This window comes from Paucibacter sp. M5-1, assembly GCF_027498415.2.
Lineage (GTDB): Bacteria > Pseudomonadota > Gammaproteobacteria > Burkholderiales > Burkholderiaceae_C > Roseateles_E.
Genome location: NZ_JAPZLM020000001.1, coordinates 335,333 through 791,839 on the forward strand (window position 1 = coordinate 335,333; position 456,507 = coordinate 791,839).

The 456,507-nt window shown below is 67.0% G+C and carries 401 protein-coding genes, 7 tRNA genes, 3 pseudogenes and 4 riboswitches (2 of these 415 only partly in view); of the genes and pseudogenes, 207 read left to right on the plus strand and 204 right to left on the minus strand.

All coding sequences use genetic code 11. The features are described from left to right. The 7 genes from O5M90_RS01590 to O5M90_RS01620 form a co-directional block, all read left to right on the plus strand. Positions 1-9, plus strand: the end of a protein-coding gene (locus tag O5M90_RS01590; RefSeq protein WP_332909516.1) for a TIGR03013 family XrtA/PEP-CTERM system glycosyltransferase. 1,380 nt of this gene lie to the left of the window's left edge; only the last 9 of its 1,389 coding nucleotides appear in the window; its start codon lies off the left edge, out of view; the stop codon is at positions 7-9. Positions 10-61: 52 nt separating this feature from the next. Further along, on the plus strand, positions 62-2,185 hold the full coding sequence (prsK, locus tag O5M90_RS01595) for an XrtA/PEP-CTERM system histidine kinase PrsK (protein WP_269841681.1): 2,124 nt from the start codon (positions 62-64) through the stop codon (positions 2,183-2,185). Further along, complete coding sequence (prsR, locus tag O5M90_RS01600) at positions 2,182-3,546, plus strand: PEP-CTERM-box response regulator transcription factor (RefSeq protein WP_440401785.1); 1,365 nt, start codon at positions 2,182-2,184, stop codon at positions 3,544-3,546. Before prsK ends, prsR begins: the two co-directional genes overlap by 4 nt. Before the next feature lie 19 nt (positions 3,547-3,565). After that, the gene (gene prsT / locus O5M90_RS01605; RefSeq protein ID WP_440401786.1) at positions 3,566-6,355 is read left to right on the plus strand and encodes an XrtA/PEP-CTERM system TPR-repeat protein PrsT; all 2,790 of its coding nucleotides are present in this window, start codon (positions 3,566-3,568) and stop codon (positions 6,353-6,355) included. 87 nt (positions 6,356-6,442) lie between these two features. Next, positions 6,443-7,735, plus strand: a complete 1,293-nt coding sequence (locus O5M90_RS01610) for a GNAT family N-acetyltransferase (protein WP_137940702.1) — start codon at positions 6,443-6,445, stop codon at positions 7,733-7,735. Next, entirely contained in the window at positions 7,732-8,502 is a 771-nt protein-coding gene (locus O5M90_RS01615) for a S1C family serine protease (RefSeq protein ID WP_137940701.1), read from the plus strand. The genes O5M90_RS01610 and O5M90_RS01615 overlap by 4 nt, the downstream gene beginning before the upstream one ends. Positions 8,503-8,515: 13 nt before the next feature. Further along, positions 8,516-9,712, plus strand: coding sequence for a glycosyltransferase (locus O5M90_RS01620; protein WP_269841680.1), 1,197 nt, complete (start codon positions 8,516-8,518; stop codon positions 9,710-9,712). A gap of 100 nt (positions 9,713-9,812) precedes the next feature. On the opposite strand, the gene O5M90_RS01625 is transcribed toward O5M90_RS01620, so the two are convergent. The 3 genes from O5M90_RS01625 to O5M90_RS01635 all read right to left on the minus strand — a co-directional run bounded on the left by O5M90_RS01625 (position 9,813) and on the right by O5M90_RS01635 (position 12,738). Further along, positions 9,813-10,646 carry a PEP-CTERM sorting domain-containing protein gene (locus tag O5M90_RS01625; RefSeq protein WP_171018081.1) on the minus strand — a complete coding sequence of 278 codons (834 nt, stop codon included), beginning with the start codon at positions 10,644-10,646 and terminating at the stop codon, positions 9,813-9,815. Between the two features lie 152 nt (positions 10,647-10,798). Continuing rightward, positions 10,799-11,647 carry an EamA family transporter gene (locus O5M90_RS01630; RefSeq protein ID WP_137940698.1) on the minus strand — a complete coding sequence of 283 codons (849 nt, stop codon included), beginning with the start codon at positions 11,645-11,647 and terminating at the stop codon, positions 10,799-10,801. Then, positions 11,644-12,738 carry a nitroreductase family protein gene (locus O5M90_RS01635; protein ID WP_269841679.1) on the minus strand — a complete coding sequence of 365 codons (1,095 nt, stop codon included), beginning with the start codon at positions 12,736-12,738 and terminating at the stop codon, positions 11,644-11,646. The genes O5M90_RS01630 and O5M90_RS01635 overlap by 4 nt, the downstream gene beginning before the upstream one ends. 166 nt (positions 12,739-12,904) lie before the next feature. Here O5M90_RS01635 and O5M90_RS01640 point away from each other — a divergent pair, with 166 nt between their 5' ends. From O5M90_RS01640 to O5M90_RS01745, 22 genes are all read left to right on the plus strand, one after another. Then, positions 12,905-13,780, plus strand: coding sequence for a ThiF family adenylyltransferase (locus O5M90_RS01640; protein WP_269841678.1), 876 nt, complete (start codon positions 12,905-12,907; stop codon positions 13,778-13,780). 377 nt (positions 13,781-14,157) lie between these two features. After that, positions 14,158-14,748, plus strand: a complete 591-nt coding sequence (locus O5M90_RS01645; protein WP_440402505.1) for an XrtA/PEP-CTERM system exopolysaccharide export protein — start codon at positions 14,158-14,160, stop codon at positions 14,746-14,748. 92 nt (positions 14,749-14,840) lie between these two features. After that, the gene (locus tag O5M90_RS01650; RefSeq protein WP_262968158.1) at positions 14,841-16,421 is read left to right on the plus strand and encodes an XrtA system polysaccharide chain length determinant; all 1,581 of its coding nucleotides are present in this window, start codon (positions 14,841-14,843) and stop codon (positions 16,419-16,421) included. Further along, positions 16,422-17,354 carry an XrtA-associated tyrosine autokinase gene (locus tag O5M90_RS01655; RefSeq protein WP_269841677.1) on the plus strand — a complete coding sequence of 311 codons (933 nt, stop codon included), beginning with the start codon at positions 16,422-16,424 and terminating at the stop codon, positions 17,352-17,354. Continuing rightward, a complete protein-coding gene (locus tag O5M90_RS01660; RefSeq protein WP_269841676.1) occupies positions 17,272-18,891 on the plus strand; it encodes a TIGR03016 family PEP-CTERM system-associated outer membrane protein in 1,620 nt (539 codons plus the stop codon). The genes O5M90_RS01655 and O5M90_RS01660 overlap by 83 nt, the downstream gene beginning before the upstream one ends. Before the next feature lie 3 nt (positions 18,892-18,894). Further along, positions 18,895-20,001 carry an XrtA/PEP-CTERM system-associated ATPase gene (locus O5M90_RS01665; RefSeq protein ID WP_269841675.1) on the plus strand — a complete coding sequence of 369 codons (1,107 nt, stop codon included), beginning with the start codon at positions 18,895-18,897 and terminating at the stop codon, positions 19,999-20,001. After that, positions 19,998-21,131 carry a non-hydrolyzing UDP-N-acetylglucosamine 2-epimerase gene (wecB, locus tag O5M90_RS01670; protein ID WP_269841674.1) on the plus strand — a complete coding sequence of 378 codons (1,134 nt, stop codon included), beginning with the start codon at positions 19,998-20,000 and terminating at the stop codon, positions 21,129-21,131. The genes O5M90_RS01665 and wecB overlap by 4 nt, the downstream gene beginning before the upstream one ends. A 19-nt stretch (positions 21,132-21,150) precedes the next feature. After that, on the plus strand, positions 21,151-22,008 hold the full coding sequence (locus tag O5M90_RS01675) for an XrtA system polysaccharide deacetylase (protein WP_440402506.1): 858 nt from the start codon (positions 21,151-21,153) through the stop codon (positions 22,006-22,008). After that, positions 22,005-23,051, plus strand: coding sequence for a FemAB family XrtA/PEP-CTERM system-associated protein (locus tag O5M90_RS01680; RefSeq protein ID WP_262973057.1), 1,047 nt, complete (start codon positions 22,005-22,007; stop codon positions 23,049-23,051). Before O5M90_RS01675 ends, O5M90_RS01680 begins: the two co-directional genes overlap by 4 nt. Before the next feature lie 39 nt (positions 23,052-23,090). Then, on the plus strand, positions 23,091-24,638 hold the full coding sequence (gene xrtA / locus O5M90_RS01685) for an exosortase A (RefSeq protein WP_269841671.1): 1,548 nt from the start codon (positions 23,091-23,093) through the stop codon (positions 24,636-24,638). Positions 24,639-24,679: 41 nt separating this feature from the next. Beyond that, a complete protein-coding gene (locus tag O5M90_RS01690; protein WP_137940689.1) occupies positions 24,680-25,963 on the plus strand; it encodes a nucleotide sugar dehydrogenase in 1,284 nt (427 codons plus the stop codon). Positions 25,964-25,966: 3 nt separating this feature from the next. Beyond that, positions 25,967-27,142: a TIGR03088 family PEP-CTERM/XrtA system glycosyltransferase gene (locus O5M90_RS01695; protein WP_269841670.1), complete on the plus strand. Its 1,176-nt coding sequence runs from the start codon at positions 25,967-25,969 to the stop codon at positions 27,140-27,142. Between the two features lie 5 nt (positions 27,143-27,147). Then, complete coding sequence (locus O5M90_RS01700; protein WP_269841669.1) at positions 27,148-29,109, plus strand: XrtA/PEP-CTERM system amidotransferase; 1,962 nt, start codon at positions 27,148-27,150, stop codon at positions 29,107-29,109. Then, the gene (locus tag O5M90_RS01705; RefSeq protein ID WP_269841668.1) at positions 29,106-30,329 is read left to right on the plus strand and encodes a TIGR04063 family PEP-CTERM/XrtA system glycosyltransferase; all 1,224 of its coding nucleotides are present in this window, start codon (positions 29,106-29,108) and stop codon (positions 30,327-30,329) included. The genes O5M90_RS01700 and O5M90_RS01705 overlap by 4 nt, the downstream gene beginning before the upstream one ends. Before the next feature lie 6 nt (positions 30,330-30,335). Then, entirely contained in the window at positions 30,336-32,258 is a 1,923-nt protein-coding gene (gene asnB / locus O5M90_RS01710; RefSeq protein ID WP_269841667.1) for an asparagine synthase (glutamine-hydrolyzing), read from the plus strand. Continuing rightward, a complete protein-coding gene (locus tag O5M90_RS01715; RefSeq protein ID WP_262973050.1) occupies positions 32,255-33,484 on the plus strand; it encodes a TIGR03087 family PEP-CTERM/XrtA system glycosyltransferase in 1,230 nt (409 codons plus the stop codon). Before asnB ends, O5M90_RS01715 begins: the two co-directional genes overlap by 4 nt. Next, entirely contained in the window at positions 33,481-34,797 is a 1,317-nt protein-coding gene (locus tag O5M90_RS01720) for a nucleotide sugar dehydrogenase (protein WP_137940684.1), read from the plus strand. The genes O5M90_RS01715 and O5M90_RS01720 overlap by 4 nt, the downstream gene beginning before the upstream one ends. Further along, positions 34,794-36,917: a glycosyltransferase family 4 protein gene (locus tag O5M90_RS01725; RefSeq protein ID WP_269841666.1), complete on the plus strand. Its 2,124-nt coding sequence runs from the start codon at positions 34,794-34,796 to the stop codon at positions 36,915-36,917. Before O5M90_RS01720 ends, O5M90_RS01725 begins: the two co-directional genes overlap by 4 nt. After that, positions 36,914-38,296 carry a phenylacetate--CoA ligase family protein gene (locus O5M90_RS01730; protein ID WP_269841665.1) on the plus strand — a complete coding sequence of 461 codons (1,383 nt, stop codon included), beginning with the start codon at positions 36,914-36,916 and terminating at the stop codon, positions 38,294-38,296. Before O5M90_RS01725 ends, O5M90_RS01730 begins: the two co-directional genes overlap by 4 nt. Then, on the plus strand, positions 38,289-39,608 hold the full coding sequence (locus O5M90_RS01735) for a putative O-glycosylation ligase, exosortase A system-associated (RefSeq protein WP_440401787.1): 1,320 nt from the start codon (positions 38,289-38,291) through the stop codon (positions 39,606-39,608). The genes O5M90_RS01730 and O5M90_RS01735 overlap by 8 nt, the downstream gene beginning before the upstream one ends. Continuing rightward, on the plus strand, positions 39,608-40,558 hold the full coding sequence (locus O5M90_RS01740) for a polysaccharide deacetylase family protein (RefSeq protein ID WP_440401788.1): 951 nt from the start codon (positions 39,608-39,610) through the stop codon (positions 40,556-40,558). Before O5M90_RS01735 ends, O5M90_RS01740 begins: the two co-directional genes overlap by 1 nt. A 2-nt stretch (positions 40,559-40,560) precedes the next feature. After that, positions 40,561-42,087 carry a polysaccharide lyase gene (locus O5M90_RS01745; protein ID WP_269841661.1) on the plus strand — a complete coding sequence of 509 codons (1,527 nt, stop codon included), beginning with the start codon at positions 40,561-40,563 and terminating at the stop codon, positions 42,085-42,087. On the opposite strand, the gene O5M90_RS01750 is transcribed toward O5M90_RS01745, so the two are convergent. The 19 genes from O5M90_RS01750 to O5M90_RS01840 are packed head-to-tail and all read right to left on the minus strand — an operon-like array spanning position 42,081 to position 62,967. Then, positions 42,081-43,292 carry a carboxylate--amine ligase gene (locus O5M90_RS01750; RefSeq protein ID WP_269841660.1) on the minus strand — a complete coding sequence of 404 codons (1,212 nt, stop codon included), beginning with the start codon at positions 43,290-43,292 and terminating at the stop codon, positions 42,081-42,083. The genes O5M90_RS01745 and O5M90_RS01750 overlap by 7 nt on opposite strands. Beyond that, the gene (locus O5M90_RS01755; protein WP_269841659.1) at positions 43,289-44,383 is read right to left on the minus strand and encodes an acyltransferase family protein; all 1,095 of its coding nucleotides are present in this window, start codon (positions 44,381-44,383) and stop codon (positions 43,289-43,291) included. Before O5M90_RS01755 ends, O5M90_RS01750 begins: the two co-directional genes overlap by 4 nt. 22 nt (positions 44,384-44,405) lie before the next feature. Beyond that, on the minus strand, positions 44,406-45,365 hold the full coding sequence (locus O5M90_RS01760; protein ID WP_269841658.1) for a polysaccharide deacetylase family protein: 960 nt from the start codon (positions 45,363-45,365) through the stop codon (positions 44,406-44,408). Then, on the minus strand, positions 45,362-45,979 hold the full coding sequence (locus O5M90_RS01765) for an arsenate reductase/protein-tyrosine-phosphatase family protein (RefSeq protein ID WP_269841657.1): 618 nt from the start codon (positions 45,977-45,979) through the stop codon (positions 45,362-45,364). Before O5M90_RS01765 ends, O5M90_RS01760 begins: the two co-directional genes overlap by 4 nt. A gap of 1 nt (position 45,980) precedes the next feature. After that, entirely contained in the window at positions 45,981-47,663 is a 1,683-nt protein-coding gene (locus tag O5M90_RS01770) for an asparagine synthetase B family protein (RefSeq protein WP_269841656.1), read from the minus strand. Between the two features lie 12 nt (positions 47,664-47,675). Next, the gene (locus O5M90_RS01775; protein WP_262973039.1) at positions 47,676-48,599 is read right to left on the minus strand and encodes a sialate O-acetylesterase; all 924 of its coding nucleotides are present in this window, start codon (positions 48,597-48,599) and stop codon (positions 47,676-47,678) included. After that, positions 48,596-49,600, minus strand: coding sequence for an acyltransferase family protein (locus O5M90_RS01780; RefSeq protein WP_269841655.1), 1,005 nt, complete (start codon positions 49,598-49,600; stop codon positions 48,596-48,598). Before O5M90_RS01780 ends, O5M90_RS01775 begins: the two co-directional genes overlap by 4 nt. 45 nt (positions 49,601-49,645) lie before the next feature. Next, the gene (locus tag O5M90_RS01785; RefSeq protein WP_269841654.1) at positions 49,646-51,601 is read right to left on the minus strand and encodes an acyltransferase family protein; all 1,956 of its coding nucleotides are present in this window, start codon (positions 51,599-51,601) and stop codon (positions 49,646-49,648) included. A gap of 5 nt (positions 51,602-51,606) precedes the next feature. Next, the gene (locus O5M90_RS01790) at positions 51,607-52,920 is read right to left on the minus strand and encodes a glycosyltransferase family 4 protein (RefSeq protein WP_440401789.1); all 1,314 of its coding nucleotides are present in this window, start codon (positions 52,918-52,920) and stop codon (positions 51,607-51,609) included. A 54-nt stretch (positions 52,921-52,974) separates the two neighbouring features. After that, the gene (locus tag O5M90_RS01795) at positions 52,975-54,177 is read right to left on the minus strand and encodes a glycosyltransferase family 4 protein (RefSeq protein WP_269841651.1); all 1,203 of its coding nucleotides are present in this window, start codon (positions 54,175-54,177) and stop codon (positions 52,975-52,977) included. A gap of 20 nt (positions 54,178-54,197) precedes the next feature. Continuing rightward, positions 54,198-55,649, minus strand: coding sequence for a lipopolysaccharide biosynthesis protein (locus tag O5M90_RS01800; protein ID WP_137940671.1), 1,452 nt, complete (start codon positions 55,647-55,649; stop codon positions 54,198-54,200). Further along, entirely contained in the window at positions 55,646-56,632 is a 987-nt protein-coding gene (locus tag O5M90_RS01805) for a glycosyltransferase family A protein (protein WP_269841650.1), read from the minus strand. Before O5M90_RS01805 ends, O5M90_RS01800 begins: the two co-directional genes overlap by 4 nt. A 5-nt stretch (positions 56,633-56,637) precedes the next feature. Then, positions 56,638-57,723, minus strand: a complete 1,086-nt coding sequence (locus O5M90_RS01810) for a GNAT family N-acetyltransferase (RefSeq protein WP_269841649.1) — start codon at positions 57,721-57,723, stop codon at positions 56,638-56,640. Then, positions 57,720-59,006 (minus strand): glycosyltransferase, encoded by a 1,287-nt coding sequence (locus O5M90_RS01815; protein ID WP_269841648.1) that lies wholly within the window; start codon positions 59,004-59,006, stop codon positions 57,720-57,722. The genes O5M90_RS01810 and O5M90_RS01815 overlap by 4 nt, the downstream gene beginning before the upstream one ends. Continuing rightward, positions 59,006-60,232 (minus strand): DegT/DnrJ/EryC1/StrS family aminotransferase, encoded by a 1,227-nt coding sequence (locus tag O5M90_RS01820; RefSeq protein ID WP_262973030.1) that lies wholly within the window; start codon positions 60,230-60,232, stop codon positions 59,006-59,008. Before O5M90_RS01820 ends, O5M90_RS01815 begins: the two co-directional genes overlap by 1 nt. Continuing rightward, on the minus strand, positions 60,229-60,951 hold the full coding sequence (locus tag O5M90_RS01825) for an ABC transporter permease (RefSeq protein ID WP_269841647.1): 723 nt from the start codon (positions 60,949-60,951) through the stop codon (positions 60,229-60,231). The genes O5M90_RS01820 and O5M90_RS01825 overlap by 4 nt, the downstream gene beginning before the upstream one ends. Further along, entirely contained in the window at positions 60,948-61,841 is an 894-nt protein-coding gene (locus O5M90_RS01830) for a hydrolase 1, exosortase A system-associated (RefSeq protein WP_269841646.1), read from the minus strand. The genes O5M90_RS01825 and O5M90_RS01830 overlap by 4 nt, the downstream gene beginning before the upstream one ends. After that, a complete protein-coding gene (locus tag O5M90_RS01835) occupies positions 61,838-62,683 on the minus strand; it encodes a hydrolase 2, exosortase A system-associated (protein ID WP_440401790.1) in 846 nt (281 codons plus the stop codon). The genes O5M90_RS01830 and O5M90_RS01835 overlap by 4 nt, the downstream gene beginning before the upstream one ends. 32 nt (positions 62,684-62,715) lie before the next feature. After that, entirely contained in the window at positions 62,716-62,967 is a 252-nt protein-coding gene (locus tag O5M90_RS01840; RefSeq protein ID WP_137940664.1) for an acyl carrier protein, read from the minus strand. Positions 62,968-63,200: 233 nt separating this feature from the next. Between O5M90_RS01840 and O5M90_RS01845 the strand changes: the two genes are divergently transcribed. Together O5M90_RS01845 and O5M90_RS01850 are read left to right on the plus strand one after the other, a co-directional pair. Next, entirely contained in the window at positions 63,201-64,820 is a 1,620-nt protein-coding gene (locus O5M90_RS01845; protein ID WP_269841643.1) for an acyl-CoA ligase (AMP-forming), exosortase A system-associated, read from the plus strand. Continuing rightward, positions 64,817-66,067 carry a pyridoxal-dependent decarboxylase, exosortase A system-associated gene (locus tag O5M90_RS01850; protein WP_269841642.1) on the plus strand — a complete coding sequence of 417 codons (1,251 nt, stop codon included), beginning with the start codon at positions 64,817-64,819 and terminating at the stop codon, positions 66,065-66,067. The genes O5M90_RS01845 and O5M90_RS01850 overlap by 4 nt, the downstream gene beginning before the upstream one ends. A gap of 7 nt (positions 66,068-66,074) precedes the next feature. On the opposite strand, the gene O5M90_RS01855 is transcribed toward O5M90_RS01850, so the two are convergent. From O5M90_RS01855 to O5M90_RS01895, 9 genes are all read right to left on the minus strand, one after another. Next, a complete protein-coding gene (locus O5M90_RS01855) occupies positions 66,075-67,979 on the minus strand; it encodes a bifunctional 2',3'-cyclic-nucleotide 2'-phosphodiesterase/3'-nucleotidase (protein WP_269841641.1) in 1,905 nt (634 codons plus the stop codon). Between the two features lie 53 nt (positions 67,980-68,032). Further along, complete coding sequence (locus O5M90_RS01860) at positions 68,033-68,662, minus strand: sensor histidine kinase (protein WP_269841640.1); 630 nt, start codon at positions 68,660-68,662, stop codon at positions 68,033-68,035. Between the two features lie 3 nt (positions 68,663-68,665). Further along, positions 68,666-70,291: a response regulator gene (locus O5M90_RS01865; protein ID WP_269841639.1), complete on the minus strand. Its 1,626-nt coding sequence runs from the start codon at positions 70,289-70,291 to the stop codon at positions 68,666-68,668. 149 nt (positions 70,292-70,440) lie between these two features. Further along, on the minus strand, positions 70,441-73,032 hold the full coding sequence (gene acnB / locus O5M90_RS01870) for a bifunctional aconitate hydratase 2/2-methylisocitrate dehydratase (RefSeq protein WP_269841638.1): 2,592 nt from the start codon (positions 73,030-73,032) through the stop codon (positions 70,441-70,443). Positions 73,033-73,073: 41 nt separating this feature from the next. After that, the gene (locus tag O5M90_RS01875; RefSeq protein ID WP_137940658.1) at positions 73,074-73,481 is read right to left on the minus strand and encodes a type II toxin-antitoxin system VapC family toxin; all 408 of its coding nucleotides are present in this window, start codon (positions 73,479-73,481) and stop codon (positions 73,074-73,076) included. Next, complete coding sequence (locus O5M90_RS01880) at positions 73,478-73,744, minus strand: AbrB/MazE/SpoVT family DNA-binding domain-containing protein (protein ID WP_137940657.1); 267 nt, start codon at positions 73,742-73,744, stop codon at positions 73,478-73,480. The genes O5M90_RS01875 and O5M90_RS01880 overlap by 4 nt, the downstream gene beginning before the upstream one ends. A gap of 124 nt (positions 73,745-73,868) precedes the next feature. Next, positions 73,869-74,474, minus strand: coding sequence for a hypothetical protein (locus O5M90_RS01885; RefSeq protein WP_269841637.1), 606 nt, complete (start codon positions 74,472-74,474; stop codon positions 73,869-73,871). 108 nt (positions 74,475-74,582) lie between these two features. Further along, the gene (locus tag O5M90_RS01890) at positions 74,583-75,593 is read right to left on the minus strand and encodes an HpcH/HpaI aldolase/citrate lyase family protein (protein WP_269841636.1); all 1,011 of its coding nucleotides are present in this window, start codon (positions 75,591-75,593) and stop codon (positions 74,583-74,585) included. A gap of 80 nt (positions 75,594-75,673) precedes the next feature. Beyond that, positions 75,674-76,663, minus strand: a complete 990-nt coding sequence (locus O5M90_RS01895) for a malate dehydrogenase (protein ID WP_137940654.1) — start codon at positions 76,661-76,663, stop codon at positions 75,674-75,676. A gap of 261 nt (positions 76,664-76,924) precedes the next feature. Between O5M90_RS01895 and O5M90_RS01900 the strand changes: the two genes are divergently transcribed. The 13 genes from O5M90_RS01900 (at position 76,925) to O5M90_RS01960 (ending at position 93,071) form a co-directional block, all read left to right on the plus strand. Continuing rightward, entirely contained in the window at positions 76,925-77,686 is a 762-nt protein-coding gene (locus tag O5M90_RS01900) for a GntR family transcriptional regulator (RefSeq protein ID WP_137940653.1), read from the plus strand. 95 nt (positions 77,687-77,781) lie between these two features. Next, positions 77,782-78,225 (plus strand): succinate dehydrogenase, cytochrome b556 subunit, encoded by a 444-nt coding sequence (gene sdhC / locus O5M90_RS01905; RefSeq protein WP_262973015.1) that lies wholly within the window; start codon positions 77,782-77,784, stop codon positions 78,223-78,225. A gap of 16 nt (positions 78,226-78,241) precedes the next feature. Next, a complete protein-coding gene (gene sdhD, locus O5M90_RS01910) occupies positions 78,242-78,601 on the plus strand; it encodes a succinate dehydrogenase, hydrophobic membrane anchor protein (protein WP_269841635.1) in 360 nt (119 codons plus the stop codon). Next, positions 78,601-80,397: a succinate dehydrogenase flavoprotein subunit gene (gene sdhA, locus O5M90_RS01915; RefSeq protein ID WP_269841634.1), complete on the plus strand. Its 1,797-nt coding sequence runs from the start codon at positions 78,601-78,603 to the stop codon at positions 80,395-80,397. The genes sdhD and sdhA overlap by 1 nt, the downstream gene beginning before the upstream one ends. A gap of 13 nt (positions 80,398-80,410) precedes the next feature. Further along, positions 80,411-81,115, plus strand: coding sequence for a succinate dehydrogenase iron-sulfur subunit (locus tag O5M90_RS01920; protein ID WP_137940649.1), 705 nt, complete (start codon positions 80,411-80,413; stop codon positions 81,113-81,115). A 22-nt stretch (positions 81,116-81,137) separates the two neighbouring features. Further along, positions 81,138-81,413, plus strand: coding sequence for an FAD assembly factor SdhE (locus tag O5M90_RS01925; protein ID WP_137940648.1), 276 nt, complete (start codon positions 81,138-81,140; stop codon positions 81,411-81,413). 27 nt (positions 81,414-81,440) lie between these two features. Further along, positions 81,441-82,751 carry a citrate synthase gene (gene gltA / locus O5M90_RS01930; RefSeq protein WP_137940647.1) on the plus strand — a complete coding sequence of 437 codons (1,311 nt, stop codon included), beginning with the start codon at positions 81,441-81,443 and terminating at the stop codon, positions 82,749-82,751. A gap of 237 nt (positions 82,752-82,988) precedes the next feature. Further along, positions 82,989-83,999, plus strand: coding sequence for a LacI family DNA-binding transcriptional regulator (locus O5M90_RS01935; RefSeq protein ID WP_266008260.1), 1,011 nt, complete (start codon positions 82,989-82,991; stop codon positions 83,997-83,999). A 26-nt stretch (positions 84,000-84,025) separates the two neighbouring features. Next, positions 84,026-84,952, plus strand: coding sequence for a ribokinase (gene rbsK / locus O5M90_RS01940; protein WP_269841633.1), 927 nt, complete (start codon positions 84,026-84,028; stop codon positions 84,950-84,952). A 23-nt stretch (positions 84,953-84,975) separates the two neighbouring features. Further along, a complete protein-coding gene (locus O5M90_RS01945; protein ID WP_269841632.1) occupies positions 84,976-85,938 on the plus strand; it encodes a nucleoside hydrolase in 963 nt (320 codons plus the stop codon). Positions 85,939-85,948: 10 nt separating this feature from the next. Next, on the plus strand, positions 85,949-87,271 hold the full coding sequence (locus tag O5M90_RS01950) for a TRZ/ATZ family hydrolase (RefSeq protein WP_269841631.1): 1,323 nt from the start codon (positions 85,949-85,951) through the stop codon (positions 87,269-87,271). Between the two features lie 129 nt (positions 87,272-87,400). Next, positions 87,401-91,399, plus strand: a complete 3,999-nt coding sequence (purL, locus tag O5M90_RS01955) for a phosphoribosylformylglycinamidine synthase (RefSeq protein WP_269841630.1) — start codon at positions 87,401-87,403, stop codon at positions 91,397-91,399. Positions 91,400-91,526: 127 nt separating this feature from the next. Beyond that, a complete protein-coding gene (locus O5M90_RS01960; RefSeq protein WP_269841805.1) occupies positions 91,527-93,071 on the plus strand; it encodes a methyl-accepting chemotaxis protein in 1,545 nt (514 codons plus the stop codon). 18 nt (positions 93,072-93,089) lie between these two features. Here the strand turns inward: O5M90_RS01960 and O5M90_RS01965 are convergent, their stop codons facing one another. Then, a complete protein-coding gene (locus O5M90_RS01965) occupies positions 93,090-94,076 on the minus strand; it encodes an LLM class flavin-dependent oxidoreductase (RefSeq protein WP_137940641.1) in 987 nt (328 codons plus the stop codon). 116 nt (positions 94,077-94,192) lie between these two features. Here O5M90_RS01965 and O5M90_RS01970 point away from each other — a divergent pair, with 116 nt between their 5' ends. Both O5M90_RS01970 and O5M90_RS01975 read left to right on the plus strand, forming a co-directional pair. Then, positions 94,193-95,287 (plus strand): ABC transporter substrate-binding protein, encoded by a 1,095-nt coding sequence (locus tag O5M90_RS01970; RefSeq protein WP_269841629.1) that lies wholly within the window; start codon positions 94,193-94,195, stop codon positions 95,285-95,287. A gap of 10 nt (positions 95,288-95,297) precedes the next feature. Continuing rightward, on the plus strand, positions 95,298-97,916 hold the full coding sequence (locus O5M90_RS01975; RefSeq protein WP_269841628.1) for an ATP-binding protein: 2,619 nt from the start codon (positions 95,298-95,300) through the stop codon (positions 97,914-97,916). On the opposite strand, the gene O5M90_RS01980 is transcribed toward O5M90_RS01975, so the two are convergent. Beyond that, positions 97,908-98,972 (minus strand): S1C family serine protease, encoded by a 1,065-nt coding sequence (locus O5M90_RS01980; RefSeq protein ID WP_269841627.1) that lies wholly within the window; start codon positions 98,970-98,972, stop codon positions 97,908-97,910. The two genes, O5M90_RS01975 and O5M90_RS01980, sit on opposite strands and share 9 nt — an antisense overlap. Before the next feature lie 29 nt (positions 98,973-99,001). On the opposite strand from O5M90_RS01980, the gene O5M90_RS01985 reads away from it, so the two are divergent. Genes O5M90_RS01985 through upp form a run of 3 tightly spaced genes read left to right on the plus strand, consistent with a single transcriptional unit; the run spans position 99,002 to position 101,123 of the window. Continuing rightward, a complete protein-coding gene (locus O5M90_RS01985; protein ID WP_269841626.1) occupies positions 99,002-99,718 on the plus strand; it encodes a heparan-alpha-glucosaminide N-acetyltransferase in 717 nt (238 codons plus the stop codon). Further along, positions 99,715-100,461: a 23S rRNA (guanosine(2251)-2'-O)-methyltransferase RlmB gene (rlmB, locus tag O5M90_RS01990; protein WP_137940636.1), complete on the plus strand. Its 747-nt coding sequence runs from the start codon at positions 99,715-99,717 to the stop codon at positions 100,459-100,461. The genes O5M90_RS01985 and rlmB overlap by 4 nt, the downstream gene beginning before the upstream one ends. A gap of 29 nt (positions 100,462-100,490) precedes the next feature. Then, positions 100,491-101,123, plus strand: coding sequence for a uracil phosphoribosyltransferase (upp, locus tag O5M90_RS01995; protein WP_137940635.1), 633 nt, complete (start codon positions 100,491-100,493; stop codon positions 101,121-101,123). Here the strand turns inward: upp and O5M90_RS02000 are convergent, their stop codons facing one another. From O5M90_RS02000 to O5M90_RS02010, 3 genes are read right to left on the minus strand one after another with little or no spacing between them, the layout of a single operon-like run. Then, positions 101,124-101,672, minus strand: coding sequence for a chromate transporter (locus tag O5M90_RS02000; protein WP_269841625.1), 549 nt, complete (start codon positions 101,670-101,672; stop codon positions 101,124-101,126). Then, entirely contained in the window at positions 101,669-102,253 is a 585-nt protein-coding gene (locus O5M90_RS02005) for a chromate transporter (RefSeq protein WP_269841624.1), read from the minus strand. Before O5M90_RS02005 ends, O5M90_RS02000 begins: the two co-directional genes overlap by 4 nt. A gap of 10 nt (positions 102,254-102,263) precedes the next feature. Beyond that, positions 102,264-103,271, minus strand: a complete 1,008-nt coding sequence (locus O5M90_RS02010) for a D-2-hydroxyacid dehydrogenase family protein (protein ID WP_269841623.1) — start codon at positions 103,269-103,271, stop codon at positions 102,264-102,266. A 108-nt stretch (positions 103,272-103,379) separates the two neighbouring features. Here O5M90_RS02010 and O5M90_RS02015 point away from each other — a divergent pair, with 108 nt between their 5' ends. Further along, entirely contained in the window at positions 103,380-103,886 is a 507-nt protein-coding gene (locus O5M90_RS02015) for a DUF1993 domain-containing protein (protein WP_137940631.1), read from the plus strand. Between the two features lie 13 nt (positions 103,887-103,899). Here the strand turns inward: O5M90_RS02015 and O5M90_RS02020 are convergent, their stop codons facing one another. After that, positions 103,900-104,358, minus strand: a complete 459-nt coding sequence (locus tag O5M90_RS02020; protein ID WP_269841622.1) for a hypothetical protein — start codon at positions 104,356-104,358, stop codon at positions 103,900-103,902. A 270-nt stretch (positions 104,359-104,628) separates the two neighbouring features. Here O5M90_RS02020 and O5M90_RS02025 point away from each other — a divergent pair, with 270 nt between their 5' ends. The 19 genes from O5M90_RS02025 to O5M90_RS02115 all read left to right on the plus strand — a co-directional run bounded on the left by O5M90_RS02025 (position 104,629) and on the right by O5M90_RS02115 (position 124,970). Continuing rightward, complete coding sequence (locus tag O5M90_RS02025; protein ID WP_269841621.1) at positions 104,629-106,518, plus strand: O-linked N-acetylglucosamine transferase, SPINDLY family protein; 1,890 nt, start codon at positions 104,629-104,631, stop codon at positions 106,516-106,518. Beyond that, complete coding sequence (locus tag O5M90_RS02030; RefSeq protein ID WP_269841620.1) at positions 106,515-108,866, plus strand: type I secretion system permease/ATPase; 2,352 nt, start codon at positions 106,515-106,517, stop codon at positions 108,864-108,866. The genes O5M90_RS02025 and O5M90_RS02030 overlap by 4 nt, the downstream gene beginning before the upstream one ends. Before the next feature lie 13 nt (positions 108,867-108,879). Next, positions 108,880-110,076 carry an HlyD family type I secretion periplasmic adaptor subunit gene (locus tag O5M90_RS02035; RefSeq protein ID WP_269841619.1) on the plus strand — a complete coding sequence of 399 codons (1,197 nt, stop codon included), beginning with the start codon at positions 108,880-108,882 and terminating at the stop codon, positions 110,074-110,076. A gap of 69 nt (positions 110,077-110,145) precedes the next feature. After that, positions 110,146-111,573 (plus strand): TolC family protein, encoded by a 1,428-nt coding sequence (locus tag O5M90_RS02040; protein WP_440401791.1) that lies wholly within the window; start codon positions 110,146-110,148, stop codon positions 111,571-111,573. A 44-nt stretch (positions 111,574-111,617) separates the two neighbouring features. Next, on the plus strand, positions 111,618-112,556 hold the full coding sequence (locus O5M90_RS02045) for a class I SAM-dependent methyltransferase (RefSeq protein ID WP_171018073.1): 939 nt from the start codon (positions 111,618-111,620) through the stop codon (positions 112,554-112,556). 3 nt (positions 112,557-112,559) lie between these two features. Beyond that, on the plus strand, positions 112,560-113,138 hold the full coding sequence (locus O5M90_RS02050; RefSeq protein WP_269841617.1) for a GNAT family N-acetyltransferase: 579 nt from the start codon (positions 112,560-112,562) through the stop codon (positions 113,136-113,138). A gap of 22 nt (positions 113,139-113,160) precedes the next feature. After that, positions 113,161-113,460, plus strand: a complete 300-nt coding sequence (locus O5M90_RS02055) for a hypothetical protein (RefSeq protein ID WP_137940624.1) — start codon at positions 113,161-113,163, stop codon at positions 113,458-113,460. 1 nt (position 113,461) lies between these two features. Beyond that, complete coding sequence (locus tag O5M90_RS02060; protein ID WP_137940623.1) at positions 113,462-114,190, plus strand: SDR family NAD(P)-dependent oxidoreductase; 729 nt, start codon at positions 113,462-113,464, stop codon at positions 114,188-114,190. 1 nt (position 114,191) lies between these two features. Further along, entirely contained in the window at positions 114,192-114,890 is a 699-nt protein-coding gene (locus O5M90_RS02065) for an MBL fold metallo-hydrolase (RefSeq protein WP_269841616.1), read from the plus strand. Positions 114,891-114,907: 17 nt separating this feature from the next. Beyond that, positions 114,908-115,933, plus strand: coding sequence for a 3-oxoacyl-ACP synthase III family protein (locus tag O5M90_RS02070; protein WP_269841615.1), 1,026 nt, complete (start codon positions 114,908-114,910; stop codon positions 115,931-115,933). Next, positions 115,930-117,132, plus strand: a complete 1,203-nt coding sequence (locus tag O5M90_RS02075) for an SDR family oxidoreductase (protein ID WP_269841614.1) — start codon at positions 115,930-115,932, stop codon at positions 117,130-117,132. Before O5M90_RS02070 ends, O5M90_RS02075 begins: the two co-directional genes overlap by 4 nt. Further along, positions 117,126-118,973, plus strand: a complete 1,848-nt coding sequence (locus tag O5M90_RS02080) for an HAD-IIIC family phosphatase (protein ID WP_269841613.1) — start codon at positions 117,126-117,128, stop codon at positions 118,971-118,973. Before O5M90_RS02075 ends, O5M90_RS02080 begins: the two co-directional genes overlap by 7 nt. Beyond that, positions 118,954-119,202 carry an acyl carrier protein gene (locus O5M90_RS02085; RefSeq protein ID WP_137940618.1) on the plus strand — a complete coding sequence of 83 codons (249 nt, stop codon included), beginning with the start codon at positions 118,954-118,956 and terminating at the stop codon, positions 119,200-119,202. Before O5M90_RS02080 ends, O5M90_RS02085 begins: the two co-directional genes overlap by 20 nt. A gap of 12 nt (positions 119,203-119,214) precedes the next feature. Further along, positions 119,215-120,555 carry a class I adenylate-forming enzyme family protein gene (locus O5M90_RS02090; RefSeq protein ID WP_269841612.1) on the plus strand — a complete coding sequence of 447 codons (1,341 nt, stop codon included), beginning with the start codon at positions 119,215-119,217 and terminating at the stop codon, positions 120,553-120,555. Between the two features lie 74 nt (positions 120,556-120,629). Next, positions 120,630-121,040 (plus strand): sugar 3,4-ketoisomerase, encoded by a 411-nt coding sequence (locus O5M90_RS02095; RefSeq protein ID WP_137940616.1) that lies wholly within the window; start codon positions 120,630-120,632, stop codon positions 121,038-121,040. Next, on the plus strand, positions 121,040-122,140 hold the full coding sequence (locus O5M90_RS02100) for a DegT/DnrJ/EryC1/StrS aminotransferase family protein (protein WP_269841804.1): 1,101 nt from the start codon (positions 121,040-121,042) through the stop codon (positions 122,138-122,140). The genes O5M90_RS02095 and O5M90_RS02100 overlap by 1 nt, the downstream gene beginning before the upstream one ends. Before the next feature lie 6 nt (positions 122,141-122,146). After that, the gene (locus tag O5M90_RS02105; protein ID WP_262972988.1) at positions 122,147-123,127 is read left to right on the plus strand and encodes a glycosyltransferase family A protein; all 981 of its coding nucleotides are present in this window, start codon (positions 122,147-122,149) and stop codon (positions 123,125-123,127) included. Positions 123,128-123,139: 12 nt separating this feature from the next. Beyond that, positions 123,140-124,093, plus strand: a complete 954-nt coding sequence (locus O5M90_RS02110; RefSeq protein ID WP_269841611.1) for a hypothetical protein — start codon at positions 123,140-123,142, stop codon at positions 124,091-124,093. A 7-nt stretch (positions 124,094-124,100) separates the two neighbouring features. Continuing rightward, the gene (locus O5M90_RS02115) at positions 124,101-124,970 is read left to right on the plus strand and encodes a hypothetical protein (RefSeq protein WP_269841610.1); all 870 of its coding nucleotides are present in this window, start codon (positions 124,101-124,103) and stop codon (positions 124,968-124,970) included. Positions 124,971-125,096: 126 nt separating this feature from the next. On the opposite strand, the gene O5M90_RS02120 is transcribed toward O5M90_RS02115, so the two are convergent. The 3 genes from O5M90_RS02120 to ygfZ form a co-directional block, all read right to left on the minus strand. Beyond that, entirely contained in the window at positions 125,097-134,810 is a 9,714-nt protein-coding gene (locus tag O5M90_RS02120; RefSeq protein WP_269841609.1) for a hypothetical protein, read from the minus strand. A 359-nt stretch (positions 134,811-135,169) separates the two neighbouring features. Further along, complete coding sequence (locus O5M90_RS02125; protein ID WP_269841608.1) at positions 135,170-135,463, minus strand: DUF4936 family protein; 294 nt, start codon at positions 135,461-135,463, stop codon at positions 135,170-135,172. After that, a complete protein-coding gene (gene ygfZ / locus O5M90_RS02130; RefSeq protein WP_269841607.1) occupies positions 135,460-136,410 on the minus strand; it encodes a CAF17-like 4Fe-4S cluster assembly/insertion protein YgfZ in 951 nt (316 codons plus the stop codon). The genes O5M90_RS02125 and ygfZ overlap by 4 nt, the downstream gene beginning before the upstream one ends. Before the next feature lie 96 nt (positions 136,411-136,506). Here ygfZ and mltG point away from each other — a divergent pair, with 96 nt between their 5' ends. The 7 genes from mltG (at position 136,507) to O5M90_RS02165 (ending at position 141,334) form a co-directional block, all read left to right on the plus strand. After that, positions 136,507-137,499: an endolytic transglycosylase MltG gene (mltG, locus tag O5M90_RS02135; RefSeq protein WP_432767448.1), complete on the plus strand. Its 993-nt coding sequence runs from the start codon at positions 136,507-136,509 to the stop codon at positions 137,497-137,499. Positions 137,500-137,503: 4 nt separating this feature from the next. Further along, entirely contained in the window at positions 137,504-138,133 is a 630-nt protein-coding gene (gene tmk / locus O5M90_RS02140; protein ID WP_269841606.1) for a dTMP kinase, read from the plus strand. Then, positions 138,127-139,143 carry a DNA polymerase III subunit delta' gene (locus O5M90_RS02145; RefSeq protein ID WP_269841605.1) on the plus strand — a complete coding sequence of 339 codons (1,017 nt, stop codon included), beginning with the start codon at positions 138,127-138,129 and terminating at the stop codon, positions 139,141-139,143. Before tmk ends, O5M90_RS02145 begins: the two co-directional genes overlap by 7 nt. A gap of 38 nt (positions 139,144-139,181) precedes the next feature. After that, positions 139,182-139,571 (plus strand): PilZ domain-containing protein, encoded by a 390-nt coding sequence (locus O5M90_RS02150; RefSeq protein WP_137940608.1) that lies wholly within the window; start codon positions 139,182-139,184, stop codon positions 139,569-139,571. Beyond that, positions 139,572-140,363, plus strand: coding sequence for a TatD family hydrolase (locus O5M90_RS02155; protein ID WP_269841604.1), 792 nt, complete (start codon positions 139,572-139,574; stop codon positions 140,361-140,363). It abuts the gene before it with no gap. Beyond that, positions 140,360-140,998, plus strand: a complete 639-nt coding sequence (locus O5M90_RS02160; RefSeq protein WP_269841603.1) for an ankyrin repeat domain-containing protein — start codon at positions 140,360-140,362, stop codon at positions 140,996-140,998. The genes O5M90_RS02155 and O5M90_RS02160 overlap by 4 nt, the downstream gene beginning before the upstream one ends. 108 nt (positions 140,999-141,106) lie before the next feature. Continuing rightward, the gene (locus O5M90_RS02165) at positions 141,107-141,334 is read left to right on the plus strand and encodes a hypothetical protein (RefSeq protein ID WP_137940605.1); all 228 of its coding nucleotides are present in this window, start codon (positions 141,107-141,109) and stop codon (positions 141,332-141,334) included. A gap of 5 nt (positions 141,335-141,339) precedes the next feature. Here O5M90_RS02165 and O5M90_RS02170 read toward each other — a convergent pair whose 3' ends face one another. Genes O5M90_RS02170 through O5M90_RS02180 form a run of 3 tightly spaced genes read right to left on the minus strand, consistent with a single transcriptional unit; the run spans position 141,340 to position 144,264 of the window. After that, positions 141,340-142,215, minus strand: a complete 876-nt coding sequence (locus O5M90_RS02170) for a DMT family transporter (protein WP_440401792.1) — start codon at positions 142,213-142,215, stop codon at positions 141,340-141,342. Between the two features lie 7 nt (positions 142,216-142,222). Continuing rightward, positions 142,223-142,735, minus strand: a complete 513-nt coding sequence (locus O5M90_RS02175; RefSeq protein WP_269841601.1) for a methylated-DNA--[protein]-cysteine S-methyltransferase — start codon at positions 142,733-142,735, stop codon at positions 142,223-142,225. After that, positions 142,732-144,264: a DNA-3-methyladenine glycosylase 2 family protein gene (locus tag O5M90_RS02180; protein WP_269841600.1), complete on the minus strand. Its 1,533-nt coding sequence runs from the start codon at positions 144,262-144,264 to the stop codon at positions 142,732-142,734. Before O5M90_RS02180 ends, O5M90_RS02175 begins: the two co-directional genes overlap by 4 nt. Positions 144,265-144,509: 245 nt before the next feature. Here O5M90_RS02180 and O5M90_RS02185 point away from each other — a divergent pair, with 245 nt between their 5' ends. Together O5M90_RS02185 and O5M90_RS02190 are read left to right on the plus strand one after the other, a co-directional pair. Next, positions 144,510-144,878, plus strand: a complete 369-nt coding sequence (locus O5M90_RS02185) for a VOC family protein (protein ID WP_137940602.1) — start codon at positions 144,510-144,512, stop codon at positions 144,876-144,878. Positions 144,879-144,963: 85 nt separating this feature from the next. After that, positions 144,964-145,527, plus strand: a complete 564-nt coding sequence (locus O5M90_RS02190) for a hypothetical protein (protein ID WP_269841599.1) — start codon at positions 144,964-144,966, stop codon at positions 145,525-145,527. Between the two features lie 18 nt (positions 145,528-145,545). Here O5M90_RS02190 and O5M90_RS02195 read toward each other — a convergent pair whose 3' ends face one another. Genes O5M90_RS02195 through O5M90_RS02205 form a run of 3 tightly spaced genes read right to left on the minus strand, consistent with a single transcriptional unit; the run spans position 145,546 to position 147,814 of the window. Beyond that, positions 145,546-145,863, minus strand: coding sequence for a DMT family transporter (locus O5M90_RS02195; protein WP_137940885.1), 318 nt, complete (start codon positions 145,861-145,863; stop codon positions 145,546-145,548). A gap of 53 nt (positions 145,864-145,916) precedes the next feature. Then, on the minus strand, positions 145,917-146,681 hold the full coding sequence (locus O5M90_RS02200) for a LytR/AlgR family response regulator transcription factor (protein ID WP_269841598.1): 765 nt from the start codon (positions 146,679-146,681) through the stop codon (positions 145,917-145,919). Then, on the minus strand, positions 146,678-147,814 hold the full coding sequence (locus tag O5M90_RS02205) for a sensor histidine kinase (protein ID WP_269841597.1): 1,137 nt from the start codon (positions 147,812-147,814) through the stop codon (positions 146,678-146,680). The genes O5M90_RS02200 and O5M90_RS02205 overlap by 4 nt, the downstream gene beginning before the upstream one ends. 192 nt (positions 147,815-148,006) lie before the next feature. Between O5M90_RS02205 and O5M90_RS02210 the strand changes: the two genes are divergently transcribed. The 7 genes from O5M90_RS02210 to O5M90_RS02240 all read left to right on the plus strand — a co-directional run bounded on the left by O5M90_RS02210 (position 148,007) and on the right by O5M90_RS02240 (position 158,336). After that, the gene (locus tag O5M90_RS02210; protein ID WP_440401793.1) at positions 148,007-149,404 is read left to right on the plus strand and encodes a phosphomannomutase/phosphoglucomutase; all 1,398 of its coding nucleotides are present in this window, start codon (positions 148,007-148,009) and stop codon (positions 149,402-149,404) included. Continuing rightward, positions 149,401-150,702, plus strand: coding sequence for a 3-deoxy-D-manno-octulosonic acid transferase (locus tag O5M90_RS02215; RefSeq protein ID WP_269841596.1), 1,302 nt, complete (start codon positions 149,401-149,403; stop codon positions 150,700-150,702). The genes O5M90_RS02210 and O5M90_RS02215 overlap by 4 nt, the downstream gene beginning before the upstream one ends. Before the next feature lie 21 nt (positions 150,703-150,723). Beyond that, the gene (locus O5M90_RS02220) at positions 150,724-151,488 is read left to right on the plus strand and encodes an alpha/beta fold hydrolase (protein ID WP_269841595.1); all 765 of its coding nucleotides are present in this window, start codon (positions 150,724-150,726) and stop codon (positions 151,486-151,488) included. Positions 151,489-151,549: 61 nt separating this feature from the next. Then, the gene (gene aroC, locus O5M90_RS02225; RefSeq protein ID WP_262972968.1) at positions 151,550-152,647 is read left to right on the plus strand and encodes a chorismate synthase; all 1,098 of its coding nucleotides are present in this window, start codon (positions 151,550-151,552) and stop codon (positions 152,645-152,647) included. 2 nt (positions 152,648-152,649) lie between these two features. After that, positions 152,650-153,858 carry an MFS transporter gene (locus O5M90_RS02230; RefSeq protein ID WP_137940595.1) on the plus strand — a complete coding sequence of 403 codons (1,209 nt, stop codon included), beginning with the start codon at positions 152,650-152,652 and terminating at the stop codon, positions 153,856-153,858. A gap of 92 nt (positions 153,859-153,950) precedes the next feature. Beyond that, complete coding sequence (locus O5M90_RS02235) at positions 153,951-155,108, plus strand: efflux RND transporter periplasmic adaptor subunit (RefSeq protein WP_137940594.1); 1,158 nt, start codon at positions 153,951-153,953, stop codon at positions 155,106-155,108. A 27-nt stretch (positions 155,109-155,135) separates the two neighbouring features. Further along, a complete protein-coding gene (locus O5M90_RS02240; RefSeq protein WP_269841594.1) occupies positions 155,136-158,336 on the plus strand; it encodes an efflux RND transporter permease subunit in 3,201 nt (1,066 codons plus the stop codon). Between the two features lie 6 nt (positions 158,337-158,342). Here the strand turns inward: O5M90_RS02240 and O5M90_RS02245 are convergent, their stop codons facing one another. Beyond that, a complete protein-coding gene (locus O5M90_RS02245) occupies positions 158,343-159,383 on the minus strand; it encodes a LacI family DNA-binding transcriptional regulator (RefSeq protein WP_269841593.1) in 1,041 nt (346 codons plus the stop codon). A 169-nt stretch (positions 159,384-159,552) separates the two neighbouring features. Between O5M90_RS02245 and O5M90_RS02250 the strand changes: the two genes are divergently transcribed. The 7 genes from O5M90_RS02250 to O5M90_RS02280 all read left to right on the plus strand — a co-directional run bounded on the left by O5M90_RS02250 (position 159,553) and on the right by O5M90_RS02280 (position 164,893). After that, the gene (locus O5M90_RS02250; protein WP_262972964.1) at positions 159,553-160,053 is read left to right on the plus strand and encodes a gluconokinase; all 501 of its coding nucleotides are present in this window, start codon (positions 159,553-159,555) and stop codon (positions 160,051-160,053) included. Then, on the plus strand, positions 160,050-160,565 hold the full coding sequence (locus O5M90_RS02255) for a TRAP transporter small permease subunit (protein ID WP_171018069.1): 516 nt from the start codon (positions 160,050-160,052) through the stop codon (positions 160,563-160,565). The genes O5M90_RS02250 and O5M90_RS02255 overlap by 4 nt, the downstream gene beginning before the upstream one ends. 5 nt (positions 160,566-160,570) lie before the next feature. Next, positions 160,571-161,863, plus strand: coding sequence for a TRAP transporter large permease (locus O5M90_RS02260; RefSeq protein ID WP_137940591.1), 1,293 nt, complete (start codon positions 160,571-160,573; stop codon positions 161,861-161,863). Positions 161,864-161,903: 40 nt separating this feature from the next. Next, complete coding sequence (locus tag O5M90_RS02265; protein ID WP_137940590.1) at positions 161,904-162,920, plus strand: TRAP transporter substrate-binding protein; 1,017 nt, start codon at positions 161,904-161,906, stop codon at positions 162,918-162,920. Between the two features lie 81 nt (positions 162,921-163,001). Continuing rightward, positions 163,002-163,424 (plus strand): MbcA/ParS/Xre antitoxin family protein, encoded by a 423-nt coding sequence (locus tag O5M90_RS02270; protein WP_137940589.1) that lies wholly within the window; start codon positions 163,002-163,004, stop codon positions 163,422-163,424. Continuing rightward, positions 163,421-164,119 carry an RES family NAD+ phosphorylase gene (locus O5M90_RS02275; RefSeq protein WP_440401794.1) on the plus strand — a complete coding sequence of 233 codons (699 nt, stop codon included), beginning with the start codon at positions 163,421-163,423 and terminating at the stop codon, positions 164,117-164,119. The genes O5M90_RS02270 and O5M90_RS02275 overlap by 4 nt, the downstream gene beginning before the upstream one ends. Before the next feature lie 42 nt (positions 164,120-164,161). Further along, a complete protein-coding gene (locus tag O5M90_RS02280) occupies positions 164,162-164,893 on the plus strand; it encodes a substrate-binding periplasmic protein (protein WP_440401795.1) in 732 nt (243 codons plus the stop codon). A 5-nt stretch (positions 164,894-164,898) separates the two neighbouring features. On the opposite strand, the gene O5M90_RS02285 is transcribed toward O5M90_RS02280, so the two are convergent. Continuing rightward, the gene (locus tag O5M90_RS02285) at positions 164,899-165,546 is read right to left on the minus strand and encodes a GntR family transcriptional regulator (protein WP_262972960.1); all 648 of its coding nucleotides are present in this window, start codon (positions 165,544-165,546) and stop codon (positions 164,899-164,901) included. 83 nt (positions 165,547-165,629) lie between these two features. Here O5M90_RS02285 and scpA point away from each other — a divergent pair, with 83 nt between their 5' ends. Genes scpA through O5M90_RS02315 form a run of 6 tightly spaced genes read left to right on the plus strand, consistent with a single transcriptional unit; the run spans position 165,630 to position 173,306 of the window. After that, positions 165,630-167,798: a methylmalonyl-CoA mutase gene (gene scpA, locus O5M90_RS02290; protein WP_269841590.1), complete on the plus strand. Its 2,169-nt coding sequence runs from the start codon at positions 165,630-165,632 to the stop codon at positions 167,796-167,798. After that, a complete protein-coding gene (locus tag O5M90_RS02295) occupies positions 167,798-168,241 on the plus strand; it encodes a GNAT family N-acetyltransferase (RefSeq protein WP_269841589.1) in 444 nt (147 codons plus the stop codon). Before scpA ends, O5M90_RS02295 begins: the two co-directional genes overlap by 1 nt. After that, on the plus strand, positions 168,238-169,251 hold the full coding sequence (meaB, locus tag O5M90_RS02300) for a methylmalonyl Co-A mutase-associated GTPase MeaB (RefSeq protein ID WP_269841588.1): 1,014 nt from the start codon (positions 168,238-168,240) through the stop codon (positions 169,249-169,251). Before O5M90_RS02295 ends, meaB begins: the two co-directional genes overlap by 4 nt. Beyond that, positions 169,244-170,776, plus strand: coding sequence for an acyl-CoA carboxylase subunit beta (locus tag O5M90_RS02305; RefSeq protein ID WP_137940582.1), 1,533 nt, complete (start codon positions 169,244-169,246; stop codon positions 170,774-170,776). Before meaB ends, O5M90_RS02305 begins: the two co-directional genes overlap by 8 nt. 20 nt (positions 170,777-170,796) lie before the next feature. Further along, positions 170,797-172,842 (plus strand): acetyl-CoA carboxylase biotin carboxylase subunit, encoded by a 2,046-nt coding sequence (gene accC, locus O5M90_RS02310; protein ID WP_269841587.1) that lies wholly within the window; start codon positions 170,797-170,799, stop codon positions 172,840-172,842. Continuing rightward, entirely contained in the window at positions 172,842-173,306 is a 465-nt protein-coding gene (locus O5M90_RS02315; protein ID WP_269841586.1) for a VOC family protein, read from the plus strand. Before accC ends, O5M90_RS02315 begins: the two co-directional genes overlap by 1 nt. A gap of 20 nt (positions 173,307-173,326) precedes the next feature. Here the strand turns inward: O5M90_RS02315 and O5M90_RS02320 are convergent, their stop codons facing one another. From O5M90_RS02320 to O5M90_RS02340, 5 genes are all read right to left on the minus strand, one after another. Then, positions 173,327-175,630, minus strand: coding sequence for a TIGR03790 family protein (locus O5M90_RS02320; RefSeq protein ID WP_440401796.1), 2,304 nt, complete (start codon positions 175,628-175,630; stop codon positions 173,327-173,329). A gap of 104 nt (positions 175,631-175,734) precedes the next feature. Further along, a complete protein-coding gene (locus O5M90_RS02325; RefSeq protein ID WP_269841583.1) occupies positions 175,735-176,655 on the minus strand; it encodes a response regulator in 921 nt (306 codons plus the stop codon). Further along, complete coding sequence (locus O5M90_RS02330; protein ID WP_269841582.1) at positions 176,652-177,776, minus strand: response regulator; 1,125 nt, start codon at positions 177,774-177,776, stop codon at positions 176,652-176,654. The genes O5M90_RS02325 and O5M90_RS02330 overlap by 4 nt, the downstream gene beginning before the upstream one ends. Beyond that, positions 177,776-180,394: a response regulator gene (locus O5M90_RS02335; RefSeq protein ID WP_269841581.1), complete on the minus strand. Its 2,619-nt coding sequence runs from the start codon at positions 180,392-180,394 to the stop codon at positions 177,776-177,778. Before O5M90_RS02335 ends, O5M90_RS02330 begins: the two co-directional genes overlap by 1 nt. A gap of 18 nt (positions 180,395-180,412) precedes the next feature. Further along, positions 180,413-180,931 carry a molybdopterin-dependent oxidoreductase gene (locus tag O5M90_RS02340; RefSeq protein WP_137940575.1) on the minus strand — a complete coding sequence of 173 codons (519 nt, stop codon included), beginning with the start codon at positions 180,929-180,931 and terminating at the stop codon, positions 180,413-180,415. A 281-nt stretch (positions 180,932-181,212) separates the two neighbouring features. Here O5M90_RS02340 and O5M90_RS02345 point away from each other — a divergent pair, with 281 nt between their 5' ends. From O5M90_RS02345 to O5M90_RS02455, 23 genes are all read left to right on the plus strand, one after another. Then, positions 181,213-182,223 carry a Bug family tripartite tricarboxylate transporter substrate binding protein gene (locus O5M90_RS02345; protein ID WP_262972950.1) on the plus strand — a complete coding sequence of 337 codons (1,011 nt, stop codon included), beginning with the start codon at positions 181,213-181,215 and terminating at the stop codon, positions 182,221-182,223. Between the two features lie 17 nt (positions 182,224-182,240). Further along, the gene (locus O5M90_RS02350; RefSeq protein ID WP_137940573.1) at positions 182,241-183,152 is read left to right on the plus strand and encodes a LysR family transcriptional regulator; all 912 of its coding nucleotides are present in this window, start codon (positions 182,241-182,243) and stop codon (positions 183,150-183,152) included. Continuing rightward, positions 183,149-184,567, plus strand: a complete 1,419-nt coding sequence (gene leuC, locus O5M90_RS02355) for a 3-isopropylmalate dehydratase large subunit (protein WP_269841580.1) — start codon at positions 183,149-183,151, stop codon at positions 184,565-184,567. Before O5M90_RS02350 ends, leuC begins: the two co-directional genes overlap by 4 nt. Further along, positions 184,567-185,217 carry a 3-isopropylmalate dehydratase small subunit gene (gene leuD, locus O5M90_RS02360; protein WP_137940571.1) on the plus strand — a complete coding sequence of 217 codons (651 nt, stop codon included), beginning with the start codon at positions 184,567-184,569 and terminating at the stop codon, positions 185,215-185,217. The genes leuC and leuD overlap by 1 nt, the downstream gene beginning before the upstream one ends. 2 nt (positions 185,218-185,219) lie before the next feature. Continuing rightward, positions 185,220-186,311, plus strand: a complete 1,092-nt coding sequence (leuB, locus tag O5M90_RS02365; protein WP_269841579.1) for a 3-isopropylmalate dehydrogenase — start codon at positions 185,220-185,222, stop codon at positions 186,309-186,311. An 86-nt stretch (positions 186,312-186,397) separates the two neighbouring features. Then, positions 186,398-187,528 carry an aspartate-semialdehyde dehydrogenase gene (gene asd / locus O5M90_RS02370; protein ID WP_262972947.1) on the plus strand — a complete coding sequence of 377 codons (1,131 nt, stop codon included), beginning with the start codon at positions 186,398-186,400 and terminating at the stop codon, positions 187,526-187,528. A gap of 250 nt (positions 187,529-187,778) precedes the next feature. Continuing rightward, the gene (locus tag O5M90_RS02375) at positions 187,779-190,439 is read left to right on the plus strand and encodes a FimV/HubP family polar landmark protein (protein WP_269841578.1); all 2,661 of its coding nucleotides are present in this window, start codon (positions 187,779-187,781) and stop codon (positions 190,437-190,439) included. 66 nt (positions 190,440-190,505) lie between these two features. Continuing rightward, entirely contained in the window at positions 190,506-191,294 is a 789-nt protein-coding gene (truA, locus tag O5M90_RS02380; RefSeq protein ID WP_262972945.1) for a tRNA pseudouridine(38-40) synthase TruA, read from the plus strand. Between the two features lie 14 nt (positions 191,295-191,308). Continuing rightward, on the plus strand, positions 191,309-191,953 hold the full coding sequence (locus O5M90_RS02385) for a phosphoribosylanthranilate isomerase (protein ID WP_269841577.1): 645 nt from the start codon (positions 191,309-191,311) through the stop codon (positions 191,951-191,953). A 12-nt stretch (positions 191,954-191,965) separates the two neighbouring features. Beyond that, entirely contained in the window at positions 191,966-193,213 is a 1,248-nt protein-coding gene (gene trpB, locus O5M90_RS02390; protein WP_269841576.1) for a tryptophan synthase subunit beta, read from the plus strand. Beyond that, positions 193,210-194,013: a tryptophan synthase subunit alpha gene (gene trpA, locus O5M90_RS02395; RefSeq protein ID WP_269841575.1), complete on the plus strand. Its 804-nt coding sequence runs from the start codon at positions 193,210-193,212 to the stop codon at positions 194,011-194,013. The genes trpB and trpA overlap by 4 nt, the downstream gene beginning before the upstream one ends. Positions 194,014-194,034: 21 nt before the next feature. Next, on the plus strand, positions 194,035-194,907 hold the full coding sequence (gene accD / locus O5M90_RS02400; RefSeq protein WP_137940563.1) for an acetyl-CoA carboxylase, carboxyltransferase subunit beta: 873 nt from the start codon (positions 194,035-194,037) through the stop codon (positions 194,905-194,907). Positions 194,908-194,974: 67 nt separating this feature from the next. Next, a complete protein-coding gene (folC, locus tag O5M90_RS02405; protein ID WP_269841574.1) occupies positions 194,975-196,291 on the plus strand; it encodes a bifunctional tetrahydrofolate synthase/dihydrofolate synthase in 1,317 nt (438 codons plus the stop codon). A 38-nt stretch (positions 196,292-196,329) separates the two neighbouring features. After that, positions 196,330-197,061, plus strand: coding sequence for an SPOR domain-containing protein (locus O5M90_RS02410; RefSeq protein ID WP_440401797.1), 732 nt, complete (start codon positions 196,330-196,332; stop codon positions 197,059-197,061). Positions 197,062-197,067: 6 nt separating this feature from the next. Continuing rightward, positions 197,068-197,556 carry a CvpA family protein gene (locus O5M90_RS02415; RefSeq protein WP_262972939.1) on the plus strand — a complete coding sequence of 163 codons (489 nt, stop codon included), beginning with the start codon at positions 197,068-197,070 and terminating at the stop codon, positions 197,554-197,556. Positions 197,557-197,595: 39 nt separating this feature from the next. Beyond that, the gene (gene purF / locus O5M90_RS02420; protein ID WP_137940559.1) at positions 197,596-199,110 is read left to right on the plus strand and encodes an amidophosphoribosyltransferase; all 1,515 of its coding nucleotides are present in this window, start codon (positions 197,596-197,598) and stop codon (positions 199,108-199,110) included. A 38-nt stretch (positions 199,111-199,148) separates the two neighbouring features. Next, positions 199,149-200,549, plus strand: a complete 1,401-nt coding sequence (gene gltX / locus O5M90_RS02425) for a glutamate--tRNA ligase (protein ID WP_269841572.1) — start codon at positions 199,149-199,151, stop codon at positions 200,547-200,549. Positions 200,550-200,642: 93 nt separating this feature from the next. After that, positions 200,643-200,718, plus strand: a tRNA-Ala gene (locus tag O5M90_RS02430). A gap of 70 nt (positions 200,719-200,788) precedes the next feature. Beyond that, positions 200,789-200,864: transfer RNA gene (locus O5M90_RS02435), tRNA-Glu, on the plus strand. Positions 200,865-200,934: 70 nt separating this feature from the next. Then, positions 200,935-201,011, plus strand: a tRNA-Asp gene (locus O5M90_RS02440). Between the two features lie 95 nt (positions 201,012-201,106). Then, positions 201,107-201,182, plus strand: a tRNA-Ala gene (locus O5M90_RS02445). A gap of 67 nt (positions 201,183-201,249) precedes the next feature. Beyond that, positions 201,250-201,325 (plus strand) — tRNA-Glu (locus O5M90_RS02450). 79 nt (positions 201,326-201,404) lie between these two features. Then, positions 201,405-201,481, plus strand: a tRNA-Asp gene (locus O5M90_RS02455). Between the two features lie 126 nt (positions 201,482-201,607). Here the strand turns inward: O5M90_RS02455 and lexA are convergent. Continuing rightward, positions 201,608-202,318 carry a transcriptional repressor LexA gene (gene lexA, locus O5M90_RS02460; protein WP_269841571.1) on the minus strand — a complete coding sequence of 237 codons (711 nt, stop codon included), beginning with the start codon at positions 202,316-202,318 and terminating at the stop codon, positions 201,608-201,610. 76 nt (positions 202,319-202,394) lie between these two features. Here lexA and O5M90_RS02465 point away from each other — a divergent pair, with 76 nt between their 5' ends. Further along, positions 202,395-203,333, plus strand: a complete 939-nt coding sequence (locus tag O5M90_RS02465) for an asparaginase (protein ID WP_269841570.1) — start codon at positions 202,395-202,397, stop codon at positions 203,331-203,333. A 45-nt stretch (positions 203,334-203,378) separates the two neighbouring features. On the opposite strand, the gene O5M90_RS02470 is transcribed toward O5M90_RS02465, so the two are convergent. Together O5M90_RS02470 and O5M90_RS02475 are read right to left on the minus strand one after the other, a co-directional pair. After that, a complete protein-coding gene (locus tag O5M90_RS02470; RefSeq protein ID WP_137940555.1) occupies positions 203,379-203,804 on the minus strand; it encodes an organic hydroperoxide resistance protein in 426 nt (141 codons plus the stop codon). A 14-nt stretch (positions 203,805-203,818) separates the two neighbouring features. Beyond that, complete coding sequence (locus O5M90_RS02475; protein ID WP_269841569.1) at positions 203,819-204,313, minus strand: MarR family winged helix-turn-helix transcriptional regulator; 495 nt, start codon at positions 204,311-204,313, stop codon at positions 203,819-203,821. 67 nt (positions 204,314-204,380) lie between these two features. Here O5M90_RS02475 and O5M90_RS02480 point away from each other — a divergent pair, with 67 nt between their 5' ends. Next, on the plus strand, positions 204,381-204,734 hold the full coding sequence (locus O5M90_RS02480) for a DUF1304 domain-containing protein (protein ID WP_269841568.1): 354 nt from the start codon (positions 204,381-204,383) through the stop codon (positions 204,732-204,734). 13 nt (positions 204,735-204,747) lie between these two features. Here O5M90_RS02480 and O5M90_RS02485 read toward each other — a convergent pair whose 3' ends face one another. From O5M90_RS02485 to queF, 8 genes are read right to left on the minus strand one after another with little or no spacing between them, the layout of a single operon-like run. Further along, positions 204,748-206,736 carry an ABC-F family ATP-binding cassette domain-containing protein gene (locus O5M90_RS02485; protein WP_269841567.1) on the minus strand — a complete coding sequence of 663 codons (1,989 nt, stop codon included), beginning with the start codon at positions 206,734-206,736 and terminating at the stop codon, positions 204,748-204,750. After that, a complete protein-coding gene (gene prmB, locus O5M90_RS02490) occupies positions 206,733-207,611 on the minus strand; it encodes a 50S ribosomal protein L3 N(5)-glutamine methyltransferase (protein WP_269841566.1) in 879 nt (292 codons plus the stop codon). The genes O5M90_RS02485 and prmB overlap by 4 nt, the downstream gene beginning before the upstream one ends. Continuing rightward, complete coding sequence (dapE, locus tag O5M90_RS02495) at positions 207,608-208,756, minus strand: succinyl-diaminopimelate desuccinylase (protein ID WP_269841565.1); 1,149 nt, start codon at positions 208,754-208,756, stop codon at positions 207,608-207,610. Before dapE ends, prmB begins: the two co-directional genes overlap by 4 nt. Continuing rightward, the gene (locus O5M90_RS02500) at positions 208,753-209,910 is read right to left on the minus strand and encodes a PilT/PilU family type 4a pilus ATPase (protein WP_262972931.1); all 1,158 of its coding nucleotides are present in this window, start codon (positions 209,908-209,910) and stop codon (positions 208,753-208,755) included. The genes dapE and O5M90_RS02500 overlap by 4 nt, the downstream gene beginning before the upstream one ends. 25 nt (positions 209,911-209,935) lie before the next feature. Further along, a complete protein-coding gene (gene dapD, locus O5M90_RS02505; protein ID WP_269841564.1) occupies positions 209,936-210,754 on the minus strand; it encodes a 2,3,4,5-tetrahydropyridine-2,6-dicarboxylate N-succinyltransferase in 819 nt (272 codons plus the stop codon). After that, the gene (gene dapC, locus O5M90_RS02510) at positions 210,751-211,980 is read right to left on the minus strand and encodes a succinyldiaminopimelate transaminase (RefSeq protein WP_440401798.1); all 1,230 of its coding nucleotides are present in this window, start codon (positions 211,978-211,980) and stop codon (positions 210,751-210,753) included. Before dapC ends, dapD begins: the two co-directional genes overlap by 4 nt. Then, complete coding sequence (locus tag O5M90_RS02515; protein WP_269841562.1) at positions 211,977-212,402, minus strand: SET domain-containing protein; 426 nt, start codon at positions 212,400-212,402, stop codon at positions 211,977-211,979. The genes dapC and O5M90_RS02515 overlap by 4 nt, the downstream gene beginning before the upstream one ends. 11 nt (positions 212,403-212,413) lie before the next feature. Next, on the minus strand, positions 212,414-212,845 hold the full coding sequence (gene queF / locus O5M90_RS02520) for a preQ(1) synthase (RefSeq protein WP_262973071.1): 432 nt from the start codon (positions 212,843-212,845) through the stop codon (positions 212,414-212,416). Positions 212,846-213,066: 221 nt separating this feature from the next. Here queF and smc point away from each other — a divergent pair, with 221 nt between their 5' ends. After that, a complete protein-coding gene (gene smc, locus O5M90_RS02525; protein ID WP_269841561.1) occupies positions 213,067-216,582 on the plus strand; it encodes a chromosome segregation protein SMC in 3,516 nt (1,171 codons plus the stop codon). Positions 216,583-216,667: 85 nt separating this feature from the next. Next, the gene (locus tag O5M90_RS02530; protein ID WP_269841560.1) at positions 216,668-217,756 is read left to right on the plus strand and encodes a cell division protein ZipA C-terminal FtsZ-binding domain-containing protein; all 1,089 of its coding nucleotides are present in this window, start codon (positions 216,668-216,670) and stop codon (positions 217,754-217,756) included. On the opposite strand, the gene O5M90_RS02535 is transcribed toward O5M90_RS02530, so the two are convergent. Beyond that, positions 217,749-219,299: a methyl-accepting chemotaxis protein gene (locus tag O5M90_RS02535; protein WP_269841559.1), complete on the minus strand. Its 1,551-nt coding sequence runs from the start codon at positions 219,297-219,299 to the stop codon at positions 217,749-217,751. The two genes, O5M90_RS02530 and O5M90_RS02535, sit on opposite strands and share 8 nt — an antisense overlap. 240 nt (positions 219,300-219,539) lie before the next feature. On the opposite strand from O5M90_RS02535, the gene O5M90_RS02540 reads away from it, so the two are divergent. Further along, positions 219,540-220,790, plus strand: a complete 1,251-nt coding sequence (locus tag O5M90_RS02540; RefSeq protein WP_137940881.1) for a hemolysin family protein — start codon at positions 219,540-219,542, stop codon at positions 220,788-220,790. Positions 220,791-220,797: 7 nt separating this feature from the next. Here O5M90_RS02540 and O5M90_RS02545 read toward each other — a convergent pair whose 3' ends face one another. Next, complete coding sequence (locus O5M90_RS02545; protein ID WP_269841558.1) at positions 220,798-221,568, minus strand: SDR family NAD(P)-dependent oxidoreductase; 771 nt, start codon at positions 221,566-221,568, stop codon at positions 220,798-220,800. Positions 221,569-221,672: 104 nt separating this feature from the next. Between O5M90_RS02545 and O5M90_RS02550 the strand changes: the two genes are divergently transcribed. Next, on the plus strand, positions 221,673-222,584 hold the full coding sequence (locus tag O5M90_RS02550) for a LysR family transcriptional regulator (protein ID WP_262972925.1): 912 nt from the start codon (positions 221,673-221,675) through the stop codon (positions 222,582-222,584). Here O5M90_RS02550 and O5M90_RS02555 read toward each other — a convergent pair whose 3' ends face one another. Next, positions 222,585-223,787 carry a multidrug effflux MFS transporter gene (locus O5M90_RS02555; RefSeq protein ID WP_440401799.1) on the minus strand — a complete coding sequence of 401 codons (1,203 nt, stop codon included), beginning with the start codon at positions 223,785-223,787 and terminating at the stop codon, positions 222,585-222,587. A 97-nt stretch (positions 223,788-223,884) separates the two neighbouring features. Between O5M90_RS02555 and ligA the strand changes: the two genes are divergently transcribed. Next, positions 223,885-225,945, plus strand: coding sequence for an NAD-dependent DNA ligase LigA (gene ligA / locus O5M90_RS02560; protein WP_269841557.1), 2,061 nt, complete (start codon positions 223,885-223,887; stop codon positions 225,943-225,945). A gap of 102 nt (positions 225,946-226,047) precedes the next feature. After that, complete coding sequence (locus O5M90_RS02565) at positions 226,048-226,332, plus strand: hypothetical protein (protein ID WP_269841556.1); 285 nt, start codon at positions 226,048-226,050, stop codon at positions 226,330-226,332. A gap of 21 nt (positions 226,333-226,353) precedes the next feature. On the opposite strand, the gene O5M90_RS02570 is transcribed toward O5M90_RS02565, so the two are convergent. The 24 genes from O5M90_RS02570 to O5M90_RS02685 form a co-directional block, all read right to left on the minus strand. Further along, positions 226,354-227,715: a sigma-54 dependent transcriptional regulator gene (locus O5M90_RS02570; RefSeq protein WP_269841555.1), complete on the minus strand. Its 1,362-nt coding sequence runs from the start codon at positions 227,713-227,715 to the stop codon at positions 226,354-226,356. Positions 227,716-227,813: 98 nt separating this feature from the next. Next, positions 227,814-231,455: a hypothetical protein gene (locus O5M90_RS02575; protein ID WP_440401800.1), complete on the minus strand. Its 3,642-nt coding sequence runs from the start codon at positions 231,453-231,455 to the stop codon at positions 227,814-227,816. 4 nt (positions 231,456-231,459) lie between these two features. Continuing rightward, positions 231,460-233,397, minus strand: coding sequence for an ATP-binding protein (locus tag O5M90_RS02580; RefSeq protein ID WP_440401801.1), 1,938 nt, complete (start codon positions 233,395-233,397; stop codon positions 231,460-231,462). Further along, a complete protein-coding gene (locus O5M90_RS02585; RefSeq protein WP_440401802.1) occupies positions 233,390-234,865 on the minus strand; it encodes a hypothetical protein in 1,476 nt (491 codons plus the stop codon). The genes O5M90_RS02580 and O5M90_RS02585 overlap by 8 nt, the downstream gene beginning before the upstream one ends. Positions 234,866-234,871: 6 nt before the next feature. Next, complete coding sequence (locus O5M90_RS02590) at positions 234,872-239,260, minus strand: hypothetical protein (RefSeq protein WP_269841550.1); 4,389 nt, start codon at positions 239,258-239,260, stop codon at positions 234,872-234,874. A 3-nt stretch (positions 239,261-239,263) separates the two neighbouring features. Beyond that, on the minus strand, positions 239,264-241,246 hold the full coding sequence (locus O5M90_RS02595; RefSeq protein ID WP_269841549.1) for a hypothetical protein: 1,983 nt from the start codon (positions 241,244-241,246) through the stop codon (positions 239,264-239,266). A 9-nt stretch (positions 241,247-241,255) separates the two neighbouring features. Beyond that, positions 241,256-242,269, minus strand: a complete 1,014-nt coding sequence (locus tag O5M90_RS02600; protein ID WP_262972917.1) for a hypothetical protein — start codon at positions 242,267-242,269, stop codon at positions 241,256-241,258. A gap of 6 nt (positions 242,270-242,275) precedes the next feature. After that, on the minus strand, positions 242,276-242,437 hold the full coding sequence (locus O5M90_RS02605; protein ID WP_171018285.1) for a hypothetical protein: 162 nt from the start codon (positions 242,435-242,437) through the stop codon (positions 242,276-242,278). 10 nt (positions 242,438-242,447) lie between these two features. Then, on the minus strand, positions 242,448-242,792 hold the full coding sequence (locus O5M90_RS02610) for a hypothetical protein (RefSeq protein ID WP_137943386.1): 345 nt from the start codon (positions 242,790-242,792) through the stop codon (positions 242,448-242,450). A gap of 24 nt (positions 242,793-242,816) precedes the next feature. Further along, positions 242,817-245,564, minus strand: a complete 2,748-nt coding sequence (locus O5M90_RS02615; protein ID WP_440401803.1) for a phage tail protein — start codon at positions 245,562-245,564, stop codon at positions 242,817-242,819. Between the two features lie 80 nt (positions 245,565-245,644). After that, positions 245,645-247,909, minus strand: a complete 2,265-nt coding sequence (locus O5M90_RS02620) for a putative baseplate assembly protein (RefSeq protein ID WP_269841547.1) — start codon at positions 247,907-247,909, stop codon at positions 245,645-245,647. Then, a complete protein-coding gene (locus O5M90_RS02625; protein WP_137943389.1) occupies positions 247,899-248,342 on the minus strand; it encodes a GPW/gp25 family protein in 444 nt (147 codons plus the stop codon). The genes O5M90_RS02620 and O5M90_RS02625 overlap by 11 nt, the downstream gene beginning before the upstream one ends. A 4-nt stretch (positions 248,343-248,346) precedes the next feature. Further along, on the minus strand, positions 248,347-249,981 hold the full coding sequence (locus O5M90_RS02630; RefSeq protein WP_269841545.1) for a hypothetical protein: 1,635 nt from the start codon (positions 249,979-249,981) through the stop codon (positions 248,347-248,349). Between the two features lie 7 nt (positions 249,982-249,988). Further along, complete coding sequence (locus O5M90_RS02635; RefSeq protein ID WP_262972912.1) at positions 249,989-250,681, minus strand: phage baseplate assembly protein V; 693 nt, start codon at positions 250,679-250,681, stop codon at positions 249,989-249,991. Then, entirely contained in the window at positions 250,678-251,754 is a 1,077-nt protein-coding gene (locus O5M90_RS02640) for a phage late control D family protein (RefSeq protein WP_269841544.1), read from the minus strand. Before O5M90_RS02640 ends, O5M90_RS02635 begins: the two co-directional genes overlap by 4 nt. A 12-nt stretch (positions 251,755-251,766) precedes the next feature. Continuing rightward, positions 251,767-251,925, minus strand: a complete 159-nt coding sequence (locus O5M90_RS02645; protein WP_269841543.1) for a hypothetical protein — start codon at positions 251,923-251,925, stop codon at positions 251,767-251,769. A 16-nt stretch (positions 251,926-251,941) separates the two neighbouring features. Then, positions 251,942-252,745 carry a CIS tube protein gene (locus tag O5M90_RS02650; protein ID WP_269841542.1) on the minus strand — a complete coding sequence of 268 codons (804 nt, stop codon included), beginning with the start codon at positions 252,743-252,745 and terminating at the stop codon, positions 251,942-251,944. Positions 252,746-252,747: 2 nt separating this feature from the next. After that, positions 252,748-253,275, minus strand: a complete 528-nt coding sequence (locus O5M90_RS02655) for a phage tail protein (RefSeq protein WP_269841541.1) — start codon at positions 253,273-253,275, stop codon at positions 252,748-252,750. Positions 253,276-253,286: 11 nt separating this feature from the next. Then, entirely contained in the window at positions 253,287-255,236 is a 1,950-nt protein-coding gene (locus O5M90_RS02660) for a phage tail sheath C-terminal domain-containing protein (protein WP_269841540.1), read from the minus strand. A gap of 16 nt (positions 255,237-255,252) precedes the next feature. Then, on the minus strand, positions 255,253-255,693 hold the full coding sequence (locus O5M90_RS02665; RefSeq protein WP_137943395.1) for a phage tail protein: 441 nt from the start codon (positions 255,691-255,693) through the stop codon (positions 255,253-255,255). 14 nt (positions 255,694-255,707) lie between these two features. Beyond that, positions 255,708-257,522, minus strand: coding sequence for a phage tail sheath family protein (locus O5M90_RS02670; protein WP_440401804.1), 1,815 nt, complete (start codon positions 257,520-257,522; stop codon positions 255,708-255,710). A gap of 25 nt (positions 257,523-257,547) precedes the next feature. Next, on the minus strand, positions 257,548-258,330 hold the full coding sequence (locus O5M90_RS02675) for a hypothetical protein (RefSeq protein ID WP_269841538.1): 783 nt from the start codon (positions 258,328-258,330) through the stop codon (positions 257,548-257,550). After that, the gene (locus tag O5M90_RS02680) at positions 258,327-258,902 is read right to left on the minus strand and encodes a DUF4255 domain-containing protein (RefSeq protein WP_269841537.1); all 576 of its coding nucleotides are present in this window, start codon (positions 258,900-258,902) and stop codon (positions 258,327-258,329) included. The genes O5M90_RS02675 and O5M90_RS02680 overlap by 4 nt, the downstream gene beginning before the upstream one ends. Further along, positions 258,902-259,204 carry a hypothetical protein gene (locus O5M90_RS02685; RefSeq protein WP_137943398.1) on the minus strand — a complete coding sequence of 101 codons (303 nt, stop codon included), beginning with the start codon at positions 259,202-259,204 and terminating at the stop codon, positions 258,902-258,904. The genes O5M90_RS02680 and O5M90_RS02685 overlap by 1 nt, the downstream gene beginning before the upstream one ends. A 358-nt stretch (positions 259,205-259,562) precedes the next feature. On the opposite strand from O5M90_RS02685, the gene O5M90_RS02690 reads away from it, so the two are divergent. After that, entirely contained in the window at positions 259,563-260,282 is a 720-nt protein-coding gene (locus O5M90_RS02690; RefSeq protein ID WP_269841536.1) for a substrate-binding periplasmic protein, read from the plus strand. Between the two features lie 5 nt (positions 260,283-260,287). Here the strand turns inward: O5M90_RS02690 and O5M90_RS02695 are convergent, their stop codons facing one another. From O5M90_RS02695 to flgB, 12 genes are all read right to left on the minus strand, one after another. Further along, positions 260,288-261,367, minus strand: a complete 1,080-nt coding sequence (locus O5M90_RS02695) for a hypothetical protein (RefSeq protein ID WP_269841535.1) — start codon at positions 261,365-261,367, stop codon at positions 260,288-260,290. A 13-nt stretch (positions 261,368-261,380) separates the two neighbouring features. Next, positions 261,381-262,283: a flagellar hook-associated protein FlgL gene (gene flgL, locus O5M90_RS02700; protein ID WP_137943401.1), complete on the minus strand. Its 903-nt coding sequence runs from the start codon at positions 262,281-262,283 to the stop codon at positions 261,381-261,383. Between the two features lie 16 nt (positions 262,284-262,299). Next, on the minus strand, positions 262,300-263,643 hold the full coding sequence (gene flgK, locus O5M90_RS02705) for a flagellar hook-associated protein FlgK (protein ID WP_269841534.1): 1,344 nt from the start codon (positions 263,641-263,643) through the stop codon (positions 262,300-262,302). Continuing rightward, positions 263,640-264,005 (minus strand): rod-binding protein, encoded by a 366-nt coding sequence (locus tag O5M90_RS02710; protein ID WP_269841533.1) that lies wholly within the window; start codon positions 264,003-264,005, stop codon positions 263,640-263,642. The genes flgK and O5M90_RS02710 overlap by 4 nt, the downstream gene beginning before the upstream one ends. Beyond that, positions 264,005-265,108, minus strand: a complete 1,104-nt coding sequence (locus O5M90_RS02715; protein ID WP_269841532.1) for a flagellar basal body P-ring protein FlgI — start codon at positions 265,106-265,108, stop codon at positions 264,005-264,007. The genes O5M90_RS02710 and O5M90_RS02715 overlap by 1 nt, the downstream gene beginning before the upstream one ends. Positions 265,109-265,121: 13 nt before the next feature. Further along, a complete protein-coding gene (gene flgH, locus O5M90_RS02720; RefSeq protein WP_269841531.1) occupies positions 265,122-265,772 on the minus strand; it encodes a flagellar basal body L-ring protein FlgH in 651 nt (216 codons plus the stop codon). Then, complete coding sequence (gene flgG / locus O5M90_RS02725) at positions 265,772-266,560, minus strand: flagellar basal-body rod protein FlgG (RefSeq protein WP_269841530.1); 789 nt, start codon at positions 266,558-266,560, stop codon at positions 265,772-265,774. Before flgG ends, flgH begins: the two co-directional genes overlap by 1 nt. 18 nt (positions 266,561-266,578) lie before the next feature. Continuing rightward, positions 266,579-267,316 (minus strand): flagellar basal body rod protein FlgF, encoded by a 738-nt coding sequence (locus O5M90_RS02730; protein WP_269841528.1) that lies wholly within the window; start codon positions 267,314-267,316, stop codon positions 266,579-266,581. An 81-nt stretch (positions 267,317-267,397) separates the two neighbouring features. After that, positions 267,398-268,621, minus strand: a complete 1,224-nt coding sequence (locus tag O5M90_RS02735; RefSeq protein ID WP_137943407.1) for a flagellar hook protein FlgE — start codon at positions 268,619-268,621, stop codon at positions 267,398-267,400. 20 nt (positions 268,622-268,641) lie between these two features. Then, complete coding sequence (locus tag O5M90_RS02740) at positions 268,642-269,301, minus strand: flagellar hook capping FlgD N-terminal domain-containing protein (protein WP_269841527.1); 660 nt, start codon at positions 269,299-269,301, stop codon at positions 268,642-268,644. Further along, a complete protein-coding gene (gene flgC, locus O5M90_RS02745; RefSeq protein ID WP_269841526.1) occupies positions 269,298-269,726 on the minus strand; it encodes a flagellar basal body rod protein FlgC in 429 nt (142 codons plus the stop codon). The genes O5M90_RS02740 and flgC overlap by 4 nt, the downstream gene beginning before the upstream one ends. Positions 269,727-269,735: 9 nt before the next feature. Beyond that, a complete protein-coding gene (flgB, locus tag O5M90_RS02750; RefSeq protein ID WP_266004826.1) occupies positions 269,736-270,101 on the minus strand; it encodes a flagellar basal body rod protein FlgB in 366 nt (121 codons plus the stop codon). Between the two features lie 22 nt (positions 270,102-270,123). Here flgB and flgA point away from each other — a divergent pair, with 22 nt between their 5' ends. Continuing rightward, positions 270,124-270,810: a flagellar basal body P-ring formation chaperone FlgA gene (gene flgA, locus O5M90_RS02755; protein ID WP_269841525.1), complete on the plus strand. Its 687-nt coding sequence runs from the start codon at positions 270,124-270,126 to the stop codon at positions 270,808-270,810. Positions 270,811-270,818: 8 nt separating this feature from the next. Here flgA and flgJ read toward each other — a convergent pair whose 3' ends face one another. From flgJ to O5M90_RS02840, 17 genes are all read right to left on the minus strand, one after another. Beyond that, the gene (gene flgJ / locus O5M90_RS02760) at positions 270,819-271,535 is read right to left on the minus strand and encodes a flagellar assembly peptidoglycan hydrolase FlgJ (RefSeq protein WP_269841524.1); all 717 of its coding nucleotides are present in this window, start codon (positions 271,533-271,535) and stop codon (positions 270,819-270,821) included. Beyond that, a complete protein-coding gene (flgN, locus tag O5M90_RS02765) occupies positions 271,522-271,950 on the minus strand; it encodes a flagellar export chaperone FlgN (RefSeq protein WP_269841523.1) in 429 nt (142 codons plus the stop codon). Before flgN ends, flgJ begins: the two co-directional genes overlap by 14 nt. Continuing rightward, on the minus strand, positions 271,947-272,234 hold the full coding sequence (gene flgM, locus O5M90_RS02770; RefSeq protein ID WP_440401805.1) for a flagellar biosynthesis anti-sigma factor FlgM: 288 nt from the start codon (positions 272,232-272,234) through the stop codon (positions 271,947-271,949). Before flgM ends, flgN begins: the two co-directional genes overlap by 4 nt. Positions 272,235-272,270: 36 nt before the next feature. Continuing rightward, positions 272,271-273,239: a flagellar motor protein MotB gene (locus tag O5M90_RS02775; RefSeq protein ID WP_269841522.1), complete on the minus strand. Its 969-nt coding sequence runs from the start codon at positions 273,237-273,239 to the stop codon at positions 272,271-272,273. Next, positions 273,229-274,158 carry a flagellar motor stator protein MotA gene (gene motA, locus O5M90_RS02780; RefSeq protein ID WP_137943416.1) on the minus strand — a complete coding sequence of 310 codons (930 nt, stop codon included), beginning with the start codon at positions 274,156-274,158 and terminating at the stop codon, positions 273,229-273,231. Before motA ends, O5M90_RS02775 begins: the two co-directional genes overlap by 11 nt. 21 nt (positions 274,159-274,179) lie before the next feature. Further along, positions 274,180-274,905, minus strand: coding sequence for a FliA/WhiG family RNA polymerase sigma factor (locus O5M90_RS02785; protein ID WP_137943417.1), 726 nt, complete (start codon positions 274,903-274,905; stop codon positions 274,180-274,182). A gap of 17 nt (positions 274,906-274,922) precedes the next feature. Continuing rightward, complete coding sequence (locus O5M90_RS02790; protein ID WP_262972889.1) at positions 274,923-275,396, minus strand: flagellar basal body-associated FliL family protein; 474 nt, start codon at positions 275,394-275,396, stop codon at positions 274,923-274,925. Positions 275,397-275,412: 16 nt separating this feature from the next. Beyond that, positions 275,413-276,537 carry a flagellar hook-length control protein FliK gene (locus tag O5M90_RS02795; RefSeq protein ID WP_269841521.1) on the minus strand — a complete coding sequence of 375 codons (1,125 nt, stop codon included), beginning with the start codon at positions 276,535-276,537 and terminating at the stop codon, positions 275,413-275,415. Next, the gene (locus O5M90_RS02800; RefSeq protein WP_269841520.1) at positions 276,534-276,854 is read right to left on the minus strand and encodes a hypothetical protein; all 321 of its coding nucleotides are present in this window, start codon (positions 276,852-276,854) and stop codon (positions 276,534-276,536) included. Before O5M90_RS02800 ends, O5M90_RS02795 begins: the two co-directional genes overlap by 4 nt. Positions 276,855-276,858: 4 nt before the next feature. Continuing rightward, positions 276,859-277,248 (minus strand): flagellar export chaperone FliS, encoded by a 390-nt coding sequence (gene fliS / locus O5M90_RS02805; RefSeq protein ID WP_137943420.1) that lies wholly within the window; start codon positions 277,246-277,248, stop codon positions 276,859-276,861. Between the two features lie 3 nt (positions 277,249-277,251). Further along, positions 277,252-278,631 (minus strand): flagellar filament capping protein FliD, encoded by a 1,380-nt coding sequence (fliD, locus tag O5M90_RS02810; RefSeq protein ID WP_269841519.1) that lies wholly within the window; start codon positions 278,629-278,631, stop codon positions 277,252-277,254. An 84-nt stretch (positions 278,632-278,715) separates the two neighbouring features. Next, positions 278,716-279,153: a flagellar FliJ family protein gene (locus O5M90_RS02815; RefSeq protein ID WP_269841518.1), complete on the minus strand. Its 438-nt coding sequence runs from the start codon at positions 279,151-279,153 to the stop codon at positions 278,716-278,718. Further along, positions 279,150-280,460: a flagellar protein export ATPase FliI gene (gene fliI / locus O5M90_RS02820; RefSeq protein ID WP_269841517.1), complete on the minus strand. Its 1,311-nt coding sequence runs from the start codon at positions 280,458-280,460 to the stop codon at positions 279,150-279,152. Before fliI ends, O5M90_RS02815 begins: the two co-directional genes overlap by 4 nt. Next, positions 280,457-281,143 (minus strand): flagellar assembly protein FliH, encoded by a 687-nt coding sequence (gene fliH / locus O5M90_RS02825; RefSeq protein WP_269841516.1) that lies wholly within the window; start codon positions 281,141-281,143, stop codon positions 280,457-280,459. Before fliH ends, fliI begins: the two co-directional genes overlap by 4 nt. Next, a complete protein-coding gene (locus O5M90_RS02830) occupies positions 281,140-282,159 on the minus strand; it encodes a FliG C-terminal domain-containing protein (RefSeq protein WP_262972882.1) in 1,020 nt (339 codons plus the stop codon). Before O5M90_RS02830 ends, fliH begins: the two co-directional genes overlap by 4 nt. Beyond that, positions 282,152-283,849 (minus strand): flagellar basal-body MS-ring/collar protein FliF, encoded by a 1,698-nt coding sequence (fliF, locus tag O5M90_RS02835; RefSeq protein ID WP_137943426.1) that lies wholly within the window; start codon positions 283,847-283,849, stop codon positions 282,152-282,154. The genes O5M90_RS02830 and fliF overlap by 8 nt, the downstream gene beginning before the upstream one ends. Positions 283,850-283,898: 49 nt before the next feature. Beyond that, on the minus strand, positions 283,899-284,228 hold the full coding sequence (locus O5M90_RS02840) for a flagellar hook-basal body complex protein FliE (RefSeq protein ID WP_269841515.1): 330 nt from the start codon (positions 284,226-284,228) through the stop codon (positions 283,899-283,901). 616 nt (positions 284,229-284,844) lie between these two features. Further along, a riboswitch (cyclic di-GMP riboswitch) is annotated at positions 284,845-284,945 on the minus strand. 433 nt (positions 284,946-285,378) lie between these two features. On the opposite strand from O5M90_RS02840, the gene O5M90_RS02845 reads away from it, so the two are divergent. The 7 genes from O5M90_RS02845 to flhA are packed head-to-tail and all read left to right on the plus strand — an operon-like array spanning position 285,379 to position 291,600. Continuing rightward, positions 285,379-286,215, plus strand: coding sequence for a FliM/FliN family flagellar motor C-terminal domain-containing protein (locus O5M90_RS02845; RefSeq protein WP_269841514.1), 837 nt, complete (start codon positions 285,379-285,381; stop codon positions 286,213-286,215). Further along, positions 286,212-286,574, plus strand: coding sequence for a flagellar motor switch protein FliN (fliN, locus tag O5M90_RS02850; RefSeq protein WP_137943429.1), 363 nt, complete (start codon positions 286,212-286,214; stop codon positions 286,572-286,574). Before O5M90_RS02845 ends, fliN begins: the two co-directional genes overlap by 4 nt. Beyond that, complete coding sequence (fliP, locus tag O5M90_RS02855; RefSeq protein ID WP_137943430.1) at positions 286,571-287,326, plus strand: flagellar type III secretion system pore protein FliP; 756 nt, start codon at positions 286,571-286,573, stop codon at positions 287,324-287,326. Before fliN ends, fliP begins: the two co-directional genes overlap by 4 nt. Then, positions 287,323-287,592 (plus strand): flagellar biosynthesis protein FliQ, encoded by a 270-nt coding sequence (fliQ, locus tag O5M90_RS02860; protein WP_137943431.1) that lies wholly within the window; start codon positions 287,323-287,325, stop codon positions 287,590-287,592. The genes fliP and fliQ overlap by 4 nt, the downstream gene beginning before the upstream one ends. Positions 287,593-287,601: 9 nt before the next feature. Further along, positions 287,602-288,390: a flagellar biosynthetic protein FliR gene (gene fliR / locus O5M90_RS02865; RefSeq protein WP_262972880.1), complete on the plus strand. Its 789-nt coding sequence runs from the start codon at positions 287,602-287,604 to the stop codon at positions 288,388-288,390. Beyond that, complete coding sequence (flhB, locus tag O5M90_RS02870; RefSeq protein ID WP_137943433.1) at positions 288,383-289,516, plus strand: flagellar type III secretion system protein FlhB; 1,134 nt, start codon at positions 288,383-288,385, stop codon at positions 289,514-289,516. The genes fliR and flhB overlap by 8 nt, the downstream gene beginning before the upstream one ends. Further along, positions 289,513-291,600, plus strand: a complete 2,088-nt coding sequence (flhA, locus tag O5M90_RS02875; protein WP_269841513.1) for a flagellar biosynthesis protein FlhA — start codon at positions 289,513-289,515, stop codon at positions 291,598-291,600. Before flhB ends, flhA begins: the two co-directional genes overlap by 4 nt. Here the strand turns inward: flhA and O5M90_RS02880 are convergent. Continuing rightward, positions 291,592-292,539, minus strand: coding sequence for a hypothetical protein (locus O5M90_RS02880; RefSeq protein WP_269841512.1), 948 nt, complete (start codon positions 292,537-292,539; stop codon positions 291,592-291,594). The two genes, flhA and O5M90_RS02880, sit on opposite strands and share 9 nt — an antisense overlap. A 95-nt stretch (positions 292,540-292,634) precedes the next feature. Here O5M90_RS02880 and O5M90_RS02885 point away from each other — a divergent pair, with 95 nt between their 5' ends. Next, positions 292,635-294,908, plus strand: coding sequence for a hypothetical protein (locus O5M90_RS02885; protein WP_269841511.1), 2,274 nt, complete (start codon positions 292,635-292,637; stop codon positions 294,906-294,908). A 37-nt stretch (positions 294,909-294,945) separates the two neighbouring features. Here the strand turns inward: O5M90_RS02885 and O5M90_RS02890 are convergent, their stop codons facing one another. The 7 genes from O5M90_RS02890 to O5M90_RS02920 form a co-directional block, all read right to left on the minus strand. Continuing rightward, entirely contained in the window at positions 294,946-296,862 is a 1,917-nt protein-coding gene (locus tag O5M90_RS02890; protein WP_269841510.1) for an O-linked N-acetylglucosamine transferase, SPINDLY family protein, read from the minus strand. A gap of 178 nt (positions 296,863-297,040) precedes the next feature. Beyond that, positions 297,041-297,880 (minus strand): flagellin N-terminal helical domain-containing protein, encoded by an 840-nt coding sequence (locus O5M90_RS02895; protein ID WP_137943438.1) that lies wholly within the window; start codon positions 297,878-297,880, stop codon positions 297,041-297,043. Positions 297,881-298,063: 183 nt separating this feature from the next. Next, positions 298,064-299,590, minus strand: a complete 1,527-nt coding sequence (locus O5M90_RS02900; RefSeq protein WP_269841509.1) for a DegQ family serine endoprotease — start codon at positions 299,588-299,590, stop codon at positions 298,064-298,066. 64 nt (positions 299,591-299,654) lie between these two features. Beyond that, on the minus strand, positions 299,655-300,965 hold the full coding sequence (locus O5M90_RS02905; RefSeq protein ID WP_269841508.1) for an ATP-binding protein: 1,311 nt from the start codon (positions 300,963-300,965) through the stop codon (positions 299,655-299,657). Beyond that, on the minus strand, positions 300,965-301,624 hold the full coding sequence (locus tag O5M90_RS02910) for a response regulator transcription factor (protein WP_269841507.1): 660 nt from the start codon (positions 301,622-301,624) through the stop codon (positions 300,965-300,967). The genes O5M90_RS02905 and O5M90_RS02910 overlap by 1 nt, the downstream gene beginning before the upstream one ends. Before the next feature lie 63 nt (positions 301,625-301,687). Next, positions 301,688-302,542 carry a MipA/OmpV family protein gene (locus O5M90_RS02915; protein ID WP_269841506.1) on the minus strand — a complete coding sequence of 285 codons (855 nt, stop codon included), beginning with the start codon at positions 302,540-302,542 and terminating at the stop codon, positions 301,688-301,690. Between the two features lie 56 nt (positions 302,543-302,598). Next, on the minus strand, positions 302,599-303,252 hold the full coding sequence (locus O5M90_RS02920) for a hypothetical protein (RefSeq protein ID WP_440401806.1): 654 nt from the start codon (positions 303,250-303,252) through the stop codon (positions 302,599-302,601). Positions 303,253-303,445: 193 nt separating this feature from the next. Next, positions 303,446-303,549: riboswitch (glycine riboswitch) on the plus strand. 9 nt (positions 303,550-303,558) lie between these two features. Then, positions 303,559-303,667: riboswitch (glycine riboswitch) on the plus strand. Between the two features lie 53 nt (positions 303,668-303,720). Between O5M90_RS02920 and gcvT the strand changes: the two genes are divergently transcribed. The 5 genes and pseudogenes from gcvT to O5M90_RS02945 all read left to right on the plus strand — a co-directional run. Then, positions 303,721-304,839 (plus strand): glycine cleavage system aminomethyltransferase GcvT, encoded by a 1,119-nt coding sequence (gcvT, locus tag O5M90_RS02925; RefSeq protein WP_269841505.1) that lies wholly within the window; start codon positions 303,721-303,723, stop codon positions 304,837-304,839. A gap of 31 nt (positions 304,840-304,870) precedes the next feature. Next, positions 304,871-305,248, plus strand: a complete 378-nt coding sequence (gene gcvH / locus O5M90_RS02930) for a glycine cleavage system protein GcvH (protein WP_137943444.1) — start codon at positions 304,871-304,873, stop codon at positions 305,246-305,248. A gap of 142 nt (positions 305,249-305,390) precedes the next feature. Then, entirely contained in the window at positions 305,391-308,288 is a 2,898-nt protein-coding gene (gene gcvP, locus O5M90_RS02935) for an aminomethyl-transferring glycine dehydrogenase (RefSeq protein ID WP_269841504.1), read from the plus strand. 15 nt (positions 308,289-308,303) lie between these two features. Next, the gene (locus tag O5M90_RS02940) at positions 308,304-309,692 is read left to right on the plus strand and encodes an L-serine ammonia-lyase (protein ID WP_269841503.1); all 1,389 of its coding nucleotides are present in this window, start codon (positions 308,304-308,306) and stop codon (positions 309,690-309,692) included. 35 nt (positions 309,693-309,727) lie between these two features. Continuing rightward, a pseudogene (locus tag O5M90_RS02945) lies at positions 309,728-310,264 on the plus strand (thymidylate synthase); the annotation flags it as partial. A gap of 1,062 nt (positions 310,265-311,326) precedes the next feature. On the opposite strand, the gene O5M90_RS02950 reads toward O5M90_RS02945, so the two are convergent. Next, the gene (locus O5M90_RS02950; RefSeq protein WP_269841502.1) at positions 311,327-311,560 is read right to left on the minus strand and encodes a helix-turn-helix domain-containing protein; all 234 of its coding nucleotides are present in this window, start codon (positions 311,558-311,560) and stop codon (positions 311,327-311,329) included. 176 nt (positions 311,561-311,736) lie between these two features. Here O5M90_RS02950 and O5M90_RS02955 point away from each other — a divergent pair, with 176 nt between their 5' ends. The 4 genes from O5M90_RS02955 (at position 311,737) to O5M90_RS02970 (ending at position 314,113) form a co-directional block, all read left to right on the plus strand. Continuing rightward, positions 311,737-312,117 (plus strand): hypothetical protein, encoded by a 381-nt coding sequence (locus O5M90_RS02955; RefSeq protein ID WP_269841501.1) that lies wholly within the window; start codon positions 311,737-311,739, stop codon positions 312,115-312,117. A 12-nt stretch (positions 312,118-312,129) separates the two neighbouring features. Next, the gene (locus O5M90_RS02960) at positions 312,130-312,621 is read left to right on the plus strand and encodes an HAD domain-containing protein (RefSeq protein ID WP_269841500.1); all 492 of its coding nucleotides are present in this window, start codon (positions 312,130-312,132) and stop codon (positions 312,619-312,621) included. 202 nt (positions 312,622-312,823) lie between these two features. Continuing rightward, on the plus strand, positions 312,824-313,558 hold the full coding sequence (locus tag O5M90_RS02965) for a hypothetical protein (RefSeq protein ID WP_269841499.1): 735 nt from the start codon (positions 312,824-312,826) through the stop codon (positions 313,556-313,558). 273 nt (positions 313,559-313,831) lie between these two features. Then, positions 313,832-314,113, plus strand: a complete 282-nt coding sequence (locus O5M90_RS02970) for a hypothetical protein (RefSeq protein ID WP_269841498.1) — start codon at positions 313,832-313,834, stop codon at positions 314,111-314,113. 625 nt (positions 314,114-314,738) lie between these two features. On the opposite strand, the gene O5M90_RS02975 is transcribed toward O5M90_RS02970, so the two are convergent. Then, on the minus strand, positions 314,739-315,143 hold the full coding sequence (locus tag O5M90_RS02975) for a hypothetical protein (protein WP_269841497.1): 405 nt from the start codon (positions 315,141-315,143) through the stop codon (positions 314,739-314,741). Between the two features lie 204 nt (positions 315,144-315,347). Between O5M90_RS02975 and O5M90_RS02980 the strand changes: the two genes are divergently transcribed. The 3 genes from O5M90_RS02980 to xseB all read left to right on the plus strand — a co-directional run bounded on the left by O5M90_RS02980 (position 315,348) and on the right by xseB (position 318,139). Then, positions 315,348-315,644, plus strand: a complete 297-nt coding sequence (locus O5M90_RS02980) for an H-NS histone family protein (protein WP_269841496.1) — start codon at positions 315,348-315,350, stop codon at positions 315,642-315,644. Positions 315,645-315,804: 160 nt separating this feature from the next. Further along, positions 315,805-317,814, plus strand: a complete 2,010-nt coding sequence (gene xseA / locus O5M90_RS02985; protein ID WP_269841495.1) for an exodeoxyribonuclease VII large subunit — start codon at positions 315,805-315,807, stop codon at positions 317,812-317,814. Between the two features lie 13 nt (positions 317,815-317,827). Continuing rightward, a complete protein-coding gene (xseB, locus tag O5M90_RS02990) occupies positions 317,828-318,139 on the plus strand; it encodes an exodeoxyribonuclease VII small subunit (RefSeq protein WP_269841494.1) in 312 nt (103 codons plus the stop codon). Between the two features lie 52 nt (positions 318,140-318,191). Here the strand turns inward: xseB and O5M90_RS02995 are convergent, their stop codons facing one another. The 12 genes and pseudogenes from O5M90_RS02995 to O5M90_RS03050 all read right to left on the minus strand — a co-directional run bounded on the left by O5M90_RS02995 (position 318,192) and on the right by O5M90_RS03050 (position 338,256). Then, positions 318,192-319,139, minus strand: coding sequence for a DUF4427 domain-containing protein (locus O5M90_RS02995; RefSeq protein ID WP_440401807.1), 948 nt, complete (start codon positions 319,137-319,139; stop codon positions 318,192-318,194). 355 nt (positions 319,140-319,494) lie between these two features. Continuing rightward, positions 319,495-321,390: a UvrD-helicase domain-containing protein gene (locus O5M90_RS03000; RefSeq protein WP_269841492.1), complete on the minus strand. Its 1,896-nt coding sequence runs from the start codon at positions 321,388-321,390 to the stop codon at positions 319,495-319,497. A 10-nt stretch (positions 321,391-321,400) separates the two neighbouring features. Beyond that, positions 321,401-323,335 carry an ATP-dependent nuclease gene (locus O5M90_RS03005; protein ID WP_269841491.1) on the minus strand — a complete coding sequence of 645 codons (1,935 nt, stop codon included), beginning with the start codon at positions 323,333-323,335 and terminating at the stop codon, positions 321,401-321,403. A gap of 350 nt (positions 323,336-323,685) precedes the next feature. Further along, positions 323,686-324,225 (minus strand): hypothetical protein, encoded by a 540-nt coding sequence (locus tag O5M90_RS03010; protein ID WP_269841490.1) that lies wholly within the window; start codon positions 324,223-324,225, stop codon positions 323,686-323,688. Positions 324,226-324,856: 631 nt separating this feature from the next. Then, a complete protein-coding gene (locus tag O5M90_RS03015) occupies positions 324,857-325,738 on the minus strand; it encodes a hypothetical protein (RefSeq protein ID WP_440402532.1) in 882 nt (293 codons plus the stop codon). A 135-nt stretch (positions 325,739-325,873) separates the two neighbouring features. Further along, positions 325,874-326,029: pseudogene (locus O5M90_RS03020) on the minus strand (DUF4236 domain-containing protein); the annotation flags it as partial. Positions 326,030-326,088: 59 nt separating this feature from the next. Then, positions 326,089-329,862, minus strand: a complete 3,774-nt coding sequence (locus O5M90_RS03025; protein WP_269841488.1) for an SNF2-related protein — start codon at positions 329,860-329,862, stop codon at positions 326,089-326,091. A gap of 8 nt (positions 329,863-329,870) precedes the next feature. After that, positions 329,871-331,634: an EH signature domain-containing protein gene (locus O5M90_RS03030; protein ID WP_269841487.1), complete on the minus strand. Its 1,764-nt coding sequence runs from the start codon at positions 331,632-331,634 to the stop codon at positions 329,871-329,873. Next, positions 331,631-332,341 carry an OmpA/MotB family protein gene (locus tag O5M90_RS03035; protein ID WP_269841486.1) on the minus strand — a complete coding sequence of 237 codons (711 nt, stop codon included), beginning with the start codon at positions 332,339-332,341 and terminating at the stop codon, positions 331,631-331,633. The genes O5M90_RS03030 and O5M90_RS03035 overlap by 4 nt, the downstream gene beginning before the upstream one ends. Positions 332,342-332,344: 3 nt before the next feature. Continuing rightward, a complete protein-coding gene (gene zorA, locus O5M90_RS03040) occupies positions 332,345-334,369 on the minus strand; it encodes an anti-phage ZorAB system protein ZorA (RefSeq protein WP_269841485.1) in 2,025 nt (674 codons plus the stop codon). A gap of 445 nt (positions 334,370-334,814) precedes the next feature. Beyond that, entirely contained in the window at positions 334,815-337,064 is a 2,250-nt protein-coding gene (locus O5M90_RS03045) for a hypothetical protein (RefSeq protein ID WP_269841484.1), read from the minus strand. Between the two features lies 1 nt (position 337,065). Next, positions 337,066-338,256 carry a hypothetical protein gene (locus O5M90_RS03050; protein WP_269841483.1) on the minus strand — a complete coding sequence of 397 codons (1,191 nt, stop codon included), beginning with the start codon at positions 338,254-338,256 and terminating at the stop codon, positions 337,066-337,068. A gap of 291 nt (positions 338,257-338,547) precedes the next feature. Here O5M90_RS03050 and thyA (O5M90_RS03055) point away from each other — a divergent pair, with 291 nt between their 5' ends. From thyA (O5M90_RS03055) to O5M90_RS03105, 11 genes and pseudogenes are all read left to right on the plus strand, one after another. Continuing rightward, on the plus strand, positions 338,548-339,444 hold the full coding sequence (thyA, locus tag O5M90_RS03055) for a thymidylate synthase (protein WP_269841482.1): 897 nt from the start codon (positions 338,548-338,550) through the stop codon (positions 339,442-339,444). Positions 339,445-339,761: 317 nt separating this feature from the next. Then, the gene (locus O5M90_RS03060; RefSeq protein WP_269841481.1) at positions 339,762-342,428 is read left to right on the plus strand and encodes a hypothetical protein; all 2,667 of its coding nucleotides are present in this window, start codon (positions 339,762-339,764) and stop codon (positions 342,426-342,428) included. Positions 342,429-342,433: 5 nt separating this feature from the next. Then, complete coding sequence (locus O5M90_RS03065; RefSeq protein ID WP_269841480.1) at positions 342,434-344,563, plus strand: site-specific integrase; 2,130 nt, start codon at positions 342,434-342,436, stop codon at positions 344,561-344,563. Next, entirely contained in the window at positions 344,564-345,166 is a 603-nt protein-coding gene (locus O5M90_RS03070; protein ID WP_269841479.1) for a hypothetical protein, read from the plus strand. It abuts the gene before it with no gap. Beyond that, positions 345,166-346,845, plus strand: coding sequence for a tyrosine-type recombinase/integrase (locus tag O5M90_RS03075; RefSeq protein ID WP_269841478.1), 1,680 nt, complete (start codon positions 345,166-345,168; stop codon positions 346,843-346,845). The genes O5M90_RS03070 and O5M90_RS03075 overlap by 1 nt, the downstream gene beginning before the upstream one ends. Positions 346,846-346,912: 67 nt before the next feature. Further along, positions 346,913-347,191: pseudogene (thyA, locus tag O5M90_RS03080) on the plus strand (thymidylate synthase); the annotation flags it as partial. After that, entirely contained in the window at positions 347,188-347,697 is a 510-nt protein-coding gene (locus O5M90_RS03085; RefSeq protein WP_269841477.1) for a dihydrofolate reductase, read from the plus strand. The pseudogene thyA (O5M90_RS03080) and the gene O5M90_RS03085, both read left to right, overlap by 4 nt. 19 nt (positions 347,698-347,716) lie before the next feature. After that, a complete protein-coding gene (locus tag O5M90_RS03090; RefSeq protein WP_269841476.1) occupies positions 347,717-348,679 on the plus strand; it encodes a diacylglycerol/lipid kinase family protein in 963 nt (320 codons plus the stop codon). Continuing rightward, positions 348,676-349,461, plus strand: coding sequence for a metallophosphoesterase family protein (locus O5M90_RS03095; RefSeq protein ID WP_269841475.1), 786 nt, complete (start codon positions 348,676-348,678; stop codon positions 349,459-349,461). Before O5M90_RS03090 ends, O5M90_RS03095 begins: the two co-directional genes overlap by 4 nt. A 61-nt stretch (positions 349,462-349,522) precedes the next feature. Continuing rightward, positions 349,523-350,317, plus strand: a complete 795-nt coding sequence (locus O5M90_RS03100; RefSeq protein ID WP_269841474.1) for a hypothetical protein — start codon at positions 349,523-349,525, stop codon at positions 350,315-350,317. After that, positions 350,314-352,599 carry an ATP-dependent DNA helicase gene (locus O5M90_RS03105; RefSeq protein WP_269841473.1) on the plus strand — a complete coding sequence of 762 codons (2,286 nt, stop codon included), beginning with the start codon at positions 350,314-350,316 and terminating at the stop codon, positions 352,597-352,599. The genes O5M90_RS03100 and O5M90_RS03105 overlap by 4 nt, the downstream gene beginning before the upstream one ends. Here the strand turns inward: O5M90_RS03105 and O5M90_RS03110 are convergent. Continuing rightward, positions 352,596-353,309, minus strand: a complete 714-nt coding sequence (locus tag O5M90_RS03110) for a GDSL-type esterase/lipase family protein (protein WP_171018296.1) — start codon at positions 353,307-353,309, stop codon at positions 352,596-352,598. The two genes, O5M90_RS03105 and O5M90_RS03110, sit on opposite strands and share 4 nt — an antisense overlap. Before the next feature lie 218 nt (positions 353,310-353,527). Between O5M90_RS03110 and O5M90_RS03115 the strand changes: the two genes are divergently transcribed. From O5M90_RS03115 to O5M90_RS03135, 5 genes are all read left to right on the plus strand, one after another. Next, positions 353,528-354,592, plus strand: a complete 1,065-nt coding sequence (locus tag O5M90_RS03115; protein WP_269841472.1) for a glycine zipper 2TM domain-containing protein — start codon at positions 353,528-353,530, stop codon at positions 354,590-354,592. A 15-nt stretch (positions 354,593-354,607) separates the two neighbouring features. Continuing rightward, complete coding sequence (locus tag O5M90_RS03120; RefSeq protein WP_269841471.1) at positions 354,608-355,030, plus strand: hypothetical protein; 423 nt, start codon at positions 354,608-354,610, stop codon at positions 355,028-355,030. A 164-nt stretch (positions 355,031-355,194) separates the two neighbouring features. Continuing rightward, complete coding sequence (locus O5M90_RS03125) at positions 355,195-355,767, plus strand: YfiR family protein (protein WP_137943454.1); 573 nt, start codon at positions 355,195-355,197, stop codon at positions 355,765-355,767. After that, positions 355,764-357,002 (plus strand): sensor domain-containing diguanylate cyclase, encoded by a 1,239-nt coding sequence (locus O5M90_RS03130; protein ID WP_262972859.1) that lies wholly within the window; start codon positions 355,764-355,766, stop codon positions 357,000-357,002. The genes O5M90_RS03125 and O5M90_RS03130 overlap by 4 nt, the downstream gene beginning before the upstream one ends. Before the next feature lie 5 nt (positions 357,003-357,007). Then, positions 357,008-357,541: an OmpA family protein gene (locus O5M90_RS03135; protein WP_269841470.1), complete on the plus strand. Its 534-nt coding sequence runs from the start codon at positions 357,008-357,010 to the stop codon at positions 357,539-357,541. A gap of 4 nt (positions 357,542-357,545) precedes the next feature. Here the strand turns inward: O5M90_RS03135 and O5M90_RS03140 are convergent, their stop codons facing one another. The 5 genes from O5M90_RS03140 to O5M90_RS03160 all read right to left on the minus strand — a co-directional run bounded on the left by O5M90_RS03140 (position 357,546) and on the right by O5M90_RS03160 (position 364,104). Then, positions 357,546-358,034, minus strand: a complete 489-nt coding sequence (locus O5M90_RS03140; protein WP_272644384.1) for a LapA family protein — start codon at positions 358,032-358,034, stop codon at positions 357,546-357,548. A gap of 77 nt (positions 358,035-358,111) precedes the next feature. Further along, positions 358,112-358,804, minus strand: a complete 693-nt coding sequence (pdeM, locus tag O5M90_RS03145) for a ligase-associated DNA damage response endonuclease PdeM (RefSeq protein ID WP_269841469.1) — start codon at positions 358,802-358,804, stop codon at positions 358,112-358,114. Continuing rightward, positions 358,801-361,392 (minus strand): ligase-associated DNA damage response DEXH box helicase, encoded by a 2,592-nt coding sequence (locus O5M90_RS03150; RefSeq protein ID WP_269841468.1) that lies wholly within the window; start codon positions 361,390-361,392, stop codon positions 358,801-358,803. Before O5M90_RS03150 ends, pdeM begins: the two co-directional genes overlap by 4 nt. Before the next feature lie 2 nt (positions 361,393-361,394). Further along, positions 361,395-363,056 carry an ATP-dependent DNA ligase gene (locus O5M90_RS03155; RefSeq protein ID WP_269841467.1) on the minus strand — a complete coding sequence of 554 codons (1,662 nt, stop codon included), beginning with the start codon at positions 363,054-363,056 and terminating at the stop codon, positions 361,395-361,397. 1 nt (position 363,057) lies between these two features. Continuing rightward, entirely contained in the window at positions 363,058-364,104 is a 1,047-nt protein-coding gene (locus tag O5M90_RS03160) for a ligase-associated DNA damage response exonuclease (protein ID WP_269841466.1), read from the minus strand. A 134-nt stretch (positions 364,105-364,238) separates the two neighbouring features. On the opposite strand from O5M90_RS03160, the gene xth reads away from it, so the two are divergent. Continuing rightward, complete coding sequence (xth, locus tag O5M90_RS03165; protein ID WP_269841465.1) at positions 364,239-365,015, plus strand: exodeoxyribonuclease III; 777 nt, start codon at positions 364,239-364,241, stop codon at positions 365,013-365,015. On the opposite strand, the gene O5M90_RS03170 is transcribed toward xth, so the two are convergent. Continuing rightward, a complete protein-coding gene (locus tag O5M90_RS03170) occupies positions 365,016-365,642 on the minus strand; it encodes a chloramphenicol acetyltransferase (RefSeq protein ID WP_269841464.1) in 627 nt (208 codons plus the stop codon). A 137-nt stretch (positions 365,643-365,779) separates the two neighbouring features. On the opposite strand from O5M90_RS03170, the gene O5M90_RS03175 reads away from it, so the two are divergent. Together O5M90_RS03175 and O5M90_RS03180 are read left to right on the plus strand one after the other, a co-directional pair. Continuing rightward, positions 365,780-367,390: a methyl-accepting chemotaxis protein gene (locus tag O5M90_RS03175; RefSeq protein WP_269841463.1), complete on the plus strand. Its 1,611-nt coding sequence runs from the start codon at positions 365,780-365,782 to the stop codon at positions 367,388-367,390. A 72-nt stretch (positions 367,391-367,462) separates the two neighbouring features. Then, complete coding sequence (locus O5M90_RS03180) at positions 367,463-368,005, plus strand: PaaI family thioesterase (protein WP_262972852.1); 543 nt, start codon at positions 367,463-367,465, stop codon at positions 368,003-368,005. Here O5M90_RS03180 and eda read toward each other — a convergent pair. Both eda and edd read right to left on the minus strand, forming a co-directional pair. After that, positions 367,994-368,620: a bifunctional 4-hydroxy-2-oxoglutarate aldolase/2-dehydro-3-deoxy-phosphogluconate aldolase gene (eda, locus tag O5M90_RS03185; RefSeq protein WP_440401808.1), complete on the minus strand. Its 627-nt coding sequence runs from the start codon at positions 368,618-368,620 to the stop codon at positions 367,994-367,996. The two genes, O5M90_RS03180 and eda, sit on opposite strands and share 12 nt — an antisense overlap. An 11-nt stretch (positions 368,621-368,631) precedes the next feature. Next, positions 368,632-370,452, minus strand: coding sequence for a phosphogluconate dehydratase (gene edd, locus O5M90_RS03190; RefSeq protein ID WP_269841462.1), 1,821 nt, complete (start codon positions 370,450-370,452; stop codon positions 368,632-368,634). 211 nt (positions 370,453-370,663) lie between these two features. On the opposite strand from edd, the gene O5M90_RS03195 reads away from it, so the two are divergent. After that, positions 370,664-372,226: a methyl-accepting chemotaxis protein gene (locus tag O5M90_RS03195; RefSeq protein ID WP_269841461.1), complete on the plus strand. Its 1,563-nt coding sequence runs from the start codon at positions 370,664-370,666 to the stop codon at positions 372,224-372,226. 6 nt (positions 372,227-372,232) lie between these two features. Here the strand turns inward: O5M90_RS03195 and O5M90_RS03200 are convergent, their stop codons facing one another. After that, a complete protein-coding gene (locus O5M90_RS03200; protein ID WP_269841460.1) occupies positions 372,233-373,153 on the minus strand; it encodes an acyltransferase in 921 nt (306 codons plus the stop codon). Positions 373,154-373,205: 52 nt separating this feature from the next. Here O5M90_RS03200 and O5M90_RS03205 point away from each other — a divergent pair, with 52 nt between their 5' ends. Further along, positions 373,206-373,856 (plus strand): gamma-glutamylcyclotransferase, encoded by a 651-nt coding sequence (locus O5M90_RS03205; protein WP_269841459.1) that lies wholly within the window; start codon positions 373,206-373,208, stop codon positions 373,854-373,856. Here O5M90_RS03205 and O5M90_RS03210 read toward each other — a convergent pair. Beyond that, entirely contained in the window at positions 373,833-374,453 is a 621-nt protein-coding gene (locus O5M90_RS03210) for a nucleotidyltransferase family protein (RefSeq protein ID WP_262972847.1), read from the minus strand. The genes O5M90_RS03205 and O5M90_RS03210 overlap by 24 nt on opposite strands. Before the next feature lie 145 nt (positions 374,454-374,598). Between O5M90_RS03210 and pdxH the strand changes: the two genes are divergently transcribed. Further along, a complete protein-coding gene (gene pdxH, locus O5M90_RS03215; RefSeq protein ID WP_262972846.1) occupies positions 374,599-375,237 on the plus strand; it encodes a pyridoxamine 5'-phosphate oxidase in 639 nt (212 codons plus the stop codon). Between the two features lie 27 nt (positions 375,238-375,264). Here the strand turns inward: pdxH and O5M90_RS03220 are convergent, their stop codons facing one another. Genes O5M90_RS03220 through O5M90_RS03245 form a run of 6 tightly spaced genes read right to left on the minus strand, consistent with a single transcriptional unit; the run spans position 375,265 to position 382,161 of the window. Continuing rightward, positions 375,265-375,786: a DUF3299 domain-containing protein gene (locus O5M90_RS03220; RefSeq protein ID WP_269841458.1), complete on the minus strand. Its 522-nt coding sequence runs from the start codon at positions 375,784-375,786 to the stop codon at positions 375,265-375,267. Beyond that, a complete protein-coding gene (locus tag O5M90_RS03225; protein ID WP_269841457.1) occupies positions 375,776-376,051 on the minus strand; it encodes a hypothetical protein in 276 nt (91 codons plus the stop codon). The genes O5M90_RS03220 and O5M90_RS03225 overlap by 11 nt, the downstream gene beginning before the upstream one ends. Positions 376,052-376,072: 21 nt before the next feature. After that, positions 376,073-377,281, minus strand: a complete 1,209-nt coding sequence (locus O5M90_RS03230; protein WP_440401809.1) for an ABC transporter permease — start codon at positions 377,279-377,281, stop codon at positions 376,073-376,075. Next, positions 377,278-377,946, minus strand: a complete 669-nt coding sequence (locus O5M90_RS03235) for an ABC transporter ATP-binding protein (protein ID WP_269841455.1) — start codon at positions 377,944-377,946, stop codon at positions 377,278-377,280. The genes O5M90_RS03230 and O5M90_RS03235 overlap by 4 nt, the downstream gene beginning before the upstream one ends. Positions 377,947-377,956: 10 nt before the next feature. After that, positions 377,957-378,490 (minus strand): peptide-methionine (S)-S-oxide reductase MsrA, encoded by a 534-nt coding sequence (msrA, locus tag O5M90_RS03240; protein WP_137943476.1) that lies wholly within the window; start codon positions 378,488-378,490, stop codon positions 377,957-377,959. A gap of 53 nt (positions 378,491-378,543) precedes the next feature. Then, a complete protein-coding gene (locus tag O5M90_RS03245; protein ID WP_269841454.1) occupies positions 378,544-382,161 on the minus strand; it encodes a DUF748 domain-containing protein in 3,618 nt (1,205 codons plus the stop codon). A gap of 63 nt (positions 382,162-382,224) precedes the next feature. On the opposite strand from O5M90_RS03245, the gene O5M90_RS03250 reads away from it, so the two are divergent. Further along, on the plus strand, positions 382,225-383,025 hold the full coding sequence (locus O5M90_RS03250; RefSeq protein ID WP_269841453.1) for a YdcF family protein: 801 nt from the start codon (positions 382,225-382,227) through the stop codon (positions 383,023-383,025). 230 nt (positions 383,026-383,255) lie between these two features. On the opposite strand, the gene O5M90_RS03255 is transcribed toward O5M90_RS03250, so the two are convergent. Continuing rightward, the gene (locus tag O5M90_RS03255; protein ID WP_269841452.1) at positions 383,256-384,809 is read right to left on the minus strand and encodes a UbiD family decarboxylase; all 1,554 of its coding nucleotides are present in this window, start codon (positions 384,807-384,809) and stop codon (positions 383,256-383,258) included. Positions 384,810-385,077: 268 nt separating this feature from the next. Here O5M90_RS03255 and O5M90_RS03260 point away from each other — a divergent pair, with 268 nt between their 5' ends. The 18 genes from O5M90_RS03260 to tolA all read left to right on the plus strand — a co-directional run bounded on the left by O5M90_RS03260 (position 385,078) and on the right by tolA (position 399,792). After that, positions 385,078-385,926: a lytic transglycosylase domain-containing protein gene (locus O5M90_RS03260; RefSeq protein WP_269841451.1), complete on the plus strand. Its 849-nt coding sequence runs from the start codon at positions 385,078-385,080 to the stop codon at positions 385,924-385,926. A 44-nt stretch (positions 385,927-385,970) separates the two neighbouring features. Beyond that, a riboswitch (ZMP/ZTP riboswitch) is annotated at positions 385,971-386,093 on the plus strand. A gap of 63 nt (positions 386,094-386,156) precedes the next feature. Next, entirely contained in the window at positions 386,157-387,407 is a 1,251-nt protein-coding gene (gene glyA / locus O5M90_RS03265; protein ID WP_137943481.1) for a serine hydroxymethyltransferase, read from the plus strand. 14 nt (positions 387,408-387,421) lie between these two features. Further along, on the plus strand, positions 387,422-387,865 hold the full coding sequence (nrdR, locus tag O5M90_RS03270) for a transcriptional regulator NrdR (RefSeq protein WP_137943482.1): 444 nt from the start codon (positions 387,422-387,424) through the stop codon (positions 387,863-387,865). A 108-nt stretch (positions 387,866-387,973) separates the two neighbouring features. After that, entirely contained in the window at positions 387,974-388,525 is a 552-nt protein-coding gene (locus O5M90_RS03275; protein ID WP_171018298.1) for a GspH/FimT family pseudopilin, read from the plus strand. Positions 388,526-388,634: 109 nt separating this feature from the next. Continuing rightward, positions 388,635-389,087 (plus strand): type IV pilin protein, encoded by a 453-nt coding sequence (locus tag O5M90_RS03280; protein ID WP_440401810.1) that lies wholly within the window; start codon positions 388,635-388,637, stop codon positions 389,085-389,087. Next, positions 389,072-389,635 (plus strand): pilus assembly FimT family protein, encoded by a 564-nt coding sequence (locus tag O5M90_RS03285; protein ID WP_137943485.1) that lies wholly within the window; start codon positions 389,072-389,074, stop codon positions 389,633-389,635. Before O5M90_RS03280 ends, O5M90_RS03285 begins: the two co-directional genes overlap by 16 nt. Continuing rightward, positions 389,629-390,306 (plus strand): prepilin-type N-terminal cleavage/methylation domain-containing protein, encoded by a 678-nt coding sequence (locus tag O5M90_RS03290; protein ID WP_269841449.1) that lies wholly within the window; start codon positions 389,629-389,631, stop codon positions 390,304-390,306. The genes O5M90_RS03285 and O5M90_RS03290 overlap by 7 nt, the downstream gene beginning before the upstream one ends. 2 nt (positions 390,307-390,308) lie before the next feature. Next, complete coding sequence (locus tag O5M90_RS03295) at positions 390,309-391,628, plus strand: pilus assembly PilX family protein (RefSeq protein ID WP_269841448.1); 1,320 nt, start codon at positions 390,309-390,311, stop codon at positions 391,626-391,628. Beyond that, positions 391,625-392,839 (plus strand): type IV pilus modification PilV family protein, encoded by a 1,215-nt coding sequence (locus tag O5M90_RS03300; protein ID WP_269841447.1) that lies wholly within the window; start codon positions 391,625-391,627, stop codon positions 392,837-392,839. The genes O5M90_RS03295 and O5M90_RS03300 overlap by 4 nt, the downstream gene beginning before the upstream one ends. Before the next feature lie 44 nt (positions 392,840-392,883). Beyond that, the gene (gene ribD / locus O5M90_RS03305) at positions 392,884-393,999 is read left to right on the plus strand and encodes a bifunctional diaminohydroxyphosphoribosylaminopyrimidine deaminase/5-amino-6-(5-phosphoribosylamino)uracil reductase RibD (protein WP_440401811.1); all 1,116 of its coding nucleotides are present in this window, start codon (positions 392,884-392,886) and stop codon (positions 393,997-393,999) included. A gap of 48 nt (positions 394,000-394,047) precedes the next feature. After that, positions 394,048-395,139 carry a bifunctional 3,4-dihydroxy-2-butanone-4-phosphate synthase/GTP cyclohydrolase II gene (gene ribBA, locus O5M90_RS03310; protein WP_269841446.1) on the plus strand — a complete coding sequence of 364 codons (1,092 nt, stop codon included), beginning with the start codon at positions 394,048-394,050 and terminating at the stop codon, positions 395,137-395,139. A gap of 22 nt (positions 395,140-395,161) precedes the next feature. Continuing rightward, on the plus strand, positions 395,162-395,626 hold the full coding sequence (gene ribH / locus O5M90_RS03315; RefSeq protein WP_137943490.1) for a 6,7-dimethyl-8-ribityllumazine synthase: 465 nt from the start codon (positions 395,162-395,164) through the stop codon (positions 395,624-395,626). Then, positions 395,626-396,123: a transcription antitermination factor NusB gene (gene nusB / locus O5M90_RS03320; RefSeq protein WP_137943491.1), complete on the plus strand. Its 498-nt coding sequence runs from the start codon at positions 395,626-395,628 to the stop codon at positions 396,121-396,123. Before ribH ends, nusB begins: the two co-directional genes overlap by 1 nt. A gap of 18 nt (positions 396,124-396,141) precedes the next feature. Then, positions 396,142-397,338: a pyridoxal phosphate-dependent aminotransferase gene (locus tag O5M90_RS03325; protein WP_269841445.1), complete on the plus strand. Its 1,197-nt coding sequence runs from the start codon at positions 396,142-396,144 to the stop codon at positions 397,336-397,338. Further along, positions 397,338-397,748: a tol-pal system-associated acyl-CoA thioesterase gene (gene ybgC / locus O5M90_RS03330; RefSeq protein ID WP_269841803.1), complete on the plus strand. Its 411-nt coding sequence runs from the start codon at positions 397,338-397,340 to the stop codon at positions 397,746-397,748. The genes O5M90_RS03325 and ybgC overlap by 1 nt, the downstream gene beginning before the upstream one ends. Beyond that, entirely contained in the window at positions 397,745-398,440 is a 696-nt protein-coding gene (gene tolQ / locus O5M90_RS03335; protein ID WP_269841444.1) for a protein TolQ, read from the plus strand. Before ybgC ends, tolQ begins: the two co-directional genes overlap by 4 nt. Position 398,441: 1 nt before the next feature. Continuing rightward, the gene (tolR, locus tag O5M90_RS03340) at positions 398,442-398,876 is read left to right on the plus strand and encodes a protein TolR (RefSeq protein WP_137943494.1); all 435 of its coding nucleotides are present in this window, start codon (positions 398,442-398,444) and stop codon (positions 398,874-398,876) included. A 13-nt stretch (positions 398,877-398,889) separates the two neighbouring features. After that, positions 398,890-399,792, plus strand: a complete 903-nt coding sequence (tolA, locus tag O5M90_RS03345; protein WP_269841443.1) for a cell envelope integrity protein TolA — start codon at positions 398,890-398,892, stop codon at positions 399,790-399,792. On the opposite strand, the gene O5M90_RS03350 is transcribed toward tolA, so the two are convergent. Genes O5M90_RS03350 through O5M90_RS03365 form a run of 4 tightly spaced genes read right to left on the minus strand, consistent with a single transcriptional unit; the run spans position 399,770 to position 402,195 of the window. Then, a complete protein-coding gene (locus O5M90_RS03350; RefSeq protein WP_332909511.1) occupies positions 399,770-400,270 on the minus strand; it encodes a DoxX family protein in 501 nt (166 codons plus the stop codon). The two genes, tolA and O5M90_RS03350, sit on opposite strands and share 23 nt — an antisense overlap. Then, the gene (locus tag O5M90_RS03355; protein ID WP_269841442.1) at positions 400,267-401,031 is read right to left on the minus strand and encodes an HvfC/BufC family peptide modification chaperone; all 765 of its coding nucleotides are present in this window, start codon (positions 401,029-401,031) and stop codon (positions 400,267-400,269) included. The genes O5M90_RS03350 and O5M90_RS03355 overlap by 4 nt, the downstream gene beginning before the upstream one ends. After that, positions 401,028-401,897 carry a DUF692 domain-containing protein gene (locus O5M90_RS03360; protein ID WP_269841441.1) on the minus strand — a complete coding sequence of 290 codons (870 nt, stop codon included), beginning with the start codon at positions 401,895-401,897 and terminating at the stop codon, positions 401,028-401,030. Before O5M90_RS03360 ends, O5M90_RS03355 begins: the two co-directional genes overlap by 4 nt. Before the next feature lie 19 nt (positions 401,898-401,916). Next, positions 401,917-402,195 carry a BufA1 family periplasmic bufferin-type metallophore gene (locus tag O5M90_RS03365; RefSeq protein WP_262972824.1) on the minus strand — a complete coding sequence of 93 codons (279 nt, stop codon included), beginning with the start codon at positions 402,193-402,195 and terminating at the stop codon, positions 401,917-401,919. Between the two features lie 121 nt (positions 402,196-402,316). On the opposite strand from O5M90_RS03365, the gene O5M90_RS03370 reads away from it, so the two are divergent. Together O5M90_RS03370 and O5M90_RS03375 are read left to right on the plus strand one after the other, a co-directional pair. Then, the gene (locus tag O5M90_RS03370) at positions 402,317-402,880 is read left to right on the plus strand and encodes a sigma-70 family RNA polymerase sigma factor (protein WP_137943500.1); all 564 of its coding nucleotides are present in this window, start codon (positions 402,317-402,319) and stop codon (positions 402,878-402,880) included. Continuing rightward, positions 402,877-403,077, plus strand: coding sequence for a zf-HC2 domain-containing protein (locus O5M90_RS03375; protein ID WP_269841440.1), 201 nt, complete (start codon positions 402,877-402,879; stop codon positions 403,075-403,077). Before O5M90_RS03370 ends, O5M90_RS03375 begins: the two co-directional genes overlap by 4 nt. 13 nt (positions 403,078-403,090) lie before the next feature. Here the strand turns inward: O5M90_RS03375 and pcp are convergent, their stop codons facing one another. After that, a complete protein-coding gene (gene pcp / locus O5M90_RS03380; RefSeq protein ID WP_137943501.1) occupies positions 403,091-403,729 on the minus strand; it encodes a pyroglutamyl-peptidase I in 639 nt (212 codons plus the stop codon). 125 nt (positions 403,730-403,854) lie between these two features. On the opposite strand from pcp, the gene O5M90_RS03385 reads away from it, so the two are divergent. From O5M90_RS03385 to selD, 6 genes are all read left to right on the plus strand, one after another. Further along, complete coding sequence (locus O5M90_RS03385; RefSeq protein ID WP_269841801.1) at positions 403,855-404,823, plus strand: TRAP transporter substrate-binding protein; 969 nt, start codon at positions 403,855-403,857, stop codon at positions 404,821-404,823. A gap of 19 nt (positions 404,824-404,842) precedes the next feature. Next, a complete protein-coding gene (locus O5M90_RS03390) occupies positions 404,843-405,355 on the plus strand; it encodes a TRAP transporter small permease (protein WP_269841439.1) in 513 nt (170 codons plus the stop codon). After that, the gene (locus O5M90_RS03395) at positions 405,352-406,659 is read left to right on the plus strand and encodes a TRAP transporter large permease (protein ID WP_269841438.1); all 1,308 of its coding nucleotides are present in this window, start codon (positions 405,352-405,354) and stop codon (positions 406,657-406,659) included. The genes O5M90_RS03390 and O5M90_RS03395 overlap by 4 nt, the downstream gene beginning before the upstream one ends. A 103-nt stretch (positions 406,660-406,762) precedes the next feature. Then, complete coding sequence (locus tag O5M90_RS03400) at positions 406,763-409,294, plus strand: ATPase, T2SS/T4P/T4SS family (RefSeq protein ID WP_440401812.1); 2,532 nt, start codon at positions 406,763-406,765, stop codon at positions 409,292-409,294. A gap of 92 nt (positions 409,295-409,386) precedes the next feature. Next, positions 409,387-410,541, plus strand: coding sequence for a sigma-54-dependent Fis family transcriptional regulator (locus tag O5M90_RS03405; RefSeq protein WP_269841437.1), 1,155 nt, complete (start codon positions 409,387-409,389; stop codon positions 410,539-410,541). A gap of 40 nt (positions 410,542-410,581) precedes the next feature. After that, positions 410,582-411,640: a selenide, water dikinase SelD gene (gene selD, locus O5M90_RS03410; protein WP_269841436.1), complete on the plus strand. Its 1,059-nt coding sequence runs from the start codon at positions 410,582-410,584 to the stop codon at positions 411,638-411,640. Between the two features lie 47 nt (positions 411,641-411,687). Here the strand turns inward: selD and O5M90_RS03415 are convergent, their stop codons facing one another. Beyond that, on the minus strand, positions 411,688-412,158 hold the full coding sequence (locus tag O5M90_RS03415) for a CBS domain-containing protein (protein WP_137943506.1): 471 nt from the start codon (positions 412,156-412,158) through the stop codon (positions 411,688-411,690). A 95-nt stretch (positions 412,159-412,253) separates the two neighbouring features. Between O5M90_RS03415 and O5M90_RS03420 the strand changes: the two genes are divergently transcribed. The 3 genes from O5M90_RS03420 to O5M90_RS03430 are packed head-to-tail and all read left to right on the plus strand — an operon-like array spanning position 412,254 to position 414,692. Continuing rightward, positions 412,254-413,561, plus strand: a complete 1,308-nt coding sequence (locus O5M90_RS03420) for an O-acetylhomoserine aminocarboxypropyltransferase (RefSeq protein ID WP_269841435.1) — start codon at positions 412,254-412,256, stop codon at positions 413,559-413,561. Beyond that, positions 413,558-414,358, plus strand: a complete 801-nt coding sequence (locus O5M90_RS03425) for an alpha/beta fold hydrolase (protein ID WP_269841434.1) — start codon at positions 413,558-413,560, stop codon at positions 414,356-414,358. Before O5M90_RS03420 ends, O5M90_RS03425 begins: the two co-directional genes overlap by 4 nt. Positions 414,359-414,371: 13 nt before the next feature. After that, positions 414,372-414,692 carry an Mpo1-like protein gene (locus O5M90_RS03430; RefSeq protein WP_269841433.1) on the plus strand — a complete coding sequence of 107 codons (321 nt, stop codon included), beginning with the start codon at positions 414,372-414,374 and terminating at the stop codon, positions 414,690-414,692. On the opposite strand, the gene O5M90_RS03435 is transcribed toward O5M90_RS03430, so the two are convergent. After that, a complete protein-coding gene (locus O5M90_RS03435) occupies positions 414,693-415,640 on the minus strand; it encodes an NAD-dependent epimerase/dehydratase family protein (protein WP_269841432.1) in 948 nt (315 codons plus the stop codon). A 12-nt stretch (positions 415,641-415,652) separates the two neighbouring features. Continuing rightward, on the minus strand, positions 415,653-416,858 hold the full coding sequence (kbl, locus tag O5M90_RS03440) for a glycine C-acetyltransferase (protein WP_269841431.1): 1,206 nt from the start codon (positions 416,856-416,858) through the stop codon (positions 415,653-415,655). A 95-nt stretch (positions 416,859-416,953) separates the two neighbouring features. On the opposite strand from kbl, the gene O5M90_RS03445 reads away from it, so the two are divergent. Further along, positions 416,954-417,532, plus strand: coding sequence for a helix-turn-helix domain-containing protein (locus O5M90_RS03445; RefSeq protein WP_269841430.1), 579 nt, complete (start codon positions 416,954-416,956; stop codon positions 417,530-417,532). Here the strand turns inward: O5M90_RS03445 and O5M90_RS03450 are convergent. Beyond that, a complete protein-coding gene (locus tag O5M90_RS03450; RefSeq protein ID WP_137943513.1) occupies positions 417,509-418,756 on the minus strand; it encodes a YihY family inner membrane protein in 1,248 nt (415 codons plus the stop codon). The two genes, O5M90_RS03445 and O5M90_RS03450, sit on opposite strands and share 24 nt — an antisense overlap. A 19-nt stretch (positions 418,757-418,775) precedes the next feature. On the opposite strand from O5M90_RS03450, the gene O5M90_RS03455 reads away from it, so the two are divergent. Next, positions 418,776-419,189 (plus strand): DUF2069 domain-containing protein, encoded by a 414-nt coding sequence (locus tag O5M90_RS03455; protein ID WP_137943514.1) that lies wholly within the window; start codon positions 418,776-418,778, stop codon positions 419,187-419,189. After that, the gene (locus O5M90_RS03460; protein WP_269841429.1) at positions 419,186-420,586 is read left to right on the plus strand and encodes an FAD-binding oxidoreductase; all 1,401 of its coding nucleotides are present in this window, start codon (positions 419,186-419,188) and stop codon (positions 420,584-420,586) included. The genes O5M90_RS03455 and O5M90_RS03460 overlap by 4 nt, the downstream gene beginning before the upstream one ends. Before the next feature lie 13 nt (positions 420,587-420,599). Here the strand turns inward: O5M90_RS03460 and O5M90_RS03465 are convergent, their stop codons facing one another. From O5M90_RS03465 to O5M90_RS03590, 26 genes are all read right to left on the minus strand, one after another. Continuing rightward, on the minus strand, positions 420,600-423,818 hold the full coding sequence (locus O5M90_RS03465) for an efflux RND transporter permease subunit (protein WP_440401813.1): 3,219 nt from the start codon (positions 423,816-423,818) through the stop codon (positions 420,600-420,602). Position 423,819: 1 nt separating this feature from the next. Further along, positions 423,820-424,935 (minus strand): efflux RND transporter periplasmic adaptor subunit, encoded by a 1,116-nt coding sequence (locus O5M90_RS03470; RefSeq protein ID WP_269841428.1) that lies wholly within the window; start codon positions 424,933-424,935, stop codon positions 423,820-423,822. Between the two features lie 213 nt (positions 424,936-425,148). After that, a complete protein-coding gene (locus O5M90_RS03475; protein ID WP_269841427.1) occupies positions 425,149-425,589 on the minus strand; it encodes a DUF1178 family protein in 441 nt (146 codons plus the stop codon). 24 nt (positions 425,590-425,613) lie between these two features. Then, entirely contained in the window at positions 425,614-426,207 is a 594-nt protein-coding gene (locus O5M90_RS03480; protein ID WP_269841426.1) for an NUDIX domain-containing protein, read from the minus strand. Then, entirely contained in the window at positions 426,197-426,505 is a 309-nt protein-coding gene (locus O5M90_RS03485; protein WP_137943520.1) for a DUF2818 family protein, read from the minus strand. The genes O5M90_RS03480 and O5M90_RS03485 overlap by 11 nt, the downstream gene beginning before the upstream one ends. A gap of 13 nt (positions 426,506-426,518) precedes the next feature. Further along, positions 426,519-428,000: an NADH-quinone oxidoreductase subunit NuoN gene (nuoN, locus tag O5M90_RS03490; RefSeq protein WP_269841425.1), complete on the minus strand. Its 1,482-nt coding sequence runs from the start codon at positions 427,998-428,000 to the stop codon at positions 426,519-426,521. Between the two features lie 16 nt (positions 428,001-428,016). Continuing rightward, complete coding sequence (locus O5M90_RS03495) at positions 428,017-429,498, minus strand: NADH-quinone oxidoreductase subunit M (RefSeq protein ID WP_137943522.1); 1,482 nt, start codon at positions 429,496-429,498, stop codon at positions 428,017-428,019. A 19-nt stretch (positions 429,499-429,517) separates the two neighbouring features. Then, positions 429,518-431,569 (minus strand): NADH-quinone oxidoreductase subunit L, encoded by a 2,052-nt coding sequence (gene nuoL / locus O5M90_RS03500; protein WP_269841424.1) that lies wholly within the window; start codon positions 431,567-431,569, stop codon positions 429,518-429,520. Between the two features lie 5 nt (positions 431,570-431,574). Then, positions 431,575-431,883, minus strand: a complete 309-nt coding sequence (nuoK, locus tag O5M90_RS03505) for an NADH-quinone oxidoreductase subunit NuoK (RefSeq protein WP_137943576.1) — start codon at positions 431,881-431,883, stop codon at positions 431,575-431,577. 2 nt (positions 431,884-431,885) lie between these two features. Further along, a complete protein-coding gene (locus O5M90_RS03510; protein WP_262972804.1) occupies positions 431,886-432,539 on the minus strand; it encodes an NADH-quinone oxidoreductase subunit J in 654 nt (217 codons plus the stop codon). 58 nt (positions 432,540-432,597) lie between these two features. Continuing rightward, positions 432,598-433,086, minus strand: coding sequence for an NADH-quinone oxidoreductase subunit NuoI (gene nuoI, locus O5M90_RS03515; protein ID WP_137943525.1), 489 nt, complete (start codon positions 433,084-433,086; stop codon positions 432,598-432,600). 84 nt (positions 433,087-433,170) lie between these two features. Beyond that, a complete protein-coding gene (gene nuoH / locus O5M90_RS03520; RefSeq protein WP_269841423.1) occupies positions 433,171-434,268 on the minus strand; it encodes an NADH-quinone oxidoreductase subunit NuoH in 1,098 nt (365 codons plus the stop codon). Positions 434,269-434,284: 16 nt separating this feature from the next. Continuing rightward, a complete protein-coding gene (nuoG, locus tag O5M90_RS03525) occupies positions 434,285-436,612 on the minus strand; it encodes an NADH-quinone oxidoreductase subunit NuoG (RefSeq protein ID WP_269841422.1) in 2,328 nt (775 codons plus the stop codon). 18 nt (positions 436,613-436,630) lie between these two features. Next, the gene (nuoF, locus tag O5M90_RS03530) at positions 436,631-437,983 is read right to left on the minus strand and encodes an NADH-quinone oxidoreductase subunit NuoF (RefSeq protein ID WP_269841421.1); all 1,353 of its coding nucleotides are present in this window, start codon (positions 437,981-437,983) and stop codon (positions 436,631-436,633) included. Between the two features lie 8 nt (positions 437,984-437,991). Continuing rightward, entirely contained in the window at positions 437,992-438,498 is a 507-nt protein-coding gene (locus O5M90_RS03535; RefSeq protein WP_269841420.1) for an NADH-quinone oxidoreductase subunit NuoE family protein, read from the minus strand. 8 nt (positions 438,499-438,506) lie between these two features. Beyond that, the gene (locus tag O5M90_RS03540) at positions 438,507-439,760 is read right to left on the minus strand and encodes an NADH-quinone oxidoreductase subunit D (protein WP_137943529.1); all 1,254 of its coding nucleotides are present in this window, start codon (positions 439,758-439,760) and stop codon (positions 438,507-438,509) included. Between the two features lie 3 nt (positions 439,761-439,763). After that, complete coding sequence (locus tag O5M90_RS03545; RefSeq protein ID WP_137943530.1) at positions 439,764-440,357, minus strand: NADH-quinone oxidoreductase subunit C; 594 nt, start codon at positions 440,355-440,357, stop codon at positions 439,764-439,766. A 13-nt stretch (positions 440,358-440,370) separates the two neighbouring features. After that, the gene (locus O5M90_RS03550; protein ID WP_046113908.1) at positions 440,371-440,847 is read right to left on the minus strand and encodes a NuoB/complex I 20 kDa subunit family protein; all 477 of its coding nucleotides are present in this window, start codon (positions 440,845-440,847) and stop codon (positions 440,371-440,373) included. Between the two features lie 27 nt (positions 440,848-440,874). Beyond that, positions 440,875-441,234, minus strand: coding sequence for an NADH-quinone oxidoreductase subunit A (locus O5M90_RS03555; protein WP_137943531.1), 360 nt, complete (start codon positions 441,232-441,234; stop codon positions 440,875-440,877). Positions 441,235-441,446: 212 nt separating this feature from the next. Next, positions 441,447-441,531, minus strand: a tRNA-Leu gene (locus O5M90_RS03560). A gap of 155 nt (positions 441,532-441,686) precedes the next feature. Further along, positions 441,687-442,058, minus strand: coding sequence for a preprotein translocase subunit SecG (gene secG, locus O5M90_RS03565; protein WP_269841419.1), 372 nt, complete (start codon positions 442,056-442,058; stop codon positions 441,687-441,689). A 62-nt stretch (positions 442,059-442,120) separates the two neighbouring features. Beyond that, positions 442,121-442,861 (minus strand): triose-phosphate isomerase, encoded by a 741-nt coding sequence (gene tpiA / locus O5M90_RS03570; protein WP_137943533.1) that lies wholly within the window; start codon positions 442,859-442,861, stop codon positions 442,121-442,123. Between the two features lie 14 nt (positions 442,862-442,875). After that, positions 442,876-443,862, minus strand: a complete 987-nt coding sequence (locus O5M90_RS03575) for an NAD(P)H-quinone oxidoreductase (RefSeq protein WP_269841418.1) — start codon at positions 443,860-443,862, stop codon at positions 442,876-442,878. 10 nt (positions 443,863-443,872) lie between these two features. Continuing rightward, positions 443,873-446,014 (minus strand): polyribonucleotide nucleotidyltransferase, encoded by a 2,142-nt coding sequence (gene pnp / locus O5M90_RS03580; RefSeq protein WP_137943535.1) that lies wholly within the window; start codon positions 446,012-446,014, stop codon positions 443,873-443,875. A 226-nt stretch (positions 446,015-446,240) separates the two neighbouring features. Then, positions 446,241-446,501 (minus strand): 30S ribosomal protein S15, encoded by a 261-nt coding sequence (gene rpsO, locus O5M90_RS03585; protein ID WP_262972797.1) that lies wholly within the window; start codon positions 446,499-446,501, stop codon positions 446,241-446,243. Between the two features lie 201 nt (positions 446,502-446,702). After that, on the minus strand, positions 446,703-447,980 hold the full coding sequence (locus tag O5M90_RS03590) for a branched-chain amino acid ABC transporter substrate-binding protein (protein ID WP_440401814.1): 1,278 nt from the start codon (positions 447,978-447,980) through the stop codon (positions 446,703-446,705). A 123-nt stretch (positions 447,981-448,103) separates the two neighbouring features. Here O5M90_RS03590 and O5M90_RS03595 point away from each other — a divergent pair, with 123 nt between their 5' ends. Continuing rightward, complete coding sequence (locus O5M90_RS03595) at positions 448,104-448,517, plus strand: Hsp20/alpha crystallin family protein (protein WP_269841417.1); 414 nt, start codon at positions 448,104-448,106, stop codon at positions 448,515-448,517. 6 nt (positions 448,518-448,523) lie between these two features. Here O5M90_RS03595 and tsaD read toward each other — a convergent pair whose 3' ends face one another. The 9 genes from tsaD to uvrB form a co-directional block, all read right to left on the minus strand. Beyond that, positions 448,524-449,567, minus strand: a complete 1,044-nt coding sequence (gene tsaD, locus O5M90_RS03600; protein WP_269841416.1) for a tRNA (adenosine(37)-N6)-threonylcarbamoyltransferase complex transferase subunit TsaD — start codon at positions 449,565-449,567, stop codon at positions 448,524-448,526. Positions 449,568-449,569: 2 nt separating this feature from the next. Beyond that, complete coding sequence (gene fdx / locus O5M90_RS03605; protein ID WP_137943540.1) at positions 449,570-449,908, minus strand: ISC system 2Fe-2S type ferredoxin; 339 nt, start codon at positions 449,906-449,908, stop codon at positions 449,570-449,572. Positions 449,909-449,922: 14 nt separating this feature from the next. Continuing rightward, on the minus strand, positions 449,923-451,779 hold the full coding sequence (hscA, locus tag O5M90_RS03610) for a Fe-S protein assembly chaperone HscA (protein ID WP_269841415.1): 1,857 nt from the start codon (positions 451,777-451,779) through the stop codon (positions 449,923-449,925). A gap of 2 nt (positions 451,780-451,781) precedes the next feature. Beyond that, positions 451,782-452,300 carry a Fe-S protein assembly co-chaperone HscB gene (gene hscB / locus O5M90_RS03615; protein ID WP_269841414.1) on the minus strand — a complete coding sequence of 173 codons (519 nt, stop codon included), beginning with the start codon at positions 452,298-452,300 and terminating at the stop codon, positions 451,782-451,784. A gap of 75 nt (positions 452,301-452,375) precedes the next feature. Continuing rightward, positions 452,376-452,699: an iron-sulfur cluster assembly protein IscA gene (gene iscA, locus O5M90_RS03620; RefSeq protein WP_137943543.1), complete on the minus strand. Its 324-nt coding sequence runs from the start codon at positions 452,697-452,699 to the stop codon at positions 452,376-452,378. Positions 452,700-452,711: 12 nt separating this feature from the next. After that, positions 452,712-453,098, minus strand: coding sequence for a Fe-S cluster assembly scaffold IscU (gene iscU / locus O5M90_RS03625; RefSeq protein WP_137943544.1), 387 nt, complete (start codon positions 453,096-453,098; stop codon positions 452,712-452,714). A gap of 27 nt (positions 453,099-453,125) precedes the next feature. Next, entirely contained in the window at positions 453,126-454,346 is a 1,221-nt protein-coding gene (locus O5M90_RS03630; RefSeq protein WP_269841413.1) for an IscS subfamily cysteine desulfurase, read from the minus strand. A gap of 28 nt (positions 454,347-454,374) precedes the next feature. Next, the gene (locus tag O5M90_RS03635) at positions 454,375-454,908 is read right to left on the minus strand and encodes a Fe-S cluster assembly transcription factor (protein WP_137943546.1); all 534 of its coding nucleotides are present in this window, start codon (positions 454,906-454,908) and stop codon (positions 454,375-454,377) included. A gap of 194 nt (positions 454,909-455,102) precedes the next feature. Then, positions 455,103-456,507: the 3' portion of an excinuclease ABC subunit UvrB gene (gene uvrB / locus O5M90_RS03640; RefSeq protein WP_137943547.1), read on the minus strand. Its footprint extends 728 nt past the window's final position; 1,405 of the gene's 2,133 nt are visible here — the last part of the coding sequence; its start codon lies off the right edge, out of view — the gene reads right to left on this strand; it ends in the stop codon at positions 455,103-455,105.

The following is a 456,507-nucleotide window of genomic DNA, read 5'->3' on the forward strand; positions in this document are numbered from 1 at the left end:
GCCCGCTGAGCCCGATCGAGTTGGCGGCCCGGTGCCGCTGGCTGGCTCCGCCTGATCGTGCATGGTTGAACAAGGCATGCTAGCCGGGGAACTCGATATCAGCCTGCTGTCCTACGGGCTGGCTTGTCTGTGCTACGTCGGCCTCTTCATTTTGTATGCAGGCCGCCTATGGCGCATCGGTGATCGCCTGACCCCTGCCAACTGGCTTTTTTGTGCCGCTTTGCTGGCAAGTGTGGTCTGGGCTGCGATTGGTTTGGGGGCGCATTACCGTCCTTGGCGATGGTTGGGTGATTTGCTGCTGCCGACTGCCGATATCCTGCGCTATGGCCTCTGGTTTGGCTTCATTTTGCTGCTGTTGCGGCCAGCATGGGCTGAGCGCCCGCAGCGTGCTTTGCCCCTCGCCGCAATCGCGGCTCTGTTGCTGGCGCTGAGTCTGCAGCTGATCCAGGAGTTCGGCCCTTATCGGATTTCCGCACTCGAGCGTCCTGTTGCATTCTCCGGCCTGGCCCTCGCTGTGGTGGGTCTGATGCTGGTCGAGCAGTTGCTGCGCAGCATCAAGGGTGATGCCCGCTGGAGCGCCAAGCCTGTTTGCCTCGCCTTGGGCGCGCTCTTCATCTTCGACCTCTATACCTACTCCCAGGCCGCGCTGTTCAGGCAGTTTGACGGTGATGCGATCGGCATACGTCCGGCGGTACATGCGATTGCCGTACCCCTGCTGTTCATTGCCTCGCGTCGCCACAAGGATTGGTTGTCCAAGCTGCATGTTTCGCGCGCAGCGGTGTTCCATTCGGCGACCCTGCTGATCGCCGGCGCCTATCTCCTGCTCGTCTCGGCGGTTGGTTACTACGTTCGCTATACCGGTGGCAACTGGGGGCGGGCCTTGCAGATGGCGCTGATGGTGGTCGGTCTGCTGGCCTTGGTGATGGTGCTGCTCTCGGGCGCCATGCGAGCCAAGCTGCGTGTCTACATCAGCAAAAACTTCTTCAGCTATCGCTATGACTATCGCGAGGAGTGGCTTCGTTTCACGGCGATGCTCTCGTCTCAGAGTTCGCCGCAGGAACTGGGTATTTCGGTGATCAAGGGCTTGGCCAATCTGGTCGAAAGTCCCTCAGGCACCTTGTGGCTACGGCATGGCGTGCAGGCCGAGTATTCGCAGTCGGCGCACTGGAATATGCCGGCGCGCAGCGAGCGCGAGCCGGCCGATTCGCCGATGGCGCAGTTTCTTCGCCAGCGGCATTGGATTGTCGATTTCGACGAACTGCGGCGCGCGCCGCAAAGCTATCCCGGCTTTGAATGCCCGCCCTGGCTGCATGAAGATGCGCGCTGCTGGCTGCTGGTGCCCTTGGTGGTCGGTGCCGAGCTGATCGGCTTCGTGCTGCTCGGCCGACCCCGCACGCCCTTGGAGCTCAACTGGGAGGTGCGCGACCTGTTGCGTACGGCGAGCAGCCAGGCCTCCAGCTACCTGGCCCAGATGCAGGCCACTGAGGCGCTGCTGGAGGCGCGCAAGTTCGATGCTTTCAACCGCATGTCGGCCTTTGTGGTGCATGACCTGAAGAACATCGTGACCCAGCTGTCTTTGATGATGAAGAATGCTCGCCGGCTGCGCGACAACCCGGAGTTCCAGGAAGACATGCTGGCCACGGTCGAGAATTCCTTGGAGAAGATGCGTCAGCTGATGCTGCAGTTGCGTGAAGGGGAGTCGCCCCACGGCCTGTCGCGCGGTGTGGACCTGGCGCCGATTGCACGACGCCTTGCTGCCGCTGCCCAGAGCAAGGGTCGGGAATTGCAGCTGGATATTCAGGCAGCGGCAAGCACCCGCGGCCATGAGGAGCGGGTTGAACGGGTCATTGGTCATGCGGTGCAGAATGCCTTTGATGCCACCCCCGAGCAGGGCCGGGTGTGGCTGCAACTGAACGTCGAGGGCAGTTATGCGCGCATCGAGGTGGGCGACACGGGTTGCGGCATGTCCGAGGAGTTCATCCGCACCCGTTTGTTCAAGCCCTTTCAGACCACCAAGTCCAGCGGCATGGGCATCGGCGCGTTCGAGAGTTTTCAGTACCTGAACGAACTCGGAGGCAAGATCAACGTGGACAGTGAAATCGATCGTGGCACCAGAATTACCATCTTGCTCCCTCTGTTCCGCGCCTCGCAGGCTTCGGACCTGGGTATGCTCGGCGCCAAATGACAACACCCCGCCAACAACCACTGCTGATCGTCGAAGATGATCTGGCCCTGCAGAAACAGATCAAATGGTCGCTCGATGGTTTCGAGTCGGTGCTGGCTGACGATGGTCCTTCGGCGCTGCTGCAGTTTCGGCGCCACTCACCCGCCGTGGTCACGATGGATCTGGGCCTGCCGCCCGACCAGGACTCGGTGACCGAGGGCTTCAAACTGCTGGAAAAGATGCTGGAGCTCGACCCTGGCGTCAAAGTCATTGTGTTGACCGGCCAGAATGATCAGAGCAATGCGCTGCGAGCCATTCGTCTTGGCGCCTACGACTTCCTGGCCAAGCCGGTCGATCCCGATGTGCTGAGCTTGACGGTCGAGCGCGCCTATCGGCTCTACGAGTTGCAGCAGGAGAACAAGCGCCTGCAGACCCAGCAGCAGAGCGAGGCGCTGGGTGGCCTGGTCACGCGCGATGCGCAGATGCAGAAGCTGTGCCGCACGATTGAGAAAGTAGCGCCCAGCGATGCGACCGTGCTGCTGCTCGGCGAGAGCGGTACCGGCAAAGAGCTGCTGGCCCAGGGGCTGCATGATGCCTCAAAGCGCAAAGGGCGCTTCGTCGCGATCAACTGCGCGGCCATTCCCGAGAATCTGCTGGAAAGCGAGCTGTTCGGCTATGAGCGCGGCGCGTTCACCGGTGCCAATAAAACGACCATTGGCAAGATCGAGACGGCCAATGGCGGCACCTTGATGCTGGACGAGATCGGCGATCTGCCTCATGCCTTGCAAGCCAAGCTCTTGCGTTTTCTGCAAGAACGCACGGTGGAGCGCGTGGGCGGTCGACAGGAGATTGCCATCGATGTTCGCGTCGTCGGTGCCACTCACCAGGACCTGAAACAACTGATTGCCGATGGCCGTTTCCGCGAGGATCTCTACTACCGGCTGGCCGAGATCGTGGTCGAGATCCCGCCTCTGCGCCAGCGCCAGGGCGACGCGGTGTTGTTGTGCCACTCTTTTTTGCGGCGCTATGCGGCCGAGCAGCGCCGCAGCCAGCTGAGCCTCAGTGAGGAGGCGGTCCGCATGATCGAGGCCTATCACTGGCCGGGCAATGTCCGTGAGTTGCAGAATCTGATGAAGCGTGCGGCCATCATGGCCGATGGCGATCGCCTGACCGGGGAAGACCTCGGCTTGCCGCAGCCCGCCAACGACGCCGATGGGGCGATAGCGACCCTGGATTTGCGTACTGTCCGAGAGCGTGCCGAGCGCGCTGCGGTCGTGACGGCGCTGGCGCGTGCCGATGGCAGCATCGTCAAGGCCTCCGAGATACTGGGCGTGAGTCGCCCGACCTTGTACGACCTGATGAGCAGGCTGCAAATCAAGTAACACCGAAGGGGAGAGCGCAGTGAAAGTCAAGCACGTATTCAAGGGCAGCAGCGTGGGCACGAAGACCTTGGCCGTGTGGCTGACGGCCCTGTCGATGACGGGATGTTTCAGCGACTCGCCCGAGCAGTTGCTGGCCTCGGCCAAAAGCCATCTGGAGAAGAAAGACAGCAAGGCGGCGGTGATACAGCTGAAGAACGCCTTGCAGGGCAATGCCAATCTGGCGGAGGCGCGCTTTCTGCTGGGCAAGATCCTGCTTGAAAGCGGTGATGTCAGCGGCGCGGTGATCGAGCTTGGCAAGGCCCGCGAGCTCGGCTATGCGAATGATGAGTTGACGGCCCTGCTGGCGCGGACTTTGTCTTTGCAACTGCAGTTCGACAAGCTGCTTGCGGACTATGCCAAGGTCGAGTTGGCCGCCCCCAAGCCAATGGCCGATCTGCAGACGACCCTGGCGACCGTTTACGCCTTGCGCGGCAATCAGGACGAGGCAAGGAGTCGTATTGATCGGGCCTTGAAACTCGATGCGGGCAATGTGAGCGCTCAGCTGGTCCAGGTGCGCTTGCTGGCCGGTTCCGGCGGTACAGCGCTGGCCTTGCCGGCCCTGGAGTCGGTGCTGTCCAAGCATGCCGAGTTCGCCGAGGGCTGGCAGCTCAAGGGCGAGTTGCTTGCTTTCGCGGGGCGAAACGACGAGGCGATCACGGCTTTCCGGGAGGCCTTGAAGTTCGACAAAAGCAATGTCGCTGCTCACAACGGTCTCTTGTCTCTGCTGACTACGAAGGGTGATCGCGCCGCGACCGACAAGGCGTTGGCTGACTTCAAGGCCGCCTTGCCCAATCACCCACAGCTGCGCCTTTTCACCGCCAATCAGGCGATGGAATCCGGCGACCTGAAGACCGCGCGGGAAAACGTGCAGGTCTTGCTGAAGGGGGCACCTGAAGACGGGCGAGTTCAGTTCCTGGCGGGGGCCATCGAGTTTCGCCGTGGCGCTCTGCTGCAGGCGGAGACCCATCTGAACAAGGCGCTTCGGCTGGCGCCCAATACCAAACGCGTCCGGGTCTTGCTCGCGCGAACGCATTTGCGTGCCGGCGAGGCTGCCAAGGCGCTGACCGTGCTGCAGCCGGCGCTCAATGACGGCAAAGCAGATGCCGACATCTTTGCGGCCGCTGCCGAAGCCCACTTCCTATTGGGCAATGCCAAGCAGGCCGAGGACTATCTGCAGCAAGCGGTCAAGCTCAACCCCCAAGACGCGCGCAGCCGCACAGCCCTGGCTGTCGCCAACATCGGCAAGGGCCGCAGCGACCAGGGTCTCGACGAGCTGCGTGCCATCTCGGCCGAGGACAGCGGCGCAACGGCCGACCTGGCTTTGATCAGCGCCTTGGTACGCAAGGGCGAGAGCGACAAGGCCTTGCAGGCGATCGATGCGCTCGAACTGAAGCAGCCCAACAAGCCCTTGGCGCCCATGCTGCGCGGCGGTGTCGAGCTCCGGCGTGGCAATCAAGCCCAGGCACGTTCGGCTTTCGAGGCGGCCTTGAAGGCTGATCCGGTGTACTTCCCGGCCGCAAGCAGCTTGACCGCGATGGACATCGCGGACAAGAAGCCAGAACTCGCCATCAAGCGCTTCGAGAAGATGTTGGAGACGGACCCGCGGCATGTGCAGGCCCAGATGGCCATCGTCGGTTTGCGGGCACAGGCCGGCGCACAGCCGGGCGAGTTGATCGAGCTGTTGACCAAGGCGGTGAAACAGAATCCCGAAGCGCTGGCGCCTCGTGCGGCCCTGGTGCGCCTGCAGCTTGAGCGCAAGGAAAACAAGCTGGCGCTGGCGGCGGCTCAGGAAGGCGTGGCGGCCTTGCCCGACAGTCCTGAGTTGCAGGAATTGCTCGGGCAAGTCCAGATGGCGACCGGCGACAGCAACCAGGCCTTGATCGCCTTCAACAAGATGGCTTCTCTGCAGCCCACATCGCCTCAACCCTTTATGCGAATTGCCGAGCTGCACATGGCAGGTAAGAACCAGGCAGCGGCGGCGCAAAGTTACAAACGGGCTTTGAGCGTTAGGCCTGATTTTGTGCCTGCCCATACCGCCCTGCTGGCGCTGGAGATTGCGGCGGGGAAGATCAGCGAAGCCCGAGCGCAAGTGCGTACCTTGCAACAGCAAAGCCCCCAGAACCCGGCCGGCTACGAGCTTGAAGGGGATCTCGAAGCTCAACAGAAGAACTGGCCCAAAGCTGTGGCGGCCTACCGCAGCAGCCTGGACAAACGTGCTCAGACCGACTTGGCCATCAAGCTGCATCGCAGCCTCCTGGCCGCAGGCAAGGGGGGGGAGGCCGCCACCTTCGAGGCGGCATGGCGCAAAGACCGCCCCAAGGACAGTGCGTTTATTTTCTACCTCGGGGACGGCGCGCTCTTGCGCTCCGATCATGGCCAGGCCCTGGCCTTCTATCAAGAGGTTCTCAAGCTCCAACCCGATAACCCGGCCGCCAACAACAATGTGGCTTGGCTGCTCAAGATGGCCAAGAAACCCGGCGCCCTGGCATATGCGGAAAAGGCCAATCGCCTGCGTCCCAATCAGCCTCCGTTCATGGATACGCTGGCGGAGATTCATGCCGACGCGGGTCAGTTTGACAAGGCCTTAGAGGTTCAGCAGCAAGCCGTGAAACTGGCGCCCGAGGTGCATTTGCACCGGCTGCATCTGGCACGCTATTACCTGCGGGCCGGGCAGAAATCGGCAGCCCAGGAGGAGCTGAAGAAACTGGCTGAACTGGGCGACAAGTTTGCCCAGCACGATGAGGTGAAAAAACTGCAGGCTGAACTCTGAGCCGCAAATGTGACAGCTTGTGAGTGACACTGGGCTCTGTTAGCCTCGACCGCATCAGGGTAGACGGCGGCCAACGGAGAATGTGGCATGACGCAAATTCAGCGATCCAGTTTTAGGAAGAAGTTTCATCATGGACTGCGGCGCCTTTTCGGCGTTTTGCCGGCCCCGGCACGCTTCGAGATCTACCGTCGGATGGTTGATTGCGACCCCGATCCCGATGCCCGCCTGCAGCTGAAGATTGCCGAAACCCGCGAAGAACTCGAGGACTGTTTCAAGATTCTTCATGATGCCTATGTGGCCAGCGGCTTCATGAAACCCGAGCCGTCGGGCATGCGCATCACGCCGTACCACGCTCTACCGACTACCACCACGCTGTGCGCCAAGTACGACGGGCGCGTGGTGGGCACCATCTCGATGATCAGAGAAGGTGTGTTTGGTTTCCCGCTGCAGTCGGTGTTTGATCTGGAGCATGTGCGGGCTCAAGGCGGTCAGATCGCCGAGATTTCCGCATTGGCGGTGCATCCGGACTTCCGTAAAACGGGGGGAGCCATCCTGTTCCCGCTGATGAAGTTCATGCATGAATATTGCACCGAGTTCTTCGATACCCGACATCTGGTGATCGCGGTCAATCCCGAGCGGATTGAGCTCTATGAGGCCTTGTTGTATTTCCAGCGCTTGCAGGAGACCGTGGTCGACAACTACGACTTCGCCAATGGCGCGCCGGCCGTTGGCGCCACGCTTGATCTGAAGCATGCGTCGGATGTTTTTCGCGCCGGCTATCGGGGCCGGGCCGCTCGCAAGAATCTGCACAAGTATTTCTTTCAACTCAAGCTCGAAAATATCCAGCTGCCGCGGCGACGCTATTTCACGACCAATGATCCGGTCATGACGCCGGCCCTGCTGGACCACTTCTTCAACAAGAAGAGCAAGGTGTTTGAGGAACTGGATGATCGGAAGAAAGCACTGCTTTGGTCCATCTACGGTTTGGTGGAGTACCGCTCGGTGCTGCCGATGCTGCGCGGCGATGCTGTGGCCGGACATCCCTTGCGTCAGCATCAACGCTACTCGATCCGTTGCCCCGGCGTGGTGACCTTTGATACGCCGGAGGGCAAAAGGCCTTTTGTGCTGCATGTCATCGAAGTCTCGCTGTCGGGCTTCCAGGCGGAGTGCAAACTGGATCTGGAACTCGGGCAGTCTGGCCAGGCAACGATAGAACTGGGTAAATCCGAACATTCGACGGTCACTGTCTCGGCGGTGCGTCGGCGCGAGACCGAGGCTGGTGTATTCATCGGTTTCAGGCTTGATGAGCCTGATCGCATCTGGCGTCAATGTGTGGCCGCACTCGAGGTCGGACAGACCTCGGATGATTTGATGCAATGAAGCGCCGGCTGCTGCTTCTTCGGTCGGCAGGTGTCGCGGGCCTGCCTTGGTGGGCGGCGCCGGCGAGCGCCGATCTGCCGGCCTTGATCAAGCGTGCAAAGCCGTCTTTGCTACTGGTCGGCACCTATGCAGAGACCGACAGTCCCCGGTTTGCATTCCGCGGCACTGGTTTTGTTGTCGATGATGGTCGACATGCGATCACCAATGCCCATGTACTGCCACCGACCTCGGACGAAGAGCGGCAGCGCAAGCTGGTCATCCAGGTACCGCAAGGCGATGGGCGATGGGGCATGCGCCCAGCCGCCGTGCTCAGCCTTGACAACGCGCATGATCTGGCGCTGCTGCGTTTTGATGGCCCCGAAGTTCCTGCCCTGCAACTGAGTCAGAGTGCCAGTGCTCAAGAAGGGCAGGCGATCGCTTTGATGGGTTTCCCGGTCGGTGGTGCCCTGGGCTTTTCCCCGGTGACCCATCGGGGCATCATCGCAGCGATCACGAGCATTGCCTTGCCACCGCCCAGTGCTCAGACGCTCAATGCCCGGGCGATACGTCAGTTGCGCGACGGTGCTTTCGATATTCTCCAGTTGGATGCTACGGCCTACCCCGGCAATAGCGGCGGCCCGGTCTTCAATCTGGATACGGGAGAGGTGCTGGGCATCGTCAACATGGTGTTCATCAAAGGCAGCAAGGAGACAGCCTTGACCCAGCCCACGGGAATCAGCTACGCCATCCCTGCGCACTATGCGGCTCGCTTGCTCGCCAAGCGCTAGCAAGCAGGCGCTGATGCCCTTCGTCAATCAATATTTCTCTCACTCCCACCACGCAAGGTCCGCCATGAGTCAGGTACAGCCCTTGTCGATTTGCATGCTCTCGGACGATTTCCTGCCCGGAGCAACCGGGGTCGGGACGCATTTACAGGCCGTCGCGGGTCATCTCAGTCGGCGCGGCCACCGCATCAGCATCATCACCTCACGTCGGCCCGGTGAGCCGGAGCAGGAAGTCTGGCGCGGCGTACAGGTCTATCGCGTGCCGACGCTCAAGTTGTTCGGTTTCTATCAGGCTCTGCCTTCGGGTGCCGAGATCGAGCGCCTGCTGCGCAAGATACGACCCGATGTGGTCCACCATCACTATCTGGGGGTGATGCTGCTGCGAGCGCTGAAGGTCTGCAAGCGGCTGGGGCTGAAGCAGGTCTACACCTATCACATGACCGAGGATCATCTGACCCAGCCGCTGCCGATGCGGCCATTCCGACGCCTCATTGTTCGAAAGATCGTCTCGATCTGCAACCGCGTCGATCTGCTGATCTCGGTGTCCAAGAACCTGGCTGAGCAACTGCCGGCCAAAGGCATACACACACCGGTGCATTTCATCAGCAACCCGGTCGACTTTGCGGATCCGCAGTCGGTCGAGCCGATGGTCAGGGAGGCCGGTTTCGTGGTGATGTTTGCCGGGCGCTTGAATCCGGAAAAGAACATCCCCTTCTTGCTGCGCAGTTTCGCGCTCATGCTGAAGCGGGTGACGGATGCTCAGTTGCTGATCGCCGGGGCGGGTGCCGATCTTGATGCGCTTCAGCGGCAATGTGTTGCCTTAGGGATTCAAGAGCGCGTCAAGTTCCTGGGCTTTCTGAACCATGACCTGCTGGCCCGCTATTACGCGGCTTGTGATGTGTTTGTGCTGCCGTCTTGGGTCGAGACTCAAGGCCTTGTGGCGATGGAGGCCATGTGGTTTGCCAAGCCGATTGTGGTTGCTCGCAGCGTGGTCTCCGCGACCGAGTTGGTCGATGAAGGTGTCAACGGTTTTCTGGTCGAGCCGGAGAACGACCAGGAACTTGCCGATCGCCTGGTGCAGTTGTCCGCCGATGCCGGCCTCAGAGCCGCGCTAGGCGCTGCGGGTAGACGCAAGTCGACGCAGTACGAGGCCGAGTCGGTGGTTGACTTGATGGAGTCAAGCTATAGAGAGGTGGCCGTCACAGCGAACTGATTGCTGGACCTGCCCGAGACGGCGGGGCGAGCCCATCCTGAAATGAATGACAACAAAAAAGGGCGCCGAGGCGCCCTTTGTGCTTATCGGTGAGAACCGATCAGCTTTGCACGCTACGACGGCGGCGGGCGCAGCCCAGACCGAACAGAGCAGCACCGACCAGTGCCAGCGATGCCGGTTCCGGAACGGTCTTGATCAGGTCGAGCTCCAAGTCGATCTTGGTCGTGCTGCCGCTGAAGTTGATGACGGTCTGCAGGGCACCGACATTGCTCAGATCAGCGCCACCACCGGCAGAGATGCGGATCGCGCCGCTCGGCAGCACGGCATTGGGGCCGACGAAATCGGCAAACGAGATCGCGCCCTGATCCGGCACGCCGCCATTGACAGCAGTCGATTGCAAGATCAGCTTCGTCCACTGAGTGGCGCTGGTGTAGACCTCGATGGTGAAGTCAAAGCCCAGATCCGACTCAAGCACGTCAATCTTGAAGGCATTGGCGGTCGCTGCCAGATTCAGTCCACCCAAACCCGTGTGGTTCAGTTGGCCTTCGAAGCCAGCCTTGGTCGACGCGGTTGCGCCGATGTCACCCAGCACGCTGCCATCCCAGCGAACGTAGGCTTGGCCGTGAGTGCCTGCAGCGGTGCTGTAGCTCAGCACGCCACCGTTGGCCGAGGCTTGGATGCCGGCGCCGGTGTTGTCAGAAGCGACAGAGCCATTCTTGATGACAAAAATGTCTCGCTGACCGCCGATGATGCTGGCGGCCGGGCCGGAAACACGGCTGTAGACGCCGTTGGCATCGGTCACATTGTCCAGCAGGACGCCGGTAGCAAGGGTACCTTGATTGACAGAGAAGTCATCAATCACAACACCAGCGTGGGCAACATGACCGGCCAGGGTCAGTGCGGCTGCCAGTGCAACTTTGCGCAGAATCGTCATATCCATCTCCTTATCGAAAAGCTGCTCGAAGGGGCAGCCCACCCGTGCATTCTTTAAGCAGAGATCGTGCCACTGATGTTTTTATTAGCTAGATCAATCACTTAGGGGGCGGGTGTGGGAGTTGATTGGCCTGAGAGGATTGTCTGTGTAAATTATTCCGACAATGCTTGCCGACCCGGTGTCCCTTGGTGCTGATGCAGCATCGCAGCCCCCATCAATATCAGCGCGATGCCTGCGGCTCGGGACGGGCTGATATGTTCGGCGAAAACTGTTGCCCCGATCGCAACGGTCACCAGATTGGCGAGCGCAAGTTGCACCGGCACGATCAGGGAAGCGCGCCCCCGTTGGAACGCTGCTTGAAGCAGTATCAAGCCTGCGATGTTGAAAACCACGACGCCGAGTAGCAAAGGGTTGGTCAACGTCTGCAGTGAAAGCGAGCTGTCTCCAGTCTGATTCTGGGCGGTCAGCGCTTCGGTCAGCGCCGCGCCCATGCCAAAAGCCAAGCCGACGACAATGGCCAAGGGAAGCTCTCGCTGGCTGGACCGCCGGCCTAGATAAAGAATGATGCCGCCACCGATGGTCAGTAGGGCTGCAGCGATCAACAGGCTGGTGACGTCGGGTGCGATCAAGGGCTTGGCCTCGGCCTGCCAGGACAGTGCCAATGCGCCCGCCACCGTCAGTGCCAGACCCAGCCACTCCGCCCGGTTCATTCGCTCCTTCAGGAACACAACTGCCATCAAGACCAGCAGCACATCGCCGGCCGACATCAGTGGTTGAACCAGTGATATTTCGCCCAAGGCGGTTGCCTGGACAAAAAGCACCCAGCCGATGATCGTGCTGGCCAGGCCCAGCAGCCAACGCCAGTCCGTCAGCAGCGATGCGGCAACACTGCGCCAGGAGGCATGTCCGATCTTGGGTTGGTGCTCGGCGGAAAGCTTCCATAGAAAGTAGCCCAGCTGAATAAAGAGCGTCGCCAGCAAGGTGGTGATCACCACGATCATGATGGGGCTCCCGCCTGGGTGTTGATGATCAACTCCTCCAGGGGTCTGCGAAGCGAGCGCGAGCTGGGAGTCGGGCCAGCGCCGACCCGGCCCATATAGACCGCTGCTTGGGCTAAATCGGCGCCGATCAGCCGTTCAAGGCGAGACTTGACATCGATCGCTGCCGCCATCGCTCCACTGGTGCTGGAGAAGGGGCGCTGCTCTCGGGCATATCTTGCGAAGACGAGTGGTGTCACCTCCGGCTGCAGTTGCAGTTGCAGCTCCGTGGCTTTCAACCAGAAGCGCTGCATGGCCCGCCCGGCTTCGACGTAGTCATCGACGGTCTTGGGTTGCTCGGGCGCGTACAGCACAAAGTGGGCCGCGCAGGCCAGGCTGGGGGCGAAGTCCATCTGCAGCCGAGGCGCCCAGGTGCCGGCGAGGAATCGGTTAAAAAATTGCACCCGATCCCAGCTCTTCATCACGAAACGCATCAAGCGGGTCGTGGCCGCATCGACGCCCAAGGCCTGGTCGGGGACCTTGGTGGCGCTGAACTGGCAATCCCAGTCGATGATGTCGCAATGCACCCGGTAGGCTTCGGGCGTGGTCAGGCGCAGCCGGGCCGAGCGGAACATCAGCAGGGCGGTCTGTAGCCGGGCGGCAAAGCCCTCCAGCCAATGAATCTGATAGCCGGCCGGCAGGCAGTCCTGCAACTGCTGTTTCTCAGCCTTGCTCAGCGCGCGGGTGCTCAGTGGTCGGCGCTGCACGCTGCGGCGTTCGATCTGCTCGATCAGGGCGTCTCGCCTCACGCTTGGGTCGACGTGCAAGTGCAGATCGAAAGTCGGCGTCGACTCCGGCAGCCTGGTCCGCCGGCTAGTCTCCAGGCCCAGGCCGTGGGCGCTCGCGGCGATTGCAGCGGTTTCAAGCAGGGCGCCCAGCGAAATCTGGCTTGGATGCCCGTCGAGGTCATAGACGCAGTGCTCGTGCGTATCGAAGCCGTGCACAACAATATGCTCGGGCGAGATGATCTCGAAGCGCCAGGGCTGGGTGTTGTCGCCGCTGGGTGCCCAACGGGCGAGGTCCAGAATCTGCAGAACTTGCTCTCGAGTCGGCATGATGCGGTGTTTCAGAATAGGTTGCTCATGGTATACAAAGACCCCCCAGAAAAGCTGCTCAAGGCGGGCTTGGGTCTGCCGCAGTCGTGTTTGGATTTACAGGTGCTGGCGAACTGCCGATGATGAGGCTGCCGCGCCACTGAAGGCCGGAAGAAAAGAGGTGCACTTGGAGCCGACATTGACATTTGATTATGAGCGCGCCTTTTCGCGAAATATCGGCTGGGTCTCCGTTGCGGAGCAGGCGCGGCTGCGTCAGGCGCGGGTGGCTATAGCCGGGCTGGGTGGGGTTGGCGGGGCTCATCTGCTGACCTTGGCGCGTTTGGGGCTGAGCAAGTTCAATATTGCCGACTTCGATGATTTCGAGGTCCACAATTTCAACCGCCAAGTTGGCGCCACGATGTCGACTTTGGGGCGTCCCAAGGCGCAAGTGCTCGCCGAAATGGTCAAGGACATCAATCCCGAGGCCGATGTGCGGGTGTATCCAGCCGGCGTCACTGCCGAGAATATTGGCGAATTCCTGGCCGATGTTGACGTCTATGTGGATGGCATCGATGTTTTTGCCATCGAGGCACGGCGCAGCCTGTTCCAGTTGTGTCACGAGCGCAAGATCCCGGCGTTGACGGCGGCACCGTTGGGCATGGGTGTTTCCTTGCTGTATTTCAAGCCAGGGGGGCTGAGTTTCGAGAATTACTTTCGGCTCGAAGGGCATACCAAGCAGGAGCAATACGCGCGATTCATCGCCGGACTGTCGCCAGCCATGTTGCAGCGCTCCTATCTGGTGGTGCCCGAGGCGGTGAATTTCGTCGAGAAGCGCGGGCCGTCCACCATGATGGCCTGCGATCTGTGCGCCGGCATGATGGGAACTTCGGTGCTGAAGGTCTTGCTGGGGCGCGGCGCTCTGCGTGCGGCGCCGTGGTCGCTGCAGTTTGATGGGTATCGCCAGAAGCTGAGCTATGCCTGGCGCCCCCTGGGCAACGCAAATCCGCTGCAGCAATTGCTGCTGAGCTTTATCCGTCCGGTGTTGCGAGGGCGCAGCAAATAAGCCGAGTCGCTTGCGGCGCGTGGCCCGTTTTGGCCCTGTGGCGGGCAGTTTGGCGGTGCACGCCCCTACTCGGGGGATAGCCTTGTCGCTGGGGCTGAGGTGCAATCGCGGCCTGTGAACCGGGTGCTCGGTGAGGCAGGTGCCAAGGGTGTCAACTAGTGGGCATCTGCCATGGCGGCTTGGTCCGTATTCCCAGGTTTGTTTGCCTTACTGCTGTGGCATGATCCATTGCGCTGGGGCCTCGCAGGCATCGGTATTCAGTCCGAACATGTCATGCCCTTGGATGCTGTACGGGTCCACACAAGACCAACTGATTTTTGAGAGGACTTGCCTTGAATACTCGCATTGCTTCCACTTCGCGCGGACTCGGTCTGGCTTTGCTGGTGGCGGCCGCTGGCCTGGTTGCCGGTTGTGCCAGCAACAGCTCCAAGTATCCGGCAGCGCCTGTTTCTGCTGCGACCCAGGACTACAGCTACATCGTCGGTGCTGGTGACAATCTCAATATCATTGTCTGGCGCAACCCCGAATTGTCGATGTCGGTGCCTGTGCGCCCCGATGGCAAGATCTCGACGCCGCTGGTCGATGAAATGGTGGCGCAGGGCAAGAATTCTGTGGAAATCGCCCGCGATATCGAAAAGCAACTCGGCCGCTATGTGCGTGATCCGGTCGTGACGGTGATCGTGACAGGCTTTGTCGGCCCCTTCAGCGAACAGATCCGCGTGCTCGGCGAGGCCGCGAAGCCGCAATTCCTGCCCTACAAGCAAAAGATGACTCTGCTGGACGTGATGATCGCGGTCGGTGGCTTGACCGACTTTGCCGCCGGCAATCAAGCGACGATCTTGCGTTCATCCGAGGGCAACAAGCAGTACTCGGTTCGCTTGACCGATCTGATCAAGCGTGGCGAGGTGTCGGCCAATGTGGAAATGCGGCCCGGCGACATCCTGATCATTCCGCAAAGCCTGTTCTGAATCCAGACCGGGTTTCGAGCCCCCTGGCGACCTGAGTTCAGGGGTTTCTTGTCTATTGCCAGCGTGCCTTGCTTGTCTGCAGGCGAATCTAGATGGATTTATTGATAGCCCAGATTCTTTCCATTGCGCGCAGCATGTGGAAGTACCGCTGGCCCGGCGTCCTGGTGGCCTGGGTGACCGGGGCCGTGTGTGCGACGGTCGTGTTCATGATGCCGGATCGTTATCAGGCCAGCGCCCGGATCTATGTGGACACGCAGTCGATTCTGAAGCCCCTGATGTCGGGCCTGGCCGTGCAGCCCAATGTCGAGCAGCAGGTCGTGATGCTCAGTCGTACCTTGATCAGTCGACCGAATGTCGAGAAGCTGGTTCGCATGGCCGATCTCGACCTGAAGAATCAATCCAAAGCCCAGCAGGAAGCGACGATCGAGACCGTGACCAAGTCGCTGTCGATCGGCAGCACGGCACGCGACAACCTCTACACCCTGTCTTATCGTGACGAGGATCCCGAGACGGCCAAGCGGGTGGTTCAGTCCCTGGTGTCGATCTTCGTCGAGTCCAGCCTCGGCGCCAGCCGCAAGGACACAGCGACCGCCGCGACCTTCATCAACGAGCAGATCAAGAACTACGAGGCCAAGCTCGAAGAGGCCGAAGGGCGTCTGAAGGAATTCCGCTTGCGCAACCTGCAGACCATGTCCAGCGATGGTCGCGATTCGGCCTCGCGATTGACCGAGATGAGTGCCCAGCTCGAGCGTGCCAAGCTGGAGTTGCGCGAGGCCGAGAATGCCCGCGATGCGACCAAGCAGCAGATCGATGGCGAGCGCTCGCGCGGTGCCAACACGACGACGCAGAGCCTGCTGCAGGAGTCGGCTCTGAATGTGGCTACGCCGGAAATCGATTCCCGCCTGGAGGTGCAGCGTCGCAATCTGGATTCTCTGCTGCAGCGCTATACAGACCAGCACCCTGACATCATCAGCACGCGCAAGCTGATTGCGGATCTTGAGGAACAGAAGAAGCTTGAGATGGCGAGTCTGCGCAAGGCGGCGATGGCCGCGCCTCCGGGGATCGGTGCGGGATCGAGCCTGGTGCAGCAAGAGCTTGGCCGCATGCTGGCCACTACCGAAGTTCAGGTGGCCTCCTTGCGTGCCCGTGTCGCGGAGTACACCAGCCGTTATGGGCAGGCGCTGGCCGCGCTGAAAACCGCACCCCAACTAGAGGCCGAAGCCGCACAGCTGAATCGCGATTACGCGATTCACAAGAAGAATTATGAGGATCTGGTGTCGCGGCGCGAGTCGGCGGCGATGTCAGGTGAACTCGATGTGGCATCGGGTGTCGCGGACTTCCGTCTGATCGACCCGCCGAGGGCTTCGTCCAAGCCGGTGGCTCCGAATCGCTTGCTGTTGCTGGGCGGTGCCTTGGCTGTGGCGCTGGCGGCCGGTTTGTTCACCGCATTTGCCGCGAGCCAGCTGCGCCCCGTGTTTCACGATGGCAATCAGCTGCGCCTGCGCACCGAGTTGCCGGTGCTGGGCGTGGTGTCGCGGCTGGCGACCGATGTCGAGCGTCGCAGGGAGCGTATCGATCTGCTGCGCTTCGGTGCAGCGTCGGGTGGTTTGGTGGGTGTTTTTGCCCTCGGTTTGGTGGTCATGGCGCTGCTGATCAGCAGACAGGCGGGTTGAATGAGTAGTCTCATCGAACAGGCGGCGCAGCGCCTAGAGCAACTGCGCAATGCCGGCGTCATGTTGCCCGGCGATACGCTGAACAAGGGTGCCGAGCCCCAGCCTTCGCCGCAGCCGCGTGTGGTGACGAGTCCGGCGGGCGTCGAAGAGTCGACGCATCTGCAGCAGTCCAAGAAGGTGGATCTGGATCTCAATGCCTTGGCCGCACAGGGTCTGCTCACGCCCAATGCGCCCCGCACCCATATCGCCGACCAGTACCGCGTCATCAAGCGACCGCTGATCAAGAATGCGATGGGCAAGGGTGCGACCACGCTGAATCACGCCAATCTGATCATGGTGACCAGCGCCTTGGCCGGGGAGGGCAAGAGCTTCACCTCGCTGAATCTGGCGATGAGCATTGCCGCCGAGATGGACAACACGGTCATGCTGGTCGATGCCGACGTGGCTCGACCCTCGGTCCTGCGCATGCTCGGTCTGCCGCAAGGACCGGGGCTGCTGGACGTGCTGGAAGACCAGGTCGATATGGCCAGCGTCCTGCTCCGCACCAATGTCGACAAGCTGACCATTTTGCCCAGCGGCACGCCGCACGCGCGTGCGACCGAACTGCTGGCGAGCGATGCGATGAGTCAGTTGCTCGAGGACATGGCCAAGCGTTACCCGGACCGCATCATCATCTTTGATTCGCCACCCCTGTTGCTGACCACCGAATCGCGCGTGCTGGCCTCCCATATGGGGCAGATCGTCGTCGTGGTGCATGCCGACAAGACACCGCAAAGCGCGGTTCAGCAAGCCGTTGCAACCATCGAGTCCTGCCCGGTCAAGATGCTGTTGCTGAATCAGGCGCGCTCCAATGCGGCTGGCAGCTATGGCTATGGGTATGGCTACGGGTATGGCTATGGCTACGGGCACGACAATGCAATTCAGAAGGCTTGAGTCCGGGCTTGGCAAGCGTCGTGCGGCATGCGTGGCCCAATGCGTCTTTGTTCCGGTGCTGTGGCTCGGCGCTCTGCAGGCAACGGCGCAAAGCGCTGCGCCCGCATCCAAGTTGCTGGTGCAGCCTCGCATCAGCCTGTCCAGCACGCTGACGGACAATCTGCGGCTTCGAGATGAGGGCAAGGATGCCGCCCTGATCACGACGATCTCACCCGGCCTCAGTATCAGCAGCGGCACGGGTCGTGTGCGTGGGTCGCTGGACTATTCGCTCAACGGCGTGATCTATACCAAGAGCGAGGCCTCGGGCCAGGTGCAGAACAAACTGGCCGCGAAGCTCAGCGTCGAGGCGATCGACAACTGGTTCTATGTCGACGCCCAGGCCAGTGTCGGCCAGCAAGCCGTGTCCGCCTTCGGTACTCAATCCACCGACCCCACACTGCGCAGCGGCAACAGCTCCGAGGTCGCCAGACTCAATGTCTCGCCCTACATCCGGGGCCAGTTAGCGGGCATCGCCGGCTACCAGGTGAGTGCCAATCTGCTGGAGAGTCGAGCCAAGGATTCATTGGCCGGGGATGCCAGCAGTCGCTCACTGTCCATGCAGCTCAATGGTTTGAGCGCGGGCAGTCTGCTGAACTGGTCGGCCTCCTTGAGCGATCAGCTCTCGCAGGCGCGCGGCGGGCGTGAGGTGGAAACCCAGTCTGCGACAGCCACCCTGGTGGTCAGGCCCGATGTCGACTGGAACTTCGGCGTGACCGGCGGGGCCGAACGTCAGAACTTCGAGAGTCTGGCCAAGCAAAGCAGCACCATCTACGGCGTCAACGCGGGCTGGACACCGACCGTGCGCACCAAGCTGGCGGCGGAATGGACTCACCGCAGGTATGGCAATTCACACAGCCTGACCTTCGAGCACCGCATGGCCCGCTCGGTCTGGCGCCTCACCGACTCCCAGTCGGTCAACACCGGCGGCTTGCAGGGGCAGGCCAATGTGCTGAGCAACTACGAGCTGTTCTACATCCAGTTCTCCTCCATCGAGCCCGATCCCGTGCGGCGTGATCTGCTGGTCCGCAGCTTTTTGCGCAATCTTGGTCTGGATCCGAACGCACTGCCGACCGGTGGCTTTCTGGGCGGCGGGGCCAGCCTGACCCGCAGCCAGGCCTTGTCGCTGTCCGTTCAAGGCGGGCCCAGGACCACGCTGACCATGACTCTGAGCCAGACCAAGAGCCGCAATCTCGACCAGGACTCGCCCGCCAATGGCGACCTGTCCCGGACCGGCCTCGTGAACCAGCGCATGATGTCGGTGAGCCTGGCACACCGCCTGACGCCGAACTCGTCGGCCAATATTCTGTTTTCCCAGCAACGCAGCCGCGGCGCGGCCAGCGGGCAGCAAACCGATATGAAGTCACTGACCGCCAACTGGAACGGCAAACTTGGCGTGCGCACCAATGTCCAGTTCGGCCTGCGCCACACCCGTTTCGACAGTCCGTCTCAGCCTTACCGCGAGAGTGCGGCAACCGCCACCCTTGTTCAGCAGTTCTAGCCCATGTATGAAGCTTTTTTCGGGCTGAGCAGCAAGCCGTTCCAACTCAGCCCCGACCCCAATTTCTACTTCGGTAGCAAGCAGCACCGGCGTGCCAAGGCCTATCTGGACTATGGCGTGCTCCGCAATGACGGCTTCATCGTCATCACCGGCGAGATCGGTGCCGGCAAGACCACCTTGCTGCGCGGCCTGCTGGACAGTCTGAACCGCAGCAATGTCGTGATCGGCAACCTGGTCACGACCCAGCTCGATGCCGAGGATACCTTGCGCATGGTCGGTGCGGCCTTCGGCGTGAGGGTCAAAGACCTGCCCAAGTCCGAGCTGTTGATGACCCTGGAGGCCTTCTTCGTCAATCAGACCAGCCAGGGCAAGCGCTGCCTGCTGATCGTCGACGAGGCGCAGAACCTGACGGCGCGAGCCGTCGAGGAACTGCGCATGCTGTCCAACTTTCAGTTCGGCAACCAGTCTTTGCTGCAGACCTTTCTGGTCGGCCAGCCCGAGTTTCGCAACATCCTGCAGCGCCCCGAGATGGAGCAGTTCCGCCAGCGTGTCGCGGCCACCTGCCATATCGGACCGCTCGACGAGGACGAGACCCAGCGCTATATCGAGCACCGCCTCAAATGCGCCGGCAGCAGCGGCAAACCCAGTTTCGAGCTCGATGTCTTCCCGCTGATCTACAAGTCCAGCCAGGGCATACCGCGGCGCATCAACTCGCTGTGCGATCGCCTGCTGTTGCTGGGCTTCATGGGTGGCAAGACCCATCTGCAGGTGGCCGATGTCAACGAGGTGCTGCGCGATCTGGCCCAGGAGAGCGAGACACCGCTGAAGGCCAGCCATCACAATGGGGTCGCTGCCGGGGCGCCGCTGGATGTGGACCTGAGCCGGCTCAAGTTGGGCGATCTCAGCGGCCTGTCCGGCGAGATCGCGGCGCTGAATCAGGACCAGCAGTCCGAGCGGCTGCAGCGCCTGGAGAGCAGCCTGATCAGGCTGGAGCGCATCAATCTGCAGACCCTGGGTCTGCTACAGAAACTGGTGGAGGCGGTGCGTCCCGCCGGCGCAGCAGCAGCAGCCAGCGCACCGACCGCCGTGCCGACCGAGACCAAGCAATGACAGACGCAGTGACACTGGCCCCCGTGATGTGCGTGGTGGGCGCGCGGCCCAACTTCATGAAGATGGCGCCCATCCTGCGCGCACTGGCTGCCCATCAGCCGCCGATTCCGGCCCTGCTGGTGCATACCGGCCAGCATTACGACACCGATATGAGCAAGAAGCTCTTTGTCGACCTGGGCCTGCCGCAGCCGGACCTGAATCTCGAGGTCGGCTCCGGCAGCCACGCGCTGCAGACGGCCGAGGTGATGCGCCGCTTCGAGCCGGCGCTGGATGAGCACAAGCCCTCCTGCGTGCTGGTGGTCGGCGATGTCAATTCGACCCTGGCCTGTACCCTGGTGGCCGTCAAGAAAGGGGTGCCGGTGGCCCATGTCGAGGCCGGCCTGCGCAGCTACGACCGCAAGATGCCCGAGGAGATCAACCGCCTGCTGACCGACCAGGTGGCCGACCGCCTCTACACCACCGAGCGCAGCGCCGCCGACAATCTGGCCCGCGAGGGCATCGCGCTGGAGCGGGTCTGTTTCGCCGGCAATGTGATGATCGACTCGCTGGAGGCCAGCCGGCCGCTGGCGCGCGCGCCAGCGCAAACCTTGCGCGATCACGGTCTGGATACGGCCCTGGTGTCCGGGGCTTACGGCGTTGTCACGCTGCACCGCCCGTCGAATGTCGATGACGCCGCGACCCTGAAGCACCTGCTGGGCCTGCTGGCCCAGGTCGCGCAAGACCTGCCCCTGGTGTTCGCGCTGCACCCGCGCACCCGCAGCAATATCGAGCGCTTCGGCCTGCAGGCCATGCTGGACCCTTCCCGCGTGGCCCTGCTGCCGCCCCAGGGCTATCTGGAGATGCTGGGCCTGATGGCCGGCGCCGCCATCGTGCTGACCGACTCCGGCGGCCTGCAGGAAGAGACCACGGCTCTGGGCGTGCCCTGCCTGACTCTGCGCGAGAACACCGAGCGTCCGATCACGGTGGAGCAGGGCACCAACACCCTGATCGGGTTGGACGGCGAAGCGCTGCTGCGTGGCGTGGCCGAGGTGCTGGCCGGCCACGGCAAGCGCGGCCGTGTGCCCGAATACTGGGACGGCCATGCCGCCGAGCGCATCGCCGCCGATTTGTGGCAATGGCTCAAACCTTGACGAGAGCAGCCCTATGTTGATGCCCAGCCGCCAGCCGCGCAATGCGATGACCATCGACGTGGAAGACTACTTCCAGGTCTCGGCCTTCGCGCCCTATATTGCCCGCAGCGACTGGGACGCGCGCGAATGCCGGGTCGAGCGCAATGTCGAGCGCATCCTGGCCCTGCTGGAGGCCAGCGACACCCATGCCACCTTCTTCACGCTGGGTTGGGTGGCGCAGCGCTATCCGGCGCTGGTGCGTCGCATCGTCGCCGGCGGCCATGAACTGGCCAGCCACGGCTACGGCCATGAGCGTGCCAGCGATCTGAGCCCGGAGGCCTTTCGCAGCGACATCACGCGCGCCAAGGCCCTGCTCGAAGACATCGGCGGCAGCCCGGTGCTGGGCTACCGCGCGCCGAGCTTCTCGATCGGCAAGGGCAATCTCTGGGCCTTCGATGAGTTGCTGGCCGCCGGCTATCGCTACAGCTCCAGCGTCTACCCGATCCAGCACGACCACTACGGCATGCCCGATTCGCCGCGCTTTGCCTATCCGGTGCGCGAGGGCTTGCTGGAGGTGCCGGTGACGACCCTGCGCCTGGGCGGCAAGAACCTGCCTTCCAGCGGCGGTGGCTATTTTCGGCTGCTGCCTTACGCGCTGTCGCGCTGGCTAATAGCCCAGGTCAACCGGGTCGACCAGCAGTCGGCGGTGTTCTATTTCCACCCCTGGGAGATCGATGTCGACCAGCCGCGCGTGGCCGGCATCGACGCCAAGACGCGCTTTCGGCACTACGTCAACATCCCCCGCACCGAGGCCCGCATCGCGCGGCTGTTGCAGGACTTTGCCTGGGGCCGGATGGACGAGATCTTTCTGGGTCAGACCGCGGCGACCCATCGATGAGCGGCCCGGTCACGATCCGACGCCTGCATGCAGGCGATGGCCCGGCCGTGTCGGCCTGGGATGCCTTTGTGCTGGCCTGCCCGCAGGCGAGCTTCTTCCACCGCGCCGGCTGGCAGCGCCTGGTCGGCGAGATCTTCGGCCACCGCTGCTTCTTTCTCTATGCCGAGCGCGACGGCCGCATCGAGGGCGTGCTGCCGCTGGCCCAGGTCAAGAGCCTGCTGTTCGGCCATGCGCTGGTGAGCCTGCCCTTTGGCGTCTATGGCGGCGTGGCCGCCGAGACTGAAGCTGCGGCCCAGGCGCTGGAGGACGAGGCCCAGCGCATTGCCAAGGAACTCGGCGCCGATCATCTGGAGCTGCGCCATGTGCAGCCCCGCCACAGCGACTGGCCGCGCCAGGATCTCTATGTGACCTTTCGCAAGGAGATCCTGCCCGAGGAGGAGGCCAATATGCTGGCCATCCCGCGCAAGCAGCGCGCGATGGTGCGCAAAGGCATCAAGAACGGGCTGCAAAGCCATCTCGATGCCGACGCCGGCCGTTTCTTTGCGCTGTATGCCGACAATGTGCACCGCCATGGCACACCGGCCATGCCCAGGCGCTATTTCGAGGCCTTGCTGCGCGAGTTCGGCAGCGACTGCGAGGTGCTGACGGTCACCGATGCCCAGGGCACCCCCCTCAGTTCGGTGGTGAGCTTTTATTTCCGTGATGAAGTGCTGCCCTACTATGCCGGCGATGCCGAGGCGGCGCGCGAGCTGGCCGCCAATGACTTCAAATACTGGGAACTGATGCGGCTGGCCTGTGCGCGCGGACTGAAGGTCTTCGACTATGGCCGCAGCAAGCAGGGCACCGGCTCCTACGCCTTCAAGAAGAACTGGGGCTTCGAGCCGACGCCGCTGACCTACGAATACTGCCTCTACAAGCGCGACACCGTGCCTCAGAACAACCCGTCCAACGCCAAGTACCAGCTCTTGATCAAGACCTGGCGCCGCATGCCCTTGGCCTGGGCGAACTGGTTGGGTCCTTTCATCGTTCGCAATCTTGGCTGAGGAGGCGACGATGTCCGTGCTGCACCGGTCGAGATTCGCATGAGCAGCGTGGCTCCGCAATTGTCCGCCCCATCGCTGCCGCAGGCCTGGCGTGTGGCGCTGCCGCTGTTCGCGCTGCTGCTCCTGCTTCTGCTGCTGCTGTTTCGCGAGACCGGTCTGGCGATGGTGGGCATCTGGCAGCGCTCGGACACATTCGCCCATGCCTTTGTCGTGCCGCCGATTTCGCTGTGGCTGATCTGGCGCCAGCGCGAGGCCCTGGCCCGGCTTGGTCCGCAGCCCAGTTTCTGGTTTGCCATCCCCTTTCTGGCGGCCGCTCTGGCCTGGCTGCTGGGCGATCTGGTCGCGGTCAATGCGCTGACCCAGCTGGCCCTGGTCGCCATGCTGGTGCTCAGCGTGCCTCTGGTGCTGGGTCACCGGGTCGCCTGGCAGATCGCCTTTCCGCTGGCTTTCCTGTTCTTTGCCGTGCCGATCGGCGAGTTCATGATGCCCGCGCTGATGGAGGCGACGGCCGACTTCACCGTGGCCGCGCTGCGCGCGAGCGGTGTGCCGGTCTACCGCGAAGGCCTGCAATTCGTGATCCCCTCGGGCAACTGGTCGGTGGTCGAGGCCTGCAGCGGCCTGCGCTATCTGATGGCCTCGGGCATGGTGGGCACCTTGTTCGCCTACCTGAACTACAACTCGCTGCGCCGGCGCCTGGTCTTCATCGCCTTTGCCTTTGCATTGCCGCTGCTGGCGAACTGGCTGCGCGCCTACATCATCGTGATGCTGGGCCATCTGTCCGACAACGCGATCGCCACCGGCGCCGACCATCTGGTCTATGGCTGGGTGTTCTTCGGCATCATCATGCTGGCCATGTTCATGATTGGTGCGCGCTGGGCCGAGCCGCTGGAGTCCGTCGCGCTGCCGACGGTGCCGGCCCGGCCGGGCTCACAAGCCGTCTGGGTGGGCGCGCTGCTGGCTCTGCTGATTGCGCTGCTGCCGCTGTCGGCATTGACGCTGCTGCCCGGCGGCAGTGCCGGGCGCGCGCCGGCGCTGACAGCGCCCCAGCTGCAGGCCTGGGCCGAAAACCAGACCGGCCTGCCGGACTGGACGCCGATTTACCGCAAGCCGGCGGCCGAGCTGCAGGCGGCCTATATCGGGCAGGCTCAGCAGCCGGTCGGGCTGCATATCGCCTACTACCGCGGCCAGACCTATGACAGCAAGCTGGTCAGTTCCTTGAATCAGCTGGTGCGATCCGAGGACAAGCAATGGACGCGCATGGGCAGCCAGGGGCAGGCCTTGAGTCTGGACGGCCAGGACCTGCGGCTGCGCGGCACCGAGCTGCGCTCGGCCGGAACCCGGCTGCTGGTCTGGCAGTTCTACTGGATCGACGGCCGCCTGACGGCCAGTGATGTGCGGGCCAAGCTGTATGGCGCCTGGCAGCGCCTGAGCGGGCGGGGCGATGACGCCGCGGCGGTCATCGTCTACACGGTCAAAGACACGGACAATGCGGCATCGGCGCAAGCGCTGCTGCAGAACTTTTTGCAGCAGAACTGGGGCGCCATCGAGGCGCAGCTGCAGCAAGCGAAGAAAGACGCGGCGCGCTGACAGCCGCCGCATAGGCATCTGGGATGAACAAGGAACAAGCGATGAGCTCGACGGTAGCGGTGATCGGCCTGGGTTATGTGGGCCTGCCCCTGGTGGTGGAATTCGGCAAGCATATGCGCACCATCGGTTTCGATATTGCGCAGGCCAAGGTCGAGTCCTGCCAGCGCGGTGTCGACCCTTCGCGCGAGCTCAGCGACGAACAGGTGCGCGAGGCCACCCATGCGGTCTACACCGCCGACCCGGCCCTGCTGGCCGAGGCCGACATCATCATCGTCGCCGTGCCGACACCGGTGGACGAGGCCCATATCCCCGACTTCCGCCCGCTGATCGGTTCCAGCACCAGCGTCGGCCGCCATATGAAGAAGGGCGTGACCGTGGTCTATGAGAGCACCGTCTACCCCGGCGCCACCGAGGAGGTCTGCATCCCGGTGCTGGAGCGCGAATCGGGCCTGAAGTGGAAAGAGGACTTCTTCGTCGGCTACAGCCCCGAGCGCATCAATCCGGGTGACAAGGAACACACGCTGACCAAGATCCTGAAGATCGTCTCCGGTGACACCCCGGCCACGCTGGACAAGGTCGCCAAGCTCTACGAGACCATCATCATCCCGGGCGTGCACCGCGCCTCCAGCATCAAGGCCGCCGAAGCCGCCAAGGTGATCGAGAACACCCAGCGCGACCTGAACATCGCGCTGATGAACGAACTGGCCATCATCTTCGACAAGCTGGGCATCGACACCAGCGAGGTGCTGGAAGCCGCCGGCACCAAGTGGAACTTCCTGAAGTTCAAGCCGGGCCTGGTCGGCGGCCATTGCATCGGTGTCGACCCCTACTATCTGACGCACAAGGCCGACATGATCGGCTACCACCCGCAGGTCATCCTGGCGGGCCGGCGCATCAACGACAGCATGGGCAAGTTCATCGCCGAGCAGACCATCAAGCACATGATCGCCAGCGGCAGCTATATCAAGGGCGCCCGGGTCAATGTGCTGGGCCTCACCTTCAAGGAGAACTGCGGCGATCTGCGCAACTCCAAGGTGATCGACATCATCAACGAGCTGAAGACCTATGGGGTCGAGGTCTTTGTGACCGATCCGCAGGCCGAGGCCGAGGAGGCGATGCACGAGTACGGCGTGCGCCTGCTGCCCTGGGACGAGCTGCCGCGCGCCGATGCCATTGTCGCGGCGGTCGCGCACAAGGAGTATGCCGCGCTGGGCGTTGACGACCTCGGCAAGAAGCTGGTCAAGAACGGTGCCTTCATCGACGTCAAGGCGGCCTTCGATGCGCCGGCCCTGATCGAGGCCGGCTACAAGGTCTGGCGCCTGTGAACGATGAGTGATGATCGCCGCCCGCTGATCCTGCACGTCGTGTATCGCTTCGATACCGGCGGGCTTGAGAACGGGGTGGTGAATCTGATCAACGAGATGGACTCGCGGGCTTATCGCCACGCGGTGCTGGCGCTGACCGAGGTGACCGAGTTCCGGCAGCGGGTGCGCCGCAGCGATGTGCAGTTCATCGCGCTGCACAAGCCGCCGGGCCATGGCTTCTGGCTCTACCCCAAGCTCTACCGCTTGCTGCGCGAGCTCAGGCCGGCCGTCGTGCACACCCGCAATCTGGCCGCGCTGGAGGTGGTGGTGCCGGCCTGGGCGGCCGGCGTGCCGGTGCGTGTGCATGGCGAGCATGGCCGCGATGTCGGCGACCTGGACGGCACGCACCGCGGCTACCAGCGGCTGCGCCGTCTCTATGGCCTGTTCGTGCACCGCTTTGTCGCGCTGTCGCGCGATCTGGCCGGCTATCTGCATGGCAAGGTCGGCCTTCCCGAAGCGTCGATTCGCCAGATCTACAACGGCGTCGATATCCGGCGCTTCCAGCCGGCCGCGCAGCGCGAGGCGCTGGCCGGCTGCGTCTTCGGCGCGCCCGAGCATTTCATCATCGGCACCGTGGGCCGCATGCAGACCGTCAAGGACCAGACGACTCTGGCCCGTGCCTTTGTGCTGGCCCTGCAGCAGCGCCCCGATCTGCGGCCGCGGCTGCGCCTGGTGATGGCCGGCGAAGGCCCGCTGCGCGAGCGGGTGCAGCAGTTGCTGGCCGAGGCCGGCGTGGCCGAGCTGGCCTGGCTGCCCGGCGAGCGCGGCGATGTGGCCGGCTGGATGCGCGCGCTGGACTGCTTTGTCTTGCCCTCGCTGGCTGAAGGCGTGTCCAACACCATTCTGGAAGCGATGGCCAGCGCCCTGCCGGTCGTCGCGACCGCAGTGGGCGGCAATGTGGAGCTGGTGGAGGAGGGCCGCAGCGGCTTTCTGGTGCCGCCCGCCGATCCGCAGGCCATGGCCGCGCGCATCATCGAGCTGGCCGATGACGGCGAGCGGGCGCGCCGGCTGGGCGCGGCGGGTCGCCGGGCGGTCGAGCAACGCTTTGCGATGCCGGTGATGGTGGCGGGCTACCAAGGCCTTTATGACGAGCTGCTGGCCGCCCGGGCGCCCGAGCGGATTCAATTGATCAAGAGCTGACGACCATGTGCGGAATCACCGGTATTTTTGACACCCGCAGCGCGCGCGAGATCGACCCCGCGCGGCTGCAGCGCATGAACGACTCGCAATGGCATCGCGGGCCCGACGAGGGCTCGCTGCATACCGAGCCGGGTCTGGGCTTCGGTCACCGCCGCCTGTCCATCATCGACATCGCGACCGGCCAGCAGCCCTTGTTCAACGCCGACCGCTCGGTGGTCATCGTCTTCAACGGCGAGATCTACAACTACCAGAGCCTGATGAGCGAGCTGCAGGGCCTGGGCTACCAGTTCCACACCAAGAGCGATACCGAGGTCATCGTCCATGCCTGGGAGGCCTGGGGCGAGGCCTGCGTGCAGCGCCTGCGCGGCATGTTCGCGTTCACGATTTGGGACCGCAACAAGCAGACCCTGTTCATCGCGCGCGACCGCCTGGGCGTCAAGCCCATGTATTACGCGCTGCTGGACGACGGCCATCTGCTGTTCGGCTCCGAGCTGAAATCGCTGCTGGCCTATGACGATGGCCAGGGCGGCATGAAGCGTGAACTGGACCCGCTGGCGGTCGAGGAGTATTTCGCGCTGGGCTATGTGGCCGAGCCGCGCTGCATCTTCAAGCAGGCCAGAAAGCTCTCGCCGGGCCACAGCCTGTGCCTGCGCCGGGGCGAGCCGCTGCCCGAGCCCAAGGAGTACTGGGACGTGCGCTTCACGCTGGACAACCCGATGAGCGTCGAGGACGCCAGCGCCGAGCTGCAGGCGCGGCTCAAGGAGTCGGTGCGGCTGCGCATGATTGCCGAGGTGCCGCTGGGCGCCTTTCTGTCGGGCGGCGTCGATTCCAGCGCGGTGGTCGCAACCATGGCCGGCCTGTCCGACGGCCCGGTCAATACCTGCTCGATCGCCTTCGACGACCCGGCCTTCAACGAATCGGCCTTTGCCCAGATCGTCGCCGACCGCTACCAGACCAACCATCGCGTCGAGACCGTCAAGAGCGACGACTTCGACCTGATCGATCTGCTGGCCCGGCTCTACGACGAGCCCTATGCCGACAGCTCGGCGATCCCGACCTACCGCGTCTGCCAGCTGGCGCGCAAGCATGTGACGGTGGCGCTGTCGGGCGACGGCGGCGACGAAAGCTTCGGCGGCTACCGCCGCTACCGCATGCATCTGATGGAGGAGCGCATGCGCGGCGCGCTGCCGGCCGGGCTGCGCCAGCCGCTGTTCGGCATGCTGGGCCGTCTCTATCCGAAGGCCGACTGGGCGCCGCGGGTGTTCCGCGCCAAGACCACCTTCGAAGGCATGGCGCGCAGCTCGGTGGAGGCCTATTTCCACTCGATCTCCATCCTGCGCGGACCGATGCGCGAGCAGCTGTTCAGCCCGCGCTTCAAGACCGAGTTGGCCGGCTACAACGCCGAGGCCGTGTTCGACCGCCATGCCGCCAAGGCCGGCACCGATGATCCGCTGGCCCTGATCCAGTACCTGGATACCAAGACCTATCTGGTCGGCGACATCAACACCAAGGTCGACCGCGCCAGCATGGCCCACTCGCTGGAAGTGCGCGAGCCGCTGATGGACCATGAGCTGGTCGAATGGCTGGCGACCCTGCCGTCCAGCCTGAAGATCCGCGGCCAGGAAGGCAAGTATCTGTTCAAGAAGGCGATGGAGCCGCAGCTCAGCGACGACATCCTCTACCGCCCGAAGATGGGCTTTGCCGTGCCGCTGGCGCGCTGGTTCCGCGGCCCCTTGAAGCAGCGGGTGCGCGACGCGGTGCTGGGTGATCGCCTGGCCGCCACCGGCTGGTTCAACCCGGCCTATCTGCGCCATCTGGTCGACGCCCACCAGAGCGGCGCCAGCGATTACAGCGCGCCGCTGTGGACCTTGCTGATGTTCGAGGCCTTTTTGCGCCAGGTGGTCGACGGCGGCAACAGCACCTTGAGCCAGCCGGCTGGCGTTAAGGAAGCGGTGGCCCTCACATGAGCCTGCGCGTTCTCCATGTGCTGGACCATTCGCTTCCCCTGCACAGCGGCTACAGCTTCCGCACCGCCTCCATCCTGCGCGAGCAGCGAGCGCTGGGCTGGACCACCCTGCATCTGACCACGCCCAAGCAGGGCCATGGCCCGGCGCTGGCCGAGGAGGCCGGCGGCTGGCGTTTTCATCGCACGCCCAGCGAGCCCGGCACCGGCCTGATACGCCAGATGCAGCTGACCGCGAAACGTCTGCGCGAGCTGGTGCTAGCGGAGAAGCCGGACCTGATCCACGCGCATTCGCCTCTGCTCAATGCCTTGCCCAGCCTGTGGGTCGGGCGGCGCCTGCGCCTGCCGGTGGTCTACGAGATGCGCGCCTCCTGGGAGGACGCGGCGGTCGACCATGGCACGACCACCGAGGGCAGCCTGCGCTACCGGGTCTCGCGCGCGCTGGAGAGTTTTGCGCTGGCGCGTGCCGACCAGGTGACGACGATTTGCGAGGGGTTGCGCCAGGATATCGCGGTGCGCGGCATCCCGAACGAGCGCATCACGGTGATCCCGAACGCGGTCGATGCCGAGGCCTTCCAGTTCGGCGTCGCGCCCGATGCCGCGCTGCGCGAGCGTCTGGGCCTGGGCGGCGCCACGGTGCTGGGTTTCGCCGGCTCCTTCTACGGCTACGAAGGCCTGCATCTGCTGCTGGAGGCGGCGGCCCGGCTGCTGCCGACCACGCCGCAGCTGCGCGTGCTGCTGGTCGGCGGCGGGCCGCAGGAAGAGGCGCTGAAGGCGCAGGTGCAGGCCTTGGGTCTGCAGCAGCAGGTGATCTTCACCGGCCGGGTGCCGCATGCCGAGGTGCAGCGTTACTACGAGCTGATCGACATCCTGGCCTATCCCCGCCTGCCGATCCGGCTGACCGAGCTGGTCACGCCGCTGAAGCCGCTGGAGGCCATGGCCCAGGGGCGCATGTTCGTGGCCTCCGATGTCGGCGGCCATCGCGAACTGGTGCGGCACGGCGAGACCGGCCATCTGTTCAAGGCCGGCGACGTCGACGCGCTGGTCGCCTCGATCAGCGCCTTGCTGGCCGAGCGCGAGCGCTGGCCGCAGATCGCCGCACAGGCCCGACGCTTTGTCGAGCAGGAGCGCACCTGGGCGCGCAGCGTGGCGCGCTACCAGGAGGTGTACCGCCGGGCTCTGCAGCGCCATGGCCGCACGCTTCCCCAATCCTTCGAGGCCTGAACCCCTATGTGTGGCATTCACGGCATCTACCGTTTCGATGCAGCGCCCGTCAATCCGGCCGAGCTGTCGGCCATGGGGCTCGTCACCCAGCACCGTGGCCCCGACGATGAGGGGCAGCATATCGATGGCCCTTGCGGCATCGCGATGCGCCGGCTCTCCATCATCGACCTCTCCGGCGGCCACCAGCCGCTGTCGAACGCGGACGGCAGCCTCTGGCTGGTCTGCAATGGCGAGATCTACAACTACCGCGAGCTGCGCGCCGAGCTGCAGGCCAAGGGCTTTCATTTCAAGACCGGCTCCGACAGCGAGGTGCTGCTGCATCTCTATGACGCCGAGGGCGACGACTTCGTCCATCGCCTCAACGGCATGTTCGACTTCGCGCTCTGGGACGCGCGCCGCCAGCGCCTGCTGATCGGCCGCGACCGGGTCGGCGTCAAGCCGCTGTATGTGATGCAGGACGGCCAGCGCCTGGCCTTCGCGACCGAGGCCAAGGCCTTGCTGGCCCTGCCGGGCGTCAGCGCCGAGCTCGACCGCTCGGTGCTGGCCAGCTATCTGCAGCTCGGCTATGTGGCCGCGCCGGGCAGCATCTTCAAGGGCATCCGCAAGCTGCCGCCGGCGACGCTGCTGGCGGTCGAGCGCGGCCAGGTGCGCGAATGGCGTTACTGGCGGCTTGCACCGGGCGTGCGCCATGATCTGGACGAGCGCGGCTGGATCGACCGGGTGCGCAGCGAGCTCGACCGCTCGGTGCGCATGCAGATGGTCAGCGATGTGCCGATCGGCGCCTTCCTGTCCGGCGGTGTCGACTCCAGCGCGGTGGTCGGCTATATGGCCCGGCACTCCAGCGAGCCGATCCGCACCTATGCGATCGGTTTCGAGGGCGGCGAGGCCGAGGCGCTCTACAACGAGCTGCCCTATGCGCGCCAGGTGGCTCAGCTGTTCGGCACGCAGCACAAGGAAATCCTGGTCAAGCCCGATGTCGTCGGCCTGCTGCCGCAGCTGCTGTGGCATATGGACGAGCCGCTGGCCGACACCGCCTTCATCACCACCTATCTGGTCTCGCAGTTCGCGCGCCAGGACGTCAAGGTGATTCTGTCCGGCGTTGGCGGCGATGAGCTGTTCGGTGGCTACCGCCGCTATCTGGGCGGCCACTATGCACAGCGCTACCAGGCGCTGCCGGGCTGGATGCGTGGCCTGATCGGTGCCGCCGCCGCGCGGCTGCCGGCGGACCGCCATTCCGGCCTGCTGAACACGCTGCGCCTGGCCAAGGGCTTCATCGCCTCGGCCGATATGGGCGCCGATGCCCGCTATCAGAGCTATCTGCAGGTGCTGCAGCCGCAGCTGATTGCCGGCCTGCTGCTGGACAGCGGCGCGGGCCAGGACCCGCTGGCCCGCGCCTTCGAGACCGCCGGCCATGCCGACGAGCTCAACCGCATGCTGGCCGTCGATGCCGAGACCCAGCTGCCCGACGATCTGCTGCTGCTGACCGACAAGATGAGCATGGCGGTCTCGCTGGAATGTCGCGTGCCGCTGCTCGATCATGAGTTGCTGGAGCTGGCCGCCTCGATGCCGGCGGCCATCAAGGTCAGGAACGGTCGCCTCAAGCATGTGCTGAAGCAGGCGCTCGACGGCATGCTGCCGCCCGACATCCTGGACCGCAAGAAGCGCGGCTTCGGCACGCCGATGGGCGCCTGGCTCAAGCGCGAGCTGGCGCCGCTGCTGCGCCGGCTGCTCAGCCCCGAGCTGATCCGTGCGCGCGGCCTGTTCGCGCCCGGCGTCGTGGCCGCGCTGATGGCCGACCACGAGGCCAACCGCATCGACGGCACCGACTCGCTGCTGGCGCTGATGAATCTGGAGATCTGGAGCCGCATCTATCTGGACCGGCGCGACCCGGCCGATGTGGCCCTGGAACTGAAGTCCTATCTCGCATGAATATTCTCTATCTCTGCCACCGCTTTCCGTTCCCGCCCAAGCGCGGCGGCAAGATCCGGCCCTTCAATATGATCCGCCACCTCAGCGCGGCCGGCCACCGGGTGACCGTGTGCTCGCTGGTGCGGGCCGAGGATGAGGGCGTCGAAGGGCAGGGCATCGCGCCGCACTGCGAGGCCTTCGAGATGGCGCGGGTGCACAACCCGGTGCAGTTCCTGCGGATGATCGTGCGCCTGCCGCTGACCACGCCCTCGTCGATGGGCTACTTTTACTCGCCGGCGCTGCGCGCCCGCGTCGACGCGCTGCTGGCCAGCCGCCGCTGGGACCTGATCTTCGTGCACTGCTCGTCGGTGGCCCAGTATGTCGAGCATGTGCAGGACATTCCTAAGATCCTGGATTTCGGCGATATGGACTCGCAGAAATGGCTGGAGTACGCGAACTACAAGCCGTTTCCGCTCTCGCTGGGCTACCGGCTCGAGGGCTACAAGATGCTGGCGGCCGAGAAGCGCCTGGCGCGGCGTTTCGACATCTGCACCGCGACCACCCGTGCCGAGTGGCAGACGCTGGACGGCTACGGCACCGGCGCGGCCACCGACTGGTTCCCCAACGGCGTCGATGCCGAGTTCTTCTCGCCCGGCGAGCAGGCCTACGATGCCGACACGGTCAGCTTCATCGGCCGCATGGACTACTACCCGAACCAGGAGTGCATGGCGCGCTTCTGCGCCGAGGTCTGGCCCTTGCTGCGGGCGCAGCGGCCGGCCATGAAACTGCTGATCATCGGCGCCGACCCCTCGCCGCAGATGCGCCAGCTCGGCGAGCTGCCGGGCGTCACGGTGACCGGCTCGGTGCCCGATGTGCGGCCTTATGTGCGGCAGTCGGCGGTGATGGTGGCGCCCCTGGCGATTGCGCGCGGCACGCAGAACAAGATTCTCGAGGCGATGGCGATGGGCGTGCCGGTGGTCACCAGCAGCTGCGCGGCCGGTGGCGTGGATGCCGAGGACGGTGCCCATCTGCTGGTGGCCGACACGCCGCAGCAGATCGTCGCGGCTATCCTGCGCGTGACCGGTGATGCGCAGGAGCGCGAGCGCCTGGCCCGGGCCGGGCGTGAACGCATGCTCAGCCACCATGCGTGGCCGCGTTCGATGCAGCGGCTCGATGGCATCATTGCCCGGCTCGTCGACCCATCCGTAACGAAACCCAATACAAAGCAAGAGGCAGGTGTGGCATGAAGATCAGTATTTTTGGGCTCGGCTATGTCGGCGCGGTGTCGCTGGCCTGTCTGTCGCGCGACGGCCATGAGGTGATCGGCGTCGATATCGAGCAGGCCAAGCTGGAGCTGATCCGCGCCGGCAAGACGCCGGTGGTGGAGGAGGGCATGGTCGAGCTGATGGCCAACGTCGCGAGCAGCGGCAAGGTCAGCGTCACGGTCGATGCGAAGCAGGCCGTGCTGGCCAGCGAGATCTCGCTGATCTGCGTCGGCACGCCCTCGGCGCCCAATGGCAGCCAGGACCAGGGCGCGGTGCTGCGCCTGGCCGAGCAGATCGGCCAGGCCCTGGCCGAGAAGAGCGAGCCGCATGTGGTGGTGTTCCGCTCGACCCTGGTGCCGGGCACTGTCGAAGACGTGCTGCGCCCCATCATCGAGCGGGTATCGGGCAAGCGCGATGGTGTCGATTTCCATCTGTGCTTCCAGCCCGAGTTCCTGCGCGAGGGCAGCTCGATCCGCGACTACGACAAGCCGCCGTTCACCATCATCGGCGCCAACCACGACTATCCCATCGAGCGCCTGCAGGCGCTGTTCGGCCATCTGCCCTGCAAGTTCATCAAGACCTCGGTGCGCTCGGCCGAGATGATGAAGTACAGCTGCAACAACTTCCATGCGCTGAAGATCACCTTCGCCAACGAGACCGCTCGGCTGTGCGACGCGCTCGGTGTCGACCCCTTCGAGGTGATGGACCTGGTCTGCCAGGACACGCAGCTGAACATCTCGCGCGCCTACTTGCGCCCGGGTTTCGCCTTCGGCGGCTCCTGCCTGCCCAAGGACCTGCGCGCCACCACCTATCTGGCCAAGACCCATGATCTCGAGCTGCCGATGCTGGCCGGCATCCTGCCGTCCAACCGCCAGCATCTGGACCAGGCGCTCAACAAGCTGCTGGCCCAGGGCAAGCGCAAGGTCGGCTTCATCGGCCTGTCCTTCAAGACCGGCACCGACGATCTGCGCGAAAGCCCGCTGGTGACCCTGGCCGAACAGCTGATCGGCAAGGGCATGCAGCTCTCGGTCTACGACCCCGAGGTGCATCTGGCCAGCCTGCTGGGCGCCAACCGCAGCTTTGTGCAGAAGCATCTGCCGCATATCGGCGAGATGCTGAAGGCCGATCTGGCCGAGGTGGTGCAGGACTCCGAACTGCTGGTCATGGGCCTGTCTGGCGCCGAGATCGCGAGCGCCGTGGCCGAACTGGCCGGTCCGCAGCACTATGTGCTGGACCTGGTGCGGGTGCCCAATCCGGGCGCCTTCAAGGCCAGGCTGGAAGGGCTCAGCTGGTGACTCAGCGGCCACCGGCGTCGGGCTGGCGCTGGTGTCGGCGCCTGAGTCTGCTGGCCTTGCTGGTCGGCCTGGGCCTGATCGCGCCCTATCTGGGCAGCGCCACCGAGCTGGTGCGCCTGCGCAATGCCTGGCTGCTGAACACTCAGTTCGACCCGCTGCAGCCCTGGACACCGGCGGCCGTGCCGCCGGCCTTTCTGAGCGAGAAGGCCGCGCCGGCGCCCGAGATGGTGAGACTCGTCGAATCGCTGGGCCTGGCGACGGCCCCCGACGACTGGGCGCTCGCGCGCCTGATCAGCCAGCATCTGCTGGGCAGCAGCCCCAAGCTCAATGGCGGGGCCATCCAGTCGGATCTGCAGACCACCTACCGCCGCATCGTCGAGCAAGGCGACGGCTATTGCGCCGATTTTGTCCAGACCTTCGAGGCGCTGGCCCACGCGGCCGGCCTGTTCAGCCGCTCTTGGGCCTTCTCCTTTGATGGCTATGGCGGCCATGGCCATGTGTTCGCCGAGATCTGGAACCGCCAGGCCGGCCGCTGGCAGCTGCTGGACGTCTTCAACAACTACTACTTCAGCCTCGGTGATGGCGGGGCGCCGCTGGCTGCATTGGAGTTCCGTGCGGCACTGCTGCGCCGCGACCCCGCATTGCGGCTGCACGCCCTGCATGCACCGGCGCGGCCGGGTTTCGTCATCGAAGCCAAGGCCTGGGACTACTTCCAGCGCGGCGCCGGCCAGTGGTATCTGTGGCTGGGCAACAATGGGCCGAGCCATGACCGGCAGCCGCTGGTTCATGCGCTGGGTCGGGTCTCGGTGCATGCCGAGCAGGTGGCGGCGATCGCGCTGGGCCTGCAGCCACAGCTCGCGATCGCGGCCGCCGGCAGCCCGCCGGAGCCGATAGCCCGCCTGCGGCAGTTGCAGCAGCGCCTGCTGCTGCTGGCCTGGCTGATGCCGGCGGCGCTGCTGCTGTTCCTTGTCAGCCATAGTCGCCTGCGCAAGCCGGGCAGCGGGCGAGTGCGGGCCCAGGCCACTGGCGCGCCGGCAGGCCCCATCCTGATCGTCGGGCCGCTGCCTCCGCCGGCCGGTGGCATGGCCAACCAGTGCGAGCAGCTGCTGCGCCTGCTGCGCGCCGAAGGCCTGGACGTGCGGCTGCTGCGCACCAATGCGCCCTACCGGCCGGCCTTCGCCGGCAAGCTGCCGGTCGTGCGGGCCCTGGTGCGCCTGCTGCCCTATCTGCTGCAGGCGCGCCGCGAGCTGCGCGAGGCGGCGGTGGTCCACATCCTGGCCAATTCCGGCTGGGCCTGGCATTTGTTCGTGCTGCCAGTGGCCTGCATGGCGCGCCGCCGTGGCGTGCCCTTCATCATCAACTACCGAGGCGGCCTGGCCGACGAGTTCTTCAGCCAGGGGCCGGCCCATGTACGCCGGCTGCTGGGTCAGGCGACGCTGCGGGTCACGCCCTCGGCCTTTTTGCAGCGCGTCTTTGCCAAGCATGGGCTGACGGCCGAGATCATCCCGAACATCGTCGATCTGTCGCGCTTCGAGGCGCGGCCGCTGCGCGACGTCGGCTCGGCGCCGCGTCTGCTGGTGGCACGCAATCTCGAGCCCATCTACGACAACGCCACCGCGATCCGCGCCTTTGCCCGGGTGCGTGAACACTACCCGCTCGCCACCCTGGTGGTCGCCGGCGAAGGGCCGCAACGTGCGGAGCTGCTGGGGCTGGCGGCTCAGCTGGGGCTGGGTGAATCGGTCGAGTTTGTCGGCCGGGTTGACAATGCCGGCATGCCGCGCTGGTATGCGCAGGCCGATTGCGCCCTGAATGCGAGTACCGTCGACAATATGCCGATCTCGATCCTGGAGGCCTTTGCCAGCGGTGTTCCCATGGTCAGCACCAACGCCGGCGGCATTCCCGATCTGCTGGATGACGGCCAGACCGGTTTGCTGGTGCCCATCGGCGACCACCGGCGCATGGCCGATAGCGTGCTGCGCCTGCTGACCGACCGTGAGCTGGCACAGCGGCTGCGCGCGGCGGCCCTGCTGCAGGCGCAGCGCTACGCCTGGCCGCAGGTCCGACCGCTGTGGCTGGATGCCTACCGGCGCGCCATCAATTCGCGAGAAACGACATCTTGAGTAGCCTCTACACCGCCCTGTGCTCACACCTGCTGTTCCCGCTGCATGAGGCGGTCAAGGGCCATGCCAGCGTCGCCGTGCGAAAACGCCTGGAGCGCAGCCAGTGGCTGAGCCCGGCCGCGCTGGCCGATGAGCAACTGAAGCGCCTGCGCACTTTCCTGAGCGAGGTCGGTGGCCGCGTTCCCTACTATCGGTCCTTGTTCGAGGCCCGGGGCTTCGATCCGCAAGGCCTGAGCTCGGTGGCCGAGCTGGCCCGCCTGCCGCTGCTGGACAAGACCCTGATTCGCCGCCATACCGAGGCGCTGAAGGCCGATGGCCACGGCCCGCTGACGCGCTACAACACCGGGGGCTCTTCCGGCGAACCGCTGATCTTCTTCATGGGCAAGGCGCGCAAAAGCCATGATGTCGGCGCCAAGTGGCGGGCCACCCGCTGGTGGGGCGTGGACATCGGCGACCCCGAGCTGGTGGTCTGGGGCAGCCCGGTCGAGCTCGGCGCCCAGGACCGGGTGCGGCAGCTGCGCGACGCGGTGATGCGCAGCAGCCTGTTGCCGGCCTTCGAGATGTCCGAGGCCAATCTGGACCGTTTCGTCGCCGAGATCGTCAGCAAGCGGCCGGCGATGCTGTTCGGCTATCCGTCCAGCCTTTCCCTGATCGCCGCCCATGCCGGCAAGCGCGGCATCGCGCTCGATGGTCTGGGCATCAAGGTCGTGTTCGTGACCTCCGAGCGCCTCTACGACGACCAGCGTCAGAGCCTGGAGCGGGCTTTTGCCTGTCCGGTGGCCAATGGCTACGGTGCCCGCGACGCGGGCTTCATCGCCCATCAATGCCCCAGCGGCAAGCTGCATATCAGCGCCGAGGACATCGTCGTCGAGATCGTGCGTGCCGATGGCACGCCGGCCGCCGCCGGTGAGCTCGGCGAGATCGTCGTCACCCATATGGCCACGACGGACTTCCCGTTCATCCGCTACCGTACCGGCGACGTCGGCCGCCTGGGCCAGCAGGCCTGCGACTGCGGTCGGGGACTGCCGGTGCTGGAGGAGGTGCAAGGCCGCACGACCGACTTCGTCTATGCCAAGGACGGCACGGTGATGCATGGCCTGGCGCTGATCTATGTGTTGCGCGATCTGCCGAGCGTGCAGCGCTTTCGCATCGAGCAGCTGAGCCTGGACGAGACCGTGGTGCAAGTGGTGCCAGGCACCGGCTTTGACCAGGCTCTGATCGCGCAGATCCAGCAGGCCTTCCAGCGCCGCCTCGGCGACGAGGTGCGGGTGCGGGTCGATTGTGTGGACGAGATTGCCGCCGAGGCCTCGGGCAAGTTCCGCTATGTGCTCAGCCGTGTCAAGCCGGATGAGCTGCTCAAAGGGGCCGCCCATGCGTGACCTTGCCCTGGTGGGCCTCTTCCTGGCCATCCTGCCCTATGCCTTCCGCCACACCTGGGCCGGTGTGCTGCTCTGGACCTGGGTCAGCATCATGAACCCGCACAAGCTGGCCTTCGGCTTTGCCCACACCATGCCTTTCGCCGCGATGGCCGCCATCGCCACCCTGGTCTCGGTGATGGTGAATCGCGACAAGCTGAAGCTGGACTTCACGCCGCCGATCAAGGTGCTGTGCGTGTTCATCTTCTGGATGTGCCTGACCACGGCCTTCTCGGTGCACTTCGACCCCTCGCTGGACTATCTGAAGAAGGTGCTGAAGATCCAGCTGATGACCTTGATTGCTGCCGCCGCGCTGCGCGAGCGCAAGCACATCGAGCTGTTCATCTGGGTCAATGCGATGTCGGTCGGCTTCTACGGTTTCAAGGGGGGGCTGTTCACGATACGCAGCGGTGGCGCCGAGCGGGTCTGGGGGCCGCCGGGTGGCTTCATCGAGGGCAATAACGAGCTGGCGCTGGCTCTGGTGATGACCATCCCGCTGATCAACTATCTGCGCATGGTGGCGACCGACAAGCGCCTGCGGATGGGCCTGCTGGTGCTGATCGGCCTGTGTGCGATCTCGGCGCTGGGCAGCCAGTCGCGCGGTGCCTTGCTGGCCATCTCGGCCATGGGGCTGGTGCTTTGGACCCGCTCGGACAAGAAGTTCGCGATGGCCGCCGTGCTGCTGGTGGCCGGCGTGCTCTTGCTGAGCCTGATGCCGGAGTCCTGGTGGGAACGCATGCAGACCATCCAGACCTATGAGGAGGACGGCTCGGCGATGGGTCGTATCAATGCCTGGTGGTTTGCCTTCCATCTCGCCAATGACCGCCCGCTCGGCGCCGGCTTCGCGACCTCGACGCCCTGGCTGTACAGCATCTATGCCCCCAATCCGAACATTGTGCTGGTAGCCCACAGCATCTACTTCTCGGTGCTGGGCGAGCATGGCTGGGGCGGGCTGCTGCTGTTCCTGCTGCTGTGGATCGTGCTCTGGCGCATGGCCTCGGCCATCCGCAAGGAAGCCAAGAATGAGCCGGAGCTCAGCTGGCTTTACCATCTGGCCGGCATGTGTCAGGTCTCCATCGTTGGCTATGCGGTCGGTGGTGCTTTCCTGAGCCTGGCCTATTTCGACCTGCCGTACAACATCCTCGTGATCCTGTCGACAAGCTATGTCTGGATGAAGGCCAAGCGCTGGCAGACCGACAAGCAGGGCGCCTTCGGTGCCGGCGCGCCGGTCAGCCAGATCCGCACCGCAGCGATGAAGAGGGCCCAGCTTTGGTAATGAAAACCGCGTTCACGATGCTGTCGCCGCCTGGCGCGCGGGCACGGCTGTCCATCCTGATCTTTCACCGGGTGTTGCCGGCTCAGGATCCGATTTTTCCGGGCGAGGTCGACGCGCCGCGCTTCGATGAGATCTGTTCCTGGCTGAAGGGCTGGGCCGAGGTGCTGCCGCTGGACGAGGCCGCCGCCCGCTTGGCCAGCGGCAGCCTGCCGGCGCGGGCCTGCGCGATCACCTTTGACGATGGCTACGAGGACAACCGCTCGGTGGCCCTGCCGATTCTGCAAAAGCATGGGCTGAGCGCCACCTTCTTCATTGCCACCGGTTTCCTGGGCAACGGACGGATGTGGAATGACCGCGTGATCGAGGCCATCCGGCGCGCCCCGGATGGCTCGCTGGACTGCCGCGAGTTGCTGGGTCAGGACGGCGCCAGCTTTGCGCTGGCCGGACCGGACAGCCGCCGCACGGCGATCGAGGCCATCCTGGCCGCGATCAAGTACCGTCCGATCGACGAGCGCCTCGCGCTGGCCTGCGAACTCGAGCGCAGGATAGGCGTGCCCGAGTCGCTGCGCCTGATGATGGACGATGCCCAGGTCCGCGAGCTGCGCCAGGCCGGCATGCAGATCGGCGCCCACACCTGCTCGCATCCCATATTGGCGACGCTGGACAGGCCCCAGGCCCGCCGCGAGATCGGTGACAGCAAGCGCTATCTGGAGGATCTGCTGCGCGAGCCGGTGTCACTGTTTGCCTACCCCAATGGCAAACCGGGCCGCGACTACTCGCCCGAGAGTGTGGACATCGTCAAGGAGCTGGGTTTCGAGACGGCCGTCAGCACCGCCTGGGGCGCTGCCTCGGGCCGCAGCGATCGTCATCAGCTGCCGCGCTTCTCGCCCTGGGACCGCACGCGCCTGCGCTGGCGTGCCCGCCTGCTCGGCAATCTGCGGCAGGGCTGAGCATGGCTGGCTCATCCCGCTGGAGCGCGGCGCGATGCCTGGTCTTGCTGATCGGCCTGGCATCGGCGCTGAGCGTGCACGCGATGCCGGAAGGCTTCGAGCTCGGCGATGCATCGGTCGGTCCGACCTGCGCTCACTACCTCGGCATGGGGCCGATGGCCTGGCGCCAGCGCGGCGGCGACTGGGTCGATGCCCAGGGACAGCCGCGCGGTCAGCGTCCGTTCTCGACCATGGTCGTGGCGCGCGGCCAGGGTCGTCCCTTTGTCGAGATGGACCTGAGCCCGCTGCTGCGGGCCTGGCAGGCGCAGCCGCGCCTGCCCCATATCGTCGTGCTGCGCGCGGTCGGCAAGTCCGCCACCGGCAGCGATGTGATCGATTTCCACAGCCGCGAGTCGAGCGATATCACCGCCCGGCCGCTGCTCAAGCTGACGCTCAAGGACGGCCGCCGTCTGCGCCTGGCGCCGGCGGCGGATACCTTCCTCGACTGCAGCTCGCTGAGCAGCCTGGGGCGCCGCGCCGAGCTCAAGACCGGTGGTGACCGCAGTGTGCTGCTGCGCTTCGAACTGCCCAAGAACCTGGCCGAGGTCGAATCGGCCGCGCTCTTGCTGAGCAGCGACAAGCAGTACGGCGCCTCGGCCCAGACCATCGGCAGCTTCGCGCTGAAACCCGCCTTTACCGAGGCCCATGAACCCCGGCAAGGCCTGGCGGCCGCAGCCCCGGCCGACCGCGGGCTGGAGGGCCACCCCGATGTCTTGTTCACCGCCGGCTTCGAGGAGTCGGCCTGGATGGCGCGCTTCGGCGAGCTGGCCTTGCGCGGCGACGCCGAGAGCATCGATGCCGACAAGGCGGGCGGCTTCGTGCCCCTCGCCGGGCGGGCGCTGAAGGTGACGATGCGTCGCGGCAAAAACCTGGGGCTGGATCTGCGCTACCGCTTTGCGCGCCACGGTCAGGCGGAGCCGCAGGAGCTCTACTTCCGCTACTACCTGCGCTTCGCCAGAGACTGGAACCCCAGCGGCGACGGCGGCAAGCTGCCCGGCATCGCCGGCACCTATGGCAAGGCAGGCTGGGGCATGCGCAAGCCCGATGGTTTCAATGGCTGGTCGGTGCGCGGCGGCTTCGCACGCCGACCCACCGACGATCCCACGGTGGCTCGGCTGACCGGGCTGGTGTCCTATGCCTACCATGTCGACCAGAGCGACAACTCCGGTGCCATCTACGGCTGGGGCGAAGGACTGTCCGGCGTGCTCAGCAACGAGCGCTGGTACTGCGTCGAGCAGTACGTCAAGCTCAACGACCCGGGGCAGCGCAACGGCATCGTGCGCGCCTGGGTGGATGGCAGTCAGGTGCTGGAGCAGGGCGGCTTGCGCTTTCGCGACACCGACAAGCTCGCCATCGAGGAGGTCTGGCTGGATGTCTACCATGGCGGCGTCGCGCCGGCCCCGCATGACCTGACCCTCTACATCGACAATATCGTCGTCGCCCGCCGCTATATCGGCCCGGCGGTCTTCAAGGCTGCCGGGGCTCAGTGACGCCGCAGCAGATTGCGCATGTCCTGCAAGAAAGGCCGGGGGTCGCGCCAGCTCCAGACGTAGTAGCACACCGCAGGGCGGAAGTAGTCCGTGACGAAGCGGCTCAGCTCCTGTAGGGGGCGCCGCCGGAACTGCCGGTCGATGATCTTGTGCGGCTGCAGCAGGATGCGCAGCAGACGCTTGAGTTCGGTCGCCACCATGCGGGCCCGCAAGCGCGCGACCGGCGCGGGCAGTGTGGGCACACCGGCGCCCGCCTGCACCGCGTGACTGATCAGCGCGAAGCCGGCCCCGGCATGCAGGGCCAGCGGGTAGCTGCCCCAGAAACGCCCGTTGATCTCCATCAGCACCGAGCGTCCGGTCGCGCTGTCGTGGCGGTACTCGACCATGGCCACGCCATGCCAGCCAATGCGTTGAAGCAGCGCGATCGAGCGCTCCTGCAAGTCCCGATGCTGGTCCAGCGGCACCGCATCACAGACGCTGGAGAAGCCGCCCTCGGGCGGCCATTCGGCGATGCGCAGATGCTGAAAGCGCCGCACGGCCTGGCCACGATGCATGAAGAAGAACTGGCCCAGACCGGTACCCGCGCAGTACTCCTGCACCACCGGCCACTGCCCCAGCTGCCGGTAGCGCGCGCAGGCGGCAATCAGCTGCTCGGCCGAGTAGATATGCTCGGCCTTCTCCAGCGGCAGGCCCAGCTCGGCCAGCCGGCCCGCCACCTTGGCCGGATCGGCCCACTTCAGCACGACCGGAAAACGGCAGCCGATGGCCAGTTGCTCGACCTCGGCCCAGCTCACCGGGCTGGCCGTCTCGGGCACCTCGATGCCGACCGCCCGGGCCGCGTCCAGCGTGCGGGTCTTGTCCAGCACGATGGCAAAGGCCTCGGCATCGGGCAGCACCGGACTGAGCACGCCGAGCGCCTCCCGTTCGTCCATCAGCCATTGCAGATTGGCCTCCGAGACGGCCAGCAGCGTGCCAGGGCCGAAGCGTTCGCCAATGGCGCGAAGCTCCGCCAGACCCTGCGGGGTGCGCGGCGAATGCAAGAGCGCGGCCTGGCTCAGATAGCGTGAACGCAGGCCCAGCGCGGTCTCGTCCTGGGCGATGCCGATGACAGTGACGCCGGCGGCCCCGAGCTCGCGCACCAGGCTGAGCCCTATCTGCGTTTCGAGGCCCAGCACATAGCAGCGGGTCGATGAGAGATCGGTCATGTGTAGTGGCGCTGCGGAGCTTGGCCGCGACGCAGCAGGGTCAGCGCCCAGTCGCGCAGCAGGCCGCGTTTGTTCTCGGTGAAATGGCCGATCAGACCGACGGTCGCGAAGGTCAGCGCCGTCACGCTGAGCCAGTAGGCGGGCGTGCCCGGATTGCCGCGAACCACCGCACCCCAGAACAGGAACAGCGGCTGGTGCAGCAGGTAGAGCGTGAAGGTGTACTGGGCCAGAAAGCGGGTCGGACGCTCGATGGCCTGGAAGAAGGCGCCAGCGCGGGTCGCCAGCACCCGCATGCAGGCGAAGTTCAGGAACACCAGCGGGCCCAACAGGTAGTCGGACAGGAAAAATTTGGAGAAGGTCAGGTTGCGGTGCAGCTCGGCGCCCAGCTGATCGCTGAGCCAGGCACTGCAGGCCGCCTCGACATCCAGCCAGTGGAAGGCAACGATGCCGGCGATGCTGGCGAGCAGCCCCAGCAAGGCCGCCGGCGCCGACAGCTGGGCGAGCGAGCGCCAGCGATGCAGCAGCACGCCCAGCCACCAGATCGGCGCCAGCAGCAACAGCTTGGGCCCCAGCAGCGCAAAGATGGCTGCAAAGGCCAGCCAGGCCGAGCGTCCGCGCAGAAAGTGCAGACAGGCAAAGGCCATGTAGTACCACCACTCATAGCCGATCGACCAGTAGGGCACGTTGGAGAAGAAGGTGACCGAGATCAGCCAGGTCTCGTTCATCAGCAGGCTGCTGGCCAGCAGGCGCAGGCCGAACTGGTCGAAGGGGTAGCCGCTGTAGATGGCCGGGTAGAGCTGGCGGCCGATCCCGTCGGCCAGCAGTGTGACCAGGATGGCGGGCACGACGACCGAGAACACCCGCGAGAAGCGGCTGGCCATGAAGACCCGCCAGTCGTTCTCCTTGGTGTCGGTGATGTAGGAAATGATGAAGCCCGACAGCACGAAGAACACGATCACCGAGCTGTGGCCGAAATGGCTGGCCGGCAGCAGCTCGGTCGACAGAAAGCGCTGGTTCGAGTGGTAGAAGTAGACCAGCACGGCCGCACTGAAGCGCACCAGGTCCAGATAGATCGAGAAGGGCTTGTTCATCGCGTCGATTCGATGGTGGGCTTCACAGGAGGCGCCGCGCGAGCTGCTCGAGATGGCGCCGCGCGCTGGCCAGCAAGGGCGCGCTGATGGCGGCCGGCGGGCCGCCGAGGCGAACGCTAAAGCCCGGGCTGTTGAAGCCGCAGACTTCGTAAGCATCGGCATGCGCGGCGAGATAGGCGCACAGCTGCTCGAAACGCTCGACGACAAAGCGGTCGGGTTTGGTCGAGCCGGGCACCAGGGTCTCGAAGTTGTGCGACAGGATCATGAAGTGTTCCAGCCCCTGCGCCTTTGCCGATTCCAGCGCCGCGCGCATCTCGACGAAGCTGCAGGCGCCCACCTGGGCTGGCCGGGGCTTGCCCAGACCGTCGCGGAAGACCGTCATCGGAATGGTCTCGACCGCCTCGATGCGGCTCGGGCGGTAGAAGTCCTGCTGCGCGCGCAGATCGAGGCCTGAGTCCGGGTGGTCCGGGTTGAGGCTGCTGTCATAGCGCAGCCCGATCTGGCTCAGCGCCTTGAAGGTATCGGCATTGCAGGCAAAGCTGCCGGCCCTGAAGGCCTTGATCGGCTGAGCGCCGGCCTCGGCGAGCAGGCGCAGGCCCAGGCTCAGCAGGGTGACCTGCTCGTCCAGGCTGTAGTAGGACAGGTGCTGGCGCTTGACACGAGCCCCCTCGAAAGGCAGGGGGCGGATCTCGTCGGCCCACTCCGGATGCAGATGCAGCTGAACCTCCTGCCCGGCATTCTGGATCAGCGCGACGATCTCGCGCAGAGGCTCGATGCCGAAACGGCCGGCGAACAGAGGCTCGACAAAGAAGACTGCCGGCAGGCCATGCCTGGCCAGCACCTCCAGCGCATGCGGCAGCGCGAAATCACCGGCCGCCGACCGGCCGTAGACATAGCGCTCGAACTGCGCCGGGAACTTGCGATCCAGCTCGTCCCAGCCATCGCACCAGATCTCGACGTCGAAGCTGAGATGGACCTTCATCGCGCGAGAGCCGCAGGGCTGCCGGCGAGCCGCAGATGCGAGCTCAGGCAATGGACGGCGGCGTGCAGTTGTGCAAAGCAGGTCTGGAAGTACTCCTCGCTGAGTGTGTGGGGGTCGTGCAGATGGATGCGATGCGGTCGCGACCAGTGGCCGAGAAATCCGATGCGATGCCTCGGGATGCCCGCCTTGATCAGGCGGTGCAGGTGCCGCACCTCCATGACCAGATAGTAGTCGCCGTCCTGGCGCTGATGGTCGCTGAGGTCGGTGGCGCTGTGAGCCTCCAGCGAGTAGCCGAACTCCCGGGCCGTCTGCACGGCCAGGTGGAAGGCGGGCGCACCGGTCGTCGTGGCCAGGCCTATCGAGCAGGTGCGCAGGCCCAGGCGCTCGGCCACCGCGTTGGCAAAGGCGCTGCGATTGATATTGCCCAGGCAGACAAAGACCAGACGCTGGACCTGTTCGGGAGCGGCGGGGTGCAGATGCGCATCGAGCCGGCCCAGCAGGAATTCGGCCTCGCCAAGCAGGGTGCGCACATAGCCGCGAAAGGTGCCGAAGTTGCAGCGCGTCAGCGCGGCCAGACTGGTGGCCGGACCGGTGGGGGCAGGGATCTTGTTCATTTCAACGCACGGTCCAATTGGGGCGGTGGGCGCGCAGCCACTGCTCCAGCATCATCAGGATCCAGACCATCTCGCCGTAGTAGCCGGGATGGGCGGGCAACTGCTGGTCGAGCAGCTGTTTGATGTAGTCGGCGCGCACGATGCCGCGGCCGGCCAAGCCATGCAGCGAATCCTCTGCCAGCGCTCGCAGCGCCGGCGTGCGGGTGGTCCAGACGCCGAAGGGCAGGCCGAAACCCTGCTTGCGTTTGCTGATGATCTCGTCGGGCAGGAAACCGCGCAGCGCCTCCTTGAAGAACCAGCGCAGTTGCTGGCCCTTGAGCTTGTAGTCGACCGGCAGGCGCAAGGACAGCGACAGCAGCGCATCGTCCAGCATCGGGAAGCCCACCGAAACTCCGCCCAGCGCCGTTGCGGCCCGCACCTTGGGCAGATCGCTTTCGGCCAGCGTGTAGCGCCAGTCAAAAGCCAGCTCGCGGTTCAGCGGGCTGCAATCGCCGGGCTCGCGCCAGGTCGCCTGCTGGTGGCGCAGCGGCGCGGCCAGATCGATGCGAGAGAGGATCTCGGGCGACAGCACCTGGGCCGGGCCGACCCGGGTGATCAGGTTGTAGAGCTGCAAGCGGTCGGGCATCGGGGTCGCGGCCTGCTCCACATAGCTGGCGCCCTTGCGCAGCAGCGGCAGCTTGCCCAGCGGCGTCTTCAGCAGCAGCGGCTCCAGCAGGCCGCGCTGCAGCAGGCCAGGCACCTGCTGGTAGAGATCGAAGAGGCGCTGCTTGGCATAGCGGGAGTTGCCGCCGTAGAGCTCGTCGCCGCCGTCGCCGGCCAGCAGTCGGCTCACGCCGTCCTGCCGGGCCATCTTGGCGCAGTAGTAGGCCGGCAGCACCGAGGAGTTGCCGAAGGGCTGGTCCAGATGGGCCGCCATCTCGGGGATGCCACGCACCAGATCATCCGGCGTCACGTAGTACTCGTGGTGGCGGGTGCCGAAATGGCGGGCGGCGAGCCGCGCATAGGCCATCTCGTCATAGCCCTCGGCATCGAAGCCGATCGAGTAGCTGTCCGCGCCACTGCCGGTTTCGCGCGCGATCATGCCGGCCACGGTGGAGCTGTCGGTGCCGCCGCTGAGGAAGCAGGCCGGTTTGCTGCCGTCGAGCTGGCGCCGCACGCCCTCTTGCAGATGACTCAGGAACGTCTGCTTCAGGGCCGCGAAGTCGGCCGACCCCTGCTCATCGAAGCGCGGCGTCCAGTAGGGCTTGACGCTGATACGGCCCTGGCTGAACCACAGGTAATGGGCCGGCGGCAGGCGCAGCACGTTCTTGAAGATGGTGCCGGGCGAGGGGATGCAGTGGAAATACAGATAGTTGTAGATCGCCTGCACATCGATCTCGTCGCCGGGCTGAGCCAGGTCCTTGGCGGCCGGGCTGACCAGCAACTGGCCATCGACCAGCGCATAGCAGAGCGTGTGCGTCGCAAATTTGTCGGTGGCCAGGAAGACATCGCCATCCGCCGTGCTCAGCGCTACCGCGAAATCGCCATCCACCTGCCGCAGCGCGGCCTCGGGGCCGTTCTTCAGTGCTTGACGCCAGGCCTCGGCCGCTCCGGCACGCTGGGCCAGCGCGGCCAGATCGCGATCCCGAAACTGCGGGCGACCCTGAAGGATCTGGATGGGCTCGTTCTTCACTCTCGTATGCATAGGGTCGTGGTGCTAGGGTCTGAGTGTCGGCGCTTGGCCGGTGGCGGACCACAGGGTTGATGCCGGGAGGGCGGCCGGCTCGCCAGTTTTCGTGCTGCGCAGCGCATCGTCAATGGTGCGAGCCCAGAGCACGGCCGCCTGAGCCAGCCCCGCTTGCGAGAAATGGCAGGCCCCGAAGCGGGTTGCCGCCGCGTCGAGCTGATCGGTATCGGGGCCGGCCAGCAGGTCGGTGTGCAGGCGCTGCAGATCGGTGATGGCCGCGCGCACCGGCTCGCTGCGCCGACCACCGCACAGGGTCGAGCGGGCCAGCAGCATGGGCGCTGCGATGCCCTGCTCGCGCAGGCTCAGGCGCAGGCGCTCGAAACTCTGCTGGTACTCGGCCTGAGCCGTGCCTTTGCGCGTATCGGCCTCGCCCTGCTGCCACAGCACCAGATCGGGCTGCCAGCCGGCCGCATGCAGCGCCTGCAGCCGTTGCTGCAGATGCCGGCCCAGCGGACCCTTGGCGTCGCTCCAGTCGGCGATGCTGCTGGCGTCGACCGCGATGACGGCCAGGCTCAGTCGGTGCTGCCGGCCGAGCGCCCGCAGCGCATCGGGCAGATGCGACCAGATGCTGCCACCCGAGCCGCTGCCGCCGGGCAAGGGGTCGGTGGCCTGCACACAACCTTGCGGGGTCCAGAGGTCCAGAGCTGGGCGGCCGTCGTTCTCGGCGGGTGCCCCATGGTTGGCGGCATTCGATTGGCCCAGGATCAGCAGGCGCAGCGCCGCCTGGTCGGCGCCTGCGCATGGCGGCAGCGCAGCGGCCCGCGCGAAGTCGGGCAGGCGTTGCGCCAGGCGACGCTCCTCGGTGTCGCCCAGATGCAGGCCGCTGACCTGCCAGGCCGCCGCCAGCCCGAGCCCTGCAATCACCGAGGTTGCCAGCAGTCGCCCGCGGCTCATGTCGGCACGGCGGTGGTTTGCCGCTGGCGATAGCGGCTGCGGATGAGTGCCATCGCGGGCTTCTCGATGCAGCGGGTGATGGCCCAGGCCAGCAGCAGCGACAGGGCGACCACGATCATGATCGAGACGTTCGGGTCAAAGCCCTGGGCCTTCAGCCGCAGCATCACGGCCCAGCCGATGTTCTCGTGCACCAGGTACAGCGTGTAGGAGATCTCGCCCAGCCAGGTCAGCACGGCGATGCGCAGCAGTGGCAGGCGCCGGCTGGCGGCGAGGTAGAGCAGGACGGTCAGCGCGGCGGCCAGCGCGCCCAAGAAGGGCGACTCGGTGATGGCCAGGGTCAGCACCGCGGCGGCGATCAATGCCAGATCGAGGCCTCGCGTGCGGCTGTCATGGCTGAGCCGGTAGACCATGATGCCGCAAGCGAACCAGGCGATGAAGGGCAGTATCAGCAGCTGCGACAGGGTCCAGGGCAGGTCGATGCCGAAGGCCCGCGCGGCAATGAAATAGACCAGGCGCAGCGCCAGCGCGGCGGCCAGCAGCAGATGGATGCGCGCCAGCAGTCCGAGCCGGAAAGCCAACAGCGACCAGGCATAGAACAGCAGTTCGACCAGCAGGGTCCAGTAGACGCCATCGACATTGGGCACCTTGAACAGGCCATGGAACATCAGCAGGTTCAGCAGCGCGTCGCCCCAGCCCACCGTCTTGCCGGGCAGGCCCAGCCAGGCGGTGACGCCAAAGGTCAGCGCAACCGCGAACCAGTAGGCCGGATACAGGCGGCTGAAGCGCGAGACGATGAAATCAGCCGGCTGCCGTGTGCGCGCCAGTGTCATGAAGATCACGAAGCCGCTGATCATGAAGAACAGATTGACACCGTAATGCCCCCAGGGCAGCGCAAAGGCGGGCGCGCTGGCGTGTCCGTAGAGCTCGTCGAACTTGCTCGTGAAATGAAACAGCACGACCATCAGCGCGGCGATGCCGCGCAGTGCGTCGATCTCTTGCAATCGGTTCGATGGGGGTTGCCGTGTGCTCACTTTGCTCGATGCCGCTTATCTGATGTGTTGCGCCCAGTTCATCTGCCTGGCCAGCAAGCGCGATCCCTCATGGGAGAGGTGACCCGAGTCACGGTAAATCATCGTACCGTCGATCTGTGTCTTGCAGCTTTGCGCGCCGCACAGAAACCGGTCGAACCGTATGACCTCAAGCCCGCCACGCTCGACGGCATCCAGCAGCTCGATCACGGCCGCGCGCTTGTCGCGGTAGATATCCAGCGGCACCTCGCATCCCTCGTAGCCGCCCAGCGCGATGCGTCCGCTCAAGCGCCGTTCCAGACAGGCGCCGATATTGAAGTCCGCGCTGGGTGGCGGGGCGATCAGCACGACCTTCTTGCCCGCAGCCCGCAGCTCGGCGGCGGTTGCGAGCAGCGATTTGGCGGCTTGACTCAGAGCTGGTTGCGCGGCGGTGATGCCGGCATCGCCCGCCACCAGATTGATCCATTTCGTGCCATCGGTGTACTGCGACAAGGGACTGGACAGGACGACGGTCTTGATCGACTCGCTGCTTCGAATGGCGTCGAGGACCGCCCGGTTGAACTCCATGCATTGCAGAGCCCATTCGCGGTCATAGACGGGACCTGGCCTGGGGTTCAGAAGACGCTGCGGTCCGACATCAAGCAAGGGGCCGCAGTTCGAACGGGTTGCTTGGGCCACGCCTCCGAGCTCCGGCAATGCCAGCAGACCCGGCAGCAGGTGCATCGCATAGGAGTCTCCCCAGACCAGAACCTTGGGATGGGGCGCGCTGCTGCACTCGGGCTTGGCGGTGTAGGGCGCGTTCTGGTCGCAGGCCGCATCGAAGCCGAAATTGACCTTGCGTATCTGCTGGAAGTCGACCGAGGATCGCGTCGCGTACAAGCTCAGCGGAGCGATCAGCACCAGCAGCAGCGAGACCGCCGCCGTCTTCGCCAGCGCACCCGCCGTCCAGCGCAGCTGCGCGCGCCGCAGCGGTTCCTCGACGAAGCGGTACATCGGATAGGCCGCCGCGAACGCCAGCAGCAGCGCGGTGAGCCGCAGCGGCAGCGGCAGGGCGCCATCGGGGCCGACCCAGGCATTCTTGATCAGGGCCACGATGGGCCAGTGGACCAGGTAGAGCGAGTAGGACATATCGCCAACGCGCGCGAAGCCCCGGGTCAGGCGCAGCTGTTCCAGGCCGGCGTGGCGCCGCAGTATCACCAGCAGGGTCGCCAGACAGATCACGAACGCGGCCGGGCCCGGATGGCTGGCCTGCACGGGATAGAAAGGCAGGACCAGCAGGGTCAGCAGCGCGGGATAGAACAACAGGCGCAGCAAGGGCGCATTGGCGAGGCGCTCGGGCTGGGCATGGCCGGTGACCAGCAGGGCCGCTATCGATCCGATCAACAGCTCCCAGGCGCGCGTGGGCAGCAGATAGAAGGTCGCGACCGGCTTGTACTCGGTACCGAGCACGCACAGCCCCAGGCTGATCAGCAGCGCGGCCAGCACGGCCGGTTTCCACCAGGACCGGCGCAACAGCAGCAGTGCGGCAGGCAGCAGCATGTAGTACTGCTCCTCCAGCGACAGCGACCACATATGCAGCAGCGGCTTGAGGTCGCTCGCGCCCTCGAAGTAGCCGGTCTGCTGCCACAGCACCATATTGGCGGTGAAGCTGACCGAGCCCAGCACCTGCAGCGCGAAGTCATGCAGTTCCTGGCGATTCAGGAACCAGGGGGCCAGCAAGGCGGTGAGCAGGATGGTCAGATAGGCGGCCGGCAGCAGACGCTTGGCGCGCCGCAGATAGAAGTCCGCCAGCCGGAAGTCACCGCGCTGAATGCCCGCAGCGACCAGGGTCGTGATCAGATAGCCGGAGATCACGAAGAAGATGTCGACACCCAGATAGCCGGCCTCCACGCCACCGATCTGGACGTGGTAGAGCAGCACCACCAGCACGGCCAAGCCGCGCAATGCCTGGATGTCGTTGCGTAGGCCCTGCATGGCGATCAGAGACCTTCGGTCTCCAGGATGGTTTGCAGATGGCTTCGGAAGCTGGCGAAGGTGTGGTTCTTCATCATCTCCTCGCGGCCGCGCCGGCCTTTCTCCAGCCTTTGCTGCGGGTCGGCGACGATGTTTCTGATCTGCTCATCGAAGCGGCTCAGCGACTCCTCGTCCAGACCCTCACCGCGCACCTCGCCGGTGAAGTAGCCGAAATTCGTCACCTCGAAATCGGGGTCGTGGCAGGACACCACGCATTTGCCGTAGGAGAAGGCCTCGAGGAAGCTGACGGGCTCGGCCTCGTGCACGCTGGTGTTCAGCACCCCCCAGCAGGTGCGCAGCAGCCTGTCCTTGGCCGGGCCGTCGACATGGCCGAGCAGCTTCAGGTTCGGCAGGTGCTGGTAGCGCTCGATCCATGGCGCCATCAGCTCGACGTTGTGGGCCTGGCCGGCGATCAGGAAGTCGATCTCCGGATGGCGCTTGGCCAGCTCGAACGCAATCCAGGGGCGTTTGACCGCGTCGAGCCGGCCGAGATAGAGCAGGCTGGGCTTGTCCGAGAACTCGATGCTGTCGACCTCCGGGATCTCGATCGGATTGGGCAGCCAGTAGGCGGATACCGGTTTCATCGCATAGGTGCGCTCGGCACGCGGCAGCAGGGTCCGTGCCGTGGTGGCGAAAACGATCTTGCGCGGCAGCAGTTGCTGGAGCTCGAACAGCCGCTTGATGGACACGCTCTTTTCTCGTGCGCGTGCAATCAGCTGCTCGGCCGATTGCAGGCCCTGGAAGTGCATCTCATCGGCGACCTCGGCGATCTTCTCCCACTCTTCCCGGTCGCGCGGGTCATGGATCCAGATGATCAACGGCGTCGCGTTCAGCCCGTAGCTCGGGACGGCGTAGCTGGGATACCAGTCGATCGAGATCAGCACCCGCGGATTCAGGCCCGTGATCAGGTCGGCATAGGCATCGAGGGTGGCGATGGCGGGCCGGGGCTCATCGGGGCGCAGCACGACGCTGGTCTGGTGGTAGATCCGCACCTCGGGCATGCTGACCAGATCGGAGACCTTGGGGTAGGCCAGCACAACCCGGGTGTCATCCTCGGCCTTGCCGTTGTAATGGTCGGCGATGTTCTTGACCGTCTTGCCAAAGCCACCAAAGCCGCGCAGATCGGGATGGAAGAACTCCTCGCACAGGAAGACGAGCTGCCGTGCTTGCTGCTCGGAACCGGCCGATCGTTGACGGCGCGATTGTGCCCAGTCACGCATCGCCTGTTCCTTTTGCCGGTCCCAGCGCCAGTTCTTCAGTCTCGTGATCAGTTGCCGCATGTGGGAAGTGCTTTCATATATGGCCCTGATGCCCCGGGGGGACAGCAGGGAAAGTTAATGCGATGAGGTCTGTTGGCTCCAGATGCCGATGAGCTGCCGCGTGCACTTGGCGCGATCAAAGCCGGCCAGCACGGTGGCCCGCCCGCCCAGCCGCAGGCGCTGCGCTAGGGCCGGGTCGGCCTGCAGCGCGGCGATGGCCTCAGCCAGTGCGCGCGCATCGCCGGCCTCGACAAGCAGGCCGCTGACGCCATGCTCGATCAGCTCCGGGATGCCGGTGATACGGCTGGCGATGCTGACCGTGCCCATCGCCATGGCCTCGATGCAAGCGACCGGCAGCCCCTCGGCCCGCGAGGGCAGCACGAACACATCGGCGCGCTGGTGCAACTGCCTGACCACCTGCTCGGGCTGCACGCCGTGAAAACTGACACAGTCGGCCAGGTTCAGCTCGGCCACCAGTGCTTTGAGCGCTTGTTCCAGCTCGCCGCCGCCGACCATGTCCAGATGCAGTTGCAGCCCTTGCTGGCGCAACCGGGCCAGCGCATGCAGCAGCAGGTCCTGCCCCTTCTCGGGTGCCAGCCGGCCCACATTGAGCAGCCGCAAGGGCACACCGGCGGCCGGCGCCGAACGTTCGAGATAGGCGAAGCGCTCGAGGTCGATGCCGCAATGGACGACGCTGATCTTCGCTTCCGGCAGGCCATAGCACTGCACCATATGGCGGCGGTTGTACTCGCTGATGGTCACGACCGCGTCGGCCTGCCGATACAGCTCGCTGGCGCCGTCGCGCCCGAGCGGGTCCTCGCGGAGGTCATAGCCGTGGGTGGTGACGCCGAAGGGAATGCCGCTCCAGGCCGAGATGCAGGCCGCGTACTGGAAATTCACATCGGCGAAATGCGCGTGCAGGAAGTCGACGCCCTGCTGCCGGCACCACCAGGCGGGACCGAGCGACTGGAAGTAGCACCAGCGGCTGGGATGGCGCAGCGCCTTGCTCAGGGTACGCAGCGTTCGGAGCGGGGCCACCCCCATCCAGCGGATCAGGTTCGCGATGATGGCCACAGGTTGAGCCGTCCGGATCCGCAGGCGCAAGGCCTTGTCGAGCAGGGTCTGGGCCGCAGGATGCAGGACCGTCGCATTGCCGTCCTGCAAATGGAGGATGCAGGGACGCACACCGGCGTCCAGCAAAGACGCGGCTTCCTCGGCGATGAAGGTCTCACTGGGCTCGGGGAAGGAACGTATCAGGTAGGCGACGGTCTTGAGCATGGCGGGTGTCCGGACTCGGCTCAGGCGGGCTTGCGCTGCCAGCGGGTCTGCGCGAAACGGGCAATTTCCCGATAGGCCGGATGGCCGGCGAGACGGGCCACGACAAACCAGACCAGCACGGCGGCCACACCGACCAGCACCAGGCTGATGAAGCCATTGAGTCGGTAGGCTTGGCAGAGCTCGCGAACCAGCGCCTGCGCGCCGATGCAGGGCAGCGCGACAAGCGCGCTCTTGCTGCTGGCACCGAAGAGCTGGCCGACACGGCAGCCGAGCACGCGGGGCAGCTGGTGCGCATAGATCGCCAGCGCGACCAGGCTGCTGATGCCGAAGGCGGCGGCCATCGCATTCAGCCCCCACTGGCTGGCGCTCAGAATGGCCAGCAGATGTATCGGGGCATAGGCCATCGTGATCAGCAGGCGGCGCTTGACATGCCCGGTTGCCGCCAGCAGGCTGGGGCCCATCGCGGTCAGATAGTTGGGCATCACGGACAGCGCCAGCGCGCTGGCGATCGGCGCGGCGGCCAGCCATTGCGAGCCGAATAGCACCAGGATGATCTCACCGGACATCAGCGCGACATAGCCGAAGAAGGGCCAGGCGATCACGGTCAGCATCGAGGTGCCGATCGCATAGCGGGCCGGCAGATCGTTGCCGCCGCGATGGTCGTTGGCGAAGGCCGGGGTCGTCACCCGCAGCACGGCGGCCGTGAAGTTCGAGTAGAACAGCTCGATCAGCCCGAAGGCCCGGCTGAACAGGCCGACGGCGGTGAAGCCGAACTGCTTGCCGATGATGAACTCGTGGGCATTGCGGGTCAGGGTCTCGATGACCCGTGAGCTGACGAACATCGAGCCGTAGCTCAGCACCTGGCGCGTGCCGCGCAGGCTGGGCAGCATCAGCGAATCGCGTGGCCGCATATAGCTCAGCATCAGGGTCTGCACCAGGATGCTGATGACCGGCGCCCAGGCCAGGCTCATATAGCCGTGGCCGGCATAGGCCAGGCCCACGGCCGCCGCCGACTGCACCGTGTTGCTGACGGTCTGCACCACGAAGATCTTGCGGAAGGCCATCTCGCGGCTCAGCAGCGCGAAAGCGGGCGAGGCGAAGGGCAGGATCAGGAAGTTCAGCGACAGGACCGCCAGCACCTGGCCGACGCCGGGCTCCTTGAAATAGTCCGCGACAAAGCCCCGGCTCAGGAAGACGCTGGCGCCTATGCCCCAGCCGATCAGGATGGCCACGCCAAAGGCTGCGCGCAGCTTGCTGCGGTCCAGCTCCTTCTCCTGGATCAGGTACTCGCTGACGCCGAAGTCGCGCAGGATGCCGGCGACGGCGGTGACCGCAGCGCACAGCGAGAAGATACCGACCTGAGCCGGCGTCAACAGCCGCGCCAGCAGCATCGTGCTGACGATGGTGACGCCCAGGCTGGTGTAACGCTCGGCGAACGACCACAGCAGGGCCCCGCGTACGGTCAGGCTCATGCGGCAGCGCCCGTCAGCTTGGATCTGAGCACCTGGGCCAGATGACCCAGCATGCGCAGGCTCGGCGGGTTCTCGCGGAAGAACAGCCGCACCGTGTGCCAATGCACCGGCTTGCGGTGGCGCAGGCGATGCACCACATCCTGCAGCATGCCGCTCTGCAGCTCGGCCAGGCGCTGCCGCAGGCTGCGTTTGGTGTTCTCGGTGCGCGCATGCTGTTCCAGCACCTTGCGACGAAAACGCGCCTCGTCGACGATGCGCATTGCCAGGCCGTCCGTGCCCCAGCCGCTGCCGTACCACATATTGATGCCCTGGCCACAACGCACCTCGGGCTCGGTCGAGTAGACGAAGCGCGCGCCGTGGCGTATCAGGTCCATCCAGTACAGATAGTCGCCGCCGCCATGGCGGTGCGCCAGCGGAAAGCGCGCCTGCCCCAGCGCGTCGACCCGTATCACCAGCGAAGGCATGAAGATGATGTTGGCCGTGGCGATCTGGTGGACCATATCGCCCTGGTAGGCACGCAGGCTGGGATCGCCCGCGACGCTGGGGTGGTCCTCATGGCGGACGCGCTTGGCCTTGTCGAACTCGTTGGTCGAGTCGCCTAGATGAAACAGATTGGCGAAATAGGCGCTGTAGCCGGCGTCCAGGGCCTTCACGGCCCGGGCCAGGTGCTCGCCTATCCATTCGTCATCGGAGTCCAGGTAGGCGACCAGATCGGTGCCGGGCTCCAGTGCCGCCAGCGCGGTGTTGCGGGCCTCGTTCGGGCCGGAATTGGCCTGCTGCAGCACGGTGATGCGCAGGTTCTCCGCCGGCGGATGGTCGCGCAGCTCCTGCTCGGCCGGGCAGGGCGAGCCGTCATCGACAACCAGCACATACAGGCGCTCCGACGGGTAGGCCTGCGCGGCGATCGAGGCCAGCGAGCGGGCGAGGACGCCGGTCTTGCGCTGGAAGAACGGAATGATGACAGCGATCTTGGGGTGGACCATCGGTTTCACTCCTTGTGGGCCGTGGGCGCATCGGCCGCCGCCGGTTGCCGGCGCGCCGCGACGCGCTGCCTGTGGCGGGCCAGCTGGGCATGCACGGTGCCGATCAGCGGCCAGCGGTAGCAGGTGGCGTGGTAGATGGGCCGCGCCTTGTCGGTCCAGCGGGTATGCCACTCCATGACCTTGCCGTAGAACTCGATGCGGCGGTGGCGGGCCTGCTCGAACAGCTGCTGGAACTGCTCCTGGCGCATCAGCGTTGACGGCGAGACGGTCCGGTAGCTTTCGTCATAGGCCGTCTTCAGGATCACGATGACGGGCCCGCTCTCGATGCACAGGTCCATCGACACGACCTTGTCGCCGAATCGATAGCGGTAGATGCGGCCGCGCCCCTGTGCGCAGAAGTTCTCGAGCATCTTGCGGTAGAAGCGACCCTGGGCATTGTCGGGATGGATGGCCGTGCCGTCGGCCGCTTTCCAGCCCGCACTCTCCAGCGCACCGTAGTCGGCGATGGCCTGGGCCACATCCGCCGGTTCTTCGAGACACTCCAGCCGGGTTTCCAAGCCCTCGGTGGCCAGCTTGTTGCGCTGCTTCTTGCTGTTCTGGCGCAGGTTCTTGCCGCGCGACTCCCAGTAGGCCTCGAAGCTGCCGTCGACATCGACCCAGGCGGTCTCGATATAGTCTTGCGTCCTCAGGCTGGCACTGTTGGTGGGGCGGGGCAGCAGCAGCGAATCAAGCTGGGGAAGACCCAGGCTCAAGGCGAAGCCGGGCAGCGCTGACAGCAAGGCCTTGGCCTGACGCTCCAGCGAATGCTCAGGGTCTTCAATCATCCAACTGGCCAAGGGCAGTTGCGACGGTTGGAAGACCTCCCACCGGCCGGCCCCGCAGCGGCGCACGATCGCGCCGGCTCGCAGTGCTTTGCCGTCGTCGTCCGCCTGCAGCGCGAGCAGCAGTTCCTGCCCGGCGCCGAACTCCTCCAGCAAAGGGAGCAAAAAGGCCGACTCGAGAAAGACCGCATGCCCGAGCGACTGTCTCAGTTGATCCCAGCGGGCGGCATGCCTCGGGAAATCGGCGATCGGGTGAAGAGTCCAGCTCATGGCTTTGATGGGTTCGATTTGAGGCCGCTGGGTGAACCCGCAGCGACGGTTATTTCGTTCAGCAGTCCGGCCAAGGCCGCGGTCCGCGCCTCGCGCGAGGCCGTGCCGACCAGGTGCTCGTTGGCCACCGGCGAGGCGCCGCCGTTCAAGCTGGCGAGCAGGGACAGCAAGGCCTCGCCAATCTGCTCCGCAGGGGCTTCCAGCGCGCAGATCGGGCCCATTGCGGCGGTGCGCAGGATGCCGGCCGTGTCGCCCTGAGGGGCGGCCAATCCCAGAATCGCCTTGCGCGCTCGCAGGTACTCATAGACCTTGGCCGGCACCTGATCATTGCAATCGGCCGACTGCAGGGCCAGCAAGGCATCGGCGGCCAGCATCTCCGTCAGCGCGTCGATATAGGGCAGCGGCGGCAGGATCTCGACCATGAAGCCCAAGCCATGACGCTCGGCCAGATCGGCCAGCCAACGATCATGCACCGGGGCACGAAAGCGCAGCCGCAGCGTCTGCGGCCGGATGGCGCCGGCGCTCAGCAGGCGCTGCAGCGCCTCGAACAGCCCGCTCGGATTGCGCCATTCGGGGTAGACGATGCCGCTGTGCAGCAGGGTCAGGCTGCCGGGGTTCAATGCCGCGCCGTGTGGCTGGTCAGATGCCCGCCGGAAGGCGTCTTCGTCATAGCCGTTCTCGATCACCCGGATGCGCTCGGCCTGCACGGGATAGCGCTGCCGGTACAGGCGGGCTGCACCGGGTGTTGCGAAGACCGCCCGGCATGCCCGCGAGAACACCTTCTTCTCGACGCTCAGATAGCTCTGCCAGGTCCGGGCATCGGCCGGATAGCCCTCATGGGCCATCGGATCGCGGAAGTCGGCCACCCAGGGCAGGCCGCTCAGGCGTGACAGGCTGTAGCCCAGCAGATGGGCGCTCGCAATCGGATAGGTGCTCCAGATCGCTGCCGGTCGGTGGCGCCTGATCATGGCCAGGCCGGTGGGCACCGCGCCGAGCAGCCAGCTCAGCCAGCGATCCGGCCGCGCCAACCAGCCGGGGTAGCGTCCGGCGATGGCCAGGTGGCGGCTAGCATCCAGCGCAAAGGCCCGCACCACCTCGAGATCGGCCGGGAGCTCGGCGAGCAGATCGCTGCCAGTCTGTTCATAGGCCCGGGTGTTGACGCTCAGCACCGCAGGCTGCCAGCCATGGCCGGGCAGCTGCTGGGCAAAGCGCAGGCTGCGCTGGATGCCGCTACTCCCCGCCAGTGGTGGGAAGTGATAGGCGATCATCAGCAAGCGCTTCATCACGCCGGCTTGTCCGTGGCGTACAGCGCGATCACGGCGGCAGCGATGGCCCGGACCTCCTCATCGCTGAGGTCTTGATGACAGGCCAGTTGCAGCACATGATGGGCCCAGGTTGGTCCGACATCGGCGTCAATGGCCGGCAGACCCGGCCACAGACGGTCCCAGCGCGAGACCGGGATGCCCATCTGGCGCAGCTTGGCGTAGCCGGGGTCGGGGTGGTCGACCCACAGCGGAAACACATAGGGTGCGGCACCGTCGGGCAGCTCGGTGTGCAGCGGGCGCAGGCCTTGATGGCCGCCAAGCAGGCGTATCAGATGCGCGAAGTGGTGACGGCGACGTTCGACAATGCGGGCCCGCGGGGTGCTGCGGGACACCCAGGCCGAGGCCCAGGTCAGCGCGCGATGCGAGAGCAGCGGGTCCAGCGTGAAACCGTCCGCTGCCGGTGCTCCCTCGCTGATGGGTGTCGGGCTGGCGACCGGCGCCTTGCTGCGGCTCTTTACCAGATGCCGCAGGGAAAAAATGCCCAGCAGCAGTGAATTCAGCCCGGTCAGGCGGCCGTGGCTGGCCGCCACATGGACGATGTCGGCGGCGGCCTTGATCTGCTGCAGCAGCGAGGGCTGCTGCAGCGCCAGCTGGCGGTCGTTGCTGATATTGAGCTGCAGGCAGCCGCCTTCGGGCACGGGCAGGAACTTGGTCAGACTGCCGATGGCGATATCACCCCAGCGGCCGACGGGCCGGCTGCCGCTGACGCCGAAGAGGGCATGGGCGCAGTCTTCGATCAGCGCGATCCCGTGCTGATCGCACCAGCGACGCAAGGCCTGCATCGGCTGGGGCAGACCAAAGTAATGGGCCGCGAGCAGAGCCCGAACGCCCTCCAGCGGTTGACGCTCCAGCCACTCGATCTGCGCGCCGCCATGGGCGCCTATCGGGTAGAAGACCGGCTCGACGTTCAGCGCCACGACAGGGGCGATCATCGTCGGGCAGTGGTAGGTCGGCACCAGCACCTTGTCGCCCGGCTTGAGGCCCAGCAATTCGACGGCCAGCAGGATAGAGGCGCGGCCGCTGGTGCTCAGCCGCAGTCCGGGCTGCTCAAGCAGGCAGGGCAGCGGCGCGCGCCACTGGCCCGAGAACGACTGCCAGCTCAGCACCGGCAGACGCGGGATGGGCCGTGTCGGCGTGTCGGTCGAGGCGGGCGAACTCAGCATGCCGGGCGCAGAAAGACTCATTGCCCCGCTCCGCTGGCCGCTGGCGCGCTGGCGGCGGCGGCGCCGGCCGGGTCGCGCCACTGACCGGCTGCAGTCAGGCGATCCTTCAGCTCGGTGCGCAGCATGCCCAGCTCGCTCGCACGGTGGGCCTGCGCCAGCGCCCGGTCGAAGATCTGCATATCGGCATAGATCATGCCGATGTTGTAGTGGCTGAAGGGATTGTCCTTGGCCAGTTGCGTGGCGGTTTCGAGCTGCTTGATGGCATCGTCGCGCCGGCCCTTGCTGCCCAGGTAGTTGGCATACAGCATGCGGACGATGCCGTCATCGGCTTGGAACCGGATCGCGCGCTCGAACCAGCAATCGACGCTGTAGCGGGCCCCTCTGGGCTGGTCGACCTTCTGCTTGTCGGCCAGGCGTGTCATGGCCAGCAGCGCGCGATGATGATTGGGAAAGGCGCGCAGCGTGTAGTCCAGCTCGGGCCCGACCTCGCTGCCGGGCGTGCGCCCTCTGATCAAGGCCTCCATCTCAGGCCGGAAATGCGCGCTCTCGACCAGAAATAGCGGATTGGTCGTGCTCCGCTTCGCGTCCGGATTGCCCGCTTCCTTCCTGTAGTCATGCGGGCCGAAGGCATTGGCCAGATCGCCACACAAGGTGGCGGTTTGAGCCTGTGCAGCCAGGCTGATACCGGCGCTGCACAGCACAGTCAGCAGCGGCAGGGCGAAGCGTCGATATCCGTTCATGATGGCCTTTTCCTTGCGTGCGCTATCAGGGCATGGCTGCGCAGCCAGTCGATGCAGATCTGCTCGAGCTGCCGGCGCTGCGCGTCCTCCGAGAAGGTGTGGTCGGCCAGGGGCAGATCCTCTCGGCTGATGTTCGGGCCATTCAGCACGCCCGCCCAGGCGGGCGCTGTTGTGGCCGTGTCTATGAATTCCTTGGCTGTCAGGTCCTGTCCGCTGAGCAGCAGCAGTACCGGGCCATCGAAGCTCTTCCAGGCCTGGGCCATGGCCTTGGGGAAGGGCAGCTGTTCCTGCCCGTCGGTTGCGGCCGGCGCTGCACTGGCCTGGCGCAGATTGGCGAGCAGGCCGCGCACGGCCTCGGTCGCGACGCCGCCGCGCAGCAGCTTCAGCCAGAAGCTGCGCTGCATCAACCGTTCCCGGTAGTAGTGCTTCACCCTTGCCCGGGCCAGGGTTTCGACCGAGCGCACCCAGGGATTGACCAGGCAGAGTCCGTGCACATCGGCCTGCGCTGCGCGTGAGCGCAGATACAGCAGACTGGCCGAGGCACCGTCACACAGCCCCCACAGCACGATGCGTTGCACGGCCGGTGAATGGCTGCGCAAGGCCGCGATCGCGGCGCCGATATCGGCCTCGACCGCCTCGAAATCCCGCGCCGCGCCGGCGCTGTCCCCCATGCCCCGGTAATCGAAGCGCAGACAGACATGACCCTGGGCGGACAGGGCACGCGCCAGCAACACGAACTGGCGGTGGCTGCCGGCCCGGTACTGCGGGCCGCCGACGACGATCAGCACGCCGACGCCGGAACTCGCCATGGGCGCGGCCGGGCTGCTGACAATGCCCAGCAGCGCGTCGCCGGCGCAGCTGAAATGCAGAGCTTGTTCGCGCACGCTCATGGCGATGTCACGGTCGCTTGCGGCAGCGCTTGCCCGAGCATCGCGGTACCGGCCTCGATCAGCTGCGGAGCGATCTCGATCTCGCTGGTCTGCCAGAACGCCGGGCCGAGCACGCAGCGCGCGTCGACCCGATAGCCGGTTTGCTGCCAGCGCGCCAGGGTCTGCGTCGCGACCGGCGTCAGCTCGGCACCGGGCTGGCTGCTGAGCTCCAGCCAGGCCAGGCGGGGGGCGCCTTCGCACGAAGCCGGTGGCAGCATCGTGGCCGCCTCCAGGCCCTGCGCCAGCGCGGCGGACAGCCGGTAGCCGGCGATCTCCACCGTGTCGCCGGCGGCCAGCGACTGGCGCAGTGCCGCCATCAAGCCCTTGTTGTCACCGTCCATCAGCCCGGCGGCCAGCTTGAGCCGCAGAAACTGCTGCAGCAGCACCTTGCCGCTCGCCGGCGCCTGCACCAGCAGCAGATCCACCGGTTCGCTCAGGCGACGAGCCAGCTCCACCGCGAGCAGGCTACCGGCCCGCAGACCCCACAGGCACAGCGGTGCGTCAGCCTGACGGCGCAGCCATTCGATGCCGGCCAGGCCATCATCGATCCAGGCCTGCCAACTGGCGTCCCCGAAATCGCCCGAGCTGTCTCCGCAGCCCAGCAGGTCGATCTGCAGCACATCAAAACCGGCGGCGGCAAAGGCGCGGGCCTGCAGCGCGCTCATCCGCCGCGTCTTGTTCAGCTCTTCGGCGAAGGGATGCAGATGCAGGATCTGCCCGCGCGCACGGCCGCCCTGGGCCGGGTGGTAGATGCAAAAGCGCTGGCCGCCGTCTGGGGGGCGATCGATGTAGAAGGCTTGCATCTTGGCGAGGGCTGCGGACGCGGCGCCGGCGCTCAGCTCGCCAGCTTGCCCGCGACGAAATCCGCCAGCGAGCCCACGCTGGCAAAGGTGGCGCCGTCGATCTCATCATCGTCGACGGTGAGGCCCAGCTGCTCTTCCAGCGCGGTGATCAGGCTGACCACCGCCATCGAGTCCAGCTCCGGGATGGCGCCGAGCAGGGCGGTGTCGCGGTCAAAGCCGGCGCTGCGGCCGTTCAGGCTCAGGACCTCGTCAAGAATGCGCAGAACTTGCTTTTCGGCGTCCATGTTTTTTCTGTAATTTTCCGAGGGCGAAGCTGCCCACAACAGCGGCGCATCTTAACTGGGCGCCCGCGCCGATCCGTGGCCGGCGGCCCCCTTATCCTGAGGGGCAGGCCCGCAATATGTCACGCGGGTTTCGCGTACGCTCCACGGGGCCGCGACGGTGCAGCCTGTAGGATGCCTGCCTGGCTGCGCCGAACATCTGCAAAAGCGGTGTGTCCCCTATTTCAATGAGTTCCATGACAGCTGAACACGTGGATTTTTCTGGCGACAGCGTGCTTTTGCATGAGTTGCCGCTGCGCAGTGCGCTGCGCTCGCCCGCAGCGCCGGCCCTGAGCCTGGCGGAACGCCAGCTCTCTTACGGCGAGCTGGCGCAGCAGATCCAGGCGCTGGCCGCTGGCTTGCGGGCCCTGGGCCTGCAGCGCGGCGAGCGGGTCGCGATCTATCTGGAAAAGCGTTTCGAGACCGTGATCGCCAGCTTTGGCGCGCCGGCCGCCGGTGGCGTGTTCGTGCCGCTGAACCCGCTGCTCAAGCCCGAGCAGGTCGGCTTCATCCTGCGTGACTGTGATGTGCGGGTGCTGATCACCTCGCCGGAGCGCCATGCGCTGCTGCGCGAGACCCTGCCGGATTGCCCGGGGCTGCGCCATGTGGTGCTGACCGAGGCGCCCGCTGCTGCGGATGGCGCCGGCCTGCCGCTGCACCGCTTCGCCGATCTGCTGGACGCGCCGCCGCAGGCCGGCCACCGCGTGATCGACGGCGATATGGCCGCCATCCTCTACACCTCGGGCTCCACCGGCCGGCCCAAGGGCGTGGTGCTGTCGCACCGCAATATGGTGACCGGCGCGAAGAGCGTGGCGTCCTATCTGGAGAACCGGCCCGAGGACAGCCTGCTGGCCGCGCTGCCGCTGTCCTTCGATGCCGGTTTCAGCCAGCTGACCACCGCCTTCCATGTCGGCGCCCGCGTCGTGCTGCTGAACTATCTGCTGCCGCGCGATGTGCTGAAGGCCATGGAGCGCGAGCGCATCACCGGGCTGACCGCCGTGCCGCCGCTCTATATCCAGCTGTCCCAGCTCGAGTGGCCGGCCGCGATCGACCAGCGGCTGCGCTATTTCGCCAACACCGGCGGCCGCATGCCGCGCGAGACCCTGCAACTGCTGCGCCAGCGCGTGCCGCAGGCCAAGCCTTTCCTGATGTATGGCCTGACCGAGGCCTTCCGCTCGACCTATCTGCCGCCCGATCAGGTCGATCTGCGGCCCGACTCGATCGGCAAGGCGATTCCGAACGCCGAGGTCCTGGTGCTGCGCGAGGACGGCAGCGAATGCGCGGCCGAGGAGCCGGGCGAGCTGGTGCATCGCGGCCCGCTGGTGGGGCTGGGCTATTGGAACGATGCCGAGAAGACGGCCGAGCGCTACAAGCCGCTGCCGGTCGGGGCCGGCGCTCGCGAGGCCGGACTGCAGCTGCCCGAGTTTGCGGTGTTCTCGGGCGACACGGTGCGCCGCGATGCCGAGGGCTATCTGTATTTCATCGGCCGGCGCGACGAGATGATGAAGACCTCGGGCTACCGGGTCAGCCCGACCGAGGTCGAGGAGGTGCTGTATGCGACCCAGCTGGTCGGCGAGTGCGTGGCCTTCGGCGTCGACCATGCGACGCTGGGCCAGGCCATCCAGGTGATCGCGACGCCGCCCGCCGGCAGCGCGGCGCTGGACCTGGCCGCGCTGCAGGCCGAGTGCCGCAAACGCATGCCGGCCTATATGGTGCCGGCCGGCATCGAGGCCCAGGCCGGCCCGCTGCCGCGCAACCCGAATGGCAAGATCGACCGCAAGCTGCTGTCCACCGCCTGGGTGGAGAAGAATCTATGAGCGAGAGTCCCGTGAAGAAACCGCCGCAGCATGCGGCGATGAGCCAGTTCCCGCTGCAGGACGGCGAGTTGATCGTCGGTGGCAAGCGTCTCTCGCTGCTGGCCGAGCAAGTCGGCCAGACGCCGTTCTACGCCTATGACCGGCGCCTGCTGCGTGAGCGTGTGGCCAGTCTGCGCGCTGCGCTGCCGGCCGGCATCAAGCTGCACTATGCGATGAAGGCCAACCCGATGCCGGCCGTCGTCGCGCTGATGGCGGGCCTGGTGGACGGCATCGACGTGGCCTCGGCCGGCGAGCTGAAGGTGGCGCTGGACGCCGGGGCCGACCCGGCCGAGATCAGCTTTGCCGGGCCGGCCAAGCGTGATATCGAGCTGCGCCAGGCGGTGGCCGCCGGTGTGCTGGTCAATGTGGAGAGCCTGCGCGAGCTGCCGGTGCTGGCGGCGGTGGCGGCCGAACTGGGCCTGCCGGCGCGGGTGGCGATACGCGTCAACCCCGATTTCGAGCTGAAAGGCTCGGGCATGAAGATGAGCGGCGGCCCCAAGCAGTTCGGCATCGATGCCGAGCTGGTGCCGGCGGCGCTGGCCGAGGTCGGGCGCCTGGGCCTGGCGTTTGAGGGCTTCCACCTGTTCGCCGGTTCGCAAAACCTCAAGCCCGAGGCCATCTGCGAGGCCCAGCAGAAGTGCTACGAGCTGGCGCTGCGCCTGGCGGCCGATGCGCCCGGCCCGGTCAAGTTCCTGAACCTCGGCGGCGGCTTCGGCATCCCTTATTTCCCGGGCGAGCAGGCGCTGGATCTGGCGCCGATAGGCGCCAATCTGCAGGCGATTGCCGAGCGCGCGGCCCGCGAGCTGCCGCAGGCGGAACTGGTGATCGAGCTGGGTCGCTATCTGGTCGGCGAGGCGGGGGTCTATGTGACGCGCATCGTCGACCGCAAGGTCTCGCGCGGCCAGGTCTATCTGCTCTGCGACGGCGGCCTGCACCACCATCTGTCGGCCTCGGGCAATTTCGGCCAGGTGATACGCAAGAATTACCCGGCCACGGTCAGCCGCGCGCATGGCCCGCTGGCGGCGGAAGCGGTCTCGGTGGTGGGGCCGCTGTGCACGCCGCTGGACCTGCTGGCCGACAAGATGGAACTGCCCGGCGCCGAGATCGGGGACTTGGCCGTGGTGTTCCAGTCCGGCGCTTACGGCGCCAGCGCCAGTCCGCAAGGCTTCCTGGGGCATCCGGCGGTGGTCGAGGTGCTGGTCGGCTGACCGCAGCTCAGTGCGCCAGCTCGTACAGGGCCGAGCCGTCGCCCTGGTCCTTGACCAGGCGCACGGCCGGCGTGCGCGGCAGGTGCTGGATGCCGCTGGCGCTGGAGCTGAAGCGCAGCCGGATGCCCGGCACCGGCAGGATGCGCCAGTTGCCGTCGGCCGTGGGGTTGAAGCGCTTGACCGTGCTCAGGTACTGGGCCAGCGCCTCGCGGTTCTCGTCGGGCGCGTCGATCACGATGCGCTCGGCGCTCAGGCCGGGAAAACCGCCGCCGCCGTTGGCACGGTAGTTGTTGGTGACGACCAGGAACTCGGCGGCCGCGTCAACGGGCTGGCCCTGGTAGCGCAGATTGACGATGCGGTGCCCCTGGGCGGTGCTGCGTCTGCCCTCGGCGTCATAGCGAGCCGGCTGGCTGACATCGATCTCGTAGCTGACGCCCTCGATGGTGTCGAAGTTGTAGGAGCGAAAGCCCGGCTCGATCAGCGCCTGCTCGGCCGGCCCCTTGGGGTCGATCTGCCGGAACTGGCCGGCTGACATCTCCAGCCATTCGCGCAGCTCGGCGCCCGTGATCTTCACTGCCTTGATGGTGTTGGGGTAGACATAGAGATCGGCCACATGCTTGATCGCGACCGGGCCGGCCGGGATGTCGGTGTAATTGCTCCAGCCCTGGCGCCCGCCGGCCTTGAAGGGCGCGGCGGCCGAGAGCAGCGGCAGCTTTTCATAGGCCGTGCCGCGCACCGCGCGTGCCACATAGGCCAGCTGGGCCTGGGCGACGACCTGGACCGAGGGGTCGTCGGCCACCTGGGCGAAGTAGCTGTGGATGGGCGCCTCGGTGATGGCCACCTGGCTGCGCACATAGTCCAGCGTCTGCTGGTGTTCGACCGCAATCGTCTGCGCCACCATCGGATCGGCCTCGACCAGCGCACGCCGGCTGCTGCGCTGGTAGATCGCGCGGATCTCGGCGCGGCTGTCGACCACCTTCCAGGCGCCGCTGCTGTTGTCCAGCTTCAGATCGATCACGCCCAGATGATCGCCCCAGCGGCCCGGCATCACGCTGGGCACACCAAAGATGCTGCCGCGCACCAGATCCACGCCGGGGTAGCCGGCGAAGGTGGGGCTGGGGAACTCGGCATGGGCATGGCCCAGCAGCAAGGAGTCAACACCTGGCACCCGGGCCAGCTGGGCGGCCACGTTCTCGGCGAATTTGGGCTGTTCGGTCTTCTCGAAGCCGCTGTGCGCGATCGCCACCACCAACTCGGCGCCGGCCGCGCGCATCTCGGGCAGATAGCGCCGGGCCGCCTCGATGATGTCCAGCGCCTGGACCCGGCCTTCCAGATGCTGGCGGTCCCACTGCATGATTTGCGGCGGCACAAAGCCGATCACGCCGATCTTCAGCGCATGGCTCTGACCGGCCTCGTCGACGAGCGTGCGCTGCAGGATCACATAGGGCGTGAAGGCCGGCTTGCCGCTGCCGGCCTCGACCACATTGGCGCTGACATAGGGGAATTGCGCGCCGGCGATGGCCTGGCGCAGGAAGGGCAGACCGTAGTTGAACTCGTGGTTGCCGATATTGGCGGCGTCCACCTTCAGCAGGTTCAGCACCTTGTAGGCCGGGTGCACGGCGTCCTTGGCCAGCGGCCTGACCCTTGCCACCACATCGCCCAGCGGATTGCCCTGCAGCAGATCGCCGTTGTCGAACAGCAGGCTGTTCCTGGCCTCGGCCCGCGCCGCCTTGATCAGGCTGACGGTCTTGGCCAGGCCGTATTCATCGGTGCTCTTGTCCTGGTAGTAGTCGTAGTTCAGCAGGTTCATGTGCACATCGCTGGTCTGCAGGATGCGCAGCTTCAGCTCGGCGGCATGGGCGCCGCCGGCCAGGGACAGCAGGGCCAGGAGGAGGGCAGGGGTCGGATTCATCGGGACGGGCGAGGGCAGGGAAGCCGGCATGCTAGCAGGCCGGCCTCCACTCATCAGGGCAGAAACAGCTCGAACACCGCGCCGCCGTCCGCATGGTTGCGCAACACGCTGCGGCCGCTGCGGCCCTTGTTGCGATGGGCCTTGGCGACCTCGTCGCAGACCAGGCGGCCCAGGCCTGTCGAGTTGTGGGCCGGCGTGGCCTGCAGGCCGGGGCCGTCATCGCGCACCGAAAAGCACAGCTGGCCGTCCTCGACCCGCAGGCCCAGCACGATGCGGCTGCGTGCGAAGCGCAGCGCGTTGTAGAGCGCCGAGTCGAGCGCCAGCCGCACCAGATGCTGATCGAAGAACCAGAAGGCCGGCACCGCAGCGGCGATCTCCAGCTGCAGCTGCAGCCCGCCGTGTATCAGCATCTGGGCCTCGGCATGCATGTCCTGCAGCATCGCCTCGGGAATCTCCTCGGCCGCAGCGGCGCGCAGGCCGCCGGCCTCGCTGGCCTGCTGGGCGGTCAGGAACTCGACCAGCTTGCGGGTCAGCACATGGGCCTGCTCATGGGCCTGGCGCGCATGCTGGTGGGCCTGGGCCGGCAGGTCCAGCCGGCCGAGCTTGGTCAGCTCGTCGCTGAGGATGGCCAGGCGGTTCTTCAGGTCGTGCAGCACCGCGGCGTTGAGGTAGCGATCCAGCATGGCTCAGGCGGCGCCGGCGCGCTCGCGATAGAACTTGCGGGCCGCCGCGACGCGGTCGTGATTGGGGTGGCTGTGCTCCAGCCGGGCCAGCAGCTCGGCGGCGCGCGCGCGATGCGGTTCGCGTGCATCCGCGCTCTCGCGCCCCATCGCGATCAGGTGCAGGCTGCACAGCTCGATCAGCACATTGAAGTTCTGCGGCGACAGCGCCAGCGCCTGCTCGCCGAGCGCCAGTGCCCGCGCCACATCGCCGCTGCGCTTGGCCTGCTGCAGCGCGTTCATCGCTTCTGTCATCTCGCGGCCGACCTGCTCGATCAGGGCCCGGCACTCGGCCTCGGCCGGTGTGCCCTCGGCGGCGCGCAGCGCACTGGCCAGCAGCAGGGGGCGGTCGCTGTGGTTGCGCGCCAGCTCGGTGATCAGCTGCTGGCCCAGCGCGGTCTGGCCGGTGGCCAGCGCACTCTTCGCAATCAGCAGCTTGTGCTGCTCGTCCAGCGGTGTCTTGGCCATGCGCTGCTCGACCTCCTGCATCAGCGCGGTCGCGGCGGCCGCATTGCCCAGGCGCTGCTGGGCCTGAGCGCTGAGGGCCTTGGACAGCAGGCCCGCGTCCGGCGAGTCGGCAAACTTCTTCGCCAGCTCGCCGGCCAGGCTCAGCGCGCGCAGGGCGTCGCCCTTGTCCAGCAGGGCCTGGGTCAGCAGCAGCTGGGCCTGCGGCGTCGGTTGGACCGCGTGCTTGTTCTTCGCGGCGGCCTGCTCCAGTGCCTTCAGTGCCGTCTCGGTCTCGCCGGCGCCCAAGGCCAGGCTGCCCAGGCGCAGCTTGCGCTTGGCGTTCGGTACCAGATCGGCGACGGTCTGGGCGATGCCCATCGCCGCCTGTGCGTCGCCCTGGTCTTCGGCCATCTCCAGCAGCACGTCATAGGCGCTGGCATAGGAGGGCTGGTCGCGCGTCAGCTGCTCCAGCGCGGCGCGGGCCTGCTCGGTCTTGCCGAGCGCCCGCAGGGCCTGGGCTTGGCCCAGCTGGGCCCAGGACAGCTCGGAGTTCAGCTGCAGCGCCTGCGCGTAGCAGGCGCGGGCGTCCTCGAAGCGGGCCAGCCGCATCAGCGCCTGAGCCTTCTGCTTCAGGCCCTCGACGCTGAGCGCATCGCCGCGCCGGATGAAGCCCTCGGCGGCCTCCAGCACCTGCTCCCATTGCTGGGCCTCGACCGCCAGCAGCAGGGGCGCCAGCGTCTGCTTGCGGGTCGACAGCGCCTCGATATAGCGCGACAGCAGCTGGTCGGTGAAGGGCTTGACGATATAGCCGTCGGGCATGAAATCGCCGGCCGCCAGGATGTCGGTGCGCAAGGCATTGGCGGTGATGTAGATCCACGGCGCGACCGGGCTCAGCAGCTTGGCGCCGCGCGCGGCCTCCAGCAACTGCTGGCCGTCCGGGCCTTCGCCGAGGTTGTAATCACTGAGCACCAGGTCGATGCCTTCGCCACGCATGGCCTTCAGGGCCTCGGCCGCATTGCCGGCCATCAGCACCGTGCGTATGCCCAGCCGGTACAGCGACTCGCGGATGATCTGGCGCATCTGCTGCTGGTCGTCGACCACCAGCACCTTGTAGGCCGAGGTCGGTTTGGGCTGAGCTGCACTCATGGCATCACTCCGGCGCGGTGGGCGTCATCCGAGTGACTGTAAGTGAAAGCGCAGGCGCTTCATGCGACTTTGTACCGCGAGGGCCACAAAGACAGCGGCCCGCCGACTTCGCGTCGGCGGGCCGCTGATCGGTCAAGCCCGATTCAGACTCAGGCCGTCACGCCCTTGGCCGTCTCCGCGTACTCCTCGATCTGGTCGAAGTTCATGTACTTGTAGATCTTGCTGCCGTCGGCATTGATCACGCCCATGTCCGCGTGGTACTCGGCCACCGTCGGGATGCGGCCCAGCTTGGAGGCGATCGCGGCCAGCTCGGCCGAGGCCAGGTAGACGTTGCTGTTCTTGCCCAGACGGTTGGGGAAGTTGCGCGTGGAGGTGGACACCACGGTGGCGCCTTCCTTGACCTGGGCCTGATTGCCCATGCACAGCGAGCAGCCCGGCATTTCCATGCGCGCACCGGCCGTGCCGAAGGTGCCATAGTGGCCTTCCTTGGTCAGCTCCTGGGCGTCCATCTTGGTCGGCGGGGCGACCCACAGCTTGACCGGGATGTCGCGCTTGCCTTCCAGCAGCTTGGAGGCGGCACGGAAGTGACCGATGTTGGTCATGCAGGAGCCGATGAAGACCTCGTCGATCTTGGTGCCGGCCACATCGCTGAGGAACTTGGCATCGTCCGGATCATTCGGGCAGCACAGAATGGGCTCCTTGATGTCGGCCAGGTCGATCTCGATGACGTGGGCGTACTCGGCGTCGGCGTCGGCCTTCATCAGCTTGGGGTCGGCCAGCCAGGCTTCGACGGCCTGGATGCGGCGCTGCAGGGTGCGGGCGTCGGCATAGCCGTCGGCGATCATGTTCTTCATCAGCACGATATTGCTGGTGAGGTATTCCTTGATCGGCTCGGGGTTCAGGTGCACGGTGCAGCCGGCGGCGCTGCGCTCGGCCGAGGCGTCGCTCAGCTCGAAGGCTTGCTCCACCTTCAGATCCGGCAGGCCTTCGATTTCCAGGATGCGGCCCGAGAAGGCATTGATCTTGCCGGCCTTGGCGACGGTCAGCAGGCCTTGCTTGATGGCATACAGCGGGATCGCATGGACCAGGTCGCGCAAGGTGATGCCGGGCTGCATCTGGCCCTTGAAGCGCACCAGCACCGACTCGGGCATGTCCAGCGGCATCACGCCGGTGGCGGCACCGAAGGCCACCAGGCCGGAGCCGGCCGGGAAGGAGATGCCGATCGGGAAGCGGGTGTGGCTGTCGCCGCCGGTGCCGACGGTGTCGGGCAGCAGCAGGCGGTTCAGCCAGCTGTGGATCACGCCGTCGCCGGGGCGCAGCGAGACGCCGCCGCGGTTGCTGATGAAGGCGGGCAGCTCGCGGTGGGTCTTGACGTCGACCGGCTTCGGATAGGCGGCGGTGTGGCAGAAGCTCTGCATCACCAGATCGGCCGAGAAGCCCAGGCAGGCCAGGTCCTTCAGCTCGTCGCGGGTCATCGGGCCGGTGGTGTCCTGCGAGCCGACCGTGGTCATCTTGGGCTCGCAATAGGTGCCGGGGCGCACGCCCTGGCCTTCCGGCAGGCCGACGGCGCGGCCAACCATCTTCTGGGCCAGCGTGAAGCCGGCCTGGGTGGCGGCCGGCGGCTGGGGCAGGCGGAAGCTGGTGGAGGCGGGCAGGCCCAGGAACTCGCGGGCCTTGGCGGTCAGCGAACGGCCGATGATCAGGTTGATACGGCCGCCGGCGCGCACCTCGTCGAACAGCACATCGCTCTTGAGCTGGAATTCGACCGCGACCTTGCCGTCCTTCTCGATCTTGCCCTCGTAGGGGTAGATGTCGATCACATCGCCCATCTCGAAGGCCGAGACATCGACCTCGATCGGCAGTGCGCCGGAGTCTTCCTGCGTGTTGAAGAAGATAGGTGCGATCTTGCCGCCCAGCGTGACGCCGCCGAAGCGCTTGTTCGGCACAAAGGGGATGTCCTGGCCGGTGGCCCAGATCACGCTGTTGGTGGCGCTCTTGCGCGAGGAGCCGGTGCCGACCACATCGCCGACATAGGCCACCAGATGGCCCTTGCTCTTCAGCTCCTCGATGAATTTCATCGGGCCGCGCTTGCCGTCTTCCTCGGGCACGAAGGCCGCGCCGGGACGGGTGTTCTTCAGCATCGCCAGATAGTGCAGCGGGATGTCCGGACGGCTCCAGGCATCGGGGGCCGGCGACAGATCGTCGGTATTGGTCTCGCCGGGCACCTTGAACACGGTCACGGTGATCTTCTTGGCGACTTCGGGGCGCGAGGTGAACCACTCGGCCTCGGCCCAGCTCTGCATCACGGCCTTGGCCTGCGCATTGCCGGCCCTGGCCTTCTCGGCGACATCGTTGAAGAAGTCGAACATCAGCAGGGTCTTCTTCAGACCGGCGGCGGCGACCTCGGCGACCTCGGCATCGTCCAGCAGCTCGATCAGCGGATGGACGTTGTAGCCGCCCACCATGGTGCCCAGCAGCTCGGTGGCCTTGGCCTTGGAGATCAGGCCCACGGTCAGGTCGCCATGGGCCACGGCGGCCAGGAAGCTGGCCTTGACCTTGGCGGCGTCATCGACGCCCGGCGGCACGCGGTGCGTCAGCAGGTCCAGCAGGAACTCGCCTTCACCGCTCGGTGGCGTCTTGATCAGCTCGATCAGCTCGGCCACCTGCTTGGCGTCCAAAGGCAGGGGCGGGATGCCCAGCGCGGCGCGCTCGGCGGTGTGTTGGCGATAGGCTTGCAACATGGCTACTCCTGGGGGGGGGCTAGGTGGGGTCAGCGGGCGGGTCAACGTACCTGGGGAACGATGAGCCTCAGGCCCTTGTAGTAATCGCGAAAGAATCCTTCGTCGCGGGTGATCAGGGCTTGGCACTGCAGCAGGGCATGGGCGCCGATCAGGAAATCGGCCACCACGCGCTCGCGCTTGCCGCCACGGTCGCGGTAGCGGCGCTGCATATGACCGGCGCGCACGGCGGCGGCCTGCTGGATGGGTTCGAAGCGGATGCCGAACTCATTGAGCGCGTCCATCACGGTCTCGCGCGTGTCGAGCAGGGTCTGGACCTCGGCCACGACCGCTTCGCTGATGACGACCTCGCCCTCGCTCAAGGCCTTGGCCAGCACCAGCGAGGAGGCCTCGCCGTACTCGGCATCGCCGGTCAGCACGTCGACCAGCACGGAGGAGTCGACGGCGATCATGTCTCGTCCTCGCTGGGCGCGGGATAGGGGTCGCCCGGGGCGCGGCCACGCAGCGCGCGCATCGCGTCATTGGTGCTGGTGAAGCCTTCGGCCAGTTTGAAACGCCCGCGCAGCTTGGCCAGCGCGTCGTCGACGTTCTTGCTCAGGATGATGCGGCCGCCGTCAAGTTCGACCTTGAGCGTGGTGCCCTTGCTCAGGCCCAGCGCATCACGCACCGCCTTGGGCAGGGTGATCTGGCCGCGTTCGGCAACGGTGGCTTCCATGGCAGGGCTCCGGAAATGGCGCGGGTATGGGCGTCGGTATGGCGATGAAAGTATGCATTGATTCTACATACTTTGACCTCGCCCGGGAATACCCGCGCGCCGATCAGAGTCTGCCGGGCCGGCTTCAGCTGCCGCGCTTGGCGGGGCTGGGGGCGATGCCCAGGCTGCTGGCGTCGGCTTCGACCTCCAGGCCGGAGGCGGCGGCCGATGCGGCAGCGGCGGCGCGGGCGATCTTGGCGGCCTCGATCGCGGCGCGGTGCTCGGGATGCAGGCACTCGTCGACCAGGCGCCGGCCCACATGGGTGTCCATCAGCATGGACTTGTTGGCGATCTGGATCATCAGGGTCCGGCCGGTCACGTCCTCCAGGCGCAGCGCGCCGGTCGAGGACAGCACCGGCTTCATCGTGAAGGTGTCCTTCTGCCACATCACGTCCAGATAGCCGGGCTTGATATTGCGGGTGATGCTGACCGATTGCTTGAACTCGCAGTCATAGGTACCCAGATAGGCGCGCTCGGTGGCGGCCAGCTGTTCTTCGGTGGCATCGGCCAGCGGCGGCGGGGGCGGCGGCACCGGCGCCGGCTTGCCGCGCGGCTTGACCGGGGCTTTCTTGACGGCTTGTTTGTTGGCCGGTTTGGCGGCGGCAGGGGCGGCAGGGCTCGCGGATTGGGCCATCACGGCGCCAGCGCTCGCGAGGCTGATCAGCAGGGTCAGGGTGGGAATGATTTTCATGGGTATCTCTGGGTACGGCAGTGAAGGCTCGCGCTGCAATGTAGCCGCATCGGCGGCCGGCGCGGGTGAGCGATTGTCACCGCCGCCGCAGCGCCGCCACCCCCTGCTTTACCCCAAATGGGCGGCGTCGCCGAAGTAGGCCTGCTCGACTTCGATCGGCAGGGTCTGGCCGGTGCGGTGGGCGCGCTCGAGCAACTGCCAGAAATAGCGGTAGCTGGCACGGTCGTGCAGCTGGTCGCGGTACTGGATCGGCGCCCAATGGGCCGCCTGGGCGGCATGGATGATGTCGATGGCCTCGTCGATCTCGGCCACGCTGGGGGCGAAGGCGTCGATGATGGGCTGGATCTGGCTCGGGTGGATGCTCCACATCCGCGTGTAGCCGAACTCGCGCGCCGCGCGCCGCGCGGCTTCCTCGATCGCTGAGACCTTCTTGAACTCGGTGACCACGCAGTGCGACGGTGTCTTGCCAAAGCCATGGGCGGCGGCGGCGATCTCGAGCTTGGCGCGCACCACCAGCGGATGGCTGAACTGGCCCTGCAGGCTCATGCCCTGGCGCGGGATCGCGCCACGATGGGCCGAGACGAAGTCCATCAGGCCGAAGGACAGCGACTCGATGCGCGGGTGGGCGGCGATCTGCTGCACCTCGCGCAGCGCGCCATGGGTCTCGATCAGCACATGGACAGGCAGCGGGCGGCTGATGCCGTGGCGGGCCAGGCTGGCGTCGATGAAGGCGCAGGCTTGCTCGACATCGTTGATGCCGCGCGGCTTGGGCACCATCAGATAGGCCAGCTTCGCACCGGCGCCGGCGATCAGGCCGTCGACATCGGCCTCGAAGGCGGGGTGATCCAGCGGATGGACGCGGGCGCCGACGCGGCCGAACCGGTTGTTCGCACTGTGGAGCATCGCGAGCACCAGTTGCACATGCTCGGCCTCGCCGCCTATCGGGGCACCGTCCTCGCAGTCCAGCGTGATGTCGAACACCGGGCCCATCTCGGCCTGCAGCTCCAGGCTCTTGCTCATGCGGGCTTCGACGCCGCAGTAGTGGTCGACCACGGGCAGGGTGGTGGCGGCGTCGCCTTCCTCGAACAGGGCCAGGCGGGGGTGGGGAGCGGTGGTCACGATGGCGGTCTCAATGAAAAAAGGGCCGGCAAAAGCCGACCCTTGGTTTTGCTCAAGCGAGTGTCGCTCAAGCCTGAGGCTCAGAGCAGGTGCTTGACGCCCGCCTGCTCTTCCAGCAGCTCGTTCAGGGTCTTGTTGATGCACTCTTGCGAGAAGGCATCGATCTCCAGGCCGTCGACGATCTTGTATTCGCCGTTTTCGCAGGTGACCGGGTAGCCGAACATCACATCCTTGGGGATGCCGTACTCGCCGCCCGAGGGGATGCCCATCGTGACCCACTTGCCATTGGTGCCCAGGGCCCAGTCGCGCATATGGTCGATCGCGGCATTGGCGGCCGAGGCGGCCGAGGACAGGCCGCGGGCCGCGATGATGGCGGCGCCGCGCTTGCCCACGGTGGGCAGGAAGGTTTCGCGGTTCCAGGCCTCGTCATTGATCATGGCCTTGACCGAGGCGCCGCCGATGGTGGCGAAGCGGTAGTCGGCGTACATGGTCGGCGAGTGGTTGCCCCAGACGGCCAGCTTCTCGATCTCGGCGACCGGCTTGCCGGTCTTGGCGGCCAGCTGCGAGGCGGCGCGGTTGTGGTCCAGGCGCAGCATTGCGGTGAAGTTCTTGGCCGGCAGGTCCGGGGCCGACTTCATCGCGATATAGGCATTGGTATTGGCCGGGTTGCCGACCACCAGCACCTTGACATTGCGCGAGGCCACGGCGTTCAGCGCCTTGCCCTGGGCGGTGAAGATGGCGCCGTTGATCGACAGCAGCTCCGAGCGCTCCATGCCCGGGCCGCGCGGACGCGAGCCGACCAGCAGTGCGTAGTCGGTGTCCTTGAAGGCGGTCATCGGGTCGCTGTGGGCCTCGATGCCCACCAGCAGCGGGAAGGCGCAGTCCTGCAGCTCCATGATCACGCCCTTCAGCGCGTTCTGGGCCTTCTCGTCAGGGATCTCCAGCAGCTGCAGGATCACCGGCTGGTCCTTGCCCAGCATTTCGCCGGAGGCGATGCGGAACAGCAGGGCGTAGCCGATCTGGCCGGCGGCACCGGTAACGGCGACGCGAACGGGTTTCTTTGTGCTCATGTGAAAGCTCCGGAGTAATGACGAAATATGGGGGTGTTCCATGCCCGCAGGGGTGCCGGAAGACAAGCTCCAGCGTTCCGGCGAGTGCCGCGCAAGTGTAGGACAGTCCAAGGGCTTACCCGGCTGGACTGGCGGCCTGCGATGCCATAGCGCGCGATTATGCGATGTTTTCCGGATTTCTTGCTCGCGTCTTATGTCTTATAGAAGATATCACTCAACTTTGATGGACGAATGGCCCCGACCTGTGCTGCAATGCCGGCCATGTCGACCGCCCCACCGCTGTCCGGCGAATCCGCACGCCCGGACGCCGGCCCCTCTTTCAGTCCGCTGTACCGCCAGATCAAGGGGCTGATCATCGCCAGCCTGCAGGCCGGCGAGTGGAAGGCGGGCGAGGCGATCCCCAGCGAGATCGAGCTGGCGACGCGTTTCGGCGTCAGCCAGGGCACGGTGCGCAAGGCCATCGACGAGCTGGCGGCCGACAATCTGCTGGTGCGTCGTCAGGGCAAGGGCACTTTTGTCGCGACCCATGCCGAGCAGAAGATCCAGTACCGCTTTCTGCGCCTGATGCCCGACGAGGGCCAGGAGGCGCTGGGTCGCCAGCTGCTGGACTGCAAGCGCCAGCGCGCGCCTGCCTGGATCGCCAAGCAGCTGCAGATGCGTGCCGGCGACCCGATGGTCGAGGTGCGCCGGCTGCTGCACAGCAAGAACCACCCGGTAGTGCTGGACGATATCTGGCTGCCCGGCGCCCTGTTCAAAGGGTTGACGGCCGAGCGGCTCGAAAAACACCGCGGCCCCTTCTACGGCCTGTTCGAGGCCGAGTTCGGCGTGCACATGATTCGCGCGCAGGAGCAGATCCGTGCGGTCGCGGCCGATGCCGAGGCCGCAGCGCTGCTGCAGGTGGCGCCGGGCACGCCGCTGCTGAGCGTCGAGCGCCTGTCCTTCACCTATGGTGACAAGCCGGTCGAGCTGCGGCGCGGCCTCTATAACACCGCCTCACACTTTTACCGCAATGAGCTGAACTAATCCTTGCGCGTTGCGTAGCGCGCACTGTCGCCGCAGAGCTCCTGCTGCATTGCAATAAAATCCTCGGGTTTCATGTTGATTACATAAGGTTGGGTATGACAAGCACCACCAACGGTACCGCCAAGAAAAGACCGGTCTATCGCAACATCAATATCTTTACCGATGTGCGAACCTACCGGCTGCCGCCGGCCGGCTTTGTGTCCATCCTGCATCGGGTCAGCGGTCTGCTGATGTTCCTGCTCTTGCCCTTCATCATCTGGATGTTCGACAACAGCCTGACATCCGAGATCTCCTACGACGCCTTCACCAACGCCTTTGTGGCCGGTATCGGCTTTGTGCCGGCCTGGTTCATCAAGCTGGTGGTGCTGGGCCTGGCCTGGGCCTATCTGCATCACTTCATCGCCGGCGTGCGCCATCTGTGGATGGATGCGACGCACAGCGTCAGCAAGGAGCAGGGCCACTCGTCGGCGGTGTTCACGCTGGCCGCCAGCGTGCTGCTGACCCTGGCCGTCGCGGCCAAGCTCTTCGGCCTGTACTGAACGCGAGGTTAAAACAATGAGTACTTTTGGTTCCAAGCGCATCGTCGTGGGTGCGCACTACGGTCTGCGCGACTGGCTGGCCCAGCGCATCACGGCCGTGTTGATGGCCTTGTTCACCGTCGTGCTGCTGGTGCAGTTCCTGATGCCCGGCGAGCTGGGCTATGACCACTGGGCGGCGATCTTCTCGTCGCAGTGGATGAAGCTGCTGACCTTTGTCGTGATCATCTCGCTGGCCTACCACGCGTGGGTGGGCATGCGCGATATCTGGATGGACTATGTGCAGCCCGTCGGTGCGCGCCTGTTTCTGCAGGTGTTCACGCTGGTGTGGCTGGTGGGTTGCGCCGGCTGGGCGATCCAAGTGTTGTGGAGACTGTGATGACGGTGGCAAATTCGATTCCTAAGCGCAAGTTTGATGTCGTGATCGTCGGTGCCGGCGGCTCCGGCATGCGCGCCTCCTTGCAGCTCTCGCTGGCCGGCCTCAATGTGGCCGTGCTGTCCAAGGTTTTTCCGACCCGCTCGCACACCGTGGCCGCCCAGGGCGGCATCGGCGCCAGCCTGGGAAATATGTCGGAAGACAACTGGCACTACCACTTCTTCGACACCGTCAAGGGTTCGGACTGGCTGGGTGACCAGGACGCGATCGAGTTCATGTGCCGCGAGGCGCCCAAGGTCGTCTACGAGCTTGAGCATTTCGGCATGCCCTTCGACCGCAATGCCGACGGCACGATCTATCAGCGCCCCTTCGGCGGCCACACCGCCAACTACGGCGAGAAGCCGGTGCAGCGCGCCTGCGCGGCGGCCGACCGGACCGGCCACGCGATGCTGCACACGCTGTACCAGCAGAACGTCAAGGCCAAGACCCAGTTCTTCGTCGAATGGATGGCGCTGGACCTGATCCGCGATGCCGAGGGCGATGTGGTGGGCGTGACCGCGCTGGAGATGGAGACTGGCGAGGTCCACATCCTGCAGGCCAAGACCGTGCTGCTGGCCACCGGCGGGGCAGGGCGCATCTTCGCCGCCTCGACCAATGCCTTCATCAACACCGGCGACGGCCTGGGCATGGCGGCGCGTGCCGGCATCCCGCTGGAAGACATGGAGTTCTGGCAGTTCCACCCGACCGGCGTGCACAATGCCGGCGTGCTGCTGACCGAAGGCTGCCGTGGCGAAGGCGCGATCCTGCGCAACAGCAATGGCGAGCGCTTCATGGAGCGCTATGCGCCGACCCTGAAGGACCTGGCACCGCGCGACTTCGTCTCGCGCTGCATGGACCAGGAGATCAAGGAAGGGCGTGGCTGCGGTCCGAACAAGGACTACATCCAGCTGGACATGACCCATCTGGGCGGCGACACCATCATGAAGCGCCTGCCCTCGGTGTTCGAGATCGGCCACAACTTCGCCAATGTCGACATCACCAAGGAACCGATCCCGGTGGTGCCGACCATCCACTACCAGATGGGTGGCATCCCGACCAATATCCATGGCCAGGTGGTCGTGCCCAAGGACGGCAAGCCCAATGCGGTGATCAACGGCCTGTATGCGGTGGGCGAGTGCGCCTGCGTCAGCGTGCACGGCGCGAACCGCCTGGGCACCAACTCGTTGCTCGACCTGCTGGTGTTCGGCCGTGCGGCCGGCAACCACATCGTCGACGCCGGCCTGAAGACTAAAGCGCACAAGGATCTGCCGGCCGATGCGGCCGACCGCTCGCTGGCCCGCCTGGCCCGTCTGGACGCCAGCACCAGCGGCGAGTACGCGCAGGATGTGGCCAACGATCTGCGTGCCGCGATGCAGCAGCATGCCGGCGTGTTCCGCACCCAGGCCATGCTCAACGAGGGCGTGGCCAAGGTGGCCGAGATCGCCAAGCGCGTCGCCAACATCACGCTGAAGGACAAGTCCAAGGTCTTCAACACCGCCCGCATCGAGGCGCTGGAGGTCGAGAACCTGATCGAGGCGGCCCAGGCCACCATCGTCTCCGCAGCGGCCCGCACCGAGAGCCGCGGCGCCCACACGGTGGACGACTACGGCGACACGCCCGCCCACCCGAATGGTCGCAACGACGAGCAGTGGATGAAGCACACGCTGTGGTACTCGGAAGGCAACCGCCTGGACTACAAGCCGGTCAACTTGAAGCCGCTGACGGCCGAGTCGATTCCGCCCAAGGTCCGTACGTTCTAAGAGGTAAATCACTATGACCAAGCGTACTTTTCAGATCTACCGCTACGACCCGGACAAGGATGCCAAGCCCTATATGCAGACCCTCGAGGTCGAGCTGGACGGCTCCGAGCGCATGCTGCTGGACGCCCTGAACAAGCTCAAGGCCGTCGATCCCAGCCTGAGTTTCCGTCGCAGCTGCCGCGAGGGCGTCTGCGGTTCGGATGCGATGAACATCAACGGCAAGAACGGTCTGGCCTGCCTGACGAATATGCGTACCCTGCCGGGCACCATCGTCTTGAAGCCGCTGCCGGGTCTGCCGGTCGTGCGCGACCTGATCGTCGACATGACGCAGTTCTTCAAGCAGTACAACTCGATCAAGCCCTATCTGGTCAACGACACGCCGCTGCCCGACAAGGAGCGTCTGCAGTTCCCTGAAGAGCGCGAAGAGCTCAACGGCCTGTACGAGTGCATCCTCTGCGCCAGCTGTTCGACCAGCTGCCCCAGCTTCTGGTGGAACCCGGACAAGTTCGTCGGCCCCGCCGGCCTGCTGCAAGCCTACCGCTTCATCGCCGACAGCCGCGACGAGGCCACCGGCGAGCGTCTGGACAATCTGGAAGATCCGTACCGCCTGTTCCGCTGCCACACCATCATGAACTGCGTCGATGTCTGCCCGAAGGGGCTGAACCCGACGAAGGCCATCGGCAAGATCAAGGAATTGATGGTCCGGCGCGCCGTCTGACGATGCCCGGCCCCGCTCAGTCATGACCGCTGTCAACACCCTGATCGACGAGAGAGCCCTCTCCAAGCTGCGCTGGCGCTGCCGACGCGGCCTGCTGGAGAATGATCTCTTCATCGAGCGTTTCTTCGCTCGATACGACCGCAGTCTGACCGAGCATCAGGCCGAGGGCCTGCGCGTGCTGATGGAACTGTCCGACAACGATTTGTTGGACCTGTTCCTGTGCCGCAAGCAGCCCGAAGGCGAACTCGATCGTGCCGATGTGCAAGAGGTCCTGGCCCTGCTCAGGACCGCCCCCTGAATCCCCAAGAAGTCATAAGGAACGCCCATGACCCCGTCTGACGTCAAAGCCACCCTGTCGTTCTCCGATGGCAGCCCGCAAATGGATCTGCCGCTGTACAAGGGCACGATAGGCCCGGATGTGATCGACATCCGCAAGCTGTACGCGCAGACGGGCAAGTTCACCTACGACCCCGGCTTCCTGTCGACCGCTTCGTGCAACTCGACCATCACCTATATCGATGGCGACAAGGGCGAGCTGCTGTATCGCGGCTACCCGATCGAGCAGCTGGCCACCAGCTGCGACTACCTCGAAACCTGCTATCTGCTGCTGTACGGAGAGCTGCCCAACCCGGCGCAGAAGGAAGACTTCGTCGCCCGCGTGACCAACCACACCATGGTCAACGAGCAGATGCAGTTCTTCCTGCGCGGCTTCCGCCGCGACGCGCATCCGATGGCCGTGATGACCGGTCTGGTGGGCGCGATGTCGGCCTTCTATCACGACAGCACCGACATCAATAACCCCGAGCACCGCGAGATCGCCGCGATCCGCCTGATCGCGAAGATGCCGACGCTGGTGGCCATGGCCTACAAGTACACCATCGGCCAGCCCTATATCTATCCGAAGAACGACCTGAGCTACGCCGGCAACTTCATGCGCATGATGTTTGCCACGCCCTGCGAGGACTACAAGCCCAACGATGTGCTGGTGCGCGCGATGGACCGCATCTTCACGCTGCATGCCGACCACGAGCAGAACGCATCGACCTCGACCGTGCGCCTGTGCGGCTCCTCGGGCACCAACCCCTTTGCGGCCATCGCGGCCGGCGTGGCCTGCCTGTGGGGCCCGGCTCACGGCGGCGCCAACGAGGCGGCGCTGAACATGCTCGGCGACATCCAGAAGCAGGGTGGCGTCGCCAAGATCGGCGAGTTCATCAAGCAGGTCAAGGACAAGAACAGCGGCGTCAAGCTGATGGGCTTCGGTCACCGGGTCTACAAGAACTACGACCCGCGCGCCAAGCTGATGCGCGAAACCTGCCACGAGGTGCTGGACGAGCTGGGTCTGCACAACGACCCGATGTTCAAGCTGGCGATGGAGCTGGAGAAGATCGCGCTGGAAGACGAGTACTTCGTCGCCCGCAAGCTCTACCCGAACGTCGATTTCTACTCCGGCATCGTGCAACGCGCCATCGGCATCCCGGTGCCGCTGTTCACCGCGATCTTCGCGCTGGCCCGCACGGTCGGCTGGATCGCCCAGCTCAACGAGATGATCGGTGACCCGGAGTACAAGATCGGCCGCCCGCGTCAGCTCTTCGTCGGCTCGACCCCGCGCGACGTCAAGCCGATCGCGCAACGCTGATCGATCCCGCGCGGGCCGCGTGCCCGCTGCTGTTGCCAAACCCGCCCGGCCTTCAGGCCCGGCGGGTTTTTTGATGCCCGGGCCGGCGGACCAGGGAAAGCCCGGGGCCGCCAGGCCCGGATATTTGCGCAAACAGCGCTGCCGGCCTGCCGTCAGGCTGCTTGTTTCAGCTATGCTTTGTGGTTGGCAAACGTTTGCCACTGTGTGGTCATTGATGATGGAAAGCGCTGAGTCCTTGTGAGCACGATCAAAGATGTTGCGGCCCTGGCGGGGGTCTCGTTCACCACCGTCTCCCATGTGCTGAACGACACCCGGCCTGTCAGCGCCGATGCGCGGCGCCGGGTGCTGGCGGCGGTCGAGGAGATTGGCTATCTGCCCAGCGCGGTGGCGCGCTCTTTGCGCAAAAGCGAGACCAAGATCGTCGGCGTGCTGGTGCCCAACGTCAACAATCCCTTCTTCGCCGAGCTGGTCTGCGGCGTCGAGGAATGCTGCCGCCTGGCCGGCTACTCGGTGTTCCTGTGCAACTCCGACAACGACCCGAAACGCCAGCAGCAGTACATGCGCACGCTGCTGGAAAAACGCATCGACGGGCTCTTGCTGTCCTCGGCCGGCGATGCCGCATCGCTGGCCCGCATCTTCAAGCTGGCCACCGTGCCTTCGGTGACGGTGGACCGCCTGGTGCCGGGCGCGCGTGCCGACCGGGTCAGCGTCAACAATGCCGACGGCGCCTACAAGGCGGTCAAGCATCTGCTGGACCTCGGCCACCGCCGCATCGCCTGCATCAGCGGGCCGGCCGAGTTCGAGGTGACGGCGGAGCGGGTCGACGGCTGGCGCCGTGCCCAGCTCGATCGCGGCATCACGCCCGATGAGAGCCTGCTGATCGAAAGCGACTTCAGCAGCGCCGGCGGCTACGAGGCGGCGCGCCGCCTGCTGCGCGCGCAGGCCGGCATCACGGCCCTGTTCGCCAGCAATGACATGATGGCCCTGGGCGCGCTGCGCGCGGCCGCCGAATCGGGGCTCAAGGTGCCGCAGCAGCTCTCCATCGTCGGCTTCGACGATATCGAGCTGAGCGGCTTCGTCTACCCGGCGCTGACCACGGTGGGCTGCTCGATCAAGGAGCTGGGCCGCGAAGCCGCCCGGGTGCTGGTGGACCGCATCGAGAACCCGGCGGCGCCGCTGAAGGATGTGCTGCTGACACCGCGTCTGGTGGTGCGCGAAAGCACCTCCGCGCCGCAGCGACTGGGCTGAGAGAAAACAAAAAGGGAAGAAGTGTCATGACGCAGCGCGCAAATGCAGCCCCCCAGGTGGTGGTGGTCGGCAGCATCAATATGGACATGGTCTCGCATTCCCGGCGTCTGCCCGGGCCCGGCGAGACCCTGATGGGCGAGGCCTTTGTGATGGCGCCCGGTGGCAAGGGCGCCAACCAGGCGGTGGCGGCGGCCCGGCTGGGCGCGCCGGTGGCTTTTGTCTCGCGGGTCGGCACGCGCCAGCATGGCGCGGAGCTGCTGGCCGCGCTGGCCGAGGAGGGCATCACAACCTCCGGCGTGGTCGCCGATGCGGCGGCGCTGCCCGGCGTCGCCGTCATCATGGTGGCCAGCGAGGGCGGAGAGAACTCCATCGTCTATGTGCCCGGCAGCAATGCCCAGCTCAGCGCGGCCGATGTGCAGGCCAGTGCCGCGCTGCTGCAGTCGGCCCAGGTCGTCGTGGCCCAGTTGGAGGTACCGGTGCCGGCCATCACCCAGGCCTTCGAGCTGGCCCGCGCGGCCGGTGTCACGACGATTCTGAACGCGGCACCGGCGCTGCCGGTCGGCGATGCCTTGCTGGCCCTGAGCAGCTGGCTGATCGTCAACGAGACCGAGGCCGGCCAGCTCGCCGGCATGGCCAGCGGCAGCGTCGACGAGGCCGCGGCTGCGGCGCTGGCGCTGCTGCAGCGCGGCCCGCAGCAGGTGCTGGTGACGCTGGGCGCGCAAGGCGTGCTGCTGTGCGGCGCGGCCGGCGTCCAGCATCTGCCGGCCCGGGTCGTAAAGGCGGTCGACACCGTCGGTGCCGGCGACACCTTTGTCGGCGGCCTGGCCGCCGGTCTGGCCGAGGGCATGAGCGCGGCCGATGCGGTGCGCCTGGGCCAGGCGGCGGCGGCCATTGCGGTCAGCCGCAGCGGCGTGCAGTCGGCGATGCCGCGCCGCGCCGAAATCACTCTTTGAACAACCGAACTGGTGCTTGCAGTATGAAAGCCTCTGCCGTTATTTTTGACACCGACCCCGGCATCGACGATGCGATGGCGCTGCACCTGCTGGCGCGCCACCCGGCCATCGCGCTGCGCGCGCTGACCACCGTGTTCGGCAACGCCCCCATCGCGACCACCACACGCAATGCGCTGAGCCTGTCGGCCTTCTACGGCCTGGACCTGCCGGTGGCGCAGGGCGCGGCCGGCCCGCTGCACACGCCGGCCGAGCAGGACTTCCCGGCCCATGTGCATGGCGACGACGGCCTGGGCGGCATGTTCGGGCAATTGCCCGCCACAAGGGCCCAGGCGGATGCCCGCCCGGCCCATCAGCTGATTTGTGATCTGATCAATGCCGAACCCGGCGAGATCACGCTGCTGGCCGTCGGCCCGCTGACCAATATCGCGCTGGCCCTGCGCCATGACCCGACGATCACCTCCAAGGTTCGCCAGGTCGTCGTGATGGGCGGCGCCTTCGGCATTCATGGCCATGGCGGCAATGTGACGCCGGTGGCCGAGGCCAATATCATCAATGACCCCGAGGCGGCCGACATCGTCTTCACGGCCGACTGGCCGGTCGTCATCGTCGGCCTGGATGTGACCCAGGAGGTGGTGATGAAGCATCAGTACCTGGCCGCGCTGCAAGGCAAGGACGGCGCCGTCGGCGACTTTCTGTGGACCGCGACCCGCCACTATCAGGACTTCTATCACGAGCGCGACGGCATCGGCGGCATCTACTCGCATGACGCCAGCGCGGCGGCCTTCTGCATCGCACCCGAGCTGTTCCGCCTGCGCAGCGGCCCGGTGCGCGTTGTCACCGAGGGCATTGCCCGCGGCCAGACCATCCAGGACTTCCACAAGCCCACCGGCGCGCAGACGCCCTGGAGCAGCTGCCCGCCGCAGCAGGCCTGCATCGGCGTGGATGCGGTCGGCGTGCTGAATCTGTTTGCCCAAGCCTTCAATTGAGGAGAAACGCATGAGCCAAGCCCAACAAACCCTGCTGAAGGCCCGCTGGATCGTCTCGATGGCGCCCGGCAGCGAGGTGCTCAATGAGCACGCGCTGGTGATGGAGGGCGAGCGCATTGCGGCGCTCCTGCCCTGGGCCGAGGCCGAGACCCGGTACCCGGATGCGGCCAAGGTCGAGCTCGGCTCGCATGTACTGATCCCCGGTCTGATCAACGGCCACACGCATTCGGCGATGTCGCTGCTGCGTGGCGTGGCCGACGATGTGCCGCTGATGGACTGGCTCAACAACCACATCTGGCCGCTGGAGAAGAAGTGGGTCAGCGAGGACTGGACCTACCAGGGCTCGCTGCTGTCGGCGGCCGAGGCGCTGCGCGGCGGCGTCACCTATCTGAACGATATGTACTTCTTCCCGACCGCGATGGCGCGCGCCGCCGTCGACTCAGGTCTGCGCGCCGGCGTCTCCATCAACGTGATCGATTTCCCGACCGGCTATGCCTCCGGCCCGGACGACTACATCGCCAAGGGTCTGGCCGCCTATCAGCAGTTCAAGGGCGAGAAGCTCCTGGACTGGACCAGCGCGCCGCACGCGCCCTACACCGTGTCGGACGAGACCTTCATCAAGCTGCGCCAGCTGGCCGAGCAGCATGAGATGCAGATGCATTGCCATATCCACGAGACCCAGGACGAGGTCGATGGCAGCCTGAAGCAATACGGCATGCGGCCGCTGGAGCGCCTGAACAAGCTGGGCCTGCTCAACGAGAAGATGATGGCCGTGCACATGGTCCATCTGAACGAGGACGAGATCGCGATGCTGGCGCGGCAGAAGGTGCACCTGGTCCACAACCCGAACTCGAACATGAAGCTGGCCTCCGGCGTCTGCCCGGTGACGGCGCTCGAAGCCGCCGGCGTCAACACGATTCTGGGCACCGACGGCGCGGCTTCCAACAACCGCCAGGACATGTTCGGCGAGATCCGCGCCGCGGCCCTGCTGGCCAAGGGCTCGACACAGAATCCCACGACCGTCTCGGCCCGCAGCGCGCTGGCGATGGCCACCATTCGCGCCGCCAAGGCCATGGGCCGGGGCGACGACCTGGGGTCGTTGGAAGTGGGCAAGCTGGCCGACGTCGTCGCGGTGTCGCTGGACGCGCTGGAATGCCGACCGGTCTACAACCCCGAGGCCCAGCTGGTCTATGTGGCCGGCCGCGAGCATGTCTCCGATGTCTGGGTCGGCGGCCGCCAGGTCTTGAAGGGCCGCGAGCTGACCACGGTGGACCAGGGTGCCTTGCTGGATCGCATCGAAGGCATCGTCGCCAAGATGAAGACCGAGCGCTGAGTTCACTTACCGGCTGGTGAAACTTGCCGCCTTTGCGGGCGGCAAGTCCAAGACCCAGGCCAGCCTCGGTAGAATCCCGCACTTCATCGAAGGTCGGCCGTCTCGGTCCGGCTAGCACTGCGGGATTCCATGGCTTCCACCAAGCATCTGCTTTCGTTCGAGGGCGGCAACGCTCTTTCCGCGTTCCGGGCCCAGGCGCTGCTGCCTCGGCTGCAGGCCGTCAATGCGCGCATCAGCGCGGTCCAGGCATGCCATGTGCACTGGGTCTGGAGCGATGTGGCCTTGGCCGCCGATGAGCAGGCCAAGCTGGCCGCGCTGCTGAACTATGGCGACGCCTATGAGGGCGGCGGCGAAGGCAGCCTGGTGCTGGTGGCGCCGCGCCTGGGCACGGTCAGCCCTTGGGCCTCCAAGGCCACCGACATCGCCCACAACTGCGGGCTGAATAGCATTCACCGGGTCGAGCGGGTCACCGAGTACCGCCTGGTGCTGAAGTCCGGCCTGCTGGGGGGACTGATCGGCAGCGAGAAGACGCTGAGCCAGGCCGAGCTGATCGCCTGTGCCGAGCTGCTGCACGACCGCATGACCGAGAGCGTGCTGCTGGCCCGCGAGGATGCCGCCCATCTGTTCGACGAGAAGACCGCGCAGCCGCTGGCCCATGTCGATGTGCTGGCCCAGGGCCGGGCGGCGCTAGTGACCGCCAACAAGGACTTCGGCCTGGCTCTGTCCGACGACGAGATCGACTATCTGGTGACCGCCTTCACCGGCCTGAAGCGCAATCCCAGCGACGTCGAGCTGATGATGTTCGCGCAGGCCAATAGCGAGCACTGCCGCCACAAGATCTTCAATGCCAAGTTCACGGTCGACGGCGTCGAGCAGCCGCTGAGCCTGTTCGGCATGATCCGCAACACCGAGAAGCTGAGCCCGCAGCACACGGTCAAGGCCTACTCGGACAATGCCTCGGTGATGGAAGGCCACCGCATCGAGCGCTGGATGCCGGCCGGCGACCAGCGCGCGCCGCGCTACGAGGCGCGCGAGGAACTGGCCCATGTCTTGATGAAGGTCGAGACCCACAACCACCCGACCGCGATCTCGCCCTTCCCCGGCGCCTCGACCGGTGCCGGCGGCGAGATCCGCGACGAAGGCGCCACCGGCCGCGGCTCCAAGCCCAAGGCCGGCCTGACCGGCTTCTCGGTCTCCAATCTGCACCTGCCGGGCCTGTCCGAGCCCTGGGAGCAAAACCCGGTGGGCAAGCCCAGCCATATCGCCAGCGCCTTGCAGATCATGATCGAAGGCCCGCTGGGCGGCGCGGCCTTCAACAACGAATTCGGCCGGCCCAATCTGAACGGCTATTTCCGCGTCTACGAGCAGCAGGTGGACGGCGTGCAGCGCGGCTATCACAAGCCCATCATGATCGCCGGCGGCCTGGGGGCGATCCGCGAGGACCAGACGCAGAAGATCGAGTTCCCCACCGGCTCCCTGCTGGTGCAACTGGGCGGCCCCGGCATGCGCATCGGCATGGGCGGCAGTGCCGCCAGCTCGATGGCGGCCGGCACCAATACCGCCGACCTTGACTTCGACTCGGTGCAGCGTGGCAATCCAGAGATCGAGCGCCGGGTGCAGGAGGTCATCAACCACTGCTGGGGCCTGGGCGACAAGAACCCCATCCTGGCCATCCACGATGTTGGCGCGGGCGGCATCTCGAACGCCTTCCCCGAGCTGGTCAATGACGCCGGCCGCGGCGCGCGCTTCGATCTGCGAAAGGTGCCGCTGGAAGAGTCCGGCATGGCGCCCAAGGAGATCTGGTGCAACGAGAGCCAGGAGCGCTATGTGCTGGCCATCGCGCCGGACAGCCTGGATCTGTTCCAGCGCATGTGCGAACGCGAGCGCTGCCCCTTTGCGGTGGTGGGCGTCACGACCGAGGCGCGCGAGCTGATCCTGGAAGACGGGCCCGACGGCCAGCGTGCGGTGGACATGCCGATGGACGTGCTGCTGGGCAAGCCGCCCAAGATGCACCGCGAGGTGAGCCGGCTCGAGCGCGACGCCGGCCGGCTGGAGCTGACCGGTGTCGATCTGGCCAAGGTCGCCGTCGACGTGCTGCGCCACCCGACCGTGGCCTCCAAGCGCTTCCTGATCACGATCGGCGACCGCACGGTCGGCGGCCTGAACAGCCGCGACCAGATGGTCGGACCCTGGCAGGTGCCGGTGGCCGATTGCGCCGTGACCCTGGCCGACTTCAAGGGCTTTGCCGGCGAAGCGATGAGCATGGGCGAGCGCACGCCGCTGGCCGCCGTCAACGGCCCGGCCTCGGGCCGCATGGCCGTGGCCGAGGCCATCACCAATCTGCTGGCCGCGCCTATCGAGCTCCCGCGCGTCAAGCTGTCCGCCAACTGGATGGCCGCCTGCGGCGAACCCGGTGAGGACGCCGCGCTGTTCGACACCGTCAAGGCGGTGGGCATGGAGCTGTGCCCGGCGCTGGGCATCTCCATTCCCGTCGGCAAGGATTCGCTGTCGATGCGCACCAAGTGGAACGACGGGGCCGACAAGCAGGTCACCGCGCCGGTGTCGCTGATCATCACCGCCTTCGCCAGCATCGCCGATGTGCGCGCCACGCTGACACCCCAGTTGCAGCCCGGCGACACCAGCCTGATCCTGGTGGACCTGGGGCAGGGCCAGCACCGCATGGGCGGCTCCATCCTGGCCCAGGCGCTGAACCAGTTTGGCGGCGCGGTGCCCGATCTGGACGATGCGGCGCTGCTGAAGAACCTGGTCGCGGCCGTCAATCAGCTGCGCGCCGAAGGGCGCTTGCTGGCCTATCACGACCGTGGTGATGGCGGCCTGTGGGCCACGGCTTGCGAGATGGCTTTTGCCGGCCATATGGGCATCAGCCTGAATGTGGACATGCTGGTCACCGAGAGCGACGGCGTCAACGACAGCCGCGCTGATCAGGGCGATGCGAAGAACTGGGCCGCCCAGGTCAGCGCGCGCCGCGAGGAACTGACGCTGAAGGCGCTGTTCAACGAGGAACTGGGCGTGCTGCTGCAGGTGCCCACCGCCGAACGCGATGCGGTGATGCAGGTGCTGCGCGCCCATGGCCTGTCCAAGCTGAGCCATGTGGTGGGCAAGCCCAACAGCACGGGCAAGGTCGAGATCTGGCGCGATGCCAAGACCGTGTTCAGCGCGCCGCTGGAGGCGCTGCACAAGAGCTGGGATGAAGTGTCATGGCGTATCAGCCAGCTGCGCGACAACCCGGCCTGCGCCGACAGCGAGCACGCCCAGGCCGGCCTGGCCGCCGACCCCGGCCGCCATCTGCAGCTGAGCTTCGATCCGCTGGAGGATGTCGCCGCGCCCTTCATCAACAGCGGCGCGCGGCCCAAGCTGGCCATCCTGCGCGAGCAGGGCGTCAACTCGCATGTCGAGATGAGCTATGCGATGGCGCTGGCCGGCTTCGACACCTACGACGTGCACATGAGCGATCTGCAGGCGGGCGCGGTCGGCCTCGATCAGTTCAAGGGCTTTGTCGCCTGCGGTGGTTTCAGCTATGGCGACACCCTGGGTGCCGGCGAGGGCTGGGCCCGCTCCATCATGTTCAACCCGCTGCTGGCCGAGCAGTTCAAGGCCTTCTTCGCGCGCCCCGACAGTTTCGCGCTGGGCGTGTGCAACGGCTGCCAGATGATGGCGGCGCTGTCGCCCATCATCCCGGGTGCTGCGGCCTGGCCCAAGTTCACCCGCAACAAGAGCGAGCAGTTCGAGGCGCGCCTGGCCATGGTCGAGGTGCTGGACAGTCCCAGCCTGTTCTTCACGGGCATGGCCGGCAGCCGGCTGCCGATCGCGGTCGCCCACGGCGAGGGCTATGCCGACTTCTCGCAGCGCGGCGATGCGAAGACGGTGGCGCGCGCGATGCGCTATGTCGACCACGCCGGTGCGCCCACCGAGGTCTATCCGTTGAACCCCAACGGCAGCCCCGAGGGCCTGACCTCGGTGACCACGCCGGACGGCCGCTTCACCGTGCTGATGCCGCACCCCGAGCGCGTCTTCCGCAATGTGCAGATGAGCTGGACCTCGGGCGACAAGAGCGCCTACAGCCCCTGGATGCGCATGTTCCGCAATGCGCGCAAACAGCTGGGCTGAGCGGCTTTTCATCCTCAAGACTCGCCATCCCCGGCCGATAGCCTGGGGTGGTCTCGACGGAGCTCAAGACCTGACCCCGGCGGCTATGGTGTCCCGGGGCGGCCATCAAGAGGAGTTGTGAGTGAGGATGTTTGCCAATTTGTCGATCGGCCGTCGTCTGGCCGTGGCCTTTGCTGCGGTGATCGGCGTGTTCCTGCTGGTGGTCTGGACCGCGCTGGGCAGCGGCGCCAAGCTGGCCGAGGCCGAGAGGCTCAATATCCACACCTACGAGGTGCTGGACCGCGGCGAGAAGCTGCTGCAGTCCATGGTCAGCATGCAGACCGGCGGGCGCGGCTATCTGCTGGCCGGCGAGGATCGCTATCTGGAGCCTTGGAAGATCGGCCAGGCGTCTTTTGACAAGACCTGGTCAGAGGCCAAGCAGCTGACCGCCGACAACCCCGAGCAGCAACAGCGGCTGGATCTGATGAAGCAGCGTCAGCAGGAGCTCAAGGCCGCCATCGAGGCGCTGTTTCCGGTGCGCCAGGAGGTGCGTGCCGGCAGCAAGATCATCGACGATCTGGTCTCCGCCTTCATGCTGGGCGGCGACAAGGCGGCGATGGATGGCTTTCGTGCCGTGCATGCCGAGTTCGACAAGCTCGAGCGCGAGCTGCAGGCGCAGCGCAGCGCCGAGGCCGAGGCCAGCCGCAGCCTGAACCGCTGGCTGATTCTGGGCGGCAGCGCGGTGGCCCTGGTGATCGGCGTGCTGCTGAGCACCGGCATCACCCGCAGCATCGTCGCGCCGATCCGGCAGGCCGTGCGCCTGGCCGAGACCGTGGCCGCCGGTGATCTGAGCTCGCGCATCGAGGTGAACAGCAAGGACGAGACCGGCCAGCTGCTGCAGGCCCTGAAGGCGATGAATGAGAGCCTGGTCAAGGTCGTGTCCACCGTGCGCCAGAGCAGCGATTCGATCGCCACCGGCTCCAGCCAGATCGCCACCGGTAATGCCGACCTGAGCCAGCGCACCGAGGAGCAGGCCAGCAATCTGCAGCAGACGGCCGCGTCGATGGAACAGCTGGCCGGCACCGTGCGCTCCAGCGCCGACACCGCCCAGCAGGCCAACACCCTGGCCGGCTCGGCCCGCGCGGCGGCCGCGCAGGGCGGCGAGGTGGTGGCCCGGGTGGTCGGCACGATGGACGAGATCAGCGCCTCCAGCCGGCGCATCAGCGACATCATCAGCGTGATAGACGGCATCGCCTTCCAGACCAATATCCTGGCGCTGAATGCCGCCGTCGAGGCGGCACGGGCCGGCGAGCAGGGGCGGGGCTTTGCGGTCGTCGCCTCCGAGGTACGCAGCCTGGCGCAGCGCAGCGCCAATGCGGCCAAGGAGATCAAGAGCCTGATCAATGACAGCGTCGAGAAGGTCGAGACCGGCACGCGTCTGGTGGGTGACGCCGGCCAGGCGATGGAGGGCATCGTGGCCCAGGTCAAGCGGGTGGCCGATCTGATCGGCGAGATCAGTACCGCCACCGTCGAGCAGACCTCGGGCATAGGCCAGGTCAGCGATGCGGTGGGCCAGCTCGATCAGGTCACGCAGCAGAATGCCGCGCTGGTGGAGCAGAGCGCCGCCGCCGCCGAGAGCCTGAAGCACCAGGCCGGCCGCCTGGTCGAGGCGGTGCAGGTCTTCAAGCTCTGAACAAGGCCCTGCGAAGGCCTAGCGGCTCAGCTGGGCCAGCAGCTCGTAGGAACGCCTGCGCGCTCCTTGGTCGTGCACCGCGCAGGCGACGATGAACTCGTCGGCGCCGGTGCGCTCCTGCGTCGCGCGCAGGCCGGCGCGCACCGTGACCGGCGAGCCGACGATGGACTCGGCCAGCATGCGTGCCACGCCCGCTTTCTCGGCCGCGTTCCAGCGCGACTCCATATCGTCGACCGGCCGCGGCAGCAGACCGCGCTGGCCGCGCTGCATGCCCAGAAAGCGCAGTTGCAGCGAGCTGAACAGAAAGGCCGCCTCGGCATCGCTGTCGGCCACGACCACGTTCAGTCCGACCATCGCATAGGGCTTGGGATGCTTGGCGCTGGGCCGGTAGTGGCTGCGGTAGAGGTCCAGGGCCTGCATCAGCAGATCGGGCGCGAAATGCGAGGCAAACGCAAAGGGCAGGCCCAGATAGGCGGCCAGTTGGGCGCTGTAGAGGCTGGACCCCAGCAGCCAGATCGGCACCTCGGTGCCCTGGCCGGGAATCGCGCGCACGACCTGACCCTCCTTGGCCGGGCCGAGATAGGCCTGCAGCTCCAGCACATCCTCGGGGAAACGGTCCTCGGCGGCCGTGCTCAGATGGCGGCGCAGCGCCCGCATGGTCGGCCCGTCGGTGCCGGGCGCGCGGCCCAGGCCCAGATCGATGCGGTCGGGAAACAAGGTGGCCAGCGTGCCGAACTGCTCGGCAATCGTCAGCGGCGCATGGTTGGGCAGCATGATGCCGCCGGAGCCTATGCGCAGGGTCTGCGTGGCCTGGGCCAGCTGGCCGATCAGCACGGCGGTGGCCGAGCTGGCGATGCCCTCCATATTGTGGTGTTCGGCCACCCAGAATCGGGTGTAGCCCAGCGCTTCGCCATGCCGGGCCAGCGCGATGCTGTCGTGCAGGGCCTGGGCGGCGGTGCCGCCTTCGACGATGGGGGCGAGATCGAGGATGGACAGAGGACTCATGCGGCCAGTCTAGGAGTCTCGCGCCAACCTTGCCGGCGCAAGGCCTTGCCGTGGCGCGGCGGCCGCAAGGGCTTTGCCCGCTTGTGGGGCGCGCGGTGAAAGCTTATCGTGGTTCGATGAAGCGTATCGCAGCCCTGGGATTGTTGCTGTGCCTGCTCTGGGCCTGCGGGCCGCGGGCGCCGATCAAGGTGGGTTTTGTCTCCGGCCTGTCGGGATCGGCCGCCGATCTGGCGGTGGAGGGGCGCAACGGCGCGCTGCTGGCCGTCGAAACGCTGAACGCCGCCGGGGCGCAGCGCTTCGAGCTGCTGGTCGAGGACGACCAGCAATCGCCGCAGCGGCTCAGCGAGGCGCTGCAGTCGCTGGCGGCGCGTGGCGCGCAATGGGTGGTCGGGCCGATGACCAGCGCAATGGCGGTGGCGGCCATGCCCGAGCTGGAGCGGCTGAAGCTGGTGGCCATCAGCCCGACGGCCACCTCGCACGAGCTGTCCGGCCGCAAGGACCATTTCTTTCGCATCGCCACCGATGCGCCGCAGAGCGCGCGCCAGCTCAGCCAGGTGCTTTACCAGCGCGGCCTGCGGCGGGTGGCGGTGCTGATGGACATGCGCAACCGTGCCTACACCGAGAGCTTCGGGCTGGCCCTGGTGGCGCAGCTGCGCGAGCTGGGCGCGCCGGCGCCGGCCGAGCTGCGCTATCAGTCGGGGCCGGGGCTGGACTATGCGGCGCTGGCCGAGCGCCTGCTGGCCACACAGCCCGAGGCCGTGGTGCTGGTCAATAGCGCGCCCGAGGCGGCGCTGACGGCCCAGGCCCTGCGCCGGATCCGGCCCGCGCTGCAGCTGGCCGTTTCGCCCTGGGGGGCCAACAAGTCCCTGCTGGAGTATGGCGGCCGCGCCATCGAGGGCGCGCTGGTCTTGCAGGCGCTCGATCTGGACGATGAGTCGCCGGCCTTTGTCGACTTCAAGAAGCGCTATCAGGCCCGTTTCGGCGATCCGCCGGGCACGGCCGCCGTGCAGAGCTATGACTCGCTGATGCTGGGCGCGCAGGCCTGGCGTGCGCGCGCCGGCGCTCAAAGCCTGCGCGAGGTGCTCGGCGAGGCGGGCCGGCGCTGGACGCTGTTGCAGGGACCGCTGCAGCTGGACGCCCATGGCGATACCGACCGGCGCCTGCATCTGAGCGAGGCGCGGGCCGGCCGGCTGCAAGGTCTGCGCCCCTGAGATCGCGGCGATGACGAAGAAGAAACCCAGCCTGCGCCGCCTGCTGGCGCGGCAATTCATCGTCGCGGCCCTGCTGCCGCTGGTGGCGTTCGCCGTGCTGTGGGGGGCCCTGACCCTGCCCGAGGCGGTGCGGGCGATGGCGCAGGAGAACGAGCATCTGGCCATGCAGACCCGCAGCCGCATCGCCAGCCAGCTGGCCGCGCCGCAGCGCGGCATGCTGCTGCTGGCCGCGCTGCTGCGCGCCGATACGGCCCGGTCCTGCGACAAGGCCATGCTGGGCCCGGCATTGGATCTGACCCAGGAGTTCGAGGCGGTCTACTGCGTCGATCACCAGGGCCTGATCGAGGAGGCCCAGGTGCGGCCCAGCGCCGGCGTGCAGGCCAGCGATCTGGTCGGCATGGATGTGTCGCAGCGACCGTTCTTCGAGCGTGCGCACACCGCCGATCATGCGGTCTGGTCCGACACCTTTTTGTCGCCGCTGACCGGCCGTGTCACGGCCGTGCTGGCGGCTCGTGCCGGCACGCGCCTGCTGGTCGGCGAGCTGGCGCTGGGCGGCCTCTCCAAGGACCTGGCCCAGCTGGCGCGCGCCGACGATGCCATCGTCATCGTGCTGGACGGCCGCGGCCGCGTCATCGTCCACCCGCAGCAGCAGCTGGCCGACTGGCAGGAGAGCTTGGTGAATCTGCCGCTGGTGCGCGCGGCGCTGGACGGCCGGCCCGGCAGTGGCGAGCTCGTGCTGGCCGGCCAGCGCTGGCTGGCCGCGATCGCGCCGGCCGCCGACTCGGGCTGGCAGGTGCTGGTGGCCCATCCGCAGGCGCGGCTGTACCGGCCGGTCTTGCGCCTGCTCGGTCTGGCCGCCGTGGTGCTGAGCTTGTCGCTGGCCTTGGCGGTCTGGGCCGCCTTGCGGCTGGCGGACCGCGAGGCGGCGCGCTACCGCCGCATCGTCGCGCTGGCCGATGCGGTGGTGGCCGGGCAGGGCGGTGAGGCTTCGGGCGATCTGGGCAGCGAGGAGGTCTATGCCTTGTGGGAGCGCTTGCGCGCGCTGATGGACCGGCTGCAGGAGCAGGAGCAGCGCGCCAAACGCGCCCAGCTGGATCTCCAGGCGGTGCTGGACGCGGCCACCGAGGTGGCGGTGATGTCGGTGGATGAGCGGGGCGTGTTCCGGCTCTTCAATCGTGGCGCCGAGAAGATGCTGGGCTACCAGGCGGCGCAGATGGTGGGGCTGCGCAGCGCGCTATGCCTGCATGAGGGCGACGAGGTGATGGCGCGGGCGGCCGAGCTCGGTACACAGGCCGACAGCCCGGAGCAGGCCTTCGAGGCCCTGCTGGCGGCGGCACGGGCCGGCCGCTTCGAGTTTGGCGACTGGAGTTACCGTCGTGCCGACGGCTCGGTGCTGCGGGTTTCGCTGTCGGTCACGGCCCTGCATGACGGCGCCGGCCGGGCCAGCGGCTTTCTGGCGGTCGCGATCGACCAGACCGAGCGTCTGCGCGCGGCCGAGCTGGAGCTGGCGCGACGCGGCGCCGAGGCGGCCAGCCATGCCAAGAGCGAGTTTTTGTCGCGCGTCAGCCATGAGCTGCGCACCCCGATGAATGCCATCCTCGGCTATGCGCAGCTGCTGGCGCTGGAGTCGCTGACGCCGGCCCAGCAGGAACGGCTGCGCCGCATCGAGACGGCCGGCTGGCATCTGGTGCATCTGATCGACGATGTGCTGGACCTCTCGCGCATCGAGAGCGGCGGTCTGCAGCTGAGCCTGGAAACGGTGGATCTGGGCGAGGCCGCCGAGGCGGCGCTGCGCCTGGTGGCCCCGCAGGCCGAGGCCGCCGGCATCAGCCTGCATGCGAGCCTGGTCGGCGCGGCCCACGTGCGCGCCGACAAGACGCGGCTGCAGCAGGTGCTGCTGAATCTGCTCAGCAATGCGATCAAGTACGGCCACGCCGGCGGCTCGGTCTGGCTGAGCCTGGAGCCGGGCGAGCCCGGCTGGCTGGGCCTGGCGGTGCGCGACGATGGCCGCGGCATGGACGAGGCCCAGCTGGCCCGCCTGTTCCGGCCTTTCGATCGACTCGGGCTGGAGGGCACGGCGGTGCCCGGCACCGGCATCGGCCTGGTGATCACGCAGCGGCTGCTGCAGCTGATGCAGGGCCGCCTGACGGTCAGCAGCCGGGCCGGTCAGGGCACGGTGTTCACGCTCTGGCTGCCGCTGGCCGAGACGGCCGAGCTCGGGCCGCTGCCGCTGCTCAGCGCTGCAGTGCCGTCCGGGCAAAGCGCCGATCTGCTCTATGTGGAGGACAACGCGGTCAACGCCGGCCTGATGCGCGAGCTGCTGGCGCTGCGGCCGGGGCTGAGGCTGCGGCTGGCCGCCGATCTGGCCGAGGCGCGGCGCGAGCTGAGCGAGCGGCGACCGACCCTGCTGCTGCTGGACATGCATCTGCCCGACGGCTCGGCGCTGGAGCTGCTGGACTGGCTGCGCCAGCGCGGCGAGCTGGCCGGCCTGCCGGTGCTGGTGATCTCGGCCGATGCGACGCCGGCGCGGCGCGAGGCCGCGCTGGCCGCCGGCGCCTCCGGCTATCTGACCAAGCCGCTGGAGGTCGCCCAGGTCCTGCGGTCTATCGATGCGGCCCTGTCAGTCTGAGCTGCCCAGCACGACGCTGAGCACCCGGGTCTTGCCGCCGCGCCAGACCGTCAGCCGCACCGTGTCGCCGCTCTGGCGGCGCTCCAGCTCGCTGAGCATGTCGTCGAGATCGGCCACCGCGACCTCGCCGACCGCGGTGATCACATCGCCCTGGACCAGGCTGCCGTCGCGCGCCCGGGCGAAGGCCTGCAGACCGGCCTTGCCCGCCGGGCTGCCCGGCGCGACGCGCAGCAACGCCACACCCTTGGGCAGCTTCAGCGCGCGGTGCAGGTTCTCGGGCGCCGCGCTGACGCCCAGGGCCGGGCGGATGAAGCGGCCGTCCTTGATCAGGCGCGGCACGACGCGGTTGACCTCGTCGACCGGAATCGCGAAGCCGATGCCGGCGCTGGCGCCGCTGGGGCTGTAGATCGAGGTGTTGACGCCGATCAGGCGGCCAGCCGAGTCCAGCAGCGGGCCGCCGGAGTTGCCGGGGTTGATGGCCGCGTCGGTCTGGATCGCGCCGCGGATGCTGCGCCGTGTCACCGATTCGATCTCGCGGTTCAGCGCCGAGACGATGCCGGTGGTCAGCGTCTGGTCCAGGCCGAAGGGATTGCCGATCGCATAGACCTGCTGGCCCACCAGCAGGTCGCGGCTGGCGCCCATCGGGATCGGCGGCAGCTTGTCGCGCGGCGCCTTGATGCGCAGCACGGCCAGGTCGCGGTCCTCGAAGGCGCCGACCAGCTCGGCGTCGTAGCTGCTCTGGTCATTGAGCGTGATGCGGGCCGCGTTGGCGCCCTGGATCACATGGAAGTTGGTGACGATATGGCCTTGCTCGTCCCAGATGAAGCCACTGCCGGTGCCGCGCGGCACCTCGGAGACATTCATCGAGAACATATCGCGGCTCAGGCCCAGCGTGGTGATGTGGACCACCGAGGGCGCGACCTTCTTGAAGACATTGATGTGGTTGAGCTCGGCCGCCTGCAGCGGGCCTCGCGGCTGGACCTCGCGGGGCTGCTGGGCTTGGGCGGCGCCGAGGCTCAGCGCGGCGAGCAGGGTGGTCAGAAGAAGACGGTGCATGGCTGGCTTGTCGTTAGACTGCGGCGCTGATGATAAGACCTGACCCCGCCCTCCGATATGAACGCCTGGACGCGCTGCGCGGCGCCGCCGTCGTCTGGATGGCGATCTTCCACTTCTGTTTCGATCTCGATCATTTCGGGCTGATCGCGGCCGATTTCAAGCACGACCCGTTCTGGACCTGGCAGCGCACGGCCATTGTCAGCCTGTTCCTGTTCTGCGCCGGGCTGGGGCAGTCGGTGGCGCTGGCTCAGGGCCAGCGCTGGCCGCGTTTCTGGCGCCGCTGGGCCCAGGTGGCGGGCTGCGCGCTGCTGGTCTCGGCCGGCTCCTGGCTGATGTTCCCGCGCAGCTTCATCAGCTTCGGCGTGCTGCACGCCATGGCGTTGATGCTGCTGATCCTGCGGCTGCTGGCGCCGCGTCTGCCGCTGGCCGCGCTGTTCGGCCTGGGCCTGCTGGCGCTGGCCGCGCCGCTGCTCTGGCAGCACCCGGTGTTCGACAGCCGCTGGACGAACTGGGTCGGTCTGGTCACCGCCAAGCCCTTCACCGAGGACTATGTGCCGCTGCTGCCCTGGATCGGCGTGATGCTGTGGGGCTGCGCGCTGGGGCGCTGGCGGCCGGCCCTGCTGCAGGGCGCGCTGCCGGCCATGCTGGCACCGCTGGCGGCCTTGGGCCGCTGGTCGCTGAGCTTCTACATGCTGCACCAGCCGCTGCTGATCGGCCTGCTGATGGCAGTTACCATGGCGGCATGAGCACCAGCAACAAGATTCTGTTCGGCTTTCATGCCGTCACCGTGCGCCTGAAGACGCATCCCAAGTCGATCAGCGAAGTCCATGTCGACGCGACGCGGCGCGATCAGCGCATGCGCCAGTTCGTCGAACGCGCCAAGGAGGCGGGCCTGAAGATCGTCGACAGCGACGACGAGCGCCTGTCCAAGCTGGCCGGTTCCAGCCGCCACCAGGGCGTGGTCGCCCGTGTCACCGCGCTGGCGATGCTGCATTCGCTGGACGAGGTGATGGAAGGCTTGGAAGCCGCCGAGGTCGTGCCGCTGCTGCTGGTGCTGGACGGCGTCACCGATCCGCACAATCTGGGCGCCTGCCTGCGCGTGGCCGATGGCGCCGGGGCGCATGCGGTGCTGGCACCCAAGGACCATGCGGTAGGCCTCAACGCGACGGTGGCCAAGGTGGCCAGCGGCGCGGCCGAGACCGTGCCCTATCTGATGGTCACGAATCTGGCCCGCTCGCTCAACGAGCTCAAGGAGCGCGATGTCTGGATCATCGGCACCTCGGACCAGGCCGAGAAGTCGATCTACGACATCGACCTGAAGCGACCGGTGGCCCTGGTGCTGGGCGCCGAGGGCGACGGCCTGCGCCAGCTGACCGCCAAGACCTGCGACGAGCTGGTGCGCATCCCGATGAAGGGCGCGGTCGAGAGCCTGAATGTCTCGGTGGCGGCCGGTGTCTGCCTGTATGAGGCGCTGCGCCAGCGCGGATAATCGGACCATTCAACGAAAGTAGCAGCGCCATGTCCGTTATCGAAGTCCACCACCCCCTGATCAAACACAAGATTGGCCTGATGCGCGAGGGTGATACCTCGACGAAGAAATTCCGCGAGCTGACCGGCGAGGTCGCACGGCTGCTGGCCTATGAGGCGACGGCCGATTTCCCGCTGGAGAAGACGACGATAGAGGGCTGGTGCGGCCCGGTCGAGATCGACCAGATCGCCGGCCGCAAGGTCACCGTGGTGCCGATTCTGCGTGCCGGCCTGGGCATGCTGGACGGCGTGCTGGACATGATCCCGAACGCCAAGATCAGCGTCGTCGGCCTGGCCCGCGACCATGAAACCCTGCAGCCGGTGCATTATTTCGAGAAGTTCGTCGGCCAGCTCGATGAGCGCACCGCGCTGATCGTCGATCCGATGCTGGCCACCGCCGGCTCGATGATCGCGACCATTGACCTGCTCAAGCGTCGCGGTGCCAAGGACATCCGCGCCCTGGTGCTGGTGGCCGCGCCCGAGGGCATTGCCGCGCTGACCAAGGCCCATCCCGATGTGCGCTGCTGGACCGCCGCGATAGACAGCCATCTGAACGAGCAGGGCTACATCATCCCGGGCCTGGGTGATGCCGGCGACAAGATTTTTGGCACCAAGGAAGCCTGATCAGACGATCCCCAGCGCCCCAAGCACCCCGCCGCCCAGCACCAGCCAGACCAGGCTGAGGCGGGTCTTGACGGTCAGCAGCACGGTCAGCGCGATGACGACCAGCGTGGCCACCCGGTGCTCGGGATCGCGCACATAAGGCACGGCCAGCAGCCAGCCGGTGGCGATCAAAAGGCCCAGGGTCAGCGGCGCCATGCCGGCGGTGAAGGCCCGCACGCCCACCGTGTGCTTGTGCTCGCGGGCCCAGCGGGTGGCGGCCAGCACCAGGGTGGTGGAGGGCAGCATGATGCCGGCCATCGTTGCCAGCGCGCCCAGCGGGCCGGCCACATTCCAGCCCAGCACCGCGACAAACAGGATGTTGGGCCCTGGCGCGGCCTGGGCCAGCGCGATCGAGCTGGTGAACTGGGTGTCGGTCAGCCAGCCCTGCTGGCCGACGAGATAGCGATGCATCTCGGGCGCGGCCGTGATCGCACCCCCGATGGACAGCAGCGACAGCATCAGGAAATGCAGGAACAAGCCCCCGAACTGGGCCAGGCTCAGTTCGTTCATGCCGGCTCATCCCCATCGTCCCGCGACAGCCGCCGCCAGGCCAGGCCCATGCCGATGCCTCCCAGACCCAGCACCACCCAGACCAGTGGCGTGCGCGCCAGCGCGATGGCACCGAAGGCGGCCAGTGCCAGCAACAGGGCCCAGGCGCGCCCGAGCGGATTGCGCTTCAGCGAGGGCAGCAGCTTCAGCCCGGTGGCGATGATCAGGCCGGCCGCCACCGCGCCCATGCCGCGCAGCGCGCCGGCCATGGTCTGGTGCTGCAGCAGCGCGTCGGAGATCGAGGCCAGGCCCAGCACGATGAACGAGGGGAACAGCAGCATGCCGGCCAGCGCCGTCAGCGCGCCGCGCAGGCCGAAGAAGCGGTCGCCAATCATCAGAGAGAGATTGACCACATTCGGCCCGGGCAGCACCTGGGCGATGGACAGCATCTCGACGAAATCCTCGCGGCTGAGCCAGCCCAGGCGTTCGACCAGCTCGCGCTGCGCCACCGCCAACACGCCGCCGAAGCCCTGCAATGCCAGGCGGTTGAAGGCCCAGAACAGCATGCTCAGCGAAGCGGGCCGCGCCGTGCCGCTCACCACCGCCTGACCCTCACCGCTTGACCTTCAGTGCGTCCGGATTGACAAGGTTGCTGGGGTTGCCCTTGAGAAAGTTCAGCACATTGTCGAAGGCGGCATCGAAATACATCTCGTAGCTGTCCTGCTCGACATAGCCGATATGGGGGGTGCAGACCGCGTTCTCCAGCCGCATCAAGGGGTGGCCCTGCAGCGGCGGTTCGCTCTCGAACACATCGACTGCCGCCATGCCGGGCCGGCCGCGGTTGAGTGCCGAGACCAGCGCGCCGTCGGCCACCAGTTCGGCCCGCGAGGTGTTGACGAGCAGGGCGGTCGGCTTCATGCGGGCCAGATCCTCGGGCGTGACCAGGCCGCGGGTGGCGTCTGACAGGCGCAGATGCAGGCTCAGCACATCGCTGCTCTCGAAGAAGGCGGCTCTGCTCTCGGCCGCCAGATAGCCGTCGGCCACCGCCTTGGCCCGAGAGGTCTCGCTGCCCCAGATTTGCACCTGCATGCCGAAGGCGCGACCGTAGCCGGCCAGCAGCTGGCCGATCTTGCCGTAGCCCCAGATGCCCAGCGTCTTGCCGCGCAGCACCATGCCCAGCGCGAAGTTAGGCGGCATCGACCCGCTCTTGAGCCCGGACTGCTGCCAGGCACCGTGCTTCAGATTGCCGATGTATTGCGGCAGCCGCCGCATCGAGGCCATGATCAACGCCCAGGTCAGCTCGGCCGGTGCGATCGGAGAGCCCACGCCTTCGGCCACCGCGATGCCCAGCCGGGTGCAGGCTTCGACATCGATATGGCCGCCGACCCGCCCGGTCTGCGCGATCAGCTTGAGCTTGGGCAGCTTCTCCAGCAGCTGGCGCGGGAAATGGGTGCGTTCGCGTATCAGCACCAAGACCTCGGCATCGCGCAGCCGTATCGACAGCTGGCCTATGCCCTTGACGGTGTTGGTGAAGACCTTGGCGTTCAGCGGGTCCAGCTTGGCGGCGCAGCGCAGCTTGCGTACCGCGTCCTGGTAGTCGTCGAGGATGATGATATTCATGGTGTGCTGGCCCCCATTTTGCCCCGGCTTGCGGGCATCTCCGGCCGCTCTGCAGCGAATGAGCCAAATCGTTACGATCGCGCCACCCCTGATACATGGAGCCCTCTGATGACGATTTCGATGCATTCGGCCAGCGCGCCGGTTTTTACCCGCATGTTTGGCAACGCGCTGAACTGGCTTGAAGCCGCCAAAGCCCATGCCGAGGCCAAGAAGTTCGACACCAGCGTCTATATGACGCTGCGCCTGGCGCCGGACATGTTGCCGCTGCCGCGCCAGATCCAGATCGCCAGCGACGCCGCCAAGGGCTGCATCGCGCGGCTGTCAGGCCAGCAAGCGCCCAAATGGGAAGACACGGAAGCGACGCTGGACGAGCTGATCGAGCGCATCCGCAAGACCATCGCCTATGTGAATTCGGTGCCGGCGGCCCTGGTGGACGGCAGCGAGGAGCGTGCGATCGAGATCCCGACCCGCGCCGGTGAGCCGCACCGCTTCAATGGCGAGGACTATCTGCGCCACTTCGCGCTGCCCAATTTCTATTTCCACCTGACCACCACCTACGCGCTGCTGCGCCATGCCGGCGTCAGCCTGGGCAAGATGGATTATCTGGGGCGCTGAACCGGCGCCGCCCTCACTGCCGCCGGTTCGGGCCGCTGAAGAAGAAGGCGTCCAGTGGATCGGTGAAATGGCGGTTGATATGGGCCAGCCGCAGCTCGGCCTCGCGCTGGCTCAGCGCGCGGGCCACCTCGGTGTAGAGCCAGCCGCGCAGATGCCAGAAATCATCGAGACTGCGGCCGCGCTTGATGCTGCGCCGCAACTCCTCGGCGGCCGGCACATCGCACAGCGAGGCCTCGAAATCGGCGCGCAGCTGCGGCAGCAGCTGGGCGCAGCGGGCCCGCGCCTGCGCCGGGGTGTCACCCCAGGGCTCGGCCTCGCGCGGCAGCCAGCGCAGCAGGCTTTGCAGCAGCGAGTCGTCGGGGCGCTGGCCGGGCGGATGGACGGCCGCACCACGGACGGTGCTGGGCTCGGATGGCGGCTGGGACGATCTGGACCGGGACTGCTTCCAACGCGGTAAGAGCTTGTTCAGCATGGCTTGATCTTGTTTTCATCAGCGGACGGCGCCTTTCCCCCTCCGGGTGGCACGCTGCAGATTCTGGTCATGCCCGGGCGCTAGGAAACCTCGAAAACCCGGGCTTTGTGGCCCCAGATCCTCGCCGCCGCCCCGTCCGCCGGGGCGGCGCTGCGGCACAGCCGCCGGATTTGGCGGTGAAATGCGCGCTTAATCCTGGGCTGTCGGCCGGGGGCAGCCTCTACGATCAAGGCGAACCCGTTCTGCGCCGTCGAATGACGGCTTCTTGCCATGGACATGTCACAGCCCAGTCTCCAGACGCTTGCCGTTCCCGATGCGCACGCCGCTGCCTGGCAGCAGGCGCTGGCGCAGGCCAGCACGGCAGCCATCGGCCTGCCCGAGCTGATGGGCGAGGCGGGCCGCTGGCAGGCGCTGGGCCTGGCCGATGCCGCTGCGGCGCTGTACCTGGCCTGGATTGCCGCGTCCGACTCGCCGCTGCGCACGGTCGCCTGCTACAACTGCGGCACCTTGCTGGGCAATCTGCAGCGCCATGCCGAGGCCGAGCAGGTCTACCGCCAGGCGCTGGCGCTGAAGCCGGATTTCGCCCAGGCACGCCTGAACCTGGGCCACCAGCTGGAGCACCTGGGCCGCGTGGCCGAGGCGCTCGCCGCCTGGCAGGCCGTGGCCGAGAGCGTCCACGGCCTGGACAGCATCGGCGGCGACCCGCTGGAGCTGCGCCTGCATGCGATGAACAATCTGGCCCGGCTGCTGGAGCTGCAAAAGCGCTTTGCCGAATCGCAGTCCTGGATGCGGCGCAGCCTGGAGCTCAAGCCCGAGCAGAGCGATGTGATACAGCACTATGTGCACATCCGCCAGAAACAGTGCGAATGGCCGGTCTACCAGCCGGTCGGCGAGGTCACGCACAACCAGCTGCTGTGCAGCACCTCGCTGCTGGCCATGCTCAGCATCAGCGACGACCCGGTGCTGCAGCTGATGACCTCGCAGCGCTTTGTGCTCGAGAAGGTCAACAAATACAAGGGCAAGCCCTATCACCAGCTGCATGCCAGCGGCCCGCGCCAGGGCCGGCTGAAGATCGGCTATCTGTCCGGCGATCTGTGCATGCATGCGGTGGGCCTGCTGACCCCCGAGCTGTTCGAGCTGCATGACCGCGAGCGCGTCGAGGTCCATGCCTTCTGCTGGAGCCGCGAGGACGGTTCGGCCCAGCGCCGCCGCATCCTCGGCGCGATGGACCAGGTGCACCGCATCGGCGGCCTCGATGACGAGGCGGCGGCCCGCCTGATCGCCCAGCAGGGCATCGATGTGCTGGTCGATCTGCAGGGCCTGACCAATGGCGCGCGGCCCAACATCCTGAGCCTGCGGCCGGCACCGGTGCAGGTCAGCTATCTGGGCCTGCCGGCCACCTCGGCGCTGCCCGGGGTGGACTGGATCATCGCCGACCGTTTCGTGATGCCGCCGGACTATCTGAGCTTCTGCACCGAGCGCCCCATCGTGCTCGATCACTGCTACCAGATCAGCGACCGCCAGCGCGAGGTCGGCCCGGTGCCCAGCCGCGCCCAATACCAACTGCCCGAGGACGCCTTCGTCTTCTGCTCCTTCAACAACAACCACAAGTTCAACGAAGAGATGTTCGCAGCCTGGATGCGCATCCTGCGGCAGGTGCCGGGCAGCGTGCTGTGGCTGCTGGCCGACAACGAATGGGCCAAGGCGAATATGCTGGCCACGGCGGCCGCCCATGGCGTGGCGGCCGAGCGTCTGATCTTCGCGCCGCGGGTGGCGCCGCCCGAGTATCTGGCCCGTTTCGCGCTGGCCGATCTGGTGCTCGACACCTTCCCCTTCAATGCCGGCACCACCGCCAGCGACTGCCTGTGGATGGGTGCACCCATCCTGACGCGCTCGGGCCGCAGCTATATCTCGCGCATGGCCGGCAGCCTGCTGACCCATGTGGGATTGCCGGACCTGGTGACCTATTCTCTGCAGGAGTACGAGCAGCGGGCGGTTCAGATTGGCCAGAACCCGGCGCGCTCGGCCTCGTACAAGCGCTATCTGAGCGAGCATGGCCGGGCCTCGACGCTGTTTGACATTCCCGGCATGGTGCGCGAGCTGGAAGACAAGTTCGAAGCCCTGGCGCTGCCCCGGCGCCAGCCTGAAGGAACGCGGTGACGAAGCACGACGCCTTCTTTGATGGCGGCAAGAAGCCGTCCGGACCGCCGGGCCTGTACCTGGCGGCGGACGGTTCCGTGCCGCCGCCACCGGATGAGCGGCGCGACTGGGAAGAGCAGGCCGGCCCCGAGATCGGCGACCCGCTGCTGCATGCGCTGGTCTGGCTGACCCGCCACCATGGCCGGGCCCGCTCGGCCGAGTCGCTGGCGGCCGGCATGCCGGTCGAAGGCGCGCTGGGCCCCGACCAGGCCTTGCGGGTGATGCGCGAGGCCGGCTACAACGCCGGGCTGACGCGCAAGAAGATTGCCGAGATCAACCCCTTGCTGCTGCCGGCCGTCTTGCTGCTCAAGGGCGGCGATGCCTGCGTGCTGGTGGCCCGCCATGACAGCGCCGAGGGCGCGGCCTACGATGTGGTCTTTCCCGGTGCCGATGCCAATATCTGCCGGGCCACGCCAGCCGAGCTGGAGGCCGAGTTCACCGGCTTTGTGCTGCTGGTCACCCTGCCCGAGGCCGCGCAGGCGGCCACGACCCCGGGGCGGGGCGAGCCGCTGCTGCGCGCCGAGGGCAGCCACTGGCTGTGGGGCACGCTCAAACGCTTCATTCCCTATTACCGTGCGGCCATGGTCGCGGCCCTGCTCAGCAATCTGCTGATGCTGGTGTCCGGCATGGTGACCATGGTGATCTATGACAAGGTCATTCCGAACCAGAGCTTTGTGACGCTGTGGACGCTGGCGATCGGCGCGAGCCTGGCCCTGCTGTTCGATCTGTTCGCCAAGCAGCTGCGCTCGCATCTGATCGATATCGCCGGCCGCAAGGCCGATCTGATCATCGGCTCCAAGCTGTTCCGTCAGACCCTGGGCGTGCGCATGGAGCACAAGCCCGAGTCGGCCGGCTCCTATGCCCACACGCTGGCCCAGATCGAGATCGTGCGCGATTTCTTCGCCTCGGCCAGCATGTCGGTGGTCTCGGACCTGCCTTTCATCCTGCTGTTTGTCGCGATGGCCTTCATCGTCGGCGGCCCGCTGGGCTGGGTGCTGGTGATCGCGATACCCATCATCCTGGGCCTGACCTGGGCGATCCAGGGCCAGATGCGGCGCGCGGTGCGCGCCAATATGAGCGAGATGGCCGATCTGCAGGGCACCCTGGTCGAGGCCATCGAGGGCCTGGAGGACCTGAAGACCTCGGGCGCCGAAGGCCGTTTCCTGCGCCGCTACGAGAGCAGCACCGCGATCGCCGCCGAGTCCGGCATGCGCACCCGCAGCCTGCACAGCTGGAGCAACAACCTGTCCTCGACGCTGCAGCAAGCGATTACCGTGGTGATGCTGGTCTGGGGTGTCTATCTGATCGAGGCCGGCACGATCAGCTCCGGCGCACTGATAGGCGCGGTGATGTTTGCCGGCCGGGCGATCGCCCCGCTGGGCAGCGTGGTCAGCCTGGCCGCGCGCTATCAGGGTGCGCGCGCCGCGCTGATCTCGCTGAACCAGCTGATGGCCAAGCCGACCGAGCGCAGCGCCGAGCGCAACTATGTGCCGCTGAACAGCGGCGGCATCAGCGGCAGCCTGGGCCTCAGCGAGGTGGGCTTTGCCTACCCGATGAGTGGCGAGGGCAACGCGCCCAAGGTGCTCAAGGGCGTCAATCTGCGCCTGAAGGCCGGCGAGCGGGTGGCCGTGCTGGGCCGCATCGGCAGCGGCAAGTCCACCGTGCTGCGCCTGCTGGCCGGGCTGTACCAGCCGACAGAGGGCATGGTCGAGGTGGACGGCATCGATCTGCGCCAGATCGACCCGGCCGAGTTCCGCGCCCGGGTCGGTTTCGTGGCCCAGGAGCCGCGGCTGTTCCACGGCACCCTGCGCGACAACGTGCTGATGGGCCGGGCCCATCTGGATGCGGCGCGCCTGGTCGAGGTGGCCCGGCTGACCGGGCTGGACCGCGTGATCGCCGGTCATCCCCTGGGCTGGGATCTGCCGGTCGGCGAGATGGGCGGCCTGCTGTCGGGCGGCCAGCGCCAGCTGGTGGCGCTGGCGCGCAGCCTGGTGACCAAGCCCCAGGTCTTGCTGATGGACGAGCCGACCAGCTCGATGGACGCCCAGTCCGAGGTGGCTTTTCTGCGCCAGCTGCGCGATGCGGCCGGCGAATGCACGCTGGTCGTCGTGACCCACCGGCCGGCGGTGCTGGAGCTGGTGTCGCGCATCGTCGTGATGGACTCCGGCCGGCTGGTGATGGATGGCCCGCGCGACCAGGTGCTGGCGGCGCTGTCGGGTGTGCGCCCGGCCCAGCCGCAAGCCGGCGACGGGGCCAATCTGCATATGCATCCGGCTGCCCAGCCGGTGCAGCGCTCGGCGTCGGTATGACGAGGGTGCTGGCATGACGGCCGCGCGCGACGAAGGCCTGTTCATGAGCGCACTGGCAGCGGCCCAGGCGGACGAGCCGCTGCCGCGCGTCACCTGGGTGCTCTATCTGCTGCTGGCGGCTGTGCTGGTGGCCCTGGTCTGGGCGGCGCTGGCCGAGGTCGACCAGGTCAGCCGCAGCGATGGCCGCATCGTGCCGGACGCGCGCGAGCAGGTGATCGCCAGCGCCGAGGTCGGCATTCTGCGCGAGCTGCTGGTGCGCGAGGGTGACCGGGTCGCGCAGGGCCAGGTGCTGGCGCGGCTGGATCCGACCCGGGTCGAGGCGCAGCAGAACGAGGGTCAGGTCAAGCGCCTGGCCTTGCTGGCAACGATCGCGCGCCTGAGCGCCGAATCAGCCGGCCGGCCGCTGCAGTTTCCGCCCGAGCTGAAGAACCAGCAGGCCCTGATCGACGCCGAGACCGAGGCCTTCGAGGCGCGGCGCCGCCTGCTCGACGAGGCGGTGGCCAGCATAGGCCGCAGCGCCGGCCTGCTGGGCCGCGAGCTGCGCATCGCCCGCGATATGTCGGCGCGCGGGCTGATGTCGGATGTCGAGGTGATGCGGCTCTCGCGCCAGGTCAATGAGCTGGAGCTGCAGCGCAGCGAGCGGGTCAGCCGTTTCCGCCAGGAGGCCAGCGGCGAGCTGGTCAAGCTGCGCAACGAGCTGGCCCAGCAGCAGGAGCAGATGGTGGTGCGCCAGGATGCGCTGACCCGCACCGTGCTGACCTCGCCGGTCGACGGCCTGGTCAAGAACATCCGCGCCAACACGCTGGGCGGCGTGATCACCACCGGCTCGCCCATCATGGAGATCGTGCCGCTGACGGAGCGCATCCTGGTCGAGACCCGCATCAAGCCCTCCGAGATCGGCTATCTGCGCGTCGGCCAGAAGGCCACGATCAAGGTCGGGGGCTTTGACTACAACGTGTTTGGCGGCCTGCAGGGCCAGGTCGAGTACATCAGCCCGGATGCCCTGGGCGAGGCCGACAAGGGCAGCGAGGGCCGCTACTACCGCGCCCTGGTGCGAGCCGAGCGCAGCACGCTGCGCTACAAGGGCAAGGCGGTCGAGGTGATCCCCGGCATGACGGCCTCGGTCGAGATCAAGACCGGCGAGCGTTCGGTGCTGAGCTTTCTTCTCAGGCCCATGTTGCGCAGCCAGGAGGCGATGCGCGAGCGCTAGCAGATTAGCGCCGGCAGAGCCCTGTTGTTCGGTCCTTCGCGCGCGGCGATCCGTGTTGAAGTACCGCCTATGTTCAGAACCCATTCCGCCCCCCCGCGTCCGGCCCTGCTGATGCTGGCGTTGGCCCTGCTGGCCGGCGAGCCGATGTTGGCCCAGGCGCAGACCGCCCGTGCGAAAAAAGCCGCGCCGCCGGCCGTCGCACCGGCCGCGCCCGAGCCGCGCCAGCAAAGCCGTTGCGGCGAGGAGGATGCGTTGCCGGCGGCCGCCGGTCGCGACAGCACCAGCTTCGAGATCAGCAGCGCCGATCCGCGCGCCCAGCTGCAGGAGCTGGTGCAGCGCGCCCAGCAGCGCAGCCAGGGCCTCGGCGCGGCCACCTTGCTGGCCCAGGCCGCGCGTGAGGAGTGGGAGGAGGCGCGCGCCGCGCGTCTGCCTCAGGTCAATCTGGGCGGCACCCTGACCCATAGCGGCACCAAGAGCGAGGGCCTGAAGCTGCAGCATGGCATGCGCGCCAGCGCCAGCCTCAATGTCAGCGCGCCGCTCTACGACTCGGGTCGTCTGGTGCAGCTGGCCAACTGGCGCAGCCAGCTGGCTGAGGCCGCTCGGCTGGGCCTGAGCAGCACCGAGCAGCAGCTGGCGCTGCAGACCGTATCGCTGGCGATGGACCGCAGCCGCTACCAGCTGCAGGCCCAGGTCTATGGCCAGTATGTGCGCAAGATGGCCTGCCTGGTCGACGCGCTGGGCATCATCGTCCAGGCCGACCGCGGACGCGCCAGCGAGCTGGTGCAGGCACAGAAAAACCAGCAGCAGGCCGAGCTGGCCCTGGTGCAGACGCTTAGCGCGCTGCGCCAGGTCGAGAGCCGGCTGCGCCGTTTCGTCGGCGATGAGCTGCCGCCCAGCGCCAGCTATTCGGCTCTGCTGACCCAGGTGCCCGAGCTCTCGGAGATGCAGCGCGATGCCGAGCTCTCGCCCGAGCTGACCCAGCTCGACGCCCAGGCGCGGGCCCAGGCCAGCTATGCCGAGTCGGTGGCGGCCGGCTACAAGCCCCAGGTCAATCTGCTGATGGGCGGCTCGGCCACCGGCGGCGTGGTCAAGAGCGGCGAATGGGCGGCCGGGGTCAGCATCAATATCCCGATCTACAACGCCGGCGCCGACCACGGCATCGCGGCCGCGCGCAAGCGTGCCGAGGCGGTGCGCCTGCAGCGCGAGGACCAGCTGGAGGCGCGGCGCTACCGCATGGTCGATGTGCATGAGGCCGCAGCCTCGTCCTTCGACCGCGCGCGCCGCATCGTCGATGTGCTGCGCAACAGCGACCGCGTGCGGGCCTCGACGCTGCAGCAGTGGCAACAGCTGGGGCGGCGCTCGCTGTTCGATGTGATGGGCGCCGAGGCCGACTACTATTCGCTGCGCGTGGCCCAGGTCAACGCGCTGTTCGATGGCCAGCAGGCCGTGGCGCTGCTCTGGTCCATGGGCCGGGGCGTGCTGACGCCGCTGCGCTGAGGCCTGCGATGCCGCCAGCGGCGGCGCGACAACCAAGGAAACACATGACCGCGACGCTATCAGCGCCCGACGATCAATCGATAGCCCGTTTGCTGACGATGATGGAGGGCTCGGCCCGCTTCGCCCGCGAGAGCGTGCACCGCGCTGCCGCCGCTTTCGGCCCCGCCTGGGAGGCCGACTTCGCGGCGATGCTGAGCCGCTTCTATGCCAGCGAGAGCCGGCTGCAGGACGCGGTCAAGGGCTATGGCGCCTTCGTGATGGACTCGATGCGGCGCCAGAAACGCTTCGAGCAGGAACTCAGCTACCCGGCCAAGACCTATGCCGAGGCGGCCGCCGAGGTCTATTACAACGACGACTACATGCGTCGCCAGTACCTGCCGGGTCTGCTGCTGTCCCACTATCTGTGGACCCATCACTACCAGCAGATCGAGTACTTCAAGGGCTTCTTCCTGCCCTGGCTGGAGCGCCAGGGCGTGGCCGAGTTCGCCGAGGTCGGTGTCGGCACCGGCATCTACTCGCGCCTGGCCCTGCAGGCCTTGCCGGCGCTGCGGGGCACCGGTCTGGACATCAGCCCGCTGTCGCTGGAGTTCACCGCCGAGCATGTGGCCAGCTTCGGTTTTGCCCCGCGCTACCAGACCCGGCGCCAGAACATCCTGGAGCCCGGCGAGGGCGGGGAGCCGCTGCCGCGCTTCCGGGCCGTGATCTGCGTCGAGGTGCTGGAGCATCTGGAAGACCCGGTGGCGCTGCTGCGCGGCCTGCGCGAGCTGTGCACGGCCGATGGCAAGCTCTTCGTCACCGCCGCGCTGAATGCGGCGCATGCCGATCACATCTATCTGTACAGCCGCCCCGAGGAGGTGCTGGCCCAGGTCGAGGCCGCCGGCCTGCATCTGGAGCACAGCTTTTTCGCCAACGCCTATGCGCCGGCCAAGCCGGGGCTGCCGGTGCCCGGCGCGCTGGCCATGGTCCTGAGTCCCAAGGCCTGAGCGATGCCGCAGATCATTCTTCAGGGCGAGTTTGTCGACCTGGTGCCGCTGACGGTCGAGCATGCGGCGCTGAGCTGGGGCTGGCGCCAGAGCGAGCGCGCGGCGCTGCTGAACCGCGGCGCGGCCAGCATCGAGCAGCAGGCGGCCTGGATCGCCGGCCGGCCGGCCTCGGAATACAACTTCATCATCCAGCTCAAGAGCGGCCGGCCGGTCGGCATGGTCTCGGTCACCGGCATCGACAGCCAGCACGGGCATTGCGAGCCGGGCCGTTTCCTGATCGGCGAGGAAGAGGCGGTGCGCGGCATCCCGGCCGCCGTCGAGGCGATGAAACTGGTCTATGAACTGGTGTTCGATCGTCTGGGACTGCAGCGCATCTTCGGTACCATCGCGTCCGACAACACGCTGATGATCAAATGGCAGAAATTCCTCGGCATGAAGGAGGAAGGGCGGCTGCGCCGCCACTACTTCATCAATAGCCATCACCAGGATGCGGTGATGTTCGGCATGCTGGCCGAGGAGTACCGGCAGACGGCCTTGCCCCGCATGACGGCGCTGATCAAGGCAGGCCGTCCAAGCCACTGAACAAGACAACACTGGAGAAACCATGACTAGCCCCCAAGAAAGCGCCGTGCTGGAAGCCATCTACCAGGCCTTGCGCACCCTCAACGAGGAGCGCGGACCGGCCGAGCAGATCGCGATCGGCCCCGACACCTGCCTGTTCGGCGAGGGCTCGGTGCTGGACTCGCTGTCCCTGGTCTCGGTCATCGTCGATCTGGAGACCTCGGTGTCCGACCAGTTCGGCCGCGCGATCAGCCTGACCGACGACAAGGCGATGAGCCGGGATCCGGTGCCCTTCACCGATGTCAGCGCGCTGAAGACCTATATCCTCGAACTGCTGGCCTGATATGAACCAGGCTTACGCCGGCCGCATCGTGCTGATCACCGGCGCCCGTCGGGGCGTCGGCCGCTTGCTGGCCGCGCATTTCCTGGCCCAGGGCGCGCAGGTGATCGGCTTCAGCCGGCACGAGGACGAGGGCGAGGACCTGCCGGCGCATGGCGGCCGCTATATGGGCATCGCGGTCGATGTCGGCAATGCCGACTCGGTGGCCCAGGGCTTCGAGCAACTGCGCAAGCGCTTCGGCCGGGTCGATATCGTGATCAACAATGCGGCGCAGCTGACCTCGCAGTACGCGATGATCATGCCGGCCGCCGCGGCCAAGAGCATGCTGGACACCAATGTGCTGGGCAGCTTCCTGGTCGCGCGCGAGGCCGCCAAGCTGATGCGCAAGAACAAATGGGGCCGCATCATCAATATCGGCTCGATGGCGGCCAGCCTGGAGCCGATGGGCGATTCGGTCTACGCGGCCAGCAAGGCGGCCGTTGCGACCCTGGCCCATGTGATGGCCAAGGAGTTCGCCGCCTTCAACGTCACCTGCAACACGCTGGGCATCACCGCGATCGCCACCGATATGCTGGCCCAGCTGCCCAAGGACAAGATCGACGCGGTGATCGCCGGCCTGCCGCTGCCGCGCTATGCCGAGGCCGACGATATCTTCAATGTGGTGGACTTCTTCGCCTCCGAGCGCAGCGGCTATATCAGCGCACAGACCCTCTATCTCGGCGGAGTCCACTGAGATGAGCGGCGCTGCGGCCAAGCCTGCGGTCGAGCTCTTGCTGGGCGGCGCGCTGCGCCGCATCACCAACAGCGATCTGCACTCCAACACCTATCTGCTGGCCGACGCGGGCGGGCAGGGCGGCTGTGTGGTGGTCGATCCTGGCCTGGACCGCGAGCGCATCGAGGCCGCGATTGCCGAGAGTGGCTGGACCCCTACTGCCGTGCTCTGCACCCACGGCCATTTCGACCATATCGGCGGCGCCGCCTGGCTGCAGCAGCGCTACGGCATTGCCGTGCATCTGCGCCGCGCCGATCTGAAGCTGGCCAAGCTGGCCAATTTCATGATGGCGGCCTTCAAGCTCAAGCACCGCATCGCGCTGCCCGAGTTCAGCCTGATCGATGACGAGGCTGGCGAGCTGCAGGCCGCCGGCCGCCAGTTCCGCTTTCACCCGCTGCCGGGCCACACGCCCGGCAGCGCCGGCATCCTGAGCGAGGCGTTGCTGTTCTCCGGCGACTCGCTCTATGCGCGCCGCACCGCCTTGTCCAAGCTGCCCGGCGAGGACCATGAGCAGCTGCGCGCCTCGCTGAAGGGGCTGTTCGCCTGGATAGACGGCGGCGTGCTGGTGCTGCCGGGCCATGGCGGCAGCGCGACCATCGCCGAGATCCTGGCCGGCAATACCGAGCTGCGCGCCTTCATGTCGGCGGCCCAGCCCGCCTGAACAACAACAATATGACCGTGCTGAACCCCCTCAATCCCCATCTGCCCGCCGTCGCCATCCTCGGCGTCGGCCACCATCTGCCGGCCCAGTTCGAGGACAACGAGAGCCTGTGCCGCAGCCTCGATGTGACGCCCGAATGGATCGTCGAGAAGACCGGCATCGAGCGCCGCTACATCGCCGCGCCGGACGATACGGCCTGGGGCTATGCGCTGGCCGCCGCACGCCAGGCGCTGGAGATGGCCGGTATCGCGCCGGAGCAGCTGGGCCTGATCGTCTGCTGCACCTTCTCGGGCGACTACCAGTTTCCGCCGCTGTCGGCCAAGGTGGCCCAGCAGCTGGGCGCCGCCAGGGCCCAGACCTTCGATCTGCAGGCCAATTGCTCGGGCTTTGTCGCCGGGCTGACCACGGCCTCGGACCGCATGCGGGTCGATCCCGAGGTGGGCCATGCGCTGGTGATCGGCGTGGAGCTGTGCAGCCGCTATATCGATCGCCGCGACGCCAATACCGCGATCTATCTGAGCGACGGCGCCGGCGCCGCCGTGCTGGGCCCGACCGAGGCGGGGCAGGGCATCCAGGCCTCGGCCTTCCATACCGACCCGTCCAACTACGAGGCGGTGCGGCTGCGCGGCGGCGGCGCCTCTTTCGCCAACAACGGCAGGCCCTTCGATGCCACGGTGGATCTGATGGAGATGAACGGCATCGCCACCTGGAAGCAGGCCATCACCCATCTGCCACCGACCATCAAGCGCGCCTGCGCCAAGTCCGGCGTCGATGTGAAGGCGCTGGACTTCATGGTCTTCCACCAGGCCAATCTGCGCCTGATCGAGTACCTGGTGCGCAAGCTGGGCCTGGGCATGGACAAGACCTATACCAATGTGGCCCAGATCGGCAATAGCGGCTCGGCCTCGCTGGCGATCGCGCTGTCGGAGGCGCAGCGCGCCGGCCATCTGAAGCCGGGCGACCTGGTCGCGCTGGCCGGGGTCGGCGCCGGTTTCAATTTCGCCGCCAGTGTCTGGCGCTGGACCCTGGGAGCGCCGCGATGAGTACCGCCGTGTTTGCCGACTTCGAGTCGGTCAAGGAAGGCGACAGCCAGTCGCTCAGCAAGACCATCACCGAGGCCGACATCCGCCGCTTCGTCGAGCTGACCGGCGACGACAACCCACTGCATGTGGATCCGGACTACGCCAGCGAGACCTCGTTCAAGGAGATCGTGGTCCACGGCATGCTGGGCGCCTCCTTCATCTCGACCGTGATCGGCACCAAGCTGCCGGGCCCGGGCGCGCTGTGGGTGTCGCAGGCGATGGACTTCAAGCTGCCGGTGCGCCTGGGCGACACGCTGACCGTCAGCTGCACCGTGCTGAAGATCCACCCCCGCGAGCGCCTGCTGGAGCTGGACACCCGCATCGTCAACCAGCATGGCCAGCTGGTGCTCAGCGGCGGCGGCAAGGTCAAGCTGCTGGAGCCACCCAAGCCCAAGCCCAGCACGCCCGCAGCCCGGCTCCAGGTGGCCATCGTCACCGGCGGCGCCGGCGGCATCGGCCGGGTGATCTGCGAGAAGCTGGCGGCCCAGGGCTTTGCCGTGGTCGTCAACTATCTGAGCAGCCGCGACAAGGCCGAGGCCCTGGTCGCGCGGCTGAAAGAAGGCGGCGCGCGCGCGGTCGCGGTGCAGGCCGATGTGGCCAGCGCCGAGGGTGCGGCGCGGCTGGTGCAGGAGGCTACCGCCCGCTTCGGCGGCGTCAGCCTGCTGGTCAATGCAGCCTCGCCCCGCATCATTGCGCGCAGCATCGACGAGCTGGGCTGGGACGAGGTGCAGCAGCATCTGGACGGCCAGCTCAAGAGCGCGCTGCTGATGATCCAGGCCTGCAAGCCGGCGATGCAGGCGGCCGGTGGCGGCCGCATCGTCTCGCTGGGCTCTCAGTCCTGGGACGGCGTGCCGGTGGCCGGCTGGACCGCCTACGCGATCGCCAAGGGCGCGCTGTCCACCCTGACCCGTTATCTGGCGGCCGAGCTCGGTCCGCTGGGCATCACGGTCAATCTGGTCTCGCCGGGCATGACCAACACCGGCTTCATCGCCGGCGTGTCCGAGAAACAGCAGCTGATGGCCGCACGCCAGACCCCGCTGCGCCGCCTCGCCGAGCCCGAGGACACGGCCGGCGCGGTCGCCTTTCTGGCCTCGGACGAGGCCGCCTACATCACCGGCCAGAACCTGCGGGTCAATGGCGGGGGATCGATGGCATGGTGACGGGCCTGCTGACTGTGCCCAGCGAGCAGGCCGCGCTGGCGACGCTGGCCCGGCCCGACGCGAGCCTGGCCGAGCTGATGCAGGCGCTGCAGCAGCTGGACCGCAGCGAGGCGGGCTTCAGGCCGCTGAGCCTGGGCATTGCGGCCAACATCACGGTGGACCTGCTCTCCACCCAGCTGCGCCGCCAGGCCTATCTGGCCGGTGTGCGGCTGACGGTGGCCAAGGGCAGCTATGACGATCTGATCGGCGATGCCCAGGCCCATGCGGCGGCCGGCGTCGATCTGCTCGTGATCCTGCCTTTTTTCGACAATCTGCAGCCGGGCTGGGAAAGCCGCCTGGCCGGGCTGGACGGCGCCGAGATCGAGGCCGCCCAGGCCGACTACCTGAGCCGGCTGGAGCTGGCGCTGCAGGCGGCCCGCGGCGTCGGCCAGGTGCTGCTGCTGGGCGCCCATCTGTGGAACCCCGAGGTCGCGGCCGACAGCCCGCAGCAGCAGGCGCTGCAGGCCTTCAACAGCGGCCTGGCGGCCGCCGCCGCGCGCCACTCCCAGGTGCGCTTGATCGAGACCATCGGCCTGCTGGCCCGCCATGGCGCCGAGCAGGCCTTCGATGCGCGCTTCTACTACCGCGCCAAGTCGCCCTACACATCCGCTTTCCTGGGCCGGCTGGCCGGCCAGGCCAGCCTGGCCACACGCGGCTTCGGCAGCGTCTTCCACAAGGTGCTGGTGCTGGACTGCGACAACACCTTGTGGGGCGGCATCATCGGCGAGGACGGGCTGGACGGCATCAAGCTCGACCGCCACAGCTTCCCCGGCAATGTCTACTGGACCGTGCAGCAGCAGCTGCGCGCGCTGGAGGCCCAGGGTGTGCTGCTGTGCCTGGCCAGCAAGAACAATGCGGCCGATGTCGACGAGGTGCTGGCCCGGCACCCGGACATGGTGCTGGGTGACGCGCAGCTGGTGGCCAAGAAGGTCAACTGGGATGACAAGCCCAGCAATCTGCGTGCGCTGGCGCGTGAGCTGAATCTGGGGCTGGAGAGCTTTGTCTTTGTCGACGACTCGGCCTTCGAGATCGAGGCGGTGCGCGAGCAGCTGCCCCAGGTGCGGGTGTTCCAGGTGCCCGTCAAGGCCTTGCAGGACTATCCGGCGATGCTGCGCGACCAGATCGCGCCGCTGTTCACGGCCGGCGGCGTCAGTGCCGAGAGCCGCCACAAGACCGGCCAGTACAAGGCCCTGGCCCAGGCCGCCGAGGCGCGGGCCGGCTTTGCCAGCCAGCAAGACTATCTGTGCTCGCTGGGCCTGAAAGTGCGGCTGCAGCGCAATGCGAGCGCGCAAGTGCCGCGCATCGCCGAGCTGATGGCCAAGTCCAACCAGTTCAACCTGACGACGCGGCGGCTGCAGGCCGGCGATGTGGCGGCGCTGATGGCGCGCAGCCCGGCCGCCTGCGTCTATTCCTTCTCGGTCAGCGACCGGCTGGCCGATCATGGGCTGACCGGGGTGCTGATCTGTGAGGATCAGGGCGAGGATGCGGTGGCGGTGCACAGCTTTCTGATGAGCTGCCGGGTGATAGGCCGGGGCGTCGAGTTCGCCGTCTGGCGGGCCGTCGTCGCCGATGCGCTGGCGCGCGGTAAGCGCCTGCTCAGGGCGTCTTATCTGCCCACCGCGAAGAACGCCCAGGTGGCAGACTTCTTTGATCGGCTCGGTTTGCACCGGGTCGACATGACGGACGAGATGATTGACGAGATGGGCGAGGGCGCCCGTGCCTATGAATCCGCGCTCGAGGGCCTTGTGCTGGCCGAGAGCGCCTGGGTGGAGTTGCAAGAAGATGACGACGAGCAAGCTTGATCACGCGTTGCTGAAACAGGTGATGGCCACGGTGCTGGAGGTCGATGCCGCCAGCCTCGACGAGGCTTCCAGCATGGACAATGTGCCGGGCTGGGATTCGCTGAAGCAGATGAATCTGGTGCTGGCGCTGGAGGAGAGCTTTGGCGTGGCCATTCCCGACGAGGATGCCGCCAATGCCACCTCCTATGCGCTGATCGCGCTGGTGCTGCAAGAGCAGCTGGCGGCCTGAGCGAGCCCGGCGATGGACTGGCTGCTCGAACGTTTCGCCCAGGCCGATCCGGCGCTGCCGGCCTTTGTCCACCAGGATCGCCCCACCGGCTATGGCCAGGTGTCGAGCAAGATCAGCGGCTTTGCCGCCGAGTTGACCGCGCGCGGTGTCGCCCCCGGTCACACCGTCGTGGTGCTGGCCGATTACGCGCCCGATGTGTTCTGCATGATTCTGGCGCTGGCCTCGCTGCGCGCCATCGTCGTGCCGATGACGCGGGGCTCGGTGATCGAGGAGGGCGAGGCGCTGGCGATCAGCGGCTGCGACCACGCCATCGAGTTCGCGCCCGATGGCCTGAGCTGGACCCTGAAAGCCCATGCGGTGCCGGTGGCCAACGCGATGCTCGACGAGTTCCGCGCCAGCGGCAAGCCCGGCCTGGTGCTGTTTTCCTCGGGCTCGACCGGCAAGCCCAAAGGCATGCTGCATGACTTCGAGCGGGTGATGGACAAGTTCCGCACGGCGCGCGCGCCGGTGGTTGCCATCCCTTTTCTGATGCTGGACCATTTCGGCGGCATCAACACGATTCTGGCCATTACCGCCAGCCTGGGCACCGTGGTGACGGCCGAGAACCGCGCGATCGCGACGATTTGCGAAGCCATCCAGCGCCACAAGGTCGAGCTGCTGCCGACCACGCCGTCCTTTCTGACCCTGCTGGCCGCCACCGACCTGGCCCAGCGCTACGACCTGAGCTCGCTCAAGCGCATCACCTACGGCACCGAGACGATGCCGCAGGCCACGCTGGACCGCATCCGCGCCCGCTTCCCCGGCGTCGAGCTGCAGCAGACTTACGGCCTGTCCGAGGTCGGCGTGCTGCGCTCGCAGTCGCGGCCCGATGGTTCCTTGTGGGTGCGCATCGGCGGTGCCGGCTTCGAGACCCAGGTGCGCGAGGGCATTCTGTGGATACGCTCCAACTACCGCATGGTCGGCTATCTGAACGCGCCCTCGGGTTTTGACGAGCAAGGCTGGTTCAACACCCAGGACCGGGTCGAGGTCGACGGCGACTATTTCCGCATCCTCGGCCGTGTCACCGACCTGATCAATGTCGGCGGCCAGAAAGTCTATCCGGCCGAGGTCGAGGATGTGATCCTGGCCCTGCCGAATATCGATGATGTGGTGGTGCTTGGCGAGAAGCATGCGCTGCTGGGCCAGATCGTCGTTGCCAAGGTGGTGGTGCACGCGGCCGAGGCGGCCGACGTGCTGCGCCTGCGCGTGCGCAAGGCCTGCCTGGCGAAGCTGGCGGCCTTCAAGGTGCCGGCCAAGGTGGAGCTGCTGGACCGCGAGATCTACTCGGCGCGTTTCAAGAAGATGCGGCGCTGAAGCGGGCTTTTTCCGAGGCGGCGTGGCCGCGTCCCGGGCCACAATCGGCGCCAACGCACCAAGGGACGCAAAACATGTCGATTGATCGCTGCCAGATGCTGGATCTGCCCAAGATCCATGATCCGCGCGGGAACCTGACCTTTATCGAAGGCGGGGACCATGTGCCCTTCGATATCCAGCGGGTCTACTACCTTTATGACGTGCCCGGCGGCTCCGAGCGCGGCGGCCATGCGCACAAGGAGCTGCACCAGTTCATCGTCGCGATGTCGGGCAGCTTCGATGTGGTGCTGGACGACGGCAAGGAGAAGAAGCGCGTCCATCTGAACCGCTCCTACAACGGCCTCTATGTCTGCCCGATGATCTGGCGCGAGCTGGACAACTTCTCCTCGGGCGCGGTCTGCATGGTGCTGGCCTCGAACAAGTACAGCGAGGACGACTACTACCGCGACTACGCCGAGTTCATGCGCGCGCGCTGGAGCAAGTGATGGCGGGGTCGATTCCTTTTCTCGATCTCAAGCGCATCAACGCGGCTCACGAGCCGGGCATACGCGCCGGCATCGACCGGGTGCTGAACTCGGGCTGGTATGTGCTGGGCGAGGAGGTCGCGGCCTTCGAGCGCGAGTTCGCCGACTACTGCGAGGCCAAGCACTGCATCGGTGTCGCCGATGGGCTGGACGCGCTGCAGCTGCTGCTGCGCGCCTATGGCATCGGCCCGGGCGACGAGGTGATCGTGCCGTCCAACACCTTTATCGCTACCTGGCTGGCGGTCAGCCAGGCGGGGGCGCGGCCGGTGCCGGTCGAGCCCGATCCCCGCACCCACAATCTGGACCCGCGCCTGATCAAGGCCGCGATCACGCCGCGCACCCGCGTCATCATGCCGGTCCATCTCTACGGCCAGCCGGCCGAGATGGACACCATCATGGCGATCGCCGCCGAGCACGGGCTCAAGGTCATCGAGGACGCGGCCCAGGCCCATGGCGCGCGCTATCGAGGCCGCCGCACCGGCAGCCTCGGTGATGCGGCCGGCTTCAGCTTCTACCCGGGCAAGAACCTCGGTGCGCTGGGCGATGGCGGCGCGATCACCACCGATGACGAGGCGCTGGCAGCCAAGCTGCGCATGCTGCGCAACTACGGCTCCAGCATCAAATACAAGCATGAGATGGCCGGCGTCAACTCGCGGCTCGACGAGATCCAGGCGGCGGTGCTGCGCGCCAAGCTGCCGGCGCTGGACGAAGAAAACGCCGCGCGCCGCCGCGTCGCGGCCCTGTATCTGCAGGCGCTGGACGGCTTGCCACTGCAACTGCCCCAGGTGGCGGACGGCGCTGAGCCGGTCTGGCATCTGATGGTGGTGGCCACGCCGCGCCGCGCCGCGCTGCAGGCGGCGCTGACGGCCGCGCAGATCGGCCATCTGGTGCACTACCCGACCGCCTGCCACCAGCAGCAGGCCTATGCCGACCAGGCCTGGCCGGCGCTGCCGATTGCCGAGCGCCTGCAGCACGAGGTGCTGAGCCTGCCGATCGCGCCCTATATGACGGCCGAGGAGGTCGGTCGCGTGGCCGCCGTGATCCGCGCCGTGCTGGGCTGAGCCGCCATGCAGATCACCACCCTGGTGCCGGCCTACAAGCCCAAATACCTGATCGAGCTGCTGACCGCGCTGCGCCACCAGACCGTCAAACCGGCCCGTGTCATCATCTCCGACGACAGCCCCGACCAGGCTTTTGTCGCGGCGTTGAGCGCCGAGCCGCTGAAAAGCCTGGTGGCCGATCTGGCCATCGAGGTCGTCGCCGGGCCGCGCAGCGGCGCCTACGACAACTTCCGCCACCTGCTGTGGCTGTTCCGCCAGCGCCCCACCGAGCTGTTCCATCTGCTGCTGGACGATGACATTCCCTATCCGAGCTTCTACGAGCGCCATCTGCTGGCCCATAGCAGCGGCCAGGTCAATGTCGCGGTAAGCCGGCGCTGGACCGCCACCGAGAGCGGCCAGCCGATCCGCGATCTGCCGGTGCCCGAGGCGGTGGCCAGCTTTCCGCAGCGCCTGCTGGAGCTGCGTGCCGAACTGCTGTTCCAGCACACGGCCGGGCGCAGCGGCAACTGGCTGGGCGAGTTCTCGAACGCGACCTTCCGCGCCGCGATGGCCGAGCCGCTGGACGATCCCAGCCTGGATGGCATCTGCTTCACCGGCCTGGAGGATCTGGGCGCCTTTCTGAAGGCCAGCGTGGACAAGCCGCTGGCCTTTATTAATGAGCATCTGGGCTTCTTCCGCACCAGCGCGGCGCAGCACTCGGCCAACCCGATGGGGCGGCCGCTGAAGCTGGCCCATCTGGCCTATCTGGCGCTGACCCTGTCCGGGCGCCGCCTGGGCCTCTTGAGCGCCGAGGCGGCGGCCCAGAACATCGCCGGCCTGGCCCCGCTGATTGCGCATCGCTATGGCGCCCAGGAGGATCTGGCCGCGCTCGGCGCGGTGCTGCCGGCGCTGGGCCGTGGCGAGCCCGGGGCCGAGGCGGAGTTCCTGGCGCTGTGGCAGGTCTATAGCGGTGCGGCGGCGCGGCGTGCGCTGCCGCTGGTGGCCTGAGGCCCTCGGATGATGAGCGAAGAAGAGCGCTTGTCCGAGTTCCTGGCCGCCGAGCGCGCGCTGGCCGAGGCCAATCACCAACGCCTGGCCGCTCTGTATGACCGGCCCTTTGGCGCGCTGTCGACCGACCAGGTGGCGATCACCGGAGTCGATGGCTGGCAGTTCATCGCCAATGGCAATAACAGCTGGGAGCAGCAATACCTGGGCGAGCTGCGCCTGAGCGAGGCCGGCCTGGCCGAATGGCGCCAGGTGTTCGAGCGCCGGCTCGCGGCCAGCGCGGCCATAGGCGCGCGCTTCGCCCATCTGGTCGTCCCCGAGAAGCAGTCCATCATCCCCGAGGCCCGCTGGCCCGCCGGCTCGGCCCAGGTGCGCGGCGAGCGGCCGGTGCAGCAGCTGCTGCAGGCCATGCCGGCCGGCGCCCTGGTCTATCCGCTGGAGCGGCTGCGTGCCGAATCCTGGCGGGCGGAGCTGGTGTTTCGCGGCAACAGCCATTGGGCCCTCAGCGGCGCCTGGTTCGGCTTTGCCGCGCTGATGGCCACGGTCTGGCCCGAGCGGCATTTCGATGTCCGGCTGCTGCCGCTGATGCGCAGCTGGTGGCGCCATGATCTGCTGCTGAAGTACACGGCCGAGCCCTGCTACGAGAGCGTGCTGAGCATCGCCCGGCGCGCACCGCCGGTCTATGACAACCGCCTGATGGCCACCACCGGCGCCCATGTCGGCAACCATTACGTGCTGCAGAACCCGGCCGCGCCCTATCAGGAAGCGGTCGTGATCTTCGGCGACAGCTATGCCTTCGACATCGGTTTCTCGGACCTGCTGGCGAGCTTCTTCGGCCAGGTGCACTTTGTCTGGAACACGATGATCGATTTTCGCTACTGCAAGAGCGTCGGCGCCCGTCTGGTGCTGGTGGAGAGTGCCGAGCGTTATCTGGTGCGGGCCCACCCGATGGACTTGCTGCCTGATTGAGAACCCCATGAAGATCTGCCTGGTCCAGTACAACCCCTTCCACCCCAAGGTGGGCATTCTCGACGCCTATAACGAGGTGGTGGAGTCCTACCACTGGGGTTTTGCCGCGCTGGGCCACGAGGTGCAGCGCCGAATCAACCACTTCGATCCCGAGGCGCTGAACATCGTGTTCGGCTTTCAGATCCCGCTGCAGCTGGGCCTGATCGACAGCTTTCCGAGCGGCACCATCTTCTTCAATATGGAGCGCTATGCGGACAAGGATCTGCGCGGCACCGGTGCCCAGTATGTGGCCGACCGTTTTCAGATCTGGGACTACAGCCAGAGCAATGTCGCGAGCTGGAATGCGATCAATCCGCGCTTCCCGGCCTACCACGCGCTGACCGCCTATGCGCCGAACCTGGAGAAGGTGCCGCAGGGCGTGGCCCAGGACATCGACGTGCTGTACTACGGCAATATCACCGCCGACCGCATGGAGGCGCTGCACAAGGTGTCTGGCCTGCGCCGCGACTTGAGCGGGCTGTCGGTGATGACCTTGTGCAATGTCTGGGGCAAGCAGCGCGACGAGTTCATCGCCCGCGCCAAGGTGGTGGTGAACTTTTCGCGCGGCACTATCTTCGAGATCGTGCGCGTCTCCTATCTGCTGGCCAATCGCAAGGCAGTGGTCTGCGACTACAGCGAGGAACTGGAGATCGAGGACGATCTGCGCCAGGACGGCGCGCTGCAGTTCGTCAAGACCGAGCAGCTGCAGGCCGCCTGCGAGGCCCTGGTGGCCGATGACGCGGCGCGCGAGCGTTATGCGCTGCAGGGCTATGAGCTGATGCGCCGGCGCGATATCCGCACGGTGATCCAGCGCTTCTTCGACAAGCACCCGGCCTAGGCCGGACACCCCATCCCGACCCAACCCGCCGCGCCGCGGGTTTTTTTGCGTCCGCAGCCAGCCCACCATTGAAAAAGGCCCGGATGCCTGGGTCGGCATCCGGGCCCTTGGGGGGCGCCTGGCCTTCTAGATCAGCGGCGGCAGGCGGTTCAGGTCGTCCTCATCGCTGGGCTTGAGCCTCAGCAGCGCGGCATCCGGACCGCTGGTCTGAGGCGGCGTCACCACAGCGCTCGGCAGGGCGCCCAGCAGATTGGCCTCGGGCTGGGCCAGCAGGTCGCTGAGCTGAGGCGGCTGATCCTTGGCGAACCAGACATCGGCCATCGCGTGGTTGGCGCCATCGGTGGTGGTGTAGCTGGACACCAGACCCAGCAGATTGCCGTTGTCGATCTCGGTGCCGGTGCTGGCCTTCAGATCCAGCGAGCCGATGCCCATATCGACCAGGCCGCGCAGCTCGTTGACATCGGTCTTGCCGTCGCTATTGCCGTCCACCCAGACCTTGAGCTTGTAGAACTCGGCATCGTTGGCATCCAGCTTGTGGTCGCCATTGCTGTCGAGATCCAGCATCGCCGCGAAGCCGTTGCCCGCGCGCTGACCGCTGCTCAAGGTGGTGCCGGTGCCGAACAGCTCGCTGCCGTCATTGATCTGGCCGTCACCATTCCGGTCCATCGCCAGCAGACCGTCCTGCTTGCCCGCCCAACCCCAGCGCTGGGCATTGCCCGTGCCGTTCATGTCGAAGCTGACGCCCTCGCTGGCCGCCAGGGTCTGGACACCGTTGCCGTCCAGATCCAGCACGATGGGGGTGGCCAGGAACAGCGCATCGATCTGACCGGAGTCCATCGCGCTCATCTGCTCGGAGGTGAAGGCCGAGACCTGATCCATGGTCATGCTGGCCAGATCCCGGGTTTCGAAGCCCTGGATCTGCTCGGTGGCGAAGGACACGATCTGCGCGGTGCTCAGCCCGTCAATCTGGCCGGTGCTCAGTGCCGTGATGTCCTCGGTGGCCAGGGCACGGATGTGCTCGGTCTCCAGTGCCCCGACCTGCACGGAGCTCAGGCTGGCGACCTGGGCGGTGCTCATCGCAACGATGTCGGCCGTTTCCAGCGCGGTGACCTGTATCGTGCTCAGACCCGCGACCTGCTGGGTGCTCAGCGCGGCGACCTGCTCGGTGCTCAGGGCCTCGATATGCTCGGTCGACAGGCTGCGCAGGGCCGCCGTGCTCAGAGCACGCAGCTCTTCGGTCGCGATCGCCTGCAGATCCGCCGTCTCGATGCCCTGGACCTGGGCGCTGCTGATGGCCGCCCACTGTGCACTGCCCAAGGCTTCGATCTGGCCGCTGCTCAGCGCGTTGAAGTCCGCCGAGTCCAGGGCACGCAGATTGGCCGTGCTGATGGCCGCGATGTCTTCGCTGTCCAGCGCCGCAATCTGGTGGGTGCCCATGGCGCCGAGCTGCGACGAGGTCAGCGCCGTGACCTGGCTGCTGCTCAGCGCTGCCACATCCTCGGTGGCCAGCGAGGCGACCTGGGCCGTGCTCAGTGCGCCGAGCTGCAGATTGCTCAGCTGAGTCATCTGCTCGGTGCTCAGCGCGCCGAGCTGCTCGGTGCTGAGGGCTCGCAGGCTGAAGATATTGATCGCACGCAGATCCTGCGATTCAAGCGCCAGGACTTGCGCGGTGGCCAGGCCCTGGATCTGCACCGAGGTCAGCGCTGCGAAGTGCTGGGTGCCCAGCGCGTTCAGATCCTCGGTCGCCAGGGTGTTGATCTGGGCCGAGCTCAGCGCGCTCGCCTGGGCCACGCTCAGTGCCGCGACCTGCTCGGAGCTCAGCGCCTCGATCCGGTCGGTGGCGAGCGCACGCAGGGTGGCCGTACCGAGGGCGCCGATGTCGGCGGTCTCGATCGCGACGATTTGCTGCGTGGTCAGGCCCGATGCCTGGGCCGAGCTTAGCGCACCGATCTGGTTGCTGCTCAGCGCGACGATCTGCTCGGAGCTCAGCACCGACAGCTGGCCGGTGGTCAGCGCCCGGATGCTGGCCGAGCTGATGGCCTGCAGATCCGCAGTTTCCAGCGACGAGACCTGCAAGGTCGACAGGCTGGCCAGCTGCACCGACGAGAGGCCGGCGAACTGGTCGGTGCGGAAGGCGTTCAGGTCCTCGGTGGTCAGACCGCTGATCTGGGCCGTGCCCAGGCCGGCGATCTGGGCGCCGGTCAGTGCACCGATCTGGGCCGAGCTGAAGGCCTCGAACTGCGCCGTCGTCAGGCCGCGCAGCGCCGCCGAGGTGATGGACGACACATCGGCCGTCTGCATCGCCTCGATCTGGGCCGTGCCCATGCCGGCGATCTGGCCCGAGCTCAGGGCGGCGACCTGCTGGGTCAGCAAGGCCTCGATGTTCTCGGTCGAGAGCGCGCCGATCTGGGCCGAGCTCAGCGCCCGCACCTGTTCGGTCTTCAGGGCCTGCAGATCCTCACTGGTCAGCGTGGCCATCTGGGCGGTGGTGAGCCCGCCGAGCTGGCCGGTGCTCAGCGAACGCACCTGGTCACTGCTCAGTCCGGCCAGGTCCTCGCTGCTCAGATTGGCCAGTTGGGTGGTGGACAGCGCGGCCACCTGTGCGGTCTGCAGCACCGAGATCTCTGCCGAGCCCAGGCTGTCGAGCTGTGCGGTCGACAGCGCACGGACGGCGGCGGTCGACAGTGCACGCAGGTCTTCGGACTCCATCGCCAGCAACTGGTCGGTGTTCAGGCCGGCGACCTGGGCCGAGCCCAGGGCTGCGACCTGCTGGGTCTGCAGATCCTCGATGTTCTCGGTCGACAGGGCCGCCAGCTGAGCCGAGCTCAGCGCGCGGATCTGTTCGGTCTTCAGCGCTTGCAGGTCCTCGCTGGTGATGTTGGCCAGCTGGGCCGTGCTCAGGCTGACGATCTGACCGGTGCTCAGTGCGCGCAGCTGGTCGCTGCTCAGCGCGGCCAGGTCCTCGCTGCTCATGCTGCTCAGTTGAGTGGTCGACAAGGCCGCCACCTGACCGGTAGCCAGTGCGCCGATCTGCTCGGAGGCCAGGCTGTCGAGCTGGGCGGTGCTCAGCGCCCGCAGCGCGGCCGTGTTCATCGCTCGCAGGTCGGCCGACTCCATGGCCGCCAATTGATCGGTCTCCAGACCGCCGACCTGGGCGGAACCCAGGGCCGCGACCTGCTGGCTTTGCAAGGCAACGATGTTCTCGCTGCTCAGCGCACCCAACTGGGCCGAGCCCAGCGCGCGGATCTGCTCGGTCTTCAGCGCTTGCAAGTCCTCGCTGGTGATCTTGGCCAGCTGAGCCGTCGAGAGCCCGGCAATCTGGCCGGTACCCAAGGCGCGCACCTGGTCGCTGGTCAGTGCCGCCAGATCCTCGCTGCTCATATTGGCCAGCTGGGTGGTCGACAGCGCAGCGACCTGGGCCGTGGCCAGTGCACCGATCTGCTCGGAAGCCAGGCTGTCGAGCTGGGCGGTGGACAGGGCGCGCAAGGCGGCCGTGTTCATCGCGCGCAGGTCGGCAGACTCCATCGCCGCGAGCTGGTCGGTTTCCAGACCGCCGACCTGGGCCGAGCCCAGGGCCGCGACTTGCTGGGTCTGCAGCGCGACGATGCTTTCTGTGGACAGCGCACCGAGCTGGGCCGAGCCCAGAGCGCGGATCTGCTCGGTCTTGAAGGCCTGCAGATCATCGCTGGCGATGGTGGAGACCTGGGCGGTGCTCAGGCCGCCGATCTGTGCCGTGGTCAGTGCGCGAACCTGGTCGCTGGTGAAGGCGGCAAAGTCATCGCTGCTCAGATTGGCCAGCTGGGTGGTGGACAGGGCGGCTACCTGTGCTGTTGCCAGACCGGCCAACTGATCGGTGCTCAGGCCATCAATCTGCGCGGTCGACAGGGCGCGCAAGGCGGCCGTGTTCATCGCCCGCAGGTCGGCCGACTCCATGGCCGCCAGTTGATCGGTCTCCAGACCTCCGACCTGGGCGGAACCCAGGGCCCCAACCTGCTGGCTTTGCAAGGCGACGATGTTCTCGCTGCTCAGCGCACCGAGCTGGGCCGAGCCCAGCGCGCGGACCTGTTCGGTCTTCAGCGCTTGCAGGTCTTCGCTGGTCAGATTGGCCATCTGGCCGGTGCTCAGACCACCGATCTGGCCGGTGCTCAGCGCACGCACCTGGTCGCTGGTCAGCGCCGCGAGGTCCTCGCTGCTCATATTGGCCAGCTGGGTGGTCGACAGCGCAGCGACCTGGGCCGTGGCCAGTGCACCGATCTGCTCGGAAGCCAGGCTGTCGAGCTGGGCGGTGGACAGGGCGCGCAAGGCGGCCGTGTTCATCGCGCGCAGGTCGGCAGACTCCATGGCCGCGAGCTGGTCGGTTTCCAGACCGCCGACCTGGGCCGAGCCCAGGGCCGCGACCTGTTGGGTCTGCAGCGCAACGATGCTCTCGGTGCTCAGCGCGCCCAGCTGGGCCGAGCCCAGGGCGCGGATCTGCTCGGTCTTGAAGGCTTGCAGATCATCGCTGGCGATGGTGGAGACCTGGGCGGTGCTCAGGCCGCCGATCTGGGCCGTGGTCAGTGCGCGGACCTGGTCGCTGGTGAAGGCGGCAAAGTCATCGCTGCTCAGATTGGCCAGCTGGGTGGTGGACAGGGACGCAACCTGCACGGTGGCCAGGCCGGCCAGCTGGTCCGTGCTCAGGCCATCAATCTGCGCGGTCGACAGGGCGCGCAGCGCGGCCGTGTTCATTGCCCGCAGATCGGCCGATTCCATCGCGGCCAGTTGATCGGTTTCCAGGCCGCCGACCTGGGCCGAGCCCAGAGCCGCGACCTGCTGGCTTTGCAAGGCAACGATGTTCTCCGAGGAGAGGGCGCCCAACTGGGCCGAGCCCAGGGCGCGGACCTGCTCGGTCTTCAGCGCCTGCAGGTCTTCGCTGGTCAGATTGGCCATCTGGCCGGTGCTCAGGCCACCGATCTGACCGGTGCTCAGCGCACGCACCTGATCGTTGGTCAGCGCCGCGAGGTCCTCGCTGCTCATATTGGCCAGCTGGGTGGTCGACAGCGCAGCGACCTGGGCCGTGGCCAGCGCACCGATCTGCTCGGAAGCCAGGCTGTCGAGCTGGGCGGTGGACAGGGCGCGCAAGGCGGCCGTGTTCATCGCGCGCAGGTCGGCCGACTCCATCGCCGCGAGCTGGTCGGTTTCAAGCCCGCCGACCTGGGCCGAGCCCAGGGCCGCGACCTGCTGGGTCTGCAGCGCGACGATGCTTTCTGTGCTCAGCGCACCGAGCTGGGCCGAGCCCAGGGCGCGGATCTGCTCGGTCTTGAAGGCTTGCAGATCATCGCTGGCGATGGTGGAGACCTGGGCGGTGCTCAGGCCACCGATCTGGGCCGTGGTCAGCGCGCGGACCTGGTCGCTGGTGAAGGCGGCGAAGTCATCGCTGCTCAGATTGGCCAGTTGGGTGGTGGACAGGGACGCAACCTGCACGGTGGCCAGGCCGGCCAGTTGGTCCGTGCTCAGGCCGTCGATCTGCGCGGTGCTCAGGGCGCGCAAGGCGGCCGTGTTCATCGCACGCAGGTCGGCCGACTCCATGGCCGCCAGTTGATCGGTTTCAAGGCCGCCGACCTGGGCCGAGCCCAAGGCCGCGACTTGCTGGGTTTGCAGCGCGACGATGTTCTCGCTGCTCAGCGCACCCAGCTGGGCCGAGCCCAGCGCGCGGATCTGCTCGGTCTTGAAGGCCTGCAGATCTTCGCTGGTGATCGTGGCCATCTGGCCCGTCGTGAGCCCGGCGATTTGAGCGGTGCTCAGCGCACGGATCTGGTCGCTGGTCAGCGCGCTCAGATCATCGCTGCTGAGGTTGCCCAGCTGCGGCGCCGAGCTCAGTGCGGCGATCTGCTGGGTGGACAGCGCGGCGATCTGCTCCGAACTGAGTCCGTCGATCTGGGCAGTGGACAGCGCACGCAAGGCGGCCGTGTTCATCGCGCGCAGGTCGGCCGATTCCATGGCGGCCAGTTGCTCCGTCTCCAAGCCAGCGACCTGGGCCGAGCCCAGGGCAGCGACCTGCTGGGTCTGCAGCGCAGCAATATTCTCCGTGCTCAGGGCGCCGAGCTGGGCCGAGCCCAGCGCGCGTATCTGCTCGGTCTTCAGCGCCTGCAGATCCTCGCTGGTGATATTGGCCAGCTGAGCCGTACTCAGACCACCGAGCTGACCGGTGGTCAGCGCGCGGACCTGATCGCTGGTCAGCGCGGCGAGATCCTCGCTGCTCAGATTGGCCAGCTGGGTGGTGGACAGGGCGGCCACTTGGGCCGTGGCCAGGCCGGCCAGCTGATCAGTGCTCAGGCCGTCGATCTGGGCGGTGCTCAGGGCGCGCAAGGCGGCCGTGTTCATCGCCCGCAGGTCGGCCGATTCCATCGCGGCCAGCTGGTCGGTCTCCAGACCGCCGACCTGGGCCGAGCCCAGGGCCGCCACTTGCTGGCTTTGCAGCGCAACGATGTTCTCCGAGGCGAGGGCGCCGAGCTGGGCCGAGCCCAGGGCGCGGATCTGCTCGGTCTTGAAGGCCTGCAGATCCTCGCTGGTGATATTGGCCATCTGGCCCGTCGTGAGCCCGCCGATCTGGCCGGTGCTCAAGGCACGCATCTGGTCACTGGTGAGTGCCGCCAGATCTTCGCTGCTCATATTGGCCAGCTGGACGGTCGACAGCGCGGCGACCTGGGCCGTGGCCAGCGCACCGATCTGCTCGGACGCCAGGCTGTCGAGCTGGGCGGTGGACAGGGCACGCAAGGCAGCCGTGTTCATCGCACGCAGGTCGGCCGACTCCATCGCCGCGAGCTGGTCGGTTTCCAGACCGCCGACCTGGGCCGAGCCCAGGGCCGCCACTTGCTGGGTCTGCAGCGCGACGATGCTTTCTGTGGACAGCGCACCGAGCTGGGCCGAGCCCAGGGCGCGGATCTGCTCGGTCTTGAAGGCCTGCAGATCGTCGCTGGCAATGGTGGAGACCTGGGCCGTCGTGAGCCCACCGATCTGGCCGGTGCTCAGTGCGCGAACCTGGTCGCTGGTGAAGGCGGCGAAGTCGTCGCTGCTCAGATTGGCCAGTTGGGTGGTGGACAGGGCGGCTACCTGTGCTGTTGCCAGACCGGCCAACTGATCGGTGCTCAGGCCATCGATCTGCGCGGTCGACAGGGCGCGCAGTGCGGCCGTGTTCATCGCGCGCAGATCGGCCGATTCCATAGCCGCCAGCTGATCAGTCTCCAAGCCACCAACCTGGGCGGAACCCAGGGCTGCGACTTGCTGGCTTTGCAGCGCAACGATGTTCTCCGAGGCCAGGGCGCCGAGCTGGGCCGAGCCCAGGGCGCGGATCTGCTCGGTCTTCAGGGCCTGCAGATCATCGCTGGCCAGGGTCGAGACCTGGGCCGTCGTGAGCCCGGCGATCTGGCTGGTGCTCAGGGCGCGGATCTGGTCGCTGGTCAGCGCGCTCAGGTCTTCGCTGCTGAGGTTGCCCAGCTGCGGTGCGGAGCTCAGCGCGGCGATCTGGGCCGAGCTCAGTGCGGCGATCTGGTCCGTGCCCAGGGCGTCGAGCTGGGCGGTGGAGAGGGCGCGCAAGGCGGCGGTGCTCAGCGCGCGCAGATCATCCGACTCCATGGCCACCAACTGGTCGGTGCTCAGACCGGCGACCTGGGACGAGCTCAGTGCCGCGACCTGCTGGGTTTGCAGATCTTCGATGTTCTCGGTGGACAGCGCGCCCAGCTGGGCCGAACCCAGGGCGCGAATCTGATCGGTCTTCAGCGCCTGCAGGTCTTCGCTGGTGATATTTGCCAGCTGGGCCGTGCTCAGACCGGCGATCTGGCCGGTGCCCAGGGCGCGAATCTGGTCGCTGGTCAAAGCGGCGAGATCCTCGCTGCTGAGGTTGGCCAGCTGCTGGGTGGACAGCGCGGCGACCTGGCCCGTTGCCAGGCCCGCCAGCTGCTCCGTGCCCAGGCCGTCGATCTGGGCGGTGGACAGGGCGCGCAAGGCGGCCGTGTTCAGCGCGCGCAGGTCGGCCGACTCCATAGCCGCCAGTTGATCGGTCTCAAGACCGCCGACCTGGGCCGAGCCCAGCGCTGCGACCTGCTGGCTTTGCAGCGCGACGATGTTCTCGCTGGACAGCGCACCCAGCTGGGCCGAGCCCAGCGCGCGGATCTGTTCGGTCTTCAGCGCCTGCAGATCCTCGCTGGTGATCGTGGCCAGCTGGGCCGTCGTGAGCCCGGCAATCTGGCCGGTGCCCAAGGCGCGCACCTGATCGCTGCCCAGCGCGGCGAGGTCCTCGCTGCTCATCGCGGCCAGCTGGCCGGTCGACAAGGCGGCGACCTGGCCGGTGGCCAGCGCCGCGATCTGCTCGGAAGCGAGGCTGTCAAGCTGGGCGGTGGACAGCGCGCGCAGTGCGGCGGTGTTCAGCGCGCGCAGATCGGCCGACTCCATCGCGGCCAGTTGCTCGGTTTCCAGACCGCCGACCTGGGCCGAGCCCAGGGCCGCGACCTGCTGGCTTTGCAGCGCAGCGATGTTCTCGGTGCTCAGCGCACCCAGCTGGGCCGAGCCCAGCGCACGCACCTGCTCGGTCTTCAGGGCCTGCAAGTCATCGCTGGCAAAGTTGGCCAGCTGGCCGGTGCTCAGGCCGGCGATCTGGCCGGTGCTCAGCGCACGCAGCTGTTCACTGCCCAGCGCGCTCAAGTCCTCGCTGGCCAGATTGGCCAGCTGCGAGGTGGACAGCCCGGCCACCTGCTGGGTGGCCAGGCCGGCAATCTGTTCGGAGGCCAGGCTGTCGAGCTGGGCGCTGGAGAAGGCGCGCAGCGCGGCGGTGCTGATGGCGCGCAGATCGGCCGATTCAATCGCGGCCAGTTGTTCCGTCTCCAAGCCGCCGACCTGGGCCGAACCCAGGGCCGCGACCTGCTGGGTCTGCAGCGCCACGATGTTTTCGGTGCTCAACGCGCCCAGCTGGGCCGAACCCAGCGCGCGCACCTGCTCGGTCTTGAAGGCCTGCAAGTCCTCGCTGGTCAGGTTGGCGAGCTGAGCGCTGCCCAGACCGGCGATCTGGCCGGTGCTCAGGGCGCGGACCTGCTCGCTGCTGAAGGCGGCCAGGTCTTCGCTGCTGAGGTTGGCCAGCTGAGTGGTCGTCAAGGCGGCCACCTGCTGGGTGGCCAGTGCCGCGATCTGGTCGGAGCCCAGACTGTCAAGCTGAGCCGTGCTCAGCGCCCGCAGGGCGGCCGTGCCCAGCGCTCGCAGATCGGCCGATTCCATCGCGGCCAGCTGCGCCGTACCGAGGCCGCCGACCTGGGTCGAGCCCAGCGCCGCGACCTGCTGGCTTTGCAAGGCGACGATGTTTTCGCTGCTCAGGCCGCCGACCTGGGCCGAGTTCAGCGCGCGCACCTGCTCGGTCTTCAGGGCCTGCAAGTCCTCGCTGGTCAGGTTGGCGACCTGGTGGGTCGACAAATTGGAGACCTGGTTGCTGGTCAGTGCGCGGATCTGCTCGCTGGCCAGCGCGCTGATGTCATCGCTGCCGAAGCTGCCGAGCTGGGCCGTCGAGAAGGCGCTGACTTGCTGGGTCTTCAGCGCACCGAACTGCTCGGAGCCCATCGCGTCGATCTGGGCGCTGCTGATGACCTTGACCGCCTGCGTGCTGAGCATGCGCAGGTCTTCGGTCTGTATCACCGCGAACTGGGCGGTCGACAGCTGGGCCACCGCGTTGGTGGTCAGGTAGTTGAACTGGCTGGTGGTCAGCGCCTGGATCTGTTCGGTACTGAACGCCGCCCAATCGGCGCTCCCCAGCTTTGACAGGGTGCTGGTGGACAGGGCGGCAATTTGCGCAGTACTGAGGTTCTCGATGAGAGAGGCCATGGTCAGCTCCAGGAGCGTGTAAGTTGGGCCCCACGCATCACGATGGCTTGCGCAGGGCAGAAATTCCGGCAGCACGCGAGTCGATCAGGGCTGCGACGGCGTTCCGGCTCGCAGCCCTTGCCGGGACGCGAGTCGCTTGCGAACGCCTTGCAGGTGATCTACCTACGATGGCCTATGGTCGGATTTCGGACAGGCACCGGCAAACTTGAGCGTGACGGCAGATCCGCCGGGCGCAATGGCCGGGGAACTGGGCTGCTGGTGGTACCGGCGCATGGCCGCGATCTTTCCATCGTCCGCATGCTAGAGGGCCTGGGCGGGCGCTGATCGCCCCAAAAACAGCCGCTTTGACTGACTGTTTCTTACTTCGCCGGGCTGGCCGCCAGGCTCAGTGCCGCAAAGACCTCGCGGTGCCGGGCCCCGACAGCGAACGGCGCCATCACGGCGGCGATACGCTGTTCCACAAGCTGGGCCTGGGCCACATCCGGGCCGTAGACCTCCATCCAGGTCAGCAGGGCTGCATCGTCATCGCGGCGCTGCAGCAGCCGCACCGGCGCCTCGCCCCGGGCCTGCTCGAAGGCCGCCAGTGCGGCCTCGGCCTGCGCCGGGCCGAGCTTGTAATAGATATAGAGCTCGGCCTGGACGGCGCTGCTCACTGCGGCTCGCCCACCGGATAAGGGAGCGCGCGCGGACTCAGCGCCGGGCCTTCGGCGCTGCCCAGATGCAGGCTGCCGGCCTCCAGCGCCGCCAGCTTGACCTCGGCCAGCAGCAGGGTCTGGCCTTCGCGCCGCGCCGCAGCGGCCACAAGGCCGGCCGGCTGGGCCGGGTCTTCGCTGTGGAACAGCTCCTGGCCGATCACCGCCTGGGCAGCGCCCTCGGCGGCAAACATCAAGGTGCGGCGCTTGACCGTGCCGCGGTACTGGCTGCGCGCCACCACCTCCTGGCCGGGATAGCAGCCCTTCTGGAAGTTCACCCCGCCCAGCAGCTCCAGATTGAGCATCTGCGGCACGAACTGCTCGACCGTCGCGCCGCGCACCCAGGCCAAGCCGGCCTGCACCTCCAGCCATTGCCAGTCGGCCTCGGCCAGCGCGGGCAGGGCGGGGGCCGGGTCCTGCGCCGGCTGCAGCAGCGCGTAGCGGGCCGCTCCGCCGGCGGCCTCGGGCAGTTTCACGACCAGGGCCGCGCCGATGCGGGCCACGCCCCAGACCTCGGCCGGCGCGGCCTCGCCCAGCCAGGCGCTGGCCGCCGGGCCGGCCAGGCCCCACAGCGCCCAGTCGGCGCTGGCATCGCTGAGCTTGCACTTGGCCCGCAGTACAAACATCGAGAGCCGCTTCAGGGTCGGCGCCAGCAGCTCGGCCGGCAGGGCCAGCAGCAGCTCATCGCCGGTGTTCTTGACGGCCAGCAAGGTGGCCAGCAACCGGCCCTTGGCCGAGCAGTAGCCGGCCAGCCGGGCCTGATCGAGGGGCTGCAGCGCGATGTCCTGGGTCAGCTGGCCGTGCAGAAACTTGGCGGCTTCCTCGCCCTGGGCGCGCATCAGGCCCCAGTCGGCCAGGCGCAGCGCGCCGCCGGTGATGGTGGAAGTGGTGTGGGTGGGTTCGCTCATGGCCCCGATTATCATCAGCGCCCACATCACCTTCGGAAAGCTCAGGTCTTGGCCCGCCATCGCAACAGAAGAAAACGCTCCGCCGGTCTCGGCGCCGTGGGCTGGCTGCTGAGCCTGCTGCTGCTGGCCCTGGGTCTGGCCGGGGCGGGCGCCGGCGCGGCCTGGTGGTGGCTGGACCAGCCGCTGGCGCTGGACAAGCCGGCGGTGGAGCTGTCCGTCGAGCCGGGCAGCACACCGCAGCAGGTGGCCCAGGCCTGGGTGGCGGCGGGCGTCGCCACCGATGCGCGGCTGCTCTATCAGTGGTTCCGCTGGTCGGGCCAGGCGCGCCAGATCCGCGCCGGCAGCTATGAGATCCACCAGGGCGCGACGCCGCGCGATCTGCTGAACAAGATGGTGCGCGGCGACGAGGTGCTGGAGGTCGTGCGCCTGATCGAGGGCTGGACCTTCCGCCAGTTCCGCGCCGCGCTGGCCAAGGCGCCGGCGCTCAAACCGGCGACGGCCGGCATGAGCGAGGCCCAGATCATGGCGGCGCTGGGCGCGCCCGGCATGCCGGCCGAAGGCCGCTTCTTCCCCGACACCTATGCCTACAGCCGCGGCGTCAGCGACCTGACCGTGCTCAAGCGCGCCCATGCGGCGATGGCCCGCCGGTTGGAATCGGCCTGGGCCGGCCGCGCCGACGGCCTGCCGCTGAAGAGCCTCGACGAGGCCCTGATCCTGGCCTCCATCGTCGAGAAGGAGACCGGCGCGGCGGCCGACCGCGGCCTGGTGGCCTCGGTCTTCATCAACCGCTTGCGCATCGGCATGCCGCTGCAGACCGACCCGACCGTGATCTACGGCCTCGGCGAGGCTTTCGACGGCAATCTGCGCCGCCGCGACCTGCAGACGGACACCCCTTTCAACACCTATACCCGCGGCGGCCTGCCGCCGACGCCGATTGCGATGCCCGGCGTGGCCTCGTTGCAGGCGACCCTGCATCCGCCGGCCAGCAAAGCGCTGTACTTCGTCGCCCGGGGCGACGGCAGCAGCGAGTTCAGCGAGGACCTGGCCGCGCATAATCGCGCCGTCAACAAATACCAGCGTGGTCAATAGTTTCGTGAACAGTGCCCTGGGCCGCAGCGCCCGCTTCATCAGCTTCGAAGGCATCGACGGTGCCGGCAAGTCCACCCATATCGAGGCCCTGAGCCAGCGCCTGCGCGAGCGCGGCGCCGAGCTGGTCAACACCCGCGAGCCCGGCGGCACGCCGCTGGCCGAGACCCTGCGCGGCCTGTTCCTGCACAGCGGCATGGATGAGCTGACCGAGGCGCTGCTGGTGTTTGCCGGCCGCCGCGACCATCTGGTCAAGGTCATCGAGCCGGCGCTGGCCGCCGGCAAGACCGTCGTCTGCGACCGCTTTGCCGACGCCAGCTTTGCCTATCAGGGCTATGGACGCGGCATGGATCTGGCGGTGCTGGGCAGCCTGGAGCAGTGGGTGCTGCAGGGCCGCCAGCCCGACCTGACCCTGTGGTTCGACCTGCCGGCCGAGATCGCCGCGCAGCGCCGCGCCGCCGCACGCGAGGCAGACCGCTTCGAGCAGCAGGACCTGGACTTCTTCGAGCGGGTGCGTGCCGGCTATGCGGCGCGCGCCGCGGCCGCGCCCGCGCGCTTTGCCCGCATCGATGCCAGCGGCTCGATCGCCAGCGTCGCGGCCCAGATCACGGCCGTGCTGGAGTCGCGCGGATGGTGACGGACACCCTGGCCCTGCCTTGGCTGGCCGAGCCGCTGACCGAGGCGCTCGCACGCGCGCGCTCGCACGCGCTACTGATCCAAGGGCCGGCCGGTGTCGGCCAGTTCGATCTGGCCCTGCTGCTGGCCCAGGCCTGGCTGTGCGAGACGCCGGTTGCCGGCTCGGGCTGGGCCTGCGGCCAGTGCGGCAGTTGCAAGCTGTTCCAGTCGCGCACCCACCCGGATTTCCAGCTGCTGATCCCCGAGGCCTTGCGCGAGCCGCTGGGCTGGGCCGCCGACGAAGGCGAGAGCAGCAAGGAAAGCAAGACCAAGCCCAGCCGCGAGATCAAGGTCGAGGCGGTGCGCCAGATGCTGAGTTTTGCTCAGGCCACCTCGGCACGTGGCCGCGCCAAGGTGGTGGTGGTCTATCCGGCCGAGGCCTTGAACACGGTGGCCGCCAATGCGCTGCTGAAGACCCTGGAAGAGCCGGCCGGCGTGCTGCGCTTCGCGCTGGCCAGCGCGGCGCCTGAAAGCCTGCTGCCGACCATCCGCAGCCGCTGCCAGCCGGTGCCGCTGGGCCTGCCGGCCCCGGAGCCGGCGCTGGCCTGGCTGCAGGCCCAGGGCGTCGACGGCGCCGAGGTCTTGCTGGCGGCGGCCGGCGGGCGGCCGCAGGAGGCCTTGCGCTGGAGCGAGGAGGGGCTGAAGGCGGCCGCCTGGGCCCAGCTGCCGGCCCGGCTGGCGCGCGGCGAGGTTGCGGCGATCTCGGACTGGCCGGTGCCGCGCGCGATCGACGCGATGCAGCGCCTGTGCCATGACCTGCTGCGCACGAGCCATGGCGCGCCACCCCGTTATTTCGCGCCCGAGGCCTTGCCGGCGCCGGGGCCGTCCGCGCCGCTGCAGCAATGGGCCCTGGCGCTGCAGCAGGCCGCACGCCATGAAGACCATCCGCTCAATGCCGGGCTCCTGATGGAGTCGCTGGTGCTGCAGGGCCAGTCGGCCTTGCAGGGCCGGCGCCGTGCGGCGCGGGCTTGAACCAAGCCACGAGCAAGCCATTCGCTACACTGCTGCCCATGAGTGACGCCGCGCCCGCCAAACCTCCCGTGACCCCAGCCGCCGCCGGCGCCAGGCCCAGCGTGATCCAGCTGGTGTTCAAGGAGAAGGGCGCGCTCTACGCCGCCTACATCCCGCTGTTCACCGATGGCGGCCTGTTCGTGCCGACCACGCGCGACTACAAGCTTGGCGAGGACATCTATCTGCTGCTGTCCCTGCCCGATGATGCGCAGCGCTATCCGGTGGCCGGCAAGGTGGCCTGGATCACGCCGCCCAATGCCTCGGGCGGCCGCACCCAGGGGGTGGGCGTGCGCTTTCCCGGCGACGAGAAGCACCGGCTGATCAAGATCCGGATCGAGGAGCAGCTGGGTACTTCGATCTCCTCGGCCAAGCCGACCCAGACCATCTAGATGTTCATCGATTCGCACTGCCATCTGAGTTTCCCCGAGCTGCGCGCCAATCTCCCGCAGATCCTGGCCGAGATGGCCAGCGCCCGCGTCGAGCAGGCCATCTGCATTTGCACGACGATGGAGGAGTTCCCCGCCGTCAGCGAGATCGCGGCCGCCCACAGCCAGCTCTGGGCCACGGTGGGCGTGCATCCCGACAATGAGGAGGTGCATGAGCCCACGGTCGAGGAACTGGTGGCCGCGGCCCAGCATCCCAAGGTGGTCGCGATCGGCGAGACCGGGCTGGACTACTACCGCCTGAACGGTCGCAGCATCGACGAGATGGAATGGCAGCGCGAGCGTTTTCGCAGCCATATCCGCGCCGCGCGGGCCACGGCCAAGCCGTTGGTCATCCACACCCGCAGCAGCTCGGCCGACACCTTGCGCCTGCTGCGCGAGGAGATCGCCGCGGGTGGTTCGCTGGGCGAGCGTCCCGGCGTGTTCCACTGCTTCACCGAGACCGCCGAGGTGGCCTGGGCGGCCGTCGAGCTGGGGTTTTATATCTCCTTCTCCGGCATCCTGACCTTCAAGAACGCGCAGGACCTGCGCGATGTGGCCGCCGCGCTGCCGCTGGACCGCATCCTGATCGAGACCGACAGCCCCTATCTGGCACCGGCGCCCTATCGCGGCAAGACCAACAGCCCGGCCTATGTGCCTTATGTGGCCCAGCAACTGGCCGAGCTGCGTGGACTCAGCGTCGACGAGGTCGCGGCCCAGACCTCGGCCAATTGCCGGCGTTTGTTCGGTCTGCCATGAAAAGCGTCCCGCGCCTGGTCGCGCTGGTGCTGCTGGCCGGCGCTGAACTGGCCATGGCCGGGCCGGCCGAAGACCTGCTGAACGCGGCGATGCGCGATGACGGCTACCGCATCGGCGTGCTGCTGCTGCGCGGGGGCGATCCCAATGTGCGCGACGAGCAGGGCCAGACGCCCTTGCACATCGCCTTGAAGGACGATGGCGACAAGGCCGTCAAAAGCCTGCTGAGCCATCCGGCGCTGGATGTCAACGCGGTCAATGCCGCCGGCGAGACGCCGCTGATGCTGGCGGCGCTGCGCGGCCGGCTCGACACCGCCCGGCTGCTGGTGCAGCGCGGCGCGCAGATCAATCGTGAGGGCTGGAGCCCCTTGCACTATGCCTGCAGCGGACCCGACGAAGGGGTGGCGGCCTGGCTGCTGAGCCAGGGCGCCGAGATCGACGCGCGCTCGCCCAATGGCAGCACACCGCTGATGATGGCGGCCGGCTACGGCGGGCTCAGCACGGCCGAGCTGCTGCTGAAGGCCGGCGCCAAGGCCCAGCTGCAGAACGAGCAGGGCCTGCGGGCGGCCGACTTCGCCGAGCGCGCCGGGCGCGACCGCTTTGCCAAGCTGCTGCGCGCCCAGGCTGACAAGCCCTAGGACTTTGCCTGACACGCGCTTTGGCGCCCGGCCCACTGCCGCGCGCAGCGGCACAGCCCTACAGTGACTCCAAGGCTGATCCATAGCCCCTGCCAACCGGAGTTACCCATGCGCCTTGCCTCTCACATCACCGCCGCCGCCAACCCCTTCGCGATGATGCTGGACCCGCAGCAGGTGGCGCGCGCCGTCGAAAGCTCGGAGCGCCTGAACCGCCTGCACAGCCGCATCTACCGCCCGCTGGACAAGCCGTTGCTTGCCAAGGCGCCGGGCGACGCGGCCGACTTCGACCGCCTGATCGACGCGCTGCCCGAACCCGAGCCCGAAGACCTGCTCTGAACGATTCAGGCCTTGTTCGGCTTGCCGAGCAGGCCGACGGCCAAGGCCGTGCCCAGCAGCACGACGGCGCAGCCCAGCGCCATGCGGGCCGTGAAGGCCTCGGCCAGGAACAACCAGCCCCACAGCACCGCGAACACCGGGATCAGAAAGGTCACGGCGATCGTGTTGGTCGCGCCGATGCGCGACATCAGGCGGAAAAACAGGATGTAGGCGATGCCCGAGCACAGCAGCGCCAGCAGCAGCACGCCGACCCAGGCCTGCAGGCTCGGCGGCTGGGCCGGCCACAGCCAGAAGGCCGGCAGCGCCAGCAGTAGCGCCGCAAACACCTGGCTGCCGGTGGCCACGCTCAGCGGGCTCACATGCGCGAGGAATCGCTTGGTGTAATTGGCCGCCACACCGTAGCTCAGTGCCGCGCCCAGGCAGGCCAGGATGGCCCAGCCGCTGCCGCCGGGCTTGAACGAGGCCTGGTCCCAGGCCAGGAACAAGACCCCCGCAAAACCCAGCGCCAGGCCGATGCAGCGCAGCAGACTCAGGCGCTGCGCGAGCCAGATCCAGGCGACGATGGCACCCCACAGCGGCGTGGTCGCGTTCAGGATGCTGGACAGGCCGGCCGTGATCGACAGCGCAGCAAAGCTGAACAGCGCAAAAGGCAGGGCGCTGTTGAGCAGGCCCACGGCCAGCAGCGGCCGCCATTCGCGCCCGAGCTCGCTCAGTCCCTGCCGGGCCGCCAGCAGCGGCAGCAGCATCAGGCTGGCCCCGCCGACGCGCACCGCCGCCATCGCGATCGGGCCGAACTCATGCGCACCCAGACGCATGAACAGAAAGGACGCGCCCCAGATGGCGGCCAGCAACAGCAGTTCGGCGATATCAAAAGGTTTCATCAAGGACTCAGGCGGCTTCTTTGAAGGCCGCACCTTCCAGGCGCAGCAAGGCGGTCTTGCGCGCCAGGCCCCCGGCATAACCGGTCAGGGCCCCGCTGGCCCCGAGCGCGCGGTGGCAGGGTATCAGGATGGAGAGCGGATTGCGCCCCACCGCCGCGCCCAGCGCCCGCACCGCCAGCGGCCGGCCCAGCTGGCGCGCCAGCTCACCGTAGCTGCGGCTGGCGCCGGCCGGTATCGCCAGCAGGGCTTGCCAGACCTGCTGCTGGAAGGGCGTGCCTTGCGGGTCCAGCGCCAGGTCTTGCGGCAAGCCCTGGCCCTCGAAATAGGCCCGCAGTGCGGCTCTCAGCTGTGCGAACAGCGCATCATCCGGTGCGCTCGGCAGGTCCAGCGCGCCGGGATGGTGCTTCTGCGCGTCGAACCACAGGCCCGACAGGCCGCGCGCGCTGCGCGTGGCCGTCATCGCGCCCAAAGGCGTGTCGATCCGGCATTGCAGGACATGGTGCGTGGATCGGGTGCTCATGATTTCTTGTCCTTGATCGCGGCGGCGCGCCACAGGCGCAGCACCGCATAGCTGCGATAGGGCTGGAAGGCCAGCGCGGCCTGTGCATAGGCGGTCGGGCTCAGCGGCCGTTCGGGATCGGGGCTCAGGGCTTTTTTCAGCACCACATCGCCCGGCGGGAAGGCATCGGGCCAGCTCCAGCCACGCATCAGCATGTAGTGGGCGGTCCAGGGGCCGATGCCGGGCAGGGCGCAGAGCTCGGCCAGCGCCTCGTCCACCGTGCCCTGCTGGCGCGCATAGGCCAGCCCCGGCCAGGCCTGGGCCAGCGCGACCAGGGTCTCGGCGCGGCGGCGGATGATGCCCAGCTCGGCGATCTCGCCGACCTCGGCCCTGGCCATGCGTTCCGGGCCGGGGAACAGGCGGGCAATGCGCTCATCGGGCGCGCCGGCCAGCGGCGTGCCGAAGCGGGCCACCAGGCGCGCCGCCAGGGTGCGGGCGGCCGCTACCGTGACCTGCTGGCCCAGCACCGCGCGCACCGCCAGCTCGTAGCGGTCCAGGCAGCCGGGCAGGCGCAGGCCCAGCTCCTCGGCCGCCGGCTCGCCCAGGGCCGGTTTCAGCGCCGCGTCGATGCGACTGGGCTCGGCGTCCAGATCCAGCCAGCGCCGCAGCCACGGCAGCAGGCTCGCGATGGCCGGCCACAGGCCCGGCGACAGGCTGACCAGGGCCTGGTGGCGCTGCGTGTCGAAGCTCACACTGAGCCAGCCGCTGTGCAGCCGGCCCCGGTGCATCAGGCTCAGCGTGCGCTCGATGCGGCGCTTGAGCGGGTCCACATGCTCGACGCCGCCGACCGCGCGCGGCGCCAGAAAGCCCAGCAGCGCGTCCACCGCATAAGGCGGGCGGTAGCCCAGGCGCAGCAGGGTGCCGGTAGCAGCGCCGGTGTCGGCGGCGCTGCTCTGCTTGCGCAGCGCGCCGGGCTGCAGCCGGTAGTGCTCGATGAAGGCGGCGTTGAAGCGCCGCAGGCTGGCAAAACCGGCCGCATGGGCCACCTCGGTGATCGCCAGCGTGGTGTCGCTGAGCAGCTGCTTGGCCAGCAGCAGGCGGCGGGTCTGCAGATACTGCAGCGGCGTGACCCCGTGCTCGGCCGCGAAGATGCGGCGCAGATGGCGGCTGGTGATGCCCAGATGGGCGGCCAGGTCTTCCATCGAGGCCTGCTCGTCGCTGCAGTCGTCCAGCCAACGGGCCGCCGCCCGGGCCAGCGTGCGCGAGGCGTCCATCACGCTCCAGGCCAGCCCGCCGGCGGCCGGCGCCAGCTCGGGCCGGCATTTCATGCAGGGCCGAAAGCTCGCGGCCTCGGCCTGGGCCGCCGAGGCATAGAAGCGGCAGTTTTCGCGCTTGGGCGCGCGCACCCGGCAGACCGGGCGGCAGTAGATGCCGGTCGAGGTGACGCCGACAAACCAGTGCCCATCAAAGCGCGCATCGCGGGCCAGCAGGGCGGGGTAGCAGTGAGCCGGGTCCAGATCGGCAGCGCGGGCGGGGGAAGTGGCATCCATGGCCGCGATGATAGGCAGATGCGGGGCGCTGGCTGGCCGGAAACGGACATCTGGATGGGGAGGCATCCTCGGCCAGCTGTCATCCGCCGGGGCCTGCCACGCCGTCCCTCTTCAGAGGGGGCCGTCGCCCCGGGATTCCAAGTGAGAATCGCGGCCGCAGGCTCGTCGCCGCGCAGCAGCTGGCGAGACGACATCCCCGCCGCAACTTGGCGGAAACCATGTAGGCGCCGAAGGACAAGATCACCATGCCCAATCTCCGCGTCACCGAGATCAAGGCCTTTGTGCCGTCGAAGGACTTCAATCTTTCCAAGCAGTTCTACCAAGACCTGGGCTTCACCATGGCGTCGGAGGGCGGCGGTGTCGCCTACTTCCACTGGGATCACGTCAGCTTTCTGCTTCAAGACTTCTGTGCCGAAGGGCTGGCCGAGAATTTCATGATGCACATCCTGGTCGAGGATGTTGAGGCATGGTGGGACAGGGTCCAGCAAAGCGGCGTGAGCACCAAGTACGGCGTCAAGGTCTCGGATGTCGAGAGCCAGCCCTGGCGGATGCGGGATTTCTGTCTCACCGATCCCTCGGGCGTGCTGTGGCGTATTGGCCAGAACGTCGCATGAGTCTTGCCCCAGGAGCGGTGGTGATGCGAACCACGACGCAGAGTCTTCGAATCCGGGCCGGGCGAGCCAGCATCAATCGCCCGGCATGAGCATGAAGAACCTCGCGCTCATCGTCATCAAGGTCGCGCTGACGATCCCGGTGGCCTATGCCTTGGCCTATCCCTTCCTGAATCCGGCCGCAGACGGCGGTGTTTTCAAGGAGGTTGAAACCCTCGGCGTGTTTGGGAGCCTTGTGCTTGTCGCCACGTTTTTGGCGGCGGTCTTTCTGTACTGCCGCGATCTGTATCGCTGCCTGGGCCTGGTGAGTCCCGGCGCGCGAAAGGCTTCGCCACGAAGTGTTTGGCTGATGTTTCTGATCCCCTACAACTTCGTCGAAGACTTCTTCATCGTCGCCAACGTGGCCGGGTCCCTACGGCAGGAGGCTGTCGGCAATGCCGCGCTTCATCGGTTCAAGAGCTTCGGCATGGTGTCCGGCCTGGGCTGGTGCGCGGCGCAGATCGTGTCTTTGCTGCCTCATTCGATCGGCTCGATTGCCGGCGCGCTGGCCCTGCCGCTGTGGATCGTTCATTGGCGCTTGATCCGCCAGATCAACGCCGCGCTGAGCGAGGCGTTGAATCAAGCCGGCCCCGGCGTCGGCCAGCGGGTGTGAGCCTGTGCCGCTCCCAGCTCAGCGACTCAACACCTTCAAGCCCACAATCCCGCCCAGAATCATCGCAATGCAGACGATACGGGCCAGTGTCGCCGGCTCCTTGAACACAAGAATGCCCAGCAGGGCGGCGCCGACGGCACCGATGCCGGTCCAGACGGCGTAGGCAGTGCCCAGCGGCAGCTGCTTCATCGCCAGGCCCAGCAGCGCGAAGCTGGCCGAGGCGGCGGCGAAGCACAGGGCCGCCATGCCCATGCGGGTGAAGCCCTCGGAGGCCTTCATCGCGGTGGCCCAGACGATCTCCAGTAGGCCGGCCAGCAGCAGCGCCGCCCAGGCCAGGGTGACGGGGTTCTTCAACAGGGTTTGCAGGCTAGAGTCTGTTGACATAGGGATCACATGGCCTTGAACAGATGGACATAGGCGCGGCTGACCGGCAGCTCGCGGGCGTGGTTTTTGATGCGCACGAACAGCCGGCTGGCCTCGTCGCGGCGGGTGCCGGCCAGATGGGCCAGATTGACGACGGTGGAGCGGTGGATCTGGCAGAACTGCTCGGGGTCGAGCTGGGGCATCAGCTCGACGATGGCGGTGCGTATCAGGTATTCGGCGGCCTGGGTCTGCACGACGGTGTACTTCTCGTCGGCATGGAAGAACAGCACCTCGGCCAGATCGATCTGGTGCATCAGCTCGCCCTGGCTGGCCCGCACATAGCGCAGGCGCGGTGGGGCCGGCTGCTGTTCCTGCAGCAGGCGCTGCAGCGTCGCGGCCAGCGCGCCGTCGGGCTCGGCCGGTGCGGCCCGCAGCGCGGCCTTGACGCGCTCGACCGTCTTGGCCAGGCGCTCGGTCTTGACGGGCTTGCAGACATAGTCGAGCGCGGCCTGCTCGAAGGCCTCGACCGCATACTCGTCATAGGCGGTGACGAAGACCACGCGGGTCGCGCCCTCGATGCCCTGGGCCACCTCCAGGCCGCTCAGGCCGGGCATCTGGATGTCCAGAAAGGCGATGTCGGGCGCCAGCGCGGCGATCTGGGCGGCGGCTTCGACGCCGTTCTTCACCACCGCGACGATCTCCAGCTCGGGCCAGAGCTGGGTCAGCTGGGTCTTCAGGTACTGGGCCAGATGGGGTTCGTCATCGGCGATCAGGGCACGGACTGGGTTCATGGGGTCTGGGTGATGAAGGGAAGGGTCAGGATGGCCAGGGTGCCGCCACCGGCGGCGGCCTGCAGCTGCAAAGCGGCGGCGTCGCCATGGCGGGCCTGCAGGCGGGCGCGGATATTCTCCAGCGCCAGACCATGGCCGCCGCGGCGCGCCCGGGGGGCGGCGTTCAGGCCGAGCCCGTCATCGGCGATCTCGATGCGCAAGCGGCCCTCGGCGAGCGTGGCGCTGACCCTGACCTGACCGCCATCCAGCTTGGGCTCCAGCCCGTGATGGATGGCGTTCTCGATCAGCGGCTGCAGCAGCAGCGGCGGCAGCAAGGCCTCGCGGGCGGCCGGCTCGGCGCTGATGACATAGCGCAGCCGCTCGTCCATGCGGGCCTGCATCAGCTGCAGATAGCTGTCGGCCATCGCCAGCTCGGTGGCCAGCGTCGCATCGGCGCTGCGCAGCTGGCCCAGGCTGGCACGCAGATAGTCGGTGAAGGATTCCAGCATGCGCTTGGCGCGCGGCGCGTCCTGCTCCATCAGGCTGTGCACGGTGGCCAGGGTGTTGAACAGGAAATGTGGCTCGATCTGCGCCTGCAGCAGCTTCAGCTGGGCTTCGGTGGCGCGCAGCTGGCGGGCCTGGGCGCGCAGCCGCCATTGCCAGCACAGGCTGGAGATCAGCGAGATCACCAGGCCGATGACGAGGAACTCCAGCACCGTCTGCGGCCGGCGCGCAATGAAGGCCCAGCTGTCGAGCTGCAGCAGCCAGCCCAGCAGGGTCAGGCCCAGCGCACCACCGAGCAGCATGCAGACGATGACCAGGCCGGCGTGCACCAGCACCGACAGCCCGCCACGGTCGGCATTGAGGCGGGCCAGCCAGGCCTCGCTGAGCGCGAGCTCCAGCAGCCGGTAGCCGGCCATGATGGTGAAGCTGACGCAGCCGGAGATGATCAGGTTCTCCTGCAGCACATGGATCCAGGCGCCGGACTGCATCACCCGGGCATTGAGCAGCAGCGCCAGCCCGGTGACCGCCAGGCCAAAGCCCAGCGCCAGCAGGGCGTTGATCAGCAGCCGGGCCCACAGTGCCTCGTCGCGCTGCTTGCTCAGCCGCCATTGCCGGCGCCAGGCGGTGGCGAGTTCTTGTTGAATTGTCATGTCGCCAGTGTAGAAAGCGCGGCGCTGCCCCGGCGGCCAGCAAGCGACGACTGGACAGCGGCGGCGACGAATCGACGGCAGGCGTCCCTTGTTTGTACCGGCCGCCGCTCAGAACTGGCACGGGGCTTGCCTACAATCCGCCCGAGCCCGCACAGGGCAAGACGATCACAAGCAACGCAACAAAGGGAACTCATGCAAGTACACGCCTCCATCTTCAAGGCCTATGACATCCGTGGTGTGGTCGGTCAGACCTTGAACGAAGAGCTGGCCGAGCACCTGGGCCGTGCCTTCGGCACCGAGGCCAAGGCCGTTGGCGAGAAGGCGGTGGCGGTGGGGCGCGACGGCCGCCTCTCCGGCCCCGGCCTGGTGGCGGCGCTGATCCGCGGCCTGCAGTCGACCGGCCTGGACGTGGTGGACCTCGGCGCGGTCACGACCCCGATGCTGTACTACGTGGCCGCGACCCGCGCCAAGCACGGCTGCAAGTCCGGCATCATGGTCACCGGCAGCCACAACCCCAAGGATTACAACGGCTTCAAGATGGTGCTGGCCGGCGCCGCCGTTTATGGCGAGCAGATCCAGGGCCTGAAGCGTCGCATCGAGGCTGAGGATTACGCCAGCGGCAAGGGCCGTGCGGCCCAGATGGATATCGTCGCCGAATACGCCCACCGCATTGCCAAGGACTGCAAGCTCAAGCGCCCGATGAAGATCGTCGTCGACAGCGGCAACGGCATCCCCGGCGCCAGCGCCCCGGCCATCCTGCGCGCACTGGGCTGCGAGGTGATCGACATCTACTCCAAGGTCGATGGCGACTTCCCCGACCACCATCCCGATCCCTCGCGCCCCGAGAATCTGGAAGACCTCAAGCGCATCGTCCATGCCTGCGACGCCGAGCTGGGCCTGGCCTTCGACGGCGACGGCGACCGCCTGGGCGTGGTCACCAAGGACGGCGAGATGATCATGCCGGACCGCCAGATCATGCTGTTCGCGGCCGATATCCTGACGCGCCAGCCCGGCGCCGAGATCATTTTCGACGTCAAGTGCACGCAGCGCCTGGCACCCTGGATCCGCGAGCATGGCGGCCGCCCGCTGATGTGGATGACCGGCCACTCGCTGGCCAAAGCCAAGCTGAAGGAAACCGGCGCGCCGCTGGCCGGCGAGCTCAGCGGCCATATCTTCTTCAGCGAGCGCTGGTACGGCTTCGACGATGCGATGTACACCGCCGGCCGCCTGCTGGAAATCCTGTCGCGCTCGGCCGATCCGAGCGCGGTGCTGAAGGCCCTGCCCAACAGCTTCAACACGCCCGAGATCAATGTGCCCTGCGCCGAGGGCGAGCACCACGAGGTGGTCACCAAGCTCAAGGCCCTGGCCACGCTGGCCGATTTCCCCGGCGCCAAAGAGCTGGTCACGATCGACGGCCTGCGCGTCGAGTACGAGGACGGCTTCGGCCTGATCCGTCCGTCCAACACCACGCCGGTGCTGGTGCTGCGCTTCGAGGGCCACACGCCCGAGGCGCTGGAGCGCATCCAGCACGATGTGCTGGCCCAGCTCAAGCGCATCAAGCCCGACGCGGTGTTCGCGGCCGGCCATTGATCGCTCGGGAACGTCCGGCCGAGACCCTGGCGCGCTGGGTCTATGCGGCGCTGTTGCGCCTGCTGACGCCGCTCTACCTGCTGCGCCTGTGGCGGCGTGGCGGCGCCGAGCCGGCCTACCGGCAGCGCCTAGGCGAGCGGCTGGGGTTCTTCGATGCGCCCAGCGGTGAGACCGGGCGTTTGTGGATCCATGCGGTGTCGCTGGGCGAGACGCTGGCCGCCGCGGCGTTGCTGGCGGCCTTGCGCGCGCAACGCCCAGGGCTGCGCCTGCTGCTGACCCACAGCACGGCCACCGGTCTGGCGGCTGGCGCCAAGCTGCTGCAGGCCGGCGATGCCCAGACCTGGCTGCCCTATGACACACCGGGCGCGGTGCGGCGCTTTCTGCGCCATTGGCGGCCTGCGGCGGGCGTGCTGATGGAGACCGAGATCTGGCCGGTGCTGCTGCACGAGGCGGCCCGCGCCGGGCTGCCCATGGTGCTGGCCAATGCCCGGCTGTCGGCCAAGAGCGAGCGCCAGGGCCGGCGTCTGGCCTGGCTGCTGCACCCGGCGGCGCGGCGTCTGGCCCTGGTGCTGGCCCAGACCGAGGCCGATGCGCAGCGTCTGCGCGCCAGCGGTGCGCCGCGTATCGAGGTCTGCGGCAATCTGAAGTTCGACCTGCAGCCCGATGCCACGCTGCTGGCGCGTGGCCGGGCCTGGCGAGCGCAGCTGGCGCGGCCGGTGCTGCTGCTGGCCGTCAGCCGCGAGGGCGAGGAGGCGCTGCTGCTGCAGGCTTGGCGCGCGGTGCGCGGCGCCGACCGGCCCCTGCTGCTGATCGTGCCGCGCCATCCGCAGCGCTTTGACGAGGTGGCCGCGCTGATCACCGGGCAGGGCCTGAGCCTGGCCCGGCGCAGCACCTGGCAAGACCTGCCCCCGACCGAGGCCTGGCAGGCCGATGCCTGGCTGGGCGACAGCATGCGCGAGATGGCGCTGTACTACGGCCTGGCCGATGTGGCCCTGCTGGGCGGCAGCTTCGCGCCGCTGGGCGGCCAGAACCTGATCGAGGCGGCCGCCTGCGGCTGCCCGCTGGTGATGGGCCCCAGCACCTTCAATTTCGCCGAGGCGGCCGAGCTGGCCGAGGCGGCCGGCGCGGCGCGCCGGGTGGCCGATATGCCGCAGGCCCTGGTGCAGGCCCTGCATCTGGCCTTGCTGCCGGCGCGCCGTGCCGAGGCCAGCGCACAGGCTCAGGCCTTTGCCGCCCAGCACGGCGGCGCGGCGGCCCGGATGGCGAGCGAGGTGCTCGCCTTGATGCCAGCGCATTGACTTCAACACCGCAAACCAGCGATGAAACATCTCCCGAGCAAGCAAGAACTGATGATCGCCGGCCAGCGCCTGTGCTACACGCTGGCGGGCGAGGGCGAGGGGCCGGTCATCGTGCTGATCAACGGTTCGGGCGGCCCCTTGGAGGCCTGGTACAAGCTCTATCCGCAGATCGCTCAGCTGGGCAGCCGGGTGCTGGCCTATGACCGTCCCGGCGTTGGCGGCAGCGCCAAACCGACCACGCCGCAGACCGGCGCGGCCGCGGTGGCCCTGCTGCGCGGCCTGCTCGGCGCGCTGGCGCTGCCCGGCCCCTATCTGCTGCTGGGCCATTCCTTTGGCGGCCTGCATGCGAATCTGTTTGCGCGCCTGCACTCCGAGGAGGTGATGGGCGTCGTGCTGCTGGAGGCCACGGCGCCGGCCGATGTCGGTTCGATGCGCGAGCATCAGACGGCGGCCCAGCGGGCCGTCAACCGGCTGCTGAACCTGTTCTCGCGCCCCGACCCGAATGACGAAGTCAGCCAGGAGCGGCAGACCGTCGCCCAGATCGCCGCCGCGCCGCCGTTCCCTGCCGTGCCGCTGCGGGTGATCACCGGCGCCAAGACCCTGCCCGGCTGGATGACGTCGGCCGCCGCGCTGGACCTGCGCCGGCGCCACCAGCAAGGCCTGCTGGCACTGTCACCGCAAGGCGTCCAGCTGCTGGCCGAGCGCAGCGGGCATTTCCCGCAGATGTCGGAGCCGGCCTTGGTGATCGAGGCATTGCGACAGGTACTCGCTCAAGGGCAGGGGTGAAGGCGCGCAAGCACGCCCGTAGAATCGGCGCCTCCCGCATCGAGATCTAGGCACGCAATCCATGTCAGGCAGCACCTTCGGCGAGTTGTTCCGCGTCACCAATTTCGGCGAAAGCCATGGGCCTGCGATCGGTTGCGTGATCGATGGCTGCCCGCCCGGGATGCGCTTGAGCGAGGCCGATATCCAGCCCGAGCTGGACCGCCGTCGCCCTGGCACCAGCCGCCATGTGACCCAGCGCAACGAGCCCGATGCGGTCGAGATCCTGTCCGGCGTCTATGAGGGCCTGACCACCGGCACACCGATCTGCCTCTTGATCCGCAATACCGATCAGCGCAGCAAGGACTACGGCAATATCCTCGACACCTTCCGACCCGGCCATGCCGACTACAGCTACTGGCGCAAGTACGGGCTGCGCGACCCGCGCGGCGGCGGCCGGGCCTCGGCGCGGCTGACCGCTCCGATGGTCGGTGCCGGCGCGGTGGCGCGCAAATGGCTGAAGGAAAAATTCGGTACCGAATTCCGCGGCTGCATGACGCAGCTGGGCGAGCTGGAGATCCCGTTCGAGGGCTGGGAGCATGTGGGCAACAACCCCTTCTTCGCGGCCAATAGCAGCAAGATTGCCGAGCTCGAGGCCTATATGGACGCGCTGCGCCGTGACGGCGATTCGGTCGGCGCGCGCATCCGGGTCGAGGCCACCGGCGTGCCGGTGGGACTGGGCGAGCCGCTGTTCGACAAGCTCGACGCCGAGATCGCCTATGCGCTGATGGGCATCAATGCGGTGCGCGGCGTCGAGATCGGCGACGGCTTCGCGGTGGTGGGCCAGCGCGGCAGCCACCATGGCGACGAGCTGAGCCCGGCCGGCTTTGCCAGCAATCACAGCGGTGGCATGGTGGGCGGCATCTCGACCGGCCAGGACATCTGGGCCTCGATCGCGATCAAGCCGACCAGCTCGATCCGTACGCCCAAGGCCTCGATCGACCGGGCCGGCAACCCGACCCAGGTCGAGACCTTCGGCCGCCACGACCCCTGCGTGGGCATACGCGCGACGCCGATCGCCGAGGCCATGCTGGCCCTGGTGCTGATGGACCATGCGCTGCGCCACCGCGCCCAGTGCGGCGATGTGACGCTGCCGATCCCGCCCATCCCCGCCAGCCGCTGAGCATGGCCGAGGCAGCGGCCTCGCGCCGCACGCTGGCGGCCAGTGCGGCGCTGTCCTGCGCCTATTTCGCCGCCATCGGCGGCTTCAATCCCTATGCGCCGCTCTGGTACAAGGAGCTGGGGCTGTCGGTGTTCGCAATCGGCCTGCTGGTCTCGCTGCAGAGCTGGACGCGGCTGTTCGCACCCTATCTGTGGGGCGCGCTGGCCGACCGCACGGGCCAGCGCGTGGCCATCATCCGCTGGGCCGCGCTGGCCAGCTTCGTGGCCGCGATCGGCTTTGTGCTGCCGCCGCATTTCGCGCTGCTGGCGGCCTCGGTGTTCCTGATGTTCAGCTTCAATGCCGCCATCGTGCCGCTGACCGAGACCGTGGTCGCGGCCCAGCTGATGCGCGCCGACGGGGCGATGGATGTGCGCCGCTACGGCCGGGTGCGGGTCTGGGGCTCGGTGGGTTTTCTGGCCAGCGTGGTGCTGGCGGGCTGGTGGTATCAGCAGGTCGGCCTGCGCGCCTTCGCGGCCACCACGCTGGTGCTGCTGGGCCTGATCGTGCTGGCGGCCTGGCGGCTGCCGCAGCAGCCGGCGGCCGTGCATGCGCAGGAGGCCGGCGAGCCGATCGGCGCGGTGCTGCGTCGGCCGGCGGTGCGCTGGTTCTTTGCCGGCGTGTTCCTGACCGTGCTGGCCCATGCCGCGCTCTATGCCTTCTTCAGCCTCTATCTGGATGCGCTGGGCTATGGCAAGCAATGGGTGGGGCTGCTGTGGGCGGCCTCGGTGCTGGCCGAGATTGCCTGGTTCGGTTTCCAGGGCCGGCTGCTGGACCGCGCGGCGCCGCATCGCTGGCTGCTGGCGGCGGCGCTGCTGAGCGCGCTGCGCTTTGCGCTGACGGCCGGCTTCGGCGCCAGCCTGTGGGTGCTGGTGCTGGCGCAATGCCTGCACGCGATCACCTTCGCGGCCCAGCACACGGTTTGCATCAGCCTGATCACGCGCTACTTTCCGGGCCGGCTGCGCGGCCGCGGCCAGGCCCTGTATTCGGTGCTGGGCTATGGCTTCTCGGGTGTGATCGGCGGCCTGGGCGGGGCCTGGCTGGCGGCGCGCTGGGGCTATGCGGCGGTGTTCTGGGCCGCCAGCGTTGCCGCACTCGGCGGGGCCTGGTGCTGCTGGCTCAGCCACCGGCACGAGCAACTGGACTTGTCTGTGTCCAACGCAAGTCGTGCCTAGCAATCTGCAGTTCGTCGCAGCGCCTCTTTAAGTTCAGAATCATCTCCCTACACTGCGGCCACTTTCGGCTAGAGACAGAAGTGGGGTAGACCATGCGCAAGCAATGGCTTTATGGGGGATTGGCGGCCGTGGTGCTGGCCGGCGGCGCGGGCGTGGCGGTCTGGGCGTCCAAGGGGGATGACAAGAAGGGCGAGGACAAGAAGGCCCAGGTGGCGCTGGAGTTCGTGCCCTCCGAGGTGGTCAAGCCCAGCCTGGCGGCGATGCCCGGCTTGATCGAGTTTTCGGGTCCGCTGGTGGCGCCGGGCACGGTGATCGTGCGCAGCAAGGCCAGCGGCACCTTGCTGAGCCTGTCGGTGGGGGAGGGCAGCCGGGTGCGCGCCGGCCAGGCACTGGGTCAGGTGGACCTGGAAGAACAAAGGCTGCGCGTGGCCGAGCGCAGCGCCACGGTGGAATCGGCGCGCGCCCAGCAGGCCCAGGCCGAGCGCCAGCACCAGGCCAACGAGGGCCTGGCGGCGCAGAACTTCATCGCGCCGACCGCGCTGGAAACCTCGCGCGCCGCGCTCGAAGCCGCACGCGCCCAGACCTTGGCCGCCAAGGCCCAGCTCGACACCAGCCAGGTGCTGCTGCGCCAGGCGGCGCTGATCGCGCCGATCAACGGCCTGGTGTCCAAGCGCCATGCGCTGCCGGGCGAGAAGCTCGCCGAAGAACAGCAGATCCTGTCCATCGTCGATCTGAGCAAGCTGGAACTGGCCGGCCTGGTCGGCACGCACGAGGTCAGCCGGCTCAAGCCCGGCATGGCGGTGCAGGTGCGGGTCGAGGGCGTGGACGAGACCGTCGAGGCCCAGATCGCCCGCATCGCGCCGGCCGCCGAGCCGGGCACCCGCTCCATCGTCGTGACGCTGGAGCTGGCCAATCCCAAGGAGCTGTTCCGCGCCGGCCAGTATGCGGTGGCGCGGGTCGAGCTGCCCGACGAGACCCGGCGCCTGACCGTGCCGCAGGGGGCGATCAGCAGCAACTCCGGCCAGGAGCAGGTCTGGATGATCGAGCAGGGCGCGCTGGTGCGGCGCATCGTGACGACCGGCCGCAAGGACGCGCGCGAAGGCCGGGTCGAGATCCTGCAAGGCTTGGCGCCCGAGGCCCAGGTGCTGGCGGCGCGCTTCGACAATCTGCGCGAGGGGGCCAAGGCCAGCATCGTCGCGAGCAAGGCCAACAAGGTCGCCAGCGCCGCCAGCAGCGCAGCCGCTCAATAAAACATAAAAAAGAAAGAGGAGTCGGCCATGTGGATGACCCGAATCTCGATCCAGAACCCGGTCTTTGCGACCATGGTGATGGTGGCCCTGTGCGTGCTGGGCCTGTTTTCCTATGCCAAGCTGGGCGTCGAGCAGACGCCCGACATCAGCCTGCCGGGCGCCTGGATCGATGTGCGCTATCCCGGCGCCAGCCCCGAGGCGGTGGAGCGCGAGGTCGCCAAGCCGCTGGAGGAGACGATCAACACGATTGCCGGCGTCAAGCGCATCCAGTCGCGCAGCTTCGAGGGCCGGGCCCAGCTCAGTGCCGAGTTCACGCTCGACACCGATATGAGCCGGGCCATGCAGGACCTGCGTGACCGCGTCGCGCTGGCCCAGGCGGTGTTTCCCGAGGATGTGAAGCCGCCGGCGGTCTCGCGCTTCCAGGGCGAGAACGCCGAGCCGGTGGTGGTGCTGGCGCTGATGAGCAAGACCCGGCCGGCGCGCGAGCTGTCGATGCTGGGCGAGCTGACCGTGGCCAAGCGCCTGGGCCGGGTCGAGGGCGTGGCCAAGGTCGATGTCGGCGGCCTGGTGTCGCGCGAGGTGCGCATCGATCTGGATCCGCTGCGCCTGCGCGCTTATGGCGTGACGCCGGCCGAAATCGCCAAGGCCCTGGCCGAGGCCAATACCGACCAGCCGGTGGGCCTGCTGTCGGACGGCCGATCGGACGCCATCCTGCGCGTCGAGGGCCGGGTCAAGGACCCGAAGCAGTTCGCGCAGATTGTCGTGGCGCGCCGCGGCTCGCTGGTGCTGACCCTGGCCGATCTCGGCACCCTGGTCGAGCGCGAGCGCGAGCCCGACAGCGTGGCCCGCATCAACGGCGTGCCGGCGGTCAGCTTCAATGTCTTCAAGCAGCAGGACGCCAATATCGTCAAGACCGGCGATGCGGTGAAGGAGGCGGCCGAGGAGCTGCGCAAGACCCTGCCCAAGGATGTGGAGCTGAGCCTGATCTACGCCAGCAGCGACTTCGTCAAGGGCTCGCTGAAGGGCTTGCAGCACACGCTGATCGAGGGCGCGCTCTTGACCGTGGCCATCGTCTTCCTGTTCCTGCACAGCTGGCGCTCGACCATCATCACCGGCCTGACGCTGCCGATTGCGGTGATCTCCAGCTTCATCGCGGTCCACGCCTTCGGTTTCACCTTGAACTTCATGACGATGATGGCGCTGAGCCTGTGCATCGGCTTGCTGATCGATGATGCCATCGTGGTGCGCGAGAACATCGTGCGCCATGTCGGCATGGGCAAGGACCACCACCGCGCGGCCGAGGACGGTACCAACGAGATCGGCCTGGCCGTGATGGCGACCACCTTCGCGATTTGCGCGGTGTTCGTGCCGGTGGCCTTCATGGGCGGCATCATCGGCAAGTTCTTCTATCCCTTCGGCATCACCGTGGTGGTGGCCGTGCTGGTGTCGCTGTTCGTCAGCTTCACGCTCGACCCGATGCTGTCCAGCATCTGGCCCGATCCACCGAGCAACCGGCTGAAGAAGCTGCCGGTGCTGCGCCAGCTGATCAACGGCACCGACCGCGGCATGGACTGGCTGCACGACGCCTATGAGCGCCTGATCCGCTGGGCCTTCTCGGCGCGGCGCTACCGCGCCTGGCTGCCGGTGTTTGCCCGGCCCTTCGATGCCGAGGGCCGGCGCGACCGCGGCCAGCCGCGCCGCCTGCGCATGGCGACCATCACGCCTCGCGGCCTGGTGATGGGCGGCGGGGTCTTGAGCTTTGTGCTGGCGCTGGGCCTGACGCCGCTGGTCGGCAGCGAGTTCATTCCGCAGACCGACGAGGGCTTCACCGCGATCAATCTGCGCATGCCGGTCGCGACCAGCCTGGAGCGCGGCTCGGCCAAGGTGCAGCAGGTCGAGGAGATCCTGATGGGCTATGCAGACATCAAGACCGTCTCCACCGTGGTCGGCAGCACCGGCGAGGGCATGGCTACCGGCCGCAACCAGGCGGTGCTGAACATCACGCTGAAGGACCGCAAGGACCGCCAGCGCACGCAAAAAGAGATCGAGGACGCGATCCGCGCCGACATCGCCAAGATCCCCGGCATCGAGGTCAGCGTCGGTTTCGAGCGCCCGGTCTGGATCACCATCCTCGGCAATGATCCCGAGGTGCTGACCCAGGCGGCCAAGGACCTGGTCGAGGCGATCAAGAAGGTGCCCGGCGCGGTCGATGTCGAGACCACGGTCAAGCCCGGTCTGCCGGCGTTCGCGGTGCGGCTGAAGGACTCGGCGATCCGCGAGCTGGGCCTGACCGCGCCCCAGGTTGCGGCCTCGCTGCGCGCCTATGTCAACGGCGATGTCGCGACCCACTGGAGCACGCCGGACGGCAACCAGGTCGAGGTGCTGCTGCGTCTGCCGCGCGAGCAGCGCGAGCGGGTCGAGCAGATGGCCAAGCTGCCGGTGGCCTTTGCCCGCGACGGCTCGCCGATCGCGCTGGACCAGGTGGCCGATATCGAGCAGGTCTTCAACCCCGAGGTGATTCGACGCCAGAACCTGCAGCGCCGCGAGGCCGTCTATGCCGGCGTGCAGGGCCGGCCCTCGGGCGATGTCAATGCCGATGTGCAGAAGCTGCTGAAGCAGACCCAGCTGCCGCCGGGCACCAGCTTTATGGTGGATGGCGCCGGCAAGGAGCAGGCCGAGGCCTTTGGCGGCCTGATGGGCGCGATGGCGCTGGCGGTGATCTTCATCTACATCGTGCTGGCCAGCCAGTTCGGCAGCTTTGTGCAGCCCATCGCCATCATGGCCTCGCTGCCGCTGTCGCTGATCGGTGTGATGCTGGCCCTGCTGCTGACCAACACCACGCTGAACGTGTTCTCGATGATCGGTCTGGTGATGCTGATGGGCCTGGTGACCAAGAACGCCATCCTGCTGGTGGACTTCGCCAACCATGCGCGCAAGGCCGGCGCCACGGTGGCCGAGGCCTTGCTGCAGGCCGGCCTGATACGGATGCGGCCCATCATCATGACGACCGCCGCGATGGTGTTCGGCATGCTGCCGATGGCCATCGCGCTGAACGACGGTGGCGAGATCCAGGCACCGATGGGCCGGGCCATCATCGGCGGCGTCATCACCTCGACCCTCTTGACCCTGGTGGTGGTGCCGGTGCTGTACTCGTATCTGGTGCGGGATCGCAAGCCCAAGCCAGCCGATGTGGCCGAGCCTGCGGCGCAGGTGGTACCGGCCGAGTAGGGCGCGTCAGCAGCTGCCGCGCAGCAGCACCTGGTAGCCCAGGTCCAGTTGCGGCGCGGCCACCGCCTCGCCGCGCATCAGCTTGATCAGCATGGCCGCCGCTTCGGCGCCGATCTCGCTGCGCGGGGTGCGCACGGTGGACAGCGGCGGCAGCATCTGCTCGCTGCCGGTCAGGTCATTGAAACCGGCCACCGCGAGGCGCTCGGGCACCTGGATGCCCAGGCGCAGCGCGGCCAGCAGGGCGCCCTGGGCCAGGTCGTCGTTGTTGAAGAAGATCGCGTCGACCTCGGGGGCCTCGCGCAAGACCTGCTCCAGCAGCGCGCCGCCCAGCGCCAGCGAGGAGCGCTCCGGGTTCAGAAATTCCAGCTCCGGCCGGTAGCGGCCGGCCGCCTGCAGCGCGCGCCGATAGCCCTCGCTGCGCTGCAGCGTGCGCGGGTCGAGCTGGGCGGCGGCAAACGCTATCTGGCGCCGTCCGCGCGCCAGCAAGGCCTCGGTCATGGCCCGGCCGGCATCGGCCTGCGAGAAGCCGACGCTGTAGGTGCCGGCCGCCGCCACCGTCTCCATCACATGCACGCAGGGCACGCCGCTGCCCTCGATCAGGCGACGCGCCTCGTCGGTGCGGTCGAAGCCGGTCACGATCAGGCCGGCCGGCCTATGCAGCAGATAGCTGCGCAGCAGGGCTTCCTCTTCGCTCGGCTCGTAATGGGTGACGCCGATCAGGGTCTGGTAGCCGGCCGCGAGCAGGGCGCGCTGCGCGGCGTCCAGCAGATCGACGAACAAGGCATTGCTGAGCAGCGGAATCAGCACCGCGACCTGGGAGCTGCGGCTGGAAGCCAGCGCACGGGCGGCCGGGTCGGGCACATAGCCCAGCTGCGCCGCCGCCGCCTGCACCCGGGCCACCAGCTCCGGCGCGACGGCGCGTTCGCCACGCAGCGCGCGCGACACGGTGATGGGGCTGACGCCGGCCGCCTGGGCCACATCCTGCAGCGTGGCGCGGCCGCTGGAGCGGCGCCGGCGTGCCTTGTTGGGGGGCGTTGTGCCTGACATGGGTGCGTGTTATCCCTGATACGGTGCGATGAACTCGGGCGTAGGATAGCGCTATCCAAACCTTCGCAGGCTTCGTGCATACCCGAAATCCGCGCCGGTTGAAGGAATTCGTGGTGGTCAGCGCCGACGCTGCCACCTTTTGTTTGATGCAGTGGGATAGCGCTATCCAATGTCAAAAGCAGTCGTGATGGGGGTGGCCGGTTGCGGCAAGTCCAGCCTGGGCCAAGCCATCGCTGCCGCCCGGGGCTGGGCCTATATCGAGGGCGATGCCCATCATTCGCCGGCCTCGGTGGCCAAGATGCGCGCCGGCATTGCGCTGACCGATGCCGACCGCGAGGGCTGGCTGGACCTGCTGGGTCGCGAGTTGGCGGCCCAGAGCGGCGGCGCGGTGCTGGCCTGCTCGGCGTTGAAACTGAGCTATCGCGAACGCCTGCGTGCGGCGGTGCCGGGGCTGCGCTTCGTGTTCCTGGACATCAGCCGCGAGCTGTCGCTGCAGCGCGTGGCGGCGCGTGCGGCCGAGCATCTGTTTCCGGCCAGCCTGGTGGACAGCCAGTTCGCCGCGCTGGAGTCGCCGCTGGGCGAGGCCGGCGTGCTGCGCGTCGCGGCTGCCGCCGCACCCGAGCAACAACTCAGCGAGGCCCTGGCCTGGCTGCAAGGAGAGGGCGCATGAGCGAGTCGCCGACCCCCGAGACCCGGCCGCTGCCGCTGTGGCAGCGCCTCAGCGACGGCCTGATGGCCGCCTGCCTGGCCGTGATGGCCATCGCGGTCTTTGTCAACGTCGTGCTGCGCTACGGTTTCGGCAGCGGCATCGCTGCCAGCGAGGAGCTGTCGCGCCTGCTCTTTGTCTGGATGGTCTTCATCGGCGCGACGGCCGCCTATCCGCGCGGCGAGCACATGGCCTTCACCAGCCTGCTGCTGCCGCTGCGCAAGCGGCCGCTGGCGCTGAAGCTGATGGCGGCGCTGATACGTGCGGCCGTCGTGCTGGCTTGCGTGCTGCTGGGCTGGGGGGCCTGGCAGCAGGTGGTGGTCGGCATGGACAGCCACTCGGTGGTGATGGGCTATCCGACGGCCCTGCTGCCGCTGCCCGGGCTGCTGAGCGCGGTTTTCATTGGTCTGATGGCCCTGGTCCAGCTGCTGCGTGGCAGCCCGCTGGATCTGGGCCATGGTGCTGACGTGGAGTGAGTGTCATGAGCAACGAGGCACTCGCCTTTGTGGTTTTCTCTGCCGGCATGCTGGTGCTGATGGGCATCGGCATGCCGATGGCTTTTGCGCTGGTGCTGACCGGTGCCGGCATGGCCTGGGCGCTGGACTTCTGGGACACCCAGCTGCTGGCGCAGAACCTGGTAGCCGGCATCGACAGCTTCCCGCTGCTGGCCGTGCCCTTCTTCATCCTGGCCGGCGAGCTGATGAATGCCGGCGGCATCAGCCGGCGCATCATCACGATGGCGCAGGCCTGGGTTGGCCATATCCGCGGCGGCCTGGGCTTTGTCGCGATTGGCGCCTCGGTGCTGATGGCCAGCATGAGCGGCTCGGCGCTGGCCGACACTGCGGCGCTGGCCACCATCCTGCTGCCGATGATGCGGGCTCATGGCTACCCGATGCACACCTCGGCCGGCCTGATCGCCTCGGGCGGCATCATCGCGCCCATCATCCCGCCGTCCATGCCCTTTGTGATCTATGGCGTGACGACCAATACCTCGATCTCCCAGCTCTTTTTGTCGGGCATCGTGCCGGGGCTGATCATGGGCGCGGGCCTGCTGGTGGCCTGGAAGCTGCAGCTGCGCAAGATCGACCTGCCCGGCGGCGTCGCGCTGCCGATGGTCGAGCGCCTGCGCGCGACGGCCAAGGCCTTCTGGGCCATCCTGATGCCCGTCATCATCATTGGCGGCATGAAGACCGGTGTGTTCACACCCACCGAAGCCGCCGTGGTGGCGGCCTTCTATGCGCTGGTGATCGCCTTCTTCATTCATCGCGAGCTCAGCATGGGCGAGTTGCACCAGGTGCTGGTGCGCGCCGCCAAGACCACGGCCATCGTGATGTTCCTGTGCGCCGGCGCCCAGGTGGCCAGCTACATGATCACCCTGGCCGATCTGCCGGGCACCTTGAGCGGCTGGCTGGGCGGGCTGATCGAGTCGCCGCGCCTGCTGATGGCCGTGATGATGATCACGCTGGTGGTCATCGGCACCGCGCTGGACCTGACGCCCACCATCCTGATCTTCGCGCCGGTGATGCTGCCGATCGCGGTCAAGGCCGGCATCGACCCGGTGTATTTCGGCCTGATGTTTGTACTCAACGGCGCGATCGGCCTGATCACGCCGCCGGTGGGCACGGTGCTCAATGTGGTGGCCGGCGTCGGGCGGCTGTCGATGCACCAGGTGATCAAGGGCGTGAACCCCTTCCTGATCACCTACACCCTGATCCTGATCCTGTTTGTGTTGTTCCCCCAGATCGTGATCGCGCCGGTGGCGTGGATGCGCTGATTGATAGATAGATTGATTGATCATCCATAAGGAGACTTCCGTGAAAAACACCCTTCGCCGTACCCTGCTGGCCGCCGTTGCGCTGGCCTGCCTCGCCCCGCTGGCCCAGGCCCAGGACATCAAGCCGCGCCTGATCCGTTTCGGCTACGGCCTGGCCGAGGCCAGCAACCAGGGCCGCGCCGCCAAGGTGCTGGCCGAGAACGTCGAGAAGCTGTCCGGCGGCAAGATGAAGCTGCGCGCCATCGGCGGCGCGGCCTTGGGGCCCGATACGCAGATGCAGCAGGCCTTGATCGGCGGCGCGCAGGAAATGATGGTCGGCTCGACCGCCACGCTGGTGGGCATCACCAAGGAAATGGCGCTGTGGGACACGCCTTTCCTGATCAACAACACCAAGGAGGCCGATGCGCTGCTGGACGGCCCGATCGGCCAGAAGGTGATGGCCAAGCTCGAGGAGAAAGGCCTGGTCGGTCTGGTCTATTGGGAAAACGGCTTCCGCAACCTGACCAATAACAAGAAGCCGGTCGCCAAGCTGGAAGACCTGGACGGCATCAAGCTGCGCGTGATGCAGAACAACGTCTACCTGGACAGCTTCAAGACCCTGGGCGCCAATGCCGTGCCGCTGCCGTACTCCGAGCTGTTCACCGCGCTGGAGACCAAGGCGGTCGATGGCCAGGAGAACCCCTACAACACCATCTTGTCGGCCAAGTTCTACGAGGTGCAGAAGTACCTGACGGTGACCAACCACGTCTACGCGCCGTGGATCGTGCTGGTCAGCAAGAAGTACTGGGACGGCCTGTCCAAGGATGAGCGCGCCGTGCTGCAGAAGGCCGCCGTGATCAGCCGCGACTTCGAGCGCAAGGACACCCGTGCCGAGGCCGCCAAGGCCCTGGCCGATCTGAAGGCCAAGGGCATGCAGGTCACCGAGCTGAGCCCGGCCGAGAGCGGCCGCATGCGCGACAAGCTGACCAAGGTCAATGCCGGCATCGCCACCCAGGTGGGCATGGAGTTGTGGAACGAGACCCAGGCCGAGCTGGCCAAGATCCGCGGCGGCAAGTAAGTTCTGTTTCGGACTAAAGTTTGACTTTAGTTCACAATTGAACTTACACTGAGGGCCAGGCAATCCCGCACAAGGTGTGTCATGGCCCTCAGTCTCCCGAGCCGCGAAGCGGCACCCACCGCGCCCGATCTGCATTCGCCGGCCGCTGCGGCGGCGGCGCTGCGCAGCTTCTTCAATATCGCCAAGGCCTGGGGCCTGAGCAACGAAGAGCAGCAGCGCCTCTTGGGCTGCGGCCGCACCAGTTTCTACGACTGGAAGGCCGGCCGCATCAAGACCGGACTGGACGGCGCGACCCTGGAGCGCCTGTCCCATCTGTTCGGCATCTATGCCGCGTTGCAGATTCTGCTGCCGGTCCCCGAGCGTGCCGATGCCTGGATCAAGAAACCCAATAGCGCCGCGCTGTTCGGTGGCCGCTCGGCGCTGGAGCGCATGCTGGGCGGGCAGGTGGCCGATCTCTTCGTCGTGCGCCAGTATCTGGATGCCCAGCGCGGTGGCTGGTCTTGAGCGGCGGGCAAGGTTTGGTCCAGCTGCTGTGGCCCGACAGCTGCCGGCTGATACCCAGCCGTTTCCCGCCGGTGCTGCTGTTCGACGCGGTGGCCGACCCGGCCGATCTGGAGGTGGTGTTCGCGATCGAGGCGCTGGGCAACCCCAGGCTGCGCGATGCCGTCGGCGAGCTGAGCCTGGTGCCAGCCGAGCAGCGCATCAGCGGCCCCGGGTGCAGCCCCATCATGGCGGCCTTCACCCATCTGAACCCCGAAGGCTCGCGCTTCAGTGACGGCAGCTACGGCGTCTATTACGCGGCCGCCCAGCTGGAGACGGCGGTGGCCGAAGTCAGCCACCACCGCTCGTGCTTTCTGCAGCGTACGCAGGAACCGCCCATCGATCTGGATCTGCGCTGCTACCGTGTGACCATCAGCGCGGCCCTGGTCGAGCTGCGCGACGGCCGCCGCGCCGACAGCGCCGCGCTGCATGACCCCGACAGCTATATCGCGTCGCAGGCCTTCGGCCGCCGCCAGCGTGAGCAAGGCCTGGCCGGCATCGCCTATGACAGCGTGCGCCATGCCGGCGGCCAGTGCGTGGCGCTGTTCACGCCGCGCGCGACCCTGCCGCCGGCCCGCCAGGCCGAACATGTGACACTGCGCTGGAATGGCGAGCGCATGGCCGAGTGGTATCTGAAGTCGGATCTGCATCGGCTCTAGCCAAGTTCTGGAGTCAGCGCAATGGCGTATCTCAGCCGATATATGGGTTTGATCATGGCGCTGCTGCTGGGAGTTGCCCATGCCCAGACCCCGGCGCTGCGGCTGATGAGCGAGGAGTTCCCGCCGATCAACTTCAGCCAGGATGGCGAGGCCCGGGGACTGGCGGTGGACATGGTGCGCGAGATCCAGCGCCGCCTGGGGCAGCAGCAGGCCATCGAGTTCATGCCCTGGGCGCGCGCCTTCCGCGATCTGCAGGGGCAGGCGCCGGCCTCGCTGTTCGCAATGGCGCGCACGCCCGAGCGCGAGCGCCAGTTCAAATGGGTCGGCCCCATCGTCCTGTTCTACAGCGCTCTCTATGCGCCGGCCGGCGGCGGTGTGCGCTTGCGCAGCCTCGATGACGCGAAGAAGGCCGAAGGCGTGCTGGTCGTGCGCGACTGGTATGTCAGCGAGCATCTGAGCGCCCAGGGTTTCAGGAATCTGGTCAGAGTCAGCGATCCGACCCAGGGCATACGCATGCTGCTGGCCCGCCGCGCGCCGCTGTTTGCGACCGAGCGCATCTCGATGCCAGAGACCCTGGCCCAGGCCGGGCTGGCCGAGGATGCGCTGGAGATCGTCTACAGCTATGCCAGCGCCGAGGGCTATATCGCCTTCTCGCGCGGGACGCCCGATGCGGTGATCAAGGCCTGGCAGCAGCAGCTCGACCGGATGAAGCGCGACGGCAGCTTCCAGACCATCTACAAGCGCTGGCTGCCCGATGACAGCCCGCCCGGCTGATCGGCTCAGGCCTGCGGCCGCGCCGCGCTGAGCCCGTTCTCGAAATGCCGGCGCATCAGCTGGGCCGCCGCCGCCGCATCGCGCCGGACGATGGCGGCCACCAGCGCCCGGTGCTCGGCCAGCGACTCGTTCAGGCGGCCTTGCTTGAACAGCGAGTGATGCCGGTTGAGCTTCATCACGCGGCGCAGATCGGTGACGATCTGCTGGCGCCAGCGATTGCCCTCAATCTCCAGCAGGCGCAGATGAAAGCGCTCGTTGGCGGCGAAGAAGGCATCGCGCTGACCGACCTGGCGTTCCAGCAGCTCGTGCAGGGCCTGCAGCTCGTCGAGCTCGGCCGGCGCGGCACTCTCGGCGACCCGCGCCGCCGCATCGCTCTCCAGCAAGGCCAGCAACTGATAGGCCTCGCGCACATCGCGCTCGCTCATCTCGGTCACATAGGCGCCGCGCCGCACCTTCATCGTCACCAAGCCCTCGGCCGCCAGCACCTTCAGCGCTTCGCGCAGCGGCGTGCGGCTGATGCCCATCTCGCTGCAGAGCTTCAGCTCGTCGATCCAGGCGCCGGGCTCCAGCTCGCGGCCGAAGATCTGCAGGCGCAGGCGCTCGGCCACCTCCTGGTAGAGGGCGCGGGGGGCGAGCAGGGTGGTGGTAGTCATCGTGGCATCAGATTCTAGTCAGTTCCGAATTTATAATTATGAATAACGAGAGCGCTATGATGCCGCGTTCGCAGGAGCCGTCAATGTCTGAATCCCGTCCCACCCCGTCCGAGTTCGCCGCCGCCAGCCTGGCGCAATGGCACAAGGCCGCCGCCAAGTCGGCGCCGGGCGGCAATGTCGAGGCACTGAACTGGATCACGCCCGAGGGGCTGACGGTCAAGCCCCTGTACACCGCGGCGGACACGGCCGGGCTGCCCTATGCCGACACCTTGCCCGGTTTCGAGCCCTTTCTGCGCGGCCCGCAGGCCACCATGTATGCGGTGCGGCCCTGGACCATCCGCCAGTACGCCGGTTTCTCGACCGCCGAAGAGAGCAATGCCTTCTACCGCAAGGCCCTGGCCGCCGGCGGGCAGGGCGTGTCGGTGGCCTTCGATCTGGCCACCCACCGCGGCTATGACAGCGACCACCCTCGCGTGACCGGCGATGTCGGCAAGGCCGGCGTGGCGATCGATTCGGTCGAGGACATGAAGATCCTGTTCGACGGCATCCCGCTGGACAAGGTCTCGGTGTCGATGACGATGAACGGCGCGGTACTGCCGGTGCTGGCCGGCTATGTGGTGGCGGCCGAGGAGCAGGGCGTCTCGCAGGACTGCTTAAGCGGCACCATCCAGAACGACATCCTCAAGGAGTTCATGGTCCGCAACACCTATATCTACCCGCCCGAGCCGTCGATGAAGATCATCGGCGACATCATCGAGTACACGGCGGCCCACATGCCCAAGTTCAACTCGATCAGCATCAGCGGCTATCACATGCAGGAGGCCGGCGCCAACCAGGCGCTGGAACTGGCCTTCACCTTGGCCGACGGCAAGGAGTATGTGAAGACCGCGCTGGCCAAGGGCATGGATGTCGACGACTTCGCGCCGCGCCTGTCCTTCTTCTGGGCCGTGGGCATGAACTTCTATCTCGAGATCGCCAAGATGCGGGCCGCGCGCCTGCTGTGGTGCCGCATCATGAAGGGCTTCGAGGCCAAGAGTCCGAAAAGCCTGATGCTGCGCACCCATTGCCAGACCTCGGGCTGGAGCCTGACCGAGCAGGACCCGTACAACAACGTCGTGCGCACCACCATCGAGGCGATGGCGGCGGTGTTCGGCGGCACGCAGTCGCTGCACACCAACTCGCTGGACGAGGCGATCGCGCTGCCGACCGAGTTCAGCGCCCGCATCGCCCGCAACACGCAGCTGATCATCCAGGAAGAGACCCATATCACCAGCGTGATCGACCCCTGGGCCGGCAGCTACATGATGGAGAAGCTGACCCAGGACATGGCCGACAAGGCCTGGTCCATCATCGAGGAGGTCGAGGCCATGGGCGGCATGGTCAAGGCGGTGGACAGCGGCTGGGCCAAGCTGAAGATCGAGGCCAGCGCGGCCGAGAAGCAGGCGGCCATCGACTCGGGCCGCGATGTGATCGTCGGCGTCAACAAGTACAAGCTCGCGAAGCAGGACCCGATCGAGATCCTGGATGTGGACAACGTCAAGGTGCGCGACGGCCAGATCGAGCGGCTGAAGGCCATCAAGGCCACGCGCGACACGGCCGCCGTGCAGGCCGCGCTGGCGGCGCTGACCGAGGCCGCCCGCTCGGGCCAGGGCAATCTGCTGGACCTGGCGATCAAGGCCTGCCGGCTGCGCGCCACCGTCGGCGAGATCTCCGATGCGCTGGAAGCGGTGTTCGGCCGCCACCGCGCCGACACGCAGAAGGTCAGCGGCGTCTACGCCGCTGCCTACGACTCGGCCGAGGGCTGGGCCAAGCTGCAGGAAGAGATCCAGGCCTTTGCCGAGGCGCAGGGCCGCCGCCCGCGCGTGATGATCGCCAAGCTGGGCCAGGACGGCCATGACCGCGGCGCCAAGGTGGTGGCCACCGCCTATGCCGACCTGGGCTTCGACGTGGACATGGGCCCGCTGTTCCAGACCCCGGAGGAGTGCGCGCGCCAGGCCATCGAGAACGATGTCCATGCGGTGGGCGTCAGCACCCTGGCCGCCGGCCACAAGACCCTGGTGCCGGCCATCCTGCAGGCGCTGAAGGCCCAGGGCGCCGACGACATCATCGTCTTCGTCGGCGGGGTGATCCCGGCGCAGGACTACGACATGCTGTACGAAGCGGGCGTCAAGGGCATCTATGGCCCCGGCACGCCGATCCCGGCCAGCGCCAAGGATGTGCTGGAGCAGATCCGTCAGGCGGTGGCCGCCTGATGGCCAGCCTGTCGTTGGCGTCGATCGCGGCCGAGGACTTCGAGGCCTTGTTTGCGCTGCGCATGGACGCGATGCGCGAGAGCCTGGCTCGGCTCGGTCTGGGTGATCTCCAGCGCAGCCGCGATCGCTTCACCAGCCAGTTCGACCCGCAGCGGACCCAGTCCATCCTGCGCGAGGGCGAACGTATCGGCTTCGTGCTGCTGAGGCCGGCCGGCGATCATCTGCATCTGGAGCAACTGTTCATCCGCCCCGGCGCGCAGGGCTGCGGCGCGGGCGCCTGGGTGCTGGACTGGGTCAAAAGTGTGGCACGAGCGCATGGGCAAGACGTGACCCTCAGCGCCTTGAAGCTCAGCGATGCCAACCGCTTCTACCGACGCCATGGCTTCGAGCCGGTCGGCGAGAACGAGTTGGAAATCGAATACCGCTGGAAGGTCCGGCCATGAGCTGGGCCCCCGCTCTGCTGGCCGGCCCCGGCCCCGCGCAGCGCCGGGCCATCGCCAAGGCCATCACGCTGCTGGAGTCGACACGCAGCGACCACCGGGCGCAGGCCGACGCCTTGCTGACCGAGCTGCTGCCGCACACCGGCAAGTCCTTCCGCCTGGGTATTTCCGGCGTGCCCGGCGTCGGCAAAAGCACCTTCATCGAGGCGCTGGGCCTGATGCTGATCGAACAGGGGCACCGTGTCGCGGTGCTGACGGTCGACCCATCGAGCAGCGTGTCCGGCGGCTCCATCCTCGGCGACAAGACCCGCATGGAGCGGCTGTCGATGGACGAGCGCGCCTATATCCGCCCCAGCCCCAGCAGCGGCACGCTGGGCGGCGTGGCCGAGAAGACCCGCGAGGCCATGCTGGTCTGCGAGGCGGCCGGTTACGACATCGTCATCGTCGAGACCGTCGGCGTCGGCCAGAGCGAGACGGCGGTGGCGGGCATGACCGATATGTACTGCCTCTTGCAGCTGCCCAATGCTGGCGACGATCTGCAGGCGATCAAGAAGGGCGTGATGGAGCTGGCCGATCTGGTCGTGATCAACAAGGCCGATCTGGACGATGCGGCAGCGACCCGCGCGCGGGCGCAGATCGTCTCCAGCCTGCGCCTGTATGGCATGCACGGCCATCCGGACCATGCCCATCACGATGTCAGGACCTGGCACCCGCAGGTGCTGCAGCTCAGCGCGCTGAAGAGCGAGGGGCTGGACCGCTTCTGGGCGGCGGTCAGCGAGTACCGCGAGTTGCAGAGCGCCAAGGGCCTGCTGGCCGAGAAGCGCCGCCAGCAGGCGCTGGCCTGGATGTGGGAGCGCATCCAGGCGGGGCTGCGCCAGCAGTTCGCGCAGGCCAGCGCCGTGCGCGCGGCGCTGGCCGACACCACCGCCCAAGTCTTGAATGGCAAGCTGGCCGCCTCGACGGCCGCGAGAATTCTGTTAGCCAAGTTTTCCGGAGACGATCACCATGCATGACATCCAACAGATGCTCGAACAAAAGCGCGAGCAAGCGCGCAAGGGCGGCGGCGAGAAGCGCATCGCCGCCCAGCATGCGAAAGGCAAGCTGACCGCGCGCGAGCGCCTGGAGCTGCTGTTCGACGAGGGCACGTTCGAGGAATGGGATATGTTCGTCGAGCACCGCTGCGTCGACTTCGGCATGCAGGACAACAAGATCCCCGGCGACGGCGTCGTCACCGGCTACGGCATGATCAACGGCCGCCTGGCCTTCAGCTTCAGCCAGGACTTCACGGTCTTTGGCGGCGCGCTGTCCGAGGCCCATGCCGAGAAGATCTGCAAGGTGATGGACCAGGCGATGAAGGTCGGCGCCCCGGTGATAGGCCTGAACGATTCGGGCGGCGCGCGCATCCAGGAAGGCGTGGCGTCGCTGGGCGGCTATGCCGATGTGTTCCAGCGCAATGTGATGGCCTCGGGCGTGATCCCGCAGATCAGCATGATCATGGGCCCCTGCGCGGGCGGCGCGGTCTATTCGCCGGCGATGACGGACTTCATCTTCATGGTGAAGGACTCGTCCTATATGTTCGTCACCGGCCCCGAGGTGGTGAAGACCGTGACGCACGAGGAAGTGACGGCCGAGGAACTGGGCGGCGCCGGCACCCACACCAGCAAGAGCGGTGTGGCCGATCTGAGCTTCGACAACGATGTCGAGGCCATCCTGATGCTGCGGCGCTTCTTCAACTACCTGCCGCTGAACAACCGCGAGAAGGCGCCGACCCGGCCCAGCGGTGATCCCGGCCAGCGCCTGGACCATTCGCTCGACACCCTGGTGCCGGACAACGCCAACAAGCCCTACGACATGAAGGAGCTGATCCTGAAGGTCGTCGACGATGGCGATTTCTTCGAACTGCAGGCCGACTATGCGAAGAACATCCTGACCGGCTTCGCGCGGATGGAGGGGCAGACGGTAGGCATCGTCGCGAACCAGCCGCTGGTGCTGGCCGGCTGCCTGGACATCAAGAGCAGCATCAAGGCCGCGCGCTTTGTGCGCTTCTGCGACGCCTTCAACATTCCGGTGATCACTTTTGTCGACGTGCCCGGCTTCATGCCCGGCACCAGCCAGGAATACGGCGGCATCATCAAGCACGGCGCCAAGCTGCTCTATGCCTATGCCGAGTGCACGGTGCCCAAGGTCACCGTGATCACCCGCAAGGCCTATGGCGGCGCCTACGATGTGATGAGCTCCAAGCATCTGCGCGGCGACGTCAACTTTGCCTGGCCCAATGCCGAGATCGCGGTGATGGGTGCCAAGGGCGCGGTCGAGATCATTTTCCGCGAGGACAAGGGCGACCCCGAGAAGCTGGCGGCCAAGGAAGCGGAGTACAAGGCCCGCTTTGCCAACCCCTTTGTGGCCGGCGCGCGCGGCTTCATCGACGACGTGATCCAGCCGCACGAGACGCGCAAGCGCATCTGCCGCTCGCTGACCATGCTCAAGGACAAGAAGCTCGAGAACCCGTGGCGCAAGCACGGCAATATCCCGCTCTGAGGCCATCAGGAGACAAGAATATGTTCACGAAGATTCTGATTGCCAACCGCGGCGAGATCGCCTGCCGCGTCATCAAGACCGCGCAAAAGCTGGGCATCAAGACGGTGGCCGTCTACTCGGAGGCCGACAAGGACGCCCGCCACGTCGAGCTGGCCGATGAAGCGGTGCTGCTCGGCCCCGCGCCCTCGCGCGAGTCCTATCTGGTGGCCGACAAGATCATCGCAGCGGCCAAGGCCACCGGCGCCCAGGCCATCCATCCCGGCTACGGCTTCCTCAGCGAGAACGAGGACTTCGCGCGCCGTGTCGAGGAGGAGGGCATCACCTTCATCGGCCCCAAGCACTATTCGATTGCCGCGATGGGCGACAAGATCGCGTCGAAGAAGCTGGCCAAGGAGGCGAAGGTCAACACCATCCCCGGCCACAACGAGCCCATCCTGTCGGCCGAGTCGGCCGTCGAGATCGCCAAGGGTATCGGCTACCCGGTGATGATCAAGGCCAGCGCCGGCGGCGGCGGCAAGGGCCTGCGCGTGGCCTTCAATGACAAGGACTGCTTCGAAGGTTTCACCAGCTGCCGCAACGAGGCCCGCAACAGCTTCGGCGATGACCGTGTCTTCATGGAGAAGTTCGTCGAGGAGCCGCGCCATATCGAGATCCAGGTGCTGGGCGACAGCCAGGGCCACGTCGTCTATCTGCATGAGCGCGAATGCTCGATCCAGCGCCGCCACCAGAAGGTGATCGAGGAGGCGCCGTCGCCCTTTATTTCCGAGGCCACGCGCAAGGCCATGGGCGAGCAGGCCGTGGCGCTGGCCAAGGCGGTGAAGTATCAAAGTGCCGGCACCGTCGAGTTCGTCGTCGGCAAGGACCAGAGTTTTTACTTTCTGGAGATGAACACCCGTCTGCAGGTCGAGCATCCGGTGACCGAATGCATCACCGGTGTCGATCTGGTCGAGCAGATGATTCGGGTGGCCGCTGGCGAGCCGCTGCCCTTCAAGCAGGACGAGATCAAACGCGAGGGCTGGGCCATCGAGTGCCGCATCAATGCCGAGGATCCCTTCCGCAACTTCCTGCCTTCGACCGGCCGCCTGGTGAAATACCAGCCGCCCGAGACCAGCATGGAGCAGGCGGCGCCCGAACGCTTCGGCGTGCGGGTGGACACCGGCGTCTACGAGGGCGGCGAGATCCCGATGTTCTATGACTCGATGATTGCCAAGCTGATCGTGCACGGCAAGGACCGCGCCGAGGCCATCGCGAAGATGCGCGAGGCCCTGAACGGCTTTGTGATCCGCGGCATTAGCAGCAACATCCCCTTCCAGTCGGCCCTGCTGGCCCACCCCGATTTCGGCAGCGGCAATTTCAACACCGGCTTCATCGCCCAGCACTACGGCGGCGGCTTCAAGGCCGAGGATGTGGTGCATGAGGATCCGGGCTTTCTGGTCGCGCTGGCCGGCTTCATCCGCCGCAAGGCGCGCGAGCGCGAGGCCGGCATCACCGGCCAGCTGCCCGGCCATGAGGTGAAGATCGAGCATGACTATATGGCCCTGGTCAACGAGGGCGGCGGCCGGCATCAGCGCCATGCGCTGCATATCGACGAGTTCGTCGGCCATCTGGGCGAGGCCCATGTGCGGGTCGGCGACCGCAGCTACCGCATCGTCAGCACCTCGCGCCTGAACGACATCCGCATCGCCGGCACCGTCAACGGCCGGCCCTTCACGGCCCAGGCCGAGCGCGGCACGGCCAAGAATCCGCTGGCCTACCGCATCCAGCACAACGGCCTGGCCATCGAGGTCAGCGTGCTGTCGCCGCGCGCCGCCGAGCTGCAGGCGCTGATGCCTTACAAGGCCCCGCCCGACACCAGCAAGTTCCTGCTCTCGCCGATGCCGGGCCTGTTGGTTCAGATCGCCGCCGAGCCCGGCCAGACCGTGCAGGCCGGCGAGCGCCTGGCGGTGATCGAGGCGATGAAGATGGAGAACATCCTGATCGCCGAGCGCGATGTCAGGATCGCCGAGGTGCTGGCCAAGACCGGTGAAAGCCTGTCGGTCGATCAGCCGATTTTGAGGTTCGAATAATGGACAAGAAACCCTACAAGATCCTCGGCATCCAGCAGATTGCCATCGGCGGCCCCGACAAGTCCGCGCTGCGCAAGCTCTGGGTCGATGTGCTGGGCCTGACGGTCACCGGCAACTTTGTCTCCGAGCGCGAGAACGTCGACGAGGACATCTGCGCGATCGGCAACGGCCCGCACAGGGTCGAGGTCGATCTGATGCAGCCGCTGGACCCCGACAAGAAACCGGCCGTCCACACCACGCCGCTGAACCATGTGGGCCTGTGGGTCGATGATCTGGCCAAAGCCGTCGAGTGGATGACGGCCAACGGCGTGCGCTTCGCTCCGGGCGGCATCCGCAAGGGCGCGGCCGGCTTTGATATCTGCTTCATCCACCCGAAGAGCAGCGCCGAGTTCCCGATTGGCGGGGAGGGCGTGCTGATCGAGCTGGTGCAGGCGCCGGCCGAGGTGATCGCGGCGCTGGCTTAAATCGCCATGCCGTTCCGGGCTCAGGGCCGGCCCGGCGGCAACTCCAGCAAAGGGGCGAAAGGCGCGGCCAAAGGTTCGCCAACAAAGACCCCCTGGCCGGGCCACTCGACACTCCTCCAATAGGCCTCCAGCGCCGTGGCGCCCTGCAGATAGCTTTTCGTCAGCAGGCGAGGGTGGGGGAATTTGGTGTTGTAGTTGCAGGGTTCGGTGACCGTGCCGTAGCTGGCGGTGGCGCCGGACTCGATCCAGTCGAGCACGCTCATCTGGGCGCTGCCCGGTGCTGCATCGAGCCGGCCGCCGAACGACGTCAGGTGGTCGGCCAAGGCGCCGGGACGCCACTGCACCTGGTTCAAGCCGTCCACGCGGGTCAGCCCGGTCTGGTAGATCAGCACCTCGGAAATCGGCGCCTGGGTGTAGCCGCTGCCCAGGCTTTCGCGCTGCACCGTCAGGCCCCAGGGACCGATGGGGCCGGCCGCCGGGAAATCGCCATGGCGCACACTGCGAAAGCCATCCCAGGTCTTGATGAAGTAGGCCTTGGCCGATGATCGGTGGTCGGCCGGCATGCTCTGGTCGGCACTGATGCCGCGCTCGATCAGCGCCTTGGCGCTGTCGATGCTGCGTGCCGCGATCAGCATACTGGGCCGCAGGCCCATGTCGGTGAACGGCCGCGCGCCGATGTAGCGGAAAAAAGGCGATGCCTTGCTGGGCGTGCAGACGTTGGGGCTGCTGCAGATCTCGGGCTGAAAGCCCATGGTCAGGGCCGAGGTGATCGAGTTGCATTCGACCGCATAGGGCTTGACCCAGGCCAGCGCCAGGCCTTGGACCGTCTCTGGCAGGCGGTTCCGCAGCTCGGCGGCCAGGGCTTCGAAACTGTTCCTGCTGATCGATGCCGTGGTCGGCAGGCTGACGCGGACGATATGGCTCTCGGGTATGCCTCTGCGCCTTGCGTAGTACTCCCCGACGGCGACCGAATAGGGATCGTTGAGATTGATCACCAGGCCCAGCGCTTCGGCCGTGATGCGCCCCACGGCCGGGGTGGCCGAGGCCAGCGCTGCATAGTGGGAGACGATGGCCTGGATCTCGGCGGCTTCCGGTTCATCCTGCCCGATCGGGTAGTTGGTTGCAGATGCCGCCACCACATTGCCGCTACTGGTATCCAGAGTCAGTTCGATGTCGGACAGATGGCTGGCGTGATGACCGGCAGATGTGACGGGCACCGGGATGCCGGCCCGGTTGTTGACGCTGCAGTTGTAGGCCAGATGACTGCCGCCGGACACGATCAGATCAATTTCCGGGTCCAGCCGACCGACGAGGTCCACGATGGGACCCGACAGGCCGCTGCAGCCATTGCTGGTCCCCCCGGCCGTCAGCCCGCCCTCGTGCACCAGCACCACGATGCTCTTGACCCCCTGGGCCAGTATGCCGGGCACCAGGGCGTTGACTGTCTCGGCCTCGTCCCGGAACTCCAGGCCGGCCACGCCAGCACCCGGGACATGGGCCGGTGTGCTGCGGCGGGCAATGCCGACGAAAGCGATTCTGTGACCCAGGAAATCCTTGTAGCCCACCGCTGGCAGCAGAGCTTGAAGGCTGGCGGTGTCAATGACATTGGCGGCCAGAAACTGGAAGGCGGCGCCGGAGAACTGGCTGTCCTGACGCCGGTCCGCTGCGAGCCCCTGGCCGGAAAAGCTGCTGCTTGCGTGATTACCACCATGCTGCAGACGCAGCAGTTCGTCGCGGCCTTCGCCGAACTCGTGAACGCCGGTGGCGGCAAAATCGATGCCGATGCGGTTCATCGCCTCGATGGTCGGTTCGTCCTTGAACAGGGCCGAGCTCAGCGGGCTGGCGCCGACCATATCGCCTGCGGAGACGACCGCATGCAAGGGATTGGCGGCCTTCAAGGCCTGGATGCGGTTCGCAAGACGGGCCACACCGGGGTTGCCGGCCGCACCTTCAGCGGATTTGATCGCGCCGTGGAGATCGTTGAAGGCGATCAGCTTGACCGTCAGCTGGCTGCCGATGCCAGATGAGCGGGCCGCGGCCATCAGCCGGTCGCGCTCATCCAGGCTGATCAGGCCATCCTTCAGCAGGTCGTTGAAGACCTTGCCGGCATGGTCTAGGAATTCCCTCTGGCCGCCCCAGGGGCGTTCGTCGTCCAGCAGGTCGTCGATGGTGCACTTGCCCTCGACCTCGCGGTTGTCGACGCCGGATTCATAGGTACCAATCCGCACGGTTGGCGAGTTGTCCAGCGCCTTGCAATCAGCTGCGGCCCGGACAGGCAGCAAGGAGGCTAGCAGCAGGGCCGCACAGACGAGAGACTTGGACATGGCGCTTCGGCAGAGGGTGGTCGAAGCGATTCAGCTTAGCGGCGGGAGATGACGTGCCGCTCCGTGGCCGGCGCGGCGCCGATGGGCCGAAGGAGCTAGCCGGGTCAGCCCAGCCCTGTCGGCAGCTGCCCGCCCAGGCGCTCGATCTCGGCGCGCAGCAGCGCGATCTCGGTCATGCGGTCGAAGTCGGTCTGCAGCTGCTTCTGGTGCATCGCGAAATGCATCAGATTGGCCACGCGCAGCTGCAGCAGCTCGGGGTCTATCGGTTTGAACACATAGTCGATCGCGCCCAGGCTCAGGCCGCGCTTGCGCGCTGTTTCATCGGTCAGCGCGGTGATGAAGATGATGGGCGTCAGCGAGGAGCCGGGGTGCTGGCGCAGCCGCGAGGCGACCTCGAAGCCGTCCATGCCCGGCATCATCACATCCAGCAGCACCAGGTCGGGCGGCGCATCGGACTGGCAGATCGCGATGGCCTTCTCGCCATGGGTGGCCAGCTTGACCTTGAAGCGGTCCTGGAACAGGCCGGCCACCAGCTGCAGATTGTCCGGCGTGTCGTCGACCACCAGGATGGTGGCGCGCTCGCTGGCCGCGGGCGGCGTGGGTGGCAGGATGGGCTGGGCGCTGGCTGCCGGTGGCCGGGCCTGGCGCAGCAGCGCGCGCTCGACCCGCTCCAGCAGACGCTTGCTAGTGAAGGGCTTGATCAGCAGATCGGCCACACCCAGCCGTATCACCTGCTCGGCCAGGGCCTTGTCCAGGCCGCTGGACATCAGCAGCACCGGCAGGCTGCTCAGCCCGGCGTCGGCGCGCAGCGCCTGCAGCAGGCTCAGCCCGTCCATACCGGGCAGCTCCAGCTCGGTCAGCAACAGCTGCACCGGCGCACCGGCGCGCAGCTGCTGCAAGGCCTTGGCGCCGTCCGAGGCCTCCAGCACCGTGCCGAAGCCGGCCTCGCTGAGCTGGTTCGCCAGATGGCGGCGGATCGCCGCGTTCGCATCGGCGACCAGCACATGGGTCTTGTTGTTATTCATGCCGGCTGTTCTCCCTCTTCATCGGCAAAGCGCGTCGCGATGGTCTGAAACTCCGCGCTGACGAGCTCGAAGGCCGCGACGATGTCGGGGTCGAAATGGCTGCCCAGGCCTTGCCGGATGATGTTGCAGGCCATCTCGTGCGGAAAGGCCGGCTTGTAGACACGCTTGGAGATCAGCGCGTCGTAGACATCGGCCAGCGCCATCAGCCGGGCCGACAGCGGGATCTGCTCGCCCTTCAGACCCAGCGGATAACCGCTGCCATCCCATTTTTCCTGGTGGCTGTAGGCGATCTCCTTGGCGTAGCGCAGAAAGGCGTTGTCCATGCCCAGCTCCTGCTCGGCCCGCAGGATGGCATCGCGGCCCAGCGTGGTGTGGGTCTTCATCAGCTCGAACTCCTCGCTGGTCAGCGGGCCGGGCTTGAGCAGGATGCGGTCGGGAATGCCGACCTTGCCGATATCGTGCAGCGGCGCCGACTTGAACAGCAGGGCCAGCGCGGTGTCGTCCAGGCTGTCGGCAAAGCGCGGATGCGGCCGCAGTGCCTGGGCCAGACACTGCACATAGTGCTGGGTGCGGCGGATGTGGTTGCCGGTCTCGTTGTCGCGCGTCTCGGCCAGCGAGGCCATCGCCCGTATCGTCACGTCCTGCAGCGCCTCGACCTCGCGGGTGCGCTGGGCCACCAGAGCCTCCAGATGGTGGTTGTGGCGCTCCAGCAGGTCGCGCGCCAGCTTCAGCTGCAGATGGTTGCGCACCCGGGCCCGCGCGATGTCCGGGTTCACCGGCTTGGTGATGTAGTCCACCGCGCCCAGCTCCAGCCCCTCGCGCTCGTTCTCGGCCGCGCTCATCGCGGTCAGGAAGATCACCGGAATGGCCCGGGTGGCGGGCGCGGCGCGCAGCCGGCGCAGCACCTCGTAGCCATTGAGGCCGGGCATCATGATGTCCAGCAGGATCAGATCGGGCGCCGGGCTGCCGGCCGCGATCTGCAGCGCCCGCTCGCCGCTGGCGGCAAGCTTCAGGCGGCATTCGCCGCGCAGCACCGTGCTGATCAGTTCCAGATCGCTCGGCGTGTCGTCCACCACCAGCACCAGATGCGTATCGGCCGCCAGGGCCAGCGGGTCGCTCATCACGTTTGCTCCGGCTCGATCAACAAGGGATTCGCGGCGCGCAGGGCGCTCAAGCCCTGGGCCAGATCGTAGGCGCCCAGGGCCTGTTCCAGCGGCGCCAGCGCCGCACCGAGCGCGGCGGCCAGCTGCGGCCGCAGCTGCTGGAACAGCGCGACGGCCTCGGCATCATCATCGGCCAGCAGCGATTCCAGCCGCGCCAGCTGCGGCCGCAGGCCGGCCCAGTCGATGGCGCTGGCGCTCGCGGCCGGCTCGTCCGCCGGCAAGGCGGCTTGCAAGGCCAGGACCAAGGCCGCACAGGCCTGCTCGACAGAGTCGAGCGCCGGCACACGCCCCTGCTCCAGCGCCAGCTCGGCCACCCCGGCCTGCGCCGCCAGATCGGCCGCGCCAATCGTCGCGGCCGTGCCCTTGAGCGTGTGCAAGGCTCGCTGCGCCTCGGCCGGCCGCGCGGCGGCCAGTTCGGCGCGGGCGCGCGCCACCGCGTCGGCCTGGCCCGCGACGAAGCGGCGCAGCAGCTTCAGATAGGCCTCGGGCTGGCCAAGCACCCGACGCAGGCCCGCCGCAGCGTCCAGCCCCGGCACGGCGGTCAGTGCCTCGGATAGCGACCCGGCCAGCACTTCCGGCCGCGCGACGCTGGCCGCCGCGTCGGTGGAGCTCACGTCGGCCGCCTCGGCAGGCGCCGCAGGCGCGTCGCCCGCCCGCGCCGGCAGCCAGTGCAGCAGCTGGGCGAACAGCTCGTCGGGCTCTATCGGCTTGGCGATATGGTCGTTCATGCCTGCGGCCAGGCAGCGCTCGCGGTCGCTGCGCATCGCATTGGCCGTCATCGCCAGCACCGGCAGGCCCGCCCACTCGGGCCGCGCGCGGATGCGGCGGGTCGCTTCCAGCCCGTCCAGCACCGGCATCTGCATGTCCATCAAGACGATGTCGAACCGGGCCTGATCCAGCCGGTCCAGCGCCTGCTGGCCGTCCTCGGCCAGCACCACGATCAGGCCCTGACCCTCCAGCAGCTCGGCCGCCATCTCGCGGTTCAGATCGTTGTCGTCGACCAGCAGCACACGGGCGCCGCGCAGTGCCGACAGCTCCGACGGCAGCGGGCCGGCACGCCGCCCCTGGGCGTCGCCGGCCTGGCCGATCTGCAGCCACAGCTCGGCCCAGAAGCAGCTGCCGTGGCCGGGCTCGCTGCTCACGCCCACCGCGCCGCCCATCAGCTCGGCCAGGCTCTTGCTGATCGCCAGCCCCAGCCCGGTGCCGCCGTATTTGCGGGTGGTCGAGCTGTCGGCCTGCTCGAAGGAGCGGAACAGCCGGGCCTGCTGCTCGGCCGTCAGCCCGATGCCGCTGTCCTGCACCTCGAAGCGCAGCAGCAGGCGATCACCCTCGCGCGCACGCTCGCTGACCCGCACGCGCACCCCGCCGTGCTCGGTGAACTTGACGGCATTGTTGGCATAGTTGATCAGGATCTGGCCGATGCGCAGCGGGTCGCCGCGCAGCCAGTCGGGCAGGCCCGGCGAACGCTCGATGGCCAGCGTCAGGCCCTTGGCCGCGCATTTCTCTTCCAGCAAGAGCTGCATATCGTCGAGCACGCGCTGCAGCTCGAAGTCGATGATCTCGACCTCCAGCTTGCCGGCCTCGATCTTGCTGAAGTCCAGGATGTCGTTGATCAGGCCCAGCAGATGGCGGCCGCTGCGCTGGATGTTCTCGATATAGCCGCGCTGCCTGGGGTTCAGCTCGGTGCCCAGCGCCAGATGGCTCATGCCGATCACCGCATTCATCGGCGTGCGGATCTCGTGGCTCATATTGGCCAGAAAGTCTGACTTCAGCTGCGAGGCTCCTTCAGCGCGCTCACGCGCATGCTCGAGTTCCTCGCCCTGGGCCCGCAGCGCCTCATTGGCCTCGCGCAGCTCGGCGGTGCGCTGGGCGATGCGCTCGGCCAGCAGCTCCTCATTGCGCTTCAAGGTCTCGACCAGCTCGGTCTTGGCCGCGACCGCCAGCGCGCTGGCCTTCTCGCGCTTGAGGAACTGGCGGCTCATCGCCAGCGCCAGGCAGAAGGTCAGCAAGGCCTGAAAAGCGGTCAGCGCGCTGGTCAGCCGGGCCTGGTGGCCGAGGCTGGCGTGGCGCTGGTCGCTGACCTCGCCGGACAGGCGCGAGGCCGCCAGCGACAGATCGGTCAGCGGCGTGCTCAGCGCCTGCAGCTCCTCGCGCAGACGCTGCAGATGCACGCTCGCCTGGCGCGTATCGGCCGCCAGGCCCATCAGCCGGTCGCCGGCCTCGACGAAGTGCTGCATCTTCTGCATCGCCTCGGCATACAGCGGCGCGTCACCCATCAGGCTGCGCGCCGTGCCGCTCTCTATGGTGCTGAAGCGGCTCAGGAACAGGTCGTAGCGCAGCTGCAGCTCGTCCATATCGAGCTGCCGGGGCTGCAGCAGCTGCTGATGCAGCGCATGGTCGAAGCGCTCGTACTCGACATTGAGCTGCAGGAAGTACCACAGCGCATTGATATCGCCGCGCTGCGTGGCCTCGCTCATGCTGCGGTGCTGCTGGTAGAGCAGGGCGGCAATGGCCAGATAGGCCATCACCAGCGCCACAACGATCAGGCTCAGCAGCCGCTTGCCGGAGATGATCATGGGGAGCGGCCTCCGGTCTTACTGGATGTCCAGCGAGCGCAGCTGCCAGATCGAGCGTCCGTAATAGAGGTCGGCCTTCAGCTCGGGCCGGCTGTCGAAGGGGTAGACCACAAACAGCGGCCCTTTCTCGCGCACCGGCATCGGCCGCTCGTTCATCAGCCGCGCGACGATGACATCGAAGCGCAGCGCGTCATCGAAGGGCATCTCGGCCTTGTAGCCGTTCAGCGCGGTCAGCACGATCTTGCCGCCCGGCTTGGCGCCGGCGGCGGCCAGTACATCGCGCAGCAGCGGGCCGGTGAAGCTGATCGGCGCCGGATACCAGGGCGTCTGGGTCGTGAAGCTTTTCTGCGGCAGCTGCTCCAGCATCTTCATATCGAAGCCGGCCTTGCCATCGCCCTGGTTGCTGGCGCCGAGCCGGCCGCCCAGCGTCAGCACGACCCGGCCTTGCGGCTTGTCCAGCGCCCGGGCCGGCATCCAGGGGGCCAGCAAGCCCAGGCCAACGGCCAGCAGGCGCCGACGCAGCAAACTCTCGTTCATTCGATACTCCCCGAGTGCGAGCCTCTGACTCGTGGCCGGCCGGTGTGCGGCGCAGCAATTTGCAGTGATCATGGCACGGCTCGCTGCCGCTGGCGACTCGAACAAGCCGCTGCGGGGCGGCCAAATCCGGGCATTGCCGCAGGAGCCGGTAATCTGCGAGACTTCGCTTGGCGCGAAGTCTTAATTGGCAGCTTGAGTAGATCAAGCGGAGCTGCGAAGGCTATCGTGCGAGCTGCCGGCCCGGCGACGGGTCGATGCCCTATACCAAAGCGGAGACTGCCATGCCTGTGTCGAAGATTTCCAGCCCGTCCGCCGCCCGTCGGCGCCTCGCCGTCTGCCTGGGCTTGATGGCGGCGAGCACGACGCTGCTGGCCGCACCCAAGAGCGAGCTGCCGGCCGGCTATCCGCAGCGCGGCCTGAACTGGATCGTGCCCTTCCCGGCCGGCAGCGCCACCGATCAGCTGGCCCGGGTGCTGGCCGAGCATGTGGGCAAGGCCGCCGGTCAGGCGGTCGTTGTCGACAACAAGCCCGGGGCCAACGGTACGCTGGGCACCGGCGCGGCCGCCAAGGCCGCCCCCGACGGCTACAACTTCCTGATCGCCACCAGCACCACGCATGCGGCCAATGCCTCGCTGTACCGCAAGCTGCCCTATGACCCGATCAAGGACTTCACGCCGGTCAGCCGCCTGGCCGAGATCCCCTTCATCATGCTGGTCAACCCGACGGTGCCGGCCGACACGGCCGAGAAGTTCGTCGCCTATGTGAAGGCCAATCCGGACAAGCTGGCCTGGGGCTCGGGCTCCAGCGGCAGCCTGATCCCCGGCCATGCGCTGGTGCATGCCAACAAGCTGGTGATGGCCCATATTCCCTACAAGGGCGTGCAGCCGGCGATGACGGACACGATGGGCGGCACGATACAGCTGGTGTTCGGCGATCTGGCCTCGGGCGTGCCCCAGGTCAAGGCCGGCAAGCTGCGTGCACTGGCGGTCACCTCGGGCAAGGAGCATCCGATGCTGCCGGGCGTGCCGACGATGACCAAGAGCGTCGTGCCGGGCTTCGAGATGACCGCCTGGTTCGCGATGTATGCGCCGGCCGGCACGCCCGAGCCGGTGCTCGCGAAGATGAACCAGTGGGTGCGCTCGGCGCTGACCGACAAGAGCGTGCAGGCCAAGCTGGCGCTTTCGGGCTTCGAGTTGACGCCCAGCACGCCGCCCGAGCTGGGCCTGTTCGCGGCCAAGGAAACGCTGAAGTGGGCCAAGGCCGTGCAGGCAGCCGGCATCAACGCCGAGTAATAAAAGCCGCCGCCGCCATGCGCCTGGACCTGACCACGCTGAACCTCGTGCTGGCGATCGAGCAGACCCGCTCGATCACCGCCGGGGCGGCGCGCGAGCACCTGGCGCTGGCGGCGGCCAGCAAGCGCGTCTCCGACCTGGAGGCGCGGCTGGGCGTGCAGCTGTTCGAGCGCCGCGCCCGCGGCGTCGAGCCGACCGAGGCCTGCCGCGCGCTGGTCCGCCATATCCGCTCGCTGCATGCCTCGCTGCATGCGCTGGAGAGCGAGGTGGTCGAGTTCGCGCGCGGCATCAAGGGCCATCTGCGCATCGCCGCCAACAGCGGCGCCATCGCCGAATGCCTGCCGGCCGATCTGGCCGCTTTCAGCCAGGCCCATCCGCAGATCCGCATCAGCCTGGAAGACCAGACCAGCGCCGAGGTGCAGGCGGCGGTGGCCGAGGGCCGCGCCGATATCGGCGTGTTCACGCCGCCGCTGCTGGACAACCGGGTCCAGGCCTGGGTCTATGCCCAGAGCCGGCTGGCCGTGCTGGTGCCCAGGGACCATGGGCTGGCGCGGCAGCCCTCGGTCAGCTTCTCCGACCTGCTCGACTACGACCTGATCGGCCTGCATGCCGGCGCCAGCGCCCAGCAGCTGATGCGCGAGCAGGCGCTGTCGCGCGGCCGTACGCTGAACGCACGCCTGCAGGTGCGCGGCTTCGATGCGATTGCCCAGCTGGTCGAGGCCGGCCTGGGCGTGGCGGTGCTGCCCTCGGTGCCGGCCGAACGCTTCTCGCGTGTCTTCGCGGTCAGTCATCTCCGGCTCGATGAAGCCTGGGCCGCGCGCGACTATTGTCTGGGTGTGCAGCGTCAGGAGCGCCTGCCCACCGTGGTGCAACGCTTTGTCGATGCCCTCTGTCCCCTCCCCAACATCCCCGTAGAAAGCCAGCCATGACCACTGCAGCTCGCACGCTTTACGACAAGCTCTGGGACGAGCATGTCGTCCACACCGAGGAGGACGGCACGGCCACCCTCTATATCGACCGCCATCTGGTCCATGAGGTGACCAGCCCACAGGCCTTCGAAGGCCTGGATCTGGCGGGGCGCAAGATCTGGCGCCTGTCGGCCAATCTGGCGGTCAGCGACCACAATGTGCCGACCACCGACCGCAGCCAGGGCATCGCCGACCCGATCTCCAAGCTGCAGGTCGACACCCTGGACCAGAACTGCGATCGCTTCGGCATCACCCAGTTCAAGATGAGCGACAAGCGCCAGGGCATCGTCCATGTGATCGGCCCGGAGCAGGGCGCCACCCTGCCGGGCATGACCGTGGTCTGCGGCGACAGCCACACCTCGACCCACGGCGCTTTCGGCGCGCTGGCCCACGGCATCGGCACCTCCGAGGTCGAGCATGTGCTGGCCACCCAGACCCTGCTGGCCAAGAAGGCCAAGAACCTGCTGATCAAGGTCGAGGGTCAGACACCGAAAGGCGTCGGCGCCAAGGACATCGTGCTGGCCATCATCGGCAAGATAGGCACGGCCGGCGGCACCGGCTACACGATCGAGTTCGGCGGCTCGGCAATCCGTGCGCTGAGCATGGAAGGGCGGATGACGGTCTGCAATATGGCCATCGAGGCGGGCGCGCGCGCCGGCCTGATTGCCGTGGACGAGACCACGATCAACTACTGCAAGGGCCGACCCTTCTCGCCCAGCGGTGTCGAATGGGAGCAGGCGGTGACCTACTGGCGTACCCTGCACTCGGACCCGGGCGCGAGCTTCGACAAGGTGGTCGAGCTCGACGCCGCCCAGATCCGCCCGCAGGTCACCTGGGGCACCAGCCCCGAGATGGTCTTGTCGATCGAGGACCGCGTGCCCGACCCGGACAAGGAGAAGGACGCCGTGAAGCGCGGCGCGATCGAGCGGGCGCTGCAGTACATGAATCTGGAACCGAACAAGGCCATCAACGACATCCTGATCGACAAGGTCTTCATCGGCTCCTGCACCAACAGCCGCATTGAGGACATGCGCGAGGCTGCGGCCGTCGTGCGCCGGGTCGGTGGCAAGATCGCCGCCAATGTGAAGCTGGCCATGGTGGTGCCGGGCTCGGGCCTGGTGAAGGAGCAGGCCGAGCGCGAAGGCCTGGACCAGGTCTTCAAGGCGGCCGGTTTCGAGTGGCGCGAGCCGGGTTGCTCGATGTGCCTGGCGATGAATGCCGACCGGCTGGAGCCGGGCGAGCGCTGCGCCTCGACCAGCAATCGCAATTTCGAGGGGCGCCAGGGCGCTGGCGGCCGCACCCATCTGGTCAGCCCGGCGATGGCCGCTGCGGCCGCGATGCAAGGCCATTTCGTTGATGTTCGAAGGATTTCGTGATGGAAAAGTTCACCGTTCACAAGGGCCTCGTCGCCCCGATGGATCGCGACAATGTCGACACCGACGCGATCATCCCCAAGCAGTTCCTGAAATCGATCAAGCGCAGCGGCTTCGGCCCGAATCTGTTCGATGAATGGCGCTATCTGGATGCGGGCGAGCCCGGCCAGGATCCGGCCAGCCGCAAGCCCAACCCCGATTTCGTGCTGAACCAGCCGCGCTATCAGGGCGCCTCGGTGCTGATCGCGCGCAGCAATTTCGGCTGCGGCTCCAGCCGCGAGCACGCGCCCTGGGCGCTGGAGCAGTACGGCTTTCGCGCGCTGATCGCGCCCAGCTTTGCCGACATCTTCTTCAACAACTGCTTCAAGAACGGCGTGCTGCCCATCGTGCTGCCCGAGGCCCAGGTGGCCCAGCTGTTCGACGAGGTGTTTGCCTTCCCGGGCTATCAGCTGACCATCGATCTGGCGCGCCAGCTTGTGATCAAGGCCGACGGCACGGAGCTCGCGTTCGAAGTCCAGCCCTTCCGCAAGTTTTGCCTGCTCAACGGTTTCGATGACATCGGCCTGACCCTGCGCCATGCCGACAAGATCAAGGCCTTCGAGGCCGAACGCATCGCCAGCAAGCCCTGGCTCAACAACCGTCTGATCGGATGACCATGAAAATTGCAGTGCTACCCGGTGATGGCATCGGGACCGAAATCGTCGCCGAGGCCGTCAAGGTCCTGAAGGTGCTGGACCTGCCGCTGACGCTGGAAAGCGCCCCGGTGGGCGGCGCCGCCTACGAGGCCGCCGGCCACCCGCTGCCCGAATCGACCTTGCAGCTGGCGAAGGACGCCGACGCCATCCTGTTCGGCGCGGTCGGCGACTGGAAGTACGACAAGCTGGACCGCCCGCTGCGTCCCGAGCAGGCCATCCTGGGCCTGCGCAAGCATCTGGGCCTGTTCGCCAATTTCCGCCCGGCCATCTGCTACGAGCAGCTGACCCATGCATCGAGCCTGAAGCCCGAGCTGGTCGCCGGCCTGGACATCCTGATCATCCGCGAGCTGACCGGTGACATCTATTTCGGCCAGCCGCGCGGCCGCCGCACCGCCGTCGACGGCCATTTCCCGGGTTCCGAGGAGGCCTTCGACACGATGCGGTACTCGCGCCCCGAGATCGAGCGCATCGCCCATGTGGCCTTCCAGGCGGCGCGCAAGCGCAGCAAGCGCGTCACCTCGGTGGACAAGGCCAATGTGCTGGAGACCTTCCAGTTCTGGAAGGACGTGATGATCGAGGTCAGCGCCGAGTATCCGGATGTCGAGCTGGACCATATGTATGTGGACAACGCGGCGATGCAGCTGGTCAAGGCGCCGAAGAAGTTCGACGTGGTCGTCACCGGCAATATGTTCGGCGACATCCTGTCGGACGAGGCCGCGATGCTGACCGGCTCGATCGGCATGCTGCCCTCGGCCTCGTTGGACAAGCACAACAAAGGCCTGTACGAACCCAGCCATGGCAGCGCACCGGACATCGCGGGCAAGGGAATCGCCAATCCTCTGGCTACAATCCTCTCCGCTGCCATGATGCTCAAGTTCACCCTCAACCAGCCCGAAGCTGCCGCTCGTATCGAAGCGGCGGTGGGCGCTGTGTTGTCCCAAGGTCTGCGCACTGCGGACATTTGGAGCGAGGGCACCCAGAAGGTGAGCACGCGCGAGATGGGTGATGCGGTCGTTGCCGCGATTACCACCACCAAAACCATCAAGAGCTGAAGCTCTCGGATCGTCTCGCCCCCACAAACCCCGGCGAAGCGAGCCGGGGCACAGAGACTGGGGTTTGTGATCAAGAGGATTTCAAGATGACGACATTGGTAGGACTGGTAGGCTGGCGCGGCATGGTCGGCTCCGTGCTGATGGACCGCATGGCGGCCGAGCGCGATTTCGATCTGATCGAACCGCTGTTCTTCAGCACCTCGAACGCCGGCGGCGCTGCCCCGGCGCAGGCGAAGAACGAAACCAAGCTGCAAAACGCCTTCGATATCGAGCAGCTCAAGCGCTGCGAGATCATCATCACCGCCCAGGGCGGCGACTACACCAACGAGGTGTTCCCGAAGCTGCGCGCGGCCGGCTGGAATGGCCACTGGATCGACGCTGCGTCCTCGCTGCGCATGAACGGCGATGCTGTCATCGTGCTGGACCCGGTGAACATGCCCGTCATCAAGGACGCGCTGAGCAAGGGCGGCAAGAACTGGGTTGGCGGCAACTGCACCGTCTCCTGCATGCTGATGGGCGTGGGCGCGCTATACAAGGCCGGTCTGGTCGAGTGGATGAGCACCCAGACCTACCAGGCGGCCTCCGGTGGTGGCGCCCAGCATATGCGCGAGCTGCTGACGCAGTACGGCACGCTGAACGCCTCGGTGCGCTCGCTGCTGGACGACCCGAAGAGCGCCATTCTCGAGATCGACCGCCAGGTCATCGCCACGCAGCGCGGCATGAGCGCGGCCGAAACCGCCAACTTCGGCGTGCCGCTGGGGGGGTCGCTGATCCCCTGGATCGACCGCGACCTCGGCAACGGCCAGTCCAAGGAAGAGTGGAAGGGCATGGCCGAGACCAACAAGATCCTCGGCCTGGGCGAGGGCTTCGGCTCGGCGCCGATTCCGGTCGACGGCTTCTGCGTGCGCGTCGGCGCGATGCGCTGCCACAGCCAGGCCCTGACTTTCAAGCTGAAGAAGGACGTGCCGCTGGCCGACATCGAGGCGATGATCGCCGCCGACAACGAGTGGGTGAAGGTCGTGCCCAATACCCGCGAGGCGACGATTCAAGACCTGACCCCGGTGGCGGTGACCGGCACGATGACCATCCCCGTCGGCCGCATCCGCAAGCTGGCGATGGGCCCGGAGTATGTCGGCGCCTTCACGATCGGCGACCAGCTGCTGTGGGGCGCGGCCGAGCCGCTGCGCCGCATGTTGCGCATCCTGCTGGCTCGGTAATTTCCCCAGTTTTCGAGCCCCGCCCGTTGCCGGCAAACGACAAGCCTGTAACGGGCGGTGAATCAGGTAGGTGTCCTGGGGCGTATTCAGCCTTTGCATGAGGGTTGCAGCGTATATGCTTGATGCTGTTGTGATTTCGGATCGCAAGAGCCATGAGGACAGCATCGCCTAGCGCTGTTGAGAAGAGAACAAAGATCGTCGAAACAGGCGGGTACCTGACGGTGTCCGCCTTGTTGCTTTGGGGGACGCCTTGAAACAAAAACGTAGCGCTTTGGGGCGCTTTGCCCTGACCCCGTTGGCCCATATGGCGATGGCGGCATTTGCTGTTGCCGGCAGCGGCTCGGCCTGGAGCCTGGGACTGGGCAAACTGACCGTGCAATCCTCGCTGGGCGAAACGCTCAAGGCCGAGATTGACGTCAGTTCGCTGACTGCCGAAGAGGCAGGCACGCTCAAGGTCCGCATCGCCCCGCCCGATTCCTACCGCGCCACCGGCGTCGAGTACAACGCGGTGCTGACCGGCACCCAGGTGCAGCTGGAGCGGCGCAGCGACGGCCGACCGGTGCTGCGCATCAACAGCGACCGGGCCGTCCAAGAGCCCTTTGTCGATGTGATCCTGGAGCTGACCTGGTCCAGCGGCCGTCTGGTGCGCGAATACACGCTGCTGTTCGATCCGCCAAATCTGGCGCGCCCGAGCCCGCCGCCGGCCGTCACGACGGCCCCGTCCTTCGCGACCGCGCCGGCCGAGACCCGGGCCGTGCCGACCCAGCGTCCACCGGCCTCGGCGCCCTTGGCTGCCGCTCCGGCGCCTCGGCCGCGTGTCGAGGCGGCGCCGGCAGAGCCGGTGCGCGCGCCACGTCCTGCGCCCGCGCCTGCGCCGAGCCCTAGCGCGGCGTCCGAGTACAAGGTCAAGCCGGGCGATTCGCTGTCGCGCATCGCCGGCCGCACCAAGCCCCGGGAAATCTCGCTGGACCAGATGCTGGTCGGCCTGTTCCGCAGCAACCCGGATGCCTTCATCGGCGAGAACATGAACCGGCTGAAGTCGGGCGTGGTCCTGCAGGTGCCGGGCAGCGACAGCCTCAGCGCGATCGCGCCGGCCGAGGCGCGCGAAGTCATCCAGGCGCAGAGCGCCGATTTCAGCAACTACCGGCAGCGCCTGGCCGGTGCCGCTCCCGAGCTCAAGCTCGATGAGAGCCAGCGCCAGGTCAGGGGCAAGGTGCAGGCGGCGGTCGAGGACCGCAAGCCGGCCGCAGCGCCCAGCCCCGACAAGCTGACCCTCAGCAAGGCCGCGGCCGCCAGCGCGGCCGTCGAGGCCAAGGTATCGAAAGAAACCGAGAAGAAGGCGGATGCCGCCCGGGTGGCCGAACTGACCCGCAATGTGGAGGAGCTGAAGAAGCTCTCCAGCGCGGCCAAGCCGGCTGCCAGCGCGCCCGCAGCGAACACCGGCACAACGGCCGCGTCGGCACCGCCGGCACTGGCGCTGCCGGCGCCACCGGTCGCATCGGCGCCCGCGCCCGCGCCCGCGCCCGTGGTTGCGGCCGCGCCGGCCGCAAGCCCCGTCGCTGCCAAGCCGGCCCCCGCACCGGTTCCGCCCCCCGCGGCCGAAGCCGAAGGCCCGGGTCTGATGGCCGAGCTGATGGAGAGCCCCTTGGTGCTGCCGATCGCCGGCGTGCTGGTGCTCTTGCTGGGCGGGCTGGGTCTGATGCGCATGCGCGGCAAGGGCAGCAAGCCCAAGGCCGACACCGGCTTCCATGAAAGCCGGCTGCAGCCCGATTCCTTCTTCGGCAATACCGGCGGCCAGCGCGTCGACACCCGCGACGCCAACGGCCCGGCGTCCTCGATGAGCTACTCGCTGAGCCAGCTTGATGCCATCGGTGATGTCGATCCGGTTGCCGAGGCCGATGTCTATCTGGCCTATGGCCGTGACCTGCAGGCCGAGGAGATTCTCAAGGAAGCGCTGCGTTCCAACCCGGAGCGGTTGGCGATCCGACTCAAGCTGCTGGAGGTCTATGCCAAGCGCCGCGACACCAAGGGCTTCGAGCAATTGGCCGTGCAGCTCTATGCCGAGACCCAGGGCCAGGGCGAGGACTGGGCCAAGGCCCAGGAGCTGGGCCGCCAGATCGATGCCGACAATCCGCTTTACCAGCCGGGTGGCTCGCCCGAGCTGCTGCCCGACGACGGCAGCCATGAGCGCCATCCCGAGCCGATGAATGCCAGCACGCTGCCGCAGACGGCCCAGCACAGCATGCTGGGCGGCGCCGCCCTGATGGCCACCGAGCCGCTGGGCCGAGCCCGCGACGCCGGTCCGCCCAGCGGTCTGGATCTGGACCTCGACCTGGACCTGGGCTCGCCGCCCTCGGTCTCGCCGTTTGCGATGGATGCGACGCAAGCCCTGGCCACCACGGTGGAGCAGGCGCCGCTGGCGATGGACTTCGATCTCGACGGCCCGCCGACGACGCAGCCCGGCGAGATCGAGCCCAAGGAACTGGCCTTCGATCTGGGCAATCTGGATCTGCCGCCGGAGGTCACCCAGGCCGCCACGCTGCAGTCCGAGCTGCCCGACGAGCCCCAGTCGCTGGACTTCGATCTCTCGTCCATCGATCTGGACCTGCCCGAACCTGCCCGCAAGCAGGAGGCGATCCCGACTGCCTCCGCCGAAGCCATGGATGGCGGTCTGCCGGCCGAGTTCGAGAGCATCTTGCAGGACGATGCCCCGAGCGATCCGCTGTCCCAGGCTTTCGATGCGCTGGATGACGATGGCGGTGACCCGCTGCAGCGCCAGCTGGAGCTGGCCGACGAGTTCCGCCAGATCGGCGATACCGAAGGCGCACGCGATGTGCTGCAGGAACTGCTGGCCCGGGCCAGCGGCCCGCTGCGCGACAAGGCGCAGGCCATGCTCAACGAGCTGCGCTGAACACGCAGCAGGCACAATCCGAGGCGCCCGGCCTGGCCGGGCGCCTTTTTCTTTTGTGGAGCAGGAATGACGACAAGGGTGGCGCTGGGTGTCAGCTACCGCGGCCGCGGCTACAAGGGCTGGCAAAGCCAGCCGGGCGGGGGCACGGTGCAGGATGAGCTGGAAAAAGCCCTGGCCCAGTTCGCCGCGCATCCGATCCGCACGATCTGCGCCGGCCGCACCGATGCCGGCGTGCACGGACTCAACCAGGTCGTGCATTTCGATGCCCAGGTGGAGCGCGACCCGTTCTCATGGATACGCGGCACGAACCGCTATCTGCCCCCCGATATCGCGATCCAGTGGTGCGCCTTTCCCGGCGCCGACTTTCATGCTCGCAACCATGCGCGCGGCCGGCGCTATGCCTATCTGCTGCTGGAGTCGGCGGTGCGGCCGGCCATCGAGAGCGGCTCGGTGGGCTGGGTATTCCGGCCGCTGGACGGCGACGCGATGCGCGCGGCCGTCGAGGTGCTGCTGGGCGAGCACGACTTCAGCTCCTTCCGCTCGGTCGACTGCCAGGCCAAGTCGCCGATCAAGACCCTACGCGCGATCCAGATCAGCAAGCGCGGCGCCTACTGGCGCTTCGAATTCGATGCCTCGGCCTTTTTGCACCATATGGTGCGCAACATCATGGGCTGTCTGCTGGCCATCGGCAGCGGCACGCGCTCGGTGGAATGGCTGGCTGGGGTGCTGGCGGCGCGCGACCGCAAGGTAGCGGCGCCGACCTTTGCCCCCGACGGCCTGTACTTCATCGGCCCGTACTACGATGCCGAGCTGCAACTCCCCGAGCATGTGGCGGCGCTGGACTGGCTGCCTTGAGTGAAACAAAGCGCATGAGCCGAACCCGTATCAAGATCTGCGGCCTGACCCGCGAGGCCGATGTCGACGCTGCCGTCCAGGCCGGTGCCGATGCCATCGGCTTTGTGTTCTACGACAAGAGCCCGCGCTATGTGACGCCAGTGCGCGCGGCCGAGCTGGCGCGGCGCCTGCCGCCCTTCGTGACACCGGTGGGGCTGTTCGTCAACGCCAGCGACGAGCAGCTGGCGGCCGGCCTGGCCGCGCTGCCGAGTATGCTTGTGCAGTTCCATGGCGACGAGAGCCCGCAGGACTGCGAGCGGGCAGGGCGGCCCTGGCTGCGTGCCGCGCGTATCAACCCCGGCTTTGATTTGCTAGACTTCGCCCATCAGTATTCAGGTGCCCAGGCCATTCTGCTCGACGCCCATGTCGACGGCTATGGCGGCGGTGGAAAGGTTTTCGATTGGTCACTCATTCCAAGAAACGTGCCCTCTCCAGTCGTTTTGTCTGGTGGGTTGCATGCCGGAAATGTGCTGACCGGCGTTCTTCAGGTACGGCCCTGGGCCGTTGACGTGAGTTCCGGCGTCGAGCAGGCCAAGGGCCTGAAGGACGCCGCCCTGATCCAGCAGTTCTGTGCCGAGGTCCGCGAAGCGGATCGGCGCATCGAACAGCAGCAAACCTGAAGAGAACAAGCCATGCAAAGCTATGACCAACCCGATGCCCGCGGGCATTTCGGGCCCTACGGCGGCCGCTTCGTCGCCGAAACCCTGGTTCATGCCCTCGATGAGCTGAACGAGGCCTATGCCCACTACAGCAAGGACCCGGAGTTCATCCGCGAGTACAAGCATGAACTGGCCCATTTCGTCGGCCGCCCCAGCCCAATCTATTACGCCGACCGTCTGAGCCGCGAACTGGGCGGCGCCCAGATCTACCTGAAGCGCGAAGACCTGAACCACACCGGCGCGCACAAGGTCAACAACACCATCGGCCAGGCGCTGCTGGCCAAGCGCATGGGCAAGAAGCGCGTGATCGCCGAGACGGGCGCCGGCCAGCACGGCGTGGCCACCGCGACCATCTGTGCCCGCTACGGCATGGAGTGCGTGGTCTATATGGGCAGCGAGGACGTCAAGCGCCAGTCGCCCAATGTCTACCGGATGAATCTGCTGGGCGCGCGGGTTGTGCCGGTCGAGTCCGGTTCCAAGACCCTGAAGGATGCGCTCAACGAGGCGATGCGCGACTGGGTCACCAATATCGAGTCGACCTTCTACATCATCGGCACCGTGGCCGGCCCGCATCCTTATCCGATGATGGTGCGCGACTTCCAGCGCGTCATCGGCGATGAGTGCCTGACCCAGATGCCCGAGATGATCGGCCACCAGCCGGATGCGGTGATCGCCTGCGTCGGCGGCGGCTCGAACGCCATCGGCATTTTCTACCCCTATATCCCCTATGAGGGCGTGCGCCTGATCGGCGTCGAGGCGGCGGGCGAGGGCGTGGACAGTGGCAAGCATGCGGCGACCTTGAGCGCAGGCAGCCCCGGTGTGCTGCATGGCAACCGCACCTATCTGCTGCAGGACGCGAACGGCCAGATCACCGAAACCCACTCGATCTCGGCCGGCCTGGACTATCCGGGCGTCGGCCCCGAGCATGCCTATCTGAAGGACATCGGCCGGGCCGAATATGTCGGCATCACCGACAAGGAGGCGCTGCAGGCCTTCCACCGCCTGTGCCGCACCGAGGGCATCATCCCGGCGCTGGAATCCAGCCACGCGCTGGCCTATGCGATGAAACTGGCGCCGACCCTGTCGCCGGACAAGACCTTGCTGGTGAACCTGTCCGGCCGTGGCGACAAGGACATCGGCACCGTCGCCGACCTGTCCGGGGCGGAGTACTTTGACCGACCCTCGATGGCCGGCCACAGCATGAAGGGAGGTGCGCAATGAGCCGCATCGCTGCTACCTTCACGGCTTTGCAGGCCCAGGGCCGCAAGGCGCTGATCCCCTTTGTCACCGCCGGCGATCCCTATCCCGATGCGACGGTCGAGCTGATGCTGGCGATGGCGGAGGCCGGTGCCGACGTGATCGAGCTGGGTGTACCCTTCTCGGACCCGATGGCCGACGGTCCTGTGATCCAGCGCGCCGGCGAGCGCGCGCTCAAGCACGGCATCGGCCTGACCCAGGTGCTGGGCTATGTGCGCGGCTTCCGCGTGCACGACAACAGCACGCCGGTGGTGCTGATGGGCTATGCCAATCCGGTCGAGCGCTATGGCGTCGAGCGTTTCGTCGCCGATGCCAAGGCCGCGGGCGTGGATGGTGTGTTGATCGTCGACTACCCGCCCGAGGAATGCGAAATCTTCGCGGCAGCGCTGCGCGCTCAAGACCTGGACCCGATTTTCCTGCTGGCGCCGACCTCGACCGAGGAACGCATGGCCCGCATCGGCCAGTTGGCCAGCGGCTATGTCTACTACGTGTCGCTGAAGGGCGTGACCGGGGCCGGCCATCTGAACACGGCGGCTGTGGCCGAGATGATTCCGCGCATCCGCCGCCATGTGACGGTGCCGGTGGGCGTGGGTTTCGGCATCCGCGACGGCGCCACCGCACGGGCCGTGGCCGACCATTCCGATGCGGTCGTGATCGGTTCGCGCCTGGTCGAGCTGCTGGAGGTCCAGCCGCGCGATAATGTCGCCGCAACCGGCGCCCAGTTCATCCGGGACATCCGCCAGGCGCTCGACGCGCCCCACTGATTGATAAAGGAGCCTGCAACCATGAGTTGGCTTGAGAAACTTCTGCCGCCCAAGATGCAGCAGACCGACCCGAACGAGCGCCGCACGGTGCCCGAGGGGCTGTGGATCAAGTGCCCGTCCTGCGAGACGGTGCTCTACAAGACCGATCTGGAGCAGAACGTCAACGTCTGCCCCAAGTGCAGCCACCACCACCGCATCGGCGCGCGTGCGCGCCTGAACGCCTTTCTCGATGGCGAAGGCCGCTACGAGGTGGGCCAGGAGGTGCTGCCGGTCGACGCGCTGAAGTTCAAGGACAGCAAGAAGTATCCCGACCGGCTCAAGGAAGCGCTGGAGAACACCGGCGAGACCGATGCGCTGATCGTGATGGGCGGCGCGGTGATGAGCGTGCCGGTGGTCGCGGCCTGCTTCGAGTTCGACTTCATGGGAGGCTCGATGGGCTCGGTGGTCGGCGAGCGATTTGCGCGCGGCGTCGAGACGGCGATCGAGCAGAAGACCCCCTTCATCTGCTTCACCGCGACCGGCGGCGCCCGGATGCAGGAGGGTTTGCTGAGCCTGATGCAGATGGCCAAGAGCAATGCGGCGCTGACCCGCCTGGCCAAGGCCAAATTGCCCTATATCAGCGTGCTGACCGATCCGACGATGGGCGGGGTGTCGGCCAGCTTCGCCTTCGTCGGCGATATCGTGATTGCCGAGCCCAAGGCCTTGATCGGCTTTGCCGGCCCGCGCGTGATCGAGAACACGGTGCGCGAGAAGCTGCCGCCGGGTTTCCAGCGCGCCGAGTTCCTGATGGAAAAGGGCGCGGTGGACATGATCGTCGACCGCCGCGAGCTGCGCGAGACCATTGCGCGCCAGCTGGCGATGCTGCAGCGGCAGAGCACCGACGCGGTGGCCTGAGCGCCCTCAATCCCTGTAGACGCAGCGGCCAGGCTGGACAGCCTGGCCGTCTTCATTTGGACATGGCATGAAGAAGAATCTGGACGACTGGCTGGCCCACTGCGAGCGACTGCACCCCAAGGAGATCGACATGACGCTCGCGCGCGTGCAGCGCCTGCGCGAGACCATGGGGCTGAAGTTCGAGGCGCCGGTCGTGATGGTGGCCGGCACCAATGGCAAGGGCTCGACCTGCGCGATGCTGGAATCGATTGCCTTGCAGGCAGGCTATCGGGTTGGGCTCTATATCAAACCGCATCTGGTGCATTTCCAGGAGCGCTGCCGCGTGGCCGGTGCGCCGGTCGAGGCCGACTCCCTGCTGCCGCATTTCGAGGCTGTCGAGCAGGCGCGCGGTGATCTGGCGCTGACCTATTTCGAGTTCACGACCCTGGCCATCATGAGCCGGCTGGCGGCCGAGCCGCTGGATCTGGTGATTCTCGAAGTGGGGCTGGGCGGACGGCTGGACGCCGTCAACTGCATCGACGCCGATTGCAGCGTGATCACCAGCATCGATCTGGACCACACCGAGTATCTAGGCCCCGACCGCGAGTCGGTCGGGCATGAGAAGGCGCACATCATGCGGGCCGGCCGGCCCGTGGTGGTCAGCGATCCGGTGCCGCCGGCCTCGCTGGCGGCCTATGCGAGCCAGATCGGCGCCGATCTGCGCCAGCTGGGGCAGGACTTCAGCTACAGCGGCGACCGCCAGCAATGGCAGTGGGTGGGCCGCGAGCGCCGCTTCAGCGGCCTGGCCTACCCCTCGCTGCGCGGTGTCAACCAGCTGCTGAACGCGGCCGGCGTGCTGGCGGTGTTCGAGGCCTTGTACGAGCGGCTGCCGATCAGCGCGCAGGCGGTGCGCACCGGCCTGGCCCTGGTCGAGCTGCCGGGGCGTTTCCAGGTGGTGCCGGGCCAGCCGGCCCTGCTGCTGGATGTCGCGCACAACCCGCACGCGGTGGCGGCGCTGGCGCAGAACCTCGATCAGATGGGCTTCTTCCCCTGTACTCGGGTGGTGTTCGGCGCGATGGCCGACAAGGATCTGGCCCAGATCATCGGGCGTATCTCGCACCTGGTCGATGTCTGGCATTTCACCGACCTGGACCTGCCGCGTGCGGCCAAGGCCGAGGCCCTGGCCGCGCAGTTCGAGTCCTTGCGCGCCGCCGGCGCCATCAAGACCCCGGCCGCCGTGACCGTGCAGCGGCATGCGGACCCCATGCAAGCCCTGAGCGCAGCGGCGGCCGAGTCCGACCCCGCTGATAGAATTCTGGTCTTCGGTTCCTTCTTCACCGTGGGCGGCGTGCTCAAGCATGGTGTCCCCCGATTGGTCGCCGGCAAGCCAGCCGCTGGCGCCTGAGCACTCTCTCCAACACGCACTGTCCGACTCTCCAGCTCATGGGTTTGCTGTCTTTTTTCAAACGCTCGCCCGATCAAGCCGCGGCAAAACCGGTGTCGGACAATGTGGTGCAGCAGCTGCGGGTCCGGGCGCGCCGCCGCCTGATCGGCGCGGCCCTGCTGGTGGGCGTTGGCGTGATCGGCTTCCCGCTGATCTTCGAGACCCAGCCGCGCCCCATCCCTGTCGATCTGCCGATCGACATTCCGCGCAAGGAAGCGACGCCGGCCGTGGTGATTCCGCCGGCCTTGCCCGCGTCCCTGCCGGCCGTGACCGAAGCGCCGGTGGCTCAGGCGCCGACTGAAGCTCCGGCTGTGGTCACCGAGCCCAAGCCCGAGCCGGTGGAACGAGTCATCGAAAAGCCCGCAGACAAGCCCAAGCCGCTGGAGAAGCCGGTCGACAAGAAACCCGTCGAGCCGGCGCAGCCGAAGACGCAGGAGTCGGCCCGTGTGCAGGCCTTGCTGGAAGGCAAGCCGGTCGAGAAGAAGGCTGACAGCAAGTCCGAAGGCCGTTTCATCGTCCAGGTCGGTGCCTATGCCGATGGCAAGGCCGCCCAGGAGGCGCGCATGAAGGTCGAGCGCATGGGCTTGAAGACGTATACGCAAGCCGTGGACACGGCGGACGGCAAACGCATCCGGGTTCGGGTCGGCCCCTTCGGCAGCCGCGAGGAGGCCGACAAGGTGGCGGCCAAGGTGCGCGGCGGCGGCTTGTCGACGGCCGTGCTGACGCTTTGATGCACCATGGGCTGGGTCGATCTGGTACTGCTGGGTGTTCTGGCCGTCTCGGTGCTGCTGGGCCTGTGGCGCGGGCTGGTCTTCGAAGTCCTGTCTATCCTGGGTTGGGTGGTGGCCTATTTCGCTTGCCCCTATGTCGCCCCTTTCATTGCGAACTGGCTGCCGCAGGACAAGCTGGCGCCGAATTTATTGCATGCGCTGAGCCTGGTGCTGGCCTTCATGCTGATACTGCTGCTGTGGGGCCTGTCGGCGCGGCTGCTGCGGGCGCTGATCCACGCGACGCCGCTGAGCATTATCGACCGGGTGCTGGGCGGGGGCTTTGGTGTGCTGCGCGGCGTGCTGATCGGCCTGCTGGCGGTGGTGCTGGTCAGCATGACGCCGGCCGTGCGTTCCGGGCCCTGGCAGGAATCTCAGGTGGCGCCCTGGCTGCAGGCCGCCTTGCATCTATTGACGCCGGTGCTGCCGGCCGAAGTGCTCAAGTTCATCCCGGTCTGAGCCGCGGCTTCAGATCTTTCACGACAAGGAAGTAGTCCCATGTGTGGCATCGTCGGAGTGATTTCTCGCTCGCCGGTCAATCAGCTGATTTATGACGCCTTGCTGCTGCTGCAGCACCGCGGCCAGGACGCTGCCGGCATCGTCACCATGCAAGGCAATAAGTGCTTCATGCACAAGGCGCGCGGCATGGTGCGTGATGTGTTCCGCACCCGCAATATGCGGGCGCTGCCGGGCTCCATCGGCCTGGGCCAGGTGCGCTACCCGACCGCCGGCAATGCCTATAGCGAGGAAGAGGCTCAGCCCTTCTATGTCAACGCGCCTTTCGGCCTGGTGCTGGTGCACAACGGCAATCTGACCAATGCGCATGCGCTGAAGAAGGAGCTGTTCGACATCGACCGCCGCCATATCAACACCGAGAGCGATACCGAGGTGCTGATCAACGTCGTCGCCCACGAGCTGGAGCTGGCCGCACGCGATCTGCCGGTGACGCCCGAGGAGGTGTTCAAGGCGGTGCGGGCGGTGCACAAGCGCATCAAAGGCTCCTACGCAGTGATCGCGCTGATCGCCGGCCATGGTCTGCTGGCCTTCCGCGACCCTTACGGCATCCGCCCGCTGTGCTTCGGCCAGGCGGCCGACGGCGAGATCATGGTGGCCAGCGAGAGCGTCGCGCTGGAGGGCACCGGCCATCAGCTGATCCGCGATGTGGCGCCCGGCGAGGCAATCTTCATCGACATGAACGGCCAGATGCACACGCAGCAGTGCGCCGACAGCCCGACCCTGAACCCCTGCATGTTCGAGTTCGTCTATCTGGCACGCCCGGACTCGGTGATGGACGGCATCTCGGTCTACCAGGCCCGGCTGAATATGGGTGAGACCCTGGCCCAGCGCCTGATCTCGACGATGCCGCCCAGCGATATCGATGTCGTGATCCCGATTCCCGAGTCGAGCCGGCCCTCGGCGATGCAGCTGGCGCACCGCATCGGCAAGCCCTATCGCGAGGGCTTTGTGAAGAACCGCTATGTCGGCCGCACCTTCATCATGCCGGGGCAGGGCGCGCGCAAGAAGTCGGTGCGCCAGAAGCTCAATGCGATCGGCCTGGAGTTCAAGAACCGCAATGTGCTGCTGGTCGATGATTCCATCGTGCGTGGCACCACCTCCAAGGAAATCGTCCAGATGGCCCGCGAGGCCGGCGCCCGCAAGGTCTATCTGGCCTCGGCCGCGCCGCCGGTGCGCTACCCGAATGTTTATGGCATCGACATGCCCACCAGCGAAGAGCTGATCGCGCACAACCGCTCGATCGAGGAAATCCGCCAGTACATCGGCGCCGATGCACTGATCTACCAGGACGTCGATGCGATGAAGCGCGTGGTCGCAGCGCTGCGCCCGGGCTTGAACGGCTTCGAGGCCTCCTGCTTCGACGGCAGCTACATCACCGGCGATGTCTCGGCCGAAGACTTCGCGACGATGCAGGAGCAGCGCAAGTCGCAGGGCGAGGAAGAGGATGGCCCGGCCCGCACCCGGCTGGCCCTGCAAAGCGGCACGGAGCAGGGCTGAGTGCCGGCTCCCGAAGACCATGAATACCTGATCTCGCCATGACACAAACCCGTACCCCTGTCCGCACCCGCATTGCCCCATCGCCGACCGGCTTTCTGCACCTGGGCACCGCCCGTACGGCGCTGTTCTCCTGGGCCTATGCCCGCCACCACGGTGGCCAGTTCGTGCTGCGCATCGAAGACACCGATGTCGCGCGCTCGACCCAGGACTCGGTCGACCAGATCCTGGCCGCGATGCAGTGGTTGGGCTTGGAATACGACGAGGGTCCGATCTACCAGATGCAGCGCCTGGCGCGCTACAACGAGGTGATCGAGCAGATGATCGCCGCCGGTACCGCCTACCGCTGCTACTGCACGCCCCAGGAGCTGGATGCGATGAAGGCTGGCCAGGAAGCGCGCGGCGAGAAGCGCCGCTACGACGGCACCTGGCGTCCTGAAGCAGGCAAGGTGCTGCCCGCCGTTCCCGAGGGCGTCAAGCCGGTCGTGCGTTTCAAGAACCCGATCGGCGGCGATGTGACTTGGGATGACTTGTGCAAGGGTCCGATCACGATCAACAACCGCGAGATCGACGATCTGATCATCCAGCGCACCGATGGTGTGCCGACCTACAACTTCGCCGTGGTCATCGACGACTGGGACATGAAGATCAGCCATGTGTTCCGTGGCGACGAGCATGTCAACAACACGCCCTGGCAGATCAATATCTTCAACGCGCTGGGCGCGCCGCTGCCGGCCTTCGGCCATGTGCCGGTGATCCTCGGCGACGATGGCCAGAAGCTGAGCAAGCGCCGCGGCGCGGTCAGCGTCACCGCCTATGAGGAGAACGGCTATCTGCCCGAGGCGATGCTGAACTATCTGTCGCGCCTAGGCTGGAGCCACGGTGATGACGAGCTGTTCTCGCGCGAACAGCTCGTCAGCTGGTTCGACGGTTCGCACCTCTCCAAGAGCCCGGCGCAATGGGATCCGGCCAAGCTGGAGTGGGTCAACAGCCAGTACATCAAGCAGGCCGATGACACGCGCCTGTCGGCCCTCGTCGCGGCGCAACTGGCCAAGCGCGGCATCAGCGCCGATCTCGGCCGGCTGCCGGCCATGTGCGCGCTGTTCAAGGATCGCTGCGCGACCACGGTGGCGCTGGCCGATTGGCTGGCCATGTATTTCGCGCCGGTGCAGCCCAGCGCCGAGGATCTGGGCACCCATGTCAGCGACGCGGTGAAGCCCGCGCTCGCCGCGCTGGCCGACAAGCTCGCCGCCACCGAATGGAACAAGGCCGGCATCCAGGCCGCGATCAAGGAAACAATCACGGCTCATGGCCTGAAGATGCCGCAACTGGCGATACCGGTGCGGGTGCTGGTGTGTGGTCGTGCACAAACTCCGTCGGTCGACGCGGTGCTGGAACTGTTCGATAAAGAAAATGTGGTCGAACGCTTGCGCTGCGCATAAAAATCGTTCTATACTCTATGTCTCGCTTGAACAGCGCGATACACAAAGAACGGCAGGCAGCAACGAGTAATCGAAGCGGCTTGCATGATCTGAGGGGGTATAGCTCAGCTGGGAGAGCGCTTGCATGGCATGCAAGAGGTCAGCGGTTCGATCCCGCTTACCTCCACCAAATGTTCAGGTTTCTGGGTATTTGGTTGGCGCGCGGTTCAAGTATGAGGAAGTAGAATTCAGAAGGTTTAGTCCCCTTCGTCTAGAGGCCTAGGACACCACCCTTTCACGGTGACTACAGGGGTTCGAATCCCCTAGGGGACGCCAAGTTTGATAAACTTGATAATTGCTGCGATATATAAGGTATACTGCAGCAGTTGTGAAATTATCCCACTGCGGAGTGGTAGTTCAGTTGGTTAGAATACCGGCCTGTCACGCCGGGGGTCGCGGGTTCGAGTCCCGTCCACTCCGCCAAGGTTTGCCCGATTCGTATCGGTAAGCGGCCATTCAGTTGGCCGCTTGTATTTTGAGAGAAATTACTGCTTGAGCAGCGTGTAGCCCGGAATTTTGGGGGTATAGCTCAGCTGGGAGAGCGCTTGCATGGCATGCAAGAGGTCAGCGGTTCGATCCCGCTTACCTCCACCAAGTCACTTCAGGGTGACGGTGGCGCGCGGCTCGGGCAGCGAAGTAGAAGAAGTAAATAGAAGGTTTAGTCCCCTTCGTCTAGAGGCCTAGGACACCACCCTTTCACGGTGACTACAGGGGTTCGAATCCCCTAGGGGACGCCAAGTTTGATAAGGCTTGGTAGTTTTGGAAGCGTTTGCTTCGAGAAACTACAGAACTTATCTGATATTCGCAAGAGTATCTGGAGTGGTAGTTCAGTTGGTTAGAATACCGGCCTGTCACGCCGGGGGTCGCGGGTTCGAGTCCCGTCCACTCCGCCAACATTTGAAACCCTGGAAGCGCAAGCCTCCAGGGTTTTTTCTTGTGCGCCGAGACATATCAAATGTTTGCAGAGACATCATCCCTGCAAACTTGATTGCGGCCGCAGTATCAGGAGGCCCGCAGTATCAGAAGGCCATTTGCCCGCGAATCAGACCGACGGCCAGACCTTCCAATGCAAAACTCTCATCGCCGGCCGCGACCAGGATGGGTTCGAAGTCAGGGTTCTCGGCCAGCAACTCGATGCCGCCGCTGCGGCTGCGTTTGAAACGCTTGACGGTGACTTCATCACCCAGCCGTGCGACGACGATCTGCCCGTTCTTGGCTTCGCTGGCCTTCTGCACCGCCAGCAGGTCGCCGTCCATGATGCCGATGTCCTTCATGCTCATGCCGCGCACCTTCAGCAGGAAATCGGGTCGGCGCGCGAACATGCTGCTCTCGACCGTGTAGCTCTGCTCGATATGCTCCTGCGCGAGGATGGGATGGCCGGCCGCGACGCGCCCGACCAGGGGCAGGGTGAGTTGCGACAGATTCGGAATCGGCAGGGAGAACTGGAAGTCCTCACGGGCGCGGCGCTCCTGATGCATGGCTTTCAAGGTGTCCGACTTCAGCCGGATGCCGCGCGAGGTGCCGCCGACCAGTTCGATCACGCCCTTGCGCGCCAAGGCCTGCAGATGCTCCTCGGCCGCATTGGCCGAGCGGAAACCCAGCTCGTTGGCGATCTCGGCGCGGGTCGGAGGGGCTCCGGTCTGCTCGATGGCCTGGCGCACCAAGTCAAGGATCTGCTGCTGGCGTGCCGTCAATTTGACGGTGGAAACACTGGGGCTGATATCGTCCATGCTGGGCTCGCAGACATCTGGGAAAGATGCGCCTGAGTATATATCCAGTAACTGTTCATTCATCCAGGAAGTGACCGTGGTCAGCAAGAACAAGCCTCTTATCGTGATCCTGGGCACCGGCGGCACGATTGCCGGCCAGGCCGGCACGGCGTCCGACAACGTCGGCTACACCGCCGCCCAGCTGGGCGTGGACGATCTGGTCTCGGCCGTGCCGCCGCTGGCGCAGCAGGCGCTGGAGGCCGAGCAAGTGGCCCAGCTCGACAGCAAGGACATGGACTTCACCACCTGGCAGCGGCTGGCCGAGCGCGTGGCCCACCATCTGGCACGCGAGGAGGTGGCCGGGATTGTGATCACCCATGGCACCGATACCTTGGAAGAGACGGCTTATTTCCTGCACCGCGTGCTGGCGCCGCGCAAGCCGGTGGTCTTGACCGCCGCGATGCGACCGGCCACGGCCTTGCAGACCGATGGGCCGCAGAACCTGCTCGATGCCGTCAGCGTTGCCAGCGATGAACGTGCGCAGGGGGTGCTCACCGTGTTTGCGGGCGCTGTTCATGGGCCCGAGCAGATCCGCAAGGTGCACAGCTACAAGGTCGATGCCTTTGCTTCCAGCGATGGCGGCCTGATCGCCGTCGTGGAGGAGGGCGTGCTGCGCCCCTTGGGTGCCTGGCCGGCTGCGGAGGGCGCCATCGGTCTGGCGCGTATCGGCAAACCCGCTGCGGCCTGGCCGCGCGTGCAGATCGTGCTGAACCATGTCGGCGCCGACGGCGCGCTCGTGCAGGCCTTGCTGGCCCAGGGGGTCGACGGCCTGGTGGTGGCCGGCACCGGCAATGGCACGCTGTCGCTGTCGCTGGAGCAGGCCTTGCGCACGGCCCAGCAGCAGGGCGTCAGGATCCTGCGCAGCAGCCGCTGCGATGCCGGTCCGGTCACGCCCTCGGCTGCGGCCCTGCCCAGCGCCGGCGCGCTGAGCCCGGTCAAGGCGCGTATCGAGCTCCTGCTTGAATTGCTGGCCTGAAACGACAACAGGGGCCGCAGCCCCTGTCTGGCTCGGCCAAGGTCCTTAGACGATGGTCAGGCTCACATCGATATTGCCGCGCGTGGCATTCGAGTAAGGGCAGACCTGGTGGGCGGCGGCCACCAGGGCCTCGGCCTGGCTGCGCTCCAGACCCGGCAGGCTGATCTTCATCGCGACCTGGATGCCGAAGCCGGCGGGAATCGGGCCGATGCCCACTTCCGAGGTGATGGACACATCGGCCGGCACGGCGATCTTGATCTTGCCGGCGACGGCCTTCATCGCGCCGATAAAGCAGGCCGAATAACCGGCGGCGAACATCTGCTCGGGGTTGGTGCCCGAGCCGCCGGCGCCGCCCAGTTCCTTGGGTGTGCTCAGCGTGACGCTCAGAGCGCCGTCGGACGAGGAGGCCTTGCCTTCACGGCCGCCGGTGGCGGTGGCGGTGGCGGTGTAGAGAACTTTGTCGAGTGCCATGGTGCTTCTTCCTATCAGGAGTGGTGGGTGGGCGAAGAAAGGTCGGCGCTGGAGAGCTGCTTGCGCAGCTCGTGCAGGCGCCGGGTCAGGGAGACGAGTTCATCCAGCGAGCAGGCGCTGGCGCAGGCGAGCTGAGGCGGAATGTTCAGGGCCTGCGCCTTCAGCGCGCGGCCGGTATCGCTGAGGAAAATATCGACGCGGCGCTCGTCGTCCTGCGCGCGGCGGCGGGTGATCAGTGCGCCGGCCTCCAGGCGTTTGAGCAAGGGCGTCAGGGTGCCGGAGTCCAGCGAGAGGCGCTGGCCCAGGGTGGAAACGCTGATGCCGTCCGCCTCCCAAAGCACCAACATCACCAGGTACTGAGGGTAGGTCAGGCCCATGGGCTCCAGCAGGGGCTTGTAGAGCTTGGTCATGGCCAGCGAGCTGGCGTACAGCGCAAAGCACAGCTGCTGGTCCAGCTGCAGCCATTGCTCGGCCTGGCTCGGTGCTGCGGTGGTCTTGTGGCGTGGCATGGGTGATAATGTATTCCGCAATTAAATTGCACACAACTTAAATGGTTATTCAAGCTAGGGGGACGAGATGACGATGTTGGCGAACCTGCTGGTGGCCCTGGTGGCCGCCCTGCATCTGTATTTTCTGGTGCTGGAGATGTTCTTCTGGACCAAGCCGCTGGGCCGCAAGGTCTTCAGACTGACACCCGAGTTCGCCGAGGCGAGCAAGACCCTGGCCGCCAACCAGGGCCTCTACAACGGCTTTCTGAGTGCGGGCCTGCTCTGGGGCTTGGCGGCCGGCAACAGCGCGAACCAGCTCTTCTTCCTGGGCTGCGTCGTGGCTGCGGGCGTCTACGGCGCCGCCACCGTCGGCAAGAAGATCCTGTTCGTGCAGGCCTTGCCGGCGGCGCTGGCAATCGCGGCCGTGCTGGCCGCGCGCTGAGAGGGGAGAAGACTCAGGCGGCGGCCTGAATCGCGTCGACCTGGGCGCTGAGCTCCAGCCAGCGCAGCTCGGCGGCCTCCAGCTCATCATGGATGGCTTTCAGCCGCTTGCCGAGCTCGGCGATCTGGGCCGGCGTGGTGCTGCCGGCCGCCAGCTGGGCTTCCAGCGCCGTGCGCTCATCGGCCAGCTTGTTGAGCTTGGCGTCGATGCCTTCCATTTCCTTGCGCATCGGTTTGGTCTGCTCGGCCAGGCGTTGGCGGGCCTGGCCGCTGGCCTTGCGGTCCTCGCGCGGTGCAATGCTTGCGCTGGCAGGGGCCGCCGCGACCACCGGTGCCGGCGCTGAGACAGCGGCGGCGGGCAGCTTGGCGGCCTTCTTGGCCGCTTCCTTGGCAGCCTTTGCGGCCTCCTTGGATTGATCCAGCAGCCATTTCTGGTAGTCGTCCAGATCACCGTCGAACGGCCCGACCACGCCCTTGCTGACCAGCCAGAACTCATCGCAGACCTCACGCAGCAGCGCGCGGTCATGGCTGACCAGCATCACCGTGCCCTCGAACTCGTTGAGTGCCATCGACAGCGCTTCGCGGGTGTTGAGGTCCAGATGGTTGGTCGGCTCGTCCAGCAGCAAGAGGTTGGGGCGCTGCCAGACCAGCATGGCCAGCACCAGCCGCGCCTTCTCGCCGCCCGAGAGGCTCCCGACCTGCTGGTTGACCATCTCGCCGACAAAGCGGAACTGGCCCAGGAAGTCGCGCAGCTCCTGCTCGCGCGCGCTCGGGCTGACCTCCTTGGCCAAGCGCACCATATGCGACAGCGGACCCTCTTCGGGTCGCAGCACGTCCATTTCCTGCTGGGCAAAGTAGCCGATCGACAGGCCCTTGCCCTCGGTGATCTTGCCGCCCATCGCGCGCTGCATGCGGGCCACCGTCTTCACCACGGTGGACTTGCCCTGGCCGTTGGCGCCAAGGATTCCGATGCGCTGGCCGGCCAGCACCGAGCGGTTGATGCCGCGCACGATGATGTTCTCGACACCGTCGACCTCGTAGCCGCAGGCCACCTCGTCGAACATCAGCATCGGGTTGGGCAGGCTGACCGGCTCGCGGAACTCGAAGCTGAAATCGGCCGAGGCCAGCACCGGTGCCAGCTTCTCCATGCGCTCCAGCGCCTTGACCCGGCTTTGCGCCTGCTTGGCCTTGCTGGCCTTGGCCTTGAAGCGGTCGATGAACTTCTGCAAGTGGGCGATACGGTCCTGCTGTTTGCCGAAAGCGGCCTGCTGCAAGACCATGCGCTCGGCCCGCATCGACTCGAAGGCCGTGTAGTTGCCGCCGTAGCGCATCAGCTTGGCCTCGTCCAGATGCAGGGTCACCTTGGTGATCGCATCGAGGAACTCGCGGTCATGGCTGATGATGATCAGCGTGCCTTCATAGCGCTGCAGCCAGGCTTCCAGCCAGACCAGCGCGTCCAGGTCCAGGTGGTTGGTCGGCTCGTCCAGCAGCATCAGATCGGCCGGGCACATCAGCGCTCGGGCGAGTTGAAGTCGCATTCTCCAGCCGCCCGAGAAGCTGTTGACCGGCGCGTCGACCTGCTCGCCCTTGAAGCCCAGGCCCATCAGCAGCGCTTGCGCGCGCGGTTTCGCATCGAAGGCACCGGCATCCATCAACAGCGCATGGGCGTCGGCCATCGCGTGGCCGTCCTCGGCCGCCTCCGCGTCGGCCAGCGCCTGGCGCGCCGCCATCAGGCGGATGTCGCCTTCCAGCACATAGTCGGTGGCCGGCATCTCGGTCTCGGGCATGTTCTGCGCGACCTCGCCAACGGCCCATTGGCGCGGAATGTCGACCTCGCCCTTGTCGCTTTGCAGGCGGTCGGTCAGCAGCGCAAACAGGCTGGACTTGCCGGCGCCGTTGCGGCCGACCAGGCCGATCTTCTCGCCCGGTTGCAAGGTGACGCTGGCGTCATCGAGAACGATCTTGGTGCCGCGACGCAGCGTGATATTGCGCAGCGTGATCATGATGCGGCCAGGCCCTGGGTCAATGCTTCTTGGGTAATCAACAACACTTGCTCTTCTCCGGCCGATGTCTCCATCCAGGCCACTTCCAGCTGCGGGAATGCCGCCTCAAAAAACTCGCGCTCGTTGCCGATCTCCAGCACCAGCACGCCGTGCTCGCTCAGATGGCCGGGCGCGTCGGCCAGCAGCTGACGCACAAAGTCCATGCCGTCGGCACCACCCGCCAGCGCCAGCGCGGGCTCGGCACGGTATTCGGCGGGCAGCTTGGCCATAGAGGCGCTGTTGACGTAAGGCGGGTTGCACAGAATCAGGTCGTAGCGGCCATCGGTCGGCTTCAAGCCATCGCCCTGCAACAATCGGATGCGCTCCTGCAGGCCATGCTTGTCGACATTGATGCGGGCAACTTCCAGCGCCTCGGCGCTCAGGTCGATCGCATCGACGCTCACCTCCGGCCAGGCCAGCGCGGCCAGCACGGCCAGGCTGCCGTTGCCTGTGCACAGGTCCAGCACGCGCGTCGTCTGCTCCGACAACCAGGCATCGATGCTGGCATCGGCGATCAGCTCGGCGATGAAGCTGCGCGGCACGATGGCGCGCTCGTCCACATAGAAAGCCACGCCCTGCAGCCAGGCTTCGCGGGTCAAGTAGGCGGCCGGCTTGCGTGTGGCGATACGCTCTGACACCAGCGCCTCGACCTCGTCGATCTGTGACGGGGTCAGGTCTTGCTCGGCATGCGCGTCGAGCGCATCCAGCGGCAGCGCGAGGCGCCACAACACCAGCCACGCGGCTTCGTCAAAGGCATTGTTCGTGCCATGCCCAAAAGAAACGCCCGCCTCGGTCAGGCGGGCGGCTTGGGCCTCGATACAAGCGATCAGGTTCACAGCAGCAGGTTCTCCAGCGTGCGTCGGTAGACATTCTTCAGCGGCTCGACGCAATCGGCCGGCACATACTCGTCGATCTTGTGGATGCTGGCGTTGATCGGTCCGAACTCCAGCACCTGGGGACAGATCTTGGCGATGAAGCGGCCGTCCGAGGTGCCGCCGGTGGTGGAGAGTTGCGGCTCCAGACCGGTCTCGCTCCGGATGGCCGCACGCAGCGCCTCGCTGAGATTGCCCACCGGCGTCAGAAAGGGCTCGCCGCCCAGGGTCCAGCTCAGCGAATACTCCAGCCCATGGCGATCCAGCAGGGCATGGACCTTGGACTTCAGGCCCTCGGGCGTGGCCTCGGTCGAGAAGCGGAAATTGAAGTCGATCACCAGTTCGCCCGGGATCACATTGGTCGCGCCGGTGCCGGCGTTGATGTTCGAGATCTGGAAAGTGGTTGCCGGAAAATAGGCGTTGCCGCGGTCCCATTCGGTGGCCGCCAGCTCGGCCAGCGCGGGCGCGGCCTGATGCACCGGGTTGCGGGCCAGATGGGGGTAGGCCACATGGCCCTGCACGCCCTTGACCTTGAGCTTGCCGCTCAGTGTGCCGCGGCGGCCGTTCTTGATCATATCGCCCAGGGTCTCGACCGAGGTCGGCTCTCCGACGATGCAGTAGTCCAGCTTCTGGCCCCGCGCTTTCAGCAGCTCGCAGCAGACCACGGTGCCATCGGTGGCCGGGCCTTCCTCGTCGCTGGTCAGCAAGAAGGCGACACTGCCCCGGTGACCGGCATGCGCCGCGACGAACTCCTCGGCCGCGACCACCATGGCCGCCACCGAGCCCTTCATATCGGCCGCGCCGCGGCCATAGATGCGGCCCTCACGGTAGCTGGGCACGAAGGGGTCGCTGGTCCAGGCCGCCAGCGATCCGGGCGGCACCACATCGGTATGGCCGGCAAACATCAGCACCGGGCCGTCGGCGGCGGTGCCGCGCCGCAGGGCCCACAGATTGCTGACTCGAGCGTTCTCCGGGCCGCTGTCCATGCGTTCGATCTCGAAGCCGCAGGCACTCAGGCGTTCGGCGATCAGTGCCTGGCAGCCGGCATCGGCGGGTGTGACCGAAGGCCGGGCGATCAAGGCCTCAAGAAGGGCAAGTGTGGAGCTCATTCGGTACGCACATCCAGGGTGATTTCGGTAAAGCTGGCGTGATCGCTGGCCGGCTCCTCTTTCTTGTTGCCGTTCTGGCCGCTGGGCGGGCCGGCATCGTTTTGCAGCCGCCACAGCAGATTGGTCGGCGAGTCGGCGAAGGCCAGGCCTTCCTCGCGGGTGATCGTGCCTTCCTTGATCAGCTTGGCGAAATGCTCCTCGAAGGTCTGCGAGCCCTCGGCGATGGACTTCTCCATCGCCTCCTTGACCCCACCGAAATCGCCTTGCTCGATCAGCTCGGCGATCAGCTTGGTGTTCAGCAGGATCTCGGTCACCGGCACCCGGCCGCCGGCAGCCGCGCGCACCAGGCGCTGCGAGACCACGGCCTTCAGGCCGGCACCCAGATCGTTGAGCAGGGCCGGACGCGACTCGGGCGTGTAGAAGGACAGGATGCGGTTCAGCGCGTGATAGCTGTTGTTGCCGTGCAGGGTCGCCACCACCAGATGGCCGGACAGCGCATAGGAGATCGCCGCCGTCATCGTCTCGCGGTCGCGGATCTCGCCGATCAGGATGCAGTCCGGTGACTGGCGCAGCGCGTTCTTCAGCGCGATCTGCAGCGAGGCCGTGTCGCGACCGACCTCGCGCTGGTTGACCACCGAGCGCTTGTTGGTGAACAGATACTCCAGCGGATCCTCGATGGTGAGGATATGGCCGGACATATTCTGGTTGCGCTGCTCCAGCATCGCCGCCAGCGTGGTGCTCTTGCCGGTGCCGGTGGCGCCCACCATCAGGATCAGGCCACGCTTTTCCTGGATCAGCTTGCCGAGAATGGGCGGCAGGTTCAGGCTGTCCAGGGTCGGGATGTCGTGCGGGATGTGGCGAAACACCGCCGCGATCGAGCCGCGCTGGCGAAAGCCGGAGAGCCGGAAGCTGCCGACCTTGGAGATCGCCACCGCCATATTCAGCTCGCCGGTGGCGTCGAGTTCGCCGAGCTGGTTCGCGTCGATCACCTCGGCGATCAGCTGGCGCGGCTGCGAGGGCGTCAGCAGCTGGTCGGAGAGCTGCAGGATCTGGCCGTTGATGCGTATCAGCACCGGCATATTGGCCGAGAGATAGGCGTCGGACGCACCCTTCTCGGCCATCAGCCTGAGGATGCGTTCCATGTTTCCACTCATGCCGGTGCTCCCTGTGGTCGCCGGATCAGGCGCGCAGCAGATCGTTGATGCTGGTCTTGGCGCGGGTGCCGGCGTCGACCTTCTTGACGATGATGGCGGCGTACAGGCTGTACTTGCCATCGTTCTTCGGCAGCGAGCCGCTGATCACGACCGAGCCGGCCGGCACACGGCCGTAGGACACGGTGTCGGTCTCGCGGTCATAGATCGGCGTGCTCTGGCCGATGTAGACGCCCATCGAGATCACCGAGTTCTCCTCGACGATCACGCCCTCGACCACCTCGGAGCGGGCGCCGATGAAGCAGTTGTCCTCGATGATGGTCGGGTTGGCCTGCAGCGGCTCCAGCACGCCGCCGATGCCGACACCGCCGGAGAGGTGCACGTTCTTGCCGATCTGCGCGCAGGAACCCACCGTGGCCCAGGTGTCCACCATCGTGCCCTCGTCGACATAGGCGCCGATATTCACGTAGCTGGGCATCAGGATCACGTTCTTGGCCTGGAAGCTGCCGCGGCGCGCGACGGCCGGCGGCACGACGCGCACACCGCTGGCGCGGATCGCGGCCTCATCCATCTGGCCATACTTGCTGGGCACCTTGTCGAAGAAGGTCAGGGCGCCATCGCCCATCAGCTGGTTGTCGTTCAGACGGAAGGACAGCAGCACGGCCTTCTTGACCCACTGGTGCACGGTCCACTGGCCCACGGCCTGGCGTTCGGCCACGCGCAGGCGGCCCGCGTCCAGCTCGGCGATCACATGGTCGACGGCCTCGCGCACAGCGCCGGTGCTGCCGGTGTTCAGGGAGGCGCGGTCTTCCCAGGCCTGTTCGATGGTGGTCTGCAGTTGCGTCATGGTGTTCGGAGCGATTGCTTGAAGAGAGGTGTGAATTCGGCGATGCGCTGAGCGGCCTCAACGCATTCGGACACTTCGGCCACCAGGGCCATGCGGATGCGGCCGGCGCCGGGATTGACGCCGTGGGCCTCGCGGGCCAGCAGGCTGCCGGGCAGCACCGCGACATTGTATTGAGCCAGCAGGCCCTGGGCGAAGGCGATGTCATCGCCACCGGGCACGGCCGCCCACAGATAGAAGCCGGCGTCCGGCAGGGCCACATCCAGCACGGCCGACAGCATGGGCGTCACCTGCGCGAACTTGGCGCGGTACTGCTGGCGGTTCTCGACCACATGGGCCTCGTCGTTCCAGGCGGCGATGCTGGCGGCCTGCACGATGGGGCTCATCGCGCTGCCGTGATAGGTGCGATAGAGCAGAAACTTCTTGATGATGGCGGCGTCGCCAGCCACGAAGCCCGAGCGCATGCCGGGCACGTTCGAGCGCTTGGACAGGCTGGTGAAGGCGATCAGATTGCGGAAGTCGCTGCGGCCCAGCTGGGCCGCCGCCTCCAGGCCGCCCAGCGGCGCCTCCTCACGGAAATAGATCTCCGAATAGCACTCGTCCGAGGCGATCACGAAGCCGTAACGGTCGGAGAGCTCGAACAGAATCTTCCACTCGTCCAGCGGCATCACCGCACCGGTCGGGTTGCCGGGCGAACAGACATAGAGCAGCTGGGTGCGGGCCCAGGTCGCAGCGTCGATCTCGGCCCAGTTGGCGGCGAAATTTCGGGCCGGGTCGCTGTTGGCGAAGGCGGTCTGGGCGCCGGCCAGCAGGGCGGCGCCCTCGTAGATCTGATAGAAGGGATTCGGGCAGACCACGGTGGCGCCCTCGCGTGTCGGGTCGATCACGGTCTGCGCCAGCGCGAACAAGGCCTCGCGCGAACCGTTGACCGGCAGCACCTGGCTGGCCGGATCCAGGCTCAGCGCATAGCGGCGCTGGATCCAGGCGCAGATCGCTTCACGCAGCGCCGGCTCGCCGGCAGTGGCCGGGTAGCCGGACAGGCCCTTGAGGCTGGCCATCAAGGCCTTCTCTATCAGCTGGGGCGCCGGGTGCTTGGGCTCGCCGATGCCCAGGCTGATGGGGCGGTAGGCCGGGTTGGGCGTGATGCCCTTCATCAGCGCGCGCAGGCGCTCGAAGGGGTAGGGGTGGAGCTTGTCCAGCAAAGGGTTGTGCATGGTGGTGCGGATCATAGCCAGCCCAGGCAGCCGCTCTGGGCACAGCGGCAGGCCAGCCGGCCTTCGTGATGGGTGGCGCCATAGGCCACGGTGATCTCTTCGCCGGGTGCGATATCGCGCAGCGCGACGAACTCGATGCTGCCCCGCTCCAGGCTGATCTGCGCGTTCGGGCGGCAGCTGTGGTTGGTGAAGCGCAGCGCGTCGTCGGACCGGGTCGCGTCGATCGCGCGGCTGTCGCTGAGCTCTACCAGCATGATGCGTTGCCGCCCGGCCACCCGGCGCCGGCCCTCGGCCACCGTGATGGGCTCGCCGGTCAGCGCACCGATACGCATGGCCGCCGGCACCGCATCGGTGGCGAACACGCCATAGCCGTCGATGCGGCTGCGCCGCACCGTCACGGCGACGGACAGATGGGCCGAGCTGGTCGCGAAGCTCAACTGGCGACTACTTAGCGCAGCAGGCCGGACTCAAAACCATGGGCCGGCAGGTCGACGCGAGGCGCCGGCTTCCAGCCCTTTTTGCGGTGTTCGGTCACGACGTTGGTGTAGATGCCGCCGCGCACATACCACTTGGCCGTGATGCGGATGAAGCGCGGGTCGGTGACCTTGATGATGTCTTCCATGATGGTGTTGGTCACCTTCTCGTGGAACGCGCCTTCGTGACGGTAGCTCCAGAAGTACATCTTCAGGCTCTTCAGCTCGATGCAGAGCTTGTCCGCGATCATGTCGATCGTGAAGTGCGCGAAATCGGGCTGGCCGGTCAGCGGGCAGTGGCAGGTGAACTCGGGCACCTGGAACTGGATCACATAGTCGCGCTGCGGCGCCGGGTTCGGGAAGACGTGCAGTTCCTTGCTGGGGGCCGAGGGCGGGTTCGGGGGCATCTCACGCATCTTCGGCGCGGCAGTCTTGGTGGCGGTCTTGCGGGCCGGCTTGGCGGCGGCGGTGGTGGTCTTGGCCATGGAATGAATCGATGCAGCGTGCCCGGGCCGTGACCCGGGAGCGCGGTGAAAAGGGGAAGGGCCGAATGGTATCATCCGGCCCTGCCAGAAGCCCCGACCAAGGGGCTTTTCTGTAAATAAATCAATGGTTTAGCCCCGCATCCATGCGCCTGAATTCGATCAAGCTCTCGGGCTTCAAGTCCTTCGCAGAGCCGACCGTCTTCCAGTTGCCCGGTCAGCTGGTGGGCGTGGTCGGACCGAACGGCTGCGGCAAGTCCAACATCATGGACGCCGTGCGCTGGGTGCTGGGCGAGAGCAAGGCCAGCGAGCTGCGCGGCGAGTCGATGCAGGACGTGATCTTCAACGGCTCGGGCAATCGCAAGCCCGCCAGCCGCGCCAGCGTCGAGCTGGTCTTCAGCAACGAGGATGCGCGCGCCGGCGGGCAGTGGAACCAGTTCGCCGAGATCGCGGTCAAGCGCGTGCTGACCCGCGACGGCACCAGCAGCTACTTCATCAACAACCAGCCGGTGCGCCGCCGCGATGTGCAGGATGTGTTCCTCGGCACCGGCTTGGGGCCGCGCGCCTACGCCATCATCGGCCAGGGCACGATCTCCCGCATCATCGAGAGCAAGCCCGAAGAGATGCGCATGTTCCTGGAGGAAGCCGCCGGCGTCTCCAAGTACAAGGAGCGCCGCCGCGAAACCGAGAACCGGCTCAAGGACACGCGCGAGAACCTGACCCGGGTCGACGACATCCTGCGCGAGCTCAACAACAACCTCGACAAGCTGGAGAAGCAGGCCGAGGTCGCCGCCAGCTATCGCGGCCTGCAGGACAGCGGCACGCTGAAGCTGCACCAGCTCTGGTTCCTGAAGCACCGCGACGCCACCGGCGAGCAGGCCCGCGTCAAGACCGAGCACCTGGAAGCGGTCAACGCGCTGGAGTCGCGCGTCGCCGAGCTGCGCCAGGTCGAGGCCGAGCTGGAGACGGTGCGCCAGGCGCATTACGCGGCCGGCGATGAGCTGCATGCCTCGCAGGGGCGCATGGCCGAGGCCCAGCTGGAGGTCAGTCGGCTGGAGGAGCGCATTCGCTATGTGGTCGAGGGGCGCACCCGCGTCGAGTCACGCCTGGCCGAGCTGCAGGCGCAGAACCAGCAGTGGCAGGAACGCTCCGCGCAGGCTGAAGCAGAGCTCGAAACCATTGCCGAGCAGATCGCCACGGCCGAAGAGCAAAGCGAGATCCTGGCCGCCCAGGCCGAGGAGCAGGGCGCCCATCTGCCCAACGCCGAGGACGCGGTGCGCGCGGCCCAGGCCAAGGCCAATGAGCAGCGCACGGCCGTGGTCCAGGTTCAGCAGCAGATCCAGGTGCTGGCGGCCGAGAGCCGCAGCATCGACGAGCAGTCGCGCCAGCTGCGTGGCCGCCGCGAGCGCCTGGCCGCCGAGCGTCAGGGCCTGGTAGCCCCCGATGCCGAGCGTCTGGCCGAGCTCAAGCGCCAGAGCGAAGCGGCCGACCAGGCCCGCGACCTGGCCGACGCCCGCCTGCACGAGTTGCAGGAGCAGGTGCCTCAGCTCGACGAGATGCGCAGCAAGGCCCAGGCCGATGCAAATGCCCAGCAGTCGCGCCAGTCCGATCTGTCGGCCCGGCTCGATGCCTTGCGCGCGCTGCAGGAAAAGGTCCAGACCGAGGGCAAGCTCAAGCCCTGGCTGGCCCGGCATGGGCTGGACGGTCTGCAGGGCTTGTGGACCCGGCTGCACATCAAGACCGGCTGGGAAAACGCACTCGAAGCGGCGCTGCGCGAGCGCCTGGGCGCGCTCTCGGTGGGACGGCTGGAAATGGTGCGGGCCTTCGCGGCCGATGCGCCGCCGGCCCGGCTGGCTTTTTATTCGCCGCCCACCGCCAGCATCGCCAACACGCATGAAACCCTGGCCCGGCTCAGCGACCTGCTGCGGCTCGAAGACGCCGGGCTGAAAGCGCTGCTGAACGACTGGCTCGAAGGCGTCTACATCGCCGACTCGCTGGACGAGGCCCTGGCCAAGCGCGACAAGCTGACGCACGGCGAGGTCATCATGACGGCCGCCGGCCATGCGGTCAGCCAGTTCGCGGTCAGCTTTTACGCGCCCGATTCCGAACAGGCCGGCATGCTGGCCCGGGCCCAGGAGATCGAGCATCTGGTGCTGGAGCTGCGCGCCCAGCAGCTGATCGCCGAGGAATCGAAGAGCCAGCTGGTGCGTGCCGAGGCCGGCTATACCGAGGCCTCGCAGCGCCTGCTGGGGCTGCGCCGCGAAGCCAGCGAGACCCAGACCCGCGCCCACCAGCTGCATGTCGAGCTGCTGCGCCTGAGCCAGCAGGCGGAGGCCGCCAGCAGCCGCCGCAGCCAGCTGGAAGACGAGCTGTTCGAGATCGACGCCCAGTCCGAGGAGCTGCAGGAGCGCCGCATCACCGGCGAGGCCCGCTTCGAGGAGCTGGACATGCAGCTGGCGAGCACGCAGGAACGCCACGCCGAGCTCGACGACGCGGTGATCACCGCAGAGCGCAAGCTCGCCGAGGCGCGCGAGCAGCTGCGCGGCCTGGAGCGCCGCGCCCAGGAGGCCCAGTTCAGCGCCCGCACCCTGGCCTCGCGGCGCGGCGAGCTGCAGCGCAGCATCGAGACCGCGCAGCAGCAAGTGCTCGTCAACACCCAGTCGGCCGCCACCTTGCAGGGCGAGCTGGACACGCTCAATGACGCGGCCGCCCAGGCCGGTCTGCAGGACGCGCTGGCGATCAAGCTGGAGCGCGAGAAGGAGCTGGCCGCCGTGCGCAGCGGCTACGACGACCTGACCCTGCGCCTCAAGCGCGCCGACGAGCAGCGTCTGGAATTCGAGCGCAGCCTGGACCCGCTGCGCGAGCGCCTGACCAAGCTGCAGCTCGAAGAGCAGGCCGCAGCGCTGGGCGGCGCACAGTATATGGAGCAGCTGGTCGCCGCGGCCGTTGATCTGGAGGCGCTGGCCGCGAGCATCGAGGCAGGCGAAGTCAAGCTCTACGGCCTGCAAGGCGAGATCGACCGCATCAACCGCGATATCGCGGCGCTGGGTGCGGTCAATCTGGCCGCGCTGGACGAGCTGACGGCGGCGCGCGAGCGCAAGACCTTCCTCGATGCGCAGAACGCCGACCTGATGTTGGCGATGAAGACCCTGGAAGACGCGATCCACAAGATCGATCTGGAAACCCGTGATCTGCTCGGCGCGACCTTTGCGCAGGTCAACGAGCACTTCGGCCGCATGTTCCCGGTGCTGTTCGGCGGCGGCCAGGCCAAGCTGGTGATGACCGGCGAGGAGATTCTCGACGCTGGCATCCAGGTGATGGCGCAGCCGCCGGGCAAGAAGAACTCGACCATCCACCTGCTATCGGGCGGCGAGAAGGCGCTGACCGCGATCGCGCTGGTGTTCGCGATCTTCCAGCTCAACCCGGCACCGTTCTGCCTGCTCGACGAGGTCGATGCGCCGCTGGACGATGCCAATACCGAACGCTACGCCAAGCTGGTGGCCCAGATGAGCAGCGGAACCCAGTTCCTCTTCATCTCGCACAACAAGATTGCAATGGAAATGGCTGAACAACTGATTGGGGTGACGATGCAGGAGCAGGGCGTCTCGCGCATCGTCGCGGTGGACATGGACAAGGCGCTGTCGATGGCGGAGGCACTATGAAACGGGCCGAGCGCCGGGCCGCTCCCAAGCCGGCCCGTATCCCCTCGGGGGATCGGACGATGTACTCGTCGGACGAGGGGCTGACATGACTTTGACCACGATGCTCGCCATCCTCGGCGGCCTGATCCTGGCCGCCATCATTGCCCACGGCGCCTGGACCGCCCGCAAGGCCGGTCCGCGGCGCGCACTGCCGACCGTGGACCGGCAGAACGAGCCGGTGATGGCAGACGGCGGCGCCGTGCGCCAGGAACCCGGTCTGGACGAGATCCGCTCCGGCCTGAGCGATGCGTTCGAGGCGAACGCGCCGCTGGACGAGACGGTGCCCGCCGTCGCGCGCCAGCCGCGCAAGCCCTCGGCCCGCATCGACGCCTTGATCGACGCGATCGCCACCGTCACGCTCGAAGCCCCGGTCAGCGGCGAGATGGCGCTGTCGCATCTGCCGCCCAGCCGCCGCGCCGGCACCAAGCCTTTTCATATCGAAGGCCTGAACGCCGAGACCGGCGACTGGGAGCTGCCGGCACCGGGCCAGCGCTATGGCGAGTTCCAGGCCGGCGTGCAGATGGCCAACCGCAGCGGTGCGCTCAACGAGATCGAGTATTCCGAGTTCGTGCAGAAGCTGCAGGCCTTTGCCGACGGTCTGGGCGCGTTCGTGCAGTTCCCCGACATGCTGGACGTGGTCGGCCGGGCCCGCGAGCTGGACCAGTTCGCCAGCGAGCATGACGCGCAGCTGGCCATCGTGCTGCGCGCCCGCAACGCCGCCTGGACCCTGGGCTTTGTGCAGCAGATGGCGCAACGCCATGGCTTCGTGCCCGGCGCGATGCCGGGCCGGCTGGTGATGTCGGCCGCCGAGCGCGGCGCGCCGCCGCTGCTGGTGCTGAGCTTCGAATCGCAGGCGGCGCTGGCCGACGACCCGCAGCAGAGCTCGCTGCGCGAGCTGACCCTGGCACTGGATGTGCCGCAGACGCCTGAGGGCCTGGAGCCCTTCGCCGCCTGGCAGGAGGCCGCCCGCGGTCTGTCGCGCGACATCGAAGCCGATATCTGCGACGACCGGGGTCAGGTCTTGAATCTGCATGCCTTCGCCGCGATCGGTGAAGAGCTGTTCACCCTCTACAAGGCCCTGGCCTCGCGCGATCTGGCGGCCGGCTCGCTGGCCGCGCGGCGCCTGTTCAGCTAGCCGCCAGCCGGAAGCGCGCCACCACCTCGGCCAGCCGCGCGGCCTGTTCGCGCAGCGACTCCGAGGCGGCGGCCGACTCCTCGACCAGGGCGGCGTTCTGCTGCGTCATGCCGTCGAGCTGGCCGATGGCCGTGTTGACCTCGCTGAGGCTCTGGGTCTGCTGCTGAACGGCGGTGGCGATCTCGCCGATGATGTCGCTGACCCGGCCCACCGCCGTGACGACCTCGCGCATCGTGCCGCCGGCATCGGCCACCAGGCGCGAGCCGGCCTCGACCTGATCGACCGAGTTGCCGATCAGGGTCTTGATCTCCTTGGCCGCCTGGGCGCTGCGCTGGGCCAGGGTGCGCACCTCGGCCGCCACCACCGCGAAGCCGCGACCCTGCTCGCCCGCGCGGGCCGCCTCGACCGCCGCATTCAGCGCCAGGATATTGGTCTGGAAGGCGATGCCATCGATCACGCCGATGATGTCGGCAATCTTGCGCGAGGACTGCTGGATGCCGTCCATCGTGCTGACCACCCGGGACACCACGTCGCCGCCCTGGCGCGCCACGCCGGAGGCCGAGACCGCCAGCTGGCTGGCCTCGCGCGCCGAGGCGGCGCTGTGCCGCACGGTGTCGGTGACCTGCTGCATCGCCGCCGAGGTCTGCTCCAGGCTGGAGGCGGCCTGCTCGGTGCGCGAGGACAGGTCCAGGCTGCCGGTCGAGACCTCCTGGCTGGCGGTGGCGATGCTGTCGGCGCTGTGCTTGACCGTGCCCATCGACAGATTGAGCGCCTCTTGCATGCGTGCCAGCGAGCGCAGCAGGTCGCCGAGTTCGTCGCGCCGCTCGGACTGCAGATGCACGCTCAGATCGCCTCCGGCGATGCGGTCCGCGCTGGCCGCGGCATAGCCCAGCGGCTGGGTCAGCGAGCGCGTCAGCAGCCAGGCCACCGCGCTGCCCAAGGCCAGGGCCAGCGCGACCATCAGCCAGATGCCCCATAGCACGGCCTCGTGGCTGGCCTTGGCGTCCTGGTGGGCCTGGGCGCCGCCCTGATCGTTCAGCGTGATCAGCTTGACGATGGCCTCGGTGGTGGCGCGAAACACCTTGCGCGAGTCGCCGCGCAGATAACTCAAGGCCTCCTCCTGCTTGCCGGCACGCAGCAGCTCGATCAGCCGGGGCTGCGAGCTCTTGTACGCGGCCACGATGTCGGCGAACTCCTTGAACAGCTGGCGCTCGGCTTCGCTACCGACGCTGGCCTCGTAGCTGGCCATCAGCTGGGGCACCTGCTCCCATTGCTTGTTCAGCCGCGCCGTTTCTTCCTGCAGCGCCTTCTCGCCGCCACCCAGGAGCATCTGCAGCTCGGCCCGCCGCATCTGGTTGAGCGCCTCGTTGAGCCCGGCCAGCTGCTGGGTGCTGGGCAGCCAGTTGCCGGCCAGATCGGTGACATTGGCCTGCACCCGGTTGACCCGGTTGACCGCATAGATCCCCATGGCCAGCATCAGCAGCAGCAACAGGCCGAAACCCAGGCCCAGTCGCAGACCCACACGCAGATTGGACAGCTTCATATCGATCCTTTCGGCACCGGCAGGCGCTTCAAAGAAAACACTCGGCAAGGCGGTCAAATTAACACAGGGCCGGGGCCGGGCGTCGGTTTTTTTGCCAAGGTGCCAGGCCTTGCCTGGCCTCGCGCGGGCGTGGCTCGCCGCTACACTGAGGACTGTTCAAGCCCGGACGCGGGGGAGTCTTTGTTGAGTACCAGCCTGCTGTTGATCGCCGCCCTGATTGCGGCCAGCGCATTCTTCTCGATGGCCGAGCTGTCGCTGGCGGCCTCGCGCCGCCTGAAGCTGCAGCAGCTGGCCGAGGAGGGCGACACGCGGGCCGCGCGGGTGCTGGCCGTGCAGGAACATCCTGGCCACTATTTCACCGTGGTGCAGATCGGCGTCAACACCGTGGCCATCCTCGGGGGCATCGTCGGCGAGGGCGCGTTCACGCCGCATTTCCAGGCCGCGCTGGGCTATCTGGTCGCGCCCGAGCGGGCCGAGACCCTGGGCTTCGCGCTGTCCTTCATCACGATCACGACGCTCTTCATCGTGCTGGCCGATCTGGTGCCCAAGCGCTGGTCGATGAATGAGCCCGAACGCATCGCGCTGGCCCTGATCGGCCCGATGCTGGGGCTGGTGACCTTGCTGAAGCCGCTGGCCTGGATCTTCAGCCTGATCACCGAGGGATTGCTGCGCTTGTCGGGCCGGCCGGTGCAGCGCGACAACACGATCACCCATCACGACATCCTGGCGATGACCGAGGCCGGCAACCAGGCCGGCGTGGTGGCCGATGCCGAGCAGCAGGCGATCGAGAACATCTTCGAGCTCGACACCCGCCGGGTCGAGAGCGCGATGACGACTCGCGAGCGCATCGTGTTCTTCTCGCTGGACGACGACGACGCGCTGATACGCACCCGTATTGCCGACGATCCGCACTCGACCTATCTGGTCTGCGACGGCGAGATCGACCAGGTGGTCGGCTATGTCGACGCCACCGATTTGTTCCAGCGTGTGCTGCGCGACGAGCCGATCAGCCTGCGCACCTGTGTCGGCCTGGTCAAGAAGGTGCTGATCGTGCCCGACCGGCTGACCTTGTCCGAGGTGCTGACCCAGTTCCGCCAGGCGCTGGAAGACTTCGCCGTGATCGTCAACGAGTACAGCCTGGTGGTCGGCGTGATCACGCTCAATGATGTGATGAGCACGGTGATGGGCAGCCTGGTGGCCAGCCATGACGAGGAGCAGATCGTGCGCCGCGAGGACGGCAGTTTCCTGGCCGACGGCATCACGCCGATCCCCGATGTGCAGCGCGCGCTGGGGCTGGAGACCCTGCCGCATTCCGGCCAGTACGACACGCTGGCCGGTTTTTTGATGGTGATGCTGCGCCGCATCCCGAAGCGCACCGACCAGGTGGTCTGGGAGGGCTGGCGCTTCGAGGTGGTCGATGTGGACAGCCACCGGGTCGACCAGGTGATGATCGCCCGAGTGGCGGCCAGCGAGCCCGAGGGCGACGCCTGAGCCTGGTTCAGAGGAACATGCCGCCGGAAGCCTCAATGCGCTGCGCATTGACCCAGCGGTTCGCCGGCGCCAGCAGTGAGGCGATCACGCCGCCGATATCGTCGGGCAGGCCGACCCGGCCCAGCGCGGTCTGCGCGGCGATGAAGCGGTTGAGCTCGGCGTTGTCGCGCACCGCGCCGCCGCCGAAATCGGTTTCGATGGCGCCCGGCGCCACCACATTGACGGCAATGCCGCGCGCGCCCAATTCCTTGGCCATATAGCGGCTCAGCACCTCGATGGCGCCCTTCATCGCGGCATAAGCCGCATAGCCGGGCAGGGCGAAGCGGGTCAGACCGCTGGAGATGTTGACGATGCGGCCACCGTCATTGAGCAGCGGCAGCAACTGCTGGGTCAGGAAGAACACGCCCTTGAAGTGCACATTGACCAGCTCATCGAACTGGGCCTCGCTCGTGTCCAGCAGGCCGGCGTGGACGCCGACACCGGCATTGTTGACCAGGTGGTCGAAGCGCTCGCGCTGCCAGACCTCGGTCAGCGCCTGGCCAACCTGGGCCGCGAAACCGGCGAAGCTGGCGCTGTTGCCGACATCCAGCGGCAGTGCCACCGCGCGGCGGCCCAATGCCTGGATCGCGGCCACGGTGGCCTCGGCCTCGGCGCGCTGGCTGTGGTAGGTCAGGATGATGTCGCTGCCCTGGACCGCCAGATGCAGGGCGGCGCTCTTGCCGAGGCCGCGGCTGCCGCCGGTGATCAGTGCGATGGGGGTGGTGGATTGCTGGTTCATGGGGTTCTCCGTCAGAGGTGAATGGGATGAACAGCAGTCTATTGAGGGAGATTTCCCAGATAAATCGGCACTGATGGATTTGTCTGTTCGCTAATAATTGAACAATGAGCCCTATCGAACGGATGCAGATCTTCCATCGCGTGGCCGAGCTGGCCAGCTTCACCCAGGCTGCCGAAAGCCTGGGCCTGCCCAAGGCCACGGCCTCGACGGCGGTCCAGCAGCTGGAGGCGCAGCTGGGCGTGCGCCTGCTGCACCGGACCACGCGGCGCGTGCAACTGACCCAGGACGGCCAGGCTTTCTACGAGCGCAGCAAGGATGTGCTGGCCGATGTGGAGGAACTGGAATCGATGTTCCAGCTGCAGGGTGCCAAAGGCCTGAGCGGGCGGGTGCGGCTGGACATGACCACGGGCATGGCGCGCGACCTGGTGATCCCGCGCCTGCCCGAGTTGCTGGACAGGCATCCGGGGCTGGAGATCGAGTTCAGCAGCACCGAGCGTCGGGTCGATCTGGTGCGCGAGGGTTTTGACTGCGTGCTGCGGGTCGGCGCGGTGCTGGACAACAGCCTGGTCGCACGGCCGCTGGGTCTGCTGCGCATGGCCAACTGCGCCAGCCCGGCCTATCTGCAAGCCCATGGCGTGCCGCGGACGCCGGCCGATCTGGCCGGCCACCGGCTGGTGCATTACGTCAACACGCTGGGCGCCAAGTCGAGCGGCTTCGAGTATCTGCAGGACGGCCGGGCGCAGCAGCTCGCGATGGCCGGCGCGGTGACGGTCAACAATGCCGATGCCTACCAGGCGGCCTGTCTGGCCGGCCTGGGCCTGATTCAGGTACCGGTCCTGGTGATGACGGAGCTGCTGGCCAGCGGCCGCCTGGTCGAGGTGATGCCGGACTATCCGGCGCCGCCGATGCCGCTGAACATGGTCTATGCGAACCGGCGCCATCTGTCGACCCGGGTGCGGGTCGTGATGGACTGGCTGGCCGAGATTCTCGGCCCCCATCTGCAAGCCGCCGATTGATCAGGCGGCCGGGCAGGGCCGGGCAGGGCGCAGGCCCAGGGTGCCCCAAGTCAGCACCAGCGCGATCAGCGGTCCGGCCGTCATGCCTATCACCATGGGCAGCGGCCGGCCGTCGGTGAACAGGCCCGCCAGCCCCATCATCACCGCACCGGTGAGCATCTGCAGCGTGCCCAGCAGGGCCGAGGCGGTGCCGGCGATCGCGCCATGCGCCTCCAGCGCCAGCACCGAGGTGGTCGGGATCACCAGGCCCATGAAGGCACTGGAGATCAGGTACAGCACGATCAGCACCGGCAGGCGGTCACCGCCGGCCAGGTAGTAGGCCAGCATGAGCAGCATCACGGCGGTGGCCGCCGGCGCCGCCACCCGCACCACCTGGGCCAGGCCGTAACGCTCGCCCAGCGCGCCGGTCATTTGCGAGGCGCCGATGAAGGAGATCGCATTCAGCGAGAAGGCCAGGCTGTACATCGTCGGCGACAGGCCGTAGTGATCGATCATCACAAAGGGCGAGTTGGCCAGATAGATGAAGAAACCGCCCATCGCGAAGCTGCCGATCAGGCTCAGGCCCATGAAGTGGCCGTCGCGCAGCAGCAGGGCATAGGCCCGCCAGGCGCTGCCCAGGCTGCTCTCGACCCGTTCCTCGGCCGGCCGCGTCTCCTGCAGAAAGCTGGCAATCATCGCCAGGCCGGCCAGCGCCGCGAGCGTCACCGCCCAGAACACACCGCGCCAGCCCGTCAGCGCGATCACCGCGCTGCCCGCCAGCGGCGCCAGAATCGGCGAGACGCTGAACACCAGCATCAAGAGCGACATCAGCCGCGCCGCGTCGGTGCCGGTGTGCAGATCACGCACGACCGCGCGCGGCACCGCCATGCCGGCCGCCGCACCCAGCCCTTGAAGGGCGCGCAGCACGACCAGGGTCTCGATATCGGTGGCCAGCGCGCAGCCGACGCTGGCGGCGGCAAACAGGCCCAGACCGAAATACAGCGGCGGCTTGCGCCCCACCATATCGGACACCGGGCCGTACAGCAGCTGGCCCAGGCCCAGGGTGATGAAGAAGGCCGTCAGGCTCATCTGCACGCCACCGATCTCGGCGCCCAGGCTCTGGCCGATGGCCGGCAGGGCGGGCAGATACATATCGATCGCAAAGGGCCCGATAGCCGACAGCAGGCCCAGCACCAGGGCGATCTTGAAAAAGCGCGAATTCATCACCGGGCCTATTGTCGCCGGACCTAGCAAAAACCCTAGGCCCGCAGGACGCGCACGCTGCGCGGAGCGCCCAGCCGGCTCGGCCACAATCCGGGCCATGAGCTCCCGAATCGACGATCTTTCTTCCGATGCGCAGCGCGCCGCCGAGCTGCGTACGACCCTGAACCACCACGCCCATCTGTACTATGTGCTCGATGCGCCGGTCCTGCCCGATGCCGAGTACGACAAGCTGTTCCAGGAGCTGCAAGCGCTGGAGGCCATCCATCCCGAGCTGCTGAGCCCCGATTCGCCGACCCAGCGGGTGATCGGCAAGGTGCTGGCCGGTTTCACGCCGGTGCGTCATGCGGTGCCCATGCTGAGCATCCAGACCGAGACCGATACCGAAGCGACGGGTGCGATGAACTTCGACGGCCGGGTGCGCCGCGAGCTGGGCCTGGCCGAGGACGCACCGGCTATCGAGTACGCCGCCGAGCTGAAGTTCGACGGCCTGGCCATCAATCTGCGCTACGAGCAGGGCGTGCTGACCCAGGCGGCCACCCGCGGCAACGGCGAGACCGGCGAGGACGTCACACAGAACATCCGGACCATCGGTCAGATTCCGCTGCGGCTCAGGGGCGTGAGCGCGCCCGTGATCGAGGTGCGCGGCGAGGTCTATATGCGGCGCGATGATTTCGAGGCCCTCAACGAACGCCAGCGCGCCGCCAACGAGAAGACCTTCGTCAACCCGCGCAACACCGCGGCCGGCGCGGTGCGCCAGCTCGATCCGGCGCTGGCCAAGCAGCGGCCGCTGAGCTTTTTCGCCTACGGCCTGGGCGAGGTGCAGGGCTGGGAGCTGCCGGCTACGCACAGCGCGATGCTGGACGCGCTGCAGGCCTTCGGCCTGCCGGTCTGCGCCGACCGTGCGGTGGTGCAGGGCGCGCAAGGCCTGGTCGAGTTCCACCAGGCCATGGGGGCCAAGCGCGACCAGCTGCCGTTTGATATCGACGGCATCGTCTACAAGGTCAACAGCCTGGCGCTGCAGCGCCAGCTCGGCTTCAAGACCCGCGAACCACGCTGGGCCGTGGCCCACAAATACCCGGCCCAGGAGCAGGTGACGCGGCTCAATGCGATCGACATCCAGGTCGGCCGCACCGGCAAGCTGACGCCGGTCGCCAAGCTGGAGCCGGTCTTCGTCGGCGGCACGACGGTCAGCAATGCGACCCTGCACAACCTCTTCGAGCTGCGCCGCAAGGGCGTGCGCATCGGCGACCAGGTCATCGTGCGGCGCGCCGGCGATGTGATTCCGGAGATCGTCGGCAAGGTCGACGCGCTGCGCGCGGCCTATGTGCCCAATTTCCGCATGCCCAAGGCCTGCCCGATCTGCGGCAGCGCGGTGCAGCGCGAGCGCGGCGGCATCGATCACCGCTGCAGCGGCGGCCTGTTCTGTCCGGCCCAGCGCAAGCAGGCCATGCTGCATTTCGCCGGCCGCCGCGCGATGGACATCGAGGGCCTGGGCGACAAGCTGGTCGATCAACTGGTCGACGCCGGCCTGGTGCTGAGCCTGCCGGGTCTGTACAAGCTGGGCGTGGCCAAGCTGGCGGCGCTGGAGCGCATGGCCGACAAGAGTGCGCAGAACCTCGTCGATGCGCTGGAGAAAAGCAAGAGCACGACGCTGGCGCGTTTTCTCTTTGCACTGGGCATACGCCAGGTCGGCGAGACCACGGCCAAGGACCTGGCCCGGCATTTCGGCTCGATAGACCGGTTGATGGACGCCAAGCCGGAGGAGCTGCTGGAAGTGCGTGATGTCGGGCCCATCGTCGCGCAAAGCATCCACACCTTTTTCCAGCAGCCGCACAACCGCGAGGTCGTCGAGCAACTGCGCGCCGCCGGCGTGCACTGGCCCGAGGGCGACGGCGCCTTCGCCGACCAGGGCCCGCGGCCGCTGCTGGGCAAGACCCTGGTGCTGACCGGCACCTTGCCGACCCTGAGCCGCGACGCCGCCAAGGACATGATCGAAGCCGCCGGCGGCAAGGTCAGCGGCTCGGTGTCCAAGAAAACCCATTACGTGATCGCCGGCGAGGAAGCCGGATCGAAGCTGGACAAGGCCCGCGAGCTCGGTGTCGCGGTACTGGACGAGGCGGGATTGCTGACTTTGCTGGCTGCCGAGGCATCCGAATAATCGACAATGTATATTATGTAAACTCACATCCCTATCGCGCTGAAACCTTTGGCAACCGTATTCGCCCGGCTGGCGGCTGCGGGCCGGGTCACAATGCCGACCATGAGCAGTAACTATCCCGTACCGAATCCCGACCAACGATTCATCGACAAGCAGATGGCCGGCGTCATCGAGGCCATCATGACCCACAGCTACAGCCTGGCCAACAAGGGCTTCATTCCATCCGAGCAGCAGGTCGGCGCCTATATCGCCAGCCTGGACGAGGACACCGTGCTGCAGAAGATCCGCAAACACCCCGGCGCGGCCGCGACGCGCGCGCTGCTGGCGGATGACGCAGAACTGCTGCGTTGGGCCAAGCTCGTCGGGCAGGACAAAAAACAGTCCTGAGTCACCGGCCTGCCCTGCGCTTCAGCGCGGCTTGCGAAACGGATCCATATCGATGCCGTGCTTGCGTATCAGCTCGAAGAACGCGCGCCGGTGCTTGCCGGCGTGCCGCGCAGCCTGGGTGATATTGCCCTGGCAATGCAGCAGCAGGCGTTCGATGTAGTCGCGCTCGAAGCGCTCGACCATGCGGGCCTTGGCGCCCTGGAAATTGGCTTGCAGCTCGGGCAAAGGCTGGGCATCGATGTCCAGATCCTCGGCCAGCAGCTGCGGCCCGCCGAGCAGCACCGCGCGTTCGATCACATGCTGGAGCTCGCGCACATTGCCGGGCCAGTCGTACTGCATAAGCTTGCTGAGCGCCTGCGGCGTCAGCTGCGGCAGGCTGCGCTGCTGACGCCGCGCATAGTGCTGCAGGAAATGCTGGGCCAGCAGCACCACATCCGGCCGCCGCTCGCGCAGCGGCGCCAGGCTCAGCGACAGCACATTGAGCCGGTAGTAGAGATCCTGCCGGAACAGGCCCTGGCGCGCCTGCTGGGCCAGATCACGATTGCTGGCGGCGATGATGCGGATATCGGCATGGCGCAGGCTGTTGGAGCCCACCGGTCGGTACTCGCGCTCCTGCAGCAGACGCAGCAGCTTGGTCTGGGCGGCCAGCGGCAGGCAGTCGACATCGTCGAGAAACAGACTGCCACCGGCGGCCTCCTCGACCAGGCCGGCGCGCGCCGCATGGGCCGTCGTGTAGGCGCCGCGCGTGTGGCCGAACAGCTCGCTCTCGATCAGCTCGGTCGGAATCGCGCCGCAGTTGATCGGCACCCAGGGCTTGGCGGCACGCGGCGACAGATAGTGCAGGGCCTGGGCAAACACCTCCTTGCCGGTGCCGGTTTCGCCGAGTATCAGCACGCCGGCATCGCAGCCCGCCAGGGTCGGCAGCTTGTTCAGCAGCTCGGTGAAGGCCGGGCTGCCACCCACCATATGCTTGAGCCGCGGGTCGGGCCGCGCGGCGGCGGTCTCGCCAATGGCGCTGCGCTGCGTGCGGCCCAGCATATGGCGCACCCGCGCGCGCAACTCGGCATCGCTGACCGGCAGGAACAGCAGATCGGTGGCCCCGGCCGATAGCAGGGTTTCGAGCCTTTCATGCACGCCGGCCTCGCCGACCGCCAGCACCGCGCAGCCCGGTGACTGGCGCCGCACCTGGGCACAGACCCGGCCGCAGGCGGAGAAGCTCTCGCTGTCCACCAGCAGCACCATCAGATCCAAGCCACTCGCGTCGGCGCCGTCCGGCCGCACCATCACGCACTCGTCGCCCTCCAGCAAGGCCTGGCGCAGCCGCCGCTGCAGCATCGCGGCGCCGGGCTGGGCCGACTCCGCCGTGATCAGCTCGATGCGCAAGGCAGTCTCCCTGGGTTCTTGCTGCGGCCCAATGTAGTCCGGATGGGCGGATGCTCTATCCCGCAGCATAGGGGTGCGATCCCCCTAGACCGGCAATGTCAGCCCAGCACCAGCCAGGTGATGTGCAGCCGCCCCGGCGCCATCTTGCCGAGCTCGCTCTGCAGATACTGCTTGGTGGTGGCGCCCGGGGGCTGGCTGCAGATCACGATGTAGCGGATCCTGGCCCGGGGCCATTTGTTCAGTGCGATGAACAGGGTCTGCGGGATCTGGATGATCTTGTGCTGGCCGGTGGGCTGGCGCGCGCCCCGGCTGTTGGTGGCAAACCAGCTGGCGTTCAAGGTGGCCTCGATCAGGGTCACCTCGGTCTGGTCCGCATCGGCGCGCGCCGGGTCGGTGAAGATGGCCTCGGGCTTGTTCCTGACCTTGGGGTCGGCCGGATGGTGGATCATCTGCTGGTTGCTGGGGCTCAGGCCTTGGCGGGCCAGATTGGGCGCGATCACCTCGTCGACATGCGGCATCGCGACCTTGCCCTCCCAAAGCCGCCAGCTGGCGTTGGCATCCTTGCGCTGCTGCGCAGTCAGGCGCGGCGGGCCTACGGCGATCGTGAAGTCCTCGCCAAACTCCAGCAGCTCGCTGGCCGGGCTGAAGCCGCCCACCACCTTGTATGCGCCCTGTCCCGTCGGCTGCAGCTCCAGCGAACCCCAGCGGTACAGGCGCTTGAGCGCGGCCACGCTCTTGCGGATCAGGCTCAGTGGCGCCTTCATGCCCACCAGCAGGCTCAGCGCCTGACGGGTGCGGCGCCGTGCGGCCTCGCGCCGCGCCTGTTCCTTGTCCTCGGTCTGGGTCGTTTTCGGCCGCTCGACGCTGGGCTTGCGGTGTGTCGCCTGGGGCCGGTGCCGGCCCCGGTTCAGGCGGGCCCTCAGCTGGCGGGCGATGCCCTTGATCTTGCCGCCTATCTTCAGGATGGCCTTGCCCAGGCGCAGCAAGAGCCAGTTGGAGACGAAGTCGATCACGACGATGGCGGCCGCCGCCACCAGCTGCGCAAACTGCGGGCCGGCGCCGCCGCCCTTGACCGCCTTCAGAAAGGCGATCGCCCGGCCGACCGCGCCCAGCATTGCCGAGACCGAGCCCCAGGCCGCCTGCAGCCCCTCGATCACCGCGATCACCGCGCCAGCCGCCGGGATGATCATCGCGACCAGCTTCTCGATCAGCAGCTGGATCAACGCCGGCGGTAGCACCGCCTTGATCGCCGACCAGGCCATCGCGCCGATCTGCTGCAGGCCCAGACCGCCCTGCTTCAGCAGCGCCCAGATCGCCGGGCCGACGCCCAGCACCGTCTGCAGCTTGCCCTCCCACCACTGGCGTATCGCCGTCGCCATCGCCCCGGCCAGGTGCTGGCGCACGCCCTCGCGCGCGGCCGCGCCCAGCTTGGCAATCCAGCCGCCCGGGTTGGGCGCCACATCCTCGACCAATGTCTTCAGCACGCCCAGCGCCTGGGCCACCTTGTCGGCTGCCTTCAGCGCGCCGACCGTGATGGCCCTGGCCTGGTCAATCGCCGCGTTGGCCAGCTTGCCGCCGGTCTCCAGCGCGAACTCGGCCACCGCCGCAGCGCCATCGACCACCCGGTTGACCGCACGCTTGGCACCCTCGGCGATCGCATTGCTCTTGCTGATGCCCCAGTCCACGCCCGCGCTGATCGCCCCCTGCACCGCCTCGCGGGCGGCCGGGAAACTGGCCAGCAAGACATCGGCGGCGGCGGCCAGGGCCGTGCCCGCTGCGGCGATCAGGCCGCTGATGCGCTCACGCGCGGCGTCGATCTTCTGGGCCGCATAGCGCTTGAAGCGCTCGGCCGTCGCGCGGATGAAGGCCTTGCCGGCCTCGACCTTGTCGCTGATCCATTGCTTGACGCCGTCGAACCAGGCGCCGACCGCATCGCCGAGCCGGCCGAAGAAGCCTTTTTCCTCGCTGGCGGCCTGGGCCTCGCGCTTCTTGGTGGCCACGGCGGTCTCGACCTCGGCCTGTTTGTCGCGGGTCTGCTGCTCGCCCTGCTCGATCTGCGCGGCCGCCTCCTGCTCTCCCCGGCTCTTCTCCTCGGCCACCTGGGTGTCGGCGCGGCCCAGGATGTCGACCTGGCCCCGCGCCAGCCGGCCCAGCGCCGCCTGCTGCTGGGCCGTGTAGCGAGCGCGGGCGGCCTGGGCATCGGCACGTACCTTGGTGCCCGCGGCCTGCTGCTCGGCCGCCGCTTGCGATGTCAGCGCGCCGATCTGGGACTGCGCCGCCTGATTCGAGGCCGCGATCTGGGCCTGCGCCGCCAGGGTCGCCGCGCTCACCCTGGCCGCCGCCACCGCCATGGCAACACGCACCTCGGCCCCCCTGAGCTGCTCGGCCAGGATGGCCTGGGCAAGCGCGCCGGCCTTGCCAGGCGCGGCCTTGCCCGATGCCGCACCGGCGGGGCGCAGCACGCGCGCCTTGATGCGGGTCTGGCCCACCGTGGGCCGCACATGCTGCTCGCCCAGCGGGCGGGCCACCGCAGCCACCTCGCGCTCGTGCGCCGCAGCGACGGCCTGCTCGGCGCGCGACTGTTGCTGGCCCAGCAGGGCCGGATCGGCCGCGCCGCTGAGCTGCAGCTGTGGCGCAGGCCCGAGCGAGACCTGCTGCAGACCCGGATCGCTGCCCGGCAAGGCCGACAGTGCGCCGCCGAGCCTGGCCTTGTCGGCCGCGCTGGGCTCGGCGGCGGGCCTGGCGATCTGCGGCGTCGCCACCCGGTCGGCGGCATTGCCGGCAGCGGGCGGCGTCGATGCCGGCTCGGCCTTCGCAGCGCTTGGGTCCGAAGCCTTGCCAGCCAGCGTGACTGCCACAGGGGCGGCAGGGGCGGCGCTCTTTGCGCCCGCAGGTCGAGCCGCTGCCGGCTCACCCACCGTCACCTCGGGCAGGCCCGCCTGGGCCGCCTGGGCCTGGGCCGCGGTCTCGCTGGCCGCCGCACCCTGCACACCGCCCAGAGCGGCGTCCACCTGGGCCGGCGTCGCTGCGCAGAGCGCAGCCAGACCCTGTGCCGGCGGCAGGCCGGAAACATCGGGCGCGGCCGATTCGGGCGGAGCCTCGCCGCCCCCAGCCACCTCGCCACCCGCCACTGCACCCTGCTGCGCCGGCAGGGTCTCGCCGAGCGAGGCCAGGGCCGCATCGCGCCCGTCCGGTTCGACGGCCGGTGCGGCGCCCTGCCCGGTCTCCTGTTCCTCGCTGCGCTGCTGCGCTTCAAACGCCTGCTCGGCACGACCGGTCCGGACATCGGTCGCCGCCATCTCCGAAGCGGGCGCAGCGCCCTCCTCGACCGCCGGCTCGATGCCGCCCTCCTCGCTCGCCTGCACATCCGCCGCCTGGGCTGTTGCCGCAGGCGTCGTGGCAGGCGTTGTGGCCGGGGCTGCCGCTACCGGCAGCTGCGGCCGCAAGACCGGCACAGCCGGCAGCGGCCTGGCCTCGACCGGCCTCGCCGCCTGCTCTGCCGATAGCTCCGCCGGTTTCTCTGCCGGTTCATCGGCGGCCGGCTCGGGCCTGCGGGCCGGGCTCTGATAGGGCTTGGGCTGGAGATAGCTCGGCAGGCGGCTGAGCGGCTTGGCGGCGGCGGGCGTCGTGACCGCGTTCACTCTCGCTGCGGTACGCAAGACCGGCTGATCGGGCCGCAGCGCCCCGGCAGGCAGACGCTTGCGCCTGTCCCTGGCCGCCGGGCTCAGCGTGGCCTGCATGGCGCTAGCCGCTCAGGCCATCGGGCAGGCGCTGGCCGAGCTTGCGGTACTCCAGCAGCAGGGCCTCGTGCAGATCCGCGTCGCTGACGGGCCCGGGCGCGCCCTCCACCTCGGCGCGTTGGCGCGCCAGCAAGGCGGCGCTCAGCACGGCATTGCGGATATGTCCGCCGGGCAGGTCGACCAGCGCCGCCACCCGGTTCAGCCGGGCCGGGTCCAGCGCCGGCGTCGTGCCCAGATGCAGGGCCCAGAGCGCGCGCCGCTCGCCGACATCGGGCAGCGCAAACTCGACGATGGCATCGAGCCGGCGCATGAAGGCCTCGTCGAAGCGCGCCTTGCTGTTCGAGGTCAGCAAGGCCACGCCGTGATAGCTCTCGAGCCGCTGCAGCAGATAGTTGGTCTGCATATTGGCGTAGCGGTCATTGGCCTGCTTGACATCGGTGCGGGCGCCGAACAGCGAGTCGGCCTCATCGAACAGCAGCAAGGCATCGAGCTGCTCGGCACGCGCCAGCAGCTGGGCCAGGTTCTTCTCGGTCTCGCCGATGTATTTGCTGACCACGGCCGCCAGATCCACCCGCAGCAGCGGGCGCGCCAGCCGGTCGGCCAGCCATTGCGCGGCCAGGGTCTTGCCGGTGCCCGAGGCACCGATGAACAGCGCCTTGACGCCGGCGCCGAGCCGCCCCTTGAGCAGCGGGCCGAGGCCGGCGCCGAGATCGGCGCGGGCGCGGCAGCGCGTCAGCAGCAGCTCCAGCTGATGGCGCAGCGCCGGCGGGCCGACCCAGGCCTCGGCCGGGATGTGATCGCTCGAGACCTGGGCCCAGGCGGACAGCTCACGCGCGCCGGCACGCAGCTCCTGCTCGAGCGCTGCTGCGGGCGGCAGCTCACGCGCCGCCGCACGGGCCAGCGCCGCCAGGCTGCAGCGCGAGCCGCTGACCGCTGGGCTCAGCGCCGTACCGAGTGCCGCGCCGGCCGGCTCGCGACGCAGGCCCGCCCACAGGCGCCGCCTGTCCTCGGCGCCGGCCGGGCCCAGCTCGAACTCATTCACAGGCAGCGCCGCCGTGTCGACGCTGACATCCGGCCTGGCCAGCACGATCTGCAGACCGGGCCAGCCGGGCAGCGGCGGCAGCGGCCAGCGCTGGCCCGGCGCGATCTCGGGCTGCCACAGCGGCAAAGCACCGGCCAGCAGCAAGGCCGGCACCAGCCCGTGCTGCTGCGCGGCCAAGACCTCGTCCTCGGCCTCTGGCAGGCGCAGCAGCGTCTGGGCGCGCCGGCGACCGAGGCCGGCGGCAAAGGCCTGCAACTCCTCGCGGTCACGTCCGCGCAGCAGCAGCACGCCGGTCCGGCGGCCGGCCAGTTCCTCGATGGCCACGTCCCAAGCCTGCGGCAAGGGCCAGACCACGGCAGCCAGCGACGGCAGGCTCACCGCCCCCAGGCGCAGCGCAGGCACGTGGGCCGGCCCGGCAAGAATCAGGCCCAGCAGATCCGGCGCCAGACGCAGGGGGCGGGCATGCAGCAGGGCCTGCTCATCGTCCAGCCGCAGCAGCCCGGTGGACAGCGCCGGCCCCTGCAGCAGTTCGCCCAGCGCCCGGTGCGGTGCCAGCCCCAGCTGGGGCGCCAGCGCCTGCAGCAGGCCCAGGCTCGGCCGGGCACCGGCGCCGTGAGCGGGGCTGGACTGCAAGGCCGCCAGCGCGGCCGCGATACCGGCGTCGAGCTCCACCCACCAGGCCAGCGCCAGGGCCACCCGCTCGATGGGGGTCAGCGCCAGCGCATCGCCCAGGCTTTGCAGCGGCGCAGCGCCGGGATCGGGATCTGCATCGTCATCGCGATCGACCAGGCGCCGGAAATCCGGATGATCTTGCGCCGCTGCCGGCACGAGGGCTGCCAAGGCCAGCCGCAGAGACTCGCGCACAGGCGCCTGCGCAGGCGGCGTCGCCCGCCTATCCATGGCCGGACTCCGGCGGCAGCAGCTCGGCGCCGAGGAAATGAAAGGCGACGATGCGGCCGAACCAGGGCAGCCAGCCGGGATCGCTGTCCAGACCGAGTCGGCGCAGCCGCAGATCGACGCTGTCCAGCGCAAAGATCACATCGATATGGGTGGGGCTGGCGCCCACCCAGGCCGGCCGCTGCAGCAGCTCGGCCAGGTCCATCCGCGCATGGCCGCGCAGCGCGCGGCGCAGGCGCAGGGTCCAGAGCCGGGCCAGCCGCGGATGGCTGCCGGCATGACGAGTGTCGAACAGCGCCCACTGTGCATCCCTCTGTCCATCCGGCTCGCAAGCACCTAGCAGGCTCAGAAACAGCGCATCGACACAGCCCGGCGCCGCTAGCGCCTGCCGCTCATAGCCCAGGGTCTGCAGCAGGTTCAGCAACAGCAGCAGGCCACCCTGGGCGGTGAATGAAGCCTCGGCCAGCCAGGGCAAGGCGGCGTCCTGGCACCTGCGCGCGTCTGGCGCTGTGGGCGCAGGATGAAGAGCTGGTGTGGAGAGCCGCCTCGGCGTCGTGCCGTCCGTCTTCATGGGCGGCGGCTCGGGACGCTGAGCCTTGCGTTCTTGTGCTGACAAGGGCGCCGCGATGCCGCCGGCCCTGTCGCTCGCCGAGCACAGCGCGCCTGCGAGGCAGGCCTCGGTGGCGGCGGGCTGGGCGGCGCCGTTCGGTAGCGCGGCGGCGGTCTGCTCGGTCGGCGGTTCGGGCCAGGCTTGACGCAAGCGCTGCAGCCACGGCGGCCAGCGCCGGCGGCTCGCTGGCGTCACCCTAGGCCCGAGCCTGGCGCTGCCGTCCTGCGTTTCGACGCGAGCCGCTGCCGCTGCAGTCAGCGTACGGTCGACAGCGCTCAGCAGGCGCTCGGCCAGCGCCGGCGTCAGCTGCGTATCCAGGCGCAGCAGGGCCGCGTCCGTCCAGCGGCGCAGGGCCTGCACCAGCGCGGCCTCCTGCTCTTGCAGCAAGACCTGCAGGACCGGCGCGCTGCTGCTCGCCGCAGCAGTCGCGGGCAGCGCCGCCAGCTCGGGCAAGGCGGCCCGCCAGTACCACTCGCCCTCGGCGCTGGCGGCCTGGCCCGGCGTGCCGCCACCGTCGGCCAGGCCTTGCAGCCAGGCCAGGCGCGCATCGAAACGCGAGTTGAAAAACACCGCCGGCGCTGCGCCGGCCTGCGGGTGGCTGGCCGGCAGGGCCTGGGTCGCCAGCTCGCGCCAGGCCTGTTCCAGCGCGCGGGCCAGCTGCGCCGGGCTGGCCTGCGGTGGCAGGCCGCGCAGGCACAGGCGCCGCACCAGCAGCAGCCGGCCGCAGTCATGAAACTCGGCCGTGCGCAGCGCATCCTCCAGCGCCCAGCGCAGCGCCGGCCCGCCGCCGGCGCGGGCCGGTGCCAGCCGCGCCCGGCGCACCAGGCGTGCGGCCGGCGGCAAAGGCAGCGCGCCGTCCATGGCCGGTCAGCGCCGCCTGGCCTCGGCCAGCTGAGGGCTGGTCGGACTCAGCGCCGGTCCGGTCTGCAGCTGCACCCGCAGGCTGGCATCCAGGCTCAAAGCCGGGCCGGGCTCGACATGGGTCACGCGCGCACTGGCCAGGCCCTCGGCCAGGTCCTCGATCACCGCGCGCGCCAGCAGGCGGGGGTCGCCGGGCGCCTGCACCAGCACCTGCATGCCGATGCGGGTCAGCTGCGGGTCGACCTCCAGCTCGAAGCGGGCGTCGACACGCGCCGGCACCGCCCGCTTGATGCGCGCGGAGAGGATGCGCTTGACCGGCGCATGGGCGGCCAGCAGCAGGCAGACCCGCACCAGATCGTTGATCGCCTGCTGGGCCAGGTCCTCGGCGCTGACCTGGGCGAACAGCCAGTCCACCATGGCCTGCAGCCGGCGCCAGTCGGCGTGGTCCAGGCCGGCGCTACCGAAGCCGGGCAGCACGCTGAGCTGGCGCAGCGAGGCGGCCTCGTCGAGCTGCGACATCAGCTCGGCCCAGCGCAGGCGCAGCAGCGCCGGCACCGTGCAGAAACCGGCGTGCAGACAGGCGCCGACGCCGGCGATATCGTCCAGCAGACCCAGCGCCGCCAAGGTCACAACGCGCGGTGCGGCCGGCGTCAGCAGCAGATCGGCGACGCTGGCGATCTGCTGCAGCGGCGCGATTGCCTGCTGCCAGCTGCTGCCGGGCTCGAAGCGGACCAACTGCTCGACGGCCTGCTCACGGCTCTTCAGCAGGCGCTCGTCCTGGCGCTCGAAGGCGCTTTGCAGCAGGCGACCGGTCAGCGAATCATCGCTCTTGCCGCGCGCCGCAGCACCGACATCGCGGCTGGTCAGCAGGCGCTGCTGGGCGGTGGCCAGCAGCTGCTGCAAATCATCGACACGATCGAGCTTGAGCAGGCTCTGAGCGAGCGGGCGCAGCCAGCGCACCGGCACCTCACGCAGGCTGTCGACCATCGCCAGCAGCTCGGGCGGCGCCCGATGGGCCTCGCCACGACAGCGCGGCACCGGATCCTCGAACTCGGCCGCCTGGGCGGCCAGCACCGGCACATCGACCAGCGTCGCGGCCAGGCGCGGCCGGCGGAACACCAGATAGGGCACCTGCTCGGCCAGCACCGCCTTGCGCCGCGCGATCAGCGCGGCGATGCGCGCCTGCTCCTCGCTGCGCAGCGCACGCGCGACCGACAGATCGTGCCGCACCTCGGCCAGGTTCAGCGCCAGCGCGGCCAGCCGCTTCTGGATCTCGGCCGAGACGCCCAGCATGCGCTCGCGCACGGCCTTGGCATCGGACTGCAGCCGGCGGTAGTCCTCGGCGCGCAGCTCGATACCGCGCAGAAAGCGTATCGTGTTGTCGATCGCGTCGACACCGCGGCGGAAATAGACCGCCTCGTGCAGATCGCTGCCGACCTCGACCGCGTCGATATCGCTGACGCCGCCGGCCAGCAGCTCGGCCGCCGTGACCTTTTTGCCGGCCTCGCCCTCCCCTTTGCGATAGCCATAGACCGGCAGATCGGCCACCGCCAGACCGCTGGCCTGCAGGCCCGCCAGGCCGGCCTGCACAAAATCGTTCTTGCCCTTGGCCGCCGTGTTGCTGGACACCACCGAGGCCGGCAAGGTAAAGCGCTCGGCCACCGTCACGGTGTTGTAGGTGGCGCCGATCAGACTGGCGCCGACCACGTCCTTGATCGCCGGCGGCACCTCGACGCTGAGCTGGGCCGGCCGGGCGGTCGCCGTTGTCGCCAGGCTTTGCTTGCTCAGCGCGCTGCCCAGCTTGATGTCGCCGCTGGGCTTGACGCCAACATCGATCGGCACGATACGGCTCGGCAGGCGGTCCAGTGCCAGCCGGTTGATCGCGCTACCGGCGGAGGCACGTCCGCCATCAGTCAAGGCCAGCGCGGCAGGTGCGGCAGCGGCCGCGACATCCAGCCCGGCCGGCGCCGCGCCACGCTGTTCCTTGAAGTCCGGCGGGTTGCTCGCCTTGTCATTCAGGCGCTTGAAGTAGTCGGCGAACTCCTTCTCGGTCGCGACCGGGTTTTCGTTGCGCTTGACCAGCTCGGCCGCCGCCGGCGAGGTCAGGAAGCGGCCCGCATCGTCGACACCCAGCAGGCTCTGGCGCATCCGGAAGATGTCGATGCGCGAGCGCAGGAAGCCGAAGTCGACATGGTCTCCGGCCGCCTTGATGCGGCCCTCCAGGCGCTGGATCAGCTCGTCAAGCCCGCCGTCCACCGTGCGCGGCGGCGTTGTCGCCTTGCGCGGGCTGCCGGTCGGCTCGCCCAGCTCCACCGTCAGCACGCCGCCGCGCAGGCCGCGCCAGTCGGCCAGCAGCCGGTCGAGCTCGCTGAGCCTGCGGGTCTCGGCGATCGGCAGCCCCCAGGCCAGGTCCAGCGCCGCATCGACGGCCTCGCCCTGGGTCAGCCATGACCAGGTGCCGGCCGGCGTCGCGCCGGGCGGTAGCGCATCGCTGAGCCAGAAGGTCTCCTGGCCCTGGCCCAGCTTGCCGGCATAGCCCCAGTGCAGCTCGGCCGCCGCGTCGCCGCCGAACAGCGCGAAGGCCAGGCCGTCGATGCGCTGTCCGGCCAGGCCGGCGCGCGCAACCGGCACGCTCAGGCGGGTCCAGACGCCGGCGACCGGCAGCTCGCCGATGCGCTCGCCCTGGGCCTCGGCCGGCACCTGGCCCCAGCTCAGCGGCCTGGTCGCCGGCGGGTTCTCCAGCGCATCGCCGCTGATCAGCGGTCGCAGCGCGATGCCGGCGGGGCTGCCGAGCAGGCGCACGAAGACGATCAGCGCATCGCTGGCCTGCAGGTCCAGCTTCAGATGGGCGCCGCTGAACTGGTGCATCTCGGCGCCGCCGGCCGCCACGCGCGAGACATGCAGGCGCTTGAAGGCCTGCGCATCGAGCGCGCCGCTCTCGTCGGGCAAGGCATTCAAGTCATCCTGAGGATAGGCCGGCAGCTCGCCGGCAATCGCCTGGGTCAGCAGGTCATAGCGGCGGCGCAGGCCGTCGCGGCGCGTCAGCAGGCTCAGGCGCTCGGCCGTCAGGCGCTGGATCTCCAGATCGAACAGCGGGTGGACGCGCTCGTCGAGCTTCAGCAGGTCGGCCTCGAAGAAGCGCGCCGGCACCGGCACCAGCAGCTGCACCTGGTCACGCAGCGAGAGATTGAAGGGCATCATCGAGGCCGACTCGGCAATCAGCGCATCGACCATGTCCAGCGGCACCGGCTCGGCCCGCAGCTCGAATTGCGGCGGGAAGAAGCGCTGGCGCCCGGCCACCAGATCGACCAGCTCCAGCGGCAGCACGCCGGCCGGCGGCAGCCAGTCGAACTGCTGCGTCAACGCCTCGGCCCGGCGCTGCGCGGCCGGCAGCTCGGCCAGCTGCTCCAGCAACTGCGCGACCCGCGCTTGCCACAGCACATCGTCACCCGAGCCGCTCACCAGGCTGCTGCGATTGCGCCGCCCGCCGCCCTGGCGCACGACGCTGGCGCGGTCGGCAAACAGCGGCCGGAAGTCCGCATCAAAGGCGACGATGGACAGCGGCACCCCGAGCCGCTCCCAGGGCCAGGGCTGGGCCGACAGCAGATCGGGTGCATCAAGCGCCGCGCGCTCGGTCCAGGCACGCAGCGACCGCGAGCCGCTGGGCGACAGGCGCTCGCGCTCGGCATTGAAGACCGCATAAGCCAGGCGGTTGCGAAAGCGCGGATCGGGCGTCAAGCCGTCGGCGCTCCAGGGCGGCAGGCTCAGCGTCTCGGGCCAGGGCACCCAGGCCAGCTGGAAGCCATCCTCCCAGGCGGCCTGGCTGTCGCCGAGCTGGTCGAGCGCATTCGGACAGGGGCTGTCCAAGGCCTCGCTGCGATCGAGTGCGATGCTCAGCGGCTGGGCGATCAGCACCATCGCATGGGGTAGGAAGCCGGCGCCGCCCAGCTCGGCCAGCACCTGGCCCAGGCTGGCCTGCGACTGCAGGCCGCCGCGCGAACCGCCGACGCTCAGGGCGGCCTCGACGCGCGGCGACAAGACCTTGATCGCGTCGGCGCGCACCCGCAGCGGATAGGCCAGGGCCAGATCGCGACCATCCGCCGCGATGGCCTGGCCGGGCAGCAGGAGCAGTGTCTCCCGGCCTTCCAGGCTCAGCTCCAGCCCGCGCACCACGCCGGGCGCCACCGCCTGGGCCAGGCGCTCGGCCGCGGCGGCCCGGCCGCGCTGCTCCTCGCTCAGCGCGCCATGGGTCAACGCACGCTGGGCAAAGAAGTTCAGACGCTTGCGCAGCGGGGCTTCGCCCGCGCCGGCCCTGGCATAAGGGCCCAGCGGCGGCAGGCTGGCCAGCACCTGTTCACCGGCAAAAGGCTTGGAGATCCCGCGCAGCAGTTTCATGATTCAGCCCCTGGCGATCTCGCCGGCCAGCTGGGCCAGGCGTTGGGCGGCGTCGTCCGACAGCGCGGCCTCGCGCAGCCGGGCCGCGAAATCGGCCTGCTTGAGCGGCGGCAGTGCGCGCGCGGCGCGGTCCAGCGCCGGTGCGACGCCGCTGTCGGCCACCGCCTGCACCAGGGCCGGGCTGCGCAGGCTGTCGCGCGTCTCGGGATCGGCCGCCTGGGCCAGCGCATCAAAGCCCTCGCCCAGGCGCGGATCGCCGAACTGGCGGGCGATCTCCAGCACATCATCGTGGCGCAGCGCCTCCTCGTTCTTGGCGCGCAGCTCGGCGCGTGCCGACACCGCCGTGAAAGCGCTGCGGCGCAGCAGGTCCGAGGTCAGCAGCTGCTTGTTGGCGACCCCCTCGGAGACCGCCAACCGCGGCGCGGCCAGCAGATTGCCGAGCTCGGCACGGGCCAGCAGCGGCATCTTGCTGTTGATGCTGGCGAAGCGCTCCAGCTCCCTGTCGGCGCGCAGGCGCAGGTCGAGCTCGACGTCGATGCTGGCGGCATCGCCGGCCAGGCGCAAGGTCGCGCTGGACAGCTCGCTGCTGTAGGGCAGCTGGCGGCGGCGCAGGTACCAGAACATCGGCCGGCCATCGGCGGCGGCGAGCTCGCTGCGGCTGGCCTCGATGGCGCGCTGCCAGGCCTTGGCCGCGTCGACCGGGGCGGGCGCCAGCAGGCCCGGCGGCAAGCCATCGCCCCGGCCGATCTGCAGCAGGGCTTCCAGCGGCGAGCGCTTGGCGATCAGGCCGGCCGAGGCCGATTTGACCGGCCGGCTCAGGCTTTGCAGGCTGCGCCTGTGCTGCTCCAGCTGCTGGCGCGTCACCGGCGCGACGATCAGCACCGAGAGGTGGTCGAGGTCCTCGTCGGCCGCGCGCAGATCGATGGGCGGCAGGGCCAGCGCCTCCTGCACCAGGGCCGCCAGCTCGTCGGCCGGGATGAAGGCAAACTCGCAATCGACCAGCGGCGGGAAGTAGGACTGCAGCAAGGTCAGCTGGCCCAGCTGGGTCTCGAAGCGCAGGCAGGCGGCCGGCAGCGGGCCGACCGGCGGCAGCACCTCGAACTGCCGGGCCGCCGCGAAGCCGGTCTGGATCTCGGGCGTGGCGATGTCGTCGAGCTGGTCCTGGTGCTGCTTGAGCCAGGCCTCCAGCAGCGCGCGCGGGCGCGGCGCCAAGCCGGCCGCCAAGGTCGACTCGGCACCGACCTCGCGCCTGACCATGAAGACATCCAGCCAGCGCAGCGCCCCGCCCTCCAGGCACAGCATCGCCAGTGGCAGAGCGTCCTGCAGCGCGCCGGGGCGCTGGCCTTCGAAGAAGATCTCGCGCGCCACCCGCGCGCGCCTGGCCGCCGCATTCTCGACGCCGGCACGGTCCGGATAGGGAATCAGCGTGACGGCGGTGGCCTCGACGATGTCGCCGTCGCGCACCAGGCGCTGGCCGTCCAGGCTGGTCGGGTAGGCGGTGGTCGGGTTGGCGCTGAACTCGATGGGCCGCAGCGCCAGCACGAACAGGCCGCTGCGATTGCTCGCGCCGGCGCCGGGCAGCTGCTTGATGCCCAGCTGCGCATCGAGCTCGGCCTTGCCGGCCAGCGCACTGATCGCCAGCTCCTGCCGGGCGCCGACCGTGACGATGTCGCCGCCCGGCGTCAGGCCGATGCCAGGCTCCAGCAGCAGGGTCGGCTGCTGGGACGCGGCCTGCCGGCCCAGGCCCACCATCAGGCCGCGGACCACGCCGGCCCCCATGGCCTGGGCCAGGTCGGACTGGCGGGCGCGGATGTAGTTCTGATCGGCCGTCAGGTCATCGGCGCTGAGGAAGCGGCCATCGAAATAAAAGGGCCGGCGCCGGGCGCTGTCGACCAGAATGGCGCCGGCATCGAGCTGGGCTCGCAGCCGCGCCTGGTCCTGGGCATCACGCACGGTCAGCATGGTCAGTTCGGCTGGGCTGTTCATCAGGGGCTCCTAGAGCTCGGCCGCGAGGCGGCCGCGCCATGAATAGGGATTGAAGACCAGGGGGCGCAGGCTGTTGTCGGCCAGCTCGCGCCAGGCCGGCTCGGCCCAGCGCTGCTCGGGTGGCGGCTCGGGCGCGGCGGCGATCGCGGCGATCGCGTCGGTGTCGGGCTGCGGAAAGGCGCCCGCCTCGGCCTGGCGCACCGGCACCGTCACCCGCGCCAGCAGCAGCTGGTCCCAGTCGGCCTCGCCGGCCTGCTCACGCAGCCGCGGCAGGCGCTGCGGATCGAGCACCGAAGGCTGCGGCCAGGCGTCCAGCGCGCTCGCGACGCACCAGGCACGCCGCCGGGCCTCCAGCTCGGCCGGGTCGGCAATGCCGTTCAGATCGGCCAGCATCGCCTCCAGCTTGACCGAGCGCGGCTCGGGCCGGGCCAGCTCGCCACCGATCACATGGGCCAGGCGCAGGCTCAGCTCGAAGGCATCGGCCAGCCGGGCCGGCACCACATAGTCGCTGGCGTTGAAGGGGCCGGCGGCGAAGGCCGGGGTCTTGCCATGCGGACAGATCGCAAAACGCAGCCACACGTCGAAGACCAGCACCGGCCCGGCCGCCCCGGCGCGCACCGCAGCGATCACGGCGGCCCGCTCCAGCGCGGCCTCGGCCGTCTCCGCGATGGCCTCGCGCTCGGCCAGCCAGCGCGCGATATGGATGCACTGCTTGCGCCGGATCTCGATCAGCCGGCCCAGCCGGTCCAGCGCCAGGCCGGGCGCCACCTGCAGTTCCAGCTCGGGGTTGTCCTGCGCGCTGCAGCCCACGCGCAGGCCGGCCAGCGTGCCGTGGCCGTAGAGCGCGGCCAGCGCCCGGCCGCTGCGGCCACGCAGATAGAGCTGCTCGGCCGCGAAGTCCTCGGCGCCCAGCAGCACGCCGTTCGCGTAGTGCACGCGCTCGGGCACGCCGCGCGGCGCCAGCGCCTCGGCCACCAGATCGTCCACCTGCTCCTTGAGCAGGCCAGGGTCAGCGATTGCCATGGTTGTCTACCCTCTTTGCACGCGCAGCAGCAGCGTGGCCGGCGCGCTCTTGCCGCTGGGCCCTTCGATGACCAGGCGCACGATATAAGCCCCGACCGGCAAGCGGGGATCGAGCAGCACCTCGGGCTCGCGGGTGCTCAGCGGGGCATCGAGCTTGAGCGTTTCCATCGCCAGGCCCTCAACCGCGCACCAGGGTCCAGTTCCAGACCTTGACCGCGCCGCCGACATCGCTGGAGCGGTCGCCGCTGAGACGGAAGGCCTGGCCGAACGGCACCTTGACCTCGGGGTCGGGCACGCGGCCGCCGGTGGCGTCCAGCATGTCGATGACGGCGGTCGGCCGGGCGCTGTCGACGATGATGATGGTGATATTGGCCGGCGCCGAGGCGTTGCCGCTGTCGTCGGTGACCACCAGCTGGAACACATGCTTGCCCGGCTTCAGCGGTGTGTTGGCCGAGGCGGCAACATCAAGCAGGGGCTCATCGGACTTGATGCTGGTGTCGGTGCCGGGAACGAACTTGGCCATGGTGGACTCCTTCGGTTGGTGGATTCACAGAGGGGGGCGATGCAGCCAGTCATAGCTGGCGATGGAATGGCCGTCGGCCGCGCTCGAGGCACTGCCGTCCAGGTGCAAGGCGGTGATGGGGTCGCTGCTGAAATCGGCCGGATGGATGCGCGCGACCGGGGGCTCGGCCGATGCGGCCGGCGGCAAGAGTGAGTCGAAGGCGCCGGCATGGGCGTCCAGCGAGGCCTCGCCGCGCAGCCGGTCCACACCGCCCAGCGCCGAGCTCTCGGCACCCGGGCCGGCGCGCACCGGTCTTGAGGGCGGCGCGCTGCGCAGATAGCTGTCGGCCCCGACCAGGGCCGCCACGCCCACCATGAAGGGATGGGCAGCCGGCACGACGCGCAGCTGCACATGGGCCGGCGCGCCCTGCTCGGCCAGGCGCCGCACCAGGCCCAGCTCGTCGCTCGCCAGTTCCTCGTGCACCAGCACGGTGACCCGGTAGGCCAGCGCGTCGAACAGCGCGCGCCGGGCGGCGGCGCTCTCGGCCTGCTCGGCGGCGGTCTCGCTGCCCAGATCGCGGAACAGGGCCAGAAAGGTCTTGGTGAAGCCTTCATCGGCCAGCACGCGGGCGTCGCCGAGAAAGAGCGTGTCGCCGAGCACCGAGTTGCCCGATTGCGTCAGGCCGCTGGTCAGGGGGTCGAGGCGGTCTTCCAGCCGCGCGCCCAGTATCGTGGCCAGGCTGCGGCGCAGCCGGAAGTCCTCGACGACGACGATACGCCCGCGCGTGAGCGCGCCCTCGGTGGCGATGTCCAGCGCGCGCTGCAGGCCGGCCAGCGTGCCGTGCTGGCGTGCCAGCGCCGGCGCATTGGCCAGCATCCAGCGGGCGCGCTCGGTCGGCAGGCCCGGCTCCAGGCTCAGGCCCAGCCAGCCGGCCAGCCAGGGCAAGGCCTCGGGCGGGCAGGCCATCGCATCGGTCAGCAGCGCGCTGGCGGCGATGCGGGCCTCGATATCGCTGAACAAGCCCTCGAACAGCAGCAGAAAGCGCTCCAGGAAATCCGCCGGGCTGGCGCGGCCGCGCTGCTCGGCATCGCTGCCGAACAGCTGCTCGTGATAGAGCGCAGGCAGATAGCGGTCGCGGTAGGACAGGCGGCCGGCATAGGCGCGCAGCGCCGCCAGCTCCGGCGTGGCCCGGCCATCGCCGAACAGCTCGACCGCCACCCACAGCCGCGCGCCCTGCAAGGCCCGCACCGCGGTGCCGGCGCGCTGGATCAGCACCGTGAACAGCCCCGTGCGGCCGGGCTCGGCCGCGCAGCACAGCAGGCCCTGCCCCAGCGGCTGCTCGGTCGGCGCGGCCACCCAGGCGGCGCGCGGCAGGTCGTCCGGCAGGGCTGCGGCCAGCGCCGCTGGCAAGGCCGTGCGCTCGCCGACCAGATGCGGCGCCCAGCGCGGTCCCTGGCCCGCGCGACCGGCGGTGAAAGCCGGCGCGCCTTGCTCTCCGACCGCCAGCCAGACCAGCAGCGCACAGCCATGCGGCACGGCGGCTTCCAGATAGAGGCGGTGCCAGACGCAGGCCGGGTCGCCGCTGTCGATCAGACCGGCCGCGGCACGGGCGCGGACGCCGGGCAGCTGGGCCTGCTCGCTATTGGCCGCCAGGCCGTAGCGTGCGCGCGTGATGCCGGCCACGCGGGCCACCGGCACAGGCCCGTCCCGGCCCGGGTAGTGCAGGCGAGAGCCGGGGCGCGCCGCGACAAAGGGGCCGCCGGTCCAGCCGGCCAGCGGGTAGTAGCCGCCCTGGGGCTGCAGCGGGCGCTGCAGCTCGCTGCTCAAGCGGCCGGCCTGGCTGGCCTGTTGCCAGCGCTGCCGCAGCGCGGCCGGCAGCGCGTAGAGCCAGACGCCGGGATCGCGCGGCCGGCCGTCGGCGCCCAGCAGCTGGCCGCGTGTGGCCAGCGCGATCTGCTCGCCGTCGAACCAGGCGAGCGTGTGGGCAAAGCGCGGCCCGGCCAGACTCAGCGGCAGCGACAGGCGGCCGTCGTCCAGCAGCCGGCGCAGGCGCACGCCCCCGCCGGCGCGCCGCAGGCTCAGCAGCAAGAGCCCGCCCTCGCGATGGCTGGCCAGGGCCAGCGCCTTCTCGTCGGCCGGCACCGCATCGGGCAGCAGCCGCCACCGCGGCGGATCGGGATTGGGATCGCAGGCGGCCAACCGTGCGTCCTGCCTGCGCTCCAGATGAACCGGCCGGGTGAACAGCGGCAGGCCGCGCAGATGCGCCAGCCGGCCCTGGGCGACGTCCAGCACCCAGACACCGCCCTCGGCGGCCGAAGCCAGGCGCTGCGGCTGCAGCCCCTCGGGCGCGGCCAGCCGGGTCAGCGCAAAGCGGCCGCGCAGGTCGAGCAGCCACAGCGCCCCATTGGCAAGCAGGTACAGCACATCGTCGGCGCCCAGCGTCATATCGGTCACCGGCAGCGCCTCGGGCGGCAAGGCCAGCGCCTGCGGCGCCAGGCCATGGGCGGCGGCCAGATGCGAGTTCGAGACCAGGGCCGCGCCGTCCCAGCACAGATGGTTGCCGACCGCGTCGATCACCAGCGAGGGCTGAAGCAGCACCGCGTCGACATCGGCCGCGTCCTCCTGCAAGGCCAGCGGGCTGGCCCGGCCGGCCAGGCGCAGGCCGCCGAGGCGATGCTGCGGCGCCGGCTCTATCGTCACGGCGCTGCTGCCATCGTTCTGCGGCACGGCCCAGGGCTTCAAGCCATGGGGCTCGAAGCCGAGACCGAAGCTGCGAAGGCCGTTGATGTCCATCTCAGTGCCCGCCCGGCCGCCCGAAGGGCGCTGAGCACCCCCTCGGGGGGCAGTGAACAAAGTGAACCTGGGGGCTCATATCAGCACAGCTCCGGTACGACGGGCAGAAAGAGAGCAGGCTCGGCACTGGATGGGCTGTGCGGCAATTCGGGCGAGGCCGGTGCATCGACACCTTCGATGACGGCCAGCGCCACCAGCTCCGGCAGCTGCCAGGGCTGCAGCAGCAGGGTCGTCGGGATCTTGCCGGCGCCGGGCAGCTCGGTGAAGCCGCCATCGGCACCCTGCTCGAACAGGCGCAGCGGCGAGACGCCGGCGACACCGCTGACCCGCGCGACGACCACCTCCAGCTCGCGATCCCCGAGGCGCCGGCCCAGCGGGTAGCCGCCATCCTGGCCGGGCGTGGCCGGCCAGGGCGAGGCGTCCAGCGGCAGCGGCCACAGATAGCGGCGCAAAGCCTGCCGCACCTCGGTCAGCACGACTTCGCGCGCATGGCCCTCGCGGATCTGCACCGCGACGGCCAGGCCGATCGCGCGGTACTCGCAGCCGATCACATAGAGCTCGGTGGCCAGCGGCCGGCGCTCGTTCAGAAAGCCGTGGACGGCTTCCAGCAGCGGCCGGTCGGCACGCGGCAGCGGCGCGCCCTGGTCCTCGCTGTCGCGCTGCGGCAGCACCATCACCGAGACCGCGCCGGGCACGCCGGACTGGCGCTCATGCGGCTTGAAGCGCGGCAAGACCTCGACCCGGCCGACAGCTGCGCCGGGGGCCTCGCGCGCCAGCAGCCGGTAGTCCTCGGCGGTGACGACACGGTCGCGATGCTGGAAATGGGCCGGGATGCGGCGCTCGGCAGCGTCCAGGGTTTCGGCATCGGCCCCACCGCGCAGCGCCAGCGGCTGCCAGACATCGATCGCGGGCAGCGGCGCCCGGCGGGCGCCGCTGAGCAGGTCGCTGACGCTGGCCAGCTTGCTCAGCGTGCCGGCCGGCAGATTGCCGCGTGCGCCGCCACCGACGCGCAGGCCGGCCGCGACGATGCGGCTGCCGGTGCTGGGCACACGGCCCTGGATGCCGTCGCCGAAGCACAGGCTGCCGGCCTCGGCATCGAAGCGGTAGACCTCGTCCAGCGGCCCGGCGCGGCCCAGGTCGTCGACCTGTTGCCAGAGCCGGCTGCCGAGCACGGTGTCGTGGACCCGGCATTGCAGCGCCTCGGGCTCGGCGCAGTCCTGGGCCGCCAGTCCCAGCTCGAAGCGCTGGTCGGAGCCGCCGTCGGAGACGCCCAGCACCCGGTCCGCCAGGGCCTGGCGCTGCTCGATCTCGACCGCATGCAGGCCGGCCCAGGCCAGGCGCAGGCTGGCCAGCGGGAAGTCGGCGGCCACGCGCAGCCGCAGCCAGGCGATCAGCCGGGCCGCATCGGCCTCGCTGTCCAGCCGCGGCGGCGCATCGGCGCCGACGCCGGCCAGCAGGTTCTCGCGCGGGTCATTGGAGGGCGCGCCGATGCGGGCCAGCGGCGGCAGCGCCAGGCGCAGCACGCCTGAGCGGCTCAGGCCCTGCGTGCCGTCCTCCAGCATCTCCAGCGCCGTCAGCGCGCCTGCGGGGCCGCTCATTTCCCAGATCAGCGGCAAGGGCTGGCGGGTGCCGAGGCCCTGGCCATCGTCCGGCAGGGTCGGCGCGAGTGCCAGGCCGATATTGAGCGCGCGGGCCAGGCCCTGCGCATCGGGCGCCAGGGTCTGGCGGGCCTGCGCCTGCTGGGCGGCGCCGGGCGCCATCAGGGCCAGCCACAGCGCGCCGTCGACCGTGTCCGTCATCAGGTCCACGCCCGGGGCCAGGTCTTGCCCTGGCGCGAACACCTCGGTCGCCACATAGCCCTGCGGCTGCCCTTCCAGGCCGCGGTAGACCGCCTGCAGATCGGGCAGCAGCGCATTGAAGTCCCGCTGCTCGTCGGCGTCGAGGCGGCGGCGCACAAAGGCGCGGCCGACGACGGGATAGGCGGTGCAGTGCTGCAAGGTCAAGAAGGGCAGCGGCTTGTCGATCAGTGCGCCGGCCGGCACCTGGACCGCAGCCAGCTGCTTGTCGCTCTTGACCTGCAGCGCCACCAGGCCGCGTGCCGCACGGGCCGGCTTCATCGCCAGCCCCAGCAGGCGCAGCCAGGCCAGGCGCTGACGCTCGGGGATCAGGTTGGCGCGGTACAGCAAGGTGTCGCCCAGCCAGGCGAACAGCTCGATCAGGGTGCGGCCCGGGTCGCCGGGGCGCGGATGGGTCCATTCCGGCGTGTGGGCCGGAATGCGCGCCAGCAGCTCGGCCACCAGGTCCTCATAGCTGCGGTCGTCCAGGGCCGGGGGCTTAATCGGCATGGCGGGCCTCCATCACCAGACTCAGGCCGATGCGGGCCGGCGAGCCGTCGCGCTTGAGCCGGTAGGCGATCTCGACGCGCACGCCGCTGGCGACCCCGGCGGCCAGCAGCGGGTCGACCGCCACGCCGTCGACCACGATGCGCGGCTCCCAGCGCTTGAGCGCGTCCTCGACCAGGTCCTTGATGCGGGCCCGGGTCGCCACCGTGTTGGGCTCGGTCAGCAGATTCTCCAGCCCGGCGCCGAAGCCGGGCCGCATCAGCTGCTCGCCGGGCCGGGTCGACAGCAGCACCTCGATCTGCTGGCGCACGCTGAGCGACAGACCGGGGTAATGCAGCTGGCCCAGCGCATCCGGCAGCGGCAGCAGCGGCCAGCCGATCGGCTCGGCATAGCGGGCGGCCAGGGCCGGCGGCAGCGCGTGGGGGGCGGGCTTCATCGCACTACTCCTTGGCCTTGGGGATAGGGATGCAGATCTTCAGGAAGGGCAGCCAGAAGAAGATCAGGTTCAGCAACATCAGGAAGATGTTGAGCACGATGAAGGCGCACAAGGTGATGATGGGCAGCGAGAAGGAGCAGATCCAGCCCAGGCCCAGGCCGTCGCCGGCATCGCCCTTGCCTTCGATCAGCTCGTCGGCCTTGCTGCGCAGCAGCTTGGCCAGCTTGGGGCTCAGCGCGAAGGCCACGCTGGGCTTGATGCGGCGCAGCTGGGCGCGGTCGAACAGATCGGGCAGCGGTATCAGCGGCACCGGCGCGCCGGAGGACTCGAACCAGGGCGCAATGCAAAACGGCGCGCTGTAGTCCGACCAGACCAGGCGGCCGGCACAGCCGGGTCGGGCCGGCTTCAGGCGCACAAAGGCGCGCACCACATACTGCGGTGCCGGCCCGCTGCCCGGCGCATCGAAACGGCCCGCCGCCGGCAGCACGGCGGCGAACTGCTGCTGCAAGCAGGCCAGCGTGGCCTCGAAGATCGCGTCGGCTTCGGCACCGCTGACGGCGCCCCAGCGCTGCGGCATCGTCAGGCGGGCACCGGCCTCGGCATCGAGCAGCACGGCCTTGGCCTCGATCAGAAACCCCCAGGCGCTGCGGCGCTCGACGCGGGCCGGCTGGCCGCCGCTGGCAGCGATGTCGGTCTCGACCCGCAGCGGCCGCAGCGCCGCCTGCAGCGCCTGCGCCGCCGCGCCGTCGCCAAAGGCATCGAACTCACCATGCAGCTGCTGCAGCAGGGCAAGCAGGCCGGCCAGCGTGTCGAACTGCGGCTTGCTGAGCGTCGCCGAGGCGCCGCGCGCGGCCAGCAGCGCGTCCTCGCTGCTGAAGCTGCGGCCGGCCAGCGGCAGGGCCAGCGCCTCATGGGCCTGCAGGAACAGCGACAGATCAGCACGCAGCAGCGCGCGCTCGGCCGCGTCGCTGCCAAAGCGGGTCGGGCTGGGCCCGGTCTCGCTGAGCTCGCCCGAGGACACCCGCAGCATGCCGTAAAGCAGGGTCTTGCCGGCGCCGCCGCAGACCTCGGGCGGCGCGATGAAGAGCGGCTGCACATCCTCGCTGACCGCCGCGCTGCTGTGGGCCAGGCGCTCGCTGCCGGCGCTGCGCAGGCGCTGCTGGCTAGGCGCCCGCGCGTTCAGGGCCGGATGCCCCAGCCGGGCGGCCCAGCCGCGGCGCTCCTGGGCCGGGTCCAGGGCCTCATCGACCGCCTCCCAGCCGAACACGCGGCTGCCCTGCCTCAGCCAGGCCAGCTTGCGCTGGCCCTGCAGACGGCGCAGCACGAAGCCGCTGCTGTCGATCTGGCGCGGATCCAGCCGGGGCTGGCCGGGCTGCTCGCAGAACGCTTCCAGCACCAGCAGATTGAAGACCCGCTGCAGCGGCTGGAACAGGCGCAGTGCACCGTCCTGCAGGGCCGGCGTGGCCAGCGCCGCATGGCGCTGCGGATCGGCCAGCTCGGCCAGCAGGCCATCGATGAAGTCCTGGTCGCGCCGTTCGTTGATCAGCGGAGGCGCCGGCTGCCGGGCGCCGCCGGCGCGCAGACCGCTCAGATGAACCGGATGGGGCAGCGGATGCCGGAGGCTCTGCGGTTGGTTCATGCCGGCCTCACCAGATATTGCCCGCACCGGGCGTGTAGGCGCTGGAGATCACCGAGTTGGCCATCAGCACATCGCACTGGACCACGCCGGAGAACCTGGAGATGCCGGCATCGACCTTGACCATGCCGGCGCTGACCTCGACCGAGGAGGCCTGCACGGTGACCTTGGCCGAGGCCTGCACCGACACGCCCTGGGTGTCCAGCGTCACGGTGTTGCCGGCGCATTCGATCTCGACCCTGCCGCCGCCCTCCTCCTGCATGCGCAGGCTGACGCCGCCCGGCGTCGTGCACTCGATCATCGCCTGGCCGTCGGCCGCCTCGACGATGGCAATGCGCGTGCCGGCCTTGCCGGTGATGGTCCAGCGGTCGACGCTGGCGCCTATGGTTTCCGGCGGCGCGGCGGCACCGTTCCACAGCCCGCCGACGACGATGGGGTGACGCGCATCGCCGTGCACAAACACGACCAGCACCTCGTCGCCGACATCGGGGATGAAGAAGCCGCCGCGCCGCTCGCCGGCAAAGGGGCAGGCGACGCGGGCCCAGACCGCTGCAGCGGGCTCGCTGTCCAGGCTGTAGAACCAGACCTTGACACGGGCCAGGCCCAGCGGGTCATTGACATCGACGACCTGGCCCAGATAGGGCATGGCCTGGGCGTGCGCGGGCCGGCCGAAGTCGGTGAGAGGCAGATCGTCGCGTGTCATGCCGGCTCACCCAGATAAGCGCCCTCGGCGCGGAACTCGGTCTCGTAGCCGCGCCGGGTGTCGAAGCGGTGGGTGCAGGCGCTGATCTCGTAGTCGTTGTCAAAGCGCGGCGACACATCGATGAGGCTCAGCCGGCCGCCGACACGCAGCGCCGGGTTGCCCTCGCAGATGCCGTCGATACGGACGAAGCGGCGTGCGCGCTGCTCGAACTCGGCCCGTGCCAGTGCCTGCGCCTCGGCCTGGCTCAGCGCCAGCCGGTGCGAGCTGAGCTGTTCGCGTGCGCCGAATACCTGCTGCAGCAGCTGCGCGCCCGTGCGCCCACGGCCTGGCCCGAGCGTCGCCGCGCTGCCGCTGGCGGCAAGGGTCTGGCCGGCGGCGAAGTCAAAGCCGGTCACCCGCAGCTCGCTGACCTGGTCGGCCAGATCCGCCACCGCGCTGAGCTTGCGCAGCTGGCTGTGCATCTGCAGGCTGACGGCATGGCGCGGCAGCTGGCCGCGCGGCGCCACCTGCAACTCGCGGCCGCTCACCTGCATATCGCCGCCCTCGCGCGCCAGCAGGCGGCGCAGAAAGGCCAGATCGCTCTCGTTGAACTGCACCTCGAGTTCACGGCTCTGGTCGAAGCCGCTGATCACCGGCGACAGCCCCAGGTCGGCGGCCAGACGGCGCGCGATCTCGGCCAGCGACAGCTGCTCATGGACGACGCTACGCCGCCGCAGCCTCGCACGCTGGGCCGCGTCCTCGGCCTGCAGCAGCAGGCGCGGCGGGCCCTCGGAGTCGATCGCCAGCTCGATGGCGCTAACCATGCCCTCGAAGATCGCGGTATCGCCGAACAAGAGCGTCAGCCGGGTGCCGAGCTTGATCAGGCGCTCGTCCTCGTAGAGCAGACCGACCGAGCCATCGTCGCGCGGGCCATGGGCGCCGATAGCCATCTCCAGCGAGGACATGCCGCCCTCCTGCTCGCGCATCGCCATCGACAGCAGCGCGTCGGCGAGCTGGCGGTTGTCCGCCCCGTCGACACGCACGCTCGGACGCGGCGAGTACAGCGCCAGACGGGACAGTGCCATATCACCCATGACCAGCGCTCCTCAGTCGGTCTGCCGGCGCTCAAGGCGCCAGGCTTCGCGTGCCAGCAGCGCCAGCAGCCATTGCTCGTCCGGTGCGGGGCTCTCAGCAGCAGCGGCCGGTGGCGCCGGCGCTGCCGCTGGCTGCTCCAGCACCTCCATCTCATTGATCACGACGGCCATGGTGGGTGTCTCCGGTTCAGTCGAACTTGATGCGGGCCTGGGCCCCCATATCGGCTTTCATACCGCTGGACCCCGCGCCAACGGCCTGGCCTCCCAGCGCGAACTGGCCGGTGAGGCTGGTCGAGCGCGCCGCGCCCGGCTGCAGGCCGAGGCCGGCAGCCAGGCCGACGCCGCCGCTCAGCACGGCCACGGCCGCGGCCGGATGGCGCAGGCTCTCGAAGCCATTGGCGGCGGCCAGCGCACGCCCAGGCAGGCCACCGAGGGCCGGGCCGCGCGCCGACAGCGCCACCAGGCTGACATCGGCGGCGGCCGCCGCGCGGGCATCGGGGTGGCCGGGCGGCAGGGACGCAAACACATCCTTGGGATCCTGCGAGGCCAGTGCGATCTTCAGCAAAGAGCGCAGCGGCACACCCTCGGCCGAGAAAAAGTCCAGGGTTTCCCGGAAGGACTCCAGCACGCCCTTGAACACAAAGCTGCCCCAGCGCATGCCGACCAGCGGCGGCGCGCGGTCGCAGGCCGGGCCTTGTTCCAGCGGCTGGAGAAACTGCTTGATGCGGTCGGTCTCGGCGCGCACATCGCCGCCGTCGTGGCTGCTGTCGAACTGCAGATCGAACTCCAGCTTGGCCGTGGTCTGGGCGACGAACTGGCGGGCACTGGCGTCGCGCCCCTTCTTCTCCAAGGTGTTCTGGGCCGTGTAGGACAGCGACAGCGGATTGAACTGCACCAGCACCGCGTCCGGGCTGTCCGCATTGGGCTCCTGGCTCGGATGGGCCTGATCGACCCGGTAGAGCTTGGCCTTGTGTTCGTCGGGAATGCGCATGATCAGGGGGCCTCGAAGTAAAGGCCTTCATGGGCCAGATGGATTTCCTCGATGCCGATCTCGGCGGCGCGGGCGCTCAGCTCGGCGGCCTTGAACTTGACCGGCATGGCGCGCTCCAAGCGCCACTTCAGCAGCGGCGTGCCATCGATATCGAGCATGCAAATGCGCACCGTCAGGCGGTGCGCGAAAGCGCCGTTGCGCCGGCTGTCGTTGGCGCCGTCCGGCGCGCCGGCACCGGCGAACAAGGCCCACCAATGCCAGAGATCGCGCGCCGGCGCCATGCCGCGCTTGATCACCACGGTGGCGAAGCTGACCTGGCCGGCACGCTGGTGCACGCCGTAGTTGGCCCCGCCCTCGCGGATGGTCTTGGCCTCCATCGAGGCCTCCAGGCCGCTGACCTCGGCGAAGCCGCCCTCGCACAGGTCTTCGGCCAGGCCTTCACCGCTGCCACCGCCGCGCGCGGCGATGGGCTCGCGCGTGAAGGCCACATGGAAGCGGCTGCCGAACCAGGGCGTTTGCTGCTTGCTCATGATCATTGGCCTCAGGCGGCCTCGGCCAGCAGCCGGGCCGGACCGGCATCGCGCAGATTCAGCACGACGACGATGCGCTGGATCGGCTGGGCCGGCTGGATCTCGATCTCGGCCAGCAGGCGGCCGGCGTCGATATCGCTCTGCCGCATCGTGTCGCGGCCGCAGCGCACCGCGAAGGCCTGGCCGTCGCCGGACAGCGCGCCGGCGCTCAGCAGCGCCCGCATCAGATCGCTCAGGCGCTCGCGCACCCGCGCCCACAAGGCCTCGCCATTGGCCTCGAAAACCAGTTCCTCGCCGGCCTGGCGGGCGGCCTGGATCACGACATTGATCAGCCGGCGCACCGCCGCCTGGCGGGTGCGCGGGTCGGCCGCGCAGGACACATCCGACAGCAGCTGCGGCCCGCGCGGGCTCGGGCCCAGCAGGCAAACGCGCTGGGCCAGGCTCAGCTCGCCCAGCGGCGTCCACTGCCTGTGCTGCAGGGCCTGGGTCCAAGCCAGCGGCGGTTCGCTGTCCTGGTAGCGGTAGATGCGCTGCCGCGCGGCCGAGCGGTAGCTGCCGCGCTCCAGCGCGCTGCGGGCCAGCAGACCGGCCAGGCTGCCCTCGGGCGCCTCGACACCGCCTTGCGCGTCAGCGCTGGCGTCGGTGCGCAGCCAGGGATAGGCCAGCTGCAGCCGGTCGCTGAGCAACTCGCCCTCGCCATCCTCGGCCGGCCGCATCCAGCCGGGCTGCTGCGCCATCCAGAGCAGCCATTGATCGGGCGCCGGCAGCTCACGGCCCTCGCCCAGCAGCGGCAGCGAGGCCAGCAGCTGCACATCGCGGCGGTGGAAGGGTCGGCCGGGGTTGTCCAGCAGATTCAGCGCCCGCAGCAAGAGGCGGCGCCAGACCGCCAGACCCAGGCTGTTCAGACGCGGCGCCGGCAGGCGGCGCCCGGCCGGCGCCGAGGGGCCAGGCGCCTCGACCGCGCATTCACGGAAGCGTTCGGGCGCGGCGATCACTTCGGGCGGCGCCGGCTCGCCGCCCAGGCTCTGGGCGCAGGCATCGACCAGATCGGGCAGCAGCGCGAACGCGACATCGTTCAGGCCATAGACATGCTCCAGCCCGACCCAGTCGGCCGCCGACAGCGCGACCGGACGGCCGCCGGGCCGCAAGCCGCTGAGGAAACCGCGCCGCACGATGGCCTGCACACCGGGCAGCTGCGGGCAGCGCTCCGTTGTGCCCGGCTCGGGGAAGCAGCTGCTGAAGCGCTCGCCGGCCGACTCGAACAGGCAGCTCGGGTCGCCGCTGCGCACGATGTAGGCGCGCCGCCCGCCCTCGCCGAAGAAGGCCCGCAAGGCCACGCCGATGGGCGTCGGCACGACCGGGTCGCCGGCGCGCAGCACCCGCTCGCGCACGCCGCGCTGCTCCCAGGCAAACAGCGCATCAACCTGCTCGAAGCTCTCGACCGCGACCGGCAGATTCAGCAGGGTCTGCAGCCGCAGCCAGCCCTCCAGCCCATCGCCGCCCGGCATGCCGCCCAGCCCTGTATCCGGTGTCAGGCCACGTAGCCGCAGCTCCTCGACCAGGCTCTCGGGCAAGGGGCTCAGCTCGCGGCAGGCGTCCAGCAGGGCCGTGAAGCTGGCGCGGCGGCCCGGCGTGTTCAGCCGCTGATCGAGCAGAGCGCTCAAGCGCGCCCGCTCGCTCAGATCGGCGGCCTGCGCCAACAAATCCGTCGCGAAGGCGCCGGCCGAAGCCAGGCTCAGGCGCAGCCGGGCCAGCGGCAGGCCGCCGACCCGGGCGATGCCCTGGCCGGCCAGCCAGCGGCTCAGCGGAACCGGCAGCGCCTGCGGCGCATCGCTGGCCACGCGACGGCGCCGCGCGAGCGTGCCGACGAAGAGCGCGATATCGCTGCGCAAGGGATGGGCCGGGCGCGGCGGCGCCAGCTCGAAGCTCAATCCGGTGAGGGCTTGCGGATGGCTGGACATGGTGCAGTCGCGAGATCTACTCGATCTCGTAGCCTTCGCAGGACAGGACCAGCTCTTCCATCGCGACATCGCCGCCGCCCTTGCCGGCCAGCGTGGGGCCGGTGTACTTCAGCGGCACGGCACCCTGCAGCCGCCAGGTCGCGACCGGGCCATCGCGGGCCTCGTCCTGCAGATGGATGACCACGGTGCGCTTGGCCTTGTAGCCCTCGGTGCGGGCCTGCTTGATCCACTGGAACAGATCGGCGCTGCCGATCAGGCCGCGCTTGAGCGTGACGTCGCCGACCTTGTGCACGCCAGGGATCTTGCGCACATGGTTCTCGGCCTCGTTGCCGTTGCGGTACTCGGCCACCGTCATCTCGGTCACCAGGCCCGAGACATCGGAGAAGCCGCCGGCCACGCCATTGCCCAGATCGACCTGGAAGTTGAAGGCGCCGTAGGGGGTGTCGCGTTGAATCATCGTCGGCTCCTGGCTCAGGACTTGGCATCGGCCGTCTTCTGGCCGATGCGGAAGATCACGAACTCGGCGGGCTTGATCGCGGCCACGCCGACCAGGCAGATCAGCCGGCCGTTGTCGAGGTCGTTCTGTGTCATCGTCGTGCGGTCGCAGCGCACGAAGAAGGCCTGCTCGGGCTTGGCGCCCAAGAGCGCGCCATTGCGCCATTCGTTGTAGAGGAAGTCGGCGATGGTGCCGCGCACATTGGCCCACAACATCTCGCCATTGGGCTCGAACACCGCCCACTGCGTGCCGCGATCGATGGACGCGCCCAGATAGTTGAAGTAACGCCGCACATTGACGTACTTCCATTCCGGGTCGCTGGAGATCGTGCGAGCACCCCAGACCCGCAGGCCGCGCCCGTCGAGCTGGCGCAGGCAGTTGACGCCGATCGGGTTCAGCAGCTCCTGCTGGCCGAAGTTGACATTGGGATGGAAGCGCAAGGCGCCGCGCACGATCTCGTTGGCCGGCGCCTTGTGCACGCCGCGCTCGACATCATTGCGTGCATAGATGCCGCAGACAAAGCCCGAGGGCGGCAGCTGGATCTCGGCCGGCTGGCTGTTGCCGGGGCCGGCCAGCGGGTTGGCCAGCACGACCCAGGGGTAGTAGAGCGCGCCCCGGGTCGAATCGACCAGGCCGCGCAGATCGCGCATCTCGGTGGCCGTGACATCGGGCGGCGCATCGAGCACGGCCATGCGGTAGCGGCGCGCGTCGGCCACATGGCTCAGCAGCGCTTCCTGGATCGAGCGATAGACCGCCCCCTGGCTGATATCGGCAAAGGCCGAGTAGCCTGGCGCGGCCACCACCGAGACATCCTCCAGCGCGATCAGCAGGTCGAGCCCGGCCTGGTACTCGCCGGCATCGGGTGCGGCGCCGTCGGTGCCGCCGGCCAGCGTGAAACGCACACTGGGCTCGATGCCATTGGCATCGGCACGGCCGCCACCCAGCACCGCCAGCAGCTCGGGCGCGCCGATCGCGCCCCGGGTCTTCAGCGCGATCGGCTGGACCAGGGCTTCGGCGCGGCTTGCCGGTGCGGCCGACAGCAGCCGGCCGATGAATTGCGGCTGGCCGCTGCCCAGGCTGGCGCCTTCGTACTGGGCCCTGGCGCCGTCGCTGGTCGCCACCGTGATGTCGAAGCTCAGCAGAGAGGCCGAGAAGTTGACCGGGTCGAAGTCGGCCGGCAGCGTGGTGATGGTCGGCAGCGGCGGGTCGGCCACCGCCGGCGCCTCGCCGATGCGGCTCCAGGCACCGGCGGCCTTGCCCCACAGGCCTTCCAGGGTGGCGGCGGGATTCTTGCGATGGATGCGCAGCAGGCTGCCGTCGGGTGCGGCGGCGATCGCGGCCTTGCCGATCGGCGTCAGCACCTGCTGCACCGTGATGACGGCGCCGTTGAAATGTGTGCCGGCAAAGCGTGCCTCGAAGACCGCGCGCGGCGGATCGGCCGCATCGGCGGCGGCCAGCAGCGGCGGCGCTACGGCCGCCCGGGCATCGCCGGACAGGGCCCGCGCCACATAAAGCCGGCCGCCGCCGTTGTTGAAGAAGGCCTGGGCCGCATGGGCGATGTAGTTGCGCCGGTGCGCATCGACGGTGTCGCCGTCGAAAGCCAGATCGTCGATGCCGCCATAGATGCGCTCGAAGTCGGCAAAGCTGGTCAGCAGCTCGGGCGCGCCGCCGACCGGGCCCTTGCGGGTCGGGCCGACAAAGGCGCAGGTGCTGGTGCCCACGCCCTCGATGGATTTGGAGCGGAAGCTGACTTCCTCGACATAGACGCCTGGGGCTAGGTATTCGGGCACGATGCACCTCCTGGGTGGCCGCAGTTCAGGGCCATGACACGGTCTCCACATGGCGCCGGCTGCTGCCCGCGCTCAGCAAGGGGTCGGCGGGGCTGATGACGCGCAGCGCCGGCACGCCGGCCTCGCGCCGCGCCAGCACCGCGCGCAAATCGGGCACGGGAACAGCCGCTGCATCGCTGCGCACGACCACCGCCGGGTCCAGCAGCAGCTGCAGGCCCAGCCTGAACTCGCGGCTCAGGCCGGCCGGACCGCCGGCATCCGGCAGGATGGCCGGCACGCCGGGAATCACCAGCAAGGCCTCGCCATGGGCATCGGTCAGCGCGTGGCGCAGCGGCTGGCCGGCCAGCCGGGGCTGGGCCTCGATCACGACATTGGCCAGGCCCACCCCACCCGGCAGCTGAACGGCCAGGCGCAGCACGGCCCAGGCCGCCCGCAGGGGCTGGGCCGCCGAGGGGTAGAGCAGGACCCGCAGCGGCCGCTGCGCGTTGTCGGCATCGTCCAGCGGCACGCCCGGCTGCGGCAGCAGGCGCGGCAGGGCCAGCGTGAGGGTCTGCGACAGGTAGCGCTGCTGCGGGTCGTGGATGGTCAGCCGGAAATCGCGGCGCGGCGGTGTGGCCGGCGGATCGTCGAAGGCGCGGCTGTAGTCATCCTCACCGTCGACCGCATGGATCACATAGAGCCCGCGGCGATTGGGCAGCAGGCGCAGACCCGGGGCGTCGATATGCAGCGGCGCCCGCAGCGGCGCATCGCTCAGCGCATCGACGAACTCGATGGCACCGAAGATGCGGCGGTCTAGGCGCTCCATCATGGCCGCACCTCCGCGCCGAGCGCGATGCGGCGCGCCAGCACCGGCCCGTGGTCCGGCTCGGGATCGAGTTCCAGCATCACATTGCGGGCGACAAAGCCCAGCGAGGGCCGCAGCGGCGGCAGCAGCACCTGCCAGAGCTTGCTGAGCTCATCGAGCGACAGATCCTCGGCCAGCAGCGGCACCTGCTCGTCGGGGCCGAAGCCCTCGCCGAGCACGCTGGCGTCCAGCACCGGCCGCTGCAGCAGCTCGCGCAGGACCCAGCCCAGCAGCGATTGCTCCTTCATCGCGGTGTCGGCCCAGACGCTCAGCAGCAGATGCACGTTCAGGCTGACAGGTGCGACGCGCCCCTGCGGCAGTTGCAGCGCCGGACGGTTGCGCAGCTGCTCGTTGTGGCCGATGCGCCAGACCATCAGGGTCAGCTTGCTGTCCTGACCATCGAGCTTCTTCAGCTCGGTGACGCCGGCCGGCTCGAACTTGCAGCTCAGGCCGGCGATAGGGCGCAGCTGATAGGCGCGCGACAGATGCTGGGCCAGCCCGCTGCACAGCGCATGGATGGCGGTGACGCCGGCCATCAGTGCAAGCTCCTGGGCGCCGGGCCGCCGGGCAGCAGCGCGCGCGGATCGGCTGCCAGCGCCTGCAGCCGGGCCAGCAGATGCGCATCTCCGCGGGCGCCGCGATAGAGCACCCGGCCATCGGCGGCCTGCCAGGTCTCGACCACGCCACAGGCCGACATCCACTGCAGCGCGGCCTCGACCACGCCGACCGCCGCGCCCTGCTCGGCCGCCCCACCCCACCAGCGCGCAATGCCTTCGGCGCTGTCACAGGCGTCGGGGTGGGCGCACAGATAGCGCGCCAGATGCTGAACGACGGACATGATGTCGGGATCCATGCTCGGGGCCTCCCCCAGCTTGATAGGGACGCAGTACGCATGGACGATGCCAGCCCGGCGCTGCTCGCTAAGTGCTTGCTGCGCTGGATTTTTTTCTTTGCTGCGGCAGGCGGGCGTGGACGGCTTTGTCCTCCCGCATTCGAGGCCGGATGTGGCCGCGCCGCGGGACGGCCGCGTCGCGCTGCGGCGAAGACGTATTTGTCCACGCGCATGGACAGATTTGTCCTTGCCTTCAACGCGCTGCCACGCAAAGCTGGCATGCTGTGCGCATCGCCAGCCGCCACCGTTTCTTGCCTTGTCTGCCCTGCACCGACTCCTCCGATCAGCGCTGTCTGCCCTGCCCTTGTGGATCGCCGGCGTCTGGGCCCAGGCCGGCGCGCCGGTGCTGAACGCCTACACCGAGGAATGGCCGCCCTACAACTACAGCGAGCGCGGCGAGCTCAAGGGGGTGGCGACCGATATCCTGCGCGCGCTGTGTGCCGAAGCCGAGCTGCGCTGCCTGATCGACAGCGTGCCCTGGGCGCGCGCCTATGCCGCCGCGCTGAAGAGCCCCAACACCCTGGTCTATACAACGGTGCGGCGTCCCTCGCGCGAGCACGACTTCATCTGGATAGGCCCTATCCTGCCGCGCAGCACCTGGATCTGGGGACGCGCCGGTGGCACGGCCACGATCCGGGACCGCAAGGACCTGCCCCTGCTTCGTTATGGCGTCGTGCGCGGCGAGGCGGCGGCCCAGGACCTGCTGGACGCCGGCGTGCCGCCTGAGTCGCTGGTGGCCGATGCGAGCAATGCCGCCATCCTGCGCCAGCTGCGCCTGGGCTGGATCGACGCGATGGTGGACACCGAGCTGGGCATGGCCTGGAATCTGCGCCAGGCCGGCATGGCCAGCGGCGAGGTGCTCAGGCTGGCGCCGCTCAGCGACCAGGGCGGCTATTACTTTGCGCTGAACCGGCGCAGCGAACCGGCGCTGGTCGAGCGCCTGCACAGCGCGCTGGAGCGGCTGCGCAGCAAGGGAGCGATCGAGGGGCTGATACGTGCCTACGCCGTCGAGCGCAGGCCCTGAGACGCTCAGGCCTGGCCGGGCGGCAGCAGCAGCTGTTGCACCTGATTTCGATGCAGGCCCAGCAGGGCCGGCGCCAGCGCGCTCAGGCGCTCGAAGTCCAGCACCTGCTCGCTGGCCTCGGCACGAAAGCCCGCCGCGAAGCGGGCTTGCTGCGCAGCTGAGGTCTCTGTGGCGGCCTGGGCCGTCAGCGCGGCGGCACTGTCCAGGCGCTGGCTCAGCTGCTGCTGGGCACGGTCCAGCTTCGCCTGGGCGTCCAGCACCTGGACCAGGCTGTGGCGCTGGGCCTGGCTGTCGTCGAGCTGCCAGCCCGATGGGCTGATCGCGTCGGGCTGCGGATCCAGCAAGGCCCGCACCATCTGGCCGCTGGGGAAACGCTTGCCGTCACCGCGCAGGCTCAGGCCGTCGCGCAGCGCCGGCCATTGCGATTCGGGCGCGCTGAACAGCAGCTCGCCGCCCTGGCTGTGTGCTCGCATATCGGTCGCTGCCAGCGCACGCTGCAGGCTTTGCAGGCCGCGCTGCAGACCCTGGCCGTCCAGCGGCACCAGGGTCGCGCGCGGCTGGCCGGGCATGGCCAGCCGCAGCGTCTCGGCGCCGGCGCTGCTGAGCGCTTGCACATCGAGGCCGCGCACGCGGAACAGCTGGCGCGGCTGCTCGCCCTCGGCCACCGGCTGCAGGCGCGCGTCAAGCTGGCCGCCACTCTCGCCGGCGCGGGCCTGCCAGACTTGCTGGACGGCCTCCAGCTTGGCGGGCAAGGCCTGCCGGCCGGCCAGCTGCGGCTGGGCCAGCGCGCGGCTGAGCCCGCTCTTCAGATCTTGCAGAGCCTGGCCCAGACGCTCGGCATACGCCAGGCCTTGCTGCAACTCGCCCAGGCGCTGCTGCTGCCCGGGCTCGCGAAACGGGCTGGTCCGGTACTTGCCTGCGCTGCTGCTCGTGCCGGGCGTGGCAGCGCTGGCGGGGGCCAGGTCTTGCGGCGCGACACGGCGCAACGCCGGCAGCGCGTCCAGCGCGATGCCGGTGCTGCTGGCGCCGCTGCGCTGCAGCACTTCGCTGGCGCGCGGGGGGCTGTGGACGACTGGGATTTGCAAGAGCCGGTCCGATTCAGAAAGCGTTGAACAGGCTCAGCTGGCTGACCTTGGCATAGGCCTTCTGCGTGGCCTGCACCGCCAGCGTGTGGCTGTTCAGGCGCACCGAAGCCTCGCCATAGTCGAGCTGGGCCAGGTCGATATAGGCCTGCTTGTTGGCCAGGCTGATCGCGGCCTGGTTGTCGGCCATGGTTTGCAGCACATTCTGGCGCCCGCCCAGCACGCTGATCTGGCCGCTGATGCCGTCCAGCATCAGATCGGTCTCGACCAGCTGGTCGCGCGCGGTGGTGCCGGTGTAGCTGCCGGTCTTGAAGGCGGTGGCCGCCGCGTCGAGCTTGTTCAGAAAGGCGGCGAAGCCCAGGCTGCCCAGCGAGACATTGGCGGCCAGGGTCACGCCGTCGCCGACCGCGACATCCTGCGTGAGGCCGTTGACCGCGGCATTCTGGGCATAGCGGGCCGGCGGCGCGGCGCCGGTATCGGTCACGGTCGCGACATCGGTGGCGGTGCCCGAGAACAAGTACTTGCCCTCGGCATTGCGGCTGTTGGCGGCGAAGAACAGGCTGTCGCGCAGCGCTTCCAGCGAGGTGGCCATCGCGGCCACATCGGCCGGCGTGTTGGCGCCGTCGGCGGCCCAGACGAGCAGATCGCGGGCCATCATCAGATCGTTCTTCATCGAGTCCAGCGTGACCTCGTTGGCCTGCAGCCGGGTCTTCAGCGCCCCGGCATTGCTGCGGTACTGGTCCAGCGCCGCCTCCTCGCGCGACAGGCGGGCCAGGCGCACCGTCGCGATGGTGTCGTCCGAGGGCTTCATGATGCGGTTGCCCGAGGCCATCTGCTGCATCACCAGCGCGAGGCCGCTGTTGGCGGTCTGCAGCGCGCTGTTCATCGTGGCGTGGTATTGGTTGCTGGCGATACGCATAGTCCGGTCTCTCCTGTCAGCGAATCATCGCCAGCGTGCTGTCGAACAAGGCATTGGCCACCGCGACGACCTTCATATTGGCCTCGTACATCTGCTTGTACTGCATCAGGCTGATGGCCTCTTCGTCGTTGTTGACGCCGCTGGTGGACTTCCAGCTTTCCTCGGCCTGGTCGCGCACCGTGATCGCGGTCTTCTGCGCGGCGATGTTCTGCTGGCTCTGCACGCCCAGCTTGCCGACCAGCTGGGTGTAGACATCGCCCATCACGGTCAGCTTGCCGTCGACGCTGATGGTCTGGCTCTTCAGCCCGATCAAGGCCTTCAGATTGCTGCTGTCACCGATCGCACCGCCCGGCGCGGCAAAGGCCAGCTGCGTCGCGGTGAGGCCGGTCAGCTTGAGCTTGCCGCCGCTGTAGTCGAACAGCGGTTGGCCCGGGCCGACGACCGGTGGCGCGGAACCGGCCGCGAGCTGGGTGTTGAAGCTCGTCGCAATGCCCTGGGCCAGCTCGCCGATCGAGCTCTGCATCGGCTTGAGCACCTGGGTCTCGAAGTCCTGCAGCCCGCCGAGCTGGCCGCCCAGGTTCTGGCCCAGCACCTTGAAGCTGCTGTTGGCAAAGCTCAGCTCCAGGTCGCCGGCGTTCTGGCTCATCACCGCCGCCTCGCTGCCCAGCACCAGCGGCTGGCCGTTCTTCAGCGAGACGCTGATCGTGCCGTCCGGCTGGTTGACGACCTGCAGGCCGGCCAGCGAGGACAGCGCATCGACCTGCTGGTCGCGCGCATCGAGCAGGCCCGAGGTGTTGATGCCGGTGGCCTGGGCCGCGGCGATCTGCTTGTTCAGCAGCGCGATGCTCTGGGTGTGGCTGTTGACCTGGTCGATGGCCGCGCCGCGCTGTGCGAGCAGCGCGCTCTGCTGGCCGCTCAGCAGGCTTTGCAGGCTGCCGACGCGCTTGACCAGGCCGTCGGCCGCCGTGATCACCTGCTCGCGCAGCGGGCCCGAATCGGGCTGCACGCTGGCGGCATTGAGCGCGGCAAAGAAGGCATCGAGCCCCTGGTTGATGTTGGAGGTGTCGTCCGACATCACCTGCTCCAATTGGTTCAGATAAGGTTGGCCGGCCTTGTACTGGCCCAGATTCGAGGCCGCCTGCCACATCTGCAGCGATTTGTAGCCGTCGTTGAAGCGCAGCAGGCCCGAGACGGCCACGCCGGCGCCGGCCGCATTGCTGCTGCCCGACTGGACCGAGCCCAGCAGCACGCCCTGGCGGGTGTAGCCCGGCGTCATCGCGTTGGCGATGTTCTGGCTGTTGGTGTTGAGCGCCGCCTGGGCGGCGATCGCGCCCGACAGCGCGTTGAAGATCATGCTCATGGTTTCATGCCCTGTTTGGACTCATCCCCAGGGGAAGGCGACGCCGCAGCGGCCGGACTTAAACCAGCCGCCGGCAGGATCTGCTTGAGCATCAGGTCGGCGATGCCGAAGGCACGCTGGCCGGCCATCGCATCGGCCACCAGGCCGTCGGCCATGTCCATCATGTCTTCGTTGACCTTGTTCTTCAGCGGGCTGTCATCGTCGGCCAGCGCGCGGGTGGCCGAGCGCATCTGGCTCATCATCTGCTTGATGAAGAAGGCCTCGAACTTCTCGGCCGCCTCGGCGGCGCGCGCCTGAAGGCGGATCGCGTCGGCATCGGCGCCAGTCGCGGCGGGATTCAGTGGTGTGTCGATTTTCAGCATCAGATCACCTGCAATTCGCCTTCGATCGCGCCGGCCTGGTCCAGGGCCTGCAGGATGGCCATCAGATCGTCCGGGTTCGCGCCAATGCTGTTGATCGTGTCGACGATGGCCTGCAGGCTGGCGCCGGCCGGCCAGCGCAGCATGCGGCCATTGCCCTGGTCGACCGCGACGCGCGACTGCGGTGTCACCTGGGTCTGGCCCTGGCTGAAGGGCTGGGGCTGGCTGACCTGGGGCCGCTCGCTGATGACCACCTTCAGCGAGCCATGCGAGACCGCCGCCGGCTTGACGCGCACGCCCTCGGCGATCACCACCGTGCCGGTGCGCGAGTTGAAGATGACCTTGGGCAGCTCGGCGCCGACCTCGACCTTGAGCGCCTGGAGCCCGGCCATGAAGGCGACGCGCTGGGTCGGGTTGGCGGGGGCCTGCACCTCGACGCTGGTGGCGTCGCGGGTGCTGGCAATCTCGCCGTAGCGGCGGTTGATGGTCTCGACGATGGAGGTGGCGGTCTGGAAGTTGGGACGCTTCAGGCTCAGCTGCACGCTGGGCCGGCTGTCGAAATCGCTCTCGATCTCGCGCTCCACGGTCGCCCCGTTCGGGATGCGGCCGGTGGTGGGGGTGTTGACGGTGACGCTGGAGCCGCTCTGGCCCTGCGCATTGAGACCGCCGACCACCAGATTGCCCTGGGCCAGCGCATAGACCTCGCCGTCGGCCGCATGCAGCTGGGTCAAGAGCAGCACGCCGCCGCGCAGGCTCTTGGCATCGCCCAGCGAGGACACGGTCACATCGATGGGCTGGCCGCGCCGGTAGCCGCTCGGGAAGGTGGCGCTGACCATCACGGTGGCGACGTTCTTGCTCTTGGCCTCGGTGCGCTCGGGCTGCTTGACGCCGAACTGCTTGAGCAGATTGTTGATCGACTGGCCCGAGAACTTGACCTGGGTGCTGTCGCCGCTGCCGTTCAGGCCGACCACCAGGCCATAGCCGAGCAGCTGGTTGTCGCGCACGCCCTCGATGCTGACCAGCTGGCCCAGCGCCTGGGCCGCATGGCCGGGCAGGCTCAGCAGGCCAGCGGCCAGGCTCAAGGCCAGGATGCAGATGCTCTTCATCGCTTGTCTTTCTTCAGAATGGCATCAGCGCGCTGACAAACCAGCGCGTCAGCCAGCCGGGGGTGTTGGCCTCGGCCATATGGCCGGTGCCGCTGTAGCTGATGCGGGCATTGGCGACGCGCTGCGAGGAGACGCGGTTGTCGTTGTCGACATCGGCGGCGCGCACATAGCCGCCCAGCCGTATCAGCTCCTCGCCCTGATTCAGGTAGACGCTTTTCTCGCCCTGCACCTTCAGCAGGCCGTTGGGCAGCACCTCGTGGACAACCACGGTGATCGCGCCCTGCAAGGTGTTCTGCTGGCTGCTCGACGAGCGGCCGTTGAAGTCGCGCTGCGCCTCCAGCGAGCCGTCCGAGGACTTGTCGCGCAGGCTGGCCGAGAAGCCGGCGCTGCTGTTCTTGCCGAGCTGGGTGCCGGCGCTCTTGCTGGCCTGGGTGGTTTCCATCAGCACCACGGTCAGCACATCGCCGGCGCGGAAGGCGCGCGTGTCGGCGGTCAGGCTGGCGGTGCGGCCGGCGACGAAAACGCCGCCGGCGCGTGCCTTGGCCGAGACCTGGGCCAGCGCCGGCAGCGGGGCCGGCTCGGCCTCGGGCAGCGCCGGCGGCTGCAGGCTGGCGCAGCCGCCCAGCAGGGCCGCGACGATGAGGAGCGAGCCGCCCGCGCGCATCAGCGCACCGCCTGCGACAGGTACTGCAGCATACTGTCGGCCGCCGACAGCACCTTGGTGTTCATCTCGTAGGTGCGCTGGGCAGCGATCATGTCGACCATCTCCTCGACCACCTGCACATTCGAGCCTTCCAGCGCGCCCTGCTTGAGCTTGCCCAGACCATCGGCCCCCGGCACGCCCTCGGTCGGTGCGCCGCTGGCGGTGGTTTCCTGGTAGATGTTGTCGCCCAGGGCCAGCAGGCCGGTCGGGTTGACGAAGCTCGTCAGGCGCAGCTGGCCCAGCTCGGTCGGTGCGGCGGCGCCGGCCACGGTGGCGCTGACGGTGCCGTTCTCGGCAATCGTGATCGCGGTGGCATTGGCCGGCACGGTGATCTCGGGCTGCAGGCGCAGGCCCTGGGCGTTGGTCAGGCGGCCTTCCGAGTTGACCTGCAGCTGGCCGGCGCGGGTGTAGGCCGGGCGGCCGTTCGGGCCCTCGACCTGCAGAAAGCCCTGGCCGACGATGGCCACATCCATGCTCTGGCCGGTGGTCTGCAGGCTGCCGCTGGTGAAGACCTTCTGCGTGCCGACCATGCGCGTGCCATTGCCCAGCTGCACGCCGGCCGGCGCGGCCGCACCGTCCTCGCCGGCGGCGCCGGGCTGACGCTCGACCTGGTAGAACAGGTCCTCGAACATCACCCGGTCGCGCTTGAAGCCCACCGTGTTGACATTGGCCAGGTTGTTGGCGATGGCCTGCAGCTTGGCGTCTTGCGCCTGCACGCCGGTCTTGCTGATCCACATTGCTGGGTTCATCGTGTACTCCTGTGTTGCTTACTCACGCACCAGGCGGTTGCCTGCGTCGGCCATGCTGTCGGCGGCCTTGAACAATTTCATCTGCAGCTCGAAATCGCGCGCCAGGCTCATGGTCGTGACCATCTCCTCGACGGCCGAGACATTGCTGGACTCGAGCCGGCCGCTGCCGACGCGCACCGTCTCGTCGGCCGCCAGCGCCGCGCCGTCGCGGCCGACCAGCAGGCCGGCCTCGTTCTTGATCAGCTGCGCGAACTCGGGCTTGACGAGCTTGAGCTTGTCGACCGGCTGCAGCTCGGCGGTGCCGGGCGTCTGGATCGAGATCGTGCCGTCGGCGCCGATCTCGACCTTGCTGTGCGGCGGCAAATTGATCGGCCCGCCGTCGCCCAGCACCGGATGCTTGCCCAGCAGCAGATTGCCCTCGGCATCCAGCGTGAAGTTGCCGGCGCGGGTATAGGCCTCGCCGGCTTGATTGCCTTGGCCATACTGCACGGCGAACAGGCCCTGGCCCTGCAGCGCGACATCGAGCTCGCGCCCGGTTTCGCGCTGCGTGCCCTCGCGGGCGCTGACCACATCGCTGACCAGCTCGTTCAGATGCCGTGCCGCATAGCCATAGCCCTCGACCTGGCGGGCGTTGGACTGCTCGATATTGGCGCGAAAGCCCGGAGTCTCCAGATTGGCCAGATTGTTGGCATGCACCTGCTGAGCGCGCTGCACGCGCTCGGCGCCGCTCATCACGGTGTAGATCAGAGCGTCCATGTCAGCGCCCGCACGGCCGCCCGAAGGGCGCTGAACGCCCCCTCAGGGGGCAATGAACGAAGTGAGTGTGGAGGCTCATGTTCAGACAGCCTGCATCAGGTTCTGCATCATCTCGTTCTCGGCCGAGATGACCTTGGTGTTGGCCTGGTAGTTGCGTTGGGCCGACATCAGATTGACCAGCTCGCCGGTCATGTCCACGTTGGATTGCTCGATAGCGGCAACGGTCAGCTTGGAGGCCGTGGCCGAGCCGGGGCGTGAGAACAGCGCGGCGCCGGTGGCGTCATTGGCCTCCCAGCTGGTGTCGTTGACGGCCTGCAGCGCGTTCTCGTTGGCGAAGGTCGCCAGTGCCAGGGTGCCGACGGTCTGCTTCTTGCCGTTGCTGTAGCTGGCGACGATGCTGCCGTCGTCGGTGATCGCGGTGCCGGTCAGCGTGCCGGCGGCATAGCCGTCGGCGGTGTTGGTCAGCGTCGTCGTGTCACCGGCGTACTGGGTCGTGCCCTTGTAGTCGATATCGAAGCTCAGCGGCGCGGCGCCGCCGGCGATGGCCACCGGGCCGAAGGTCACCGGGGCGAGCGGGCCGGTCAGCTTGCCGTTGCCGTCAAAGCCCAGCGCCTGGGTGGCCGGCTGCATCGCGCCGTCGAAGCTGTAGCGCACCGTCACCGCATTGGCGGCGGTCTTGACAAAGTACTGGGTCACCTTGTGCACGCTGCCCAGCGAGTCATGCACCACCGAGGTGATCGAGCTGTTGAAGGTCGTCGGGTCATTGGCATTGAAGGCCGGCAGCGGGCCGGGCGCGCCGGGCACGGTCCAGTCGGCCGACAGATTGCCGTTGAATGCCAGCTTGGTGCTGGCTTCGGCGCCGATCTGGCCGGTCGGCACCTTCAGATCGCCAAGCGCCCCCAGGCCCGCGCCCGGGACCGGCTTGCCGGTGGCATCGACCACCACGCCATAGCCCTGGGCCTTGCGGCCGTTGGCATCGACGACGAAGCCGTCCTTGTCGACATTGAAGATGCCCACGCGGGTGAAGACCTGCTGGCCGGAATCATCCTTGACGGCGAAGAAGCCGCGGCCCTGGATCATCGCGTCCATGCCGCGCCCGGTGTTGAACAGGCCACCGCTCTTCTCGATGCTTTGCGACATCGAGCTGAGTTCGGCGCCGTTCATCTGCGTGCCCGAGTACATGGCCGAGAAATTGGCGCGGCTGGATTTGAAGCCGTAGGTGCCGGAGTTGGCGATGTTGTTGCTGATGGCTTCCAGGCTGCCGCTGACCGCGTTGATGCCCGAGCGTGCGATTTCGAAACTCATGATATGCCCTTCGCGTGAATTTAGGAGTTGGCCGCGGCGCGGCCCTTGAATTGGGTGATGGCGGCCGGCGTGATCTCGCCCAGCGCGCCCAGCTGCAGCAAGGCGCCGCCGTCGCCGGTCAGGCGCACGCTGCGCAGCTCGGCGACGACTTCGACCGCCGTGGCCTGCTTGGATTCGTTCTCGATGCGCACCTGGTAGCTGCCGCTGGCCAGGCCCAGCGCGGCCGGGTCCAGCTTGTAGCTGTTGGCGCCGGCGGTGCGCGGGCCCAGATCGACGCGCTTCTCGACGCCATCGGCGCCCTTGAGCACCAGCGTGGCCGGGTTGGCATTGCCGTCCAGCGTGAAGTGGGTGTCGACCGGCTGCTTGTCGAGCTTGAGCTGCTCGACGCGCGCCTGCACGGTGGAGCCGACCTGGGCGCCCAGGGTCAGCATCTGCAGGCTGGACAGCATGCCGGCATTGCTGGCGCCCTGCGCGGTCAGCTGCTGCAAGGTCTCCATCTGGCTCAGCTGGGTCAGCTGGTTGACGAACTCGCTGGGGTCGGTCGGCTCCAGCGGGTTCTGGTTCTTGATCTGGGCCACCAGCAAGGTGGTGAACAGCTGCGAGACCTCGCCATTGCTGCCGACGGCCTTGCTGGCGGCGCCGGCGCTGTTGCTGCTGGTGTCGTTCGTGACCGCGCTCATTGGCCCTCTCCCAGGCGCAGCAGCGACTGCTGCATCGCCTTGACACGGCCCAGCACCTCGACATTGGTCTCGAAGGCGCGCGAGGCCGACATCATGTCGGTCATCTCGGCGACCGGATTGACGTTCGGATAGAACACCTCGCCGGCCTCGTTGGCCAGCGGATGCTCGGGCTCGTAGACCTTGCGCAGCGGCTCGTCGCTCTCGACGACGTCCAGCACCTGGACGCGGCTGCCGGCCAGCTGCTGCTCGCCCAGGCCCTCGCGGGCGGCCAGCGCGGCGAACACCGGCTTGCGGGCCCGGTAGGTGTCGGCCTCGGAGCCCGAGGCCGACTGCGCATTGGCCAGATTGCTGGCGATGGTGTTCAGACGCGTGGTCTGGGCCGACATGGCCGAGCCCGCGATCTGGCTGATCTGCTTGAATGACATCGCCGCTCCTTACTGTCCGTTGATGGCCTTGGCCAGGCCTCTGAGCTTCATGTTCAGAAAGGTCAGGCTGGTCTGGAAATCCGAGGCGTTCTGCGAGAACGCCGCCTGCTCGACGCCCAGCTCCACCGTGTTGCCGTCCTGGGCCGCATGGAAGGGCACGCGATACTGCAGGTCCTCGCCCTCGGTATCGAGCAGCAGGCCATCACGGTTGTCCTGATGGGCCTGGCGCAGGGTGGCGGCAAAATCAATGTCTCGCGCCTGATAGCCGGGTGTGCTCTCATTGGCGATGTTGGAGGCCAGCACCTTGGTGCGCTCGGCGCGCACACGGAGCGCGTCGGCGTGCTGGCCCATCGCCTTGCTGAAATCAATACTCATGCTTTGTTCCCCAAGAAATCTGATGCTGGCCAGCATGCTGGCCGTGACTATCGGCGATGTCGGCGCTGCCGCGACACGCGGTCTCGTCGACAGCGTGAACGAATTCGCCGAGCGGCTTGTGTTGGAGCAGGCCCAGCGCCAGGGCTGGCTGGAACCGCAGCTGCGCCTGACGCCGACCGCCAAGCCCAGCAGCGCGCCGCCCTGCCCCAGTGGCTGGCAGATCGAGGCGCTGGACACCCGCTATCTGAGCCGGCTGCGCTTCTCCGCCCACTGCCCGGACCGTGCGGCGGCGCCCCTGCAGGTGCTGCTGCTGCGCGGCCAGCTCAGCGCCGAGGTGCTGGTGGCGGCCCAGGCGCTGCGCCCCGGTCAGCTGATCACCGAGAGCGATGTGCTGCTGGAGCGGCGTGACATCACGAACGCGCCCGAGGCGCTGTCGCAGTTCGACGCGGTGCTGGGCCAGAGCCCGCGCACCAGCCTGCGTCCGGGCCAGCTGCTGCTCAGACGCCAGCTGCAGGCGGCGCTGCTGATCAAGCGCGGCCAGAAGGTCAGCATCGTCGCGCGCAACGGCGGCATCGAGGTGCAGGCGGCCGGCGAGGCGCTGGACGCCGGCGCGCTGGGCGCGCAGATCCGCGTGCGCAATCTGGCCAGCGGCCGCGTCATCAGTGCGCGCGTGCTGGATGAGGCTCAGGTCGAACCGGCCCTGCGCTGAAGCCGGCATCATCGCCCACCCGCCTTGATGCGCTGGGCCGTCGCGGCCAGCTTGTCGGCATAGGCCGGGTCGGTCGCATAGCCGCCCTGCTGCAGCGCCCGGCCATAGGCCTGGGCGTCGGCGCCGGTCTGCAGCGCAGCCTGGTAGCGCGGGCTGTTCAGCAGCAGCTGGGCAAAGTCGTTGAAGGCCTGGGCCGGTCCGGCATAGCTGCGGAAACCCTCGCGGCGCTTGCTCGGCGCGCCCTGCTCGTACTCGGTGGTCAGCACCTCGGCGACCTCGCCGCGCCAGCTCGCGCCGGCCTTCAGCGCGAACAGATTGTGGCTGTCACTGCCGTCGCTGCGGCGTATCGGCTTCTGGCCCCAGCCCGATTCCAGCGCCGCGTGGGCGGCCAGCACCTCGGGCGCGACGCCCAGGCGCTGGCCGGCCTGCTCGGCCAGCGGCGCGATCTCGCGCAAAAACTCCTGCTGGCTCGGGCTGGGTGCGGCGGCATTGTTCTCGACGGGCTCCCCGCTGGCCTGCAGCTGATGCCACAGACCTTCGGGGCTCAGCGCCGCGGCACGCAGCGGCGGCGTGGTCGACGTGCTGCCGCTGCCGTTCTCGATGAACTGGCTGACCTCGCCATGCAGCTGCCGATACAGGCCGGAGAACTCGCCGCCGGCGCGCACCGCGCCGCCGGCCGGCAGGGCCGGAAAGCCGGCGCCGATCTTGAAATCAGCATTCAGCATAGGTGGCCTCCTCGACGCCCAGCACCCGCTGCATCAGCGCATGCTGGTCGGTGATCAGCTGGCAGTTGCGCAGGTTCAGGGCCTTGCACTCGATGACTTGCTGCTCCAGGCCTTGCCAGGCGGCCGCCAGCGTCTGGGCGCTGGCGCCCGACAGGCGCTGCAGCAAGGCCTCGACACTGGGCTTGCTGTTGCGACCCAGCAGGGCCAGCAGCAGCTCGCTGCGCACCGCGCGGCGCTGGTCGAGCTGCTCGACCAGGGCCACGATGTCGGCGGCCAGCGCGCCGAGCTGCTCGCTGCGGTGGCGCAGCGCGGCCTGGAACTGTTCTTCGAGCAGCTCGCGCAGGCGGGCGTAGGCCGAGCGATCCGCATGCAGATCGCGCAGCAGCCGCGCCAGCACCTCGGCGACCTTGCTCATCCCCGCCCCCCGTGGAAGCGCTGGATCAGCTTGGCCAGGCGGCCGGCGTCGAAGGTGATCTCGCCGCGGGCCAGGGCCTCGCGCAGCATGTCCACCTTGGCCTGGTCGATCTCGGGCATCTCGGCCAGCGCCGCCTTGGCCGGCTGCAAGGTGCTGGACTCCAGCGCCGCGTCGGCGGCCGTGGCCGCGCCCAGCACGGCCGGCGCGGCCTCGCGGGTCTTGCCGATCTCGATCTTGTCGGCCAGCTTGTCGAGCGGCTGGCCGTTCTGTCCTGTGACTCTCATACGATCACCTCTTGCTTTGGTACGCATGGCCGGTCCTCAGTTCGCCGGCGGGCTTTGCAGGACCCGGCGCAGCTCGCGCATGGCCTCGGGGGTTTCGGCGCTCAGGCCGTCGGCGACGGGCAGACTCTGGCGCGGCGCGCCGAACATCGAGGCCATCAGCTGCGACTGACGATGGGTCAGCACCATCAGCTCGATACGGCGGTTGATGGCCGCGTTCGGATCGCGCTCGTCCAGCGGCGCGGCGTCGGCCATGCCGCTGACCTGCATCACGCTGCGCTCGGCCATGCCGCCTTCGAGCAGATGAAAGCGCGCCGCCATCGCGCGGTGGCTGGACAGCGCGGTGTTGGAGAAGGCGCCGATGCTGCGGCCGCGATACTGCGAGGCATCGGTATGGCCGACGATCAGCAGCGGGTTTTCGACCTTCGCGAACACCGCACCGAGCTTGCGCAGCAGTGCACGAAAGCGCTGGTTGGGCATCGCGCTGCCACGGTCGAACATGCCCTCGGCATCGGTGTCGTGCAGCATCAGGCGCAGGCCTTGCGGCGTGATCGCGGTCTGCAGATTGCCTTGCAGCCCCTCCTCGGCGCTGGCGCGCTCGATCAGGCGCGCCAGATCGCGGAACTCGGCCGGGCTCTCGTAGTGCTTGACGGCCTGCGGGTCGTCGAGGTTCTCGCTGCGGCCGCGCATCAGCTCCTGCTCGCGCGCCGGCACCGGGTGGCGCTCGATCAGGCTGCCCTTCATGCCGGCGGCGATCGCATTACTGGTGCCGCTGCCTTCGCCCAGCATCTTGCTGCCATTGCTCTGCAGCACCTGCTGCATCGCCTCGGTCTCGCGCGAGGCCAGCAGCCACAGCACCAGGAACAGGCACAGCAGGGCCAGGCAGAAGTCGGCGAAGGCGACCTTCCAGGCGCCGCCGTGGCCTTCGTCGTCGTGCTTGCGCGACACGCGCTTGACGACGGTCTGGTGGTGATCGGCCTTGGCGCCGACCTTGCTACTAGGCAGCACGGCGCTCTCCCGGCATGCGGTCGGTGGCGCGGCGGCGCGGCGTCGCCTCGGCGTCGCCGGCGTCCTGCATCTTGTCGATCCAGCCCTCCAGCACCGCGAAGCTGGGCTTGATGTTCAGCTGCACCAGGCGGCGGCCGGCATCGATGGCCAGCAGCGGCGGCTTGCCCGAGACATGGGTGACCAGCACGACCTTGACCGATTCCATCGCAGCCATCTCTTCGTTGACCTGCTGCTTCATCATATTGCTCAGCGGGTCCAGCACCGCATAGCAGAAGAAGATGCCGATGAAGGTGCCGACCATGGCCGCGGCCACCATCAGCGCGATCTGGCCGGTGTCGGCGCCCTCGGCTACCGAGCTCATCGCCATCACGATGCCCAGCACGGCGGCCAGGATGCCGAAGCCCGGCATCGCCTCGCCGATCTTGTGCAGCGACTTGGCCGGCTGGGCCAGCTCGTCATGGATGGCCTCCAGCTCCTGCTCCAGCACGCCCTCGAGCTCGTGGGCATTGATCTTGCCCATGGCCATCAGGCGGAAATTGTCGACGATGAAGTGCAGCAGCTTGGGCTCGTCCAGGATCAGCGGATAGCGCTTGAACAGCACGCTTTCGTGCGGCGCCTCGACGTGGGCATCCAGCGCCTTCAGGCCGCCGGCCGCCGTCTGCAGCAGCTCATACATCAGCAGCAGCAACTGGCGCTGGAACTCCTCGCCGGCCTTGCGCGGCATCATCACCTTCTTGAGCTGCAGCATCATTTCCGACAGCACATGCTTGGGGTTGCCCAGCACGATGGCGCCCAGGCCAGCGCCCAGGATGATCAGCAGCTCGACCGGCTGCCAGATCACCTTGAAGCTGCCGCCGTGCAGCATGAAGCCGCCGAAGACACAGCCCAGCACGATGACGATTCCAATGAACGGCTGCATGGTTGTTGCTACTTTCTTGAATCAGGCTTGCTGCAGGAAGGTTTTCATCTTCCGCAGCGCGCCCTTGTTGATCTGCGAGACGCGCGCCTCGGTGAGGTCCAGCACCGCGGCGATTTCCTTCAGGCTGGCGTCGAATTCGTAATAGAGCTGGATGACCTTCTGCTCGCGCTCGTCCAGGCTGGTCAGCGCCTGCTCGATGCTGCGGCTGATCATCAGCTGGGCCTCGGGTGTGCGGCTCTCGCTGGGCAGATTGCTGAGCTCCTGGACCAGCTCGTCAAAGCTGGCCAGCTCCTCAGCCACCTCGGCCTGCTGGTAGGCGGACCAGGCCTGCGGCGTCAGCTTCAGATGCCCGAGGATCTCGGCCTCGCTGGGCTCGTGGCCCAGCTTGCGGGTCAGCGCGCGCAGCGCGTCGCGCAGCTTGTGGCTGTCCTGGCGCACCGAGCGCGGCCGCCAGTCCTGGCGGCGCAGCTCGTCGAGGATGGCGCCGCGCACGCGCAACGCGGCAAACGCGCCGAAGGCCTCATCGGGCTCGCCATAGCGGCGCAGCGCTTCGAGCAGGCCCATCAGGCCGATCTGCTCCATGTCCTCGCGGTCCATCACCGCGCTGGCCTGGGCATTGAGCTGGCGCGCGATGCGCTTGACCAAGGGGGCATACGCGCGCAGCTGGCGCTGCTCGAAGTCGGGCCCCAGGCCGGCATGCGCGGCATGGGCGGCCTGATTCAGCTCGGCGTAGGCGGTGGCTTGCATGGCGCGGTCGGCTGGGCTTACTCGATGATCAGCTTGCCGATCAGGGCTTCGGCAAAGGGCGGCTCGCGCTGCTCGGCCGCATAGTTGGCCTGGTAGGCCTTGTTCAGCTCATCGGCGAACTGCGCCACCGTCATGCCTTGTGCCGTCTCCACCGTGTACTCGGACAGCGCCTTGACCGCGATCGTGCGCAGCAGCGGCAGATGCTCCTTGGCGCGCTTCTCCTGCTCGGGCAGCGCCTTGAACACGACATCGATGGCCATGTAGTGCGAGACCGTCTCGCCGGCACGGCCGCGCAGCATGATCAGCACCTTGTCCAGGGTCACGTATTTGTAGTCGGGCGCCGGTTTGGCCGGTGCTTCGGCGATGGCCTTGCCGGACTTGTCGGGGCTCGGCGCCTTGTTGGCCATGCTCCACCAGACGGCGGCGCCGGCGCCGGCCGCAGCGAGCAGGCCCACCAGGGCCACGATCAGAATCAGTTTGAAATTTTTCATGGGCTTGTCCGTCGGTTCAGGCCGGGGTGTCGGCGGCGGTCAGCGAGCTCGCGAAGGCGCGGGCGGCGGCCTCGTCCTCATGCAGACCGCGGCCCGGGCGGCGTTGCTGATCGCGTTGGTCCTGGGCCTGCTGCTGGGAGGGCTGCTGCTGCGCATCGCGACCGGCCTGGCGCGCGTCGTCACCGCCGCGTGCGGTCTGCGTCACCTGCACTGTCACCTCGCCGCTGTGGCGCTGCACCAGGTCCTGGCGCAGGCCGTCGCTGACCTGATGCAGCTGGCGCGCCACCTCGCCGTGGCTGGCGCTCATGCGCACCTGCAGCTCGCCGGCCTGCTGGCGGATCGCGATCTCGACCTGGCCCAGCATCGGCGGGTCCAGCTTGATCACGGCCTGCTCGCTGCGGGCGGCGATCTGCAGCTGCAGACGGTCGCCCAGGGCCTGCAGCAGCGGCTGCTGCCATTGGGTGGGTTCGCCCTTCAGCACCAGCGCAGGCGCGGGGCCGGCCTCGCTGGTCGGCAGCGCCGCCGCCACGACGACCGCCGCCGGCCTGACGCCGTCGATGCCGCTGGGCGCCGGCAGTGTGAGCGCCGCTTCGAAACTGGCCGACGGCGCACTGTCCGCCGTGCCGACGGACTTGGCACCGATGGCGGCGGTTGGGAGTGCGGTCAGCAGTGTCGACTCGGCCGCTGCGGCGGACGGCTTGTCGGGCACGGCGGCGGCGGTCGAAGCGACAGGCACCGACGGCATGCCGGCTGCCGGCATGGCCGCAGCCTGCGCCGCTACCGGAGGCTGCCACAGGCCCAACGCCGCCAGTACATGGCTGGACTGGGCCTCCAGAACCGGCTCGGCCGCGCTCTGATCGGTTTCAGTTTCTTGCCCTGCTTCGGTCGTCGGTTCGCCGGCCGCTGCCAGCACGGCGCTGTCTGCGGCCGGCGGGGTCGCAGGCTCTACCGTGGTCGGCAGCGCTGCCGGCTGCTGCTGCAGCAGCGCAACGTCCTGCTGCAGCGCCAGCGTGTTGGCGAAACCGGGCTGGCCCAGGTTCTGACCGAGCGGCTGGGCCGCATTGAGCAGCACGCCACCGTTGAGGCCAGGCAGCAGTGGGGTGCTGGCGCCGGTGTTGAGCAAAAGAGTGTTGCTATTCATGCGCGGGCCTCCTCGTCCTGGGCGCTGTCGGACCAGTTGCTGCTCTCGGCATAGGCCTGCCAGCGGCCTTGGCCGGCACGCATCTGCTCCAGGGTCTGGGACAGGTTCTGCAGCTCGGCGGCGCAGTGCAGGCGGGCGTCCTGGTGCTGGCGCTGCAGGGCCTGCAGCGCGCCGCGTTCGGCCGTGCTCCAGTCGGCCACATCGGCCCAGTCGCGCAGCGCCAGGGCCAGCTCGCGGTCCAGGCGGGCCAGGGCCTGCCAGTCGCGTGCGCCGCTGGCCTGCTTCAGGCCGCGACCCAGGCGTTCGATCAGGGGCATGCGCTCAGCCATGGCTGTTCGCCTGCACGCCTTGCCAGCCGCTGCGGATATTCGCCAGCAGGCCGCTCACCTCGTCGACGATGGCGACATTGAGTTCGACGCCGGCGCGGTACAGGCGCTCGGCGCAGTAGTCATAGAGACGGGCGAGGTTGTGCACCACCTCGCTGCCGGCGTCCACGTCCAGCGCGCTGGACAGGCCGTTGATGATGTTGACGCACTTTTCCAGGCTGCTGGCCTTGAGCTCGTAGCGGCGGGCCTCGATATGGCCGCGGGCGCGGGCCAGTTCATCGATCAGGCCGTCCATCAGGACCAGCACCAGCTGCACCGGCGAAGCCTGGGCGGTCTGGGCCTTGAGATTGACGGCTTGGTAGCTTTGGTAGGCGTCGTAAGTCATCGTTTATGAGTTCGGTAAGCTCAGCGAGCTGAACAGGCTGGTGGTATCGGCCATCTGCGCCTGCACCTGCTGCAAGGCGGTGAACTGCTTCAGATAGCGTTGGTAGGACTGCTCGTACTGGTTGTCGAGCCGGGTCTGGCGTTCGCCGATGGCCTTCTGCTGCGACTGCACCGAGCTCTTGCGCTGCGCGATCTGGCCCGAGACGCTGTTGGTCCACTGGTCGACCGCGACGCTGAAAGCCCCCAGCACGCCGCTGCCCGAGCTCAGCGAGGACTTGCCGAACACCTGGTCCAGCGCATCGGGCTTGGTCGCCAGCGTCTTGTTGAGCTTGGTGCTGTCCAGGCTCAGCTGACCGTTGCGGTCGGCACTGATGCCCAGGTCGCGCAGGGCCAGGCCGCCGAAGTCCTGGCGCAGGATGTTGTTCAAGCGGCTGCGCAGCGAGCGCACGCCGGCATCGGTGGCGAAGGCGGCCGAGGCGGCGCCGTCCTTGCCGGCGGCGGTCAGCTCGCTGAGGCTTTTCTCCAGCGCGTTGTAAGCATCGACAAAGCTCTTCACCTTGGCCGTGGTCGCGCTCTCGTCCTTGGCCACGGTCAGCACATCGGGTGCGCCGCTGCTCAAGGCCTTCAGCGTGACGCTGACGCCGGGAATGGACGTCAGCTCATTGCTGCCCTGCTTGATCTGGATGCCCGAGCCCTGGGCTCCCATCCAGACCACCGCGTCCTGGGCCGCCGTCAGCTGCAGCTTCTTGGCCGGGTCTTCCAGCGCGCTGCGCAGCGCGCCGGCCGGGATGCCGCTGGTGTCCAGGCTGATCGCGCCGCCCTCGCCGCTGACGCCCGAACTCAGGCTCAGCTGCGACTGGCCGCCGGCCGTGATCACCTGGGCCGTCACCGAGCCGGCATTGCCGCTGGCCTGGTTGATCGCGCGCGCCAGTTCGACCTGGGACAGGCTGCCATCGTTGTCGGCATCGGCATTGGCCAGATTGACGACGAAGTTGCTGCCATTGGCCAGATTGACCGACATATTCAGCGGCCCTGCGGGCCAGGCCGACACATCCTGGGCGGGCACGTCCTTGAAGGCGATCTGATGCGAGCTGGCCAGCTTCTCGACGAAGATCTGGTAGCTGCCCGGCAGCGCCGTGGAATCGGCCTTGGCCGTGCCGGTGGCGGTGTTGGCAAAGCCGGCGCTGAGCTGGGCCAAGCCGTTCTTGCCGGTGGTCAGGGCCTTCATCGCCGTGTCGAAGCCCTGCAGCGAGCTTTGCAGCTTGCTCAGCGCGGTCGACGTGGCCTGGCTGGTCTTGTTCTGCGCCGTCAGCAGGCTCTGGGTCTGCTGGGTGTAGGCGGTCGCCAGCTGGGTGGCCAGGGTGGACGGGTCGAAATTAGCCATGACGTGCTCCTGCAAGGTGTTGGGTAGGACTACCTTGCTTCAGGGCGACTCCTTCGCCCTGGCACTTAAATTGCTGAGGGTTTGTCATGCCAGCCCCCGCTGCCAGACCTGGCTGGCCAGATCGTCCTGGAACTTCTGCTGCTGACGCTCCTCGGCCTGCTGAGCCCGCGAGACGACGCGGCCCAGCAGCTGGCCATAGGCCTCCTGCTTGCGCGCCACGGCCAGCATGGCCTGGCGTTGCACCGCGATATCGGCCTCGTGCAGGGCCAGATCCTGGCGCTGCTGTTCGGCCCATTGCAGCACCGCCTGCTTGTAGGCGGCGCTGTTGGCCGCGAGGCTGGGCACGGCCGTGCCGGTCGGGCCGATCTGCTGGCTCAGCTGCTCCAGCCGCGTCACCATCGCCGCCTGGCGGTCGCGCAGCTGCTGCTTGGCGGCCAGTTTCGCCTGGTGCTGCTCCAGCTCGCGCTCGCGCAGCTCGATCAGGCGGCTCAGGCTGTTTTGCATCGGTGCCTTCTTGCTCATGCCAGCAACTCCTCGAGCTGCTGCAGGGTCTCGGCCAGCGGCGCCGCCTCGTTGACACCCTGATGCAGAAAGGCCTCGATGCGCGGGAACAGCGTCACCGCCCGGTCGGTCAGCGGGTCGGCGCCGGGCACATAGGCGCCCAACGGCATCAGCTCGCGCACCTGCTCGTAGCGGGCGGTCAGCTGCTTGAGCAGGCGGGCGGCCTGCTGGTGCGGCTTGGCGGCCACCAGGGCCATGCAGCGGCTGATCGACTGCGAGATGTCGATGGCCGGGTAATGGCCGCGCTCGGCCAGCGCGCGCGACAGCACGATATGGCCGTCGAGAATCGCGCGGGCCGTGTCGACCACCGGGTCCTGCTGGTCGTCGCCCTCGGCCAGCACCGTGTAGATCGCGCTCATGCTGCCGCGGTCGTGCTCGCCGTTGCCGGCGCTCTCGACCAGCTCGGGCAGCAGGCTGAAGACCGAGGGCGGGTAGCCGCGCGTGGCCGGCGGTTCGCCCAGCGCCAGCGCCACCTCGCGGCGGGCCATCGCATAGCGGGTCAGCGAGTCGACCAGCAGCAGCACATGCTGGCCCTGATCGCGGTAATGGGCGGCAATCGTGTGGCACAGCTCGGTGGCGCGCAGCCGCATCAGCGGCGACTCGTCGGCCGGCGCCACGACGACCACGGCGCGCGCCAGGCCGGCCGGGCCCAGCGACATGTCGATGAACTCGCGCACCTCGCGGCCGCGCTCGCCGATCAGGCCCACCACCACCACATCGGCGACGGTCTGGCGCGTGATCAGGCCCAGCAGCACGCTCTTGCCGACGCCCGAGCCGGCCATCAGCCCGACCCGCTGGCCGCGGCCCAGCGTCAGCATGCTGTTGATCGCGCGCACGCCGACATCCAGCGGCTCATGCACCGGTGTCTTCTTCAGCGGATTGACCTTGGGCGGCTGGGCCGGCAGCGGGTGCTCGCCGCCGAGCCGGCCGAGGCCGTCGATAGGCTCGCCCAGGCCGTTGACGATACGACCCAGCCACGAGGGGCCGATCATCAGGCTGCGGCTCTCGGGCGCCGGCAGCACGCGGGCGCCGGTGGAGAGGCCGTCGGGCTTCTTGAAGGGCATCAGATAGGAGACCTGGTCGCGGAAGCCGACCACCTGGGCCGCGATCCATTCGCCGTCGGCGCCCTCGATCATGCAGCGCTGGCCGGTGCGCAGCGCGCAGCCCGAGCTCTCGAGCAGCAGGCCCGAGGCGCCGACCAGGCGGCCGGTGGGCGTGGCCACCGGCACGGTGCCCAGCTCGACGCGACGCAGTGCGGCGGCGATCATGCGCGCTGCTCCTGTGATTCGTCATGCGGCTGTTCGATCATCTGCGCCTTGACCTGCTCCATGCAGGCGGCCAGGCGCTGGCGGCAGCCGGCATCGGCCTCGCGGCCGCCGGCATGCAGACGGCATTCGCCGCTTTCCAGCTTCGGGTCGGGCAGCAGGCTCCAGGCCTGGGCGCGCTCGGGCGCCAGCTCGCTGATGCGGCGCAGGTCTTCGGGGTTCAGGAACACCTCGACCCCGTCGCGGGCGATCGGCATGCTGGCCAGGGTCTCGTCGACCAGGGCCAGCAGCTGCGAGGGCTGCAAGGTCAGCTCGGCGCGGATCACCTGGCGGGCCACCTTCTCGACCAGCTCGACCACTTCCTTGCGGGCCGCCGCCTGCAGCTCGATCTGCAGCGCCTTCAGCTCGCCGAACAAGGCATCGACCGGCTGGGCCAGATGCTCGAAGCGCTCCTGCACCTCGCGCCGCCCCTGGGCCAGACCCTGCTCGCGGCCCTGGGCCTGGGCCTCGTCGCTGCCGGCCTGCAAACCGCTGGCATAGCCTTCTTCATAGCCCTTGGACAGGCCCTCCTGGAAGCCCTCGGCCAACGCGGCCTGCAGCTGCGCCGGCGAGCTCTGCTCGACCTCGCGCCGCGCATGCAGCTGGGCTAGCGGCGGAAAGCGGTGCGGACGCAGGACCGGCTTCATTCGACGGTGGCCTCGGCAAACAGCTGGACCTGGATCTCGCCGGCATCGACCAGGGCCTTGACCTGGGCCATCACCTCGTTGCGGGCGGCTTCGGCACGCGAGCGCGGCACCGGGCCGCTGCGGCGTATCAGGTCCTCGAAGCTCTGGGCCTGGCGGCGCGGCATCGCGGCCAGGATGGCGTCGCGCACGGCCGGCTCGGCCCCCTTCAGCGCCACGGCCCACAGCTCCAGCGGCACTTCCTCGATCACGCGGGTCAGCACCGTCTCGCTCTGGCGCGACAGGATGAAGAAGTCATACATGCTGACCTCGATCTCGTTGACCACCTCGGGGTCATGGGCGCGCAAGAGCTCGACCATCTGCTGGCGTTCGCTCGGCAGGCGGTTCAGGATCTCGGCCGCCTGCTTGACGCCCTCGACGCTGGCGCCCTGCTGGCCCAGGCCCATCAGGCAGCGCTCGACCAGCTCTTCGAGCTCGCCCAGCAGCTCGGCATCGACCTCGGACAGGCGCGCCACATTCAGCAGCACCAGATCGCGGCCCTGCTCGGGCAGCGCCGCGATCACATCGCTGGCCTGGGTCGAGGGCAGGAAAGCCAGGAACACGGCCTGCATGCGCACATGCTCGCGGGCGATGTGGTCGGCCAGCCATTTCGGCGAGGCCCATTGCAGGCGCTGCATCTTGGGCCGGATCGCCTCGCCGTAAATGCTGTTGAGCACGCTGGTGGCGATATCGCCGCCCAGCGCCAGGTCCAGCGAGCGCTTCAGATAGCTGCGCGAGGCGCCGTGCACACCGCTTTGCTCGCGGTAGTCATCGAAGAAATGCTGGATTGCAGTCTTGACCCAGTCGACCTTGATGCCGCTCATGCGCGACATCACCTGGGTGACGTCCAGCAGCTCTTCGCGCGACAGGCAGCGCAGCACGGCCGAGGCCGGCTCCTCGCCCATGCTCAGCAAGACGATGGCGGCCTGCTCGACCGGGGTCAGGCCGGCGGCCGTGGTGGCAGGGATGAAATCAGTCATTGCGGACATTCTTCTTTTGCACCCATTGCTTCACCACCTCGGCAACGCGCTCCGGCTCCTTGGCCGCCAGCACCTTCAGGTGGTCCACCAACACATCCACCGGCGAGCCGGGGGGCGGCAATTCATAGTTCTCCAGCAGCGGCACGACCGACATCGGCTCGTTGGCGGCATCGGCGGCCGGGGCCGGCAGAGCGCCGCGCTCGGTCGTCTCGCCGCCGGCCAGTGCAGCGGGCTCCAGCGGGGTCAGCGCCGTCGTGCCGCCTGCTGCAGCGGTGGCCGGTGCCAGCCGGGCCTGAGCCAGGCGCAGCAGCGGGCGGGCCAGCAGCAAGTAGCCCAGCAGCGCGGCCAGTGCATAGGCCAGCCAGCCGCTGAAATCCAGAATCGTGTCGCGCTGCTGATACCAGGGCTCGGGCAGCGCCGGGGTCGGGAAGCTCATCGGCGAGACGGTCAGCTTGTCGCCACGCTCGGTGTTCACGCCCAGGCCGCTGACCAGCAGCTTCTCGACCTTGGCGATCTCATCGGGGGTCCAGGTCTTGCCCGCACCGTTCGCGCCGGCCGGGCCGGGCGCGGCCGCATTGTTCAGCAGCACCGCCACATTCAGGCGCGCCAGCCGGCCGCGGCTGCGCTTGATCTGGGTGATGTTGCGGTCGTAGGCGTACTGGCGGGTCGCGGCGTTCTTGCGCGCGCTGCCGGTATTGGCTTCCGGGGCCGAGGCGGACGGATCGGCCGCATTGACCGGGCGGTTGCTCAGCGAGCCCGGAATACCCAGCGCGATGCGCTCGCGGTCCTGCTCCTCGCGCATCGCCTCATTGGTCAGCTTGGGCGCATCACCATACTGCTCGCGGGTTTCCTGGATGCGGTCGTTGTCGACCTCGGCGGTGACCGAGAGGCGGTAGTTGTCCTCGCCGAGCACCGGCGCCAGCAGATCGCGCACATTGCGGCGCACCTCGTCCTGGTAGCGCTTGGCCGCCTCGTTGCCCTGGTTGGCCTCGAAGCCTTCGCTCAGATCGACACGGGCCGACAGCAGATTGCCGGCCTGGTCGACCAGGCTGACGCGCGCCGGGTCCAGGCTGGCGACGCTGCCCGACACCATATTGATGACGGCGGCGATCTGCTCGTTGCTGAGCGTGCGGCCGGGCTTGAGCGCCAGCACCACCGAGGCCGAGCTCTTCTGGCCGTCGCTCAGCACAAAGGAGGAGGACTTGACGATCGACAGGTGCACGCGCGCGCTGTCGACCCCGTCCAGTGTCAGCATGCTTTGCGCCAACTCGCCTTCGAGGCCGCGGCGGAAACGCACGTCCTGCACGAACTGGCTGACGCCCAGCGGGTCGTTGCGGTCCATCAGCTCCAGGCCGGCCGGCAGCTTGGCGACCACGCCCTTGGCGGCCAGCAGCATGCGCACCCGGCCCAGCGCGCTGTCGGGCACCAGCACCTGGCCGGTGTCGGGATGCAGGCGGTAGGCGATCTGCTCGGCATCCAGCACCGCCAGCATCTCGGCGGTGGCGACGCGCTCGCGCTGGCCGAACACCGGTTTGTACGAGGCCTGATCGCGCCACATCAGCATCAGCGCCAAGGCGGTGCCGGCCACGGCCAGGGCCAGCACGGGCGCCATGCCCTTGGCCAGGCCGGCAGGCAAGGCGGGGCGTGAGTTCCAGGCCGGGCCCAGGCGGGCCATCAGGGGTTTGAGCATGGTGATGTGCGTGTTTGTTCTTGGCAGGTGGTTGCGGCGTTCAGCACGCTCAGAGCTGCAGCTTGATCAGCTCGTCGACCGCGCCGACCACCTTGTTGCGGACCTGCATCAACATCGAGAAGGACAGGCTGGCGTTCTGGCTGGCCAGCATCGCGCCGACCAGGTCATCGCTCTCGCCGTTCTCGACCGCAGTCATGCGGGCCGCCGCATCCTGGTCCTTGCTGTCGACCTGGCGCAGCGCCAGTTCCATGCTGTGGGCAAAGCCCTGGCCGTCGGCCTCGCCCGGGCCCGAAGCCAGGCGCAGCGCGTCCTGCTCGATGCGGGCCAGTTCGGACTGCAGCGAACCCAGACTGCTGGCGGCGCTTGAAGTGACAGACATCGATCAATCCTTGGGCAATGCAATAAGCGCGCGGCGCTTACCGACGTGTTCAGGCCTTGCCTTGAAAACCAAGGCAGCGAGATATTCTGGTATTACCGAGTGGCCGGATCAAACCGGCATGCCGCGCGCGGCGGCGCCTCAGTCAGGATTCAGATGAAACAATTTCGATACTCCCTGTGGTGGCATTCGCTCGGCACTTTCCGGTATTCATATCGGGCTGCCTGTTATGGAGCGAAAGCTTAGATTGATATCGACCGTGCGACCGGAAAATAAAGGGTCGACAGGCCGGCGTATTCATTGGATGCCAGCATCATCTGGTTATGGCTCGATAACCATCGATGGTTTGTGCGAATACTGGAGAAAATGCCGGAGCCAATGCTTGCACCACGGCCGAGCCGGCGCGGCGAAGCCATGCCTGGTGCTGCAGCTGAGGAGAAGAGGTGTGTCGCTTGCTCATGGTTGCATCGTCCCGTGAAGGTCTAGCAGGCAAGCCCTGGCGAACGCCATCGAGGTCACAACAGGCTGCGGTGGCAGCCCGGCAGGCATGAAGTCATGCCCTGCCCCATGCATAGCGCGTGGAGCGGCCCACGCAGCGCGTGGAGCGAGCAGACTCAGGTCTGGCAACCCCGCTATCGTTTCCCTGGGTTGGAGAACCCGTGGGTGGTAGACCGGAGGCTTTGCGACCCCGGCTTTCGCTCGGGTGTGCCCTGATGAGACAAACTGTATCCCGGCAGGAGAGCTGCCCACAAGGGTTTTCTGCAGGCCGACGCAAAGCCGACGCAAAGCACGTGACAAAGTGCACGCCAGGCGCACGAAGCAGGCCGACTCAAGCCAGCAAGCGTGGCGCCGAAAATACCGATGCTGCGTCGCAGCACTAGTATGGTGCGAAGAGCGGACCTGTCATGTGGACGTCATATTCAAAACGAGGCCTCCAATTCAGGCGACCGGTGCCGGCCGCCACTTAAATAGCGTGCCGCTGGCGTGAATACTTGGCGCGTGCTGCGCTCTTGACATACTTGTCAAAGCCCCGGCGGCAAGTGGTTTCAATAGAATCGCGCCAGTATTTGCACAGGCTCTGTCTCATAGTCATTCGTCAGCTCGAAAAGCTCGCCGCAAGCCCCTGTTGCCCACCCCAAACGAAGCCCCAGCGATGAATCCTCAACCACCGCGCGCCACGCCGCGCCCCAGCCCCCAGCCGCTGGACCCGCGCACGCTGGGCCGCCCCGTGCACCTGCTGCCGCGCTTTGCCGAGCAGCTGGGCGAGGCGCTGGGCGAGCTCTTCCTCGGCCACAACCGCCGCTACCGCGCCCAGTACGAGATCGGTGCGATCAGCATCAAGCCGGTGGGCCCCGAGGCGGTCGCCGGGCGCTGGATGGTGGGCGAGGCCGCGCATGGCCGCGTCGCCTGTCTGGCCGAGCGCGCCCTGGTGCTGAACCTGATGGCGCACCGCTACGGCAACGCCGGCGCCGGCAGCAGCGAGCCGCCGGCCGAAACCGCCACCGAAGAGCGCATGCTGAGCTGGCTGTGCCTGCAATCGCTGCAATGCGCGCTGCGGCTGATCGGCGAGCCCGCCGATGCCGCGGCAACGCCGACCTTGCAGCCCAGCCTGCAGCCCCAGCTCAGCGCCGGCTCCTGGTTCATCCAGATCAGCGTGCGCGAGCTCGGCCAGGGCCTGCAGAGCCAGCTGCTGCTGGCGCTGGACCCGCTCTATATCGGCAAGCTGCTGAAGCGGCTCGGCCAGACCCAGCCGCAGCCTCCCAAGGCCGACACGCAGCAGCTCGCCAAGCAACTCAAGCTCAAGCTCGAGGCCCGGCTGCTGGAGCAGACCCTGCCGCTGGGCGAGCTGCTGGACCTGCGCCCCGGCGACCTGATCCCGGTGCGGCTGAAGAGCACCGATGTGCTGGTCGACGGCGCCCTTCTCTTCACGGCCTCGGTGGCCGAACACCAGGGCAAGCTGTGCCTGACCTCTTTCGTTGACGCGGAATGACCATGAACGACAACCAAGCTATCGACGCCTTGCTCAACGACTTCCCCGAGCAAGACCTGGCCCTGCCCAACGAGGTACCGGCCGAGCCGGCCCGGCCGACCCGGGATCTGCCCAAGCTGATGCGCAAGATTCCGGTGACGCTGACGCTGGAGGTCGGCGAGGCCAAGCTCTCCTTGCACGACCTGGCCCATCTGCAGGCCGACAGCGTGGTCGAGCTGAACACGCTGGCCGGCGAGCCGCTGACCATCAAGGTCAACGGCACCGCCATCGGCCGTGCCGAGGTGGTGGTGTCGGGCGAGAACTACGGGCTGAAGATCATCGAGATCGCCGGCCTGGATCTGGACCAGCTCGGCTCATGACGCTGCTGCGCGGCCTGGCCGCCTCGGTCCTGGGCACGGGCCTCGCCCTGCTGCACCACCCCGCGCTGGCGCAGACGCTGAAGATCACCGGCGCCGCGCCCGGCGGGGCGGCCAACGAGTTCACCGTCAAGACCCAGGTCCTGATCATCATGACACTGCTCGGGCTGCTGCCCGTGCTGGTGCTGATGATGACCAGCTTCACCCGCTTCATCATCGTGCTGTCCCTGCTGCGCCAGGCCCTGGGCCTGCAGCAGGGCTTGCCGAACCGGCTGATCACCGGCGTCGCGCTGATACTGACCATCCTGGTGATGCGCCCGGTCGGCGAGCAGATCTGGGAGAAGGCGATGGTGCCTTATGACGCCGAGAAGATCACGCTGATGCAGGCGCTGAAGATCGCCGAGGCGCCGCTGTCGCGCTTCATGCTGGCGCAGACCAACAAGAGTTCGCTGGCCCAGATCGCCAAGCTGGCCGGCGAGGAAGGCGTGGCCAAGCCCGAGGACCATGGCTTCACCGTCAAGCTGGCGGCCTTTGTGCTGTCCGAGCTGAAGACCGCCTTCCAGATCGGCTGCATGCTCTTCATCCCCTTTCTGGTGATCGACCTGGTCGTGGCCTCGGTGCTGATGGCGATGGGCATGATGATGCTCAGCCCGCTGGTGATCTCGCTGCCGCTGAAGCTCCTGCTGTTCGTGCTGGTGGACGGCTGGACCCTGACCGTCAACACCTTGGTGACCAGCGTGAGGGCCGTCGGATGACACCGGAAGTCGCGGTTGACCTGCTCAACGAATGCCTGAACATGGTGATGCTGCTGGTCGCGCTGACGGTGGTGCCCAGCCTGATCGTCGGCCTGCTGGTCAGCCTGTTCCAGGCCGCCACCCAGATCAATGAGCAGACCCTGAGCTTTCTGCCCAAGATGCTGGTGACCCTGCTGGTGATCGGCCTGGCCGGGCGCTGGATGGTCGGCTATCTGATGGACTTCTGCGTCTCGATCTTCGAGCGCGCGGCCACCCTGGTCGGCTGAGGGCGGCCCATGGAGCTTGAGTTTGCCCAGCTTGTGACCCTGCTGAGCGCGCTGTGGTGGCCGTTCTGCCGGGTCATGGCCATGCTCAGCGCGGCGCCGATGATCGGTGAGGCCATGGTGCCGATCAGCGCGCGGGTGCTGCTGTCGCTGGCGCTGGCCGTCGTGCTGATGCCGATCTCGCAGGCCACCGCGCTGAGCGTCGATCCCTGGTCGATGGCCGGCGTGCTGGCCGCCGCCGAGCAGGCGCTGCTGGGCTTCGTGCTGGGCCTCGCTTTCCATCTGGCGATGGCGGTGATCACCGTGCTGGGCTTTTTGCTGTCCTCGCAGCTGGGCCTGTCGATGGCGGTGATGAACGACCCGATGAACGGCTCGTCCTCCGATGTGATCACCGCGCTGCTGAGCATGTTGTGCATGCTGGTGTTCTTCACCGTCGATGGCCATCTGCTCTTTGTCCAGGTGCTGGGCAGCAGCTTCAAGGTCTGGCCGGTCGGTGCCGGCATCGCCGGGCTCCAGATGGACACGGTGGCCTACAACCTGGCCTGGGTGTTCTCCGCCGCGCTGCTGCTGGCGCTGCCGGTGATCTTCTCGACCCTGGTGGTGCAGATGGGCCTGGGTCTGCTGAACCGCGTCGCGCCCAGCCTGAATCTGTTCTCGCTGGGCTTCTCGCTGGTGACCTTGTTCGGTCTCTTCATGCTGAGCCAGATCCTGGCCCATGTGCCGGCCCACTATCTGCGCATGACCCAGCAGGTGCTGGACATGATTGACCGCGGCCTGAAGTCGGGGGCCGGCCATGTCTGAGTCCAGCAGCGCCGACAAGAGCGAGAAGCCCTCAGAACAGAAGCTGAAGAAGGCCCGCGAACAGGGCCAGGTCGCGCGCTCCAAGGATCTGCCGATGGCGGTGGGCATCCTGCTGAGCTTCAAGCTGCTGCTGCTGTGCATGCCCATGTACCTGGATGATTTCGACATGCTGTTCAAGCTGGCCTTTGCGCCGCTGGACCTGGACGGCGCGCAGGACAATGTCTGGTCGGCCGCCTTCGGCGCCTGCCTGCTGCTGTTGCTGAAGATGGTGGCCCCGCTGCTGCTGCTGCCGCTGACGCTGATGCTGGCCTCGCTGATGCCCGGCGGCCTGATCTTCGCGACCTCCAACTGGGCGCCCAAGCTGAGCCGGCTCAGCCCGATGAGCAATCTGGGTCGGCTCTTCAGCGCCAAGCACTACAGCGATCTGGGCATCTCGATCCTGAAGGTGATCTGCCTGCTCAGCGCCCTGGTCTATCTGAGCCGCAGCCTGGCCGGCGCCTATGTCGCGCTGCAGGGCCAGAGCCTGGATCAGGCCCTGATCCATGGCGCCGCGCTGAGCATGGACAGCCTGATGGTGATGGCCGCCCTGCTGGCCATCTTCGCGCTGCTGGACGCGCCGCTGCAGCTCTTCTTCTTTCTGAAGGGCCAGCGCATGAGCAAGCAGGACCTGAAGGAAGAACACAAGCAGAACGAAGGCCGGCCCGAGGTGCGCCAGCGCATCCGTCAGCTGCAGAATCAGCTGGCGCGGCGCGGCGTGCGCCAGACCGTGCCCGAGGCCGATGTCGTGATCGTCAACCCCGAGCATTACGCGGTGGCGCTGCGCTACGACGACAAGCGCGCCGAGGCGCCCTTTCTGCTCGCCAAGGGCGTCGACGAGATGGCCTTCTACATCCGCGAGATCGCCCAGCAGCACCAGGTGCAGATTCTGACCCTGCCGCCGCTGGCCCGCGCGATCTACAACAGCTCCCAGGTGCAGCAGCAGATTCCCGCCTCGCTGTACCAGGCCGTCGCCCAGGTGCTGAGCTATGTGATGCAGCTCAAGGCCTTCAGGTCGGGCGCACGCAAGAGCGCCCCCCACTTGCCCGCCGATCTGGCGGTGCCCCCTCATTTGTCTGACCCGCCATGAATCCCATGCAACGCCTAGGCGCCCTGATGCGCGAGTACCGCGTCGCCGCGCCGCTGTTCCTGATGGCCATCCTGGCCATGGTGATACTGCCGCTGCCGCCGGTGCTGCTGGATGTGCTGTTCACGTTCAACATCGTGCTGGCCATCGTCGTGATACTGGTCAGTGTCAACAGCAAGCGCCCGCTGGACTTCGCGGTCTTCCCCAGCATCATCCTGGCGACCACGTTGATGCGGCTGTCGCTGAACGTGGCCTCGACCCGCGTCGTACTGCTGCATGGCCACGAGGGCACGCATGCGGCCGGCCAGGTGATCGAAAGCTTCGGCAATGTCGTGATCGGCGGCAACTTCGTCGTCGGCATCGTCGTCTTCGTGATCCTGATGGTGGTGAACTTCATCGTCGTCACCAAGGGTGCCGAGCGCATTTCCGAGGTGTCGGCCCGCTTCACGCTGGACGCGCTGCCCGGCAAGCAGATGGCGATCGACGCCGACCTGAACGCCGGACTGATCAACCAGGAGCAGGCGCAGAAGCGCCGCAAGGATGTCGGCTCGGAAGCCGACTTCTATGGCGCGATGGACGGCGCCAGCAAGTTCGTGCGCGGCGACGCGATCGCGTCGATCCTGATCCTGATCATCAATATGGTCGGCGGCGTCGCGATCGGTGCCTTCATGCACGATCTGAGCCTGGGTGATGCCTTCCGCACCTATGCGCTGCTGACCATCGGCGACGGCCTGGTCTCGCAGATTCCGGCGCTGCTGCTGTCGGCCGCAGCGGCCATCATCGTCACCCGCGTCAGCGACGCCGGCGACATGGAAAACCAGATCGGCGAGCAGCTGCTGGCCTCGCCGACCGTGCTCTACAGCGCGGCTGCGGTGATGGTGGCGCTGGCCGTGATCCCGGGCATGCCCACCTTCGCCTTCCTGAGCTTTGCCGCCGCGCTGGCTTATGTGGGCTGGCGCATGGCCAAGCGCGCCGGCGAGGCGATCAAGCCGGCCGCACCCATCGAGGCGGCGCTGCTGACCGGCGCGCCCCCCGAGCTGGACTGGCGCGCGCTGCCGGTGGTCGAGCCGCTGTCGGTCAGCCTGGGCTACAAACTGGTCGGCCTGATCAACCCCGAGAACGGTGCGCCGCTGCAGCAGCGCGTCAAGGGGATGCGCCAAAGCCTCAGCGAGACCCTGGGCCTGCTGCTGCCGCCGATCTCGGTGCGCGACGATCTGTCGCTCAAGCCCAGCCAGTACGCGGTGCTGCTGGGCGGCAGCGTGATCGCCCAGGCCGAGGTCCATCCTGACCGGCTGATGGCGATCGCCTCGGCCCAGGTCTATGGCGAGCTTGACGGCGTGCCCGGCGCCGACCCGGCCTACGGCCTGCCGGTGACCTGGATCGAGCCGCAGCACAAGGCCCATGCGCTGGGCCTGGGCTACCAGGTGGTCGACGTGCCCAGCACCATCGCCACCCACCTCTCCAAGCTGGTGCGCGAGCAACTGCCCGAGCTGCTGCGCTTCGACGATGTCTCGGCGCTGCTGGAGCGCCTGACCGCACTGAGCCCGAAGCTCGCCGCCGCACTGGACAAGGCCTATGGCCACAGCCAGCTGCTGAAGATCCTGCGCCTGCTGCTGGCCGAAAGCGTGTCGATCAAGGACATCGTCAGCATCGCCAGCACCCTGGTCGAGAACGCCGAGGCCACCAAGGACCCTATCCTGCTGGCCGCCGAGGTGCGCTGCGCGCTGAAGCGCCAGATCGTGGCCCAGCTGTGCGGTCCGGTCGGGGCCATGCGCGTCTTCAATATCGGCGCCGAGCTCGAGAACCTGCTGCTGGGCGCGCTGAACCAGGCACGCCAGGGCGGCGCCAAGGTTCAGCTCGACAGCTACCCGATCGACCCGCAGTTGCTCGGCCAGCTGCAGCAGCACATGCCGATGGCGCGCGATCAGATGAAGGGCCAGGGCGCCGCGCCGGTGCTGCTGGTGATGCCGCAGATCCGCCCGCTGCTGGCGCGCTATGCCAAGCTGTTTGCGCCGGGTCTGGCGGTGCTGTCCTATAACGAAGTGCCCGAGCAGCGCGAAATCGCGGTGATCGGCTCGCTAGGCTGAGCCGCTCGGCGCATCCGCATGCTGCAACACCCAGACGATCTCGGCGGCGGCCCGGAACAGCGGGCCGCTGGAACCTTGCGCGCCATGGAGAGTCTGGGTGCCTGCGCGGGGCGCGTCGACCGCGATCAGCCGGCTGCTCAGCTGGCAGTGGCGCAGCGCCAGAGGCACGCCCGCCAGTGCCGCCGCGATGCGGGGCATCAGCGCGCGCAGGGACTGAAGGGTTGGCAGTTTTTCGGCCGACAGCTGCAGCCACAGGCCCTGCTGCCATTTCAGCAGCAGCTGAACCCAGCCGCCCTGAAAGCTCAGGTGCACCGTCAGCGCCAGCACACCGTCCCCGGCGTCCGCGGGCTCGCCGACCTCGTCGCCGCCGTCCGGCAACAGCCAGCCCTGCGGCGGCGCCTGGATCAGGCGCAGCAACAAGGCCTGGGCATTCCAGCCCAGCACCTGGGTCGGCGGCGGCTGCAGCCCCTGTGGCTGCGCCGGTTCGGCGACCACCGGGCTGGGCAGCCCCAAGCGCGACGCATCGGCCAGCACCCGGCTGCGCCACTGCATGGCCAAGGCCGCAGGGCTCAGCGCGGAGGGCAGGCGCAGCTGCAGCTGCCAGGCCTGATCGCTGCGCAGCGCGGCCAGCTCGCCCTCGGCCACAGCGCTCTCGCCAGCCGGGCGCTGCGGCCGATGTTCGATCAGGGCCAGCTCGAGCTTGGGCTGGGTGGACAAGACCTGCAAAAGCAGCTGGTCGCCGGGCATCGCCGTGCCTGGCGGCAGGCGCATCAGCAGGCCGCTGCCGTGCTGGCCCAGCAACTGCCCTTGCGCGTCCTGCTCGACCAGCAGACGCAGCAGCTCGCCGACCTGGCGCGGCGGCATCGCCGTGTCGGCATGCCAGCTCAGCACCGGGCGAACGGCGGAGACGGCGGCTATGGCGGAGTTGGGCAGCGTCATCTGGGTGTCCTGTACCCCATGGAAGGCGACCTGGATCGCCAAACAATTAAACGCCGGCTCCCGCCGGACCCCAAACCCATCCCTGTCGAGACGCTATGAGCGCCCTGCCCGCCATCCATATCTGCCTGATCCACCCGCCCGGCTACGCGCATGGCGACGCCTTGCTGGACCCGGCCATCTACTTCCAGTTCCAGTTCCAGCGCTTCGGTGCCGAGGTCAGCATGGAACGCAACTACCTGCGCCATGGTGCCGTCAACCTGGTGTTTGGCGCCCATCTGGGCTTTGACATCCGGCTGTGCCAAGCCTACAGCTGCATCTTTGTCAATCTGGAGCAGCTCGGCCGCGAAGGCGCGCGCCTGCCGGCAGCCTATCTGCATCTGCTGCGCAACTCGGCGGTGATCGACTACGACCCGGCCAACCCGCCGCAGTGCAGCGACTATCCGGACGACATCCCGATCACCTCCTTCCAGTACGCGCCCTATATGGCACAGGACGACGCGTTGCCGCTGGAGCAGCGGCCCATCGATCTGCTGTTCTTCGGCAGCATGAACGAGCGCCGCGCCGGCTTGCTCAAGCGCATCGAGGCCTGCGGCCGCCGGGTGATGGTGGCACCCTTCCCGCTCTACGGCGCCGAGCGCGACGCGCTGATCCGCGAGGCCAAGGCCGTCGTCAATGTGCCCTTCTACGAGAGCGCCCGCTTCGAGCAGGTGCGGGCCTTTCTGTGCCAGTCGCTGGGCACGCCGGTACTGTCCGAGCGGCGTGCGGCAAGCCAGCCGCCGGCCGCCTATGAGGACTGCATCGGCTGGTTCGATGAGCAGGACCTCGAGCGCCTGTTCGGCCAGGAGTTCGGCACGCCGGCCTTTTACGCCAGGCTTTACGCCCAGCTCGAGCGCTTCAGGCAGACCGACCCGGTCGAGCAGTATGCCGATGCGCTGGGCTTCGCGGCCGGCTTGTGGCAGGTGCACAGCCAGGGCGCCATCGGCCAGACCGCCCAGGACCTGGCGCTGGGTTTTGGCGCGGCGCCGGCCGGTGCGGCCCCGCTCCTGCCGAACCGCCCGGGTCGCAAGCCGGCTCCGCTGTTCCAGTACCTGGACGATGCCGCCGACAAGGCCGGCCGCCAGATCGACGCCGGCCGCCACGACGAGGCGCTGAACATCATCGCGCTGGCCGTGCACCAGCATTTCTGTCTGCCCGGCGTGGCCCACCATGGGCTCTACTACCCCGACTTCGACCGCCAGATCGAGCGCCTGACGCGCGCGCTGGGCACCAAGCCCGGCGCCGCATCACCGCGCGCCGAGCCGGCCGATGTGACGCTGATCGTCGCGACCGAGCTGTTCCAGGTCGGCGGCCATACCAAGGTGCTGGAAGATATCGCCCGCGCGGTCGAGCGGCCGGTCATCGTGCTGACCGATCTGTTCTCGACCTACCAGAACGACGGACCCAAGATGCGCTGGATACGCGAGCGCTTCGAGGGCATCGAGGTGATCTGCCTGTCCGAGCCCACACTCTGGGACAAGAGCCGCGCGCTGGCCCGCATCGCCGCCGGCCTGCCGCTGGCCCAGATCGTCTATCTGCAGCATCACCAGGACCCGGTCGCCTTTGTCGGCACGCTGTGGCATCCCAGCGCCGGCAAGACCCTGATCCACCACTGCGACCACAACCCCAGCCTGGGCTGCACGCTGGCCGGCGTGGCCCATGCCGACCTGTCCGAGATGCTGGCCCAGACCTGCGGCGGCCAGTTGGAGCAGCCGGTCCATCTGCTGCCGCTCTATGTCGCCGACCAGGGCTGCCGCCCGCTGCCCGCCGCCGGCCAGCGCCGCTCGGTGGTCACCTCGGGGCGGCCGGGCAAGTTCGTGCAGACCGGCGAGTTCGCGCTGCACAAGATCGTCGCCGCCGCGCTGAGCGCGGTCGACGGCGAGTTCTACTTCATCGGCCCGCTGGACGACAGCTGGATTGCCTTTGTGCGCAGCCAGCTGCGTGCGCAGCGCATCGATCCGTCCCGCTTCGTGCCGCTGGGTCTGGTGCCGTCGCTGTGGGAGGCCCTGCGGGCGCTGCCGGACGCCGCCTTCTACATCGGCTCGGCGCCGGTGGGCGGCGGACGCGCGGCGATCGAGGCCCAGGGCGCCGGCCTGCCGGTGCTGTTCTTCTCGGGCATGGAGGCCGGCTCCCTGGTCGAGAACTTCAGCGTCTATGCCGAGCGCGAGCTGGGCTGGGCCAGCGCCGAGCAGCTGGCCGCGTTGCTGGGTGAGCGCGGCAGCGCGGCCGCAGCGCTGGCGCAACAGGCGCGCGCCTACTACGACGCGCAATTCTCCTGGCCGCAGTTCCGCCGCCAGCTCGAAGCGCTGCTGGGCACAGCGGCGATGGCCTGAGGAAGCGACGGTCGGGGCTTGGCGGCCCCGACCCGATTCAGGCGGCGCTCAGCGGCGCGGGCGCCAGCCCGGCCTCGTGGCGCTCCCACATGCGCAGCAGCAAGGCCTCGAAGTCGCGGGTGTAGCGGCGGCTGTCGAACAGCGGCAATTGCATGCGCTGCTCGCGCAGATGGGCCTGGGCGGCGCGCAGCTCGTCCAGCCCGGTCAGCAGGCTCACCGCCTTGTCGACATAGGCTTGCGGGCTGGCGCAGACAAAGGCCGGCAGCTCGCAGGCCTGCACCAGGCTGGCGGCGACGCGGGAGGCAAAGGTCTCGCCCGGCACGGTCAGTACCGGCACGCCGGCCCACAAGGCCTCGCTGGCCGTGGTGTGCGCATTGCAAGGCCAGGTGTCGAGCACCAGGTCGGCACATTGCAGCCGGGCCAGATTGTCATTGCTGCCGATCAGCGGCGAGAACAGCAGGCGGCTCGCATCGATGCCGCGCGCGGCCATCTCCTTGCTCAGATTGCGCTGGGCGGCCTCGTTCCAGGCCAGCAGCCACAGCACGGCCTGGGGCACGGACTTCAGGATCTGGGCCCACAGATCGGCCATCTCGGCGGTGATCTTGTAGCTCTGGTTGAAGCAGCTCAGCACCAGCGCATCCTCGGGCAGGCCCAGCAGCGCGCGCGGCGGCTTGTTCGGCAGCGCCCGGCGGCTGTCGTTGGGCTGGTAGCTGTGCGGCATCTGGGCGATGCGCTCGCTGTAGTTCGGCGCATGAGCCAGTGGCGTGACGGCCGCATCGCCGACCACATAGTCGATGAAGGCCGCGCCGGTCGAGCCCGGATAGCCCAGGTAGCTGACCTGCACCGGCGCCGGGCGGTAGCCCAGGATGTGCATGCGGCTGTTGTGCGTGTGGCCCTTCAGGTCAATGACGATGTCGATATCGTCCTCGCGCATCAGGCGCGCGACCTCGACATCGGCCAGGCTCTTGACGCTGCGGAAATGGTCGGCCGCGGCGCGCAGGCGCAGCTGCTCGGGCGAGCCGTCCTCGGGGCTGTGGCAGTACAGAAAGATCTCGAAGCGCTCGCGATCACGCAGCTCCAGCAGCTCGGTCATCAGGATGGCCGTCGCATGCATGAAGAAGTCGGACGACAAATAGCCGATGCGCAGCCGCCCCGGCCGGCGCGCGCCGCGCGGCGCCAGCGGCTCGATCGAGCGGCCCAGCGCGGCGCAGCGCAGCTGCCCGACCCGCAGCTGTTGCTGCGCGCTGCTCTCCAGCGCCAGCAGCGTGAACGGGGCAATCTCCAGCACCGCCGCATCGCTGCCCTGGGACAGCTCGTCGAGCATGGTGTTCTTGTGGCGCTGCAGCTGGGGCCAGTCGCAGATCAGGGCGAGCTGGAACACCAGGCGCGACAGCGCCAGCGCCCGCACATCGGGTCGCACGTTCTGGGCCGTCAGCACCGCGGTCTCGAAACAGACGGCGGCCTGGCTGGCCATGTTCAGGTCCTTGAGCACCAGGCCCAACTGGAAGTGGGCCAGGCTGTTCTTGATATTGAGCTGCAGGGCCTGGGTCAGCAGCGGCACCGCCTCGGCCATGCGCGGCGTGAAAAGCAGCGCCTCGGCCTGCATCATCAGCAGCTCCTCGTCGCGCGGCACCTGGGCGGGCAAGCGGGCGCAGACCGCCAGCAGCTCGTCGCTGCGGCCGCGCTTGCGCAGGCATTCGGCCAGCAGCTTGACCGCGGCCAGGCTGTGGGGCTCGAGCTCAACCAGGCGTTCGGCGCTTTGCTGGGCGCCGGCCAGATCGTTCATCGCCATCTGGGCCTGCACCATCGACAGCCAGAGCTGGCTGTCCTTGGGCAGCTGGTGCAGGGCGCGCCCGAACTCGCGCGCGGCATCGCTCCACTGCTGGCGCGTCATCGCGCGGTGGCCGGCCTCACGGTACTGCTTTGCCCTGAGGGTCTGCTGGAAACTGCTCATGCGATCCCGTCCTGCGCGTTGTTGACGCGAAATTCTAGAAAGGTCCGGACCGACGCCGGCCGAGGCAGGCCCTGCCGACGTGCGGCTTGTCACGCCGACCCCATAAAAAAAGCCAGGCGCAAGCCTGGCTTTCGATGCGGCGGTGCGCGGACCGCCGCCGTCACGGCAACTGCGGCAATTACTGCAGCAGCGACATGACCATGCCGGACATGCCGTTGCTCTGCTTGAGCATCGACGACGAGGCCTGCATCAGCATCTGCTTGGTCGTCATGTTGGAGGTCTCCGTCGCGTAGTCGACGTCCATGATGCGGCCCTTGGCTTGCGACACATTGGTCTTCATGTTCTGCAAGTTGTTGTAGACGTGGTCCAGGCGGTTGGCACCGGCGCCCAGCTCGGCGCGCAGTGCACCGATCTTGTCCAGCATCGTGTTGGCATTGGTGATGGCCGTCGTGGCGGTGCCGGCGGTCGACACATTGCCGCCGGTCAGCGTGGCTTGCGCGCCGGTCGCAGCGGACAGCGAGGCCGACGAGTTGAAGGCATAGACCTCGGCAGCGTCCGAACCGATCTGGAAGGAGGCGGCTGCGGCCAGCGTCGCACCGGCGCCGCTGAACAGAGCCTGACCACCGAACTTGGTGTTGGACATGATGTTGTTCAGCTCGGCGCTCAGGGCCTGGAACTCCTTGTCCATCGCGGTCTTGTCGTCGGCGTTGGAGGTGGCGTTGGAGGCTTCCGTGGCCAGGTCCTTCATGCGCAGCACGATGTTGCTGACTTCATTCAGAGCGCCTTCGGCGGTCTGCAGCATCGAGATGCCGTTTTGCGTGTTGCGCTGGGCCACGGCCATGCCGCGGGTCTGGGCGTTCAGGCGGGTGGCGATCTGCAGGCCGGCGGCATCGTCCATCGCGGAGTTGACGCGCAGGCCGGTACCCAGACGGCTCATCGAGGTGGTCAGGGCACGTTGGGTGCTGCCCAGCGAGCTTTGGGTGGACAGGGCGGCGGCGTTGGTGTGCAGGCTCAACATGATGTTTTCACTCCAGAAGAAGGGTTGTGTCTTCGTTGGCGGGCAGGAACTTCTGCCCTCACCGGTACAAGGCGGCAGCCGTGCCGGCGGACTTAAATCGCTGAAGCAAAAAAAGCGAAACCCGCCGAAGCGGGCTTCGCTGCGCGACTTTGTTCACACAAAGCCGCCCATGGGCACCAGGAATCAGCCGATGCGCACCGGCACGAAGATCTTTTCCGAGCCGCGCTGCACCAGCAGGGCCACCGATTTATCGGCCGCGGCCACCACCTCGCGCACCTGCTCGACCGAGCTGACCGGCGTGCCGTTGATTGCCAGCAGCACATCGCCGGGCCGCACGCCGGCGCGGGCCGCAGCGCCGCCGGCGTCCTGCACCACCAGGCCGCCCTCGGCACCGCGGCGCTCGCCCTGCTGCAGCGGCCGCAGCGCCAGCCCCAGCTTGCCGGCCGGCGTGGCCTGCTCGTCCTCGGCCTTGGCCTTGGCCTGCTGCGGCTCGCCGGCTTCGCCGAGCTTGGCCTTGAGCTGCTCACGCTTGCCCTGGCGCCAGATTTCCAGCGTGGCGGTCTCGCCCGGCGTGGCCTGGCCCAGCAGGGCTGGCAGATCGCTGGAGGCGACGATGGGCTGATCGTTGAACTTCAGCACCACATCGCCGGAGCGCAGTCCGGCCTGGGCCGCCGGGCCACCGGCCTCGACCCCGGCCACCAGCGCGCCGGCCGGGCGCTCCAGCTTGAAGGAGTCGGCAAAGCTCTGGTTCACATCCTGGATGGTCACGCCCAGGCGCGCATGGCGAGCCTTGCCGCCGCCCTGGATCTGCTGCTGCACCCGGGTCGCCACCTCGATAGGGATCGCGAACGAGATGCCCTGGTAGCCGCCCGACTGGCTGTAGATCTGCGAGTTGATGCCGACCACCTCACCGCGGGCGTTGAACAGCGGGCCGCCCGAGTTGCCGGGGTTGACCGCCACATCGGTCTGGATGAAGGGCACAAAGGTCTCGTCGGGCAGGGCCCGGCCCTTGGCGCTGACGACACCGGCGCTGACGCTGTTCTCGAAACCGAAGGGCGAGCCTATCGCCAGCACCCATTCGCCGACGCGCAGGTCCTTGCTGCTGCCCAATTTCAGCGCCGGCAGGTTCTTGGCCTCGATTTTCAGCACCGCCACATCGGTCTTGGGGTCGCTGCCCAGCACCTTGGCCGGGAACTCGCGCCGGTCGGTCAGCTTGACCATCACCTCCTGGGCGTCGCGCACCACATGGGCATTGGTCAGTATCAGGCCGTCGGCGCTGACGATGAAACCCGAGCCCTGGCCACGCGTGGGCATCTCGCGGGCCTGGCCCGGTTGGCCCGGCACCTGGAAACGGCGGAAGAACTGGTAGAAGGGATCATCGGGATCCAGCTGCGGCGCGGCGCGACTGGTCTTGACGCTGCCGGTAACGCTGATATTGACCACGGCCGCACCGTTTTGCTGGGTGATCTGGGCAAAGTCGGGCAGCACCGTGGCTGCAGCGGGCGATGGAGCAGGCGCTGTGCTGGGCGGCAGCGCCTGGACAGGTGCCGCCGGCGCGGGCTGGCCGGGCTGGGCGCTGGCGGCCGGCGGCGTGGCCGTTTTCTGCAAGGCCGCCGCGCCGATCGCGCCGCCGCCAACGCCTATCAGTCCGGCGGTCGCCAGGGCCCAGACCAAACGCTTGGCCGGGATCATTGTTTCTGCTGCTGCCATAAAGCCTCCTGCTAAAAAGTGAGCGTCGATGGGCTCACTATGGCAAGCAAGACTTAGGTGGCACTTAAGGCGCGCTCTTGTCGAACAGCACATCCACCCGCAGCCCGCCGAGCGCCTCCGAGCGCTCCAGCGCGAGCCGGGCGCCGTGGCGTTCGGCAATCGACTTGACGATGGCCAGGCCCAGGCCGGAGCCGCTGGCCTGGGCCTGCTGCTCGCTGCTGCGATAGAAACGATCGAACACGCGCTCGCGCTCCTCGGGCGCGATGCCGGGGCCGCTGTCCTCGATGCGCAGCCGCGCCGTGCCGCCCTCGTCCAGCAGCAGTACATCGACCCGCCCGCCCTCGGGCGTGTACTTGAGCGCGTTGTCCAGCAGATTGCGCAGCAGCACGGCCAGCGCATCGGCCTGGCCGGGAACGCTGACCGCGTCGGCCCGCAGCAGGCCCAGGTCGATCTGCCGCAGCTGCGCGCTGGCGGCCAGCTCGCCCATCAGCTGGCGGGTCAGCGGCTCCAGCGCGACCGGCCGCCTCTCGATGCTGCCCGCCGCCTGCTGGCGCGCCAGCAGCAGCAGCTGCTCGACCAGATGGCCGGCCCGCTCGATGCCGGCGCCCAGGCGCTGCTGGATCAGCGCGCGCTCGGGCTCGCCGCCGCTGCGCTGCAGGGCCTGCAGCTGCAGCTTCAGCGCGGTCAGCGGCGAGCGCAGCTCATGGGCGGCGTCGGCAACGAAATGCTGCTGCGCGTCGAAGGCCTGGCGCATGCGCGCCAGCAGCGAGTTCAGCTCCTGCACCATGGGCTGGATCTCGGCCGGCAGGCCGCCCTCGCCCACCGGCGACAAATCCTCGGCCGCCCGCGCCGCCAGCTGCTTACGCACCCGCTCGACCGGCGCCAGCGAGCGGCTCACCACCCAGCCCACCACCGCCATCAGCAGCGGCAGCACGATGGCGATCGGCGTGATCGTACGCCAGGCCAGCCGCCCGGCCAGGCGCTGACGCACCGCCAGTTCCTGGGCCACCTGCACCACCCGGCCGCCGGTCTGCATCGACAGCACGCGGTACTGCTTGCCCTCCGACTCGACAGTGGTGAAGCCCAGCACCGCGCGCTGCGGCAGCCGCGCCCGCGGCGCCGGCGCGAACAGCTGCAGACCGTCGTCGGTCCAGGCCTGGATGATCAGCTCCAGCTCCTCGGGCAGATGGCGCGGCGGCGCCGCGCCGCCGATGGACAGCGCCATCTGCTGCATCTGGTAGTCAAAGATCGCATCGGCCTCCTGCAAGGCCGTGCGGTAGGCGCTCCAGGCCTGCAGCAACGCCGCCAGGCTGACCGCGCCCAGCAGGAACAGCATCAGCCGGCGCCGCAGCGAGGGGGCAGGTCTTGCCGTCATCATTGCTTGGGCACCATATAACCGAGGCCGCGCACATTCTGGATCAGGCCGGGCCCGAGCTTCTTGCGCAGGCCGTGGATATAGACCTCGACCGCATTGCTCGTGACCTCGTCCTTCCAGCTGTAGAGCTTCTCCTCCAGCTGCTGGCGCGACAGCACCAGGCCCGGCCGTGCCAGCAGCGGTTCCAGCACGGCCCATTCGCGCGCCGACAGCGTGACCGGCTGGCCGCCGACCGTGGCCTCATGGGTGGCGGGATTCAGGCTGACGCCCAGATGCTCGTAGACCGGCTCGGCGCGGCCGCTGGCGCGGCGCAGCAGCGCGCGGATGCGGGCCAGCAGCTCGTCAAGCTCGAAGGGCTTGAGCACATAGTCGTCGGCGCCGGCGTCCAGCCCTTCGACCCGCTGCGCCAGCGCATCGCGGGCGGTGGCGATCAGCACCGGCTGGCGCTGCTTGCGCGCGCGCAAGGCGCGCAGCACGCTCATGCCGTCGCGCCGCGGCAGGCCCAGATCGAGCAGCAGCAGGTCGTAGTCCTGGGCCTGCAGCGCGGTGTCGGCCTGCTCGCCGTCGCGCACCCAGTCGACCGCATAGCCCTCGGCGCGCAGCAGGTCCAGCAGCTGCTCGCCAATCATCTGATCGTCTTCCACCAGTAATAAACGCATGCCGGTATTGTCCACAGCCCCGCCTGGCCAGACTTAGGCCAGGCTTAAGCCGGGGCGCGGAGGTCAGTACAGATAGGTCAGCATCACCATGCCGGTAGGGGTGCTCTTGCGCTGCACGATCGGGCTCTTGCCGGCATCACCCAGAAGATGATTCACGCCCAGCGAGGTCACGACGCCCCACTTCTTGTCGATCTTGTAGTTCCAGTTGATGCTGGCCTCGACCGAATGGAAGCCGGCCTTGGGCGCATAGGCCTTGAACTTGGTGGCCGCCGCCTGCTCGGGGGTGACACCGAAGAAGGTCTGCATGTACTTCTTGTCACCGGCCGTCGCTCCCAGCTCGATCGAAACATCGCTGCTGTCATTGCCCCAGATGCCGGCGCTCGCGCCCAGCCTGAAGACCGTGCCATGCTGGAGCGCCTTGTCACCGAGCTTGGCGTTCTTCTTGCCCTTGCTCAGCGGCAACTCCACGCCAGCGCTGAGTTCGACGGCATCCATCAGGTTGTAGCTGACCCCCAGATTGAGGGTGGCGGTGGTCTTGATCTCGCCCATGCCCAGCAACTCATTGGCGCCGCCGCCGCCCAGGCCCTTCTTCTTGTCGCGGTCTTCGCGGCCGCCGCGCAGGCCGAGGCCGGCGCTATAGCCGAACGGGCCGCTCTGGCCGCCCCAGCCGATGCCGCGCAGGGTGCTGGCATAGAAACCGTTGCTCATGCTGTAGTCGATCCCCGGCATGACGCCACCTTCGATCTTCTTGGAGCCGGCGTACTTGGCGCCGAAGCCCAGCCCCAGGCCCAGCATCAGGGTGTTGCCCTCGGGCTGCGCCTGATCCTTGGCCTGGGCCTGGGCCGCGCCGATCAGGCTCAGCAGGGCCAGGGTCAGCAGCGAAGCGCGGAAGTTGCAATGACGGGTGTTGGTATTCATGGATGCATCGGGCTTTCAAGTGAGTAAAGCGGAGGGAAAACGATCGACGGCGCAGCTCATTCCATATCGCCGACGATCTCGGCAAAAGGGGTCTTGCCGCTCAGACGGGGGTTGGCCTTCATCAACGCCTTGCTGAGCTTGAGCGTGATGCGGCCGCTGGCGTCCGGCATATAGGTCTTGGGCCCCTCGGGCAGGTGGGCGGTCAGCGCGCACTCGGCCTGGGGCTGGCAACGGAAGTGCAGGCTGTGGACCGTCGGGGCGAACAGACTCATCAAGCCGGCCTGGCTTTTGATGAAGGCATTCATCTGCGTCACCGAACGCATCAGATCGGCGTAATGCAGCTCCCTGCTGTCAGCCACTTGGGCCAGCAGGTCGATGCTGAGTTCAACGCCGGCCTCGGGCTGGTTGGCCATCAGCATGGGATTGAAGCCCGGACGGGCCAGCGCGGCGGGGCGATCAAAGCTGCCATCGGCGCGCAGCGGGATTTCGATCTTTTGGCCCTGGTCTTCATACCAGACCGACAGCGGCTTGCCGGCCTGCTTGGACCAGATGCGGTGGCGCAGGCCGAAGGCGTCGCGCTGGTCGGCGGGCAGCTTGTCCAGCGCGGCCGCCATCGAGAACAGTTCCGCGGCCGGCAGCTTGGCGTTTTCGGCGGCTCTGGCTGGCTGGACCAACGCCAGCAACAGGGCAAGAGTCAGAAAATAGGGCATGTCGGGAGTCCGGCTGTTGGGGTCAGGTGTTGCGGATTCCATGCAGTGTCGGCCCCTACGCTGAAGACTTCCTGGACCCCAGATGAAGGCGGGCTGAATCGGGCTGGCCGGCGGCGCGCCACCCCTGCAGATCTTGCGGGCCGGTGTGTTTTCCCACGGCTGTGGCTCTTGGCACGCCAAACCATGGCTACAATCCCGCCGGTCAGGAGAGAGCTTCCTAGCGGAAGCCGCCGAAGGCGCAGTGGCGATGGTGATCCCAAGCTGCGAACGCTCAGGCAAAAGGACTGACAAAACGCCCAGAACCGGGCGTTCCTCACTGGAGAGAGGCGGGCCCCGAGTCCGTCCACCGAAGGGGCAAGCTGTTGGCGAACCGTCAGCGGTCAATCTCTCAGGTAAGCCGGACAGCGAGGGCATCCCCCCGCGCCCCCGATGGGCGTGGGCTGTTTGAATGCCCTCGGAGTTTTCCAGATGTCCGCCGACGCTCTCCTCAAGACCCCCCTGCACGCCCTGCATCTCGAACTCGGCGCCAAGATGGTGCCCTTCGGCGGCTATGACATGCCGGTGCAGTACCCGTCGGGCGTGATGGCCGAGCACAAGCACACCCGCGCCGCGGCCGGCCTGTTCGATGTCTCGCATATGGGCCAACTGCGCCTGGTCGGCGCCGGCGCCGCCGCCGCGCTCGAAACCCTCGTGCCGGTCGACGTGATCGACCTGGGTGTGTTCAAGCAGCGCTATGCGCTCTTCACCAACGAGCAGGGCGGCATCCTCGACGACCTGATGATCTGCCGCCGCCCCGATGATCTGTTCGTCGTCGTCAATGCGGGCTGCAAGGTGCAGGACATCGCCCATCTGCAAGCCACCATCGGTACCAAGTGCGAGGTCATCCCCATGCCCGAGCAGGCGCTGCTGGCGCTGCAGGGCCCGCAGGCCGTGACCGCGCTCGCGCGCCTGAATCCCGAAGTCGCCAAGCTGACCTTCATGACCGGCGGCTTCTTCGAGCTCGACGGCATCCCGACCTTCCTGACCCGCTCCGGCTACACCGGCGAGGACGGCTTCGAGATCTCGGTGGCCGGCGCGCAGGCCGAGGCCCTGGCGCGCAAGCTGCTGGCCCAGCCCGAGGTCAAGCCCATCGGCCTGGGCGCGCGCGACTCGCTGCGCCTGGAGGCCGGCCTGTGCCTGTATGGTCATGACATCGATACCGGCACCACGCCGGTCGAGGCCTCGCTGACCTGGGCGATCCAGAAGGTGCGCCGTGCCGGCGGTGCGCGCGCCGGCGGCTATCCGGGCGCGGCCGTGATCGACGCGCAGCTGGCCGGCGGCGCCGCACGCAAGCGCGTCGGCCTGGTCGGCAGCGAGCGCATGCCGGTGCGCGAAGGCGCCAAGCTGGTGGATGAGGCCGGCGTCGAGATCGGCGTCGTCACCAGCGGCACCCTGGGCCCGACGGTCAATAAGCCGGTGGCCCTGGCCTATCTGAACAGCAGCCATGCGGCCCAGGGCACCCAGGTCTGGGCCATCGTGCGCGACAAGCGCACACCGATGACCGTCAGCCCCACCCCTTTCACCCCCAACGGTTACTACCGCGGCTGATCAGTCGCACCCCTACTTCACGGAGCACCCCATGAGCACTATCAAGTACACCGCCGACCACGAGTGGGTCCAGATCGAAGCCGACGGCACGGCCACCGTGGGCATCACGGTCCATGCGCAGGACGCGCTGGGCGATGTGGTCTTTGTCGACCTGCCCGCCGTCGGCGCGAGCTTTGCCGAGAAGGATGTGGCCGGTGTGGTCGAGTCGGTCAAGGCCGCGGCCGATGTCTATATGCCTGTGTCGGGTGAGATCACCGAGGTCAACGAAGCGCTGCGCGACGACCCCTCGCTGGCCAATAGCGACCCGCTGAAGGCCGGCTGGTTCTTCAAGGTCAAGCTCAGCAAGCCGGCCGAGCTGGACGCGCTGATGGACAGCACGGCCTATGACGAGCTGGTCAAGGGCCTGTGAGCCCCTCGCCCGGGGTGTACCCCGGGTGATCCCCCGAGGGGATCAAGCCGCCCTTGGGGCGGCCCGGCGGGCGACTTGTTTCGGCCGTGATTGAAAGACGCGGGCACCTGGTGCCCGCTGTTGTATTGCAAGGATTGTTGCCATGTTGATGTCTGCTCTGAAGCCCCTGGGCGAGCTCGAGAACGCCGCCGAATTCCACGCCCGCCATATCGGCCCCGATGCGGCCGACGAGGCCGGCATGCTGTCGGTGATCGGCGCCGCTTCGCGCCGCGCGCTGATCGAGGCCATCGTGCCCGCCAGCATCAAGCGCGCCGTGGGCATGGACCTGCCCGCCGCCGCCAGCGAGGCCCAGGCCCTGGCCGAGCTGAAGGCGGTCGCCGCCAGGAACCGGGTGCTGAAGAGCTATATCGGCCAGGGCTACTACGGCACCCTGACCCCCGGCGTCATCCTGCGCAACATCCTCGAGAACCCCGCCTGGTACACCGCCTACACGCCCTACCAGGCCGAGATCTCGCAAGGCCGCATGGAGGCCCTGGTCAACTTTCAGACCATGGTCACCGACCTGACCGGCATGGCCATCGCCAATGCCTCGATGCTCGATGAGGCCACGGCCGCCGCCGAGGCGATGACCCTGGCCGCCCGCGTGGGCAAGAGCAAGAGCCAGGTCTTCTTCGTCGCCGACGATGTGCTGCCGCAAAGCCTGGAAGTGATCCAGACCCGCGCCGCGCCGCTGGGCATCACGGTGCAGGTCGGCCCGGCCGCCGAGGCCGGCAAGAGCCCCTGCTTTGCCGCGCTGCTGCAGTACCCGGGCGTCAACGGCGAGATCCGCCCCCTGCAGGCGGCCGCCGACGCACTGCATGCGCAGGGCGCGTTGCTGATCGCTGCGGCCGACCTGCTGGCCTTGACCCTGCTGAAAGCCCCCGGCGAGCAAGGCGCCGACATCGCGATCGGCACGACCCAGCGCCTGGGCATGCCCATGGGCGCCGGCGGCCCGCATGCCGCCTATATGGCCTGCAAGGACGAATTCAAGCGCAGCCTGCCGGGCCGCCTGGTCGGCGTCAGCATCGACGCCCATGGCAACAAGGCCTACCGCCTGGCGCTGCAGACCCGCGAGCAGCACATCCGCCGCGAGAAAGCCACCTCGAACATCTGCACCGCCCAGGTGTTGCCGGCCGTGGTCGCCAGCATGTATGCGGTCTATCACGGCCCGGATGGCCTCAAGCGCATCGCGCAGCGCGTCGCCAGCTACACCGCGCTGCTGGCCAAGGGCCTGAAGGCTCTGGGCTATGAGATCGCCAATGCGGGCGCCTTCGACACGCTGCAGGTCCTGAGCGGGGACAAGACAGCCGCGCTGCTGGCCGGCGCCGTCGCCGCCGGCATGAACTTCCGCCGCGCCTCGGCCACCAGCCTGTCGATCTCGCTGGACGAGACCAGCACGCGCGCCGATCTGGCCGCCATCCTGGCGGTGTTCGGCGCGGGGGCGACCGACTTCGAGGCCGCCGAGAAGGGGATTGCCGCGCTGATCCCGGCCGAGCTGCTGCGCACCAGCGCCTATCTGACCCACCCGGTCTTCAACACCCACCACTCGGAAACCGAGATGCTGCGCTACTTGCGCGCCCTGGCCGACAAGGACCTGGCGCTGGACCGCAGCATGATCCCGCTGGGCTCCTGCACGATGAAGCTCAATGCCACCAGCGAGATGATCCCGATCACCTGGCCGGAGTTCGCGGGCGTGCACCCCTTCGCGCCGCAGGATCAGCTGGCCGGCTATGCGCTGCTCAACGAGCAGCTGACCGCCTGGCTGTGCCAGGCCACCGGTTATGCCGGCATCAGTCTGCAGCCCAATGCCGGCTCGCAGGGCGAGTACGCCGGCCTCTTGGCGATCAAGGCCTGGCACGAGTCGCGCAACGAAGGCCACCGCAAGATCTGCCTGATCCCCGAGTCGGCCCATGGCACCAACCCGGCCTCGGCCCAGATGGTAGGCATGAGCGTGGTCGTGACCAAGTGCGACGCCGAGGGCAATATCGATCTGGCCGACCTGAAGGCCAAGTGCGAACAGCACAGCGCGAACCTGGCCGCGATCATGATCACCTATCCCTCGACCTATGGCGTGTTCGACACCCATGTCAAGGAGATCTGTGCGCTGGTCAAGAGCCATGGTGGCCGCGTCTATGTGGACGGCGCGAACATGAATGCGCTGGTCGGCGTCGCCGCACCCGGCGAGTTCGGCGGCGATGTTTCGCACCTGAACCTGCACAAGACCTTCTGCATCCCGCACGGCGGCGGCGGCCCGGGCGTCGGCCCGGTCTGCGTGGTCGAGGACCTGGTGCCCTTCCTGCCGGCGCATCGCAGCGCGGGCCTTGGCAGCGAGACCAATATCGGTGCCGTCTCCGCCGCCCCGCTGGGCAATGCGGCCGTGCTGCCTATCTCGTGGATGTATGTGCGCATGATGGGCGCCGACGGCCTGACCGCCGCGACCGAGACCGCCATCCTGTCGGCCAACTATGTGGCCGCCCGTCTGGCCGATGCCTACGACATCCACTTCAGCGGCAATATCGCCGGCGTCAAGGGCGGCGGCGTCGCCCATGAGTGCATCCTGGATCTGCGCCCGCTCAAGGAGACCTCGGGCGTGTCCGCCGAGGACGTGGCCAAGCGCCTGATCGACTACGGCTTCCATGCGCCGACGCTGTCCTTCCCGGTTGCCGGCACCTTGATGGTGGAACCGACCGAGAGCGAGTCCAAGGCCGAGCTGGACCGCTTCTGCGACGCAATGCTGGCGATCCGCGCCGAGATCGCGAAGGTGGAAGCCGGCAGCTGGTCGCGCGAGGACAACCCGCTGGTCAACGCGCCGCACACCGCCGAGAGCCTGCTGAAGGCCGACTGGACCCATGGCTACACGCGCGAGGAGGCGGCCTACCCGGTCGCCACGCTGCGCCGCCAGAAGTACTGGGTGCCGGTGGGCCGGGTCGACAATGTCTACGGCGACCGCAATCTGTTCTGCAGCTGCGTGCCGCTGTCCGAGTACGAGCAACAAGCCTGAGCGAGGTAGAGCCCGATGGCCGTTTCCGTTTTTGACCTCTTCAAGATCGGTATCGGGCCATCGAGCTCGCATACCGTCGGCCCGATGCGGGCGGCGCGGCTGTTCGGCCTGCGCCTCAAGCACGAGGGCCTGCTCGAGCGCAGCGCCCGCGTCCAGGTCGTGCTCTACGGCAGCCTGGGCGCCACCGGCAAGGGCCATGGCAGCGACAAGGCCGTGCTGCTGGGCCTGGCCGGCCATGAGCCGGACACGGTCGATATCGAGGCCATCCCCGAGCTGCTGGCCGGCATTCGCGGCGGCGCGCTGAACCTGATCGGCGAGCAGGCCATAGGCTTTGACGAGGCCAAGGATCTGATCTTCAAGCGCCGCGAATCGCTGCCCTTCCATGCCAACGGCATGCGCTGCCTGGCCTTCGATGCCGAGGGCACCGAGATCGCTAACCGTGTCTACTACTCGGTCGGCGGCGGCTTTGTCGTCAGCGACGAGGTCGCGGCCGACGGCAGCAAGCAGAAGGTCATCGCACCCGATGCAACCGTGCTGCCCTACCCCTTCCACAGCGGCGATGATCTGCTGGCGCTGACAAAACAGCACGGCATCAGCATCGCCGAGATCATGCGCCGCAACGAGCGCCACTGGCGCAGCGACGAGGAGACCCGCGCCGGCCTGCTGAAGATCTGGCAGGTGATGCAGGACTGTGTCACGCGCGGCTGCAAGACCGAGGGCATCCTGCCGGGCGGCTTCAAGGTCAAGCGCCGTGCCGCCCAGCTGCACCGCGACCTGACCGCCAACCCCGAGGCCGCGCTGCGCGATCCGCTGCAGGTGATGGACTGGGTCAATCTCTACGCGCTGGCCGTCAACGAGGAAAACGCCGCCGGCGGCCGCGTCGTCACCGCGCCGACCAATGGCGCGGCCGGCATCGTGCCGGCGGTGCTGCATTACTACGCCCGCTTCGTCCACCACGCCAGCGAGGACGGCATCGTCGACTTCCTGCTGACGGCCGCAGCCATCGGCATCCTCTACAAGGAAAACGCCTCGATCTCGGGCGCCGAGGTCGGCTGCCAGGGCGAGGTCGGCGTGGCCTGCTCGATGGCCGCCGGCGCGCTGTGCCAGGTGATGGGCGGCACGCCGGAGCAGGTCGAGAACGCCGCCGAGATCGGCATGGAACACCATCTGGGCCTGACCTGCGACCCGGTCGGCGGCCTGGTGCAGATCCCCTGCATCGAGCGCAACGCGATCGCCTCGGTCAAGGCCATCAATGCGGCCCGCATGGCGCTGCGCGGCGACGGCACCCATTTCGTCAGCCTCGACAAGGTCATCAAGACCATGCGCGACACCGGCGCCGACATGATGACCAAGTACAAGGAAACGGCGCGCGGCGGCCTGGCGGTCAACATCGTCGAGTGCTGAGAGTTCCGGCATCGGCGGGTCACTAGAATGCCGGCATGACCACGTCCAACAGCTCCCAGTTCGAAGACTTCATGCGCCATGTCCACGAGCATGGCGTGCACAAGACCGACCGCACCGGCACCGGCACGCGCAGCGTGTTCGGCCACCAGATGCGCTTCGATCTGAGCCAGGGCTTCCCGCTGGTGACGAGCAAGAAGGTGCATCTGAAGTCCATCATCCTGGAGCTGCTGTGGTTTCTGCGCGGCGACTCCAACGTCAAATGGCTGCAGGAACGCGGCTGCACGATCTGGGACGAATGGGCCCGCGAGGACGGTGACCTGGGCCCGGTCTACGGCGTGCAGTGGCGCAGCTGGCCGACGCCGGACGGCGGCCATATCGACCAGATCGCCGAGGTCGTGAAGACCCTCAAGAGCAATCCCGATTCGCGCCGCATCATCGTCAGCGCCTGGAATGTGGCCGATCTGGGCAAGATGGCCCTGATGCCCTGCCACGCCTTCTTCCAGTTCTATGTCGCCGAGGGCAAGCTGTCCTGCCAGCTCTACCAGCGCAGCGCCGACATCTTCCTCGGCGTGCGGAGACTTTCCAGCATAGCGCACACCCTGCATTGACCGGAACTGGGCTACACCCCGCATGAATCCTAGGTTTCAAGGGTGCGACATGCGGCATAGCGCTATGACCAATGAATGAACGCCCAGCTTCGGCGGGCCAGGTGGCGCCCTTAAGAAATGCTGCGCTGCACAAATTCACGCTCAGGTCAGCTGGACGAGCTAGCTGAGACGCTGTAGCCGCGGGCCACGCAGCGTTCAGGACCCTAGCTTTGGAGCACCGCCTAAATACGGATGCCTGTCCTTGCGCACTACACCTGCTGTAGGGACCATCCAGCGTCCGTTGCACCTTCCTCGCATGTTGGCATAGAGATTCACACCTGCTGAATTCTTATAACTGGGTTCGACATACAAGTAGCTGGGTATGTTGCTCACCAGCTCATTTACGTCAACAGCATATGTATTGCAATACTAATGTACGGCCAATGACATGTGCAGCTGCTAGCTCACATAACCACATGGTGTAAATATCACGTTGCCATGGCTATATTCACATGCTGGGTTCGTCAAGTAGCAGTTGATGACGTTAATTTACCGCTCGCATTGCCAGATGAAAATGTGAAGCTGCAATCACCATATTCATGTGCTGACGTCTGCAAATAGCGGTGCTGGTTACTAATAGACTTTTAGAGGCAGCAGCTTTCCGAGCGCCCCTTGACGCGTGAAACACGGGTCTCAGCCCAGCCTGTGTGAGAAGCCTAAGCGCACTCGCTGCTTCGGTGGGATTGCGGCGAGGTCGACGCACGTGACGAAGAAGCCTGCTTATGCTGGCATCAAGCTGGTGCGACCTAAAATACCCCATCGAGGCTAAACCAAAGCCAAGCACGCAAAATTATCAGTGCTGCACTATTAAACAGCCGGAACCAGTGAACTGAGAGCAGCCAAAATTCTCTGCGAAAAGAGTTATCCCAATGAGCGCTGCGGACAAGGAAAGCCCATCGTGCGGACGCCGCCACTGTATTAGAAACCAGCACCTTCCGGGAAATCCGCCTGCGTGAACATATTGCCAGTCAACCAGCCGTCACTGCGTTAGAGGGGCATGAACAGTTCGTACATCGGCACCTCCAGCGCGAGCGATATCCGCGTGAGGTTGTCGAGCGTCAGGTTGCGCGCGCCGCGTTCCATGTGAGACACGAAGGTTCGATGGATGCCGGCGTGGGCGGCCAGCCCCTCCTGGGAGAAATTCCTCTCCTGCCGAAGCCGCTGAACATTTGCTGCCAGCAGCATGCGCGCTTGGTATAGCTCGTCATCAAAATCTTCCATCCGCCAAGGTTGGTCGGTTGTGACTGAAACGTCTACAGCACACATGTCTACGCCATAAACGTATACTCCATATACGTCACATTCATTACTCTAACTTCCGGCTGGCATGGTGACGTCTGAGGCCTTCAGCCGCTCCATTTCATTGCCACGAACCTACCGATTGAGAGGAACCGCCGATGGACACCCTTCAGTCGAGCATGCCCGAAGAAGGCATTGACCTCGACCACCACCACCACCTCTTCCTTGTCGACATTCGCGGCTTGTTTAAGCCGTCGCAAAAGCCTCAACGGCGCGCTTTCGTAGACCTCCAAGCTGCTATCCGTTTTATCGATGGCCGGGCTGCCACTCTCTCAGCATTTCTTTCCCCGCTAAACCAATCGGCCGACGCGGCCATGTACGGCCTCGTTGAGGAGGCGTTCGAATCGACCATGTCGAAAACCTACATGTTGAGGTTCTCGGGGACGCCAAGCGTCGTTCTCACGTGCACGCCGTCGACCCACGATGGCGCGTTCGAGCCCTATCGCCGCGTCTACCCGACAGCCGGCGCGGACGTATAGGCGTCTCATGGCATGGCCCCGATTTTGTTCCTCAACTTGGGCGGCGTCTGCCATCCGACGTCGACCCAGTACCGGTTCTTTCACGGTCTACAGCACGTAGGTCCGCAGCCGTTCGTGTGGGCCGACCAGCTCCAGCCGATTGCTCAACGTTGGAACCTTTCGGTCGTTCTGCGGTCGACTGCCACGCTGACCTACGGCTTCGATGTAGTCAAAGGCCTCACTCCGGAATGGCTCCAGGAGCGGATAGCTGGCGCTACCGAGGACGTCGTCCGGAACGTCAGCTTGTTCGACATCAGAGTGGTAAACACCAGCTTCGGCGTCATCACGCGCTACATCAAGAAGCACGACGTCACGCACTGGGTAACGCTGAGCGATGACGCCCGGGGTTGGCCAGAAGACCCGCAGGTCAGGCGCCATCTGGTTCAGTGCAATCCGGCGAAGGGCCTGACTTCGTCGGGAACGCTTCGCAAGCTCGAGGAAGCGCTGACGGAGTGCAAGCCATGAGTACCACGCAACACCGCCCGTACTCGCACTCGGAGCCGTGGCACTAACGCGGGAGCTGGAATGGCCACAAAGTTTCGTCCGGATGCACAGCAGTTGCGACTCATCGAAGACGCGAAGGCTCCTGCCGACCTAGTAAATCAGTCCGGTCATCACGCGCTGCCTGAACTCGTCCGGCGCATGGCTGCGGAAGCAGTCTGTGGCCATGCACCCGCCGGGCTGTAAGAGCGCTGAGGGAATCGAGATGGACGTCTCAGCGTTCCGTATCAGGCTGGCCGCGGCCATAAACCTGCCAGTGACGCGCGAGGGTGTGATGGGGCTGCTGGGCGGGGGCTCCTGCAAGAGCACGACGGTCTTTAGGGCTCCAAGACACATAGTGCTGCTTGAGTTTGAGCAGACTGCTGATACACACGACTCTGCGATAACCGAATGCATCTCGGCAGTGTTACGCGGTTTTCCGGAGGCCGAGCTCATTGACTTGACCGACCCAAACGCGCTCATCGACGAGCTGGTGGAGGACGCTGAAGGCCGGGCACCTACGCCTCGAGAGCTTATGCGGCTGATGCGCAGCGATGCGCCATCCCTCGACGCCTTCGCCAGGGCTGCAGCTGGGGTGAACGGACTTCTGGCCACCGCGGCCGAGCGCGTGCTCAGCGAAGAGCAACTGGCCGAACTGCTCAGCGCCGCGCCGGGCGGTAGGCGCGCGGCAGACATGCGATTGACACCCGGCGCGAGCGCTAGGGTCCTCGAGGCGGAGGTGTTTGAGGTCTGGCCGCAACTCGGCCTCGCCCACTTCATGAGCGATGACGGAACCATGTTGACCATCACAGACAAGACTCCCGGCATCTCCTCGCTGGACCGCGTTGCCGAAGGTGAACGGTACGCGTGCGTTGTGACCGGAAGGTTCAACGTCGTCGTCTACGCCGGCCAGGTCACATGACAAGGCATAGGCTACCAGCCGGAACAGGCGCTCAGCGCACCCGCAACATGCACCCCGCGTGGCGCGTATCTTTGAGATGCGCGGGGCACTCGGGCAGTACTGCGCGGATGGCCAGCAGTCCTATGCGTGCCTGGTGTTGGCCTCCACAAGGGTCTACAGCAATCCGCTCGTGCCGCTCTTCGCGGGCAGTACGGCGGAAGCGCGCCGTGATGCACGCAGCCATGGCCATTGAACAGCGAAGCTTCGGACGCCCTCCCAGGGAGACGGTCAGCGATGCCTGACTCGTTCAAGCCAACACCAGAGCAGGAGGCGCTCATCACGGCGGCCCAAGCCGCAGCGGCCCGCGCGAATCGTGAGGGGCACCACGCTCCGAAGGAACTGGTTCGTCGCATGACGCTCGAAGGTCAAGTCACGATGGCGGCGCCGGAAGACACAGCAGCTCAGTCGGACTGTTCATGCGGCGCCGCTGTGGCCGAGAAGGTCAGCGTCTCGACGAGGTTTCTTCAGTTGCTTGCGAGGACGTTCGGACACGCCAAGAAAAACCCCGACCGGTAGGGGTCGGGGTTGAAAGCCTGTTCGCTGTCATCACGGCAGGCCCCCGCTCAGGGAGGAAAAGCGGGGGGCGCAGCAAGCCACGCCCGGGCGCAGTGTAGGTTTGAAGGCCGGCTGCCCAAATCCCCGGAGTGGGCGTGCAGTCGAAACGGGCTACCGTTGGTCGATGAGCTATCGCTCATTCACAGCGGGCGAGAAGCGAGTAGGTTCGCTTACTGGATGAGCTGCGGGCGAACCGGACTGTGCCCCATCCCGTAGGGGCCGCCGGCAAACATCGAGGTGGTCACATCCTCTACGACCTGCGGGCACCACTTCGAGGTCAATCGTTCCAGGAGGGCTTGGCAGAAGACGGATGGACCGGGTGGGCACACCCGCCAAGACTCAGATATGACGCACTGCCTCTTCGCAAATATGGCCGCCACGGGTGATGACACACGACCACGTCCGCTTTGCTGCACCTCACCGACGACGTGAATCGATAGCTGTTCTACACCGGGCAGCTGGACGATGAATGCACCCCAATGCAGCAAGAGGATGACTTCCATCTTCCCGCTGGCCTCCGGCTCTGGCTTCATCTTCGCTTCTGACATCCGCTACTTGTACCAACGGTGTTCGCCGCGCGCAGTTGCTACGGGCGAATTCCGGCCGGGTCGAGTGCGTACCTCCAGGCAGATGACTTCTGCAGCGCTTGCTTGACGACATCCGGTCGGGGCTCGAGCGTGGACTCGAGCCCATCGCTTTGAAGCTTGCAGCCTAGCGATGCGGCAAGGTCGCAGAGCTGAGCGACGAACTGGTCGGTGGTCGCGGCCCTTGCATCCAACCGAGCCGCGAGTTCGAACTCACCGTCGTCATTGGCCACGAGGTCTATGCGATTGCCTAGTTCGTCTCCATTAACGGTCCAGCCGTCGAGCATCTTCGAGCTGACGACGTCGACGTTCCTGAGCCCAGCCTCTACCTGAGGTCGGAATGACGGCGGAAAGTTGGTGCCGCCGGGAGCCCGTGAGAAGCCGAGGTCGAATTGCCAAGCCGCCATGAATGCTCCTGGAGCGAATGCCTAGATTCCATCGATGACGAGGAGATTGTGGTCCAAACGGCACGCTCTTGGTGTGATTCGCTCGAAGCGTTCCTTCGCACCCACCACCGCCGCCGGCTATGCGGTCAGGGTCAACTCCTTAGCATTGCCTTCGTGCGGCCAAGGTATCCTTTCTGCTCCATAACACCCCAGTCCAAGAACGCCATGATGACGTTGAACGACCTGCTGAAGCAGCGTGAAGCCCTCGAGGCCCAGATTGAAGAACTGCAGAACAGCTCGCGCAACCAAGCAATCGCTGAAGTGCGCGCGCTCATGCGTGAGCACGGTCTGACCGTCCAAGACCTCGCAGGCCGAGCGAGCAAGGAGGCCAAGGCCAGCACGGTTGCTCCGAAGTTTCGCGACCTGTCTACAGGTCAAACCTGGTCCGGCCGAGGACTTCAGCCGAAGTGGCTAAAGGCCGCCGTCGAGGGTGGCGCTACGTTGGACAGCTTCCGCGTCTGAGCGCGACTGCCGCTCTTTCAGCGAGCGGCTGCAGGTCGCCGCGCAGCATCGAAAGCCTTTCGCTGTCACGAAAAGCTCCCGCTCAGGGAGGAAAAGCGGGGAAACTCGACACTGTCGAGCCTCACCTCCAATCTACCGCTGCCACGTCTCGTCACTGGTCATGCCCGAGCGCACCTATCTCAACAGCACGTACGAAGAGCGCGTCCAAGTGAAGGCTCTCGGCGCACGCTGGGACGCTGGAATGCGCAAGTGGTACGTCACAGACGACCTGGACCTGACGCCCTTCGCCGCATGGCTGCCCGCCGGCGCAGACACGAGCCCGCTGCGCGTACAGGCTTTTGATGAGTCTGAATCGCGTGATGTCGCCTTACCAAACAAGGGCATCCCGCTGTCGCGGCTCCTGGGCGGAGTGGCCAACTTGGTTTCCAAGGCCTTTGGCGAAGGCGTCTGGACCACGGCAGAGGTTCTCAAGGTCAGCTCTGCCAGGGGCGGCCACGTCTACCTTGAGCTGTCGGAACGAAGCCCGTCCACGGGCGAGGTCATGGCGCAGGCCCGCGCCGTCATCTGGTCCCGGTTTGCCGAAGCTATGCTGTCCGATTTCAGGCGGGTGACCGGTGCCGACCTGGAAGCCGGCATCAAGGTCCTGTTGCGGGCAAAGCCGGTCTTCAAATCTCAATTCGGCTTCAGCCTCGAAGTCGATGCCATCGACCCGAACTACACCCTCGGCGACCTCGAAGCCCGCCGCCGCGAAATCCGCGAGCGCCTCAAGAAGGAACGGTTGTTTGACCGCAACCGTTCGCTGCCGGCTCCCTGGGACTTCACCTATGTCTTGGTCGTAGCACCCGAGCGCGCTGCCGGCCTCGGGGACTTTGCGAAGGAGGCTCAGCGCCTCCAAGCGCATGGCGCCTGCCAGTTCAGCTATGTCCACAGCCGCTTTCAGGGTGAAGGCGCGGCCGCCGAGATAGCTGAGGCCCTGTGCTCCGGCCTGCTCACATGGTCTGGCGCCGAGCTGCCCGACGCCGTCGTCATCCTCCGAGGTGGAGGCAGCGTCAGCGACCTCGCTTGGCTCAACGACTATGCCCTGGCGCGATGCATCTGCGAATGCCCCGTTCCCGTGCTCACCGGCATCGGCCACGAACGCGACGAAACTTCGCTGGACGAAGTCGCGCACCGCAAGTTCGACACCCCGTCCAAGGTCATCCTGGGCATCGAAGAAGTGATGCGGGCCCGTGTTCGCGAGGCACGTGCCTTCAACGACAGCATCCTCAACCTCACCCGCCGCGCTGCCACAACCACCGCCACCGACGTTCTGCACCTGCGTCGCGACATCGAACAAGCCGCCAAGGCAGCAGTTGCCCAGGCACGCGCTGACAGCAATTCCGCCTTCGAGTCGTTGCGCCATGCATCGACGGCAAGCCTTCGCGACGCGCGCAGTTCGGTCAGAGAGAGCGTCGTGGCCGTTCGGTCCGATGCCCGCCAGCTCGTCCAGAGCGCTCGCCACACCGTTCCTGCGGTCATGGCCGACATCGACACCAGGGCGCGAGCGTCAGTCCTCCTCGCGAAGGAGCGAAGCGAAGGCCTGCTGCCGAAGGTCCTTGAACGCAGCCAACGGACCGCTCGCGCAGCGCGTCGGGAGACCGAACTAGCCATCCGAGAAATTGCCGGCCTTACCGGCCGGCTCGTACACCTCCGGCGAAGGGTGGATACGTTGCTACCCGCCGTGCTCGACCAAGCCGCATCGACCGCGCGCACCGCGCGTCGAGAGACCGAACTGGCCATCCGTGAAACCGCGGGCGTTGCCGCCAAGCTTGGACACGTTCGCCGACGAGTGGAAGCGCTGCTGCCGGCCGTACTTGAGCAAGCCTCGTCAGGGACCCGTACGCAGGGGCAAGCTGCTGAGCGTCTGATGCGCGAGACCGCGGAGCGCGCTACCCGAGGCGTCGACGTGGCAGCCGAACGCTCACAGGCGCTGTTCAGGGAGATTGCTGGCCAGGGCCCTCAAAAGACATTGCGCCGCGGCTTTGCCGTGGTGCGCTCCTCGGCCGGCGAGGCCGTGACCTCCGCAGCAACGGTTCAACCTGGCGCTGCAGTGCAGGTTGACCTGCATGACGGCACGGTGCGGGCCGTGGTCGAAACCGTCACTCAAACAACCCAGGAAGGCGGCGCCTGACGCCGAAGAGAAGATGGAAGAGAAGACATTCCGAGATGCCTATGAAGTCCTCCAACGCCATGCTGAGACGCTGCGCAACCAGGATGAGCCGAACATCGACGACTTGTTGGACATCGTGAACGAGTCCGTCAGTGCCTACAAGGTCTGCAAGCAGCGCATCGACGCTGTCGAAAAGGCCTTGGAGGAAGCCCTGGTCGGTGCAGGCCTGGAAGGTGCGGGCCGTGGAGAGCGCGGCGCACCACCTGCATCCAGCGAGACCGGTAGCCGGGGCCGGCCCGCAACTGCGCGCGGGTACGATGACGAGGACGACGACCGGCCCTTCTGAGGGTGTGAAGGTCCAGTCTCCACGGGGTAGGCGCTCTTTCTTTTGGACGTCGTCAAAAGTCGATGTTGTAGAAGAGCCTGTTGTCTAGGAAGCTCTCATCCACGTAGTACGGCACGTCGTCTTCACCTTGCCCGCCATGAACGGAGAAGTAGGTGCAGTCGATGTCGTGCTCCGCATCCACCAGCTTTGCTAGCTCAAGCGTCATCTGCTCTCGCTGTTCGACACTTCGGACGCCGTCAAACTCGGTCAAGCAAGCCAAGTAGCGGCCTTCCTTGTTGACTATCACGCGGCCAGCTTGAACGAGTGCCCGAACAAACGGATGCGTGCTGTCCAGTAGCCACAGCCAGCACGCACCGCTGTCGCCTGCCTCTGGTTGTCCGCTCGCTCGTTCGACGGCTTGCACCCATGCACGAAATTGGTCAACTGCGGCCGTCACCTCGGCTTCCGGCAGATTGAAATAGCCATCAAAGGTAATCGCCGCGTTCCCAATGGCCTTCTCGACCGCGGCGGGGTCGTAGAGGTCTTGCGGCGGCGGCAGGCGACTGATGTCGAGGATGTGGTCGAAGTGCCCATTTGCAACTACGCCTCGGTCAATCAGCGAAAGGATGTCTGCCTTGACGCACTCCACCTCGCTCGTGCTTTTTACGATGACTCCTATCCCCTGCAGGGGGCCTACATCTAGCCGAACATGCGGCACCAGTTCAGCCTCCGAGATGTGGCCAAATTCCACAAGCTCTTTTTCGTATGCGGTCAGGTCACCGCTAAATGGCAATCGCCATTCGCGTTCATGAGTCCAATCTATGCGTCTAGCTGATGTTGGGGCGTACGTGACGTAGCGGTACTGCTCATCAAGCGGAAGCACGTTCGCTGGAAAGATACGAGGGCCGCCTCCTTTTCCAGGAGGAGGGCTTGCTCCGCGATTGGACAGGCCGTAGATAACGGGGTTGGCACCACGGCCATAAAGAGCCGTCTTGCTGAAGGTAAGGGCGTACGACGTCATGGCTTCGCCCCTTTTCGACCGTGCAGCGCTTGATTCCAGAAACGCAGACAAGGGCATCTCAGAGAAACATACTGCCGGGCGAGGTCCATAAATGGTTCGCGCGCCGCCCCGCACAGACCAGGTCGCCCAAAGCCGATGCATCCGAAGAGCAGAGCGAAGCAGGAACAGCGCAGGGTAAACGGGCCCCTGCACGAAGTTGTTGAACGCGAAGTTCTCCGGCATCTGAGGTGAGTTGCCAGACGCCGGGTCGACGTCACGGAAGAAATGAATCAGTCTGTCCGAGAGGTCGAATCTGGTGTTGTTTGACACTTGCTATCTCCCTTAACGATTTTTGGCGGAACGCCCGCGACAGCAATCAGCAGACCACCGTCTCCACAACTCCGGCATCGGTGAGCAGTTGGTAGAGGTCGGAGACCTTCTCCCGGCTGCCACGACCACTGCAAAACATGAACACCGCGCGCTGCTTGGCGCGAGACAGCGCGACGAAGAACGTCGCCAGTCCCTCCGGATTTCCAGGCGTGTAGCTCCACCAGGACTTGTCGTCCAGCCCGATGAAGGCAATGGTGTCGTACTCGAGGCCCTTGCTCTTGTGCACCGTCAGGAGCGGAATCTGGTCCGCGCCTTCGTACAGGTCCAAGCAGTCTGTCCAGGTGCCTGTGGATTCGGCGCATTCAGCGAGATGGATGCTCAGCCCGTCGCGGATGAGTTGGGCCATGTCGTTGCGCTGATATCGCGTATGGGAGCGAACGATGCGCTCCATGTCCAGGAACGAGTAGACCTTGTCGACGGCCGCAGCGGCGGACGCCTCGGAAGGCGACTTGGCGTCGAGCAAGGTGCGCAGCTCGACCAGGAACTTCTCCAATTCCGCCTCTGCGCTCCGGGCGCCGGAGGCGTCCGCCGTGTCGACACCAGCAAGAAACTCCACGGCTGACCAAGCCGTCTGCCACGCTGCCGGCGCCTTCACTCGAGTGCCGAGACGCAGGAGAGCCAGCGCCACTTGGGCGATGTCGTCGACAAGGAGGTCCTGCAGGGAGACCTTGCCGACCATCTTGCTCTCGTTGCGGATGGCCAGGCCAGCTGCGGCAAACGTCGGCTGCAGCTCGCGTTCAAAGACCTCCGCCTTCTGGCGGACCAGCAGAGCGTAGTCGCGCGGCTGCTTGTTCCGCGCGGCCATGTCTGTGGCCATCCACGTCGCCAGATACTCAGCCTCGCCCTGGCTGTGAGAACTCGACCAAACCTGCACGACGTCCTTGTCCAACTCGGCTGCGGCTTGGGACTGCGTTGGGATGGAGCCGGCATCAAGAGCCGTGGCGACGACGTGCTGCACCCTCACCAGCTCGGGCGACGAGCGGAAGTTGAACAGCAGCGGCACCCGCTGCGCGCCGAAGTCCGCCTCGAACTGCTCGAACGCATCAGAGCGGGCGCCGGCCCACAGCATGATGCGTTGCTTGTGGTCGCCCACGACAGTCACGCTCGCAGAGCTGCCCATGAACGCAGACTTCAGGAAGTCGTACTGAGCGAACGTCGTGTCCTGGAACTCATCCACGAACACGAACGAGTACGTCGACCGAAGCGCCGCGAGGAGGTGAGGCGACGACCTCAACAGCAGCTCAGCCAGCCGGTTCAAGCTGGAGAAGGTGAGGCTGGAGGGCTGGGATAGGCGAAGGACCTTCTTCCACCAAAAGTTGCAGAGCAACTCTTGGTAGTTGGTTGCCTTCGCGGCAACGAGCGGCAGCTTGCTGTTCCCCAGCACATCTGCCTCGAATCTGAACAGGTCGAGCTTGCTGATGTCGTGGCGCCACTCGGGCTGGGCCAAGGCAATCGCTCCACGCTGGAAGTCCTTGAGATATTCCTTGTCCGGGAACAGGATGTCGTACGGCCTCGTCGGCCGCCACACTGCAGGAAGGGCGTTGGCGAAGCGGTCGACCAAGCTCTTGGTCAGTGCGTCGAACGTGAACGACGAGAACCGGCTCGCAAGCTCCGGCGGGCAACGCTCTTGCACGCGCTTGGCGAGATTGGCAGCCGCGTCGGTCTTGAACGAAATCGCCAGAATCCGATGCGGCGCAGGGCAGATACCCGTCTCAAGCAGGTACACCGCGCGCTGGGCCAGGAACTCGGTTTTTCCGGCGCCCGGGCCTGCCACTACCGACGTGTTCCCCGTGCTACGGAGCGCAGTCCAAGCCGCGGGCTCCAATCCGGGGATGCCCCGTGGCCTCCAGGCATCCGGCGTAATCCTCCGAGCGAAGTCCATTGGGGCCACCTCAGAGGCTCTTGCGCATCACTTCGATGAGTTCCTTCAGGAACGGCGGCATGGCCTCGATGAGCTTCTCGTCCTTGAGCTTGCTGAGGGCCCGAACGTGGGTGCTCGGCTTACCCCGGCCGAGGAAGAGGTATCGGTACCAACGAAGGGCCTCGTCATGTTCCGGCCCATACGCGCCGGGGCTACCACCATCGCCCAGCACAGCATCTCGAGCGTCGAGCCCGGCCTTTGGCCCGTTCATTCCCTCCTCAAGAACCGTGTAGGCGTCGAAGTAGGCCTCGAGCATCGAATAGTCCAGGTCCAACGGCGCGGAGAAGAACACGTTGTGCTCTTTCAGCGCAGCGAGCCAGATTTCAAGTTCCGCCTGGTCATTCTTGGCGTCCAAAGTGGCCAGGTTCTTCTCCGCTAGTGGGTCGTCAGCGGTCACGTCTTTGAAGAAGGTCGTCGGAGGGGTTCCGTTGGCAAACAACTGCCGCAGAGCTATTTTCACCCGCCCCCAGGCACCGCCCTGGCGCCCCCAATCCAGGTCCAGCAGGGTCGCGTGTGGGATGTCCAACGTTTTGAGCAGCTTCCACATGTGGTTCACGTGACGACCGCCCAACGGAACCACCGCCACGAACGAGCGGTCGATTTCGACACCCATGGCTTTGGACAGCCGCGGGATGACTACTTCTTCAGTGGCACCCTCGCCCAACACGACGAACTTGGCGAAGTAAAGCTCCGGATAGTTGCGCACCGCCTCACGCAGGTATTTGGATGCGTCCTCAAGCTCTGCGGGCATCTCCACCGCGCGGATGCGGGCGGTCCTGTCCTCGGTCAAGCGGAAGTGGCGAACCGCCTCGGGCTTCACGCGAGACAGGATGCTCGCGGAGTGGCTCGAGATGACCGCCTGAGCTTGAGCCGTGCCGACCAGCTCTTCCACCTGGGCAAGGATGCGCGACAGATAGAACGGCGCCAGCGTGTTTTCAGGCTCCTCAAGCGCGATGAGCGTCAGAGCCGGGATGGAAATGCTTCCGGGAACGAACCCGTGGGCCGCATCCCCCTTCGCGGCCTCTGCTTCGGCATCCAAGGTCGCGGCCGTCAGCGCCAAGTGGAACAGCGACTTCTGCCCGTCGCTGAGCTCATTGATGTCGCGGTCGCGCCCGTCATCCCCGGGCTGGAAGGTGACATCCACTTGGCCGATGAACTCCTGCCAACGCGTGTCCACCGGACGGAACACCGGGACTGCATCGGTGCCAGCGTCATGAAGAGCCTGCCAGCGCTGCTTCACCTTCTCTTCGATGCGCAGGACAGCCGGCTCTTCCCTGAAGACTGTGTTCAGCGCGGCACCAGCGCCGTCGAGAGCTGTCTTCACTTTCCCCGACCACTGAATGGCTTTCCACAGACGCCCCTTCAGCAGCGCCGAAACCTGCGAAGCGCCATCGCGCGTGGCCGGGATGTACAGCAGCTGGATGCGCGAACGGTCCGCCCCCTTCAGGTTCACGCAGTCGGCCGGCGTGTAGTCCCCCAGGGACCGAACCGCAATGTAGGTCTCCTCGATGGCTCCCTCGGCCGTGCCGTCATCGACCCACGTGGCTTCCAGCCGTAGCCTAACCTTCAACTTGCCTTTGTCGTCGGCGGCCATCTGCTGGAAGAACTCCGGCACCGCCGTAGTCTCTGTGCCGCTGTCCAATTCCGGGAAGACCAAGATGGCTTCGAGGCTCAGCTCGCGCAGGGGTGGCACGGCCTTCTCGTTCGCCGGCACGTGGAAGTCGCGGCGCCGCAATCTGCGCTGTTCGGCAGTCATGCCGAAGAGCCGCTGAAGGCACTGCATGACCGCGGTCTTGCCACTGCCATTGGCGCCCACCAGCGCAGTCAACGACGAGTCCAGCGAAAGCTTGGTCCCTTGGGCGCCGAAGCACCTGAAGTTGGTCAGCGTGACCAGTTCGATGTACATGTTCTCTCCCTGCCGGCATGAACGCGTCTACCCACGACGCCGGACGTTTTTCTGAAATGTACCCAGCCGAACTTGCTCGTTGGGCTTGCCACGCGGATGGAGGCGGTTGACGATTCCTGCCGCGTTGCGGCACAGGCCCATCTCTGGCGGTAGGCGCCCGACGAGCCTTCCAACATCTAAATGTCGAACGCCGTCGTCATATCCCTGACTGACGAGCCATTCGGCCAAGACCACATTGACTGCAGCACGACAAAGGTCGACCAACGCAATCCCGCTCTGCTAATGAGCCGCATCGACGATTTGCCGACCTCACGCAGAACGCGCTCCCGCCCAGAGGCGGGAATGGCCGCCTAGAGGGCATCGTCATGGAGAGATGCAATCTCTCGCTCAGCGGCAGCATCATTTGTCAGCGTGTACTCGACGGAAATGTAGCCACTGTCGGCTGCACGCGCATTGGCGGCCAAGAATACAGACGCAAGAGCTTCAGTGAGGGAAGAGCCCTTGGTAGCGTCCCACTGACTGAACAGTAGCCGCTCCTCCTTCAAAAGTCCTGTCATCCACTCCTGTGGCTCATCCCAAATGCTTCCCGTGAGTAGTATGTCAATATGTTCACACGCGCCATAAGTGTTTCTCAGCCTACCTTCCATATCTATAAATGCGCTTTTCAATGAGCCTCCGAAGCTGTTCGTCGCAACCTCAGCTCCGATGGCCTTTATCCATGACAATCCGCTCACCGGCGCGATTTTCACAACATAGAAATCAAATGCAGGATGCATTTTTGGCGGGTTATTAATCCGGTATTTGTATGGAGCAACCTCCACGATGTCCAATCCATCGAATTCCTCAAGTTTCATTCCTTGCGTAAGGCCAAATGGAGCTTGTAATGACATTGAAGCCTCAAAATTCAAAAGTTAAAATTTGCGAGCGTCAATGAGAGCGCTCAATGGGAATTTGTCGAATCAGTCGTTTAGTTTCTCTTGACGGAATTTCCAATCGTGCTCGAACGATGGGGTCGTCACCTCGATAGTTCTTTTGCTCCTCAAGTGCAGAAATTTCGTCGTCTGTGAATACACGTTCAGGCTCAGCTGTATGCGCCGCCGCCACCGACGAAGCCGAAATGCTTGCAACTTCATACCTCGGAGCGGCCATGCCAGGGGTCCCGATGACCTCTTCTTCTTTGGGAGGGGCCGATGTCAGCACCTCCTCTGACGCCTTTGAAGTTAAGGCTGGCCGCACTTCAGCCGTGCTTGCGGCAGGTACGGTTATCTGGGGCGTTGTCGCGGATTCCCCCGAATTCCTCTCCTGCCCATCGCGCCCGAAGCAAGCCCAGCCAATTAGCGCCACAACCGCGAGCGCTGGAACCCAGTTAGTGACTATCGCGACTTCGCCGCCCCCGCAGTTGGGGCAGGACCGAGATAGGTTCTTGCCACGCGGGTACCAGGTGTATTTGCATTCCCGGCACTTGTTCTGACTTCTGAGTGTCTTTGACATAGTCTCCCCTATGGCTCCCGGCCAAGCGCTTCAACCCACAAGCACAGCCCTCTTCAGGTTATGCATGGCCGCCCCGAACTTCTCCACAGCTTCAACATTGCTGAGCATGTACTCTTCGTTTAGCCCGGTGCCGGAACGCGCAGTGAGCCTCGCGTAGCGCATTACCGGAATGGCGTAGTTGTCCTTGAATCGCTTGTCGGCGGAGCCATCCTTGTTTGCCTTTGCCCAAGTGGTTCCTACTTGCTGAGCATCTGTAGGCACCGATTTCTCTTCGTGGAACTGCGTCGGCGTCACGTTGAGCTCCAAGTCCTCCAGCTCAACTAACGCGTAGTTCGTTGAGCCGGCGTGATACAGCAGGAAGCCGGGATAGATATATAGGTCGCCACCGTTCGCGTTCTCAAGGCGGGGCACGTTCATTGGTGCCACGACCACCGAGCATCCGCCAAGCCCGAACTTCACAGGCTTTAGGTCAACGATGCGGGTGGCGGTGGTTCTCTCAGCGACCCGATTTGCCTGACGATGAGCTACGTTGTCCCAGATGCGTTGCGACCGACTGCAGCCAGAGAACTCCTCGCACATCGCTTCGAACGCCTTCGCGACCCCGTCAGGCATCTCAAACTGAGCGTTCAACAGAGACAAGTCCAGTTGCTCGGCGAGCTCGCGGCGCTGAGCCGTGCTTTCCTCAGCCAACACGCGGAGCTCCTCAAACCGCTTCTTCATCAGCCGCTTGAAGAGCCATCCATCGTTCCAGCTGTTGAAGTGCTTGACGCGCTTGACCTCATTGGCGCGAGCGTCGTCAAGGTCGACCTTGATTGCCGCATGCTGAACCTCCGCAGAACGGAGGGCGTCCTTGAACGCAGCCAGGCCTGGCGTGGTCATGACGCTTGAGCTGCCGCTGCGAATCTCCTGCATGCCGTCGGAACTTTGGGCCGGAAGCGCGGGAGGCGCGGGAGGCGTGTCCCAGCGAGGTTGACCGGTTGCTGGCGCAACGCTTGGCAGAGCTGTAGTAGTAGCGGGCACGGAGCCCAAAGGCTGACGAAAGGAGATTCCCGTACCGGGTACCGACGCGGTGAATGCGGAACCGGACGGCCCAGCTGAGAGCCGAAGCGGTCCTACACCCACCGACGTAGTAACTCCTCTCTTGGAGAGAGTGACCCGGACGCCCGGTATGGGCGTGAAGGACTTTCTGAATCGCCAGCTCATCTGTTCTCCCTATGGTTCTGTGCGTACTGCTCAAACACCGCTGGTCGCGAGCGGGCTCATCAGGCTGGCATTGCTGACTTGTCCTGCTGCCACTCCGCAAACAGAATGCGCTCGACGTCCAGCATCGAGACGTCGTGCTCTCTGAGCATTTCTGCGAGGTGGCTCTGGTCGAGCAACTGCACGCCATTCAGCTCCGCGTTCTCATGCGCGAGCCGATTGAAGAACTGGTTGGTGATGCAGACCTTCTCAAAGGTCACACCCGGATGGCGTCGCTTGTAGAAAGCCTCGCCACCGACGACATCCTTCACCGCCTCCCAGCCCAGCGACGCGCCGTCAGTACCGCTCGTCTTGGCTTGGACCAGCTGACCCTTGCTAGCCTTCAGCGCGACAACGTCGACTCCGTTGTCTGCGGTACCAGGCGTGCGGTAGCAGGCATAGCCCTTCTTTGACCACAGCGCGCCTACGAGGCATTCGAAGTAGTTCCACGGCATGCGCAGTGCCATGTCGAGGGTGATGCTGGTGTCAAAACCATCCGCATCCGTCACCGGGATGACGTCCGTGACAGTGAAATCTCCGGGCATCACATCGCCCGAGCCATTCAGGATGTCTTCAGCCAGCCCCCGCTTGTACGCAAGCAGTTGGTCCAGCTTCACATCGAACGTTGTGAAGTCGCTCGCGTTCACCACCGGGTAGTACACATAGACCGGCTTCTTCTGGCCGATACGGTATGCCCGGTCGGTGGCCTGGTCTTCCTTCGCCGGATTCCAGGTCCGCGTGTAGTGCACGACGTGATTCGCGGCCTGGATGTTCACCCCAAAGCCGACGGCAACCGGCGACAGCACCAGCACCCCGAAGCCGGGAGCGTCCTGGAACGCCTTGATGCGCTTCTGGCGGCTCGCAACGTGGGACGACGACGCGCTCGTGTCACCGTTGATGATGTCGGGGCGAAACTGGAACTCAGCCTCAATGTAGTGCTGCAGCAGCCGCTGGATTTCGCGGAACTCGCAGAAGACAATGACCTTCTCGTCCGCCTTCTTGATGACCTGCAGCTGCGCGAGCAGCCAGTCCAACTTGGGGGCCTTGTCGCGGTACTGACGCGTTGGCTCCGGCTTGAACACCGAGAGCCCATGAGGCCGCGGGTCGGTGCATACAAGCCGCAGGTAGTGCAGCAGTCCCAGGTGGTTCTTGAAAGGCGACGGGGTGCCCGGCTCTCCCCGCTTCTTGAAGCTCTCGATGGACTTCGCATACAGGTTGCGCTGGGTCGAAGACAGCGACAGGCGGCGGCACTCATCGACAACCACCTTCGGCGGCAAATCTGTGGCGACCTCAGACTTCATGCGGCGAAGAATCTGGGCATCAATCTTTGCCCGCAGCTCCTCGACCCGAGCCTTTTCATCCTCGGTCTCCGCTTCGATGGGGCGCCGATAGCGGTCGCCGAAGTCGTTCAGCGCGCCGAGCAGCCCCGGCTGTACGAAGTCGAACAGGCACCAAAGGTCCGCTAGCGTGTTTTCAACCGGCGTGCCGGTGCAGGCAATTCTGAACGCCGCGTTCTGCTTCTTGGCCGCCCGCGTGACCATCGCGGCCGGGTTCTTGATGCGCTGCGCTTCGTCGCAGACCATAAGCGACCAGTGCTGAGCCGCGAACGAGAACTCCAGGTCTCGAAGCGTCTCGTACGTGGTCAGCACCACTTTCGCGTCGCCGACCCATGACGGCTTGAGGAACTTCACCAGGCCATCCTCTGAGAGCAGGCGCTCGTCAATCTGCGACCTCGGCACACGCAGGTCCGCCAAGCTATCCCCGTACGCCGTCATCACGCGCAGGGACCCGGGCGCGAAGAACTTCCTGGCCTCCTCGGCCCAGTTCTCAAGCAACGAGACCGGAGCGACAACCAGCATCGGGTCAATGCTGGGGTCGTCCTCGATAAGGCCGCACATCAGCGACAGCAGCTGGAAGGTCTTCCCGAGACCCATGTCGTCGGCGAGCACCGCGCCACGAACCTGGTACTCCGTCTGCAATCTGTACAGATGCTGCATCCAGGCGAGACCAGCGCGCTGATGCGGCAGCAGGGCGAAACCCGGGTTAATGCTGACAGGCAGCTTGGGTTCCGCCGGAACGGACTCCATCGCCTCCCGACGCATTTCCTCGTACTCCAGCGCCTGTATGTTTGCGCGGAGCACCAACTGCTTCTTCGGCCCGCCCCTGTCGCTCGGCGACATGATGAGCTTGCCGGGCTCAAGTTGGCCACCGGCATCCATGCTGAGGAAGACCTCATCAAACGTCTGCGTGATGCGCTTGGCTTCCGCCAGGGTCATCGGCTCAGGCAACCACGAAGGCTTCACCGCCGCTTCGCCGGCCTGCTCAGCGGCCTCGATGTCCTTCTTCAATTGCTCAACCGCTGGCCTCGAAGTCGGGATTGCGACAGGCTCGCCGCCCTCCTTCGGGGTGTAGACCACCACGGGCAGCACATCCTCTGGCCACCACGTACCGTCATCGTTCTTCTTTGCGATGTGCGGTGAGTAGTACGGCTTCTCCTCCCCGATTCCTTCAATGCGCGCGGAATATCCAGTTAGGTCGTGCACCTGCGCGTACGAAACCATCGGAGCGTCCGACGAATGCCGCTGCTCCAGCGCCTGCTGCAATTCCCGGTGATAGGACTCGGCGTTGCCGTCGAGCAGCAGGTCGTAGCCATCCCAGGCAAGCAACTGCTTGTTCATCAGAATCGCGCGATGCAACGCGTTCACGAACTTCTCAAGCGCCTGGTCATCGAGCCACCGCGTCTCTGAGAACGTCGGGCCGCTGGCCGACGCCGCCTCGATGAGAAGTCCGACCCTCGCGGCTCGGCTTGCACCGTCTCGCTCAATGACCGGGGTAAATCGTTCGTAGGTCAACCCAGCCGTCTCGCGCGCAGCCTCGAACTGCTTCTCTTCGATGACATCAACCGCGTCCGCACCAAGCGTGGCGAACGGGTTCAGCAAGAACGCTTCCGCGCGGCTGCCGGCAACACGGCGCCCCTTCAGCCGCTTGACCTCCTGCAGGACCGTGCGGACCTTCGGTGTGATGAGGACCTGGACGATGCCTTCAGGCGTGACGATGTCGTACCTGCTTCGCACCTCGTTCGAGCTGTCGAACGCCTCAAGCCAGTCGGGCGGCGCGCCGACGAAACCAGGCTCAATCTCTACGACCTTGTCGTCCTTCACGACTTCAGAGCGGCGAAGTCCAATCTGCAGTTTCTCGGGCGTCAGCACCACCGAACGGTGCAAGAAATCATCAAGCCGAGCTCCCGCAGCGACGGCCGATTTCCTGATGCGGCCCCACGCTTGCCGATGCGTCAGGTCATCGCGCTCGTCATCCGAGCGACGTGCGAAGCCCACCACATCCTTGAACAGCGCCCACTGCGGCGGGGTCATAAGCGCCTGCTTGCCACCGTCGTCCAGCACCGCGCCGGTGAGCGCAGCATCGACCGCGCCGCCGTCTGGCCGGTGCCAGCCTGAGATGGCAATCGAGAAGTCCCGGTCTGCGAGCGACTGGCTGCTTCGCAACGCTACGCGGGCATCCGTGAACTTGGGAATTTGAAACAGTTCGGCAAGCGAGCTGTACGCCGAGTCGTCCAAGGCGGCATACAGGCCGTCCCAGCCGAGCAAGTAGCCGTCCTCGCTCTCAACCGCGAGGCCGTCATCGGCCAGTTGCGTCAGGAAGCCACCTACAAGCGGACTGTCGATGGCAACCCCGCCGGCCTTCGAGGCAGCCGAGGTCACGTGAACACCGGCGTTTGACCAATGGCGGCGCCATGCGGGCGTCGCGTCCGCTTCACCGCGCTTGAATAGTTTGAACATTGGCTCCCCTACTTCCACCAGCCCTTGCCGGGCTTGTTCTTGAAACCCCAGCGCATCAGCGCTGCATGAATCTTGAAGTTCTTGTCGTCAGCAACGACCCATAGATTCCCGCCCAGGTTCGTCATATCGCGAATCTCGAGACCGTGTAGCTGGACGAATGCGTCCAGCGCCGCTCGGCTGTAGGCCGCTGACCCAGGGTCAGGCTGCCCAACGGCTGGAGGCACAGGCCGCGGGTCCTGCGCAGCCGGCCTAGGCGCCGGCGGTCGCACAGTGGACGCAGGGGGCGTAGCCACTGGGGGGAGATATGAAGGCGTCGGCGGTGGGGTCGGCGCCGCAATCCTGCGCACAGCCGACCGAGCAGTCGCCGTTGGCGCCTTCATCGGCTCCAACCCGAAGTTCTGCTTCAGCGTCGCCTCGAAGAGGTCCTCCCACTTTGCATACCCATGGCTCGCGCTGTGGCCCATCCAGAGTATTTGCCTGCGCTTGTTCTTCAGCGTGTTCGAGCCATTGACCGTCAGGCCGAGCAACTTGTCGGTGTCGAACGGCACAGCATTCGAGTCGTAGCCGTAGAACGCATTGCCCAGGTCGCTGAACTCGACCGCTACCAATGGCCCCATGTGCATGATGAATGCGTTGTTCGCCCCAGAGGCATCAAGGTCGCAAATCAAGCCGTCCATCTTCCGGCGCAAGGAAACGAAGTCCCGCTCCGTCGAGTTGCGTGCAGTGGAGCCCAACGCAAACTCGATGTGCCCGATGGACTTCACGTACCGCTTCCAGAAGTTCATCCGACGAGGGTCCGCCAAGCCATCCTCGGCAAGCTTGGTGAAGAACGTCTCGATGAACTCCAGCTTGAGCCAATCGGCGACCATGGACCGCGCCTCTTGCTTCACACCGCCCCAGCGCGTCGCGTTCGACTCCAGCCAGGGGTTGCCCCACCAGGCAACCGCATGGTCGCGCATCAGCAGGTTCATCGGCGTGGCGTCGACGTCGGCGTACCGGTCCAAGACTTTGACCATGCCACGGTCCCTGAGCACCGCGTTCGCTGCAAGCATATTCAGGAGCGACGGCAGCAGTTCCTTGAACTGGCGGTCGCCGAGTTGCGTGGCCCCTTCGACTTGCGCCATCACGAGCTCGCGAAGGAACCACGATGCCTTGTTGATGCCCAGGTCTTCGCACAGCTCATCGACCGCGCTGGTCTCTCCTCGAAGCAGCGCATCGACATAGGGCTTGCAGGGTGTGTCGCTGAACACCATTCGATTGCCTTGGGCCGCATCGACCCACGCTGGTTGAATCGCGCCGCCACCAATCGTCGTGTTGCGGTCGTGCAGGTACTCTCGCAGCAACTTCCAGTTGTTGCGCGCGGTGGGCGGTGCGGTGTCCAGCAACGCGTCGTAGGAGAAATAGCTTCGGACCAGACCCTGATAGCAGCGACGGTAGGCGCCTGGCCGCCCTCGCCAGCCATCCACTCCGTCAAGCACCCGTTGCAGCCGAGGGCGGTCCTCCAAGATGCAGGCGCCCTTGGCCTGATGGGGCAACCCCAGACTCCAGGACAGCAGATAAGCGTCCCGGAAAGTCTTTACCTCCTGGCTGTCCCAGAACTTCCGGACAGCATCAAGCTGATGGTCCTCCGACAACTGCCCGCCAAGCCGCCCTTTCGACCGCTTCTGCATGTCCCGCAGCAACTGGTCGATGCCGCTGGCAGCTGACATCGGCTTGGCGGCTTCCTGCGTAGCCGCCGACAACAACGAGGTGAGGTGGTCGAGCGGGTTCATTGCAGCGCGCAGGTCCCGAAGTTGCCGGGTTGAGCCGGCGTCTCTGCCCTCGCCTCGTCCAACGCGAGGAACTCGATGCGCATCTCGACCCGGCGACTCTCATCGTCGGTCGCCTTTGCTGCATTGAAGGAATAGCCGCCGACCAGGAACAGGCTGCGGACGCTCTCCTTCTGCTCCTCGTTAAGGAGGGACGGCCCGGCCGTTGCGAACATAGCGCACAGCACCCGCTGACTGCGCTGCAGGCTGAGGTTCAGGTTGCTGAGATACGAGCCCGTCTTGTCGGTGTACCCCTCGACAACCACGCGCTTGAGCACCCGTTTGCCCAGGTCATCGTTGGCAACGGTCAGGATTTCAGGGACGAACTGCCGCAGCACCGCTTCCTGGTCCGCCGCCAGATTGAAACGTCCCAGGCCAAACCGCGCTCTATCGCCAAAGTCGATGACCCCGCGAGTTCGGTCGACGCGAACGCCTTCGTAGTTCTTTGCTGCTGTTTCGAATCGGTCGAGAATGGCCTGGACGTCGCGCCGATGCTGTTCTTCCTTCTTCTCGCGCTCGGTCACGTTCTTGGTCACCGCCAGCAGGGCGACGCCCATGACAACCAGGAACAGCACCATCAAGGCTGTCATCAGGTCCGAGAACGAAATCCAGAACGGCTTCTCAGCCTCATCCCGGCCTCCTCGCTTGAGGACGACTTTTGCGCCGACCATGGCTTATGCCCGTACCGGTGCGAGGTTGCCCATGGCGGCGAGCGTCACCTCCAGCTCCTGAACTGCGCCCGAGAGCATGCCCACCGCCTGGGTGAGTTTTGTATGGAACTCCGTATTGGCGCGGTCGAGAGTCCTCTTGACCTCCGTCGCGAACGCGTTGTGCGCGCTGCCGAGCACTTCGCTGACGCCACCGAGGTACTCATCAGCCTGCTTCTGAGCAGCTCCGAGCTTCGTCGCCGAGCTCTCGATGCGACCCAACACATCAGCAGTCAACGACGCCTCTCGACGAGCCGCCTCCACCGTCGCCTTCAGCTCAGTGACCAGCAGCGAGACCGCGTCACGCTGGCGCTGGTAGTCGCGAAGGCCTTCCTGCAGCGCGCTCGCGCCGGACGTCAGGCCGCCTGACGTTTCAGTGAGCTTCGTAGCGATGCCAGATGCCTGGGTGAGCACGTTGGTCACGCGGTCGCCAGCGGACGCAAAGTTCCTGGACGCCGTGTTCAGCAGCTCGGCGCCGGCATTCATCTTGTCCACGGACGATGTCGTCGTGTTGGACAGCGTCGCGACGCTCTGAGCCATTTGACTCGTGGCGGCACCGAGCTCCTTGATGACCGAGTCCACTGACTCAGTCATCGAGCTGACCGCGCTGCTGGCGCGGTTCGCCATGGCCTCTTCACGCGCCCGGTTGTTGTCGAAGACCTCGCGCTGCGACGATGTCAGCGAGCCGAGCAGCTCACCGACCTGAGAGCCAATCGCCTCAAGCGTGGAACGCAGCTTCTCGTTCGTCTCGGACTGGGAGCTGGCCACGAGCTGGCGAATCTGTTCGATGAAGGCTGCGGACTGCTCGTTCATCGCATCCTGGCGAGACTCCATCTTCTCGACGGCTTCGGCCATCCGCTGAGCCATCGCATCGGTAGACCGCTGGCTGGACGCCTCGATGTTGGCGACCAACGACTGCAACGTTCCCACAGCCTCCTGGATGCTGCGAGCAGTCTGCTGGTTGAGGTCGTTCAGGCCGGATATTTGGCCACCGAAGAGGTCGTTGAGACGCTGGCTGAAACTCGTCATGACGTCTTGCAACATGCGGACGGCAGATGCACTCTGGTCGCCGCTCGCGGACTTCACCGTGTTGGCAATCTCCTCGAGCGGCCCCTCAAGGCTTTGCTTGATGCTCGTCGAGATAGCCTCGCTTTGTTCGCGGGACGCCTCGATGAGCCGGTCGACGACGTTGGTCTGTTGTTCTCCAGACGCCGCAATCTGCGCGGCCGTCTGTTCACGAAGCACTTCGCGGAGTTCCTTCACCAACGCGTCCTTGAGCATCTTCGACTGGCTCGCCGATTCCTCTGAAGCCTTGACCAGGCGCGACAGGTACTCCTCCCCGGCACCGGCCTCGAACCTAGCGTCTATGGCGTGTGCGATTTGCTCTGTGCGTCGGTACAGCGCCGCAAGCAGCAACTTCTCAACGAACGTCACGAGCATGGCCAGCCCGATGGCGGCCGCCGAAATCAGGAACGCCTCGCCCACGGAGTGCATCAGCCCCTCCAGGCTGGCACGAACCGTCGCAGCGTTCTCGCTCACTTGAAACGCACGCAGGCCGTAGATAAGTCCGCTGAACGTACCGATGATGCCTATACCGGTGAAGAGGCCAGGCAGGTGCTTAAAGAACTCGACCCGAAGCCGGCTGTCCACCACCGCTTGGCAGCTGAAGAACATCTCCGACGGCATGGTGCTGCGTGATGCCTTGAGCACCAGCTGCCCATCGCGCTCTTCATGCTGCGGGTGCAGTGATTCCTTGTATTCGTTCCAAAGGTGCGAGAGCGGCAAGTCCTTCGAGAACACGTTCTTGAAGTCGCCGACCGCCACTTGGTTACGGTCGAACCGGTTGATGGCCGAAAGCATCCGCCGCAGACGAGCCCAGTGGAAGGCTCCGGGGACAAGGAAGAACGCGATGAAGGCGACCGTCAACGCAGCAAGCACGCCCGCCGTCACCAGCACCGTCAGCGGGGCTTGGGCAATTTCTGCCAGTGTCATTGTTCGGGCCCTCCCATGGCGACCTTGCTCACAGGTGTGTCCTGCGTAGTAGGTTGGATTCTGTTCTTGGCGCAGAAGTCGAAAAGCAGCGTTTCCAGCATGTTCGTCTGCGACCGATGCTCGGACGCTGCCGCTGCCTCAAGGAGCAGCTTGAACCTCGGGGTGACCCGGAAGCTAACGGCGACAGATTTTTCGGTGGGCATGTGGAAGACGCGCTTTGTATAGCGGACGACGATACATGCAACTGAGTGTTTCAGGACCGCGCGTATTCACGTAGTGGCTCGCACCCCCGTACCAAGCCCCCAGCCACACATGCTCCGCCTTGAGGACAATTGCTGGTGCTGCAACGAAACTGACCATCGGACGTATCTATCTACGTCGGTGGGTGGCCAACGCCCTGCCATGAATCGTCGACGCAGAGGAAGGCCTTCGCTCCCTCCCTGACCTAGAAAGGGAGAACGTGCGGGGCTTCCTTCTTATCAAATGGCTTCAAAATGAAATCAATGGCCGCTTGAATCTCCCGCGGCTTACCGGTTGCTCGAGCCGCAGCAAGAATCTCAGCCTCATGAGATTCCTCAAGCAAAAGCCGACGCAGTGCAATCGCCAAGAGGAACTCCAGAATCCCCTCGCTTGCATGCGAACCGATTCTTGCGAACATTCGCAGCAAAATCGCCTTAACGTACGAGCTCGCGGCCGTGTCCATTCGGTAGTCAAGCTCCGACGGAAATGCATTCCGCAACAACGCGGCCTGGATGACACCATCGTTGAAGCGAGCGAAGTTTTCCGGGTCGAGCAGGACGTGCCTGAAGCTCGTAGAGCTCAGCCTCTTGTCCGATGCAACTTTGTCGTCCTCTCGCGCCCGCTGCAGCAGGACACCCACGGTACCTAGCACGCCAGCGTGATGAGGACCGGCGTCGTACTTGCCACTCCAGTACGCGTAACCGGGCCTCAGGTCCATCGCCCCATCACACTTCGACCCGCAAGGTAGCAGCGCCAAGCTGCCGACAGCATCGACCGAGCCCAAAGCTTGCGCCCTGCGTCTGAGAACCGCGGGTACCTTTTTAAAGTCGACGGAGCTTGGATAGAAGGCGTCCATTTCGGCTTGGAAGCTGCGAAAAAGCTGCCGTCCAACAGCCATCGAGCGGAAAACGGCTACCTCGAACTTGACTGGCTTTGCATGCTGAAGGTTCAACGGCAACGCCGTCACCTCGTCACGGGTCTCCGTGACCTGCATGCCGATTACGTACAGCCTCGGACCACGATGCTTGTCCCTAAGCGCTTGGCTAATCTGAAGCAGTTTGGCGCCCTTCCCGACCACAGCAGCACATACCAGAATGCCACCCTCTGCAAGGTTTTCGAGGCCGTCGACATCGGCGGCAGAGACTACGCGCAGGTCCTGCATCTGGAACTGCCGCATGCACTCCGCCTTGATTAACTCGGCCAACTCCCGGGAGGCCATGTCTTCCTGATGAAGGATGACCTTGGTAGCCGCACGTACGCGATGCGCAATCTGGGTCGGAAGCCATTTCTTGAACTCGTCGGAACGAACAAGCTGAACGCCATCGACGAAGACCGCGCGTGGCATACCGCCCGTTATGCCAAATGGACGTCGCCAAGCATCGAAAACCTTTGTCCCTGAGAACTCGCGGAACACGCCCACCTCAGCGGTCCCGTGCACCGACTCTGAAAGGAGAACCTTCTTGGCGGGCTCCTGCGATGGAAGGAAGTTTTCTCCATCCAGAAGAATGCAAAGTTGCGGTGGTCCTTCCGAGGCCGCAAGCTTCGGCCGGTCAATTTCGAACAGTGCTCCGGCAGCGTGCTTTGGCGCGACAGGCTTCGCCGTGAGCAGCGTAACGACCTCGTCGGCGTTGGCGCCCTTGTCCACCAACCAACGCTCGTGCATAGCCATCGATGTCGAGGCAGATATGAGACACAGGGCTGTTTGCGGCAAAGGCCGAGGAATCTCGTCCATTCCTCCATAGGAGTGGAAGCTTTCAACGAGGGCAGGCGAGCCGCCAGGTTGGGCAAGGAGAATCAAGTCCCTAAGCGCGTACGCCACTGGGGCAACTGACATCGTGTCGACGTACAGGTAACGAAGTTCTCGTGCCGCGGCAAGACGCTTCGCCCCAAGCCTCATGAAGACTGAGAAGCCAACGTAAGCCACCGAGGCCGAACTGCTCAGTGCGACGTCGGGCTTCAAAAAGAATGTCTCTCGTTTTCCAGACGGCTTCTGATAGGCGTAGCCAGCGGGCGCTCTAAGAATCACATCATCCGAGCGGAACACTGATGCCAATCCGCTTTGCAGCACGGTCGGCAGGCCCGATTCAATGGCTCCTCGAAACCGAGAGGCGTCCACGCCTTTAGCGCTCTTCAGGGTTTTGACTTTCAGCTGTCCGTTCGCCGGGTTCAGCGATGCTCGCAAAAGCGCCGCCCGACCTCTGAAGCGCAACCATTCGACCTGCACGGCCTCACGCAGAAGCTCGGCATCCAACCCCTGACCGTGGTCTCCACTGACCTCCAAGAAGACAACCGCATCGGGCTGAACCGGTCCCTTCGCCAGAAGCTGGAGGAGTTCCTCCAGTGCACCATCAAGAATCTTTCCCGGAGGCTTGTAGACAACGGCTATCCGCGGACCGTACTCTTCACGAGGGTCGAGCCGATGAGTAAACGTATGAAAACCAGGAGCTCCAAGCATCTCAGTTCACCTTGAAGCAAATGGTGTAGCCCGTCCCTGCAATGCGCGGGACGGCAATCGTCTTCTTGCTTCTGGGCTTTGGCGCGAACGCTTGCGCCGACGGCGAAGAGAAGTCCTGATAGAGGCTTGTTCGCCCAGTACGAAGCGTCATGAACGCATTCAGGCTGCGCATCGACTTGACGGCCTTGTACAGACCAACTCCTGCGTCTTGGGCGGCCTTCGTGGTGGCATGCTTCTCGAAACAGTCAAGGACAGCCTCGAGCTCCTCCTCCGGAGAGAAGTCGTCGTAGCATCTTGCCCCCTGCTTCTTCGCCAACCATCGAAGCCCCATTCCTGGCCCCGAATCGAAGACCGAGAGTTCAAGCATTCGAACAGGTTGACCCGCAGGCCTCGGCGCCGCGCCGGACCCGGCCTGTGTCCCGTGCACATCTTGCGTCTTCGCAAACGACGCTTTCGAGAGGTACGCCTTCAACTGGGTGTCGGGACCTGCGATGCGAACAACCTCACTCACGTCTGAAATGGTCGATAGCTTCGCCACAAATCCGCGGACTCCGACCGGATAGCGCCGCCCGTCCACGTCTGAGGCACCGTGCTGGTCGGTATTCAGAAACAACTGATGAATCATCGAACTGACTAGGTCCAATTGCTCTTGGAGCAACTGACCGGGAAGCCCTCCGCTGAGCGCCTGCAGGACGCGGGTAAGTAGGAGCTTGAAGTCAGAATTTCCGCGGACAGAACCCTCTTCGTTCCGGCAATACAGAGGATGAAGGAACTCGTTGCGCGCTCCCGCGAAGCAAACCAGCGCGACTCCCTGGCCACGAACCGTATTGCGGAAGTCGCCTGTGTTCATCGCGTTGACCTGGGGGGCTACGGCCTTAAGCGCCTCGAACCTTGACGTCACGATTTGACCAGCCTCAACGGAGTTGGCGAAGTACAAGGCCGCCATGCCAGGCAGTGAAGTCGAGAACCGTTCGCGCGTATGAGCTGCCAGCCCGAACTGCGGAGCTACGCGAAGCAGCCTGTTCTTGCTTCGCTCAGCCCATGTCGCAATGGCCTGCACCGCGAGCGGCGCCGCGCCAAGCGCGCCACCGTAGTCGAGCTTGACAGGCATCCACAGCGGGACATCCTCAGACGCCATCTCTTCCAAGAAGGCATCGATGTGCGCGGGAAATGCGTTCGTTGGAAATTTCAACACGGGACTCTTTGGCTCCGTTCAACCTGCTCAAGCAGCGTCCGACTTCAAATGCGTTGAGCCACCTCAAATGCGGCTCGATGCATTCCCCCCTGAATGCAACGATGGCGGGAGCCGTTCCAACACGAGGCGCCCGCCCTTCGAATGTGAGCAATGGTAAGCCCGCTTCCCCAATTGGCGCCTCCACGCCTCCACCTAGGGCAGTCGACCGTATACCGGCCCCGGCGCTAGGGCCTCCCGAAGGTCAGCCATAATTTACCCATAGGGATACAAGTACGCCTCAAGGGAAAAATGCGCCTTCCAGAACACCAATACCTCGACCTGCTTGCTCACGTCCTTGAGAACGGTGACAGGCGCGTCGACCGCACCGGCGTGGGCACCTTGTCGGTGTTCGGAGCCATGTGCCGGTTCCCATTGAAGGACGGACAAGCTCCCATCCTGACGACCAAGAGGGTCTATTGGAAGACGGCCGTGAAGGAAATGCTCTGGTTCCTCACTGGCGGAACGAGCATTCAGCCCCTCTTGAGGGAGAACGTGCGCATCTGGACGGATTGGCCTTTAGCCAAGTACCGAAAGGCCACGGGCGAGCAAATCTCTCAAGCCGACTTTGAGCAGCGCATCTTGGACGATGACGCGTTCGCCGCGCAGTGGGGTGAGCTCGGTCCGGTGTACGGCAAGCAGTGGCGAAAATGGCTTGGAGCCGACGGCAAGGAGTACGACCAGATTGCCGGCGTCATTGAGGCTCTTAAGAGCAACCCGGCTAGCCGTCGCATCCTCTTCCATGGATGGAACGTTCCAGACATCCCGGATATGGCGCTTCCCCCGTGCCACATGGTCTATCAGTTCCACACGACCAGCGACGGGCGCCTCAACTGCATGATGTTCCAGCGCAGCTGCGACATCCTCTTGGGCGCCCCTTTCAACTTCACCGGTGCAGTCGCGTTGCAGCTGATGCTCGCGCAGCAGGCCGGCTTTGAGCCAGGCGAGTTCATCTGGGCGGGAGGGGACGTTCATCTCTACCTCAACCACATTGAACAAGCTCGGGAGCAGCTGACCCGCACTGCCCGCCCTGCCCCGACCATGCGCCTTCGTCGCAAGGCAGCGAGCATCGATGAGTACACCATCGATGACTTTGAAGTCAGCGGATATGACCCACATCCCCCGATTCGAGCTGACGTGGCAGTCTGACCAGCAAGCCGCGCTCGCCAGAGTAGCAGGACCGTCACCCATCAAACACTCGTGCGACATGCGCACGAAAAGACGGTGACTTTCTCTGGGTGTTCGAAAACTTCAGTAATCTGCCAGACAACGTGCGCATGTCTGCGTGTACCGCTTGCGGGGCGTAAGCCCTATGGTCCTTTGTAATGCAGACATCTCCAATGGGAGTGCGCACGCTGGGGCCTAAGAAGAGGTCCTTACGGCTTACAGCCGTCAATGAAGAACCGTAACGCAAGCATCGCTCTTCACCTTCGTCGATTCCATCGTCGAATGTGGAGAGCAGAGCTATGTCGAAGAGCCAGGCGGAGTCGCCTGCAAACGGGTCCATTCCTGAACGCCTAGGCGAACTGCTTCGTAGGGATTACGAGGCAGGAGTCGTTGTCCGTGCACCCGCCGGCACGCTTCGAGTCAGCAGGAAGCACTACGCAGCCCTGCTTGGCGTCAACTCAGGCTACCTGGGCTCAGTTGCCCCTGAAGTCTTGAACCGATACGAGCAGCAAATCCAAGCCGACCTAGTGGCGGCGGCGAGACGAACGCTCGAAGCAGCCGCGGCCGATGGAAGCATCGAGATTCGCGGTGGCTTCGTTAAGCAAAACTGGTTGATTAAAAAGCTCAAGGCACCAGTCGGAGCAATCCGCAGATATCCAAGGCTTCGAAAAACAGTTGAGTCCTTCGAAGCCGAACTCGCCGACGGCTACCACGTTAATCAAAGCACCACGGCATTTAGCAAGCGCCTGACCACGCTCCTAGAGTCCACTGACTGTCCGCTCGGCAACAACGGCCTTACCGTCAGCCTTGCGGCTGTTGCCCGGAAACTGGACGTCTACCCATACAAACTGCAGGAGGAGCCATTCTTCCAGCAAATCGAAGAGAAAAACCGTCGTCTTGCACGAGGAGACCATCTTCTACCCGGTCAAGTATTGGTCTGTGGCCGTCTCGTCGACGTCCGCGATATAGGTCCGAAGTGGTCAGTCCCATTTCTCAAGAAGCTTGCAGCTTCTCTCAAAAGCTTCGGTGACACCCTTTCTAGAGGCGCTCCGCGTGAGCGAGCCGTAGCAAAAAGGCTTTTCAAATTCATCGCCAAAACGCGCGCAGCCCATCACGTTCGAATATTGACTGCGCTGAACAAATGCAGACACCCTTCTCAAGAAGACTGGGAAAAGTGCATCTCCAGATTTCGTGAGCACCTTGAAACTACATTCATAGGAAAAGAATCTTCGAAAATCACCGAACAAAAGTCACTTCGCCAAATTCTTAGGCACTTCGCACAAGAGGGATTAGTACCGCAACTGTACTACCCTCCCAAAAGTAGCAAAAGGCGCACACCAGACAACTACAAAACCAAGACACCCACAGTTGCTGAAATATCTCACCCACCCAAAGACCCCGACGCAAGCATAAAACTATCAGCACAGGTGCGAGACCTTGCCGGAAAAATTCTTCGCAACTCTATGGAGGAGGAAGAGTATGAGGACCCGCAAACTATTGCCTTCCTTAGGGTCCTAGAACAAGAAGCCATATCCATGGAAAAGCTACTTCCGGAAGATGTGCCGAAGGCGGTTCTTCGCGTAATCAGCAGAAGACTGGATGCAATCTGCGAAGTCTCCAGAACAGTCATCAAGGAAGCAATTGCAAATTTAGAAACGGGGAGAAATCTGTTAGCAAAAGCCAGCCTCACTCCACAGAGCTTAGGGAAAATGATTCAATCGACAGAGAAAATTCAGCGGCAGGCAATGATTCGCGATTGGTTCCCCTACCCAAGCAGTGAGGCAAAAACTGAAACTTCCATTGCAAACATCCTCAATTTAACCTTGTTTCATTTCAAGGGCATCATTCCATCACAATCACTACCTGCAGCCGCATTCCCTCGCCACATTACCAAATCCAGAATAATAAAGACAATCACTGGCCTAGGTGGCAGGTTGAAGCTACGACGCTATATGCATCCCGACACCGCCGCAACTTCTGCAGTGATTTCGAATTATCTTGCCCGCTCCGGAGCAAATATTGCGGTCGGTCTAATTCTTCTGCGCGACTGCCTGTTCGAATCGGAAACGCCAGGCTTCGTCGAGGTGCGCGGCCGAAAAGACAGAGCTGGCGGAAAAATTATCGTCTCTGATTTTCGACGAAATTCGGAAGTGCCGCGTGATATCAAATGGTTACGAGAAACGCTGTCGCTCATCGTCGATAGCGCCCCACCAAATGAACGCGACTTACTATTTCTTATCGACAAGGGGACGGCCGCTGGCGCTATAAATGACTATATTTTCCGGGCCGAGTTTAAAGCGTTGGTAGAACTGTCCCCTGTATTAAAAGGGCTGCCGCTACTGCCGAGCATGTTGCGCCGTTCGGTGATTGTGAAAACAAGTCTAACAAGTGGTGGCGTTGCGCAAATCTCAGCTGCCATAGGCAATCAATCGATTTCGCAGAATCAAGCATACAACTTCACCATGCCGGTCTTGCTCCAACGTGAGCTCCGACTTCAGAAAGTAGTAAATGACTTTGAATCCCTCATTGTCATCAATGCATCGAACCAGGTAACTCTCAAAGGATACACAAAGGACGAGATTGTCTCGCGCATGAAGTCCCTGATGCCAACTGGCTTGGGAACTTTGTGCAAGGACCCTTTCATGAAGCCTGGCTTTGAAGGAACACGATGCCCTGATGCCTCTCGTTGTGTAGGGGATAAATGTCCTCAAATGGTCGTCCGATTGCATACGCAAGCGGTCGTTCATATGCAGTTATGGAAGTCTGCCCTGCTCAAAGCTGAGCCGGATTGGGAGCGAGACCACCCTGACCGCTGGGCAAATATTTGGTTGCCACTTCTTTGCCTAATTCTCGCAATTGAACGTAAGGCTTCACGAGGGCCCGCGCTGAAAGTCTGGGACGAAGGAACAACCGCCCGTGAAGCATTCGAACGCATCCCAACCTTCGAGGGACTACGACCATGGTAAGAGCAATGCGAAAGAACGCCCTAAAGCAAACGCCGCTGGCCAAGCTGCTTGAAGAAAGCCGAACGGCCTCGTGGCTGCTTTCGGACTACAACTCTTCGAGATGGCGCATACGAGACTCCCATGGCGGCGACGAAGAGGGCGAAATTGACTTTGCGTATGCAATGCCAGACGGAAAAACATTACTTGATTACCCTGACTTCTTAGCAAGCATCAAAGAATTCGCGTTCAATATTCGAAACCCTGACTTTTCCTCCATACAAGACGTTGAAACCCACATTAATGCCGTGCAATGCCTAATGGCGATGGCACATGGCATGGCATTGGACCGTTTGAGCACCTTCAGACATGCGACAAAGGCCTATTTGGCAACGTTTGTTCGTCGCATCGTAGATGGAACAGACGGCGTACTCAAAGCGAGTTCGAGAATCGAAAGTTGGGTGAAGCGGAAATCGAAGCTCTCGCTGGAGGAACTCCGGAAACAACTTCCACTTGTTGCCGAGTCAAGAACGCGCTACCGGCTTGCTTCTGAAGAATTTCTCGCTCAGCGACGGCTTCCGAGGCGGACTTGGCTGCTTCCTCGGGTTCAACATCTGTTGAACGCAGTTCGGACGCGCTGCGAACTGGTTGGGGCAAACGGCTCGACGCTCTCCAATATTCCGGATAGGAAAAAACTGTCCAAGCAAACGCTTTATAGATTTTTCCAGGCCTTGGAAGCTTTGTACTACATGCGTCATTCGATGACGGCCGAATCATTGCCAGAACGTCCGTTCGACCTCTCGGCACAAGCGCTGTCAGACAAATATGGAGTAGATACTCAGTTCACTCCTCTTCCGATGCCAAAAATCGCGCTGCATTTAATGAGCCAAGCAATGATTTGGGTTCGCAACTACAGCGGTGAATTACTTGAGCTTTTCAGAGGTGCAAAGGCAATATCGGAAGGGTTACGAGGTAGCCGCAAACTGTGTAAGGCGGCGTTCGATGTGCTCATCCAAGGTTGCCCAACTGAGGGACCTATAGGTAGCCCTTGGCCACTAGCGCTCGCGAGGAAAAAGCTCGCCAGTGCACCAGGCATGACTCCGCAGCATGCCATAAACATGCTCGTGGTCGCCTGTGTAATTGTAGTCGCCACGTTTTCTGCCCGAAGACTTGATGAACTCACCGCACTTGGCGTCAATGACATCAGAGGAAATGCAAAGGACGGTTGGTGGCTGCGACCGCTCATCGAAAAAACGGTCATTGCAAAAGAATGGATACCCACCCCAGAAATCGTGAGCAAGGCATTTGAAATTCTTACAGAGCTAAGTGCGGAAGCTCGCAAGATAAACGGAAATGAATTAGTTATCAATTGGATATCTCCGTTCTACACAAAACCAAAATTGGTGACTGGCTCCTTCGTTAATAAGAAATTGAACGAGTTCGCCAAAGCTGTGAATACGCCCAAGGTGATTGCGAAGGACGGAAGTGAAACATCGTGGCATTGGACCCCTCATCAGTTTCGCCGCTTCTTTGCGGTTTTGTATTTCTATCGATATCGCGGTGCAAAACTTGAAGACTTAGCATACTTCCTTCGCCACTTCAATCTGGACATGACCCGCCGCTATTTAACTATCACCCCTAAGCAACTGGAAGAATTCCTCAAAGTTGAGGAGCTTTATGTCAGCAATATCGCAGCGGAGCTCCTCGAAGAAGACGGAGGAAAATTTGGAGCGGGGAAAACGCTGCGGAAGAGACTCGAGGACCATTACGAGAAGACCGTCCAGATATCCACACCGTCTATCGAGGACTCAGGCGCCTTTTTGCACCGATTGAAAGTGACGCACCAAATGCAGATTGTTCCGAAGCCTTGGGTTGATTGCACGTGCCCGCGAACTCAGCAAGGAGCCGAAACAGCTGCATGCAGGGCCAACTCCAGGGACGCACAAGCGCTAGGCCCAGATTTTTCGCAGGCTGGACCATCAATTTGCCGCGGCTGCCCTCATCCCATACCCAACCAGCACTTTGACGAGCAGCTTGAGCTCGAGCTCAAAAATACCCAGGTGGTTGCAGATTCAAAAGCCTTGTCTGGCACGATGGTTCAGGAATTGGCGAAAGCAAAGGTAATAGAAATCCGGAAATATCAGTTGGAGCCTGCGTAGATGATAAAGCCCGCGCTGCATGCGTTACATAACAGTGAAGACGAGGCTGCATCTCCTACCTGTTCAGTACCTGAGGGACGTATCCGGAGACGCATCGAAGTGTTTGAAGAATGGATTAAGAAGGGACGCGTTCCACTTGAACTTGCGCAGCACTTGCCGCGAAGCCTCACTCAACTTATGAAGTGGAGCGTCCCGAGCTTGGGCATCGTTCCAAGCACGAATCCTCACGACTACACGCGCGAACACAAGAGCTGGGGCAGCAAGGTCAAGAAGGCCGAGAAGCTGATGGGAGATGTGTTAGGTCTTGTAGAAGTACCCAAGGCGCCTGTGAGCGCTACGGAGAGGGTTCTTGACCTCCGCGAGGCCAAGCGCGAACTCAAACACTCGCTGGAGTTGGCTGTGGACCAGTACCACAAGCTCGCACATGAGCTAGTAGAAGCGAAGCGCGTGAGCAGGAGCAACGCAGACATCGCAAAAGCACTAACAGAGCAATTAGACGCGGCCAAGCTCGATTTGGAAAAGCGTGACGGTCAAATTGCAGAACTGCGACGTGAACTTCACGCGCTGCAAGCTCTTCCTCGTATTGCAGGCAGGGAGTCCTAATGACGCTAACCGATGGCTTTGACATTTGGGCACCGTTGCATCCCAGCGCAGCCAACGAATTGAAATCGGAGGTTTTCGCCAGAAGGGCTAATGCACTGCTCACCGATGCGTTGGCCCAAGCGCCAAACCATCCAATCATCATGCGGGGGCGCGTATACCGAAAGCGATTATCCCAAGCGATTGGATGCGGCCCCTCAACAGTTAACCAAAACGCAGACATTCGCAAACTCGTCAACGAAGCGGACTTACAGCTTCGAGACTCCAAGATACTGGAGTCTGCATCGGCACTTCGGAAACAAATGGGGAGGCTATACGTCCCCGCCGATAACGATGCGCCGCTTCGAATGACCGCGGCAGTTTATCTTATAGTTACAACAACAAATGAATTTGAAATCGCTGGACGCCCTTATCCCGACATCCCAACCATCATATTCGCAAACGGAATTCAGGAACAAGCTTCCAATTGGCTAAGAACAATTAGAGTTGACTACGGGTTGGAAGCCGGTTCGGTCGGTCAATATGCAAAGATGCTAAGACCATTTCTTTATGACCTAAAGAAACGTAACATCGAATTATGCGACATCACCGACGGCCATCTGGTCGAATGGCGCAACAAACTTGAGATGCAATCCGCATGGAAAAGGGCAAATGCAAACAATTCAATATTGATAATTTTTCAATTCTTGGTTTGGTGCGAACAGAACGGCGAATTAACTTATCGGGTTGGTTGCTATGAACGAGCGGCGCTGCCAGAGGCGCTTCGCGCAACACAATTCCCCATATCTGCGTACATGATTTTCAACAAGACTGGACCCGCAAAATGGACGACTCCACTGCTATTCAGAACCGTGCCTGATTCAGCGGGAAATCGAGGCACGCCCAACGAAGAAGAAATGAAGGAGCTTCATCGAATCGCAGAACGACTAAAGCACAGCAGGCGGCTCACAACAATTCTGACAATAGTAGAGAGTACCGGAGCTCGACTTTTTGAGATTTTGCAATTAAAAATATCAGATATTCCAGACATTGATTTAATCTACAAACTTCTCGGAGAGGATAATTCAAAATACGAAATTGAAGTTATTAGAAAAGGCGGAAAACCAAAGCCCTTGCATTTCGATGCAGAAGCACTAATACTATTACATTCGTATCTGAAATTTCGAGAAGAAATTATCAAGGGCTACAAAAAGGGCCACCCCGATTACAAACCACCGACCCATATATTTATTTCCGAAAAAACCGGGAAAGTTTTGCAACGCGATTCAATTTCAAAATCGGTTAGAAAACTCGCAAAAGCAATTGGCCTAAAGAAAATAGGGATTCATCGAGTTCGAGCAAAATTCGCCATTGATACAATCGATAGAATTTTGGATATATATTTGAAAATGGGTGTGCAATTTGACCCGGGCTCAGGATGGATTGAAACTATTCTTCAACAAGCAGCTGCAGAAATGGGTCATGGAAGCGTTCACTCGTTGCGTTACTATCTTCAGGCTGCGCTTGAACGTCGCATGAGAAGCGCGGCCCGGGTAGCTTCGCGCCCTTCTAAGGGGCTTCAGGAGAAATCTGATGAAGAAGATGCTCAGACACAAGTCGTCCGGTCGATGCTCGATTTGATGGACGAGGCTGTGACGAAGGAAGCGGCTTCAGCTATGAGAAACTCCACCGACTTTGCCTAAGACTATTGCCGTGAAAACATCCAGCTTCAATCCCTCCACAGTGGAAAGCGGCTCTTTAAGAGATGCCGGAAAACCCTTCAATATCGCCAGCTATGCGCTCCTGACCCAGATGCTGGCCCAGCAATGCGATCTGGCGCTGGGGGACTTTGTCTGGACCGGTGGTGATTGCCATATCTACAGCAATCACGAGGAACAGGTGCGCACCCAGCTCGAACGCGCGCCCTTCCCCTACCCGCAGATGCGCATCAAGCGCCGCCCGGCCTCGATCTTCGATTACGAGCTCGAGGATTTCGAGCTGCTGGACTACCAGCACCATCCGGCGATCAAGGCACCTGTGGCTGTATGAGCGAAGTGATCCTGATCGCCGCCGTCGCCGAAGGCGGCGCCATCGGCAGAAACAACGAGCTGCTGGTGCGCCTGCCCGAGGACATGGCCCGCTTCAAGGCCTTGACGATGGGGCATGCTGTCATCATGGGCCGCAAGACCTGGGATTCGATCCCGCCGCGCTTCCGGCCGCTGGTGGGCCGGCGCAATCTGGTGCTGAGCCGTCAGCAAGACCTGACACTGGACGGCGCCGAAGTCCATGCCTCGCTGGACGCCGCGCTGGCGGCCTGTGCCGGCGCGGCCCAGGTCTTCGTGATGGGCGGCGCCGAGATCTATGCGCTGGCCCTGCCCCGGGCGACCGGGCTGGAGCTGACCGAGATCGCCGCGCGCTTCGACGATGCCGATGCCTTCTTCCCCGCCTGGGACGCCAGCCACTTCGACTGCCTGGCCCGCCAGCCGCAGCGCAGTGCCCAAGGCCTGGCCTACGATTTCGCCAGCTACCGACGCCGACCGTCCGGCGCGCCCTGAGCCCCACGAGCCGCCGCCGATGACGACCGCCGCCCCTGCCCTTTTCGTCATCTTCAACCGGGGCTCGGGCCATGGCGAGGCGGCCGAGCTGCAATCCGCCATCGAGTTGGCCTGCCGGGAAGCCGGCCGCGAGCTGCATCTGCAGGCCGTCAGTGATCCGCGCCAGATCCACCGCATCGCCCGCGAGACGGTGCAGCGGGCGCAGGCGGTGCGCGGCATCGTCGTGGCCGCCGGCGGCGACGGCACGATCAATGCGGTGGCCCAGGCGGTGCTGGGCAGCGGCTGTGCCTTCGGCGTGCTGCCGCGCGGCACCTTCAACTATTTCAGCCGCACCCATGGCATCCCGGCCGAGCTCGACGCCGCGCTGCAGGTGCTGCTGCACGAAAGCCCGCAGCCGGTGCAGGTGGGCCTGGTCAACGACCGGGTCTTTCTGGTCAATGCCAGCCTGGGCCTGTATCCCAAGCTGCTGGAGGACCGCGAGTACTGGAAAAAGCAGCTGGGCCGCAGCCGGCCGGTGGCCTTTCTCGCCGGCTTGCTGACCCTGATGCAGGGCCATAGCAATCTGCGCCTGAGCATCGAGCTGCGCGGCACGACCCATGAGATACGCACCCCGACCCTGTTCGTCGGCAATAACGCGCTGCAGATGGAGCAGATCGGCCTGCCCGAGGCCCAGGCCATCGATGAGGGCCAGCTGGCCGGCATCACCTTGCGGCCGCTGAGCCGCTGGGCCCTGCTGGGCCTCTTGCTGCGCGGCGCGCTGGGCCGGCTCGGCGAGGCCTCGCAGCTGTTCAATTTTTCCTTTGCCTGCCTGACCGTGCGCGCCTCGCGGCGCTTCGGCCTGGGCCGCATCAAGCTGGCCACCGATGGCGAGATTGTCTGGATGAAGCTGCCGCTGCAGTTCCGGGTCGCGCCCGAGCCCCTGCTGCTGATACGCCCGCCAGGCCCGGCGGCCGAGCGGGCTGCCGAGCCGGGGGCGCGATGAGCACGCTGCTGCTGCAGATCTCCGACACCCATTTCGGCACTCAGCGGGCGCCGGTGGTCGCGGCGCTGGAGCGGCTCGCGCAGGCCCTGCGCCCCGATGTGCTGCTGCTCAGCGGCGACATCACGCAGCGCGCCACGCCGGCCCAGTTCAGCGCCGCCCGCGCCTTTGTCGAGCGGCTGCGGGTGCCCCATGTGCTGGCCATCCCCGGCAACCACGACATCTCGCTGTTCAACCCGCTGGCCCGGCTGCTCTGGCCCTACCGGCGCTACAGCCAGGCCTTTGGCAGCGAGCTGGAGCCCCAGTTCGAGAACGCCGAGGCCTTGGTGATGGCGCTCAACACGACGCGCTGGTGGCGCCACAAGCACGGTGAGCTCTCCGAGGCGCAGATCGAGCGTGTCGCGCGGCGGCTGCAGGCAGCCTCGCCCGCGCAGTGCCGCATCGTGATGGTGCACCAGCCACTGGCCGTGACCCAGGCGAGCGACCTGAACAACCGGCTGCGCGGCCACCAGGCGGCGCTGCGGCGCTGGGCCGAGGCCGGAGCGGACCTGATCGTCGGCGGCCATATCCACCTGCCTTTTGTATTGCCGCTGCAGCCGCCACAGACCGGGCTGGCGCGGCCGCTGTGGGCCGTGCAGGCCGGCACCGCGGTCAGCGCCCGGCTGCGGCCCGGCGCGGGCAACTCGGTCAACGTGATCCGGCTGCCGCAGCGGGTTGTCGAGCGCTGGGACTTCGATGAGGGCGCGTTGCGCTTCGAGCAGATCCGCATCGATCCGGTCGGCTGAGCCTGCTCAAAGAAATACTGTATTTATAATCAGTATTTACATCACTTCCTTCGCAGCCGCCATGGCCGAGCTCGCCCTGAACCGCGTCCACCGCAGCCGTCTGACCCAGATCTGGCGCTCGGCGGGCTGGCCTTGCAAGGACGGTATCGAGCTCGACCTGCTGGCGGCCGGCATGCTGGCGCAGCAGCTCTCGCCCGAGGGCCGCGAAACGCTGCTGCTGACCGAGGCCGGCATCGCCTGGCTGGCCCAGCAGCGCCAGCAGCAGCAACGCCCGCTCAGCGCCCATGACCGACTGGCCCAGCGCTTCGCCGAGGAGCTGCTGGCCGAGGGACGCATCGTCTGGCATGAGCTGTCGCTGCGCGCGCTGATCGCCAGCGAACCGGTCGCGGCGGACGACAAGCCGCCGCTGTGGGACGAGGCCGAGCCACCACCGCCCTCGCTGAAGAACAGCTGGCGCATGGCCCGCCCCGACCTGTTCTCGGTGCGCAACACCTCGGTCGAGGCCTATCTGCGGCCCCAGGTGCACGAGATCAAGTTCAGCCGCGCCGACCTGCTGTCCGACCTGCGCCATGCGGCCAAGCGCCAGGCCTATGAATGGCTCTGCTGCGAGTGCTTCTATGTGTTTCCGGCCGGTGTCGCCCAGCCCAATGAGATCCCCGAGCAGTTCGGCATCTGGGTGCTGCAGGGCAGCCTGGCCGAGGGGCGTTTCGAGCTGCTGCGGCCGGCCCGGCATTGCAGCCGCAGCCTGCCCTTCGCGGTCTGGCTGGCGCTGGCCAAGGCCACACCGATGCACAGCGAGCGCGAGGGCCTGCAGGCCCGGCTGGGCGAGGATGACGCCGCGCCGGAGCTGCCGTGAGCGAAGCGCCACCGCCGACTCGCTACCGCGTCGCGGTGCGCGAGCTCTGCGAGTTCACCGCCAAGCAGGGCAGCCTGGACCTGCGCTTCACGCCGGCGCCGACCGCGCTGGAAGGCATGGCCGGCCATGCCCTGGTGGCCGAGCGCCGCGGCGAGGGCTACCGCGCCGAGCTGAGCCTCAGCGGCGACTACCAAAGCCTGCAGGTGCGCGGCCGGGCCGATGGCTACCAGCCCAGGCTGCGGCGCCTGGAAGAGATCAAGACCTACAAGGGCCGGCTGCAGGACCAGCCCGATTCGCACCGCCGGCTGCATTGGGCCCAGGCCAAGATTTATGGCTGGTTGCTGTGCCAGCAGGAGGGGTTGGACGAGCTGGAGGTGGCCCTGGTCTATTTCCATGTCGGCAGCCAGCAGGAAACCCTGCTCAGCGAACGCTGCAGTGCGTCCGAACTGCGCCTGCACTTCGAGCAGCATTGCGAGCGCTTCCTGGCCTGGGCCGAGCAGGAACTGGCGCACCGCCAGGCCCGCGACACGGCGCTGCAGGCGCTGCAGTTCCCCTTCGGCGAGTTCCGCGCCGGCCAGCGCCAGCTGGCCGAGGCCGTCTACCGCGCGGCCCAGGGCGGCCGCTGCCTGCTGGCCGAGGCGCCCACCGGCATCGGCAAGACCGCCGGCACCTTGTTCCCCTTGCTGAAGGCCGCGCCCACCCAGCGCCTGGACAAGATCTTCTTTCTGGCCGCCAAGACCTCGGGCCGTCAGCTCGCACTGGACGCGCTGCAGGCCCTGGATGCGCCGGGCCTGCGCCGGCTCGAGATGGTGGCGCGCGACAAGGCCTGCGAGCACCCGGACAAGGCCTGCCATGGGGATGCCTGCCCGCTGGCGCTGGGCTTTTACGACCGGCTGCCGGCGGCCCGCGCGGCTGCCGTGGCGCAGTCGGGAGCGCTGGACCAGGCCCGGGTGCGCGAGCTGGCGCTGCAACACCAGGTCTGCCCTTACTACCTCAGCCAGGAACTGGCGCGCTGGGCCGATGTCGTGGTGGGCGACTACAACTACTACTTCGATCTCGGCGCCCTGCTGCACGGCCTGGTCCAGGCCAATCAGTGGCGGGTCGGCCTGCTGGTCGACGAGGCCCACAACCTGGTCGAGCGCGGCCGCAAGATGTACACGGCCGAGTTGCTGCCCGACAGCCTGGCGCAGGCGCGCCGCTCGCCGGCCGCGCGCGCCCACCCGGCGCTGAAGAAGGCGCTGGACAAGCTCGCCCGCGCCTGGCGCGCGCTCGACAAGGCCCAGGCCGAGCCCTACCGCGTCTACGAGGCCATGCCCGAGCCCCTGCTGAGTGCGCTGCAGGCCTGTAGCGGCGCCATCACCGAGCATTTCAGCGAACACCCGGCCGAGTCCGACGCGGCCTTGCAGACCTTTTACTTCGAGGCCCTGCACTTGGGCCGCATGGCCGAGCTGCTGGACAGCCATTCACTGGTCGATCTGAGCCGGCCGGCCACGGCCGCCATGGCCGGGAACTCGACCCTGTGCATCCGCAACATCGTGCCCGCGCCCTTTCTACGCCCGCGCCTGGAGGCGGCCCACACCAGCACGCTGTTCTCGGCCACGCTGCAGCCACGCCCCTACTACGCCGACCTGCTGGGCCTGCCCGAGACCCATGCGGTGCTGCAGGTCGGCTCGCCCTTTGACGCGGCCCAGCTGCAGGTGCACATCAGCCGCGCGATCTCGACCCGCTACCCGGACCGCCGGGCCTCGCTGGCCCCGATCGCCGCGCTGATCGCGCGGCAGTATGCGGATCAGCCCGGCAACTACCTGGCCTTCTTCAGCAGCTACGACTATTTGCAGCAGGTGGCCGAGCTGCTGGCGCGCGAGCAGCCGCAGTTGCCGATCTGGACCCAGTCGCGCCGCATGCTGGAGGCCGAGCGCCAGCAGTTCCTGGCCCGCTTTGCCGAGGATGGCGCCGGCATCGGTTTCGCGGTGCTGGGCGGGGCCTTCTCCGAAGGCATAGACCTGCCGGGCCGGCGCCTGATCGGCGCCTTTGTCGCGACCCTGGGCCTGCCGCAGATCAATGCCGTCAACGAACAGATCCGCCAGCGCATGCAGACCCTGTTCGGCACCGGCTACGACTACACCTATCTGTTCCCGGGCCTGCAGAAGGTCGTGCAGGCGGCCGGCCGGGTGATACGCACGCCCAGCGACCAGGGCGTGCTGCACCTGATCGATGACCGCTTCGCCCGGCCCCAGGTGCAGCGCCTGCTGCCGCCCTGGTGGGCGCTGGATGGCGGCTAGAACAGGCCCGGCGCCTGGGCCTGCAGCTCGCGCAGCCACAGCGCGTAGCCGGCATCGCTGGGGTGGATGCCGTCCTCGGCATGCAGCAGCTCGGCCTGGGCCACAAAGGGATCGTCGGCGCGCTCCTTGAAGAGCCGCACATAGCGCACCTCGTGCACCGCGGCCAGCTGGGCCGCCAGCGCATGCAGCTCGCGCGAGCGCTGCGTCATCCAGCGCGACAGCGGCCAGAAAAAGAACGGCGCATTGCCGACATTGCCGGCCGGCATCAGCACCACCTTGGATGAGCGCTGCTTGGCCAGCGCCAAAATGGTGTTCAGTTGCTCGCGCATCTGCGGCAGCGAGCTCAGCCGTATCACATCATTGCCGCCGCCCAGTATCAGCAGGCGGTCGTAGGACTCGGCACCGACACGCAGCTGTGCGGCGATGTCCTCCAGCTTCGCGCCATCGAGCGCCAGATTGCGGATCATCCAATCCGGGTGCGCACGCCCGATCAGGCCGACCAGGCTTTGCGCCGGCGCGCTGGCGCCGGTGCCGACCGCCGTGCTGTCCCCCACCACCAGCAAGCGCAGGCGCGGGCGCGCCGGGCTGGCCTGGAAACCTTCGAGCACCATGCCCGAGGCGGACTCGGCCGCGGCGGAGAGTTCGGTCAGCCCGGCCAGTGACACCAGCAAACCCAGCAGGGTTGGATGCAGCAATCGTCGTCGTTTCATCTTCTATCTTGCCAGGCTTGCGAGGCGATCGTTGGAGATGGTCGACACCATAGGGCCTGCCGCGGCGCAGCCCTGTCGGGCGAGCCTGCCCCTCCCTGTAGTCGCAGCGACCGTGTGAGCACAAGGTCTTGTCCTACAGGCGGCGGTGGGATCGCCTGATCGCTTGTGGCGCCGCCAGGCCGCACAGTCGGTCACGCCTCAGACACAGGAGAATCAGAATGAAAAAACTCACGACATTGGCCATGGCCTGCGCCATCGCCCTGACCCAGATGCCCGCCGCGCTGGCCCAGACCACGCCTTATCGCGCCGTCGCCACCGCACCGCGCATCACCGGTTTCGATGTCGAGCAGGTGCCGCAGCTGAGCCCGGGCACCGAGCTGGGCTTCACGGTCTGGGGCACGCCCGGCGCGCAAGCCTCCTTGCAGATCGACGGCGCGCAGCGGCCGCTGAGCCTGATCGAGACCGGACCCGGCGTCTACAAAGGCGTCTACACCATCAGCCAGCGCGACCGCCTGCAGCCCAATGCCCAGGTCAGCGCCAATCTGCGCAATGGCAACAAGGTCGGCTCGGCCGTGCTCGACGAGGTGCTGCAAAGCGGCTGGCAGACGGGCGCGGCCGCGGACGCCGGCGGCGCGCCGGTGATCGAACGCTTCGAGGTGCGCCATGGCGGCGATCGCAAGGCCGGCAACCAGCTGCACTTCACGCTGCGCGGCACGCCCGGCGGCCGTGCCGTCGTGCGCCTGGTCGGCGCCCAGGAACGTTTCCGTCTCGACGAAGGCCGGCCCGGCCAGTACGCCGGCGTCTACACGATACGCGACAGCGACCGCCTGAACCCGAGCAATCCCATCGTCGCCCGCTTGAAGGTCGGCGACCGCAGCACCAGCACCACGCTGGAGAACGCGCTCGATGCCAAGCGGCTGAGCAGCCTGCGGCCCGCCGTGGCCTGCTCCGACTGCGCCACCGTGCTGGCGGTGAGCCGGGTCGAGGTCGAGGGTGACGGCAGCTATGTCGGCGGCGCGGTGGCCGGCGGCCTGTTGGGCGCGGTGCTGGGCAGCCAGGTCGGCAAGGGCAGCGGACGCACCGCCGCCCAGGTGGTCGGCACGGTGGGCGGCGCGGTGCTGGGTCGGGAGATCCAGAAGCGCGGCGACAAGAAGCAGGTCTACGAGGTGCAGCTGCGCCTGCAGGACGGCAGCCAGCAGATGCTCAGCTTCGACAACCCGCCCGACTTCAAGGCCGGCGACAAGGTCCGGCTGCGCGACGGCCAGCTCAGCCCGCAAACCTGAACGCCGGAGTCCAGCATGACACAGCACACAAGCCTCTTTTCGCTGGCCATGAGCCTGAGCCTGCTGCTGGCCGCTGCGGCGGCCGGCGCCGCCCCCGCGAGCGCCGACAGCACGTCCAGTGCCCAGTCCAGGTATAGGGCCGAGCGGGCCGTCTGCCTGGAGGGCCGCAGCAGCCAGAGCCGCGAGACCTGTCTGAAGGAGGCCGGCGCGGCCCTGGCCGAGGCGCGCCGCGCCCAGCCGGGCACGCAGGTCCACCCCGACTATCTGGCCAATGCGCTGGCGCGCTGCGAGCGCGTGCCCGCAGCCGAACGGGCCGACTGCGAGCGTCTGGTGCGCGGCCAGGGCAGCAGCAGCGGCAGCGTCACCGAAGGGGCGATCGTGCGCCAGCTCATCACCAAATCGGTCGCGCCGGCGGCCAGTGCCGCCTCAGCGCCGTGAACCGAGGCGGACCGCGGGCATATCCCGGGCCGATCCCCGACAGACGCGGCCTGACGCCCAGTCACGGGATGGGTGGGCGCGGCAGCGCCAAGTAAACTGGGGGCCTCCTGACTGGGTGGCCCCCTGCCTTGTGCGGTGCGCCCGCCCGAACGATCTGACTGCCCATGAGTTTTCTGCCCCTGCTGATGCGCCCCTGGATCTGGGCTGTGCTTGCGGGGCTCTTGCTGGCCGGCCGCGCCAGCGCTGCCGAGGACGCGATGCCGCCACGCGGCCTGACGGTGGCCGATTCGGCCCTGAGCACCGGCGCCATCATGGTCGGCATCCTGAACTACACGGCCTGGCCGGGCGAAGCCCGGCCGCTTCAGGTCTGCATCAGCCGCCAGGCCGCCGAGGCGGCCGCCATCCTCGCCCACCTGGAGCAGGCCAAATCGGGCCGGCCGCTGCGCGCCCGCGCCATCGAGGCGCTGCTGCCGCTGCCCACCGATTGCGATGCGGTCTATTTCGACGGCTGGGAGCTTGAGGCTCAGCGCGCTGCGCTGCGCAGCCTGGCCGCCAGGCCGGTGCTGACCCTGGGCCGCGGCCCGGAGTTCTGCAGCGACGGCGGCCTGTTCTGCCTGGAGCCGGCCGCCGCGGGCCTGCGCTTCGAGGTCAATCTGGACGCGGTGGCGCGCAGCGGTCTGCGCGTCAACCCACTGGTGCTGCGCCTGGCTCGCCCGCGCGCGGCCAGCTCCTCATGAGCGACAAGCGCGCCAGCCTCGGCGCCATCCTGCGGCGCGGCCATCTGCGCGTGGCGCTGGTGGCGCTGCTGGCGGTCGGCTCGGTGCTGACCCTGGGCCTGCTGCTGTCGCTGCGCCTGTCGCAGCAGCACAACCTCGAGCTGGTGGCGCGCTCGATCGCCTACTCGGCCGAAGCCGCCGTCGTGTTCCGCGATGCCGACGCCTCGCGCGAGCTGCTGGCCGCCGTGGCCGAAAGCGAGGGCGTCGCCAGCGCCCGCATCACGCTGGCCTCGGGCGAGGCGCTGAGCAGCTACCAGCGTGGCGACGAGAGCCTGCTCGACCGGACGCTGGCGCGCTGGCTGCTGCCGGTCGAGGCCAGTGCACCCATCAGTGACGGCCGCCGCGGCACCGCGGCCACCGTGCATCTGCGTGGCGACAGCCGTCTGCTGCTGGCCGCCTTGCTGTGGTCGCTGGCCGGCGTGCTGCTGGGCATGGCGTTGACCGGCGTGGCTGTGGCCCTGGTATCGCGCCGGCTCGAGCACCTGCTGGTCGACCCGCTGCGCGCACTGGCCGCTCACACCCGCGCGATCCGCAACGAGCGTGCCTTCGCGCGGCGCGCACCGCCGGCCACGGTGCTGGAGATCGATGAGCTGAGCGCCGACTTCAATGCGCTGCTGGCCGAGGTGCAGGCCCGCGAGGCCGAGCTGCTGCGCCGGCACCAGGCCCTGCAGTCCGACCATGAGGCGCTGTCCTTCCAGTCGCGCCACGACAGCCTGACCGGCGCGGCCAGCCGCGCCCATTTCGAGCACAGCCTGGCCCAGGCCATAGCGCGCGCCCGCCGCGCCGGCACCAGCCTGGGCCTGCTGTTCGTCGATGCCGACAAGTTCAAGCAGATCAATGACCACCATGGCCATGAAGCCGGCGATCTGGTGCTGACCGCGGTGGCGCAACGCCTGCGCAGCGCGGTGCGCGAGAACGACCTGGTCGGCCGGCTCGGCGGCGACGAGTTCGTCGTGCTGATCGAGCCGCTGCGCCATGCCAGCGATGCCCAGAGCGTGGTGCAGCAGATCCGCTCGGCCGTGTCGGTGCCGGTGGCACTGCATGGCGCCGGCAGCGTGGTGCCCGGTGTCAGCGTCGGCGTGGCCGTGTTCCCCGATGACGGCGACAGCGCCGAGGCGCTGTTCCGGGCCGCCGATGCGGCCATGTATCGCAGCAAACAAGGCTCCCCTTCCCGCAGTTCTCCAGCCCAGAGTTGATCGCCATGAGCAGTACCGCCCTCTTGCCCACCCCGCGCTATCTGTCGTCCCTGCTGGTCTTGCTGTTCGGGCTTGCGCTGCAGGCCTGCCAGCATCCCGGCCCCTCCGTACCCGGTGCGGCAGCGCCCTCGATCTGGAACGCTCAGCAGACCCAGGTCTTTCGCGAGCTGGGCTTTGTCGCCCAGGGTGACAGCTGGGAGCTGAGTCTGGCGGCCAGCCTGCTGTTCGAGTTCAACTCGGAGCAACTGAATCTGCAGCAGCGCGCCAATCTGCAGCGCATCGCGCGCGCGCTCAGCGAGGTGGGCATCGACGGCCTGCGGATCGAGGGCCATAGCGACAACGTCGGCGAGGCCGACTACAACCAGCGCCTGTCGCAGCGCCGCGCCGCCGTCGTGGCCCAGGTGCTGGCCGGTGCCGGCATGAAGTCCGAACGCCTGGTGGTCCGCGGCTTCGGCAAGGACAAGCCGATCGCCGACAACGCCAGCGAGGGTGGCCGCGCGCAGAACCGGCGCGTCGCGTTGATCGCGCCCTCGTCCTGAGCGATCAGCTCGGTCGCGGGAAGGCGCGGTCCAGCTTGTCGTCGACCTCGCCGACATAGGCCGACAGACTGCGGGTCGACTCGCCCAGCTGCTGCAGCAGCCGCTGCTCCAGCTGCTCGACCCGGGCCGCCGTCTCACGCCCGACCGCGGCGCTTTGCGCCTCGATGCGGCGCAGCTCGGCCTCCAGAAAGCCACGCAGCTCGGTGAAGCGCGAGGCCTCGGCCTGATCGGCCAGCTCGCGCTGCGCCTTCAGCTCCTTGGCAAAGCGGCGCGACTCCATGATCACACCGGCCTGCTGGAACAGGATGTAGATCAGGAACAAGGCGCTGACCCCGCCGGTGACGACCAGCATGATCAGGCCCAGCGGCGCATTCACATCGGTGAAACCGAGGGTCAGCGGTGTCGGGGTCGTGAACGGCACCCAGTTCAGCATTGCAAAAATCGCCAGCAAAGCCAGCACCACGGCAATCGCGACGGCACGCAAATTCATCATTCATTCTCCCGATCGACAGACGGTGACGATTCACCGCCATCGCGTGACCCTAACACCATCGGCCGCCCTGGTGCAGGTCATCCAAGGCTGGCCTCGCGCGGGCTCGCCGGCAGCGCCCAGACGCGGCCCGCACCGATCGCGTAGCAGTGGCCGCCCGGATGCCGCGTCGTGCTGCCGGTGAAGGCGCCGAAGGCGGGCAGGATCAGCAGACCCTCGTTGCAGACAAAGCAGGGCAAGCGCTGGCGCTCATGTACGCGTCCCCGCAGCAGCACGGCCGGGTGCAGATGCCCGGCCAGCACGAGACTGCCCGCCACCCGTTGCGGGTGGTGGCAGGCGGCGAAGGGGCCGAGCCGGTAGGGCTCGTCGACCACCGTGAAGCGCAGCGCGGCTGGCGGATCGCCGGCATGGCCGTCGTGATTGCCGCGCACCAGCAGGCAGTCCAGCGCCACATGGGCCTCGCGCCAACGCTGCAGCGGCGCCATCACCTGAGGCTGCTGCGCCGCCGCCGCATGCAGCAGATCGCCCAGCACCAGCAGCCGGTCCGCCCGCAGGCTTTGAACGAGCGTGGACAGGCGTTGCAGATTCTCGCGGGTGGTGCCGCTGGGTACCGGCAGGCCCAGGGCGCGAAAACTCGCGGCCTTGCCCAGATGCACATCGGCGACGACCAGCGTGCGCTCGCGCGGCCACCAGAGCGCGCGTTCGGGCAGCAAGTCGACACGCTCGCCGGCCAGATCGAGGCCCAGCGCGCCGGCCGGCGTCGCTTCGTTCATGGTCGCACCCTTGGCCGGCGCCGCTCGCGCGCGGCTTGCTGCGGCGCCGGCGGCGGGCTGGACGAGTCCAGCGCCAGCGCGGCCTTGGCCTGCTCGGCGCTGACGGCCGCTGCGCCGCCGGCGCTGTGCTCCAGCTCGGCCACCAGTCGCGCGATGCGATCACTCAGCGCCTCATTGCTCAGCTTCTCGCGGAAGCGCTCGACCAGCAGCGGGAAGGCCAGTGGCGTCGGCTTCTTCAGCGCCTGCACGCGCAAGACCTGGCCCTGCATCCGCGTCAACGCGGCCATCAACTGGCGCACATCGAGCTCCTGGCTCAGCAGCTCCTGCTCGGCCTGGGCCAGCAGGCGGTTGGCCGGGTCGTACTGCTGGAAGACCTCGAAGAACAGCGAGGCCGAGGCCTGCAGCTGGCGGTTGCTGCGCTGCTCGCCCGGATGGCTCTGAAAGATCAGCCCGGCAATCCGCGCGATCTCGCGGAAGCGCCGCCGCTGCAGCTCGGTCGCGTTCAGGCTGGCCAGCACCTGGGGCAGCAGCGCGCCGGCATCGTCCGGCGGCGCCAGCAGCGCCGGCAGCCGCGCCGCCCAGTCGATGGGCTTGGCGCTCAGCAGCTCGAAACCGTAGTCGTTCATCGCGATCGAGAAGGTGCCGGTCTCGGGCTGCGCCGCGCGCCAGGCCAGCAGCCCGGCCAGGCCCAGATGCACCTGCCGGCCGGCGAAGGGGTAGAGAAACAGATGCCAGCCCTCGCGGCTCTTCCAGGTTTCGGCCAGCAAGGTCTGCGGCGTCGGCAGCGCCGACCAGGCTTTCTGCAGGTCCAGCAGCGGCCGCACGCACTGCATCTCGGGCGTGTCGAAGCGGCCGGTGTCGGCCGCCTCCAGCCTGCGCAGCACCGCATCGGCCAGCGTGCTGGACAGCGGCATGCGGCCACCGTTCCAGCGCGGCAGTGCGGCGCTGCCGGCCGTGCCGCGCTTGACCAGCGCCGTCATCTGGTGGACACGGATCAGTTCGAGCAGCCGACCGCCGAACATGAAACAGTCGCCGGGCTGGAGCCGGGCGACGAAGCTCTCCTCCACCGTGCCGAGCTTGCCGCCGCCCAGGTACTGCACGCTGATCGCCGCGTCGCTGACGATGGTGCCGATATTGCTGCGATGGCGCCGCGCCAGGCGTGCGTCGGCCACCCGCCAGACCCCCTCCTCATCGGGCGCGGCGCGGCGGTAGTCGGGATAGGCCGCCAGCGCGGGCCCGCCCTGGCGCACGAAGTCCAGGCACCACTGCCAGTTTTCGGGGGACAGGTCTTGATAGGCGACGCTGCTGCGCACCTCGGCATACAGCGCGTCGGGCTTGAAGCCCCCGCCCAGCGCGATCGTCACCAGATGCTGGACCAGCACATCCAGCGGCTGCTGCGGCGAGGGTCTGGCCTCGATCTGGCCGGCCAACACCGCGTCGCGCGCGGCGGCCGCCTCGACCAGCTCCAGGCTGTGCGTGGGCACCAGCGTGATGCGCGAGGGCCGGCCCGGGGCATGGCCGGAGCGGCCGGCGCGCTGCAGCAGACGCGCGACACCCTTGGCCGAGCCGATCTGCAGCACGCGGTCGACCGGCAGGAAATCGACGCCGAGATCCAGGCTGGAGGTGCAGACCGCCGCGCGGACCCGGCCCTCCTTCAGCCCCAGCTCCACCCAGTCGCGCAGCTCGCGGTCCAGCGAACCATGGTGCAGGGCCAGCACGCCGGCCCAGTCGGGCCGCGCCTCCAGCAGCGCGTGGTACCAGCGCTCGGCCTGCGAGCGCATATTGGTGAAGACCAGGCAGCTCTTGCTCTCCTCGATGGCCTGCACCACCTGCGGCAGCATGCGCAGCCCCATATGGCCCGCCCAGGCGAAGCGTTCGGCCGACGCAGGCAGCAAGGTGTCGATCACCAAGGCCTTGTCGGTCTCGCCCTGCACCAGCAGCGGCGCGGGATGGAGGTCGTCGGCCGGCACGCCGGTCAGCGCGCGCAGCGCCTCGGGCAGATTGCCCAGCGTGGCCGACAGCGCCCAGCTCTGCAGCTGCGGATTGAGCCGGCGCAGCCGCGCCAGCGCCAGCTGGGTCTGCACGCCGCGCTTGTTGCCCAGCAGCTCGTGCCACTCGTCGACGACGACCAGCCGGACCTGCTTGAGCACCTCCCCCGCATCGGCGCGCGCCAGCAGCAAGGACAGGCTCTCGGGCGTCGTCACCAGCACGGTCGGCAGCCGCCGGTCCTGGCGGGCCCGCTCGGCCGAGCCCGTGTCGCCGCTGCGCAGCCCGCTGCTCCAGCGGGGCGCCAGCGCGGGCAGCGGCTGCTGCAGCGCACGCAGGGTGTCGGCCGCGAGCGCGCGCATCGGCGTGATCCACAGCACGGTCAGCGCCGGCGCGCCGGTACCGGGCAGGCCGCCGAACTGCTGCAGCGCGCCGAGCCAGACCGCCAGGGTCTTGCCGCTGCCGGTGCTCGAATGCAGCAGCCCGCTGCGGCCCTCGGCCAGCGCCTGCCAGACCTCGGGCTGGAAGCCGAAGGCCTGCCAGCCGCGCTCGCGCAGCCAGTCCTCGGCGGGGCTCGGCTTGGCCTTGCGTGAGGGGGCCATCGTCAGTCGGCCTCCCCATTCAGCAAGGCCTGCAGCGTGGCCAGCGTATCGGCCTCGTCGACCGGCTTGTCCTCGCGCCGGCGCAGCATGCGCGGGAAGCGCACCGCGATGCCGCTCTTGTGCCGGCTGCTCTTCGCGATGCCCTCGAAGCCCAGCTCGAACACCAGGCTCGGTGTGACGCTGCGCACCGGGCCGAAGCTCTCGACCGTGGTCTTGCGGATGATGGCATCCACCGCCCGGATCTCCTCGTCGCTGAGCCCCGAGTAGGCCTTCGCGAACGGCACCAGCTGGCGCGCCGGATCCTCGGGCGGGCCGCTCCAGACCGCGAAGGTGTAGTCGGTGTAGAGGCTGGCGCGGCGGCCATGGCCGCGCTGCGCGTAGATCAGCACGGCGTCGACCGACAGCGGATCGATCTTCCATTTCCACCAGATGCCGACGTCCTTGGTGCGGCCGACCCCGTACAGCGCGTCGCGGCGCTTCAGCATCATGCCCTCGACGCCGAGCGCGCGCGCCTGCTCGCGCTGCCGGGCCAGATCGGCCCAGCTCTCGCCGCGCAGCGGCGGGCTCAGCACGAGCTGAGGCCGGGGCTGCGAGGTGATCAGGGCCTCCAGCTGCGCGCGGCGCGCCTGCTGCGGCTGCCCGCGCAAGTCCTGACCCTGCGCTTCCAGCAGGTCATAGACGCACAGCACCGCCGGCAGCTCGCGCAGCAGCTTGGCGCTCAAGCTCTTGCGGCCGATGCGCTGCTGCAGCTCGGCGAAGGGCCGCGGCTGGGTCTGGGCCTCGTGCCAGACCAGAATCTCGCCGTCCAGCACCGTGCCATCCGGCAGCACCGTGCCCATCTGCTGCAGCTCGGGAAAACGGTCGCTGATCAGCTCCTCGCCGCGCGACCAGAGCCAGACCTGACCCTCGCGCTTGACCAGCTGCGCACGGATGCCGTCCCATTTCCATTCCACGAGCCAGTCGCTCGGCGGCCCGAGCGTCGCGTCAAACTGGGCCAGGGGCAAGTTGAAGGGGTGGGCCAGGAAAAAGGGATAGGGCTGGCCGCCGACCGAATCGACCGCATCCGCCGAATCAGCGGGTGCGATCAGCGCCAGATAGTCCGCGGCACCGGGCCGCGCGCCGATGTGGGTGTAGCCCATCAGTCGCTGCGCGATGCGCTTGGCATCGATGCCGCTGACCGCGGCCAGCGCCTGCGTGACCTGCAGCCGCGAGACGCCGACGCGCAGGCTGCCGGTGATCAGTTTGAAGTAGGCCAGGCGTTGAGAGGCGGCCAGCAGCTGCCATTGCTCGGCCAGCCGGGCTTCCAAGACCTCCGGCGCCAGGCCGCGCAGCGGCAGCAGGTGCTGCGCCATCCAGTCGGCCAGCGGCAGCTCGGTGCTGGCGCCGGACTCGGGCAGCAGCAGCGCCATCGTCTCGGCCAGATCGCCGACCGCCTCGTAGCTCTCGTCAAACAGCCACTCCGGCAGGCCGGCGGCGCGCCGCGCCAGCCCGCGCAGCAGCTTGCTCGACACCAGCTGACGCGGTTTGCCACCGGCCAGGAAATAGACGGCCCAGGCGGCATCGGCCGGCGGCGCGCTGCGCAGATAGGCCTGCAGCGCGGCCTGCTTCGCCGAGCTGGCGGTCGACGCGTCGAGGGCGCGATAGAGCGCGGCGAAGGCCTCCATCTCAGCCGGCCTCGCCCGCAGCGGCGGCCGCCGCCGGCGCGTCCTCGTCCTCGTGACCGTACTCGGTCGCAAAGCTCTGGGCCTGCAAGCCCTGCTCGCTGAGCCAGCGCACCATCACCGCCACCTGGCCATGGGTGACGAAGACACGCTCCGCGCCACTGGCCATGATCGCGCGCTGCAGGCCGGGCCAGTCGGCATGGTCGGACACGACAAAGCCGCGGTCCACGCCGCGGCGCCGGCGCGTGCCGCGCAGCTGCATCCAGCCGCTGGCGAAGGCATCCGAGTAGTCACCGAAGCGCCGCATCCAGGGCGAGCGGCCGGCCGAGGGCGGCGCGATCACCAGCGCGCGACCGAGCGCGGCCTTGTCCAAGCCCACGTCGCCGACACTGACCGTATCGGGCAAGGTGACCCCGGCCGCACGATAGATCGCATTCAGCGGCTCGACCGCACCATGGGCGACGATGGGGCCGATGCCCGCATCGCGCAAGCCATGCAGCAGACGCTGCGCCTTGCCCAGCGCATAGGCATAGAGAACCGAGGGCCGCCCCGCCTCGGCATTACCCTGCCACCAGGCCCGGATCTCGGCGAACAGCGCGGCCTGACTGGGCCAGCGGTAGATCGGCAGGCCGAAGGTCGATTCGGTGATGAAGGTGTCGCAGCGCACCGGCTCGAAGGGCGCGCAGGTGCCGTCGTCCTCCAGCTTGTAGTCGCCCGAGGCAACCCAGACGCGCCCGCCGTGCTCCAGCCGCACTTGGGCCGAGCCCCGCACATGGCCGGCCGGATGCAGCGAGAGCCTCACACCGTGGTGTTCGACCACCTCGCCGTAGCCCAGGGTCTGCAGCGTGATGTCCTCGCCGAGCCGGCGGCGCAGGATGGGCGCGTTGCCATGGTGGGCCAGGTAGTGGGAGTGGCCAACGCGGGCATGGTCGCTGTGAGCATGGGTGATCACCGCCCGGTCGACCGGACGCCACGGATCAATATAGAAATCGCCGGGCGGGCAGTACAGCCCTTCGGGGCGGGCGACGATGAGATCGTTGTCGAAACCCATGGCTGATGGTAAGGGCGCGGCAGCGCGCGCGCTGTAGGACGCCACCTTGTAGGATGGCGACCATTGACCTTGGCCGGTCGGCGACAGCCGGCTTGGCAGCCCAAACCCCACAACTCTCAGCAGAAAACCAAGCCATGGCCGTCTCGAAGTTCGCCACCTGGAATGTCAACTCCCTGGCCGTGCGCCTGCCGCAGCTGCTGGACTGGCTGGCCGCCAACCCGGTCGATGCGCTGGTGCTGCAGGAAACCAAGCTGACCGACGACAAGTTCCCGACCTTGGAGATCGGCGCGGCCGGCTACCAGGTGCAGTGGTTCGGGCAGAAGACCTATAACGGCGTCGCGCTGCTGAGCCGCGAGCCGGCCCAGGACGTGGTCAAGAACATCGTCGGTTATGCCGACGAGCAGGCCCGGCTGATCGCCGGCACGGTGGCCGGCGTGCGCGTGATCGGTGGCTATTTCCCGAACGGTCAGGCGCTGGACAGCGACAAGTTCGTCTACAAGATGGCCTGGCTGGAGGCCTTGCGGGGCTGGCTGGCCGGCGAGCTGAACGCACACCCGAAGCTGGTGCTGATGGGCGATTTCAATATCGCCCCCGAGGACCGCGACTGCTACGACCCGGCCGCCTTTATCGGCCAGACCCACTGCTCGCCGCAGGAGCGTGCCCACTTCCAAGCCTTGCTGGACCTGGGCCTGGTCGACAGCTACCGGCTGTTCGAGCAGGCGCCCAAGAGCTACAGCTGGTGGGACTATCGCAACCTCGCCTTCCGCAAGAATCAGGGCCTGCGCATCGACCACATCCTGGTCAGCGAGGCACTGCGGGCCGGGGTCAAGTCATGCGTGATCGACCGGCAGATGCGCAAGAACGAGCGCCCCAGCGACCATGCGCCGGTGATCGTCGAGATCGAGGTCTGATCAGCGCAGCGCCCGCTGCATGGCCTCATAGAAACGGCCCACATGCAGGCCGTCCATCAGCGCGTGGTGCACCTCGACGGCCACCGGCATCCAGAGCCGACCGCCCTCCTCGCTGAACTTGCCAAAAGCCAGCTTGGGCACCGAGTCCAGCGCCGCCGGCCCGCGCGCGTGGCTGAAGCTCGTGAAGGCCAGCCAGGGGATGGTGGTCATATGGATCATCGCCTGCGAATCGGCGTCTTCCAGCGGGCCGGCGCCGCCGGCCTTGGCGATGGCCAGCAGCGGCAGCGCGCGCTCGACAAAGCGCCCGAAGTCAGGCTCGTAAGGCAGGGTCGCGAACGCGATGCTCTCGTCCTCGCGCAGCACCGTGGTGCTGCCGTCCACCTGCTCATGCACACTCACCCGGCCCTCGTCGAGGCGGTAGCGAAAGGCCTCTACCTCATTGGCCGCGCGCAAGGCCGCATGGTGATAGGCGAGGAACAGGGTCGCGCCACTATGCTGAGCGACCCGGGCCTGCAGGGCGCTGACGTCGACGCGACCGCACAAGCTGAAAAAAGGCTGGCTCAGGCCGGCGAAATGCGCGAATGCCGCACGGCGCGGCCAGTTGTCAAGATCAAGATGGCTGGGCATCGTGACATCGTACCGGCAGTGGCAATGGCGGCGCTACCAGCCCGCCGCGACTTGAGCTGCATCAAGCCGGGGCCGTAATAACCCTGACATTCTTGTCGGGTCGCCCATTGTGCGGGCGCGGCCTTGGAGAGTTTTTGATGCGTAACAACCTTCCCGTCACCTCGCGTGAATATCCCTTCCCGAGCGGGCAAAGCCTGGTGTCGACCACCGACCTGAAGGGGCGCATCCTGCATTGCAACGCGGCCTTCGTTACCGTCAGCGGCTTCGAGCGCTCGGAACTGCTGGGCCAGCCCCACAACCTGATACGCCACCCCGACATGCCCGAAGAGGCCTTCCGCGATATGTGGGCCACGATAGGCGCGGGTCTGCCCTGGTCGGGCCTGGTAAAAAACCGCCGCAAGAACGGTGACTTCTACTGGGTGCAGGCCAATGTCACGCCGCTGCTGGAAGGCGATCAGCCGGTCGCTTATATGTCGGTGCGCTCCGAGGCCAGCCGCGAGCAGATCGCCGCCGCCGAGGCGCTGTACACGACGATGCGGGCGGAAAAGCAGGCCGGGGCCCTGCTGCATGTGCTGCAGCGGGGCCAGGTCTTGCGGCAAGACCTGGCCGGCCGGCTGCGCGGCCTCGGCCGCTTCGCGCCCGCGCTGCGCTGGGCCGCCGGCTATGCGCTGGTCGGCGGTCTGGGGCTGCTGCTGGGCCAGAACCTGGGACTGGCGGTAGCCCTCCCGCTGCTGGGCCTGGCGGCCCTCGCCGCCGCCGCGCTGGCCTGCGCCCAGGGCCGCGCCGCGCTGGAGCATGCGACCGGCTATGCGAACCGCCTGGCCGCCGGCGACCTGAGCCAGACCCTGGAACCGGGCCGGCACGCCCAGGTAGCCGGCCTGGAGGGCGCGCTGCGCCAGCTGGCCGTCAATATGCGGGCGCTGGTGTCGGACACCCGCCGCGAGCTGGAGCAGATGCGCGTGGTCAGCGCCGAGATCGCGCAGGGCAACCAGGATCTGGCGCAGCGCACCGAGTCGCAGGCGGCCAGCCTGGAGCAGACGGCCGCCAGCATGGAGGAGATCACCGCCACCGTGCGCCACAGCTCCGACGCGGCCCAGCAGGCCAGCGGTGTGGCCCGGCAGCTGAGCCAGGTGTCGCGCCGCAGCGCCGGCGTGGTGCACTCGGTCACCGACACCATGGGCGGGATCTCGAGCTCGTCCAAGCGCATCGGCGAGATCATCCAGGTGATCGACAGCATCGCCTTCCAGACCAATATCCTGGCCCTCAATGCCGCCGTCGAGTCGGCCCGGGCCGGCGAGCATGGCCGCGGCTTCGCGGTGGTGGCCGCCGAGGTGCGGGCGCTGGCCCAGCGCAGCAGCACGGCGGCGCGCGAGATCAAGCAGCTGATCGACGACTCCTCGACCAAGGTCGAGGCCGGCGAGCGCCAGACCCGCCAGGCCCGCGAGAGCATCGACGAGACCCTGGCCTCGGTCGAGCATTTCACCCAGCTGATCGGCGGCATCGACAACGGCGCCCGCGAGCAGCTGATGGGCATCTCGCAGATCCACGAGGCGGTCCAGCACCTAGACGGCATCACCCAGCAGAACGCCAGCCTGGTGGAGCAGCTGGCCCGTGCCGGCAGCCAGCTGCAGGAGCAGGCCGGCGAGGTGGCGGCCGCGCTGCAGGTCTTCAGGCTGGACCGCCGATCCGCCGGCGCCCTGCCCGATGCGGTGGCACTGCGGCGCGAGGCCAAGGCCCGTGCGGCCTGAGAGAACGACCCGCACGCCAGCAAGGAAGGCACACACTCGCAATAATCGCCGACATCATCAACGGAGTCGGCAATGCATCATCAGAACAGCCCCGAGGCGCTCTTGCAGCAATGGATCGATGAGGAGGCGGCCGTGCGTACGCGGCTGGCCGAGCCGGGGCTGGCGCGGCCCGATCAGATCAAGGGCCGCACCGGCCTGCAGGTGATGCAGGCCATGCTGGACGGCGAACTGCCGCCGCCGCATATCGCCAAGACCCTGGACTTCACGCTGATCTCGGTGGCCGACGGCGAAGCGGTATTCCAAGGCCGGCCGCTGCTGCGCCACTACAACCCGCTGGGCTCGGTGCATGGCGGCTGGTTCGCCACCCTGCTCGACTCGGCGCTGGGCTGCGCGGTGCACACCAAAATGGAACCCGGGCGCGGCTACACCACGCTGGAGTTCAAGGTGAACCTGGTGCGCGCGCTGAGCGAGAAAGTGCCGCTGGTGCGCGCGATCGGCACGGTGACCCACAGCGGCCGCCAGGTCGCGACCTCGGAGGCGCGCCTGGTCGGCCACGACGGCAAGCTCTATGCCCATGCGAGCACGACCTGCCTGGTCTTCGATCTACCGCAGTGAGTGGGTCTCGGCGGCCAGCCGGGTGATGCGGGCCCAGTCGCCGGCATCGACCGCGTCCTGCGGGGTCAGCCAAGAGCCGCCGCAGACCTTGACGTTGGCCAGGCTCAGGAACTGCGGCGCGGTCGCCAGCGAGATGCCGCCGGTGGGGCAGAACGCCACATCGGGAAAGGGCCCGGCCAGCGCCTTCAGCAGATTGACACCGCCCACGGCCACGGCCGGGAACAGCTTCAGAAAGCCGTAGCCGGCCGCATTGGCCTGCATCACCTCGCTGGCCGTCGATACCCCCGGCAGCAGCGGCAGGCCCTGCTCGCGGCAGGCCGCGCCGATCGCGTCGGTGTAGCCGGGGCTGACGCCGAACTGGCAGCCGGCGTCGCGGGCGGCCTTGACATCGGCCACGGTGCGCAGCGTGCCGGCGCCGACGATGGCCTGGGGTACGGCGCGCGCCATCGCCTCCATCGCCTGCAAGGCCACCGGGGTGCGCAGCGTCACCTCCAGCACCTTGACGCCGCCGGCCACCAGGGCCTCGGCCAGCGGCACCGCATCCTGCAGACGCTGGATCACGATGACGGGAATGACGGGGCCGTGGCTGGCCAGGCTGAGGGTATCGGTGTTCATCATTGGATTCTTCACAACCAGGTGACAGCGCCCTCTTCGGCGCTCAAGACATTGCGGCGCATGCCGGCAAACAACTCGCGGCCCAGGCCGTGGCCGTTGTCGTCGCGCTGCTCGGGCGTGATCGCGGCCTGCTCGCGGGCCGCCCATTCCGCCTCGGGCACCAGGGCCAGCAGCTCGCCGCTGACGGCGTCCAGCCGGACCAGATCGCCGTCGCGCAGCTTGCCCAGCGGCCCGCCGGCCAGGGCCTCGGGCGAGACATGAATGGCCGCCGGAATCTTGCCGGAGGCGCCGCTCATGCGGCCGTCGGTGACCAGGGCCACCTTGAAGCCCTTGCCCTGCAGCACGGCCAGCGGCGGGGTCAGCTTGTGCAGCTCGGGCATGCCATTGGCCTGCGGCCCCTGGAAGCGCACGACCACGACCACATCGCGCTCCAGCTCGCCGGCCTTGAAGGCGGCCAGCATCGAGTCCTGGTCATTGAAGATGCGCGCCGGCGCCTCGACGATGTGGCGGTCCTCGGGCACCGCCGACACCTTGATCACCGAGCGGCCCAGATTGCCCTGCAGCAGCTTCAGGCCGCCGGTGGCGCTGAAGGGCGCGGCGGCGCGGCGCACCACCGACTCGTCGCCGCTGTCCGGCGGCAGCGCATGCCAGACCACCTGGGCACCCTCGGCGGCCAGCGTCGGCACCTTGGCATAGGGGCGCAGCGACTCGCCGGCCACGCTCAGCACGTCCTCGTGCATCAGCCCGGCATCGAGCAGTTCGCGGATCACGAAGCCGGGGCCGCCGGCCGCCTGGAACTGGTTCACATCGGCCGCACCGTTCGGGTAGACGCGTGACAACAGCGGCACCACGCCAGAGAGCTCGGAGAAGTCGCTCCAGTCGATCAGGATGCCGGCCGAGCGGGCCACGGCCACCCAGTGGATCAGGTGGTTGGTCGAGCCGCCGGTGGCCAGCAGGGCCGCCATCGCATTGACGATGCAGCGCTCGTCGACCAGCTTGCCGATCGGCGTGTAGCGCTGCTTGGCGGTGATGCTCAGCGCGCTGCGCACCGCCTCGCGGGTCAGGGCCTCGCGCAGTTCGTCGTGCGGATGGACAAAGGCCGCGCCGGGCACGTGCAGGCCCATCGCCTCCAGCAGCATCTGGTTGCTATTGGCCGTGCCGTAGAAGGTGCAGGTGCCGGCGCCGTGATAGGCGGCCGACTCGGCCTTCAGAAGCTCGTCGCGGCCGACCTTGCCCTGGGCAAACTGCTCGCGCACCTTGGCCTTGTCATTGTTCGACAGGCCCGAGCTCATCGGCCCGGCCGGCACGAAGACGCAGGGCAGATGGCCGAAATGCAGGGCCCCGATCAAGAGGCCCGGCACGATCTTGTCGCAGATGCCCAGCAGCAGGGCCGCATCGAAGACATCATGGGACAGCGCTATCGCGGTCGACATCGCGATGCTGTCGCGCGAGAACAGGCTCAGCTCCATGCCGGGCAGGCCCTGGGTGACGCCGTCGCACATGGCCGGCACGCCGCCGGCCACCTGCACCGTGGCGCCCAGCGCATGGGCGGCCTCGCGTATCAGGGCCGGATAGACCTCGTAAGGCTGGTGGGCCGACAACATATCGTTGTAGGCGGTCACCACGCCCAGATGAGGCGCCTTCTCGGCGACGATGCGCAGCTTGTCATTGGCCGGCATCGCGGCCACCGCATGGGCGACATTGGCGCAACCCATGCGCTCGATGCCCCGCTTGCGGCCCGCCAGTTTGTCCAGGCCATCGAGATAGCGGCCGCGCGTGGCGGCACTGCGTTCGCGGATGCGTGCCGTGACTGCTTTGAGGGTGTTGTTCATGCCGTCGGCCGATGTAACTCGGCAGGTTGAATATTGGTAACCATATTACAAGATCCCGGCCGACTGCAGGTTACATCAGGGGAACAAGACGCGGCCGGCGGGCGCTAGCCGCCGTCTCCGGCGGTCGATATAGTCGGCTGGCGCCCGCCGGAACCAAGCCTGCCTCAGATGCAGGCCCGGGCTTCGGGCGCCCACTCAGGGAGTGAAGACCATGTTGCTCGACGCCTTGTTTGCGCGCATCCCCAGCGTGCGCGCCCGCCTGACCCTGCTGACCGCCGTGCTGTGCCTGCTGATGTCGGGGCTCGCGCTGGCGGGCATGACGATGCTGGCCCGCTCCAACGAATCGCTGCGCACGGTCTATGACGACCGGGTCGTGCCGCTGCAGCAGATCAAGGCGGTGGCCGATGCCTACGCGGTCACCGTGGTCGACAGCACGCACAAGGTGCGGCTGGGCCAGCTCGATGCGGCCGCGGCGGCGCGCCAGATCGAGGCGGCCGGCGAGCTGATACGCCGGCAATGGAGCGCTTACAGCCAGACCTATCTGGTGCCCGAGGAGAAGGCCCTGGTGGCCCGCATCACGCCGCTGCTGGCCGAGGCCGAGCGCCTGCGCAGCGCGCTGCTGGCCGCGCTGGCGGCCGGCGACGAGGCCGCCCTCGCCCGCCTGGCCGGCCAGCAGCTCTACCAGCTGATCGACCCGCTCAGCGATCAGCTCAACGCGCTGGTGGCGGTGCAGCTGGACGTGGCCAGGCGCGAATACGAGCAGGGCCGCGAGCGCTATGCCCAGGCGCGCTGGGCGGCCTGGCTGGGCCTGGGACTGGCCTGCCTGATGGGGGCGGTGATCGCCGGCCTGATCAGCGGCCGCATCATGCGCTCGCTAGGCGGCGAGCCCAGCGATGTGCGCCAGGTGGCCCAGGGCATTGCCCATGGTGCACTGAACCAGCGGTTGCAGGTGGCGCAGGACGATCGCAGCAGCGTGATGGCCCATATGCAGGCCATGCAGCGCGGCCTGGCCGGCATGGTGCGCGAGGTGCGCGCCAATGTCGACGAGCTGCACGCCGCCTCGGGCCAGATCGCCCAGGGCAATTTCGACCTGTCCAGCCGAACCGAGGAGACCGCAGCGACCACCCAGCGCGCCAGCGCCCGGCTCGACGAGGTGATGCAGCGCCTGCGCCTGCGCATCGCCAGTGCCGGCGAGGCCCGCGCGCTGGCCGACGGCACGCGGGCCGTGGCGCAGCGCGCCGGCAGCCAGATGGGCGAGGTGATCGCCTCGATGCAAGGTATCGATGCGGCCGCGCAGCGCATCGGCGACATCACCGGCGTGATCGACGGCATCGCCTTCCAGACCAATATCCTGGCGTTGAACGCGGCGGTGGAGGCGGCGCGCGCCGCCGAGTCAGGGCGCGGCTTTGCGGTGGTGGCCTCCGAGGTGCGGGCGCTGGCGCAGCGCGCCGGCGAGGCCGCGCGCGAGATCAAGACCCTGATCAGCGACACCACCGCGCGCACCGAGGCCGGCTCGCACCAGGTGCGCGAGACCGGCCAGACCCTGCAGCAGATGGTGGCCGAAATTCAGCAGCTGAGCGGCCTGATGCTGCGCCTGGACCAGAGCTCGGGTCAGGACGGCCAGGACATCAGCGAGCTGCAGCTGCAGGTGCAGGAGCTCGACCGGGTGGCGCAGCAGAACGCGGCCCTGGTCGAGGAGATGGCGGCGTCCAGCGAGCAGCTGAAGGACCAGGCGGGCCGGCTCGCGCAGGCGGTGCAGGTCTTCAGCGTCTGAGCGCGCTCAGTCGGCCGGCGCCGCTGCGGGCGTTGCGGCCGCTGCGCCGGCCTTGGCCGGCAGCACGCTGTCGATCAGCGCATCCTTGTCGCTCCACTGGCCCTTGATCCAGTTGGAGATGCGCACCAGCTGGCGCTTGTCCTCCATCGGATTGCCGCCCACCAGCTCGGCCGGTATCGGCCGCTGCTGCACCCGCACGATCACCGGGCCGCAGCGCCCGCTGAGCAGCTGCCAGAAGCTGGGCGCACCTTCGGGGTAGATCAGGGTGACGTCCAGCATGGCCTCGAACTGCTCGCCCATGGTCGCCAGCGCCATCGCCAGCGCGCCGACGCGGGGCTTGAGCAGATGGCGATAGGGACCGTTCTGCTCGGCATGCTTGGCGGCGGTGAAGCGCGTGCCCTCGACGAAGTTGATCACCGTCGTCGGCATGGTCTTGAACTTCTCGCAGGCCTTGCGCGTGGTGGCCAGGTCGGCCGCCTGCGAGGCGGCGTTGCGGCCGCGCTTCATGAAGGGGAAGTCCAGCGCCCACCAGGCCAGGCCGATCACCGGCACCCACATCAGCTCGCGCTTCAGGAAGAACTTCAGAAAGGGGATGCGGCCGTGGAAGATGCGCTGCAGCACCAGGATATCGACCCAGGTCTGGTGATTCGGCGACACCAGGTACCAGCCGCGCCGGTTCAGGCCGTCCAGCCCCTGCACATCCCAGCGCTGCGGGTTGACCAGGGCGATCCAGCCGTTGTTGACCGCCACCCAGCCGGCCGCAATGCCGTTGAGCAGCTCGTTGCACAGCCGGCGCAGGGCCGGCAGCGGCAGCAAGAGCTTGAGCAGGGCCAGCGGCATCATCAGCACCACGCCGGTGACGGTGTTCAGGGCGAGCAGCAGGCCGGTCAAGGCGCCAAGCAAGGGAGCGGGTATCAGCTTCAGCATGGCCCGCAATGTAGCGCAAGCCCGGGAAGATCTTCTTTGGCATTATGTCGCGATGTCTGATTCATGTCCGGATGATGAAACCCTGCAACGTCCTCAGCTGCTGGCCCAGCACCTGGCCCGGCTGCGCGCCGGGGGGCGGCCCCAGGACCTCTGGCTGTTTGCCTACGGCTCGCTGATCTGGCGGCCCGAGATCAAGGTGGCCGAGCAGCAGCTGGCACGGGTACGCGGCTACCACCGTGCGCTGCGCATGCAGTCACGGCTGTATCGCGGCACGCCCGAGCAGCCGGGTCTGGTGCTGGCCCTGCTGTCGGGCGGCAGCTGCCAGGGCCTGCTGTACCGGGTGGCGGCCGCGCAGGCCGAAGCCGCGCTGCGCCAGCTGTGGGCGCGCGAGATGGTGACCGGGGTGTATGAGCCGCGCTGGCTGCGCTGCCATGGCGCGCTCGGCGAGCAGCGCGCGCTGGCCTTCACGCTGTCGCGCCGCAGCTGCCATCTGACCGGCCCGCTCGATGAGGGCCAGCTCCTGCAGGTGTTCCGCCATGCCCAGGGCCGTTACGGCAGCACGCTGGACTATCTGCAGCGCACCGTGCTGAGCTTGCGCGGCCACGGCATCCGCGACCGCGAACTGGAGCGCCAATACCATCTGGCCGCCAGCCATGGGCTGTGCGAGCCGCTGCGCGAGTCAGTCGGGCAAGGCGGAGGCTGAGGACGCGCGCAGCCGCGCCAGGTCCTCGGTCGTGTCGATGTCCAGCAGCACGCCGGGGTCGTCGACCTCCAGGCCTTGCGAGGGGTAGCGCGCGATCAGCCGGCGCGCGCCCTCGTCGCCCTGCAGCCCGACCAGCTCGGAGAACAGCTCGGCGTTGAAGCCCACCGGATGACCGCGCCGGCCCTTGTACTGGGCAAAGCTGATCGGGTACTGCTCCAGCCCCTCGGCCACCCTGAGGATGCTGCTGGCGCGCAGCATCGGCATATCGGCCGGCACGATCAGCCAGCCCTCGGCGTCGCCGGTCGCGGCCACACCGGCCGCGATCGAATGCCCCATGCCGACCGGGCTGGGGCGGCCCTTCTCGTCGAGCTCGGGCATCACGATGATGTCGCGCACGGCCACCGTGTCGCGCACCGCGCCGGCCAGGCTTTCGCTGGTCACCACCACCACCCGCAAGCCGGTCTGGACGGCATTCTTCAGGGTTTGAGACAACAAGGTCTCCGGCCCGAGCGCCTGCTCGAGCTTGTGCCCTTGGCCACGAAAGCGCATGCCCCGTCCTGCCGCCAGCACGACGACTACCGGCCGTCGTTTCATCATTCGCCCTGATCCTTCACAAAATCCCCCGAGGCCGGTCTGTGCCGGTTCGCCCGTGACTACGGATGACAGCATGCCCACCGCCCTGTAGCCCTGCCAGTGGGGCGTTTACCTAAGGCTTTCTACGCGCTCGGGGCATACTGCTCCCATGAGCAAACTCTCTGATCTACGCAAAAGCTATGAGCTCGGCGAGCTCGACGAGACCCAGGTGGCGGACCGGCCGCTGGCCCAGTTCAAGCTGTGGCTGGAGCAGGCGCTGGCGGCCGAGCTGCCCGAGCCGAACGCGATGACGCTGGCCACGGTGGGCGCCGATGGCCGGCCGTCGACCCGCATCGTGCTGATCAAGGACTGTGACGAGCGCGGCATCGTCTGGTACACCAATTACGACAGCCGCAAGGGCCGCGAACTGGCCGCCCATCCCTTCGCGGCGCTGCAGTTCCACTGGGTGGAGCTGGAGCGGGTGGTGCGCATCGAGGGCCGGGTCGAGCGGGTCGACGCGGCCCAGTCCGATGCCTACTACCGCTCGCGCCCGCTCGACTCGCGCCTGGGCGCCTGGGCCTCGCCGCAAAGCCAGGTGATCAGCTCGCGGGCGGTGCTGGTGGCCAATGCGGCCAAGGCCGCCGTCCAGCATGGTCTGAACCCGGAACGCCCGCCGCACTGGGGCGGCTATCGCCTGGTGCCGGAGCGCTGGGAGTTCTGGCAGGGCCGCAAGTCGCGCCTGCATGACCGCATCAGCTACCGGCTCGGCGACACCGGCCAGTGGCTGCGCGAGCGGCTGGCGCCCTGAACGCGGCCCCTAACCAGCCTATCCGGCCTACTCGGCCGGCTGCGCGTCCAGCACCCGGTAGAACAGGCCGTAGGGATCGTTGCTGAGCACGGCCATCTGGCCCTCGACCGTGACCGGCTCCAGCGTGTAGCGCACCGGGGTCTTGCTGCGCACCTCGATCAGGCCTTCTGGGCCGGCCGGCACGCAAAACGAGCAGCTGGTCGGCACCGAAGACAGCAGGAAATGGCGCTGCTTGTCGCCCGGCTCCAGCGGCATCATGAAGCCCTGCACCTTGACCTTCTGCTTGTCCAGCGCCTGCACGCCGGCCGGGAAGCTGGGCACCAGCCGCTTTTTCTCGGCCTTGACGGTGACCGAGGACAGCAACGGCCAGGACACCACGCCCTCGCGCTCCTGCAAGGGCTTGATGGGGCTGCGCGGGTCGTGATAGCCGGGGCCCTGGCCCAGCGCAGTGGCGGCATTGCTCGATGGCTGTTGCTGAGCCTGCGCACCCAGGCTCAGGCAGGCCGCCAGCAACAACGGGACATGGCGCAACAGTCGTTCAATGTTCATGTTTCAACCCACAGTACTTGCCGATGGCCAGACCGCGGCAGGCGGCCAGCAGCGTCTTCTGGCAGCGTTCCTCGGTCTCGCCCGATTCCAGGCAGCGCGCCGCGTCCTCATGGGCCTTGGACATCGCACGGTGGCGTTCAATGTCCTTCTTCGCGTGCTCGCTGAGCGCGGGCTTGGCCGGCGCCGGCTTCGATTGTGCCTGGGCCGCGCCGCTGAGGCCGGCCGCCAGCCAGAAGGCCGCCAGCACGAGGTGCTTGTTATTCATCGCATTCCTTTGTTGCTCGGTTCAATGAGGGGCTTGCAGCAGCTCGGTCACATCCAGCTTGTAGGCCCGCCAGGCCGGCCAGGCCGCGCTGGCCAGGGCCAGCAGCAGGGCCAGCGCCGGCACCAGGGCCTCCCAGGCCGACCACCCACTGCCGCTGATGCGCAGCGACTGCTGCGACGCCAGCACCCAGCCTAGCAAGGCTGTCAAGCCATGGCCCAGGGCCAGGCCCAGAACGCTGGCCAGCAGCGCCAGCCACAGCCCCTCCAGGCTGACCAGGGCCGCGACCCGCCAGGCCGGCGCGCCCAGCATGCGCAGCATCGCCAGATCGCCCTGACGCTCACGCACCGCATGCAGCAGGGCGACAAAGACCGACAGCGCCGCCGCCAGCAGCAGCACCGCGCCAAAACCGCGCAACACCTCGGTGCCGACGCCCACCATGCGCAGCAGCCTGGCGGTCTCCAGCGCCGGCGCGGCAGCCTGCAGGCCGTCCTGGGCATTGACCCAGCGCGGCAGCGCGATCGCGGCCAGCGGGCTGCGGTAGCTGAGCAGGGCCATTGTGATCTCGCGCTCGGCCTCCAGCGCCGCACGGTCATCGGCATCGACCGCATGCATATCCTCATGCACCTGCCAGACCGAGGCCAGATCGGTCAGCACCAGCCGGTCCAGCACGCCGCCGGTCTCGGCCAGCAGGCCGACGACGGTGTAGCGATGCTCGCCGTGCTCATGGCCCTGCTCGCCCAGGCCATGGCTGCCGGCAAAGCGGTCGCCCAGCTTCAGCCCGGTGCGGCGCGCCGCCTCGGCACCCAGCACCGCCTGCAGCGGCTGCTGCCAGAGCCGCCCCGCAGCCAGCCGGGCCTGGTAGAGCTCGAGATAGTCGGGCGTGGTGCCGACGATGCGAAAGCCGCGCAGGCTGTCGCCCAGCGAGATCGGCACCGCGCGCGCCACCAGCGGCTGGGCGCGCAGCTCGTCCAGCGTGGCCAGCGGAATATTGCCGGTCGGCACATCGAGATGGAACACCCCGGCCAGCATGATCTGCATCGGGCTGCCCTTGGCGCCGACCACCAGATCGATGCCGGCCAGATCGCGCCGCACCCCGCCCTCGATCTGCTCGCTGACCAGCAGCACAAAGCTGATCGCCGCCAAGCCCAGGCTCAAGAGCAGCAGATTCAGCGCCGACACCAGCGGCCGCGCCCACAGATAGCGCCAGGCCAGGCTTGCCAGACTGTTCATCGCGCGGCCTCGTTCATCGCCATCAGTTTGGGCAGCCGCATGTCTTGCAGCTCGCCGCCCAGCGCTTGCGCCACCCGGCTGTCGTGGGTAGCCAGCACCAGGGTCGCGCCCTGCTCCCGTGCGGCCTGGCTCAGCAGGTTCAAAGCAGCGCCGGCACTCTCGTCATCGAGATTGGCGGTCGGTTCATCGGCCAGCAGCAGCTTGGGGCGGCGCAGCAGCGCGCGCGCCAGTGCCACCCGCTGGGCCTGGCCCAGGCTGAGCTGATGTGGCCGGCGCGGCGCCAGGGCCTGCAGTTCCAGGCACTGCAGCAGCTCGTCGATGCGGGCGTGATCCACGGGCAGGCCGGCACTCAGATAAGGCAAGGCCAGGTTGTCGCGCACCGTCAGCGCCGCGCTCAGGTGCAGGCGCTGTGGCACAAAACCGAGGCAGGCGCCGCGCCAGGCGTCGCGCTGGCGCGGGCTCAAGCGCCCCAGCTCGGCGCCGGCCATCTCCAGCCGGCCGGCGCTGGCGCTGAGCAGGCCGGCCATCAGGGCCAGCAGGGTGGACTTGCCGCTGCCCGAGGCGCCGCGCAGCAGCAGACCCTGGCCGGGTGGCAGACTGAGGTCGGCAAAGGCAATCTCCGGTCCCTGCGCATAGCGGTAGCGCAGGCCCTGCAGCACTATCATGGTCGCTCAGTCACTCTCGCACATGGCGCGCAAAGCTCGCCAGAAACTTGTCCACCTTGCCGGCGACGACGAAAGCGCAGTAGCCCTGCTCGGGGTTGCGGGCGTAGTAGTGCTGGTGATAGGCCTCGGCGGTGCTGTAGTTGCGCTCGGGCAGCAGCTCGGTGACGACCCGGCCCTGGTGGAAGGCCTGGATCTCGTCCAGCACCTCGCGCGCCACCGCCAGCTGCTCGGGACTGCGGTAGTAGATGCCCGAGCGGTACTGGGTGCCGACATCGGCTCCCTGCGCGTTCAAGGTGGTCGGGTCGTGGATGGTGAAGAAGATCTCGAGAATCTCGCGCAGCGAGATCAGCTGCGCATCGAAGCTGACCCGCACCACCTCGGCATGGCCGGTCCGGCCCGAGCAGACCTGCTCGTAGCTGGGGCGGTCGACATGCCCATTGCAGTAACCCGACTCCACCGCAGTCACGCCGCGCACACGCTCATACACCGCCTCCAGGCACCAGAAGCAGCCTCCGCCAAGGGTGATGGTGTCTGTGTGGCTCATGCTGTCATCGAAAGTGGGGCTGGGCTGGGGCCGCCAGCATAGCCCAGAGTCGCTCACTGCGTCGCCAGCGCCAGCTCCACATGCGGGGTCCAGGTCTTGCCCGCCTCGGCCGCGTGCAGCTTGGGCGAGGCCAGGAACAGCCGGGCGTTCGCCACGCCCTTGGCAATCAGCGCGTCGCGCACGACGACGGCGCGCTGCAGCGCCAGCTGGCGCAGCGCCTCCTCGCTGACCTCGTGGCTGGCCGCCAGCATGGCCTGCATCTCGGCCATCGGCACCTCCTTGAGCATGCCGACCAGATTGCGCGGCCGGTTCGGCAGGCTGCTGGCCTTGTAGACCACGCGCAGCAGGCGCTGGCGCTCGGCTTCGCTGAGCTGGAGGGCGCCGGCCTCGGCGGCCGCCTGGCCGCTGGCGTTCTGCTGGCGGCGCAGCTCGCGGCGGCGCTCGGCCAGCAGCGATTGTTCGACCTTGGCCGCCTGCACCGCCGCACGCTCGGCCGCCGGGTCGGCCCAACCGGTCAGCGTCAGATTGAGGCTGGGCCGATCGGCCAGCGCCTTAGCCAGCTTGTCCAGATTGGCCGGCGCGCTGTCGGCCAGGCCGGTGCTGCCGGGGAGGAACTCGGCCTGGCTCAGGTCGGTCGAGCCACCACCGGCCAGCAGCGAGAACGGCGAGGTCAGCGCCTTGCCCAGCAGATTGACGATGAGCCGGAAGATCAGGCCGCCGATGCTGAACTCGGGGTCATCCAGCGAGCCGCTGACCGGCAGGTTCAGATCGATCACGCCATTGCCGTCCTTCAGCAAGGCCACGGCCAGCAGCACCGGCAGCTTGGTGGCATCGGGGCTGTCGATACGCTCGCCAAAGGTCAGCTGGTTCAACACCAGCTGGTTGTCGGCCTGCAAGGCGCCGCCCGGCGCGATGCGGTAGTGCACGCGGGTCGAGAGCTTGCCGCGATCGATCGCATAGCCGGCGTATTTGCCGGCATAGGGCGACAGCGGCGCCAGCTCGATGTCGGTGGCGCTGGCCTGGATGTCCATCAGCAGCGGTGCACCGGCCGGATTCAGCTCGCCCTTGATCTCCAGCAGCCCGGTGCCGGCCACCTTGCCGCTCAGGTTCAGCGGCGCCATCTGCGTCTGGCCGCTGGCGAACGTACCGAGGCTGCCGCGCAGCTCGCTGAGCTTGGCGCTGTAATTGGGCTTGACGAAGCGGTCGCTGAAATCCACGCTGCCGCCGGCCAGCCGGGTCTGGCCGATCTGCAGTTGCAGACCCGGCCCGGCAGCGGGCGGGGCGGCAGCGGCAGGCTTGGGTGCACGTTCACCCAGATTGAAACGCCCCTGCTCATCGATGATCAGTCGGGCGTAGAAGTCGCTGAGGCTGGCCTCGCCGATATCGAGCTTCAGCGGGGTGGCGGGCCGCAGGTCCAGCTTGAGGCCGGCCAGATTCAGGGCCTGCCAGCTCAGCAGCTCTTCATCGATGCGGCGCGCACCATCGGCCTCGGTCCGGGTATGCAGCAGCCGCAGATCAGCCAGCAGCAGATCGCCCTGCGCCTGTGCCGCCAGACCCTGAGGGCCTTGCGCCAGCGCCAGCGTGCCGCGAAAACCCGCCTCGGCGCGGCGCAGATGCAGGCCCAGCGCCGGGTCCAGATAGGGGTCGAGCAGTTGCAGCGGCAATCGCTCGGCGCGCAGGTTGCCCCGCGCCGAGAGCTGCGGTGACAGCGCCAGCTCGCCCTCCCATTGCAGCTTGCCCAGCATGGCGGCCGCCGCGCCCCCGCTGCGGCGCTGTCCACCGGCAGGCCGGCCCAGCTGCGCCGACAGCTGCAGCGGCGAACGCGCCTGACCCAGCTTCTGCGCCCGCAGCCGCAGCTGTTCCAGCACCAGCAGATGGGGCTGGCCGGGCACGCCGGCCAGCGGCTGCACGGCCGCATCGGTAAAACGCAGCGCGCCGCCATCGATCGCCAACGCCGCCAACTGGGTCGACCAGGGCGCCCCCGGCTCTGCGGCCTTGGTCGGCATCAAGGCCAGCGCGCTCAGCACGCCATCGGCCGAGCGCTGCAGGGCCAGGCGCGGTTCGCGCAGGCTCAGCTGGCCCAGTGCCAGGCGGCGCGCCGCCGGCTCCAGCACCAGCTCATCCAGGCTCAGCTCCGCCATGCTGAGCAGTTCCTGCCGGCCGCTGCCGGCCAGCAGTTGCTGGGCCCGCAGCGCATCGAGCTTGATGCCCGTGAGCGTCAGCTTGGCGCGCTGCCCGGCATCGGCCACCAGGGGCTGGGCAAGATCGAGCCGCAACTGGCCCGCCAGGCGCCCCTGCATGACCAGCGGCAGCTCGGCCTGCAGATAGGGCGACAACCATTCGAGGGCCAGGTCTTGCCATTGGCCCGTCAGGCTCAGGGCCTCGGCCGTCAGCTCGCCGCTGCCGGACAGGGTGGCGGGCTTGCCACCCTTGAGCTTGTCCAGCTTGGCCTCGAAGCTCAGGCCGGTCTTGTCGCGCAAGGGCCAGCTCAGCGCGCTGAGCTTGAGCCCCAGATCGCTGAGGCCCAGCTCGGCCGCCGGTCGCAAGGAGTCGTCGCGCCAAGCCAGGCCGGCCTGGCGCAGCTCGAACTGCTTCAGCGCGAAACGCCAGGCGGACGGCGCGTCGGGCCCGGGCTTGGCCGGCGGCTCTGCGGCAAACTGCGGCAGCAACAGGCGGCCGGCGGCATCGCGCTGCAAGGCCAGCTTCGGCCCGGTCCAGACCAGCGTGTCGAGCAGCAGCTGCTTTTTCAGCGGCTGCACATCGCCCAGCCCCAGCTGCAGCCTGTCCCAGACCAGCCAGGACTTGTGCTCTCCCAGGGCCAGACCCACCTCGTCGACATCGATGCGGCCACCGAGCTTGAGTTCGGGCACCTGGCCCGGCGGCTGCGAAAACAGCAGCTGCAGCTCGGCGCTGAGCTGGCCGCGCTCGGGCCGCAGCGGCAGCTGCCGGGGCCAGTACGCCAGATACGGCGCCAGATCGAAACCCTTCAGGCTGAAGTCCAGCCGCGCCTGCCGCGTCTGCGCGAACGGCAGGGCCTGGGCCTTGGAACCGAAGGCCACACCATTGAGCCGACCCGACAGCCGCGGTTCGACACGGACCTCGACATGGGCATCGAGCAGGGACACAAAGGGCAGATCGATGCGCAGATCGCTCAGCTCGTGGCGCCGTCCCATCGGCTTGTCGTCCAGCAAGACCTGGCCCCCGGCGAGGCTGAGGTTGTAGAGCGCCAGGCTCGCCCCGCCCTCGGGCTCCGCCTTTGCCGCAGGCTGGCTCCAGCGCTTGAGCAGATCGTCGATGTCGTAGCGACCGTCGGCCACGCGGCTCAGGCGCAGCAGCGGGCGCTCGATGTGCAGCGAGTCCAGCACCGGGCTGCGATGCCAGAGCGAGCGCAGCGACAGCGTCGCCTCGGTGCTGGCAATCTCCAGCAAGGCCGCCTCGCCGGGCGCAGCGCCGGCCACCTGGACCCCTTCCAGCACCAGACCCAGGCGCCAGGGCTGGAATCGCGCCTTCTCTACGCGGACTTCGCGGCCGAGCGCCTGGCTGGCCAGACGCATGCCGGCACCCTCGACCCACCAGGGCACTGCCCACCAGGCCAGGCCGCACAGAACAAGAACGACGAGGACCGAGCCGGCCAGACGCCGCAACCAGGGACGAGCGATGAGGGATGACATGCGCGCCGATTATCGGGGCAGGCGCGGCAGGACATCAGCCGGTTTGCGGCATCATGCGCGACCATGAATGCCTTGCTCCAAGTCCTGCAGGATCTCAAGCCCCTTGTCCAGGTCCTGCTGCTGCCACCGGTGCCGCTGATGCTGGTTCTGGTGCTGGGCGCGGCGCTGCTGCGCCGGCATCGGCGTCTGGGCCGCGGCGTGTTCGTGCTGGGACTGCTGGGGCTGTGGTTCTCGTTCACCGAGGTCGCGGCCGATCAGTTGCAGCAATGGCTGTTGGGCGTGCCGGCAGCGCTGACAACGGCCCAAGTCGATGGCCTGCGTCACGGCGCGCCGCAGCACAGTGCCATTCTGGTGCTGGGTGCCGGCGTGCTGCAGATCGCACCCGAGTACGACGGGCCGACCCTGAAGCCGTTGACCCTGGAGCGCCTGCGCTACGGCGCCTGGCTGGCGCGGCGCAGCGGCCTGCCGCTGGCCTTCAGCGGTGGCGTGGGCTGGGGCGGCCGGCCGGGCGATATCGGCGAAGCGCCGGTGGTGCAAGCCGTTGCCAGGGACGAGTTCGGGATCGCGCTGCGGTGGGCCGAGGGGCGCGCACGCGATACCCGCGAGAACGCCGCGTTCAGCCTGCCGCTGCTGCTGCAGGCCGGCATCACCCGCGTGGTGCTGGTCACCCATGGTCACCACATGCCGCGTGCCGAGCGGGCTTTCCGCGAGGCGGCGGCCGGGCGCATCGAGCTGCTGCTCGCGCCGGTGGATGTGCGCGCCGACACCGCCTACCTGCCCAGCGAATGGGTGCCGTCCAGCGAAGGCTTCAGGCGGCTGCGCTATGTGGTCTACGAATGGCTGGGCCTGCTGGCCGGCAAATGAGCGCATGGCGCCCGAGATCTTGCGGACCTCGAAATTCTGCGACCCCAGAAAGACGGACCCCTCCCAAGCACGAGGCCGGGAGGGGTGGATGGCTGACGCCATCTTTGGGGCTCTGCAGCTATCTGCCGCAGGGCTCCTGGCGCGCAGAGACTGCGCCAGAGGGTGTACCTGTTAGACAGGCCTCACAACAGTAGGCGAGCAACGGTCGGGCTTCAAGCCTGGGGCGAACCCTAGGCTGTAAACAAACGTTGATAGAGCTCGCTCATGCGGCGATCCACCTCGGGTGTCATCGTGATGCTGCGGCCCCATTCACGACTCGTCTCACCGGGCCACTTGTTGGTGGCGTCCAGCCCCATCTTGCCGCCTAGGCCGCTGACCGGCGAAGCGAAGTCCAGATAGTCGATCGGCGTCTGCTCGACCAGGGTGGTGTCGCGCACCGGGTCCATGCGGGTGGTGATGGCCCAGATCACTTCCTTCCAGTCGCGGATATCGACATCGTCATCGACCACGACGATGAACTTCGTGTACATGAACTGGCGCAGAAAGCTCCATAAGCCGAACATCAGGCGCTTGGCATGGCCCGGATAGGCCTTCTTGATCGAGATCACGGCCATGCGATAGCTGCAGCCCTCGGGCGGCAGATAGAAGTCGACGATCTCGCTGAACTGCTTTTGCAGGATGGGCACAAAGACCTCGTTGAGCGCCACGCCGAGGATGGCCGGCTCGTCCGGCGGCTTGCCGGTATAGGTCGAGTGGTAGATCGGCTCGGGCCGCTGGGTCAGGCGCTGAACCTCGAAGACCGGGAACCAGTCCTGCTCGTTGTAATAGCCGGTGTGGTCGCCGAAGGGGCCCTCCAGCGCATGCAGATAGCCGCCCTTCTCCTTCAGCGGGATGCCGTCCTCGCTGAAGCCGGTGTAGCCAGCAGCGGCCACCGGGATATGGCCTTCCAGCACGATCTCGGCGCTGGCCGGCACCTGCAGCATGCGCCCCGCCTCGCCGACACCACTGTCCACCACCTCGGTGCGCGAGCCGCGCAGCAGGCCGGCGAACTGGTACTCGGACAGCGAATCGGGCACCGGCGTCACCGCGCCCAGGATGGTGGCCGGATCGGCCCCCAGGGCCACGGCAATCGGGAAGGGCTGGCCCGGGTTGGCCAGCGCGAAGTCGCGGAAATCTAGCGCGCCGCCGCGATGGGCCAGCCAGCGCATGATCAGCTGGCGCCGGCCGATCAGCTGCTGGCGGTAGATGCCCAGGTTCTGGCGCAGGCGCGGATTGGCGATGCTTTGCGGCCCGCGGGTCACGACCAGCCCCCAGGTGATCAGCGGCCCGATATCACCGGGCCAGCAGGTCTGGATCGGCAGCGACTTCAGATTGACACCCCCACCTAAAAACTCCTGCTCCTGGCATGGCGCGCGGCGCACGGTGCTGGGTTTCATGTCCCACAGGGACTTCAGCATCTGCAGCATGCGACCGGCGTCCTTCAGCCCCTTGGGCGGCTCCGGCTCCTTCAGACTGGCCAGGACATGGCCGACGTCGCGCAGCTCCTGCAGGCTTTGCGCGCCCATGCCCAGCGCCACCCGGCGGGTCGTGCCAAACAGATTGGTCAGCGCCGGGGTCTGGTAGCCGGCGGGCTTTTCAAACAGCAGCGCCGGCCCCTCGGCACGTAAAACTTTGTCACTGAGGGCCGTCACCTCAAGTAGGGGGGATACCGGCTCGCTGATGCGGCGCAGCTCGCCCATCCCCTCTAAACCGTGCAGAAAGTCGCGAAGATCTCGGTACTTCATAACCAATAGTAATTTAGCAAGAGGCCCATAAGCTTGACGGGTTATTTTTGATCCTTAGAATCCGCCTACCCTGATGACTTCAGGGTTAACCCGTGTCTTCGCCTTGGGACGGAGAAGACACCCCGCTGCCGATGGACCCGGCCCCGGAGTTCTACCACCTCGAGTGGCAGGGCTTCATGGGATGCCGGCCCATTATCACTGCCATGCGAGGCTGACCTGCCCCTAGCGGACCGGTCGGCCAGGTGTGGCGGAGAAGAAAAGGAGTCGCATGACAGCGCGTCGTGATTTGTTATCCCTCGCCCGCAGTGCCACTGCGGCCACATCCTTGTTCATCAAGGACATTGGCCACGGCCTGCTGGTGGTCAGCCACAACACCCTGGCCCTGGTCGGCCTGGCCGTGGTGGCTGTTTTGCTGATGTTCAGCAGCCAGGCGGATTTGCGCCACAAGCTCGAGACCGAGGCCTTTGGCTGGCTCAATGCCCGCCAGGAGGCCCGTGCCGAGGCCTCCGGTGACACCCTGACCGGCTTCAGCGAGCCCGATGCGCTGAGCCGCGCCACGGCCGCCGATCCCAAGGACCTGTCGCGTCAGCAGGCGGCAGTCGCCATGTGGCTGTCGCGTCGCTACCGCGTCGCGCCCGAGCCGATCAGCCGCCTGGTGCAGGAGGCCTGGACCGTGGGGCAACGCGCCCGCGTCGAGCCGACCCTGATCCTGGCCATCATGGCCATCGAGTCCGGCTTCAACCCTTTTGCCCAGAGCTCGGTCGGGGCCCAGGGCCTGATGCAGGTGCTGACCCGCGTGCATGACGACAAGTACGAGGCCTTTGGCGGCAATCTGGCCGCCTTCGACCCGATCACCAATCTGCGCGTCGGCGTGCAGGTGCTCAAGGAGTGCATCCAGCGTGCCGGCGGCATCGAGGAAGGGCTGCGCTACTACGTCGGCGCCGCCAATCTGCCCGACGATGCCGGCTATGCCAACAAGGTGCTGGCCGAGCATGAGCAGATGAAGTCGGTGATCGCCGGCCGGCCCTATGTGCCCGCGCCCAAGCCGATCCGCGAGGTCAACGGCACGCCTGCGCCGGCGCCCGCTGCGGCCGACCAGATCGCCCTGCTGAACTGAAACAGCTTTTGCTCGACGCCGGGCCTGCAGCCTCCGCTACACTGCAGGCTTCGCGCGACTGGCGATCAAGGTCACAGCCGTGACCCGAGGTGGTGGACCACCGGGGAGCGCGAACGGTCAAGGGTGAGCAACCCGGCCGCCATCAGCCGTTCGCCTGGGCAGCCACGCCGCGCCGTCGCTCAAGCGTCGGCGTGCGCCGTGACTCCAACCCTAGACCGCCACCATCCATCATGTTTGATCGCAACACCTCGACCCTCGCCCAAGTGGACCCCGATCTGTGGGCCGCCGTCCAGCAAGAGAACCAGCGCCAGGAAGATCACATCGAGCTGATCGCTTCCGAGAACTACACCTCGCCGGCCGTGATGCAGGCGCAGGGCAGCCAGCTGACCAACAAGTACGCCGAGGGCTATCCCGGCAAGCGCTACTACGGCGGCTGCGAGTATGTGGACGTGGTGGAGCAACTGGCCATCGACCGTCTGAAGCAGCTGTTCGGCGCCAACTTTGCCAATGTCCAGCCCAACTCGGGTTCGCAGGCCAACCAGGGCGTGTTCTTCGCGCTGCTGCAGCCCGGTGACACCATCATGGGCATGAGCCTGTCCGAGGGCGGCCACCTGACCCACGGCATGCCGCTGAACATGAGCGGCAAGTGGTTCAACGTGATCTCCTATGGCCTGAACGCCAAGGAAGAAATCGACTACGAGGCGATGGAAGCGCTGGCGCGCGAGAAGAAGCCCAAGCTGATCATCGCCGGCGCCTCGGCCTACAGCCTGCGCATCGACTTCGAGCGCTTCGGCAAGATCGCCAAGGAGATCGGCGCCTATTTCATGGTGGACATGGCCCACTATGCGGGCCTGATCGCCGCCGGCGTCTACCCGAACCCGGTGCCGCATGCCGATGTGGTGACCTCGACCACGCACAAGAGCCTGCGCGGCCCGCGCGGCGGCATCATCCTGATGAACGACGAGGCGATCGCCAAGAAGATCAATTCGGCGATCTTCCCCGGCATCCAGGGTGGCCCGCTGATGCATGTGATTGCCGGCAAGGCCGTGGCCTTCAAGGAAGCGCTGACGCCCGAGTTCAAGAGCTATCAGGCACAGGTGGTCAAGAACGCCAAGGTGCTGGCCGACACGCTGATCGAGCGCGGCCTGCGCATCGTCTCGGGCGGCACCGAAAGCCATGTGATGCTGGTGGATCTGCGCCCCAAGGGCCTGACCGGCAAGGAGGCCGAGGCCATCCTGGGCGCCGCCCACATGACCTGCAACAAGAACGGCATCCCGAACGACCCGCAAAAGCCGATGGTCACCAGCGGCATCCGTCTGGGCACGCCGGCGATGACCACGCGCGGCTTCAAGGAAGAACAGGTGCGCATCACCGCCCATCTGATCGCCGATGTGCTGGACAAGCCGCATGACGAGGCCAATCTGGCCGCCGTGCGCGAGAAGGTCGCGGCGCTGACGCGCGACTTCCCGGTCTACCGCTAAGCCGCCGCCCGCCGATGCGCTGCCCCTTCTGCTCCCATGCCGAAACCCAGGTGGTCGAAACCCGGGAGTCGGATGAAGGCGATGTGGTGCGGCGCCGGCGGCGCTGCCTGGGCTGCGACAAGCGCTTCACCACCTACGAGCGGGCCGAGATCGCAATGCCCGTGGTGGTCAAGAAGGACGGCACCCGGGCCGACTTCGACCCAGCCAAGCTGCGCGCCTCGATGCAGCTGGCGCTGCGCAAACGACCGGTCAGCATCGAGCAAGTCGATGCCGCGCTGGCCCGCATCGAGGAAAAGCTGCTGACCAGCGGCGCCCGCGAACTGCCGTCGACCAAGATGGGCGAACTGGTGATGCGCGAACTCAAGCGCATCGACAAGGTCGCCTATGTGCGCTTTGCCTCGGTCTACCGCAGCTTCGAGGATGTGGACGAGTTCCGGCAACTGATCCGCGATATCTGAGCCGCCCCTCCAAGGGGGGTGCCAGGCTCCCCCCTTGGCAGGACAGAAAGCGCCGGTGCGGCCCTCTAGATTGGATTCATGCCCGATGAATCCAGTCCGGAGCCGACCATGCCGCAAGCCCCTCACCCCTCGCATCACCTCCGCGGCCTCAGCCTGATCGAGGTCTGCGTCGTCTGCCTGATCCTGGCGGTGCTGCTGAGCCAGGCGATCCCGTCGATGCAAAGACTCAGGCTCGGCCAGCATGTCCGGGGCACCGCCCAGACCCTGATGACCGATCTGCAGCAGGCGCGCAGCGTCGCCGTGATTCAGGGCAAGGCCGTGCATATGCGCTTCAACGCGGGTGATGGCGGCAGTTGCTACATCGTCTACAGCGGCCCGAGCGACGGCTGCCACTGCGACAACGCGGGCCAGACCCGCTGCACCGATGCGGCTGCCCTGGCCAAGGTCGAATGGCTGCCCGCCAAGCAGGCCACGACGATACGCGCCAATGTCGAGAAACTCAGCTTCCAGGCCAGGCAAGGCGCGGTGACCAGCACCGGCAGCATCGACATTGCCGCGCCTGGCGGCCCCTCGATTCGCCATATCGTCGCGATCACCGGGCGTGTGCGCTCTTGCTCACCCGACGGCAGCGCGGGGCGCCTGCCGCGCTGCGCCGGCTGAACAGCCCCCTAACCCAAGGGCGCGTGGATCAACGGTCGGATATGGCCGACGAGCGGCCGACCCTGATCGAGAGTCGCTGCGCACCGCGTTCACATAATTTCCCATGGCCATGCGAACGCCCTCCGCGCCTCACGCTGCCGCCGGTCCGACGGGCGCGTATGGCTTCACGCTGGTCGAGCTGATGCTGGCGGTGGTGATCGTCGGCATCCTGGCAGCGGTCGCCCTGCCCTCCTTCCAGCAAATGGTGCAAAAAGGCCGGCGTGCCGACGCCGTGGCCACCTTGTCGGCGGTGCAGCAGGCACAGGAGCGCTGGCGCGCCAACCGGGCGACCTACACCGAAAAGCTCAGTGATCTGCAGTTCAGCAGCGATCAGTCGATCGACAAGCATTACGAGATCAAGATCGTGCTGGCGAACGACGGCGCTACCGGCTACACCATCGAGGCGAACGCGCTGGAGAACAGCCCGCAGGCCAAGGACAGCGCCTGTGCCAAGATGTCCATCACGATGAGCGGCGGCCAGATGCAGTACCTGCCCGCCACCGGTGGATGCTGGTCCAGATGAATGCCTCGCGCATCAAGGGCCTGTCCCTGATCGAACTGCTGGTGGTGGTCGCCGTGCTGGGCATCGTGCTGGCCGTGGCCACGCCCTCGCTGACCGATCTGATGAACAAGCGCCGGGTCCAGTTGATCGCCAATGAACTCAGCACCGACCTGGCCTACGCCCGCTCCGAGGGGGGCCTGCGCAACAAGCGCACAGGCATGACCTTCCGCAGCAGCGACACCATGTCTTGCTACACCATCCAGGTCTTCCTGGCCGCCCGTGGCTGCGACTGCACCAAGGGCGCGGGCGTCGCCTGCGATGGCAATATCGAGCTCCGCACCACCCAGATACCGTCCTTGACCGGGGTTTCTCTGGTCCTCGGCGATGCCTTCGTCGGCGAATTCAAGAACCTCGACTTCACCGCACCGCTGCGGATTGTCGAACCGGCCCCCTCGGCCATCCGCGTCGTCGGCAACCGGGGCTACATCCTGGAAGTCCGCATCAGCGTGCTGGGCCGGGTGCTGATCTGCTCGCCCGACGGCAAGTTTGGTGGAGTGCAGCCATGCTGAACCCATCGTCAAGCCGGCTCCAGCACGGTCTGAGCCTGATCGAAATGATGGTCGGCCTGACGGTCGGCATGATTGTTGTCGCCGGCGCCTCGCTAATGATGGTGGGCCAGTTGGAGGACCATCGCCGCCTGATGCTGGAAACCCAGGTGCAGCAGGACTTGCGGGCAGCGGCCGATCTGGTGCTGCGCGATATGCGCCGCGCCGGCTTCAACCGGCGTGCCGAAGACGGCGTCTCGGCGCCCGGCGCGGCGGCCAAGGCCAATCTCTATGCGATGGCGAGCCTGGACAAGGACGGGCAACTGCTCTACAGCTACAGCCGGGCCAAGGGCGAGGCCGACGAGGACGGTGAGGTCGCGAACAACGAGGAATTCGGCTACCGCGTTCGGTCCAAGGAGCTGCAATTCCGCCATGGCGGCAACTGGCAGCCGCTGACGGATCCCAGGACCCTGGAGATCACCAGCTTCGAACCGCAGCTGCTGGTGCAGCGCGTCAAGCTGGACGAGTTCTGCCAGCGCCCCTGCCCGGCCGGTGCCACCGACTGCCCGCCCAGCATGGAGGTCCGGGAACTGCGGCTGACCCTGAGCGGCAAGGCCGCGCATGACGCGCGGGTGGTGCGCAGCGTCACGGTCAGCACCCGGCTGCGCAATGACGCGATCGAGGGAGGCTGCTGATCATGCGCGGCACCGCCCCTCAGCGCGCGTTTGGTCAACAAGGCGCCGCCACTCTGGTGGTCGTGATGGTGCTGTTCTTCATCATGGCGATGATGGCGGCCTTCGCCAACCGCAATCTGGTGTTCGAGCAGCGCATCGCCAGCAACTACTACCGGGCCGGCCTCGCGCTGGAAACCGCCGAAGCCGGCGGCGAATGGGTGCTGAACGCGCTGAACGGCGTTTTCATCGATGCCAGTTGCAAGAACAGCGCCGCGATCGGCACGAGTTTCCGCGAGCGCTATCTGAACATTGACGCCGATCGCGCCATCAGCACCGACGAAGACAAGGACGCCAACTTCAACCCGCTCAATCCTGCGTCCGGCGACCCCTATGTGGCCGCCGGCATCAGCACCGAGGCCGCGGGCTGGTCCTACCAATGCCCGGTCGACGGCGTGCTGGCGTCGCCGGCGCCGGCCGCCGCCAATCGCTTGCAGCCGATGTTCGCGGTGCGCTTTCGGCCCCGCGACCGTGCCGGTGTCGTGAACGTGGAGGTGATCAGCTGCACCGACATCATCAAGAACTGCAACCGCCAGGCCTTTGCCGCCCGGGCCGATCTGGCCAAGACCGTGCTCATTTTTGATGCGGCCCTGGTCAGCGCCTTGAAAGTGCCGCCCGCCAGCCCGCTGACGGTGCGCGGCGCGGTCGACCTGGGGGCCATCGGGCTGGGCCTGCACAACACCGATCCGGCGCTCAGCGGCTTGCTGATGCAGGCCGGGCGGAGCTACCAGGGCAGCACCAGCCGGCTCAGCAGCGTGCCGGGCACGCCGGCGCGCGATGCGCTGGTCAGTGGTGACGAGACGCTGCGAAGCCGCGATGGCAAGCCGGTCGATATGTTCCAGCTGTTTTTTGGCATGTCACCGATGACTTACCGCCAGCAACCGGCGATGCGGGAGCTGATCTGTGCAGACGATTGCAGCGCCCAATTGCAGGAGGCTTATGCCAGCGGTCAGCGCATGCTCTGGGTCGAGGGTCCGGCCGAGATCCGCAGCAATATCACGCTGGGCACGGCAACCGACCCCTTCTTGCTGGTGGTCAACGGTGCCCTGACCCTGGATGGTCCGATGCTGCTGAACGGGCTGATCTATGCCCGCGGCAACACGTCCTGGAACAACACCGTCGGGGCCCAGCCGGCCGTGCTGACCGGCGCCTTGCTCAGCGACGGCGACCTGGTCGCCAGCGGCACGGCCGATATCGTCTATCACGCGGACCTGATCAACACGCTGAGCAACCGGCGCGGCAGCTTTGTCCGCGTGCCGGGCAGCTGGTCGGATGGCACGGAATGAAGCGCAGCCCACGCCCCTTCGGTCGCCCCGCCGATGCTCAAGCGGGCGTGACCCTGATCGAAGCCCTGGTGGCCTTGCTGATCATGTCCTTCGGCATGCTGGCCCTGGTCGGGCTGCAGGGCAATATGCGGCGCAGCGCCGATCTGGCCAAGCAGCGCAGTGAAGCGGTGCGCCTGGCTCAGCAAGACCTCGAAACCATCCGGTCCTTCTCCGAGCTGGTGCTTCCGGCGGAGGCGGCGGAGCATGTGCGCGCGTTCGCGCAGATCGCGGATCTCAAGCGCGTCGGCGCCGGTGACCCCGAAAGCAATGCGAGCTTCACGTTGAACCGGGTGCTGGCCCAGCGTCCCGGCGAGCCGCTGTCGGTGCAGGTCACGGTGAGCTGGGAGGATCGCGCGGGCGCGATACAGCAAGTGATCATGGGCAGCTTCATCACGCCGGCCGATCCACGGCTCAGCGGCTCGCTGGCCATCGCCCCCGAGGGCGACCCAAGCCGCCGCCCTTTGGGCCGTCACCTGACGATACCGCCAACGGCCAAGGACCTGGGCGATGGCCACAGCGTCTTCAAGCCGCCGGCCACCAGCAGCGGCGTGGCCTGGGTGTTCAACAACCTGACCGGCCGCATCGTCAAGCTGTGCCAATTGCCGGACCACGGGGTCGGCACGGACCAGATCACGCTGGAAGACGTTGCGGCCTACTGCAGCACGGTCTCGAACAGCTATCTGCTCAGCGGTGCGGTGCGCTTTTCGACCGGCGCCACCGCGAGTTCGGAGCAGGCGCTCAGCCCCGCCCTGCCGCTGAGCCTGGCCATCATCACGGCCGGCACGAGCAAGCCGCCCGCCCCGCCGCCGCACGACTGCTTCAGCAATGCCCCGCTGAGCGGGCCCGTCGAGATGCCCGAGGGCGTCGGCTACTACTGCGCGGTCTACCCCAATCTCGACGGTGGCGCATGGACCGGCCGCCTGATCCTGAACGGCATCGCACTCGGCCATGCCGGCTACCGCATCTGCCGCTACAGCGCCGATTACAACGGCGACGAGACGATCAGCAATGTCGAACACCCGCTGGACTATGTCGACGTCAATGGCTCGCTGACCCGGCAGAATTTCCTGGTCGTCGCCGGCAGCCAGTCCTGCCCGGCGGGGCGCTTGCCCAGCCCGGCCGATGGCCTGTTCTACGACAGCAAGACCGTCGTGCACCAGGAGAAGCTCTGAGCTCCGGGATGAACACCGGGACCCTGGCCGGCTAGACTGCCGCCATGCACAGCACCGCCCCTCACCGCAGCGACGAATCGGCCATGCGCCATGCCCTGGTCCTGGCCGAGCAGGCCATCGGCCTGAGCGACCCCAATCCGCGTGTCGGCTGCGTCATCACCGATGCCGAGGGCCGGGTGCTGGGCAGCGGTCATACCCAGGCCGCCGGCCAGGCCCATGCCGAGGTGATGGCGCTGCGCGACGCGCAGGCGCGCGGCGCCGATCTGCGCGGCGCCACCGCCTATGTGACGCTGGAGCCCTGCTCCCACCACGGCCGCACGCCGCCCTGCTGCGATGCCTTGATCGCCGCCGGGCTGAAGCGGGTGGTGGCGGCTATCGGCGACCCGAATCCGCTGGTGGCGGGCCAGGGCATGGCCCGGCTGCAGGCCGCCGGCATCGCGACCGAGTCCGGCCTGCTGGCCGAGGCCTCGCGCGAGCTCAATATCGGTTTTTTCTCGCGCATGCAGCGGGGCCGGCCCTTTGTACGGATGAAGGCCGCCGCCTCGCTGGACGGTCGCACCGCCCTGCCCGACGGCCAGAGCCAATGGATCACCAGCGAGGCGGCGCGCCGCGACGGCCACGCCTGGCGGCGCCGTGCCAATGCGCTGCTGACCGGCATCGGCACGGTGCGCGATGACGACCCGCGGCTCGATGTGCGCCTGGTCGAGACCGCGCTGCAGCCGCTGCGCGTGGTGGTCGACTCAAGGCTGGAGATCTCGCCGGCGGCGCGCTTGCTGCCGCCCCCCGGCCCGGTGCTGATCTACGCGGCCCAGGCCCATGACAAGCGTGAAGCGGCCCTGCGGGCGGCCGGGGCCGAGATCGTCTTCCTCCCCGATGCCCAGGGCAAGGTCGATCTGACGGCGCTGCTGCTCGATCTGGGCAAGCGCGGCATCAACGAGCTGCATATCGAGGCCGGCCACAAGCTCAATGGCTCGCTGGTCCGGGCCGGCCTGGTCGACGATTTCCTGATCTATCTGGCGCCCAAGCTGCTGGGCCAGGGCCGCGAGATCGCTGCCTTCGGCCCGCTGGCCAGCCTGGAGCAGGCGCTGCAGCTGGAATGGCGCGGGATCTCCCAGATCGGCCCCGACCTGCGCCTGCTGGCCCGCCCCAAAATCCTATAGAGCCCCGACTCGGGCAAAACCCTGCCCCGCCCGCCTACAATGCCGGCCATGCCGATATCTCCTGTTCCCGAGCTGGTCGCCGAGCTGGCGGCCGGCCGTATGGTCATTCTGGTCGACGAAGAAGACCGCGAAAACGAGGGCGACCTCGTGCTGGCGGCCGACCATGTGAGCCCCGAGGCGATCAACTTCATGGCCAAGTTCGGCCGTGGCCTGATCTGCCTGACCCTGACCAAGGAGCGCTGCGAACGCCTGCAGCTGCCGCCTATGGCCACCCGCAACGGCACCAAGCACGGCACGGCCTTCACCGTCTCGATCGAGGCCGCCACCGGTGTCACCACCGGCATCTCGGCCGCCGACCGGGCCCGCACCGTGCAGGCCGCCGTGGCCCGTCATGCCAGGGCCGAAGACCTGGTCCAGCCCGGCCATATCTTCCCGCTGCAGGCCCAGGACGGCGGCGTGCTGATGCGCGCCGGTCATACCGAGGCCGGCTGCGATCTGTCGCAGATGGCCGGTCTGAGCCCCAGCGCCGTGATCTGCGAGATCATGAAGGACGATGGCACGATGGCGCGCCTGCCCGACCTGGAGCTCTTCGCCCAGGAGCATGGCCTGAAGATCGGCACCATTGCCGACCTGATCGAGTACCGCAGCCGCAATGAGTCGCTGGTGCAGCGCGTCACCGAGCGCCGGTTGCAGACCGCGCAAGGCGAGTTCGCCTGCCATGTGTTCAGCGACCGCACCGGCGCCGTGCACATGGCCCTGGCCCACGGCGGCTGGACGCCCGAGGACGAGGTGCTGGTGCGCGTGCACGAGCCGCTGTCGGTGCTGGACCTGCTGGAAGCCGGCCCCTGCAGCCACTCCTGGCCCCTGCCCGCCGCGCTGGCCGAGATCCAGCGCAGCGGCCAGGGCGTCGCCGTGCTGCTGAACTGCGGCGAGGACAGCGAAGCCTTGCTGCAGCGCCTGCAGGACGCCCCCAGCACGCCGCCGCGCCGCATGATGGACCTGCGCACCTATGGCGTCGGCGCGCAAATCCTGCGCGAACTCGGCATCCACAAGATGAAGCTGCTCGGCAGCCCGCGCCGCATGCCCAGCATGACCGGTTACGGGCTGGAAGTGACCAGCTTCGTCGGCCCCAACACATAACAACAACAGAAAGAAGAACCAGATGCAAGCATCCGACAAGGGCCAGGCGGCCTCGCTCGACGGCCACGATCTGCGCATCGGCCTGGTGCAGGCCCGCTTCAACGATGCCATCACGAGCAAGCTGGCGCAGACCTGTGTGGCCGAGTTGCTGGCCCTGGGCGTGGCCGAGGACCATATCCGCCACGTCACCGTGCCCGGTGCGCTGGAGGTGCCGGTGGCCCTGCATGCGATGGCCGAGAGCGAGGACTATGACGCGCTGATCGCCATCGGCTGCATCATCCGCGGCGAAACCTACCACTTCGAGCTGGTCGCCAACGAGAGCGGCGCCGGCGTGACCCGGGTCTCGCTGGACTACCAGGTGCCGGTGGCCAATGCCATCCTGACGGTCGAGAACGAGGCCCAGGCCTGGGTGCGTGCCGAGGAAAAAGGCAGCGATGCCGCCCGCGTTGCGGTCGAGATGGCCAATTTGATGGAAGCACTGCGCTGATGTCCGACGACAAGAAGACCCCGACGGTCACCACTGCGGCGGTGAAGAAGAAGGCGCCCGCCAAGTCGGCCCGCCGCCGCTCACGCGAGGCCGCTTTGCAAGGCCTCTACCAATGGCTGGTGTCCGGCGAGGACGGCGCGGTGATCGAGGCCCATCTGCGTGAGCAGGACGGTTTCGGCAAGCTCGACAAGCCGCATTTCGAGGCTCTGCTGCATGGCTGCATCCAGGAGGCCGCCGATCTGGACGGCGTGCTGGCCAGGCATGTGGACCGCAAGACCACCGAGCTGTCGCCGATCGAGCATGGCGTGCTGATGATCGGTGCCTACGAGCTCAAGCACTGCGTCGACATCCCCTACAAGGTGGCGATCAATGAGGCGGTCGAACTGGCCAAGTCCTTTGGCGGCACCGACGGCCACAAGTATGTGAACGGCGTGCTCGACCGCGCCGCCGGCGATCTGCGGCCCACCGAGGTGCAGGCCGGTCGCGGCGGCCGCTGAACCCGGCTTGACGCGCCCATGAAGCTGGCCGGTCGGCTCGACCATATCGAGCCTTTCTACGTGATGGAATGCGCCAAGGCCGCTGCCGAGATCGCGCGCAGCCCAGCCTGCGACCCGGCCCGGGGCGGCCGGCCGATGATCTATCTGAACATCGGCGAGCCCGACTTCACCGCGCCGCCGGCCGTGCAGGCCGCAGCGAGCGCCTGTGTCGAGGGCGGCCGCACCCAGTACACGCCGGCCACCGGCCTGCCGGCGCTGCGTGAGGCACTGAGCCGCTGGTACCGCGAGCGCTTCGCGCTGGACATCGCGCCCGAGCGCATCGTGATCACCGCCGGCGCCTCGGCCGCGCTGCAGCTGGCCTGCCTGGCCCTGTTCGAGCGCGGCGACCAGGTGCTGATGCCCGACCCCTGCTACCCCTGCAACCGCCATTTCGTCGCGGCTGCGGATGCCGAGGCCGTGCTGCTGGCCGCCGGTCCCAAGCAGCGCTTCCAGCTCAGCGCCGCGCAGATCGAGCAGGCCTGGACCGCGCACACCCGCGGCGTGCTGCTGGCCTCGCCCAGCAACCCGACGGGCACCTCGATAGAACCCGAGGAGATGCAGGCCATCGTGCAGGCGGTGCGTGCGCGCGGCGGCGTCAGCATCGTCGACGAGATCTATCTGGGCCTCAGCTATGAGGAGCGCTTCGGCCACAGCGTGCTGGCTTGGTGTGGGGATCAGGGCGATGATGTGATCTCGGTCAACAGCTTCTCGAAGTACTTCGGCATGACCGGCTGGCGCCTGGGCTGGCTGGTGCTGCCACCGGCCCTGGTGGCGCCGATCGAGAAGCTGGCGCAAAACCTCTTCATCTGCGCCTCCAGTGTGGCTCAGCATGCCGCGCTGGCCTGCTTCGAGCCGGCCGTGATCGCCGAGTTCGAGCGCCGCCGCGCCGAGTTCCGCGCCCGTCGCGATTTCATCGTGCCGGCGCTGCAGCAGCTCGGCTTCAAGGTGCCTGTGCTGCCCGATGGCGCCTTCTATGTCTGGATGGACTGCTCGGCCTTCTCCGACAGCAGCTGGGACTTCTGCTTCGAGATGATGGCCCAGGCCCATGTGGCGCTGACCCCGGGCCGCGACTTCGGCAAGCTCGGCGCCGAGCGCTGGGTGCGGCTGTCCTTTGCCAGCAGCCTCGACGATTTGCAGCAGGCCGTCGCCCGGCTGGCCCAAGTCTTGAAAGCATGATGAGCGATTTCGAGCACGGGCTGCGGGTCTACTGGGAAGACACCGATGCCGGCGGCGTGGTGTTCTATGCCAACTATCTGAAGTTCTTCGAGCGCGCTCGCACCGAGTGGCTGCGTGCGCTGGGCTTCGAGCAGGAGCGCATGCGCCACGAAGAAGGCGTGATGTTCATCGTCAGCGCTACCTCGCTGCGCTATCTGAGCCCGGCGCGGCTGGACGATTTTTTACATGTCTCGGTGGCCTTGCGCGAGCGCGGCCGTGTCAGCATGACGCTTCATCAGCAGGCCCGGCGCGGTGACGTGCTGCTGGCCGAGGGCGAGATCCGCATCGGCTGCGTCGGTGCCCGAGACTTCAAACCGAGCCGCATCCCGGCCTCCATCCAACAAGCGCTGGATTCCCTGAACCCACCATGAATCAAGACCTGTCCATTGTTGCCCTGATCATGCACGCCAGCCTGCCCGTGCAGCTGGTGATCGTCGGCCTGCTGGCGATGTCGCTGGCCAGCTGGAGCGTGATCTTCAACAAGTTCTTCGCGCTCTCGCGCATCAAGGCCGGCAATGAGGGCTTCGAGTCCGAGTTCTGGTCCGGCAAGAACCTCAACGAGCTCTACAACAGTGTCAATGGCCGTCATGGCGGCGCGCCGCTGGAGCGCATCTTCGCGGCCGGCATGCGCGAGTTCCTGAAGCTGCGCGAACGCCGTGTCGCCGAACCGACTGCCCTACTCGACGGCGCGCGCCGCGCGATGCGCGCGAGCTACCAGCGCGAGCTCGACGCGATGGAGAGCCATCTGTCCTTCCTCGCCTCGGTCGGCTCGGTCTCGCCCTATATCGGCCTGTTCGGCACCATCTGGGGCATCATGCACGCCTTCGTCGGCCTGTCGAACCTGCAGCAGGTGACGCTGGCCACCGTGGCGCCGGGCATTGCCGAGGCCCTGGTGGCCACCGCGATCGGCCTGTTCGCCGCCATCCCTGCGGTGCTGGCCTACAACCGATTCGCCCGCCAGATCGACCGCAGCGCGATCACCTTGGAGACCTTCATCGAAGAGTTCTCCAACATCCTGCAGCGCAATGCCGGTGCGCCCGCCGGCCATCACGGGGCCGATTGAGATGGCCGCCATCAGCTCCCGCAGCGGCTCGCGCCGCCGCACCATCAACGAGATCAATATGGTGCCCTTCATCGATGTGATGCTGGTGCTGCTGATCATCTTCATGGTCAGCGCGCCGCTGATCACGACCGGTCTCGTGGATCTGCCCAGCGTCGGCAAGAGCCGTCAGCAACCCGATCAGGTGATCCATGTGATCGTCGGCGCCGACGAGAAGCTCAAGCTCAAGATCGACAAGGACGAGCCGCAGGACCTCGTTCTCAACCGTCTGGCCGAGCGCGTCAAGCAGGCCCAGGCCGGCAAGGAGAACAGCCCAGTCGTGATCTCGGCCGACAAGGCCGTCAAGTACGAGGCCGTCGTCAAGGTGATGGATGTGCTGCAAAGCGCCGGCATCCAGAAGGTCGGCCTGGCCGTCAAGAGCGGCGCAGCCAGCAACTGAGACAGCGTCCCGCATGAGCAGCAGCACCTTCGCGCCCACCGGCTTCGACGCGAGCCGCCCGCCGCCCTCGGCCGGCCTGGGCCGCGGCTTCGCGCTGGCCCTGCTGGCCCATGGCCTGCTGATCATCGCGCTGACCGCCGGCGTGCAATGGCGCTCCAAGACCGAACCGGCCTTCGAGGCCGAGCTGTGGGCCGCGGTGCCGGTGGCAGCGGCGCCGCGCGAGGAGGCCCCGCCGCCCGAGCCCGAGCCGGTCGTCAAGCCCGCGCCACCCAAACCCGAGCCCCCGCCTCCCGATCTGCAGGCCCAGCGCGATGCCGAGATCGCGATTGCCAAGGCGCGGGAGAAGAAGCGCGAAGAGCTGGAAGCCAAGCGCCTGGCCGAGCAGGAAGAACAGCGCAAGCAAAAGCTGCGCGAGCTGCAGGAACAGAAGGACAAGGCGGCCAAGGACGCCAAGGCCCTGAAGGAGCAGCAGGCCAAGGAGCCAAAGCTCAAGGACGACAAGGCCCGCCAGGACAGCAAGAAGGCGGAGGCCCTGGCCGAGAAGCGCGCCGAGGCGCAGCGCCAGGAAAACCTGCGCCGCATCCAGGGCATGGCCGGCGCCAGCGGTGGCCCGCAGGCCACCGGCACGGCCTTGCAGAGCGCCGGCCCGTCGCCGAGCTATGGCGGCCGCATCAAGGCGCGCATCCGGCCCAACATCATCTACAGCGAGGCCGGCGCCGGCAATCCGGTCGCCGAGGTCGAGGTGCGCGCCGCCGCCGATGGCCACATCATCGGCCGCAAGCTGCTGAAGTCCAGCGGCGATGCCGAGTGGGACAAGGCCGTGCTGCGCGCGATCGACAAGACCGAGATGCTGCCGCGCGATGTCGACGGCCGCGTGCCCTCGGTGCTGGTGATCACCTTCCAGCCGAAGGACTGAAGCGGCAGATCAAGGCGTCGGCCGACCAGCGGCCCGCGCCCCAGAAGACCACCATCAGCAGCAGCGCGCCCCATAGCTGATGACTCAGCAGCGCGGCCGGAGCGATCTTGCTGAGGCTCAGCACGGCCATGATATTGACCACGCTCAGGCCCAGCGCGGCAAAGCGCCCCCCCAGGCCCAGCGCCAGCAGCACCGGCAGCAGCAACTCACCGCCGGTGCCCAGCCAAGCCGCCAGCTCGGGCGGCAGCAGGGGCACGCGGTACTCGTCCTCGAACAGCAAGAGCGTCGTCGACCAGTCGCGGATCTTGGTCAGACCGGACAGAAAGAAGACCTGGGCCACATAGAGCCGCGCCGCCAGCAGCGCCAGCGAGCGCAGATGATGGGTCAGTGCGGCCAGCGGTGCGGCCATGGTCAGCGGCCGCTCCAGGCCAGGGTCGCTGGCCGCGCGCAGCAGCAGGGTCACGGGATTGCTCATCATGGGGACTCCGTGAAAGGGATGACCGCCTGCAGCCAGGCCTCGGACAGGGCGAGCTGCAGCCAGGCGGCGAAGTCGAAGCCGGCATTGGCGGCCAGGGTTTGATCGAGGGCCTGCTGCAGGCTTTGACCCAGCAGCAGCGCCTGCATGAACAGCGCCTGGTCGGCAGCGAGCAGACGGGCCTCGGCCCGCCAGCCCTGCCGCCACACCAGCACGATGAGGTGTTCGTCAGCGCTGCCGGCCAGGTCCAGCGGCCACCGCGCCGCCGCCGAACCGAGCAGCGACAGCAGCTGCAAGCCGGGCCGCAGCCGCAGGCAAAGCCGGTCCGCTTCCTGCTCGGCGAGCAGTTGCAGCGAGCCGGCATCGAGTTCAGCGTCCAAGGCCCGCTCGGCCTGATGGGCGGCCCATTCCAGCCGCGCCAGATCGGGCAGCCAGGCCGGTATGCCGGGCTGATCACGCAGGAACTCGGGCAAGGCCTGACCCCAGCAGCCCAGATCGCCGCGTTCTGGTGGGCAGGCACGCCAGAAGGCCCAGGCCATCACCGCGAAGTCGGTCTCGCCGAGCACTGTTTGCAAGCGATCGAACACCGAGGCCAGGGTCTGGGCGGCCAGCGCCTTGGCATGGCCGCGATAGGCTTGCAGGCCCCGGCGCAGTGATACGGTGCCCAGGGACCGGGCCCCGGGTGGCGGCGCTGCGGGAGGAGGTGTTTGCAGCAGGGCCCGCAGCAGCGCCTGCTGGCGGCGCAGTTCGGCCGCGCGGCTCATCGCGGCGCCGCCGCGCGCAGGCAGTCCTGCATCAGAGAGGCTTCATCCAGCAGCACGGCGAGCTCGGGCAGGTCGGTGTCCCACTCGATCAGGCTGGGCACGGCGCCCAGGTGCCGCAGCGCATGGCGGTAGACCTGCCACACCGGTGCATGAACCCGGCTGCCATGGTCGTCGATGACGATATCGTCCAGCCGCGCATAGCCGGCCAGATGAATCTCGCCGACCACGCCCGGGTCCAAGGCATCGATCCAGGCGCAGGCCGCGTGCACCGCCGCCTCGTCATCGGCGCCCCGGTTCAGCGCATTGACCACCAGATTGTTGACATCCAGCAGCAGGCCGCAGCCGCTGCGCCGCACCAGCGCATTGAAGAACTCGGGCTCGGCGATCCGGTCATCCTCCCAGGCCAGATAGGCGCTGAGGTTCTCGACCAGCAACGGGCGGCGCAACCGCTCCTGCACCGTCTGCACATTGGCCACCATGACGTCCAGGCTGCTTTCGCTGAAGGCGATAGGCAGCAGGTCATTGGCATGCAGCACCGGCCCGGCGTCCATGCCGGGCACACGGGCAAAGCTCGCATGGTCGGAGACGCGCAGCGGCTGCACTGCCTCGACCAGGCGGGCCAGCTGATCCAGATGCCAGGGATCGAGCCCGGCCGCCGAGCCCAGCGAAAGCCCGACGCCGTGCAGGCTGATCTCGTAATGCTCGCGTGCCCGCAGCAAGACCTGGCCCGCCGCCCCCCCGGGCGCGAAGAAGTTCTCCGAGTGCAGCTGCAGAAAACCCAGATCGGGCCGCTGCTGCATCAGCGCCTGGTAGTGCGGCTGGCGCCAGCCGATACCGACGTTTGAAGAGGCAGGAGCTTCACGCATGGGGGTCGGGTCTTGTCGCTTACTTCTTCGCCTTGGCCTTGGCTTCCTCGGCCGTCATGCCCTTCATCGCCTTGCACTCGCCCTTGGCCACATACTTCCATTCGTCGGGGGCGTTGTCGGCCTTGGACTGGCCGGCGCAGGAGTGGGTGCCGCTGAGATTGGCGCAGTCGTTCTGGCCGGCCTTGGCCACGCCGTAGCATTTCTCCTTGGCGGCCTTGTCCTGGGCCACGGCCTGGCCGACCGCCCCCATGGACAGGGCGGCGGCCAGCGCGGACGAAACGAGTTGGGATGTCTTCATCAGAGTTCCTTGAGGTGTAGGGTTGAGATCGAGGCCGACGCATCATGCGTTGGACACCTGTGTGTCGCAAGTGCCGACCAAGTCCTTACACTGCGCCCATCGAAAATTCCGAGCCCTCTTGATGAGCGACTACGCCAAGGCCATCGAAGCGCTGCGACCACAGCTGCTGAAATACGCGCGGCTGCAGCTGCGCAACGCCGCCTGGGCCGAGGACGCGGTGTCCGAGACCGTGCTCGCGGCGCTGGAGAAGCCGCAGGCTTTCGGCGGCCAATCGCAGCTCAAGACCTGGCTGGTGGGCATCCTCAAGCACAAGCTGATCGACCAGATCCGCCGCAACTGCCGCGAGATGTCGACCACGGCCGAGGACGGCGTCGATCTCGACGACGAGCTCTTCCACCCCGACGGCCACTGGCGCGAAGCCCCGCAGGACTGGGGCGACCCCGAGCAGGCGCTGCGCCAGCTCGAATTCATGAAGGTGCTGGAGGCCTGCGTCGAGCTGCTGCCCGGCCAGCAGGGCCGCCTGTTCATGATGAGGGAGTGGCTGGAGCTGGACAGCGACGAGATCTGTAAGGCTTTGGCCATCACGCCGACCAATCTCTGGGTCATGCTGCACCGCGCCCGGCTGCGGCTGCGTGATTGCCTTCAACTCAACTGGTTCGCGGGCCCGTCGGCGCCCGCCCGATGATCATGCTGCTGCGCCGCTCCTGCAAACAGGTCACCCATCTCGTGCTGCAGGCCGAGGACCGCGCGCTGCCGCTGCGCGAACGCCTGGCCGTGCGCCTGCATATGCTGGTCTGCAAGGCCTGCCCGCGATTTGCCGACCAGGTAGCGCTGATGCGCAGCGCCAGTAAGCGCTGGCGGGCCTATTCGGAGTCGGAGTGAGCGGCCCTGGCGCCTAGGCAATCGCCCCGCCCGTCTCGCGCAGGTCACGCTCGTTCTGCAAGGCCAGCGCCAATGTCATGCGTACGCCTTCGATCATGCTGGCCAGCGCCATGCTGGGCTGGCCGCTGCTGCGGGCGGCCTGCTCGGGCAGATAGGGAATGTGCAGAAAGCCGCTGCGCACGCCGCTGCCGGCCAGCCGATGCTGCAGGCCGTAGAACAGATGGTTGCAGACAAAGGTGCCTGCGCTCTGCGACACCGAGGCCGGCAGGCCGGCCGCGCGCAGGCCGTGGACGATGGCCTTGATCGGCAGGGTCGAGAAATAGGCCGCCGGCCCGCTCTCCAGCACCGGCATATCGATGGGCTGGGCCCCGGCGTTGTCGGCGATGCGGGCATCGTCGACATTGATCGCGACCCGCTCCAGCGACAGATCGCTGCGCCCGCCCGCCTGGCCCAGGGCCAGCACCAGGCCCGGCCGCAGCTCGGCCAGCGCCTCGTCGAGCACGCGCAACGACTGCCCGAACACGCAGGGCAGCTGGCGCGCCACGATGCGTGCCGGGCCCAGCGTCTCGCCGTCCAACGCACGGGCGATTTCCCAGGCGGGGTTGATGGCCTCGCCCCCGAAGGGCTCGAAACCGGTCAGCAGAATATTCATGGCGTCATGGCTGGCTGTCGAATCGGCCCGATGCTAACCCGCCGAATCGGGGTGACTACCAATCGGCAAGCGCGCCGGCACGCCCCATGCTCGCACCATTGCCCCGCTGAAGGAGTGTTCGCATGATGACGACTCGATCGATGCTGGCCGCCGGCCTGCTGACACTGGCGACTGCGGCCTCGGCCCAGACCAAGTGGGACCTGCCCTCGGCCTACCCGGCGAGCAACTTCCACACCGAGAACCTGATGCAGTTCGCCGCCGATGTCGACAAGGCCACGGCCGGCAAGCTCAAGATCACCGTGCACGCCAATGCCTCGCTGTTCAAGGCCAATGAGATCAAGCGCGCGGTGCAGGGCGGCCAGGCCCAGATGGGCGAGATCCTCTTGGGCATCTTCGAGAACGAGAACCCGATCTTCGGCGCCGATGGCGTGCCGATGCTGGCCACCGGCTATGCCCAGTCGCGCAAGCTGGCCGAGGCCCAGAAACCGCATCTGAACAAGGTGCTCGGTGCCCAGGGCATGCAGCTGCTCTACACGGTGGCCTGGCCGCCGCAAGGCATCTACGTCAAGAAGGAGATCGGCTCGGTGGCCGATATGCGCGGCATCAAGTGGCGCGCCTACAGCCCGGCCACCGCCAAGATCGCCGAGCTGATCGGCGCCCAGCCGGTCACGATACAGGCCGCCGAGCTGAGCCAGGCCCTGGCCACCGGTGTGGTCGAGTCCTATATGTCCTCCGGTGCCACCGGCTACGACAGCAAGACCTACGAGAGCATCAAGTACTTCTACGACACCCAGGCCTGGTTGCCCAAGAATGCGCTGATCGTCAATAAAAAGGCCTTCGATGCGCTGGACAAGCCCAGCCAGGAGGCGGTACTCAAGGCCGCTGCCGAGGCCGAGGTGCGCGGCTGGAAGATCAGCCAGGAGAAGAACGACTGGTACAAGAAGGCGCTGACCGAGAAAGGCATGAAGATCATGCCGCCCTCGCCCAAGCTGATGCAGGACATGAGCCAGGTCGGTGCCAGCATGCTGGCCGACTGGGAGAAGAAGGCCGGCGCCGAGGGTCAGGCCTTGCTGGCGGCCTTCCGCAAGCCCTGAGCCCACCGGCAGCAGCCTCTTGCGACGCCTGCTAGACGCCCTCTACGACGCTGCGGCTGCGCTGGCCGCGCTGTGCATGGTGGGCCTGCTGCTGATCGTGCTGGGCGGCGTCGCCGGGCGGCAGCTGGGCTTTTATCTGCCCGGCAGCGATGCCTATGCCGGCTATCTGATGGCGGCCTGCGGCTTCCTGGCCCTGGCCCACACGCTCAAGCGCGGCGAGCACATCCGCGTGACCCTGCTGGTCAACGCGCTGCAAGGCGGCCCGCGCCGTGCGCTGGAGCGGTTCGCGCTGATGGTGGCCAGCCTGCTCGCGCTGATCGCGGCCTTCTACAGCGCCCGCCTGGTCTGGCAGTCCTGGAGCTTCCAGGACATTTCCACGCTCAACGACGCCACGCCGCTGTGGCTGCCGCAGCTGTCGATGGCGATCGGCAACGCGGTGCTGGCCATCGCCCTGCTCGACGAGCTGCTGCTCGAATGGCGCGGCCGGCGCACCGGCCCGGCCGACGCCGGCCAAGCGCTGCACAACGAATGAACCACGATCTCGCCATCACCGCACTGCTGATACTGGCCCTGTTCGCCATCCTGGCCAGCGGGGTCTGGATCGGGCTGGCGCTGTCGGGCGCGGCCTGGCTGGCGATGCAGCTCTTCAGCAGCCGGCCGGCCGGCGACGCGATGGCCGTGACGATCTGGGGCTCGGCCTCCAGCTGGACACTGACCGCGCTGCCGCTGTTCATCTGGATGGGCGAGATCCTGTTCCGCACCCGGCTGTCCAGCGATATGTTCAAGGGCCTGTCGCCCTGGGTGCAGGCCCTGCCGGGCCGGCTGCTGCACACCAATGTGGTCGGCTGCGCGATCTTCGCCGCCGTCTCCGGCTCCAGCGCCGCCACCTGCGCCACCATCGGCAAGATGACACTGCCCGAGCTGCAGCGCCGCGGCTACCCTGACGATATCGCGATCGGTTCGCTGGCCGGGGCCGGCACCCTGGGCCTCTTGATCCCGCCGTCCATCATCATGATCGTCTACGGCGTCAGCGCCGATGTCTCGATCGCCGAGCTCTTCATCGCCGGCGTGCTGCCGGGGGCGATGCTGGCGCTGCTGTTTTCCGGCTATCTGGTGTTCTGGGCCTGGCGCCACCCGGATCTGGTGCCGCCGGCCGATGTGCCGATGAGCCTGGCTGCGAAGCTGAAGGCCTCGGGCAGCCTGATCCCGGTGCTGCTGCTGATCGGCGCGGTGCTGGGCTCTATTTATGCCGGCATCGCCACCGCCACCGAGGCGGCTGCCGTGGGCGTGCTGGGCGCGCTGCTGTTGTCGGCGGCCCAGGGTTCGCTGAGCTGGGCCAGCTTCCGGGACGCGCTGCTGGGCGGCACGCGGCTGTACTGCATGATCGCCTTGATACTCGCCGGCGCCTCCTTCCTGACCCTGGCGATGGGCTATCTGGGCCTGCCGCGCCATCTGGCCGAGTGGATCGCCGGCCTGGGCCTGCCGGCCTGGGGGCTGCTGATGGCGCTGACCCTGTTCTACATCGTGCTGGGCTGTTTCCTGGACGGCATCTCGATGGTGGTGCTGACCATGGGCGTGATACTGCCGACGGTGCTGAAGGCCGGCATCGACCCACTGTGGTTCGGCATCTTCGTTGTGCTGGTGGTCGAGATGGCCCAGATCACGCCGCCGGTGGGCTTCAATCTCTTCGTGCTGCAGGGCATGACAAGGCGCGAGATCGGCTATATCGCCCGGGTCGCGCTGCCCTTCTTCTTGCTGATGCTGGCCGCGCTGGCGCTGATCTACTTCGTGCCGGACATCGTCACCTACCTGCCCCGGCGCATGCGTGGCGGCTGAGGAACTGGCCGGCGCTGTGCGCCCTGTTCCGCCGACAAGCGCGCTCACAATCGCATATGCTGCTCGGGCACCCGCCCCCTGAACACCCAACCCGGAGACCCCGATGCCCGATCCGTCCGCGCCGCTCGACTGGCCATATGCCAAGGCCCAGGACATCGCGCGTGAGTCCGCCGATGAGCAGCACTTCCAGTGGCCGACACCGCCCTATGCGGCCTACCCGCAGCCGCAGCCGCAGAGCGCGCCCGAGCCCTGCGAGATCCTGGGCCTCAACAACAGCCGCACCACCGGCCATGTGATCCTGATCGCCTCGCAGGAGCGGGTGGCCCAGGTCACGGTGCCGCCGGCGCGCAGCGCGATGCCGCTGAAGTTCGCCCAGTTCCGCGCGCTCAAGCTCCTGCGCCCGATCCCGGCCGCGCCGCGCGAGGCGATCGCGATCGACGACCCGCTGGCGATGGACCAGCGCCCGCGCAGCGAGTTCAAGCTGGCCTTCCATGGCGGCGGCGAGCTCAAGGGCACGACCATCGGTCACTACCAGGACGATCTGGGCCTCTATCTGTTCCCGCCGGTCTCGGCCAGCGACGATTCGGTGCTGCGCGTCTTCGTGCCGCGCGAGGTGCTGGCCGGCTTCGAGATCGGCGAACGCATCGGCGCCCTGCTGCTGCGCGACCAGAGCGTCAGCCCGGAGCAGGTCGAGGCGGTGGTCCAGGAGCAGAACGATCTGCGCTCGCGCCGCGTCGGCGACATCCTGGTGGCCAAGCAGGTGGTCTCGGCCGAGCAGCTGATGCAGGCCATCGAGCAGCAGGCCAAGATGCCCATGGTGCGCATCGGCGAGGCCTTGCTGGCACTCGAATTGATCACGCAGGAGCAGCTCGACCAGGCGCTGGAGCAGCAGCGCTCCGACCGCTCGGTGCCGCTGGGTCAGCTGCTGGTGCGCAAGGGTGTCGTGACGCGCCAGCAGCTGCAGTCGGCGCTGGCCCGCAAGATGGGCTATCCGCTGGTCGATGTCGAGAACTTCCCGATCGAGGCCGACGCGGTGCGCAAGCTGCCGCACTCGGTGGCCAAGCGTCTGGAAGTGCTGCCGCTGGTGCTGCGCGAGGGCAAGCTGATCGTCGCGATGGAAGACCCGACCCGGCGTGACGCGATCGACGAGGTCGAGTTCATCTCGCAGCTCAAGGTCGTGCCGACCCTGACCAAGGTCGGCACGCTGGTGTTCGCGCTGCCCACCGTGTACGAGCGCTTCGGCAAGGACGGCGGGGCCTCGGCCAGCGAGCTGCGCATGCCGGCGCTGAACCTCGATTTCGAGCCCGACACCGCCGGCAAGCTGATCGAGACCCTGGAGCGCGACAGCCAGGAAAAATCCATCCGCGAGGACGACACGCCGATCGAGCAGTCGGACAACTCGCTGGTGCGCCTGATCAACAGCATGATCATCGAGGCCCACAGCCAGGGCGTCTCCGACATCCATATCGAGACCTACCCCGGGCGCGAGAAGCTGAAGATCCGCTTTCGCCGCGACGGCTCGCTGCAACCCTATCTGGAACTGCCCTACACCTATCGCAATGCAATGATCGCGCGCATCAAGATCATGTGCGATCTGGACATCTCCGAGCGCCGCAAGCCGCAGGACGGCAAGATCAACTTCTCGCGCTTCTCGCCGCAGCACAGGCTGGAGCTGCGGGTCGCGACGATCCCGACCAATAACGGCCTGGAGGATGTGGTGATGCGCATCCTGTCCTCGGCCAAGCCCATCCCACTGGAGAAGCTGGGCCTGTCGGCCCACAATCTGAGCGAGCTGAAGGCAGCGGTCAGCCGGCCCTACGGCATGGTGCTCTGCGTGGGCCCGACCGGCTCGGGCAAGACCACCACCTTGCACTCGGCACTCAGCCATATCAACCAGCCCGAGCGCAAGATCTGGACCGCCGAGGACCCGATCGAAATCACCCAGAACGGCCTGCGCCAGGTCCAGGTCAACCCCAAGATCGACTGGACCTTTGCCAAGGCCTTGCGCGCCTTTTTGCGCGCCGATCCGGACGTCATCATGGTGGGCGAGATCCGCGACGAAGAGACCGCCCAGATCGCGGTCGAGGCCTCGCTGACCGGTCACCTGGTGCTCTCCACCCTGCACACCAACAGCGCGCCCGAGACCGTGACCCGGCTGCTGGACATGGGCATGGACCCGTTCAACTTTGCCGATTCGCTCTTGGCCGTGCTGGCCCAGCGCCTGGTCAAGCGCCTGTGCCCGCATTGCCGCAAGAGCGAGCCCCTGCCCGAGGCCGAGCTGCAGGAATGGCTGGACGACTATCTGCACAGCTTCCCCGCCGACCAGCGCCCCGAGCGCCAGGCCCTGCTGGGCGAATGGCAGACCAGCTATGGCGAGAACGGCCGGCTGCTGCGCTACAGCAGCCCCGGCTGCGCCAAATGCGAGAACACCGGCTTCAAGGGCCGCGCCGGCCTGCATGAGCTGCTGACCGTCTCCAAGACGGTACGCCGCCTGATACAGACCGGGGCGCGGGCCGAGGAGATCCAGCATTGCGCGCTGGCCGAGGGCATGCGCACCCTGCGCCAGGACGGCATCGTCAAGGTGCTGGCCGGCGTCACGACCCTGGCCGAGGTGCGAGCCACCAGCAATACCTGACCCCCGGCAGCGGCGTCGACTCCAGACAAGCCCGCTTGTCAGCGGCGGGCAAAGTGATTCATATTGGGCCACCCCAGGTCCGGAGTCCCGTCATGGCCCAGCCGCCGCTCAGCCCCAGCCTCGCGAGCCCCGCCTTCGCCAGCCATCCACGCATGCTGGTCGATGCCCGCCATTCACAGGCCATCGCCAGCTCGCACGAGCGCTGCCTGGCCTTCGGCCTGAGCCAGGACAGCGCTCCCGATCTGAAGCGCATCGCCCCCGCCGGCCTGCAGGAGTTGCAGCAGCGCAATGCGCGGCTGTGCGCCCAGGCCCTGCCGGTGATGGACATGCTGTACGAGCAGCTGATGCATGCGCAAAGCATGGTGTTGCTGACCGATGCCAGCGGCTGTGTGCTGCATGCGCTGGGCGACCCGGGCTTTCTGGAGCGCGCCAACCAGGTGGCGCTGGCGCCTGGCGCCCTCTGGGCCGAGGCCGACAAGGGCACCAATGCGGTCGGCACGGCGCTGATGACCGAGGGCGCGACCCTGGTCCACGGCCAGGAGCATTTCCTGCGCGCGATGCAGTTCCTGACCTGCTCGGCCGCGCCGATCTTCGACCACAAGGGGGCGCTGCTGGGCGTCATCGATGTCTCGGGCGAGCGCCGCTCCTACCATCCGCACACGCTGGCCCTGGCCAGCATGTCGGCCCGGCTGATCGAGGGCCAGTGGTTTGCCGATCGCTTCCGCCACAGCACCCGGCTGCATTTCCACGCCAGTGCGATGGGCCTGGGCACCTTGCACGAGGGCCAGCTGGCGCTGGACGAGGACGGCCGGGTGCTGGGCGCGAACCGGCGCGCGCTGGAGCTGCTGGGTCTGGGCGCGATGGCGCTGCGGCGCGAGAACCTGGCCAGCCTGTTCGGCTGCAGCCTGGGTCAGCTGTCCCAACAGGCCCGGCAGCAGGCCGAGCTGCGCCTGCCCTTGGCGCGCGGCGGCGAAGCGCTGTACGCCAAGCTGAGCCTGGCCCAGGTCGAGCTGGGCCAGCAGCGCCGCGAAACCAGGGAGGAGCTCGGGCTGCTGGACAGCGCGCCGCTGCCGCTGTCTACGGCCCCGGCGCCGCTGCCCGTGCAGGCCGGCCACAATCTGCGCCAGACCGAGATGCAGGCCATCGCCGCCGCCGTGCAGGCCGCCGGCGGCAATCTCTCCGAGGCAGCCCGCCAGCTGGGCATAGGCCGCAGCACCCTGTACCGCAAGCTCAAGGAGATGAGCTGAACTCGTATCATGGCGGCCGCCCCCACTGCACAGTCCCGCCATGAGCGACACCCCCTCCCAGCCCCGCCTCAGCAGCCTCTCGCACGGAGGCGGCTGCGGCTGCAAGATCGCGCCGGGCCTGCTGTCCGAGATCCTGAAGAACAGCGGCGCCAGCGCCATCGTGCCGCCGCAGCTGCTGGTGGGCATAGAGACCGCCGATGACGCCGCCGTCTACCAGCTCAATGAGGAGCAGGCCCTGGTGGCGACCACCGATTTCTTCATGCCCATCGTCGACGACCCCTTCGACTTCGGCCGCATCGCCGCCACCAATGCGATCAGCGATGTCTATGCAATGGGCGGCCGGCCGATCTTGGCGCTGGCCCTGGTGGGCATGCCGATCAAGGTGCTGTCCAGCGAGACCATAGGCCGCATCCTGGCCGGCGGCCAGGCGGTCTGCACGGCGGCCGGCATCCCGATCGCCGGCGGCCACACCATCGATTCGGTCGAGCCGATCTATGGCCTGGTCGCGCTGGGCCTGGTCCACCCGAAGCGCATCAAGCGCAATGCCGACGCCCGCGCCGGTGATCTGCTGGTGCTGGGCAAGCCGCTGGGCGTGGGCGTGCTGTCGGCGGCGCTGAAGAAGGAAGGACTCGACGCCGCCGGCTATGCGCAGATGATCGCGTTCACGACCCAGCTCAACACCCCCGGCCCCGACCTGGCGGCGCTTGACGGCGTCCACGCGATGACCGACGTGACCGGCTTCGGCCTGGCCGGCCATGGCCTGGAACTGGCCCGCGGCGCCCAGGCCCGGGTCGTGATCGACTGGCCGGCGGTGCCCTTGATCGACGGCGCGCGGGCGCTGGCCGCCCAGGGCTTCGTCACCGGGGCTTCGGGCCGCAACTGGGACAGCTATGGCGCCCAGATCGAGCTGCCCTCGGGCTTTGCGGCCGAGGACCGGGCCCTGCTGAGCGATCCGCAGACCAGCGGCGGGCTGCTCGTGTCCTGCGCGCCCGAGGCGCTGGACGCCGTGCTGGCGCGCTTTGCCGCCCATGGCTTCGGCCATGCGGCCGTGGTCGGCCGGGTCGAGGCCGGCACGCCGGGGCTGAGCGTCCGGGCCTGAATGACAAAGCGGCCCGCAGGCCGCTTCGTTGCCATCACCGTGCCGGCTCAGAACTTGGATTCGCCGGCGCTTTCCGGGTTTTCCTCGACCGGCCAGTCGCGGATATAGGCCTTCAGCATGCGGTTCTCGAAGTCCTGGCCATCGACCACCGCCTTGGCCACGTCGTAGAACGAGATCACGCCCATCAGCGTGCGGCCGTTGAGCACCGGCATATAGCGGGCATGGCGGCCCAGCATCATGCGGCGCACCTCGTCGATCTCGGTCTCGGGCGTGCAGGTCAGCGGATGGTCGTCCATCACGCTGCGCACCAGCGAGTTGCCGACGCTGCCGCCGTTCTTGACGATGGCGGAAATCACCTCGCGAAAGGTCAGCATGCCGACCAGATCGCCATGCTCCATCACGACCAGCGAGCCGACATCCATCTCGGCCATTGTCGTGACGGCCTGGGCCATCGGCTGGTCGGGCGTGATGGTGAACAGGGTGCCGCCCTTGACGCGGAGTATGTCGACGACTTTCATGGCTGCCTCCTCTTGTGCCGGGCCTCACCCGACAGCTGCTAAAACTGGTCCCCAACATAGCACACAATCCGCGCATCACACATCTCGGAGACACCATGTCCGGCTACTCAGACCCCGGCTTTGACACCCTGGCGCTACACGCCGGCGCCGCGCCCGACCCGAGCACCGGCGCACGCGTGACGCCGCTGCATCTGAGCACCTCCTTCGTGTTCGAGAACTCCGAACACGCGGCGGCGCTGTTCAATATGGAGCGCGCCGGCCATGTCTACTCGCGCATCTCGAACCCGACCACGGCCGTGTTCGAGGAGCGGGTCGCGGCACTCGAAGGCGGGGTCGGCGCGATCGCCACCGCCAGCGGCCAGGCGGCCCTGCATCTGGCTATCGCGACCTTGGCCGGCGCGGGCTCGCACATCGTCGCCTCCGCCGCGCTCTACGGCGGCTCGCACAATCTGCTGCTCTACACGCTGGCACGCTTCGGCATTGAAACCAGCTTCGTCAAACCCGGCGATATCGACGCCTGGCGCGCCGCGATCCGGCCGAACACCAAGCTGCTGTTCGGCGAGACCCTGGGCAACCCCGGCATGGATGTGCTGGACATTCCGACCGTCGCGGCCATCGCCCACGAGGCCGGTCTGCCGCTCTTGGTCGACTCGACGCTGACCACCCCCTATCTGCTCAAGCCCTTCGAGCATGGTGCCGATCTGGTCTACCACTCGGCCACCAAATTCCTGTCGGGCCACGGCACGGTGGTCGGCGGCGTGCTGGTCGACGGCGGCAATTTCGACTGGGACGCCGCGCATGCCAAACATGGCCGCTTCCCTGAGCTGTGCGAGCCCTATGCCGGTTTCCACGGCATGGTGTTCGCCGAGGAAAGCACGGTCGGTGCCTTTCTGCTGCGCGCGCGCCGCGAGGGCCTGCGCGACTTCGGCGCCTGCATGAGCCCGCACACCGCCTGGCTGATCCTGCAAGGCATCGAGACCCTGTCCTTGCGCATGCAGCGCCATGTGCAGAACGCGCAGCGGGTGGCCGAGTTCCTGGCCGGCCATGAGCTGGTGGCGCGGGTCGGCTACCCGGGCCTGAGCAGCCACCCCGACCATGAGTTGGCACAGAAGCTTTTGCCGCGCGGCTGCGGCTCGGTGTTCAGCTTCGATCTGAAGGGCAGCCGCGAGCAGGGCAAGCGCTTCATCGAGGCGCTGAAGATCTTCTCCCATCTGGCCAATGTCGGCGACTGCCGCTCGCTGGTCATTCACCCGGCCTCGACCACCCATTTCCGCATGGACGATGCGGCGCTGGCCCAGGCCGGCATCACGCCCGGCACGATACGGCTGTCCATAGGCCTGGAAGATGCCGACGACCTGATCGACGACCTCAAGCGCGCGCTCAAGGCCGCCAGCAAAGCATGAAGCTCCTTGTCAACACCCACGAGGCCTATGCCTACACCGGCGGCAAGCCCTTCGACCCCGCCCTGCCCTGCATCGTCTTCATCCACGGCGCGCTGAACGACCACAGCGTCTGGACCCTGCTGGCGCGCTGGTTCGCGCACCACGGCCACAGCGTGCTGGCGGTGGACCTGCCCGGCCACGGGCGCAGCGCCGGGCCGGCGCTGCCCGATGTCGAGGCGATGGCCGACTGGATCGGGGATCTGCTCGATGCCGCCGGCGTGCAGCGGGCCGCGCTGGTCGGCCACAGCATGGGCTCGCTGATCGCGCTGGAGGCGGCCGCGCGCCAGCCCGAACGCGCCAGCCATCTGGTGATGGTGGCGACCGCTTATCCGATGAAGGTCTCCGAGCTTTTGCTGACGACGGCCCGCGAGGCCCCGCTGAAAGCCATCCAGATGGTCAACAGCTTCTCCTTCGCCGGCCTGGCGGCCAAGCCCTCCTACCCCGGCCCCGGCGCCTGGCTGCAGGGCGGCGAGATCGCGCTGAAGCGGCGGATACAGGGCCGGCAGACGGAGGTCAATCTGTTCGCGCATGACTTCGGCGTCTGCGACCGCTATGCCGGTGGCCTGGAGGCGGCGGCACGGGTGAGCTGCCCGGCCGGCCTGCTGCTGGGCGAACGCGACCAGATGACCTCGCCCAAGCAGACCCAGGGCCTGGCGCAAGCCCTGAAGGCGCGGGTGCTGAGCGTGCCGGCCGGGCATTCACTGATGGCGGAGGCGCCCGATCAGGTCTTGAATGCCTTGCGTCAATTGCTGAAGTGAAGGAGCCCAGGCCATGAGCAGCACCGATGCGGTCAAGAACATGCACAGCTTCGCTGAGTTCTACCCCTTCTATCTGGGCGAACACAGCAACCGGACCTGCCGGCGTCTGCACTTCTTCGGCTCGACGCTCAGCCTGCTGTGCCTGACCGCCGCGCTCTACACCGGCCAGTGGCGCTTTGTGCTGCTCGCGCTGCTGTGCGGCTATGGCTTTGCCTGGCTCGGTCACTTCGGTTTCGAGAAAAACCGCCCGGCCTCGTTCAAGCGCCCGCTCTACAGCTTGATGGGCGACTGGGTGATGTACAAGGACATCTGGACCGGGCGCATCAAGTTCTGATCAGGCGGCCAGCAGCGGCCGCAGATTGCTCAGCATGTCCTGCGCCATCTGGCTCAGCTCGTAATCGAGCTGCCAGCCCCAGTCGGCCCGCGCCGCGCTGTCGTCGATGCGCTGCGGCCAGCTGGCGGCAATCGCCTGGCGGAAGTCCGGCGCATAGCTGATCTCGAAGCCGGGGATGTGCTTGCGGATCTCGGCGGCGATCTCGCGCGGCGTGAAGCTGACGCCGGCCAGGTTGTAGCTGCCACGCTGCTTGATCTGCTCGGCCGGCGCCTCCATCAGCTCGATGGTGGCGCGCAGCGCATCGGGCATATACATCATCGGCAAGGCCTGGGCCTCTTCGAGGAAGCAGCTGTAGCGGCCGGTCTTCAGCGCGGCGTGGAAGATGTCGATCGCATAGTCGGTGGTGCCGCCGCCGGGCGGGGTCTTCCAGCTGATCAGACCCGGATAGCGCAGGCTGCGCACATCGACGCCGTGCTTGGCGTGGTACCAGGCGCACCAGCGCTCGCCGGCCAGCTTGGAGATGCCGTAAATCGTGGTCGGGTCCATCACGCAAGTCTGCGGCGTGTCCAGGGCCGGCGTGTTCGGGCCGAAGGCGGCGATCGAGCTGGGCCAGAAGATCTTGTCGAGTTTCTGCACCCGCGCCAGCTCCAGCACATTCAGCAGGCCCTTCATATTCAGGTCCCAGGCCCACATCGGGTGCTGCTCGCCGGTGGCCGACAGCGCGGCGGCCAGGTGATAGATCTGGCTCACGCCATGGCGCTTGACCACGGCCGCCAGCGCGGCGGCGTCGGTGACGTCCAGCATCTCGTGGGTCAGCGCCGGCACCCGGCCCTCGGGCGCCAGATCGCTGGTGATGACGGCGGCATTGCCATGGCGCAGCGCCAGTTCCTGGGCCAGCTCGGTGCCGATCTGGCCGTTGGCGCCGATGATCAGAATCTTGGTAGTCATGATGTCAGAGGGTCAGGTCTTGATCAGGCCGAGTTCTTTGCCGGCCTGGGTGAAGGCGGCCACCGCTTTTTCCAGATGCTCGCGCTCGTGCACGGCCGAGATCTGCACGCGGATGCGGGCCTGGCCCTTGGGCACGACCGGGAAGAAGAAGCCCACCGCGTAGATGCCCAGCTCCAGGATGCGGGCGCTGAGTTGTTGCGCCAGCACCGCGTCGTGGACCATGATGGGCACGATGGGGTGGCTGCCCGGCTTGATCTCGAAGCCGGCCGCCTGGATCGCCTCGCGGAAGTAGGCGGTATTGGCCTCCAGCTTGTCGCGCAGCGCGGTCGAGCCCTCCAGCAGGTCCAGCACCGCCAGCGAGGCGCCGACGATGGACGGCGCCACGGTGTTGGAGAACAGATAGGGGCGCGAGCGCTGGCGCAAGAGTTCGATCACCTCCTTGCGGCCGGTCGTGAAACCGCCCGAGGCGCCGCCCAGGGCCTTGCCCAGCGTGCCGGTGATGATGTCGACCTGGCCGAAGACATTGCGGTACTCATGCGTGCCGCGGCCGGTCTTGCCGAGAAAGCCGCTGGCATGGCATTCGTCGATGCCCAGCAGCGCGCCGAAACGGTCGGTGATCGCGCGGATCTTGTCGAGCTGGGCGATGGTGCCGTCCATCGAGAACACGCCGTCTGTGAACACCAGCGTGAAGCGCGCGCCGGCCGCCTTGGCCTCTTCGAGCTTGGCCTCCAGATCGGCCATATCGTTGTGCTTGTAGCGATAGCGCCTGGCCTTGCACAGGCGGATGCCGTCGATGATGGAGGCGTGGTTCAGCTCGTCGCTGATGATGGCGTCCTGCTCGCCCAGCAGCGGCTCGAACAGGCCACCGTTGGCATCGAAGGCGGCCGCGTAGAGGATGGTGTCCTCGGTGCCGAGGAACTTGGCCAGCCGGGCTTCGAGGGTCTTGTGGATGTCCTGCGTGCCGCAGATGAAACGCACCGAGGACAGGCCGTAGCCGTGGGTTCGCAGCGCCTCATGCGCGGCCTCGATGACGGCCGGATGCGAGGACAGGCCCAGATAGTTGTTGGCGCAGAGATTGATCACCTCGCGGCCATCGGCGGTCTGCACCACCGCGCCCTGCGGCGTCGTGATGATGCGCTCGCTCTTGTAGAGCCCGGCCTCGCGGATGCCGGCCAGCTCGGCCCGCAGATGGGCATAGAAATCGTCGCGTGTGCTCATCAAAGCTCTCCTGGTGCACAATCCACTAAACAGAACACAGTTCGATATATCGAATTGTTGTGCAGTATCTGAGATTAGCTTTTCAAGGTCAAGCCATGTCCGCCAACCTGTCCGAGTCTTTGGAGCCGCCCCGCGTCGGCGCCACCCTGCAGTCGCTGCGCCAGGCGCAGGGCCTGTCGCTGGACGAGTTGTCGCGCCGCGCCGGGGTCTCGAAGTCCATGCTGTCACAGATCGAACGCAACCAGGCGAACCCGACCGTGGCTGTGGTGTGGCGTCTGGCGAACGCCTTGCGGGTGGAGCTGTCCGAGCTGCTCAGCGGCGAAAAACCGGCCGCGCCGGCGATCGAGACCGTGGCCTCGCATGCGACGCCCAGCCTGGCCAGTCCGGACGGCCTGTGCGTGCTGCGCATCCTCGGGCCTATCGATCTGGCCGGCCAGTTCGAGTGGTATGAATTGACGGTGCAGCCCGGCGGCGCGCTCGAATCGGCCGCCCACGAGCCGGGCTCGCGCGAGCATCTGTCGGTGCTGGGCGGCGAGCTGGAAGTCAGCGCCGGCGCGATCAGCCAGGCGCTGAAGGCCGGCGAGACGGCGCGCTATGCCGTCGACGGCCCGCACGCGATACGCAATCGCGGCAGCCAGCCGGCCACCGCCCTACTGGTGGTGCTGCACCCCTAGCAACTCGGCCAGCGTGCAATCGGCCCAGTCGCCACGCGCCCACAGCGGCGCCAGGCTGCCGCCGGCACCGGCCAGCAGGGCTTGCAGCAGCGGCGCGGCGGGCGTCTCTTCGGGCGTGCGCAGCAACACCAGGCGCGGCGCGCCCTCCTCCTCCAGCCGGCCCAGCCAGTCCAAGCCCAGCAAGGCCTCCAGCGCCGGCTCCAGCTGCAGCGGATCGATGCGCAGGCGCCGCGCCAGCTCCTGGGCGGCAATGCCCGGCTCGCCGGCCTGGCGCGCCCGCCACAGCTCGCGCAAGGCCTCCAGCGCCAGCTCCAGCTGCAGGCCCGGCACCTCGGGCCGGTGCAGCATGCGCCCGCCCAGCGCCGGAATATTGGCGGCCAGCAGAGCGCCCAGCAGCATCACGACCCAGCCCAAATACATCCAGATCAGGAAGATGGGCACGGTGGCGAAGGCACCGTACAGCGTCGAGTAGGTCGGCACCTGCTTGACATACCAGGCCAGCAGGCTCTTGGTCAGGTCGAAGGCCAGCGCGACAAAAATGCCGCCGGCCAGCGCGTGGCGCCAGCGCACCTCGGTATTGGGCACATAGCGGAACAGCCCGGCAACGGCCAGGCTCAGCACCACCAGCTCGACGCCGTTGAGCAGCGCCGCCAGCCCGCCCGGCATGCCGCCCACCAGGCCCTTGCCGGCGGTGATCGCATAGCCGGTCAGCGTCAGGCTGGCGCCCAGCAGCAGCGGCCCCAGGGTCAGCGCGGCCCAGTAGACCAGCATGCGCTGCATCATCGGCCGCGGCCGCTTGACGCGCCAGATGGTGTTGAGCGTGCGGTCTATCGTGAACATCAGCGCCAGCGCGGTGGCACCCAGAACGACCAGGCCTACCAGGCCCAGGCGATTGGCCTTGGCGGCGAACTGGGTCAGCGCGGCCAGCACCGGCTTGGCGATATTGGGCGGAATCAGGCTTTGCAGGAAATAGGTTTCCAGCGAGCGCTGGAAGCTGGCGAAGATCGGAAAGGCGGTGAACAGCGCCAGCATCACCGTCAGCAGCGGTACCAGCGAGATCAGCGTCGTGAAGGTCAGGCTGCCGGCCGTCTGGCCCAGCCGCGCCTCGGCAAACCGCAGGCGCAGGGTCTGCAGCGTGGCCAGCCAGGGCCAGCTCATCAGCGTGTTCAGAAAGCCGGCGGCGCTGTCCTCGGACGGCACGGCGGCAGGGGTTCTTGTCGTCATGCTGGCTATGATGCCAGCCATGTCCTCCCGCTCCGACAAACCACCGATCAAAACCTCCTCGCGCACCCAGGCCACGGCCCAGGAAGCGCTGTCCCGCAATCTGGCCCTGGGCGCGCTGGCCGCGCTCTTCCTGCTGTGCCTGGCCTGGGAGCTGTGGCTGGCACCGACCGGCCGCGGCACACTGGCCGTCAAGGCCTTGCCGCTGCTGATTCCCTTCGTCGGCCTGTGGCGCTACCGGCTCTACACCTTCCGCTGGCTGAGCCTGATGGTCTGGCTCTATTTCGCCGAGGGCGCGGTGCGCGCCACCAGCGACGTCGGCCCCTCGGTGCCGCTGGCCTGGGCCGAGTTGCTGCTCTCCAGCCTGATCTTCGTCGCCTGCGCGATGCATGTCCGTCAACGTCTGAACGCGGCCAAGCAGGCTGCCACACCATGAATCTGCTGAACGAATTGCGGGAGGCCCTGGGCGCCTCCCAGGTCCTGGTCGAGGGCGATATGTCGGCCTACGAGATGGATTGGCGCCGCCGCTTTCCCGGCCGCGCGTTGGCCGTGGTCCGACCCGGCAACACGGCCGAGGTGGCCGCCGTCGTGCGCCTGTGCGCCACCCACGGCGTCAGCCTGGTGCCGCAGGGCGGCAATACCGGCCTGGTCGGCGGCTCGACGCCCGACGCCAGCGGCACGCAAGTGCTGCTGAGCCTGGCCCGGCTCAACAAGGTGCGCACCATCGATGCGGCCAATCTGACGATGACGGTGGAGGCCGGCTGCGTGCTGCAGACAGTGCAGGAGGCGGCGGCCGGCGCCGGCTTACTGTTCCCGCTGAGCCTGGCCGCCGAGGGCAGCTGCACGATTGGCGGCAATCTGGCCAGCAATGCCGGTGGCACCCAGGTGCTGCGCTATGGCAATGCGCGCGATCTGTGCCTGGGCCTGGAGGTCGTGACCTCAGCCGGCGAGGTCTGGGAAGGCCTGTCGGGCCTGCGCAAGGACAACACCGGCTACGACCTGCGCGATCTCTTCATCGGCAGCGAAGGCACCTTGGGCGTGATCACCGCCGCGACCCTGAAGCTCTACCCCCGGCCGGCCGCGCGCATGACGGCGCTGGCCGCCTGCGACACGCTGGAGGCGGCCGTGGCGCTGCTAGGTCTGGCCCAGGCGCGGCTCGGCCCGGGCCTGACCGGCTTCGAGCTGATGAACCAGTTCTCGCTGGACCTGGTGCGCAAGCATTTCCCGCAGCTGCGCCAGCCGCTGCCGCCCAGCCCCTGGACCGTGCTGCTGGAGCTGTCCGACACCGAGAGCGAGGCCCATGCCCGCACGATGTTCGAGGGCCTCTTAGAACAGGCGCTGGAGTCCGAACTCATCAGCGACGCAGCGGTGGCCGAGAGCCTGGAGCAGTCGCACGGGCTCTGGCATCTGCGCGAATCGATCCCCCTGGCCCAGGTCGAGGAAGGCCTGAATATCAAGCACGATATCGCGCTGCCGGTGTCTCGCATCCCCGCCTTCGTGGCCGCCACCGATGCGGCGCTGGCGGCCGCCTTCCCCGGCGTGCGCATGGTGGACTTCGGCCATCTGGGCGACGGCAATCTGCATTACAACGTGCAGGCCCCCGAGGGCGTGGCCGCCGCCGACTTCCTGCGCGAGCATGAGGCGGCGATCAACCACATCGTCTATGACGCGGTGCTGGCCCAGGGCGGCTCGATCTCGGCAGAGCACGGCATCGGCCAGCTCAAGCGTGAGGAACTGGCCGAGCGCAAGAGCCCGGTCGCGCTGGGTCTGATGCGGGCAATAAAAAAGGCCCTGGATCCCCAGGGCCTGATGAATCCGGGCCGCGTGCTGTAGGCCCCAGCCGTCCTCAGTCGGCTCCCTGAGGCTGCGTGACCGCAGGGCGGCGGCCGCGCAGCCGGTCGACCAGCTTCATCACCATGCGGAAGATGAAGCGCAGCATCAGCAGGGTCAGGATGGCCTCGACAAAGGTCAGCGTGAAGGCCACGGCGGTGTTCCAGCGCGCCTCGCGGCGGCCGAACTTGGCGATCATCCGATCCTTGGCGATCTCGATGCTGTCGTAGAAGCTCGGCACCATCAGCAGGGTCAGAAAGGTCGAGGTGATGGTGCCGCCGATGATGGCCACCGCCATCGGCCGATAGAACTCGCCGCCCTCGCCCACGCCGATGGCCACCGGCAGCATGCCGGCCACCAGGGCAAAGGTGGTCATCAGGATGGGTCTGAAACGCATGCGGCCGGCATGCATCAGCGCTTCCTCGCGGGGCACGCCCTTGGCCTCCTCCTGGCGTGCGGCGTCCAGCAGCAGGATCGCATTCTTCGCCACCAGGCCGGCCAGCATGATGATGCCAATGAAGCTCATCAGGTTCAGCGTGCCGCCGGTCAGCAGCAAGGCGACGACGACACCGATCAGCGACAGCGGCTGCGACAGCATCACGCCCAGCGGCGCGGTGAAGGAGCCGAACTGCATCACCAGAATCAGATACATCAGGCCTATGCCCGAGGCCAGGGCCACGGCCATCGCGCCGAAGACCTCTTCCTGGTCGGCCGAGGCGCCGGCCAGCTCGATGCCATAGCCGGGCGGGAACTGGATGGACTTGGCCAGCTTGACCGCATCGGCCGTCACCTCGCCGGCCGAGCGGCCCTGGGCATTGGCCGAGACCGCGATCATGCGCTTGCCGTCCGCATGCTGGATCTTGGACGGGCCCTTGCCCATGGTCACGGTGGCGATCTGCTCCAGCGGCACCATCATGCCGCTGCCGGCCACGGTGATCGGCAGGCGCTCGATATTGCTGGCGTCGACCCGGTCCTCCGGTGCCAGGCGCACTGCCACATCGCGGGTCTCGCCGCTGGGGTCGACCCAGTCACCGACCTCGACGCCGGCAAAGGCCACGCGCAAGGCATTGGCGGCATCGCCGACCGAGATGCCCAGCGAGTTGGCCAGGCCGCGGTTGAGCTCGATCTGCAACTCGTCCTGCGGGTCCTGCTCGGACAGGCCCACATCCACCGCACCGGGCACCTGGCGCAGCTTGGCCATGTAGTCGTTGGTGATCGCTAGCAGCTTGCGCGAGTCCTCGCCGGAGAAACGGATCTGCACAGGCTTTTGCGCGCCATTGTTCAGATCGTCCAGCACCACGTACTCGGCACCGACCAGGCGGGAGACACGCTCGCGCAGGTCCGTGGCAATCTCGGCGGCCGAGCGCTTGCGTTCGGTGCTCTTGCCCAGGTCCACATAGATGCGGCCACCGCTGACATTGACCTGGCTGTTGGTGGCCTTGGTCTCGGGAATCTCGCGTGCCAGCTTGGCGGCGGCCTCCATCTTCAGCTTCGAGTACTCGAGGCTGGAGCTGGCCGGGGTGCGCACCTCGACGGCGATGGTGCCGGCATCCGACGCCGGCAGGAAGCTGGAGCCGCCGAACTTGGCCTGCAGCGCGATCGCCAGCACAAAGCTCAGCACCGCGAACGCGGCCATCCAGCGCCGGTGATGCAGGGCCCAGGCGATCACCTGGCCATAGCGGTCGGCCTGGCGGTCGAACCATTCATTGAAGCGCTGCAGATAGAGCGACAAGCCCTTCTTCGGTGCCTCATGATGGCCCGGGGGGTCGCCCCAGTAGGCCGACAGCATCGGGTCCAGCGTGAAGGAGATGAACAGGCTGACCAGCACCGAGGCGACGACGGTCAGACCGAAGGGGCGGAACCACTCGCCCGAGACGCCGGGCATGAAGGCCACCGGCACGAAGACCGCGACGATGGAGAAGGTGGTGGCCGCCACGGCCAGGCCGATCTCGGCCGTGCCGTTGAGCGCCGCGCTGCGCCGGTCGGCGCCACGCTCCATATGGCGCACGATGTTCTCGCGCACCACGATGGCGTCATCGATCAGCACGCCGATCGCCAGCGACAGGCCCAGCAGGCTCATGAAGTTCAGCGTGAAGCCGCACAGCCAGACCGCGATGAAGGCGGCCACCACCGAGGTCGGCAGCGACAAGGCGGTGATCAGCGTCGAGCGCCAGGAATTCAGGAACACGTAGACGACCAGAATCGTCAGGCCGGCACCGAACACCAGCGCATGGATCACATTGTTGAGGCTGTTCTCGGCGTCCTCGCCACCGTCCTGCGTGACCTCCAGCGTGGTGCCGGCTGGCAGGGTCTTGGCCGTCGCCGCGACCAGCTTGCGGATCTCGTTGGCCACCGCCACGGTCGAGGCATCGCGGGAGCGCGTCACCGACAGGCCCACATTCGGGTGGCCGTTGCGCACGCTGATGCTCTGGCGCTCGGCAAAGCCGTCGCGGATGCTGGCCACCTGGCCCAGACGCACCAGTTGCTCGCCCTGGCGCTTGACGACGATCTGCTCGAACTCGGCCGGCGACTCGATGCGCCCCAGCAGCCGGATGCTCTGATCCTGCATGCTGCCGCGCACCTTGCCGACCGGCGCGGTGGTGTTCTGGCTGCGCAGCGCGTTGACCACCTCGGTGACCGAGACGTTGAACTCGCGCAGCTTCTGCGCATGCAGCAGCACCGACAGCTCGCGGCTCAGCGCGCCGTTGACATTGACCGTGGCCACGCCGTTGATGGCGCGGAACTTGTCGGCCAGATCATCCTCGGCCAGGCGCGAGATCTCGGCATGGCTCTGGCTGTTGGACGACAGCGCCAGCTGCATGATGGGCTGGGACGAAGGGTCGAAGCGCTGCAGCACCGGCTCGCGCATTTCCAGCGGCAGCTTGTGCCGCACCGCGCCGATGGCGTTGCGCACCTCGTCGGCCGCCTCGATCATGTTCTTGTCGAAGTTGAAGATCAGCACCATCTGGGCGCTGCCCTCATTGGCGGTGGCACGCACCTCCTTGACACCGGCGATGCTCTGCAGCGACTTCTCGATGCGGTTGACGATCTCGCGCTCGGCCGTCTCGGGCGAGGCGCCCGGATAGTTGATGCTGACCACCAGCACCGGCTCCTCGACATCGGGAATCTGGTTGACGCGCAGCTTGTTGAGCGCCAGCAGCCCCAGGGCCATCAAGCTGATGATGATGACGATGGTCGCGACCGGCTTCTTGACGCTGAAGTTGGAGAGAAACATCTCAACCTCCCCGGCTCGCGGAGGCCGATGCGGCGGCGGCGGCCGGCTTGGCAAGCTCCACCGCACGACCTTCGCTCAGGGCATTGTTCGGATGGCGCAGCACCTGGTCGCCCGGCTTGAGGCCGACACTGACCTGGTAGAGGCCCTGGCGCTCGTCGCGCTCGCCCAGCTTGACGGCCACGCGGTTCAGCTTGCCGTCCTGCACGCGCCAGACATAGGCCTGGTCGCCCTCGCGCTGGATCGCACCATCGGCCAGCATCAGTGCGCTGGTGCTCTGGCTCTGCACCCGGCCCTCGGCGTAGAGGCCGGCCACGCCGGGCTGCTGCTCGCCGGCGAAATCGACCAGCACCTCGACCTGGCGCGTGGTCGGGTTGGCGGCCGCCGCGATGCGCCGCACCTTGCCCTCGAAATCGGACTGGGTATAGCCGTTGACCTTGAAGAAGACCGTCTGCCCCACCTTCAGCTCGCTCATGCGGTCGGCCGAGACCAGGCCTTCGAAACGCATGCTGCTCGGGTCTATCACCTTGACCAGCTCCTTGCCGACCTGGGCGGTATCGCCGGCCGAGACCTTGCGGTCGGAGACGATGCCGTCAAACGGCGCGCGGGCCTCGGTGCGCTGCAGCTGCTGGCGGGCAGTGGCGGCACGCGCCTTGGCTTCCACCAGCTCGCTTTGCGCGTTGTTGCGGCGGATCTCGGCGTCTTCCATCGCCTGCATCGAACTCATGCCCTGGGCCTGCAGGGTCTTCATGCGCTGGAACTGGCGCTCGGCCTGCTCGAAGCTCTGCGCGGCGGCACGCGCCGCCTGCTCGGCCGAGGACAGGGTCTCGCGGATCGCGCTGTCGTCCAGCCGCACCAGCAGATCGCCGCGCCGCACCTTCTCGCCGTTTTCCTTGAACACCTGCAGCACCATGGCCTGCACCTCGGCGCGCAGGTCGGCGCGCTTCTCCGGCTGGACCGAGCCGGTGATCACCGGGCCGCTGGCATAGGTCGACAAGCCCATGGACTGCAGGTCCTCGGTGGACAGCAGCAGCGGCTTGGCGGCGGCCGGTGCCTTGGCCGCCTGGGCGGTGCCCGCGCCGTCGGCGCCGGGCTTGCCGCAGGCGCCCAGCAGAAGCATCAAAGAGCTGACGAGGACAAGGGCTGGCAGGCGATGGCGCATCATCTAGAGGGCTCCGGTATTGTTTTGCGAGCGCCTCCCATGAAGCGCAACAGCCGGGAATCTTGCCACGCGGAACGCGGCCGGCCCAGCCCGCTGCGACAAACGCAAGCTTTGCACCGCTGAACAGCGAAAACAGCGGACAGGCGGCGATCCTGGCCGCCGAGCCGCGTGCTACTGCAGCGTGCCCTTGAGCGCCTCGGGCACGGCCAGCACCGCGATGCCCTCGTCGGCCAGGGCCACCGCTTCCTCGCGGCTGGCGCGGCCGCGGATGCCGCGCTGCTCGACTTCGCCGTAATGGATGCGCCGGGCCTCTTCGGCGAAGCGCTCGCCGACATCCTCGGTACGGGCCAGCAGTTGCCGGACGGCCTGCAGAGCGGCCTGCTGGACCTGCTGCTGCGGATCGGCCGGCGGCGTGGGCTTGGGCTCGGCGGCCGGCCCGCGCAGATGCGAGACGTTCAGGCGCGGCGCGCTGGGCAGGCGCTGCACCTCGGTGGACGCGCAGACCGGGCAGCCGACCAGGCCGCGCCCCAGCTGCGCTTCGAAATCATCGGCCGAGCCGAACCAGCCTTCGAAGCGGTGCTCCCGATTGCATGACAGATTCAAGACAAGCATGCCGCGATGATAGGCAGGCCGGCGTCAGGCTGCCGGCTGCCAGTCCAATACCCATGCACCGGCCTGCCAGCGCTGCAGCCACAGCAGGCCGATCAGGGTCTTGGCATCGGTCATCGCGCCGCTGGCGGCCAGCGCGTCGAGCTCGGCCGGCGTGTGGGTGACCAGATCGAGGAACTCGCCCTCGTCGAGGCGGCGCTCGCCGGCCGTCAGACCGCGCGCGAAGAAGATCTCGATGCCCTCGTCGGAATAGGCGATCGCGTTGTGCAGCACGCCGGCATGGGCCCATTCGCGCGCGCTGTAGCCGGTTTCCTCCAGCAGCTCGCGCCGGGCGCAGCGCAGCGGCGCCTCGCCGGCATCGAGCTTGCCGGCCGGAAACTCCAGCATCACCCGGCCCATCGGGTAGCGGTACTGACGCTCCATCAGCAGCCGGCCGTCATCGAGCAGGGGCACGACCATCACCGCACCGGGATGGACGATGTACTCGCGGGCGGCCTCGGCGCCGTCCGGCAGGCGGATGCGGTCTCGGCGCACATCGAGAAAATGGCCGCGGTAGACCTGGGTCGAATCGAGCTGCAGCTCGCGCAGCGCCTCGTCCTTGTGCTTGTCCTCAGCCGCCATGTCGACCCCGCCGCAGATAGCACCAGACAAAGCCGGGGAAACCCAGCGTGATGAACAGGCACAGCGCGGCCGCATAGAACTCCCAGCCCTGCGGCTGGCGCTGGCCCTGGTAGGACTCCAGCGCGAATCCCAGGGCCAGGGTCAGCAGGGCCAGCAGCAAGAGCTCCAGCGCGCGCCAGCCAAAGGGCTTGGCGGCGCGCTTGGGCCCCAGCAGCAGCACGCGGCTGCTGAAGTACGGCGCATTGGCCGCGATCACCGCGACAAGCAACACCAGCCAGACGGCAGCGGACTGATCCATTCAGCGCGGCGCGTCAGGGAGCCAGCAGCTTGACGATGGCGGTGCCGCACATGGCCATCAGGCCGCCGGGCAGCAGACCGAACACCAGCACGGCGGCGCCATTGAGCGACATCACCGCGCGCACATCGGCCGGCGCGCTCAGCGGCGAGCGGTCGGTGGGCTCGTCGAAGAACATCACCTTGATGACGCGCAGGTAGTAATAAGCGCCCACCAGCGACAGCACGACGGCAAACACCGCCAGCGCCAGATAGAGCTGGGAACCGGTGGTGACCATGGCTTGCAGCACGGCCAGCTTGGCATAGAAGCCCGCAGTCGGCGGGATGCCGGCCAGCGAGAACATGAAGATGGTCATCACCAGCGCGAACCAGGGGCTGCGCTTGGCCAGGCCGGCCAGGTCCTTGATCTCCTCGGCCTCATGGCCCTGGCGCGACAGCAGCAGGATCATGCCGAAGGTGCCCAGCGTCGTCAGCACATAGGTGACCGAGTAGAACAGCGCCGAGCTGTAGGCATTGGCCATGCCGGCATGGTTGTCGCCGATCACGCCCGAGGCCATGGCCAGCAGCATGAAGCCCATCTGCGCAATCGTCGAGTAGGCCAGCATGCGCTTGAGATTGCTCTGCGCAATGGCCGCCAGATTGCCGATCAGCAACGACACCACGGCCAGCACGATCAGCATCTGCTGCCAATCGAAGGCCAGGCCCAGCATGCCCTCCACCAGCAGGCGGATCGTGATCGCGAATGCCGCCAGCTTGGGTGCGGCGCCAATCAGCAGGGTCACCGCCGTCGGCGCGCCCTGGTAGACGTCGGGCACCCACATATGGAAGGGGGCTGCACCCAGCTTGAAGGCAAGACCGGCCACCACGAAGACCACGCCGAACACCAGCACCGACTTGTTCGGGGCGCCGGTGGCGATCACATCGAACACCTGCGGGATGTGCAGCGAGCCGGTGGCGCCATACATCATCGACAGGCCGTAGAGCAGGAAGCCGCTGGCCAGCGCGCCCAGCACAAAGTACTTCATCGCCGCTTCGGTCGAGACCGCGTGGTCACGGCGCAGCGCCACCAGCGCATACAGCGACAGGCTCATCAGTTCCAGGCCGAGATAGAGCACCAGGAAGTTGTGGGCCTGCAGCATCACCATGATGCCCAGCAGGGAGAACAGGCTCAGCGTGAACAGCTCGCCCTTCAGGATCTCGCGCTCGGCCGCATAGGGGCGCGCATAGACCAGGGTCACGAAGGTCGCGATGCAGGCGAAGAAGCCCAGCAGATGGCCCATCGGGTCGGACACCACCATCCCCTGCATCGCCGATTCGGTGACGCCGCCATTGAAGGCATTCAGATGCATGGCGCCGACGACCACCAGGGTCAGCTGGGTCAGCCAGTAGGTCGGGCGGCGTGCCGGGTCGGTGACCCACAGGTCCACCATGGCCACGACGCAGGCCATGGCCAGCAGGATGATTTCGGGATAAACCGCGAGCCAGTTCATAGTCGTCATTGTTGCTTGGCCCATCTCAGACTCCGCCCAGCTTGCTGGTGGCCACATGCTTGAGCAGCTCGGTCACCGAAACCTGCATCACGTCGGTGAAGGGTTTGGGGTAGAGGCCCATGAACAGCGTGGCCAGGGCCAGCACGGCCAGCATCAGGAATTCACGCGCATTGATGTCGGTCAGCGCGCGCACATTGTCATTGGTCATCGGGCCGAAGTAGACGCGCTTGTACATCCACAGCGTGTAGGCGGCGCCGAAGATCAGCGCGGTGGCGGCGATCGCGCCGAGCCAGAAGTCGTACTGCACCGTGCCGATGATCACCATCCACTCGCCGACGAAACCGGCAGTGGCGGGCAGGCCGCAATTGGCCATCGCGAAGAACAGCGCGAAGGCGGCGAACTTGGGCATGGTGTTGACCACGCCACCATAGGCCGCGATCTCACGCGAATGCACGCGGTCGTAGAGCACGCCGATGCACAGGAACATCGCGCCGGAGACAAAGCCGTGCGAGATCATCTGCACCAGGCCGCCGGCCACGCCCAGCTCGTTGAAGATGAAGAAGCCCAGCGTCACGAAGCCCATGTGGGCAATCGAGGAATAGGCCACCAGCTTCTTCATGTCCTTCTGCACCAGGGCCACCAGGCCGATGTAGACCACCGCGATCAGCGACATCGCGATGATGACCCAGGACCAGTGGTGGGCCGCATCGGGCGCGATGGGCATCGAGAAGCGCAGGAAGCCGTAGGCACCGAGCTTCAGCATGATGGCGGCCAGCACCACCGAGCCGCCGGTGGGCGCCTCGACGTGGGCATCGGGCAGCCAGGTATGCACCGGCCACATCGGCACCTTGACCGCGAAGGCCGCCAGGAAGGCGAAGAACAGCAGCGTCTGTGCCGTCATCGGCAGCGGCAGCTTGTGCCAGGTCTGGATGTCGAAGGAACCGCCGGACTGGAAGTACAGATACAGCAGCGCGATCAGCATCAGCAGCGAACCGGCCAGCGTGTAGAGGAAGAACTTGAAGGCCGCGTAGACGCGGTTGGCGCCGCCCCAGACGCCGATGATGATGTACATCGGGATCAGCGTTGCCTCGAAGAACACATAGAACAGCAGGCCGTCCAGTGCCGAGAACACGCCGACCATCAGGCCCGACAGGATCAGGAAGGCGCCCATGTATTGGTTGACGCGCTCCTCGATCACCTCCCAGGCGGCGATCACGACGATCACCGTGATGAAGGCCGTCAGCGGCACGAACCACATCGAGAGGCCGTCGACACCCAGGTGGTACATCACATTGAAGCGTTCGATCCAGGCCAGCTTCTCGCTGAACTGCATCGCGGCGGTCGAGGTATCGAAGCCGGTGATCAGCGGCACGGTCACCGCGAAGCTCGCCAGTGCGGCGATCAGCGCCATCCAGCGGGCGCTATTGGCCTGGTTGTCACGGCCCAGGGCCAGCAGCGCTAGGCCGCTGAAGATGGGCAACCAGATGGCAAGACTCAACAATCCCATTATTTTTCTCCGCCCTTGCTCACAGACCCGCCAGGGCTCTGAATTGAGGGCCTATATAGGGCCACAGCTGCCAGCTCATCAGGCCGATCACGCCCAGAATCATCACCAGGGCATACCAGTACAGATGGCCGGTCTGAACACGGCGCACCAGGCCGGCGATACCGCCGATGCCGCGGGCCGAGCCATTGATCAAGAGGCCGTCGATGAGGCCTTGATCGCCGCCCTTCCAGGCGGCCAGGCCGAGACCGCGCGCGGCGCGGGCCAGCACGTTCTCGTTGAACCAGTCCATGAAGTACTTGTTCTCGAGCACGATGACCAGCGGACGCAGGATCTTGCCCAGCGCCACCGGGACCGCCGGCCAGACCATGTAGAACAGATAGGCGGTCACGACACCGGCGACGGCCAGCCAGAACGGCAGGGTCATGAAGCCGTGCGTGGCCATCGCCACCGCGCCATGGAAGTGCTCGGCCAGCGAGGCCATGGCCGGATGCGCCGCCGTGTTGACGATGATGGCGTCCTTGAAGAAATCGCCGAACAGCATCGGCTGAATCGCCAGGAAACCGATCACCACCGAGGGAATGGCCAGCAGCACCAGCGGCGCGGTCACCACCCAGGGCGACTCGTGCGGGGTGTGCGGCTCGTGATGACCGTGGTCATCATGATGGTCGTGCTCGCCCGGGAAGGGCTTGTGATGGAAGTTTTCCTTGCCGTGGAAGACCAGGAAATACATGCGGAAGCTGTAGAAGGCCGTCACGAAGACGCCGGCCACCACCGCGAAGTAGGCGAAGCTCGCGCCCGGCAGCGTGCTGGCCTGGACCGCCAGGATGATGCTGTCCTTCGAATAGAAACCAGCGAAGAACGGCGTGCCGATCAGGGCCAGCGAGCCCAGCAAGGCGGTGATCCAGGTGATGGGCATGTACTTGCGCAGGCCGCCCATATTGCGGATGTCCTGGTCATGGTGCATGCCGATGATGACCGAGCCGGCGCCGAGGAACAGCAAGGCCTTGAAAAAGGCGTGCGTCATCAGGTGAAAGACCGCGACCGAGTAGGCCGAGGCACCCAGCGCCACCGTCATATAGCCCAGCTGCGACAGCGTCGAGTAGGCGACGACACGCTTGATGTCGTTCTGGATGATGCCCAGAAAGCCCATGAACAGCGCGGTGATCGCGCCGATCACCAGCACGAAGTTCAGTGCGGTGTCGCTCAGCTCGAACAGCGGCGACATGCGGGCCACCATGAAGATGCCGGCCGTCACCATGGTCGCGGCGTGGATCAGCGCGGAGATCGGGGTCGGGCCTTCCATCGAGTCGGGCAGCCAGACATGCAGCGGGAACTGCGCGCTCTTGCCCATCGCGCCGATGAACAGGCAGATGCAGGCCACGCTGAGCACCATCCAGTCCGAGCCCCACAGCGGGGCGTTGAACTTGATCTGCGCCAGCTCATTGGCCTTGGCAAAGGTCTCGCCATAGTTCAGCGAGCCCCCGTAGGCCACCAGCAGGCCGATGCCCAGGATGAAGCCGAAGTCACCGACCCGGTTGACCAGAAAGGCCTTCATGTTCGCGAAGATCGCGGTCGGCTTGGTGTACCAGAAGCCGATCAGCAGATACGACACCAGGCCCACCGCCTCCCAGCCGAAGAACAGCTGCAGCATGTTGTTGCTCATCACGAGCATCAGCATCGAGAAGGTGAACAGCGAGATGTAGCTGAAGAAGCGCTGGTAGCCCGGATCCTCTTCCATATAGCCGATGGTGTAGATGTGCACCATCAGCGACACAAAGGTCACGACGCACATCATCATCGCGGTCAGGCCGTCGACCAGGAAGCCGACCTCCATCTTCAGGCCGCCGATGACCATCCATTCGTAGATGGTCTCATTGAAGCGGGCGCCGTCGATGGCCACCGACTTCAGCACCATCGCCGAGATGATGAAGGAGATCAGCACGCCCAGGATGGTGATGCTGTGAGCGCCACGACGGCCGATCTGCTTGCCGAAGAAGCCGGCCGCGATTGCGCCGACCAGGGGTGCCAGCGGCACCGCCAGCAGCATGTTTTGTGAAAGTGTTGCGGACATAGTCATCAGCCCTTCAAGGCGTCCAGTTCTTCCACATTGATGCTGGCGCGGTTGCGGAACAGCACGACCAGGATCGCCAGGCCGATGGCCGACTCGGCGGCCGCCACGGTCAGGATGAAGAACACAAAGACCTGGCCGGCCATATCACCCAGATAGTGAGAGAAGGCGACGAAGTTCAGGTTGACCGCCAGCAGCATCAGCTCGATCGCCATCAGCAGCACGATCAGATTCTTGCGGTTCAGGAAGATGCCGATCACCGACAGCGCGAACAGGATCGCGCCCAGGGTCAGGAAATGGCCAAGCGTGAGCGCCAGCATCATGCGCCTCCTTGCGTGTTGTCGGCGGCCGGGGTGGCGGCTTGCTCCACCGTCGGTGCCATCTTGACGATGCGCAGGCGCTGCGCCTTCGTGACCTTGACTTGCTCCGAGGCGTCCTGGCTGCGCGAGTCCTTGCGGCGGCGCAGGGTCAGCGCGATCGCCGCGATGATGGCCACCAACAGCAGCACGGCCGCGATCTGCAGCGGATACAGGTACTGCGTATAGATCGCGATGCCCAGCAGCTTGGTATTGCCCAGCTTGACCGCGGCCTCGCTCAGCGGTGCGGCCTCGGTCAGGCGGAAACCGCCCATCAGCACGGCCGCCATCTCCAGCGCGATCAGCGCGCCGACCAGGCCGGCCAGCGGCAGATGCTTCCAGAAGCCCTCGCGAATCGCGCTGGCCCCTTCATCGGAGTTGATGTCCAGCATCATCACGACGAAGAGGAACAGCACCATCACGGCGCCGATATAGACCAGCACCAGGGTGATGGCCAGGAACTCGGCCTTCAGCAGCATCCAGATGCAGGAGGCATTGAAGAAGGCCAGGATCAGGAACAGGGCCGAGTGCACGGTGGATCGCGCCGTGATGACGCGAAACGCCGCGCCCAGAAGGACGGCCGAGAAAACATAGAACAGCGCGGTGATGGTATCCATGGGGTTCCAGCAGGCACAGCTTCAGACACACACCCGCTGGGGCAGCGGGTGCAAGGCCTCAGCGGTACTTGGCGTCGGCCTCCTTTTGGGCTGCGATTTCTTTTTCGTAGCGGTCGCCGACGGCCAGGAGCATGTCCTTGGTGAAGTACAGATCGCCACGCTTTTCGCCGTGGTATTCGAAGATCGAGGTCTCGACGATGGAGTCCACCGGGCAGCTTTCCTCGCAGAAGCCGCAGAAGATGCACTTGGTCAGATCAATGTCGTAGCGCGTGGTGCGGCGCGAGCCGTCCTCACGCACATCGCTCTCGATCGTGATGGCCATCGCCGGGCAGACGGCCTCGCAGAGCTTGCAGGCGATGCAGCGCTCCTCGCCGTTCTCGTAACGGCGCAGCGCATGCAGGCCGCGGAAGCGCGGCGACAGCGGTGTCTTCTCTTCCGGGAACTGCACCGTGATATTGCGCGACAGGAAATGCCGGCCGGTCAGGGCCATGCCCTTGAACAGCTCGGTGAGCATGAAGCTCTTGACGAAATGGCTGAAGGAGCTCATTGCTGACTCCGCTGAGCCGCCTCGAGGAGGCAAGCTCCCCCTCGGGGGGCAGTGAACAAAGTGAACGTAGGGGCCTTCATGACGTCACTTCCAGATATTGAACGGAGACTGGATCCACAGGCCAACGACGACCAGCCAGATCAGAGTCACGGGAATGAAGATCTTCCAGCCCAGACGCATGATCTGGTCGTAGCGGAAGCGCGGGAAAGTGGCACGGACCCACAGGAACATGGTCACGACAACAAAGGTCTTGCCGAATAGCCAGGCCCAGTTCCAGAACGCCATCGTGTTCTGGATGAAGCTCGGCGTTTCCATGCCGAACAGGCTGAAGGAAATCGGTGCCGACCAGCCGCCCAGGAACAGGATCACAGCCAGGGCCGAGACCAGGATCATATTGGCGTACTCGGCCAGGAAGAACATCGCGAAGGACATGCCCGAGTACTCGATCATGTGGCCGGCGACGATTTCCGATTCACCCTCGACCACGTCAAAGGGGTGACGGTTGGTCTCGGCCAGGCCGGAGATGAAGTAGACGACGAAGATAGGCAGCAGCGGCAGCCAGTTCCAGGACAGGAAGGTCAGGCCCATGTCGGCGAACATGCCCTTGGTCTGCAGCACGACGATGTCCGTCATGTACATGCTGCCCGACACCATCAGCACGACCACCAGGCAGAAGCCCATCGCAATTTCGTAGGACACCATCTGGGCCGAGGCGCGCAGCGCGCCCAGGAAGGCGTACTTCGAGTTCGAGGCCCAGCCGGCGATGATCACGCCGTAGACCTCCAGCGAGGTGATGGCCATCAGGAACAGCAGGCCGGCATTGACATTGGCCACGGCCGCATCGGGGCCGAAAGGCACAACGGCCCAGGCCGCCAGCGCCGGCATGATGGTCATGATGGGGCCAAGGAAGAACAGGCCCTTGTTGGCCGCCGTCGGGACGATGATCTCCTTGAAGATCAGCTTCACCGCATCGGCGATCGGGGTCAGCAGGCCGTAGGGGCCGACACGGTTCGGGCCCGGGCGGATCTGCGACCAGCCGATGGCCTTGCGCTCCCAGAGCGTCAGATAGGCCACGCAAATCATCAGCGGTGCGACCACCGCGATGATCTTGATCAGGCTCCAGAGCACCGGCCAGAAGCCGCCCAGCAGCGCAGCGCCGCCTTGGTAGAGGGATTCAATCATTATTGTCCTCGTCGCCTCAGGCCTTGCTGACCGTCAGGGTGCCGAACATCGCACCCAGGGCCGCTGTTTCCGCCAGACCGGCCGGCACCCGCAGCGTATTGGCCGCCAGGCCCGCTTCCAGCCGGGCCGGCAGCTCGGCCGCGCCGGCGCCCTCCTGCGTGATGCGCACACGCGCACCGTCCGCCAGGCCCAGCTGTTCCCAGAGCTGCTTAGGCAGACCGGCCACCGCGGCGCCGCGCGCATCGGCCGTCAGTTGCAGCGAGGTCGAATGGCGCACCAGCGCGTCGGCCGCATAGATGGGCACCGGCGCCAGGCGCTCGATGCCGGCGGGTGCAGCAGCCGTCTGCACGGTGGCCGTCGAGGCATTGCTCAGGCGCGCGCCCAGATCGGCGCCGACGCCCAGCACCTCGTTGCGCACCTGCTCCGAACTCTCGTAGCCGAAGCCCTCGAGCGCCAGCAGATTGCCCAGCACGCGCAGGATCTTCCAGCCCGGACGGGTCTCGGCCAGCGGCGGCACGACGCCGACAAAGCTCTGCGCCCTGCCCTCGGCGTTGACGAAGGTGCCCGAGGTCTCGGTGAACGGTGCGGTCGGCAACAGCACGTCCGCATACTCCAGACCGCTCTTGAACGGGCTCATCACGACGACCATCTCGGCCGCAGCCAGGGCCTTGGCGGCGGCAGCGGCGTTGGCGCTGTCGAGCACCGGATCGGTGTTCAGCAGCAGCACCGCCTTCAGTGCCTCGCCGCCCAGCATCTGGCCGGCATTCAGGCCGCCTTGCTGCGGCAGCGCGCGGGCCAGCTGGGCGCCGACCGTGTTGGCGGCCTCGCTCAGATAGCCGACGCTGGCGCCGGTCTGGGCGCCGATCCAGTTGGCCAGCACCAGCAGGCTGGCAGCCTGCGGATGCTGGGCGGCCGCATTCCCCAGCAGCACGGCCTTGCGGGCGCCGGACAGCAGCGCGGCCGCGATGGCCTTGGCCGCCTCGGTCGCTTCGCCGGTGGCCGGAGCGGCAGCACCGGTGCTGGCCGAGATCGCAGCGGCGACGTCGGCCAGCGACTGCAGCCAGGCGCTCGGTGCCACCGTGATGCGGGCCGCGACAGGCATCAGCCAGTCGTCTTCGCTGGCGTTCAGGCTCAGCACCTGGGCGCCACGGCGGGTCGCCTGGCGCAGGCGCTGGGCAAACAGCGGATGGTCCTTGCGCAGCGAGGAGCCGATCACCAGCGCACGGTCCAGCTCGGACAGCGCAGCAATCGGGCTGCCCAGCCAGCGCGCCTGGCCCGACTCGGCCACATTGGCGAAGTCGGCATGGCGCAGGCGGTGGTCGATGTTGTCGCTGCCCAGGCCGCGCACCAGCGAAGCCAGCAGGTGCAGCTCTTCGATGGTGCTGTGGGCCGAGCCCAGCGCACCGATGGCGGCGGCGCCATGTTCGGCGCGCACCAGCTTCAGGCCGTTGGCCACGTACTCGAGCGCCGTGCTCCAGTCGACCGTCTTCCAGGCGCCGCCCTGCTTGATCATCGGCGCGCTCAGGCGCTGGTCGCTGTTCAGCGATTCATAGGAGAAGCGGTCGCGGTCGGCGATCCAGCATTCGTTGACGGCCTCGTTCTCCAGCGGCACGACGCGCATCACCTGCTTGCCCTTGACCTGGACGATCAGATTGGCACCGGTGCTGTCATGCGGGGACACGCTCTTGCGGCGCGACAGCTCCCAGGTGCGGGCGCTGTAGCGGAAGGGCTTGCTGGTCAGCGCGCCGACCGGGCAGATATCGATCATATTGCCCGACAGCTCGGAGTCCACCGAACGGCCGACAAAGGTCTGGATCTCGGCATGCTCGCCGCGGTGCGCCATACCCAGCTCCATCACGCCGGCGATTTCCTGGCCGAAGCGCACGCAGCGGGTGCAATGGATGCAACGGCTCATCTCTTCCATCGAGATCAGCGGGCCGACATTCTTGTGGAAGACCACGCGCTTTTCTTCCGAGTAGCGCGATTTGCTGCCGCCATAGCCGACGGCCAGGTCTTGCAGCTGGCACTCGCCACCCTGATCGCAGATCGGGCAGTCCAGCGGGTGGTTGATCAGCAGGAACTCCATCACGCCCTGCTGGGCCTTGACCGCCTTCTCGCTCTTGGTGCGGACGATCATGCCCTGGGTCACCGGCGTCGCACAGGCGGGCATGGGCTTGGGCGCCTTCTCGACGTCGACCAGGCACATGCGGCAGTTGGCGGCGATCGAGAGCTTCTTGTGATAGCAGAAATGCGGGATATAGGTGCCGGCCTTCTCGGCGGCATGCATCACCATGCTGCCCTCCAAGACCTCCACCTTCTGGCCGTCGAGTTCGATTTCAATCATGTCGTGTCCTGTCCTGCCTCAGACCGAGGCCGGCACCAGAGCCGTTTTGTGTTCGATCAGATGAACGAACTCGTTTTTGAAATTCTTGATCATCGCGCGCACCGGCATCGCGGCGGCGTCGCCCAGCGCGCAGATGGTGCGGCCCTGGATGTTGTCGGCCACCGAGTTCAGCAAGTCGATGTCTTCCGCCCTGCCCTGGCCGTTGGCGATGCGCTCGACCACGCGGTGCATCCAGCCCGTGCCTTCGCGGCAGGGCGTGCACTGGCCGCAGCTCTCATGCGCATAGAAGTAGGACAGGCGCAGCAGGCTCTTGACCATGCAGCGCGAATCGTCCATCACGATGACCGCGCCCGAGCCCAGCATCGAGCCGGCCTTGGCGATGGAGTCATAGTCCATCGTGCAGTTCATCATCACCTCGGCGGTCAGCACCGGGGACGAGGAGCCACCAGGAATCACCGCCTTCAGCTGGCGGCCCTTGCGCACGCCACCGGCCAGTTCCAGCAATTTGGCAAACGGCGTACCGAGCGGGATCTCGTAGTTGCCGGGGCGCTCGACATCGCCCGAGACCGAGAAGATCTTGGTGCCGCCATTGTTCGGCTTGCCGATCTCCAGATAGGGCTGGCCGCCGTTGCGGATGATCCAGGGCACCGCGGCGAAGGTCTCGGTGTTGTTGATCGTCGTGGGCTTGCCGTACAGGCCGAAGCTGGCCGGGAACGGCGGCTTGAAGCGCGGCTGGCCCTTCTTGCCTTCGAGCGACTCCAGCAGCGCCGTTTCCTCGCCGCAGATGTAGGCACCGAAGCCATGGAAGGCGTGCAGCTGGAAGCTGAAATCCGAACCCAGGATGTGCTCACCGAGGAAGCCGGCGGCGCGGGCTTCTTCCAGGGCCGCTTCGAAGCGCTCATAGACCTCGAAGATCTCGCCGTGGATGTAGTTGTAGCCCACCTTGATGCCCATCGCGAAGGCGGCAATGGCCATGCCCTCGATGACGATGTGCGGGTTGTACATCAGGATGTCGCGGTCCTTGCAGGTGCCCGGCTCGCCCTCGTCCGAGTTGCAGACCAGGTACTTGGCACCGGGGAACTGGCGCGGCATGAAGCTCCACTTCAGGCCGGTCGGGAAGCCCGCGCCGCCGCGGCCGCGCAAGCCCGAGGCCTTGACCTCGGCGATCACCTGATCGGAGCTCATCGGCGCGCCGTCGGCCGTGCCCTCGCCCTTCAGGATCTTGCGCAGCGCCTGATAGCCGCCGCGCGCGACATAGTCCTTCAGACCCCAGTTGCTGCCGTCCAGATCGGCATAGATCTGGGCGCCGATATGGCGGTCGTGGAAACAGGTCTCGTTGCCCTTGGCTTGAAACTTGGAGAGATCCAGCATGCTTTCCCTCAGTTCTTCGCAGCGTTGGCCTTCAGCACGTCGACGAGTTCGTCGAGGCGCTGGTGGCTCATGAAGCTGCACATCTGGCGGTCATTGACCAGCATCACCGGTGCGTCGGCACAGGCGCCCAGGCATTCGCTCTTCTGCACGGTGAACAGACCATCGGCCGTCGTGCCGCCCTCATCCACGCCAAGCTTCTTGCACAGATGCTCGAGCGCCTGCTGGCCGTCGCGCAGCTGGCAGGGCAGATTGGTGCAGACGTTCAGCTTGAACTGGCCCAGCGGACGCTGGTTGTACATGTTGTAGAAGGTCGTGACCTCGTACACGGCGATGGCCGGCATGCCCAGGTAAGCGGCAATGGCGTCCTCAGCAGAGCGCGACACATGGCCCAGCTCCTGCTGGACGATAGCCAGGCAGGCCATCACGGCCGACTGCTTCTGATCGCTCGGGTACTTCGCCACCTCGCGCGCGAAACGCGCGGCCGTGGCCTCGCTCAGGATGTATTCAGTGCTCATCGCTTCACTCACCGATCAATCTCGCCGAACACGATGTCCATCGTGCCGATGATGGCCACGGCATCGGCCAGCATATGGCCGCGCGCCATCTCGTCCAGCGCCGCCAGATGCGAGAAGCCCGGTGCTCGGATCTTCAGGCGGTAAGGCTTGTTGGCGCCATCGCTGACGATGTAGATGCCGAACTCGCCCTTCGGGTGCTCGACCGCCGCATAGGCCTCGCCCTCGGGCACCTTGAAGCCCTCGGTAAAGAGCTTGAAGTGGTGGATCAGCTCCTCCATGTTCGACTTCATGCCGACACGGGCCGGCGGCGCCACCTTGTGGTTGTCGGTGATGACCGGGCCGGGGTTCTTGCGCAGCCAGTCCACGCATTGCTGGATGATGCGGTTCGACTGGCGCATCTCCTCGACACGCACCACATAGCGGTCGTAGGTGTCGCCGTTGGTGCCGACCGGCACATCGAAATCGATGTGGGCATAGGCATCGTAGGGCTGGGTCTTGCGCAGGTCCCAGGGGATGCCGCAGCCGCGCAGCATCGGGCCGGTCAGGCCCAGGTTCAGCGCGCGCTCGGGCGTCAGCACGCCGATGCCGACGGTGCGCTGCTTCCAGATGCGGTTGTCGGTCAGCAGGGTTTCGTAGTCGTCGACGTTCTTCGGGAAGCGCTTGCAGAAGTCCTCGATGAAGTCCAGCAAGGAGCCCGAGCGATTCTCATTGAGCATCGCAATCGTCTTGGCGTTCTTGATCTTGCTGACCTGATACTGCGGCATCACGTCCGGCAGATCGCGGTAGACGCCGCCCGGACGGAAGTAGGCCGCATGCATGCGCGCGCCCGACACCGCCTCGTACATATCGAACAGGTCCTCGCGCTCGCGGAAGGCGTAGATCAGCACATTCATCGCGCCGCAGTCCAGCCCGTGGGCGCCCAGCCACATCAGGTGGTTCAGCAGCCGGGTGATCTCGGCAAACATCACGCGGATGTACTGCGCACGGATCGGCACCTCGATGCCGAGCATCTTCTCGATCGCCAGGCAGTAGGCCTGCTCATTGGCCATCATCGACACATAGTCGAGACGGTCCATATAGGGCAGCGACTGGATATAGGTCTTGCTCTCGGCCAGCTTCTCGGTGGCGCGGTGCAGCAGGCCGATATGCGGATCGGCGCGCTGGATCACTTCGCCGTCGAGCTCCAGCACCAGGCGCAGCACGCCGTGGGCGGCCGGATGCTGAGGACCGAAATTGAGGGTGTAGTTCTTGATCTCGGCCATGGTTCAGAGTCCGCCGTAGTTTTCTTCGCGGATGATGCGCGGCGTGATCTCACGCGGCTCTATCGTCACCGGCTGGTAGATCACGCGCTTTTGCTCGGCGTCGTAGCGCATCTCGACATGGCCCGAGGTCGGGAAGTCCTTGCGCATCGGGTGACCGATGAAACCGTAATCGGTCAGGATGCGGCGCAGGTCTTCATGACCCTCGAAGATGATGCCGTAGAGATCGAACGCCTCGCGCTCGAACCAGTTGGCCGCGTTCCAGATGGGCGTCAGCGCCGCCACGAGGGGCAGGTCGTCGTCCGGGCAAAACACCTTCAGCCGCACACGCCAGTTCTTGCTGACCGACAGCAGATGGGTCGCAACGGCAAATCGTGGGCCTTCGTAGCCGCCATTGCCATAGTCGCTGTAGTCCAGGCCGCAAAGATCGATCAGCTGCTCGAACTTCAGCTCGGCGTGATCACGCAAGGTGGTCGCCACCGCCAGATAGTCGGCCGCCGCCACCTGGATGGTGATCTCGCCGAACTCGCGCTTGAGGCTCTGGATCTGGCCGCCCAGCGCTGCTTCCAGCGCGGCTTGCAGGGTGTCAAGTTTGCTCATGAATGCCTAACCTTCAGCGCGCGATGGTGTTTTCGCGGCGGATCTTGGCCTGCAGCTGCAAGATGCCGTACAGCAGCGCCTCGGCCGTCGGCGGACAGCCCGGCACATAGACATCGACCGGCACGATGCGGTCGCAGCCGCGCACCACCGAGTAGCTGTAGTGGTAGTAGCCGCCGCCGTTGGCGCAGGAGCCCATCGACAGCACCCAGCGCGGCTCGGCCATCTGGTCGTAGACCTTGCGCAGCGCCGGCGCCATCTTGTTGCACAGGGTGCCGGCCACGATCATCAGATCGGACTGCCGCGGGCTGGGCCGAAACAGCATGCCGAAGCGATCGATGTCATAACGGGCCGCGCCCGCATGCATCATCTCGACCGCACAGCAGGCCAGACCAAAAGTCATCGGCCACAACGACCCGGTCTTGGACCAGTTGATCAACTTGTCGACCGAGGTGGTGACAAAGCCCTCTTTCAAAACGCCTTCGATGCCCATGGGGTGTGCCTTCGGGTCAAGCCTTGTTTATTCCCAGTCCAGGGCGCCTTTTTTCCACTCGTAGGCAAAACCCACGACCAGAATGCCGAGGAAAATCATCATGGCCCAGAAACCCGCCGCACCAATCTCGCGCAAGGACACAGCCCAGGGAAACAGGAAAGCGATTTCCAGGTCAAACAAAATGAACAGAATGGCCACGAGGTAATAGCGCACATCGAATTTCATGCGCGCGTCTTCAAAAGCCTCGAAGCCGCATTCGTAAGGGGAGTTCTTGGCCTGATCCGGCCGGTTCGGCCCGAGCAGAAAGCCCAGCACCTGGGGCGCCACGCCGACGCCTGCGCCGACCAGGATGAAGAGGATGACGGGTAGGTACTGATCCAAGTTCATGGTTGACGCTCTAGTGATCCACCGCAGCACCTCCAGGCACCGCAGCCGAATTTCGAAAAAAAGCAACGGGCGCGCCGCCAGCGAAATCATTCGCTTACGGACCGCGCCCGCCTTGTCCCCTACAGCAAGCCTCCTCGGAGATACCCGCTGCGACAGGGCGCTTCGATCAGCAGATTCAGGGCTCCAGCCCGAAGAATGCTAACCGATTGATCTGGTGCCGTCGGCGAGACTCGAACTCGCACAGCTTTCGCCACTACCCCCTCAAGATAGCGTGTCTACCAATTTCACCACGACGGCTGTCAATTACTTTCGCTACTGTCTGGTGGCTTGAGGTTTGCTCCCAGACAGCCTCGAATTCTATACCGAAAATCCCTAGCTTCTGAAGAGCTGATGAAGGATTTTGCCAAGCTCATGCAGGTCTTGTGCGCCCTGCATGACGAGGCTCAAGGCGCTCAGTTCGAGGCAGCGGAGGCGGCCGGCAGCGCCGCAGGCACGGCGCCCGGAATCGCCGCAGCACCCGAAGCCGGCGCGCTCGCCGGCGCCGCGCGGTCCAGCACGCTCTCACCACCGGCGGCCGCGCCGGCGCGCTGGTTGCCCATATAGGCCAGCGCCAGCGTGCAGGCAAAAAACACCGTGGCGCAGATCGCCGTGCTGCGCGACAGGAAGTTGGCGCTGCCGGTGGCCCCGAACAGGCTGCCCGAGGCACCACTGCCGAAGGAGGCGCCCATGTCGGCGCCCTTGCCATGCTGCACCAGCACCAGGCCGATCATCGTCAACGCACTCAGCAACTGAACGATCAGCACCAGATTCATGAAAACTTGCATCTCAATTCACTCCAAAGATTCTTCTTGATGCCGCACACCGGCGCGGCATGTCTGTTTATTCGTCAATGTGCCGCGCGGCAGATGGCGGCAAAGTCCGCCGCCTTCAAGGCCGCGCCGCCGATCAGGCCGCCGTCGATATCGGGCTGGGCAAACAGCTGCGCGGCATTGTCGGCCTTGACGCTGCCACCATAGAGAATGCGCATTGAATCGGACTTCTGCGTGGCCGCATGCAGCTGCGTGCGCAGCACCGCATGCACCGCCTGCGCCTGTTCGGGTGAGGCGGTCAGCCCGGTACCGATGGCCCAGACCGGCTCATAGGCCAGCACGATCTCGCCGATGCAATGCGTCAGCGTGTGGATCACCGCCGCCAGCTGGCGCTTGACGACCAGCTCGGTCTGACCCGCCTCGCGTTCGGCCAGCGTTTCGCCGACGCAGACGATGGGCGTCACGCCATGCGCCAGCGCTGCCTTGGCCTTGTCGGCCACCAGCTGATCGCTCTCCTGGTGGTAGGCACGGCGCTCGGAATGACCGACGATCACATAGCGGCAGCCGATATCGGCCAGCATCGCCGACGAGACTTCGCCGGTGTAAGCGCCCTGCTCGTGTGCCGAGCAATCCTGGGCACCGAAAGCGATGGCCGCGCCGGTCAGCGCCAGCGCGGTTTCGCTGATGTAGGGAAACGGCACGCAGACCGCCACATCGGCACTCCACGGCCCCGCTTCTTTCAGACCGGCCAGCAAAAGCGCATTGGCAGCGCGGCTGCCATGCATCTTCCAGTTGCCCACGACCAGTTTCTTGCGCATCGAATACTCCAGACTTACCAGCTCAGCACGATCTTGCCGACATGCTCGCCCGACTCCATCAAGCCATGGGCGGCCGCGGCCTGATCGGCAGCAAAAGTGCGATAGATGACGGGAACGACTGCTCGCGACACCAGCAGCGGCCAGACGCGCTCACGCAGCGCGCTGGCGATGCCGGCCTTGAACGCCAGCGAGCGCGGCCGCAGGGTCGAGCCGCTGATCGTCAGCCGACGACGCAGCACGGCACCGGCATCGAACCTGGCGTCCACCCCACCCTGCACCGCGATGATGACCATGCGACCATCGTCGGCCAGGCATTGCACACCGCGCTCCACATAGGCCCCGGCCACCATGTCCAGGATCACATCGACACCACGCCCTTCGGTCGCCGCCTTGACCTCGGCGACGAAGTCCTGGGTCTTGTAGTTGATCGCGACATCGGCCCCCAGCTTCAGGCAGGCCTCGGCCTTGTCGGCAGTGCCGACCGTGACCAGCACCCGCGAGCCCAGCACCTTGGCGATCTGGATCGCCGTGACGCCGATGCCGCTGCTGCCACCATGCACCAGCAGGCTTTCGCCCGGTTGCAGGCGCGCCCGCTCGAACACATTCGACCAGACGGTGAAAAAGGTCTCCGGCAGGCTGGCGGCCTCGGCCATGCTCCAGCCCGCCGGCACCGGCAGACATTGCGCGATCGGCGCCACGCACAGCTGCGCATAGCCACCGCCAGCCACCAAGGCGCAGACGGCATCGCCCAGCTTGAGGCCGGCGGCAGCCAGCTCGGCCGCATCGCCAGCCACAATCCGGCCGGCCACCTCCAGGCCCGGCAGATCGCTGGCACCCACCGGCGGCGGATACGCCCCCTTGCGCTGCAGCACATCAGGGCGGTTGATGCCATAGGCCTCGACCGCGATCAAGAGCTCCCCAAGCCCGGCAACGGGATCAGGTCGCTCGATGAGCTGCAACACTTCGGGGCCGCCGGGGCGGCTGATGGCAATGGCCTTCATGCGTCCTTGCTTACTCTTGCGGCGCAGCGTCTTCCTGAGGAGCCGCCACCGGCGCCGCATCGCGGTCCAGCAGCGCCTTCATCGACAGCTTGATGCGACCCTTCTCATCGGTCTCCAGCACCTTGACCTTGACGATCTGGCCCTCCTTCAGGAAGTCGGTGACCTTCTCGACACGCTGATGGGCGATCTGGCTGATGTGCAGCAGGCCGTCCTTGCCGGGCAGCAGGTTCACCAGGGCACCGAAGTCCAGGATCTTGGTGATCGGGCCTTCGTAGATCTTGCCGATCTCGACTTCGGCGGTGATCTCCTGGATGCGACGCTTGGCGTGCTCGGCCTTGTCGGCATCGGTCGATGCGATCGTGATCGTGCCGTCTTCACCGATATCGATGGTCGTGCCGGTTTCCTCGGTCAGCGCGCGGATGGTGGCGCCGCCCTTGCCGATCACATCACGGATCTTTTCCGGATTGATCTTGATGGTGTACAGACGCGGCGCGAACTGCGACACCTCGGTATTGGCCACACCCATCGCCTCGACCATCTTGCCCAGGATGTGCAGACGCGCTTCCTTGGCCTGAGCCAGTGCGACCTGCATGATTTCCTTGGTGATGCCCTGGATCTTGATGTCCATCTGCAGCGCGGTGATGCCGCCGGTGGTGCCGGCCACCTTGAAGTCCATATCGCCCAGATGATCTTCATCGCCCAGGATGTCGGTCAGCACGGCGAAGCGGTTGCCGTCCTTGATCAGGCCCATCGCGATGCCGGCCACATGGGCCTTCATCGGCACGCCGGCATCCATCAGCGCCAGGCAGCCGCCGCAGACTGAAGCCATCGACGAAGAGCCGTTGGACTCGGTGATCTCCGACACCAGACGCATCGTGTAAGGGAAGTCTTCCTTGCTCGGCAGCGCGGCAATCAGCGCGCGCTTGGCCAGGCGGCCGTGACCGATTTCGCGACGCTTGGGCGTGCCGAAACGGCCTGCCTCGCCGGTGGCGAAGGGAGGCATGTTGTAGTGCAGCATGAAGCGGTCTTCGAACTCGCCGGCCAGCGCGTCGATGCGCTGCGCGTCACGGTCGGTGCCCAGCGTGGCGACCACCAGGGCCTGGGTCTCGCCGCGGGTGAACAGCGAGGAGCCGTGGGTACGCGGCAGCAGGCTGTTGCGGATTTCGATGGCGCGCACGGTGCGGGTGTCACGGCCGTCAATGCGCGGCTCGCCGGCCAGGATCTGGCCACGCACGATCTTGGCTTCGATCTCGAACAGCAGGGCTTCGATGGCGACGCTGTCGAAGGCCACGCCTTCGGCCTTCAGGGCGGTCATCACATCGGCGTAGGCCGCGCGGCAGGCCTGGGTGCGGGCCTGCTTGTTGCGGATCTGGTAGGCGGCTTCGAGCTTGGCCTTGGCCAGGCCGTCGATCTTGGCGATCAGGGCCTCGTCCTTGGCCGGCGGCTGCCAGTCCCAGGCCGGCTTGCCGGCGTCACGCACCAGCTCATTGATCGCGGCGATCGCGACATTGCCCTGCTCGTGGCCGAACACCACGGCGCCCAGCATCACTTCTTCGCTCAGGCCGGCGGCTTCGGACTCGACCATCAGCACGGCGGACTGCGTGCCGGCGACCACCAGGTCCAGCTGGCTGTCCTTCAGCGCGGTCTGACCCGGGTTCAGCACGTACTCGCCATTGACATAGCCGACACGGGCCGCACCGATGGGGCCATTGAACGGGATGCCGCTGACGGCCAGCGCGGCGCTGGTGGCGATCATCGCGGCGATGTCGGCCTGCACCTCGGGGTTCAGGCTGACGACGTGGACGATAACCTGGACTTCGTTGTAGAAGCCTTCGGGAAACAGCGGGCGGATCGGACGGTCGATCAGGCGGCAGGTCAGCGTCTCCAGCTCGCTGGGGCGACCTTCGCGCTTGAAGAAGCTGCCGGGGATCTTGCCGGCGGCATAGGACTTCTCGGTGTAGTCGACGGTCAGCGGGAAGAAGTCCTGGCCGGCCTTGGCCTCGGTCTTGGCCACCACGGTAGCCAGCACCACGGTGTCATCGATATTCACCAGCACGGCGCCGGTGGCCTGGCGAGCGATCTCGCCGGTTTCCATCGTGACGGTGTGGGCACCCCACTGGAAGGTCTTCGTGACTTTATTGAACATGCTCATGCTCATCTCCTCTTGATGTCATGCCGCTTGCGGTGCGGCTCAGGACCGGGAGTGAGACTGGGTTTGGCGGGATGCCATTCCAGAGAATCTGCTTCACATCGAACGATGCAGAGGCCTTGGAATGACACAGCAGCGCCACGTCAGCTCAACTCCAACTGAAAGCGTAAAAGACAAAGAGCCTGTGCTGGACGTTGACCCAGACAGGCTCCTTGATCTCACACGCGAATTACTTGCGCAGGCCCAGCTTCTGGATCAGCGCGACGTAACGGGCGGCGTCCTTGCGCTTCAGATAGGCCAGCAGGCTCTTGCGCGTGTTGACCATCTTCAGCAGACCACGACGACCATGGTGGTCCTTCATGTTTGCCTTGAAGTGAGGGGTCAACGAGTTGATGCGCGCGGTCAGCAGGGCCACCTGGACTTCCGGCGAGCCGGTGTCGTTGGCGCTGCGGGCGTTCGATTGAACGATTTCTGCTTTATTGATGGTCATATGCGTTTCCAGCATTCGGATTCCGCTGGAACGACGCCAGGGCCAATGCCCTGCCACGCACACAGACGGTTTCCATGGTTTTACTTGCGGTCACGGGTGAAACCGACCCGAGCCGTGCCTTGATTTCACTCATCCGGGTTCCCGTACGGGCTAGCTCGGCGAGCAAAACCTGCGGATTATAGACCAAGTCGGCGGCGCGCTTCAGCGAGCCGGCCTGGACATCTGGCATCGATGCGGCTGCTCCGCCCGGGCCTCGTCCACAAAGCGCACGGTACGGAAGCCATAGCCCGAGCCCTCGTTGTCATGGCGCGCGCCGGGCGAGCCGGCGCGCTTCATCACGCTGACGTAGAGCGGCTGGATGAACTGGTGGTCGGCCGCGCGCATCTGGCCCTGCCCGACGCCGCCCAACGTCTTGCCGTCGTACTTCAGGCCCTCCATCGCCCGGGCCACGGTCGCCACGTCCAGCGACTTCGCCCGCTCGATGCCGGCCACCAGCACCTCGACCATGGCCTGCATGCGGGCGTGAACATAATCATCCTCGGGCTTGGGAAAGCGCGCGCGGAATGCGGCGTAGAAGCGATCCGAGCTGGGCGTGCCGACATTCGGATGCCATTCGGCCACGGCCACCACCCTGTCGATGCCCGCATCACCCAAGGCGGCCGGCACACCGAGCGCATTGCCATAAAAGGTGTAGAAGCGCGCATTCAGCCCCACATCCTTGGCCGCCTTGATCAGCAGGGTCAGATCATTGCCCCAGTTGCCGGTCAGCACCGCCTGTGCGCCGCTGGCCTTGATCTTGGTGACATAGGGCATGAAGTCCTTGACCCGGCCGACCGGGTGCAGCTCGTCGCCGACGATCTCGATATCGGGCCGCTTGGCCGCCAGCATCTCGCGACCCTGCCTCAGCACATGCTGGCCGAAGCTGTAGTCCTGGCCGATCAGGTAGAGCTTCTTGATCGAGGCGTCCTCGCGCAACTCGTCGGTCAGCGCGGCCAGACGCATATCGGCATGGGCATCGAAGCGGAAATGCCAGAAGCTGCATTTCTCGTTGGTCAGCGCCGGATCGACCGCCGAGTAGTTCAGGAACAGCGCGCGCTGCTGCGGTTCGCGCTCGTTGTGCTTGTTCAAGGCATCGATCAAGGCGGCGGCCGTGGCCGAGCTATTGCCCTGCAGCACGAACGAGGCCTTCTGATCGACGGCCGAGCGCAGCATGGACAGCGCTTCCTCGGTCGCCCCCTTGCTGTCCAGCCGCAGCAACTGCAAGGGCCGCGCACCGCCCGGCAGCTTGACGCCACCCCGCGCGTTGACACGCTCGGTGGCCCAGACCAGGTTGCGATAGACCGCCTCGCCGGCATTGCCGAAGGGACCGGACAGGCCCTCGATCAAGGCCAGCTTGATCGGTTCGGCGGCACCGGCCATCAGCGGCGCGGCCAGCAAAAGGGCGGCCAGATGGTGACGAGAAGGGAAGTTCCAAGCCATGAGGAAGTGAATTTTTGAGGGCTATTGAATTGAGAAAAGCCGCGCCAAGCTTGGTTGGCATGGGGGCTGCGCCCTGAAAGATCCAGCAGCGATTTTTTCCGCCATCTCATTGTAGGAGCTGCCATGTTTGTGATTCCCGTGTCCCGTCATTCCGCCGATCTGTCGCGCCACATCGAGCGCCTGTTCAACACTGATCGGGACGCCGTCGCCTTGCGCAGCCCGGCGCTGGACGTCAGCGAGACCGATGCCGCCTACACCTTGCAGCTCGATCTGCCGGGCGTGGCCAAGGAGTCAGTCAAGATCAAGATCGAGGGCCGCCGCGTCAGCATCGATGCCGAGCAGACCCGCGCCGCCGACAAGGCCGAGGGCGAGCGGGTGCTGTACCGCGAGCGTTCGGTGACGCGCTTTTCGCGCACGCTGGCCCTGCCTCAGGAGCTCAACAAGAATGACTCCACCGCCAAGCTGGACAACGGTGTGCTGACCCTGACCCTGGTCAAGCGCCAGCCGGACAATGCCGGCGAACTCAGCGTCAGCTGAGCCGAGTCAGGGCGAGCCGAGCGCCCAGCGCGGGCGCACCTCGAAACCACCGCCCTGCGGTTGCAGCGTCGCCATGCCGCGCTGCAGCCGCATCGCGGCGGCCATCGCAATCATCGCGCCGTTGTCTGTGCACAGACTCAGCTCCGGGTAGTGCACGCGCACGCCGCGCTTGGCGCAGGCGATGTTCAGCTGCTGGCGCAGCAGGCTGTTGGCACCGACACCGCCGGCCACCACCAGGCGTTTGAGCCCGGTGTTCTTCAGCGCCAGCAGCGACTTCGTCACCAGCACCTCGACGATGGCGGCCTGGGTCGAGGCCGCCAGATCGGCGCGCTGCTGATCGCTCGGGCCTTCGCCGAGCTTCTTCACCTGCGTCAGCACCGCCGTCTTCAAGCCGGCAAAGCTGAAGTCGGGCTTGCCGCTGTGCAGCAGCGGGCGCGGCAGCGCAAACGCTGCGGGGTCGCCCTGCTCGGCCAGCCGGGCCAGATGCGGGCCGCCGGGATAGGGCAGGCCCAGCAGCTTGGCGCTCTTGTCGAAGGCCTCACCGGCCGCATCATCGATGGTCTCGCCCAGGATCTCGTACTGGCCGACATCATCGACCCGCATCAGTTGCGTATGGCCACCCGACACCAGCAAAGCGACGAAGGGGAACTCGGGCGCATCGACCGACAGAAAGGGCGACAGCAGATGGCCTTCCAGATGGTGTACGCCCAGGGTCGGCTTGCCCAGCGAGGCCGCCAGCGACACCGCGACACCGGCGCCCACCAGCAGCGCCCCGGCAAGACCCGGCCCCTGGGTATAGGCGATCACATCGACATCGGCCAGCTCGACGCCGGCCGCAGCCAGCACCTCGCGCGTCAGCGGCAGCACGCGGCGGATATGGTCGCGCGAGGCCAATTCGGGCACGACACCGCCATAGGCCTGGTGCATGCTGATCTGGCTGTGCAGGGCCTGGGCCAGCAAGGTAGGCACGCCCTGGGCACCCGGCTCTGGCACATCGACCAAGGCCACGCCGGTCTCATCGCAGGACGACTCGAAGCCCAGGACCTTCATGTTCAGTGATTCTCTTTGGCGTGATTGATCGAGTACTTCGGTATCTCGATGGTCACGTCTGCTTGCCCCAGGATGGCCTGGCAGCTCAGACGCGAATCGGGCTCCAGGCCCCAGGCACGGTCCAGCATGTCTTCCTCGCCCTCCTCCATCTCGGACAGCGTGCGGCCACCTTCGCGCACGATCACATGGCAGGTGGTGCAGGCGCAGACTTGGTCGCAGGCATGCTCGATCTCGATATGGTTGTCCAGCAGCGCCTCGCAGATCGAGGTACCGGCCGGCGCCGTCACGGTCTTGCCCTGCGGGCAGTACTCGGCATGGGGAAGGATTTTGATGATGGGCATGGAGCTTCCCCTGTTTACATCTGTTCGATATTGCGGCCGGTCAGCGCCTGCTGAATGCCACGATTCATGCGCTCGGCAGCGAAGGCTTCGGTGCCCTTGGCCAGGGTCTCGACGGCCGCATTGATCGCATCCGCATCCTCGCCCTCGGCGGCCAGGGCCAGCTGCTTCAGCAACTCGGCCACGGCAGCACGCTGCGCCTCGTCCAGCAGATCGCCATCGGCCGCCAGCGCCGACTGCGTGGCCAGCATCATGCGCTCGGCCTCGACACGGGCCTCACGCAGCTTGCGCGCCTGCATATCCGATTCGGCGCTGGCAAAACCGTCCTTCAGCATGCCGGCGATCCGATCGTCACTCAGGCCGTAGCTCGGCTTGACCTGAACCGCCGCCTCGACACCCGAGCCCAGTTCCTTGGCCGAGACGCTCAGCAAGCCGTCGGCATCGACCTGGAAGGTGACACGGATGCGCGCGGCACCGGCCACCATGGCCGGAATGCCGCGCAGCTCGAAGCGCGCCAGCGAACGGCACTCGCTGACCAGCTCGCGCTCACCCTGCAAGACATGGACCGCCATCGCGGTCTGCCCGTCCTTGAAGGTCGTGAAGTCCTGCGCCTTGGCCACCGGAATCGTCGCATTGCGCTCGATGATGCGCTCGACCAGACCACCCATGGTCTCCAGACCCAGCGACAGCGGAATCACATCCAGCAGCAGGATCTCGCCATCGGCCGCATTGCCGGCCAGCTGATTGGCCTGGATGGCCGCCCCCAGCGCGACAACCTCGTCGGGATTCAGGTTCGTCAAAACCTCACGGCCGAACAGCTGACCGACTGCGGCGCGCACGCCGGGCATGCGGGTCGAACCGCCGACCATCACCGTACCCTGCACCTCCTCGGCCTTCAGCCTGGCGTCGCGCAGCACCCGCTTGACGGCGGCCAGCGTCTTGTCGACCAAGGGTTTGGTCAGCGCATCGAACTGCTCGCGGCTGAGCGCGATATCGAGCGCACCCGCATCCAGCGCGCACTGCAGCCGGGTCTGCGGCGCATCGGACAACGCCTCCTTGGCCAGGCGCGCGGCCATCAGCACCGCACGCTTGTCATGCGAGCTGACGGTCTCCAGCCCGGCTTCGGCCAGCGCCCAGTCGGCCAGCAGGCGATCGAAGTCGTCGCCGCCCAGGGCCGCATCGCCGCCGGTCGCCACCACCTCGAAGACACCGCGCGTCAGGCGCAGCAGCGAGATGTCGAAGGTGCCGCCGCCGAGGTCATAGACCGCGTACAAGCCCTCGCTGGCATTGTCCAGGCCATAGGCGATGGCCGCAGCGGTGGGCTCGTTGATCAGGCGCAGCACATTCAGGCCGGCCAGTTGCGCGGCATCCTTGGTGGCCTGGCGCTGGGCATCGTCGAAGTAGGCCGGCACCGTGATCACGGCACCGAAGATGTCGTCGGCAAAGCTGTCCTCGGCACGGAAGCGCAAGGTCGCCAGGATCTCGGCCGAGACCTCGACCGGCGACTTCAGACCGTCGCGCGTCGCGATCGACAGCATGCCCGGCGTGTCCTCGAAGCGGTAAGGCAGCTTGTCGCGGTTGGCGACATCGGCCAGCGAGCGGCCCATGAAACGCTTGACCGAGACGATGGTGTTCTCCGGATCGTCGGCCTGGGCTTCGAAGGCGGCCGCGCCGATCTGGCGCCGCCCGTCCTCCAGATAGCGCACGGCCGAGGGCAGGATGACGCGCCCCTGCTCGTCGGGCAGGCATTCGGCCACACCATGGCGCACCGAGGCCACCAGCGAATGGGTCGTGCCCAGATCGATGCCCACCGCGATGCGGCGTTCATGCGGGTTGGGCGATTGCCCGGGTTCGGAAATCTGCAACAAAGCCATGTTTACTGTCCTAGGGCGTCCAGCCTCTTGTCGATATCGGCGCGGAATCGGGCGATGAACATCAGGGCCCGGACCTGTTCGGCCGCCGCCGGCGCGTCGTCCGCCTCATCGAGCAGGCGCTGCACATCGGCCAGCAAGCCGCGCTCGCGCTGCGCGACCTCGGCATCCAGGGCCTCGACCGCGGCCAGGCCGTCCGCCTCGTCCAAGGCCTCGCGCCAACTCATCTGCTCCATCAAGAAGGCCGTCGGCATGCGGGTGTTCTCGTTGACCAGCAGCGGCACGCCGCGCAACTCGCACAGATAGGCGGCGCGCTGGAGCGGGTCGCGCAGGCGCTGGTAGGCCTCATTGACGCGCACGGCCCATTGCATCGCCAGCCGCTGCGACGATGCGCCCTCGGCGGCGAACTTGTCGGGATGAACCTGGGCCTGCAAGGCCTTCCAGCGCGCATCGATCTCGACACGCTCTTGGGCCTGGCGCTCGGGCAGGCCAAACAGCTTGAAGTCGTTGTCGTCGAGTCGCATGCGATGAAGCTTGTTTACAAAACAGCCAAGAAAAAAGCGCGGCTGATGGCCGCGCCCTGCGATGGAGCCGCGATTTTAGACGCGGAAGGATTCACCGCAGCCGCAGCGGTCTTTCTCGCGCGGGTTGCGAAACTTGAAGCCCTCGTTGAGGCCTTCGCGCACGAAATCCAGCTCGGTGCCTTCCAGATAGGGCAGGCTTTTGGGGTCGATCAGGATCTTGACGCCATGACCCTCGAAGATCACATCCTCCGGCGTCACATCGTCGGCGTACTCGAGCTTGTAAGCCAGGCCCGAGCAGCCAGTGGTCTTGACGCCCAGACGCACGCCCACGCCGCGCCCGCGTTTGGCGATATAGCGCGTCACATGGCGCGCGGCCGCCTCGGTCAGAGTCACAGACATGCTGCTGATCCCTTACTGCGTGTGCTTGGCGCGGTAGTCATCGACCGCTGCCTTGATCGCGTCTTCGGCCAGGATGGAGCAGTGGATCTTGACCGGCGGCAGGGCCAGCTCTTCGGCGATCAAGGTGTTCTTGATCTCCAGCGCCTGGTCCAGCGTCTTGCCCTTGACCCACTCGGTCACCAGCGAGCTCGACGCGATCGCCGAGCCGCAGCCATAGGTCTTGAACTTGGCATCCTCGATCAGCCCGGTGGCCGGGTTGACCTTGATCTGCAGCTTCATCACATCGCCGCAGGCCGGCGCGCCGACCATGCCGGTGCCGACCGAATCGTCGCCCTTCTCGAAGGCACCGACATTGCGGGGGTTTTCGTAGTGATCAACAACTTTTTCACTGTAGGCCATGATTGTTCTCCAACGTATTTCTGAGGTTCAGTGGGCGGTCCACTGGATCGTGCTGATGTCTATGCCATCCTTGTACATATCCCACAGTGGCGATAGCTCACGCAGCTTGGCGACGCGGTCTTTCAGTACCGTCACCGCATAGTCGATCTCTTCGACCGTCGTGAAGCGGCCGATGGTCATGCGCAGCGAGGAGTGCGCCAGCTCGTCGCTGCGGCCCAGCGCGCGCAAGACATAGCTGGGTTCCAGGCTGGCCGAGGTGCAGGCCGAGCCGGACGACACCGCCAGGCCCTTGACGCCCATGATCAGCGACTCGCCTTCCACATAGTTGAAGGAGATGTTCAGGTTGTGCGGCACGCGCTTTTCCAGGTCGCCGTTGACGAAGACCTGCTCGATGCCGCTGAGGCCGTCCAGCAGGCGCTGGTGCAGCATGCGGATGCGTGCGCCCTCCTCGGCCATCTCGTTCTTGGCGATCTCGAAAGCCAGGCCCATGCCGACGATCTGGTGGGTGGCCAGGGTGCCCGAGCGCATGCCGCGCTCATGGCCGCCACCGTGCATCTGGGCTTCCAGGCGCACGCGCGGCTTGCGGCGCACGAACAGCGCGCCGATGCCCTTGGGGCCATAGGTCTTGTGCGAGGCCAGGCTCATCAGGTCGATGGGCAGCTGGGTCACATCGATCGCGATCTTGCCGGTGGCCTGGGCCGCATCGACATGGAAGATGATGCCCTTCTCGCGGCAGATATTGCCGATCGCGACCACGTCCTGGATCACACCGATCTCGTTGTTCACAAACAGCACCGAGGCCAGGATGGTGTCGGGACGCAGCGCGGCCTTGAACTTGTCCAGATCCAGCAGGCCGTTTTCCTGCACATCCAGATAGGTGACCTCAAAGCCCTGGCGTTCCAGCTCGCGGCAGGTGTCCAGCGTGGCCTTGTGCTCGGTCTTCAGGGTGATGATGTGCTTGCCGCGCGTCTTATAGAACTGCGCCGCGCCCTTGACCGCCAGATTGATCGACTCGGTTGCGCCAGATGTCCAGACGATTTCGCGCGGGTCGGCATTGATCAGCGAGGCGACCTGCTCGCGCGCCTTCTCGACCGCCGCTTCCGCTTCCCAGCCCCAGGCATGGCTGCGTGAGGCCGGATTGCCGAAATGCTCGCGCAACCAGGGGATCATCGCTTCGACCACGCGCGGGTCCACCGGCGTCGTCGCGCCATAGTCCAGATAGATGGGGAAGTGGGGCGTCATGTCCATGAGATGCGACTGCTTTTGATTTGTTGGATTACTTGTTGAAGGCGTTGCCGAGGGCAAACACCGAATTCGGCGCGGTGATGCGGATGGGCTTGACCACCGGCGTCGTCGAGATCGCCCGCTTGATCGGCGCTTCCTCTATCGTGACGCCCTTGGCCAACTGGTCCTCGACCAGCTTGCGCAGCGACACCGAGTCGAGATACTCGATCATCTTGGCGTTCAGGCTGGTCCAGAGCTCATGCGTGATGCATTTGCCGGTGTCCTCGCCCATGCAGTTTTCCTTGCCGCCGCAGCCGGTCGCGTCGATCGGCTCATCGACCGCGACGATGATGTCGGCCACCGTGATCTCGTCGGACTTGCGGCCCAGCGAGTAACCGCCGCCGGGTCCACGCGTGCTTTCGACCAGCTCGTGCCGGCGCAGCTTGCCGAACAGCTGTTCCAGATAGGACAGCGAGATCTGCTGGCGCTGGCTGATCGCCGCCAGCGCGACCGGGCCGCCGTTTTCACGCAGCGCCAAATCGATCATCGCGGTGACAGCGAATCGACCTTTGGTTGTGAGACGCATGAGACTCTCCTTCGGTCCAACAGACCATGGGGCGGTACAACAACAAAACCAGCAAGCTGAGCGACCCGGCACCCGCCCGGCGCGGGGGGTTAACCCTTGGGTATGCCTGAGCATTTTACTCAATTATTAAGAAGCTTGCTGGGCGCGCTCCCGGGCGCCCAGCGCTGGCGCGCCGAAGCGCCGCTATCTGACGGTCAGACGCGGCCGCGCGGCGTCGGTTTGGCGCTGTCCAGAGGCACCAGATTGTCGTGCACGACGGCACCGAAAGCCTGCTCGCGCAGCTGCGCCAACTGATCGCGCACCCGAGCCGCTTTCTCGAACTCGAGGTTGCGGGCATGCTCCAGCATCTGGCGCTCCAGTTGAGCAATGCGCTTGCCCAGATCCTTCTCGGACAGCTCCTCGACCGCAGCCGCCTGCACCAGCTTGTCGTCATCGCGGCCGGGCTTGTCCGAGTAGACGCCCTCGATCAGCTCCTTGATGCGCTTGTTCAGCCCGCGTGGCGTGATGCCATTGGCCTCGTTGAAGGCGATCTGCTTGGCACGCCGACGCTCGGTCTCGTCGATGGCCTTGCGCATCGAGTCGGTGATGCGGTCGCCGTAGAGGATGGCCTTGCCATTGAGGTTGCGCGCGGCCCGGCCTATGGTCTGGATCAGGCTGCGCTCGGCACGCAGAAAGCCTTCTTTGTCAGCGTCCAGAATGGCCACCAACGAGACCTCGGGAATGTCCAGGCCTTCGCGCAGCAGGTTGATGCCCACCAGCACATCGAAGGCCCCCAGGCGCAGATCGCGCAGGATCTCGACCCGTTCCACCGTGTCCACATCGGAATGCAGATAGCGCACCTTGACGCCGTTGTCGCTCAGATAGTCGGTCAGCTGTTCGGCCATGCGCTTGGTCAGCGTGGTGATCAGCACCCGCTCATTGACCTCGACGCGCAGCCGGATCTCGCCCAGCACATCGTCGACCTGGTGGGTGGCCGGCCTCACCTCGATGATGGGATCGACCAGGCCGGTAGGCCGCACCAGCTGCTCGACGACCTGGCCGGCGTTCTCCTTCTCGTAAGCGGCCGGCGTGGCCGAGACGAACACCGCCTGGCGCATCTTGCGCTCGAACTCATCGAACTTCAGCGGCCGGTTGTCCATCGCCGAGGGCAGCCGGAAGCCGTACTCGACCAAGGTGGTCTTGCGCGCCCGGTCGCCGTTGTACATGCCGCCGAACTGGCCGATCAGCACATGGCTCTCGTCCAGGAACATCAGCGCATCGGGCGGCAGGTAGTCGACCAGGGTCGGTGGCGGCGAGCCGGGCTCGGCACCGGACAGATGGCGGGTGTAGTTCTCGATGCCCTTGCAGTGGCCCACCTCCTGCAGCATCTCCAGGTCGAAACGGGTGCGCTGCTCGATGCGCTGCGCCTCGACCAGCTTGCCGTCCTTCACGAAATGGGCGACGCGGTCGCGCAGCTCCTGCTTGATGCCGTCCATCGCCGCCAGCACGCGTTCGCGCGGCGTCACATAGTGACTGCTCGGGTAGACGGTGAAGCGAGGGATCTTCTGGCGGATCTTGCCGGTCAGCGGGTCGAAGAGCTGCAGGGTCTCGACCTCGTCG

Bases quoted from the DNA above. Each gene is read 5' to 3' on its own strand.
- prsK (WP_269841681.1), top strand. From the start codon at position 62: ATGGTTGAACAAGGCATGCTAGCCGGGGAACTCGATATCAGCCTGCTG.
- prsR (WP_440401785.1), top strand. From the start codon at position 2,182: ATGACAACACCCCGCCAACAACCACTGCTGATCGTCGAAGATGATCTG.
- O5M90_RS01610 (WP_137940702.1), top strand. From the start codon at position 6,443: ATGACGCAAATTCAGCGATCCAGTTTTAGGAAGAAGTTTCATCATGGA.
- O5M90_RS01615 (WP_137940701.1), top strand. From the start codon at position 7,732: ATGAAGCGCCGGCTGCTGCTTCTTCGGTCGGCAGGTGTCGCGGGCCTG.
- O5M90_RS01620 (WP_269841680.1), top strand. From the start codon at position 8,516: ATGCCCTTCGTCAATCAATATTTCTCTCACTCCCACCACGCAAGGTCC.
- O5M90_RS01625 (WP_171018081.1), bottom strand. From the start codon at position 10,646: ATGACGATTCTGCGCAAAGTTGCACTGGCAGCCGCACTGACCCTGGCC.
- O5M90_RS01630 (WP_137940698.1), bottom strand. From the start codon at position 11,647: ATGATCGTGGTGATCACCACCTTGCTGGCGACGCTCTTTATTCAGCTG.
- O5M90_RS01635 (WP_269841679.1), bottom strand. From the start codon at position 12,738: ATGCCGACTCGAGAGCAAGTTCTGCAGATTCTGGACCTCGCCCGTTGG.
- O5M90_RS01650 (WP_262968158.1), top strand. From the start codon at position 14,841: ATGGATTTATTGATAGCCCAGATTCTTTCCATTGCGCGCAGCATGTGG.
- O5M90_RS01655 (WP_269841677.1), top strand. From the start codon at position 16,422: ATGAGTAGTCTCATCGAACAGGCGGCGCAGCGCCTAGAGCAACTGCGC.
- O5M90_RS01660 (WP_269841676.1), top strand. From the start codon at position 17,272: ATGCGGCTGGCAGCTATGGCTATGGGTATGGCTACGGGTATGGCTATG.
- O5M90_RS01665 (WP_269841675.1), top strand. From the start codon at position 18,895: ATGTATGAAGCTTTTTTCGGGCTGAGCAGCAAGCCGTTCCAACTCAGC.
- wecB (WP_269841674.1), top strand. From the start codon at position 19,998: ATGACAGACGCAGTGACACTGGCCCCCGTGATGTGCGTGGTGGGCGCG.
- O5M90_RS01675 (WP_440402506.1), top strand. From the start codon at position 21,151: ATGCCCAGCCGCCAGCCGCGCAATGCGATGACCATCGACGTGGAAGAC.
- O5M90_RS01680 (WP_262973057.1), top strand. From the start codon at position 22,005: ATGAGCGGCCCGGTCACGATCCGACGCCTGCATGCAGGCGATGGCCCG.
- xrtA (WP_269841671.1), top strand. From the start codon at position 23,091: ATGAGCAGCGTGGCTCCGCAATTGTCCGCCCCATCGCTGCCGCAGGCC.
- O5M90_RS01690 (WP_137940689.1), top strand. From the start codon at position 24,680: ATGAGCTCGACGGTAGCGGTGATCGGCCTGGGTTATGTGGGCCTGCCC.
- O5M90_RS01695 (WP_269841670.1), top strand. From the start codon at position 25,967: ATGAGTGATGATCGCCGCCCGCTGATCCTGCACGTCGTGTATCGCTTC.
- O5M90_RS01700 (WP_269841669.1), top strand. From the start codon at position 27,148: ATGTGCGGAATCACCGGTATTTTTGACACCCGCAGCGCGCGCGAGATC.
- O5M90_RS01705 (WP_269841668.1), top strand. From the start codon at position 29,106: ATGAGCCTGCGCGTTCTCCATGTGCTGGACCATTCGCTTCCCCTGCAC.
- asnB (WP_269841667.1), top strand. From the start codon at position 30,336: ATGTGTGGCATTCACGGCATCTACCGTTTCGATGCAGCGCCCGTCAAT.
- O5M90_RS01715 (WP_262973050.1), top strand. From the start codon at position 32,255: ATGAATATTCTCTATCTCTGCCACCGCTTTCCGTTCCCGCCCAAGCGC.
- O5M90_RS01720 (WP_137940684.1), top strand. From the start codon at position 33,481: ATGAAGATCAGTATTTTTGGGCTCGGCTATGTCGGCGCGGTGTCGCTG.
- O5M90_RS01735 (WP_440401787.1), top strand. From the start codon at position 38,289: ATGCGTGACCTTGCCCTGGTGGGCCTCTTCCTGGCCATCCTGCCCTAT.
- O5M90_RS01740 (WP_440401788.1), top strand. From the start codon at position 39,608: ATGAAAACCGCGTTCACGATGCTGTCGCCGCCTGGCGCGCGGGCACGG.
- O5M90_RS01745 (WP_269841661.1), top strand. From the start codon at position 40,561: ATGGCTGGCTCATCCCGCTGGAGCGCGGCGCGATGCCTGGTCTTGCTG.
- O5M90_RS01750 (WP_269841660.1), bottom strand. From the start codon at position 43,292: ATGACCGATCTCTCATCGACCCGCTGCTATGTGCTGGGCCTCGAAACG.
- O5M90_RS01755 (WP_269841659.1), bottom strand. From the start codon at position 44,383: ATGAACAAGCCCTTCTCGATCTATCTGGACCTGGTGCGCTTCAGTGCG.
- O5M90_RS01760 (WP_269841658.1), bottom strand. From the start codon at position 45,365: ATGAAGGTCCATCTCAGCTTCGACGTCGAGATCTGGTGCGATGGCTGG.
- O5M90_RS01765 (WP_269841657.1), bottom strand. From the start codon at position 45,979: ATGAACAAGATCCCTGCCCCCACCGGTCCGGCCACCAGTCTGGCCGCG.
- O5M90_RS01770 (WP_269841656.1), bottom strand. From the start codon at position 47,663: ATGCATACGAGAGTGAAGAACGAGCCCATCCAGATCCTTCAGGGTCGC.
- O5M90_RS01775 (WP_262973039.1), bottom strand. From the start codon at position 48,599: ATGAGCCGCGGGCGACTGCTGGCAACCTCGGTGATTGCAGGGCTCGGG.
- O5M90_RS01785 (WP_269841654.1), bottom strand. From the start codon at position 51,601: ATGCAGGGCCTACGCAACGACATCCAGGCATTGCGCGGCTTGGCCGTG.
- O5M90_RS01790 (WP_440401789.1), bottom strand. From the start codon at position 52,920: ATGCGGCAACTGATCACGAGACTGAAGAACTGGCGCTGGGACCGGCAA.
- O5M90_RS01795 (WP_269841651.1), bottom strand. From the start codon at position 54,177: ATGCTCAAGACCGTCGCCTACCTGATACGTTCCTTCCCCGAGCCCAGT.
- O5M90_RS01800 (WP_137940671.1), bottom strand. From the start codon at position 55,649: ATGAGCCTGACCGTACGCGGGGCCCTGCTGTGGTCGTTCGCCGAGCGT.
- O5M90_RS01805 (WP_269841650.1), bottom strand. From the start codon at position 56,632: ATGGTCCACCCCAAGATCGCTGTCATCATTCCGTTCTTCCAGCGCAAG.
- O5M90_RS01810 (WP_269841649.1), bottom strand. From the start codon at position 57,723: ATGAGCTGGACTCTTCACCCGATCGCCGATTTCCCGAGGCATGCCGCC.
- O5M90_RS01815 (WP_269841648.1), bottom strand. From the start codon at position 59,006: ATGAAGCGCTTGCTGATGATCGCCTATCACTTCCCACCACTGGCGGGG.
- O5M90_RS01820 (WP_262973030.1), bottom strand. From the start codon at position 60,232: ATGAGTCTTTCTGCGCCCGGCATGCTGAGTTCGCCCGCCTCGACCGAC.
- O5M90_RS01825 (WP_269841647.1), bottom strand. From the start codon at position 60,951: ATGAACGGATATCGACGCTTCGCCCTGCCGCTGCTGACTGTGCTGTGC.
- O5M90_RS01830 (WP_269841646.1), bottom strand. From the start codon at position 61,841: ATGAGCGTGCGCGAACAAGCTCTGCATTTCAGCTGCGCCGGCGACGCG.
- O5M90_RS01835 (WP_440401790.1), bottom strand. From the start codon at position 62,683: ATGCAAGCCTTCTACATCGATCGCCCCCCAGACGGCGGCCAGCGCTTT.
- O5M90_RS01840 (WP_137940664.1), bottom strand. From the start codon at position 62,967: ATGGACGCCGAAAAGCAAGTTCTGCGCATTCTTGACGAGGTCCTGAGC.
- O5M90_RS01845 (WP_269841643.1), top strand. From the start codon at position 63,201: ATGACAGCTGAACACGTGGATTTTTCTGGCGACAGCGTGCTTTTGCAT.
- O5M90_RS01850 (WP_269841642.1), top strand. From the start codon at position 64,817: ATGAGCGAGAGTCCCGTGAAGAAACCGCCGCAGCATGCGGCGATGAGC.
- O5M90_RS01855 (WP_269841641.1), bottom strand. From the start codon at position 67,979: ATGAATCCGACCCCTGCCCTCCTCCTGGCCCTGCTGTCCCTGGCCGGC.
- O5M90_RS01860 (WP_269841640.1), bottom strand. From the start codon at position 68,662: ATGCTGGATCGCTACCTCAACGCCGCGGTGCTGCACGACCTGAAGAAC.
- O5M90_RS01865 (WP_269841639.1), bottom strand. From the start codon at position 70,291: ATGAGTGCAGCTCAGCCCAAACCGACCTCGGCCTACAAGGTGCTGGTG.
- acnB (WP_269841638.1), bottom strand. From the start codon at position 73,032: ATGTTGCAAGCCTATCGCCAACACACCGCCGAGCGCGCCGCGCTGGGC.
- O5M90_RS01875 (WP_137940658.1), bottom strand. From the start codon at position 73,481: ATGATCGCCGTCGACTCCTCCGTGCTGGTCGACGTGCTGACCGGCGAT.
- O5M90_RS01880 (WP_137940657.1), bottom strand. From the start codon at position 73,744: ATGGAAGCCACCGTTGCCGAACGCGGCCAGATCACCCTGCCCAAGGCG.
- O5M90_RS01885 (WP_269841637.1), bottom strand. From the start codon at position 74,474: ATGAAAATCATTCCCACCCTGACCCTGCTGATCAGCCTCGCGAGCGCT.
- O5M90_RS01895 (WP_137940654.1), bottom strand. From the start codon at position 76,663: ATGAGCACAAAGAAACCCGTTCGCGTCGCCGTTACCGGTGCCGCCGGC.
- O5M90_RS01900 (WP_137940653.1), top strand. From the start codon at position 76,925: ATGTCGACCGCCCCACCGCTGTCCGGCGAATCCGCACGCCCGGACGCC.
- sdhC (WP_262973015.1), top strand. From the start codon at position 77,782: ATGACAAGCACCACCAACGGTACCGCCAAGAAAAGACCGGTCTATCGC.
- sdhD (WP_269841635.1), top strand. From the start codon at position 78,242: ATGAGTACTTTTGGTTCCAAGCGCATCGTCGTGGGTGCGCACTACGGT.
- sdhA (WP_269841634.1), top strand. From the start codon at position 78,601: ATGACGGTGGCAAATTCGATTCCTAAGCGCAAGTTTGATGTCGTGATC.
- O5M90_RS01920 (WP_137940649.1), top strand. From the start codon at position 80,411: ATGACCAAGCGTACTTTTCAGATCTACCGCTACGACCCGGACAAGGAT.
- O5M90_RS01925 (WP_137940648.1), top strand. From the start codon at position 81,138: ATGACCGCTGTCAACACCCTGATCGACGAGAGAGCCCTCTCCAAGCTG.
- gltA (WP_137940647.1), top strand. From the start codon at position 81,441: ATGACCCCGTCTGACGTCAAAGCCACCCTGTCGTTCTCCGATGGCAGC.
- rbsK (WP_269841633.1), top strand. From the start codon at position 84,026: ATGACGCAGCGCGCAAATGCAGCCCCCCAGGTGGTGGTGGTCGGCAGC.
- O5M90_RS01945 (WP_269841632.1), top strand. From the start codon at position 84,976: ATGAAAGCCTCTGCCGTTATTTTTGACACCGACCCCGGCATCGACGAT.
- O5M90_RS01950 (WP_269841631.1), top strand. From the start codon at position 85,949: ATGAGCCAAGCCCAACAAACCCTGCTGAAGGCCCGCTGGATCGTCTCG.
- purL (WP_269841630.1), top strand. From the start codon at position 87,401: ATGGCTTCCACCAAGCATCTGCTTTCGTTCGAGGGCGGCAACGCTCTT.
- O5M90_RS01960 (WP_269841805.1), top strand. From the start codon at position 91,527: ATGTTTGCCAATTTGTCGATCGGCCGTCGTCTGGCCGTGGCCTTTGCT.
- O5M90_RS01965 (WP_137940641.1), bottom strand. From the start codon at position 94,076: ATGAGTCCTCTGTCCATCCTCGATCTCGCCCCCATCGTCGAAGGCGGC.
- O5M90_RS01970 (WP_269841629.1), top strand. From the start codon at position 94,193: ATGAAGCGTATCGCAGCCCTGGGATTGTTGCTGTGCCTGCTCTGGGCC.
- O5M90_RS01975 (WP_269841628.1), top strand. From the start codon at position 95,298: ATGACGAAGAAGAAACCCAGCCTGCGCCGCCTGCTGGCGCGGCAATTC.
- O5M90_RS01980 (WP_269841627.1), bottom strand. From the start codon at position 98,972: ATGCACCGTCTTCTTCTGACCACCCTGCTCGCCGCGCTGAGCCTCGGC.
- O5M90_RS01985 (WP_269841626.1), top strand. From the start codon at position 99,002: ATGATAAGACCTGACCCCGCCCTCCGATATGAACGCCTGGACGCGCTG.
- rlmB (WP_137940636.1), top strand. From the start codon at position 99,715: ATGAGCACCAGCAACAAGATTCTGTTCGGCTTTCATGCCGTCACCGTG.
- upp (WP_137940635.1), top strand. From the start codon at position 100,491: ATGTCCGTTATCGAAGTCCACCACCCCCTGATCAAACACAAGATTGGC.
- O5M90_RS02000 (WP_269841625.1), bottom strand. From the start codon at position 101,672: ATGAACGAACTGAGCCTGGCCCAGTTCGGGGGCTTGTTCCTGCATTTC.
- O5M90_RS02010 (WP_269841623.1), bottom strand. From the start codon at position 103,271: ATGAATATCATCATCCTCGACGACTACCAGGACGCGGTACGCAAGCTG.
- O5M90_RS02015 (WP_137940631.1), top strand. From the start codon at position 103,380: ATGACGATTTCGATGCATTCGGCCAGCGCGCCGGTTTTTACCCGCATG.
- O5M90_RS02020 (WP_269841622.1), bottom strand. From the start codon at position 104,358: ATGCTGAACAAGCTCTTACCGCGTTGGAAGCAGTCCCGGTCCAGATCG.
- O5M90_RS02025 (WP_269841621.1), top strand. From the start codon at position 104,629: ATGGACATGTCACAGCCCAGTCTCCAGACGCTTGCCGTTCCCGATGCG.
- O5M90_RS02035 (WP_269841619.1), top strand. From the start codon at position 108,880: ATGACGGCCGCGCGCGACGAAGGCCTGTTCATGAGCGCACTGGCAGCG.
- O5M90_RS02040 (WP_440401791.1), top strand. From the start codon at position 110,146: ATGTTCAGAACCCATTCCGCCCCCCCGCGTCCGGCCCTGCTGATGCTG.
- O5M90_RS02045 (WP_171018073.1), top strand. From the start codon at position 111,618: ATGACCGCGACGCTATCAGCGCCCGACGATCAATCGATAGCCCGTTTG.
- O5M90_RS02050 (WP_269841617.1), top strand. From the start codon at position 112,560: ATGCCGCAGATCATTCTTCAGGGCGAGTTTGTCGACCTGGTGCCGCTG.
- O5M90_RS02055 (WP_137940624.1), top strand. From the start codon at position 113,161: ATGACTAGCCCCCAAGAAAGCGCCGTGCTGGAAGCCATCTACCAGGCC.
- O5M90_RS02060 (WP_137940623.1), top strand. From the start codon at position 113,462: ATGAACCAGGCTTACGCCGGCCGCATCGTGCTGATCACCGGCGCCCGT.
- O5M90_RS02065 (WP_269841616.1), top strand. From the start codon at position 114,192: ATGAGCGGCGCTGCGGCCAAGCCTGCGGTCGAGCTCTTGCTGGGCGGC.
- O5M90_RS02075 (WP_269841614.1), top strand. From the start codon at position 115,930: ATGAGTACCGCCGTGTTTGCCGACTTCGAGTCGGTCAAGGAAGGCGAC.
- O5M90_RS02080 (WP_269841613.1), top strand. From the start codon at position 117,126: ATGGTGACGGGCCTGCTGACTGTGCCCAGCGAGCAGGCCGCGCTGGCG.
- O5M90_RS02085 (WP_137940618.1), top strand. From the start codon at position 118,954: ATGACGACGAGCAAGCTTGATCACGCGTTGCTGAAACAGGTGATGGCC.
- O5M90_RS02090 (WP_269841612.1), top strand. From the start codon at position 119,215: ATGGACTGGCTGCTCGAACGTTTCGCCCAGGCCGATCCGGCGCTGCCG.
- O5M90_RS02095 (WP_137940616.1), top strand. From the start codon at position 120,630: ATGTCGATTGATCGCTGCCAGATGCTGGATCTGCCCAAGATCCATGAT.
- O5M90_RS02100 (WP_269841804.1), top strand. From the start codon at position 121,040: ATGGCGGGGTCGATTCCTTTTCTCGATCTCAAGCGCATCAACGCGGCT.
- O5M90_RS02105 (WP_262972988.1), top strand. From the start codon at position 122,147: ATGCAGATCACCACCCTGGTGCCGGCCTACAAGCCCAAATACCTGATC.
- O5M90_RS02110 (WP_269841611.1), top strand. From the start codon at position 123,140: ATGAGCGAAGAAGAGCGCTTGTCCGAGTTCCTGGCCGCCGAGCGCGCG.
- O5M90_RS02115 (WP_269841610.1), top strand. From the start codon at position 124,101: ATGAAGATCTGCCTGGTCCAGTACAACCCCTTCCACCCCAAGGTGGGC.
- O5M90_RS02120 (WP_269841609.1), bottom strand. From the start codon at position 134,810: ATGGCCTCTCTCATCGAGAACCTCAGTACTGCGCAAATTGCCGCCCTG.
- ygfZ (WP_269841607.1), bottom strand. From the start codon at position 136,410: ATGAGCGAACCCACCCACACCACTTCCACCATCACCGGCGGCGCGCTG.
- O5M90_RS02145 (WP_269841605.1), top strand. From the start codon at position 138,127: ATGGTGACGGACACCCTGGCCCTGCCTTGGCTGGCCGAGCCGCTGACC.
- O5M90_RS02150 (WP_137940608.1), top strand. From the start codon at position 139,182: ATGAGTGACGCCGCGCCCGCCAAACCTCCCGTGACCCCAGCCGCCGCC.
- O5M90_RS02155 (WP_269841604.1), top strand. From the start codon at position 139,572: ATGTTCATCGATTCGCACTGCCATCTGAGTTTCCCCGAGCTGCGCGCC.
- O5M90_RS02160 (WP_269841603.1), top strand. From the start codon at position 140,360: ATGAAAAGCGTCCCGCGCCTGGTCGCGCTGGTGCTGCTGGCCGGCGCT.
- O5M90_RS02165 (WP_137940605.1), top strand. From the start codon at position 141,107: ATGCGCCTTGCCTCTCACATCACCGCCGCCGCCAACCCCTTCGCGATG.
- O5M90_RS02170 (WP_440401792.1), bottom strand. From the start codon at position 142,215: ATGAAACCTTTTGATATCGCCGAACTGCTGTTGCTGGCCGCCATCTGG.
- O5M90_RS02175 (WP_269841601.1), bottom strand. From the start codon at position 142,735: ATGAGCACCCGATCCACGCACCATGTCCTGCAATGCCGGATCGACACG.
- O5M90_RS02180 (WP_269841600.1), bottom strand. From the start codon at position 144,264: ATGGATGCCACTTCCCCCGCCCGCGCTGCCGATCTGGACCCGGCTCAC.
- O5M90_RS02185 (WP_137940602.1), top strand. From the start codon at position 144,510: ATGCCCAATCTCCGCGTCACCGAGATCAAGGCCTTTGTGCCGTCGAAG.
- O5M90_RS02190 (WP_269841599.1), top strand. From the start codon at position 144,964: ATGAGCATGAAGAACCTCGCGCTCATCGTCATCAAGGTCGCGCTGACG.
- O5M90_RS02200 (WP_269841598.1), bottom strand. From the start codon at position 146,681: ATGAACCCAGTCCGTGCCCTGATCGCCGATGACGAACCCCATCTGGCC.
- O5M90_RS02205 (WP_269841597.1), bottom strand. From the start codon at position 147,814: ATGACAATTCAACAAGAACTCGCCACCGCCTGGCGCCGGCAATGGCGG.
- O5M90_RS02210 (WP_440401793.1), top strand. From the start codon at position 148,007: ATGCAAGTACACGCCTCCATCTTCAAGGCCTATGACATCCGTGGTGTG.
- O5M90_RS02220 (WP_269841595.1), top strand. From the start codon at position 150,724: ATGAAACATCTCCCGAGCAAGCAAGAACTGATGATCGCCGGCCAGCGC.
- aroC (WP_262972968.1), top strand. From the start codon at position 151,550: ATGTCAGGCAGCACCTTCGGCGAGTTGTTCCGCGTCACCAATTTCGGC.
- O5M90_RS02230 (WP_137940595.1), top strand. From the start codon at position 152,650: ATGGCCGAGGCAGCGGCCTCGCGCCGCACGCTGGCGGCCAGTGCGGCG.
- O5M90_RS02235 (WP_137940594.1), top strand. From the start codon at position 153,951: ATGCGCAAGCAATGGCTTTATGGGGGATTGGCGGCCGTGGTGCTGGCC.
- O5M90_RS02240 (WP_269841594.1), top strand. From the start codon at position 155,136: ATGTGGATGACCCGAATCTCGATCCAGAACCCGGTCTTTGCGACCATG.
- O5M90_RS02245 (WP_269841593.1), bottom strand. From the start codon at position 159,383: ATGTCAGGCACAACGCCCCCCAACAAGGCACGCCGGCGCCGCTCCAGC.
- O5M90_RS02250 (WP_262972964.1), top strand. From the start codon at position 159,553: ATGTCAAAAGCAGTCGTGATGGGGGTGGCCGGTTGCGGCAAGTCCAGC.
- O5M90_RS02255 (WP_171018069.1), top strand. From the start codon at position 160,050: ATGAGCGAGTCGCCGACCCCCGAGACCCGGCCGCTGCCGCTGTGGCAG.
- O5M90_RS02260 (WP_137940591.1), top strand. From the start codon at position 160,571: ATGAGCAACGAGGCACTCGCCTTTGTGGTTTTCTCTGCCGGCATGCTG.
- O5M90_RS02270 (WP_137940589.1), top strand. From the start codon at position 163,002: ATGGCCCTCAGTCTCCCGAGCCGCGAAGCGGCACCCACCGCGCCCGAT.
- O5M90_RS02280 (WP_440401795.1), top strand. From the start codon at position 164,162: ATGGGTTTGATCATGGCGCTGCTGCTGGGAGTTGCCCATGCCCAGACC.
- O5M90_RS02285 (WP_262972960.1), bottom strand. From the start codon at position 165,546: ATGACTACCACCACCCTGCTCGCCCCCCGCGCCCTCTACCAGGAGGTG.
- scpA (WP_269841590.1), top strand. From the start codon at position 165,630: ATGTCTGAATCCCGTCCCACCCCGTCCGAGTTCGCCGCCGCCAGCCTG.
- O5M90_RS02295 (WP_269841589.1), top strand. From the start codon at position 167,798: ATGGCCAGCCTGTCGTTGGCGTCGATCGCGGCCGAGGACTTCGAGGCC.
- meaB (WP_269841588.1), top strand. From the start codon at position 168,238: ATGAGCTGGGCCCCCGCTCTGCTGGCCGGCCCCGGCCCCGCGCAGCGC.
- O5M90_RS02305 (WP_137940582.1), top strand. From the start codon at position 169,244: ATGCATGACATCCAACAGATGCTCGAACAAAAGCGCGAGCAAGCGCGC.
- accC (WP_269841587.1), top strand. From the start codon at position 170,797: ATGTTCACGAAGATTCTGATTGCCAACCGCGGCGAGATCGCCTGCCGC.
- O5M90_RS02315 (WP_269841586.1), top strand. From the start codon at position 172,842: ATGGACAAGAAACCCTACAAGATCCTCGGCATCCAGCAGATTGCCATC.
- O5M90_RS02320 (WP_440401796.1), bottom strand. From the start codon at position 175,630: ATGTCCAAGTCTCTCGTCTGTGCGGCCCTGCTGCTAGCCTCCTTGCTG.
- O5M90_RS02325 (WP_269841583.1), bottom strand. From the start codon at position 176,655: ATGAATAACAACAAGACCCATGTGCTGGTCGCCGATGCGAACGCGGCG.
- O5M90_RS02330 (WP_269841582.1), bottom strand. From the start codon at position 177,776: ATGAGCGACCCGCTGGCCCTGGCGGCCGATACGCATCTGGTGCTGGTG.
- O5M90_RS02335 (WP_269841581.1), bottom strand. From the start codon at position 180,394: ATGATCATCTCCGGCAAGCGGCTGCTGAGCCTGATCGTTGTGGCGCTG.
- O5M90_RS02340 (WP_137940575.1), bottom strand. From the start codon at position 180,931: ATGAACGAGAGTTTGCTGCGTCGGCGCCTGCTGGCCGTTGGCCTGGGC.
- O5M90_RS02345 (WP_262972950.1), top strand. From the start codon at position 181,213: ATGCCTGTGTCGAAGATTTCCAGCCCGTCCGCCGCCCGTCGGCGCCTC.
- O5M90_RS02350 (WP_137940573.1), top strand. From the start codon at position 182,241: ATGCGCCTGGACCTGACCACGCTGAACCTCGTGCTGGCGATCGAGCAG.
- leuC (WP_269841580.1), top strand. From the start codon at position 183,149: ATGACCACTGCAGCTCGCACGCTTTACGACAAGCTCTGGGACGAGCAT.
- leuD (WP_137940571.1), top strand. From the start codon at position 184,567: ATGGAAAAGTTCACCGTTCACAAGGGCCTCGTCGCCCCGATGGATCGC.
- leuB (WP_269841579.1), top strand. From the start codon at position 185,220: ATGAAAATTGCAGTGCTACCCGGTGATGGCATCGGGACCGAAATCGTC.
- asd (WP_262972947.1), top strand. From the start codon at position 186,398: ATGACGACATTGGTAGGACTGGTAGGCTGGCGCGGCATGGTCGGCTCC.
- truA (WP_262972945.1), top strand. From the start codon at position 190,506: ATGACGACAAGGGTGGCGCTGGGTGTCAGCTACCGCGGCCGCGGCTAC.
- O5M90_RS02385 (WP_269841577.1), top strand. From the start codon at position 191,309: ATGAGCCGAACCCGTATCAAGATCTGCGGCCTGACCCGCGAGGCCGAT.
- trpB (WP_269841576.1), top strand. From the start codon at position 191,966: ATGCAAAGCTATGACCAACCCGATGCCCGCGGGCATTTCGGGCCCTAC.
- trpA (WP_269841575.1), top strand. From the start codon at position 193,210: ATGAGCCGCATCGCTGCTACCTTCACGGCTTTGCAGGCCCAGGGCCGC.
- accD (WP_137940563.1), top strand. From the start codon at position 194,035: ATGAGTTGGCTTGAGAAACTTCTGCCGCCCAAGATGCAGCAGACCGAC.
- folC (WP_269841574.1), top strand. From the start codon at position 194,975: ATGAAGAAGAATCTGGACGACTGGCTGGCCCACTGCGAGCGACTGCAC.
- O5M90_RS02410 (WP_440401797.1), top strand. From the start codon at position 196,330: ATGGGTTTGCTGTCTTTTTTCAAACGCTCGCCCGATCAAGCCGCGGCA.
- O5M90_RS02415 (WP_262972939.1), top strand. From the start codon at position 197,068: ATGGGCTGGGTCGATCTGGTACTGCTGGGTGTTCTGGCCGTCTCGGTG.
- purF (WP_137940559.1), top strand. From the start codon at position 197,596: ATGTGTGGCATCGTCGGAGTGATTTCTCGCTCGCCGGTCAATCAGCTG.
- gltX (WP_269841572.1), top strand. From the start codon at position 199,149: ATGACACAAACCCGTACCCCTGTCCGCACCCGCATTGCCCCATCGCCG.
- lexA (WP_269841571.1), bottom strand. From the start codon at position 202,318: ATGGACGATATCAGCCCCAGTGTTTCCACCGTCAAATTGACGGCACGC.
- O5M90_RS02470 (WP_137940555.1), bottom strand. From the start codon at position 203,804: ATGGCACTCGACAAAGTTCTCTACACCGCCACCGCCACCGCCACCGGC.
- O5M90_RS02475 (WP_269841569.1), bottom strand. From the start codon at position 204,313: ATGCCACGCCACAAGACCACCGCAGCACCGAGCCAGGCCGAGCAATGG.
- O5M90_RS02480 (WP_269841568.1), top strand. From the start codon at position 204,381: ATGACGATGTTGGCGAACCTGCTGGTGGCCCTGGTGGCCGCCCTGCAT.
- O5M90_RS02485 (WP_269841567.1), bottom strand. From the start codon at position 206,736: ATGATCACGCTGCGCAATATCACGCTGCGTCGCGGCACCAAGATCGTT.
- dapE (WP_269841565.1), bottom strand. From the start codon at position 208,756: ATGAGCTCCACACTTGCCCTTCTTGAGGCCTTGATCGCCCGGCCTTCG.
- O5M90_RS02500 (WP_262972931.1), bottom strand. From the start codon at position 209,910: ATGAGTGGAAACATGGAACGCATCCTCAGGCTGATGGCCGAGAAGGGT.
- dapD (WP_269841564.1), bottom strand. From the start codon at position 210,754: ATGACGCAACTGCAGACCACCATCGAACAGGCCTGGGAAGACCGCGCC.
- dapC (WP_440401798.1), bottom strand. From the start codon at position 211,980: ATGATCCGCACCACCATGCACAACCCTTTGCTGGACAAGCTCCACCCC.
- queF (WP_262973071.1), bottom strand. From the start codon at position 212,845: ATGCCCCCGAACCCGCCCTCGGCCCCCAGCAAGGAACTGCACGTCTTC.
- smc (WP_269841561.1), top strand. From the start codon at position 213,067: ATGCGCCTGAATTCGATCAAGCTCTCGGGCTTCAAGTCCTTCGCAGAG.
- O5M90_RS02530 (WP_269841560.1), top strand. From the start codon at position 216,668: ATGACTTTGACCACGATGCTCGCCATCCTCGGCGGCCTGATCCTGGCC.
- O5M90_RS02535 (WP_269841559.1), bottom strand. From the start codon at position 219,299: ATGAAGCTGTCCAATCTGCGTGTGGGTCTGCGACTGGGCCTGGGTTTC.
- O5M90_RS02540 (WP_137940881.1), top strand. From the start codon at position 219,540: ATGGCCGAGCTGTCGCTGGCGGCCTCGCGCCGCCTGAAGCTGCAGCAG.
- O5M90_RS02545 (WP_269841558.1), bottom strand. From the start codon at position 221,568: ATGAACCAGCAATCCACCACCCCCATCGCACTGATCACCGGCGGCAGC.
- O5M90_RS02550 (WP_262972925.1), top strand. From the start codon at position 221,673: ATGAGCCCTATCGAACGGATGCAGATCTTCCATCGCGTGGCCGAGCTG.
- O5M90_RS02555 (WP_440401799.1), bottom strand. From the start codon at position 223,787: ATGAATTCGCGCTTTTTCAAGATCGCCCTGGTGCTGGGCCTGCTGTCG.
- ligA (WP_269841557.1), top strand. From the start codon at position 223,885: ATGAGCTCCCGAATCGACGATCTTTCTTCCGATGCGCAGCGCGCCGCC.
- O5M90_RS02565 (WP_269841556.1), top strand. From the start codon at position 226,048: ATGAGCAGTAACTATCCCGTACCGAATCCCGACCAACGATTCATCGAC.
- O5M90_RS02575 (WP_440401800.1), bottom strand. From the start codon at position 231,455: ATGCAGGCCACGCTGAGCCCGGCGGCCAGGGACAGGCGCAAGCGTCTG.
- O5M90_RS02580 (WP_440401801.1), bottom strand. From the start codon at position 233,397: ATGGATAGGCGGGCGACGCCGCCTGCGCAGGCGCCTGTGCGCGAGTCT.
- O5M90_RS02585 (WP_440401802.1), bottom strand. From the start codon at position 234,865: ATGGACGGCGCGCTGCCTTTGCCGCCGGCCGCACGCCTGGTGCGCCGG.
- O5M90_RS02590 (WP_269841550.1), bottom strand. From the start codon at position 239,260: ATGAAACTGCTGCGCGGGATCTCCAAGCCTTTTGCCGGTGAACAGGTG.
- O5M90_RS02595 (WP_269841549.1), bottom strand. From the start codon at position 241,246: ATGAACAGCCCAGCCGAACTGACCATGCTGACCGTGCGTGATGCCCAG.
- O5M90_RS02600 (WP_262972917.1), bottom strand. From the start codon at position 242,269: ATGGCAATCGCTGACCCTGGCCTGCTCAAGGAGCAGGTGGACGATCTG.
- O5M90_RS02605 (WP_171018285.1), bottom strand. From the start codon at position 242,437: ATGGAAACGCTCAAGCTCGATGCCCCGCTGAGCACCCGCGAGCCCGAG.
- O5M90_RS02610 (WP_137943386.1), bottom strand. From the start codon at position 242,792: ATGGCCAAGTTCGTTCCCGGCACCGACACCAGCATCAAGTCCGATGAG.
- O5M90_RS02615 (WP_440401803.1), bottom strand. From the start codon at position 245,564: ATGGACATCAACGGCCTTCGCAGCTTCGGTCTCGGCTTCGAGCCCCAT.
- O5M90_RS02620 (WP_269841547.1), bottom strand. From the start codon at position 247,909: ATGCCGATTAAGCCCCCGGCCCTGGACGACCGCAGCTATGAGGACCTG.
- O5M90_RS02625 (WP_137943389.1), bottom strand. From the start codon at position 248,342: ATGAAGCCCGCCCCCCACGCGCTGCCGCCGGCCCTGGCCGCCCGCTAT.
- O5M90_RS02630 (WP_269841545.1), bottom strand. From the start codon at position 249,981: ATGAACCAACCGCAGAGCCTCCGGCATCCGCTGCCCCATCCGGTTCAT.
- O5M90_RS02635 (WP_262972912.1), bottom strand. From the start codon at position 250,681: ATGACACGCGACGATCTGCCTCTCACCGACTTCGGCCGGCCCGCGCAC.
- O5M90_RS02640 (WP_269841544.1), bottom strand. From the start codon at position 251,754: ATGGGTGATATGGCACTGTCCCGTCTGGCGCTGTACTCGCCGCGTCCG.
- O5M90_RS02645 (WP_269841543.1), bottom strand. From the start codon at position 251,925: ATGGCCGTCGTGATCAATGAGATGGAGGTGCTGGAGCAGCCAGCGGCA.
- O5M90_RS02650 (WP_269841542.1), bottom strand. From the start codon at position 252,745: ATGCGCATTCCCGACGAACACAAGGCCAAGCTCTACCGGGTCGATCAG.
- O5M90_RS02655 (WP_269841541.1), bottom strand. From the start codon at position 253,275: ATGAGCAAGCAGCAAACGCCCTGGTTCGGCAGCCGCTTCCATGTGGCC.
- O5M90_RS02660 (WP_269841540.1), bottom strand. From the start codon at position 255,236: ATGTCCAGCCATCCGCAAGCCCTCACCGGATTGAGCTTCGAGCTGGCG.
- O5M90_RS02665 (WP_137943395.1), bottom strand. From the start codon at position 255,693: ATGATTCAACGCGACACCCCCTACGGCGCCTTCAACTTCCAGGTCGAT.
- O5M90_RS02675 (WP_269841538.1), bottom strand. From the start codon at position 258,330: ATGATGGAGCGCCTAGACCGCCGCATCTTCGGTGCCATCGAGTTCGTC.
- O5M90_RS02680 (WP_269841537.1), bottom strand. From the start codon at position 258,902: ATGGCCGGCGTCACCGCCATCCATGCGCTGTGCAGCGGGCTGGCCCAG.
- O5M90_RS02685 (WP_137943398.1), bottom strand. From the start codon at position 259,204: ATGTCCGTCGTTCAGCATCTGGCGCGCTATCTGTGCGCCCACCCCGAC.
- flgL (WP_137943401.1), bottom strand. From the start codon at position 262,283: ATGCGTATCGCCAGCAACCAATACCACGCCACGATGAACAGCGCGCTG.
- flgK (WP_269841534.1), bottom strand. From the start codon at position 263,643: ATGAGCATGATCTTCAACGCGCTGTCGGGCGCGATCGCCGCCCAGGCG.
- O5M90_RS02710 (WP_269841533.1), bottom strand. From the start codon at position 264,005: ATGCTGAAAATCGACACACCACTGAATCCCGCCGCGACTGGCGCCGAT.
- O5M90_RS02715 (WP_269841532.1), bottom strand. From the start codon at position 265,108: ATGAAGAGCATCTGCATCCTGGCCTTGAGCCTGGCCGCTGGCCTGCTG.
- flgH (WP_269841531.1), bottom strand. From the start codon at position 265,772: ATGCGCGCGGGCGGCTCGCTCCTCATCGTCGCGGCCCTGCTGGGCGGC.
- flgG (WP_269841530.1), bottom strand. From the start codon at position 266,560: ATGAACCCAGCAATGTGGATCAGCAAGACCGGCGTGCAGGCGCAAGAC.
- O5M90_RS02730 (WP_269841528.1), bottom strand. From the start codon at position 267,316: ATGGACGCTCTGATCTACACCGTGATGAGCGGCGCCGAGCGCGTGCAG.
- O5M90_RS02735 (WP_137943407.1), bottom strand. From the start codon at position 268,621: ATGAGTTTCGAAATCGCACGCTCGGGCATCAACGCGGTCAGCGGCAGC.
- O5M90_RS02740 (WP_269841527.1), bottom strand. From the start codon at position 269,301: ATGAGCGCGGTCACGAACGACACCAGCAGCAACAGCGCCGGCGCCGCC.
- flgC (WP_269841526.1), bottom strand. From the start codon at position 269,726: ATGTCATTCAAGCAGATCAGCCAGATCGCGGGCTCGGCCATGTCGGCC.
- flgB (WP_266004826.1), bottom strand. From the start codon at position 270,101: ATGAGTATTGATTTCAGCAAGGCGATGGGCCAGCACGCCGACGCGCTC.
- flgA (WP_269841525.1), top strand. From the start codon at position 270,124: ATGCTGGCCAGCATGCTGGCCGTGACTATCGGCGATGTCGGCGCTGCC.
- flgJ (WP_269841524.1), bottom strand. From the start codon at position 271,535: ATGCTGAATGCTGATTTCAAGATCGGCGCCGGCTTTCCGGCCCTGCCG.
- flgN (WP_269841523.1), bottom strand. From the start codon at position 271,950: ATGAGCAAGGTCGCCGAGGTGCTGGCGCGGCTGCTGCGCGATCTGCAT.
- flgM (WP_440401805.1), bottom strand. From the start codon at position 272,234: ATGAGAGTCACAGGACAGAACGGCCAGCCGCTCGACAAGCTGGCCGAC.
- motA (WP_137943416.1), bottom strand. From the start codon at position 274,158: ATGCAGCCGTTCATTGGAATCGTCATCGTGCTGGGCTGTGTCTTCGGC.
- O5M90_RS02785 (WP_137943417.1), bottom strand. From the start codon at position 274,905: ATGCAAGCCACCGCCTACGCCGAGCTGAATCAGGCCGCCCATGCCGCG.
- O5M90_RS02790 (WP_262972889.1), bottom strand. From the start codon at position 275,396: ATGAAAAATTTCAAACTGATTCTGATCGTGGCCCTGGTGGGCCTGCTC.
- O5M90_RS02795 (WP_269841521.1), bottom strand. From the start codon at position 276,537: ATGAATAGCAACACTCTTTTGCTCAACACCGGCGCCAGCACCCCACTG.
- O5M90_RS02800 (WP_269841520.1), bottom strand. From the start codon at position 276,854: ATGCCCCTGATCGAACGCCTGGGTCGCGGCCTGAAGCAGGCCAGCGGC.
- fliS (WP_137943420.1), bottom strand. From the start codon at position 277,248: ATGACTTACGACGCCTACCAAAGCTACCAAGCCGTCAATCTCAAGGCC.
- fliD (WP_269841519.1), bottom strand. From the start codon at position 278,631: ATGGCTAATTTCGACCCGTCCACCCTGGCCACCCAGCTGGCGACCGCC.
- O5M90_RS02815 (WP_269841518.1), bottom strand. From the start codon at position 279,153: ATGAGCAAGAAGGCACCGATGCAAAACAGCCTGAGCCGCCTGATCGAG.
- fliI (WP_269841517.1), bottom strand. From the start codon at position 280,460: ATGATCGCCGCCGCACTGCGTCGCGTCGAGCTGGGCACCGTGCCGGTG.
- fliH (WP_269841516.1), bottom strand. From the start codon at position 281,143: ATGAAGCCGGTCCTGCGTCCGCACCGCTTTCCGCCGCTAGCCCAGCTG.
- O5M90_RS02830 (WP_262972882.1), bottom strand. From the start codon at position 282,159: ATGACTGATTTCATCCCTGCCACCACGGCCGCCGGCCTGACCCCGGTC.
- fliF (WP_137943426.1), bottom strand. From the start codon at position 283,849: ATGCTCAAACCCCTGATGGCCCGCCTGGGCCCGGCCTGGAACTCACGC.
- O5M90_RS02840 (WP_269841515.1), bottom strand. From the start codon at position 284,228: ATGTCTGTCACTTCAAGCGCCGCCAGCAGTCTGGGTTCGCTGCAGTCC.
- O5M90_RS02845 (WP_269841514.1), top strand. From the start codon at position 285,379: ATGAATCCTCAACCACCGCGCGCCACGCCGCGCCCCAGCCCCCAGCCG.
- fliN (WP_137943429.1), top strand. From the start codon at position 286,212: ATGACCATGAACGACAACCAAGCTATCGACGCCTTGCTCAACGACTTC.
- fliP (WP_137943430.1), top strand. From the start codon at position 286,571: ATGACGCTGCTGCGCGGCCTGGCCGCCTCGGTCCTGGGCACGGGCCTC.
- fliQ (WP_137943431.1), top strand. From the start codon at position 287,323: ATGACACCGGAAGTCGCGGTTGACCTGCTCAACGAATGCCTGAACATG.
- fliR (WP_262972880.1), top strand. From the start codon at position 287,602: ATGGAGCTTGAGTTTGCCCAGCTTGTGACCCTGCTGAGCGCGCTGTGG.
- flhB (WP_137943433.1), top strand. From the start codon at position 288,383: ATGTCTGAGTCCAGCAGCGCCGACAAGAGCGAGAAGCCCTCAGAACAG.
- flhA (WP_269841513.1), top strand. From the start codon at position 289,513: ATGAATCCCATGCAACGCCTAGGCGCCCTGATGCGCGAGTACCGCGTC.
- O5M90_RS02880 (WP_269841512.1), bottom strand. From the start codon at position 292,539: ATGACGCTGCCCAACTCCGCCATAGCCGCCGTCTCCGCCGTTCGCCCG.
- O5M90_RS02885 (WP_269841511.1), top strand. From the start codon at position 292,635: ATGAGCGCCCTGCCCGCCATCCATATCTGCCTGATCCACCCGCCCGGC.
- O5M90_RS02890 (WP_269841510.1), bottom strand. From the start codon at position 296,862: ATGAGCAGTTTCCAGCAGACCCTCAGGGCAAAGCAGTACCGTGAGGCC.
- O5M90_RS02895 (WP_137943438.1), bottom strand. From the start codon at position 297,880: ATGTTGAGCCTGCACACCAACGCCGCCGCCCTGTCCACCCAAAGCTCG.
- O5M90_RS02900 (WP_269841509.1), bottom strand. From the start codon at position 299,590: ATGGCAGCAGCAGAAACAATGATCCCGGCCAAGCGTTTGGTCTGGGCC.
- O5M90_RS02905 (WP_269841508.1), bottom strand. From the start codon at position 300,965: ATGACGGCAAGACCTGCCCCCTCGCTGCGGCGCCGGCTGATGCTGTTC.
- O5M90_RS02910 (WP_269841507.1), bottom strand. From the start codon at position 301,624: ATGCGTTTATTACTGGTGGAAGACGATCAGATGATTGGCGAGCAGCTG.
- O5M90_RS02915 (WP_269841506.1), bottom strand. From the start codon at position 302,542: ATGAATACCAACACCCGTCATTGCAACTTCCGCGCTTCGCTGCTGACC.
- O5M90_RS02920 (WP_440401806.1), bottom strand. From the start codon at position 303,252: ATGCCCTATTTTCTGACTCTTGCCCTGTTGCTGGCGTTGGTCCAGCCA.
- gcvT (WP_269841505.1), top strand. From the start codon at position 303,721: ATGTCCGCCGACGCTCTCCTCAAGACCCCCCTGCACGCCCTGCATCTC.
- gcvH (WP_137943444.1), top strand. From the start codon at position 304,871: ATGAGCACTATCAAGTACACCGCCGACCACGAGTGGGTCCAGATCGAA.
- gcvP (WP_269841504.1), top strand. From the start codon at position 305,391: ATGTTGATGTCTGCTCTGAAGCCCCTGGGCGAGCTCGAGAACGCCGCC.
- O5M90_RS02940 (WP_269841503.1), top strand. From the start codon at position 308,304: ATGGCCGTTTCCGTTTTTGACCTCTTCAAGATCGGTATCGGGCCATCG.
- O5M90_RS02950 (WP_269841502.1), bottom strand. From the start codon at position 311,560: ATGGAAGATTTTGATGACGAGCTATACCAAGCGCGCATGCTGCTGGCA.
- O5M90_RS02955 (WP_269841501.1), top strand. From the start codon at position 311,737: ATGGACACCCTTCAGTCGAGCATGCCCGAAGAAGGCATTGACCTCGAC.
- O5M90_RS02960 (WP_269841500.1), top strand. From the start codon at position 312,130: ATGGCCCCGATTTTGTTCCTCAACTTGGGCGGCGTCTGCCATCCGACG.
- O5M90_RS02965 (WP_269841499.1), top strand. From the start codon at position 312,824: ATGCACCCGCCGGGCTGTAAGAGCGCTGAGGGAATCGAGATGGACGTC.
- O5M90_RS02970 (WP_269841498.1), top strand. From the start codon at position 313,832: ATGCCTGACTCGTTCAAGCCAACACCAGAGCAGGAGGCGCTCATCACG.
- O5M90_RS02975 (WP_269841497.1), bottom strand. From the start codon at position 315,143: ATGGCGGCTTGGCAATTCGACCTCGGCTTCTCACGGGCTCCCGGCGGC.
- O5M90_RS02980 (WP_269841496.1), top strand. From the start codon at position 315,348: ATGATGACGTTGAACGACCTGCTGAAGCAGCGTGAAGCCCTCGAGGCC.
- xseA (WP_269841495.1), top strand. From the start codon at position 315,805: ATGCCCGAGCGCACCTATCTCAACAGCACGTACGAAGAGCGCGTCCAA.
- xseB (WP_269841494.1), top strand. From the start codon at position 317,828: ATGGAAGAGAAGACATTCCGAGATGCCTATGAAGTCCTCCAACGCCAT.
- O5M90_RS02995 (WP_440401807.1), bottom strand. From the start codon at position 319,139: ATGACGTCGTACGCCCTTACCTTCAGCAAGACGGCTCTTTATGGCCGT.
- O5M90_RS03000 (WP_269841492.1), bottom strand. From the start codon at position 321,390: ATGGACTTCGCTCGGAGGATTACGCCGGATGCCTGGAGGCCACGGGGC.
- O5M90_RS03005 (WP_269841491.1), bottom strand. From the start codon at position 323,335: ATGTACATCGAACTGGTCACGCTGACCAACTTCAGGTGCTTCGGCGCC.
- O5M90_RS03010 (WP_269841490.1), bottom strand. From the start codon at position 324,225: ATGTCATTACAAGCTCCATTTGGCCTTACGCAAGGAATGAAACTTGAG.
- O5M90_RS03015 (WP_440402532.1), bottom strand. From the start codon at position 325,738: ATGCAGGAGATTCGCAGCGGCAGCTCAAGCGTCATGACCACGCCAGGC.
- O5M90_RS03025 (WP_269841488.1), bottom strand. From the start codon at position 329,862: ATGTTCAAACTATTCAAGCGCGGTGAAGCGGACGCGACGCCCGCATGG.
- O5M90_RS03030 (WP_269841487.1), bottom strand. From the start codon at position 331,634: ATGAACCCGCTCGACCACCTCACCTCGTTGTTGTCGGCGGCTACGCAG.
- O5M90_RS03035 (WP_269841486.1), bottom strand. From the start codon at position 332,341: ATGGTCGGCGCAAAAGTCGTCCTCAAGCGAGGAGGCCGGGATGAGGCT.
- zorA (WP_269841485.1), bottom strand. From the start codon at position 334,369: ATGACACTGGCAGAAATTGCCCAAGCCCCGCTGACGGTGCTGGTGACG.
- O5M90_RS03045 (WP_269841484.1), bottom strand. From the start codon at position 337,064: ATGCTTGGAGCTCCTGGTTTTCATACGTTTACTCATCGGCTCGACCCT.
- thyA (WP_269841482.1), top strand. From the start codon at position 338,548: ATGCGCCTTCCAGAACACCAATACCTCGACCTGCTTGCTCACGTCCTT.
- O5M90_RS03060 (WP_269841481.1), top strand. From the start codon at position 339,762: ATGTCGAAGAGCCAGGCGGAGTCGCCTGCAAACGGGTCCATTCCTGAA.
- O5M90_RS03065 (WP_269841480.1), top strand. From the start codon at position 342,434: ATGCGAAAGAACGCCCTAAAGCAAACGCCGCTGGCCAAGCTGCTTGAA.
- O5M90_RS03070 (WP_269841479.1), top strand. From the start codon at position 344,564: ATGATAAAGCCCGCGCTGCATGCGTTACATAACAGTGAAGACGAGGCT.
- O5M90_RS03075 (WP_269841478.1), top strand. From the start codon at position 345,166: ATGACGCTAACCGATGGCTTTGACATTTGGGCACCGTTGCATCCCAGC.
- O5M90_RS03085 (WP_269841477.1), top strand. From the start codon at position 347,188: ATGAGCGAAGTGATCCTGATCGCCGCCGTCGCCGAAGGCGGCGCCATC.
- O5M90_RS03090 (WP_269841476.1), top strand. From the start codon at position 347,717: ATGACGACCGCCGCCCCTGCCCTTTTCGTCATCTTCAACCGGGGCTCG.
- O5M90_RS03095 (WP_269841475.1), top strand. From the start codon at position 348,676: ATGAGCACGCTGCTGCTGCAGATCTCCGACACCCATTTCGGCACTCAG.
- O5M90_RS03100 (WP_269841474.1), top strand. From the start codon at position 349,523: ATGGCCGAGCTCGCCCTGAACCGCGTCCACCGCAGCCGTCTGACCCAG.
- O5M90_RS03110 (WP_171018296.1), bottom strand. From the start codon at position 353,309: ATGAAACGACGACGATTGCTGCATCCAACCCTGCTGGGTTTGCTGGTG.
- O5M90_RS03115 (WP_269841472.1), top strand. From the start codon at position 353,528: ATGAAAAAACTCACGACATTGGCCATGGCCTGCGCCATCGCCCTGACC.
- O5M90_RS03120 (WP_269841471.1), top strand. From the start codon at position 354,608: ATGACACAGCACACAAGCCTCTTTTCGCTGGCCATGAGCCTGAGCCTG.
- O5M90_RS03125 (WP_137943454.1), top strand. From the start codon at position 355,195: ATGAGTTTTCTGCCCCTGCTGATGCGCCCCTGGATCTGGGCTGTGCTT.
- O5M90_RS03130 (WP_262972859.1), top strand. From the start codon at position 355,764: ATGAGCGACAAGCGCGCCAGCCTCGGCGCCATCCTGCGGCGCGGCCAT.
- O5M90_RS03135 (WP_269841470.1), top strand. From the start codon at position 357,008: ATGAGCAGTACCGCCCTCTTGCCCACCCCGCGCTATCTGTCGTCCCTG.
- O5M90_RS03140 (WP_272644384.1), bottom strand. From the start codon at position 358,034: ATGATGAATTTGCGTGCCGTCGCGATTGCCGTGGTGCTGGCTTTGCTG.
- pdeM (WP_269841469.1), bottom strand. From the start codon at position 358,804: ATGAACGAAGCGACGCCGGCCGGCGCGCTGGGCCTCGATCTGGCCGGC.
- O5M90_RS03150 (WP_269841468.1), bottom strand. From the start codon at position 361,392: ATGGCCCCCTCACGCAAGGCCAAGCCGAGCCCCGCCGAGGACTGGCTG.
- O5M90_RS03155 (WP_269841467.1), bottom strand. From the start codon at position 363,056: ATGGAGGCCTTCGCCGCGCTCTATCGCGCCCTCGACGCGTCGACCGCC.
- O5M90_RS03160 (WP_269841466.1), bottom strand. From the start codon at position 364,104: ATGGGTTTCGACAACGATCTCATCGTCGCCCGCCCCGAAGGGCTGTAC.
- xth (WP_269841465.1), top strand. From the start codon at position 364,239: ATGGCCGTCTCGAAGTTCGCCACCTGGAATGTCAACTCCCTGGCCGTG.
- O5M90_RS03170 (WP_269841464.1), bottom strand. From the start codon at position 365,642: ATGCCCAGCCATCTTGATCTTGACAACTGGCCGCGCCGTGCGGCATTC.
- O5M90_RS03175 (WP_269841463.1), top strand. From the start codon at position 365,780: ATGCGTAACAACCTTCCCGTCACCTCGCGTGAATATCCCTTCCCGAGC.
- O5M90_RS03180 (WP_262972852.1), top strand. From the start codon at position 367,463: ATGCATCATCAGAACAGCCCCGAGGCGCTCTTGCAGCAATGGATCGAT.
- eda (WP_440401808.1), bottom strand. From the start codon at position 368,620: ATGAACACCGATACCCTCAGCCTGGCCAGCCACGGCCCCGTCATTCCC.
- edd (WP_269841462.1), bottom strand. From the start codon at position 370,452: ATGAACAACACCCTCAAAGCAGTCACGGCACGCATCCGCGAACGCAGT.
- O5M90_RS03195 (WP_269841461.1), top strand. From the start codon at position 370,664: ATGTTGCTCGACGCCTTGTTTGCGCGCATCCCCAGCGTGCGCGCCCGC.
- O5M90_RS03200 (WP_269841460.1), bottom strand. From the start codon at position 373,153: ATGCTGAAGCTGATACCCGCTCCCTTGCTTGGCGCCTTGACCGGCCTG.
- O5M90_RS03205 (WP_269841459.1), top strand. From the start codon at position 373,206: ATGTCTGATTCATGTCCGGATGATGAAACCCTGCAACGTCCTCAGCTG.
- O5M90_RS03210 (WP_262972847.1), bottom strand. From the start codon at position 374,453: ATGATGAAACGACGGCCGGTAGTCGTCGTGCTGGCGGCAGGACGGGGC.
- pdxH (WP_262972846.1), top strand. From the start codon at position 374,599: ATGAGCAAACTCTCTGATCTACGCAAAAGCTATGAGCTCGGCGAGCTC.
- O5M90_RS03220 (WP_269841458.1), bottom strand. From the start codon at position 375,786: ATGAACATTGAACGACTGTTGCGCCATGTCCCGTTGTTGCTGGCGGCC.
- O5M90_RS03225 (WP_269841457.1), bottom strand. From the start codon at position 376,051: ATGAATAACAAGCACCTCGTGCTGGCGGCCTTCTGGCTGGCGGCCGGC.
- O5M90_RS03230 (WP_440401809.1), bottom strand. From the start codon at position 377,281: ATGAACAGTCTGGCAAGCCTGGCCTGGCGCTATCTGTGGGCGCGGCCG.
- O5M90_RS03235 (WP_269841455.1), bottom strand. From the start codon at position 377,946: ATGATAGTGCTGCAGGGCCTGCGCTACCGCTATGCGCAGGGACCGGAG.
- msrA (WP_137943476.1), bottom strand. From the start codon at position 378,490: ATGAGCCACACAGACACCATCACCCTTGGCGGAGGCTGCTTCTGGTGC.
- O5M90_RS03245 (WP_269841454.1), bottom strand. From the start codon at position 382,161: ATGTCATCCCTCATCGCTCGTCCCTGGTTGCGGCGTCTGGCCGGCTCG.
- O5M90_RS03250 (WP_269841453.1), top strand. From the start codon at position 382,225: ATGAATGCCTTGCTCCAAGTCCTGCAGGATCTCAAGCCCCTTGTCCAG.
- O5M90_RS03255 (WP_269841452.1), bottom strand. From the start codon at position 384,809: ATGAAGTACCGAGATCTTCGCGACTTTCTGCACGGTTTAGAGGGGATG.
- O5M90_RS03260 (WP_269841451.1), top strand. From the start codon at position 385,078: ATGACAGCGCGTCGTGATTTGTTATCCCTCGCCCGCAGTGCCACTGCG.
- glyA (WP_137943481.1), top strand. From the start codon at position 386,157: ATGTTTGATCGCAACACCTCGACCCTCGCCCAAGTGGACCCCGATCTG.
- nrdR (WP_137943482.1), top strand. From the start codon at position 387,422: ATGCGCTGCCCCTTCTGCTCCCATGCCGAAACCCAGGTGGTCGAAACC.
- O5M90_RS03275 (WP_171018298.1), top strand. From the start codon at position 387,974: ATGCCGCAAGCCCCTCACCCCTCGCATCACCTCCGCGGCCTCAGCCTG.
- O5M90_RS03280 (WP_440401810.1), top strand. From the start codon at position 388,635: ATGCGAACGCCCTCCGCGCCTCACGCTGCCGCCGGTCCGACGGGCGCG.
- O5M90_RS03285 (WP_137943485.1), top strand. From the start codon at position 389,072: ATGCTGGTCCAGATGAATGCCTCGCGCATCAAGGGCCTGTCCCTGATC.
- O5M90_RS03290 (WP_269841449.1), top strand. From the start codon at position 389,629: ATGCTGAACCCATCGTCAAGCCGGCTCCAGCACGGTCTGAGCCTGATC.
- O5M90_RS03295 (WP_269841448.1), top strand. From the start codon at position 390,309: ATGCGCGGCACCGCCCCTCAGCGCGCGTTTGGTCAACAAGGCGCCGCC.
- O5M90_RS03300 (WP_269841447.1), top strand. From the start codon at position 391,625: ATGAAGCGCAGCCCACGCCCCTTCGGTCGCCCCGCCGATGCTCAAGCG.
- ribD (WP_440401811.1), top strand. From the start codon at position 392,884: ATGCACAGCACCGCCCCTCACCGCAGCGACGAATCGGCCATGCGCCAT.
- ribBA (WP_269841446.1), top strand. From the start codon at position 394,048: ATGCCGATATCTCCTGTTCCCGAGCTGGTCGCCGAGCTGGCGGCCGGC.
- ribH (WP_137943490.1), top strand. From the start codon at position 395,162: ATGCAAGCATCCGACAAGGGCCAGGCGGCCTCGCTCGACGGCCACGAT.
- nusB (WP_137943491.1), top strand. From the start codon at position 395,626: ATGTCCGACGACAAGAAGACCCCGACGGTCACCACTGCGGCGGTGAAG.
- O5M90_RS03325 (WP_269841445.1), top strand. From the start codon at position 396,142: ATGAAGCTGGCCGGTCGGCTCGACCATATCGAGCCTTTCTACGTGATG.
- ybgC (WP_269841803.1), top strand. From the start codon at position 397,338: ATGAGCGATTTCGAGCACGGGCTGCGGGTCTACTGGGAAGACACCGAT.
- tolQ (WP_269841444.1), top strand. From the start codon at position 397,745: ATGAATCAAGACCTGTCCATTGTTGCCCTGATCATGCACGCCAGCCTG.
- tolR (WP_137943494.1), top strand. From the start codon at position 398,442: ATGGCCGCCATCAGCTCCCGCAGCGGCTCGCGCCGCCGCACCATCAAC.
- tolA (WP_269841443.1), top strand. From the start codon at position 398,890: ATGAGCAGCAGCACCTTCGCGCCCACCGGCTTCGACGCGAGCCGCCCG.
- O5M90_RS03350 (WP_332909511.1), bottom strand. From the start codon at position 400,270: ATGATGAGCAATCCCGTGACCCTGCTGCTGCGCGCGGCCAGCGACCCT.
- O5M90_RS03355 (WP_269841442.1), bottom strand. From the start codon at position 401,031: ATGAGCCGCGCGGCCGAACTGCGCCGCCAGCAGGCGCTGCTGCGGGCC.
- O5M90_RS03360 (WP_269841441.1), bottom strand. From the start codon at position 401,897: ATGCGTGAAGCTCCTGCCTCTTCAAACGTCGGTATCGGCTGGCGCCAG.
- O5M90_RS03365 (WP_262972824.1), bottom strand. From the start codon at position 402,195: ATGAAGACATCCCAACTCGTTTCGTCCGCGCTGGCCGCCGCCCTGTCC.
- O5M90_RS03370 (WP_137943500.1), top strand. From the start codon at position 402,317: ATGAGCGACTACGCCAAGGCCATCGAAGCGCTGCGACCACAGCTGCTG.
- O5M90_RS03375 (WP_269841440.1), top strand. From the start codon at position 402,877: ATGATCATGCTGCTGCGCCGCTCCTGCAAACAGGTCACCCATCTCGTG.
- pcp (WP_137943501.1), bottom strand. From the start codon at position 403,729: ATGAATATTCTGCTGACCGGTTTCGAGCCCTTCGGGGGCGAGGCCATC.
- O5M90_RS03385 (WP_269841801.1), top strand. From the start codon at position 403,855: ATGACGACTCGATCGATGCTGGCCGCCGGCCTGCTGACACTGGCGACT.
- O5M90_RS03395 (WP_269841438.1), top strand. From the start codon at position 405,352: ATGAACCACGATCTCGCCATCACCGCACTGCTGATACTGGCCCTGTTC.
- O5M90_RS03400 (WP_440401812.1), top strand. From the start codon at position 406,763: ATGCCCGATCCGTCCGCGCCGCTCGACTGGCCATATGCCAAGGCCCAG.
- O5M90_RS03405 (WP_269841437.1), top strand. From the start codon at position 409,387: ATGGCCCAGCCGCCGCTCAGCCCCAGCCTCGCGAGCCCCGCCTTCGCC.
- selD (WP_269841436.1), top strand. From the start codon at position 410,582: ATGAGCGACACCCCCTCCCAGCCCCGCCTCAGCAGCCTCTCGCACGGA.
- O5M90_RS03415 (WP_137943506.1), bottom strand. From the start codon at position 412,158: ATGAAAGTCGTCGACATACTCCGCGTCAAGGGCGGCACCCTGTTCACC.
- O5M90_RS03420 (WP_269841435.1), top strand. From the start codon at position 412,254: ATGTCCGGCTACTCAGACCCCGGCTTTGACACCCTGGCGCTACACGCC.
- O5M90_RS03425 (WP_269841434.1), top strand. From the start codon at position 413,558: ATGAAGCTCCTTGTCAACACCCACGAGGCCTATGCCTACACCGGCGGC.
- O5M90_RS03430 (WP_269841433.1), top strand. From the start codon at position 414,372: ATGAGCAGCACCGATGCGGTCAAGAACATGCACAGCTTCGCTGAGTTC.
- O5M90_RS03435 (WP_269841432.1), bottom strand. From the start codon at position 415,640: ATGACTACCAAGATTCTGATCATCGGCGCCAACGGCCAGATCGGCACC.
- kbl (WP_269841431.1), bottom strand. From the start codon at position 416,858: ATGAGCACACGCGACGATTTCTATGCCCATCTGCGGGCCGAGCTGGCC.
- O5M90_RS03445 (WP_269841430.1), top strand. From the start codon at position 416,954: ATGTCCGCCAACCTGTCCGAGTCTTTGGAGCCGCCCCGCGTCGGCGCC.
- O5M90_RS03450 (WP_137943513.1), bottom strand. From the start codon at position 418,756: ATGACGACAAGAACCCCTGCCGCCGTGCCGTCCGAGGACAGCGCCGCC.
- O5M90_RS03455 (WP_137943514.1), top strand. From the start codon at position 418,776: ATGTCCTCCCGCTCCGACAAACCACCGATCAAAACCTCCTCGCGCACC.
- O5M90_RS03460 (WP_269841429.1), top strand. From the start codon at position 419,186: ATGAATCTGCTGAACGAATTGCGGGAGGCCCTGGGCGCCTCCCAGGTC.
- O5M90_RS03465 (WP_440401813.1), bottom strand. From the start codon at position 423,818: ATGTTTCTCTCCAACTTCAGCGTCAAGAAGCCGGTCGCGACCATCGTC.
- O5M90_RS03470 (WP_269841428.1), bottom strand. From the start codon at position 424,935: ATGCTTCTGCTGGGCGCCTGCGGCAAGCCCGGCGCCGACGGCGCGGGC.
- O5M90_RS03475 (WP_269841427.1), bottom strand. From the start codon at position 425,589: ATGCTTGTCTTGAATCTGTCATGCAATCGGGAGCACCGCTTCGAAGGC.
- O5M90_RS03480 (WP_269841426.1), bottom strand. From the start codon at position 426,207: ATGGCGGCTGAGGACAAGCACAAGGACGAGGCGCTGCGCGAGCTGCAG.
- O5M90_RS03485 (WP_137943520.1), bottom strand. From the start codon at position 426,505: ATGGATCAGTCCGCTGCCGTCTGGCTGGTGTTGCTTGTCGCGGTGATC.
- nuoN (WP_269841425.1), bottom strand. From the start codon at position 428,000: ATGACGACTATGAACTGGCTCGCGGTTTATCCCGAAATCATCCTGCTG.
- O5M90_RS03495 (WP_137943522.1), bottom strand. From the start codon at position 429,498: ATGGGATTGTTGAGTCTTGCCATCTGGTTGCCCATCTTCAGCGGCCTA.
- nuoL (WP_269841424.1), bottom strand. From the start codon at position 431,569: ATGTCCGCAACACTTTCACAAAACATGCTGCTGGCGGTGCCGCTGGCA.
- O5M90_RS03510 (WP_262972804.1), bottom strand. From the start codon at position 432,539: ATGGATACCATCACCGCGCTGTTCTATGTTTTCTCGGCCGTCCTTCTG.
- nuoI (WP_137943525.1), bottom strand. From the start codon at position 433,086: ATGAGCTCCTTCAGCCATTTCGTCAAGAGCTTCATGCTCACCGAGCTG.
- nuoH (WP_269841423.1), bottom strand. From the start codon at position 434,268: ATGATTGAATCCCTCTACCAAGGCGGCGCTGCGCTGCTGGGCGGCTTC.
- nuoG (WP_269841422.1), bottom strand. From the start codon at position 436,612: ATGATTGAAATCGAACTCGACGGCCAGAAGGTGGAGGTCTTGGAGGGC.
- nuoF (WP_269841421.1), bottom strand. From the start codon at position 437,983: ATGCTGGATCTCTCCAAGTTTCAAGCCAAGGGCAACGAGACCTGTTTC.
- O5M90_RS03535 (WP_269841420.1), bottom strand. From the start codon at position 438,498: ATGAGCACTGAATACATCCTGAGCGAGGCCACGGCCGCGCGTTTCGCG.
- O5M90_RS03540 (WP_137943529.1), bottom strand. From the start codon at position 439,760: ATGGCCGAGATCAAGAACTACACCCTCAATTTCGGTCCTCAGCATCCG.
- O5M90_RS03545 (WP_137943530.1), bottom strand. From the start codon at position 440,357: ATGAGCAAACTTGACACCCTGCAAGCCGCGCTGGAAGCAGCGCTGGGC.
- O5M90_RS03550 (WP_046113908.1), bottom strand. From the start codon at position 440,847: ATGGGCATCGAAGGCGTTTTGAAAGAGGGCTTTGTCACCACCTCGGTC.
- O5M90_RS03555 (WP_137943531.1), bottom strand. From the start codon at position 441,234: ATGAACTTGGATCAGTACCTACCCGTCATCCTCTTCATCCTGGTCGGC.
- secG (WP_269841419.1), bottom strand. From the start codon at position 442,058: ATGCAAGTTTTCATGAATCTGGTGCTGATCGTTCAGTTGCTGAGTGCG.
- tpiA (WP_137943533.1), bottom strand. From the start codon at position 442,861: ATGCGCAAGAAACTGGTCGTGGGCAACTGGAAGATGCATGGCAGCCGC.
- O5M90_RS03575 (WP_269841418.1), bottom strand. From the start codon at position 443,862: ATGAAGGCCATTGCCATCAGCCGCCCCGGCGGCCCCGAAGTGTTGCAG.
- pnp (WP_137943535.1), bottom strand. From the start codon at position 446,014: ATGAGCATGTTCAATAAAGTCACGAAGACCTTCCAGTGGGGTGCCCAC.
- rpsO (WP_262972797.1), bottom strand. From the start codon at position 446,501: ATGACCATCAATAAAGCAGAAATCGTTCAATCGAACGCCCGCAGCGCC.
- O5M90_RS03590 (WP_440401814.1), bottom strand. From the start codon at position 447,980: ATGGCTTGGAACTTCCCTTCTCGTCACCATCTGGCCGCCCTTTTGCTG.
- O5M90_RS03595 (WP_269841417.1), top strand. From the start codon at position 448,104: ATGTTTGTGATTCCCGTGTCCCGTCATTCCGCCGATCTGTCGCGCCAC.
- tsaD (WP_269841416.1), bottom strand. From the start codon at position 449,567: ATGAAGGTCCTGGGCTTCGAGTCGTCCTGCGATGAGACCGGCGTGGCC.
- fdx (WP_137943540.1), bottom strand. From the start codon at position 449,908: ATGCCCATCATCAAAATCCTTCCCCATGCCGAGTACTGCCCGCAGGGC.
- hscA (WP_269841415.1), bottom strand. From the start codon at position 451,779: ATGGCTTTGTTGCAGATTTCCGAACCCGGGCAATCGCCCAACCCGCAT.
- hscB (WP_269841414.1), bottom strand. From the start codon at position 452,300: ATGCGACTCGACGACAACGACTTCAAGCTGTTTGGCCTGCCCGAGCGC.
- iscA (WP_137943543.1), bottom strand. From the start codon at position 452,699: ATGTCTGTGACTCTGACCGAGGCGGCCGCGCGCCATGTGACGCGCTAT.
- iscU (WP_137943544.1), bottom strand. From the start codon at position 453,098: ATGGCCTACAGTGAAAAAGTTGTTGATCACTACGAAAACCCCCGCAAT.
- O5M90_RS03630 (WP_269841413.1), bottom strand. From the start codon at position 454,346: ATGGACATGACGCCCCACTTCCCCATCTATCTGGACTATGGCGCGACG.
- O5M90_RS03635 (WP_137943546.1), bottom strand. From the start codon at position 454,908: ATGCGTCTCACAACCAAAGGTCGATTCGCTGTCACCGCGATGATCGAT.